This window comes from Limnohabitans sp. MORI2 (assembly GCF_027925025.1).
Classification (GTDB): domain Bacteria; phylum Pseudomonadota; class Gammaproteobacteria; order Burkholderiales; family Burkholderiaceae_C; genus Limnohabitans.
This window is the reverse complement of the sequence record NZ_AP027058.1, coordinates 565,358-1,015,922: the sequence shown is the minus strand read 5'-3', so window position 1 is coordinate 1,015,922 and position 450,565 is coordinate 565,358. Positions and strand designations below refer to the sequence as shown.

Here is a 450,565-nt window from a genome sequence, read left to right as displayed (position 1 = left end):
CACAAAGGTGATGACAAACAGCAAAAAGCCCAACGCAAACAAGGTGGAGAAATGCAAGGCCTCGGCCTCGCCAAATTCGTTGGCCAACACCGATGCGATCGACGTACCGGGCGAGAACAAGGAGGTGGGCATGCGGTTGGCGTTACCAATCACAAATGTCACCGCCATGGTTTCACCCAAGGCACGACCTAGCCCCAGCATGATGCCGCCGATCACGCCTTTTTGTGTGTACGGCAACACCACCTTGCGCACCACTTCCCAAGTGGTGCAACCCAAACCATAAGCCGACTCGCGCAGGATGGGCGGCGTGATTTCAAACACATCGCGCATCACAGCGGCTACAAACGGCAGCACCATAAAAGCCAACACAATGCCAGCCGCCAAGATGCCCATGCCGTTGGTCGCGCCACCAAACAAGAAGCCCACCACAGGCATACCGCCCAACACATTTTGCAAAGGCACTTGCAAATGGTCGGCAAACAATGGGGCAAACACAAACAAACCAAACATGCCGTAGATGATGGACGGCACAGCGGCCAGCAATTCAATGGCGGTTCCCAGCGGGCGGCGCAGCCACACGGGGCAAGTCTCGGTCAAGAACACGGCCACACCAAAGGCCAAAGGTACGGCAATCAACAACGCAATGCTGGCACTGGCCACCGTGCCCACGATGGCAATGGCTGCACCAAAGTCTTCGTTGATGATGTCCCACTCGACATGCCACAAGAAGTGAAATCCGAAACGCTCAAACGTGGGCCACGCGTTGATGAACAAAGAGATGATGATGCCCAACAAAGCCACCAGCACCAGCAATGAAAACGCTTGCGTGACGCGGTGAAAGAAAAAGTCTTGCACGCGTTGCTTCTTGGCAATGGCAATCATCTCGTCACTGACGATTTGATTGCTGTCTTGCTGCGTTAGATTCTGTGTGCTCATGTCAAACCTTTGACCCATTGAAACATGCTGTATCTCTTAAAACTGAAATCCGTCGGTGCTGATTTGGCAACCGACGGAGATCTTGCTTTCAATTCAAATCACTTTTGAATTTGCGTCCACACCTTCGCGCGAATCTGAGTTGTCAAGCTGTCGGGCAGCGCCACGTAGTCGAGGTCTTGCGCCATCTTCTTACCGTTCATGAAAGCCCAGTCGAAAAACTTCAAGGCTTCAGCGGCTGCCGCTTTGTCAGTGGGTTGCTTGTGCATCAAGATGAAAGATGCCGTGCTGATGGGCCAGCTGTTGGCACCCTTGGCGTTGACCATCGATACGCCCATGCCTGGCACTTTGAGCCAGTCTGCGCCTGCAGCAGCTGAGGCAAATGTCAAATCATCAGGAGCCACATATTTGCCATCGGCGTTTTGCAACTGCATGAAGGTCATGTTGTTTTTCTTCACGTAGGCGTATTCCACATAGCCCACAGAACCTTTAACGCGGTTGACGTTAGCGGCCACGCCTTCGTTGCCCTTGCCACCCACAGAGGTAGAGGCTGGCCACTTCACAGCAGCACCTTTACCCACGCTATCTGCCCAGTCTTTGCTGATACTTGTCAAGTAGTCGGTGAAGTTGAAGGTGGTGCCTGAACCGTCAGCGCGGTGCACCACGGTGATGGCTTGGTCAGGCAACTTCTTGCCTGGATTCAACGCGGCGATTTTGGGGTCGTTCCAGTTGGCAATCTTGCCCAAGAACATGTCAGCCAACACGGGGCCCGTCACGCGCAATTCGCCTGGCTTGAAGCCTTCGAGGTTCACCACAGGCACAGTGCCACCGATGATGGCTGGAAATTGCACCAAGCCTTCTTTTTCGAGGTCTTCACCAGACATGGGGGCGTCAGATGCGCCAAACGTCACAGTTTTGGCTTTGATTTGACGGATACCGCCTGAAGAACCAATGGATTGGTAGTTCAAGCCGTTGCCAGTGGCGGCTTTGTAGCCTTCAGCCCACTTGGCATAAATAGGAAAAGGGAAAGTCGCGCCTGCGCCAGTGATGTCGGCTGCGAAGGCTGAGCCCATGGCCAACGTGGCAAAAGCCGCGGCAGCCACAGACTTGATAAATGTGCGCTTCGTGTTCATGAGATTCCTTCAATTGGTTAGAACAACTGTGACTTTAGCTAGCCATTGTGACGAAACTGTGACAAATATGACGCTTAAACACTTCAATATTTCAAGTATTATTGAAATATGAAAAAACACAAGATTCCAGAAACGCAAGTGGTTGAAGCTCTGGCAGCCTTGGCGCAAGGCCAGCGTTTGCGGGCTTTTCGGGCTCTGGTGGTAGCCGGCACAGAGGGACTCACCCCCAGCGCCTTGGCCGCCATGCTTGACTTGGCCCCCAGCGCTTTGTCGTTTCACCTCAAAGCCCTGAGCCATGCAGGCTTGGTGAGTGTCGAAGCTAGCGGCCGCAACCTGATTTACCGCGCCGAGTTTGCACGCATGAACGACCTGCTCACCTACCTCACCCAAGATTGCTGCCAAGGCCAATCGTGTGCTGTGGTGCCTGAAACCGCCAAAGTTTGCTGCTGATCTACCCAAGGAAAAACATGAACGTCGAACAATTTTTAGGCTTGCTAGAAGCCCATCCCAACCAAGCTTTGTGCATCGTGCTGCCAAACGGTGAGGCAATTGCGCCGCACTTTCACATCACCGAAGTAGGTCACGTGACTAAGAACTTCATGGATTGCGGTGGTACACGCCGAAAAACTGAGAGCTGCCTGTTGCAAACCTGGGTGTACAGCGATGTGGACCACCGCTTAGAGACCAGCAAACTGGCCAGCATATTGCGTATTGCGGGCGATGTACTTCCTTCGCTCGATTTGCCTGTGGAGATTGAGCACGAATCGGGCGTAGTGTCGCAATACCCCGTCAGCGCTGGCAGCAGCGATGGACACACCTTGACTCTGACCACTGGCCTCAAACACACCGCCTGCTTGGCCATGGACTTGTGTTGCACCCCTGCAGCCACTGCTGCCGCGGAGCCTGTTACCTCTGTCGCAACGTCTGACAAACCACGCGTCAAAGCAGGCGCTTGTTGCACGCCCGGCGGTGGCTGCTGCTAAGCGCTGGCTGATCTTCAAACTCACATCTGTACCACCCTTCACCGATACACACCATGACCCCCTTGAACGTCCTCTTCTTGTGCACGCACAACTCCGCCCGCAGCATCTTGTCGGAAGCCTTGCTCAACCACATGGCCACGGGTGCCAGCGGCACACGCTTCAAAGCCTATTCAGCGGGCAGCAGCCCACGTGAAAACCAGCAGCCCAACCCACTGGGGCTGCAAGTGTTAAAGGCAGCGGGCATTGACACCTCTTACCTCAGCAGCAAAAGCTGGGACGAGTTTGCCAAGCCTGAGGCACCGCATATGGACTTGGTCATCACCGTGTGCGACAACGCCGCAGGCGAAGTGTGCCCCTATTGGCCAGGCCAACCCGCCACCGCACACTGGGGTTACGCCGACCCTTCAGCTGTAGAAGGTACGGAGGAAGACCAACTGCAAGCCTTTCGCAACACCCTGTATCTGATTCAAAAGCGCTTACAACTGCTGGTCGACTTACCCGCTGACAAGCTGCAAAAAGCCATGTTGCAACACACAGCCCGTGAACTCAGCAAGGATGCCGCATGAACTTCTTTGAACGCTACCTCACCGCCTGGGTGGCCATTTGCATTGTGGTGGGCATCGCACTGGGCCAGTGGCAGCCTGAGTTGTTTCAAGCCATTGGTAGCTTGGAGTACGCGCAAGTCAACTTGCCTGTGGGCTTGCTGATTTGGGTGATGATCATTCCCATGCTCATCAAGGTGGACTTTGGTGCTTTGCATGAGGTACGCCAACACATCAAAGGCATTGGCGTGACGCTGTTTGTGAACTGGTTGGTCAAGCCGTTTTCGATGGCGTTGCTGGGCTGGTTTTTCATTCGGTACTTGTTTGCACCGCTCTTGCCTGCCGAGCAGATTGACAGCTACATCGCGGGCCTCATCTTGCTGGCCGCTGCGCCTTGCACAGCCATGGTATTTGTGTGGAGCCGACTCACCAACGGCCACCCTTTGTTCACCTTGTCGCAAGTGGCGTTGAATGACGCCATCATGGTGGTGGCGTTTGCACCGCTGGTAGCTTTTCTTTTGGGGCTGTCCGCCATCATCGTGCCGTGGGACACGCTCATCACCTCGGTGGTGTTGTACATCGTCATTCCCGTGGTGTTAGCGCAGCTCATTCGCAAAGCGCTGTTGGCCAAAGGGCCAGAAAAGTTTGACGCAGTCATGGCGCAGATTGGCCCGTGGTCAATTGCTGCGCTGTTGGCCACCTTGGTGTTGTTGTTTGCGTTTCAAGGCAAGGCGATTTTGAAGCAGCCTTTGGTCATCGCGCTGTTGGCCGTGCCGATCTTGATTCAGGTGCTGTTCAACTCGGCACTGGCCTATGTCATGAACCGCGCATTTGGTGAATCGCACAGCGTGGCTTGTCCTTCCGCACTGATTGGGGCCTCTAACTTCTTCGAACTCGCAGTGGCCGCTGCGATCAGCCTGTTTGGCTTTGAGTCAGGCGCAGCATTGGCCACGGTTGTGGGGGTGCTGATTGAAGTACCTGTGATGCTATTGGTGGTGCATGTAGTCAACCGCAGTAAACGCTGGTACGAACTCAGCAAGGAACCAAGCCACTGATCTGCTTGCAAGGATGGGAAGAATACCCTCACAGCACATATGCTTGCCTAAATTTTTAAAATGAGGCATGCACCCCATCATCAATGCTCTTGGATTTCAAACTGCGTGGTGGTTTTGCATCGCAGGCGTAGGCCGTGCGCTAGAGATTCCTGCCCTCATCTATGGTCTGACACTTGCAGGCCTGCATTTAGCCTACGCCCCCAAAGCCTCGCAAGAACTCAAAATGGCAGCCATTGCGTTGGCGATGGGTATTGGGGTTGACAGCATGCTGCAAGTGTCGTCAGTCATCCAGTTTTATGGTTGGTCGTTGGCTTTTTTAAGTCCATTTTGGCTGTGGCTACTTTGGGTTTTATTTGGCATGACATTGAATTCTTCGTTGTCTTTTCTTCAGTCTTTGCCTTTGTGGGTCAGTGGGTTGACTGGACTGGTATTTGGCCCACTCACTTACTATGCTGGAGCTCAACTAGGTGCTGCATCTTTTGATGGCTCTCGCATTCACATCATGGCACTTGCTATAGCTTGGATGATGGCACTACCCGCCTTGGTCTACATGGCCAAACAACTTTTCACATCACCTCAAGGTCAAACTCAATGAACCGTCGAATGCTCTTAATCAGTGGTATGGCCAGTACGGCCGCCGTGACGCATCTGAGTGGTTGTGCAAGCGCCACTGTTGATGATTACGCAGACCAAAAGCCTGAGCTCGACTTGCGAAGCTACTTCAACGGCATCGTCGACGCATGGGGCATCTTCACCGACCGCAACGGCAAAGTGGTGAAGCGGTTCACAGTCAAAATGCAATGTGATTGGCAAAACGACCAAGGCATATTGGATGAGGATTTTGTGTACTCTGACGGCACACAAGAAAAGCGCGTGTGGAAGCTCACTCAGAAAAATGATGGCAGGTATACAGGCACCGCAGACGATGTGGTGGGCACGGCAGAGGGACAGATCAAAGGTAATAGTTTCAATTGGCGCTACACACTCGCCTTGCCAGTGGGCGGGCGCATCCTGAATGTGCAAATGGATGATTGGATGTATTTGATGAATGACCGCGTGATGCTGAACAAAGCCCGCATGACCAAGTTAGGCATTCATCTGGGTGATGTCACGCTTTCATTTATGAAACGCGCTTAAGCCATCCCACGAGCGTGACAAAAGGTATCCGCAGCGCTTGATGGTGCGAATCGGCAGCACCTCTGCGCTCACTTTTTTGCGAATCCGGTGGATGTAGACCTCAATGGCTGCGCTGTTGAGCTCCATATTGTCGGGATCCATCTCTTGCACAAACTCTTCTTTAGAAATGATTTGCCCAACGCGTCTGAGCAACACATCCATCACCTGCGCCTCTCGGGTAGTCAGGTCAACAATCACGCCACGAACTTGTAGTTGCTTAAGCGCATGGTCAAAACGCAAATGACCATACTGTGTGACTGAGGACACATGCCCTTGACGCCTACGCAACAAGGCGCGCACCAACGCACCGAAATGCTGTTCATCAAAAGGCTCCACCAAACATCGATCAACACCCGCATTGAGTAAGTGCACAGTTTCACTGGATTGCTGATCGGTCACGATCGCGATGCTAGGCGTGGTTTCGCTCAATTGCGCAATACGCTCAAAGTCACTGCGCCAATGCCGGTCTAGCTGGGTAGGATGCAATACGATCAAATCGTGAGGCTTGTTCAAGGCACCTCGCATGGTAGGTTGCCAAGGTAAGCGTTCAACCTTGGCCCTAGCGAACGACAAGGCACGTCTAACCTTGTCAGCAATTTGATCATCCCCGGTGAATAAGACCACATCAAGCATGGCGTGCACCTCCAAGTACACGTTGACGAGCAACGGCACACACGCCCTGCTGGTTCAGCATCCACTGCACAGGTTCAGCGCTAGTTTGTACAGTCCAACGTGTGACGTGCTGTTGCACAACACACGAGGGGGGCTGCCCCATCAGCTTGAGTACCCATGCCGGCATCACATCAAATGCGCATTTCAAAACTAGCGCCATCCATGGTTTATCAATTACGTCCACGGGATAAGCTTGGATGATCTGCAAAATTTCTTGTGCGCGGGCATCAAAGCTGAGTTTGTCGGCATAACCCAGCAACTCGGTTTGCGTGGCCGCGTACGTCAAAGGCAAATCTACCGCGCCCAACAAGTGCCCCACACGAGCCATTTCGCTGATGTACTGGTCACAGGCTTGAGGTGATAAAGGCTGTCTGGCCAAATGTTGGTAGGCCGCTAAAAATGAGGTCACCTCCACCAAGTGCACCCAACGAATCAGCTCTGACTCATTGGCCACATAAGGCTGACCTTGCAGGTCAATGCCTTTGATGTTGGCGTGAATGGCGTTCACACGGCGGATGGCGCTGAGTGCCATAGCCTCACCGCCGTAAGTGGTGGCAGCCACAAAGTAAGCGGTGCGCCCCAAGCGCTCTTTGAGCTTGTAGCGAAAGTCAGAGTGGTCCCACACAGCGGCCAGCGCACGCGGGTGCAAGGACTGCACGATGAGTGAAGATAAACCACCCACCATCATTGCGGTGAAGTTGGCATGCACTTGCCACGCCACAGAGTCTGGCCCAAACAAACCCACATCGCCTTTGGGCTTGGCGAAATCGTCTAAAGATGCCGTCGAACCTGTGATGTCACGCACACGCGCTCCAATGGCGTTAAGAGCCAGAGTTTTGAGCGTATGGGTAATGGACATGGGAGGATTGCTCGCTGACGATCTGCCGTTAACAGTTGGCACGTCGGTGGTCAGCAACCGCGCGGTCATCGAACTTCATGTCGGGGCTGCGAATCGCTCGGTGTTTGGTGTTGCGCCCGCGCATCCGCATGCGCCACAGGCGAAATGAACTGGGGTTGAGCTCGGTACGCATGAGACGAATCACCTCAGGCTCCGTGAGGCCGACGCGCTCATAAATGGTTTCAAACGAGGTGCGGTCTTCCCATGCCATTTGGATCACGGCAGACACATCCCCTGCGCTCAGGGTAGAGAGGCGTTGGCTGAAGCTGCGTGGCATGGTCAACTCCTAAGGGCTGCGCCTTTGAAACGCTTCAGGCCATCATCATGGACAACTGAAACACCGAGTTAGGCGCCTTTGGCATGAGCGGGGCCGCCATGGGTTTGAATTTAAAGCGACCCATGGTTTGCACGAATGAACGGGCCTCCTCGTCACGCGACTCATCCACAAAATCAGCCAAAGTGAAATTACTCAACGTGGCTTTGACGATTTGCTCTAAGCCCAATTCAAAGCTGGCAGGTGGTGTTTTGTCATCCAACAGCTCAGGGGGCAGCGACGACTCTGCCGATCTAGCTGCATCGAACGTACGCTCAAACACCGAAGCGATGTCCCAAATGGAAATGAGTGAGGTGTCACCCTGAATCATGTAGCCACCGCCTGGGCCTTTCATGGCGCTCACGATGTTGTGAGCTTTGAGTGGCTTGAGAAGGTTTTCAAGGTAGGAAATTGACAAATCGAGTCTGGGTGACAGCTCGGTGGTGGTGACGTGACCCGCGTGACGCTGGCCCGCTAAAAACACGCAGACCTCGATGGCATTGATGGTTTTCTTTGAGATCATGGTTCAAACTCCTATTGCGTAGGATTTTGAAGCATTAATCTACGCAATATTGAATTTATTTGAATAAAATCTATATTTCGATAGACAATCTACACAACTTCTACTCAAAACCACATTTTGAATACCAGCACAAATTCCACAAACGCGCTGTACCGTATCGGCGCAGTGTCTAAAACCACGGGCATCCCCGTGTCCACATTGCGCATTTGGGAGACCCGCTACGGCGCGTTCTCTCCGGTCAAAACCGAGGGCAAACAACGCTTATTTGCCGAGCATGATGTGTCCAAAGCCTTGTTACTCAAACAGCTCTCGCAAAACGGCCATGGCATCGGCACGATTGCCAACCTAGATCTAGAGCAGTTGCGCCGCATGAGTAACCTACCCCATCACGCGACTCACAGCTTGGCTGCCAGCGGCCAACCCGTGTTGTTGGCAGTGGTGGGCCTGAGCATGGCCAACCGCATTGAGTCAAAAAAATTTGCAGCCGGTTTGAAACAAAACCAAATCAAGGTCACCGATGTGTTGATCGACTTGGCCGCTGCAGCCAAGGCCGATTTGGCGCACAAGCCGCAAGTGCTTTTGGTCAAGGTCAACACGCTGCAATCCTCTGTGCACGCTGACATCCGAGCACTCATGGCCAAACACCAGTTTGCGCAAACCATCGTGGTGTACAACTTCGCACCCGAGGCCGTGGTGCAAGCCATGAAGTTCTCGGGACTGATCGTGCGCCGCGAGCCCATCTCAGACATTGAGTTGGCCGAGTTGCTGCAATCGGTCCTGTTTGTCGACCCAGCGCGTGCGCAAGAATTTGGGACCACGGGCTCAGTCATTGCTGCACGTAAATATTCAGATGCCACCTTGAGCCGCGTGGCAGGCATCTCGACCAATGTGCTGTGCGAATGCCCTCGCCATGTGGCCGAGCTGATTGCGCAACTCGCAAGCTTTGAGCAATACAGCCAAGAGTGCTTGAACCGCAACGAAGAAGACGCTCACTTGCATGCCTACCTGCGATCGATCTCGGGCTCTGCACGTTCATTGTTTGAAAACGCCTTAGAAAAAATTGCAGCCCACGAAGGCATTGACTTGCACGAGGCGTCCACATGAACACGCAAGCCCGCAATGTGTTGGGCACCGCACTGGTGCCTTGCTCTTATGACCCGCTCACAGGCTACTACCGCGACGGCTGCTGCAACACAGACGCACACGATCAAGGCAGCCATGTGGTGTGCGCCAAAGTCACGCAAGCGTTCTTGGACTTTTCATTGCAAAAAGGCAATGACCTCATCACGCCGCGTCCAGAATACCGATTTGCAGGGTTGAAAGCAGGCGACCGTTGGTGCCTATGTGCTCGTCGTTGGCAAGAAGCCTTCGATGCAGGTGTAGCCCCGCCCGTGGTGCTGGAATGCACACATGCCAAAGCGCTTGAATTTGTCACGTTGGAGCAATTGCAGTCATGCGCCTAGACACAGACCCGGCAGACCTTGAGCTCGCCATGACCACCCTCACAGGCTGGACGATAGACACCCATGCACAGCACCACACGCCTTGCTTATCCAAAAGCTGGACACTGCCCAGCTTTGAAGCAGCGGTGGCCCTTTTCAACCAAATCGCGCAGCTAGCGCAAGTACAAGACCACCACCCCGAAGTGCTGTCTAGCTACACACAACTCCATGTGCACATTTGGACCCATGACGTCGCAGGTTTGACGCACAAAGACTATGAACTCGCGCGAGCCATCGACCAACTCAGCACTACGCCATGAACTACTTCAATAAGCTAAAGGGCTTTCAGCGTTCACCCGCTGGCTTGGAGTGGCAGATTTGGAAACGGCTGCACATCATCTTGGCAGCAGGTACAGTGCTGCCGCTTCTGGCGAGTGCTGCTGCTTACGTGTTGGATGGGTTTGAGCCGGTCACAAGCAACGCTACAGAGATGACCCGTGCAGCGGAACAGTTCTTCTATGTCATGGTCGGTCTCGTGGTGCTGCACTGGACGCTGGTGCTGACCCTTGCGATTGGCTGCGTGATTGTGATGCTGATGAAAGGCCCCGCCTACGTGGCCGATGCGTATGCGATGGAGGAGCCCACGCGTGACAAAGAAGCAAACATTCAAAGGTAACAAGCAAAGCCTGCCTAGCAAGCCCTGCAAAACTTGCGGGCGTGACATGACGTGGCGCAAAGCCTGGGCCAAAAACTGGGAGCAGGTGCTGTACTGCTCTGACGCGTGTCGCAAACACAAATCAAGCACACCACTATGAGCTACGAGCTGGTTTGGTTCAAGCGAGACCTGCGCTGGCAAGACCATGCAGCCTTGGCCCAAGCTGCGCAGCACGGGCCTGTGCGCTGCATCTATGTGGTCGAACCCGAGCTGTGGTTGCAGCCCGATGCAGCTTTGCAGCATTTTGAGTTTGTGCGCGAATCGTTGCAGGCGCTAGACAATGCGTTGCGCATACAAGGTGGCTGCCTTGAAGTACACACAGGCGAGCTGCCTGATGTACTCAACCGCATTTGGCAAGAAGCCCCGTTTCGCCGTCTGCATGCCCACCAAGAAACCGGCAATGGCTTTACCTACGCACGCGACCTGAAAGTGGGTGCATGGTGCAAGGCACACCAGGTTGGGTGGCATGAGTACCCGCAGTTTGGTGTGGTGCGCGTGCTGAAAAACCGCAACCTCTGGCAAGCCGCTTGGGAGCAGCACATGACAGCACCTTTGCAAGATGTGGGGGCTTTGCAGTTTTGGCAGCCATCACCGAATGCATACAAGCATCAGCCGCACCCCCATGTCGGCGAGCATTCGCGCACAGCATGGTGTTCGCCCTCGCTCATACAAGCGCCTTCGCACTTGCAGCACAACCCACCGCTTCGCCAGCGTGGCGGACGTCCTCTGGCACTAGACACCCTGCACAGTTTTTTGCACGCACGCAGCTTGGGCTATCGCGGCGGCATTTCTTCGCCGTTGTCTGCGCCAGATGCTTGCTCGCGGTTGTCGGCTTATTTGGCATGGGGTTGCATCAGCATGCGTGAGGTCGTGCAGCAAACGCGGGCACACATTGCTCAGCTGCCGCCGCAGGCCAGTCGCCACCGTGCAGGCCTGACGGCGTTCATCAGCCGTTTGTATTGGCACTGCCATTTCATCCAAAAACTCGAGAGCGAGCCTGACATCGAGTGGCGCAATATGCACCGCGGGTACGACGGTTTGCGTGAACACGATTTCAACGAAGTGCATTTTGAAGCGCTCAAAGCCGCACGCACCGGCTGGCCCATGGTGGATGCCTGCGTGACCATGTTGCGCGAAACGGGTTGGTTGAACTTTCGCATGCGTGCCATGTTGGTGTCGGTGGCGGCGTATCCGCTGTGGCTGCATTGGCGGCCCGTGGGCGAATGGTTGGCCACGCAGTTTTTGGACTACGAGCCCGGCATCCACTGGAGCCAGTTGCAAATGCAATCGGGCACAACGGGCATCAACACCACACGCGTGTACAACCCCATCAAACAAGCGCAAGACCACGACCCATATGGCCGCTTTGTACGGCAATGGCTACCTGCCATGCGGCAAGTGCCAGACACATGGCTGTTTGAGCCTTGGCTCATGCCCGACACGATGCAAGCGCACCTTGGCGTGTTTGTGGGCAGCGACATGGACAGCTCGTTGCCCGAGCCCGTAGTTGACTTGGCCCAAGCCACACGCGAAGCCAAACAACGGCTGCACAGCCGCCGTCAAACCGACGAAGTGAAAGCGGCCAAAAAAGCTGTAGTTGACAAACACGCCTCACGCAAAAACTGGGGGACGAATAAACGTTCGCGCCGCACAGCGACAAATCGCGGCCAAGATACCCAGACACAACTCGGTTTTGATTTTTAAAAAGCCACCCCGAAGAAACGCTATGACCACACCACGCCAACGCCTCATCCTCATCTTGGGTGATCAGCTCGATGAAGACGCATCCGCGTTGAGCGACTTCGATCCCGTGCACGACACGCTGTGGATGGCCGAGGTACTGGAAGAGTCCACGCACATCCCCTCCTCTAAACAACGCACCACGGTTTTTTTGAGTGCGATGCGCCACTTCGCAACTCTGATGCAAGAGCGCGGCTGGCCCCTGATTTACAGCCGACTAGACGATGCACACAACACAGGCACCTTGGCGGGTGAGCTGAGCAAAGCCATTGCGCAGGTGCAACCTCACCACTTGGTGATGACTGCCCCCGGCGACTGGCGCGTGTTGCAAAGCATCCGTGCGGTTGCGCAGCAACACCAACTGCATTTGGAAATCAAAGACGACACTCATTTTTTCAGTACCGTGCGTGACTTTGCCGCGCACGCCAAAGACCGCAAGCAGCTGCGGTTGGAATATTTCTACCGCGAGTTGCGTCAAAAAAACGGGGTTCTAATGGAAGGCAAAAAACCGATCGGCGGCCAGTGGAACTTTGATGCCGACAACCGTGGCAGCTTTGGCAAAAACGGGCCGGGCTTGTTGCCCGCTCCCACACGATTCGCACCCGACGCCATCACCCAAGACGTGATGCGTTTAGTCAACGACAAGCTGGCCCATCACCCGGGGTCCATCGCACAGTTTGGTTGGCCCGTCACGCGCGCACAAGCCTTGGTGGCACTGGATGAATTCATCACGCACCGACTGCCAAGCTTTGGCCTATACCAAGACGCGATGTGGGAAGGCGAAGTGTGGCTCTACCACTCGCACCTCTCGTGCGCCCTGAACTTGAAGCTGCTCAACCCGCGCGAGGTCGTGGCTGCCGCAGAGGCTGCTTTTCACAAAAGCCATGCACCGCTCGAAGCGGTCGAAGGCTTTGTACGGCAAATCTTGGGCTGGCGTGAATACGTGCGCGGGATTTACTGGACACACATGCCCGCGTACGCCGAGGGCAACGCCCAACAAGCGCACGAAGCGCTGCCCGAGTTTTATTGGACGGGCCACACCGACATGGCTTGCTTGCGCGATGCCATCACGCAAACTCTGCAACATGGGTATGCACACCACATCCAACGCTTGATGGTGACAGGTCTGTACGCTTTGCTACTCGGCGTGGAGCCGAAGCAAGTACACCAGTGGTACTTGGGCGTGTATGTGGATGCGGTGGAATGGGTGGAACTGCCCAACACATTGGGCATGAGCCAATTCGCCGATGGTGGACTGATGGCCAGCAAGCCCTATGTGGCCAGCGGCAAGTACATCGATCGCATGAGCAACCATTGCAAAGGCTGCCGCTTCAACCCCGCCGAAGCGACGGGTGACAGCGCCTGCCCTTTCACCACTTTGTATTGGGATTACTTAGACCGTCACGCCGACACGCTGGCAATAAACCCGCGCATGGTGATGCAACTGAAAAACCTCAACCGCCTCTCACCCGAGCAACGCGAAGCCATTGCATTGCAAGCAAAGCAACATCGTGCGCAAACGCGATGAATTCGGTGAGCTGAAACATTTAAATTTTTTCTCTGAACTCTTTGGGCGATACCCCTGCATCACGCTTGAACACACGCGTGAAATAGGCTGGATCGGCATAGCCCAAGCTGTAAGCAATGGTGGAGATACTCAAATGGGTATAGGCCAAATTGCGTCGAGCTTCGCGCATGATGCGCGCTTCAATCATGCGTAACGCCGATTGCCCAGAGGCAGCTCGCGCCAAACGACTCAAGTGCGTGGGTGATATGGACAAGGCTTTGGCGTAGTCGCTGACTTGCCAATGCTCTAAAAAATGGGCATCCATCAACGCCACAAAGCGCTGCACCAAGTTGGAATCAGTCGGTGAAGTCGCATTCAATGCACCTTGCCCCACTTGGCGTGCGACCCAACCTAACAAACTGGCACTCAAGCCTCGCAACACCAATGCACGCGCTTTGTTTTGCGCCGAGAACTCAGCCCAAATGTGTGCCACCACCCATGCCATACGAGGGTCGGCCTCAATCACACATGCCTGCGCCAAGTCTCGCCGGACATCGCCAACACGGTTGAACAAATCATCCAACAGCTCATCGGCAAATGTACTCACCCAGCCCTGGGTGCCCCGCTCAAATCGAAACGCATGCACATGCCCCGGTGGGATATTGACCAACGCCCCCGCCGAGAGGTTGAACGTGGCATCGTCCAACTGCACCTCACCTCCGCCCGCCTGCACCAACAACACCTGATGCAAACGTGCATGCCGATGCGGTGCCAGTTCCCAATCGTGCAAAACGGAACGGTCTGCGATGGTTTCGCAGTGAAGCACATCTGGCAAATGTTTGGACTCACCAAACAAACTGTAAGACTGGATGTTGGAACGTCGTTTAACCATGTTCGAAATGTACAAGTATTTGCGTGCTTCTGCTCTTTTTCATGAGCGCAAAAGCGCGTATCTTTCGAGTTTCGGTATGACGCCGTGTTCAAACAAAAACCCTGGAGACTTTCATGAAAACTCAAGTTTGCATTATTGGCGGCGGCCCCTCTGGGCTCATGCTTTCTCAGCTGCTACACCTCAAAGGCATTGAGACCGTCGTGCTGGAACGCCAGAGTCGCGAGTATGTGCTGAGTCGAATTCGTGCAGGTGTGCTCGAACACGGTTTCGCTGCCTTGATGCGCGAAGCGCAATGCGGCGAACGCATGGACAAAGAAGGTGAAATCCATGATGGCTTTTTCATCGCTCACGACGGCAAGATGGATCGCGTCGATTTGCACAAGCACAGCGGCGGCAACTCGGTCATGGTTTACGGCCAAACCGAACTGACACGCGATTTGTATGAAGCACGCGATCGCATGAAAGGCATCGTGATTCACAACGCCGAGGATGTGAAGCCCCACGATCTCAAGACTGACAAACCTTATGTGACTTACCGCAACGGTGACGATGTGGTGCGCATCGACTGCGACTTTGTGATTGGTGCTGACGGCTTTCACGGCGTGAGCCGCAAGTCGATTCCTGCAGATGTGTTGAAGGAATACGAGAAGGTGTATCCCTTCGGTTGGTTGGGCGTGCTTTCACGTACCAAGCCTGTGTCACCTGAGCTGATTTACGCCAAGCACGAACGTGGCTTTGCCCTGTGTTCGTTGCGCTCACAGGTGTTGAGCCGCTACTACATTCAAGTCCCACTGACCGATAAAGTGGAAGACTGGTCTGACGACGCGTTTTGGGCAGAGCTCAAGCGTCGCTTGCCAAAAGAAGTGGGCGACAAACTCATCACCGGTGACTCGATTGAAAAGTCCATCGCTCCACTGCGTTCGTTCGTTGCTGAACCGATGCGCTACGGCAATTTATTCTTGGCCGGTGATGCTGCACACATCGTGCCACCGACGGGTGCGCGTGGCCTGAACAGCGCGGCCTCCGACATTTACTACCTGTACCACGCCATGCTGGACCACTACAAAAATGGCGACAGCACAGGCTTGGATAAGTACTCTGAAAAAGCCTTGGCCCGTGTGTGGAAAGCACAGCGCTTCTCGTGGTGGATGACATCGATGTTGCACACCTTCCCTGATTCGATCGAGTACGACCAAAAACTGCAAGAAATCGAAATGGCCTATCTGTTCTCGTCTGAAGCTGCCCAGCGCTCGTTGGCTGAAAACTACGTGGGCCTTCCCTTCTAAAACACAAACAGTTCGCACCAAACAAAAACCCCAAGCCTTGCGGCTTGGGGTTTTTTATGAGATCTAAGATCTGAAATTTAAACGCTGGCCAAAGCTGCGTTCAATGTGGCGCTGGGGCGCATCACAGTTTCGAGTTTCTTAGGATCAGGCATGTAGTAGCCGCCGATGTCAACAGGCTTGCCTTGCACGCTGTTGAGCTCGTCCACGATCTTCTTCTCGTTGTCGGTGAGCGTTTTGGCCAAAGGCGCGAACTTGGCAGCCAAGTCTTTGTCTTCGGTTTGCGCGGCCAACTCTTGGGCCCAGTACATGGCCAAGTAGAACTGGCTGCCACGGTTGTCGAGCTGACCTGTTTTGGGCGATGGGTTTTTGTTGGTGTCCAACAATTTGCCAGTCGCTGCGTCCAAGGTTTGCGCCAACACTTTGGCTTTGCCGTTGTTGGTCTTGATGCCCAGATCTTCGAACGACACAGCCAAGGCCAAGAACTCGCCCAGAGAATCCCAACGCAAGTGGTTTTCTTCCACCAGCTGTTGCACGTGCTTAGGTGCAGAGCCGCCCGCGCCGGTTTCGTACATGCCGCCGCCAGCCATCAAAGGCACGATGGAGAGCATCTTGGCCGAGGTGCCCAGCTCCATGATGGGGAACAAGTCGGTGAGGTAGTCACGCAAGATGTTGCCGGTGGCGCTGATGGTGTCCAAGCCGCGAATGACGCGCTCGAGGGTGTAACGCATGGCGCGCACTTGGCTCATGATTTGGATGTCCAAACCATTGGTGTCGTGCTCGTGCAGGTACATCTTGACCTTGCGGATCAATTCGGCTTCGTGAGGACGGTAAGCGTCCAACCAGAACACCACGGGCATGCCAGAGTTGCGTGCGCGGTTGACGGCCAACTTCACCCAGTCGCGGATGGCGGCGTCTTTGACTTGGCACATGCGCCAGATGTCGCCTTCTTCCACATTTTGGCTCAGCAACACTTCGCCTGTTTCGAGGTCGGTGATGTTGGCAACGCCGTCTTCAGGAATTTCAAAGGTCTTGTCGTGTGAGCCGTATTCTTCGGCTTGCTGCGCCATCAAGCCCACGTTGGGCACGGTGCCCATGGTCTTGGGATCGAACGCGCCGTGCCATTTACAGAAGTTGATCATCTCCTGATAGATACGAGCGAAAGTCGATTCGGGCATCACGGCCTTGACGTCTTTCAAGCGACCATCTGCACCCCACATCTTGCCGCCATTGCGGATCATGGCGGGCATGGAAGCGTCCACGATCACGTCGTTGGGTGAGTGGAAGTTGGTGATGCCTTTGGCGGAGTCGACCATGGCCAACTCGGGGCGGTGCTCGTGGCAAGCGTGCAAGTCACGTTTGATTTCGTCTTGCTGGCTTTGTGGCAATGCGGTGATCTTGCTGTACAGATCGGCCATGCCGTTGTTGACGTTCACACCCAATTCTTTGAAAGTCTTGGCGTGTTTTTCAAACGCTTCTTTGTAGAAGATCTTGACGCAGTGACCGAACACGATGGGGTGAGACACCTTCATCATGGTGGCCTTGACGTGCAAAGAGAACATCACGCCAGTTTTGTGTGCGTCTTCGATTTCTTTTTCATAGAACTCGACCAAGGCTTTTTTGCTCATGAACATGCTGTCGATCACTTCGCGATCGAGCAAGGAGACCTTGGGCTTCAAGACAATGGTTTTGCCAGACTTGGTGATGAGCTCCATCTTCACGTCACGGGCTTTGTCGAGCGTGAGAGATTTTTCGCCGTGGTAGAAGTCGCCAGCGTGCATGTGTGACACGTGCGAGCGAGAAGCTTGGCTCCACTCAGCCATGCTGTGTGGGTTTTTGCGAGCGAACTCTTTCACAGCGCGGGGAGCGCGGCGATCCGAGTTACCTTCGCGCAGCACAGGGTTTACAGCAGAGCCGGTGCACTTGGAATAACGGGCCTTGATGGCTTTTTCTTCGTCTGTTGTTGGGTTTTCTGGGTAGTCAGGCAGTGCATAGCCTTTGGCTTGCAACTCTTTGATGGCGGCTGTCAACTGGCCCACGGAGGCGCTGATGTTGGGCAGCTTGATGATGTTGGCTTCGGGCTTCAAAGTGAGCTTGCCCAATTCAGACAAGTTGTGCGTCACGCGCTGCGCTTCGGGCAGCATGTCAGAGAACTCACCCAAGATACGTGCTGCCACAGAGATATCGCTTGCCACCACATCAATGCCTGCAGGCGCTGCAAACGTGCGGATGATCGGCAAAAACGAAGCCGTCGCCAACAAGGGGGCTTCATCAGTCAGGGTGTAAACGATTTTGGAATTTTCAGCAGCCATTGCTCGGTCTCATTCTTTGTTGGGATAAGGTTAAAGAAATACGGTTTTCTTACGTTTTGCGGCGGTTAACCGCTCACGCACAGCCGACATTATCCACGGCACTTTAGCCCACCTCCCCCTGCGCTTTGCTTACGGCCCTGACCTGCAGAAAACCCTTATTCCAAATAAGCATATATGTACAACTAAGAAATCGTTGGTTTTGGTATAAAGAACACCTACAGTCCACGCCATGCAAGATTTTGGTTTCGTATTCGCGGGTTTCTTTGTCGGCTTGGTTGTCGGCTTAACAGGCGTCGGCGGCGGCTCGTTGATGACGCCCATTTTGATTTTCTTCTTCGGTGTCAAGCCCTACATGGCCGTGGGCACCGATTTGCTGTTTGCAGCGTTCACCAAGGCAGGTGGCACCTTCAGCTTTGCGCGTCAACGCATCGTGCCTTGGCGTGTGGTCGTGTCTTTGTGCGCGGGGAGCATTCCAGCAGCGGGCATCACGCTTTGGGTGCTGCACAACGTGGGGCCATCTGACCCCGCCGTGCAAAAGGTGATGACCGTTACCCTCGGCTTGGCTTTGCTGCTGACCGCGAGCGCCATGTTGTTCAAAGTGATTCGTGGCAAACAAGCACCTGTGGTGCTGGCCGAAGAGAACCTGCACCAAGCCACGCAGCCCCGCCACTGGGCGCTGCCCGTGTTGTTTGGCGCGGCCATCGGCACCTTGGTCACCCTCACCTCGGTAGGCGCAGGCGCCATTGGTGTGACGGTGCTTATGATCCTGTACCCGCAGCTGCCACTGTCACGCATCGTGGCAGCCGACATTGCGTATGCCGTGCCGCTGACCTTGGTCGCAGGCTTGGGCCACGCTTCATTGGGTTCTGTCGACTGGCCTTTGTTAGGTTTGTTGCTCGCAGGCTCGTTGCCTGGCATTTGGGTGGGTTCACGCCTGATGCACAAAACGCCTGAACGCGTGATTCGCTCCATTCTTTCTGTATTGCTGGCATGGGCTGGCAGCAAATTGGTTTTCGCTTAATTTTTCATTTGAGTTCTTAGATGTATCAATACACCGCCTTCGATTCAGAGTTCGTCAAAGCACGCGCTGCACAGTACCGCGATCAACTCACCCGCAACTTAGCTGGCAAGTTGGGTGACGACGAGTTCCGCCCCCTGCGTTTGCAAAACGGCTGGTACGTGCAACGCTACGCACCCATGTTGCGCGTGGCTGTGCCCTACGGTGAACTCAACAGTGCCCAGCTGCGTGTGCTCTCCAAAATTGCCCGCGATTACGACACCCCCTCTGCCGAACTGCTCAAGCAAGCACAGACCGCACAAGACAAGATTGGCGGCATTGACGCCCCAAGTTTGGTCACCAACTGTGGCCACTTCACCACCCGCCAGAACGTGCAGTTCAATTGGATCCCCTTGGACAAAAGCGCCGATGTGATGGACCTATTGGCCAGCGTCAACTTGCACGGCATTCAAACCAGCGGCAACTGCATTCGCAACATCACCAGCGACGAGCGCGCTGGCATTGCGGTGGACGAAGAAGTCGACCCACGCCCCTACGCCGAAGTCCTGCGCCAGTGGAGCACCTTGCACCCTGAGTTCGCTTACCTGCCCCGCAAATTCAAAATCGCCATCACGGGCGCCACCGAAGACCGCGCTGCGATTGAGTGGCACGACATTGGCCTGCGCTTGCTGCGTGACGACGAAGGCAATGTGGGCTTCAAAATTTACGTGGGCGGCGGCATGGGCCGCACGCCCATCACCGGCACCGTGATTCGCGAGTTCTTGCCATGGAACCAAATCATCAACTACCTCGAAGCCGTGGTGCGTGTGTACAACGGCTGGGGCCGCCGCGACAACATCTACAAAGCCCGCATCAAAATTTTGGTCAAAGCCGAAGGCCAGCGCTACTTTGACGAAGTCAACGAAGAGTTTGAACGCATCTTGGAAAGCGGCGCACACCACACCATCCCACAAGTTGAACTCGACCGCGTGAGCGCCTGTTTTGTGTCGCCACCTGTTGATGTGGTGTCAGACGAAGCCCAAGAAAAAGCCGAGCAAGCCTTGGTGGCCCAAGCCAAGGCGGACAAAGAATTCACCCGTTGGTTGCAACAAAACGTGACCAGCCACCAAAACCCAGGCCTGCGCGTGGTCACCCTGTCGTTCAAGCGCTTGGGCCAAGCACCAGGGGACGCCACCGCCGACCAACTCGCCACTGCGGCTGACTTGGCTGACAAGTTCAGCTCTGGCGAGGTGCGCGTGAACCACGACCAAAACTTGGTGCTGCCTTGGGTGCGCATTGACCAATTGGCTGAGCTGTACCAAGCTGCCAAAGCCGCTGGCTTTGCCCGCGCCAACGTGCACTTACTGACCGACATGATTGCTTGCCCAGGTGGCGACTACTGCGCCTTGGCCAACGCGCGTTCGTTACCCATCGCCGCTGCAATTACCGAGCGTTACCAAGACATCGACGAGTTGTTTGACTTGGGCGACATCGACCTGCACATCAGCGGTTGCATCAACTCTTGCGGCCATCACCACAGCGGCCACATTGGCATCTTGGGCGTGGATAAAGACGGCCAAGAGTGGTACCAAGTCACCTTGGGTGGCTCAGACGGTTCGTTCTTGAGCGGCCCAGCCAAAGCCGGCAAAGTGGTTGGCCCATCGTTTGCAGCCGCCGAAGTGGTGGATGTGATCGAAGCCATCTTGGACGTATACCGCGACAAGCGCGAAACCCACGAGACCTTTGCACGCACCTTGAACCGCGTGGGCTTTGACGTGTTCAAAGCCGCGGCTAACTCAGCCCGTAACACCACGGCACGCGCTGCCTAAGCCTCAACAGATACGAGATAACTATGAGCCTGCAAATCATCACCCAACACACCACCGACGGCATCAATGCACGTGCCTTGGCCAACGATGTGGACGTGCAAACCCTCGACCTCGAAGGCTTGGAGCGCATCGACTTGAACTTTCCCAAATTCACCGATGGCCGCGCTTTCAGCCAAGCCTTTGTGCTGCGCCGCCGTGGTTTCACCGGCGACATTCGCGCACACGGCGATGTGCTGATTGACCAACTCTTGCAAATGCAACGCAGTGGTTTTTCAAGCGCTGTGCTGCGCGACGACCAAGATGCCGCCCACGGCGAAAAACTGTTGACGCACTACAAAGCCTTCTACCAAGGCGATGCTGTTACAGCAGAACCCAAATTTGCACGCGTGGGTTGAACAACATGAGCAGTTCTCTTTTCTCTGCACAAGGTCAGTCCAAGGCCACCGCCTTGCACGCCAAGGCGAGCACCGACTATGCAACCAAACTGGCCGAGACCCAAGCCTTGCTGCAACGCGCAGCGGCTGAGTTCTCCCCTCTCACCCAAGCCTCTAGCCTGGGTGCAGAAGACGTGGTGATCACCCATCTCATCAACAGCTTGCAGCTTCACATTCCTGTGTTCGTGCTCGAAACCGGCGCGCTGCACACCGAGACTTTGGCTTTGCTAGAGCGCACCGAAGCTACCTCACAAGCGCTTGTGAAGGTTTACCACCCTGTGCGCGAATCGGTCATTCAGTTTGTGAAACACAAGGGCCAAGATGCGATTTACCAAAGCATTGAGCTGCGCAAAGAGTGCTGCGGCATTCGCAAGATGGAACCCCTCGCCCGCGCTCTCAAAAGCCAGCGCGCTTGGATCACTGGCTTGCGCCAAGAGCAATCCGCCGCACGCGCCGAAGTGCCGTTGCAAGACGACAGCGAAGTAGCCACCAAAAACTTGAGTAAATTCAACCCCCTGGCCAAATGGACCTGGGGTGACGTGTGGCACTACATCGCCACGAACAACGTGGACTACAACCCCCTGCACGACCAGTTTTTCCCCAGCATCGGTTGTGCACCTTGCACCCGTGCCATCAGTCTCGGCGAAGAGTTTCGCGCGGGTCGCTGGTGGTGGGAGGATGAGGCCGCCAAAGAGTGCGGCTTGCATGTGAAGAAATAAAAGAAAGAAATCCGTATGAATGCGACGACACACCAAGAATTACATAGCCTGAGCAACACCCACTTGGATGCGCTGGAAGAAGAAACCATCTTCATCTTGCGCGAAGTGGCGGCTGCTTTTGAGCGCCCCACCCTTTTGTTCTCTGGCGGCAAAGATTCGCTCGTCATGCTCAAGTGCGCTGAAAAAGCCTTTGGCGCTGGCCGCTTGCCCTACCCTCTGTTGATGATCGACACCGGTCACAACTTCAAAGAAGTCACCGACTTCCGTGACTTCCGTGCCAAAGAACTCGGCGCTGAGTTGATCGTGCGCAGCGTGGAAGACTCGTTGAAGCGTGGCACCGTGCGTTTGGCCCACCCTGGCGAAAGCCGCAACGTGCACCAATCGGTCACCTTGCTCGAGGCCATCGAAGAATTCCGCTTTGACGCTCTCATTGGCGGCGCACGCCGCGACGAAGAAAAAGCCCGCGCCAAAGAACGTATCTTCAGCCACCGCGACAGCTTTGGCCAATGGCAGCCCAAGGCGCAGCGCCCTGAGCTGTGGACGCTCTTTAACCACAAGTTGCAACCCGGCGAACACTTCCGCGTGTTCCCCATCTCCAACTGGACCGAGTTAGACGTGTGGCAATACATCGCTCGCGAAAACATTGCTTTGCCATCCATCTACTACACACACAAACGCGAAGTGGTGGATCGCCGTGGCCTGCTGGTGCCTGTGACCGAACTCACGCCCCCCAAAGACGGTGAGAAGGTCGAGATTCGCGACGTGCGTTTCCGCACCGTGGGCGACATCACTTGCACCTGCCCCGTCGAGAGCGATGCGGCCACGCCCGAACAAATCGTCATCGAGACCTTGGCTGCCGACGTGAGCGAGCGCGGTGCCACACGCATGGATGACAAAACCTCTGAGGCTTCGATGGAGAAGCGCAAAAAAGACGGGTACTTTTAATATGCAAACTTCTGAACACTCCTCTGCCCTGAAATTCATCACCTGCGGTTCGGTGGACGATGGCAAAAGCACTTTGATTGGCCGCCTGTTGGTCGACACCAAAGCCGTGCTGCAAGACCACCTGGCGGGCGTGCAACGCTCGGGCGAAACCGACCTCGCATTGCTGACCGACGGCCTGTCTGCCGAGCGCGAACAAGGCATCACGATTGACGTGGCGTACCGCTACTTCAACACCGAAGCCCGCAAGTTCATCATTGGTGATGCGCCCGGTCACGAGCAATACACCCGCAATATGGTGACAGCCGCCTCTAGCGCCGATGCTGCTGTGGTGTTGGTTGATGCCATCAAACTCGATTGGAAAAACCCCGCGCTTGAATTGCTGCCACAAACCCGACGTCACTCCTTGTTGGTCAACCTGCTGCGCGTGCCCTCCATCGTGTTTGCCATCAACAAACTCGACGCGGTAGACGATGCGGCACTGGCCTACAAAAACATCGAAGCGGCTTTACGCAAGTTCGCACAAGAGGCTGGCATCACCATCACGGCGCTGGTGCCTGTGTCGGCCCTCAAAGGCTGGAACGTCGTCGAAAGCCACCCCGACTGGTGCGGCTACAGCGGCCCAAGCCTCTTGAGCATCTTGGAAGAGTTGCCCAACACGCCCGCTGAAACCGATGTGGCGTTCAGCTTCCCCGTGCAGTGGGTCGAAAAATTCCATGACTCTGGCGTGACCACCCAAGGTCGTCGTGTGTTCTGGGGCCGTGTGGCCACTGGCACCATTGAGCCAGGACACACCGTCAAAGTGTTCCCCAGCGGCCAAACCGCTGTGGTGTCGCAAGTGCTGTCGGCCACGCGCCAGCCGCAAAGCAAGGCCGCAGGCCACAGCGCAGGCATCGTGCTGGACCGCGAAGTGGATGTGTCGCGTGGTGACTGGTTATTGGCCGAGCAAGGGTCACCCGAAGGCCAACGCCAGCTCAACACCACCATTGCGTGGATGGACGACGAGCCCTTGGTGGCTGGCCGTGTGTACTGGGCCTTGCATGGACACCGCTGGGTGAAAGCCAAAGTGCAACGCGTGGTACACCGCCTGAACGTCAACACCTTGGCCGAAGAGGAAGCCACCGAGCTCGCCCCCAACGCGATTGGCCACGTCACCTTGGCGCTGCAAGAGCCTTTGGTGGCACTGCCTTTCACGCAGTCGCGCATCTTGGGTGCGCTGGTGTTGGTGGACACCGCCACACACAAAACCTCAGGCGCTGTGTTGGTGAACTGATCCAGCGCAAAGCCTGCCTTTGAATCCCGTTTAAAATCAACGGCTTGGCGCGGCACATTGTGTGCTGCGCCCTCTTTTTTACCCATCGATTGAATTGCCATGACGCACGTAGTCACCGAAGCCTGTATCCAATGTAAGTACACCGACTGTGTGGACGTTTGTCCCGTCGATTGCTTCCGCGAAGGCCCCAACTTCCTCACCATCGACCCAGACGAATGCATCGACTGCGCGGTGTGTATCCCCGAGTGCCCTGTGAGCGCCATTTACGCCGAAGAAGACGTGCCCGAAGGCCAAGAGCACATGACCAAACTCAACGCCGAGTTGTCTACCATTGGCTGGCCCAGCATCACCAAGCGCAAGGCGGCTTTGCCTGACGCTGAGGTGTGGAAAGACAAAACCGGCAAGCTCGCCGAACTCAAGCGCTAAGCACACCGCCTCATGACGGCCACCGCGATTCACACCGATGCCGTCATCGTGGGCGCAGGCCCTGTGGGCCTGTTTCAGGCCTTTCAGCTCGGCCTGCAAGACATTCGTTGTCACGTCATCGATGCACTACCCCATATCGGCGGCCAGTGCATGGAGCTGTACCCCGACAAACCGATTTACGACATTCCCGGCATTCCTGTGTGCACGGGTCGTGAATTGGTGGCGCAGCTACAAACCCAAATTCAACCCTTTGCCCCCACGTTTCACCTCAACCAAGAGGTAGCCCAGGTTGCGCGCTTAGATAATGATTTGATTTCGGTGCGCACCTCTGCGGGCTTGCATTTCGCGTGCAAGGTGTTGGTGATTGCCGCAGGTGTGGGCGCGTTTCAAGCACGCAAGCTAGCCGTCGAAGGCGCAGCAGAGCTCGAAGGCACACATGTGCATTACCGCTTGGGCGATGCCGCGCGATTTGCGGACCAAGATGTGGTGGTCATGGGCGGCGAAGAGTCCGCCGTGGTGGCAGCGTTGAAGCTCACGCTACAAACACCCGCCCCACACAGCGTGACGCTGATGCACCGCCGCGATGTGTTCACCGCCGAGCCTGCCCTGTTGCAAGCCATGCGTGATGCGGTGGCCAACGGCAAGCTGCAATTGCAAATTGGCCAGCCCACGGCTTTGCTGCACAACGCACAACAACTGCATGCCGTACAAGTGGCCACGCCCGAAGGCCAAACCATCGAGCGCCCAGCGCAACACGTCTTAGCGTTTTTAGGCCTCTCTCCCAAGCTTGGCCCAGTGGCCAACTGGGGCTTGGCCATGGAGCGCAAACAACTGGTGGTCAACACCGAAAACTTTGCCACCGATGTGCCTGGCATCTTTGCCGTGGGCGACATCAACACCTATCCAGGCAAGAAAAAACTCATCTTGTGCGGCTTTCACGAAGCCACCCTCGCCGCCTTTGGCGCTGCGGCTTTGGTGCACCCCACACGAAAAACCCTGCTGCAGTACACGACAACCTCGACTGAACTGCATCGCCTGCTCGGGCTCGTTTAAAATCCACACCGCGTCAGCAATGACGCATTCGCTAGGGGTGTTGAAGCCGTCACCGGCTTCGACTGAGAAAGTCCCTTTGAACCTGTTGAGACCCTCATTCCGTGGGTCTCAAAGTCCGCAAGGACTTGAGGTAATCCTCGCGCAGGGAAGCTTGGTCTTACAACGAGGCTCTTCACTCAACTGAGCACACACTCGTTTCGACATCAGCCGACCTGTCATACGTTTAAGGAAAACGTCATGGCAAACCATTCGCCATTTTTCAAGGCCACGCGCATTTCTGCGGCAGTGGCGATTTGCATCGCATCCAGCGCTTGGGCGCAACAAAACCCCACAGAAATCACCATCACCGATAAGCTGCCTGCGCGCGTGTCGGGCTTTGGTGATGTGCCGGCGCAAGAGCTGCCCTTCTCCACCACCACCATCACGAATGCAACACTGCAAGACATCGGCGCACGCCGCGTGTCTGATGCTTTGCACTTAGATGCATCGGTGAGCGACAGCTACAACTCGCCCGCGTACTGGGACATCTTGAGCGTGCGAGGCTTCACGCTCGACAACCGCTACAACTACCGCCGCGAAGGCATGCCCATCAATGCGGAAACCATGATTCCCATGGACAACAAGGAGCGCATTGAACTGCTCAAAGGCACCAGCGGCATTCAAGCAGGCACCAGCTCGCCTGGCGGCTTGGTGAACTACGTGGTCAAGCGCGCCCCCTCACAGGCCGAGCAAACCATTCGCAACATCACCCTGAGCTACGGCCAAGGCGACAACCGTTCTGTCGCAGCTGACTTAGGCGGCCGCTTTGGCAATGTCGCTGAATTTGGCTATCGCTTCAACGTGGCGCATGAAGATCTCAACCCGTACATTCGCAACACACAAGGCCATCGCGACTTGGTAGCACTGGCCATGGACTGGCGCTTGAAGCCAGGCACTGTAATTGATGTTGAATTTGAGCAATCTCACCGCGAGCAAATTGGCATCAATGGCTATAGCTTGCTGGGTGGTGTGCTGCCTGCCCCCGTCGACCCACGGATCAACTTGACACGACAACCTTGGTCACAGCCGGGGGTGTTTGATGCGATGACGGGCTCTGTGCGTGTGCGTCAAGAGCTGGATGCTGGGTGGCGTTGGACTACGCAATATGGTGCGCAGCGTTTGAAAACGGATGACCGACTCACCTTTGGCTTTGGCCCCAACACTGCCAACATACCCAATGGTCTGAGCTACAACAACAATGGTGACTACGACTTGTACGACTATCGCAGTGAAAACGAACGACGACTGGTTGACGCGCTCCAAACAGAATTAGTGGGTCAAATCAATACTGGCGACCTCGTGCATGACCTTATATTGAGCGTTCAGCGACAAAGACAACTTGATCGCTTATCTCCCATGCAGGCCTATAACTGGGTTGCGACGGCAAATGTTTCTGGCGGTGTCTATGGCATGGAAGATTCTCACTTAGCGTACTCAAATACCAATCGCAGTGAATACAGTACTGAGTTTTCAATAAAAGACAAAATACAGTTCACAAAAGACACCAATCTATGGCTTGGCCTGCGCCGTGTTGAATACAACCGAAGCAGCGTCCAGAACGAACCTGCCGACACAAACCCCGTTCACTACAGCGGACACATGAACCTTCCGTGGATCGGTCTTTCGACTAAGTTGGCTGGTTTAAATATTTACGGCTCTCACGGACACGGCATTGAACAACTCATCGTTCCTAACTCGGCCACTTTTAATGGCCCCGGGCAACAGTTGGGCATAGGAAGAAGTCGCCAAACTGAGTTAGGCGTAAAAAGTGCTTCAAGTTCTGCCTCACAATGGCACGCCACACTCTTCCAAGTCGAACGCCCCTTAACTTACGACGTTTACGATCCATCCAATTTCGTTAGTACGCGCTACTTGGACGGCAAACAAACGCATAAGGGCATCGAACTCGGCGCGAACTGGACAGATCGTCAATGGAAATTCGGCTCAACTGCACAGTGGCTGCATGCTGAAATTTCAGACGTGACTCAAAATCCAGCCCTCGTCGGTACAACACCGCTGAACGTCCCCAAGTTTGTTGTGCGAGGCCTGGCCGAATACCGCTATGCCAGCGTACCGGGTTTGCGCACTGGTTTGCGCCTGTCGCACGAGGGCGAGCGCCGTGTCACCGAAGACGGCGCTATCCAACTGCCGGCTTGGACGACTCTGGATGCAACCGCCCATTACGACACCAAGTTCAACAACGTGGCTTCTTCATGGACACTGGGCATCGATAACTTGGCGGACAAACGCTACTGGCGCGAGTCTCCCAAGCAGTTTGGCCACTACTACCTCTACCCTGGCGCACCACGCACACTCCGAGCCACAGTGCAATTCCGGATGTGATAAAGCCAATAAAATTGAGCCATGCGCTCGAAATTTAGCAAATTGCAAGTCTCTCCGATACAAAGCGCTGTTGTGCTTTGTATCGCCCTGACCTCATCTGCTTTTGCGCAACAAACACCCAATGAAATCACCATCATTGCTGAACCGCCTTTGCGAATTTCTGGCTTTGAAGGCGTCCCTCAGCTTGATCTACCCATCAGCGTTCGCACGATCAACGCCAGTACGCTGCAAGACATTGGCGCACAGCGCATCACCGATGCTCTGCGGCTTGATGCATCCGTCAGCGACAGCTACAACCTTCCCGCTTATTGGGACAAACTCAGCGTTCGCGGCTACGCGCTCGACAACCGCTACAACTACCGCCGAGAAGGATTACCTATCTCTGCTGAAACCATCATCCCGATGGACAACAAAGAGCGCATCGAACTGCTCAAGGGCACCAGTGGCATTCAATCAGGCACCAGCGCTCCAGGGGGTCTCGTCAATTACGTTGTGAAACGAGCGCCTGTTCAAGCTGAAAAAACGATTCGTGATGTCACGATCAGCTACGGGCCGGGCGATAACCGTCTCGTGGCTGCCGACTTAGGTGGCCGCTTCGGACCCAACGCTGACTTTGGCTACCGATTCAACGTCGCTTATGAAGACCTCAACCCCTACATCAGAGACACACCAGGTCACCGCAATTTAACGGCCTTGGCAATGGACTGGCGCATCAATGCAAGCAGCCGACTTGAGTGGGAGTTTGAACAAAGCCATTACGAACAAATAGGCGTCAACTTTTACAGCTTGCTTGGCCCAGGCACCAATGCTCTACCACCCACGGTCGACGGCACTCGTAACATCACGCGGCAACCCAGCTCGCTGCCTGGAGTTTTTGATGGGCTTACCGGCACCGTGCGCTTGCGCCATCAACTGGACAATGGCTGGATTTGGAGCACGCAATACGGCACACAACACCTTCGTGCAGATGACCGATTGACTTATGCATCTGGTTGCGAAACTGCGCCCAAGGACAGGTTTTGTGCCAACGGTGATTTTCAAATTCACGACTACCGAAGCGACAACGAACACCGCAACAGCGAAGCCCTACAAACCGAACTGCGTGGTCAAATGCACCTAGGTGCCTATGAACACCAGCTTAGAGTCAGTCTGATGCGACACCGTCAAGTCAGCCGCATGCCCGCCATTCACCCAGACAATTTACTGGGAACAACCAACAGCATCTATGGTGGCTTAACGCCCCCCGCCATCCCCAACGACAAACTGTATCCAAATACGAATAACAGCGACTACAACACTGAACTCGCGCTCACTGATCAGGTGCGACTGACCCCACAAACCACAGCATGGCTTGGTCTTCGTCACTCACAGCTCAATCGCAGCAGCATCCAAACAGATCAAACAGCCGCCGTGCAAGACACGCGCGGCATCAGCACACCATGGGTGGCACTGAGCCACCAACTCAGTCACCGCTTGACGGTGTACGCCAGCTATGGTCAAGGCATAGAAACAGAAGCAGCACCTAACCTTAACAACTACGCCAACGCGGGACAACCGCTACCTGCGCTTCGCAGCACGCAGCGTGAAGTCGGCCTCAAAAGCCAATACGAGCGCACCGTGTGGCAGGCCACATGGTTTGACATCGCACGCCCCGCAATTGCAGATGCAGGCGTAGCCTGTGGCTATAACTCCCCTGCCAATACTTGCACGCGCCAAATCGACGGCCAAAATCATCACCAAGGCCTCGAACTTAGCACTCACACCAAACTTCATCAGTGGGACTTTGGCGCAAGCGCCATGTGGTTGGATGCGCAACGCGAGAACGCCACAGTTCAAGCCGACCTGAATGGTCAACGCCCCGTCAACATTCCTAAGTACATCTTGCGAGGCATGACGGAATACAGATATGCCAGCACGCCCGGCCTGCGCACGGGGTTGCGCATCTCTCACGAAGGTGAGCGTCGTGTCACCGAAAACGGCGACATCGTTTTGCCTGCTTGGACCACCTTAGACGCATCAGCTCACTACGACACGAAAATTAATCAAGTGGCATCTAGCTGGACACTGGCCATCCAAAACCTTGCGAACAAGCACTACTGGCGTGAGTCCCCTCACCAATACGGCCAATACTTTCTATATCCAGGGGCTCCGAGAACATTCCGCGCAACTGTCGTATTTCACCTCTGAAAAAGGCGCAAAAAATGCGCTATAATTTCTGTATTCCTCAATAGCTCAGTCGGTAGAGCGCCGGACTGTTAATCCGTAGGTCCCTGGTTCGAGCCCAGGTTGAGGAGCCAAAAACTCGAATGAAATCAAGGGCTTAGAGAAATCTAAGCCCTTTTTCTTTTACCAACCCAACACAGACAAAAGCTAAATAGTTTTCAGGGTGACTGCTAGCTTAGCCCCGTTGAATTTAACTTGTGATTTTTAAGTTGCCTCACTTCACGGATACGAGTGAAACAAGCTACCTCTTCAACAGAAGGCAACGACGAAGTGCCCCACAGACGAATGGGGGCAATTCACACATATGACATAACCCAAGAAACTGCAACCAGATCAATTTTTGGCACGAAACTCAACTATACGCATCAAAAACAACCTGCTCTAAGACAAGCCCCATATTTTTAAAGTGTTTGTTGGCAACTATAGTTGGGACTACATATTTTGTACGTCGGTCACCATTTTTGAAAACTTGATCAACTAAGCCTGCACGTCGCAATATTTCCAGCCGTCGGTGAATTGTTCCTGGGCTCCCCAGATTTTGCAATCGCATGATTTCTGACACGGTATAGGGCTTACCCGCCTCGGTCTCGATCGCAATGAGACCAAGCAATTTCTCACAAATCGGCTGACCTGCGAAAAAAGACTGATGCAACTTGGTTTTCTGACTTTGCTTCAAATAGTGAAGGTAGGGATTAATCTGATGCACAAGAATCTCCTAATGGTTTCAATAGTCATGATTTTTTACAAAATGTGTAAAAAATAAGGTGCGCTAACGCACCATATCTGCTAATCCATCATTCGCAACCATTTACGCGGCACCAAATCAATCAATGGGGTCGGCTCTTTACGCAAGGCAGAAATACTCAACGTATTCTCCTGCTTCGGCACCAAAGAGGCTACATCGACCCCACTGAGTTGACGCATCCAGCTAGGATCCAGCGCGCCATCAGGCGTAGTTCTAGAATAAATCAACGACAGCATGCGGCGTGCTGAAGGACTACCTGCCGAGTCCGCCTGACGATACAAGCGAATCGCTTCCACATAGTTGACAGAGATGCCATCGCCGCGATGGTATTTGCGTGCTAATCTAAAAAGTGCTTCAGCCTTTGCTAACGAAACTTGAGCTTTAGAACTGCTTCTTGGTATTTGGTTCTCCATTCGCATGTGTTGACGCACCCAAATTGCATTCTGGTTGGCAACGTCTGACTGTGCAGCGGCATCTTCAAACAATGCCAAAGCGTGACGCCAATCGTGAACCTGAGCGTACAAAATACCCAGATCAATCATGGCGTGCACATTGCCTCCAGACACCGCTCGGTCCAATAAGTCACGCTCAGCGGCGGTAAGGCTTCGTACACCCTCGTTAGCATTGGGATTGAGAGGTCGTAATTGACGCTCTAGTAACCACTGCATGTAATACGCCCGAGCGGGATCGGCCAACATCAATTGCTGTGTCCAATGTTGCGCCTGAGCCCAATTGGCTGATGACTGACAACCCTCATAGGCACACCACGCCAAGCCTGCACGTGCCATTGGCTCACCGTAATGCACTCCCAAGGTAAACCATTGTTTAGCTTTGGCTGAGTTAGCGGGTACGCCTGCACCATGCAGATACAACAAACCTAACATCCAAGCAGACTGGCCTGCTGCCGCGCGTTGCGCGTCGTCCATCGGTGGCGCGAGGGCTGTTGTCCTGAAATGCGCCAATTCGCGCACAGCCTGCTCGCTAAGCTTATGCTGTTTAAGCACGACAGTTTCAGGCTCATTGGTATCACGTAGAGAGTCTAAAAGTGGCACCATGTCGGGTGTGGTTTGGCTCAGTTTGAGGTCGTCCTCATAACGCGCTTCCGCCCAGTTCAGCCCGTACAAACTACCAGCCACCCCCATGACGCAGATCAGAAAAAACCGCTTCATCGCGACTTAACCTGTGCATCTTGGGATGGTCGGCGTGAGGACACCTTCCACTCCAGCGTGGTTTGTGAAAACGATTGCCCCCCCACCGCCTTCTCATACCCTTTGACTACATCCTTCAAACCCACGATTCCAGGCAACGGTGTAAATGGCGGCATACTCAAAACGGGTTCCAGCTGCGCACTCACATCATCATCCGTCGCCACGCACATCACCGCCTCGGTACCTGGACCTGCTGTTTCAATCACATAGCCCGGATTGGGCGTCATCCAATCCGGCAAACGAATTGCTTGGTTTGCTGACACATACGCACGTGCCATCGTATTGGGTAATAAGCGAATCACGGACCCTGAAGCGTTGGACAAATAGCAAGCAACATAGGCATTTCGCGAAACGGTAGCCGAAATAAATACTTGCTCGCCAACTTCAAATTGGGTGCGTCCATTCATCACGTTTTCAATTTGAAGATTTAAGGTACGAGATGCAGATGGCATGCCAAAAGCTTTGCGAGAGCTTGGCAATGGGATCGAATCATTCCAAGCCATGGATATCGGATCTGGCTGGGTAGAACGCCAACCGTACCGTACCAAGTTTCCCTTTTCATCCAAGGATACAAAATCCCGCAAAGCACGCTCATATGTTGAAAAATCAACAACGCCCGTCACCACCATACCTTGATCAGCTTGAAATCTTGCAATCGCGGCACGAAGCACGACGGTTGGATTTTCATCTGCCGGTAAAGTTTTGCTCAGATAGCCTTTTGACATCAAAGACTGCTTCACCAATCCTTGGTGCACACCTTCAGCGCCTTCATCGTACCAATCACGTAACTGGCGCTGAAAATTCGGATGCGTTTGCTCCATCGTCAAACATTGCCAATACGGCACACGAGCCCACTTACCTGCCAACTCAATCACCGCAAGTTCTACGAGTGTACGGACAGCGGCGCCAGAGCCCTGTGCGTAGTCTTTACCAACGTTGAACTGCCAACCGTATTCACCAATACGTCCTGCCAAATCCAATCCTTCGCCTCCGTTGCCGATGATGACTTCATTCGCTGAGTCCATGCCGGGTATCAGTGTGCGGGTGCGAAAGTCACCCAAATGCAACTCTAAGGCAACAACCGTGGCATTTCTATTTTTGCTATAGCCTGTTTCGAAGCGGCTAGCCGACGTGCCAAAGTTACCTCGGTTGTTGAGCACATTTTGATCTACGTAAGAAATTGCCCCTGAAAAATACAGAGAAGGTCGTTGTAGTTGAACCTGGTTGTTATTTAGCAAAATATTGGTCAAGTTCTGCACCGTGTCTTGCCTTACCAAATCCACCTCATAGTCCACATAGCGAAACACATTACTTACTCTAGACATCTGCAAGAGAGCCGTGACAATCATTTCTTTCGTCGCAACTGGCGCACGAGTAGAAAAATCTGGAATTTGTTTACTTGTGATCAAGGTTGTTGACACCTGTGCCTCGCGCATCAGTTGATCCATGCACTGAAGTGAATCCGAGAAGCTAGACATAGCGCGCACTGGCCTCACACTCGGTCTATCAGATAAGGGGGCATAACTCTGGAATAGAGCGTCCTTGCGTGCATCCATGGGTGTGCTACATGCAGACAACAATAAGACCCCAACACAACAGAGTAAGCGCGCATGAAAAATCTTGGCTACCCGGTATTGAGTAGCGTGAGAAATGAACGACATGATGAAACCTTTGAGCAAGGGCCGACTCAGCGGCAGATATTGACCAAATCGCCGCGCAAAACCACGATCTGTGCTTCGGGCTTGGGGCCATAACGATTGAATGCACCGCTAGCAGTGGTAGTACTGTTACTGCCAATGTCTTGCGTACATACTTTTCGGACCCCCTCTTGCGCGGTGGTCGTGATAACGTTTTGATCTGTTAGAACGCCGGCAGTGTCCGCCGCAAATGCTTTGGCTTGAAAACGCGCCAACTTTGCGTCTATCCACGCGGGGATTTCCGAGTTGCTCGGCTGCACCGATTGAACTGCTGTATTCAATGGGAACATATTGCTCGGAATCCTTTGATTGAGCAACACGGGATCCTCGCCTGGAACCGGCTGTGCAGCAGACAACCCGACTTGCAAGCATGCCAAGCAAAATATAAACGTCAATTTGCGATCACGCACAAGCTTCTCCTAGCAAAAGGAGGGGGCATTGACACGGTAAAACCTTGTCGCCCCCTTGGGAGTCGCAAAAACTTATTGGCAAGTTAAGCAGTTGCTGTTTGAGGACAAGTTTTGCAATGCCTTGCCGCCCCACGATGCTTTATTGATCACAGCAGAGTTCTTGATCAATGCTACCTGGTAGGTGGAAGTGTGTAGACCATCCTCACCCACATTCGACGCAATGTTTTGGTTAGCTTGACCACCCATGCCAGCATTCATAACCACTGAGTCTTTGATCGCTGCCAACTGCATAGTCGTTGCATTGGAGCTAAAGCTACCTACATTGGAAGCCAGATTTTGCTGAGCTGTGCCATTTGAACCAAATGCCGAGTTAACTACGGCCGTATTCACTAGCACAGTCGCTTGCAGCGTAGGATCTGTTTGTACTTGTGGGGTACCACCGTTGCCGTTGCCGTTGCCGTTGCCGTTGCCGTTGCCGTTAGCAAAAGCAAAAGAAGTCAAGCATAGTGTTACCACGCCGATCAATGTTGATGCAGATTTTTTCATGATGATTTCCTTAAAGTAAAAGTCTTGGCGCCAACTCCGGATGAGCCGGCACCCACACAGATAACAAATCAACATCAAACCACTCATGCGAATTGCTCAATGTTTTTTGTTGATCCGCAATCAGTGTCATTAAATTAAAGCGCTCTCACAATCCCATGAATCAAGTACCGCCAAGGGGATATAGCAAGCCTCATTAAAAACAAATAAATGGGCGTGGGCTACCGAACAGACTGTGCTCTGACTCTTCTTCAAAATGGAACTTCTCAACCAAGGAGTCATTTATGTCAGAAAATTTCGAAGCTCAGAAAATTCAATTGATTCATGATTTAAAGACTGTGATTCATGATGCGCAATTGCTCATACAAAGTAAATCACACGACTGCAAAGTCAACTCTGAAGAATTGAAAAAATCCATGGCGCAAAAACTCAGTGATGCCATAGAGCAGCTACACCATATCGAGTTCCATACAAATGAAAAAATCAATCATGCAGCACAAAAAACCAAAGCCTATGTGCAGTACCACCCCATCAAAGCGCTAGGCATTTCGGCCGGAGTGGGGCTGTTGATTGGCATTCTGATGAAACGTCGGTGATCAGCGACAAGCCAGATGGACTCATCAAGATGATGTCAACCCAAAATAGCTGGAAAACTCTTCTGATCACACTGTTTGATTTACAGCTTCAGCTCTTATCGAAAGCGCTCATAAATCTTCAGCGGAGAATTTTCTTCGCGTTATTTTTATGGGTATTAGGTGTTTTTCTCATCGCAATCAGCTTGGTGAGCTTTGCAGTATTGATTTTTCACATTGGATGGCCAATGTATCCAATTCAATCACTCGCTGGGATCAGCTTTGTATATGGCATTGCAGGCATCATGACGATTCGACAATGCACCGCCCGCATTTCATAAAAGCTTTAAATTTTCGATGCCTGTTATGTGCGATGGCGGACTGACTGAAGTTATAAAGGTGTCTAAATTCCGTCGAAACTATCTCACGGAATTTAGGCATGCAACGCGTTGAATCGTTTTTAATCAAGCAAGGTAATCGACTGATATCTGGGCTCGCAGATAACGATTGGGAAAGATGGAAGCCACACATTGAAGTCATCCAACTCAAAGCTGGCAACATTCTTTTTGACTCTGGGCAAACTATTCATCATGTGTATTTCCCTTTGAGCGGCATCATCTCGCAACAATATGACTTTGAAGATGGCAAGTCGGCCGAGTTTGCGCAAATGGGCAATGAAGGAATGGCTGGTGTATTCATCTTCATGGGCAGCGTTTCGACATCAAGCAAGGCTGTGGTCATAACCAATGGTCTTGCCTACCGGTTGGCTACCCCATGGATGTTGAGTGAATTCAATGCATCTGGCGCATTCCGACAAATGATCTTGCATTACATGCAAATATTGATGACAAACGCATCTCAACTCGCTGTTTGCAATCGACGCCATACCATTGATCAGCAACTATGTCGTACGCTTTTGCTTCAATTAGATCGAGTAGCAGGCGATGATTTATCACTCACTCATGACTTAATCTCACGCTCCATGGGAGTTCGGCGAGAAGGGGTCAGCGAAGCAGCGAAACGATTGGAGAGAATGGGAGCTATTGCCTACTCACGTGGACATATTCACGTAATGGATCGATACGCGCTTCTGAAAAACACGTGTGAGTGTTATGGCATCATTAAGAAAGAACACTGTAGACTTCTTCCTCTATAACGCCAAACTGAACCAAACTATTGCGACGCAGGGTAGCCATTGACAAATCCCAAACTGCAGTCGAAAAATTAGTTTGGTTAATTATTTGATCAAGCCAAACGGTGAGCAAAATATCTTGCAGCCCAAAAGGATTTTTTACATCATACAAATCCGAAATTTCTTCCTGCAAAATGGTCATCGAAATGTAGCCATGACTACGCATCAATTCGATCCAAGTGAGAAATGGTGACTCGATTTCATACATTTTTCTTGCCTCATTATTGATGAGCTCAATATTTTTCGCCCGTCGATGAAGATCAATCATGGTTGAGTCTCCTGCTGCAAGACGGCAAAACGAGTTAATTCCGCAACTTTATGCACACCAATTTTTTGCATGATGTTGCGCCGATGGGTATCAACTGTATGTGGCGAGACACCCAACTTTCTGCCTATTTGCTTCGATGTATACCCCGCAGATATCCAGCTAACAACCGTTGATTCACGCGGCGTCAAATCTGGCAGGCGTGTGCGATTTCTACTGTCACACAAAAGTTCCGTCAAAGTAGGACATATATATCGTTGACCAATGCGCGCAGACTCAATGGCCATAAGCAAATGCTTGAAACTACCCCAAACAGAAATGCAAGCGTGTGCACCTTGACGCAAAGCACTTATAACATCCGAGCGCTCATAAAAATCAGCGCACAAAACGGTTGGAATTTGGCTGCTTGAAAATTTCACAACGTCATTGGCATCATCTGTTACGCAGACATCAATCAGCATGTCGGGTCGATGCAGTCTGCGTGACACACACCGCATATCTTGACTCATTAAATAATCTTCTACGCCCTGCTGTATCAAACCGTGGCGCATCCCTATGTAAACACTTTTTGACATGGGAAGATTCCGATCAAAAGTCACGACGCATTCGCGACAACAAATCTACACGGTCTTGGCATTGGAGTTTTTTGTAGATGTGCTTGAGGTGAATTTTTACTGTTCCCTCTGCGATTGAGAATGTACTAGCTATTTCACGATTTGAACGCCCACGTACCAACAACTGAACAATAGATAGCTCTCTGAGTGTCAGCAATCGCTCAATGATTGAACGCGTTAGCGGTATATCACCTTGAGCTAGATCACAGACCGAATACTCTTCATCTAGCCACCTTTGTCCGTGATGAACTTCTCTAATGCACTCCATCAATGTCTCCTTGGGTTTAGATTTCGAAACCAATCCATTTACTCCGACGGCTATCAACCCCAAGACATCCAAGATACTGGCATGTGTAAACACCACTGGCAATGTTTTTAGCTTTTCTTCTCTGAGGTCACGTATCAAACTTAAGCTATCTTTTTCACTCAACGTCAATTCCATGACAACAATATCCGGCTGCAAAATCAAAATTTCTCGCCAAGCTGCAGCACCGTCATGCACACAAGTCTTGACAAGAAAATCAGGATGGTTAGCGAACGTCTGCATCAAACCATCCAAAACCACAGGATGTGGATCAGCAAACATAATTTCAATAGGCATTGCTGGTGACGCATTAGCAGCGTCATCACTCATTAAAGCTTCCAACTCATCATCAGTAATCAATGGCGCTGATGGAACAAGGGCTTGGACCATGGGTATATCTCTCAAAAAAGAGACCTCATCTTGTCAGTCCTACGTGAATTCCTCCGTACGTCTGCCAACACAAGCTATGTCAACCACACGATAGATTTGGCATGACGATCACTTCATCCTTCACATGTGTCACATCTGCAATAGCACGAACAGCCAGCAACAGCTCTTCCTTCTTCTTTGCGCTTTGTACATAGCCTCTCAGCTCCACTTCTCCCTTAATGATCTTCACATTGACCTGCCCCCACAACATATGTAGAACTTCTCGAAGCGCATGATTGATAGCCAACTCCATGCGATAACGCCGCCGATCTTCAAATACCACTTTAGAACTACCCGTCATTCTTCCACTCCTTTTTCCATACAGGCAGCTTAATTTCTTGCGAACTTTTCAAAAGTTCGCTCGCTTACATACACAAATCAAATTTATTTTTGTTATGTGCGAAACAGCACACATTGATACGCACTGATGTTTCAAAATTTTGAAAAAGGAGACAGCTATGCAACTCACACAAAGCATTGAACTCAAAGATATTGCTGCGCTGTGTCAATTAGGTGCCAGCGAATTGGACGAGTTGCTGGAATACGGAGCTATTCCACTTGTAGAGACGCCATCCAATGGCCTGCGTGTTCCGAACAACTATGTCAACACGCTACTCAAAGCTGCACAAATAAGACGTGACTTCGCTTTGGATCTATTCACGATGGCGATCTTGGCTAATTACATCCAAAAAATTAGTGACTTAGAACTCAGTAATTCGCAGTTGCGTCATGAGGTAGCTCAATGCAAGTGTTAAGTTATCTATCTCAAGAGGGAATGAGCGGCTCCTACCCCACAAACTCTGCATGGCGTTTTATGCCGAGCGAGCGTGATGTGTTAAAGAAACCTAACACACCCACTGTGCAACGCAATGAAATGGTAGGCCCTGGTGACCACTGTGTGATTCATCGCCGCAAGTTGATTGACTACAGAAATGTGTCTCACACCACAGAGTTGGCGTTGTATGGGCTAATCCCATCATGGGCATGTGATGCGCACTCTGCCACACAAAACTGTGTAACGCATATCGCCACCGTTGCAAACAAACCCGCTTATCGCAGTGCATTAAACAAAGCGCAATTTTGTTGGATTTCCGTGGATTATTTTCTTGGTAGCGTTTGGAAAGACGGGCGTGAACAACCCGTTCGGATTGAACAGCTAGATCAAACACCTTTGTATTTAGCTGGCATCTGGAGCGAATGGACATTAGATAGTGGAGCCCCCATATTGAGTTTTTGCCTACTCACTCGTGACACAGAAACACAACTCAAAGCACAAGGTGTCCGCTTGGGACAAGGCATTTCGCAAAGCTATGTCATTCTGAGCCACTCCGCGCATCGAAAAGACTGGCTTTGCAATTCATTTGAGCAAAACAGCGTCATCCTAGAAACCATCCACATCCCTGAGCTTCTCATCAGCCCCTACACTTCCATCGAACGACCGCGTCATGCCACATGAATCTCTCTCAATTCTCAAACAAAGTAACGCTATTCTGGCGGGTTTGCCACTCGGTGATTGGGAGCGTTGGAAACGCTTTTTAACTCCTGTTGAGTTGGCAGTGAATCATGTGATTCACAAAGCAGGACGCACAGAAAAGCACATTTATTTACCAGCATCTTGCATCATCTCTGTCCAATACGATTTTGAAGATGGTAATTGCGCAGAGTTTGCAGAGATCGGCAACGAGGGCATGACAGGCACCTTCATCTTCACCGGTAATTCAGCCACGGTTTCGCAGTCCACAGTCATCTCTAAAGGACTGGCCTACAGAGCAGACTCAGACTTTGTCGAGCATGAGTTCAACAATTCCTCACCATTTCGTTGCCAAATTCTTCGTTACATGCAACTTCTAATGCTCTACACCGCACAAACTGCAGTTTGCAATCGTCGCCACTCCATCACCCAACAACTTGCACGCGTTTTGTTGGTTAACCTAGATCGAATCATGGGAAATGACCTCGCTTTCACCCACGAGTTAATGGCCAAAAGCTTAGGCGTGCGACGCGAAGGTGTAACACAGGCAGCACAACATTTGCAAAGCCGAGGTGATATTCAATACACACGCGGAAATATTCGTATTAAAAACAGACAAGGCCTCATGACTTCTGCCTGCGAGTGCTATCGCATCGTTAGGGATGAGACTGATCGGCTATTATTCGCAGCCCTTCCCATCGATAGCGCCCCATGAACACAGACATGCCCAACATCAAGCTTGCCCTGAGCGCACTTCAAGAAGAGGTTCGAATTCTCAAAGAAAATTTTCACTCACTAAACTCGAAGTACACCGAAAATTTAATTTCCCTTAAACAACTCACACTAACGTCATCAGAGGCTGCGACACGTGCGGCCAATGCAGCTGAAAGAGCCGCTAAATCTGCATCATTTTGCGCAGAAACAGCCAAACTTGCGGCGAACTCGGATATCGTGCTCGCTGCCGAAAATGCTGCACAAGCAGCGAACGAGTCGGCCGAGGCAGCTATGGAAGCTGCCGCCGCCGCCGCTGCCGCCGCCGCTGCCGCCGCCATCTCTTTGGCGCAACATGCTGAGGATGCCTGCACACAAGCATCGGCTACAGCGGCCTATGCCACACAAATGGCGACGGAATCTGCAGCACATGCAATCAAGATGTCGCAGGCTGCCACCGAATTTGCGAGACGAGCACGCGAGCGCAATGACTCAAAAAAGTAAAAACTTATCCTTTAACGAGGTAGCGTCCTAAAGCGCTAAATGCCCCCAAGCCTACAGCCACGGACATTGCCTCAAGGCTGATCGGTGCAAACTTAAAAGCATTCGCAGCTACAGGCCAATAAACAGCAAGCCCTGTTACACAAACAGCTCCTAAACTCAACCAGAGCATGCGTGGATTGATAAAAAAATATTCGCCTCGTGTAGGAGAGTGCTGCCGGTAACTGGTCATTAGCATCATGTTACCCACCACAAGTGTGACAAATACAATGGTTCTTTGCAGCATCAAATCGCTGGTATGGTGAATCGCATACACATAACTGAGCGCCACCATCGCAAGTGCAAATAGCCCGCGGCCAAGTGCTGTGTGTATTTGTGATTGACCTAGCACAGCGCCACGTACATCACGCGGTGGCACTTGCATCACCGTCGCATGAGCCGGCTCATTTTCAAATACGACCGAACAAGCAGGATCTATAAAAAGCTCTAGACAAGCCATGTGCAGCGGCAACAACACCGAGGGCGTATTGAACAACATCGGCCATACCGCTAAGCCGGCTATAGGCAAATGAACCGCCAACAAATATGACATCGACTTCTGCATGTTGACGAAAATGCTACGCCCCAAACGAATTCCTCTCACCAAGGCTCCGAAGTTGTCGTTCAGCAAAATTAAAGCTGCTGTGCGCCGCGCGACATCTGTACCGCGCATACCCATGGCCACAGCAACATCGGCTGCTTGCAAGGCGATCACGTCATTCACACCGTCGCCGACCATGGCTACGACCTCCCCTTGAGCCTGAAGAGCTTGAACAATTTTCAGCTTCGCCCACGGACTCACCCGTGCATACACAGACTGGGTGCGAACACACTCGGCCAACTCCAGCAGTGTCAACGCTTCAAGCTTGTCACCTAGCACGCAATCCTTTGCATTCAACCCAGCCTGTTGCGCAATGGCCAATGCTGTTTTAGGGTAGTCGCCTGTGATCACCACAACACGTATGCCAGCCTGCTCACAGGCACGCAATGCAGCTGGAATCTCTTCGCGAATCGGGTCTCTAAACGCAATTAGCCCTACCCACTCTAATTTATGGTCCGCCAAACGTTGAGGGGTCAGAAACTGATATTGCTCACACTGAGCAACAGCAATCACGCGCAAGCCGTTTTCAGCCATCTGGTCGACTTGCGTCATCCACTGAAGCTTACTCTTTGCTGTGAGTTGACACAGTTCCATCACATCTTCTGGCGCACCCTTGGCTGCCAAAAAAATTGACTGACTTTTGTCAATTTGATTTGGGCACCATGCTTGCGCCGTAACACGAAGCTCTGCGCGAATCGGAAACGACTGAATGATCTTTCCCCACGCCGCCGTGTCCATATTAACTCGCTCACGAAGAGAAAGTTCCATAGCGTCAAAAGGTTGAGCAGAACTAGCCAGAATAGCCACACGCAGCACTTCATTTGCCGTATCAGAAGACACTAAGGCATCTTGAAATTGAATCTGCTCAATATGCTGTTGCCTTTCTACCACCACAATTTCTGGTGACATTTGGTTTTGCGTCAACGTGCCCGTTTTGTCGGTGCAAATCACGGTACACGCGCCCAAGGTTTCTATAGCATGAATGTTGGTCGTCAACACACCTTCGGTAGACAACCTTTTTGCCCCCAAAGCTGGAAACATCGATAGCACCACAGCGTACTCTTCTGGCAGCAAACTCATTGCCAACACAATGGCCGCTAAAAAACCACTCAACCAGTGTCCGTGTACCCATCCCTGCACAAGCCACATAACAGTACAAATCAACAAAACCACTTTGGCCAAGTTTTGAATCAAACGCTCTGTTTGTTTTTGCAATGGAGATGTGATGTACGAAATGCGAAGCAATGACGCACCGATTTTCCCCATCGCGCTACGCTGCCCAGTTCCGATGACGCGAGCCAAACCTTCGCCTCTAATCACGCATGTACCTGCCAGCACTTTTTCGGCCGAGAGCTTACACACCGTCGCGGACTCACCCGTGAGCAAGGACTCATCCACCTCCATGTAGGCGACTTGCACGAGGCGAGCATCCGCTGCAATTTGCTGCCCCTCCATCAAGCACAGCACGTCACCCAAAACCACATCTTTTGCTGCAACTTTGAGTACGTCCCCATCTCTTAAGACGATGGCAAAAGGTTGTGCCATATCGCGCAATGCCTGAAGTGCATTTTGTGATTTTTGACCTTGCACATAAGTCAACACCACTACAGCCAGGACTACAAACAGAAGTGCCACACCATCTTCCAACTCACCCAAAACCAAATAAATTGCTGCCGCCGTCAGCAACAAAGCAAACATAGGTTGCCCAATGATGGCTTTGACCTTTTCCCACACAGTGACCACTGGCTCTGCCACCAAGACATTGGGGCCGTAAAGCACAAGACGACGATGTGCCTCTTGCGTACTCAAACCGCGAATCATGAATTTCCTTTGAATCAACGTCACATGCGACACAGACTAGTCGACTGGCAAATAAATGGCCGTGTGCCGGCGCACATTGACTCGTCAGTGTATGGCTTGACTCTGTGGCAAATCGCACAGACGTTCATACCCATTCCAAAGAAGATGTACCCCTTACTTCAAAGGACTTGTATGAAACCTCTCACTACTCTGACAGCATTGAGCTTGGCTGGCGTATGCCTTTCCTCCGCGCAGGCACAAACCTTTTACCCGTTGGCCACCGACTATTACGCCGAAGCAGGCTTAGTTGCCATGGAGCTCAAAGACAACGGGCAAAGCTACAACCCTAATTCCATGCGGTTGATTGCAGGCAAAACCCTTAACCGTAACTTGTCACTTGAGGGCATGTATGCATTCACTATCAATTCAGACAATCAACCTAATTTCGATGCCAAATCCACGCATTACGGAATTGCACTCAAGCCCTACATCAGCATCAATGAAAACACCGAGGTGTTTGCGCGTGCGGGATATGGACGCTCCCACGTGACAGCTTCTGCAAGTGGTGAAAAATCACTTTCAGATTGGTATTACGCCATTGGGGTTCAAACCAAATTCACCCCCGACATCTACGGCCAGCTCGACTACACCAACTTTGTCAATAAAGATGGCGCATGGGCACAAGGCATTGGCTTTTCTGTAGGCATGCGGTTTTATTGACCCCGCTTCATTCAAAAATATACACAACACTTGAAAGTTTATATGACCAATCTACCCACACCCTCTCAAAAACCCATCGCCCATGCAGCCGAAGCACACGAATCAATGGCCGAAATGCGTGACCATTGCAACCAATATCTTGCGCACATGGTTGATCTATTGTTTGAAGGACAAAAAGAAAATCTGAAGCTGTTGAGCCAAATTCAAAAGAGCATGCTAAAAAATGGCAAAAGTTTCAGCGAAACCCTCAACCATAACGGCAATGGCTATGCAGCATCACACCAAGCTTCTTCCGATGATTTGTTTAAATCGATGATGGATATCGGTGCTTTGATATTGGATTCGGCGCATATGACAGCGGAAAAATCTGCCAACATTGCCAAAGGATCGATGATCAATCACAAAGTTAAGTCTCAACCTGCACAACAGCACGGCAAACATTGAGCTCCCGCGACGTCACAGGCTGTCGGCCGTCATAAAAAACCTTTTCCTGTTGCCGTCGTGGAGGGAGAGGAATATTGGTGGTGTGCTTGTGGCCTGAGTCAATGCCAACCCTTGTGCGACCAATCGCACAAGGAAACTCAGCACACCCCTGTTTTGTTTCACGCCCAAGAAACAGGAGTGGTCAATTTTTGCAGATGCAAACTCACCAGCAATCCGCCTTATTGTGATTGCAGCCAAATGTTATTTGGTCAACAAGGCTAAGCCTTCATAGCAGATTTTTTGCCTGACACTGTGAACACAGGCACCACAAAAGGATCGACCACCAAGTGATCTTCCACATACGTCACACCAGGAATAGCCCAAGCTATTTCGACTACCTCCTGCTTGTGGTGTCTATGGGTCACATAGCCGCTGATGACGATGCGTCCATCAATGACACTCACATTGATGGCGCCACACTCTTTATGAAGTAATCGCTTGATCGACTCTTCTATTCTGGCCTTCACATCTGCAGGTTGCATGGTTGGCTTGATGTTCAAACCACAATGAATTTTTCGTATCCCACGGATTTCTTTGAGCATGGCCAACAAATGCTGGATTTGATAATTCCAATCCACCGAACCCGTCAAAGTTAATTCTCCGTCTTCCACCATTACATCGATGCAATAGGGATGCATAGGATGCATCATGTCGATCAAATTCACCACACGCTGCGCCAGCTCTGTGTCCGTGATTTGATCTTTATGATGCAAGTTGACCTGCACATTTACTGCAATGGCGCGAACTCCAGCGATGCGCCATACAGTTTCTTCTGCAGCCCACTTCTCCTTCAAGCTCCCCACTTGGCCTGCCAAGGTCACCACGCCGTCTTTGACACCAATTGATAGATTGTCGGCATTGAGAAACGGGCAACTCTCCAACTCTTTGAATACTTCATTTTCCAGCTGCTGGTCCGTTTTCATGGCGGCAATTCCTCTGAATGGCGGTTACAAAAAATGGTGCGAGTGAAGAATTCTTTGCTTTTTGAAGCTCAGTGCTCAATGCCTGCTGTGAGTCGGCTGTGATTGATTGATGTCAGCAAGGCACACCCTTCTGGTAGGCATCAAATCGCCAAGCGCCACAGCTCGACCATTCAACACATCATCAATTCACTTTGCGACCCCGGCATCGATATGCCCAGATTCAAAGAAGCGAACAATTTCCTCACCCGCAACCTGATCATGTTCCTTTCAAATGAGAAAGTCTGTTCGATAACCCACATAAATTCAATCGACTTGTCATGCCCATCAAAGACACGGTTCATCAATTGCCAAGCACCGACTGAGTACCGAGGCTAATTCTGGTGAAGATGCCACTTCATAGAGGTGATGACGCGTAAATGGGTAGTCAGACAAGGCATCATTGCGAATGGCAAGCATCTGATAAAGCGCAGTCCAACCTCGCTCAAATCCCACGGCACATCCCGCTAAGTAGAGTCGATACGCCAACAGAATTTTTTCTGCTTTGGTAGGGTGGTACTTCATCAGTACACTGCGCGCCTCGTCCAGTCTGCTCTCAAGTCGGTCAGACCAAGCCCAGAGTGTTTGCGCATAGTGGGGTCGCAAATTTTCTACATCGACTAACTCAAACTTAGCTCTAGCCATGTGGTGCATAACCTCGCTCACGGGTAGCAACTCGCCACCAGGGAAAATATATTTTTCAATAAAGTCCCCCATGCTCAAACCGAGTTGTTTTTCTTCCATCCAACCGGCCGTAATGCCGTGATTCAAAAACATACCACCTGGCTTAAGGACTCGCCAAATTTTTGAAAAATAGGCTTCCATGTTGACGCGCCCAACATGTTCAAACATCCCAACGGATGCGACCTTGTCAAAAGGCTGTGATTCGTCTATGTCTCGATAATCCAGCAGATGAATCTTGACGCGCCCTGTTAAATTTTTCTCTTTGATCTTTTGATCAACATGCATGTATTGATTTTTTGACAGCGTGATGCCAGTAGCTTCAACACCGTAATGTTCAGCCGCCCACAAGAGCAAGCCCCCCCAACCCATACCAATATCCAGAAATCGATCGCTCCGCTTAAGCATGAGCTTTCGGCAAATCAAATCTAACTTTGCTTCTTGCGCCTGCCTTAGGCATATCTCTGGATTTTCAAAATATGCGCACGAATACACGCGAAGTGGGTCAAGCCACAAGGCGTAAAACTCATCTGAGACATCGTAATGTGACTGAACATGTGCTGCATCTTTGTCGCGACTATGAAGAAATCGGCTCCGCCACTTATGTAACCCAAACTCGATAAAACGCTCCACAGAGCTTTTATCAGTTTGGTGTGGTTCTGTTTGAAGCAGCCGTTGTGCAATGTCCATGAGCTGTCGCATAGATCCTTCGAATTGCAAACGGCCTTCGACCAAATCAGCGCCAATGACGCCTAGCTCACCCTCAATCAAATCCGTCAACGCACTCCAACTATTGAGTTTCAATTTTGGCGACTTATGCCAACCCAAAACACCATTGATTTGGCGCCCATCGGGCAACTCCAAACACAAGGGCACCTCCAACTTCAACAAATGATTTTTAGTGTTTTCTGCCAATAGGTTTTGCATCATGATCTGCTCCAAGTTGAAAATCAGAGCAGGCTAAAAGCAGTGCATGCAGTTCATGGTGCGCCAACGCACAAAACGTTTATTCATCGTTCAATGTGCTCAAACGCACAGTGCTGGAAACCTCTTCAAACAAAAATTTCAATCACTTTTTGTTGTGAGATATTTTTTCATGCGCCTTATTAAACCTGTGCGAACCGAAAGAGCTTATCGCTTTGACTTGATCTTTTATGCGGTTTCACCATTGAGTCTTGGCTTATTGCTATACATCTACAGCCCACTTGAATCGAGGGCTGAAATACTACTTCTAGGCCTTGTAGGTTTGGTGCTGTGGAGCTTAATAGAGTATCTGCTCCATCGATTTGTTTTGCATGGATTACCACCATTCAAGCGTTGGCATACACAGCATCACAACCAACCAATGGCACGCATCTGCTTGCCCACCGCATTGAGTATGTTGCTTATTTTGTTATTAGTCTTTTTACCTAGCTTGTGTGTATTCAACATCTGGCAAGCCTCAAGCTTCACATGCGGTGTGTTAAGCGGTTACGCGATCTATACCCACATCCACCATGCCACACATCATGCTCGACAAACGAACGGATGGCTTGCAAGGCGTCAGCGCGAACATGCGATTCACCATGCTTCGCACCACTTTAGCTTGCAGCCAAAGGAACGAAATTTTGGCGTCACAAATCAATTCTGGGATCGTCTGTTTCACACTGCAGCGCATTGACTTGCAGATCGATTGACCACGAAAGCCGTCCCCGCCGTCAAATGCAATTTCCCACGGCTGAAACCACTTTATGCCAAAGTGCCGCCATCGGGCTGACCACGGATCAGGCACGCGCTCGCCTTCACCAATATGGCGCCAATCGTTTGCGTGACACCAGCCAAGCAGCATGGGTTTGGCAGTATTTGTCGCACTTTAAAAATCCATTGGTTTTAATTTTGTTGATCGCCAGTGGCGTGTCGGCTGCCGCTGGTGAGCTTTCCAACTTCTTCATCATCTCCTGCATTGTTATTTTTAGCGTCACACTGGACTTTGCTCAAGAATATCGCGCCACGGCCGTTGCCGATAAATTACGTCAATCAGTGTCTATTCAGGCCGCGGCATGGAGAGATGGTCAACTGACAAACATCCCAGTTTTTGAACTGGTACCGGGTGATGTGGTCTTGCTGACCGCTGGAGATCTCACCCCTGCTGACGGTTGGTTGTTTGAAGCGCATGACTTCTTTGTCAACCAATCACTGTTGACTGGTGAGTCATACCCTGTTGAAAAGCTTGCAAGACCTCTTTCGCTTCCAGTTACGGATTTACCCGATGCAAGTCACCTTGTTTTCACGGGGACATCCATCATCAGTGGTAGTGCACGCATGTACGTGACACGTACTGGCGCAAATACCCAAATTGGTGGAATCGCCGACAGTGTCATCAACACAACCGAAGCAACCTCTTTTGAGTTGAGCACACGTCTCTTTGGTTTGATGATTCTTAGGCTGACCTTATTGATGGTGATGTTTGTAGTTTTGGCGAACATTGTGTGGCATCAGCACGAATGGTTAAGTGCTTTTCTTTTCGCCGCCGCACTGGCCGTCGGTCTCACTCCTGAACTCCTGCCCATGGTGGTTTCTGTGACGTTGGCACGCGGTTCCATGCGTATGGCAGCCAAGCAAATGATCGTTAAACGCCAGTCCTCCATTCAAGATTTGGGATCGATGGATGTTTTGTGCACCGACAAGACCGGTACGCTGACCGACTCACACATCCGCCTCGAAGCCCATGTCGACCTTCGAGGTCAATCCAGTGACAACGTGTTGATGATCGCGGCACTCAACAGCCATTTCGAAAGTGGTCTCAAAAGCCCTTTAGACGAAGCCATTCTTGCGTACAAGGTAATGGATGTTGGCATTTGGACCAAGGTTGATGAAGTCCCTTTTGACTTCGAACGCCGTCGTGTTTCGGTCCTCCTTGAGCAAGCAGGTCAACGTTGGCTGATGGTGAAAGGCGCGCCTGATGACATCATGTTGCTTTGCACAGAAGCAGCGACCGATGGGTTAAACCACACCATCCCATTTGACGAAGCCACGCGACAGGCGGCTCAAACATGTTGCAAAGATTTTGAAAAAGAGGGGATGCGCGTTTTAGGCGTTGCTTGTCGTCACGTTCCTGTCAACCATGCTCACGCAGTGGTGAATGATGAGTCTGCCCTGGTGTTCGCTGGTTTTGTTGCGTTTCTTGATCCTCCCAAACAAAGTGCCGCTGAGACTTTGCAAACACTTGAAAAGATCGGTATTGCCATTAAGGTTGTCACAGGCGACAGCGAGTTGGTCACGCAACATGTTTGCGCCCAATTAGGACTGCACGTACAGGGCGTACTCACTGGAAGCGAAATTTCGACCATGGACGATGCAGCGTTGGGCGCTATGGTCGAGCATGTGAACCTGTTTTGTCGCATGAATCCAGTGCAAAAAAACCGCGTGATTCATGCTCTAAAGTTTCGGGGGCATGTGGTCGGTTATTTAGGCGACGGCATCAACGATCTGCCAGCACTCCATGCGGCAGATGTGAGCCTGTCCGTCGATTCGGCCGCTGATGTAGCAAAAGCTGAGGCAGACATGATCATGCTGCAACACAACTTGTCTGTATTGCACGACGCAGTCATGGAAGGGAGGCGAACATTTGGCAATATCATGAAGTACATCTTGATGAGCACCAGCTCCAACTTTGGCAACATGTTCAGCATGGCTGGCTCGGTAATATTTCTCCCTTTCTTACCGATGCTTCCCACGCAAATTCTTCTTAACAATGTACTCTACGACCTCTCAGAAATCACCATCCCTTTTGATTCTGTCGACACAGACGACACCAAACATCCGAGAGTCATGGACATGACTTTGATCCGTAACTTCATGCTGACCATCGGACCTGTGAGCTCATTGTTTGACTTTTTGACGTTTTACGTAATGCTTACGGTGTTCAATGCCGATGAGCGTTTGTTTCAAACCGGCTGGTTTATTGAATCGCTTTGCACACAAGTTCTGGTGATCTTTGTGATTCGTACGCGCGGGAAATTCTGGCGCAGTAAACCTCACCCATGGCTCGTCACCACATCGATCCTGACAGTTTTCATCGCAGCGGCTTTGCCCTTCACAACGATTGGAGAATATTTCGGGTTTACCCCGCCTCCGACAGCATTTTACGGGGCACTATTGGCGATGACGATACTTTACTTAGGCTGGGTTGAGCTGATAAAGCACTGGTTCTATATGGGCCATCATTAAACAAGAAACGTCACAACAATGCAACATGCGCCCTGCTCAAAAAATATCGATTTCGCAGTCTTAAATAGCGCTTGAACTTGACTTGTTACAGTGGATGCGCGATGTCGTTTCACAAACGACGGTGTCCAGATTCTGGACACCCCAGCACCGTCCAGAGCTGGACGCCTTGCAGATCAGATGGGGAAACATCAATTACACACAATATTGCACATCGATAGTTTTCATGCTGTAAGTCGCATAAATCATAGGATTTTAAACATCATGGCTTTCTGTTAATCCGTAGGTCCCTGGTTCGAGCCCAGGTTGAGGAGCCAAAAAAGTAAAGCCCCTGCATTCGCATGCAGGGGCTTTTTCTTTGAAAGTTCGCCGGCCAAAGTCATCCCAAAAAGTTCAAGACACAATGCAGTCTATGAATTTCTTAGATGAGCTGAATTTGGCTGGTGTCTTGGCTGCATGCTTGGTGGCCATGTTGTTGGGAGCTTGGCTGGCCAGAAAACAGGCTCGCGCATTCAAAGGGCAAACCCACAATGGGCATCCGGCCGTGACGTTTTCAGATTACGGTGACATGCGTTTTTTGCACTTAGACACCCCTGCTGTGCAAGGCTCGATGAAACTCAGCCAGCCTTTTGATATTCATCTGGAGTATGTACAACGGATGATGGCTTGGTTGTTGTTCGTAGAGCTTCATCAGGTTCCACGCTTGCAAGCCATGCAATTGGGGTTAGGTGCCGCCTCACTGACAAAATTTTGTCATCATCACCTGAAGATGCGCACCGCGGCTGTGGAGCTCAATCCACAGGTGATTGAGACCTGTCGGCGTTGGTTTCATCTCCCAGAAAACTCTGCACAACTGAATGTATTGCTTGGGGATGCGGCTGATATTGCTCGACACCCTGAATGGCAACAGCAAATAGACGTGCTTCAGGTCGACTTATATGCCCCCGAGGCTCGCCGTCCCGTGCTCGACAGTGCAGACTTCTATCGTGATTGCCATCGCTTGCTCACACCCAGTGGTTGCATGGTGGTGAATGTGTTTGGGGCAGCCTCCAATGTGAACGAGAGCATTGCCAATATCAAAGCATCGTTTGGAGACAACTCTGTCTGGGCGTTCGCGCCAACGACGGCAGGCAACAGCATCGTCCTTGCATTTCGCACGCCGTATGATGTTTCTGACAGTGACATGCTTGAACAAGCCCACACGATTGAAGCAAGGTGGCCACTACCGGCTACCAAATGGCTCAACGCCTTAGCGCGCGTTGCCTAGTACTTCGGCCATAAGTTCTTTGAGACTTTAAGTAGGTCACGTATATTCTGTAGCTAACGCACTTACACCACTGCCATGACCGACAGCCCGCCCGACCCCATCAAAGCACTGAGCTGTGAAACTTGCTACTACGTCATGCCTTCCTATTCGTCCAGCACAGGCCTTCGCTGTGGACTGAAATACTTTCAAGCCTCGGCCTTCATGCGCAAACTACAGCGCATGGAAAACTACCCTGAGGTCAAGAAAATCAATGCATGCGAGTCTTGGCTCAACAAGTCAACGTAATGTCACACGTTGAACAGGTTGCTTGCCAGCATGCGGCAAACCAGCGCGATCAATTTGAATTTCATGGGCTTGCCAGCTACGCACACCTTGGCGGTCGAGTTCCAAGCGCACCGCCCACGCCACATTGTGGATGGGGTCGCTAAATCCTTCAAACACAAAATTGCCTAAGCTGTAAAAAATAGGCTTGCCTTTGTAGGCTTCGGTATCTTGCAACTGATGGGGATGACCACCCACCACAGCATCTGCACCTGCATCAATCATCAATTTCGCCAAGGCACGTTGGCGCGCGTTGGCCGTGGACTCCTCCCAGCCCCAGTGCATGACAGCGATCACGACATCGGCCTTCCACACGCGGCGGGCATCCACAATGTCACGTACCACTTGCTCATCCTCGCTCCAAGCCACACCAGGGCGATCATGATCGGCTTCAAAGCTGCGCGGCTGAAATTCGTCGTAGCCCAACACAGCAATGCGCACCCCACGACGCTCCAAGATGAGTGGCGTGTGAGCCTCTTTGAGGTTGTGGCCACCGCCGTAATAGCCGAGACCCGAGCGTTTGAGCAAACCCAACATCTGAGCCAATGCTTGCGGCCCGTAGTCGCCCGAATGGTTATTGGCAAGCCCCACCGCATCAAAGTGGCGGCGTAGATAGTTCAAACTCTTGGGCGGCACTCGGAACACATTCGGTTTTTCGGGCTCCGGCGAGCCAACCGTCGCCACCACACACTCTAAATTGCCCAATCTCAAATCAGCTCCACGAAACAGATGCGCCACGCCCGCAAATGGATCTTGGCCTTTGCGCATGGCACGTAGAGGTGCGCCATCCAACATGATGTCGCCGGCAAACACCACAGATACGACCTGCTCACGCTCAGCTGATGCCGTTTGTGCACAGACCCAGGTTGTCCCTGCAACCCAACAGGCCAGCACACCCCATCGGACCGTACGCATCATGGCTGCACCTCATGCAGAGCACAGCTATAGAGCAGCTCTTTGCCCAGAAATGGCGAATACAAGGCGACTCGTCCGGTGAGTGACTCTGGCGTGGGATGCGTTTGAGCCACAGGCGCCACAAACTTCACATGCTGCAGCAACATGGGTTGCCGCTGGGTTTGGTAAGACACATACAAATTGATCAAATCAACTCGTGTTTGATCGCCTAGCACGACGGCTTTGAATCGAAACCGATTGGCCAAATTCACACTGGGCACTTCGTAAGGTTCAGAGACAGGTAAAAAGCTGTGTTCAACCCATTCGGCATTCACTTCAAAGTGACAACGCAGCACGGGCGAAGCATCCACTGCTGCGCAACATCCCAGCAAGCAGACCCAAAACCCAAAGCAACTTTTGAAAGTGTGAAACATCATGCACCACAGCCTACTAGACAGGCAACACCACGCCTCTATGGGTTTGCCCTTGCGTGGCTGGCAAAATAACAGCCCATCTAAGAAAGCAATGCCATGAGCACCCCATCCTCCGCCACACCTCCCCGCTTAACCAGCCTCTCGCACGGTGGAGGGTGTGGATGCAAAATTGCGCCAGGCGTACTCAGTGAGATTTTGAAAAGCACGAGCGCCATGCCGATTCCACCGCAGTTGCTGGTGGGCATTGAAACCGCTGACGATGCGGCGGTTTACCAGCTCAATGATGAGCAAGCGCTGATTGCCACCACCGACTTTTTCATGCCCATCGTCGACGATCCATTTGACTTTGGTCGCATTGCCGCGACCAACGCCATCAGCGATGTGTACGCGATGGGCGGCACACCCATCATGGCATTGGCTTTGGTGGGTATGCCTGTGAATGTGCTGCCCCCAGAGACGATTGGCAAAATTTTGGATGGCGGTCAAAGCGTGTGCCGCGAAGCCGGTATTCCGATTGCCGGTGGCCACACCATTGATTCCGTCGAACCGATTTACGGTTTGGTGGCCTTAGGCTTGGTGCATCCCAAACGCATCAAACGCAACGCAGATGCTCGCGTCGGTGATCGCCTAATTTTGGGCAAGCCACTGGGCGTGGGCGTGCTATCTGCCGCGCTCAAAAAAAATGCACTCAGCCCTGAAGGCTATGCCCAGATGATTGCCAACACCACCCAACTCAACACGCCTGGGGCAGCATTGCCAGCACTGAACGGCGTGCATGCCATGACCGATGTGACTGGCTTTGGGTTGGCGGGTCACGCACTCGAAATGGCGCGTGGTTGCCAACACACCGTACAGCTGAACATGAGCCAAGTCCCTCTACTTCATGGCGTTCGCGCACTCGCCGAGCAGGGCATGCTCACAGGCGCATCAGGTCGCAACTGGTCAGCCTATGGTCACGAGGTTCAATTGGGCACTGATTGCAATGCGATTGACCAAGCCCTGCTGACTGACCCTCAAACCAGCGGCGGTTTATTGGTGGCTTGCGCATCCGAATCAGTCGCCGAGGTACTGGCGGTATTTGCGCAACATGGTTTTGCACAGGCTTGTGAAGTCGGCGAAATCACACATTCAGTTGAAAGTGGTGCACGGTTAGTCGTGCGTTGATCCTGAACACTTAAACCACACGGCCTCGGTTCGATTTGATCGCCGAGGCTTTTTTCTTGCTCTCTAAGCGACGCTGTTGCGAGGCATACGTTGGCTTGGTCGGTTTGCGTTTTTTAGGCGGCTTGGCCACACTCTGCACCAAGTCATACAAACGCGCAAAGGCTTCCATGCGATTCATGTCTTGGCTGCGATGCTCTTGTGCTTTGATGACCACCACACCCTCTTGTGTGATGCGGTGATCGGACAACGACAACAAACGGGCTTTCACATCGTCTGGCAACGACGAGGCCTTCACATCAAAGCGCAAATGAATTGCGCTAGAGACCTTGTTGACGTTTTGCCCTCCCGCGCCCTGCGCACGAATGGCCGTGATTTCAACTTCAGACTCTTGGATGTGCATGGCGGCTATTTAGACATGCCATCCTGGCAACTCACCCATGCCCCACAACACCAAACTGATGGTGAAAAACGACACGATGGTGGTGACCAACAAAGCCGCAGCACAAAACCCCTCTTGACCATGGCGTTGCGCCAACAAGGGATAAATGCCCAGCATGGGCATGCCAGCCAACAACACGGCAGAAATTTTCAAGCTCGGTTCAATCGGACCCACCACCATGAGCATGAGGGCCACCGCCAAGGGGTGTACCACCAACTTGCCCATTGCAATCCACCGCACCTCTTGAAGCAATCCGATCACACGCATACCCACCAACGAGCCGCCATTGACAAACAAAGCGATGGCTGCGGTAGAGGCGGCAAACAGATTGACCGTTTTCGACAAAACCTCTGGCAAATGCCAGCCAAATATGGAAAACACCAAGCCCACCACAATGGCCTGCATCATGGGAATCTTTGCCATGCGCTTCAAACTCTCAAAGATGGTGCGTTGCCAAGACAAATGCTCGGCCTCGCCACTCTCTGCAATCGCCAAAGCCAAGGGAATCGTGAGTAAATTCTCAATCAACACCGTCAACGCCAAGCCCAAGCCTGCTGCGGGCCCCAAGAACTGCAACAGGATGGGATAGCCCACATAGCCGCTGTTCGAACAGCTCACGCCCATGGCCACCATCCCACTCTCGGCCAACGATTTTTTTCGCCACAGTCGCCACACCGCAAACCCGATGGCGAACGACAACATAGAACCTGCGCCATACGCCAGCAAATAGTTAGGGTTCATGACCTCTGAAAAATTACGCTGTGCCAATGCGTTAAACAGCATGGCAGGCAGCCCAAAGTTCAGCACAAAGCGCCCGAGGACTTGGCCATCGACCTTGCTAAACATGCCGCGACGGGTCGCGGCAAAGCCTAAGCCGATCGACAAATAAATGGGACCGGTGATGGTAAGGATATTGAGCATCAGAGGGACTTGGCTTGTGGATTATTGTTTTTGAATGCCAGCGCGTTGAATCACATCACCCCAGCGCTTGATTTCGGTTTGCAACCACTCTTGGGCTTGCGGCACGGTACTGGGATGCGGCTCCACATTCAACTCCAACAATTTTTGGCGTACGGCAGGTGTTTGCAAGGCAGCGTTGACCTCCTTGTTCAAACGTTCCACCACGGCTTGTGGTGTTTTGGCTGGCACACCCAAGCCGTTCCACGAAGTCGAGACCAAGTTGGGTACCCCACCCTCTTTGGCTGTTGGCACTTGAGGCAAAGCGGCGTTGCGTTTTTGCCCCGTCACGGCCAAGGCGCGCAAGGCGCCACCTTTAATTTGAGGCAACACAGGGCTGAGCACCTCAACCGCCACATCAATCTGGCCACCACGTAACGCCGTCATCACGGCAGGTGTGCCATTGAATGGCACGACCTGCGCATCCAGACCGGCCACTGATTTAAACAACTCCGCCGTCAAATGCTGTGTGCTGCCGATGTTGATGCTGCCAATGTTGAGCTTGCCCGGATTGGCTTTGGCCCACGACAGCAACTCGGGCAAGGTTTGAAAACGTGACTCAGCGCTGGTGACAATGGCCAAGTCGAACGTGCCCATCAAAGACACGGGCGTAAAGTCTTTCACGGGGTCAAAAGGCAAGGCTTTGAAAAGGCCAGCACTCACGGCGTTGGCGTTGGACATCAGCAAGAGCGTATAGCCATCTGGCTCGGCCTTGGCCACCATCTCGGCCGCCACAATGCCGCCCGCCCCTGGGCGGTTATCAATCACCACCGATTGGCCCAAGCCTTCCGACATTTTTTGTGCCACGGTGCGCGCCGTCAGATCAGCCACACCACCTGCCCCAAAGGGCACCACGATGCGCAAAGGCTTCGTTGGGTAAGTTTGCGCCAGTGCAGACAACATGCAGCCCATCAACAGGCTGAGGGCAAACAACTTGGTAAAACATCGACGAGCTTGCATGGGGGCACTCCACAGAATGAGTCAAAAACGTCATTCTCTTCCATCATGAAAGGCCTGCGTCAGCGATCAAGAACCGCGCTCATGGAAAGACACCTCACTGGGTACACTCTGGGGTTACGCATTTATTAGACCCATCCAAGGATTTGCCATGAACACGACCCCTTCCGGCCTGCAATACATCGACAACGTGGTGGGCGACGGCGCTGAAGCCGCCGCTGGCCAGCACGTGAGCGTGCACTACACCGGCTGGCTTTACAAAGACGGAGAGCAAGGTGCCAAATTCGACTCCAGCCGCGACCGCAATGACCCGTTTGACTTCCCATTGGGCGCAGGCATGGTCATCAAGGGCTGGGACGAAGGCGTGCAAGGCATGAAGATTGGCGGCCAACGCACCCTCATCATCCCGCCAGAGCTGGGCTACGGCGCACGCGGCGCGGGCGGTGTGATTCCACCCAACGCCACTTTGAAGTTCGACGTCGAGCTGCTCGGCCTCGAATAAAAGGGTTTCACGGCAGTTTTTGACTGCCGACAGCAAGCGGGGCGCGGCCCCGCTTTGTTTTGCCCTTGCAAATTTTTTACAAAACCCCTCTTGAAATAGGGTTGGATGCCCTCAGCTCCGCTGAATCTCCCTCCAACAAGCCCTACAAAGCATGTCAGAACCTACAGAAAACAAAGATTCCGCAGCCGCAGCCGCAGCGCCGTCTGCCGCTGACCATTTGGCCTCTCACATGGCTGGCATGGCCCCAGCCGATCAAGCGCCTGCGGCATCTGAGCCAGCTGCCGCGCTAGACCCACTGGCCGCAGCCCAAGCTGAAGTGGCCACCTTGCAAGCCAAAGTGACCGAGCTGCAAGACCAATACATCCGTGGCCAAGCCGAGGTGCAAAACGCCCGCCGCCGTGCGGACGAAGAAGTGTCTAAGGCCCGCAAATTCGCACTCGAGAGCTTTGCTGACAGCTTGCTGCCCGTGCTCGACAGCCTCGAAGCAGGTTTGGCTGTGCAAACTGCAACGCCTGAACAAATTCGCGAAGGCGCGGAAGCCACGTTGCGTCAGCTCAAGAGCGCGATGGAGCGCAACAAGATTGTGGCCATCGACCCCGCCGTAGGCGCCAAGTTTGACCCCGCACAACACCAAGCCATCAGCATGGTGCCTGCCGAGCAAGAGGCCAACACCGTGGTCACCGTGCTGCAAAAAGGCTACTTGATCGCAGAGCGCGTGTTGCGCCCTGCCTTGGTCACTGTGGCCGCACCGAAATAAACACTTGAAATTGGCGAAGTTATCCACACCTACGCCTCATCTGAATTTTTAAAAGTTACTGGAGTAAGAACATGGGAAAAATCATCGGTATTGACTTGGGCACCACCAACTCGTGCGTGGCCATCATGGAAGGCAACACGACCAAAGTGATTGAGAACGCCGAAGGCGCTCGCACCACACCTTCGATCATTGCGTATCAAGAAGACGGCGAGATTCTGGTCGGTGCATCGGCCAAGCGCCAAGCTGTGACTAACCCACGCAACACCTTGTACGCGGTCAAGCGTTTGATCGGTCGCAAGTTCAGCGAAAAAGAAGTTCAAAAAGACATCGACTTGATGCCCTACACCATCGCCAAAGCCGACAACGGCGACGCATGGGTGGAAGTGCGCGGCAACAAGTTGGCCCCTCCTCAAATCAGCGCTGAAATTCTGCGCAAGATGAAGAAAACCGCCGAAGACTACCTCGGCGAAGAAGTGACCGAAGCCGTCATCACCGTACCCGCTTACTTCAACGACGCACAACGTCAAGCCACCAAAGACGCTGGCCGCATTGCAGGCTTGGATGTCAAGCGCATCATCAACGAACCCACCGCTGCCGCGTTGGCCTTCGGTTTGGACAAAACAGAAAAAGGCGACCGCAAGATTGCGGTATATGACTTGGGTGGCGGCACGTTCGACGTGTCCATCATCGAAATCGCGGACGTCGATGGCGAGAAGCAATTTGAAGTGTTGTCCACCAACGGCGACACCTTCTTGGGCGGTGAAGACTTTGACCAACGCATCATCGACTTCATCATCTCAGAGTTCAAGAAAGAATCTGGCGTTGATTTGTCCAAAGACGTGTTGGCCTTGCAGCGCCTCAAAGAAGCCGCTGAAAAAGCCAAAATCGAGTTGTCATCGTCTGCGTCGACCGACATCAACTTGCCTTACATCACGGCTGATGCCACAGGTCCCAAGCACTTGAACATCAAACTCAACCGCGCCAAGTTGGAGCAACTGGTGGACGAGTTGATCGAGCGCACCATCGCCCCTTGCCGCACCGCCATCAAAGATGCCGGCGTATCTGTGGGTGACATCGATGACGTGATCTTGGTCGGCGGTATGAGCCGCATGCCCAAGGTGCAAGACAAGGTTAAAGAATTTTTCGGCAAAGAGCCACGCCGTGACGTGAACCCCGACGAAGCCGTGGCCGTGGGCGCTGCGATTCAAGGTCAGGTGTTGTCGGGCGACCGTACCGACGTGTTGTTGCTCGACGTGACGCCCCTGTCTTTGGGCATCGAAACCCTGGGCGGCGTGATGACCAAGATGATCGCTAAGAACACAACCATCCCTACCAAGTTTGCACAAACCTTCTCGACCGCCGAAGACAACCAACCTGCCGTGACCATCAAGGTCTACCAAGGCGAGCGCGAAATGGCTTCTGGTAATAAGTGCTTGGGTGAGTTCAACCTTGAAGGCATCGCACCTGCTGCACGTGGCACACCTCAAATTGAAGTGTCGTTTGACATTGACGCCAACGGCATCTTGCACGTGGGCGCCAAAGACAAAGCCACCGGCAAAGAAAACAAGATCACGATCAAAGCCAACTCTGGTTTGAGCGAAGACGAAATTCAACAAATGGTGAAAGACGCCGAGTTGAACGCCGCTGAAGACAAGAAGAAACTCGAAATCGTGCAATCGCGCAACCAAGCCGACGCCGCTGTGCACAGCGTGAAGAAGAGCTTGGGTGAGCACGGCGACAAGCTCGACGCTGGCGAGAAAGACGCCATCGAAGCCGCGATCAAGGAAGTGGAAGAAGCATTGAAGGGCGACGACAAAGCCGCCATCGATGCCAAGACCGAAGCCCTGATGACCGCCTCGCAAAAGCTCGGCGAAAAAGTCTATGCAGACATGCAAGCTCAACAAGCTGCTGGTGGCGCTGCCCCCGGTGCAGAGCAAGCCAAACCAGCCGACGACAACGTGGTCGACGCTGAAGTGAAAGAAGTGAAAAAAGGCTAAGCCCTTTCTCATCTTCTGAGCTGACCTCGCCGCGTTTCGCCTGACCAGGTGAACACGCGGCGAAGTCTTGATCAAGCCCCACAAAAAACGGCACTGCCCACACCATGTCCAAACGCGATTTTTATGAAGTACTCGGCCTAGCCAAAGGCGCGAGCGACGACGAGATCAAAAAGGCTTATCGCAAACTCGCGATGAAGTACCACCCTGACCGCAACCAAGGCGACAAAGCCAAGGATGCCGAGGCGCAGTTCAAAGAGGTCAAAGAGGCCTACGAGATGCTGTCGGACCCCGAAAAACGTGCAGCCTACGACCAGTACGGCCATGCGGGCGTGGACCCCAATATGCGCGGTGGTGCAGGCGGATTTGGCGGTGGCTTTGGCGGCGCAGGCTTTGGTGAAGCATTTGGCGACATCTTTGGTGACATCTTTGGTCAACAACGCCGTGGCCCCGGAGGCCGTCAGGTCTACCGCGGCAACGACTTGAGCTATGCCATGGAAATCACGCTCGAAGAAGCAGCCAATGGCAAAAACGCTGAAATCAAAATCCCAAGCTGGGACGAGTGTGAAACCTGTAGCGGCACAGGTGCCAAACCCGGCACCTCAGTCAAAACCTGTACCACCTGCCACGGCAGCGGCCAAGTGCAAATGCGTCAAGGCTTTTTCAGTGTGCAGCAAACCTGTCCGCATTGCCGAGGCTCAGGCAAGATCATTCCTGATCCATGCAATATGTGTCACGGCCAAGGCAAGATCAAGAAGCAAAAAACACTCGAAGTCAAAATCCCAGCCGGCATCGACGACGGCATGCGCATTCGCAGCACTGGCAATGGCGAGCCAGGCACAAACGGCGGGCCACCCGGTGATTTGTTCATCGAGATTCGCGTCAAGAAGCACGACATCTTCGAGCGCGATGGCGACGACTTGCACTGCTCAGTGCCCATCAGCATCACCACCGCGGCTTTGGGTGGCGAAATTCGCGTCCCGACACTGGCAGGCGAAGCAGCCATCGACATTCCTGAAGGTACCCAAAACGACAAGCAGTTCCGCTTGCGTGGCAAGGGCATCAAGGGCGTTCGCTCTAGCTTCCCTGGCGACTTGTATTGCCACATCTCGGTGGAGACACCGGTCAAGCTCACCGAGCACCAACGCAAGCTGCTCAAAGAACTGGATGAGTCATTGAAAAAAGGCGGCAATAAGCATTCACCTGCTGAGGGTGGATGGGCTGACAAGCTCAAACGCTTCTTCAATTAACGCGCAGAGCGAAGTGTCTTCACCGAAAACGTGGATACTTCGCCTATGAGCGTCAACATCACCTTCTTAGGCGGAACCGGTACTGTCACCGGCTCTAAGTATTTGGTCCAGCACGATGGCAAAAAGCTGCTGGTCGATTGCGGGTTGTTTCAGGGCTACAAACAATTGCGCTTACGCAACTGGAGCCCGCTGCCTGTCACGCCTACTGATGTCGATGCGGTCATCTTGACGCATGCGCACCTGGATCACAGCGGCTACGTTCCCCTGCTCTACCGTCAGGGCTATCGCGGCAACATCCACGCCACACCAGCCACATGCGATTTGTGCGCGATCTTGTTGCCCGACAGCGGCCATATTCAAGAAGAAGATGCAGCCTTTTTAAACCGGCACGGCTACACCAAACATGAACCAGCCATGCCCTTGTACAGCAAGCATGATGCGTTCTTGTCGTTGCAGTTGCTCAAGCCAGAGCGTGAAACACACACCTTCTCGCCCATCCCAGGTTGGAAAGCCACCTTCAGCACAGCAGGCCACATCTTGGGTGCAGCCAGTGTCTTGGTCGAAGTGGCAGGACGACGGATTCTGTTCAGCGGTGATGTGGGTCGCCCTGACGACATGATCATGAACCCGCCTGCACCGCCTCCAGATGCAGACACGGTGCTGATCGAGTCGACCTACGGCAACCGTGAACACCCGCACGAAAACATCATGGCTGAACTGGCCCCCGCACTCAAGCGCGTGGCTGCACGCGGTGGCGTGGCCGTCGTGCCTGTGTTTGCGGTGGGACGCGCGCAAGCGCTGTTGCACGCCATTGACATCATGAAAGAGCGCGGAGACATTCCGCATGCATTGCCGATCTTCTTGGACAGCCCCATGGCCGTGCACACCACTGATTTGTTTCAGCGCCACCCAGAGGCGCATCGTTTGGATGCGCATGCACTCAAAGGTTTGAAGCATGTGGCGACCATGATTGAAACCACTGAGCAGTCCAAGGCACTGGCCAAACGCCACGGCCCGATGGTCATCTTGGCAGCCAGCGGCATGGCCACAGGCGGGCGTGTGTTGCACCATTTGGCGCGCTATTTACCCGACCACCGCAACATGGTCATCCTCACGGGCTACCAAGCACCGGGCACACGCGGGGCCACCATCGCAGGCGGAGGCTCGATGCTACGCATGCATGGCCAAGACGTAGCCATCCACGCTGAAGTGGTGCAGTTGCAATCTTCATCGGCGCATGCGGATGCCTCGCAACTAATTGCTTGGTTGAACCAAATGCGAAGCAAACCCGATCAGGTATATGTGGTGCATGGCGAACCCGAGGCCTCGGATGCGCTGCGTCAGCGCATTGAGCGTGATTTGCAATGGCGAGCCATCGTGCCCGAACACGGCAGTGTTTGGCCTACATAGCCACTAATTTATAAAAAGCGGTCGAGCAGTTTGCGCGTGTGACGGTCAAGCGATGGCAAATCGCGAATCAAGAACTGAACACCATGCGCGTCGGCCACGATGAGGCGTGTCGCACTTAAGCGGCGAATGTCTTCTTCGCCTTTGAGCACGAGCTGGGTCGGCCCACGGTTGGTTTGCACGCGCCACACACTGGGCGTAGAAAAACTATTCACCCCATCCAAACGCAAAATTTCAGGCATGAATTCGCGTCCTTGCAGGGCTTGCACCACGATGTCTTGTTCGTTCGCAGGCAAGTTGTGCAAGCTCTCAACCCAGGCCAATTCCTTACCCTCGGCGCTCAAGATGGAAATGTTTTGGTCGGGCGATGCAATCGGAAACGCACGCGCCACCACGGCACCTACGTGCTGCGTGCCATCGGCCAAGGTGATGACCAATTTACCAAAAGGGTCAAACGCTAGCGTGAAAGCAGCTGTTAACACGGCACTCATACAGACTCCTTCGTCGAAGCACGCGCCACGGCGTCTTCTGCATTCTTGGCTTGAGCTTCGTACAAGCGGTAGTAAGCGCCTTGACGCGCCATGAGCGTGTCGTGGTCACCCTCTTCCACCACCACACCTTGTTCCATCACGACCAAACGATCGGCTTGGTTCAAGGTCGACAAACGGTGGGCAATGGCAATCGTGGTTCGGCCTTTGACCAAGTTGTCCAAGGCCTTTTGAATTTCTTGCTCTGTTTCGGTGTCCACGGATGCGGTGGCCTCATCCAAGATCAAGATGCGTGGGTTGATCAACAAAGCACGTGCGATGGAGATACGCTGACGTTCGCCACCCGACAAACCTTGACCGCGCTCGCCCACCAAAGAGTCATAGCCTTGCGGCAAACGCAAGATGAATTCATGCGCATGGGCAGCACGGGCGGCCGCTACGATTTCTTCGCGTGTCGCATCGGGCTTGCCGTAGGCGATGTTGTCGGCAATCGTGCCGAAGAACAAGAACGGCTCTTGCAACACCATGCCAATATGGCTGCGGAAGTCCGACAAAGCAATGTTGCGAATGTCGATGCCATCGAGCTTGATCGAGCCTTCGCTCAAGTCGTAGAAGCGGCAAATCAAGTTGACCAAGGTGCTCTTGCCAGAGCCGCTTTGGCCCACCAAACCGATCATTTCACCAGGGCGAATGGTGAGGTTCATGCCGCGAATCACGGCGCGGTTGCCATAGCGGAACCCTGCATCTTGAATTTCAATGCGCCCCTGCAATGGCGTCGGCAATTTTTGAGGGTTGGTGGTTTCAGGCACGCTGGAGACGTGGTCCAAAATTTCAAAAATGCGCTTTGCACCTGCGGCTGCTTTTTGTGTGTGCGAGACGATGCGGCTCATCGAATCCAAGCGGGTGTAAAAGCGACCGATGTAGGCCAAAAACGCAGCCAACACACCCACTGAAATTTGGTTGTGCGACACCAAGTAAATACCAAAGCCCCACACCACCAACAAACCCACCTCAGTCATCAGCGTGACCGTGGGAGAGAACAACGACCACACGAAGTTGATGCGGTCGTTCACGGCTAGGTTGTGTTTGTTGGCATCACGGAAGCGGTTAGCTTCGCGTGTTTCTTGCGCAAAGGCTTTGACCACACGAATACCAGGAATGGTGTCGGCCAACACGTTGGTGAGTTCTGACCAGACGCGGTCAATCTTCTCAAAGCCTGTGCGCAGCTTGTCACGCACGGTGTGAATCAGCCACACGATGAACGGCAGTGGCAACAAGGTGGCAGCAGCCAGCTTGGCGTCAATACTGATCAAGATGGAAGCTGTCATCAAAATCATCAACACATCGGTCGCAAAGTCCAACAAGTGCAGCGACAAGAACACGCAAATGCGGTCGGTCTCTGCGCCAATGCGGTTCATCAAATCGCCCGTGCGGCGGCCACCAAAGTACTCCAACGACAAACGCATCAAATGCTCGTAAGCGGTGGTGCGCAAATCAGCGCCAATGCGCTCAGACACCAAGGCCAAGATATAGGTTTTGAGCCAGCCCAAGCCCCAAGCCAGCAAAGCGGCACCGAACAATCCGCCCAAATACAAATAAACCAAATCATGGTCAATGTCTTTGCCGTTTTGGAACGGAATCAACACATCGTCCATCAACGGCATGGTCAGGTACGGCGGCACCAAGGTCGCTGCAGTAGAGGCCAAAGTCAGCAGAAAACCTGCCAACAAACGCCATTGGTACGGCTTCGCAAATCGCCACAAACGCAAGAGCCCCCAGGTCGAGAGCGGTGCGTGCTGCTCGCGGCTGCACACGGGGCATTCGTCACCCGCATTTTCAAGTTGCAGTTTGCATTGGGGACAGCGAGCTTGAGCCGAAGCAGCCAGTGATTTGCCGTGGGTCAACACCTCAAGGCGTTCGGCAAATTTCTCTTGCAAACGCATGGCCATGACGTTGTGCGTCAGGGTGAAACGCCAGCTGGCTACGCGGTGAGTGGCGTCGATCAAACTGAGAGTGCCTACACCCGCATGGTCGGTGTGGGTCATCTTCATGCCCGCCACCAAGGTCCAACTGTCCCAGACAGGTGACGAACCCGGCTTTTCGGAGGCAAAAAGCACCCTTTGGTCTGTCACAATTAGTAGCCCTAGCGAAAAATGCAATTGGGCGTTCAGGTCAACCTCTAGCCAAGCTAGAACGTTTTCATGAGCAGACAGTTGTGCAATCGCTGAAGTTCGCCAGCCTTCGGGCAGAACAACTTTGGTGGAAGCCGATAAAGAAGAATTCATTATTGGAATTTTGCTGCTTCAATCGATGTCAATCGATGGACGGCAATAAAAATAAAAAAGCAGGAGCTAGGACTTTGTTAAACCCCAGCACGTTAGCAAATGATTGTATCGCCGCAGCCTCGGAGGTCGCTGTGGTGACCTTGGCTCTCCTCCCTGCTTCAGCCACCTCCAACCTCCGCTAAACCTGAAGCTCATTTATGGCATTCAAAGACATCCAAATCCTGCGCATGAACTACTTGCGCGGGCCCAACATCTGGACTTATCGCCCCATCATCGAAGCCCTCATTGATTTAGGCGAGATGGAAGATCACCCTTCCAACAAAATTGATGGTTTCAACGATCGCATCAACGGCTGGTTGCCCGGCTTGGTCGAACACCACTGCGGTGTGGGCCATCGTGGCGGCTTCCTCACCCGATTAGTTGGCGGCACATGGATGGGCCACATCATGGAGCACGTCTCCATCGAGTTACAGCTCTTGGCCGGTGCCCGTGCTGAGTTTGGCAAAGCCCGTGAAATCAGCAAACGAGGCATCTACAAAGTGGTGTTCCGCACCGAGCACGAAGAGTTGGGCCGCGAGAGCTTCCTCGCTGCACGCGAGCTGGTGATGGCTGCGGCCAACAACAAACCATTCGACATCGATGGCACGGTAGAACGCTTGAAAAAGATTGCCGACTTGCGCTGCCTAGGCCCCAGCACGGCCTGCATCGTTGATGCCGCAGTCGAGCGCAAAACTCCCTTCATTCGCCTGACCGAAGGCAACTTGGTGCAGCTGGGCTACGGCGCTAAACAACGCCGCATCTGGACCGCTGAAACCGATCGCACCAGCGCGATTGCCGAAACCATCTCCAGCGACAAGGACTTGACCAAGCGCTTGCTCACGCAATGCGGCATTCCCGTGCCAGAAGGCCAAATCGCCAAAACCGCGGATGAAGCTTGGGAAGCCGCGCAAGACATTGGTCTGCCTGTGGTGGTCAAGCCCCTCGACGGCAACCGTGGCTGGGGCGTTTCACTGGACGTGAATACCCAAGAAGCAGTACGCAAAGCTTGGGTCGCAGCTGAAAAAGAAGGCAGCGAAGTGCTGATTGAACGCTATGTGCGCGGCGACGAACACCGTGTGTTGGTGGTGGGCGACCGCGTGGTTGCCGCTGTACGTGGTGAAACCGCGACCATCACGGGTGATGGCGTGTCCACCGTTGAACAACTGATCGACTCGCAAATCAACACCGACCCACGTCGTGGCGTGGCCGAGGGCTTCCCTCTCGACTTGATCCGCTTAGACACTCCGCGCGGAGAAATGTCTTTGTTGCAAATCCAACGTCAAGGTTTGGAGCCCTCTAGCGTTCCAGAAAAAGGCCGTATTGTGGTGGTGCAACGCAACGGCAATCTCAGCAACGATGTGACTGATTTGGTTCACCCTGAAGTCGCAGCTGTGGCCACCCTCGCAGCACGCGTGATTGGTTTGGACATTGCTGGCATCGACATCGTCACGCAAGACATCTCACGCCCTTTGGAAGAAACACAAGGCGCCATCATTGAAGTCAACGCAGGCCCAGGCTTGCTGATGCACGTCAAACCTGCCGTTGGCCAACCCCGCCCTGTGGGCAAAGCCATCGTCGAACATTTGTTTGGCCCTAATGAGTCGGGCCGCATTCCTGTGGTGGGCATTGTGGGTAGCCAGCAAACGACAGAGCTGTCGCAACTCGTGGCGTGGTTGCTTCACCTGTCTGGCAAGCGTACTGGTCTAGCCTGTAAAGATGGGCTCTACATGGATCAACAGCACTTGGGTAAAACTGACGCACGTGGCTTTGAAACTTCAGAGCGTTTGCTCATCAATCGCGCGCTGGATGCGGCGGTCTTTGAAACCACACCCGCACACATCTTGGACGAAGGCTTGGCCTACGACCGCTGCTTGGTCGGCGTGGTCACCAACATGCCTGAAACAACAGCTGCGCTGATTGAAAAACACGACATTCAAACCGCCGAGCAAATGCGCACCGTCATTCGCACGCAAGTCGACCTGGTGCTGCCAGAAGGTGCAGCGGTGCTCAACGCAGACGAAGAAGCAGTGACCACTTTGGCTGAGCTGAGCGATGGCGAAGTGGTTTACTACGCCAAAGCACAAGACAACGCGACTTTAAAGGCTCACTTGCAAGCGGGTGGCCGCGCTGTGTTCTGCAAAGACGGCCACGTCACCTTGGCGCGTGGCGACCAAGAAACACAACTGTTCCACCTCGACCTAGAGTTGATTGCACGTTTACTCAAAGACGGCTTGCAGATCTCGACCCTACTGGCCGCTGTGGCCACAGCCTGGTCGCTGGACATTGCACCGCTGCTGATTCGCGCAGGCTTGAAAAATTTCGGACAACAAAACCAACAGGTTGCCAAAGACATTGCAAGGATGAATGGCTAATGGAAGTCTCTCGTATTCGCGCCCTGCGCGGCCCTAACCTCTGGACCCGTCACACCGCGGTGGAAGCCATGGTCAAGTGCGAAGATGCACAAGTTGACCTGAGCGAACACCCTGAGTTTGAAAGCCGTTTACGCAACCTGTTTCCGGGCTTGGGCACTTTGCGGCCCACCAATCACAAGGTCAAGCTCAGCATGGCGCATGCCCTCGAAGCCACTACCTTGCATTTGCAAATCGAAGCAGGTTGCCCCGTCACCTTCAGCCGAACCACCCCCACCACGGACCACGGTTTATACCAAGTCGCTGTGGAGTACACCGAAGAGCAAGTCGGCATCATGGCCATCAAACTGGCGCACGAGTTGTGCTTGGCCGCGCTCAACAACGCCAGCTTTGATGTCGACGCAGCCATTCACCAACTACGTGAACTTGACGAAGACATTCGCCTAGGCCCTTCGACCGGCTCCATCGTGAACGCGGCCATCGCACGCGGTATTCCCTACCGTCGCTTGACCGAAGGCAGCTTGGTTCAGTTGGGCTGGGGCAGCAAACAACGCCGCATCCAAGCCGCGGAGATTGATTCCACCAGCGCGATTGCCGAGTCGATTGCGCAAGACAAGGAACTCACCAAGAAGCTGCTGCATGCGGCTGGTGTGCCTGTGCCGTTGGGACGTCCTGTTACCAGCGCTGATGATGCTTGGGCTGCCGCTCAAGAAATTGGCCTGCCTGTGGTGGTCAAACCACGCGATGGCAACCAAGGCAAAGGCATCTCCGTCAACGTCACCACAGAGGCCGGCGTGAAAGAGGCTTACCTCGCTGCCGTGGCCCACCGTGATGATGTTTTGGTCGAGCGTTTCTTACCCGGCAGCGATTACCGATTGCTGGTGGTGGGCAACAAACTCGTCGCCGCTGCGCGCCGCGAGCCACCACTGGTCATTGGCAACGGCAAAAACACCGTGAGAGAGTTGGTAGACATCGTCAATGCCGACCCACGTCGTGGCGAAGGCCATGCCACATCGTTGACCAAAATCCGTTTTGACGACATTGCCATTGCGCGTCTCAAAGAGCAAGGCTTTGAAGCCAACTCCGTACCCGCCAAAGGCGAGCGCGTGATTTTGCGCAACAACGCCAATCTCTCAACCGGCGGCACTGCCACCGACGTGACCGACGACGTTCACCCCGAAGTGGCGCTGCGCGCAATTGCGGCCGCGCAAATGGTGGGCCTAGACATCTGCGGCGTCGACGTGGTGTGTGATTCCGTGCTGCGCCCACTCGAAGAGCAAGGTGGTGGCGTGGTTGAGGTCAACGCTGCCCCAGGCCTGCGCATGCACCTCAGCCCCTCATTCGGCAAAGGTCGCGATGTGGGCGAAGCCGTCATGGCCACCATGTTCCCAGATGGCGGCGATGGCCGTATTCCTGTGATTGCCGTGACTGGCACCAATGGCAAAACCACCACCGTGCGTTTGACCGCTCATCTCTTGCGCGCCAATGGTTTGCGCGTGGGCATGACCAACACCGATGGCGTCTATGTCAACGGCCGTCAAACCGACAGCGGTGACTGCAGCGGCCCACGCAGCGGTCGCAACGTGCTGGCACACCCTGATGTGGATGCAGCCGTACTCGAAACCGCACGCGGCGGTATGTTGCGCGAAGGCCTGGCCTTTGACCGCTGCCAAGTGGCTGTGGTGACCAACATCGGCATGGGCGATCATTTAGGCTTGAACTACATCACCACCGTCGAAGACTTGGCGGTGTTGAAACGTGTGATTGTGCAAAACGTAGCTGAATCAGGCACAGCCGTGCTGAACGCTACTGACCCCATCGTGGCAGCCATGGCCAATAAGTGTCCGGGCCAAGTGACCTTCTTTGGTTTGGACTCACACCACCCTGTCATTGCCACGCACCGTGCCCAAGGCAAACGCGTGTTGTTTGTGGAGGACGATCAAATCGTGGCCATGCAAGGCAACCATTCGGTGCGCATTCCTTTGTCAGAAATCCCCGTCACACGCGGTGGTGCGATCAGCTTCCAAATTGAAAATGCCATGGCCTCCATCGGTGCTGCATGGGCGGTGGGCGTGCCTTGGCAAACCATCTGCAAAGGCTTGGCCACTTTCGTGAGCGACAGCAATGCCGTGCCCGGACGCTTCAACGTGTTCGACTACAAAGGCGCCACCGTGATTGCCGACTACGGCCACAACCCAGACGCCATCAAGGCACTGGTGCAAGCGGTGACCAACCTGCCCGCGCAACGCCGCAGTGTGGTCATCAGCGGCGCAGGTGACCGCCGTGACGAAGACATCCGTGAGCAAACACGCATCATTGGTGAAGCGTTTGACGATGTGGTGTTGTACCAAGACGCGTGTCAGCGTGGCCGTGTGGATGGCGAGGTGTTGAAGCTGTTGCGTCAAGGTTTGGACGGCGCGAAACGCACCTCACACATCGACGAAATTCACGGTGAGTTTTTGGCGATTGACCGCGCGATGGATCGTTTGCAAAAAGGCGACTTGTGCTTGATCTTGATTGATCAAGTGGATGAGGCTTTGGCGCACATCACGCAGCGGGTGAACTCGGCGGCTTTGGCTGGCTAAGTTTTTCTGCTTCCATTAAAAAGCCACTCTTTTTAGGAGTGGCTTTTTTGTTTGTTCGTCTGTTCTTCTATCGCTGATGCTGACGGGGCTGTGCGGCGGCTGCCTCATGCTGGAGTACCAGAAATCGTCAGCAGCCGCACAGCCCCATCAGCATCCGAGTTGTGTGTCATCAACCGGTTGAATGCCACTTCTCGGAGCCAAGGTAACTTAAAACAAGCCTTTGTACTGGTCGCGCAGCAAGTTCTTTTGCACCTTACCCATGGTGTTGCGTGGCAGCTCAGCCACCACAAAACACTTCTTTGGAATTTTGAAGTTCGCCAGCTGTGATTTGAGGGCTGCGATGACGGCATCGGGCTCAATGTGTGCGCCTGGTTTGGCAATCACCACCGCCACGCCCACTTCGCCAAAGTCGGGGTGCGGTACACCGATCAACGCGCTTTCGGCAACACCTGGCATTTCATTGATGTAGCCCTCAATTTCTGCGGGATACACGTTGTAGCCACCGCTGATGATGAGGTCTTTGCTGCGGCCCACGATGACCACGTAGCCACGCTCATCGATCTTGCCCACGTCACCGGTTTTGAAAAAACCGTCTGCGGTAAATTCTTCTTTGGTTTTTTCGGGCATGCGCCAGTAGCCGCCAAACACATTGGGGCCTTTGACTTGGATGCCGCCAATTTCACCCACGGGCAATGCCTTGCCTTCGTCGTCTTGCACACGCAGAGAAACGCCAGGCAACGGGAAACCTACCGTACCGCCACGACGCTCCGTTTGACCGGGGTAGCGCGCATCGGCTGCATAGGGGTTGGAGGTGAGCATGACGGTTTCGCTCATGCCGTAGCGTTCGAGGATGGTTTGACCTGTGCGCTCTTGCCACTCGTTGAATGTTTCCAACAACAACGGGGCTGAACCTGCCACAAACAAACGCATGTTCGACGCTTGCGCTTTGGTCAGGCTTGGCTCAGCCAGCATGCGCACATACAACGTGGGCACGCCCATGAACACGGTGGCTTCGGGCATTTTGGCGATGACGAGTTTGGGGTCGAACTTGGACATCCAAATCATCTTGCTGCCGTTGAGTAATGCACCGTGGATGGCCACAAACAAACCGTGCACATGGAAGATGGGTAGCGCATGAATGAGCACATCGCCGGGTTTCCAGCCCCAGTAGTCTTTGAGCGTTTGTGCATTGCTGAGCATATTGCCGTGCGAGAGCATCGCGCCTTTGCTACGGCCTGTGGTGCCGCTGGTGTACAAAATGGCGGCCAAGTCATCGGCTTTGTTTTGTACCACTTGGTGTTGGTCAGAGCAGTGCGCGGCACGCTCTAACAAACTGCCAGTGCGGTTATCGTCCAAGGTGAACACGTTTTGCGTGCCCGATTTGAAAGCGATCTTGCTGACCCAACCAAAGTTTTTGCTGCTGCACACCACCACGGCGGGCTCGGCGTTGCCAATGAAATACTCAATCTCAGCGCTTTGGTAAGCCGTATTCAAAGGCAAGAACACATAACCCGCACGTAAGGTGGCGAGGTAGAGCATGACGGCCTCGACCGACTTCTCCACTTGCACGGCCACGCGTGAGCCTTTGGAGATGTGCAGAGAGTCCAGTAAGTTGGCCATCATCGCGCTGGCACGCTCAAGATCTGACCAGCTGTAGAACAAGCCATCGTCAGTTTCGATGGCAGTTGCGTTCAAGTCTTTGGGAAACGCGGCACGCAAAGCCGCATACAGGTTGTGATTCATGATCAGTATTCAGTTAGTCAAGTTTCGCGCCTGAAGCTTTCACCACAGAAGCCCAGCGTTTGATTTCGTTGTGCACAAAGGTGCCAAATTGTGCGCTCGTCATGTTCGGAAAGTCCGCGCCGTTGTTTGCCCACGCCACTTTGAGGTCTTCACCGGCGGAGGCTTTTTTCACTTCCTCCAAGATGCGCGCTTGCACATCAGCAGGTGTGCCTTTGGGTGCCCACAAGCCATACCACGTACTCACTGTGTAGTCGGGCAACCCCAACTCTGCCGCACACGGCACATCAGGGAATGCGGGGTTGCGTTTGTTGCCAGACACCATCAAAGCTTTCAGACGACCGCCTTTGATGTGCTGCGCTGAAGAACCTAAACCATCAAACATCATGTCCACATTGCCGCCAATCAAGTCTTGCAAAGCTGGGCCTGCGCCTCGGTAGGGAATGTGGGTGATGAAAGTGTTGGTTTGCAGCTTGAACAATTCGCCCGCCATGTGGTGCGAAGTGCCACCACCTGCCGAGCCGTAGTTGAATTTGCCTGGGTTTTTGCGCAAATCAGCCAAGAAGGATTTGAAATCGCCTGTGATCTTCTTGGGGTTGACCACCAGCACCTGTGGCACTTGCGCAATGAGCGTCAGCGGCACAAAGTCACGTTCCAAGTCGTAGTCGAGCTTGGGATACATCGAGGGTGCAATGGAGTGATGCACCGCGCCCATGAACAAGGTGTAACCATCGGGCGCTGCCTTGGCTGCGATGCCTGCACCTAAATTACCCCCTACACCGCCTCGGTTGTCAATCACCAAGGTCTTACCACTTTGCTTGGCAAACTGTGCTGAAAATGGACGCGCAAACGCATCGGTGCCACCACCTGCTGGGAACGGAACAATCAAGGTGACAGGTTTGGTGGGCCAAGCGGTTTGGGCTTGCACGCCCAAGCACATGGCCGCACATGCGGCAGCGGTCAAGCACATCCACTGTCGACGGGTGTTGGTTTTGAAAAATGTCATGGCTGTCTCCTGATGTTTGAATGAAATTAACTCACTTGAAATACATGTCTTCCACATCGCCAGAGGCTGGCGCAATGCCCTTTTCCAGCATTTGACGATGCTTGTCTAAACGTTTGAGGTCATAGAGGTAATTGACCATCAAGCCATGCGATTGCTTGATGCCTTTGGCAGACGGGTCGGCAAACCAATTGATACGCTCAATGCGTGCACCATTGCCCAAGTGAAAACGCGCCACAGGGTCAAGCACTTGCTCCCCTTGTTTGGCTTGCCCTAAATAGTGCGCACCTGCTCGGGTGAGGAATTGACGCAGCGGTGATTTAGCCGACAAAGCACCCAAGACCTGCGGTTGTTCAATGGCCGCCAACACATGCGTGGGCGTCGGAGGCTCAAAGCTGATTTCTCGCCCCAAGGCCGACAACTCTTTTTCGTTCAAATGCCCAAGCAGTTCTTCCACGTTCTTGGCTAGCCATGGACGCAAACCTGGAATGGGCGACAAGGTGGCGAAGGTTTTCAACTTGGGGAACTCGGCGCGTAATGTTTCCACCACACGTTTGATGAGCGAGTCACCAAAGCTCACGCCTTTCAAACCACCTTGCGTGTTGCTGATGGAGTAAAAAATAGCGACGGTTGCTTTTTGCAAATCTTCGGGAGCCGCAGACTCATCGAGCAGCGGCATGATGTTGTCAGCCATCTCATGCAGCAACGCCACCTCCACAAAAATCAGAGGTTCATTGGGCAAACTGGGGTGAAAGAAACCATAGCAACGACGGTCGCTGTCTAAACGATTTTTCAAGTCAGCCCAGCTGCGAATGTCGTGCACGGCTTCGTACTTGATGAGTTTTTCAATCAACGAGGCAGGCGAATCCCAGCTGATGCTGCGCAGCTCTAAGAAAGCCACGTCAAACCATGTAGAGAACAGATTTTCTAGCTCTGCATCTAAGGCTTGCAAACGCTTGTTACCTTTGAGATGCGGCAGTAGCTCTGCACGCAAATCGACCAAGAAACGCATCCCCCCAGCAGACGCTGCAAAGCGCTGAAGCAAACGCGTGCGGGGTGACACCAAAGCGCGACGCAAACGAATCTCTGCGGGGCCTTCATCGACGGTGCCCAGGGCTGCGTCGTAGTCGTCACGTGCAGCGCGCACTTTGACGGCATCGGGACCAAACTGTTCGCTGATGAGTAGCCACACATCTTGGCGTTCTGCGGGCTCTGCTTTGACATACCAATCTGCCAGTGCTTTGGCGCGGCGACCGCCCTCCACTTCGCTCACGCGTGGGTCCACCACGGCTTGCAAGAGCGTGAGCGTTCGGCGCAAGGTGCGCGGCGACAGCGCTTCTTTCTTTTGGCGCAACGTCGCGTCTAAGCGTTCGCGTGTAGAGCGGTCTTCTTGCTTGGGGGCCTCTGCCGCAGCGGGGGCCGAGTTGCGAAGCAAATTGAGTTTGCTGCTGAGCCAAGTGGTCGCGTTCATCCCATTCCTCTTTCTAGGTTTAAGCCGTCAAGACACTGCGTTTGCTTGAAGCGAGCTCGCGCAAGGCCTCACGTTGCTTCAACAAATGGTCACGCATGGCTGCATCAGCACCTGCAGCATCACCTGCTTTGAGTGCGGCAAACACCGCCATGTGTTCTTTCAAACTTTGCTTCAAACGCCCGGGTGCGTGCAGCTGCTGCAAGCGGGCGAGCTTCAAAATTTTGCGCAAATCAGCAATGGTTTGAGCCAACCATTTGTTGTTAGCCAACTGAATGATGGCTTCATGAATGGCGAAGTTGGCTTCGTAGTAATCGTTGATGCGCCCGGCATCGGCATGCTGTTTGAGGCGCTGGTGCCAAACCTCTAGCGCTTGCACATCCGCAGGTGTAGCACGTTGGGTGGCATCGAATGCGCAGCGGCCTTCGAGCATGGCGATGACAGGAAAAATTTCATCCAAGTCTTGCTCGGTGACTTCATTCACAAAGCAACCACGACGAGGCTCGTGTCGAACCAAGCCTTCGGCAGTGAGTACCTTGAGTGCCTCACGCAGCGGTGTACGTGAGATGGCCCACAACTCGCACAAAGTGACTTCGTCAATGAAACTGCCCGGCCTGAGCTGACCATCAAAGATGTAGTTGCGCAGCTGTGAAGCTACGTCATCGTGCAAAGAGCTGGGGAGCGTGCGCATGAGGTTGAAGGGCTCTGTTAACTTCTCTGTAATTACGCATAATTATGAGATCTAAAAAGCGAATACCCCGCCCCAATTCGCTGGGACTTTCCCGCAGGGACTAACCCTTAACTCAAGAAATTAAGCCGGTTGAGGTTGGCGTGCAGCATGCAGCCACAAGGCCACACCCACCAGGACCATCGGCACGCACAGCCATTGGCCCATGCTCATACCCAAAGCCAGCAAGCCCAGATGCGCATCAGGCTCACGGAAATATTCGGCCATGAAGCGCAAGCTGCCATAACCAATCATGAACACACCCGACACCGCGCCAATGGCGCGAGGCTTACGCGCATAAAGCCACAAGACGATGAACAACAAAATACCTTCGCCCAAGAACTGATAGATCTGCGAAGGATGGCGCGCAATCAAAGTTCCGCTTTGCGGAAACACCATGGCCCAAGCCAAGTCTGGGTCAGCCGCCCTGCCCCACAACTCGCCGTTGATGAAGTTACCCACACGGCCTGCAGCCAGCCCGGTAGGAACACAAGGCGCGATGAAATCAGTCACCCACAACCATGGGCGATGACGCTGCCATGCAAACACCGCCGTGGCCACAAACACCCCCAACATGCCACCATGAAAACTCATGCCACCTTGCCACACGGCAAACACTTCGAGCGGGTGAGCCAAGTAGTAACTCGGGTTGTAAAACACGCAGTAGCCAATGCGCCCGCCTAAGACCACGCCCATCACACCGTAAAACAAAATGTCTTCAATGTCTTGTTTGGACCAAGAACCCAACACCACTTGCGCGGCATAGGGTTCATGCTTCAAACGCAAATGGCCCAAACCCACAAACAAGGCGAATGCAGCCAGATAGGTCAGACCGTACCAGTGAACGGCAATGGGCCCCACTGCAATCGCAACGGGGTCAAACTGAGGGTGAATCAGCATGTGGGATCAGTCTCGGGTCAGTCGAGCAAGGACAAATCGCGCACCGCGCCTTTGTCTGCCGAAGTGGCTAACTTGGCGTAGGCCTTCAAGGCAGAAGACACTTTACGTGGGCGTGGCAGCGCAGGCTTCCAACCCAGCTTGTCTTGTTCGACACGGCGCTTAGCCAACTCTTCGTCGCTCACCAACACATTGATGCTGCGGTTCGGGATGTCGATGCGAATACGGTCGCCGTTCTTGACCAAGCCAATCGTGCCGCCTGCTGCCGCTTCGGGCGAGCAGTGACCAATCGACAAACCTGAAGTGCCGCCAGAGAAACGACCATCGGTGAGCAAGGCGCAAGCCTTGCCCAAACCCTTGGACTTGATGTAGCTGGTGGGGTACAGCATTTCTTGCATGCCGGGGCCACCTTTGGGGCCTTCGTAGCGCACCACCACGATGTCGCCAGCTTTGACTTGGTCGTTCAAGATGTGCTCTACCGCTTCGTCTTGGCTTTCCACCACATGGGCGGGGCCTTCAAAGACCAGCAAGCTGTCGTCCACGCCCGCGGTCTTCACCACGCAACCGTCGAGCGCGATGTTGCCGCGCAACACGGCCAAGCCGCCTTCTTTGCTGAACGCGTGCTCGAAGGATCGGATGCAACCCTCGGCACGATCGGTGTCAAGGCTGGGCCAACGTGTGTTTTGGCTGAACGCCACTTGCGTTGGAATGCCTGCGGGACCTGCCATGTAAAAGTGCTTCACTTCGTCGGAAGGGTTGCGCGCAATGTCCCACTTGTCCAACGCCTCTTTCATGGTTTTGGCGTGCACGGTGGGCACATCGGTATGCAGCTTGCCCGCACGGTCGAGCTCGCCCAAGATACCCATGATGCCGCCTGCGCGGTGCACGTCTTCGATGTGGTACTTGTTGGTGTTGGGTGCGACCTTGCACAGCTGAGGCACGATCTTGGACATGCGGTCGATGTCAGCCATGGTGAATTCAATTTCAGCTTCTTGCGCAATGGCCAGCAAATGCAAGATGGTGTTGGTCGAACCACCCATGGCGATGTCCAACGCAATCGCGTTCTCAAACGCTTTGAAGCCCATCGAGCGTGGCAACAAGCTCTCGTCGCCTTGCTCGTAGTAGCGCTTGGCCATGTCCACAATCGTGCGGCCTGCTTGCTTGAACAACTGCTCACGATCAGCATGTGTTGCCACCACTGTGCCGTTGCCAGGCAAAGCCAAGCCCAAAGCTTCGGCCAAACAGTTCATTGAGTTGGCAGTGAACATGCCCGAGCACGAACCGCATGTAGGACACGCTGAACGTTCGACCTCTGCCAAATCGGCATCGCTGACTTTGCTGTCAGCGGCCATGACCATGGCGTCGATCAAATCGAGTTTTTTGATTTCAATGGTTTTTGTTTCAGGATTAGCCAAGCGAGCTTTGCCCGCTTCCATCGGACCACCCGACACAAAGATGACGGGGATGTTCAAACGCATCGCAGCCATCAACATGCCGGGGGTGATCTTGTCGCAGTTGGAGATGCACACGATGGCATCCGCGCAATGCGCATTGACCATGTACTCGACCGAGTCAGCAATGATGTCGCGACTAGGCAGTGAATACAGCATGCCGTCATGGCCCATGGCAATGCCGTCGTCGACCGCGATGGTGTTGAACTCTTTGGCCACACCGCCTGCCGCTTCAATCTCACGGGCCACAAGTTGCCCCAAGTCTTTCAAGTGCACATGGCCAGGCACAAACTGCGTGAACGAGTTGGCAATGGCAATGATGGGCTTTTGAAAATCGTCGTCTTTCATGCCTGTGGCACGCCACAAGGAGCGGGCACCCGCCATATTGCGGCCAGCGGTAGAAGTCTTGGAACGATATGCAGGCATGTGAGAAGCTCCGATGAAAAAGTATGTCGATTAAGTCTTTTGATTATCGCCCACGCCCCAATACCCAGATGTCTGGGCATGTCATGTTCGCCACACCACGAACACGAAAGTGCACATGAATTCAGCACGCTAAACTGTCTTTATCTCAGTCCCCTTCGGAGACATCCTTATGAAAAAGCATCTTATTTTTTTCACTGTTGCAGCAGTCAGCTTCATGACCTCTCCTGCGTGGGCTGATCTTGCGTTGGCTACTTCTAAAAATTGCCTTGCTTGTCATGCGGTAGACAAAAAGCTAGTGGGCCCTGCCTACAAAGATGTCGCGGCCAAATATGCAGGCGACAAAAGTGCAGCCGACAAACTGGCCACCAAGATTCAAAAAGGCGGCGCAGGCGTTTGGGGGCCAGTGCCCATGCCCGCCAATACGCAAGTGAATGATGCAGAAGCCAAGAAATTGGCAGCTTGGGTGCTCAGCACCAAATAACGACGCGCCCTTGCGGTGCAAGCATCAAGACAGCGGCTTTGAGTAAACTCAGCCGCTGTTTTTACTTCTGGCCTTTTTTCAGGACTTCTCCATGACCACGATCCGCCAAAACGACCTGATTGAATCGGTCGCCGCCGCCCTGCAATACATCAGCTACTACCACCCTGCTGATTTCATTTCGCACTTGGCCAGCGCCTACGAACGCGAACAAAGCCCTGCGGCCAAAGACGCGATTGCGCAAATCTTGACCAACAGCAAGATGAGCGCGTTTGGTCATCGCCCCATTTGCCAAGACACCGGTATCGTCAACGTGTTCTTGAAAATCGGTATGGATGTGCGCTGGGAAGGCTTTACTGGCAGCTTGGAAGACGCCATCAACGAAGGCGTGCGCCGTGGCTACAACCACCCCGACAACATGCTGCGCGCCTCGGTGGTAGACGACCCTCAGTTCGCTCGCAAAAACACCAAAGACAACACACCTGCGGTGATCTTCACGCAAATCGTGCCTGGCAACAAAGTGGACATCACCGTCGCAGCCAAAGGCGGCGGCAGCGAAAACAAATCGAAGATGTACATGCTCAACCCCAGCGACAACATCGTCGATTGGGTCTTGAAAACTGTGCCCACGATGGGTGCGGGCTGGTGCCCTCCCGGCATGTTGGGCATTGGCATTGGCGGCACCGCTGAAAAAGCCGTGCTCATGGCCAAAGAAAGCTTGATGGACGACTTGGACATGTACCAGTTGCTCGAGAAATCCAGCAAAGGTGAAAAACTCAGCCAAGTCGAAGAACTGCGCTTGGAGCTGTACCACAAGGTCAACGCCTTGGGCATTGGCGCACAAGGCTTGGGCGGCTTGACCACGGTGCTCGATGTGAAGATCAAGATGTACCCCACGCATGCGGCCAGCAAGCCCATCGCGATGATTCCCAACTGCGCCGCCACCCGCCACGCCCACTTTGTGATGGACGGCTCAGGCCCCGTGTTCTTGGAAGCCCCCTCGTTGGACCTGTGGCCCAACGTCGACTGGACACCCAACACACAGCAAAGCAAACGTGTGGACCTCAACACCCTCACCAAAGAAGAGGTGGCGAGCTGGAAACCCGGCCAAACCATTTTGCTCAACGGCAAGATGTTGACCGGCCGCGATGCCGCACACAAGCGCATCCAAGACATGCTGGCCAAAGGCGAGAAGTTGCCTGTGGACTTCACCAACCGCGTGATTTACTACGTCGGCCCCGTGGACCCCGTGCGCGACGAAGTCGTGGGCCCCGCAGGCCCCACCACAGCCACCCGCATGGACAAGTTCACCGAGATGATGTTGTCGCAAACTGGCTTGATCTCGATGGTGGGCAAAGCCGAACGCGGCCCGACTGCCATTGAAGCCATCAAAAAGCACAAGTCGGCCTACCTCATGGCCGTGGGCGGTGCGGCTTACCTCGTGTCCAAGGCGATTAAAAACGCCAAGGTGGTGGGTTTTGCCGACCTCGGCATGGAAGCCATTTACGAGTTCGACGTGGTCGACATGCCCGTGACTGTAGCGGTCGACTCAGGTGGCACCAGCGCTCACATCACTGGCCCAGCCGAGTGGGAAAAGCGCATTGCCTCCGGCGAATTCAAAGGCATTGGTATTAAGGCGAACTGATCGAAGCCACTGAATGAAAAAGCCGCTCTAGCATGAGCGGCTTTTTTATATCTGAACACGAGGGAGCAGCGAGGCGCTTCTGTGTTTTGACAGCCTCAGTGCAAGTGCCGAGGCTTGCGGCCACCATGACCGCCACCACCGTGACCTCCATTGGGGCCGCGTGGTGTGCGGCCCAAATCCAAAGAGTTCACGAGGTTGTCAAAACGGTCTGAGAAAAGTTTGTCAATTTCATTGACCACGCCGCCCAACTCTGCGCCATCGAAATGACGCTCCATCAAATGAATCACATCATTGACGAGCATGTCACGTTGGGCTTGCATGATGTCTGCAGGCGTGGGGCCGACAAAAAGCATCATGAAATCATCACGTGAGTTTTGGCCTCGCGACTCATCCTCTTCATCAAAGTCGTTGTCATAAAACGTGACTTCAATCGCAGCGCCTGCAGCTGTGAGTTCGTTCAAATTCATGCACATGTCATCGAGGCTTTGGCGGAAGTCATCATCACCAGAAACCGTCCAGCACATTTGCAAGGTATGTTCTTCTGGGTTGAAACGAATGCCTGGCTCTTCGGGGTATGAGCTGCTTGCACCATCTTCCAGCGATGCAGCACCTGCATACTGCCAAAGCGGTCGCAGTGCGTCATGCAACTGGTCTACGCCGACTTCGGGCTGCAAGGGGACTAGTCCATGCACATGGATTTCATACGCGGCGTTGTAGCGTGCCATGACGAAACTCCTTCCTTGTGCTGATTCAGTGGTGCCCGAGGCCGGAATCGAACCGGCACGCCCCTTACGGAAGCGAGAGATTTTAAGTCTCTTGTGTCTACCAATTTCACCACTCGGGCAGTGTCTTTGTGATTGCAGATTTTACGTCAGACCACCTTTGAGACTCGGGCAATTCATGACCGATTGAGGATATTTTTTCGTCTATATTGGCGGTGAATTTTTTTAAGCCATGCTTAAAACGTCAAATCTTAAAGTCCACTAAGGAATACTTCCATGACACCACGCATTGCCTCTCACTTTTTGCTCGCAGCTCTTCTTGGCTTGAGCCTCAACTTGACACACGCTGCGGACAAAAAAGAAACCGCTGACCCCGTGGTCAAGAAATCAGATGCAGGAATTTGCCATGACAAAACCAGCACGTCCTACGGAAATACCAAGAAGTTCACAGGTTTTGCGTCCATGGATGAATGCATCAAGAGTGGCGGTCGCGCTGCTGCTGGACAACCCGCCGCGGCGGCTGATCCGATCGTGAAAAAGTCTGACTCTGGCATTTGTCACGACAAAAACAGCCCAAGCTACGAGCGCACCAAGAAATTCACAGAATTCAAGACTGTGGATGAATGCGTCAAAAGTGGCGGCTCATTACCTAAAAAATAAATACCAATAGAAAAAGCCCTCAGACTTTCATCTGAGGGCTTTTAAATTTGGAGCGGGAAACGAGGCTCGAACTCGCGACCTCAACCTTGGCAAGGTTGCGCTCTACCAACTGAGCTATTCCCGCGTGGAGTGTTTAATTCCGAAGCCGCTATTCTAATCACAAATTCGCTGGTTTTTAGCTCAGGGGCAAAGAAAAAATCAATACCCCAGTGCTTTTGCAATTTTGTGACGGGCCACCGTGGGCTTGGGGCATTGCCCTTTGGGCAATTCAAACCACACACGCACATCAGTCTCTAACCCCACGCCGTGCATGTAGTTGTAAATGGCTTTTTTCAACCCTCGCCCCAAGGTGTCGTGATCAGTCCCTGTGGGGTCGATGAAAGCAATATCGTTCTTAGCAAAGCTCACGGACGGCAATGGAACCACCTGTACGCCATAGTCAGTCGGGTTTTGGCCCACAGGTGAATGCACCGTGCAGGCAAAGCGATGAAAGAAGCCACTTTGAATGCAACCGTTTTCAAAGAGTTGACGCACATATTCCAATGCATCCACGGTGTCTTGCAGCGTTTGCGTGGGAAACCCGTACATGAGATAGGCATGCACCAAAATGCCGGCATCTGAAAACCCTTTGGTCACCTGCGCCACTTGCTCAACTGAGACGCCTTTTTTCATGAGCGTCAGCAAGCGATCGGAGGCCACCTCCAAGCCTCCCGACATGGCAATACAACCACTTTGAGCCAACAGCTCTGCCAACTCCGGGGTGAAGGTTTTTTCAAAACGAATATTGCCCCACCAAGAGATATGCACCTGACGGCGCAATAGTTCTTCAGCCAAGGCTTTCAGAGCTTTGGGCGGAGCAGCTTCGTCTACGAAGTGAAACCCAGTCTGCCCTGTTTCTGCCACGATTTTTTCGATCCGATCCACCAAGGTTGAAGCAGAGGCGGTTTCGTAGCGAGAGATGTAGTCGAGACTCACATCGCAAAAGCTGCATTTTTTCCAATAACACCCATGCGCCACCGTCAACTTGTTCCAGCGGCCATCGCTCCACAAACGATGCATGGGGTTGAGCATGTCGAGCAAAGACAAATAACGATCTAAAGGCAAGCCATCCCAAGTGGGTGTTCCCACCTCTTCAAAGGGCACATCCGGTTCGGCCCAGTTCATGAGTTGTACATGCCCCGATTCGTTACGCACAAAGGTACGCACCAAACGTTGAACACTGCGCTTGCCGTGTAAATGCTCAATCAACGCGAGCAAAGGTCGTTCTCCCGCATCTAAGCTGATGAAGTCCACGTAGTCAAAAACACGTGGCTCGGTCAGCTCGCGCAGTTCTGTATTCACAAAGCCGCCCCCTAAGCCAATGCGAATGTGCGGATGATGCGCCTTGATGGTCTGAGCCATGCGAAACGCCGCATACACAGCACCTGGAAATGGCACCGACAACAACACCAGTTGAGGTTGGTGCTTCGCAATGGTTGCCAAGGTCAGCGCGTGGAGCGTGCGATCCACCAAGGTAGGGGGCGCGGCCAAGGCCTGAGCTAATGGTTCAAAGCTAGCTTGACTGCCGGCCAATTGCTCGGCATAACGAACGAACTCAAACCGACTATCTACAGCATCTCGCAGCACATCGGCCAAGTCATTCAAATACAGGGTGGCCAAATGGCGCGCACGGTCATGTTGCCCCAATGCGCCAAAGGCCCAAGCCAACGGGTCGCCACTGCCCTCATCGTCATATGCATCCAAAGCGGCAAAACGAGGTCCCTCTGGCAAGAAGCCACGCCCTGCGATGCGATGACTCAACGTAGAGTCACGACCTTGCAAAAAGGCGATGACAAGCGCAACAGTAGATTGATAGCGCCCAAAGTAATCCAAGAAGTAATTGACACAAGCCGTGCGCTCCGCTTCTGGCCGTGCCAGCGCGCAATCTCTGACGTGCGCCAAGCCCTCTGGCGTGAACAAGGCCAACACCAATCCCAACGCCAAGTCTTCTTGCACTGCGTCCACCCCCTGAGTGCGCAAAAAACCCGTCAAATAAGCGGTGGACGGGTAAGGCGTGTTGAGTTGCGTCATCGGGGGGATGAGGCTCAAAACGCGAAAAGTAGAAGACGCAGACGGAGTGCTAGACATGGTTGACATCATTATCGACGGCACGCATGGGCATTAGCCCCAAGCCCGAGGATGATTAAATTCTGGAAAAATCATCAAAATTACTAAAGCCTATCGGTTTGATGCCGACAACCCATGGCTAACTCTCTTTTTAACCACAACAAGGACATTATTGTGAGCAACATGACCCCTACTTGCGCCTGCTGCGGCCCGCTTCAATTGGCCGGCAACCACTCACGCCGCGGCTTCTTAGCCGCAGGTGCCGCCACTGTGGCTGGCGGTTTGATGGGCCTCTCGCCTTTTCAAGCGCAAGCTGCCAGCGGCAACTACGAAGCCATGTTGGTCAACTGCATTGACCCACGCTTTACCACCCTGAGCTGGCAATACATGGGCTTGCTGCAAGGCATCAGCCGCGACAAGTTGACCGACAACTACAGCCAATTCGTGATTGCTGGCGGCCCCATCGGCGCTGTGCACCCCAAATTCTCAGCTTGGCACAAAGCCTATTGGGACAACTTGGACATCACCGTGTCTTTGCACCACATCAAACGCGTGGTGGGCATCACCCACCGCGATTGCGGCGCAGCCAAGTTGGCCTTCGGTGATGACAAAGTGGCTGACAAGCACGACGAAACTGAAGCACATGCAGAAGCCTTGAACGAGTTCCGCCGTCAAGTGCTCAAGCGTCATCCCAAGCTCAGCGTCATCACTGGCGTGATGAGTTTGGACGGTCGTGTGGATTTGATCGGTTAAACCGCTAAAGCCTTGGCACTTTGGACCGATATATAGGGTTCAAGGTTGCTTAGGTTTATGACCGCTCTCGCCACCAGCCCGAAGTTTTAGGGCGCGTGTGGACTCCAATTCACCGCCGGGAGCGGTCCCCTTTTTATCGACAAGCGGCCTCGTGCATCCGGTAGTGTCGGATGTCATCAAAATGCAAAGGCGTCTTGATGAATTGCTTCGCAAACTCTGAATTACTCTGCTGAATAAACGTATCTTTGGCCTGATGCGTGATGAATGGCACTTTACCCACCATATCGCGGTAGAAAATTCGCTCCATCAATTGAATCGTTTGCTCTTGGCAATTGATTTCGTACGTCGACTGCTCTGATGAGTAGTTATACAAAGTCACTTTCACGACGGCCTTCGGTGTATGAAAAGGCACCTTGGCATCCACCGGCATTTGGGTGAACGTGCGCAATACCTTGATCTTGCCCTTGTCCTCGACGGGTGCGTAGTAGTAATCGTTAGCCCCGTGGCTGTTGTTGGTGAGAAACACCCACCCTGCCCACAGGTTTGAATGCCAAACAACAACGCAGAATAAAAATAAATATTTGGACATAAGGTGTTCGGATTTTATTTGCAAACCTATCGTCATCTCTTGACGTGCATCGCATCGCATAAATCATGGAAAATCACAGGCATGACTGATGCAAACACACAACGCCCCACGCTCCCCGATCATTTGTCGATTGACCCGCGCAGCCCACATTACGTGGCTGCGGTGTTCGAGCACGACATTGGCATTCGCTTCAATAACAAAGATCGCTTCGATGTAGAAGAGTATTGTTTGTCTGAAGGTTGGATCAAAGTCCCCTCCAACAAAACACTGGATCGCAAGGGAAAACCTTTGCTGATCAAACTCAAAGGTAAGGTTGAAGCGTTTTATCGTTAAAACATCCCACACGAAAGCCTCAGATGACCAAAGCCTACTTAGTCGGTCAAATCACCATCACCAACCCTGTTGCTTATGCAACCTATGCTGGCCAAGTCCCCCAAACCATTGAAGCGTTTGGAGGCAAATACTTGGTTCGAGGTGGGCACTCCACCCAACTGGAAGGGCAGCCCCAAGGTGAGCGCCAAGTCGTTGTGGAATTTCCAAACCGAGAGACGGCTGAAGCTTGGTACCACAGTCATGCCTATCAAGCCATCCTCTCCCATCGAACCAACAACTCAATCGGAACGATTGCCATCGTCGACGGCTACGACACATGAAACTCACACGTCCGCAGCAGATCTGGCTTTTAATTTTCATTGTCAGTCTTGGCGTCGCCTATGTCATCGCCAACTGGCGCTATGAATCTGAACTCAACAGCTTGACCGAAATGTTCGAGAAAGAGCAAGCTTTGCATTCGAGCGCTGACAAACTCATGAAAAACTGTGAGAAAAACGCGATGAACCAACCTGAGGCCTACGATGCCACCCATCAAATTTGCAATCAGGGCAATGACATACATACGCGCACAGAACAAGCGATCGCTGATCTAGAAAAAGCCAAGGCCGCGAATAAACTGAAGCGGTATGGCAGTTTTGCGATGGTCGTTATGCTTTTTAACCTTTTCGTATTCGCGCTCTACAAAACCAGCCTTTATTTAAAGCGTGAGGTCGAGTGAGACAGCCGAATTGAGATAAAAAAATCCCCATGTACTGCTACACGGGGATTTCTAGTCTAAGGATGACTTGTGTTCTGTTCAAACACAAGCAGATGCTAGCAATGACTAGAAAAAAATCATATAGAACATTTGAACTAGAACCTTGAATGCGAATAGACAGAAATTTCTGTCAAATAAAAAAAGGGCACTCACCTCACGATAAGTGCCCTTTGTCTGGAGGCGCGACCCAGAGTCGAACTGGGCTAAACGGATTTGCAATCCGGTGCATAACCGCTTTGCTATCGCGCCATTAACTTTGACGAAAAAGGGAAGCATGGTGTGCTTCCCTTATCGAATTTGGAGCGGGAAACGAGGCTCGAACTCGCGACCTCAACCTTGGCAAGGTTGCGCTCTACCAACTGAGCTATTCCCGCGTAAGACGCATATTCTAGCGCATTTTTCACGCTGTTTTGGTGTGCGCTAGAAAAATCTTAATGCTTGATGGCTTGCGCTTTTGTCTCGGCGCCTGCAGCAGTCGCGGCAGCCACAGCTGGCACTTCGTCGGGCAGTGGCGTAGGCATCTTCTCGAGTGCAATTTCAAGCACTTTATCGATCCAACGCACCGGCACGATTTCCAAACCGTTCTTCACGTTTTCTGGAATCTCTTGCAGGTCTTTGACGTTTTCTTCTGGGATCAATACCGTCTTGATGCCACCGCGCAATGCGGCTAAGAGCTTCTCTTTCAAGCCACCGATCGCCGTGACTTCACCACGCAAGGTGATCTCACCCGTCATGGCCACATCTGCACGCACAGGAATGCCTGTGAGAGCAGAGACCAACGCGGTGGTCATAGCAGCGCCAGCACTGGGGCCGTCTTTGGGCGTTGCACCATCAGGCACGTGAATGTGAATGTCACGCTTCTCAAGGATGTCTTCAGAAATGCCTAAATGACGTGCGCGGCTACGCACCACTGTGCGCGCTGCCTCAACTGACTCTTTCATGACATCACCGAGCGAACCGGTACGTGTGATCGTGCCTTTGCCGGTCATGATGGCGGCTTCAATCGTCAGCAAATCACCGCCCACTTCGGTCCAAGCCAAGCCAACCACTTGGCCCACTTGGTTTTCAGCTTCTGCACGACCGTAGGTGTACTTACGTACGCCAAGGAAGTCGGGCAAGTTGTCTGCCGTGACTTTGACTTGTGGCGTCATTTGCTTGAGCAACAAGGCCTTGACCACCTTGCGGCAAATCTTGGACATTTCGCGTTCTAGCGAGCGCACACCAGCTTCACGGGTGTAGTAGCGCACGATGTCGCGCACAGCCGCTTCGTCCACCGACAGCTCTTCGGGTTTCACGCCGTTGTTCTTCATTTGCTTAGGCAGCAAATACTTGGTGGCAATGTGTGTTTTTTCGTCTTCGGTGTAACCCGACAAACGGATGACTTCCATACGGTCCAGCAACGCTGGTGGAATGTTCATCGAGTTGGATGTCGCCACAAACATCACGTCGCTCAAGTCGTAATCGACTTCCACGTAGTGGTCAGCAAACTTGTTGTTTTGTTCGGGGTCCAACACTTCGAGCAAGGCGCTGGAAGGATCACCGCGCGAGTCCATGCCGAGCTTGTCGATTTCGTCGAGCAAGAACAAGGGGTTGCGTGTGCCGACCTTGGTCAAGCTTTGCAGCACCTTGCCGGGCATCGCACCAATGTAGGTGCGACGGTGACCACGAATCTCGGCCTCGTCACGCATACCGCCCAAGGCCATGCGCACGTACTTGCGACCTGTGGCTTTGGCGATAGATTGGCCCAGAGAGGTTTTACCCACACCAGGAGGACCGACCAAGCAAAGAATCGGAGCCTTCACCTTGTCGACGCGTTGTTGCACAGCAAGGTATTCCAAGATGCGGTCTTTGACTTTTTCCAAGCCAAAGTGGTCTGCATTCAGAACATCCTCGGCATTGGCCAAGTCGTGTTTGATTTTGGTTTTCTTGTGCCAAGGCAAGCCCACCAGCACGTCGAGGAAGTTACGCACCACGGTGGCCTCGGCTGACATGGGGGACATGAGTTTGAGCTTCTTGAGTTCAGCCTCTGCCTTTTTACGTGCCTCTTGGGGCATGCGAGCAGCCTTGATCTTTTTCTCAATCTCTTCAATGTCCGCGCCCTCTTCGCCTTCGCCAAGCTCTTTTTGGATGGCTTTGACCTGTTCGTTCAGGTAGAAGTCGCGTTGGTTCTTTTCCATTTGGCGCTTGACGCGGCCACGGATTTTTTTATCGACGTTGAGGATTTCAACTTCGCGTTCAATTTGCTCAAACAAGTTGGACAAACGTTCGCGCACAGGCGACAAATCGAGCACCACTTGCTTGCTTTCGAGCTTTAATGGCAAGTGAGCGGCAATGGTGTCGGCCAAGCGGCCTGCATCGTCAATGCTAGAAATCGAGGTCAAAATTTCTGGCGGAATCTTTTTGTTCAATTTGACGTATTGGTCAAACTGTTGCATCACAGCTCGGCGCAAAGCCTCCACCTCGCTGCCCGACTCAGCAGCCACCACTTCGATCGGTGTGACATGCGCTGTGAAATGCGATTCACCATCTTCAATGCCATCTACCTTGGCGCGTTGCTGGCCTTCGACCAACACCTTGACCGTGCCATCAGGCAGCTTGAGCATTTGCAAAATGGTCGAGACACAGCCGACTTCGAACATGTCCGTGACTGAGGGCTCATCTTTGGCGGCTGCTTTTTGTGCCACCAACATGATGCGGCGCTCAGCCGCCATGGCAGCTTCGAGTGCTTTGATGCTCTTAGGACGTCCCACAAACAAGGGGATGACCATGTGCGGGAACACCACCACATCGCGCAAGGGCAACAGTGGCAGTTCTAAAGGGGTAGCGGGCAGCGGGGGTTGTCCAGACATGGTCAGCCTTCCAGTAAAAAAGGGACAGGCTTTGTTGCACTGTCCCCGAGTTCAATCATCAAGCCTTTTTGGCGGCCTCTCGGTACACCAACAAAGGCGGTTTGTTTTCTTCGATGGTGGCTTCTTCTACCACCACTTTTTCAACATTGGTCGAATTGGGTAATTCGTACATGGTGTCGATCAAGGATTGTTCAAGGATGGAGCGTAAACCGCGCGCACCTGTTTTACGCGCCAATGCTTTCTTGGCAATCGCACGCAAGGCCGCAGGGCGAATTTCGAGCTCAGTACCTTCCATGGCCAACAGCTTGCTGTATTGCTTGACCAACGCATTCTTTGGCTCAGTCAAGATTTGCACCAAGGCATCCTCGGTCAGCTCAGCCAAGGTGGCGACCACGGGCATACGGCCTACGAGTTCGGGAATCAGACCAAATTTAATGATGTCAGCAGGTTCGACCTCGCCAAACACCTCAGACAAGCTGCGTGTTTCTTTGCTCTTGACTGTGGCACCAAAGCCAATGCCTGAGGCCGCTGTGCGGTTTTCAATGACTTTTTCAAGCCCAGCAAACGCGCCGCCGCAAATGAACAAGATGTTGGTCGTGTCGATTTGCAAGAAGTCTTGATTTGGATGCTTGCGACCACCTTGAGGCGGGATGCTCGCCATCGTTCCTTCAATCAGCTTGAGCAAGGCTTGTTGCACGCCCTCGCCTGACACATCACGGGTGATAGACGGGTTGTCAGATTTGCGTGAGATCTTGTCGATTTCGTCGATGTAGACGATGCCGCGCTGTGCACGCTCCACATCGTAGTCACAGCTTTGCAACAGCTTTTGAATGATGTTCTCAACGTCCTCGCCCACATAACCAGCTTCAGTCAAGGTGGTGGCGTCGGCCATGACGAAAGGCACATTCAACATGCGCGCCATGGTTTGCGCCAGCAAAGTTTTGCCAGAGCCTGTGGGGCCAATCAGCAAGATGTTGCTTTTGGTCAGCTCGACATCATCTTTTTTGGACGACTCTTTGTGCTTCAAGCGCTTGTAGTGGTTGTACACCGCCACAGCCAAAGTTCGCTTGGCAGGCTCTTGGCCAATCACATAGTTGTCGAGGTTGGCTTTGATTTCTGCGGGCGTTGGCAAGTCGCTGCCGTTTTCTTTAGCAGCTTCTAGACTTGGCAGTTCATCACGGATGATTTCGTTGCACAAGTCAATACACTCATCGCAAATGAACACTGAAGGACCAGCGATGAGTTTTTTGACTTCGTGCTGGCTCTTACCGCAAAAAGTGCAGTAGAGCGTTTTTTCGGCAGAAGTGCTTTTTTTATCAACCATGAGAACTTGTCTGAGTTGTGTCGTTTAGCTGCGCTTGCTGATCACTTGATCGACCAAACCGTATTCTTTGGCTTCGTCAGCACTCAGATAGTAATCGCGTTCGGTATCGCGTTGGATTTTTTCCAACGGCTGGCCTGTGCGCTCAGCCAAGATCTTGTTCAATTGCTCGCGTGTTTTCAAGATTTCGCGGGCATGGATTTCGATCTCTGTGGCTTGGCCACGTGTGCCGCCCAAAGGCTGGTGAATCATGACCTTGGAGTTGGGCAAAGAAAAGCGCTTACCCTTCTCACCTGCGGCCAACAAGAACGCGCCCATGCTCGCAGCCATGCCAATGCACAGTGTCGAGACGTGGGGCTTGATGAAGTTCATGGTGTCGTAAATCGACATGCCAGCACTCACCGAACCACCAGGAGAGTTGATGTAGAGCGAAATGTCCTTGTCTGGGTTTTCGCTCTCCAAGAACAACAACTGAGCCACCACCAAGTTGGCGGTTTGGTCATTGACCTCACCCACCAAAAAGATCACGCGCTCTTTGAGCAAACGTGAATAGATGTCATAAGACCGCTCGCCGCGGCCCGACTGCTCAATGACCATGGGAACCATACCCAAGGCTTGTGTATCCAGTGCGCTCATGTTGTTATTCCTTGTGGGGGTTGATTAGGCTTGGCCCATCAACTCATCGAATGAAATGGCCTTGGCGTTCACCTTGGCTTTAGACAAGATGAAGTCAGTCACATTGTTTTCAATGACGATGGCTTCAACTTCGCCCAAACGGCTCATGTCGCTGTAGTACCAACGCACCACGTCGGCTGGCTTCTCGTAGCTAGAGGCCAATTCTTCGATGTGTGCTTTGATTTGTTCTGGTGTCGCTTGCAAGTTGTTGGCGCGAACCAAGTCGGCCACCACCAAGCCCATGCGCACACGCTTTTCAGCTTGTGGGCGGAAGATGTCTTCGGGGATCGGTGCTTTGTCGGCGTCTTTGATGCCGCGTTGCTTGAGGTCAGCGCGAGCACCTTCGACCATACGTGCCAACTCAGCTTGCACGCTGGCGTTTGGCAAGTCGAGTTCAGCTTTAGAAGCCACTGCGTCCAAAGCAGCTTGCTTGTTGCGACCCAGCAAGCGGAATTTCACTTCGCGCTCCAAGTTTTTCTTGATGTCAGCGCGCAAGCCAGCCACTGTCGCGTCAGCCACGCCCAAAGACTTGGCCAATTCGTCGGTCACTTCTGGCAAGTTGGCAGCTTCGACTTTCTTCAAGGTCACCAAGAAATCAGACTGTTTGCCAGCCACTTCTTTACCGTGGTAATCGGCTGGGAAGTTCAATGGGAAAGTTTTGCTTTCGCCAGACTTCATACCGCGCACAGCGTCTTCAAATTCTTTGAGCATTTGACCTTCGCCGAGCAAGAACTGGAAGTCTTCGGCTTTACCGCCTTGGAATGGCTCGCCGTCGATCTTGCCTTCGAAGTCGATGGTCACGCGGTCGCCATCAGCAGCAGCGCCATCTGCAGGGCGTTGTGCGAAGGTGCGGCGTTGCTTGCGCAAGATATCAATCGTTTTGTCGATGGCGGCGTCTGTCACTTCGGCAGACACAGTTTCCACTTCAACGCTGCCCATGTCGGCAAATTTCACTTCTGGGTACACCTCGAAGATGGCTTCGAATTGCATTTGGCCCTCTGGCGCGCCTTCTTTTTCAGTGATGCGGGGTTGACCAGCAACGCGCAACTTGGCTTCGTTGGTGGCCACAGCAAAGGCTTCGCCCACTTTGTCGTTCATCACTTCGAACTGTGTGGAATAGCCATAACGCTGAGCCACGATGTTCATCGGCACTTTGCCTGGACGGAAACCGTCAATCTTGACTTGGCGTGCCACGCGCTTCAAACGCACGTCCACTTCTTTGGTAATCACGTCTACGGGCAAGCTCAAGGTGATCTTGCGTTCCAGTTTTTCCAAAGTTTCAACGGTCACAGCCATGTATTTCTCCTAATTTGGCATGGTTTGCAGCGGCCACAGGGCCGCTTGCTATCAATCAAATGGTGCGCGGGGCGGGACTCGAACCCGCACATCCTTGCGGACGTCAGGACCTAAACCTGGTGCGTCTACCAATTTCGCCACCCGCGCGGGTTTCTAAATAACAACGGGTGGTCAGGTAGACCACCCGCTTGAAATCGGTCAGCTTGCCATTTTAGACGGCTTTTCGACCTTAAACCACGCCGCGTACATCGCAGGTAGCGCAAGAAGCGTCAAGACCGTGGCCACGATGAGGCCGCCCATGATGGCAACCGCCATAGGGCCCCAAAAAACGCTGCGTGTGAGCGGAATCATGGCGAGTACAGCAGCCGCAGCCGTCAACACGATGGGACGCAAACGACGCACAGCTGACTCCACAATCGCCTCCCAAGCTGGTACGCCATTGGCTCGGTCTTGCTCGATTTGGTCAATCAAGATGACCGAGTTGCGCTGAATCATGCCCATCAAGGCAATCACGCCAAGCAAAGCGACAAAACCGAATGGACGATTAAGTGCCAACAGAGCGCCAGCCACGCCGGCCAAGCCCAAAGGACCGGTCAGGAACACCAACATGGCGCGGCTGAAGCTTTGCAGTTGCAACATCAACAAGGTGAAAGTGATGAACAGCATCACAGGCATACCTGCAGAAATTGAGCTGGAGCCTTTTGAGCTTTCTTCCACAGCGCCAGCCACTTCAATGCGGTAATTGGGCGCCTCGGATTGACCCCACTTCGCTTCGAGCTGTTTGAGTTCTGGCAACAGCTGCTTGGTCACGGTTGCACCTTGTAAGCCTTCGATGATGTCGCACTGCACCGTGATGGCGTATTCACGGCCCTCACGCCACATGACACCAGGCTCCCAGGTGAAATTGAGTTTGGCAACTTGCGCCAGTGGAATCATGCGGCCAGAGCTGGTGGGCACATAGGCATTGCCCAAATCAGTGATCGCATCACGCTCTTCCAAAGGTTGACGCAGCACGATGTCAATCAGCTTGTTGTCTTCGCGGAATTGCTCGACGGTAGAACCCACCAACAAAGTGCGTACAGCCTGGGCGATAGATTGGTTACTCACCCCCAAGTTGCGCGCCTTGGCTTGATCGACATCCAGACTGATGGCTTTGACGTTTTCGTTCCAGTTGTCGTTCGTCCCACGCGTGGCGGGGTTGGCGCGCATGGTGGCCTTGACCTCATCCGCGCGAACGCGCAACAGCTTAGGGTCAGAACCGACCACGCGGAATTGGACGGGATAAGGCACGGGCGGGCCATTGGGCAACAACTTGACACGGGCACGCACCTCTGGAAATTCCTGCGCCAGCATGGCGGGCCAAGCCAAACGCAAAGCTTCGCGACGCTTCAAATCGTCTGGCACCACAATGATTTGCGACACGTTGGATTGAGGAAACACTTGATCCAATGGCAAGTAAAAACGTGGCGCGCCTGAACCAATCCAAGTGCTGACCGTTTGCACGCCCTGCTCTTTGAGCAATCGCTGTTCCACAGTTTTGGTGACGGCCTCGTTTTCTTTGAACGAGGTTCCCTCAGGGAACCAGAGGTCCACCAAAATTTCAGGACGTGCCGAGTCTGGGAAGAACTGCTGTTGCACACGCCCCATGCCCACCAAACCCAATGCAAACAGCAGCAAGGTGATGCCGATGGCTTTCCAACGGTACTCAACGCACCAAGTCACGGCGGCACGAAAGTGTTTGTAAAACGGACTGTCAAACAACTCGTGCTCGCCACCGTGTTCACCATGCGGTTTGACTTGCAGCAGCAAGGTACCCAAGTACGGCACAAAGTACACCGACACCCACCAGCTCAACACCAACGCAATCACGGTCACGGCAAAAATTGCAAAGGTGTATTCACCCACGGTGGACTTGGCCATACCGATGGGCAAGAAGCCCGCCGCCGTGATGAGCGTGCCTGTCAACATGGGCATGGCCGTCACCTCATACGCAAAGGTGGCTGCACGGATGCGGTCATAGCCCTCTTCCATCTTTCGCACCATCATTTCCACGGCAATGATGGCGTCATCCACCAACAGTCCCAAAGCGATGATGAGCGAGCCCAGCGAAATTTTGTGTAGCCCAATGCCCCAGTAGTTCATGGCTAAAAACGTCATGGCCAGCACCAGCGGAATCGTGATAGCCACCACCAATCCGGGTCGTACATCGACATACCATCCGTAGCGTCCGCCTTTGTGCAAACCCAGAGACACGAAGCTGACCACCAACACAATCAAGACAGCCTCAATCAAGACACGCACAAACTCGCCGACTGACTTTGCGACGGCCTTGGGTTGGTCTTGCACTTGCGCCAAGGTCACACCTGCAGGCAGAGTTTTCTCAATACGTGCCGTAGCAACTTCCAGCGCCTTGCCCAAGGCAATGATGTCACCACCTTTGGCCATCGACACACCTAGCGCGATCACGTCTTTTCCTTGGTGATGAACTTTCACCACGGCGGGCTCTACATAGCCACGTTTAACTTTGGCGATGTCACCCAACTTCACCTGCTGGCCTGAGCTGCCACGAATGGGCATGGCACGCAACTGTTCTTCTGTCTCAAACTGACCATCAACCCGAACTTGCAACACATCAACAGGCGTCTGAATCGTGCCTGCGTTTTCAATGGCGTTTTCTTGCCCCAATTGCGAGAGCACCGCACTGAGATCGAGCCCCAATTGCACTAATCGCTTTTGTGGAATTTCCACAAAGATTTTTTCGTCTTGCACGCCAAATTGCTCGACCTTGGCGACGTCTTTGACGCGCAAAAGTTGCTGACGCACATCATCAGCAAATTTCTTCACCTCCGCAGGGTTGAAGCCGGGTGCATCTAGGGCGTAAATCACGCCAAATACATCGCCAAATTCATCGTTGAAGAATGGCCCTTGCACACCTTGCGGCAAGGTGTAACGAATATCCCCAATTTTCTTGCGCACGGAGTACCACACATTGGGCACATCTGCAGGCTTGGAATAGTCCTTGATCTGGAAAATGATTTGCGATTCGCCCGGCTTGGAGTAGCTGCGAATCTTGTCGGCGTAGGGCACCTCTTGCAGAGTGCGCTCTAGCTTGTCGGTTACCTGCTCGGCCACTTGCTGCGCAGTAGCACCCGGCCAATACGTACGCACCACCATGGCGCGGAAGGTGAATGGCGGGTCTTCGTCTTGCCCCAGCTGGAAATATGACGCCATGCCCAACACCATGAGCACGACCATCAAATAACGGGTGAGTGCGGGGTGCTCTATGGCCCACTGTGAGAGGTTGAACTTTTCCATGCTCATCTCACTTGGCTGCGCCGAAGATCGACACCTTCTGTCCAGCCGTCAACACATGCACACCCGAGACCACGACTTGGTCGCCGTTTTGCAACCCTGAGTCAACGACCACCTCATTGCCATCGACCGCTGTTACTTGAATAGTTTGAGCTTTGACAGTCATGCTGGCAGCATCCAACAACCAAACCGATGTGGCGCCAGCTTCGGTACGCAAGGCTTGGGTGGGCAACTTGATGCGTGGCATCTCGCCCTTCAGATGAGAGGCGCGCAAACTCACCGTCACGGTCGAACCCAACACAGGATCGACCTCTTTAGGCAAGGCCGCTTTGACCACAAACGTGCGCGTGATGACATCGGCGCTTGCAGAAACATCGCGCACTTTGGCTTCATACGTTTTACCGTCCGACCATTGGCGTACATCCACCAGGACGCCAGCTTTCAAAGAAGCTAACTTATCTTCTGACACTGAGAACACAACATCACGCGGGCCATCCAAAGCCAAGCGAAGCACCGGTTGACCAGCCGCCACCACCTGCCCCGCAGAAGCATCCACAGAAGTGATCACACCCGCACCGTCTGCCAGCAAGTGTGTGTAATTGGATTGGTTGCCCTGCACGGTACTTTGAGCTTGTGCTTGACGCCATTGGGCTTGCGCAGCCTTGTCGTTGGCTTGACGACGCTCTAGTTCAGCAGCACTGATAAAACCTTGTTCAAACAGCCCTTGATAACGCTTCAAGTCAGCAGCCGCCACATCTCGGTTGCTTTGAGCGGCGATCAGCTGTGCAGCCGCTGCCTCGGCGGTCACACGGTAGTCCTGCGGGTCAATTTGCGCGAGCAGTTGCCCTGACTTCACACGCTGACCAAGCTCAGCTTGGCGTGCAATGAGCTTGCCCCCCACCCGAAACCCGAGATTTGACTCCACGCGTGCACGTACCTCACCCGAAAACTCCAAATCAAACGACGTGGCCGAAGCCCCCACCGTGAGAACCTTCACCGCGCGCACAGGCTCTTGTTCGGGAGGCGCTTTGCTACAACCAAGCAACAAAGCAGCACTGAGACAGGCCAAAAGCCAACGAGAATGGGTATAAATTGTAGGAATCATAAAGTCTTCAAAATACTAATGACCGATTGGTTAGTAATGTACTCGATATCGGTAAACCTTGAATTTACAAGGCCAAGCGACAATAGGGGCAATTTATGTCTCGCATCGACCACTACGAAAACTTTCCCGTCGCCTCATGGCTCTGCCCTGCCCATTTGCGCCCAGCGGTTGCAGCGCTGTACCACTTTGCCCGTACCGCAGACGATTTGGCAGATGAGGGCTTTGACCCTGCACACCACCGTTTAGACGCCTTAGGCGAATACCGAGCCGATTTGCAGCAGTGCCTCAGCCATGCACGCACAAGCTATGTGCCCAGCGTGCGCTGGCCACATGTCTTTACGCCGCTGCGCCAAGTGGCTGCGCAACACCAACTACCCCAGATGCCATTGTTTGACCTGCTCGACGCCTTTGAGCAAGATGTGATTTACACCAGCGTTGGCCAAAGCTACAGAAACCGTGCCGAACTGCTGGACTATTGCCGACGCTCTGCGAACCCTGTGGGCCGTTTGATGCTGCATTTGTATGGTGTGAGCGATGCGTCCGCACTGGCGCAAAGCGACGCCATTTGCACCGCGTTGCAACTGATCAACTTTTGGCAAGACCGCGCCGAAGACTTGCGTCGTGGCCGCAACTACTTGCCCCAAGACCACACACTTGAGGAAGAGCTGCGTTTTGCACGCTCTTTGATGGCGCAAGGTGCGCCCTTGGTTCACCAAATCAAAGGCCGTGCAGGATGGGAGCTGCGTGCTGTGGTGCAAGGCGGTTTGCGCATCCTGGACCAATTGGATGCACGGCCCGAAACTACCGACCACACACAACTTGCTCGCCCAACGCTGAAGAAGCTAGACATGTTTCGCATCCTCTGGCGCAGCTTGCGCATGTAATTCAAGCGCCTTAAGCGCACAAGCTGTGTGCCCGATAATCGGGCACACATGACACCTCAAGACTACGTTCAGCAAAAAGCCTCCGCCTCAGGCAGCAGCTTTTACTATGCCTTTTTGTTTTTGCCACCACAGCGCCGTGCCGCCATCACGGCGTTCTATGCTTTCTGCCGCGAGGTGGACGATGTGGTCGATGAAGTGAGCGACCCGGGCGTCGCAGCCAGCAAATTGGCGTGGTGGCACAACGAAGTACGCCAAGCGTTCGCGGGCAAGCCCAATCACCCAGTCACGCAAGCGTTGATGCCGTGGGTGACGGAGTTCAACCTCGAAGAGGCTGCGTTGCAATCGGTGATCGATGGCTGCGAGATGGACCTGACCCAAACGCGCTACCTCGACTACCCTAACCTCACGCGCTACTGCCACTTGGTGGCGGGCGTGGTGGGCGAAGTGTCGGCCAAGATTTTTGGTCAAACCGACGCCACAACCACCGCCTACGCGCATAAATTGGGCCAAGCCTTTCAGCTCACCAACATCATTCGCGATGTGGGTGAAGACGCACTGCGTGGGCGCATTTACCTGCCCGTCACTGAGCTTCAGCAGTTTGATGTGAAAGCGCATGAAATTTTGAATCGTTTGGATTCCGAGCGTTTTCAAGCGTTGATGCAATTTCAAGCCGCACGCGCACATGCGCTGTATGACGAAGCCTTGGCCTTGCTGCCCACGCATGACTGGAAACATCAAAAACCCGGACTCATGATGGCCAGCATTTACCGTACGTTGTTGCGTGAAATTGAAGCCCAAAAATTTCCTGTGCTCAAGCAACGCGTCGCCCTCACACCACTGCGCAAGCTCTGGCTAGCTTGGAAGATGCAGGCCTTGGGCCGTTTCTAAACGCTCCATCGCGGCATGAAGCAACTCACCATCGTGGGCGCAGGCTGGGCGGGTTTGGCCGCTGCCGTGGCCGCCACCCAAGCCGGTTGGCATGTGCGCATATTTGAAGCCACCCACACCGCCGGTGGCCGAGCGCGCAGCTTGACACAAAGTTTTGCAGGCAAGCCTTTGGACAATGGCCAACATGTGCTGATTGGTGCGTACCGTGACACCTTGGCGCTCATGCGAACCGTGGGCCTCGACCCCAAAACACTCTTACAACGCATACCGCTGGATTTACGGTTTGCCGATGGCCAAGGCCTCAGACTGCCCGATTGGCCAAGCCCCCTTAACCTTCTGGCAGGCATTGCCAAAGCACAGGGTTGGCGTCTGCAAGACAAAGCCCAACTCCTGCAAGCCGCATGGGGTTGGCAACGCACCCACTTTGAATGCATTCCAACTTGGACTGTGGCGCAACTATGTAGCGCTGCGCGCATCAGCCCTCGCGTGATGGCTCAATTGATTGAGCCTCTATGCCTGTCTGCACTCAACACACCAGTACACCAAGCCAGTGCCACTGTGTTTTTACGCGTGCTGCAAGATGCGCTCATGGAAACAGGTCACGCAGACCTCCTCGTGCCACGTGTTGACCTCGGCGCATTGCTGCCCAACGCCTGCTTGCAATGGCTCAGCGACCAAGGTGCTGAAATTCACCTGGGAACACGCGTCAGTGCAACGCAGATGGAGGCACTGCAGCACACGGTAACACCCGACACCCCCATTTTGCTGGCGTGCCCATCTTGGGATGCAGCACGCTTAACGGCAGACATCGCCCCACAGTGGGCTTACCAATGCGCAGAACTTCCACACGCAGCCATTGCCACGGTGTACTTGCACTGCAAAGATTCTGGGTTTCAAGGTTTGCCCCGTCCAATGGTGGCTTTGCACAGCGATGCGACCGCCCCTGCACAGTTCGTATTTGACAAAGGTGCGCTCTGCGAACAACACGGACTATTGGCTGCTGTGGTGAGTGCGTGCGAAGGTGAGCGCGATGAGCTGACCGAGCAAGTGCACGACCAAGTGTGTGAACAGCTAGAACTCTCTAACTTAGAGGTGGTTCAAACTGTGTTTGAGAAACGCGCCACACTGGCATGTACGCCTTTACTAGAAAGGCCAGAGCCACAGGTCGCTGAAAACATATGGGCTTGCGGTGACTACATCTGCGGCCCATACCCCTCTACGCTGGAGGGGGCAGTACGCTCAGGTCAACAAGTAGTCACACACCTCAGCCAAATGATGGACCGTCAAAGGTTGCGCTGAGTCGTGCGGCCAATCATGGCCTTGGGTGTTGATCCACACAGCTTGCATGCCGGCATTCAAGGCGCCCCAAACATCGGTGGTCGCGTCATCTCCCAGATGCAACACAGCGTCCATTGGCAAATCGAGCTGATCAGCTGCGGTTTGAAAAATTCTCATATCGGGTTTGGCCACACCACACACCCGCGCACTCACGGCAGCTTTGAAATAAGGTCCCGCCGCCGTACGGAAGACATCGGCATTGCCGTTGGACAACCCCACCAATGGATAACGCGTAGCCAACCGAGACAAGGCCAGCTCTACCCCTTCGTACAGCACAACGTTTTGGCGTTCTGTAAAAAACACCTCAAATGCAGCATCGGCAAAGTCAGGTGAATCACCCGCACGAAGCAAGCTTTCACGAATCGCCTCACGGCGTAAAAACGTCAAGTCGTGCGCCTGACTCGCATGGCGATGGTTAATCTCTGCACGAATTTGTTTTTTCATCTCGCCCTGCGCACATAAACGAGCCGTTGCCGGTGCGTGCTCAGTCAACCAAGCTTGCAACGCTTCTTCTGCGCGAGCGATGGTGGGCCACACGGGCCATAGCGTGTCATCGAGATCAAGCGTAATGGCTTGGATTTTTGAAAGGTTTAGCATGCTAGGCGAGAATACCGCATCATGTTCAAACCTACATTCAAACCCGAACCCGCGTTCACACACGGACAAGCACCGCGTACTGCCGTACTCCTGTGTAACCTCGGCACACCCGATGAGCCCACAGCGGCGGCCGTGCGTCGCTACCTCGCAGAGTTCTTAGGCGATCCGCGTGTGGTCGAGATTCCACGTTTGGTGTGGATGGTCATTTTGCACGGCATCATATTGCGCGTGCGCCCAGCCAAATCCGCCGCCAAATACGCAACTATTTGGGGTCCCGAAGGTTCACCACTGAAAGTGTGGACGAACAAGCAGTCAACGGCATTGCAGGCAGCTTTTAACGCACAAGGCGAATCCGTCACCGTGCGCTACGCCATGAGATACGGCAACCCATCCATCGATAGCCAACTCGATGCACTCAAAGCCGAAGGTTTCACACGCATCTTGATCTTGCCCGCGTACCCTCAATACTCAGGCACCACAACCGCTAGTGTGATGGATGCGGTCTACCACTGGGGCTTGCGTACCCGACTATTGCCAGAGTTTCGTTTCATCAACCATTACCACGACCATCCGGCGTACATCCACGCGCTGGCTGAGGGTGTTCGTAGCCACTGGGCGCAGCATGGTCAAGGCGAGCGTTTGGTCATGAGTTTTCATGGCGTACCTGAGCGCACGCTGCACCTCGGTGACCCATACCACTGTGAGTGCTACAAAACTGCGCGCTTGCTCGCTGAGGCATTGAAACTTAGCAAAGAGCAATACATGGTGACCTTTCAATCGCGTTTTGGCAAAGCCAAGTGGCTTGAACCTTACACTGAGCCCTCCCTCATTGCGCTGGCGCAACAAGAGATCAAGCGCGTCGATTTGATTTGCCCGGGCTTTACGAGCGACTGTCTTGAAACCCTTGAAGAGATTTCACAAGAAGCACGAGAGGCTTATCTGAATGCGGGTGGTGAGGTTTTTCACTACATCCACTGTTTGAATGACAGTGCCACATGGATTCAAGGCCTACATCAGTTGTGCCATTCACACCTCACTGGATGGCCGTTAGACACGCCAAATGCGCAGCAACTTCAAATCAGTCAAGCGCATGCACTTGAGTTGGGAGCGAAAAAATAAAAGCCGCGCAACGGCGGCTTTTTAGTTCCAAACAGGATGTCACCGTCGCTTAGGGCGCTTTGCTCGCAGCTGATGAGGGTGATGGCGCTGCTGTTGAGCTGGCCACGACAGGCTGAGATGAAACCAGACGAGTTGCACTCGCGACAGGGGCAACCACAGATGCACTTGAAACAGACTTCACGGCTGCCACAGACACAGAAGCCGCCGCTTGAGCATCCGCCACTGAAGCACTGGCATCGGAAGCGCTCGCAGCACTGGCAGGATCGGTCACATCTGCAGGCAACACCTGAACAGGAGGCGCAGATTCCCCCACCAACTCCTCTTTGGGTTGCAGATACGCAGCTGCACCAAGCGCCGCCGCAAACAATGCAGCAATCGTTAAGAGGGAAGTTTTGGATTTAGCAGTAGCTTCGGCATTCGACGCGGAATCGATTGTTTCGCTTTGAACACCCTCAGATGGCGCCAATGTTTGAAATTGCGTGACAGCACTAGGTTCAACTAATGGTGCTTGCTCACTGTCATTGACATCAACTTGCGAGCCTAAAATTTTTGCTGCTACAACTTCTGAGCCATCCAAAGAAGTATCCAACATGGGCTTTGCAGTTTGAGCGAACACTGCATCGACTGACAAACCAAGCAACGCAGCAACCTTCTTAGCTGCAGTTGCTTTCACTGCAGCACTATAAAAAGCGCTTGTGCCGCCTTCTTCAAGTTGACGAATTTGCTTGACCGACATGCATGCGCGCGTTGCCATGTCATTCAAAACCCATCCACGCGCTTCGCGACTCAACCTAAGCAAGTCACCATTGACAAACAATTCTTCTTGACTCATAGCGGATGCAGACTAGCGCGCAAAGAGCTTGGTTTATTTCACCAACAAAAGTTCGCCCTTGATAGAAGCGCCCTTTTGAACAGAGAGAGTTTGGTAAACAACATGCCCATCTACAGATGCAGATGATGTGACAATGAGCTCATTACATGTTGCAGTTCCTGAAAATTTGCCTTTGATATGCAAGCTAGAACATGTCACAACACCTTCAACTTGCCCGCGTGCACCAATGGTGAGCTCGTCAACTTGAATTTGACCATTCAAAGCACCTTCCACATGAATTGCGCCTTTGGCAGCAATTTCACCTCGGAAAGAGAAACCTTCACTGAGGATTGAAGGTTTAGTCGCTGTTGTTGAGATCATGTCCATCATGCTGCTTCTTGCTGGTGTAGGTGATGTATTGGTCTGAGCAGGCGTTGCTACCGGCTCAGAAACTTCTGGTTCCACGGTTTCGGCCAACTCTTGCTCGGCTTCGAGCTCTGAGTTAGCAACTTGAGATTGATTGTTAACGTTGTTGGTTTTGGATTTGTTGAACATATTGCGCCGTCCGTATAACTTTCTGTGGGTTGACTGGATAACCACCAATCAAAATTTCCAAATGTAGGTGCTTACCTGTTGACGAAGATCCTGTGCTGCCAATGTTGCCCAGCACAGACTCTGTGGTGACTTTGTCACCCAATTTAACTTCAATATTGGCCAAGTGTGCATACAAGGATTCCACGCCATTGGTATGGCGAACGACAACTGTATTGCCATACTGGGTATGAAATTGAGCTAGAACCACGACACCTGGCTTAACTGGGTGCACCTTCTCATCTCCAGTTTGGCTCAACATATCTACGCCCGTGTGGAAATGTGTTTGACCAGACAAAGGATGACGCCGAACACCAAAGTCAGATGTCACGCTGTAGTTGGGCACAGGCATTCTGCTAGGCAAGGCATACAACACCTCGCGCAATCCGCGATTGGTTGACAATTCGTCAGCCACCTTACCGCGCAACAAAGGATTGCTTTTAACATCATCTTCCAAATTGAAGCCACCATTAGCCGCATTTTGTTGAATGATTTTCACAATCTTCTCAGTCAAACCCGATGACTCCAGCTGAGACTTCATGGTCACGTTTTCTTGCGAAACTGCCACCATAGAAGTATCGACAAACCGCCGAATGCTCATATCGCGATCACGGATTGTCTGAGCCAATGCAACCATTTGCTCATCACTCATCGTGAGTTGCTCACCGGTTTCCGAGTCAGAAGCACTGCTGAGCAATGCCCTGTAAACCTCTTCATGCGAACGCTCTAACTTAGAACGACTGATCATCAAACTGATGCTGGTCACCAGTAGTACACCAATCGCCACCAGCATCGCCCCAGTTGCCAAAATGCCCCCACGCACCAGAATGCGTTGAATGCGAGCACTGACATTAAGGTAATGGAGATCGCCGTTTTGCTCCAGAATGATGCGCGCATCGTCATACTGCCGTGTCCAACCGCTGGACACAAGTCCAGGCAGCATACGAGCAGTTGTAAAGATGCGCCGCAACATAAACTAGTAGATTAAGCCGCCGCAGACGAGCCTACATTCATCGCTGGGCCGTTAGCATCTTGACTCAAAGTACCCTCGATTTCGCCACCTTTTTCTATTTCAATCTCAGAGTATTGAACTTTGCCTGCGATCTTGCCCGTGGAGCGAACAATCAGGCTCTTCTCAGAAATAATGGTGTTGTGCAATTGACCACGCACATCGATGACTTTGGCCGAAACTCGCCCTGTAATCTTGCCAGTAGGGCCAATCAAGACCTCTTCTGCCGTTAAATCCCCCTCAATCACGCCATTGATGATGGCTTTTGATGGGACTGTAAATGTACCTTTGACGACAACGCCGTCACCGATAACAACACTTTCGAGTGAATCAGATTGATTAGACATATGGACTCCTTGCATTAATCTTAGCAAACAAACCCACAAAAACTACATTTTTTGCAATTTTTTGTTGTTTATTTGTAAAAAAAATTCTTTCAATGCAACTACTTAGCGAATTTTTTGAATGTTCTTCCTAACACCTTCTCATCTGGATACGCGTATAAGGCTCATATCGACACAACCTGATACTTGAGCAAGGGGCGCTTGAAAGTTTCACGCCCAAGACAAAGCTTTCGCTAACATCATGCGACATTAATAAACCTTCATCATGCATAACACTTTCATCATGACTGGTGTGGCAGGCGAATCCATTGCGCCTTCGCGATCCCGAAGCGTTTGCAGCAATTGGATTTGTTGGCATGATTTTTACGAAACACTTGAAAACTGCGATCGCAACTTTCTAAATTGACCTGCAACTATGTACATCGGACTCTTAGAAGACGAACCTCAACTGGCTCAATACGTCTGCGAAATACTGGAAAAAGCCGGCCACACAACCAACACATTTAGCAATGGCGCCGACATGATTAAAGCCATCGGACGTGACACGATTGACTTGTATGTGTTGGACTGGAGGGTCCCGCGCGTATCCGGCATTGAGGTGCTCAAACATATTCGCGAAATACGAGGACTCAAAGAGCCCGTGCTTTTTCTGACCAGTAAGACAGATGAACAAGATATAACCGAAGCCCTCAACGCAGGAGCTGATGACTATTGCACCAAGCCCGTACGACCGCAGGAGTTTTTGGCTCGAATCAACGCCCTCATTCGACGCACATACCCCGAGAGAAACAACCAAGACATCATCCGGAATCTACTCGGTTATAAATTTAATCAATTGTCTAACACCGTCGAATTTGAAGACTTAAGCGTCAATCTTTCAGAAAAAGAATTCAAGTTAGCCATGTTTCTTTTCGAAAATCATGAACGCGCGATTTCCAGAGACCGACTCATGCAAGAGGTTTGGGGCGGCGGCGGCGATGCGCTCTCTCGGTCCTTGGATGTCCACATTTCATGGCTGAGAAAGAAACTAGATCTAGCTGCAACATCTCCTAAATTGAGACTCAAACCGATTTATGGATTCGGATACAGGTTGATGGCTGTTGAGGAACATAGAGATGCATAAGTTTTGTAGCTTGCTACTGCTTTGTTTTTTATGCATCCCAACATTGAGCCAAGCATCTGATGCTGAGAAAGGATTACCGCTAATTTTTTACAAAATTAAGCGCGGCGATACGCTCATTAAACTTTCAAGAAAATACCTGAAGCAATCTACTGATCTTGAATTCATTCGCAGCTTAAACCACTTACGAAACATCAACTTACTTCCCGAAGGGGAAGTACTAAAAATTCCTAGAAGTGCGGTCAAACAAAGCCCATCGCAAGCCACCGTGATTGCACTCAATTGCGCTCAGTCGATTCGTGCCGGAGTACCCCCAAAACAGATTCAAATTGGCAGCATCCTTAGGGAAGGTGCAATCATTGACATTCCCGCTGAATGTCATTCAGCGATGCAACTCGAAGATGGTTCAACACTTCGACTACCCTCCAGTGCTGCCATCAAAATTGCCATTCTCAGAAAAAATGCGATCGAAACAACCCCTGAAGTTCAATTAGATCTCATCAAAGGCAGGGTAGAACTCGATGTTTTCAAAGGACGAGCACAAACAACCCCTTTCGAAGTTCGAACCCCGCTATCGATGACTGGCGTGAGAGGAACCGAATTTCGCGTTGGATATGAAACAACCGAACAAACTGGACAAGTCGAAGTACTGGCAGGCGTTGTGAGCGCTAAAGGGCAGAACGACGATGAGGCGAAACCTGTCAGCAAAGGACAGGGGATAACCTTTGACAACTCAGGCAAAGCGTTACCAGTTGAAAACCTTTTAGATGCACCTGAATTTAAAAAGGCAGAACGCATTAACGCAAACGAGGAGATTTACGACCTTCAATTCACCCCTGTGCAACTGGCAAATCATTACACAATCACAAGCGGACAGCATGTCAACCTGCTTGGTGAGCGCTTACAGAAAGCAGCGCAGATCACACAGATTAAAACCCCACCTCTGAACAAAGATGCTTTTTTTTATCAACTAGCATCCGTTTCAAAAGCTGGGCTCATGGGGCCTTTGCAACAGTACGGATTTTGCTTCACGGTGAATGAAGTGAAATCAGCACGCTGTAGAGCAACATTTAACACGCCCAAAACCGAAGGCACAACGATCACGTTTTCCTTGATTCGTCACGCTCAAAGCGGTACACAAGAACTCGTATCAACCAAGAAGCTTCAGTCGCACAATGGTCAATTCACCATCGAAGGACTACCCTCGGGTCGCTACACCTGGACCATGTCATACACAACAATGCGTGAAGGACTCAATCCCGCCCTGACTAAGCAATCAGGGGCCTTTGACCTCTTCACACTGACAGCTTCCACACCTTGAAAGATCATAAACAACGCAAGAGACGCTTGCACATCGAGTGGCGAGCCACTGCACTCATTGCGGTAGTGCTGCTCGCCTCGTTGATTTTTTTTGGGGTTACACAGCCATTAAGTAACGTGCTGTATGACCACCTGATGCGGCTTCAAGGATTCCGTCCAACTCACAACATCGTGATCATTGCAGTCGACGATCAATCACTTGAAGAACTCGGAGGTTGGCCTCTTGCGCGCAACAAATACACCCAACTATTAGATCAACTTGACGACGCTTGCTGCCGTCCTAAATCGATTGGATTCGACCTGTTATTTCTTGACGCAACAAGAGATGATGAGGAACTGGCGGTAGCACTTAAAAAGCATCGAAGCGTCTTACCAATTGCATTTCAACCTTCAGAGCACGCGCCCATGGAATGGCGTCCGACGCCACCAGTATCTCCACTGGCTGAGGCCGCCACACTCTCTCATAACCCTGACAAAAAACCATCAGACTTATTCAAGGAATTACCAAAATTTTTACGCCAAGTTGCACCGCATGAAAAGTGCGCAGAGTGCTTACCCAAAGGACTGGCGGCCAATGCCGGCATAGCACGGCCGTGAAGCGCATCCTAGTTTTCTCTGTTGCTTTGGGGTACATGTCTTGTTGGGCGCAACCGGTCTGGCATTGCTCACGAAACGGCCAAGAGACAGCACAAAACAACGCTGTTGTGACCAAAGAAAATGATTTTTCAATTGCCACAATCAACGCATCCACGAATGTGATTGGTGTATCGATCAATGATTTGATTGATATTTACTCAGGGGTCCCAGTTCGTGTTAGCGGCATTCCCTTATCGGCCTGTTTTTCGCTCAGTGACAGAGCGATGACAGCGGCAGCACTAACCTCTCTCGGATTGCAAACCACAACCATTCAAGCATTAGCTCGTAAAAGCTCCATCATTCAAAGCAATCTTTACCCTGTCGAGAATGAACTTCAAATGGCCAAATGCATCACGCAACATTTTCCGGCCGTAGGTTATTTGCAGACCCCAACCAATACTGATGACATCCAACCTTGTTTCTAAATGAGCTATCGGGTTGTTGTGGCTAGACCGTGTAAATCAAGTGCGGTCGACTGCGCAAAAGAGCCATTTGAAGTTTGAAACGAGCGAGTTTTTAGAAATGCATCGAAGTCTTTAGCCGAAAGCGGCGGATTAAAAAATGGCCCTTGCCCTAAGTTGCATCCCATTCTCTGGAGCGCATCTTTTTGATCTTTTTGTTCAATTCCACTCGCAGTGACCTGCAAATCACTCGCGACTGCGCTAGAGATGAGTGATTGAACAAAAAAGGCGATGGTTTCATCACATGCGATTCGCCTGATCAATTTTCTATCCAATTTCACCTTGTTAACAACTGATAGATTCAACAGCTCTTGTGCGATATTCAATAGTCCAAAATCTTTGATCGTTATGCTCAAGCCTTGCGCTGAAAACGCATCCAAACTTTGATCAACTGGCCTTGTCTTGCTATTGATGACAGATTCACGAACCTCCAACTCCAAGAGTTGATGGGGATATTGTGTTTGCGCACAAATCATCCGAACTCTCTGCGCAAACTCCAAGTCACTGAATTGAGCGGCGCTGAGATGAATCGCTAACACCAATGGCCCATATTGCTGTTGCCATTCTGCTGCTTGCTTACAAGCCGTCGTGAGCAACCACTCATCAAAAGAAAAGCAGACATCATGCAACTTGGCCATTGCAACAAAATCAGCAGGGGAAATATGGAATGTTTGACCTGATGGATGCCTCCAAGCGACCACTGCCTCCATGCCAAAGAGGCCTCCATCACTCATTCTCTGTATTGGCTGAAATTCAACACTGATATCCGCATCGCTCATTGCCGTACTTATTGCGGTGTTCAGATTGAAGACCTCTCCATTGCCTCCTGATCCATCGCCCTTTTTGATGACTTCAAAGCGAAGCTTGAGTCGCAGTTGTTTGACCATGACAAAAACGACACTGGGTAGGATCAATAAAAGACCAACCCAAGTCATGATGCGCAGATAGGTGGGCCACAAATTAACGGCGATGTGCAAGTTTGCAATGATCAAACTGTCAAACGTAAGTGGCGCCATCACATGAAGTTGCCCATCATCAACGCCTGCCAGCTCAAACGATGCGCCCGAAAGATCGGTTGATTCGCCAGAACGAGCGTAGCTAGCGATTGACGCACCTTGTGCACTAATTAACTCTGCAGATTGAACCCCGGGATGGGTCTCCAAGGCCTTCAATAAGGCACCGACTTGCTCCGTATCATTAGCGAGCAACGCGGGCAGTAAGCTTTGAGCAACTGAATGGACCAATGCCTCATTGTCTTCAATGATGGCGTGACGAATCGCACCGAATAAAAGCACAAAGGCGATAACCAACGCACCAGCAATACCAGATACAGCAACTATTGACTTAACAATCGTTTTGTTCATAAATCCTCCAAACCAATCGATTTCGATGAATTCTAGAAATCAATTTGTAAGAACAATGATAAATCTTGTTAAGTCAAACCGACCTAAAAGAATACCTTATGCTACATTAAAGTTCGCATTTATTCAAACAAGTTCTTGGAGAATTGTTGGTTTTTAGAAACTAACGTGCAGAAACAGAAAGCGTCGTCATTGTTATGCCCTTGGGCGAGCATTCTGGACACTTGTCAGTAGGATTGACTGGACGGGTGTACTTTGGCAATTCGCTCAGAAACTGTACAGGTGACATATCTGGGCGTTGAGACAGAATCAAAGATAAGAACCCAGACACCAAAGGTGCAGCATAGCTTGTGCCTATCGCGCGTGCAGCCGCCAAGGGTGTCTCATCTCCTTTAAAGTCAACATCGTAGGACGCCACTTTCAATTTATTAATGTGCCAAGGTGCGTTACCTCTTAAGTCCTTACCGCCGCCAGGAGCGTAAATCACTGTACGCGCATCTAAGGCTGAGTAGTTTTCGATATTGTTTTCGGCGTCCACAGCACCAACTGAGATGACTCCTTCACAGTTGGAAGGCTCTGCCAATTTTTTCCCGAATGTATTACCCACTGCAGCAACGACAAAAATGTTCTTTTGAGCTAATCGGCTGATCAAACCTTGCAAATCAGCGCCGCAAACAGTCTTACCACCAGAAAAACTCAAATTGATAATGCGTGCAGGATAAGGGTTAGCAGGAACCCCAGCGACCGGCAAGCCACCAGCCCACGCCATAGCATCTAATAAGTCAGCTCGTGTCATTGCACATGAGCCAAACAAGCGAATTGGCAGAATCTTGGCTGCGGGATTCACACCAATCACACCATCACGACCATTACCTGCGATTAAGCTGGCCACCTCAGTACCGTGTGTACGATAAGTACCAGATACCACACGCTCGCCGCATTTAGCATCACGGGCGTCAGGGCCGAAATCTGTAGAACGCCCACCTTTTAAATTATTTGGCGACGACATCATGTCATAACCAGGCAGTAGTCGGCCAGACAAACTAGGATGATTTGGCAACACGCCACCATCGATCACAGCCACAACCACTTCATATGGGCCAGGTTTGGTACCAGCTGTATTAATGGCAGCAGGAGCCGCTGCGCTGTTGAGTGAACCCAAATGCCAAGGCATGTCTTGCGCTTGAGCAGTCGCTGCAGCCAACAACAAGCCGAGGCATGAAACACATTGACGGGTGATGCGTGCAGCTGAGAACACAGGTAATTGACCTTATCTAACAACATCCAGCAAAATTGCTTTTGTTGCACGAATGTTAGATTTATCAATTTAAACCTGCAATTCCATCAATATGACTACTTTACAAAAATCAACTGTCCATTTGTTAACTGAGTAGCAGCCAAATGAATCACTAAGATTTCGAATTTATCAAATTATCAAATTTAAACTTACAAAGAAAGTGATTACTTTTTAAGTCTTACACATAATTAGATCAACCTTAACTAACTTTTCATCATCAAACCGATCAAGCATTACCATCACCGAATGAAGAAACTACCGCATATTGGGCTGAGCAAACTCGTTCCCTATGGTCTGACATTGACAGCACTGGGCTTTTTTCTCATGCAAACAGATGTTTTCATGCACATTGGCGCAATTTTTTTTCCGCTTGGACTACTGCCCTTTGCCATCACTCATGCAAAAAACAAAGACTGAAAAAAAACCCTGTGACACGATGCATCACAGGGTTTTAGGGTTTGGCGGAACGGAGGGATTCACATCATCCGTCACAGCTCAACAACTAAGACAACCTTGGCAAATTTCCTTCAACTCGTTACCCGAATTGATACCCGCAAACACTTATGAAGCACTTTCGGGACTTTGAGTTTATATCAGCTACATCAATCAAGAATCATAAGGTCTAGCAAAACCGTAAGCGCACAAAGACAAACGGCCCCTAAGGGCCGAATGTAAAGGTTAACTTCGTTACTCCCCCACTGCAGCAACAAGAAACCGAGAAGCACTGAAGTTTGGGTTGCATGCAGCTAGTCCAGTAACCAATGACTCAGCCAGAATTTGGCGCAACTCTCGGTCTGGGATGTTGTTGCGAATTGCTTGTGCGATCAAGATGAAGTGTTTACGGCTCATAGTCAACTCCTGTTAGTGATACATACAGCCGGCACGGTGTGAATGCTGGCTCACTACAGGTATTGACGCGACATCATTGGGGTATGGGGGTACGGGGTGGACCAAATGAAAAAGCCCCCCTTGGGGTACTTAGCTATCGCTCGTATCGCAAGGTTACTTTTTTTAGCTACGTGTGTATGTTTGCCACACAAAGCACTTACAAAAGATATTTAACGATTCTTAACACACTTGGAGTGCAATAGATGATTTCATTTGTCTCTTCGCTACACGGAGAATTTAGATGAACACAAAGAAATGCATCAACTGCGGAAAAACCTTTAAGCCAGTTCCGCAAGCGCCCAAACAAACCTACTGCGCAGCTACGACATGCCAAAAAGAACGTCGCAAGAAGTGGCAAAAAAACAAACTTCAGACTGATCCGGACTATAAAAAAAACCAAGCGTCAGCACAAAAAGCCTGGGCGAATCGGAATCGAGATTACTGGCGAAAGTACAGAGAATCGGAAAAAAATCAAGGAAAACAAACTCTCAAAGATAATAGTACGCATAACGATCATTTCATAAAGATGGACTTGTCATCTAGCTGGCTTCCATTTGCAAATGGTCTATTCAAGCTTAAACTCATTGCCAATAACAATAGCGCAAAGATAGACTCGTGGATTATCGAAATAACCAGATATGAAGAGGCTTTCAACACAAATGTCTAAGTCGTAAAGAGATGACTTAATAGCCAATCATCGTTTGAAGGGCTACCGTATGCGTTAACAGCTTTTTACCGCAACCCACCACGACACCAAATTTATTGGCTTATATCGTATGAAGTTGATGTGAATTCAAAAGCAAAAAAATATTTACCAAGCTGAAACGATGAACACAATGCAGTATGACATCTCTTCAAACAACGAAGCAACTCGAAAATCAACTTTTCAAGCCGTTAGATATGTGCGTATGTCGACGGAGCATCAGCAATATTCGACCGAAAACCAAGCAGAGAAAATTAATGAATACGCAAATAAACGCGGAATAGAAATCATAAGAACCTATGCCGATGAGGGTAAGAGCGGGCTTAGGATAGAAGGCAGACAAAGCCTGCAAGAGCTAATTAAATTAGTGGAATCTGGTAACGCAGATTTTCAAATAATTTTAGTTTACGATATCAGTCGCTGGGGTCGCTTTCAGGATGCAGATGAAAGCGCATATTACGAATATATTTGCCGTCGAAAAGGCATTCAAGTAGCTTACTGTGCAGAACAATTTGAAAACGATGGATCCCCTGTATCCACCATAGTTAAAGGTGTTAAACGTGCAATGGCTGGTGAATACAGCCGTGAATTATCAACTAAAGTGTTCGCAGGTCAATGCAGACTCATTGAAATGGGCTATCGACAAGGAGGGCAAGCTGGGTATGGTTTGCGGCGAGTATTAATTGATCAAAATGGATCAATAAAAGGCGAGCTGAATCGCGGTGAGCATAAGCATCTGCAAACTGATCGGGTAATATTAATGCCTGGACCAGATGAAGAAATAAAAATCGTTAATCAAATCTACGAATGGTTCATCAACGATGGAATCCTTGAAACAGAAATTGCTAATCGACTCAATACCTTAGGAATAAGAACAGATTTAAATAGACGTTGGACCAGGTCTACAGTTCATCAAGTTCTAACAAACGAAAAATACATCGGAAATAATGTATACAACCGAATATCTTACAAGTTAAAAAAACTTCGGATTATCAACACACCGCAAATGTGGATTAAAAAGGATTCTGCATTTGAAGCAATTGTTTCCACTGAATCTTTTTACACAGTACAAGGAATTATCCGAGCACGTGCGCACAGGTTTAGCAATGATGAATTGATTGAAAAACTTCGAATGCTTTATCAGAAGCGTGGATACTTATCCGGCATCGTAATCGATGAGACTGAAGATATGCCCTCTTCATCTGCTTATATACAAAGATTCGGCAGTCTTATTCGTGCATATAAGGCTGTAGGCTTCACGCCTGATAGGGATTATCGATACTTAGAAGTAAACCGCTACCTTAGGCAAATGCACCCTCAAATAGTTAATGAAACTGAAAATAGAATCAACGAAATTGGCGGCTATACACAAAGAGATAATTGCACAGAAATAATTACTGTAAATAAAGAATTTACAGTTTCAATTGTTCTTGCACGTTGTCAGTCTATTGCAACAGGAAAGCTTCGGTGGAAGATTAGATTTGACACAGGGCTACAACCAGATATTACTATAGCCATAAGATTGAACGAAAGTAACGAAAGTCCTTTGGACTACTACCTTTTACCGAGGCTTGACTTTAGTTTGCAAGGCATCAGTCTTGCCGAGCGCAATAGTGTTGAGTTTGAAAGCTACCGTTATGAGAGCCTTGAATATCTTTATGGTATGGCAGAGAGAACCCTCATTAGGAGAGCAGCATGAACAAGACGCCACACAAAAGCGAGCTCAAGTTAATTCCTATAGATTTAATTGAGGTCCTAAATCCAAGGGAAAGAAATAATAAAATTTTCGATGAAATCGTGGAGAACATAAAAGCTATTGGCTTAAAAAAACCAATTACGGTAACTTCACGACCAAGTGAGAACGGCGAAGAACGCTACTTACTTGTTTGTGGTGAAGGAAGAATGAAAGCATTTAAGGCGCTGGGTGAAAAGAATATTCCAGCCATACTTGTAAACGTCAATGATGATGATGCTTTCATCATGAGCCTAGCAGAAAACATCGCAAGAAGAAACTGTCGAGCAGTTGAAATGCTCGCAGGTATACAGCGTTTACGAGATCAAGGATATAACAAATCTACTATCGCGGAGAAAACTGGACTTAGTACTGATTATATCCAAGGGATCCTTCAACTGCTTGGAAATAAGGAGGATCGTCTTTTGACAGCGGTAGAAGCCGGAAAAATACCTTTATACGTAGCTCTAGCAATAAATCGTGCGGGGAATGACGATAAAGAAATTCAGACTGCACTTCAAGAAGCTTACGAAACAGGAAAATTAAAAGGTAAACAGCTAATCAATGCAAAGAGATTAGTAGAGAAACGGCAAACATTGGGGAAAACTCTTGGTTATAGAGTTAAAACGAAACGCGACACAGGAGTTACGTCCTCCAGCTTGGTTCGAAGTTACCAGCGTGAAGTAGATAGACAAAAATTACTTGTAAAAAAATCAAACTTTACGCAACAAAAACTCATGTTCGTCATTGGAGCATTGCGCTCACTATTAGCTGAAGAGGAGTTTTCTACCCTTATGCGCGCAGAGGGACTAGATACACTTCCTACCTATTTAGCAGAACGCGTGTGGCCCTCAGGAGATCAGATATGAGTAATGTTTCTCTTGGTTTTATACCTGAGCCAGTATTGGTTAAATTTGAAAAAATACTCCCCTCCAGAAAGCTACCCGAGAACATTAACGTTTCGAGAAAATACAAGCAGGTACTCGAATCGATTCGAGCAATTGGCTTAATTGAGCCTTTGACAATTTGCTCAGCAACAACTGACTCGGGAATGCACATATTACTTGATGGACATACCCGCCTTCACGCTATGCGAACACTTGGCCTCTCCGAATCACAATGTTTAATTGCAACAGACGACGAAACCTACACTTATAACAACAGAGTAAATCGACTTTCAACTGTTCAAGAGCATTTAATGATTAAGCGAGCCATTAATCGCGGAGTTTCTCCTGAAAAGCTGGCAAAGAGTCTTAATATTGACCTCGGAAACATTATGCGAAAAGTTAGGTTGCTTGATGGCGTATGCACAGAGGCAGCCGATTTACTGAGAGATCAAATATTTTCAATAAAGATAGGTGGAATTCTTAAAAAAATGAAACCTACTAGACAGATTGAATGTGTAGAATTAATGCTTTCCGCCAACAATATTACAGTGACTTATGCTGAAGCGCTTCTAGCAGCATCACCCGCTTCATTGCTTACCAATGAGTTTGCACCGAAGAAAGTCCGAGGAGTAAGTGCGGAACAAATGAACAAGATGGAGCGGGAAATGGGTAATCTTCAAGAGCAGTACAAACTGGTAGAAGACTCATACGGACAAGATGTATTGAATCTTGTTCTTGCGAAAGGTTTTTTAATAAAGATGCTCGATAATCCAACAATTTCCAGATACATTAAACAATTTCAACCAGATGTTTATACTGAATTTTCAAACATTGTAAACAACACCTCCTTAGAAAAATGACAGATATTAATCAGCAAATTAATGCCTACCAAGCCACAAAGAAACTTGCGTTAGAGTTGATTAATTCAGATTCACTGAAAAAACAGACATCCATCCTTCTTGATGAACTTCTACCTCCACTTGCTGCAGACATAGAAAACGATTTGCACGAAAAAGGCGCCAGGTTACTTTATACACTCAAGGTACAGCGCCACAAACCAATAGTTCATATACTTTTAAAAACAAGAAACCATCTTCATGAACGTCTAATTTTTTTTGATTCAAAAAATCAGATGTTTATTCTTAATGATGAACTAGAAAGATTTTCATCTAATAATGCAATGAATATCACATTGATATTAAAAAACATTCTGATTAATATTAAGGATCACTAAAAATGAATAATGAATTTCCGTTGAAAATTAATCCATACTCAACGCTTCGCCACCAAACTGAAATGTCAAATTTTTAATTAACAACAGGCTTAAGCTTCTTTTGATATCTGTAGTAATGACAAGTAACGACTTCCATTCCCTCGGGATGAATTTCCCCGACCGAAGAGTTTCTTTCTTCTTGTAACACGTAAATCGTAACTGCAGCAGGGATGTTCTCCTCACTGAAATCGTAATCAAGGGCTTTCTCGCACTCTTTGAACTCACCCAACTCACGATATATTTCTGCACGAATCAAGCGACTTGGCTCATCCGTTTCGATGACAAGTTGAAGTAGGCTTCTAAGATTAGTTTGCTCATCCGCGCTGAGTGCGATTGAAGTCTGACTTCGTCGTCGAGGATCATTCATCAGCCTCCAGTACATGGTGCGCAGATATGCCTCTTGATCTTTTGAGAACTCACCTTTTCTTACCGCCATCAAGTAATCATCTGCTTCCAGCTTCTCAATGAATGGAAGAGCATCAAAGGAGTTGTCGTATTCCGGCCGCGGAACACTAAAACCCCTAGGCCCGGGAATCTCACCGACCTCCTCCAAACTTGAAAGCCAAAGCAAGGAGTGGCAATAAGGACAACGCACAGCACTAGGCGGCAAGGGAAGCATGGACGCATCAACTCTTCCATCTGTCCAGTATCGAGCACCAAAGTTGCTACCCGAAGCAATCGTCCGCTCCTTCATAAACCCCGCACAGTGACTGCATTTTTTGATTAAGGTTGGTCCGGGTGTTGTCAATTCATTCTCCGCCTGATGAAGTAGAGCGCTACCATGATTCAAATTCAGCAACTAGTTCACCTGGTGGGGTGATTGTTAGATAGACGGAAGTTTTTCACATGGATCAACTCCTGTAACAGTGGCCATACCGCCATATGACTCTCGCAGTCGAGCTGCGTGATTTTTTAACTGATCGGCACTAGGGGGGCCACCGTATTGAGGCGATGAATCGTGATACCAGCCACAAGCAATTTCAAGTTCTATAGCCACATCATTTACAACCGCCATGTAATTTGCCAATTGATCCAGTTGATGTTGGATTCCCACTTTTTGTTTGGTGCGAGTTTTCACAATGTTTCCTTTACCCAGTAACGTTTGTTGCGCCCTGCTGCTGTCCAGTCGCGTTTTTGTTTGAAGCCACAGCGTCTGAGGGCTTCGCCTGTGTACCTGACTGATGCGTGGTCACGATATCGGCCTTTTAGGCCTGCAAGCGTCATTACCTCGTCCATGGAAAAACAGCGCCCAAGCTGCGCCGGTGTCAAACGTTGGACCCAGTTCGTGATCTGCGTGACATAACCATCCGCGATGGGACCAGTGGCTACGTGTGTATGTGGTGTCATGGTGGTTGTGGCTGTTGCTTCACGAACGAGACGGTTAACAGACTCGCGTAGGGTCGCCCCGATCACTGGTGGCTGCAGTGGACTCATGCAAGCTTGCACAGGGTAACCAGGGTATCCAAGTTGACCACTTCTTATAAAGGGCTCGAATTCACTAGCGCTCATCTGGGGCCGCGTTCCAACAGCCTTGGTATTGCTTACGCCACTTTCTGAAAAGTGGTTACCCTGGGTTACCCTCATAGAACTCGGCAATGGGATTTCCCTCTGAAAGAGGCCGTTTTCAGGCAGGGTGACCTTCAGGGTATCCACCTCAAATTGTTTATAGCAGGTCACCCCATGGTCACCCTGATTTTGTATTTTCTCGGTCATAGCGCCTCCTGTGCCAAGGTTTTGGCTGGAACACCAAGCAAGGTAAGACCATTTGATTTACGAAGGACAGACTTGAAGTTAATAGCACCAGCTGAGCTGACGTTATCCGATTGAAGTTGACGCACGATCGTCCCAGCACGAGTGCAATCTGCACGACTAGGCTGATCCCTCCCTACCAAGATGCACACATCCGTAGCCGTTACCCACTTCACCTCGGGAAATGCTTGCCAATTCGAAGGATTCACTACAGCCCAGCTAACGCTTCCCCAATCAAAACGCGTAGCTATCTGCTCGCGGAGAGGGTCTATGCGAGTGTGATCAACGTTGGATGCATTCAACTCCGCCAAGGTGGCTTGATCAAGATGCCATCGTTCACCCTGCTCGTACATATGCAAGTACTCTGCCCAGACCTGTTGCATATCATCCGGCGAAAGGACATTACAGCGATCTACTTCCAGAACCCAGAAGCGCCTGTTCCCAGTGTCATCGACAAGAAAGCCCGTGCCATTTACCGTGCCAACAAACACAGTTCGTCGTGGGTATTCGGTATCCTTCGCCGCGTAGGGAAGACGGATAACGTCTTTACCGTTGGTCAAAAAAGCCTTGAGCATGCCGGTATGACTTCGGCTGGTGGTGCTATCGATTTCGCCGAGTTCGGAAATCAGATACCGCAAAGATGCCAAGACACTGTCTTTTTGAGCGGGGTCAAGGTGTAACCCGGTTCCGATGGCTCCGGGGACTGGGCACAAATTCCTAACCCAATAGCTCTTGCCGCAGTTTTGTGGCCCTGACAGAACCAAAGCCCCAGCTGCCGCAATGCCATTGAGTTCCATCATTGCGCCTATCACCTGCAATGACCAACAGTTCATTAGCTTTGCTCGGAGCAAAGCCTTAGTAGGCTGTACCAAGTGCAGGGTTTGATGAAACAGGTGCAAACGAGAAACCCCATCCCAAGGTTTGAGCTTGATCCAATCCAAGACTGGGTGGTAACTATTTTTCACAGCAACCGCATCTACCAGCTTGTTGAGGCCTTCACGCGCGAGCCCTGCTACGACCACATCGTCACCCAGCAGAGTCAAGGCAATGTTTTCGATGTCGTCACCTGGAATCACAACAGCATTCCGCGTTAACTCTGTACGCTTGGTCATGATGTTGAAGCGTACGACCCAACCGTACAGTCTGATCACGGCCTCAATATTTGCCGTGGTGTTATGTGGCTTGAGTTTTTTGTAATTCGTGGAGCCATCCGATTCCATGACTATGCGCACGGACCAATCTGGAAGTGCTCTCTCAAGTTCTGCACGCGTGAAGGCACGCTGATTTTGTGAACCAAAAGTTGTGTATTGCTGGGTGGCTGCAGTTCTGCTCAGGCCCAGGACGATAGGTGACTTGAAGGACGGCAACTTCATGCTGCCACCGCTTCAATGTGTTTGCATGCGCGGCACAAGTCAGGCTTGTAGCTTGCGAAATAGGCGCAGGTCGTGGGACCTGTTGTCCAGCCTTCGAGCTTTTGCAGAGTCTCGTCAGAGTCATATTTGCTGTGATGTGCACTGACTTGATGTGCGAGCTGGCTTGCCTCGTCACAAAATTTCACAATACCAAGTAGCCCTCGCCACAAAGGTTCTTCAACATTATTCTGATTACTAGGGTCTGATGCCCAAGCCACCACGTTGCAGCCTGCTTTGACAAGCTCAAAGTCAACTGAAGCCTCAACCAGCGTTGCCAAGTGCGCGGTCAAGTCATCGTTAAGCGCTACATGCTCGGCGTACTTGTTATTATGCGGCAGCTCGACGGATTGGGTAATTTCGCTGAGCGTCTTGAACAGCTGTTCGGGCACCACGAACGTTGGGACGGACTTTGTCTTAACCTCCCGCACCTCACGCCCAGGCTTGCGATTGTGGGAACCCACAGGACGCAACACCGATGACATATCAGCAGTACGCGTCGGATCGACCAGCAGTCCGGCTTCCTTGAACGCAGCTTTTAGCATCGTGGCCATCAAGTTCCACTTCCTCGGTCCTACCGTTTTAGTCAGTGGCCAGTAGCAATGGATACCGCCACCTGAGTCTACGATCATGGGGTCGGGCAGGCCCTTTTCAGCACAGAACCTACCGATAGCCTTGACAGCATCGCCTTTGGTGGCGTAACCCTTGCCCTCTGCAGCTTTCTTTTCACCGCAGTCGATATCGCACCATAGCGACTTCGCCTTGAGCAAGTTGGGCTGGCCACGGTATTTCCTTTTAGTTTCGCCATTGACTACGGCTTCGTAGCTGGCTTCTTTGTACGCAGCGCATGCGTGGTAGACAGTTAAGTTAGTTTGCTTGTCGTAGAAAGCGATGGCATCAGCCATCAGCTCCAGTGACTCATACGCCTTGTGGGCGATGCCGGACGAACCGGCACGACTCAGACCAACGAACTTGTATCCATCTTCCGGCAAGATTAATTTGAGGAAGGTGAGCGTGTCCATCATGCCCCCTTTGAGACGTTTTTTTTCTGCGATTCGATCCATTGAGTTGGATTGGCAAACCACTTGTCACACTCTGCAGCTGACCACCTAGTGAACCGGGGACCTAAGACAAGCGTTGGCTTAGGAAAGCAGTTGCGTGCCATTAGGTTGTAAACATACGACTTAGAAAAACTTCCCTTAGCCAGTAAGTCTGGTAACGCATACAGCGAAGCGCTACGGTTTGAATCATGTGATATTTTTTCGTTCATATGGGGCTCCATGAGTTGATGAAGCTCCAAAGATATTTTGGAACTTTTAAACGTCAGACTGGCGTGCCGCTTTTAAGGACCGTAATTCTTTTCTAATGGTGTCCGTCTCCACGAGTGCCAGATGCTTATAGCTTTCACTCAACTCTTTATTAACCACCTTTGCAGTGGCCCTCTTGGACTTAGCCGTGAATTCGGCCACGATTTCACCTATGGCCTTCAAACGTTTACGTTTTTCAGACGCCTGCTGAAGTTGTCGGTTGGGTACACGCCCAGCACAGGTTGTTCTCCATGAAGCAGATCGTGCGTCTTTTGACTCGTTCTTAGATGGCGCAATCAGGTCTTCATTTGTAGCGACAACCTGGGCCATCCAAGCTTTACGATCGGCCTTGGAGAACGTCTCCAATGCGTCTGCAACAATGCGTGTTTGTCGCAAGAAGTGATCATATTTTTCATCGCCGCTTTTGCAACCGCATTTGCGAGCCCCATGGGAAATGTCGCGCTCGACACGCGGCCAAATTGTTTTGTACATATCAGCGTGATTCATGCAGCACCTCGCGTAAGTTGCATAACGTTACTTCTAGCTTGCTGCTCAATAAAATCACCCCAGTCTTGCATCATGCGTGTCCTTTGGATTAGATATGTTGCGTGGTTGTACGCAGCAGAAACGGAGTTTCGTTCTTGGTGTGCCAGTTGCAGCTCAATGTGCTGATGGTCGTAGCCTTGCTCGTGCAACAGCGTCGAGGCAAGCCCACGAAAACCATGTCCAGTCATCTGCCCTGCGTACCCCATACGTTTGAGCGCGCCCAAAATGGTGTTGTTGCTCATTGGTTTGGAGTAGTCACGTTCGCTTGTGAACAAGTACTCACGATGACCTGAAATCTCTTTCAGCACCAACAGGACCTGAACAGCTTGACTGGAAAGGGGCACGACATGCGCCGTCCGCATCTTCATTCGTGACGCTGGAATATCCCAACGACCTCCTTCTAGGTCGAACTCAGACCACTTTGCATTGATCAGCTCCCCTGTACGCACAAAGGTCAGTGACATCAGCTTCATGGCCAGTCTAGTGATGGGTGACCCGTTGTAGGCTTCAATTTTTCTCAGCAAGACTGGAAACTCTTTTGGATCAAGACGAGCGTAGTTTTGCTTGCGACGTGGAGTTAGAACGTCTAATGGTTTGATATCAGTCGCTGGATTTCGGATTGCACCGCCAAGTCCATGAGCGATGGCATATCTAAACACCTGCCCAGTCGTTTGGAGCGACCGCTTAGCAATGTCAAGGGCTCCGCGAGCCTCAATCTTTTTGACCATGGCAACAAGTTCGGGGGCCTGAATCTGCGAAATGGGCCTATGACCAATGGCTGGAAAGACATCCGCTTCGAGCCGAGCCAAAACATACTCAGCGTGCCGAGCATGCTTATTGGCACTCCAATGTGGGTACCACTGTCGTGCAACGACTTCAAAGGTACTTAGGCTTGCCACCCTCTGCGCTTCTTTATCGGCCTGCTTAGCCAATATAGGGTCGACCCCCTTGGCTATGAGCTTTCTTAGTGCTTCGCGCTTTTCTCGCGCTTCAGCAAGGCTGACGTCCGGGTACTGTCCCAAAGACGCAGTTTTTTCCTTACCTAGGTGCCTGTAGCGCAGTTGCCAAAGTTTTGAACCGTTGGTCTTTACCAGCAGGTGAAGGCCCCGCTCGTCTGGCAGTTTGTAGTGGTTTGTGAATGCCTTAGCCTTTTTGGCCTGGACGTCTGTCAGCATAGTTACTCCGATTTGCGGGTAACAGCTGAGAGCACTGCGGGTATCGACCGCTTTTACCCCTTCTGTTACCCACATAAACCACCGGCTTCATGGACACGCATGCGCACCCAAGAAGACAGCAAAACAACCCCTCAGCGGTTAAGCAAAGGGAATGATTCAAACGCAGTAAGTAAGTGAAGGACTGCAGCAGGCCAGCTTTTGAGCGGGCCAAGCAGGAAAAACTCAGTAAATTCAAGCGCCCCAGAGGGGTGTGCTTTCTTTAAGAAAAAACCCCGAAGCACAGTGTGAGTCGGGGTTTCCAATGTTGCTGGCGGAAACGGAGGGATTCGAACCCTCGATGAGGCTCTACACCCCATACTCCCTTAGCAGGGGAGCACCTTCGGCCACTCGGTCACGTTTCCAGCTGGTGCGTATTATGCCCTAACTTATGCGGACGGCTGGTCCAAATCGAAAGCTTTATGCAACGCGCGCACAGCGAGTTCCATGTATTTCTCGTCGATCACAACCGATGTTTTGATTTCAGATGTCGAGATCATTTGGATGTTGATGCCCTCTTCGCTCAATGAGCGGAACATCTTACTGGCCACACCCACGTGGCTGCGCATGCCGATACCGACGATGGACACTTTACAAATCTTGGTGTCGCCTTGCACATCGGTTGCACCCAAAGCTGGCAACACTTTGTCTTTCAACAAATCTGTTGTGCGGGCGTAATCGTTGCGGTGCACAGTGAAGCTGAAGTCGGTTTTGCCATCCTTGCTGATGTTTTGGATGATCATGTCCACTTCAATGTTGGCTTCAGCCACAGCACCCAAGATTTGGTACGCGATACCTGGCTTATCAGGCACGCCGACCACAGAAATTTTGGCTTCGTCACGGTTGAATGCGATGCCCGATACGATTGCTTGTTCCATTTTTTCGTCTTCCTCAAAGGTGATCAACGTGCCTGATTTGGCTTCTTCGTTGATGTCAATGTCCCACGCGGTGAAGCTGGACAACACGCGCAGCGGCACCTTGTATTTACCTGCAAACTCAACCGAGCGAATTTGCAAAACTTTGCTACCCAACGATGCCATTTCCAGCATCTCTTCGAAACACAGTGTTTCTAAGCGACGGGCTTCAGGCACCACGCGTGGGTCGGTGGTGTACACGCCATCGACGTCGGTGTAGATCAAGCACTCGTCTGCTTTCATGGCCGCAGCCACAGCCACAGCAGAGGTGTCTGAACCGCCACGGCCTAACGTGGTGATGTTGTCGTCTTCGTCTTTACCTTGGAAGCCCGTGATGATGACCACTTTGCCAGCATCCAAATCGGCGCGAACGCGTGCATCGTCAATCGACTCAATGCGGGCCTTGGTGTAGGCGTTGTTGGTGCGGATCGGCACTTGCCAGCCAGCGTAGCTGACTGAGGGCTGGCCTTCGGCTTGCAAAGCAATGGCCAACAACGCAGAAGACGCTTGCTCGCCTGTAGAGGCCAGCATATCGAGTTCGCGGTTGTAGGCCGAGTCGGCTTTGGAAGGGCCCAATTCTTTGGCGAGGCCGAGCAAACGGTTGGTTTCGCCACTCATCGCGGAGGGAACCACCACCATTTGGTGACCCGCACGGGCCCACTTGGCCACGCGCTTGGCGACGTTGCGAATGCGCTCTGTTGAGCCCATCGACGTGCCGCCGTATTTATGAACAATCAATGCCATATTTCTTTAAAACTGTTGTGTTATGGGCAAAAAACTCACAGATTGTAGCAACGCAACACGGCACCATCGCGCCGCACAAACCCACGCCCTACCTTGATGTCGATGTGGTGGCCTCGTGTGGTGCACGCTTTCACTTGAACCAGTAGCGCTTGCAGTTGAGCCGCACTGGCTTGAGAGTGCTCTAACGCCAACCAATGACGCAATACATTCGATTGCCGCGCCTCACTGAGCTGCTGCAAAGCTTTGATGGCTGGTGGATTGCCCACAAGTTGCAAATCTTGTTCTGCCATCTCTTGTAACAAGGCTTGCGCCTGCGCAGCATGTGAGGCGCTACGAGCAAAGGTTTGCCTAAACGAAGGAAAAGCTTGCTCAATCACGGGCAATAGCTCTGCACGGATGCGGTTGCGTGTGTAGCGAGTGTCGCCGTTGGTAGGATCCTCCACCCACGACTCCTCTGCAGCCCTAAGGGCATCACGCAGGTGCGAGCCCGGCACCTCCAGCCAGGGGCGGTGGTAGGTCACACCATAACGCTCTGCGACAGCAGGCATGCACGCAAGCCCCGGCAAACCCGCACCACGAGAGAGCGCCAGCATCAAAGTTTCCACTTGGTCATCTGCGTGCTGCGCCAACACCATGTGATTGATCTGCCCTCCCCAGTTGTTTTGCAATGCATCTGCAAACGCTCGGTAACGAGCTTGGCGGGCTGCGTCTTCGGGGCTTTCACCCGAGGCGTTTGCTGCGTTGACGCGCCGCACCACCAGCGGCACGTGCAGTCGTTCACACAACGCCATGCAATGCGCTTCAAAACCATCGGCAGCCGCTTGCAAACCATGGTGCACATGTACGGCATGTACTTTGCCTGGCCAACGGGCAGCACAGGCAACAAGTAAGGCGGTGGAGTCTGCCCCGCCGCTGAGTGCAACGGCGAATGGACCTAAATTCTGGAGCGCGTCCAGCGAGGGGAAGTTAGCGTTCAGCTTTGGTGTCGGTGAAACGGCCATAGCTTTGCAGACGCTCGTAACGCTTGTCGAGCAGCTCTTTGACCTTCATGTCCGTCACTTGGCGCCATGCGTCGTTCAAGCCGCGCTTGAGTTGCGCCGCCATTTGCTTGGGGTCACGGTGTGCGCCACCCACGGGCTCGTTCACGATTTTGTCGACCAAGCCCAACGCTTTCAGACGATGAGCGGTGATTCCCAGTTGTTCGGCTGCGTCTTCAGCACGGTCAGACGTTTTCCACAAAATCGAGGCACAGCCTTCAGGGCTGATCACTGAGTACACCGAGTACTGCAACATCAACACTTGGTCAGCCACGCTGATAGCCAGTGCGCCACCCGAGCCACCTTCACCAATGATGGTGGTGATGATCGGCACTTCGAGTTGGGCCATCTCAAAAATATTGCGGCCAATCGCCTCAGACTGGCTGCGCTCTTCTGCGTCAATGCCGGGATAAGCGCCGGGCGTGTCCACAAACGTGAACACGGGCAGCTTGAACTTCTCGGCCGTCTTCATCAAACGCAAAGCTTTGCGGTAGCCCTCAGGTCGGCTCATGCCAAAGTTACGCGCAGCGCGCTCTTTGGTGTCGCGGCCTTTTTGCTGGCCTAAGACCATACAAGCATTGCCATTGAAACGAGCCAAACCACCCACGATGCTCAAGTCATCGGCAAAGTGGCGATCGCCATGCATTTCCACGAAATCGGTGAAGATTTCGTTGATGTAGTCCAGCGTGTAGGGACGCTCGGCGTGACGGGCAATCTTGGTGATTTGCCAAGGTGTGAGGTCGCTGTAAATCTCTTTTGTTAGCTGCAAGCTTTTCTTGCTGAGCTGTTCAATCTCGTCTGAAATATCTACCGCAGACTCGCTTTGCACATAGCGCAGCTCGTCGATCTTGCCTTCTAGCTCAGCAATCGGTTGTTCAAAGTCGAGGAAAGTTCGTTTAGCCAAAATTCATACTCCTTCGCTGCTCAGTAAGACACTGGCAGCGGATCTAGCGATCGCCAAATATACCAAGTCGCCACACTGCAATATGGCGCCCACGCCGCAGCCACCTCGCGGGCTTCGCTGCGACTAACCGCCTCGCCCGAAAAATAGTTATGGCTAATTCCGTTGATCAAGCCCACATCATCCAACGGCAACACATTGGGCCGCATGAGGTGGAACATCAAAAACATCTCCGCCGTCCATCGGCCAATGCCGCGAATAGCGACCAACTCTTCGATGATGGCGTCATCCGTCATCTCCGACCATTTCTTCACATGCAAAGCGCCGTTGTCAAAGTGCAGCGCCAAGTCGACGATGTACTCCACTTTGCGCGCTGACAATCCAGCGGCACGCATGTCGTCCACCTTGAGCTTGAGCACATTGGCAGGCGTGATCTTGCGGGGCAACTTAGCAAAGCGGTCCCACACGGTTTGAGCGGCCTTGACCGACACCTGTTGGCCCACAATGCTGCGCGCTAGCGTGACAAACGCATCGCCACGCGACTGCAACGAAGCCTCACCAAACTGAGGAATGAGGCGCTTCATCACCCGATCTTTTTTCATCAGGTGTTTGCAAGCCTCACCCCAGTATTCGGGCGTGGCCGTGATGACTTTTTCCGTGGTGGCCATGTTTAGCCACGCTCCCATGTGGTGCCCGTGGGCGAATCTTTAAGGACGATGCCCTGTGCCAACAAGTCATTGCGAATGCGGTCAGCCTCGGCAAAGTTCTTGGCCGCTTTGGCGGCTGCGCGTGCTGCAATTTGCGTTTGAATGGCATCTTCGTCTTCCGATGCACCGCCTTGTAAAAAGCTTTGTGGGTCGTCCTGCAGCAATCCCAACACACCACCCAAAGCTTTGAGCAAGCCAGCGGTTTGGGCTGATTGCGTGCGGTTGACTTCACTGGCGAGTTCAAACAAAACGGCCACAGCTTCGGGCGTGCCGAAGTCTTCGTCCATCGCAGCTTTGAAGCGCGCGGCGTGGGGCTCGGCCCAATCGACCGTCACCTCATCAGGCGTCACAGTGCCCAGTGCGGTGTAGAGACGCTTCAAAGCGCCACGGGCATCGTTCAGATGCACATCGCTGTAATTGAGTTGGCTGCGGTAGTGGCTGCGCACCACAAAGAAGCGAACTGTCTCAGCATCAAATTCTTTCAGCACATCACGAATGGTGAAGAAGTTGCCCAAGCTCTTGGACATTTTTTCGTTGTCCACATTGATGAAGCCGTTGTGCATCCAAACGCTGGCCATCTTTTGGCCGTTGGCACCTTCGCTTTGGGCAATTTCGTTTTCGTGATGTGGGAACTGCAAGTCAGCGCCACCGCCGTGGATGTCAAAGCTCTGGCCCAACATCTCGCAACTCATGGCCGAGCACTCGATGTGCCAGCCGGGTCGGCCTGCGCCAAATGGGCTGGCCCATTTCACTTCGTCAGGTTCGCTCTCTTTGGCTGATTTCCACAACACGAAGTCCAGTGGATCTTGCTTGCCATCGTCAACAGCCACGCGCTCACCGGCTTGCAACTCGTCCAGCGACTTGCCAGACAGCTTGCCGTAGCCATCGAATTTACGAACGGCGTAATTCACATCGCCGTTGCTGGCTTGGTAAGCCAAGCCCTTGTCTTGCAAAGTGCCAATCATCGACAGCATTTGCGGCACATAGTCCATCGCACGAGGTTCGTGTGTAGGGCGTTCGATACCCAAAGCATCGGCGTCTTGGTGCAAGGCGTCGATCATGCGATCAGTCAAGCCGCGCACGGTTTCGCCGTTTTCTAGGGAGCGCTTGATGATTTTGTCGTCGATGTCAGTGATGTTGCGCACATAGGTCACGCGGTAACCGCTGGCCTTGAGCCAACGCTGCACCACATCAAACGCCACCATCGAACGGGCATGGCCCAAATGGCACAGGTCGTACACGGTCATACCGCACACGTACATGCGCACATGGCCAGGTTCTAGCGGCGAAAAGTTCTCCAGCGCACGCGTGAGCGTGTTGTGAATGCGAAGGGTCATGAGTAAATCGTCAGAAGACCGCGGACGTGGGTCAGTAAGCTGCAAAAGTCAGGGAGTCGTGAAGGCCCTCTGTTTTACAATGCCCCAAGTATACAAAGCACATGACAAACCCTCATTTCCCCACCCCTGCCAAGTTATCGCAACCCAATCGAAAGGTTGCCGCATGGACTCTAGGTCTGATGTTTGGTTTATTTGCATGCACTGCGAAGGCACAGGGTGTGGACGCACTGGAATGGCAGCCTGGCCAAACGCTTAACACACCTATCGTCATCAGCACCCCGCACAATGATGTGCGTAAACTTTTGCGACAAGCCAAATACGCACAGGCATTGCTGCTGGTCAATAAAAATTTAGCGACCAATCCACGTGACCCTCAAATGCGTTTTTGGCAAGGCTATATTTTTGAACAGTTAGGGCAACCCGAGATGGCGTTGCAAATCTACCTTGAGCTCACACGCGAATACCCTGAACTACCCGAACCGTTCAATAACCTAGGCGTTCTGTATGCTGCCAAGGGGGACTACGCCAGCGCCAAATCGGCGCTTGACAATGCCTTGCGTGCGAATCCCAACTATGCAGCGGCTCATGAAAACATGGGTGACTTACTGGTCAACATGGCCAAGCAATCGTATGAGCGATCTTTAGCCCTTGAGCCTAAGCAGCGTGGCATTGCTCCAAAAGTTGAACAACTCAAACCCATCCTCGACATCACACAAGGCAAACCATGAACCTTTCACGCCTCATTCGTCGCACGCATTACAGTTTTGGCTTGTTTCTGCTCGCGCTCGCCTGTTTGACTCATCATGCGACGGCGCAAGAAGCACCGCGCGTGAAATTTGTCACCAATGCGGGCGAGTTTGTGGTCGAGGTCTACCCCGACAAAGCCCCCAAAACGGTCGACAACTTTTTGCAATATGTACGCGACAAACACTACGATGGCACCATCTTCCATCGCGTGATTGGCAACTTCATGGTGCAAGGCGGAGGTTACGATCAACGCTACATTGAGCGCCGCACGCGCCCGCCTGTCGAACACGAAGGCCGTGAAGCCCTAGCCAAAGGCGGCCCACGTAACACTGTGGGCGCCATCGCGATGGCGCGCACTAATGCCCCGCACTCGGCCACCTCTCAGTTTTTCATCAACGTGGTAGATAACGCATTCCTTGACCCATCCCCCCAACAACCTGGCTACACCGTCTTCGGCAAAGTCATCTCAGGCATGGACACCGTACAAAAAATTCGCAGTGTGCCCACCGGTTTTGGTGGCCCCTTCCCTTCGGACGTGCCACGCACCCCGATCGTCATTCAATCGGCCAGCGTGCTTTAAGCAAGTCTTGGCTTTCTCTTTCATCTAAGGAAAACACACCATGAGCAACCCACAAGTCGAACTGCACATCTTGGACCTCGGCGTCATCACCCTCGAACTCGATGCTGAAAAAGCACCCAAGTGCACTGAAAACTTTTTGCACTACGTGAACAAAGGCCACTACGACAAAACCATTTTTCACCGCGTCATCCCAGGCTTCATGGTGCAAGGCGGCGGCTTCGAACCGGGCATGTCACAAAAAGAATGTGACGAACCCATTGAAAACGAAGCCAACAACGGCTTGAAGAACGACCACTACACCGTGGCCATGGCACGCACGTCTGATCCCCATTCAGCCACAGCCCAGTTCTTCATCAACGTCGCCAACAACGACTTCTTGAACCACAAAGCACCAAGCATGCAAGGCTGGGGCTATGCCGTGTTTGGCAAAGTGGTCAGTGGCAATGATGTGGTCGACAAAATCGCCGCTGTCAAAACAGGTCGCAAGGGCTTTCACGACGATGTCCCCAAAGAAGACGTGGTCATCGAAAAAGCTGTCGCCCTCTAAGCGCGCATCTCCACGTTGCTGAAGTCACGCGCCTTCAAGCGGACTTCGGACCATGCACATGTCCACACCACCTTTGCCCCAATCGCCTGTGCCTTGCGTACAAGCGCAAGCGCATTGGCAGCGTGTGGACTTCATTTCGGACTTGCACTTGGATGCCAGCGAGCCGGACACGTTTGAAGCATGGGTGCGACACATGGCACGCACGCCTGCCGATGCAATTTTCATCTTGGGTGACTTGTTTGAAGTATGGGTGGGCGACGATAACCAAGACTCCTTCGCCTTACAGTGCCTAGACGTGCTCAAAGCCACAACACAGCGTCTGCCCGTGTACTTCATGTGCGGCAACCGTGATTTTTTGGTGGGCACTACACTGCTTCGGAAAACAGGGATGCACGGCTTGAGCGATCCCACGGTGCTCGACCTTGGCAGCATTGGCAACGCCTCACCGACACGCCTGTTACTCAGCCACGGCGATGCCCTGTGCTTAGACGACCACGACTACTTGGCATTTCGCAACCAAGTGCGGCAACCTGAATGGCAAGCCGCCTTTTTAGCCAAACCTTTGGTTCAACGCCAGACCTACGCTCGAGACGTACGAAACCAAAGCGAAGCCCTCAAACGCAGTCACGCCACTCAATCGGACTTCAACGGCTATGCCGATGTAGACAGCCAAGCCGCTATCGCGTGGCTCAAGGCGGCTGATGCCCAAGTGCTGTTGCACGGCCACACCCACAAGCCTGCAGTGCACGACCTCGGTGATGGTTTAAGCCGTTGGGTATTGAGCGACTGGCATGCAAACAGCCAACCGCCACGCCTTGAAGTGGTCAGTTGGATACGCCAAAAAGCACAAAGCCCCACAAGGGGGCTTTGTCGATTGCCACTCAATATGGCTTAGGGTTGTCTAGGCGCTTGAGTTAGCGTTTGAGTAACACCTTGAGCGCAGCTTGCAAACGACGCGCAGCGCCTTCGTCGTACGCACCACCCAACACTTGAGCCGCATCGGCAGCCCACGTCATTTGAGGCGATGGGTCATTGCGTCGCGTCAGCATTTGCAACTGCAAGGCACGGCGTGCATCCAAATGTGCGGCAGGCGTTGGCAAATCAGCCGCCACCTCTAAACGCAACAAAGGCGTGACCACATCGCCTTTAGGTTCTGCAGACACCGCTTGCGTCCACTGTGTGCGCTGGGCTGGGCTGAGCTTGCTACCAATCGCTTGCGCGGCTGGCACTTGAGCTGCATCGCGCTTTGCCCAAGCCTGCATCAACTGAGTCAGCACTTCGCCGTGCGCTTGTGAAGCCAAACGACGCAAAGCATCCTGGGCGGATTCCAAAGCATGGCGTTGCGCACGGAAAGCGGCATCGCCCAAACGTGGACCACGCGGCGCAAAGCCTTCGCGGCCTGCGTCACGACCTGGTTTGCCCTCGCGTCCAAAACCTGGCTTGTCACCGAACTTTCCGCTGGGCTTGCCATCGCGACCGCGACCTGCAGGTGCGGCTTCGCTGCGTTTTTGGCCGGGTCGGTCATCACCGCGCACAGCCACGACGGGGCGTGGTGCAGCTTTGGGTTTAACAGGCGCAGCTTCTACCACTGGCTGTGCTGCCACTTCGGCATCTGAAGCCTCAGCATCTGTGGGCGCAGCCTCTGCCAAAGCCTCTGGCACTGTGTCAGCCGCTTGTGAAGTTACAGAGGCTTCTTGTGCAGATGTAGCCACCGGCTCTGCAGCAGCGGGTACAACAACCACCACTTCACCACGTGCAATTTGTTCCAACGCTTGCATCGCCGCCCGAATGGCAGCGGCATCGCCTTTGGCGGTGGCCGAATCCAAGGCTTTCGCGGCTTCCAGCACGGCCTTGTCGTGCGGCGTCAATGCAGCTTGCGATTGTTCGCGCACAGACGACTTGCGTGCAAAGGCTTCATCAATCGGCTGGCGGAACGCGTCCCACAGTTTTTGCTCAAGCTTGCGATCAAGCACCACGGTGTGCGCTTCTTCTTGCCAACGTTGCTGCAAGGCTTTCACCGCATCCACGCGCAAAGTGGGCGCAGCACCCAAAGCCTGCGCCTCAGCAATCAAGGCATGACGGCGTGCCAAGCTGGCTTTTTGCGCAGCTTCTAGCGGTTCATGTGCCGCATGAATGGCAGCTTTCCAAACAGGCTGCAATTCGGCAAACATTTTTTCGCTCAAGTGCCCGCTCTCACGCCAACGCTGAGCGAACTGGTGCAACTGACGTGCCACACCTTTCCAATCGGGGCCATTGCCATGCGTTGCCGTCCAGGCTTTCACTTCCTCAATCAAAGCCAAGCGCTGCGCTTTATGTGCCGCAGTTTGTGCGCGAGCTTCTTTGAGCCAGGCATCCACCACGTCGTGGGCGCGATTGCACGCAGTGTCAAAGCGCTTCCACAAAGCGGGATTGGGCGCAGCTTCTTTGTCAATTTTTTTCCATTGCTCTCGCAAGGCACGCAAGGTTTCTTGCATCTTGCGACCGCCCATCGCAGGAACGCGTGCCACATCCTCAGTTTTAGCGACTGGTTTTTCAGCGTCAGTCGCTTGATCTGCAGTTTCAGGTGTTGGCGATGTTGAAGCCGCTTCTGCAACAGGCTTAGCCACAGGCGCTGGCTTAAACATGGCTTCGGCTTGCATGGCCAACTCCAAACGCTTTTGGTCAACCACCGCTTTGTCAGCCGTAGGCTTCACAGTGCGTGTGGCATCCACTGCCACAGGCTTGACAGCTTTCACGAGAGCTTCAGCTTGAGGCAATACTTCGCCACGGGCCACACGAATTTGGTCAGACCATGCGGGCACCGCGGGCAGAGGCGCTGCTGGATCGGCCGCTGCGACTTCAGTCAACTTCAAAGCTTCACCGAATGCGGTCCACACGGCTTGCACCTGTTGCGTGCTGGTTTGCAAGGCCGACGCGAACTTCGCATCCACGCTCGACCACTGGGTATCTGTCGACAAAGTTTGGGCTTGGGCCACCCAACGGTCAAGGTCAGCTTGCAAGGCTTCACGTTGGGCCAAGGCGTCTTGCCAAGGCTTGGTAGAGAGCACTTCAATGCGCTGCGCCAACAACACGGCAGCTTCACGTTGCACCTGAGTTTGATGCTGCAAATCTTCAATGGCTTTCACGCGCTCAGCCAAGGCCGTTTTTAAACCCGCCAAAGGCTCGCGAGACAAGGGCGCACCAGCTTTAGCCGCATCACGCTGCCAACCCAAAGCGTCAGCCAAATTGATGTGGGGTGCGTCACGCAGAGCTTCGCCCTTGGCGGCCCACGCCACGATGAGGGCGTCTTGATCTTTGCTGCGACGCAGTTCGTCCAGCTTTTCGCGCAACACTTTGGCAGCGCCTTTGTCGCGGTGACTCATTTCGTCAAAAACGGCTTGCAATTGTTCCAAGCTAGGTTGCCCAGCCAGCCAATCGCGCAAGCGCGCCGTGCGGTCTGCTGCACTGGAAACACTGAAAGCACCACCCGTTAATTGGTCTAGGGCGGCGAGGTCGAGGGAGGGGGTCAAAGAATCAGTCACAAGTAAGGCTCACATTAAATTGGGGGTGATTGTCGCCGAGGCTTTAAAATTTGGGCTACTTCTTATTTAATTAATTTATGTCTATTCCTTTCATCGCCCGTTTACAGCTAGGTCTACGTACCTTTGCAGGTGACGTGGCGCAGGGGTTTTTTGCTATTTCTCACAACGGCTTGGCCGTGGTGGGCCTCTCGATCTTCTTTTTTGTTGTGGCGCTCACCGTGCGCCCCGATCTGCGTGTGGTGACCGAAGCCAAGGTCATCAGCTGGCTTCAAGAGCGCCAATACGACGAGCTGGGCATCGCCACCGATGCCGACGCCGTGGACCGAGCCACCGCCACCGACCCACGCGACCTGCCCAAACAACAAGCGAACTTGGCCTACTGGCTGAGCAAAAAATACCGCGTGGCGCCCGAACCGTTGAGCGCGCTGGTGTCTGAGGCTTATGACGTGGGCCCTGACAACCAAATTGAACCCACCCTCATCTTGGCCGTCATGGCCGTGGAGTCGGGCTTCAACCCCTTCGCTCAAAGCAATGTTGGCGCCCAAGGCTTGATGCAAGTCATGACTAAGGTTCACGAGCAGAAATACCAAGGCTTTGGCGGTGCACTGGCAGCCTTTGACCCCGTGGCCAACGTGCGCGTGGGCGTGAATGTGCTCAAAGAGTGCATCACCCGCGCAGGCAGCCTAGAAGGCGGCCTCAAGCTCTATGTGGGCGCGGGCAATCTGAAAGACGACCAAGGCTACGCCGGCAAAGTCATGGCTGAACATGCCCGCTTGCAGCAAGTAGCCAAGGGTGTAAAAGTGCCCATCACAGCTCCACCCTCAACGGCAGCCGAAGCCGCCACGGCCCGTTTGGAGAGCCTGTGGGAAAAAGCCCAACGCTTGACGCCTTTTGGCAAAGACGACGACGAGTAACCAAAGGCTAAAAGAGGGCCTGTGGGCACCTCCGGCAAGCGCGGTAAACTCTACCCCGTGCGCGACTGGCGATAGGCGTATCAGGCTTGCCTGATACCGCTGACGTGGATGTATGACCACTGGGAAGCGCACCGCCCCTGACTTTGGGGGTGATTAGCCGTTCGCCTGGGCAGCCCTGTTTCTTGTCAAACCCCTTTGCCAGCAGGGACCATCTTCCTTTCTAGGACTGCCACCATGTACGACCGCAACATCTTGATCGAACAAACCGACCCCGAATTGTTTGCTGCCATTCAAGCCGAAAACGCTCGCCAAGAGCACCACATCGAGCTGATTGCCAGCGAAAACTACGCATCCCCCGCTGTGATGGCCGCCCAAGGCTCACAGCTGACCAACAAATACGCCGAAGGCTACCCCGGCAAACGCTACTACGGCGGTTGCGAACACGTGGACGTGGCCGAGCAGTTGGCCATTGACCGCGTCAAACAACTCTTTGGCGCAGAAGCCGCCAACGTGCAACCCCATTGCGGCGCATCGGCCAACGAAGCCGTGTTCCTCGCGTTCTTGAAGCCCGGCGACACCATCATGGGCATGAGCTTGGCCGAAGGCGGTCACTTGACCCACGGCATGGCGCTGAACATGTCTGGCAAGTGGTTCAACGTCGTGTCCTACGGCTTGGACAGCAAAGAAGCCATCGACTACGACGCCATGGAGGCCAAAGCCCGCGAACACAAGCCCAAGCTGATCGTGGCCGGCGCATCGGCCTACAGCTTGCACATCGACTGGGCACGCTTTGCGAAGATTGCCAAGGAAGTTGGCGCGATCTTCATGGTCGACATGGCCCACTACGCTGGCTTGATCGCCGCTGGTCAATACCCCAACCCCGTGCCTCATGCTGACGTGGTGACATCCACCACCCACAAGAGCTTGCGCGGCCCACGCGGCGGCATCATCTTGATGAAGGCCGAGCACGAAAAAGCCATCAACAGCGCCATCTTCCCCGGCTTGCAAGGCGGCCCCTTGATGCACGTGATTGCTGCCAAGGCTGTGGCGTTCAAAGAAGCGTTGACCCCTGAGTTCAAAGCCTACCAACAACAAGTGGTGACCAACGCCCGCATCGTGGCTGAGACTTTGACAGCACGCGGTCTGCGCATCGTCAGCGGCGGCACACAAAGCCACGTGATGTTGGTGGACCTGCGCTCCAAAAAAATCACCGGCAAAGAAGCCGAAGCCGCTTTGGGCGCTGCGCACATGACGATCAACAAGAACGCCATCCCCAACGACCCTGAAAAACCCTTCGTGACCAGCGGCATCCGCGTGGGCACGCCTGCGATGACTACACGTGGTTTCAAGGACGAAGAGGCACGCATCACGGCCAACTTGATTGCCGACGTGTTGGACAACCCGCACGACGAAGCCAACTTGGCGGCAGTGCGTGCCAAGGTGCATGCGCTGACTTCTAAGTTCCCTGTTTACAAGTAACTTCAGTTTGACCCCGTCCTTTGTGGCGGGGTTTTTGTTTGTCTTCGGTATTTTGTTCTGTTGTTTGTTGCGTTCGTGAAGGGTTCTCTCCGGAGAGGGCACGGGTGACGGGTACGGCGGGTTCTTCATGCTGTACCAGAAATCATCACCCGCCGTACCCATCACCCGCGCCGTTTGAGCTTCGAAATGGTTCACTCGTTGCGCGGCAACTTTGCCGGAACAACTGGTACGAGTGAAACATGCGAGCGAAGCAAAGCAGTTCGCAGACTGAGGGTGTTTGGTATTGGCCGCCACGATTTCTGGTACTCCAGCATGAGGCAGCGGCCAATACCAAATACCCTCAGCGAGCCCAGCAAAAAACAAAGCCCGCAAAAGCACCGTAAACCAACAAGCAAAAGAGAGCAGTAAAAATGAAATGTCCCTTCTGCGGCCACCTAGAAACCCAAGTCGTCGAAACCCGCATGTCTGAAGACGGTGACTCCGTACGTCGCCGTCGCCAATGCGGCGCCTGCGAAAAACGCTACACCACCTACGAACGCCCCGACGTCAGCTTCCCCAACATCGTCAAAAAAGACGGTCGCCGCATCGAATACAAACGCGAAAAGCTTCTCGAATCCATGGGCCTTGCGCTGCGCAAACGCCCCGTCAGCACCGAGCAGGTCGACAACGCCATCGAGCGCATCGAAGAAAAACTCATGTCCCTCGGCCAACGTGAAGTGCCCTCGACCCGGATTGGCGAGCTCGTCATGCGTGAACTCAAAAAACTCGACAAAGTCGCCTACATCCGCTTTGCCAGTGTGTACCGCAGCTTTGAAGACATCGATGATTTCAAGAGCTTGGTGGACGAAGTTCGCAAGTAGTTTTCGAGTCTCAGCCATGCGCTGATGCCCATTCAAAACCTAGCATTTGCGCCATGCAATCGCTAGGTTTTTTTACGTCTTCGCCATCACCCATAAGGGGTTTCACACTCGTTGAAATGCTGGTGTGTTTGGGCGCACTCGGCGTTATGGCATCGTTTGCCATTCCTGGCTGGCAACGCCTGCAAGAGCGCAGCCACGTTGAAGCCACGCGTGATCAACTGATGAACGATTTACAAACCGCTCGCGTACGCGCATTGCAGCGAGGTGAGGCTTTGCAATTGACACGCCTTCGAGATTGCACATGGACAACATCCGCAGGTGCCGATTGGAGCTGTGGTTGGCAGCTGGTGGTGAAAGCTGATCAAGCGGTGCTGCAAAGCACGCAACAACTCACACCCTTGCAAATCACCTTCGCTAAAAACGATCCGCTCGACATCAGCGCACGCGGCGATTTAGGCACAGTGGGTGACCGATGGGTGATCAAGTCTCGACAAGCTGCGTTCAATGTGTCGAATGTGTTGTGCCTCAGCAGTGCTGGCCGCTTGCGTTGGCAAACGGGAGACACATGCAGCAACTGAAAACACAAGCTGGCATTGCCCTGTTCGAAGCCTTGATCGCACTGATGATCTTGACCTTCGGTGTACTGGGTCTGTTATGGATGCACCAGCAAGCGTTGATACAACAACGCCATCAGCTGATGCGCACCATCGCCATGGGCCTCGCAGACGACTTGGCCGAACGTATGACCCTCAACGCGCAGCAGCGCAACCTGTATGCCAAAACATGGGGTAACGCCACCACCACCGCACCCGACTGCGCAGCCTTGGCCTGTACGCGCCAAGACCTCGCCGCATGGGACCTGCAGCAACTCCAGCAGTCGCTCAGCAGCCAACTGCCCGAAGGCGATGCAAGCGTATTTGCGTTGCACACCCCACCCGATTGGTGGGGCGTTGTGATGGCATGGCGCGATGCCAACGAAACTTACCGCACCGATGCTGCATTGGGCTCACCCCCTTGCCCTGCGCAAATGAGTTGCTGGCGTTTGTTCTTCATGCCGACACGATGAACACGCACCAAGCACATCTGCACATGCAGCACGGCTACACCTTGCCCGAGCTGCTCATAGGCATGACACTGGGTTTATGGGTCATCGCGGCTGCGACAGCAGCTTACGGCACAAGCAAACAAACTTGGAGCGCCATGGCAGCGGCAGATGCCGTACACGCCAATGCACGCGTGGCATTGCGCAACATCCGCGAACACGCACACATGAGTGGCGCGGCTTACCTGATCGCGAACAACAGCAACGCGCAATTGACCGCTGAACTCTCTGCCAGCGAAGACGTGGGCCAAGCAGCGCTGTCAGGCATCAATGGGACTAAATACGTTGAAAGCCTCACATTGGGTCATTGGCATGCGCTTGATGCCATCGACTGCCAAGGCAACACCGCAAGCACCCACACCAGTGTGCGCAATGACTACAAACTCAACACCAACAAAGAACTGAGCTGCAAAGACCTCAACCTCATTGGCAGCACCTACCAAGCCTTGGCCGAGGGCGTGGAAGATTTTCAGCTGCGCTATGCCGAGGCCAACCCCAGCACGCAAACGATTCAGTGGAAAACCGCCAACCAAGTGAACGATATGGCTAAGGTAATGGCCATCGAGGTGTGCTTGCGCGTGGCAAGCATCCAAACCGTCCACAGCACAAAGCCCAACCCGAGTTACACCGGTTGTCAAGGCGAAGCCTTGCCATCGGATGGGCGCGTGCGCCGCACATTCAAGCGCGTCATCGCTTTGCGCAACCGCGATGGAGTCATGCCGTGAAAAGATCACGCGGCTTTGCCTTGCCCACTCTGATGGTGATGCTGGCACTGGCCAGCCTCGCAGCGTTACTGGCCCTGCGGCACTTGTGGGTCAATGAACAACTGCTCAACGCCGAAACAGACCAACTGCGCACCCTGCACAAGGCACATGCTGCGCTGCCTTTGGCTGTGGCGGACATTATTGGCGCATCCAACAACAACATGCGTCACATCGCAGGTGACCTCACGCAAACCCATGCGTTCTTCCCTTCATCCATGACCGAGTACAACACCTTGCGTCAGCGTCTTTTGCCAAATACATGCAACGCCGGCATCTGTGCACCCAACGCACTCCAGCCTAGTGCTGCCAAAGCCAGTTATTGGAAAACACAGACTGCCACTGCGCTAGCCATCCCTGCCACTCAAACACCGTATGGCGACAACACAGCTTGGTATTGGGTCGAAATTTTTCCGCAAGCCAACAGCAGCCAAGACAACTTCATTTACCGAATCACCGTGCTGGCCAACGGCGTCATGCCCAGCAGCACCACGGTGTTACAGGCCGTTTGGGCACGAACCAGCGTCACATCACCCACCGGCCAGTGGCACAGCTGGCATGTGTTGCACGACTGAAGCACATGACACGCACTCCCAAAGGCTTCACCCTCATTGAACTGCTCATTGCGCTGGCTTGTGTCGCCTTACTCGCCAGCCTTGCATGGCCAAGTTACCAAAGCTTGATTTTGCGTAGCCAGCGTTCGCAAGCACGTGCATCTTTGCTACAAGCCGCGCATTGGCTAGAGCGTGCGGCCAGCGCCAACGGCAGCTACCCACTGGCCGCCGATGTACCAGCCACTGTTCTACAAGTAGAGGGGCAGCGATACAAAATGACCATCACCAGCACCGTCCAAAGTTACACCCTCAGCGCGACGCCGTTGGGCCCACAAGCAGCCGACACCTGCGGGACTTTGACGATCAATCATCTCGGGGTGCGCAGCGTGCAAGGCGCCAGCCAAACTGCAGCGCAGTGTTGGGGCCGTTAAGTCAGTCACGCGCCCGTCCATAATTGCGGCATGAGTTTCTCCGCGCAAGACACCGCTTTCATGCAACAAGCCTTGGGCTTGGCACATGACGCGCTTTACCTCACCTCGCCCAACCCGCGTGTGGGCTGTGTGATCGTGGGCACACACGGTGAAGTGCTGGGCAGCGGCCACACGCAGCGCGCGGGCGAGGCCCACGCCGAGGTCATGGCCTTACGCGATGCACAGGCCAAGGGCCATGACGTGAAAGGCACTACCGCCTACGTCACGCTAGAGCCCTGCAGCCACCAAGGCCGCACCGGCCCATGCTGCGATGCACTCGCCGCCGCAGGCATGGCCCGCGTGGTCGTGGCCTTGCAAGACCCCAACCCTCTAGTCGCGGGCCAAGGTACCGCCCGCTTGCGCACCGCAGGCGTACAAGTAGACGTAGGCTTGTTGTCCGACGAAGCGCACGAGATGAACATTGGCTTTTTCAAACGCATGACGCACGGCACGCCGTGGGTGCGCATGAAACTAGCCGCCTCGTTGGATGGCCAAACCGCTTTGGAAAACGGCGTGAGTCAGTGGATCACTTCCGAACCCGCACGCACCGACGGCCACGCCTGGCGCGCCCGTGCGTGTGCGGTGCTCACGGGCATTGGCACTGTGCTCGAAGACGATCCGCAGCTCGATGTCCGTGCCGTACCCACGCCGCGCCAGCCCGCACTGGTGGTGATGGACAGCCAGCTCGAAACGCCACTCACGGCTATGCTCTTCACACCGCAACGTCCTGTTTTGATTTACTGCGCAGTCGACAACGCCGAGCGCCGCCAAGCACTAGAAGCCAAAGGCGCACAGGTCATTTGCCTACCCAACCCGTCCGGCAAGGTCGATCTAGCCGCCATGCTCAAAGACCTTGGCCAAAAGCAAATCAACGAAGTGCATGTAGAAGCGGGCCACAAACTCAACGGTTCGCTCTTGCGCGAAGGCTTGGTGGACGAACTGCTCACCTACCTTGCCCCCAAACTGATGGGCCAAGGCCGTGGCATGACAAATTTAGGGCCTTTCACGACTTTGGACGATGCAAAAGCGCTCTCGTTTCATGAAGTGACACAAATCGGCCCAGATTTAAGGATATTGGCTCGCCTAAGCCGGTAAGCGAGGCGTAAACCTGCGAAAATAGCGGGATGTTCACCGGAATCATCACCGGCGTGGGGCGCATCACCGCTGTCCACGACCTGGGTAGCTCTTTAAACCACGGCAAGCGCCTCACCCTCGAAGCGCCTGCTGGGTACCTCGACGACGTCGCGCTCGGCGACAGCATCGCCCTCAACGGCGCTTGCATGACGGTCACGAGCTTCGACCTCGACACACACACCTTCACCATCGACATCTCAGCTGAATCACTGGCTCGCACCAGTGGCTTGGCGGAGCTTGGCCGCGTCAACCTTGAAAAAGCACTGCGCGCCCATGACCGTTTGGGTGGCCACATCGTCTCGGGCCATGTGGATGGCATTGGCCACGTGAGCCACTTCGAGCGCGTGGGCGAGAGCTGGGAGCTGCGCATCATGGCCCCCACCGACTTGGCCAAATACCTCGCCTACAAAGGCTCCATCACCATCAACGGGGTGAGCCTGACGGTCAACCGCGTGCAAGACTTTTTCAACGCCGACGGCCCTTTGGGCTTGCGCGGCGCCGAGGTGAGCATCAACCTCATTCCCCACACCGTCGACAACACGGCGCTGGGCTCGCTCCAAAGCGGCAGCACCGTGAACCTTGAAATCGACACCGTGGCCCGCTACGTCGAGCGCATGCTTAGCGTGGACGCGAGCCTCGCCCCCACTTTGAAAGCACACCCATGAGCGCCACCCAAGGCTTGACGCCTGTCGCTATTTCCCCCGTCGAAGACATCGTGGCCGACATGAAAGCCGGTCGCATCGTCATCTTGGTGGACGAAGAAGACCGCGAAAACGAAGGCGACTTGGTGCTCGCGTCTGACCACGTGTCAGCCGAAGCTATCAACTTCATGGCCAAGTACGGCCGTGGCCTGATTTGCCTCACCCTCACCCGCGAGCGCTGCGAATTCCTGGGCCTGCCGCCCATGGCCGCACGCAATGGCACGGTGTACAGCACGGCGTTTACCGTGTCCATCGAAGCCGCCGAGGGCGTGACCACCGGCATCTCGGCCGCCGACCGCGCACGCACCATTGCTGTGGCCGTGGCCAAAGCCAGCCAACCCACCGACTTGGTGCAACCCGGCCACGTCTTCCCGCTGCAAGCGGTGGACGGCGGCGTGCTCATGCGCGCGGGTCACACCGAAGCAGGCTGCGACTTGGCCGCCATGGCGGGCTGCTCGCCCTCGTCTGTGATTTGCGAAATCATGAAAGACGACGGCACGATGGCCCGCTTGCCCGATTTGCAACTCTTCGCCGCCGAGCATGGCTTGAAGATCGGCACCATTGCCGACCTCATTGCCTACCGCAGCCGCAACGAATCATTGGTGCACAAAGTCAGCTCACGCCCCATGCACACCGCGCATGGCGAGTTCACCGCCAATGCCTACAAGGACATGACCAGCGGCGCCGTGCACATGGCTTTGGTCAAAGGCACTTGGGGCACCGACGCCGAAGTGCTGGCCCGCGTGCACGAACCCCTCTCCGTGCTCGACGCACTAGAGCCCAACCGCGTCATGCACTCATGGGGCTTGGATGCTGCCTTGTCGCGCATCAGCGCTGAAGGCACAGGCGTGGTGGTGTTGCTCAACTGCGGTGAAAGTGGCGAGCAGCTGTTGAACCAATTTGACGGCACCGCCCGCTCAGCCCACGGCCCTGAACGTGGCCGCATGGACTTGCGCAGCTACGGCGTGGGCGCGCAAATTTTGCGCGACTGCGGCGTGCACAAAATGCGCCTCATGGGCAACCCTCGCCGCATGCCCAGCATGACGGGCTATGGTCTCGAAATCACCGGCTACCTTTCCAAAGAATAAGAAAACTATGTTCATCCCCAACCCCAACGCCACCACCTCGCTCGATGGCAGCGCTCTGAAAATTGGCATCGTCCAAGCGCGTTTCAACGAAGACATCACCAACGCCTTGCGCGACGCGTGCGTGGCCGAGCTCAAAGCCATGGGCGTGGCCGACGACCGCATCACCTTGGTCGAAGTGCCCGGCGCACTCGAAGTGCCTTTGGCCCTGGCGGCCCTCGCGCAAATTGAAGACCCCGAGCCCTACAGCGCCCTCATTGCGCTGGGCTGCATCATCCGTGGCGAGACCTACCACTTTGAGTTGGTGGCCAACGAATCCGGCGCAGGCGTGACCCGCGTGGGCATGGACTACCACGTGCCGATTGCCAACGCCATCCTCACCACCGAAAACTTAGAACAAGCCGTAGCCCGCCAAACCGAAAAAGGCCGCGACGCCGCACGCGTGGCGGTGGAAATGGCCGTGTTGTTGGAGCGCTTGGCATGAGCGATACACCCAGCACAGGCAATAAAGCGCCACGCAAAACGGCCAGCAATGGCGCGACCAAGAGCGCAGCCAAGTCAGGCCGCAGCCGCGCTCGCGAGTTTGCGCTGCAAGGCCTCTACCAATTCTTGGTGGGGCAAAACGAAGCCGCCGATATTGATGTGTTCACCCGCGACTTGAGCGGTTTTCACAAATCCGACTCGGTGCACTACGACGCTCTGCTGTACGGCTGCATCGAGCAACGCGAAATTTTGGATTCACTCATTGAACCTTTGCTCGACCGCAAGTTCGACGAAATTTCCCCGATCGAACACGCCGTGATGTGGATGGGTGCCTATGAGTTTCAACACTGCATCGACGTGCCTTGGCGCGTGGTGCTCAACGAATACATTGAGCTTGCCAAATCTTTTGGCGGCACAGATGGCCACAAGTACGTGAACGGCGTGCTCAATGGCTTGGCGCCGAAGCTGCGCGCCCTCGAAGTCGAAGCCGACCGCGCCAAAGGCAAACTCTGACACGGATGATGAAGATTGCTGAGCGTGCGCAACGCATAGAACCTTTCTATGTGATGGAGGTGGCCAAAGCCGCCGCCGAGCGTGCCGCTTTGGTGGCGCACACTGATGCGCCCATGATTTTTTTGAACATCGGTGAGCCCGATTTCACCGCACCGCCTTTGGTGAAAGAAGCTGCTGCGCGGGCGGTGCACGATGGCGTGACGCAATACACACCAGCTTTAGGCATTCCTGAATTGCGCGAGCGCATCAGCGCTTGGTACAGCACCCGTTTTGGGGTGAATGTGCCCGCACGCCGCATCGTGATCACCGCAGGTGCATCAGCTGCATTGCAGTTGGCTTGCTTGGCTTTGATTGAAGCCGGTGACGAAGTGCTTATGCCCGACCCGAGCTACCCCTGCAACCGCCACTTTGTGAGCGCTGCAGAAGGTCGCGCTGTGTTGGTGCCCACAACAGCGGCGGAACGCTTTCAACTCAGCGCCGAACAAGTGCGCGCCAACTGGACATCGCACACACGTGGCGTGTTGCTAGCCTCGCCCTCTAACCCCACAGGCACATCCATTCACCCTGACGAATTGAAAGCCATTCACCACGAGGTGTCGCATCGTGGCGGCACCACGCTGATTGACGAGATTTATTTGGGCTTGAGTTACGACGCACAGTTTGGGCAATCGGCGCTGGGGATTGACGACCAAATCATCAGCATCAACAGCTTCAGCAAATACTTCAACATGACAGGCTGGCGTTTGGGCTGGCTCGTAGTGCCTGACGCACTCGTGCCCGTGGTGGAACGTTTGGCGCAAAACCTCTTCATCTGCGCCAGCACCGTGGCGCAACACGCCGCCCTTGCTTGCTTTGAAGACGCGAGCATTGCCGAATACGAACGCCGCCGCGCAGAGTTCAAAGCCCGCCGCGACTACTTTGTGCCCGCGCTCAATGCGCTAGGCCTGAACGTGCCCGTCATGCCGGATGGCGCGTTTTACGCGTGGGCCGATTGCACAGCAGCCGCCGACAAACTAGGCGTCAAAGGCAGCTGGGACTTCGCGTTTGAAGTGATGAAAAAAGCCAACTTGGCCATCACCCCAGGCCGTGACTTTGGCCATGCCGACACCTCGCGCTTTGTGCGCTTTTCTACCGCCCGTTCGCTGCCTGAGCTGCAAGCTGCGATTGGGCGTTTACAAAAAATTCTGAGCTAAACCATGAGCACCGTTTTTGAACACCCGATTCGGGTCTATTGGGAAGACACCGATGCCGGCGGCATTGTCTTTTATGCCAACTACCTGAAATTTTTTGAGCGCGCCCGCACCGAGTGGTTGCGTGCACTAGGCATTGGCCAACACGCGCTGCGCGAGGAAACTGGTGGCATGTTTGTGGTGAGTGAAACCACCGTCAAATATCACCGCCCCGCCAAGCTGGATGACCAGCTGCGCGTCACTGCCACACTGGCCGAAGGCGGCCGCGCCAGCCTCGTCATCGCGCAACAAGCGTGGCTGGGTGAAACTTTACTTTGCGAAGGCACGATTCGTATCGGTTGGGTCGATGCTGACGCCATGAAGCCTGCGAGAATCCCCTCTTCTGTATTGGAACGCCTGACATGACACAAGACTTTTCCATCGTTCATTTGTTGCTCAACGCCAGTTGGGTCGTGCAAGTTGTGGTGCTGATGCTGATGGGCGTCTCCATCACCAGCTGGGCCGCGATTTTTCGCAAGATCGGCGCCATCAAACGCGTGAACGAACTCAACGACGAATTCGAGCGCGACTTTTGGTCGGGCACCAGCCTGAACGAGTTGTTTGCCGCCGCCGCCCAAAATGCCAAGCACTCTGGCCCGATGGAACGCATCTTCGCCAGCGGCATGCGCGAGTACCAAAAACTGCGCGAGCGCCGCATCAACGACAGCAGCGCTTTGATGGACGGCGCACGCCGCGCCATGCGTGCGAGCTACCAACGCGAGATGGACGCGATTGAATCCAATTTGTCGCTGCTGGCGTCTGTCGGCTCTGTGTCGCCTTATGTCGGCTTGTTTGGCACGGTGTGGGGCATCATGCACGCGTTCACTGGCTTGGCTGGCATGCAACAAGTGACCTTGGCCAAAGTGGCCCCCGGCATTGCTGAAGCGCTGGTGGCCACCGCCATTGGTTTGTTTGCTGCGATTCCTGCGGTGTTGGCCTACAACCGCTTCTCGCGTGACATTGACCGCGTGTCCATCAAGCTCGAAACCTTCATCGAAGAGTTCAGCAACATCTTGCAGCGCAACGTCAGCGCCAGCGGTACAGCTCACTAAGCAGGAAGACGCACATGGCTTCGATTGCCCCTCGCTCAGGACGCGGCCGCCGCGCCATGAACGACATCAACATGGTGCCGTTCATTGACGTGATGTTGGTGTTGCTCATCATCTTCATGGTGACCGCCCCCCTCATCTCGCCCACCGTGATTGATTTGCCCAGCGTGGGCAAAGCAGCCAGCGTGCCCGACCAAGTGATTCACGTCGAAATCAGCAAAGAAGAACGCATCACCGTCAAGAGCACAGGCACGGTCAACAAGTCGGTCAGCTCCACCCTCAAAGGCTTGGCGCGTGATGTGCAAGAGCTGCAAGGCGAAAGCTCGCAAGGGCCGGTGGTCATCACGGCTGACCGCACCATCAAGTACGAAACCGTGGTGAAGGCCATGGACACATTGCAACGCGCTGGGGTTCAACGCGTGGGCTTGGCTGTTCAATTGGTGGACTGATTTTTCAAGCATGAGCGCACGCCCCAAGCACATTGAGTTTGCACCGCCCGCCCCCGAGGGCACAGGCCGCTCTGTGGGCGCGTCGTTGGTGGTACATGCCTTGCTCGTCGTGGCGCTCACCGCTGGCATTCAATGGAAGCAAGACAACAGTCTGTCGGTTGAGGCTGAGTTGTGGTCTGCGGTACCCATGGCGGCAGCGCCTAAGTTGGTCGAGGTCGAAGCCCCCCCGCCGCCTCCTGCGCCCAAACCAGAACCTGCACCGAAGCCCGTGGTCAAAGCCCCCGAGCCACCAGCACCCAACCGTGATGCAGACATTGCACTAGCGAAGAAACGCAAACTCGAAGAAGAGAAAAAGATTCAAGAAGCGTTGAAGGCTGAAGAACGCCGCAAAGAAGAGCTGAAGAAAGAAGCTGAGAAAAAAGCCAAGGCCAAGCTCGACGAAGACAAGCGCAAACTAGAAGCCAAGAAGGAAGAAGAGCGCAAGGACAAAGAGCGTAAAGAGAAAGAAAAAGAGAAAGAGCGCGCCGAGAAGGAACGCAAAGACAAAGAAGCCAAGAAGCAGGCCGAGCAAAAAGACAGTAAAGCTGCCGCTGAAGAAGCCAAAAAACTCGAAGCCATTCGCAAAGAAAACATGAAGCGCATTGCCGGCTTGGCAGGTGCCAGCGGTAGCGAGAACGCCACTGGCACTGCCATGAAGTCCTCCGGCCCGTCTGACAGCTACGGCGGCCGCATTCGCGCCCGCGTCAAACCCAACATCACTTTTGATCCCAGCTCGGTGTCTGGCAACCCTGCGGCCGAAGTGGAAGTGCGTTGCGCACCCGACGGCACCATCGTAAGCCGCAAGTTGGTCAAGTCCAGTGGCAACTCGGCATGGGACAACGCGGTGCTCAAAGCCATCGACAAGACCGAAATCTTGCCGCGCGACACCGATGGCCGCGTGCACTCGCCACTGCTGTTGGTATTCAAGCCCAACGATTAAGACGACAAGAAAGCAACTCAGGTGTTAGAGCGCTCCCTCACCGTGGACGTCTTGAAGGTGGTGGCTGCACAACTCATTGTGTGGCACCATTTCTCCGCCTATGGCCCAATGGCAGACACCATGACCTTGATGTGGCCGGAACTCATGGAGTGGCTCTACCGCTATGCACGCTTGGCGGTTCAAGTGTTCCTGGTCGTGGGTGGTTACTTGGCGGCGCAATCAGTCATGAACAAACCCATCACGCACCCCCTCGTGCAAGTTGCGAAGCGCTATTTCCGTCTGGTACCGTTTTACGCGTTGGCGTTGGCCCTCATCAGCGTAGCTGTGGCAGCATCTCGTCACACCATTCATGCTGACTGGTTACCCAGCGAACCCACGCTGTGGCAATTTGCTGCGCATGGTTTATTGCTTCACGATGTGCTGGGGTTTGAAGCGCTCTCAAGTGGCGCTTGGTATGTAGCCATTGATTTCCAACTGTACGCATTGCTGATCCTTCTGTGCCACAGCTTACAAAGCAGTACTCAGCGTCGGTTGTCAGTAGTCGTGGCCTGCCTGTGTTTGGCATCGATGTGGCAATTCAATCGCATGGATGAACTGGACGTTTGGGCGATCTACTTTTTTGCGGCCTATGGCTTAGGCGTCTTGGCGGCCTGGGCCAAGCGATCTGCCTTTGATGCCCGTGTGTTTTGGATCACGGCAGTTTTGGGTGTGGGGGCTTTGTGGTTTGAATACCGCACGCGTTTGTCTCTCGCTTGGGTCACGGCCGTTTGGTTGGTCATCAAGCCAAAAGGCTCTGTGCATTGGACGCCCATGAAACGCGTGCTACACCGTTTATCCAACAGTGCCTACGTGTTGTTCTTGACGCACTTTGGCGTCATTGTGCTGTTCAGCGACATGTGGAACAAAAGCCATTTTTATCACCCCGTCACCGCGTTTGCATTGACAGGTTTCGCATGGCTGCTCTGCGTCGGCCTTGGTTTATTTCTGCATGAAAAAGCAGAAGTTCCCATCCATCACTGGGTGGCACAAAGAGCGAAGCCTCTTTTTTCTCGCCTCAGCCGCTAAGCCAATCAGACGGCATCACTTCAGTGTTGCACTTGGTGCTTGAGGTGCTGGTGCATGCATTGCCACGCACACACACAGGCCAGTACCGATGTGCCAATTGAGACGGCATACACCGACGACAAGCCCCACATCTCACTCAACGCGCCACCACCTAAAGCACCCAAGACGCCAGGCACGCCATAACCAATCGAGGCATACAAAGCTTGCCCCCTACCGCGCAAGCGACCAGGGAAATGGTGCGACAGCAAAGCAATACAGGCCGTGTGTTGTGTAGCAAACGTCAGCGCATGCAACACCTGTGCAAACAGCAAAGCCCACAACCATTCAACCGCCCATGTGGTCAGCACCATGCGCAGCACCATGGCTGCGGCACAAATGAACATCCACATCGACAAGCTGAACTTGGGTAACCAACGGCTTTGCGTGAAGAACCACAAGATTTCCGCGGCCACAGACACCGCCCACAACACCCCAATCATGGTTTTGCTGTAACCCGCTTCGTCGAGGTAGAGCGAGAAGAACACATAGATGCCGATGTGCGAGAGCACATGAAAAAACACCGTGGCAAAAAACCACTGCACGCTACGCTGTCGCAACACGGGCAACACCGACGGACGCACCTCGTCGTGGTGCACCGCTTCTTTGCGATTGGGCAACCACCACACGCTGAGGTTGAGCAACACCAACGACCCCACCGACCACGCAGGAAAGCTCTGCATACCCAGCACTTCAAACCACGCACCCGCCACAAACACGGTGACCAAAAACCCCAACGAACCCCACAAACGCACACGGCCATAGCGGCGGGAATCAAAGCCTTGGTCGGTGCTCACCAAATGTGCCAAAGCAGCTTCACTCATGGGCATCATGGCACTGGTGTGGATGAACATCAGCAGCAACACCACGGCAATCCACACCACGCTGCCCTCAACCAATAAGCCGGCCGAACAGATCAACGCAGCGCCTGCACAAAAACGCAGCAGCTTCACGCGCTCGCCCGTGTGGTCGCTCAACCAACCCCAGCCATAAGGCGCTAGCACGCGCGTAGCAGCTTGTACCGCTGTGAGCAAACCGATGATGGTGATGGAAAAGCCCAAGTCTTTGAGCCACAGCGGCAAGTACGGGTTGAAAAAACCAATGTGCGCAAAGTAGCTCGCAGACAGCGCCGCAAAAGGAAAGAGCTGGAAACGAGAAAGCGCGTTACTCGAACGCGCTTGGGAGGTAGGCGATGTCAAAGCAGACCTGTGTGCCTAGACCATTAAGTGCCGCTTTGGCCAGAGATATGACCAGGAATAGCAGGCATAGCCACGTCTACATCGCCACATTGAGCGCGGTGTAACAAGGCATGGTCCATTACTACCAAAGCCAGCAAGGCCTCGGCAATCGGCGTGGCACGAATGCCCACGCACGGGTCGTGACGGCCCTTGGTCACCACCTCGGTGGGTTGGCTGTTTTGGTCAATCGAGTCACGTGGGCTCAAGATGGAACTGGTGGGCTTGATGGCAATGCTCACCTCCAAATCTTGACCGGTACTGATGCCACCCAAAATACCGCCCGCATTGTTGGTCGCAAAACCTTGCGGTGTGAGTGAGTCACCATGCGTGGTGCCGCGTTGCGCCACACTGGCAAAGCCAGCACCAATTTCCACACCTTTGACGGCGTTGAGGCCCATCATCGCGTAAGCGATGTTGGCATCCAAGCGGTCATAAATCGGTTGGCCCAAGCCCACAGGCATACCGCTGGCCACCACGCGAATGCGGGCGCCGCACGAGTCGCCCGCTTTGCGCAAGCTGTCCATGTAGTCTTCAAAGACTTGCACGTCTGCGCAAGGCGCATAAAACGGGTTGTGGCCCACATGGTCCCAACTCTCGAAGGGAATGGGCAGCTCGCCAATTTGCGTCATGCAACCGTAAAACGTGGTGCCGTATTTTTCTTTGAGCCACTTCTTGGCCACTGCGCCAGCGGCCACGGTGGGTGCCGTCAAACGTGCAGAAGAACGGCCGCCACCGCGTGGGTCGCGAATGCCGAACTTTTGAAAATAGGTGTAGTCCGCGTGCCCTGGGCGGAAGGTTTGCAAAATGTTGCCGTAGTCTTTGCTGCGCTGGTCGGTGTTTTGAATCAGCAGCGCAATAGGGGTGCCAGTGGTTTTACCCTCGTACACGCCAGACAAGATTTGCACTTGGTCGGGCTCGTTGCGTTGGGTCACATGGCGGCTGGTGCCAGGGCGACGACGGTCTAAGTCGTGCTGGATGTCTGCCTCGCTCAGGGACATGCCCGGAGGGCAGCCATCAATCACGCAGCCAATGGCTGGGCCGTGGGATTCACCAAAGTTGGTGACGGTGAAAAGAGTTCCGAAGGTATTGCCGCTCATGGGTGAGATTATCCCACCACCGCGAGGCTTGCCTTGCTTACTTGTCGTCTGGGTCTGGCGTGCCACTGGGCCAGTCTTTGATGTAGGCCTTGAGCATCTTGTTTTCAAAGTTTTGGCTGTCCACCACCGACTTGGCCACGTCGTAAAAGCTGATCACGCCTTGGAGTTGACGGTTACCAATCACAGGCATGTAGCGCGCATGGCTCTCAAGCATCATGCGGCGCACATCGTCAATGTCGGTTTCAGGGGTACATGTGAGGGGATGGTCGTCCATGGCGCTGCGCACGGTGAAGTCACCCAAGGTACCACCATTGCGGTTGAGCGCTTGAATCACTTCACGGAAAGTCAGCAAGCCGACCAGATCACCATGCTCCATGACCAACAAAGAACCCATATCTTTTTCGGCCATGATGCTGACGGCAGATACCAAGGGCTCCATCGGATCGATGGTGAACAAGGTGCCACCGCTTTGGCCTTTGACGCGCAGGATATCGCTGACTTTCATGGTTATCTCCTCCAAATATGGTCGAAATATAGCCCACAATGACTAACGAAATTCTGACAAAACACCCGAGGAAACCATGCCCGGCTACAACGACCCCAGCTTTGACACGCTCGCCCTGCACGCAGGCGCAGCGCCCGACCCCGCCACCGGCGCTCGCGCCGTGCCCATTCATCTCAGCACCTCGTTTGTGTTTGAGTCCAGCGAACATGCGGCCTCGCTGTTTAACCTTGAGCGTGCCGGTCATGTGTATAGCCGCATCAGCAACCCCACGAATGCGGTGCTGGAGCAACGCGTGGCCGCGCTTGAAGGCGGCATTGGGGCCATCACCACGGCCAGCGGGCAAGCAGCTTTGCATTTGTGTGTGGCCACCCTCATGGGCGCGGGCTCGCACATCGTGGCCAGCACAGCCTTGTATGGCGGCTCGCACAACTTGCTGCACTACACCCTGAGCCGCTTTGGCATTGAGACCACGTTCGTCAAACCCAACGACCTCGACGCCTGGCGCGCCGCTGTGCGACCCAACACCAAATTGTTTTTTGGCGAGACGGTTGGCAATCCCGGCTTGGATGTGTTGGACATCCCAGCGGTTTCGACCATTGCGCACGAAGCCGGTGTGCCACTGTTGGTGGACAGCACACTCACCACGCCCTATTTGGTCAAACCCTTTGAGCTGGGCGCTGATTTGGTTTACCACTCAGCCACCAAGTTTTTGAGCGGCCATGGCACCGTGATAGGTGGCGTGGTGGTGGACAGCGGCAGCTTTGATTGGGAGAAAAGTGGCAAGTTCCCAGAACTGACGCAAAGCTACGAAGGCTTTCACAACATGGTGTTCAGCGAAGAAAGCACGGTGGGTGCGTTTTTGCTGCGAGCCCGCCGCGAAGGCTTGCGCGACTTTGGCGCATGCATGAGCCCGCACAGCGCGTGGCTGATTTTGCAAGGCATCGAAACCCTTTCACTGCGTATGGACCGTCACATGGCCAACACCGAAAAAGTGGTGCAGTTCTTGGCCAGCCATCCACTGGTGAGTCGCGTCGGCCACCCCCTGATGGAGAGCCACCACAGCCACGCGTTGGCCGGGAGACTGTTGCGCTTTGGCGCACGCGGCGCGGGCTCGGTGTTCAGTTTTGACATTGCTGGCAGCCGCGAACAAGGCAAGGCCTTCATTGAAGCCTTGAAAATTTTCAGCCACCTCGCCAATGTGGGTGACTGCCGTAGCTTGGTGATTCACCCCGCCAGCACCACGCACTTCCGCATGAGCGACGACGCATTAAGCAATGCAGGCATTGGCCCTGGCACGATTCGTTTGTCCATCGGACTAGAAGACGCTACCGATTTGATTGACGATTTGAAACGCGCCTTGAAAGCCGCAGAGAAAGCAGGTGCCTAAATGAAGCTCACCCTGCACCCTCACCATGCGCCCGCCTACGAGGCGTATGCCTACACCGGCGGCAAAGACTTCGAGGCCGCCAAGCCCACGGTGGTCTTCATTCACGGCGTGCTGAATGACCACAGCGTGTGGATTTTGCAGAGCCGCTACTTGGCGCACCACGGCTTCAATGTATTGGCGGTGGACCTGCCCGGCCACGGCCGCAGCGGCGGCGAAGCGCCCAGCAGCGTGGAAGAAGCGGCCCACTTCGTGACCGACCTTCTCGATGCTGCGGGTGTGAAACAAGCCGCCTTGGTGGGCCACAGCTGGGGTTCTCTCATAGCGTTGCAAGCAGCGGCGAATTTGAAAGACCGCATCACCCATGCTGTTTTGGTGGGCACAGCGTTTCCGATGAAGGTGACGCCTGCGTTGATTGAGGCGTCACTCAACGAGCCCATGAAAGCGCTGCAGATGGTGAATGTGTTTTCACGCGCCACGTTGGCCGCGCCGCCCTCGGCACTTGGCCCCGGCACCTGGGTGTATGGCGCGTCGATGGCGCTAGGCCGCCGCGTGCTGGCCAGCAACCCCAAGGTGAACATTTTTCATCGCGGCTTTGTGGCTTGCGACAGCTATGCAGGCGGGCTAGAAGCGATGAGCGAGCTCACCTGCCCTGTGCTCTTTGTGTTGGGCGCGAGCGACCAAATGACGCCGCCCAAAGCCGCCAAGAGCTTGATCGATCAAGCCAAGGCCAGTGGCAAAACCTACCGCGTGGTCAATGTGCCCATGGGACATCACCAAATGACCGAATCACCCGAGGAAACTTTGAAAGCGTTGAAAGACTTTTTATTGGCGCGCTGACTCACAGCACATCGCGCAAGCGAAGGTCCTGCCACTTCATCCACAAGCCTTCGCTCTCGACGCTGCGCACCAAGAGCAAACGGTCCATCAAGGGCGTGAGCAAGGTTTGGTGGGGGTCCGCCAACAACACATAGCGTGAGGCTTGTGCGTCTTGATGCACGTTGGTGGATTCGCTCAAGCGGCCCACCCAATCGAGGTCGACCAAAGTGGTCAACACTTCTTCAAGCTGCAGCGGGTCCAGGTGCAAGGCCTCGCACAGCTGCATAAGGCTCAAGCCTCGCTCATCGGCGTGGCGCGCCACATTGAGGCGTTGCAACACCTCTAGCGCCAGCTGAAAACGCCAACCCACACTGCGCCCATCACGCTTGATGCCGCCCACCAAGCTGGGCAAGTTGGCCACCAACACCGCGCCTATCAGCACAATGGCCCAAGCCAAGTAAATCCAAATGAACAGGATAGGCAAGGTGGCAAATGCGCCATAGATGGATGAGTAGCCGCTCATCTTGCCAAAGTAATAGACCAGTACTTTGCGTGCAACTTCTGTGGCAATACCCACCCATAACCCACCAATCAGGGCATGACTCCAACGCACTTGGGTGTAAGGCACGAACTTGAACAAAGCACTCACAGCCCAGACCATCAAACCGAACTCCAATAGATTCAACAGCCAACGTAAGCTGTTGGGTGTGTCAGACACCAAGCCCTGGGAAACAGCCACCACTTGTGACATCAGAACAAAGCTGGCACTCATCAGCAATGGCCCCAAAGTCACGGCAGACCAATACAACAACATGGTCTGCGGTAAGGGGCGACGGTGGCGCACGCGCCAAATGGCGTTGAGCGTGCGGTCAATCGTGAATACCAAGGCTAAAGCCGACAACAACAAGGCCATGACACCAGCCACGCCCAAGCGACTAGCCTTGCTGGCAAATTGGGTGATATAGCCCAGCACTTGGCGCGAAATGTTGTCGGGCACAAAGCTCTCAATCAAACGCTTTTGCAAAACGGTTTGAAAGTCGCCAAACACTGGGAAAGCTGTCAAAACAGCCAAGGCCACCGTGACCATCGGTACCAAAGCAATGATGGTGGTGTAGGTCAAACTACCTGCGGTTTGGCCCAAACGGTCTTCGCGAAAACGTGCGCGTAAAGTTTGGGTAGCGTGCGCCCAAGGAAAGTCTGGAAGACGGGCAAAGAAGAGTTTGAGATGCGAGACAATCATGGAGTTGAATCATCCCACTTTCTATGCACGACTTGCCCCTCGCTCCACAAGAAATTTCATTGCGTCATGTCACGCTCACACGCTTGTTGGCTGTGACTAGCTTGATCGCGCTCATCGTGCTGGGATTGGCATGGGAGCTGTGGCTCGCACCGCTGCGACCAGGCGGGACATTGCTCGCACTCAAGGTACTGCCCCTGTGTTTTCCTCTGACTGGCTTACTCAAAAACCGCATGTACACCTACCGTTGGTTGAGCCTGTTGATTTGGCTGTACTTCACAGAGGGCGTAGTCCGCGCTTGGAGTGATGCATCTCCTAGCAACTACTTGGCGCTTGTTGAAACAGCGCTGTGCGTGGTGTTGTTCACCGCATGTGCTTTGCACGTACGCTTGCGTTTGAAGCATGCCAAAGCAAACGCATCGACCACCGATCAGAGCTGACGTTGCGGGCTTGGTAAATCAATGCCAACCAACATATCAATCAATTCTGGCAAAGTGTCAGCACCCATCTTGTCCATCACACGTGCACGATGCAACTTGATGGTGGCTGAAGCACCACCATCGAGGCTGGCAATTTGCTGATTGGAATATCCCCTGACCATCCAGTGACAGACCTCCACCTCACGCGGGGTCAGCTTTTGCAAACGCTCTGAGACCTGCATGTTTTTGTGAGCATTCACCACCGCTTGCTGAGATAAACGCATGGCGCGCTGAATGACCTCCATCATCGTCTGTGCGGTGAAGGGTTTGAGCAAAAAGTCGATGGCACCCTGTTTCATCGCGGCAATGATTTCTTCAGGGCGGCTGTCCCCACTCACAAAGATCACTGGCACATGCTGCGCGATTGTTTTCAACTGAGTTTGCAGCCCCACACCCGTTGTACCCGGCATCCGCATGTCAAGAAGAATGACCGATGGCGAAGGCACCGCCGGATGATTTAAAAAAGCATCGGCACTTTCATACAAACTCACTGCATAGCCCGCACGTTCGAGCATGGTGCACAAACTGCGGCGAACGGATGCGTCATCATCAATCACGATAACGTGCCCCAACGTCTGCAGACGATCAAGATTGCTTGTCATCGTGGCTACTCATCATGCCGTAGAGTTTGGCACCGTGCTCAATGGCCATCGTGGCATATGAAATGTTACCTTTCACATCTGCACCGGAGTGCAGCTCGACACGACCTGCTGATTCAATATTGCCCGTCACAACACCATCCACCACAGCTTGCTGTGCATTGATGTCACCTTCTACATGGGCTTGCGATAACACAGACAGCTGCGCATTAGGACTGCCATTGACATCAATATTGCCCACAACATGCCCTTTCAGTTGCACAACGTCCTGCGAGACGATGTTGCCCACCACGACAGCCGATTGACCAATGATGGTTTTTTCTGTTGAGAAAGCAGGATCGGGTTGCCCGAACTTGATCTTTTTAAACATGGGCATCAACGCTGAACGGGGGCTTCTATCAATTTCACTCGCGTTGCACGCTCAGGGATGGTCACTCGGCCCCCCTGAAAATACAACTGAACTTTGGGCAATTGAAGCGCTGAGACTTGCCATGGCGCCACACCATAAATGCTGCGATTCTCACCCGCTTTGAGCAGAACAGCAGTGGCCTGTTTATGACCGTCAACCACACAAATCTCTGTGTTGACTGAACTCACAAGATACACATACTTACCTTCTTTTTGCGCCACAAAGGGTGTCAACTCTGGCATTGCATCGCTCGAATAAGCACACGCTGTTTGGCTTGAAGCTGCAGCCAGCGTCTGCACCGCTGGTGCTGGTGCTGGTGTCGGTGTCGGTGTCGGCGCCATCGTGACGGACGCAACAGGCTCAACCACGGGCACAGGCAGTTGAACCACGGCAGCCGAGGCCGGTGCTGATGACACTAACATGGACTCTGAAATTGGCGAAACCGTCTTGGCGGAGGAACGATCCTCCGAAGCAGCCGTCTGTACAGGCGCCGCGTCCATCCATGGCTGTGGCCCGTACGCGAGAAACAAGCCTACAGCGCCAAGCAAAAGTAAAGAAGCACTCCATGCTTGTCTGTGCTCTTTCAACTTACTGAGCCCCGAAGCCAGCACATCCGAAGTCGATCGATTCATCGCAGGCTGATGACTCATGGCCACAATCTGATCTAAGGTATTGAGATGCGCATCTGCCACTTTGCTGGCATCTCGCAAATCCTCCGGCACTTCGACCGTGGGAGGCTCCGCACCCAAAATCATCAACAGCCGTTTGTATGCTTGACGCTTAATGGCATCAGAATAAAACAAGCCCTCACTGTTTTCTGACTCGAGCTGACGAACCTGCGCAACAGACAAACATGCGGTGCGCGCCAAAACCACCAAATCCATCCCTGCTTTTTCACGCAGTTGGCGTAGGTAATGCGGATCGCAGGTGTCGTACACACTACGCTTGGATTGGATGGGCTCAGTAGATGTCATATTCGACAGATTTTGGAGAAATTGTCAAAAAATAAAAGAGTTAATGTCGCTGAGCGAACAATAATCGTCAATACGCCTGATGGCGTAGGAAACTTAATTATTAACTAAGCTTTAATCCTCAGCGCTTAAACTTGAGGCAACTTTTTACTTGATTACCCTGATGCGCCCCATTCGCCAGCAATATGAAGACTTCATGCGCCATGTGTACACCCACGGCGTGACCAAAACCGACCGCACCGGCACCGGCACACGCAGTGTGTTTGGCTACCAAATGCGCTTCGATTTGAACGAAGGCTTTCCGCTGGTGACCACCAAAAAAGTGCACTTGCGCTCCATCATTCAAGAGCTGCTCTGGTTCTTGACGGGTTCAAGCAACAACAACTGGCTCAAAGAACGCAACGTGACGATTTGGGACGAGTGGGCACGCGAAGATGGCGACCTCGGCCCCGTGTACGGCGTGCAATGGCGCAGCTGGCCCACGCCTGATGGTGGCCACATTGACCAAATCCAACAAGTCATCGACACGCTCAAAAACAACCCCGACAGCCGCCGCATCATCGTGAGTGCATGGAACGTGGCCGAGCTCGACAAGATGGCGCTCATGCCCTGCCATGCCTTCTTTCAGTTCTACGTGGCGCCCGCACAAAATCCAGGCGAAAAAGCCAAGCTCAGCTGTCAGCTGTACCAGCGCAGTGCCGATATCTTTTTGGGCGTGCCTTTCAACATCGCCAGCTATGCGCTGCTGACCCACATGGTGGCGCAGCAATGCGACCTCGATGTGGGCGACTTCATTTGGACCGGCGGTGACTGCCACATCTACAGCAACCACCACGAGCAAGTGGAGCTGCAACTCAGCCGCACACCGTTTGCCTACCCCACGCTGAACATCAAGCGCCACCCTGCCTCGATCTTTGACTACACGTACGAAGACTTTGAGGTGTTGGACTACCAATGCCACGAGGCCATCAAAGCCCCTGTGGCGGTTTGAGCGCGGCGGTACAAGCATGGCTTTGAATTTGATTTTTGCGCGTGCGCGCAATGGCGTGATTGGCAAAGACAACACCCTGCCATGGCATTTGCCTGAGGACTTGGCCCACTTCAAACACACCACGCTCGGCCAGCCCGTGGTGATGGGTCGCAAAACTTGGGAATCGCTCCCACCCAAATTTCGCCCACTGCCGGGCCGTACCAACATCGTGGTCACGCGCCAACGTGATTGGTCCTCCGAAGGTGCTGTGGTGGCCCACTCCATCGAAGATGCGCTCACCCACTGCCCCGTCGATGCGCAAGTGTGGGTGATCGGCGGCGCCGAGGTATACGCGCAAGCCATGCCCTTGGCTCAACGTGCCGTCGTGACCGAAATCGACGCCGACTTTGAAGGCGACGCCTTTGCCCCCACCTTCGATGCCAGCTGGACCGAGACCGAACGCAGCACGCATGTGGCGGCAAGCGGCTTGACCTACAGCTTTGTCACACTCACCCGTTAAGCAGGAGCTTTTCAATGTCTGAACACGGTTTTCACGTGCATGGCCCGCATGACCATGAACTCGAACACGCCGCACAAGGCCACGGCGGTGGTGGTTTCACCAGCAAGATTGCCATGTTCACCGCCATCATTGCCACGGTGGGCGCGATCTTTGGCTACATGGGCGGCGCGACCCAAGCGGCAGCGGGCTTGTACAAAAACGATGCAGCCATCAAAAAAACCGAAGCAGCAAACCAATGGAATTACTACCAAGCCAAAAGCAGCAAGCAAAACTTGATGGAGTTGGCTTTGGAGTTGGCCCCTCCCAGTAAGGCTGAACATTACCAAGCGCAAATTGAGCGCTACAAAACCGAGAAGGCCGACATCAAAGCCGGCGCGGAAAAACTCGAAGCGCAGTCCAAAGAATTTGACGAAATGTCCGAAGCCCAAATGCACCAGCATCACCGCTGGGCACAAGCCACCACGGTGCTGCAAGTCGCCATTGCCTTGGCTGCCATTGCGTTGCTCACACGCAAGGTGTGGCTTGAATACGCCATGTTTGGCACAGGCGCTTTTGGCATTGCCATCGGCATCATGGCCGCACTTCACATCTGATGGTCATGCAACTTGCCACTTGGAATGTCAACTCGCTCACCGTGCGCTTGCCACAGGTATTGGACTGGCTAGCAGCCAACCCCGTGGACGCTTTGGTGCTGCAAGAAACCAAAACCACCGACGACAAATTTCCGCGCGAAGCCATTGAAGCCGCCGGCTATCAAGTGGCCTTCTTCGGCCAAAAAACCTACAACGGTGTGGCCCTGCTCTCGCGCACACCGATTACTGAGGTGGTGAAAAACATCCCAGGCTTTGAAGACGACATGGCCCGCGTCATTGCAGGTACGGTGGGCGATGTGCGCGTCATTGGTGCGTACTTTCCCAACGGGCAAGCGCCAGACAGCGACAAGTTTGTTTACAAAATGCGCTGGCTCGAAGCGCTGCAACATTGGTTGCGCGAAGAACTCAAACAGCACCCCAAGCTGGTGTTGATGGGCGACTTCAACATCACTGTGGACGACCGCGATGTGTGGGACCCCGTGGGTTTGAAAAACACCATCCACTGCACGGTGGAAGAGCGTGCCCACTTTCAAGCACTGATTGACCTCGGCACACACGACGCGTTTCGATTGTTTGAACAGCCCGAAAAAAGCTACAGCTGGTGGGACTATCGCGAGTTTGCGTTCCGTCGCAACCGTGGCCTGCGCATTGATCACATCTTGGTAAGCGATGCACTCAAAGCCAGCGTGCAAGCGTGTGTGATTGACAAAGCACCTCGCAAAAACGAGCGCCCCAGCGACCACACACCGGTGGTGGTGACGCTGGCTTAATCGTCTAAACCCAACTCTTGAATTTTGCGGGTGATGGTGTTGCGGCCAATGCCCAACTTTTGCGCGGCCTCTATGCGACGGCCTCGCGTGTTGGCCAACGCCGTTTGAATCAACTTGGCTTCCACGCGATTCACCAACACATCCCACACATCGGTGCGGCCTGCCACCAACAAACTCATAGCCTCAGCTTCGAGGCCTTGCTCCCAATCAGCGCCCGGCATGTTCAGCACCACAGGAGTCGCACCAATGTTTTGTGCCATTGGCATCGCATCTTGGTGCGTCTGTGCCACAGCTCCGACTGAGTCTGATCCATGGGCTAACAACACGCCCAATGTGTCTTGCCCAACATGCCCGATCGCGGCCAAAGCGTCAGCTGGGAGCGTGACCTCGGGTGGCAAGTCTTTGGGTTCAATCACCTGAGCCGGCGCCATCACTGTCAACCAATGACAAATATTTTCGAGTTGACGCACGTTGCCCGGAAACGCAAACTGATTGAGCACTGTTTGTGCAGAATCTGCAATGCGCTTAGGCTCCACGCCCAATTGTTGTGCACTCTGCTGCAAAAAGTGGCGCGTTAAGGTGGGAATGTCTTCACGGCGTTCACGCAAAGCAGGCAAACGCAAACGAATCACGTTCAAGCGGTGGAACAAATCTTCACGGAACACGCCGTCTTTGACGCGTTTTTCCAAGTCTTGGTGCGTGGCAGCAATCACGCGCACATTGGCTTTGATGGCGTTGTGCCCACCGACGCGGTAGTAAGTGCCATCGCTCAAGACACGGAGCAAACGTGTTTGCAAATCAAACGGCATATCGCCGATTTCATCCAAGAACAAGGTACCGCCCTCAGCCTGCTCAAAGCGACCTCGGCGTGTGGTTTGCGCCCCAGTGAAAGCGCCTCGTTCGTGACCGAAAAGCTCACTCTCCAACAAGTCCTTTGGAATCGCTGCCGTATTGATGGCCACAAACGGGCCTTTGCTGCCCGCATCACCGCGTGGTGAATGCTTGTGCAGCGCACGCGCAACCAACTCCTTACCCGATCCGCTCTCACCGGTGATCATCACCGTCACATTGCTTTGGCTGAGTCGCCCAATGGCGCGAAACACGTCTTGCATGGCGGGTGCTTGACCGAGCATTTCGGGCGTGGCATCTTGCGCTTGTGTTTGTGCTTGTTCGCGTTGGCTCTCATCCAAAGCGCGGCGAATCAACTCCACGGCCTTGGGCAGATCGAAGGGCTTGGGGAGATATTCAAACGCACCACCTTGAAAGGCGGACACCGCGCTGTCTAAATCCGAAAAAGCCGTCATGATGATGACGGGCAATGCAGGCAAACGCTCTTTGACTTTGGTCAGTAGATCCAAGCCCGAACCGCCAGGCATGCGAATGTCACTCACCAGAATTTGCGGAAACTCCTCCTGCGTCACCGAGTCGAGCGCCTGCAGCACTTCGCGCGGGCTGGTGAAGCTACGCGTCGGCAGGTTCTCGCGCAGCAAGGCTTTCTCCAGCACAAAGCGAATTGACTGGTCGTCATCCACAATCCAAATCGATTTCATCTCGGCACTTTCATTTCTAAGTTAGGAGCCACTGGAGGCTTCAAGGCAGCGGGATAAGGATTTTGAAATCCGTGCATCCCGGCACGCTGTCGCACTCGATCAGGCCATGGTGCTGCTGCACAAAGGTTTGTGCCAAATTCAGTCCCAAGCCCGAACCGCCATCCCGCCCTGACACCAAAGGAAAGAACAACCGATCCTTGATGTCTTCTGGAATGCCAGGCCCGTTATCAATCACATGCAATTCCAATGCCAAGCGATAGCGTTGTTTGCCAAATGTCACCTGTCGGCTGATGCGTGTGCGCAGAACAATTTCAGCATCCCCCTCAGCGACGCGATCAACTAGCGCTTGCGCCGCGTTGTGCGTGATATTGAGCACGGCTTGAATCAACTGCTCACGGTCTCCTCGGAACTCTGGGATCGAGGTATCGTAGTCGCGCACCACACGCAAACCCTTTGGAAACTCGGCCAGAATGAGGCTACGAACCCGCTCACAGACCTCATGGATATTCACATCGCCCACCACATGCGGGCGACGATGCGGGGCTAACAAACGGTCCACCAGTAACTGCAAACGGTCTGCTTCATGAATGATGACTTGGGTGTATTCGATGAGGTCTTTGCTTTCGACCTCCATCTGCAACAACTGTGCAGCACCTCGAATGCCCCCCAGCGGATTTTTGATTTCGTGCGCTAGGTTGCGAATCAGCTCTTTGTTAGCCTGCGCTTGGTCAATCAAGCGCTCTTCGCGGTCTTGGCGAGTTTGTTGCTCCAAAGGCAGCAACTCCACCAACACCTCGCCGATCACCTCAGTCGGTGCCACGATCACGTGCACAGGCAATGGGTCTTGCAAAGGGCGGCGCAGCAACGCGTCATAGCGCAAGGTGGCAAAGGCCTGACTCTGTGCACCTTGCAAGGCATTTTCCAACGACTGAGGCTCGTTGAAGTAGCTCGCCAATCTCGCGCCCTCAATGGTGCGGCGCGATACGCCCATGACGTCTTCGAGGGCTGCGTTGGCAAACACCACCACACCATCGGTGCGTACCACGGCCACCAAGGTGGCCAACAAATCAAAGGCTTGTGTGTAATGTGCAGACGATGCGCCTGTTGAGCCTGTCATGGTTTAACTCCCGTTTGAGCAGCCGGTGTCATGCGAGACAGCTCACGCTGTAAGCCTGCCACATCAGCCTCTGCACGCTGCAAAGCCCCACGTATTTGTGTCACACGGTCTTGGTATTTTTGAGGCTGACGGAATTCATCTGCAAGACGCTCGGGTTCACCGTTGTTCCACACACGCAGCAAATCTGCATGCTGCTTGAGTGCTTTTTGCAATTCGGCTTGCAACACCGTCTGCGCTTGTGCATCGCGCTGACGTTGCTCCGTGCTGTCCACCTTGGTCACACCACCGCTTGCGTTGGGGCTTGCCCCCCCCGCCGCTGCGCCTTGCACTTTCGTGCCTTCAATCACCGTCACACTGCCACCGGCCAATGGCTTGCAGTTGGACGCTGGGTCAGGTTGATTGGTGTAGACGTTACCGCAGCGATAAATCCGCTGCGGCTCCGAGGTGGCGTTAGCGATGCACGCCACACCGACCAACCCCATGAACACCCACACATGAAGAAGACGAAGCAATTTCAAACGCATAAAACAGTGAGATGAAACAAAAAAGGACGGCTCGCGCCGTCCTTTGATTGCACGCGTCGTTGCAACGAATTACAGCGAGTAGTACATGTCGTATTCGACAGGAGACACTTCCACACGGCTGCGTGTGACTTCTTGCATCTTCAAGTCGATGTAAGAGTCGATCCATGCGTCGGTGAACACGCCGCCTTTGGTCAAGAAGGCGCGGTCTTTGTCGAGGGCTTCCAAAGCTTGATCCAAGCTGGAGCACACGGTTGGGACCAACTTGTCTTCCTCGGGTGGGAGGTGGTACAAGTCTTTGGTCGCTGCTTCGCCTGGGTGGATCTTGTTCTCGATACCGTCCAAACCAGCCATCAACAAGGCTGCGAAGCCGAGGTAAGGGTTGCACAATGGATCGGGGAAACGAGCTTCCACGCGGCGGGCTTTGTCAGAAGCCACGTTAGGAATACGAATCGAAGCAGAACGGTTTTTGGCAGAGTAAGCCAATTTCACTGGCGCTTCGAAGTGAGGCACCAAACGCTTATAGCTGTTGGTACCTGGGTTGGTGATCGCGTTCAAAGCACGTGCGTGCTTGATGATGCCGCCGATGTAGTACAGGGCGAGATCAGACAAGCCAGCGTAGCCGTTGCCTGCGAACAAGTTCTTGCCGTCTTTCCAGATGGACTGGTGAACGTGCATGCCAGAACCGTTGTCGCCAGCGTAGGGCTTGGGCATAAAAGTGGCAGTTTTGCCGTAAGCGTTGGCCACGTTGTGGATCACGTACTTTTGCAGCAATGTCCAGTCAGCGCGCTCAACCAAAGTCGAGAACTTGGTACCGATTTCGCACTGGCCTGCGCCTGCCACTTCGTGGTGGTGCACTTCAACTGGAATACCCACTGACTCGAGAATCAGGGACATTTCGCTACGCATGTCGTGTGTGCTGTCAACGGGAGGCACTGGGAAGTAGCCACCTTTGACGCGAGGACGGTGACCGCGGTTACCGCCTTCGATTTTCTCGCCGCTGTTCCATGGGCCTTCGTATTCGTTGATGGCGTAGAACGTGTTGTTTGGCTCAGTGCTCCAACGCACTTCGTCAAACAAGAAGAATTCTGGTTCTGGACCGAAATAAGCAGTGTCGCCCAAGCCAGATTGCTTGAGGTAAGTTTCAGCGCGCTTAGCGATGGAACGTGGGTCACGCTCGTAGGCCTTGCCGTCTGTGGGTTCGATCACGTCACAGATCAACACCAAAGTGACTTCTTCGAAGAAGGGGTCGATCAATGCGCTGTTTGGATCAGGCATCAACAACATGTCAGAGGCTTCAATGCCCTTCCAGCCAGCAATCGAAGAACCGTCAAACGCTTGACCGTCTTCAAACTTGCTCTCGTCAAACTGCGACACGGGCGCAGTGATGTGCTGCCACTTACCACGGGTATCGGTGAAACGGAAGTCAACGAATTTAACTTCGTTCTCTTTCACCATTTTCATTACGTCTGCGACGGTCTTGGCCATCAAGTTCTCCTGCTAGGGTAGGTTGGGTTAAAAAGTGTTCAGGGTTTGAGGATGCAGTTTTTGTGCCAGCAAGGACCTTGATTGACTGTCATCGGCATCATCACCAAGTTGGCTATTTTGCACCGAGATTGCCGCGAATTAGCAGCAAAAGCCGATGGGGCACCGTAAATTCGAAAAAACCAACCGAACCATTTTGGTGCAATTTTGCACCAAAATGGTTCTCATCTATTTACGCACCAATTCAGGGCCGAATTTAAAGCCGAATGGTTGAAGGCCAGCCAACATCGCCGCATAAGCAGGCGCAACTTTTTCAGGCGCACCTTTCACACCCAACTCAATGTGGCGGCCATGTTCTGGGTGATCGACACTGGGCAGGCTGAACACCTTGATGCCTTCAAAGTCCCTCTCTAGCGTTTCCATCAACGGAGTGATGGTGGCTTCCATCGAACCATAGATGATGATGGACTGCTCAACCCAAGCGCCTTGCTGAAACAGATGTGCGTAATGCGTGTCGAGCACCCATTCCATCATCGGCCAAGCCATGACAGGAAAGCCCGGCACAAAGTGCACTGCGCCGACGGGTCCTTGGCAACTGAAACCCGCAATCTTGTTGTATGGGTTGGGAATGATGTGAGCCCCCACAGGAAACACACCCATGTTCAGGCGATGCACGTTGTCATCACGCTCAGGGTCATATGGCACGCCTTGTTCTTTAGCCACGTCTTGCATACGCTCACGAATCAAGGCAGCCGCCTCAGGATGCAGGCTTAAATCGACACCCAAAGCCTTGGCGGCACATTGACGGGTGTGATCGTCAGGCGTTGCGCCAATGCCGCCACACGAAAACACAACGCTGTTGCTCTCAAATGCGCGGGCTAACGTTCGCGTGATGCGTTCGGGCGAATCGCCAACGTAATCCGCCCAATCGAGCGACAGGCCGCGTGCGCTTAAGAGCTCAATGAGTTTAGGCATGTGCTTGTCGGCACGTTTGCCCGAGAGGATTTCATCGCCAACGATGATGAGGCCAATCTCTGGCCGAGCATTAGTGGCTGGTGGGTGTGCTTGGGTCATCTGCCGATGCTACCGTGGGCAACGGCACTGAGGCGCCCATCACCACCGTACCCGACTCCGCGCGCAGGGCTTCTAGCGCCCCCAAGCTGTAATGCGCAAACCATAGGGAAGTGAAAGCAAAAACCAAGGCATAAATCCAAATGGCCAACGGAATGAGTACCAAAAATGCGGCGGCAAACACAGCACCCGAGGCCCAGACCAAACTGGGTAAAGCGCCCAGATAACCAGTCAGTACACCAATCAGGAGCAACCAAATGCGGTGCTGTCGCCCAATCGCCAATCGTTCCTCGCGACTGGCGTGCAACACCAGCGTATCAAACACCATCACGCGGTAGCTTAGCCAGCCCCAAATCAGCGGTGGAATGATGAACATCAACGGCGGCACAGCCCACAATGGCAAGGTGATGAGCATGGCCATCACAGCGATGAGCGTGGAACCCACTGTCCAAGCCAAACTGGTCAAGGCCGTGCCACCATGTTTGAGCGCCAAATGGGCAAAGCGGCGTTGCACCACCAAATCGACCAAGGCGGGCGTCATCATCAACGACACAGCCAACAAAGAGATGATCACCAAGATGGGCGTGATGGCAAAAATCACGACCAAAGGCACCATGACCGCCTGCAGCTCACCCGCACCATGGTCTTGCAACCAATCCAGCATGCCTTGCAGCACTTGCCATGAGGCCAGCATCTCACGCACCCAATCTTGCGTGGGCGCCCAATAGAAATACCCCCAACTCACAGACAGCACCAGCAGCATGGCCAGCGGCAACAGTGAGAGGACCATGACGCGCGGCATCAAGCAATATGCGAACGCACGCCAAAAGGAATCTAAAAACAAGCGCATGCCAAAAGCATACCGCAGGTACTTAACGGAGGGAAGTCAAGCCTAGAGCCTGCATGAGGCGTTTCATACCTAATCGCTGCTGCGACCAGAAACCTTCGCCGTAATCAACCCCTTCTTCCACTTGGTCACGGATACCCGTGGCTTCAAAGCGTGGGTCAAAGTTGGCGGTTCCAAAGAGCACATCCCACCATGGCAAGAGCACACCAAAGTTATGGCCACCGAGAACTGTGTTGGCTCCCTGCGTTGTTTCGTGCCCTAACCCAATCGCATGGTGCAAGCGATGAAACCGTGGGCTCACCCACACACGCTCACCAATGACCCCAAAGCTGATGCGCAAATTGGCATGCTGAAAGTTTTCAAACAATTGCGTGATCGCCACCACAGCCACAAACTGAGTTGGCGCAATGCCAATGAGTTGCGCGATGCACACCCAAATCACAGCGCCAATCAAGTCATCCAACAAATGGTTGCGGTTGTCCGTCCACTGCGTCATTTGGCGCTGTGAGTGGTGCACCGCATGTAAAGCCCACCACCAGTTCCACTGGTGCTGAGCGCGATGCAACCAGTAATTAACGAAGTCAAACACCACCAGGTAGATCACAAAGCTCGCCAGCGGTCCATCGGTGACGCCTGGCCACACATCTTCCAAGTGAAACGTACCAAAGCCTTGCACACGCAACTCACCCATCAGCGTATCGAGCACGGGGTCAACCGCCAAAAACAAGACCACGCGAAACAAACCCAATCGATGAATGAGCGTGTAAATCACATCGGTACGAACAGCACGTGCGTCGGTCAACACCTCTACGGGGCGCCAGCGCTGCAAAGGGCCAATGACGGTCACCATGACCAAAATTTGCAACACCCCAACCAACAACCAGCCCGTGCCATTGAAGACCTCTTCCAAGCGGTTGCCCAATCCCAAGGCAAACGCCACGGGCTGCATCACGCTTTCGTACAACGCCGCTTGGGTGTTGGCGAATAAATCAATCAACGTGTCCATGCCGCGAATTTTGGATGCTCTTTGAGCGTGGCAAAACAAAACCCTTTGGCTTTGAGGCCTTCAAGCAAAGGCTCTAACACCGCAGGCGCCCACGGGTCTTGGCGTGACCAAATGCCGAGGTGCGCCATCAAAATATCTCCAGAACGAATATTGTTCAAGGCACGCTGCAACAGCAACGCATTGGGGTATTTGTCGCTGGGCAACTCATCACCCAAGAAACCCGCATCGGCCCAGCCCACATGGGCAAAGCCGCACTGCTTGGCAGCACTTAACAAGGAGGGCGATGTCTTGCCACCAGGCGCACGAAACAAGGGCAAAGGCTTCACACCTGTGAGTTGTTCTAAGCGTGTGTTGGCCAGCTGCAATTGGTCGCAGTAGCGCTGGCTGGTCCACACCTCGGTTTGACCTTTGCTGGCCCCTGCCGTGGGACGCATTTGCCAGCTGCCACGTGGCAAATCGGAGCGCCAATACACATGGTCAAACGTGTGCGAAGCAAAGGCATGGCCTTCTGCACCGCGCGCCTTCCACCAAGATGCCCAATGGTTACCCAGGGAGCCATCCCCCTCTTTGGTGACTTCGTTGGCCGCGAAAAAAGTAACCTTCACGTTCTGACGGTTCAACACATCGGCGATCAAAGGAGCCACTCCCATGTGGCCTGTGTCAAACGTGAGGTAAAGCGGCTTGTTACACGGTGCTGCGGCATGACAGGCCAGGCTGACAGTCGCCAGCGCAGCCATGCCCCATTCACGAAACACACCGCGCTTACGCATCATCAATAACGCTTGGCGTGGTCTAGGGTCCAAATGCCGTGAGGCGATTTGCCCACTTTGACTTGGCGCACCAGCTGGCCCGTTGTGGTGTCAATCACGCTCATTTTTTTTATCCAGCGTGACGACACGAACAACAACTTGCCATCGGCCGTGACCTCCATGCAATCAGGCCCACCGGGCGCTGGAAACTGCATGACCGACTCCAGCGCGGTGTAGTCGATTTTGTTGATCGTGTTGGCTACTCGGTTGCCGACAAACACATGGCGTCCATCACCCGCAGCACGAAACGCGTGGGCGCCCGCGCCTGTGGGAATAGTTTTGAACACCTTGGGTTGCGCACCCGACACATCAAACACTTGCACATGGTCATCGCCTGTGAGGCCGACCAAAAGGTATTTATCGTTCGGTGTGCCAAACACGTCTGCGGGCATCTTGCCTGTTTTGACGCGCCACTTCAGCGTTTGCGTGGCCAAGTCGACCGCCACCAACTCATCGCTGTCTTGCATGGTGGCGTAGGCCGTGGTGCTTTTGGTGTCAATCCATATATGGCTGGGCGTTTTGCTCGATGGAATGCGCTTGGCCAGCGTCAGCTCTTTGCCATCCCAGCGGTAAATGTCGATGTGGTTCAACCGATTGGCCACGGTGACAAACCATTTCATGTCGGGCGAAAAACGCAGCTGATACGGGTCGATGGTGCCGCGCACCACGCGTTGCACTTCGGCCGTGCGAGGATCAATGAACGTGAGCGAGTCCCCCCCCGCATTGGCCACGATGACTGATTTTTCATCAGGCGTGAGATAGATGTGGTGAGGCTCTTTGCCTGTGGCGATGCGACGCGTTTCCTGCCATGTGACAGGATCAATGACGCTGACGTTTGCGTCCAAAGAATTAAGTACAAAAATCGGGTGAGCAGCCTGCGCAGTCGACGCTGCAAACAGCAGAGCGCCAGCCAAAACCAGCGTCAAACGTTGAATCAAAAACACAAAAATACCTTGAAAAATCTGCACCCAGTGTAACGAGCAAGGCCTGAATACGGCCGAGACGCAGCTTCAATTCCGTGAAATTTCGTTGATGCAGCGCAAACAAGCCACACCTACACCACGAAGTTAAGCGTTTGTAGCTAATAACTTCAATTCATCCGGGGTCAGCCAGCGCCATTGGCCGGGCGCCAAATCGGCAGGCAGCGGCATGGCGCCAATTTGCGAGCGGTGCAGCCCCACCACTTTGTTACCCACCGCCGCCAACATGCGTTTGACTTGGTGGTATTTGCCTTCGGTCAGAGTCAGGCGCAGGTGGTGTTCGGCCACGGCCTCGCAAGCTGCGGCCTTGACGGGCTTGGGCGAATCGTCCAGCACCACGCCGTCGAGCAAACGCTGCACTTGTTTGGCGTCCAGCGGATCGGCCGTGGTCACCTCATACACCTTGGGCACATGGTGGCGCGGCGAGCTCATGCGGTGAATCAGCTGCCCATCGTCGGTGAGCACCAACATGCCCGTGGTGTCTTGGTCCAAACGCCCCACCGCTTGCACACCTTGCACCGCGCCCTTTTGCGGACGGAAACGCAGCGGCGCAGGCAGCAAGGTGTACATGCTCGGCCACGCCGAGGGCTTGTGCGAACACTCGTAGCCCGCCGGTTTGTGCAACAGCACATAGGCCTTGTCGTGGTAGGGCCAGTTGACGCCCTGCACTTGGTAGGGCAAGCCCTCGCGCACATCCACCCATTGCGTGGCGTCGTCGCAAGGCACCAAGCCCTCACCCAAATCAACCTGCACATGGCCTTGCTGAATCAGCCCTGCACAAATGCGGCGCGTGCCAAAGCCTTGAGAAAACAAAATATCTTGCAATTGCATAGGGAGCAATCGTAAACGCTCAGGTAAACGCTGAGCCTCTCGCGCCACCTGCATGGGCACAATCATGGCCATTCACAAGGCCCGCCATGACACCTGTTTCGCACTACCTCACCTGCCATTCGTTCAATTTGCATGTCACCACCTGGGGCGATGCATCAAAGCCCGCCGTCATTGCGTGGCATGGCCTCGCCCGTACAGGCCGCGACTTTGATTGGCTGGCCCAACAGCTGTGCCACGACTACTACGTGGTCTGCCCCGACACCATTGGCCGAGGCTTGAGCCAATGGGCCCGCGACCCCAAAGAGGACTACAGCTTTGTCACCTACACCCACATCGCGTGGGACATGGTGCAAGCACTGAACATTCAGCAAGCTCACTGGATTGGCACTTCGATGGGCGGAGCCCTCGGCTTGGTATGTGCGGCAGGCTTGGTGCAGCCCGGCTTTAAAGGCCGCATTCGCAGCCTGGTGTTCAACGACATTGCGCCCGAAATTTCGGTGGCGGCGGTGGACCGCATCAAAGCCTACGCAGGCCAGCCGCCCGCGTTTGACACCGTGCCCGAGATCGAAACGTTTTTCCGCGCCGCCTACGCGCCCTTTGGCGCACTCAGCGATGCCCAGTGGCGTCACTTGTGCGAGACCTCTACGCGCCGTTTGCCCGATGGCCGCGTCACCCCGCATTACGACCCGGCCATCACGCAACAGTTTTTCCGTGAAGTGCCCGAGTACCCCATGTGGACCGAGTACGACGCACTCGACATTCCGGTGATGACGCTGCGTGGTGCGCAGTCGGATTTGATTTCGCCCGACACCATCAACACCATGCGCACACGCGGGCCTGGGGCCAAAGGCTTGTTGCGAACCGAAGAAGTACCGGGCTGCGGTCACGCGCCCGCACTCAATGTGCCCACGCAGTGGGACTTGGTGATCAGCTTTTTGAAGTCAGCGACTTGAGGCGGCTTCACCCCACCGCCGTGCGTTGACAGCCCACGAACAGCACTCATGCCTGTGACGACACCCACAGCGGGTGCTTGTGCATCACGGCAGCCAAAGCCTCTGAGTTTTCAAAACGCACCAGCCATTGCATGAGTTGCAGCCAAGCTTGCGCATCAAACCAAGCACGGTCGGTGCGTGCGAACTGGCGAACAAAGGGCGCAATGCTTGCATCGAGCAGCCCCCATTGCTCACCCGCCAAAAACGCATGCGCTTGCAAGCGGGCATTGAGGGTATGCAACCATGCGGCCGCCTGATCGCGATCGGCCTCACCGCTGGCCAAGCCAAAACGTTGCGGGTATTTGTAACGATCGAGATGTGCTTTGAAAGCCCCGTCATTCACAGCAATCAGCGCTTGCGTTTCCTCTGCCATGGGTGATGAGCGAGGCAACCAACCCTCAGGGTCGTTGTGTCGCAGCGCCCACCACATGATGTCCAAACTCTGATCCAACACCTCACCACTAGACAAGCACAACACCGGCACCGTGCCCTTGGGCGAGGCCTGCAACATCTCTGCCGGTTTTGCCTTCAAGGCCACCTCTCGATGCTCGTAAACCACACCACTCGACAACAAGGCCAAGCGAGCACGCATGGCATAAGGACAGCGGCGAAAAGAATACAAAACGTGCATCAAAAAACAAACTCCAACTGAGTAACCAAGGCGTCAATCGCGTCTAGTGCCACGCTTGCCATTCAGCAAGAATGCGCCATCACACAACCCTAGCGCCACACACTGGCCACAAAGGAGACACTGCATGAAACGCCGTCAATTCTTTCAGAATTCTGCCCTCGTCACTTCTGGCGCCCTCGTGGGTTGTGCCACACCTGGCATTGCAGCACACTCACCCAAAACGCCTTTCACGGTGCCAGCCACCTACATTCCGATCGTCGGATCGGATGAGATGTTTCCCATTCGACGCATCTATTGCATTGGCCGCAACTACGCCGCACACGCACGCGAGATGGGCTCAGACCCCACACGCGAACCGCCGTTCTTCTTCCAAAAGCCAACCGACGCGATTCAGTATGTGGCCGCGGGCACAGTGGCCGACCATCCCTACCCCACCCTGACCAAAAATTACCATTACGAAGCCGAGCTGGTTGCGCTATTGGGCAAAGGCGGTCGCAATATTTCTGTTGAGAAGGCACTTGACTTGGTTTATGGCTACACGCTGGGTTTAGACATGACCCGCCGCGATTTACAACGCGGCATGGGTGACCAAAAGAAACCTTGGGAAATTGGCAAAAGTTTTGATAAGTCAGCGCCTATTGGCGCCGTGCACAAAGTGGCGCAAACAGGACACTTCACCAAGGGCGACATCTGGCTCAAGGTGAACGGACAAGTGAAACAAAAAGCCGATTTAAATCAAATGATTTGGTCCGTCGCCGAACAAATCAGCAAGCTCTCCGAAGCATTTGAGCTCTTCCCAGGCGACATCATTTACTCGGGCACCCCCGAAAACGTCGGCCCCGTGGTGCGCGGCGATGTGATTGAAATGCACATCGACGGCTTGCCTAATCTGAGTGTGAAGATCGTCTAATTCAGCTCACCAACACAGCTGCGGCTTGCAAAATCCGTGGCCTTTGTTTTAGCAAGGCTGCCCTTGACGCTTGTACAACCAAGCAGGCATGTCTTGTAAACACACGGGGCGCAAAAAGCGGTCGACTGCAGCATCGCCCACCGAAGTGGTCATGGGCTCGGTGGATGAAGGCCATGGGCCACCGTGTTGTTGAGCCGCAGTCACAGCCACACCCGTGGGCACGCCTGCAAACAACACACGGCCTGCAATGGCCGTAGCGCCGCGCACCAAGCGATGCGTGTCTGCGCTTTCTTGCTCCGCTCCCCACAGCGTGACGGTGAGCGTGCCGCCCACGGTGTGCAACACATCAAGCGTTTCGTCCACGGAGTCGGTCCACACAATCAGCGTGGCGGGGCCAAACACTTCTTCTTGCAAGGCGTGTTGCGCCATGAAGGTCTTGGCATCGACTTCGGCTAAGTAAGGATTGGGGTTGATGTCGTTCACAGGGTTGTGCAACAAAGCTTTGGCACCTGCGGCCAACTGTGCAGCAGTGCCATGGTCGAGCGACTGGCGCATGGCTTTGGTCAACATGGCGTGCGGCTTTTGTGTCTTCAACGCTTCAACCAAGTGGTTCACAAACTCCGTGCTTTCAGCACTGCGTTGCAACACCAACAAACCGGGGTTGGTACAGAACTGGCCGCAACCCAAAGTGATGGAGCCAGCCAAGGTTTGCACCAATGCATCGCCGCCCACTTTCAACGCGGCAGGAGTGGCCACCACGGGGTTGATGGAGCCGAGCTCGCCATAAAACGGAATGGGACGCACGCGTGCACGCGCGGCATCGCGCAAGGCTGCACCACCGCGTGTAGAGCCGGTGAAGGCACCTGCGGCAATGCGTGGATGCTTGATCAAATTCACACCCACGTCGTTGCCAGCGCCCTGCACCATTTGCAGCAAGCCTTTGGGCATACCGAGTTTTTCAATCGCGTGTTGCGCTTGTTCAAACACGCGCTGCGAGGTGTGCAGGTGGCCCGAGTGGGCTTTGACCACCACCGAACAACCGGCAGCCAAGGCCGAGGCAGTGTCGCCACCGAGCACCGAAAACGCGAACGGAAAGTTGCTGGCCGAGAACATGGCCACAGGGCCCAAAGGCACACGCACGCGCATCATGTGGGGGTGGCCCACAGGAGGACCACCCGCCACAGCGGGGTCATCTGTGAAAGCAAATGCACCGCCGTTTTGCGCAAGCGTGGCAAAGCGGCGCAACTGAAACGCGGTGCGGTCGAGTTCGCCGTTCAAGCGCACAGGGCCCAAGCCGGTTTCGGCATCGGCCAGCTCCACGAGTTTTTCGCGGTCGTATTCGATGGCTTCGGCCAGCGCGTTGAGCAGCTTGGCGCGTGTGTTGCCATCGCTGGCTTGCCAAGTGTCAAAAGCGTGGTCCGCCGCTTGGATGGCGGCTTCGAGTTCGGCAGCCGTGGTGGGCGCGAGTGCAGCACCAAACGGCTCTTGTGTGCGAGCGTTGAAAGATTGAAGCATTGTGTGTTCCCTGATTAACGGACCATGCATGGTCGCTTGTTGTCGAATTTCCAGTTGGGGATGAGGAATTGCATGGCAATCGCATCATCACGCGCCCCCAAGCCGTGTTGCATGTACAGCGCGTGGGCCTTGTCCACTTCCACCATGTCAATCTCAATGCCCAAGCCTGGCTTTTTGGGCACCTCGACATAGCCACCCACAATTTCCAAAGGCGCTTGGGTCAGGCGTTGGCCGTCTTGCCAAATCCAGTGTGTGTCAATCGCAGTGACTTTGCCTGGCGCTGCGGCACCGACGTGCGTGAACATGGCGAGCGAAATGTCAAAGTGGTTGTTGGAGTGCGAGCCCCAAGTGAGCCCCCAATCGCGACAAGTTTGCGCCACGCGCACCGAGCCCGCCATCGTCCAAAAATGTGGGTCGGCCAAGGGAATGTCCACGCTTTGCAGCGAGAGCGAATGCACCATTTGGCGCCAGTCAGTGGCGACCATATTGGTGGCTGTGGGCAAGCCTGTGGCACGGCGGAATTCGGCCATCACTTCACGGCCCGAGAAACCTTCTTCGGCACCGCAAGGGTCTTCGGCATAGGCCACCACGCCGTGCATGTCGCGCATCAGACGAATCGCGTCTTTGAGCAACCAACCGCCATTGGGGTCGAGCGTGATGCGTGCTTCAGGAAAACGTTTGTGTAAAGCGCGAATGGTTTCCACCTCTTCCTCGCCGCGCAACACGCCGCCTTTGAGTTTGAAGTCTTGAAAACCATAACGCTTTTGCGCGGCTTCGGCCAAACGCACCACCGCCTCAGGCGTCATGGCCACTTCGTGGCGCAAGCGTTTCCAATCATCCGCTTCGTCGGGGGTGGACACATAGGGCAAATCGGTTTTGTGTTTGTCGCCCACGTAAAACAGGTAGCCCAACATTTGCACTTTGTCGCGTTGCATGCCCTCGCCCAAGAGCGCCGCCACGGGCACGTTCATGTGCTGGCCTTGCAAGTCAAGCAAGGCTGATTCCACGGCAGTGACTGCGTGAATCGTGGTGCGCAAATCAAAGGTTTGCAAGCCGCGGCCACCCGCATCGCGATCAGCAAACTTGGTGCGCATTTGATTCAGGATGGCTTGCAAATTCCCGATCGACTGCCCCTCCACCAAGCTGCGTGCGTCTTCGAGCGTTTGACGAATTTTTTCGCCGCCCGGCACTTCACCCAAACCGGTGTTGCCCGAGCTGTCGGTGACGATGACGATGTTGCGTGTGAAGAACGGCGCATGTGCGCCAGATAGGTTCATGAGCATGTCATCCCGTCCTGCAACGGGAATCACACGCATGGTTTTGACGATGGGGCAAGTCATAGGGAAATCAGTCTGCTTTGATATTGCGAGATTCAATCAATTTTTTCCAGCGGGCAAATTCAGCAGCTTGGTAAGCTGTAAATTGCTCTGGGGTACTGGCCACAATCTCGAACCCCAAATCCAACAACTTGGTTTTGAGTTGCGGCTCATTCAAGCCTTCGGAAATGGCTTGGTAGAGCTTGTTCTTCAGTTCTTTGTTCATGCCTTTGGGGCCAGCCACCGCTTGCCACGAATACACGTTGCAATCTTTGATGCCGCTTTCTTCCAATGTAGGTACATTGGGCAAAACGGGCGAACGCTTGGCGCTGGTGATGGCCAAGGCACGCAGTTTGCCTGCCTGAATTTGTGGCAACGCGGTGTTGATGTTCATGAACGAAGAGTCCACTTGAGCGCCGAGCAAATCGCTCATCACGGGGCCACCACCTTTGTAGGGCACATGAATGCCTGAGGTGCCGGTTTGCAACCAAAACAATTCAGCCGTCAAGTGGTCACTGCTGCCATTGCCAGAGGATGCAAAAGTCATCTTGTCTGGATTGGCTTTCAAATGCGCAATCACTTGACTCATGCTTTTCAAAGGTGAATTGGCAGGCACCACCAGCACATTGGGGGCTTGAACGGCTACAGTGATGTAGTCAAAGTCTTTTTGCGCGTCGTAGGGCACTTTGGCCAACAAATGCGGGGCAATCACATAAGGACCCAATGACGACACCAACAAAGTGTGCCCATCAGGCGCTGCACGAGCCACCAGACCTGCACCAATCGTGCCTGTTGCGCCCGCTTTGTTGTCAATAATGAATGTGCCACCAAATTTATCTTGCAGCTTAGTTGCCACTGCACGACCAATCCAATCGGACGCACCACCTGGTGGAAACGGCACCACCACGGTGACCGTTTTATCGGGCCAAGCAAAGCTTGATGCACTGAGTGCAGCCATGCAAACGGAAAGAATGATTTTTCTCATACATGTCTCCTTTTTTAAGTAATTGGTGCGGGGTTGAATAGCACCAGCGCGTTGTGTAGTCTCCATTGCTCGGCCCAGGTTTTTTTGCCACTGGCCACTTCGAGCATTTGCTTGAACAGAGCCCAGCCCGCGTCCTCAATCGTCATCGCACCGTCGGCAATTTGCCCAGCGTTGAAATCCATCAGGTCGTGCCAGCGGCGGGCCAGATCGCTGCGGGTGGCCACCTTGACCACGGGGCAGGCCTGCAAGCCATAAGGCGTGCCGCGACCGGTGGTGAACACATGCACGTTCATGCCAGCGGCCAGTTGCAGCGTGCCGCAAATGAAGTCGCTCGCAGGCGTGGCGGCAAAGACCAAACCTTTTTGATCGGGCTTGAGCTTCTCGCCGGGCGCAAGCACGCTGGCAATCGCGCCACTGCCGCTCTTGATGATGGAGCCCATCGCCTTCTCAGCAATATTGGACAAGCCACCGGCCTTGTTACCGGGCGTGGTGTTGGCGGTGCGGTCCACACGGCCACGGTCGAGGTAGTGGTCGTACCAACCGAGTTCGCGCACGATATCTTCTGCAACTTGGGGCGTGGCGGCGCGGCTGGTGAGCTGCTCCACCGCGTCGCGCACTTCGGTGTTCTCGGAGAACATCACGGTGCCACCAGCGCGGGCGATCAGGTCGGCCATGTAGCCTACGGCGGGGTTAGCGGTCACACCCGAAAACGCGTCGCTGCCGCCGCACTGCACGCCCACCACCAGCGCACTTGCAGGCACGGTTAGTCGCTTGCGAGCGTTAAGACGTTCGAGGTGTGGTTTGGCATGCGCCAGCACATCGTCGATCATGGACATGAAGCCCACGTGCGCGTCGTCTTGTAGGCGCACGAGGTCGGGCCCCTGCTCTGTTTCGCGTGCATCGTGAATCGGAAAGCTGCCGGGCGGCAGCAGACGCGCAGGTTGCAGCTTTTCGCAACCCAAGCTCACCACCATCACCTCGCCACCAAAGTTGGGGTTCAGGCTGATGTTGCGCAGCGTGCGAATCGGTATCTCTGCGCCCGGCGCGTCGATCGCTACACCGCAACCGTAGGTGTGCTCCAGGCCTACCACGCCGTCCACATTCGGATAGAACGGCAACAGCTCGCGCTCGATGCGCTCAACCGCCACCTTGAGCACACCCGCCACGCACTGCACCGTGGTGGTGATGGCCAGCAGGTTGCGCGTGCCCACCGAACCATCGGCATTCACATAGCCTTCAAAGGTGTAGCCCTCAAGCGGCTCCCACGCGGGTGCGGGTTTCGTGGCCATTGGCAAGCCATGCAACTCTCGGGCGGGCGGAATGTCCAAGAGACGCTCGTGCACCCAGCTGCCTGCAGCAATCGCTTCGCGGGCAAAGCCCACGGGCACGTTGTAACGCAGCACCACCGCGCCTGCAGCGATGTCTGTCAATGCAACCTTATGGCCTTGCGGCACTTTGTCACGCAGCGTAATACCCGCAGCAGGACCATCGGGCATGACGGTGCCTGCAGGCAGACCACCGTCGTTGGCGATGATGGCCACGTTGTCATGCGGGTGCATGCGGATGGCTAAAGCAGGAGACGCAAGATGCATGGTCAAACTCACTTAAGCAAGTTGGGTAGCCACAACGAGAACGCAGGCACGTAAGTCACGAGCAGCAAGCACGCGCCCAAGGCCCCATAAAACGGCGCAATCGTGCGCATGACTTGCCCGACCGAGATACCCCCAATCGCGCAACCCACAAACTGCACCGAACCGACAGGTGGTGTGTTCAAACCCAAAGCGCAGTTGATGAGCATGAGGATGCCGAACTGCAAGGGGTCCATGCCGAACTGCATGGCAATGGGCATGAAGATGGGCGTACAAATTAGGATCGTGGCCGCCATATCAAGGAAGGTGCCGAGGATGAACAACAAGATGTTGATCATCAAGAAAATCACCCAAGGGCTAGAGCTGACCATTTGCATCAACTCACCCGTTTTTTGTGGCACTTCGTACAAAGCCATGAAGTAGCCAAAAGAGTTGGAAATACCAATCAACAGCAACACCACGCCTGTGGTTTTGCAGGCCTTGGCACAGGCCTTCAAAAAATTTTGCAGTGTCATGGTGCGATACACCACAGCGGTAACGAACAAGGCCCACGCCACCGCGATGGAGGCAGACTCGGTCGCAGTGAACGCGCCCGACAAAATGCCACCCAAAATGATGACCACCACCAGCAAACCAGGCAATGCAGCAGCAAACGCGCCGCCGACCGCACCCCAACCCGGGAACGCGCCATGCACGGGGTAGCCACGTTTCACCGCCACCCAATACGCAGCTGCCAAGTTGCACAGCGTAAGAATGACCGCGGGCACCAAGCCCGCCAAGATCAAGCCCAACACACTCACCGACGCAATGCCCGACGTGGCCAAGGTGAAGATGATCATGTTGTGTGAGGTCGGCATGATGGCGCCCACTAAGGCGGCGTGCGTGGTCACGTTCACCGCGTAGTCGGCGTCGTAGCCTTCCTTTTTCATCAAAGGAATCATCACTGAGCCCATGGCCGACACATCGGCCAAAGGCGAACCCGCCACACCGCCAAATATGGTGCAACCCAACACGTTGCTCATACCCAAGCCGCCACGCACATGGCCGATCAGGCTATTGGCAAACTTGACGATGCGATCGGCAATGCCGCCATAGAGCATGAGCTCACCCGCGAACACAAAGAACGGGATGGCCAAAAACGAAAACACTTGCATGCCGCCCACCATCTTTTGAAAGACGACAGGAATCGGCAAACCTGCGGCCACGATGGTGGCCACCGACGACAAGCCAATGGCAAACGCCACGGGCACGCCCAAAATCAAAAGCAGCGTGAAGCTGAGGGTGAGTACGGTCAATTCCATGATTTCAATTCCAAGAGGCTTCGACTTCTTCACCACGCAGCAGCGCCACGATGTGCTCGACAGAGAACAACACAATCAAAGCACCAGCGATGATGACGGGCACATAGTCAATGCCATCGGGCACAGGCAGCATGGGTTTTTTCTCGCTCCATTTGGCGTTGGCCCACAGCCAACCGCCCTGCACCATCAATACGCCAAACAAACCCACCAAAGCGTGGATCAGCAACTCAATGCGGTGCTGCCACACCTCAGGCAACAACACCACCAACGATTCCAAACCAATATGACCCGCATCGCGCACGCCCACGGCGAGCCCAAATGCGGTCACAAACAACACCAACAACAAGGCTAAGTTCTCAGCCCAGGTCGGTGTGTCGTTCAACACATAGCGTCCAATGACTTGCCATTGCACGCACAAGATGACGGCAATCAGCCCCACCACTGCCAGAAACAAGCTGAGCTTGGACACCGCGGCACAAAATTTAGTGAACATGAATGTTTCTTCCAGAAGTGATGAGGTGAACGCGTTTACTTAGTGTCTTGAATCGCCTTGACCAAGCGCTTCATGTCAGGCGTGGTCATGAACTTTTCATACACAGGGGCCATGACAGATTGGAAAGACTTCTTGTCGACTTCCACAATTTGCACGCCTGCGGCTTTGACGTTGGCCAACGACTTGGCTTCTTGTTCGTCCCATGCTTTGCGCTCCACAGCTACCGACTCTTTGGCGGCTTGACGCACCATGGCTTGCTCGTTGGCGGTCAACTTGTCCCACACGGTTTTGGACATCAACAAGATTTCAGGCGCCATCGAGTGTTCGGTTTTGGAATACACCTTCACCGCTTCTGCATGCTTAGCCGTGTCGAACGATGGGATGTTGTTTTCTGCCGCATCGATCAAGCCTGTTTTCAAACCGGTGTACACCTCGCCAAAAGGCATGGGCGTGGCGTTAGCGCCCATGGCACTAACCAAAGCCACCCACAGGTCAGACTGCTGCACGCGAATCTTCATGCCCTTGGTGTCGGCCACGGTTTTGATGGCTTTCTTACTGTAGATCGAGCGGGCACCGCTGTCGTAAAAGGCCAAGCCCACATAGCCTGCGGATTCGCAACTTTTTAAGATTTCGTCACCGATGGCACCATCCAATGAGTGGCGCATGTGGTCCACCGAGCGGAACAAGAAAGGCATGGTGGGCACCATGGTCATGGGGCACACGCCGTTCATGGGGGCGACGTTCACACGCACCATGTCCAACGCACCAATCTTCACTTGGTCGATGGTTTCTTTTTCGGTGCCCAAAGCGCCTTTGTTGAACACCTTGATTTTGTGTTTACCACCGCTGAGTTTTTCCAGCGTTTGGCTCATGTGTTTGACGGCCAACACAGTGGGGTAATCGTCGGAGTTGTGAATGTCGGCCGAACGAAATTCGGTGGCTTGTGCACTCACGGCAAACACAGTGCTCAAGGCCAAGAGGGTTGCTTTCAATTTCATGGTTGTCTCCTAGGGGTTAACGAATCACAGGCGAAAAATTACTGTGGGCCCAAGCGCTTGATCAAAGCGTTGAGTTCTTCCATTTCGGCAGGCTTCAAGTCGGTCAAAGGTGCACGCACGGGGCCTGCATCGTGGCCGACCAACTTGGCACCGGCTTTGACAATGCTCACGGCGTAGCCTTGTGTGCGATTGCGAATCGCCAAATACGGCATGAAGAAGTCTTTGAGCAAACGGTGCTGTGTGGTCATGTCGTCGTTGGCCACCGCGTGGTAGAAGTCCATCGCAGTTTTGGGAATGAAGTTGAACACCGCCGATGAATACACGGGCGTGCCCAGCGCTTTGTAAGCGGCGGCATACACCTCTGCCGTAGGCAAGCCACCGAGATAGGCAAAACGGTCACCCATCTTCATGTAAATAGAACTCATCATTTCGATGTCACCCAAACCGTCTTTGAAGCCGATCAAGTTGGGGCAACGATCGGCCAAGATGGCGAGCGACTCAGGCGTGAGCTTGCACACATTGCGGTTGTAAACAATCACGCCAAACTTCACGCTCTTGCACACGGCTTCGACGTGGGAAATCAAACCTTCCTGGCCTGCTTCGGTCAGGTAGTGTGGCAACAACAAAATGCCGTGTGCGCCAGCGCGTTCAGCTTCTTGCGCGCATTGAATGGCGAAACGTGTGGGGCCGCCTGCGCCCGCAATGATCGGCACTTTGCCTTTACAAGTATCCACAGCAGTCTTGATGATTCCTGGATATTCCTCAGCCGTGAGAGAGAAAAACTCACCCGTGCCACCGGCTGCAAACAAGGCCGATGCGCCGTAAGGTGCGAGCCACTCCAAGCGGTCGATATAACCCTTCTTGTTGAAGTCGCCATTGGCGTCAAAGTCTGTCAAAGGAAATGACAGCAAGCCATGCGACATGATGGATTTGAGTTCTTGTGGTGTCATGAGGGTGTCCTTGTGTTGGAATGGGTGGAATCAGTTGAAGCGTGTTTTCACAAAACCGCCGCCTTGGTAAATCACTGCAGGGTCTGTCAGATCGGGTTCGGGGGTGCGGGTATGTATGGCATCTCGGAAAACATCAGAGCTGTCTTGCGGGCGATAGCCCACATGCTTGGCCAGACGGTTGTCATACCAGCAGGTGCTGTTGTCGGATGTGCCGTAAATGATGGAGTGGCCGAGCACGGGCGTGGTCAAACAGGCGGTAACGAGGCGATGCAAATCGTCATAGCTCATCCAAGTGGCCAGCATGCGGCGGTCTTTGGGCTCGGGGAACGAGGAGCCAATGCGCACACAAGCAGTCTCGATGCCATCGCGATCAAAGTACAAGCGTGCGAGATCTTCGCCAAAGGCTTTACTCAGGCCATACAAGCCATCTGGGCGCGGCGGCGTGAGCGCGTCCACTACTTCGTTTTGTTTGTAATAACCCATGACGTGGTTGGAGCTGGCAAACACCACACGCTTGACGCCGTGCACACGCGCAGCTTCGTACAAGTTGTACAAACCCACGATGTTGGCTTGCAAGATGGGCTCCCACGGCGCCTCAACCGACACGCCCCCCAAGTGCACGATGGCTTGGCAACCCGCCACCATTTGTGAAACCGCTTGCGCGTCGGCCAAATCGGCCTGCACAACTTCTTCACCGGCTTGCGCTGGGTCCATGGCTTCGCGGTCGCTCAAGCGCAGCACTTGGCAATTGGCCTTCAAGCGCGAACGTAGCGCCTTGCCTAGGCCACCGGCAGCGCCCGTCAACAAAATTCTTTGATGCGAAATGTGTGTCATGAGGTTTGAATATTAATCTTGTATGTTGTCATACAACTAGAATTGTGCACGAATTTGGAAATGCGTCAACTCAAAAAATCAAAATTTAGGGAAAGCCCTGATCGGTTTAAACAGCCCCGCCAGCGTGCAGGTGAATGGCGTACAGCGAATGGGTGCTGGCCATGTACAAAGTGTTATGACGATCGCCGCCAAAACAAAGGTTGGCGCAGCGCTCGGGCAAATGGATGTGCCCGATGGCAACGCCCTGTGGGTTGAACACACGAACGCCGTCCAAGCCCTCTGAAGCCACACCCGCGCGGCCATCACTGCCCCACCCGCACCACAGGTTGCCATCCTTGTCTACGGCGATGCCATCTAAAGAGCCCGCGCCTTGTGCATCCACCAACAAACGGCGGCCCGACAACTCGCCGTTTGCGCCCACGTCGTAAGCCCAAATCAAACGGCTTGGTGTGGCGCGACTCTCTACCACATACAACACTTTTTCATCCGGAGAAAACGCCAAACCATTGGGCCCGCGCAAATCGGTCAGCACCTGTTGCAAGGTGCCATCCACCCCCAAGCGATACACCGCATCGGGCTGCTCAGCCTTGGCAGGCGCGCCTTCCCAGTTACCAGAGATACCAAAGGGCGGATCGGTGAACCACACCGTGCCACGGTCAGGTCCCTGCATTTGGCAAACAATGTCGTTGGGTGAATTGAGGGGTTTGCCTTGGTACTGATCGGCCAACACGGTGATGCTGCCGTCGTACTCGGTACGTGTGATCCGACGTGTCAAGTGTTCGCACACGAGCAAGCGCCCTTGTGCATCGCGGGCCATGCCATTGGCGTGGTTACTGTTGTGCCGAAACACGCCCCATTGGGACGAGGCCTCATCCCAACGCATGATGCGGTTACTTGGAATATCAGACACCAGCAGATAGCGCCCATCGCCAAACCACACCGGCCCTTCTGCCCACCACATGCCACTGGCGAGCTGCTCCACGCAGCCGCTGTACAGACGGTATTTTTGGAAACTAGGATCCAAAATTTCGAAGCGAGTGTCGGGTGACCGAGGGCTGGCTTGATACGGGATTATTGGGCCTTGACGCATGACTGCCTCCGCATTTTAGGTTGTCATACATGTTAGCATTGCATCATCTACCCTATTCAGTAACGACTTCTCCGACGAGTTTTGCCGTGAGCGACAAGGTTCAACCTCTCACCAAACATAAAAGCCTCGCCCAAGAGCTGGTCGACGCCTTGGGCGATCGCATCCGCGATGGCCGACTCAAGGTCGGCGACAAACTCCCCTCCGAGGCCGCCATCGAAGCGCAATATGGCGTCAGCCGCACCGTGGTGCGCGAAGCTATCTCGCGCCTGCAAGCTGCGGGCTTGGTGGTGACACGACATGGCATTGGCACCTTCATCGTGGGCCTGAACGACAACCCGACGTTCAAGCTGAGCCAAGAAGATTTCACCACTTTGAAAGACGTGATTGCGGTACTGGAGTTGCGCATTGGCATTGAGGTGGAAGCTGCCTCACTAGCCGCCATGCGCCGCACCGACAAAAATTTGAAAGACATTGAGACTTCGCTCAAAGCTATCCAAGCGGCCATTGAAGCGGGCCAAGATGCCGTGGCTGCCGATTTTCAGTTTCATCTGAACATCGTCAGGGCGTCGCAAAATCCGTATTACGCCGACTTGATGGTGTCACTGGGCACCTCCATCATTCCTCGCGCACGACTTGAAAAAGGCAAATCCAAGCCAGTGGCCGAAGAGCGTGAAGCCTATTTGCGCAAAGTGAATATGGAGCACGAGAGCATCTTGAACGCCATTCGCAACCAAGACCCAGAAGCGGCTCGCGCCGCGATGCGCACGCATTTGACCAACAGCAAAGAGCGACGCCGTCAAATGATGAGCTGAGTAGACTCAGTCCTCAATCTTCCAAGCAGGCAGCCGCCACTCAAAGTACAGCGCCGCCAAGCGCAGCGCTGTGACGGTCGCCGCGCCAATCATCAACACAGCGTTGGGATCGAGCGCCAACCAGTTCAAACCCACCACCACCCAGCCGCCAAAAAACGCACACACCGCATAGGGGTGATGGTCGTGAAACGCAGTGGGGATTTCGTTGCACACAATGTCGCGCAACACGCCGCCAAAGGTGGCGGTGATGACCCCCATCAGCACCGCGATGAGCGCAGGCATTTGCATGTCCAGCGCAATCTGGGTGCCGCTGGCGGCAAACAGCCCCAAGCCCAAGGCGTCGGGCCACTGCATGGTTTTTTCGGTGGGGCGAAAGTGTTTGGCGCGCATCAGCTGCATGGCAATCACGCACAGCGCCAGCACGCACCACAAGTACCACGACTGTTCAATCCAAAACAAAGGCCGACGGTCCAGCAGCACATCGCGCAACGTGCCGCCGCCAAACGCGGCCACACAGGCCACGGCGCACACGCCTACAGCATCGAGCTTTTTGCGCGCGGCCTCGACCACGCCCGAAAGCGCAAAGGCAATCGTGCCCGCGAGTTCAAGGCTGGTTTGCACCCCACTGAGGGTGTCGGTCACGGTAACGTTCATGGACGTATTGTCAGCGCTGCACGATGCGGCCCCAGCTTAGCCGCCTATAGGCGCGAGCGTCGCGCCTTCAATGCGGTGGCGCGTCATGGCATCAGCCACCACGCCTGCGGCCTTCATGTCTTCCACAAACTGCGTGAGGTAGGCCTGCGCTTCGGGGCCACGGTTTTTGGGCACGCCCATGGCTTGCGAGATGACCATGAAGTGCCCCGGCAACATGCGCAAGTTGGGGTGTTTGGGCAGCTCAGCTTCGAGTTGCGGCTTCACACCCGCTGCCACATCGTGGCCGTGTTCTAAAAAGAAGCTCACCACCTCGGGTGAGGTGGGGCTACGCACCAGCTCGGCGGCTTTGAGCTCGCGGCTCAAGTACAGGTCGTACGCGCTGCCCTTGCCCACCACCACGGTGTGGCCCGCACGGTCGACCTCGTCGTTGCTGTGCAGCGGCGAATCTTGCTTGACCATGTACGCGCCATGAATCAACACATAGGGCGTGGTGAAGGCAATGGTTTCGCCACGTGTGGGGTCGATGGCAAAAAAGCCCATATCGGCCACGTCTTGGGCCAAGGCCTCGACCGATTTGCTGGCAGCTTCAAACACCACCAGCTTCAAAGGCACGCCCAAGCGCTGGGCCAATTGCGTGGCAAGGTCGATGGACACGCCCTCGGGCTCGCCGCTGTCGGGGTGTCGTCGCGCCAAGATGGGGTTGCCCACGTTGATGGCCACGCGCAACGCGCCCGTGGGTGCAAAGAGTTTGGAAAAGTCAGTCATAAGGGCGAATTGGCCCACACCAAGTTGACGCCTGACTTGCTGCGAAAATAGCGAGCATGACGTACAGCGTGAAAGAAATGTTCTACACCTTGCAAGGCGAAGGCCGGCATGCAGGCCGCCCCGCCGTGTTTTGCCGTTTTGCCGGCTGCAATTTGTGGAGCGGCCGCGAAGAGGACCGCAGCTCGGCCATTTGCCAGTTCTGCGACACCGACTTTGTGGGCACCGACGGCACGCATGGTGGCAAGTTCGACTCTGCCCAGGCCTTGGCTGCTGCCATTGCCAGCTTTTGGCCCAGCACAGACACAGCGCACCGCTTTGTGGTGCTCACCGGTGGCGAACCATTGCTGCAAGTGGACGAGGCCTTGGTGCAAGCCCTGCACGCGCAGGGGTTTGAAGTTGCGGTGGAAAGCAACGGCACCGTGCAACCTCCCGCCGGCATTGACTGGTTATGCATCAGCCCCAAAGCGGGTAGCCAAATCGTGGTGCAACAAGGCCAAGAGTTGAAGCTGGTCTACCCCCAAGCGGGTCAAGAACCCTCGCAGTTTGAGGCCTTAGCGTTTGACCACTTTTACTTGCAGCCCCTGGACAACGCCCAAGCCGCCGCCAACACCGCCGCCGCCGTGGCCTACTGCCAAACACACCCCCGCTGGAAGCTCAGCGTGCAAACCCATAAATGGATTGGTATCCGATGAAATTTGAACTCAGCCAGCGCTTTTACTTTGAAGCGGCTCACACCCTGCACCGCACCATCGACGCCGAAGGCAGCCTGCGCATCCACGGCCACACCTACCATGCCGAAGTCACCATCGCCGGCCAGCCCGACCCTGCCAGCGGCATGATGATGGACTTGGCCTACCTGCGCAAAGAAGTTGAAAAAGTGCGCGAGAAGCTCGACCACCATTTCTTGGACGAAGTCAAAGGCCTCGGACCTGCCACGCTTGAAAACCTGTGCGTGTTCATCTACAACGAACTCAAAACCTCGTTGCCCCACATTGACCGCATCAGCATCGAGCGCCCCGCCAGCGGCGACACCTGTTGCCTGCGCCCTAACGCTTAAAACCACCAGGAGCCGCCCATGGCCATTCAAGCTGTTGTGTTCGATGCCTATGGCACCTTGTTTGATGTGTACAGCATTGGTGCACTGGCCGAACAGCTCTACCCCGGCCAAGGTGCGGCGATCTCGGTGATGTGGCGCGACAAGCAAATTGACTACACCCGCCTCATCAGCCTGTCTGACCCGCACACGCTCGAGGGCAGCCAGTATTACCTGAGCTTTTGGGACATCACCCGCCGTGCGCTCGAGTACACGCTTGAACGCTTAAAGCTCGACGCCCAGCCCGCGCACATCGACGCACTCATGGGCCAGTACGCCAAGCTCACTGCCTTTCCTGAAAACTTGGGCGTGCTGCAAGCCTTGAAGCGCCAAGGCATCACCACCGCCATCTTGTCTAACGGCAACCGCGAAATGCTGCAAACCGCCGTGCAAAGCGCGGGCATGACCGAGTGCTTAGACCACGTGATTTCGGTCGACACCATTCGCCGCTTCAAAACCAGCCCCGAGAGCTATGGCCTGGTGCAGCACACCATCCCCGTGAGCGACCGCACCAACGTGCTGTTTGTGTCGAGCAATGGCTGGGACGCGCTGGGCGCCACTTGGTATGGCTTTACCACCCTGTGGGTGAACCGCCAGCACCTGCCCTTTGAAACCATCGGCCCCCGCCCCACCCACATGGGCCACGACCTTTCTAAAGTGCTGGACATCGTCAAAGGCTAAAGCATGGACGGTGTGCGCATCGACAAATGGCTGTGGGCCGCGCGGTTTTACAAAACACGCAGTTTGGCCTGCGATGAGGTCACCAAACACCGCGTGCAAATCAACGGCCAAGATGTCAAGCCTGCGCGTGAGGTGCGTGTGGGCGACACCCTCACGGTGCGCCAAGGCCCGGTGACCAAAACCATTGTGGTCAAAGGCCTGAGCAGCATGCGAGGCCCTGCGCCCGTGGCCCAACAACTCTACGAAGAAACACCCGAGAGCGTGGCCTTACGGGCCAAACAGGCCGAACTCAACCGGCTCGCATTTGAGCCAGCACACAGCATTGAACATGGCCGTCCCACCAAGCGTGATCGACGAAAAATAGAGCACGCATGGAACGACCGTTGGAGTGCCAGCGCTGACGATTGAATACATAAAAAAGGGCCGCATCTGCGGCCCTTTTGATTTCAGCGCAAGTGAATCACTTGCCGTCTTGATGCTTGGCGATGAGCGACTTAGCGCCATCGAGCATTTGTTTGCCGTTATGGCCTTTGCTGTTCATGTCAGAGACCCATGAGTCAAACAAAGGTTGAGACAACTTTTTCCAGTTTTCCAATTCCGCTTTAGGAATCACATTCACTGCAGCTTTGTTGATGAGTTTTTTACCTTCACCGTCAGCTTGCAAGAACGCCTTGCCAGCCATGCCAGAGAGCGCTTGGCCGCTGTTGCGGTCAATCACTTTTTTCAACTCAGGAGAGAGCGAGTCGTACTTGGCTTGGTTCATCGCGAAGATGAACACAGACGTGTAGAACGCTGGTTCAGCTGGGTCGGTCTCCGAGTGGTACTTGACCAACTCTTGAATCTTCACCGCAGGCACCACCTCGTAAGGCACCACAGCGCCGTCGATCACACCCTTAGACAAAGCGTCACCCACTTGCGGCACTGGCATGCTCACAGGGGTGGCGCCCAACATGGCGATGAACTTGTTGGTGGCACGTGTCGGTGCGCGCAACTTCACGCCCTTCAAATCGGCCGCTGTGCGGATGGGTTTGTTGACCATGTGGAACACACCGTCGCCGTGCACGTGGAAAGCCAAAGCTTTCACGTCTTTGAATTCAGGCTTGGCGTATTGCTCGACGTAGTCCCACACCGCCTTGCTGGTGGCTTCTGGGCTTTGCATCATGAAAGGCATTTCAAAGACTTCCACCGATGGGAAACGACCCGCTGTGTAACCGGGCAATGTCCAGACCACATCAGCCACGCCGTCACGTGCTTGTTCAAACAACTGGGGGGGCGAACCACCCAATTGCATGGATGGATAAATCTGGCACTTCATCTTGTTGTTCGACTCTTTGGCGATGCGATCACACCAAGGTTGAATGAACAAGGTTTGTGCAAAAGAAGATGCGGGCAAGAAGTGGTGCACTTTGAGCGTCACTTCTTGGGCCATGGCCGCTGGGCTCATCGCTGCAACCAAGGCTGCAGCAGTGGCGACTTTGAGAAAACGAGTTTTCATGTGTATCTCCAGTTATAAAAATTGTTATGTCAATGCGTGGACAAGCCACAACGAAATGACGGGGAAAGCAATCAACAACGACAAGCGAATGCCGTCTGTGATGAGGAACGGTACCACGCCCTTGTAGGTCTCCACCATGGGCACATCTTTGGCCAAGCCATTCATGATGTACACGTTCAAACCCACAGGCGGGAAGATCATGCCAATCTCACACACCGTGAGGATCAGGATACCAAACCACAGGGATTTGTCAGAAGGGTTTAACCCGAAGAAGTCCATGCCCAAGATCACAGGAAACAAGGTGGGAACAGTCAGCAAAATCATGGACATCTCATCCATCACACAGCCGAGGATGATGTAAAAAATCATGATGCCAGCCATCACCACCAGGGGTGAAATCTGCAAATGACCCACCATGTCAGCCAACTGCGCGGGCAACTGGGACAAAGCCAAAGAGGCGTTGATCATGTCCGCGCCAATGAAGATCAAAAAGATCATGCCGCTAGTCTGTGCGGTGGTGCGGATAGACGCGACCAACTTGTCAAACGTCATTTCACGACGCAGCAAGGTGATGGCAAAGGTCAACACGTTACCAATGGCTGCACCTTCGGTGGCCGTGAATACACCACCATAAATACCGCCAAACACCACCAAGAAGATGGCAGCAATGGGCCACACGTTCATGGCGCTGCTCATGACTTCGCTGGCAGAAGCCGCTTGGGCTTGAGGCGCTTGGTCGGGGTGAATGCGCACGATCACCGCAATGGCGATCAGATAGCCGATGGCCGCCAACAGCGCAGGCACATAAGCCGCCAAGAACATCTTGGTGATGTTTTGCTCAGTCAAGATGGCATAGACCATCAACGTGACAGATGGGGGTAACAGCACACCCATCGTGCCGCCCGTGGCCAAAGCCGCAGTGGCCAATCGACCGGAGTAGTTGATGCGACGCATTTCGGGGTAAGCCACCTGCGCAATCGTGGCCGTGGTGGCCACGGTCGAACCAGAGATGGAACCAAACGCGGCACAGGCCAACACGCCCGCCATCGCCATGCCGCCCTTGAAGCGACCGAGCAAGGCATTGGCAAAGTCAAACAGCGCTTTGGACAAACCGCCGTGCACGGCAAACGCGCCCATCAACATGAACAGGGGAATGACAGACAAGTCGTAAATCGACACGCGGCTGTACACCGCGCCCTTGAGGTGCGACAACAAAGGCAACCAACCAGCCAAAGCCATGTACCCCACGGCGCCTGGCACAAACATAGAAATCGCGATGGGCACGCGAACAGCCATCAGCACCAACATGGCGCCGAACATGGACAAGCCAATACTCATCGTGCTCATACGTTTTCCTTCTTCATCAAACCGAAGTGTTCTAGGGTTTGAACCAATCCAATGGCCGTGCACAACACCAAGCCAGGCACCATCAACATGTAGGGAATCCACAGTGGCAAAGCCATCAGCATGGAGGTTTCCTGGTTGGCCTTGATGTCAATGCCCCCCACTGCCACACGCCATGCCACCAAACCCATCACCAAGGTGTAGAGCAAGGTGCCAAATCCGTCTAATTTGGTTTGAGTCTCTTGCGATGCATTGGTGGTGAAAAAATCCACAATGATGTTGGCGTTGCGAAATTGTGTGTAAGGCAAAAATGACGCCACCACCACCGCACAACCCAACTGCACCAACTCCACATCGCCCAAGATGGGATGTGAGAAAAATGCTCGCCCAATCACGCTCACCACCGTGACCGAGGCAATAGCCACCAACACCAAACCACCGATGGTGGCACTGGCATCGCACAAAAGCTCGAGCACACGGTCAACGCCAGAGCTTGGCGCTTTGCTTTCACTCATAAGTTCTCCTCAACTGTCTTTTATATTTCAGCCCCTATTTTGGCTAGGGTCTGCCATTTCTTGCATGAATTTACGTTCTATCAGGTATTTAAATTTTGCATATCTTATTGGTGGCTATGCAAAATAAAAGCAATTAGATCAACCACGGTAACTCGGATCGATGCGATCCACGATGCGTTGCAAAGCGTCAAAAGCATCCTGCCCGCCACCAAATTTTGGGTCGAAGTTCAACGAGTCGCGCACACATTTTTCAAGCACAGGCACGGGAATAGCTAAGGTCTCGCCCATCGATTGCGAGGCCAGCTGCACTTCGCACGCACGGTTGACCAACCACATCAATGAAAACGCATTGGCCAAGTTAAAACCAATGGTCACGGGGCCATGGCTGCGCAGCAAAAGCACGGGCATGCCTTTCGAGCTATCGAGGATGCGCATCCCCTCGTCCAGATGCACGGTGATGCCCTCAAAGTCGTGATACGCGATCTTGCCGTACAGCTGCGCCGCATAAAAGTTGGTGAACGACAAGCCATCCTTCAAACAACACACCGCCTGCGTGGCCGTGGTGTGAACATGCATCACGCAATGTGCGTCGGGCATGCGCTCATGAATGGCGCCATGAAAAGTAAAACCTGCGGGATTGATGGGCCAATCGGAATGGCCAATGATGTTGCCGCGCACATCGACCTTCACCAAGTTAGACGCGCACACCTCGGAATAGTGCAACCCAAACGGATTGATGAGAAAGTGACCTTCCTCACCCGGCACGCGCAAAGAGATGTGGTTGTAAATCAACTCGGTCCAGCCCAAGTGATCGGCAATGCGGTAGGCCGCAGCCAGCTGCACACGTGCGGCCCACTCGGCTTCGCTGAAGCGCTCGGGGCGTGGGTAGGTTTGTTCAAACTTGCTCATGTTTTGTCTCAATGTGTGCCGATACCACCCAAGCAGATGTACTTGGTGTCCATGTAGTCCTCAATGCCTTGGTGCGAGCCTTCGCGTCCCATGCCCGACTGTTTGACGCCACCAAAAGGAGCCACAGCCGTGGAGATGATGCCGGTGTTCACCCCCACCATACCGGCCTGAATCGCCTCGGCCACGCGCCACACGCGGGCCATGTCTTTGGCATAGAAGTAAGCGGCCAAACCAAATTCGGTGTTGTTGGCCAAAGCAATCGCCTCGGCTTCGGTGTTGAACTTAAACAGCGGCGCCACAGGGCCAAACACTTCTTCGCGGGCAATGCGCATCTGCGTCGTCACATCACCCAAGATGGTGGGCTCGTAAAACGTGCCGCCCAAAGCGTGGCGCTTGCCACCACTCAGCACGCGTGCGCCGTGCTTGACGGCGTCACCTACCAAGTCTTCCACTTTGGCCAAGGCGTCCTCATCAATCAACGGGCCTTGTGCGGCGCCCTCTTCTAAACCATGGCTCACTTTCAAGGCTTGCACAGCGGCGGCTAGCTTGGTGGCAAAAGCGTCGTACACACCGGCTTGCACCAACAGTCGATTGGCGCACACACAGGTTTGTCCCGTGTTTCGGTATTTCGAAGCGAGTGCGCCTTGCACTGCTTCGTCCAAATCGGCATCGTCAAACACGATGAACGGCGCGTTGCCGCCCAGCTCCAACGACATCTTTTTGAGCGTGGGCGCACATTGCGTGGCCAGCAGGCGCCCCACTTCGGTCGAGCCTGTGAAGGTGAGTTTGCGCACCACAGGGCTGGCGGTGAGCACACCACCAATGGCACGCGCGTCACCCGTGATGACGCTGAATACGCCAGCAGGAATGCCCGCACGTTGCCCCAACTCGGCCATGGCCAAAGCCGAGAGCGGCGTTTGCTCTGCCGGTTTGACAATGATGGTGCAACCTGCCGCCAACGCAGGGGCGACCTTGCGCGTGATCATGGCCGAGGGAAAGTTCCACGGCGTGATGGCCGCACACACACCCACAGGCTCGCGTGTGACCAAAATGCGTTTGTCTTGCCAAGGCGACGGCACCATCTCGCCATAGACGCGACGTGCTTCTTCGGCAAACCACTCGATGTACGACGCGGCATAGGCAATCTCTCCCTTGGCTTCAGCCAACGGCTTGCCTTGCTCGTGGGTCATGATGAGCGCCAAGTCGTCTTGGTGCACGAGCATCAACTCATACCAACGGTGCAAGATGCGCGCACGGTCTTCGGCAGTGCGGGCTTTCCATTCCACTTGCGCTTGGGCCGCGCCATCAATCGCTTGTTGTGTCAGTTCTTTGCCTGCATTCGGCACGGACGCGATGTGCGCGCCATTGGCGGGATTGAGCACAGCAAGCGTGCTGGCATCGCCTGCATCGACCCACGCGCCGTTGATGTAGCACTGAGACTTGAGCAGTTGAGCGTCTTTGAGTTGGAGCGTTTGCATGAAAGGTGGCTTCAATAAACTTTGGGCGACGCATCGGCCACGGCAGTGCGTGGGCCTTTAAAGGCTGCTGCCAGCTCGGTGGCAGTACGCACCAGCAGCGTGGTGTCCACACCCACCGCCACAAACTGCGCACCGGCTTCGAGGTACATCTGCGCCATCTTTTGATCGGCCATCAAAATGCCAGCAGCCTTGCCTGCGGCTCGCACGGTGGCAATCCCTTCCAAAATAGTTTTCACCACCTCAGGGTGCGCGGGTTGACCGCGATAGCCCATCGAGGCAGACAAGTCGGCAGGACCAAAAAACACACCATCCACGCCTTCGACCGAGGCAATGGCCTTGAGGTTTTGCACGGCCAACGTGGTTTCGGCTTGCACCAGCAAACACATTTGGTCATCGGCTTGTTTCAAATAATCCGTCACTTGGTTCCACCGCGAGGCACGCGCCAACGCCGCGCCCACACCGCGAATACCGTGGGGTGGATAACGCATGGCTTTGACCATCAATGCCGCTTGCTCGGGCGTGTCAATCATGGGCACGAGCAAGGTTTGTGCACCCACATCCAAATACTGCTTGACGAGGGCCACATCGCCTTGCACAGGGCGCACGATGGGATGCACAGGGTACGGCGCCACGGCACGCAGTTGATCGAGCACGGTACGCACATCGTTCGGTGCGTGTTCGCCGTCGAGCAGCAACCAGTCAAAGCCGCAGCCGGCCAGAGCTTCGGCCACATTGGCATCAGCCAAGCCAACCCACAAACCGATTTGACTCTGCCCTGCTTTGAGTGCATCGCGGAATTTATTTTGAGTGATTTGCATGGTGCGTCGCCTTACACAAAACGGAATTGCAGTTGGCCCAAATCGCCGTAATCGGCATCAAACACATCGCCGGCTTTGGCTGGCACAGGCTTGGTGAAAGATCCAGCCAACACGATTTCGCCGGCTTTCAAATACTCGTCCCACGGGGCGAGCTTATTGGCCAACCACGCAATGCCCACCGCTGGATGGCCTTGCACGCCAGCGGCCAAGCCGGTTTCTTCGACCACGCTGTTCAAACGCAAAATCGCGCCGCACCACGGCAAATTGGTGGTGTGTGGGTCCACGCGCTTGGCACCGAGCACGATGCCTGCGTTGGCGGCGTTGTCGCTGATGGTGTCAAACACTTTGCGCATCACTTTGGTGTGACGGTCAAACTGCTCAATGCGTGAGTCGATGATTTCAATCGCAGGTGTCACGTACTCGGTGGCGTCCAACACTTGTTCGACAGTGACGTTGGGGCCGCGCAAATCTTTCTTCAAGATGAACGCCAACTCAACTTCCACGCGTGGCGCGATGAAGTTATGCACGGGAATGTCCAACACCTGACCTGGGGTGCACTCGTAACGCATGTAGTCAAGCAAGGTGCCGTAGTCGGGTTCGTCAATCTGGCTGGCTTGCTGCATGGCTCGGCTGGTCAACCCAATTTTGTGACCAATCACTTGATGACCTTCTGCGTATTGCAGCTGCATCCACGCACGGTTGATGCGATAGCCGTCCTCGATGGTCATACCTGGAAAGCGCTTGGAGAAGTGCTCAATTTGCACGCGTGATTTTTCGGACTGGTGCAGCTCTTGCGCCAACGCTTGGATTTGCTCTTCGGTGAATACAGACATGACTCAGTTTTTCTGAAACAAGGGATGGATATTGCTGTGCTTGGCATCAAACACTTCGGGGCCGACATCAATTTGCAAAGTGATGCCAATGTGGCGCTTGGCCATGACGGGCGCAAAAAATGTTTTCGCAACTTCAAGCAAGGTTTGCCCTGCACGCTGTTGCGTGGCTTCGGTGCGACCTTTGCCCATGCGTAGGTTGAGGTACACAAAGGCATAGTCACCCGAGCCGCCGTGTGGATTGGCGTCAAACTGCGCAGCGGCTTGACCTGCTGCGCCGCCATCGGCCACCGCGTAGTGCGGCGCTGGATAAGCCAACACACGCGTGCCGCCGGTGGGGAACACTTGTTTGTCCGCTTCGTCTTTGACGGTCAACATAGCGTCGGCCATTTGGCGACACAAGGCGGTCATGTTTACTTCAGCATCGAGCTGGCCGGTGTAAAGAATCACAAGATGGGGCATGTCGTTCTCTCAAACCTCACAAACGTGAACTGATGGCGGTGTAGCCATCCGCGCTACTGGCCACGGCTTTGGGCACGTGGCTGCCGTCTTGGGGCGTGACATCAAAAATTGCGTTGAGCTGGCCTGTGCCACTTGCGCCGAAGTAAGGCGTGACCACATCCACACCGCCGTCATACCCTGTCCAACCGAGTGCGCCCATCAACATGGCGGTGTCGTGCATGAAGCCTTCGCCATGTCCTTTGCTGGCGTACTCGGGCAGCATCTCGCAAAAGGCTTTCCACTCGCGGTTGTCCCACATCTGCAGCACTTGCTTGTCGAGCTGTTCAAGGAACGGGCTCCAAATTTTGTGCGCGAACTCTGGCGCCAAACCATTTTGCGCAAAGCGATGGCTGAGTGAACCACTGGCTAAAAACGCCACCTTGCCGTTGTAGTGTTTCTCCACCGCTTCACGGAAGGCCCAGCCCAAACGCGCACTGTCGTTCAGGTAATGCACCATGCATAACGCCGACACCGACACCACTTTGAAGTGTTGGTCGTCGTTCATATAACGCAGCGGCACCAAGGTGCCGTACTCGGGGTCGAGCGTGGTGTTGTCGTGCGCCAGCGTTTCTACGCCATGTTCGTTAGCGACCTTGGCCAGCAAGTGGCCGAGCTCTGGGTTGCCTGGCGACTCGAAACTCATGTGGTTGATGAAGTGCGGCAGCTCGTTGCTGGTGTAGTTGCCTTTGAAGTGCGGCGCGCAGTTGATGTGGTAATTCGCATTGACCAACCAGTGCGTGTCAAACACCACCAAGGTGTCCACGCCCATGGCGCGACAGCGACGGCTGATTTCTTTGTGGCCATCGATGGCACTTTGGCGTGTGCCAAAGCGCGGACCTGGAATTTCGCTCAGGTACATGCTGGGCACGTGGGTAATTTTGGCGGCTAATGCGAGTTGGCCCATGGTCAGACTCCCCAATGTGGAATGTGGTGGCTGCCCATCGACACCGCCACGTTTTTGGGTTCGCAAAACACTTCGTAGCTCCAGGTGCCGCCTTCGCGTCCTGTGCCACTGGCTTTGGTGCCACCAAAGGGCTGACGCAAGTCGCGCACGTTTTGGCTGTTCACAAAACACATGCCTGCTTCAATGGCAGCGGCCACACGATGAGCTTTGCCAATGTTCTCGGTCCACACATAGCTGGACAAACCGTATTCAATGTCATTGGCTTGACGGATGGCATCGGCCTCGTCGGTGAACGGAATCAAACACGCCACAGGACCGAAGATTTCTTCTTGCGCGATGCGCATGCGGTTGTCCACATCGGCAAACACGGTGGGACGAACGAAGTTGCCTTTTTGCAGATGGGCGGGCAATTCGGGCGCATCCAAACCGCCGCACAAAATAGACGCGCCCTCTTTCGCACCCAATTCGATGTAGCTGCGCACCTTGGCCAAATGACCTTGGCTGATCATGGGGCCGATGATGGTTTTGTCGTCCAAGGGGTCGCCCACCACGATGCGTTTGGCACGCTCGGCAAACTTGGCGGCGAAGTCGGCATAAATGCTCTTTTGCACCAAGATGCGGCTGCCAGCGGTGCAGCGCTCGCCGTTGTTGCTGAAGATCATGAAGATGGCAGCGTCCAATGCGCGGTCCAAATCTGCGTCTTCAAAAATCACAAACGGTGATTTGCCACCCAATTCCATGCTGAACTTTTTCAAGCCCGCCGCTTGCACGATGCGGTTGCCCGTGACCGTGGAGCCTGTGAACGAGATGGCGCGCACATCGCGGTGTGAGCACAGTGGTTCGCCTGCATCTTTGCCGTAGCCGTGCACCAGGTTCAACACACCGGCTGGCACACCTGCTTCCAATGCCAACTCGCCCAAACGTGAGGCCGTCAAGGGCGACAACTCACTCATCTTCAACACAGCCGTGTTGCCAAACGCCAAGCACGGCGCAACTTTCCAAGTTGCCGTCATGAACGGCACGTTCCATGGCGAAATCAAAGCGCACACACCCACAGGGTGGAACAAGGTGTAGTTCAGGTGTGTGGGTGTGGGATAGGTGTGCCCATCCACACGCGTACACATTTCGGCGAAGTAGTAAAAGTTATCGGCCGCACGCGGCACCAACTGCTTGCCCGTTTGGCTGATGGACTGGCCCGTGTCTTTGGTTTCGGTTTGCGCCAACTCTGGCACATGCTTGGCAATCAGGTCGCCTAAGTTGCGCATGATCTTGGCGCGCTCCACCGCAGGGCGGCCTGCCCATGCAGGGAATGCATCTTTCGCAGCTTGCACGGCGGCGTTAACTTCATTCGCGGTGCCACTGGCCACTTCGGCCAACACCTCTTGAGTAGCGGGGTTGACAGTTTCAAAGTACTGATTGCCGCTGACGGCTTTGCCGTTGATCAAGTGTTCGATACGCATCTCAAGCTCTCCTGCATCCAAAAAATTTAGCGGCTAAACGTGGCATCGGCCACGATGGTGTTGACCAAGCGACCAATGCCGTCAATCTCGGTGACAACTTCATCACCTACATTCACATTGACCACGCCATCTGGTGTGCCCGTCAAGATCACATCGCCAGGGTTGAGCGTCATGAAGCCGCTCAAGTATTCAATCAAGGTCGGAATATCCGAAATCAAATCTGCGGTGTTGCCTTGCTGCGTGACCACCCCGTTGACCAAGGTGCGCAGCGACAAGGCGTGCGGGTCAGCCACATCGGCGGCATCGACCAGCCAAGGTCCGATCACGGTGCCACCATCGCGGTTTTTCACACGCAAGTTGGGGCGGTAGTAGTTTTCCAAGTAGTCGCGAATGGCGTAGTCATTGGCCACGGTGTAGCCCGCCACGTATTGCATCGCATCTGCCTGTTTGACGTTCTTGGCCGTTTTGCCAATGACGACGGCCAGCTCGCACTCGTAGTGCATGAAAGCCACGCCCTCGGGGCGACGCGTTTGCGCGCGGTGGCCAATCAAAGAGCTGCGGCCTTTGAGAAACGCCAAGGGTTCATCTTTGGCGGTCATGGTCAACTCTTTGGAAAGTTCTTTCACATGGTCGGCATAGTTGAGCCCCAAGGCAATGATGGTGCCCACCTCAAATGGCGGCAACCACACCACCGCTTCTTCAGCCACCACGCGGCCATCAGCCAGCTTCACGCCTGCGGGGTGCTCGTAGGCGTCGTGAACGGCGCCACCGTATGCGACTTTTGCGCGCTTCATACCAATGCCTCCGCCACCAAGGTGTTTTCAATCTGCCCCACGCCAGCAATGCTGACGGTCACGCGTTGCCCTGCATGGGCCAATGGTGCGTTGGCCGACACACCAATGCTCAAAATGTCGCCCGGATGCAAGGTCATGAACTCGGTGACATCGGCCAACAATTGCGCCACAGAGCGCACACGACCACCAGTGTCTGTTTGCTGCACTACCTTGCCGTCAATGGACACGGTCATGGCCAATGCGTCAGGATTGGCCACAGCCTCGCGCGGGACAAAAGCACCCATGGGGCAAGAGCCATCGCGGCACTTGAAGCGCATGGAGGGGCGATAAAACGAGTCGTGCGGCACGCTGATGTCGTTCATCACCACATAGCCCGCCACATGACTCAGAGCCTCGACCTCGCTCACCTTGCAGGCCACGCTGCCAATGACCAAACCCAAGGTAGCCCCCATTTGCAACGCAGTCGCATCTGATGGCACCACCACCGTGTCGCCACTGTGCGCCCATGTGTTGCGTGGTTTGATATACAAAATGGGCGCCTGAGGCGCAGCCTTGTAGGGCGCGGCGTTGACTTGGCCACCCAAAGCCGCCAACGCTTCGCGGTGGTTCAACAAGGCGCCGTACACCGTGCCGCCGCTGGGCATTTGAAAATGATTCGACATGGTTGAAAATTTCGCTAACATATTCGTAATTAGAACACTCACTTGTTAGTAAGTCAATCCACCTGAATCAAACTTTCATGGGTGTTATCCCTAGCCTGAAATTCAGTACAGTTGATCGCTCTATCCGGAATTAAACCGATGAAAAGCCCGCTTAGGCATAAGAACTTGCCCCACCTCCTGTTGCAGTCAAGGGAAGCCTTGATGAGTCGTTTTCGCCCAGTGCTCAACCAGCATGGCGTGACCGAGCAACAGTGGCGCATCTTGCGCGTGTTGCTGGATGAAGATGGTTTGGAGCCTCGCCAACTCTGTGAACGTTGCCTCATTTCCAGCCCAAGCATTGCGGGCGTGCTCATGCGCATGGAAGAAGCGGGTTGGATTCAGCGCGAACGCATGGAGCATGACCAGCGTCGCGTCAAAGTGACCGTCACAGCGGCCACCAAAAAGCTAGGCAAAAGCATGGCTCCCATCATTGAACGTGAATACCTCGAGCTCGAAAAACAAGTGGGCGTCAAACAATTGCAGCAGGTGTACGACACCTTGGACACCCTGCTACATAACCTCGACCGCCCGAGCGACGCGTGATCACCCGCTGCCGCTAGCCCATCGCAGCAGCAATGCGATTCGCGGCTGAGGTGAGCACCTTGGCCACCTGAGCCACCTTCACATCGTGCGGCAAATAAAGCACCGCAATGGCGGCAGGCTGACCACTGCGCAGATGCAACGGCACTGCAATCGATGCAATGCCTTGAATCACCTCGTTTTCACTCACTTCAAACGCTTGAGGCGGAAACTTTTTGGGCTTCAACATCGACTGAATCACCTTACCCGGCGCCCCCTGCCCGATGGCGTGTCGACTGCCCGGCTTTTTACCCAAAGTGGTCTCCAAGTTTTTGGGTTCAGCACTGCTCAAGGTCACAGCAAATTCACCGTCGTAGGTGACGATGAACGCGGTCATCTCCAACTGCTCTGCGATGGCTGCCAATTCAGGCTCTGCGATTGACAACAGATCTTTGGCAACCCCTCGCGCAAGAACAGCCAGCTTTGTACCCATGATGAGACCGCCCTGTGCATCGCGGGCGACAAAACCACTTTGCTCCAGCGTTTTCACCAAGCGATACCCCATCGAACGGTGAATGTCCAACTGCTGCGACAACGCAGCCACGCTGATAGGAGGTTCAGTAACGCCAATGATTTCAAGCGCCCTCAAGCCACGAGCCAAGGTTTGCGAGCCCCCCTCCACTTTGAGCGTGGGCGTGGGTTTAACTGTGCGCTTGCTTTTCATCGTAGACCTCGTTAGACTATCTCTATATTTGACATTATGTCTCATTTATAGAGACAGACAAAATCAGACTCAAGGAGACAACTCATGCAATTTCATCATCGCGGCTACGTTTCAGAAAACCCTCGCATTCAGCCCGCAGCTGGCCACGGCCTTAATCGCCCCACTGAAATTCCCGATGAGATGGATGTGCTCATCGTCGGTACAGGACCTGCCGCAGTCACTGTGGCAGCACAGCTCGCGCACTTTCCGAGCATCAGCGTGCGCGCCATTGAAAAGCGCGAAGGCCGTCTCACACAAGGCCAAGCCGATGGCATTCAGGCCCGCTCGGTAGAAACCTTTCAAGCCTTTGGGTTTGCCAACGCCATCGTGGACGAGGCTTACCGCAACGTCGAAATGTGTTTTTGGAAACCAGACGAAAAACACCCCGAGAACATTGTGCGCGTCTCGCGCGTGCCCGATGATGCCAATGGCATGAGCGAATTCCCACACATCTACGTGAACCAATCGCGCGTGTTGGATTACTTTTTAGAGCATGCATATCAGGCTCCCGCCAGATTCGCCCCCGATTACGGCATTGAGTTTCTTGACTTGGAAATTGACGAGAGCCATGCCTACCCCGTCGCAGCCCGCATTCACTACGTGGCAGGCCCACGCAAGGGCGAAACACGCACTGTGCGTGCGAAATATTTGGTGGGTGGCGATGGCGCACGCAGCAACGTACGTGCTGCGCTCGGCCACAAGCTAGAAGGCGATGCATCTTTGCACGCCTGGGGTGTGATGGATGTGTTGTGCAACACCGACTTCCCAGACTTTCAAGTCAAGTGCTCCATTCAATCGCACAGCGCTGGCAACATCTTGCTCATCCCACGCGAGGGGGGCTACCTCTCGCGCTTGTATGTCGACCTTGGCAACATCGACGAAAACGATGCAGGTGAAATCCGCAAAACCAGCCTAGAAGAAATCATTCGCCGTGCCAACGCCATCTTGCATCCTTACAGCCTCGATGTGAAAAGCATCGCGTGGTGGTCAGTCTACGAAGTGGCGCACCGCGTGACCACAGGTTTTGACAACGTACCTGCACATCGCGTGGGCCAACAGCACCCCCGTGCGTTCATCATGGGCGACGCCTGCCACACCCACTCCGCCAAAGCAGGCCAAGGCATGAACGTGTCGATTCAAGACGGCTGGAACCTCTCTTGGAAACTCGCAGCCGTGCTCGAGGGACGCGCACCCGCCAGCCTGCTTGACACCTATTCGTCCGAGCGTCGCGTGATTGCGCAAGACCTCATCAACTTCGACAAAGAGTGGTCCACCCTCATGGCACGCCCCGTGGACGAATGGGATGACCCACAAGACTTGGCACGTTGGTACGAAAAAACCATCGAGTTCCCCATGGGCTTTATGACGCAGTACCCCAAAAACCAAATCGTGGCAGGCGCTGAGCACCAACAGTTGGCGGCAGGCTTTCCGATTGGCAAGCGCATTAAGTCGACCGAAGTGATTCGCCGTGCGGATAACCGCTGGCGTCAACTGGGCCACTTGCATGAGGCCGATGGTCGTTGGCGTGTGTATGTGTTTGCTGACCAAGCTGCACCGGCCACGTCTGGCACACCAACCGCAGACTTTGCGCACTGGTGGCTGCACGATGCCCAGTCACCCCGCGTGATGTACACCCCGAAGAACAGCGACACCGACGCCATCTTCGACACAAAAGTGATTTACCAACAAGACTACACCGAGGTCGAACCCGGCCATGTGCCCGATGCTTTCAAGCCCACGAAGACCCCATTTGGACTCGTGGATGTGAACCAAATTTTTGCATCAGGCCATGGCCGCGACATCTTCCGTGATCGTGCGATCGACAAAAGCGGTGCCATCGTGGTCGTGCGACCCGACCAGTATGTGGCGGGTGTCTTCCCCTTAACGGCACGCGATGAGCTCAAGGCGTTTTTTGCGCAGCACATGTTGAAGGCCCAGTGATGTAAAAATAAAAAGGCCGCTAGGTTTAAAACCTGGCGGCCTTTTTTGCGTATGGTGGAGCTGGCGGGATTTGAACCCGCGTCCACAAGCCTTTTTCGTACAGTTCTACATGTGTAGTCGTCTGATTTGAGTCTCGCCTGATACATCGCGCAGCGACACGCTATGTACCAAACCAGCATCCTTAGATCTCACGCCACATCAAGGTGCCCGATGTGGTGCCAGCCAATATGAGTTCCCTTGCAGCTAGGACACCTTGCGGCACCCTAACCCAGCCTATCGGCCAACTGTTGCAAGGCTCACCGGATTAAGCGGCGAGTGCGAAACGTTCGTCGTTTGCAGTTAGTTTGTTTTCTGCTGTTTTACGAGGATCAGAACCTCGACATGCCCTGCCACGCGTCCGAACCCATGTCGAAACCAGTACAGCCCCAAGTCTTATATTTTAGGCCTCTGCCAGCAATTGCAAGAGTTTATTTGGAGAATCTATGTGTAAATCTGCGCCCCAGCTGCTGACATCGGTTTTTTCACCCAAGTAGCCATAGGTGGCGGCCACCGTAGGCATACCGGCGGCGCGGCCTGCGGCAATGTCGCGCTCATCGTCACCCACATACAAGCACACTTGTGGCGGCAGCTCTAGACGACGGGCTGCCTCAAGCAAGGGCTCAGGGTGAGGCTTGGCATGGGGCGTGGTGTCACCGCTCACAATGGCGCTCGCACTGGCAAACAAGGGCATGGCGGCGGTGAGTGGATCGGTGAACCGGGCCATTTTGTTGGTCACCACACCCCAGGGCATTTGGCGCAGTTGGATGTGCTCAATCAGGTCTGGCACGCCATCAAACACATACGTACGCACGGTCATGGCTGCTTCGTAGTTGGCAAAGAATTCTTCGCGCATGGCCATGAAGTCTTGGTGTTCAGGCGTCATATCAAATGCCACACGCAGCATGCCGCGAGCACCCGCTCCGGCCAAGGGGCGATACAGCTCATAAGGCAGCGAGGGCATGCCACGATCGGTACGCATCTTGTCAGCCGCCGCGCCAAGGTCTGGCGCACTGTCAATCAAGGTGCCGTCCAAGTCAAACAGCACAGCTCTGATATTTTTCAGCATCACAGGGGCCTTTGCGTGGCCACCATGTAGTTGACGCTGGTGTCAGCGCTCAGCCAATAGCGGCGAGTCAGTGGGTTGTATTCCATGCCTCGGGTGTGTTGCCACTCTAAGCCAGCTTCACGGCAGTCGCGTGCCAGCTCGCTGGGGCGAATGAATTTGGCGTATTCGTGTGTGCCGCGCGGCAACATGTTCAACACATACTCGGCACCAACGATGGCAAACAAAAACGACTTGGCATTGCGGTTGAGGGTAGAAAAAAACACGTGACCACCGGGCTTAACCAACTGCGCACAGGCACGCACGATGGAGGATGGGTCTGGCACATGCTCCAACATTTCCATGCAGGTGACCACATCAAAACTAGCAGGTTGTTCGGCAGCCAAAGCTTCCACCGACACTTCGCGGTATTGCACGTTAGGGGTCTGCGCCTCTAGCGCATGTAACTGCGCCACTTTGAGCGATTTGGTAGCCAAATCAATACCCAAGGCCTGTGCACCGGCACGGGCCATGGCATCGGTCAAGATGCCGCCACCGCATCCAACATCCAACACCTTTTTGCCGCTCAAAGGTGCAATGCCATTGATCCAATCTAAGCGCAAGGGGTTGATTTGGTGCAACGGACGAAATTCGCTCTCGGGGTCCCACCAGCGATGGGCGAGGTCTGAGAATTTGGCCAACTCGGCCTGATCAACGTTCGTGTGTGTGGCGGTATTTTGCATAGGCTCTATTGTCGTTCAAGCAAAAAGAAACCCCGCCGAAGCGGGGTTTGCTTTTAGATCAAGTCAGATCAGTTCTTGCGGGTACCCACAACTTCGATCTCAACGCGGCGGTTCTTAGCACGGCCTTCTTTGGTCTTGTTGTCAGCAACAGGTTGCTTCTCGCCCTTGCCTTCTGTGTAGATGCGGTTTTTCTCGATGCCTTTGGACACCAAGTAAGCCTTCACAGCTTCAGCGCGACGCACTGACAATTTTTGGTTGTAAGCATCAGAGCCGATAGAGTCAGTGTGACCCACAGCGATGATCACTTCGAGGTTGATGCCTTTGACTTTAGCAACCAAGTCGTCCAACTTAGCCTTGCCAGCTGGCTTGACCACAGACTTGTCGAAGTCAAAGAAAGCGTCAGCAGCGTATGTCACTTTAGAAGCAGCAGCCACTGGAGCAGCGGGAGCAGCAGCAGGCGCAGCGACAGCAGGACCGCAACCAGGGGCTGCAGTAGCGGGTGTCCAGTTGGCATCGCGCCAGCAGTCGCCAGAAGCGTTCTTCCAGACATCGCCAGAAGCGTTGCGCCAGTTGTCGATGTTTTGAGCCATAGCAGCAGTTGCCAAAGCAGCGGTAGCAACAAAAGCTGCCAAGTTCTTCAAGTTTTTCATGATTCACCTCTGAGGGATATATAAGCCGCAGACCACTCTGCGAATTCAGGCAGTCACAAACGGGCACATCCATGACGCTTCGAAATATTGTGCCATAACCAAAAGGAGCGACTTCCACTCATAACAAGGCTTAATAAATTAAGTCACCACCTGTTGCATAGCTGCCACATCAGATGACAGACACATTCCGGCCTAAAATGTTCGATTTCCCGCATTACGGCCTCTTTCATGACCCAGTTCGCCAAAGAAACCCTGCCCATCAGCCTAGAAGAGGAGATGCGTCGCAGCTACCTAGATTACGCCATGAGCGTGATTGTGGGCCGCGCCCTCCCCGATGCGCGTGACGGCTTAAAGCCAGTGCACCGCCGCGTGTTGTACGCGATGCACGAGCTCAACAACGACTGGAACCGTCCTTACAAGAAGTCAGCCCGTATCGTGGGTGACGTCATCGGTAAATACCACCCCCACGGCGACAGCGCGGTGTACGACACCATCGTGCGTATGGCCCAAGACTTCTCGCTGCGCCATATGTTGGTGGATGGCCAAGGCAACTTCGGCTCGGTCGACGGCGACAACGCTGCGGCGATGCGTTACACGGAAATCCGTTTATCCAAGATCGCTCACGAAATGTTGAGCGACATCGACAAAGAAACCGTTGATTTCGGCCCTAACTACGACGGCTCCGAAAAAGAGCCTCTGGTGCTGCCAAGCCGCATTCCTAATTTGTTGGTCAACGGCTCCTCAGGCATTGCCGTGGGTATGGCCACCAATATTCCACCCCACAACTTGAACGAAGTGGTGGACGCGTGCTTGCACATGCTGCGCAACCCAGAGGCGAGCGTGGACGATTTGATGGAAATCATCCCCGCGCCCGACTTCCCCACCGCCGGCATCATTTATGGCATCACCGGCGTCAAAGACGCTTACCGCACTGGCCGTGGCCGTGTGGTGATGCGCGCCAAGTGCCACTTTGAAGACATCGACAAAGGCCAGCGCCAAGCCATCATCGTGGACGAGCTGCCCTACCAAGTGAACAAAAAGACCTTGCAAGAACGCATGGCCGAGTTGGTTCACGAAAAGAAGATCGAAGACATCAGCCACATCCAAGACGAGTCCGACAAGTCGGGCATGCGCTTGGTGATTGAGCTCAAGCGCGGTGCCGTGCCTGAGGTGGTGTTGAACAACCTCTACAAACAAACTCAGCTGCAAGACACCTTTGGCGTCAACATGGTGGCCTTGATTGATGGCCAACCCAAGTTGTGTAACTTGAAGGACTTGATTGAAGTCTTCTTGGGTCACCGCCGCGAAGTGGTGACACGCCGCACCATCTTTACCCTGCGCAAAGCCCGCGAACGCGGCCATGTGCTCGAAGGTTTGGCCGTGGCTTTGGCCAATATCGACGAGTTCATTCGCATCATCCGCAACGCGCCCACGCCACCTGTGGCCAAGGCCGAGCTGATGAGCAAATCATGGGACAGCCAGCTGGTGCGCGAAATGCTCACCCGCAGCCGCGCTGACGGTGGCGTGATCAACGCGGACGATTACCGCCCCGATGGTCTGGAAAAAGAATTTGGCATGGGCGACAACGGTCTGTACCGCTTGAGCGACACCCAAGCCCAAGAAATTTTGCAAATGCGTCTGCAACGCTTGACGGGTCTGGAACAAGACAAGATCGTCAACGAATACAAGGACGTGATGGCCGAAATCGACGACTTGCTCGACATCTTGGCAAAGCCCGAGCGCGTGTCCACCATCATTGGTGATGAGCTGACTGTGGTGAAAAACGAATTCGGCCAAAGCAAGCTCGGCGCACGCCGCAGCGAGATTGAGCACAGCGCGCAAGACCTGAGCACCGAAGACTTGATCACCCCCACCGACATGGTGGTCACGCTCAGCCACAGCGGCTACATCAAGAGCCAACCTTTGTCTGAGTACCGCTCGCAAAAGCGTGGCGGTCGTGGCAAGCAAGCCGCCGTTACCAAAGAAGACGATTGGATTGACCAACTCTTCATCGCCAACACGCACGACTATTTGCTGTGCTTCTCCAACCGTGGCCGTTTGTACTGGCTCAAGGTTTGGGAAGTGCCTGCGGGTTCACGCGGTTCACGCGGTCGCCCGATCGTCAACATGTTCCCGCTGCAAGAAGGCGAAAAAATCAACGTCGTCTTGGCCCTCACCGGCGAAGCACGCACCTTCCCTGAAGACCAATTTGTGTTCATGGCCACCTCCATGGGCACGGTCAAGAAGACATCGCTTGACGAATTCAATAACCCGCGCAAAGGCGGCATCATTGCCGTCAACTTGGACGAAGGCGACTTTTTGATTGGCGCGGCCTTGACCGACGGCAAACACGATGTGATGCTCTTTAGCGACGGCGGCAAAGCCGTGCGCTTTGACGAAAACGATGTGCGCCCCTTGGGCCGCAGCGCCCGCGGTGTACGCGGCATGATGATTGAAGAAGGCCAAAGCGTCATCGCCATGCTGGTGTCTGAACAAGAAGATCCAACGGCTGTTGCCGACGAAGGCGTGGCTCGCGCCAGCGTGCTCACTGCCACCGAAAACGGCTACGGCAAACGCACCAACATCAGCGAATACACCCGCCACGGCCGTGGCACCAAAGGCATGATTGCCATCCAGCAATCCGAACGCAACGGCAAAGTTGTGGCGGCCACCTTGGTGCAAGCCGAAGACGAAATCATGCTCATCACCGACACCGGCGTGTTGGTGCGCACCCGCGTGGCTGAAATCCGCGAAATGGGCCGCGCCACACAAGGCGTGACCCTGATTGGTTTGGATGAAGGCGCTAAGTTGTCCGGCTTGCAACGCATCGTCGAAAACGACGCCAACGCGACCGACAGCGACAGCGCAGAAGACAACGCCACAGGCGACGAGGCTTGATTCGCAGATGACGCGTCCGTATAACTTTTCTGCAGGCCCAGCGGCCATGCCGCTGGAGGTGTTGCAGCAAGCCGCCGCCGAGATGACCGATTGGCATGGCAGCGGCATGGGCGTGATGGAAATGAGCCATCGCGGCAAAGAGTTCATCAGCATCTACGAACAAGCCGAAGCCGATGTGCGTGAGCTGTTGGCTGTGCCCGCCAATTTCAAAATCTTGTTCATGCAAGGCGGTGGTTTGGCTGAAAACGCCATCGTGCCTTTGAACCTCTCACGCGGCGAAACCGTGGATGTGGTGGTCACCGGCAGCTGGAGTGAGAAGTCGTACAAAGAAGCTGGCAAATACTGCACCTCGCATTTGGCGGCCTCAGGCGCTGAAAGCCACTTCACCGCCATTCCAGCAGCTGCGCAATGGCAGCTGAGTGCAAACGCACAGTACGTACACCTCTGCACCAACGAAACCATTCACGGGGTGGAGTTTCACACCCTGCCCGACCTCAAAGCACTTGGCTCTGATGCACCCCTGGTGATTGACTTTTCGTCACACGTGCTCTCGCGCAGCGTCGACTGGTCACGAGTCGGCGTGGCCTTTGGCGGCGCACAAAAAAACATCGGCCCTGCAGGCGTGACCTTGGTCATCGTGCGCGAAGACTTGTTGGGCCACGCACTCAAGGCTTGCCCCAGCGCGTTCAACTACAAAACTGTGGCCGACAACGGCTCGATGTACAACACGCCGCCCACCTACAGCATCTACATGGCGGGCTTGACCTTCCAGTGGCTCAAACGCCAAGGTGGCGTGGCTGCGATGGAGCAACAAAACATCGCCAAAGCCAAGCTGCTGTACGACTTTTTGGACAGCTCTAGCTTTTACAGCAACAAGGTTGCGCACGACTGCCGCTCACGCATGAACGTGCCCTTCTTCTTGGCGGACGAATCACGTAACGATGCTTTCTTGACAGGTGCCAAAGCTGCAGGTTTGCTGCAACTCAAGGGCCACAAATCGGTCGGCGGCATGCGCGCCAGCATCTACAACGCCATGCCCATCGAAGGCGTGCAAGCGCTGGTGAACTACATGCAAGCGTTTGAAAAAACACAAGCCTAAACACATGAGCCAACAACCCGTTCAATCCGAAGCCCTTGCCGCGCTGCGCGTGCAGATCGATGCGCTCGACAAACAGTTGCTGCAGTTGCTCAACGACCGCGCCAAAGTGGCCGAACAAGTTGGCGAGATCAAACGCGCTGAAGGCTCGCCCTTTTTCCGCCCCGACCGCGTGGCGCAAGTGATCGACAAGATCACCCAAGCCAACCCAGGCCCGCTCAAGAACGAACACGTGGCCTCCATCTGGCGCGAAATCATGTCGGCTTGCTTGGCGCTTGAAGCGCCACAACGCGTGGCGGTGCTCGGGCCCCAAGGCACGTTTTGCGAACAAGCTGCGATTGAGTTTTTTGGCAGCGCGGCCAACCTGATTTACTGCGCCAACTTTGATGAGGTCTTCCACGCCACCGCTGCAGGCACGGCCCAATATGGCGTGGTCGGGATGGAAAACTCCACCGAAGGTGTGGTGGCTCGCTCACTCGATTTGTTCTTACGCTCGCCCGTGCATGTGGTGGGTGAAGTGAGCCTCTTGGTGCGTCACAACTTGATGCGTCAAATCAACTCAGACAGTGACATCGAAGTGGTGATGGCTCACCCACAAGCACTGGCGCAATGCCAAGGCTGGCTGAGCCAACACCTGCCGCTGGCAGAGCGACGTGCTGTGTCCAGCAATGCCGAAGGTGCACGCCTCGCTGCCACCAACCCCAAGTGGGCAGCCCTGGCCAGCGAGCGCGCAGCCAGCCAGTTTGGACTGCACATCGTGCACCACGCCATTCAAGACGAGGCCTACAACCGCACGCGCTTTGCCGTCATCAGCTTGCCGCAAACCTTGGCCACACCGCCTGCGTCTGGCAACGACTGCACCAGCCTCGTGGTGTCGGTGCCCAACCGTCCAGGTGCCGTGCATGACTTGTTGGTGCCACTCAAAAACAATGGCGTGTCCATGACCCGCTTCGAATCGCGCCCTGCCAAATCGGGCCAGTGGGAGTACTACTTCTACATCGACATCGCAGGCCACATCAGCCAGCCCCATGTGGCGGCCGCGCTGCAAGAGCTGCAAGGCTTGTGCGCCTTTTACAAAGTGTTGGGTTCTTACCCCGTTTCAGAATGAAATTCCAAAGGCTAGCCCTCATCGGCTGTGGCCTGATGGGCGGCTCGTTCGCGCTCGCCTTGCGCGAGGCTGGGCTGGTGCAAACCATCGTTGGTTTCAGCGCTTCCAACACAACGCGCCAACGCGCGGTTGAACTCAAAGTCATCGACCAAGCCTGTGCCAGCGTTGCCGAAGCTGTGCAAGGCGCTGACCTCGTCTTGCTCGCCGTACCTGTAGGCGCCATGCACAGCAGCTTTGCTGCGATGCGCGATGTGTTGCAACCCAACGCGTTGCTGATGGACGTGGGCTCCACCAAATGCGATGTGATTGCCGCTGCTCAAGCCACTTTGGGTGAACGCCTGAGCTGCTTTGTGCCTGCACACCCCATTGCCGGCAAAGAAGTGGCGGGCATCGAACATGCCGAAAGCCAGCTCTACCAAGAGCGTCGCACCATCCTCACGCCGCTGCCCAAAACTGGCATTCATCGCTTGCAAGCGGCCCATGATGTGTGGGCCGCCATTGGCAGCCACGTGAGCACCATGACACCCGAAGCGCACGACGCCACGTTTGCAGCCGTGAGCCATTTGCCACACATGCTGGCGTTTGCTGCCGTGAACGCCATCACCTCGCAAGCGCAAGGCGCAGCGTTTTTGGACATGGCAGGCCCGGGCTTTCGCGATTTTTCGCGCATTGCCGCCAGCGACCCTGCCGTGTGGCGCGACATTTTGAGCGCCAACCATGCTGAAGTGCTCGCACAAGTCGCGCACTTTCGCGCAGCACTTGACCAATTCGAAAACGCCTTGAAGCAAGGCGATGCCGCCGCGCTGCAAGCCCTCATCCAACAAGCCAGCGCCACACGCGCGGGCTGGACGCTGCAAGCAGGGAACGCCTGCCGTGCTAACGATGACACCTGACGCGCACAGTGCTTGGCACTAGCTGAGCACTCACCGATCACGCCCCCAATTCACGCTGCCCACACCGCAAGAGACGAGCCCCATGTTCTCCACCGCCTTCATCGATCTCCCCCCACTCGCTGGCGCACAAGGCGCTGTCACGCTGCCTGGCTCCAAAAGCATTTCCAACCGCGTGCTGTTGCTCTCCGCCTTGTGCGAAGGCACGACCGTGGTGCACGACCTGCTCGACTCGGACGACACCCGTGTGATGCTCGCCGCCTTGCGTCAACTCGGCTGCGGTGTGAACGTGCAAGGCAGCACCGTCACCATCACCGGTTTGGGCGGCCGCGCCTGGCCTGCAGAGGCGATTGAGTTTTTCATGGGCAACGCGGGCACGGCCATGCGCCCGCTTACCGCCGCCTTGGCGGTGCACGGCGGCGACTTCACGCTCAAAGGCGTGCCACGCATGCACGAGCGCCCCATTGGCGACTTGGTGGACGCGCTGCGCGAGCTGGGCTGCGCCATCGACTATTTAGGCAACGACGGCTTCCCGCCCCTGCGCGTGCGCCAGCCTGCGCTCAAGCTGGACAAGCCCATTCCCGTGCGCGGCGATGTGTCCAGCCAATTCCTCACCGCTTTATTGATGGCCCTGCCACTCGCCGCACAAGACCGCGCCATCACCATCGAGGTGGTGGGCGAGTTGATCAGCAAGCCCTACATCGAGATCACACTTAATCTGCTGGCCCGCTACGGCATTGCGGTGGAGCGCCAAGGGTGGGAGCGTTTTGTCATTCCCGCAGGCAGCCGCTACCAGTCACCCGGTAGCATTCACGTCGAAGCCGATGCGTCTTCGGCTAGCTACTTCATTGCTTTAGGAGCCATCGCCGAAGGCAGCGGTATCCGCGTCAACGGCGTTGGTGCGGACTCGATTCAAGGTGACATCCGCTTTGTCGAAGCTGCGCAACTGATGGGCGCCAAGGTCACCAGCGGCCCCAACTGGCTGCACATCGAGCGCGGGGCTTGGCCTTTGAAGGGCATCACGCTCGACTGCAACCACATCCCCGATGCCGCCATGACGCTGGCCGTGATGGCGCTGTACGCCGATGGCCCCACGACCCTCACCAACATCGCCAGCTGGCGTGTCAAAGAAACCGACCGCATCGTGGCCATGGCCACCGAATGCCGCAAGCTCGGTGCCACCGTGGAAGAAGGCCCAGACTGGATCAAGGTCTATCCCTTGCCCAATGGTGCGCACACCACCGCGTCACAAGGCCAGTGGCAAGCGGCCAGCATTCACACCTACGACGACCACCGCGTGGCCATGTGCTTCTCGTTGGCTGCCTTCAACGCCGCCCACTTGCCCGTGCGCATTGAAGACCCCAAGTGCGTGGCGAAAACTTTCCCCGACTATTTCGAAGCTTTGTTCTCGGTGGCGCACGCGCGCACGGCCGACATTCCCGTCATTTGCATCGATGGCCCCACGGCCTCAGGCAAAGGCACGCTGGCCAGCCGCGTCGCACAAGCTTTGGGCTACCACTACCTCGACTCGGGCGCGTTGTACCGCATCACCGCGTATGCCGCTTTGAAAGCGGGCTTGTCGCTCGACAGCCACGACGAAGCCCGCATTGCCGAGATGGCCCGCACCCTGCCCGTGCGCTTTGAAGGCGAAACCGTGTGGCTCGGCGACGAAAACGTGAGCGACATCATCCGCACCGAAGAAGCTGGCATGAATGCTTCTAAAGTGTCGGTTTTACCTGCCGTGCGTACCGCTTTGGTGGACTTACAGCACAGCTTTCAGCGCCTGCCAGGCCTGTTGGCCGATGGTCGCGACATGGGCACCGTCATCTTTCCCCATGCGCCATTGAAGGTGTTTTTGACTGCCAGCGCCGCGCAGCGTGCCGAACGCCGTCATAAGCAATTGATTTCAAAGGGAATTTCGACTACACTTGACAGTCTTCGCGCCGATTTAGAGGCCCGTGACGCTCGCGATTCATCGCGCAGCGTGGCACCTTTGAAACCGGCACAAGATGCTGTGTCACTGGACAACTCATCACTCTCGATTGAAGCCTCAGTCGATCAAGTGTTGAACTGGTGGCAAGCAAAGCAGCCCTTCTAAACAAGGGCTGCAAAACCTGGCCCGTTTGGCTCCCCTCGCGCTGCATGCGCACTGGCCTAACGGATCTACAACTTAACCGTGGCTCACGCCACACAACCACCGCTTATCGCAGGCCCATGTGGTGCAGTAATTGTGCTGCCCTCTTTCCCGTGATGAGACAAAGGAAATACATGTCTGAATCTTTTGCCGCCCTGTTTGAAGAGTCCCTGAAACGCGCCGAAATGCGCACAGGTGAAGTGATCACTGCTGAAGTGGTTCGCATTGAACACAACCACGTCGTCGTGAACGCTGGCCTCAAGTCTGAAGCTTATGTGCCAATCGAAGAATTCAAAAACGACCAGGGCGAGCTCGAAGTCCAAGCTGGTGACTTCGTTTCTGTTGCGATCAGTAGCGTTGAAAACGGCTACGGCGACACCATTTTGAGCCGCGACACTGCCAAGCGTTTGGCATCGTGGATGAGCTTGGAAAAAGCTCTGGAATCTGGCGAGTTTGTCACTGGCACGACCAGCGGCAAAGTCAAGGGTGGCTTGACCGTGTTGGTCAACGGCATCCGCGCCTTCTTGCCTGGTTCATTGATCGACACACGTCCGATCAAAGACTTGTCTCCCTACGAGAACAAGACCATGGAATTCAAGGTCATCAAACTCGACCGCAAGCGCAACAACGTCGTGTTGTCACGCCGCGCTGTGGTGGAAGCTTCGATGGGCGAAGAGCGCGCCAAGTTGATGGAGACTTTGAAAGAAGGCTCTATCGTCAACGGCGTGGTCAAGAACATCACCGAATACGGTGCATTCGTGGACTTGGGCGGCATCGACGGCTTGCTGCACATCACCGACATGGCATGGCGTCGTGTGCGTCACCCATCTGAGGTGGTTACTGCTGGTCAAGAAATCACGGCCAAGATCCTCAAGTTCGACACAGAGAAAAACCGCGTGTCCTTGGGCCTCAAGCAAATGGGCGACGATCCTTGGATGGGCGTCAACCGCCGCTACCCACAAAGCACTCGCTTGTTCGGCAAGATCACCAACATCGCCGACTACGGCGCGTTTGTGGAACTCGAGCCAGGCATCGAAGGCTTGGTGCACGTGTCTGAAATGGACTGGACCAACAAGAACGTGGCACCCTCCAAGATCGTGTCATTGGGCGACGAAGTCGAAGTCATGGTCCTCGAGATCGACGAAGACAAGCGCCGTATCAGCTTGGGCATGAAGCAATGCAAAGCCAACCCATGGCAAGACTTCGCTCAAAACACCAAGCGCGGTGACCGCGTGAAGGGCCCCATCAAATCGATCACCGACTTCGGCGTGTTCGTGGGCTTGGCCGCTGGCATCGACGGTTTGGTGCACTTGTCTGACCTGTCTTGGAACGAAACCGGCGAAAACGCTGTGCGCGAATTCAAGAAGGGCCAAGAAGTGGAAGCCATCGTGTTGGCCGTGGACGTTGAGCGCGAGCGCATCAGCTTGGGCATCAAACAACTCGACTCTGACCCCTTCACTACCTTCGTGTCGGTGAACGACAAGGGCCAAATCGTGACTGGTAAGGTCAAGTCTGTGGACGCCAAAGGCGCTGAAATCGACTTGGGCGAAGACATCGTGGGCTACTTGCGCGTGAGCGAAATTTCTCGTGACCGCGTGGAAGACGCCAGCCAAGTGTTGAAAGTCGGCGACGAAGTGACTGCTGTCGTGGTGAACGTGGATCGCAAGACCCGCAACATCCAGTTGTCCATCAAAGCCAAAGACGCTGCTGACCAACAAGAAGCCATGGCTTCCTTGTCTCAACAGTCCAAAGCCGAAAACGCTGGAACAACCAGCTTGGGTGCTTTGTTGCGCGCTAAGCTCGACAACAACTGATGACCCGCTCAGACTTGGTCGAAGAACTGGCTGCCCGTTTTGGGCAGCTCACGCACCGCGACGCCGAGTTCGCTGTCAAGACGCTTCTTGACGCGATGAGCGACGCGCTGGTGCGTGGCCACCGCATTGAGTTGCGGGGGTTTGGCAGTTTTTCGATCAACCGTCGCCCGCCTCGGATGGGGCGCAACCCGCGTTCCGGCGAAAGCGTTGCCATTCCTGAAAAACGTGTGCCTCATTTCAAGCCAGGCAAGGCCTTGCGCGAAGCGGTGGATGCACGCACCCAAGAATTGTTGGCGGGGTCTGAATCCAAAGGTTGAGTCTAAAATGGCCCTCGTCACAGAGGAGCCATCTTGAAAAACCTCATGTGGCTGCTTCAGTGGGTACTGAAGGCAGCCATTTTTTTTACCCTCTTCGCTTTTGCGCTGAATAACCAACACGATGCCGTGGTCCATTTCTTTTTTGGCACCACTTGGAGTGCACCGTTGGTTTTGGTGTTGCTGACTGTCTTCGTCATGGGCGTGGCAGTGGGCGTGGTTGGCATGGTGCCGCGCTGGTGGAAACACCGTCGATTGGCCCAACTAGCCAATACATCAGCCAAGCCTGAAGCAACAACCGCCTCCACAACTGCGGACTCGACACATGGAATTTGACCTCAGCTGGATTTTGCTGGGCTTGCCTGTGGCCTTCATCATGGGCTGGGTCGCCTCGCGCATGGACTTGCGCCAGCTGCGACTGGAGAACCGTCAAACCCCCAAGGCGTATTTCAAAGGTCTGAACCATTTGCTCAATGAGCAACAAGACCAAGCCATTGACGCCTTCATTGAGGCTGTACAGCACGACCCCGACACGTCTGAGCTTCATTTCGCGCTTGGCAATTTGTTTCGCCGCCGTGGCGAGTACGAGCGAGCCGTGCGTGTCCATCAACACTTGCTCTCACGCGGCGACTTGAGCCAAACCGACCGAGACCGCGCACAACACGCTCTTGCTTTGGACTATCTCAAAGCAGGCTTGCTTGACCGAGCCGAAGACGCGCTGAACAAGCTAGAAGGCACCGCCCACCAAGCACAAGCGCACTTGGCCTTGTTGAGCATTTACGAACGCTCACGCGATTGGGCCAAAGCCTCGGTCATCGCCAAAAAATTGGGCGACAGTGGTCAAGGCAGCTTTCAGGGGCGCTTGGCGCATTACCTGTGCGAAGAAGCTGAAAGCCTTGACGTGGCACAACAAGCCGACCAAATCGTGGCTTTGCTCAAGCAAGCAACTGAGGCTGCCCCCCACAACGCACGTTCGCGCATCGCACTGGCTAAGACGTATGAGCAAACTGGCCGTGCTGGTGAGGCCTATGCCACGCTAGAAAACTTGGCGACGCAAGTACCCGCTTCGCTACCCTTGCTCGCTCCTAAGCTTGCGGCCTTGGCGCAAACTTTGAACTGTGTGCCGAAAACCATGGCTTTGCTCGAAACCAGCTATGCAAAAACTGCATCGCTTGATGTCCTCAACGCCATCGTCACTTTGCGCAAATCACAGGGTGAGACAAACACCAGCGGCTTGTTTGCCAAGCACTTAGAGCGCGAGCCTTCGTTGGTCGCTGCCACACAGTGGATTGCCAACGAGAAGTTTGAGCACGAAGAATTTCACCCGCAAGTGCAGCGCGCCCTCGAACGCGCCGCCAAACCCTTGCAACGCTACCGATGTGCCGCGTGTGGTTTTGAAGCCAGCCAGCACTTTTGGCAATGCCCAGGCTGCCAAGCTTGGGACAGCTACCCCGCCCGTCGCGTGGAAGAACTATGACACTCAGTACCCCAGTCACTAAAGAACAACTCAAACAAGCCCATGTCTTGGTCGTCGGCGATGTGATGCTCGACCGCTATTGGTATGGCGCAGTAGACCGCATCAGCCCCGAAGCACCCGTGCCTGTGGTGCGTATCACGCGCGAAGAAAACCGTTTGGGTGGATGCGCCAACGTGGCCTATAACGTGGTGAGCTTAGGCGCACATTCATCGCTGCTGTCAGTCGTCGGCGACGACGAAGCCAGCCACTTGCTAGAAGACTTAGTGGCCAAAACGGGCATTGCCCCCCACTTGGGCCGTGACAGCCAACTCAAAACCACGGTCAAGCTGCGCGTGATTGGCCGCCAGCAACAGTTGTTGCGTGTGGACTTTGAGAACACGCCGCAAAACGAGGTACTGGCCTCGCAAACCGACCAATTCATGCAACTGTTACCAGCCCACAAAGTGGTGCTGTTCTCTGACTACGGCAAAGGCGGTTTGGCCCATGTATCGCAAATGATTGCGGCAGCGCGTGCAGCAGGCAAAGCCGTGTTGATTGATCCCAAGGGCAGTGATTACTCGCGCTACGCGGGCGCGACTTGCATCACACCTAACCGTGCTGAACTCGAACAAGTCATCGGCAAATGGCACACCGAAGCTGAGCTGGTACAAAAAGCCCATGCGCTGCGCCAAGAGCTCAAGCTCGACGCCCTGCTGCTCACCCGTAGCGAAGAAGGCATGACCCTGTTTGATGCGCAAGGTGAATTGAGCGTATCCGCGCAAGCTCGCGAAGTGTTTGACGTCACAGGTGCGGGTGACACCGTGATTGCAACCTTGGCCACGTTGGTCGCTGCGGGCTTGAGCCTGCGCGATGCCATGCCTTTGGCCAACAAAGCAGGTGGCGTGGTGGTGGGTAAGTTTGGTACGGCCACCGTCAGCTACGAAGAGTTGATGGCTTAAGCTGTCTCTGGAGAAATTATGAAAATCGTCGTCACAGGCGCCGCAGGATTTATCGGCAGCAACATCATCAAGGGCTTGAACGCTCGCGGCATCACCAACATCATCGCGGTAGATGACCTGACGGAGGGCGACAAGTTTCGCAACATCGCCGATTTGAAGATCGCCGACTACCTCGACAAGGACGTGTTCTATGAACTCTTTGCCGAAAACGCGTTTGGCAAAGTCGAAGCCGTGTTCCACGAAGGCGCTTGCAGCGACACCATGGAGAGCGATGGCAAGTACATGATGGACAACAACTACACGCTCTCGTGTGGTTTGTTCAACGCCTGCCAGCAAAGCGGCACGCGTTTGCTCTACGCTTCATCTGCGGCTACTTACGGCGGCAGCGACACCTTTGTAGAAACACCCGAGTACGAGCTGCCACTCAATGTGTACGGCTACTCCAAATTGTTGTTTGACCAACGCATGCGCTTGGAGTGCAACAACAACTTCAAGAAGTTCAAGCGCCAAGTGGTGGGCTTTCGCTACTTCAACGTGTACGGCCCACGCGAGCAACACAAAGGTCGCATGGCCAGCGTAGCGTTTCACCAATTCAACCAATTCAACGCCGAAGGCAAAGTGAAGTTGTTTGGTGAATACGGCGGCTACGCCCAAGGCGCGCAAATGCGTGACTTCGTCTTCATCGACGACGTGGTGGCCGTGAACCTGTGGTTCTTGGACAACCCAGACAAGTCGGGCATCTTCAACCTCGGCTCAGGCCGCGCACAACCCTTCAACGATGTGGCCTTGTCGGTGGTCAACGCGATGCGCGCAAAAAAAGGCGAAGCCGCTCTTGATTTGGCAGGTGCTGCCAAAGCAGGTTTGATCGAATACGTGCCCTTCCCCGATGCGTTGCGTGGCAAATACCAGTGCTACACGCAAGCCGACTTGACCAATCTACGCGCCAGCGGTTGCGATCATCAGTTTGCCGATGTGCAAAGTGGTGTCACGCAATACATGGCCACTTTGAGCAAATAAGTCGCGCCCATGAACCGTGGCGCACGGTCCTTATTCACGCGCGGTGTCTTAGGCGGCGCGATGGCGCTGATGCTCTGTCACACAGCCTTGGCGCTAGACATCAACCAAGCCAACGAAGCGGAGTTAGACAGCGTCAAGGGCATGGGGCCATCGCTGACCGCCAAGGTGCTCAAAGCTCGGGCACACGGACCTTTCAAAGACTGGTCTGATTTGATGCAACGCGTCTCAGGCATTCGCCGCAACAAAGCTCAGCAGTTTTCAGCGCAAGGCCTAACGGTCAACGGTCAGCCGCTTGAGTCAACGCCATAAACGCGTCTTCGCGCCAAAACATAGCTGCGGCAAAAAAACCCTCCCAGACACAACCATTGCAGCCGCGTCCGCAACAACTCGTTGGCTCTGGGGGTGGGGTGCGCAGACTCACACCGCATTCAGCGGCATACGCCTGCACACTGGCAAAAAAAGCCTGCGCACTCGGGCCATCGCTAAGCGGCATCTGGGCTAAGGATTCGAGACTCATGCCTGAATCCTAGCTGCAAGACTTAGGTTTATTTGTTGGCGTTGGCAAAGAACAGCTGTTCGCCGCCAATCTTGTAGCCATTGATCGAGGCTTGGCCTGCAGGCGAAACGACCCAATCCACAAACTTCTGCGCCAAATCAGCTTTGACGTGGCTGTGCTTGGCAGGGTTGACCACCATCACACCGTATTGGTTGAACAAGCGGTTGTCCCCCTCCACCAACACCTGCAGATCTTGGCGATTTTTGAAGTTCAACCAAGTACCACGATCGGTCAATGCGTAAGCACCTGTGGAGGATGCAATGTTCAATGCGGGGCCCATGCCACAACCGCATTCTTTGTAACCTGCACCTTTATTCTCTAAACCCGCTTGTTTCCAGTAGCGCAGCTCCGCCGCGTGGGTGCCGCTCTTGTCACCGCGAGAAACAAAACCGGCTTGTGTGTTAGCCACTTTTTGCAAAGCAGACACGATGTCTTTGCCACGAACTTTGGCGGGATCGTTGGCAGGGCCAACCAACACAAAGTCGTTGTACATCACGGGGTATCGCTTCACGCCGAAACCCTCGGCCACAAATTTTTCTTCAGCCGCTTGGTCATGCACAAACAGCACATCGGCATCTCCTCGGCGCCCCGTGTCCAACGCTTGGCCTGTGCCCAACGCCACCACCTTGATGTCGATGCCTGAGGCTTGTTTGAACGCGGGCAACAAATGCGCAAACAAACCCGATTGCTCGGTAGAAGTCGTCGATGCCATCACGATGCTCGGGGATTGCGCTTGAGCAGCACTGCTGCCCAAAACCAAGGCCATGGCTAAGCAACCAGCCAACGAAAACAAATGTGTGCGACGTGTTGTCATCCCAACTCTCCTTTTAAAAACAAATGGGCCTCAGGGTGGCTCTCACTCAGAGGTCGATTGAAAAACTCATCCACGGGCAAATCAGCCAGAATTCGCCCCGCTTCCAAATACACCACACGCGTGGCCAAACGTTTGACTTGGCCTAAGTTGTGGCTGCTGAAAATCAAGCTCACATCAGAAGCGTCGACCCACTCACGCAACAAGCGCTCGACCTCGCGCTTGGCATGCGGGTCAAGACTGGATGTTGGTTCATCGAGCAACACAAAATTAGGCTGCAAGGCCCAAGCACGGGCCAACGCGAGGCGCTGTTGTTGACCACCAGACAAAGTACGCGCCGAACGCTGGGCCATGTCTTGTAGACCCACACGTTCGAGAGCCTGCAGAGCAAGACCGTGCGCCTCTTGCCAAGATGTGCCTTGCAACCACAAGCCCCACACGACAAATCGCAGCACACTGGTGCGCAGCATATGGGGACGCTGAAACACCATGGCTTGCCTCATGTGTGGCGCTGGCATCACTTGCCCCCCCGACACCTTGAGTAAGCCATGCGCGACGCGCAATAGTGTGCTTTTGCCGCTGCCATTGGCACCGACCAAGGCCACACGTTCACCTGCATGCATTTGCAAATTCACCTGTTGCAACGCCAAGTGCGTGTTGAACTGCACCGACACATCGCGCAACTGCAACACCGGACTCACGCCAACACCCCTTGCACAGGATCCGCCCCGACACCATCGATTCGCTGACGCCAGCGTCGCAGCAACGATATACCCACATTGAGCAGCAGCACCACACTCATGAGCACCATGCCCAACGCCAAAGCAAGGGGCAAATCACCCTTGCTGGTCTCTAGTGCAATGGCCGTTGTCATGACGCGTGTGAACCCTTCGATGTTCCCGCCCACCACCATCACAGCGCCGACCTCTGAGATGGCGCGGCCAAACGCTGCAATCAACACGGTGAGCAAGGCATAACGCTCATCCCAAGCAAGCAACACACTGCGCAACCAAGGCTGGGCGCCTAACGATTGCAGCTGCTCGCCATGGCTGCGTTCTGCGTCCTCCACGCATTGACGTGTCAGCGCTGTGACCACTGGCAAGACCAACACGGTTTGCGCAAGCACCATCGCTTTGAGGCTGAACAACCAACCCAAATGCCCCAAAGGCCCCGTACGCGACAGCAACAAATACACCAACAAGCCCACCACGACTGAGGGCAAGGCTAGCAAGGTGTTGAGCACCGTCAGCAGCGCATCGCGTCCGCGAAACCTTGCCACACCCAACCATGCGCCTAGCACCACACCCAGACTGCACGCCATCACAGTGGCCAACAAGCTCACCCATAAAGAGCGTCCCACAATGGACCACAGCAAGGGGTCAAGGTCGGTCAGAAGCTGGAGCGCGATCAGCGCGGTGTCGGTCAAGGTGGTCATAAAAAACAATCAAAACTTCAGTTATCGTACTGGCCTACGCAATACCCCAACATATGTAACGCCGTGCATAGCGTCCGTCTTCACTACACCCTCAGCCACCGAACTGATGCCGAACCCAACGGCGACACAGCCTTGCTTCGCCATCCTTTGATGGATCTGCTGCAAGCCGTGGCACAAAAAGGCTCTATTTCAGCCGCCGCACGTCAGCTCAATTTGTCGTACCGACATGTGTGGGGCGAGCTCAAACGCTGGGAAGACGTGCTGGGCCACGACCTGATCATTTGGGAAAAAGGTCAGTCCGCCAAACTCACCGAATTCGGCGACAAGCTCATGTGGGCTGAACGCCAAACCCAAGCGCGCCTGGCCCCTCAGCTAGAAGCCCTGCGCGCAGATTTGGAGCGCACGTTTGCTGTGGCCTTTGACCCAGAGGCCCATGTGCTCACTTTGTATGCCAGCCACGATGACGCTTTGCCACGTTTAAGGGAACATGCTGCCACGGAAGGTTTGCATCTGGACATTCGTTTTTGCGGTAGCGTCGACGCCATTCGCGCCCTTAACGAAGGACGTTGTACGTTGGCTGGGTTTCACACACAGAGTGCCCCATCCGTCAACTCTCACACAGCCCTTGCCTACCAACACTTATTGCAACCCGGCTTGCACAAAATCATTGGCTTTGCCACACGCAAGCAAGGCCTGATCACCGCTGCAGGCAACCCATTGAAGCTGCACAGCCTCGCCGATGTAGCACGCACCCAAGCTCGTTTCGTTCAACGCTCCCAGGGCACAGGGACACGGGTTTTGTTAGAGGATTTGCTTAAACAAGACAACCTTGGCCCGCAAAACCTCAACAACTGGCCCGATGAAGAACCCTCACACACCGCACTGGCAGAATCTATTGCCTCTGGGCGCTGCGATGTCGGCTTGGGCATAGAAAGTACCGCCCAAGCACGCGGTCTTGGTTTTGTGCCTTTGGTTGAAGAACAGTTTCATTTGGTTTGCCTCAAATCCGAACTCGACAGTCCGGCCACCCAAGCATTGCGAGATCTGCTTCAAACAGCTGCATGGCAAGACACCGTCAAAACCCTCGCAGGCTATGCCCCGAAAAACTGCGGGAAAGTTCAGTCGCTTCGTGAGGAACTGCCTTGGTGGACGTTCGCACGCGGCAAAAGAACTGGTTAATACCCTGTGACAGCTTGAAATTAGTTCAAATCGACATTGAAATCTTCATCTGAATTCGCTCAGACCATGGGTTTGTCTTGGTACGATCCATGGTTGGCAAAAAATGGAGGCACGCAGTGTCAAAACTTCTTAAATTTGCATTAGGCGTTGATCGCATCAGTGAGCAATTTGGCCACGTTGCAGCATTCGGCGTATTGGCCGCTGCCGTGATCTCGGCAGGCAATGCATTCATCCGATACGGCTTTGACGTCAGCTCCAACGGCTGGCTCGAAATTCAGTGGTACCTGTTCGCAGCAACCGTGATGCTGGGCGCCCCCTTGGTGCTCAAACTCAACGAGCACGTGCGCGTAGATTTGTTCTACGGCAAGCTCAAAGACAAAGGCCCTGTCTATGTCGACTTGTTTGGCTTGGTCCTGTTCTTGTTGCCCGTGATGGCCATGTTGACTTGGTTGAGCTTTCCGCTCTTCGTCAAGATGTATGTGACCAACGAAATGTCAAGCAATGCAGGCGGTTTGATTCGCTGGCCTGCCATGCTTCTCCTCCCCTTGGGCTTTGGCTGGATGTTCCTGCAAGGTTTGAGCGAAATCATCAAGCGCGTGGCTTACTTGCAAGGCAAGTATGAAATGGACACGCACTACGAAAAGCCAGTGCAATAAGGACTCACGATCATGCAAATGGAAAACTTCGCACCCATCATGTTCGGCGGCCTTGTGCTGACGATGCTGATTGGTTTCCCCGTCGCGTTCTCGCTGGCGTTTTTGGGCTTGGCTTGTGGCCTCTTCGCCATCAGCATGGACTGGTTCCCCGTGAGCTTCATGTCCAACTTGCCCCTGAACATTTTTGGCATTCTCAGCAACGATTTGTTGCTGGCCATTCCCTTCTTCACCTTCATGGGTGCCATTCTTGAAAAGTGTGGCCTCGCTGAAGACATGCTCGACTCCATGGGACAACTCTTTGGCACCGTGCGTGGCGGTTTGGGGTATTCAGTCATCATCGTGGGCTTCATCTTGGGCGCCATCACCGGTACGGTGGCTGGCCAAGTGATTGCCATGGCTTTGATTTCATTGCCCGTGATGATTCGCTACGGCTACAACATGCGCTACGCCACTGGCGTGTTGGCAGCGTCAGGCACCATCACCCAGCTCGTACCACCATCCCTCGTGTTGGTGGTGATGGCTGACCAGCTCGGCCGTTCTGTGGGTGACATGTACAAAGGCGCATGGGGCCCCTCCATGTTGCAAGTGGCCATCTTCGCGCTCTACACCTTTGCGCTGGGTTTGATCAAACCTGACCACGTGCCAGGCATTCCCAAAGAAGCACGCACCGCGGACGGTTTCCACCTGTGGATGAAGTGCTTGCGCGGCATCATCCCTTCAGCCTTCTTGATCTTCGCGGTCTTGGGCTCGATGGGCGGCTTGCCCGGCATCAACACCGCCATTGCCACCCCCACCGAGGCGGGTGCGATGGGTTGCGTGGGCGCTTTGATCTTGGCTGCCATGCACAATCGCTTGGACAAAGCCCTGATTTGGGAAGCCATGCACAGCACCATGCGCCTCACCGCCATGGTGGTGTTCATCTTGATCGGCTCACGCGTGTTCTCGATGGTGTTCCAAGGCGTGGACGGCGCGAAGTGGGTGGAGCACTTGCTCACCGGCTTGCCTGGCGGCCAAGTGGGCTTCCTCGTGGTGGTGAACATCTTCATCTTCTTCTTGGCGTTCTTCTTAGACTTCTTTGAAATCGCCTTCATCATCTTGCCCATGCTCGGCCCCGTTGCTGACAAGATGGGCATCGACATGGTGTGGTTCGGTGTGCTGCTGTGCGTGAACATGCAAACGAGCTTCATGCATCCGCCCTTCGGCTTTGCGCTGTTCTACTTGCGCGGTATTGCCGACACCTTGTTCAAAGAAGGCCGTATCGAGAAACCCGTCAAGTCCAACGACATCTACATGGGAGCCATTCCATGGGTCATCATGCAATTGGTGTTGGTCGTGATCGTGATCTTCGTGCCCGAGACCGTCACCATGTTCTTGGACAAAGAAGAAAAAGTGGACATAGACAGTGTGGTCATCGAGATGCCTACCGAACAAGAAACCCCTGAGGCAGAGCTCAAACTCGAAGGCTCCAAACCTGCTGGCGAAAGTGCCGCAGAAGAACAAAAACGCATGGAAGACTTGTTCAAAAAATAAGCACCTTCTAACGACCAGCCCCTCCGGTACGCCCGAGGGGCTTTTTCTTGCCAGTCAATTGCCATGTCCTCTCTTGAACCAACTCCCCCCTCAGCTCTAGGCCCCACGCCTTTTGTCTTTCATCCCTCTGCCGATGGTGGCATTGAGGGCCCTGCTTTCTCGCGCTGGTTTCAAGCCATCACTTGGACGACCTTGGTCGGTTCTGGTTATTGGTTGTTCACTTTGTGGCAACAGGGCAAGTTTGGAGGTGACACCGGCCTCAACGGTTTGCGCAATGCAGGCTGGTTCGTCTTGGGATGGGCCCTGCTGGCGTGGACCACATGGCATGTGATGCACAGCCGCGCACGCTTAGATGCCAAAGGCATTCACCAAACTTGGATATGGGACAAGCACATGGCCTACGACGAGTTGGCCTATGCCAAACTCATTCGCGTTCGTGGCCTGGAATGGTTCATGGCACCTCGCTTTTACGTACGTACACTGATGGGTAAGTTTGCTGTGTTTTACGTGAGCAGCCCCCACGTGCAAGCGGAATGCATGCGGTTAAGTACCGAGCTAGCCGCATTTCGCGAGTTGTAAAACTCAAGTTTGAAAGCCATAAAAAAACCGCGCCGAGGCGCGGTTTTTTTGTTCTTGCAAAAAGCCAGCTTACAGCTTTTGTTTTTGCATGAATTGGTCGAACTTCGCTTCGGTGAACTGGAACCACAGGTTCGAGTCTGCACGGAACTTAGAGTAGTCAGCATAGACTTTCTTGAAGTTGGGGTTCTTTTCAGAAACTTCGTTGTAGAAAGCCATGGCTTCTTTGAACGCCAATGCCATCACGTCTTTGGGGAACTCGCGCAGCTTGGTACCAGAGCCCACCAACTGCTTCAAAGCGGCGGGGTTGCGTGCATCGTACTTAGCTTGCATGTCAGAGTGCGCTTGTGCAGCTGCAGCTTCGACAATCGCTTTGTTCTCAGGAGACAGCGCAGCAAATGCTTTGTCGTTGATGAAGAAGTCGAGCTGAGGACCACCTTCCCAGAAACCTGGGTAGTAGTAGAAGGGCGCCACTTTGCTGAAGCCCAATTTCAAATCGTCATATGGACCCACCCACTCAGCTGAATCGATCGTGCCTTTTTCCAAAGCTGGGTAAATGTCACCGCCAGGAATGTTTTGAGGGATGACGCCCATGCGCTCGAGCACTTTGCCAGCAAAGCCACCCACGCGGAACTTCAAACCTTTCAAGTCATTCACAGACTTGATTTCTTTACGGAACCAGCCACCCATTTGAGCGCCTGTGTTACCGCCTGGGAAGCTGATCATGTTGTACTTGGCGTAGAACTCGCGCATCAGCTTCAAGCCATTGCCTTCGTACATCCATGCTGTCATTTGACGGCTGTTCAAACCGAAAGGAATGGCGCAACCCAAAGCAAAGGTTTCGTCCTTACCGAAGAAGTAGTAAGGGGCTGTGTGGCACATTTCCACAGAGCCTTGTTGCACACCGTCGACCACGCCGAACGCAGGCATGATTTCGCCAGCTGCGTGCACCGAGATTTCAAATTTACCACCCGACATGGCTTTGACAGCCTTGGCGAAAACATCGGCTGCACCGTGGATGGTGTCGAGCGACTTAGGAAAGCTCGAGGCCAAGCGCCAACGAATCGCTGCTTGTGCATGCACTGCGGGGGCTGCACCGGCAGCCAAGATACCTGCAATACCTGCGTTTTTAATGACGGAACGACGGTCCATATGAGACTCCCATAAGTTGTTGATACAAATCGCATTGAATGTCACATTTGTGGCGCAACACCCACCAGCGATGGGGCATTGTATGCAGTTGGAAATGCGATTAGATGCGCGGGTTTACCCCCGAAGCATTCGGGTTTCAAAAATCTTCAGAGGGGTTGAAATTACTTCAATGAGAAGTTAATTCAAAAGCGTTGCAAAACGCTTTTGAATGGACGCTTGAATGCCTGCAGCATCGAGTCCCAATTCGGCCAAAAGTTTGGCTGGGTCGCCATGCTCGGTGAACACATCGCTAATACCCAATACCAACACAGGTTTGGGTTGTTGCAGGTCTTGCAAAGCCTCCAACACAGCAGAGCCAGCACCGCCCATGACGGCGCCCTCTTCCACCGTGACCAAGGCGTCATGCGTGGCAGCGATTTGCGCCAGCAACACCGTATCCAACGGCTTGGCCCAGCGCATATTCACCACAGTGGCATTGAGCGCCTCACCTGCTTGCAGCGCGGGATACAACAGCGTGCCAAACGCGAGGATGGCAATGCGTTGGCCCTCGCGGCGTACCTCGCCTTTGCCAAATGGCAAAGCATTCAAGCCAGGCTGCACAGGCACACCCGCACCAGCGCCGCGTGGGTAGCGCACTGCCACGCAGTGGTCTTGTTGGTAAGCGGTAGTCAGCAACTGGCGGCATTCGTTTTCGTCGGCAGGGCAAGCCACGCTGACATTAGGGATGCAGCGCATGAACGGAATGTCATACAAACCCGCGTGCGTCGCGCCATCCGCGCCCACAATGCCTGCGCGATCCAGCGCCAACACCATGGGTAACTTTTGCAGCGCTACATCGTGAATGACTTGGTCGTAGGCACGTTGCAAAAAGGTGGAGTAAATCGCCACCACGGGCTTGACGCCTTCACAGGCCAAGCCAGCGGCAAACGTCACGGCGTGTTGCTCGGCAATACCCACATCGTGATAGCGCTCAGGAAAGCGACGATGGAACTCCACCATCCCCGAGCCCTCGCGCATGGCGGGCGTAATCCCCACGAGCAATGGGTCGTGCTCGGCCATGTCACACAGCCAATCACCGAACACTTGGGTGAAGGTGGTTTTGCCTGCAGCAGCAGGCTGCAAACCCACCGCAGGGTCAAACTTGCCTGGGCCGTGGTAGGCCACAGGGTCGGCTTCGGCGAGCTTGTAGCCTTGGCCTTTTTTAGTGACCACATGCAAGAACTGCGGGCCTTCCAAGTGCTTGATGTTTTCCAGCGTGGGAATGAGCGACTCAAGGTCGTGCCCATCAATCGGGCCGATGTAGTTGAAGCCAAATTTTTCAAACAAAGTCGCAGGCACCACCATGCCTTTGGCGTGTTCTTCAAAACGCTTGGCCAGTTCAAACAAAGGCGGCGCTCCTTTGAGCACTTGCTTGCCCACCTCTTTGGCAGCTGAGTAAAACTTGCCGCTCATGAGCTGCGCCAAGTAGCGATTCAGCGCACCGACGGGTGGGCTGATCGACATGTCGTTGTCATTCAAAATGACCAACAGCTTGGAGGTGGACACACCACCGTTGTTGAGTGCTTCGAAGGCCATGCCCGCGGTCATCGCGCCGTCGCCAATCACGGCAATCGCATGGCGTTGTTCACCCTTTTGCTGAGCGGCAATCGCCATACCCAAGGCGGCAGAAATACTGGTGGACGAGTGAGCCGTACCGAAGGCGTCGTACTCGCTTTCGTCCCGGCGCGGAAAACCGCTCAGGCCATGGCGTTGGCGCAGCGTGCCCATTTGGTCACGGCGGCCCGTCAAAATTTTGTGTGGGTAGGTTTGGTGACCCACGTCCCACACGATGCGGTCGTGCGGCGTGTTGAACACGTAGTGCAGTGCCACAGTCAACTCGACTGTGCCGAGGTTGGAGCTCAAGTGCCCGCCTGTTTTGGCCACGCTGTGCAGCAAATAAGAACGCAACTCATCGGCCAACGCAGGCAATTGGTGGCGCGGCACAGCACGCAGATCGGCGGGCGAATTGATGGTTTGCAACAAATTAGGCATGTGTGTTCACGTGTTTCTGTTCACCACACGCTCAGCTAATGCGGCCAGCGCGTGGGTGTGCGTCAAGCCCGTGCTGTGCAAGGCATCCAGCGCCTCGCGCAACAATGACTGCGCATATGACTTCGCCTCTTCCAAACCCAGCAACGACACGTAAGTGGGTTTGTCATTCGCGGCGTCTTTACCCGCGGTTTTACCAAGCGTGGCTGAATCGGCGATGACATCCAAAATATCGTCCACCACCTGAAAAGCCAAGCCCAAGGCCTGACCATAACGCTTCAAACCATTCATAGCTTGTGGTGTGGTCTCTCCACAGGCTGCGCCCATCATCACACTGCCTTCTAACAGCGCCCCTGTTTTGAGGCGATGCATCTGGCGCAATTGGTCTTCGGTCAACGCCACACCCACGCTGGCTAAGTCAATCGCTTGGCCACCAGCCATACCGGCGTGACCAGCTGAGGTGGCAAGCAAACGGCACAAACGGGCTTGCACGTCAGTGGGAATGGCCGAATCATCGGGCGTGAGGAATTCAAAGGCCAAGGCCTGCAATGCATCGCCCGCCAACAAAGCTTGGGCTTCGCCAAACTGCACATGCACGGTGGGCTTGCCACGACGCAACACATCGTTGTCCATGCACGGCATGTCATCGTGCACGAGTGAATAAGCATGTATCAGCTCAACGGCACATGCGGCACGCAAAGCGGCTTCATCCAGTGTCGCGTCTTTTTTGCCGTGGGCCACCGCCTCACGCGCAGCCAACACCAACAACGGGCGCAAACGCTTGCCACCATCCAGCACGGCATAACGCATGGCCTCGCCCAAGCCTGCAGGGGCTTGCGGGTTGATCCAGCTCGACAAAGCGTCTTCGACGACAGCCAGCCAATGGTTGCTCCACTGGTCGAGTTCGGCAGGGGTCATGGCTTTGCTCACGTGGGTGTCCAAGCTTTCAAAGCGCCGTTGTCCAGAACTTTGATTTGCTGCTCTACGGCATCCAACTGCGCACGGCAGTAACCCAAAAGTTCAGCACCCCGTTGATAACCCGACAACAAATCGGACAAAGGCAACTGGCCCGATTCCATTTGTTGCACCAAGCCTTCTAGCTCTTTCAAAGCAGCCTCATAGCTGACGGGCGCAGTGTCTGCGCCGCTTGGGGTGGTTTTGGCCTTGGGCATGGTGAGCGAATATCCGTTTTGAGATGGGTCAAATAGCCCACCATTTTAGGCCGCATGCGGGGCAAAGTTAGCCCCCTTGGGTACAATGGGCATCCTTCAATCGACCTTCGGGCCGATTTATTTTTGTCCACTTACCTCCCTGTGGGGAGTCTTTAGGTCAGGTCACCCATGTCTGATTTAAGTCTTCAACTGCAGCAGGCGCACAGCCAACTACCAGTTACCAGTTACTTTGACGAGGCGCTTTTTCAGCGCGAACTGGAGACCATCTTTCAGCAAGGGCCCCGTTATGTGGGCCACCAACTTGCCGTGCCCAACGTGGGCGACTACTACGCTTTGCCCCAGGAAAGCGAAGGGCGTGCGCTCGTACGCACGGCCAAAGGTGTTGAGCTGGTCTCGAATGTGTGCCGCCACCGCCAAGCGGTGATGCTCAAAGGCCGTGGCAATTTACAAACCCAAGCCCCTGGCTCTGCGGGCGGCAACATCGTCTGCCCACTGCACCGCTGGACTTATTCACCCTCGGGCGAATTGTTGGGCGCTCCCCACTTTGCAAACGACCCCTGCCTGAATCTCAACAACTACAAGTTGCGTGAGTGGAATGGCATGCTGTTTGAAGACAACGGCCGCGACATCTTGGCCGACCTCGCGGGCATGGGCCCCGCCAAAGAGTTGAACTTTGACGGCTATGCCCTCGACCACGTCGAGCTGCACACCTGCAACTACAACTGGAAGACCTTCATCGAGGTCTACCTCGAGGACTACCACGTCGGCCCCTTCCACCCAGGCCTTGGCAACTTCGTGACCTGTGACGACTTGCAATGGGAATTCAAGCCCGAATACTCGGTACAAACCGTGGGCGTGGCCAACACCTTTGGCAAGCCTGGCTCAGATGTTTATAAAAAGTGGCATGACGTGCTGCTGAACTACCGCAACGGCGCATTGCCCGAACGCGGTGCGATTTGGCTCACCTACTACCCACACATCATGGTGGAGTGGTACCCGCATGTGTTGACGGTGTCCACTTTGCACCCTATCAGCGTGGATAAAACGTTGAACAAGGTGGAGTTCTATTACCCCGAAGAAATCGTCGCCTTCGAGCGTGAATTCGTTGAAGCCCAACGTGCGGCCTATATGGAAACCTGCATCGAAGACGACGAAATCGCTGAGCGCATGGACGCAGGCCGCAAGGCTTTGATGGATCGTGGTGACAACGAAGTCGGCCCCTACCAAAGCCCCATGGAAGACGGCATGCAGCACTTCCACGAGTGGTATCGCGGCAAGCTCAACTTCACGCAAAGCTAACCCCCTCAATGCAAGCCTTGTGGATGCTGCTCGGCGCAGCCTTCTTTGCCACCATGGGGGTTTGCGTCAAATATGGCTCCGCCCACTTCAACTCGGCAGAACTCGTGTTCTACCGAGGCGTGGTGGGTTTTATTTTTTTAGCGGTCATTGCACGACAGCAAAACATTTCACTGCGCACCCAATACGTGGGCATGCATGTGTGGCGCTCCATCATTGGCGTGTCGTCGTTGAGCGCGTGGTTTTACGCCATCTCAAAACTACCCTTGGCCACAGCCATGACGCTCAATTACATGAGCAGCGTTTGGATTGCCGCCTTCATCGTGGGTGGCTCACTCATCAACTGGAAACCTAACGAAGGACAAAGCCCTTGGTCTCAAGGGCCTCTTGCACTCACCGTGATGGCTGGTTTTGCAGGTGTGATCATGGTGCTGCGCCCCACCATGGCACAAGACCAAATCTATGCGGGCCTCATTGGCCTCATGTCTGGTTTTTGCGCCGCCTTTGCCTACATGCAAGTCACAGCCTTAGGCCGAATGGGCGAGCCTGAAACACGCACTGTGTTTTACTTTGCCATTGGCACCATCGTGGCGGGCTTGGCAGGCATGGTTTTCATGGGCGTCTCCACTTGGGAATGGGAACACGCGGTGTGGCTTATTCCTGTGGGCATTTTTGCGTCACTTGGTCAGCTGTGCATGACCCGCGCCTACAGCCACGGCGCGACACTGGTGGTGGCTAACTTGCAATACTCGGGCATTGTGTTTGCCGCGTTGTACAGCTTGCTGCTGTTCGGTGATGACATCCCTCTGATCGGATGGGCGGGCATGGCCCTCATCACCGTGAGCGGCATGGCCGCCACATTGCTGCGTGCACGTGCCGCACCACAAGCACCTGCTGAAGAACACTGACAACATCGCCACTGTGAAGCTTTGACAGCTCAAAGGAAACCACCATGTACACCACGCTCATCTCGGCAGCACAACTCCAAACCCTTCAAACCAACGGCACGCCTTTAGCCGTGTTTGACTGCACCTTTGATTTGATGAATCCAGCCGCTGGCCATGCAGCTTTTGTGGAGCAACACATCGCAGGTGCGCAACACGCTGACTTGGACGAGCACCTCGCCACCCACGATCCCGCCTTGCGCGTCAACGGTGGCCGCCACCCTCTGCCTCAGCGCGATGTGTTTGCCGCGTGGTTGCAAAGTGTGGGCGTGAACACCGACACCCAAGTGGTGGTGTACGACCGCAACGGCATGAACTACTGCGGCCGCTTGTGGTGGATGCTCAAGTGGTGCGGCCACGACGCCGTGGCCGTGCTCGATGGCGGCTTGCAAGCGTGGGTGGCTGCGGACGGCGCGGTGGCGTCGGGTGAGGCCACTGAAAACACACATGGCAACTTTGCACTGCGCGAACCATTGGTCAAATTGGTGGATACCGCTACCGTGGCCGCGCATTTGAATGACAGCCAACAAACCATCATCGACGCACGCGGTGCACCCCGCTATCGTGGTGAGGTCGAGCCACTCGACCCCGTGGCCGGCCACATCCCAGGTGCCTTGAACCGCCCATTCAATACCAACTTGAACGAGCAAGGCTTCTTCAAAAGCGCGGACGAACTGCGCGCTGAATTTGCAGCGCTGCTGGGCAATGCAAAGGCTGACACGGTGGTGCACCACTGCGGCAGCGGTGTGAGCGCCGTACCCAATGTGTTGGCCATGGAAGTCGCGGGCCTAGGTCGCACCGCGCTGTATGCAGGCAGTTGGAGCGAGTGGTGCAACACCCCCGGCCTGCCCTGCGAAAAATCTTGAAAACCTTAGCGGCTCAGTGCTGAGCCAACTCGCCTAACAACGCCACCAGCACAATGCCCGCCAACAGCCACGACACTTGCGCCGTGGTCTCGCGTGGGCTCAGGCGTCTTTGCAGTTGGGGAATCAAGTCGGCCAAGGCCACATAAATAAAACTGCTGGCCGCCACCACCAAAAATAGTGGCAAGTAGCCGTGAAACGCGCCCACCAGCCCATAGCCCACCACACCGCCTACGGCCGTCACAGCACCGGCCATCGACAAGCGCAGCAAAGCGCCCTTGGGTTGACTCAGGGTTTGGCGCAGCACCACCAAGTCGCCAATGTGGTGCGGCACTTCGTGCGTCATCACCGCCAAGGCGGTGGCCACACCCAAGCGCCAATCGGCCACAAAAGCGGCCGCGATCAAAATGCCATCGCCAAATGCGTGCACGCTGTCGCCCAACAACACAGCCCAACCGCCACCGCCGTGCGCACCGTGAGCGCCATGCGCGCCGTGGTGATGGCAGTGCGAAACATGTACGTGTGCGTGGTCATGTGAATGCGTGTGTGCATGCCCATGCGAGGCATCGCTCAACTCGTCGTGCAAGTGCCCATGCTCATGCCCGTGGTGCCACAGCTCGGCTTTATCGAGCAAAAAGAAAAACACCAAGCCCACCAGCAACACCGCAAACAACAGCTGGGCCGATAGGCCCGCCTCGGCGGCATGTTCAAACGCCTCTGGCAATAAACGTGTGAAGGCAGTCGCCAGCAAAGCGCCAGCGGCCAAGCTCAAAAGATGTTGGGTAAAACGTGAGAGCAGCGCATACGCCAGCAAGGCCGCCAGCCACACACTGCCCATGCCGGCCACCAGCGTGCCGACCACAATCAAAAGCAAAGTCATGCGGGCATTATCCCGCCTTGGCGTCACACACGCTCAATGATGAGCGCAATGCCCTGCCCCACACCAATACACATGGTGCACAGCGCGTAGCGGCCACCGGTGCTGTGCAAGCGATTGAGCGCCGTGGTGACCAAGCGCGCGCCAGACGCACCCAGCGGATGCCCCAACGCAATCGCACCGCCCCACGCGTTCACGCGGGCGTCATCGTCTTTGAGGCCCAACATGCGCAACACCGCCAAGCCTTGGGCGGCAAAGGCTTCGTTGAGTTCAATCACATCGATTTGATCGAGTGTCAGCCCTGTTTGGGCCAGCACTTTTTCGGTCGCAGGCGCTGGGCCAATGCCCATCACGCGTGGAGCCACACCTGCCGTGGCCATGCCCACCACGCGGGCTTTGGGAGTGAGGCCGTATTGCTTGACGCTCGCCTCGTTGGCCAGCAACAAAGCACACGCGCCATCGTTCACACCGCTGGCGTTACCCGCCGTCACGCTGCCGTCAGGGCGCACCACGCCTTTGAGTTTGGCCAGTGCTTCCAAGCTAGTGTCGCGTGGGTGTTCGTCTTGGCTCACCACCACGGCATCGCCTTTTTTCTGGGGGATGGTGACGGGGCAAATTTCTCGGGCAAAGTGACCGGCTTGAATCGCGGCCAAGGCATTGCGCTGACTGCGCACAGCCATCTGGTCTTGTGCTTCGCGTTCAATCTTGTAGTCGACCGCCACGTTCTCTGCGGTCTCGGGCATGCTGTCCACGCCGTATTGGGCTTTCATGAGCTTGTTCACAAAGCGCCAGCCAATGGTGGTGTCGTACACCGCGTTGTTGCGGCTGAAAGCGCTCTCAGCTTTGGGCATGACAAACGGGGCGCGGCTCATGCTCTCCACGCCACCAGCAATCATCAACGAAGCCTCCCCCGCTTTGATGGCGCGTGCTGCCGTGCCCACCGCGTCCAAACCCGAGCCACACAAGCGGTTGATGGTGCCGCCCGGGACTTCCATGGGCAGGCCTGCCAGCAACGCAGCCATGCGAGCCACGTTGCGGTTGTCTTCACCCGCTTGGTTGGCGCAGCCATACAACACATCGGTCACTTGCGACCAGTCCACCGTGGGGTTGCGTTCCATCAAGGCTTTGATGGGCAAGGCCGCCAAATCGTCCGCGCGCACGCTGCTGAGTGCGCCGCCGTAGCGACCAAAAGGAGTTCGGATGGCATCGCAAATGTAGGCTTGGGTCATGGCGGTGAGCGTCTCGAGCGACGGTGTGAATAGGTTTAGAAAAGTTTGAACAAGCTGGTGGCTTCGAGGTCGAGCACCTCGATGTCGTGGGCGTTGTGCAGTTGCCAGCGCCAACGCAAGATGCCAAGGCTAGGGTTGCTTTGCGAAATGCGTGAGTCCAACACCGTCAAGCGCAAACGCAGCACATCGCCAGGGCGCACGGGGTGCAGCCACTTGATGTACGACAAGCCCGGTGAGGCATACGATTCAGAGCCCGCCAAAAACGCATCGGTGGCCAAGCGCATGGCAATGCCACAGGTGTGCCAACCGCTGGCAATCAAGCCCTCAAACGGGCCGCGCGCGGCAGCTTCAGGGTCGGTGTGAAACCACTGTGGGTCCCACTGCTTGGCAAAGTCCAAGACCTCAGCCTCAGTCACAGCATAAGGGCCAGCGTGCAGCACTTGACCCACTTGGTACTCTGCAAATTTCACAGGCAACTCCTACGCAAGCGCACCGCGTTGCAACCAAGGACTCACGCGGTAGCGCTCGCCTTTGTAGCAAGCATCCAAAGCTCGCAACACAGACACCACGCGAGCGTGGCCCATACGGTCCAACCAATCAAACGGGCCAGCGGGGTAGTTCACGCCCAGCTTCATCGCCGCATTGGCGCCCTCGGTGGTGCACACGCCTTGTTGCACAGCGTCGGCCGCTTCGTTGACCAACATGGCCAAGGTCCGTGCCACCACCAAGCCCGGCGCATCGGCCACGGGCACGGGGGCAAAGCCTAAGGCTTGCAACACGGCAGCGGCCAGCTCGGGCACATCGGCACGGCCCACGCAAGCAAAGGCCAAAACCCCACCTGCCACGGTGGGCAACTCGTCAAACACCACCACGTCTTTCAGTGCCGCGTCTTGCGCCACTTGCCAAGCGGGTCGGCCATCGGTTTGGCGCAACTGCAAACCTGCCACTTCCACGCCCACCCAGTCGCTGCTGGGTGCACGTGAGGCGGGCTTGCCACCCAAGTGTTGGCTCACGGCTGCGGCCAAGGCATCGGCGGTGGTGCCACTGCCATGCACCACCCATTGGGTTTGTGCGGGCAAGGCCCCCACATTCGCCGCAGGCAAGGCAGGTGCACCTTCGGGGTAGCTGTAAAAGCCTCGGCCACTCTTGCGGCCGAGCAAACCACCGTCTACCAACTCGCGCTGTACCAAGCTCGGTGTGAAACGGCGGTCAAAAAAATTGGCTTCAAACACGGACTGCGTGACCGAGAAATTGGTGTCGTGCCCAATCAAGTCCATCAACTCGCACGGCCCCATGCGAAAGCCTGCTGCACGCAACAGCGCATCGAGTTGGGCGGGTTGCGCCGCTTGCTCCTGCAGCAACGCCAGCGTTTCTGCGTAATAAGGACGCGCAATGCGGTTGACGATGAAGCCTGGCGTGGAACGCGCATACACCGCTGTTTTGCCCCAAGCGCCAGCCAAATCAAAAATAGCTTGTGCCACATGGGCATCGGTTTGCAAACCCGACACCACCTCGACCAATTTCATCAAAGGCACGGGGTTGAAAAAGTGCATGCCCACCAAACGCTGGGGATGCTTCAAACCGTTGGCGATGGCGGTGACCGAAATCGACGAGGTATTGGTGGCCAACACGCATTGCTCGCTCACCAAGCCTTCGAGTTCTTGAAACAAACCGCGCTTGACCGCGAGGTTTTCCACAATCGCTTCGACCACCAAGCTCACATGGGCAGCGTCACTCAGCTGCGCCACGGGCGTGATGCGTGCGAGCAAGGCTTGCACGCTGTCAGCGGTCATCTTGCCTTTGGTCACGAGTGCGGCCAAGCTGTCGGCGAGTTTTTGTTTGGCTTGTGGCACAGCCTCGGCACGGGTGTCGTACACCAACACCGCATGGCCTGCTTGTGCAGCCACCTGGGCAATGCCCATGCCCATGATGCCTGCGCCCACCACCAACACGGGGGCTTGGTTCAATTTGAGTGTGCTCATTGCGAAATGCTTATTGGGGAATCCAACGTGCTGGGCGTTTGCCCAAGAACGCGGCAAAGCCTTCACGCGCCTCGTCGGTGCCACGCACACGGGCGATGGTGCTGGCGGTGAGTTCGCGCACCTGCTCGGTCACTGGGGCCACGCTGAGCTGGTCCATGAGTTGTTTGATTTCAATTTGCGCTTGTGGCCCACCGGCCACCAGCTCGGCCACCACGCGGTCTACCTCGGCATCCAAGGTGTCGAGCGTCGTCACGCGTTGCACCATGCCCATGCTCAACGCCGTGGCGGCATCGATGCGTGTGGTGGTGAGGGCCAAATAACGCGCATTGCGTTTGCCCACCGCGTTCACCACATAAGGGCCGATGACGGCGGGCAAGATGCCAAACTTGGCTTCGCTCACAGCAAAGCCAGCGTTGTCAGCCACCACCGCCATATCGCAGGCGCAAGTCAGTCCCACACCACCGCCCAAAGCTGCACCTTGCACACGGGCCACTGTGGGCTTAGAGCAAGTGGCAATGCGGTGCAACATGCCCGCAAAGCGGCGCGCATCGGCGGTATTCCATTCAACGCTCGCCTCGCTGGCGCGTTGCATCCATTGCAAATCGGCGCCTGCGCTGAAGTGTTTGCCCTCACCGGCCAACACAATCACGCGCACGCTGTCGTCTTGGCTGAGTTGCGTGAAAGCGGCGTCGAGCTCGCCAATCATGACCTCGTCAAAGGCGTTGAACACTTGAGGGCGCGACATGGTGATTTGCGCCACGCCCGCCGCACGCTGGCTGAGGACCAAGGTTTGAAACACTTGGCTCATCAATAGGTCTCCAAGTGCAAGCGACCTTCTTGTTTGAGCGACTGGCCCACGGTGTCCCAGTTCAGACCCGCTTGGGTAGCCACGTCACGCAAGGCCAACACCACGCCTTCTTCCATGCTCTTCAAGCCACACACATAAAAATAGGTGTTCGGGTCTTTGAGCAGTGCGGCGATGTCGGCACTGCGATCACGCAAGGCGTCTTGCACATAACGCTTGGGCTTACCAGCCTCACGCGAGAACGTGAATTCGATGTCAATGAAATCTTTGGGCAATTTGTTGAGTGGCCCGAAATAAGGCAACTCAGCCGGTGTGCGCGCACCGAAGAACAGCATGAGTTTGCCGCCTTCAAACTTGCCGCTTTGACGCAAGCGACGACGCCACTCGGTCATGGCGCGCATGGGCGCGCTACCGGTGCCAGTGCAAATCATCACGATGTTGGACTTGGGATGGTTGGGCATCAAGAAGCTGCTGCCAAACGGACCAATCACTTGCACGGTGTCGCCGGTTTTCAAATCGCAGAGGTAGTTCGATGCCACGCCTTTGACGGGCTTGCCATCGTGGTCCTCCACCACACGCTTGACGGTGATGGACAGGTTGTTATAGCCTGGGCGCTCGCCGTTGCGAGGGCTGGCGATGGAGTACTGACGTGCGTGGTGCGCCTTGCCTTTGTCATCGGTGCCCGGGGGCACGATGCCAATGGACTGGCCTTCCAACACAGGAAACGGCATGTTGCCAAAGTCCAGCACGATGTGGTGGGTTTCGTTGGCAGTGCCGGCTTCGTTGACTTGCACATTGCCCACCACCGTCGCCGTGGTCGGCGCTTTGGGGCCATGCAAGTTGGTATAGGGGTGTGCTGCCGACCAAGGGGGCACCGTGGCGCCATAGGCAGCCGAGTTGAATGCCGCGCCCTCGCCTGCGGACGACTCCGCCGACGCGCTAGACGCAGACGTGGCCGCCACCGCAGGGGCAGAACCTGCCTCTGCGCCCAAGGCCGACAACTCGCTGTCAGACATGGCCACAGGCAACTCATCCCAGCCCAACTGCTCGTCCACCGAGTAAGCGGCTGACTTGGGGCGCATGCGCCAGTTGTCAATCGAACCCGTGGGGCACGGTGGCACGCAAGCCATGCAGAAATTGCACTTATCGGCAATCACCACATAGTTGCGGCTGTCGTGCGTGATTGCACCCACCGGACAGGTGGCCTCGCATGTGTTGCACCGGATACAAATTTCCGGATCGATCAAATGCTGGTTAAACAGTTCGGCAGGTGCATTCATGGCAATTTTCGCTTAAAGGCGATCAGTTGAAACGGACGTAATCAAAGTCAACAGGTTGACGGTTGATACCCATGACAGGAGGTGCGATCCAGTTGGCAAACTTGCCTGGCTCGACGCAACGCCCCATCAGGCTGGCCACATAGGCGCGGTCTTCGTTCGAGGGCAACCACTCGCCCACTTTGGCGTTCCACTCTGCATCGCTTACCACGCGGCCTTCCGGTGTGATTTTGGCACCAGACAATGTGCCGATGTTTCGGTGGAAAGCCTTATGCGGTGCAGTCAGTTTGAACTGGATGCCAGCTTTCTCGATCACACGGTTCCAACGCTCAATGCCGCCTTTGGAGTCGGTGATGTAGTCGTCGCGCAGCACTTCGTTCAAAGCGTTGAGCATCGGCACTTCTTTCTCGACCAGCTTGCCATCTTCCACGGCCAAGATCTTGTAGCTGTTGCCCTTGAGCACGTGGTCGTCGGTGCGCTTACCTTCTTCGTAACGGCCCTTCAAGCCAGAGCTGTAGAAGGTAGCGGCGTTGGAAGACTGATCAGCACCGAACAAGTCGATAGTCACCGAGAAGTGGAAGTTGATGTAACGCTGGATGGTGGGCAAATCAATCACGCCAGCAGCGCGCAATTTAGCCACGTCATCGGTCTTGAGTTCGTTCATCACATCCACGGTGCGTTGGATGGTGCGGCTCACGCCAGACTCGCCCACAAACATGTGGTGCGCTTCTTCGGTCAACATGAACTTGGTGGTGCGCGCCAAGGGGTCAAACGCAGACTCGGCCAAGGCGCACAACTGGAACTTGCCATCACGGTCGGTGAAGTACGTGAACATGAAGAAGCTCAACCAGTCAGGTGTCTTCTCATTGAACGCTTGCAAGATACGTGGGTTGTCGGCGTTGCCGCTGTTGCGCTCCAACAAGCCTTCGGCTTCTTCACGGCCATCTTTGCCGAAGTATTTGTGCAGCAAGTACACCATCGCCCACAGGTGACGGCCTTCTTCCACGTTCACTTGGAACAGGTTGCGCAAGTCGTATTGGCTAGGGGCTGTGAGGCCCAAGTGGCGTTGCTGCTCGACCGATGCTGGCTCGGTGTCGCCTTGCGTCACGATGATGCGGCGCAGGTTGGCGCGGTGTTCGCCAGGCACGTCTTGCCAAGCGGCTTCGCCCATGTGATCACCAAAGTGAATCTTGCGGTCTTGTTCGGCTGGGTTTAAGAAGATGCCCCAACGGTAGTCAGGCATCTTCACGTGGCCGAACTGGGCCCAGCCTTGTGGGTCCACGCTCACGGCAGTGCGCAGGTACACATCGAAGTTTTGCGAGCCATCTGGACCCATGTCTTGCCACCATTGCAAGTAGTTGGGTTGCCAGTGTTCGAGCGCGCGCTGCAAAGTGCGGTCTTCGCTCAGGTTGACGTTGTTAGGAATTTTTTCGCTGTAGTTGATACCGGACATGGAAGTCTCCAAATAGAAGGAACGGTGGGGTCACATTTCGGTTGCAGCCAGCACCACCGGGAAGCCAGCTGCACAACGCAAGAACATCAAACGCGGTTCAGATCAAAGGCTGCTTTTTCGCCTTTGCCGTACACCTTGAGGGCACCCTTTTCTCCAACAGCGTTGGGGCGGTTAAAGATCCAGTTTTGCCAAGCTGACAGGCGGCCAAAGATGCGTGTTTCCATGCTTTCTTTTTGTGCAAAACGCAAGTTGGCTTCCAAGCCTGTGAGGCTGTCAGGCGACATCGCAGCACGCTCTTCCACGGCCAAACGAATTTCATCGGCCCAGTCGATGTCGTCAGGGGCTGCGGTGACCAAGCCCAAAGCCAACGCTTGCTTGGCATCCAAAGCTTTGCCCACGGCGGCGCGTGCAGCTTCCATGGGGCCCACTTCTTCGTAGAAGCGGCGTTGCAAACGTGATTGGTGGTTCACCATGGGGAAGTAACCAAAGTTCATCTCGCTCAGGGTGAGGTGTGGGCTCTTCTCAGGTGTGTCTGGCAAGTCGAGCATGTAAGCGCGGTCCGCTGCAAAAGCCAACTCAGCCAAGGTGCCAGCGAAGCAAGAACCTTCTTCGATCAAAGCAAACAGGGAACGTGAAGACACATCCACGCGAGCCAAGGTGCGACGCAACAAACCGATGGTTTCATTCACAAACCAGTGGTCTTGGTGCTGAGCCAACACGGCATCACTTTGCAAAGCCAACTTGGCATCGCCCGCCGTTTTGAGCAACCAAGTGCCAATGTCGAGTTCGTTGGTGCGCAAGTTGAGGATGGCGTCATCCAACTCGCGAGCCATTTGCAAGGGGTACCAGCTGGCACCAGCGGCCACAATCGCGTCCACGCTGTCTTGCACAGGGGCTTTGGGCGCATGCACGGTCAACGTGGCGGTGCGCTTGGCGCGGTCGATGCTGACTTGCACGTATTCATAAGACATGCTGTCGGCAGTTTCAGTGCGTTGCACAGGTGTCAAGGTCACGCCTTTGCCTGCGGCAGCGGCGCCGGGACGCTTGCAGTTGGCAGCGGTGTGGCTGGCACGTGCTTGAACAGCCGCCGCAAATTGTGCGGGCTTGGCAATCTCGTCTACCAAGCGCCAATCCACTGCCTTTTGGCCACGCACACCTTCCACGCTGGTACAGAAAATATCGGCATGGTCGTGGCGCACTTTGCGCTTGTCGGTCACGCGGGTCAAACCACCCGTACCTGGCAACACGCCGAGCAATGGCACTTCGGGCAACGACACAGCCGAAGAACGGTCATCCACCAACACGATTTCGTCGCAAGCCAAAGCCAATTCGTAGCCGCCGCCTGCGCATGCGCCGTTGACCGCAGCCACAAACTTCATGCCGCTATGACGGCTGGTGTCTTCCAAGCCATTGCGGGTTTCATTGGTGAACTTACAGAAGTTCACTTTCCAAGCATGGGTCGACACGCCCAACATAAAGATGTTGGCGCCTGAGCAGAAGATGCGGTCTTTCAAGCTGGTGACCACCACACTCTTGACTTCGGGATGCTCAAAGCGAATGCGGTTGACCGCGTCGTGCAATTCGATGTCCACACCGAGGTCATAGCTGTTGAGCTTGAGCTTGTAGCCAGGGCGAATGCCACCGTCTTCGTTGATGTTGAGTTGCAAGGTGGCGACTTCGCCGTCGTACTTGACGGACCAGTGCTTGTACTGGCTGGGCTCGATGCGGTAATCGACGCGGTTAGATTGGCTCATGTGTCTGTCTCCAAGTGAAAGAGGGCAAAGTTGCCGGTGAATTCGGAGAGGTATCTCAACCCCATGACTGCAGTATATTGCACATCACATGCAGAAAAGTGCATTTTCTTTCAAATTCAGGGAAAACACTTAGCTAGGCAGCTTGAGCACCTCACGCATTCGCGCCCTCAGCGCCAGAAACGTCTCTTCCTCTGGCTGTGCGCTGGTGTCAAACGTCATATCGGCTTTGGCGTAAAACGGAGCACGGCCCTCCAGAATCATTTTCAAATCGTCAATGGCCTCGGCGCTGCCCGCCATCGGGCGCATATCGCCTTGCGCGGCCACACGTGCCAAGTGATCTTCAGGTTTGGCTTGTAGCCACACGGTGTAGCAGTGCGACAGCATCTCGTTCAAGGTGGCCGAATCTGACACCAAGCCACCGGGCGTGGCAATCACCACCTCGGGGTAAATTTGAATGGCCTCTTCCAGGGCGCGGCGCTCGTAGCGGCGGTAGGCGTTGGTGCCGTACAGGTTGTGAATTTCGCTGATGCTGCAACCGGCAAACTTTTCAATCTCGCGGCTGAGTTCAATGAAGGCATAGCCCAAGTCTTTGGCCAAGCGCTGACCCAAGGTGGTTTTACCCGCACCGCGCAGGCCAATGAGGGCAATGCGGTTGGTGCGCTCTGCCTCGTGGGTGGAGCCAAAGAGATCGGCAATTTGCTCTCGCACGCGACGCAGGTCAGCCTCGCTGCGGGTACTGAGCATTTCGCGCAGCAGCAGCCACTCGGGCGAGGCAGTAGTCACGTCGCCCAAGAGCTCGGCCAAGGTGCATTGCAGCGCACCTGCCACTTGCAGCAACACCAAGATGGAGGCATTGCCCTCGCCGTATTCCAAGTTAGCCAAGTGGCGCTCGGACACATCGGCGGCCATCGCCACCGCCTTGCGCGTGAGACCTCGGCGCGCGCGCAGGGCTCGCACGCGCTCGCCCAGTGCGGTCAGGAATGGATTCTTCGCTTCTGCCACTTCAGCCATTGCTTGCCTTTGTTTTATCTTGCCTAGGATTAACCCTAAACATGCAATATATTGCTAGACGTGCGCTTTAACGCATGTTAGTCTTCGTGCAAGCATAATAATTCATGTTGACACCCATGACAACCCAGAACACCCCTCGCACACCCCCTGCTGAGATTGATCAAGCTCAAACTCGCTTCAAAAATCGCTTGGCAGCCGTGACGTCACAGATTCACAACCGCCCTTTGAACAGCGCCTTGGATGAGTGGCTCAACACCCACATCGGTGCCGACACCCCCGCTTACCGCGAACTCAAACAATCATGCGAAGAGGGTGTGGCCCAAGGCTGGCTGTGCGAACGCGAGCACGGCGGCATTCGCTATGGTCGCATTTTCAAAGCCTCAGAGGAACTGCACGGTTTCTCGGTCGATGTGGTGGACATGAACAACATCGCCGGCCCACACCATGTGCACCCGCAAGGCGAGGTGGACCTCATCATGCCCATCGAAGGCGATGCCTTGTTTGATGGCCGCCCCGCCGGTTGGTACGTGTGCCCACCCGGCAGCGCGCATCGCCCCACCGTCAGCCAAGGCCGCGCCTTGGTGCTGTACCTTTTGCCCAACGGCGAAATTGAATTCACCAAATAAAAACACTCGATTTCTAGAAAGCTCCGAATGACCGAACTTCTCTCTAACTACGTCAGCGGCCAATGGGTCAGCGGCAAAGGTGCAGGCACCGCCTTGCACGACCCCGTGCTGGGTACCGAGCTGGTGCGTGTGGACGCCTCTGGCCTTGACTTGGCTGCCGCGTTTGCCTTTGCCCGCCACCAAGGCGGCAACGCCTTGCGCGCCCTCACCTACGCACAACGCGCCGCCATGCTGGGCGCAGCCGCCAAAGTGCTGCAAGCCAACCGCGATGCGTACTACGACATCTCCACCGCCAACAGCGGCACCGTGAAAAACGACACCGCGGTCGATGTGGACGGTGGCATTTACACCTTGGGCACTTACGCCAAGATGGGCGAGAGCTTGGGCGATGTGCACTTCATGCACGACGGCGAGCCCGCACGTTTGGCCAAAGACCCGCTGTTTCAATCACAACACGTGCTCACGCCCACACGCGGCGTAGCCTTGTTCATCAACGCATTCAACTTCCCCTCGTGGGGTTTGTGGGAAAAGGCAGCACCTGCGCTGTTGTCGGGTGTGCCCGTCATCGTCAAGCCCGCCACCACCACCGCATGGCTGACCCAACGCATGGTCAAAGACGTGGTCGATGCGGGCATCTTCCCCGCAGGCGCGATCTCGGTGATTTGCGGCAGCTCTGCAGGTTTGATGGACCAACTCGAACCGTTTGACGTGGTGTCGTTCACCGGCTCGGCCGATACAGCAGCCATCATCCGTTCACACCCCGCTGTGACGAAAAAATCAGTGCGCGTGAACATCGAAGCCGACAGCGTCAACTCTGCACTGTTGATGCCCGGTGAGGCCGTGGGCAGCGAAGCCATTGATTTGTTGGTGAAAGAAGTCGCCCGCGAAATGACCGTCAAGTCCGGCCAAAAGTGCACCGCCATTCGTCGCGTGCTCGTGCCCGAAGCTTTGTATGACACCGTGGCCCAAGCCATCAGTGCACGCTTGGCCAAAACCACCGTGGGCAACCCACGTGTTGATACCGTGCGCATGGGCGCGGTGGTCAACCGCGAACAGTTCAATGCCGTGCGCGATGGCTTGGCCTATTTGAAAGCCCAAGCCACCGTGCTGCACGACGGCAGCACCCACGCCTTGGTGGATGCAGATGCAGCCGTCGCTTGCTGCGTTGGCCCCACCCTTTTGGGCACCGGCAACGCCGCAGGCAGCGATGCCGCAGACCGCATTCACGACACCGAGGTGTTTGGCCCCGTGGCCACCTTGGTGCCCTACCGTGGGCACAACTTGGACCATGCGCTGCAACTCATCCGTCGCGGTCAAGGCTCGCTCGTCGCATCGGTGTACGGCAGCGACCACGCCGCCTTGGCCCAAGCCATGCCCGAGCTGACCGACAGCCATGGCCGTGTCCACGTCATCTCGCCCGATGTGGGCGCCATGCACACCGGCCACGGCAACGTGATGCCGCAATCCCTCCACGGCGGCCCTGGCCGCGCCGGAGGCGGCGAAGAGCTAGGCGGCTTGAGGGCTCTGAACTTCTACCACCGCCGAGCGGCCATCCAAGCCAGCACCGCCGTCTTGAACTCACTGAAATAAAACACCACAAGACGGTACGAGGAGACAAAAAATGCCCCCACGCTCATCATTTCATGTATTCGCTGCCCCCCGAGGGGGCTTGACCTCCTTTGAGGCGGCTCTGCAGGAGGTCAGCAAATGACAAACACAACAACCACCGTAGCAGCACCAGCCGACCAATTCAACTTCGCGCAATGGTTGCTCGAACGCAATGCAGGCCACCCTGAACGCCCTGCGTTCATCGACGACCACGGCACGCTCACCTACGGCGAACTGTCTCAGCGCGTACGCAGCTTGGCCGCGGGTTTGCGTAGCTTGGGCATTCGCCGCGAAGAGCGCGTGCTCTTGCTCATGCAAGACTGCAACGATTGGCCTGTGAGCTTTTTGGGCGCCATGTACGCGGGTCTTGTGCCCGTGGCCGTGAACACCTTGCTCACGCCCGACGACTACGCCTACATGCTCGAACACTCGCGCGCGCAAGCGGTATTGGTGTCGGGGGCGTTACTGCCAACACTCACCGCGGCCATGATCAAGTCGGACCACGAAGTGAGCAAAGTCATCGTCTCCAAACCGGCAGCACCCCTGCACCCTGCTGAGGTGGAGCTGGAGTCCTTCCTGCAGTCACAACCTGCATTGACCAAAGCAGCTGCCACCAACGCCGACGACCCCGGTTTCTGGCTGTATTCGTCCGGCTCCACCGGTCGTCCCAAGGGCACCGTGCACTCGCACGCCAACCCTTACTGGACCTCCATGCTTTACGGCAAAGATGTGCTCAAACTCACCGAACATGATGTGTGTTTTTCAGCCGCCAAACTGTTCTTTGCTTATGGCTTGGGCAACGGCTTGACCTTCCCAATGACGGTGGGCGCATGCGCCATCCTCATGGCCGAACGCCCCACGCCTGACGCCACGTTCAAGCGCATGACCGGTGGCGTGGGCGGTGCCAAGCCCACAGTGTTCTTTGGCGCGCCCACGGGCTTTGCCGGCATGTTGGCCCACCCCAATCTGCCCAAGAAATCCGACGTGGCCATGCGCTTGGTGTCCTCCGCAGGCGAGGCATTGCCCGCCGAATTGGGCGAGCGTTTCACCGAGCACTTTGGCGTGCACATCGTCGACGGCATTGGCTCCACCGAAATGCTGCACATCTTTTTGTCCAACAAGCCCGACGATGTCCGCTACGGCACCACCGGCTGGCCCGTGCCCGGCTACGAGATTGAGCTGCGCGGCGACGATGGCAATGCCGTGCCCGACGGCGAGCCCGGCGACCTCTACATCAAAGGCCCTTCTGCGGCCCTCATGTACTGGGGCAACCGCGAGAAAAGCCGCGAAACTTTCCAAGGCGGATGGACCAAGAGCGGCGACAAATACGTGCGCAACGCCGATGGCACCTACACCTACGGCGGGCGCAGCGACGACATGCTCAAAGTCAGCGGCATTTATGTCAGCCCCTTTGAAGTCGAAGCCACGCTCATTCAACACACGGGCGTTTTGGAAGCTGCCGTCATTGGCGTGGTCGATGCTGAAGGGCTGACCAAAACCAAAGCCTTTGTGGTGCGCAAAGAAGGCTCCAAGGTTGGCGAAGACGAGTTGAAAGCCTTTGTGAAAGACAAGCTCGCTCCGTACAAATACCCACGCGCCATCGAGTTTGTGAGCGAGTTACCCAAAACCGCCACCGGCAAGATTCAGCGCTTCAAGCTGCGCGCCCAAGAAGCCCAAGGCTAAAAGCACACGCATGGGCCACAGCGAATTCATCGACATCGACTGGCAAGGTCGTGCCGTGCGCATTGAGCACCAGTGGCTCAACGCGCATTTGAGCGATGCGCCCTTGTTTGTGTTTTTGCACGAAGGCTTGGGCTCACTCGCCATGTGGCGCGACTACCCGCAACAGCTGTGCGATGCCCTAGGCGTGCGCGGCTTGGTGTATTCACGCCCAGGCTACGGCCAGTCCACACCACGCGATGCCGATGAGCATTGGGCGCCCAACTTCATGCATCGCCAAGCACGTGAGGTGCTGCCTGCTTTGCTGCAAGCTTTGCAAGTCAACGAAGCGCCTTGGCTGTTTGGCCACAGCGATGGCGGTTCGATGGCACTGCTGTTTGCCGCACGCCACGCCTGTGCGGGGGTGATGGTGTTGGCGCCTCACATCATGGTCGAAGACGTGTCGGTGAAAAGCATTGCATTGGCCAAAGACGCCTATGAAAACACCGATCTGCGCCAGCGTTTGGCCCGCTACCATAGCGACGTAGATTCTGCGTTTTGGGGTTGGAACCGCATTTGGCTCGCCCCCGAATTTCGCAGCTGGTCTATCGAGAACGAACTAGCAAGCATCACCTGCCCTGTACTCGCCATTCAGGGCATCAACGACGAGTACGGCACCTTGGCACAAATTCGAGACATCCAGCGCCATGTGCCTCACACCCAGTTGCTTGAATTGGCCAACTGCGGTCACTCGCCTCATCGCGATCAACCGCAAGCGCTCACCAAAGGGTGTGTGCAGTTTTTTCAATCTCAAGTTTCAACCCCCGCGCAACCCTAAATAAAACAGGAGACAACCATGCAAAAAAGAACCGTTCTACTCTCAGCCGCTGCGCTTGCAGTGATCGCTGCGACCACCAACACATGGGCGCAAGCACAACCCAAACTCAAGGTAGGCTTCATGCTGCCCGCCACCGGCACCTTTGCCTCTTTGGGTACTGCCATCGACAACGGTTTCCGTTTGTACGTGTCTGAACAAGGCGGCAAGATCGCAGGCCGCGAAGTCGAATACGTGCGCGTGGACGACGAGAGCGATCCATCCAAAGCCACCGATAACGTGAACAAACTCATCAAACGCGACAACGTCGACGTGATCGTGGGCACCGTGCACAGCGGCGTGGCCATGGCCATGGCCAAAGCCGCCAAAGAATCGGGCACTTTGTTGCTCGTGCCCAATGCCGGTGCAGCCGCCGTGACAGGCCCCATGTGTGCGCCCAACATCTTCCGCTCAAGCTTTAGCAACTGGCAACCTGGCTACGCCATGGGCGAAGTGGCCGCGAAAAAAGGCCACAAGAAAATCGTCACCATCACTTGGAAATACGCAGCGGGTGACGAGGCCGTCAAAGGTTTCAAAGACGGCTTTGAAAAGAGCGGCGGCACGGTGGTGAAAGAGCTCAGCCTGCCCTTCCCTAACGTCGAGTTCCAAGCGCTGCTGACCGAGATTGCAGCCACCAAACCTGATGCCGTGTTCACCTTCTTCGCAGGTGGCGGTGCTGTGAAGTTCGTCAAAGACTACTCAGCCGCTGGTTTGAAGAAAACCATTCCGCTGTATGGCTCTGGCTTCTTGACCGATGGCACTTTGGAAGCCCAAGGCGCTGACGCAGACGGCTTGCTCACTACCTTGCACTACGCCGACAACTTGAACAACAAGCGCGACCAAGCCTTCCGCTTGGCCTACGCCAAAGCCTACAAACTGCAACCCGACGTGTATGCCGTGCAAGGCTATGACGCAGGCCAAATGTTGGGCATCGGTTTGAACGCCACCAAGGGTGATGCGAAAAACATCCAAGGTTTTGCACAAGCGGTGCGCGCTGCCAAGATCGACAGCCCACGCGGCACCTTCACCATGTCCAAGAGCCACAACCCTGTGCAAGACATTTACTTGCGCAAAGTGGTGGGCAAAGAAAACGTGTTGGAAGGCGTGGCGTCTAAAGCACTGGCCGACCCCGGCCTTGGCTGCAAGATGTAACCACCCCTTAGGCCGCCCCTTTCGGGGGGCGGCTTATTTTTTGACTGCATGACACGCACACCTGCCATGGACTTTGCAACTTTTCTCATTCAATGCCTCAACGCCATGCAATATGGCTTGCTGCTGTTCTTGGTCGCCTCGGGGCTGACCTTGATCTTCGGCATCATGGGCGTCATCAATTTGGCGCACGGCAGCTTCTACATGATTGGCGCCTACATGGCCTACGCCTTGGCACCCATCGTGGGCGCTGCGTTTGGTGGTGAGTTTTTCAGCACCATGGTGGCGGGCTTGGTGCTCTCGGTCATTCTCGGCTATGTGCTCGAGTGGGCGTTTTTCAGCTACCTCTACGAGCGCGAGCATTTGCAACAAGTGCTCATGACTTATGGCTTGATTTTGGTGTTTGAAGAATTGCGAAGCTTGCTGGTGGGCGACGATGTGCATGGTGTCACCGTGCCCGAATTTTTAAACGGCACCCTGCCCTTGAACGATGTGATGACCTACCCCGTCTATCGCTTGTTCATCAGCGGTGTGTGTTTGTTGTTGGCGGTGGCCATGTGGTTTGTGTTCACCCGCACACGCTTAGGCATGATGATTCGCGCAGGCACCAACAACCGAGAAATGGTGCAAAGCTTAGGCATTGACATCACCTTCTTGTACCGCGTGGTGTTTGCCATCGGTGTGGCGTTGGCCGTGTTTGCCGGCATGATCGCCGCCCCAGTATCAAGCGTCTATCCCAATATGGGCAATGCCGTGCTCATCATCTGTTTTGTGGTGGTGGTGATTGGTGGCATTGGTTCCATCAAAGGCGCTTTGGTCGCCGCTTTGCTGATTGGCATTGTCGACACCTTTGGCAAAGTGCTTGTGCCGCAAGCGGCGGGCGTGTTGGTGTATGTGTTGATGGCGCTGATTCTTTTATGGCGTCCCAACGGTTTGTTCAAGGACTAAAGACATGCGTCATCCTTCTTCTTTTGTGGTGGCCGTGTTCGGTCTGCTGGCACTGTGGCCGGTTGTCGCCAGCTCGTATGGCGTGGACTTGGTGGCCAAGATCATGATTTACGCCTTGCTGGCCTTGAGCTTGGAGCTGCTCGTGGGCAGCACGGGCTTGGTGTGCTTTGGTCAAGCGGCGTTTTTTGGCATTGGCGCGTATGCGGCCTTGTTGCTCGCGCCTGCGGATGGCAGCGCACCTTCGTTGTTGTTGTCCTTGTTGTCTGCCGTGGTCTTGGCTGGTGTGTATGCGCTGGCCGTAGGTGCGCTATCACTTCGCACCCAAGGCGTGTACTTCATCATGGTGACCTTGGCGTTTTCGCAAATGGCCTACTACGTGGTGCACGACACACCTTTGGGTGGTGGCACCGATGGCATCTACATGTACGTCAAGCCAGCCTTGGGTTGGATTGACCTGGACCAGCCCATGCACTTGTATGGCTTTATTTGGCTGAGTTTGTTGGTGGGCTATGTGTTCCTCACACAACTGTTGCGCTCGCCATTTGGCCGTGCACTGGCCGGCATTCGTGTGAACGAACAACGCATGAAGGCCACAGGCTTTTCCACCTACCCCTACAAGCTGGCGGCGTTCACCTTGTCGGGCGCGTTGGCAGGCTGGGCGGGTTATCTGTTTGCCATCAAAGACGGTTTTGTGAACCCTGAGTTGCTCAGCTGGCACTTGAGCGGTGCTGTGCTGGTGATGATCATCTTGGGTGGTTTGGGCCACATGCGTGGCGCACTCATTGGCGCATTTGCGTTTGCCTTGCTGCAAGAGTTGTTTCAATCCGAAGCTGTGTTTGGCAGTTACGCCAAGCACTGGCACTTGGGGCTGGGCGTGGCCATCATCGCGTGTGTGGCGTTCATGCCGCATGGCTTGGTGGCCTTGCCCCAACAATTCCGTGAACGACTGATCGGTCGTTCAGCCCGCCCCAAAGACACCCACACCGAGGAGGATGTCGCATGAGCACCCAGATCCTCTTGCGAGGTAAAAACCTCACCCGCCGCTGGGGCGGTTTGGTCGCCGTCAACAACGTGTCGCTCGACCTCGCGCGCGGCAGCGTGCACGCCGTCATTGGCACCAACGGCGCAGGCAAGTCCACTCTCATCAACTTGCTCTCGGGCGAATTCCCCCCCTCCTCGGGCGAAGTCGAGTTGCTGGGTCAAGACATTTCACAATGGCCGCAACCTCGCCGCGCACGCGCTGGCTTGGGCCGCAGCTACCAGCGCAACACCATTTACCCCAGCTTCACCGCGCTCGAAAACTGCCGCCTCTCGGCCCAAGCGCAGCACCAACAAGCATGGGCGTTTTGGCGCAACGCTGAGACCGACCCCGTGACCCAACACATCGGCCACGACGCAGCGGTGCGCGTTGGCTTGGGCGAGGTGCTGCACCGTCAAGCGGGCTACCTGAGCCACGGCCAAAAACGCCAACTGGAAATTGCCATGTGTTTGGCCATGGCACCGCAAGTGCTGTTGCTCGACGAGCCCTTGGCTGGCATGGGCGCGGAAGAAACCGAACGCATGCTCACCCTGCTGCAAGAGCTCAAGCAAGACCACGCCATTTTGTTGGTCGAGCATGACATGGATGCGGTGTTTCGCATTGCCGATTGCATCACCGTCATGGTCAACGGCAACGTGATTGCCTCGGGCACGCCCGATGAAGTGCGCAACAACCCCGATGTGCGCAGCGCCTATTTGGGAGATCACTGATGACCGTCAGTTCCGAAATCATTCTGCAAGCCCAAGACGTGCATGCGTGGTACGACAGCAGCCATGTGCTGCATGGCGTGAGCCTTGATATTCGCAAAGGCGAAACCGTGGGCCTGTTGGGCCGCAACGGCATGGGCAAGAGCACACTCATTCGCAGCTTGCTCGGCCATGTGCATCAACGCGATGGGCACATTCATTTGTTTGGTCACGACATTTCCAAAGCACGCCCGCATGAAGTGGCGCGCATGGGCGTGGCCTATGTGCCAGAAGGTCGTGGCGTGTTTGGCAACCTGAGCGTGCGCGAGAACTTGGTCATGGCCGCGCGCCGTGGTCGTGACGACCGCAGTGACTGGACGCTGGAGCGCGTGTTGCACACCTTCCCTCGCTTGGCCGAACGCTTGACCAACTTGGGCAGCCAGCTCTCAGGCGGCGAGCAGCAAATGCTCTCCATTGGTCGCGCGCTGATGACGCACCCCGACCTCATCATCTTGGACGAAGCCACCGAAGGTTTGGCCCCACTCATCGTGGCCGACATTTGGCGCGTGATTGACGAGATCAAAGCCAGCGGCCTGGCCGTGCTCATCGTGGACCGCGATTGGCACAAGGTGCTGTCGCGCAGCAACCGTGCGTTGGTGCTGCAAAAAGGCTTGGTGGTCATGCAAGGTGATGCGCAAGACATGTTGCACGACCCAGCGCTGCCGAGTTATTTGGGCGTTTAATCAGGGGCCTACCGACAAAACGGCTCCTGCCTCATGCACAGTGGTGGTGGACTCTAACTTTTGGAGGACACCCGCATTGACACGGCGGGAATCTTGTTTCATCGCGCCTAAATTCGACACGCAAACCGTCAGCGCAACGGCCAACAAACACTCTTTGAGTGAAACCCTGTATCGGCTTTGTGGGAAGTCTAGAACACGACCTTCGTAGACAAAGCCATTCCCTCGTAAAGGCTGTGAGGTCACATGACCATGACCAGCGTCTGAATTAACGCCATGCAACGTATCGATGACCTCTGCATTGGACAGAAGTCCTGATGAGACATGATCTTGGTCGTGTGACGGCGCGTCTGCAGGGTCGAACCCAACGGGCCCTGGCATTTCCTTCAACGCTGAATCTGACCCAATTTTCTGTCGATTGATTTGCGTTGAATGGTTTTGAATTTTTTGGAAATTTTCAATCTCAAATTCTTGCGCTAGCTTTTGGCGATTGCGCTCTTCTTCTTGCTGAAAAATCTTGCCCATGTTGAGCCAGCTGCGATTCTTTGACTCAAATTCTGTCAACTGCCCGTGCAGCTCTTCAATGTCTTCATGCAGATGGTCGATGCGTAACTCGACTGGCAGTGTTTGCTGATTCGCCTCACCATCAGACTGTGCCAATTTTTGATGGTTAGCACCCTGGTTGTCTTCAGGTAGCCGAACTCGAGCCGCATCCATGACATCTTGAGGCAACTGCTCTCGGTGTTGCTCGCGATTGGAATCGTCTAGTTTTTGTCGGTTGGCGTCCATCTGCTCGTCAGCCAAACGCTCACGGTGACTCGCATCATTGGCCGCATCTATTTTTTGTAGATTGCGTTCATCAATGGCATTCGTTTGGATCTGAATCACATTGGCAGACGCGCCTAGATCTTGCTTGACGTTTGAGACATTGTCTTGAATCGTCCGCGACACCATCTCACCCAGTAAAGCATGCGCCGAGTCACTGTCTTTGGCATGCAACATCATTTGCTCACGTTCAACCATCTCAAACAGATGATCAACATTGACTTTTCTCAGATCAAAGGGTTTGAAATTTTTATCCTCCAAGACCTGAACGTGCGCTGTGAACTCGAGGTCATCTACCCCAAACGCTTTTTGCAAGGCTGAAAAAATTTTGTCTTCAACGACTGCAATCACACCATCTGAAGTCATGGTGTCATACACATTCAAAAGAATGAAAGCCTTCTGTTCCTCGGTCAAGGCATAAGCAGCCTCTTGGATAAATCTCTCACGCTTTGTTTTGCGCACATAGGCCACAGCGAGTTTTTGCAAGCCCTCATACTCGGCGACCAAGGTCTCAAGTCGACCGATTTCGTGCTTGTCAATGCTGCCATCTGCACTCATCATGTACAGCACCGAGGCTGCAAGTGCTAGGTGAGGCGTCATCGACGCATGGGAAGCAGTCAGTCGAAAATCACCGAGCACCGTCCTGTCGTTTTTCAGCTTTAACGTGTCTAGATGGCGCGAAAAATCTTTCGCTGAGATACCAAATGCAGCCTGTAGCAGATGCAAGGTCTTTTGCTCAATCTCATGCACCATGCCATCGGCAAACATGGCGTCACACACATTGCTGAGAACGCAAAACTTATCGCGCAAACTGAGCCCATGAGGGGCGCGCAACAAAAATTCTTTCAGCGAGACAGCACGCACATAAGTCGATGCAAAACGAACCAGCTCTTCGTTTTGACCAATGACCGATTGAATTTGACTGCTTTCAGCATCATCCACATGACCATCGCTGGCAATGATGAACATCAGCGAAATGGTGAGCACCAAAGGCGGTGTCAACTTAATCGAGGCGAAACCATCCCTTGGATCAACGGTATCGTTGACCGCAACATCTGAATTGGTGGTGACAGCTTGACTCAGGCCCATGCCTAACGGTAATGAACCGCAGACTTTTCTTGGGTGACAGTTCTGTTATTTCAGCTGCAAGCTGGTATACATGACGTATTTGTCATCGATTTTATAAATTAGTAGGCAACGACACTACTAATGACACGACGTAAGGAGATGGGGTTTCCAATGTAATGAGCCCGCCATGCGCATGCACGATTTCTCTGCAGATGCTCAAGCCCAAACCCAATCCATCGACAGAACGACGCGTACGCGAAGCATCCCCTCTGTAAAAACGCTCAAATGCTTTTTCAGAAAGATTGGCTGAGATGTCAGAGCTCGAATTCATCACAACCAACTTCACCTCTTGGGCTGTCGCGCTTAACCTGAACTCAATCCATCCGCTGTGACTGAAGTTGTATTTGATGGCGTTGGAATAAAGGTTGTTGATGAGTTGCTCGATCAACGAGCGGTCACAGGGCCATACAACACCTTCTTGAATATCCTTGATGAACTTGATGTGTGTGTAAAAAGATTCTGCATCTTCAATCAAATCATTCAACAAGCCACTTAGGTCAACTTGCTCAATATCCAGCGTCAAACTGTTGCTATCAGCTCGGGACAACATCAATAGCTTTTCCGTGATCAAGATCAGACGATCCACCTCATCGCCCAAATTTTGGAGATACATCTGATGAGAAGACCCATTGGGCATTTCTGGAATCAAGCGTTCTACATTGCCACGCAAAATGCTCAATGGGGTTCGCAACTCATGTGCAGCATCTGATGCAAATCGTTTGGCGTTCTCATAACTCGCATCCAAGCGCTTGAGCAAATCGCGGTAAACCTTGGCGAGTTTTTGAAACTCAACATACGGTGTTTGAATCTCTGTCTTTTCATGGATATTTTTGAAATCCAGCGTCGATAAAGTTTCTTCCATGAGGCGAATGGGGCGCATCACCACATAGACCATGTACGCCGTCAACACGAACAACAGCAACACGATCGTAGGCAATACATAAATCAAGTTACGATCACGCAACTCCCACAACCTCTGCAGATAAAGCCCCAGATCAGCATCTGCGAGCATCACCACGGGTGACGCAGGATTCGCTGCATCTTTCATGACAAACCAAGTGGTGCGATTGATCACCACAGAGCCTCTCACCATCGAATCATCGATCGACTTGAAGGGTTGCCATGTGATTGGCAACCCTTTCACCACATTGCAAGCAACCGCATCGGTATTGAGGCGCGGCGAACAGAGCTCAAAAAAATCAACCAAGGGCGATAAAACTTGCCCTATGTCGGGACCTCTCGCACAGTCTCGCCATTGGTGTTCGTTTTGCAAACTGGTGCTGCAATTCTTGGCCACACGGGCCATTTCTTGATGTGCGCGAGCTTCCATTTGATCGCCCAAAAAATATTGGGCGACATAACGATTGGCCACGATGATGAGCGCAGTGGCAACAATGATTTGAATGAACAGATATAGGCGAAACGATTTTTTCATTGCAGGGCCTCAGTTCTAAGACGGTACCCCACACCACGCACCGACTCAATCGGCGATTCTTTTTTGCCATGGCTTCGAACCAGCTTGCGTTTGATGCGCCCCACACACACATCCACCACATTGGTCTCCGGGTCAAAGTCCAAGCCCCACACGTATTTAAGAATTTGTTGACGCGAATAGATATGACCAGGTGAGCGCATCAGATATCCCAACAAGCTAAATTCGCGCTGGCTCAACACAGCACTGACATCACCCCAGTGCGCTGTTCGGTCGGCCAGATTCAGCACCAAATCTTTGCAAACAATTTGACTCACAGACTCTGGGTGTTTGCGGTGCAACAGGGCCTTGATCCGAGCCACCAATTCTTCGACATAAAAAGGTTTGGGCAAGTAATCGTCTGCGCCCAATTCAAACCCATTTAAACGATCGACCAATTCTGACTTGGCACTGAGCATGAGCACGCCCACATCGGTATTGGCTTGACGTATTTTTTGCAACACCTCCAAACCGTTGAGTTTGGGCAGCATCACATCGAGCACCACGATGTCGTAGCTTGCGGCTTCAAAAGCGCGAAGTCCAGACTCCCCGTCATCGCAATGTTTCACCTCAAAGTTCGCTTTGCTCAGCCCTGCAATCACGAACTCTGCAATCTTGAGCTCATCCTCGATGAGCAGTACACGCACTCGATCAGCCAATGGTTCCATGCCACGATTCTCATACGTTCATTCACGGATCGCCAAACTCATCACATGACAAAAACGTCATCATTGAAACGAATTCTTTAGAACTAGATATAAAGTGCAACATCAGCTGACATCGCCCATGTTCGATGCAGCCAAAATGACATCCGTACAAGAAAGATACCCCATGAAAGCCATTTATCTCAACGGTCACGGCGGCAACGAGGTCGTGCAAATTGGCGCACGCCCCGCACCCGAGCGTCGCCCGGGCGAAGTGCTGATTCGCATGCGCGCCAGCACCTTGAACCAAGTTGACCTCTACATGCGCAACAGCGGCGCAGGCATTACCCACGCGCTGCCCCAAACCATGGGCATTGAAGGCTTTGGCCATGTGGCGGCCTGCGACGACCATGCCCATGTACAGGTGGGCGATGCCGTGGTGATTCATCCCGGCATCAGCTGCGGGCACTGCGAGTTTTGTCAGCGCGGCGACGACGTGCTGTGCACCCGCATCGCGCTGGTGGGCGAACACCGAGATGGCGCGTGGTCCGAATACGTGGTGGTGCCCGCGGACAACGTGCTGCCTGCGCCCAGCTACCTCACGCCGTTTGAGGCAGCGGCCCTCGCTGTGACCCACCTCACCGCATGGCGCATGGTGGTCACACAAGGTCAAGTCAAAGCGGGGCAAACCGTGTTGGTGTTTGGCATCGGCGGCGGTGTGTCGGTGGCGGCCTTGCAAATCGCCAAGGCCTTGGGTGCCAAAGTCATCGTCACCTCACGCCATGCGCACAAGCTCGAACGCGCCCAAGCCCTGGGTGCTGACCTTGGCATTCATACACCCGCTGACGATGTGGTGAAAAGCGTCATGGCCTTCACCGGCAAACGCGGTGTGGATGTGGTGATTGAAAACGTGGGCGAAGCCGTGTGGGGCGATGCCATGAAGTCATTGGTGCGCGGGGGTCGCTTGGTCACTTGCGGTGCCACCAGTGGCGACCAACCGCCTGCTGACTTGCGCCGCATCTTCATTCGCCAGCTGCAAATCTTGGGATCGACCTTGGGCAACTTGCAAGAGTTCAAAGACCTCTTGGCCTTTTGCGAGCAACACCACATTCGCCCCGTGATTGACCACATCTACCCCATGGACCAAGTGCACACCGCTTTGGATGTGATGTCGCGCGCCGAGCAGTTTGGCAAACTGGCTTTGGATTTGACCGCTGAAGAGATGAACCCGATCATCTACAACTAAAGTTTAGTTGTGAGAGGTGTACCAACTCAGTAGCATGCAAGAGAAATACGGATAAGCAAGCCCAATGAAATCACTTCTCATCATCGATGACCATCCTGTGTATCGAGATGCACTGAGCGAAAAATTGGCGTCTGAATTTATCCCTGCTGGCGTCCATGTCGCGAGCGCGAGCAGCGTGCAAGAAGGCTTGGATTTGATCAATTCATCCAACAAACAATGGATCATCTTGCTTGACATCCTCATGCCAGGCCTGAGCGGCTTAGCTGGCATCAAGGTATTCAAAGAGCTAGACAATGTAGAACAAGTGGTGGCTATTTCAGGCCTCGATGAACATAGCTGGGAGCCTAAAACCGTGTCAGCGGGTGCCTCTATGTTTCTATCTAAAAACGGCACTGCCGATTTCATGATTCGCAAACTCCGACCTCTCATGAACTTGGCAACACCTGAGCCCAGGGCAGCAGAAGCAAGCGAACCCAAAGAGTTTCGATTGACCCAGCGTCAACTCGAAGTTTTAAATTTGATCGCGCAAGGACACCCTAACAAAATCATTGCGGATCAACTCGACATCAGCGAACAAACCGTGAAGATTCACATCAATCAAATCTTCAGAGAGCTTCGCGTATTCAATCGAACGCAAGCTGTACTGAGGGGGCAAAAGCACAAACTCTTGCCCTGATGGACAAGCCCACAGCACAGGCCATTTCACAGGATCAAGGCAGTGAATCAACCATCTGAGACCAAGTCTCGTGATCTTTTCCTAGAAGACGAAGTCAACAACTTCTACTTACTCAGAGAAAAATCAGCGCACATCACCAAGGCAGCACGCTCTGCCACAACAGCCAATATCTTGGCACCCATGCTTTGCATTCCAATGTTCAAAGATGAGGTTCAGCCCTCGCACTTAGAACTCTGGTTAGGCTATATGTTCATCATGGTCATGATTCGAACATGGATGATTTTCAGGATTGAGCATGAAGCCGAAAAAATTCAAGACCCGAAACGTAATTTAAACATCGTCACGTGGGCTGTAGGTATCGTCGGCGTGGGCTGGGGACTGGGTTGGATCTTGATGGCTCCCGATTTGCTAATGGTCAATCGCATGATCTATGTGTACATGACCACGGCAGCCATGATCTCAAGCATGTTTGCCTACAGCGTGAACGCCACTACGTTTTATGCCTTCACACTGCCCATCATGATTCCCTCACTCAGTACGGTCTTGTGGTCAGTCCATATTTTTCCTTGGCCATTTTCTGTCGGCCTCGCATCGCTCTACATTGTGGTGCTGAGCATTGCGAGAAATTTTTCAAAGATTTTTGAAAACTCAGTCAGACTGCGTTTTCGTAACGAGCGGCTCTATCAAGAACTGGCCACCGAGCGAGACCAATCGATAGCAGCCAACGTCGCCAAATCAAAATTCATTGCTGTTGCCAGCCACGATTTGCGACAGCCCATGCATGCTGTGAACGTTTATCTGGAACTTTTCAATCCAGAGAATTTACCTCCGCTTGAAAAAAAGTCGCTCACAAAAATCAAAAACAGCATCACCACACTCAATGCCATGTTTGACTCTTTGCTCAACATCAGCAAACTTGATGCGGATGTGATGCAAGTCAGCCAACGTCCCTTTCGACTGGAGGACCTTGCTTACACCATTCGAGATCTCGTCGAAACCAAGGCACATAGCAAAGGACTGGTTTTTCAAACCAATGCACCCGATTGGGTGGTGCATGGTGACAAATTGCTATTGCAGCAAATCCTCAGCAACTTGGTCTCCAACGCCATTCAATACACAGAGGCTGGTGAAATCAACATCCACTTTGACACGCATCTCGACTGTTTAAGTATCGAAGTGCGAGACACAGGATGTGGCATCGCCGCCGCCGATCAGCAACAAATTTTTAGCCAATTCTTTCGCGCCGATCGAACCCGCGCCTTGCACGATGGACTAGGACTAGGCTTATCGATCGTCAAACGTTTGTGCGATTTGATAGGAGCAGAAATTCACGTGTTTTCTGAAATTGGTCAAGGTGCTCGATTTGTGGTCAACACGCCTTTTTTGATCACGCAAGATGCGCAAGAGACGCCACGCACAAAGACAACGTTCACTGCCCTTCACCCACATCACAGTCTCTCTGGCAAATCGATTGCAGTCATCGAGGACAACCCTGTCATCGTAGAGGCTTACCGACACACCCTCGCCAGCAAAGGGGCTCATGTGCAGGTGCTCTCCGAGCACACCGAAGAGCTTGAAAGTCAGCTTGAAACCATCGATCAGATTGACTGCATCTTGTGTGATTTCCGTTTAACCAACACAACAGGTGATGTGCTGATTGAAAAAATCAGAGAGAGCTACAACGAAGAAATTCCGGCCATCATCGTCACAGCGGACACATCGCCCACACACATCAATTTATTTGCCAAATTGAATGTGCAGGTTTTGCATAAGCCCATCAGTTTTCACGAAATTGCGCAGGCCATCGAAAAGACCATCACGCAACAGCCTTCGCCTTAGCTCACGCCAGTCCTAACAACCGTACCGCGTTGTCTTTCAAAATGCCTGGCATCACCTCAGGCTTAAAGCCTGCGACCTCAAAGTCTTTCATCCAACGCTCGGGCGTGATCAACGGATAGTCGCTGCCAAACAGCACACGGTCTTTCAACAGCGTGTTGGCGTATTGAACGAGTTGTTTGGGAAAGTACTTGGGGCTCCAGCCTGAGAGGTCAATCCACACATTGGGTTTGTGCGTGGCCACGCTCAGTGCCTCGTCTTGCCAAGGAAAGCTGGGGTGGGCCATGACGATTTGCATGTCAGGCCAATCAATCGCCACATCGTCCAAGTGCATGGGGTTGCTGTAGGCCAAACGCAAGCCCCCACCGCAACGCATGCCACTGCCAATGCCGCTGTGGCCCGTGTGAAAAATGGCGGGCAGTTTGTAGTGGTTGATGACTTCGTAAATCGGCCATGCCATCTTGTCGTAAGGGTGGTAGCCCTGCACCGTGGGGTGGAACTTGAAACCTTTGATGCCTTCTTCGGTGATGAGCCGCTCGGCTTCGCGTGCGCCCATCTTGCCCTTGTGTGGGTCGATGCTGGCAAAGGCCACCATCATGTCGCTGTTGTCGCGCGCGGCCTTGGCAATTTCTTCGTTAGGAATACGGCGACGGCCCAGCTGCGATTCGCTATCCACGGTGAACATCACCAATCCAATTTTTCGCTCGCGGTAATAGGCCACGGTCTCGTCAATGGTGGGGCGGCGGTTGCTGCCAAAAAACTTGTCGGCGGCGCGGTCATATTCCTCGCCGTAGTTGTCAAACGGGTTCCAGCAGCTCACTTCGGCGTGGGTGTGGATGTCAATCGCAATCAGGTCTTGGTGTTTCATAGCTGTGATTATGAGCAGTTCAGATTTAGGGAAAGTCCCATGTTCCTTCGCCAACGTCGACCGCCAAAATAAACGTTATAAAAAATAACCTTACTGCCACCCGGAAAGATCGACATGACCACCACCTTTCACCCCTCAATTGAACGTGCCCGTAGCAATGGCGTCTCACTGGAGATGCACGGCGCAGTGGCCGTGGTGCGCTTGTGCCGCCCCACCAAACGCAATGCTTTGAGCGACACACTCATCGAAGCGCTACGCGATATTTTTCAAAACCTGCCCGCCGAAGCCCGCGCTGCGGTGGTGCATGGCGAAGGCGATCACTTCTGTGCAGGTCTTGATTTGTCCGAACTCAAAGAACGTGACGCCGGTGAAGGCGTGCACCACTCACGCAGCTGGCACGCCGCGCTCGAAGCCGTGCAGTTTGGTCGTGTGCCTGTGATTGCAGCCTTGCATGGCGCGGTGGTAGGCGGCGGTTTGGAATTGGCCTCTGCCTCGCACATTCGCGTGGCCGACGACAGCACCTTCTACGCCTTGCCCGAAGGCACGCGTGGCATCTTTGTGGGTGGCGGTGGTTCGGTGCGTATTCCCAAGCTCATTGGCGTGGCCCGCATGACCGACATGATGATGACCGGCCGCGTCTACAACGCCCAAGACGGCGAACGCTTGGGCTTTGCGCAATACCTCGTACCTGCTGGCGAATCGTTGGCCAAAGCCATTGAGTTGGCCACCCGCATTGCCACCAACGCCCCACTCACCAACTACGCGCTCATGCACGCACTGCCTCGCATTGCCGAGCAGCCTGCCGACCATGGCTTCATGACCGAAGCGCTCATGTCGTCAATTGCCCAAGCCGCACCCGAAGCCAAAGCCCGTGTGCGTGCTTTCTTGGAAGGCAAAGCACCCAAAGTCAGCAAAGACTGACCCGCTTTGGAGGAGACAACCATGACAACCGCTAAATTTCGCCCACTTCAATTCGGGGTCACACGCGTCAATGTGCGCGACGGTGCCGACAGCGGCACGCACTACCTCAAAGCTGATCAAGCCCTGCAAAACTACCCCGAGCGCATGACCGACCGTCTGCGCCATTGGGCTCACGAAGCACCTGAGCGCACCTTGTTTGCACGTCGCGTCAAACAAGCCGATGGCAGCTTTGGTGACTGGCGCCATGTGAGCTACCAAGAGGCTTGGACCACGGCACGCAACATTGCCCAAGGCTTGATTGACCGTGGCTTGAACGCCGAGCGCCCTGTGGCCATCTTGAGCGAAAACAGCTTAGAGCACGCCTTGATGGCTTTGGGCTGCATGTTGGCTGGTGTGCCGTTTGTGCCCACGTCGCCCCCCTACTCGCTGGTCAGCGTGGACTACGACAAACTCAAGCACGTACTCAAAACCGTCACACCCGGTTTGGTGTTTGCACAAGACGAGCGCTACGCCAAAGCCATTGCGGCCACCGTGGGCGATGACATTGAAGTGGTCATGAACAGCGGCAACGTGGCAGGCCGATCCACCACCCCCTTTGCACAGCTGTGCGCCATTCCTGCGACCGAAGCCGTGGACCAAGCCATGGCCGCGACGGGCCCCGACACGATTGTGAAATTCTTGTTCACCAGTGGCTCCACCAAACTACCCAAAGCCGTCATCAACACCAACCGCATGTGCTGCGCCAACCAGCAGCAAATGACCCAATCGATGCCTGTGCTCGCCGAGAAGCCTTTGGTGCTGGTGGACTGGCTGCCATGGAACCACACTTTTGGTGGTAACCACAACTTCGGCATGGTGATCTACCACGGCGGCACGCTCTACATTGACGACGGCAAGCCCACACCTGCTTTGATTGGCGAGACTTTGCGCAACCTGCGCGAGATCGCACCCACGGTGTACTTCAATGTACCCACGGGTTACGAAGCCATTGCCAGTGCCATGAAGACCGATGACGCGCTGCGCAAAAACTTTTTGTCGCGCGTCAAGATGTTCTTTTACGCCGGTGCCGCGCTGGCCCAACCCATTTGGGACAGCTTGTACGAGAGCGAAGAACGCGAAATTGGCGAACGCATTGTCATGACCTCGGGCCTAGGGATGACCGAGTCCGGTCCCTTTGGTTTGTTTGTCACCAACCCCCACGTGCGCGCTGGCGATTTGGGGCTGCCCACGCCTGGCCTGGAGCTCAAGCTGATCGACATGGAAGGCAAAACTGAGGTGCGCTACCGTGGCCCCAACATCACGCCCGGCTACTGGCGTGCGCCTGTGGAAACCTTTGAGGCATTTGACGAAGAAGGCTTCTTCAAAACGGGTGACGCGGTGAAGTGGATTGACGAAACCGATGTGCACTTGGGCCTGAAGTTTGATGGCCGAATTGCTGAAGACTTCAAACTCGCCACCGGCACCTTTGTGAGCGTGGGCCCTTTGCGCGGCAAGATCATTGCCGCAGGCGCACCCTACATCCAAGACGTGGTGCTGACCGGCTTGAACATGAAAGAAATTGGCGCCATGGTGTTCCCCACCCCTCGCGTGCGCGAACTCGCGGGCTTACCCGACACCGCGCCCTTGGCCGATGTGTTGGCCGCGCCTGCGGTGTTGGCCCACATGCAAAAGGTGGTCAACGAGTTGGCCGCCACCAGCACTGGCAGCGCCAACCGCATTGCCCGCATGTGCTTGCTGAGCGAGCCACCCACCATCGACAAAGGTGAGATCACCGACAAAGGCTCGATCAACCAACGCTCTGTGCTGCACCACCGCGCAGACACCGTGGCCGCGCTGCACGAAGACCGTTTGCACTACATCCTCAAACCACAGGCTTAAAAAGATATGTCCAAAGGATTTTTCAATTCATTCCAAGATGTGTGGATGCACGAAGGCGTGCGCACCCCCATGGTGGATTACTGCGGTGCACTCGGCCACATTTCGCCCACCGACCTCGGCATCAAAGCCGCGCGCGAAGCCTTGAAGCGCGCAGGCATTGCTCCCACAGAAATTGGCTCAGTCATCACCGGCAACATGGCCCCTGGCGACTTCGACCAATTCTTCTTGCCCCGCCACATCGGCCTGTACGCAGGCGTACCCCAAGAAGTGCCAGCCATCATGGCGCAGCGCATTTGCGGCACAGGCTTTGAGCTGTTCCGTCAAGCGGGTGAACAAATCGAAGCCGGCGTCTGCGATGCCGCTTTGGTGGTGGGCACCGAGAGCATGACGCGCAACCCCATTGCCGCGTTTGACCACCGCACCGGCTTCAAGCTCGGCGCACCCGTAGGCTTCAAAGACTACATGTGGGAAGCGCTCAAAGATCCAGCCGCTGGTATCAACATGATCCAAACCGCTGAGAACTTGGCCAAGAAATACAACATCACCCGCGAAGAGGTAGACCAATTCGCGTCCGACTCATTTGCCAAGGCTGTGGCCGCGCAAGAAGCAGGTTTCCATGCGGGCGAAATCGTGCCGGTGGTCACCGAGAAGTTCGAGCTAGAAGGCTACAAAGCACGCGGCATCAAGCTGCAAGGCAAAGTCACCGAAGTCAACGCGGACACGCACGCACGCATCTCCCCCGTGGAAGTGCTGGCCAAACTCAAGCCCGTGTACGAAGGTGGCGTGCAAACCGGTGGCAACAGCGCCGCCTTGGTCGATGCAGCTGCCGCTTGTGTGGTGACCTCTGGCGCGTATGCCAAAGCCCACAACAAAAAACCCATGGCTCGCGTAGTCGCTGCTGCCTCGGTGGGCGTGCCGCCCGAGATCATGGGCATTGGCCCCGCACCGGCCATTCGTTTGTTGCTGGAGCGCACCGGCCTCACGCTCGACCAAATCGACCGCTTTGAGATCAACGAAGCCCAAGGCGCACAAACTTTGGCTGTGGGTAAAGAACTCGGCTTGGACATGTCCAAGCTCAACGTCAACGGCGGCGCGATTGCCTTGGGCCATCCCCTCGCCTGTACCGGCGTGCGTTTGACCATCACCTTGGCACGCGAACTTCAACGCTCGGGCAAACGCTATGGCATCTCCAGCGCCTGCGTAGGCGGTGGCCAGGGCATTGCCTTGCTCATCGAAAACCCCGAGGCGGCGTAAGTCTGCAGGCCAACACAATCATTCAAAGAGACCCTTATGAACATTCAAGGACAAGCAGCATTGGTCACCGGCGGCGGCTCCGGCCTCGGTGAAGCCACCGCACGTGAACTAGGCCGTTTGGGCGCCAAAGTCGCGGTGCTCGACCTCAACTTAGACAACGCACAACGCGTGGCCAAAGACATCGGTGGCGTGGCTGTGTCGTGCAACGTGTCAGACCCCGAGAGCATGGCCCAAGCCATCGAAACCGCAGCGGCCGCACACGGCCCTGCGCGCATCTTGATGCAAATTGCGGGCATTGGTACCGCCAAGCGCGTGGTCGGCAAAGACGGCAACGCCGCCCCTCTGGAAGACTTCATGAAAGTGGTGAATGTCAACTTGGTGGGCACCTACAACGCAGCCCGTTTGTTTGCCGCCGCAGCCGCCAAGCTCGACCCACTCGAAGACGGTGAACGCGGCGTGATGGTGTGGACTGCATCTGTCGCCGCCTTTGATGGCCAAGTGGGCCAACAAGCCTACAGTGCCTCCAAAGCAGGCGTGGCTGGCATGACCCTGCCCATGGCCCGCGACTTGGCCCAACACGGCATTCGCGTGTGCACCATCGCACCCGGCTTGTTTGCTACGCCACTCATGAAAACATTGCCAGAACCTGTGCAGCAGTCACTCGCGGCGAGCATCCCCTTCCCTTCTCGTTTGGGCAAGCCCGAAGAGTTTGCGCAACTGGCCTCACACATCGTGAGCAACACACATCTGAATGGCGAGGTCATCCGTTTGGATGGCGCCTTGCGCATGGCCCCACGCTGAAAGACACACGATGAGCAAAACCGTTGTTTACGAAGTTGAAATCATGTTCGGTGACTGCGACCCCGCAGGCATCGTGTTCTTCCCCAACTACTCCAAGTGGATGGATGCCTCGTCCTTGAACTTCTTCGTCAAGTGTGGCGTGCCCACTTGGCGCGAGTTGGTCAAGACCACCGGCATCATTGGCACGCCGCTCTTGGAGATCAACACCAAATTCATGCGTCCTGCCACCTACGGCGAGCGCATTCAGGTGCACACCAGCATCCATGAGTGGCGCGAAAAAGTCGTCATTCAAAAACACGTCGTCATGCGTGGCGACACGGTGTTGTGCGAAGGCTTTGAAACCCGCGCGTTTTGCATCAAGCACCCAGAAGATCCAGACCGCATCAAAGCGATTCCCGTTCCCGCAGACATCAAAGCCTTGTGCTCTTGATGTGTTCATTTCACTTTTTCAACCACGATAACCAGGAGACAACCATGAACTTCAAGAAGACCCTTGTGACTTTGGCCGCCACTGTCGCATGCTCTGCCGCTTTGGCCGACATCAACATCGGCGTGAGCTTGGCGCTCACAGGCCCCGGCTCTGGCTTGGGCATTCCCATGCAAAACCAGCTCAAGCTGTTCCCCAAAACCATTGGCGGTGAAAAAGTCAACCTCATCGTGTTGGACGACGCCACCGATCCAGGCAAAGGCTCTGCCAACGCCCGCCGCTTTGTGACCGAAGACAAAGTGGATGTGATCTTTGGCTCGTGTATCACCGCCGTGGCTGCTGCCATGACCGACATCGCCTCTGAAGCTGGCACCGTGCAAGTGGCTGGCTCACCTGTGGGCGTGCCCGCTGGCAAAGACAAGTGGTTGTTCCGCTTGCCCCAATCCAACACTGTGATGGGCCACGCTGTGGTCGAGCACATGAAAAAGCAAGGTGTGAGAACCATTGGTTTCTTGGGCTACACCGACGCCTATGGCGAGCAATGGCTCAAAGAAATCACACCTCAATTGGACAAAGCGGGCATCAAAATCGTCGCCACTGAGCGCTTTGCACGCACCGACACCAGCGTGACCCCCCAAGCCTTGAAGATCAACGCCGCCAACCCTGACGCCGTGTTGATCGTGGCTTCTGGCTCTGGCGCTGCCATGCCTCAACTCGGCATGGTCGAGCGCGGCTACAAAGGCAAGATTTACCAAACGCACGCTGCTGCCACACAAGACTTGATGCGCGTCGGCGGCAAGGCTGTGGAAGGCACCTTCGTGGTCTCTGGCCCCGCTGTGATTGCCGAGCAATTGCCTGACAGCCACCCCTCCAAAAAAGTGTCGATGGACTTCGTCAACAAGTTCGAAGCAGCCAACGGTCCTAAGTCGCGCAACCAGTTTGCTGGCCACGCTTACGACTTCCAAGTGACCATGGAAAAAGTGTTGCCTGTGGCCCTGAAAAAAGCCAAGCCCGGCACACCTGAGTTCCGCGCTGCCATTCGTGATGCCATTGAAGGCATGGGCCGCACCGTGTTTGCACACGGCGTGATGAACTGGACCAAAGACGACCACTGGGGCTACACCATGGAAACCGGTGTGATGCTCAAAGTGGTGGATGGCCAATTCGCGGTTGAACGTTAATTCGCTGAAGTAACCCCCACACCCGGCAGGCTGGTCCTGCTGGGTGTTTTTAAGAGAAACAACATGGACTTTTCTATCGCCAGCATTCTGATGCTGGACGGTGCCACCAACGGCGCGGTGTATGCCCTCTTAGGGCTTGCCACGGTTTTGGTCTTCACCGTCACACGCGTCATCTTTATTCCCCAAGGCGAGTTTGTGGCTTATGGTGCGTTGACCATGGCCATGCTGCAAGCAGGCAAAGTGCCGGGCACCGTGTGGTTGCTCATGATGCTGGCTGTGCTCGCTGCACTGATGGAATGCTGGAGCCGATGGCACCATGACCGCAATTTGATGCATGGCATCAAGTCTGGCGTGGTCATGGCCATTCCCCCTTTGTTGATTGCGTGCTTCACCCTGTGGGCCGCGCCTCAAAATTTCCCCATGCCCGTGCAAGCGCTTTTGAGCATTGCCGTGGTCGCGACCTTTGGCCCACTGGTGTATCGCATTGCCTACCAGTCGCTTGAATCAGCCACGCCTTTGGTCTTGCTCATCGTTTCGGTGGGTGTGCATTTCGCCATGACAGGCTTAGGCTTGTTGTTCTTCGGTGCTGAGGGTTTTCGCAACCCCAGCTTCTTGACCGAAAGCTGGAGCGTCGGCCCCCTGAACATCACCGGCCAAGTGGTCATCATCTTCACCACGGCTTTGTTGCTCATTGCGGCACTGTGGGTGTTTTTTGAACGCACTTTGTTTGGCAAGGCTTTGCGTGCCACAGCGGTCAACCGCACAGGTGCTCGCTTGATGGGCATTTCCACCCACGCCGCAGGTCAGTTCACCTTCTTGCTGGCTGCGGGCATTGGTGCCGTGTCGGGCTTGTTGATTGGCCCGACCACCACTGTGTTTTATGACTCTGGTTTCTTGATCGGTCTCAAAGGCTTTGTGGCCGCCGTAGTGGCCGGTTTGTCGAGCTACCCCGGCGCCATGGTGGGCGCATTGTTTGTGGGGGTGGTCGAATCGTTTGGCTCGTTCTGGGCAAGCGCTTTCAAAGAGGTGATTGTGTTCACCATGATCTTGCCCATCTTGCTGTGGCGTTCGCTCAGCAGTGGTCATTCTGACGAGGAGCATTGAGATGCGCCGCTGGCTACTTTTATTCGCGGCAGTGCCTTTGGTGGCTGCTTTGCCTGTTCCTGATTTTTGGATTTTCCAACTCAACTACATTGGCCTGTATGCCATGACTTGCATGGGTTTGGTGTTGCTCACTGGGGTGTCGGGCTTGACGTCGTTTGGTCAAGCCGCGTTTGTCGGCATTGGTGCCTACACCACCGCTTGGATGACGCTCAACCTCGGTTGGTCGCCTTGGCTCACTTTGTGGGTGGGCTTGGGCCTCACGTTTGTGAGTGCACTCGTGGTGGGCGTCATCACGCTGCGCATGTCGGGTCACTACCTGCCATTGGCCACCATTGCGTGGGGGCTGTCGCTGTACTACCTCATGGGCAATATGGATGCCTTGGGCAAGTACGACGGTTTGCTCGGCTTACAAAGCCTCAATGTGTTTGGCTTTGACATTGGCCAAGGCCGCCCCTTCTTTGTGTTGACGTGGCTCATTCTTTTTGCCTCGGCGATGTGCATGACGCAACTGCTCGACTCGCGTGCAGGCCGCGCCATTCGCTCACTCAAGAACGGCACACAAATGGCCGAAGCCATGGGCATCAACACCTTCCGCTACAAAGTCACCGCCTTCGTCATGGCGGCATTATTGGCTTCGGTGGCGGGCTGGTTGTTGGCGCACTTTCAGCGCACGGTCAACCCATCGGCCTTTGGCCTCAAGATGGGCATTGAATATTTGTTCATGGCCGTGGTCGGGGGTGTGGGCTACATCTGGGGCGCCATCGTCGGCGCGGGCCTCATCAAGCTGATGGACGACTACTTGCAAGTGCTGTTGCCCAAACTCATTGGCACCAGCGGCAGCTACGAAGTGATTGTGTTTGGTGTGTTGTTGGTGCTCGTACTCAAGTACTTGCCCGATGGCATTTGGTCTTTGGTGGCGCGCTATATGCCTCGCCGTGACCGTGAGGTGAACTGGGCCAATGCCGGCCACTTGCCTGAAACACACAAGCCCCAACGCGGTGAGCTGTTGCTCGACGTGCAAGACATTCGCAAACAGTTTGGTGGCTTGGTGGCGGTCAACGACATTCGCTTCCAAATCAATGCAGGTCAAATCGTCGGCCTCATTGGTCCGAACGGTGCGGGCAAGTCAACCACATTCAACCTCATCACCGGCGTGTTACCTCTCACATCCGGCGCAGTGAAGTTCCGTGGCGAAACCATCAGCGGTTTGCCTTCGCGTGAAATTTTGCGCAGCGGCATGGCACGCACCTTCCAGCACGTGAAGATGATCCCCGACATGACCGTGCTGGAGAACGTGGCGATTGGTGGCTACAGCCGTGGTCACACCGGCGTGCTCTCGGGCATGTTGGGCACCAACCACGAAGAAGAAAAACGCCTCTTCAAATTGGCACAACAACAACTCGAGCGCGTGGGCATTGGTCACACGATGCACGAGACCGCAGGCAACTTGGCCATGGGCCAACAACGCCTGATGGAAATTGCGCGTGCCTTGTGTGCCGACCCTGCCCTGCTGCTGCTTGACGAGCCTGCAGCCGGTTTGCGCCACAAAGAAAAACAAGCCTTGGCCGATGTGCTCCGTCAGCTGCAAAGCGAAGGCGTGAGCATCTTGCTGGTGGAACACGACATGGACTTGGTGATGCAAGTCTGTGACAAATTGGTGGTGATGGAATTCGGCACGTTGTTGCTCGAAGGCACGCCCAAAGAAATTCAAGAAAGCCCCGTGGTGCGCGCCGCCTACTTGGGCACCGAACACTAAGGACCGGCCATGACAACGCCTCTTCTCGACATCCGAGACCTCCATGCAGGCTACGGCAAAGCCGAAGTGCTGCACGGCATCGACCTGCACGCCGACAAAGGCCAAGTGATCACCGTCATTGGCCCCAACGGCGCAGGCAAAACCACCCTACTCAACACCCTCATGGGCTTGCTGCCCACGCGTGGCCAAATGTTTTACCGTGGCGAAGACATCAGCGACTTCACCCTCGAAGAACGCGTGATGATGGGCATTGCCTTGGTGCCTGAAAAGCGCGAGTTGTTCAGCACGATGACGGTGGAAGACAACTTGGAGCTGGGCGGCTTTCGCCAAATGCGCATGGGCAACCTGCAATGGCGTCAGCGCATGGACGATGTGTATGACATCTTCCCCCGCCTCAAAGAACGCCGCTTGCAACAAGCGGGCACACTCTCGGGTGGCGAGCGTCAAATGTTGGCCGTGGGTCGCGCCATGATGTCGCGCCCTGATGTGCTCATGCTGGACGAGCCCAGCCTCGGCTTGGCGCCACTCATCGTCAAAGAAATTTTCACCATCATCGAAACCCTGCGCAAAACTGGCGTGACCATTGTGTTGGTCGAACAAAACGCACGCGCCGCATTGGCCGTGGCCGACTACGGCTACGTACTGGAAATGGGCGAAGTCAGCTTGCACGGCGTAGCCTCTGAGCTGGCCCAAGACAGCCGCGTGATTGACACCTACCTTGGCGCAGCACGCAAGGATTAAAAAATGGCCGACTACCAACCCCGTTTAGACGATGTTCAGTTTGTGCTGCACAACGTGCTGCACGCGCCAGAACGCATTGCAGCCCTCGCCCCCTACGGCGAAGTGGACGCCGACTTGATGAACCAAATTTTGGAAGAAAGCGGCAAGTTCATTGCTGAACAAATTGCACCGCTCAACCCTGTGGGCGACCATGTGGGCGCGCAATGGAAAGACGGCAACGTGACCATGCCCCCCGGCTTCAAGGACGCGTACCAAGCGTTTTGGCAAGCGGGCTGGGCGTCGCTGTGTACCGCCACCGATGACGGTGGCCAAGGCTTGCCTGCGGTGTTGGAGAGCGTGCTGTACGAATGGCTGTCTGCCGCCAACCACGGCTGGACCATGGCCCCCGGTTTGTTGCACGGCGCGTATGAGTGCATCAAGCACCACGCCAGTGACGAACTCAAAGCGCAGTACCTCAGCAAAGTGGGCACCGGCGAATGGCTGGCCACCATGTGCTTGACCGAGCCACATGCAGGCAGCGACTTAGGCTTGGCATCGACCAAAGCCGTGCCGCAACCCGATGGCGCGTATTTGATTTCGGGCACCAAAATTTTCATCAGCGGTGGCGAACACGACCTGACCGACAACATCGTTCACTTGGTGCTGGCCCGCTTGCCCGATGCACCGGCTGGCCCCAAAGGTTTGTCGCTGTTCCTCGTGCCCAAGTTTTATGCCGATGGCACACGCAGTGCCGTGCACTGCGAACGCATTGAAGAAAAAATGGGCATCCACGGCAGCCCCACTTGCGTCATGCGCTTTGACGAAGCACGCGCTTGGTTGGTGGGCGACATTGGCCGTGGCTTGAACGCTATGTTTGTGATGATGAACGCCGCCCGCTTGCACGTCGCCTTGCAAGGCGTGGGTTTGCTCGATGCCGCTTTGCAAAAGGCCGATGCGTATGCGCATGAGCGCCGCCAAATGCGCGCCCCACGCGTTGCGGGCGAAAAAGGCTCGGCCCCCGCCGACCTCATCATCGAACACCCCGCCATGCGCCGCATCTTGGACACGCAACGTGCGTGGGTCGATGGCTCACGCGTGTTGGCCTACGAAACCGGCTTGGCTCTGGACGAAGCCAAACACCACCCCGACGCTGCACAGCGCGAAGCCGCGCAGCGTTGGTGCGCGCTCATCACCCCCATCCTCAAAGCGTCGTGCACCGACCAAGGCTTTCATGGCGCGAGCGAGTGCCTGCAAGTCTTTGGCGGCCACGGCTATGTGAGCGAATGGGGCATCGAGCAAAACGTGCGCGACGCACGCATCGCCATGATTTACGAAGGCACCAATGAAATTCAAGCCATCGACTTGCTCATGCGCAAAGTGGTGAGCGACGGTGGTGCTGCCATGACCGCCATGCTCGACGCACTGAGCAGCGGCTTGTCTGCGAGCAAGGCTCACGAAGCCCAAGTGTTGCAACTCTTTGACCAACTCAAGGCCACCACGCACACCTGCTTGCAAGCGGCACAACAGCCAGACGGCCAAGTACGCTTGAGCTGGATTGCGGGCGACTACTTGCGCATGGCCACACTGGCCCTGTTGGCTTGGAGCTGGACACGCATTGAAGCTGCAGAAGGTAGCCAAGCACCGCGTTGGCAAACCCCTGCGGCCGCGCTGCGTGCGTGGGTGCTGCCTGAGTTTGGCATGCGCTCTGGCATCATTGAGGCCCAGCTCAAAGCCTGACCATGACCCCATCGCCCCGCGCCAGCACCACCCCACGCAAAACCGTTAAGAAAGCCGCAGCCGCTGAGGCTGTGGTGTCTGACAACGGCACAGCGTATTTGGAAACACTGATGGGCTACAACGCCAGCCGTGCCTCGCAAACCATGGTGTCGCACTTCATGCGTGGGGTGAACCAGTTTGATTTGCGCACGGTTGATTTTTCTGTGCTCTCCATCATGGCGCATCAGCCAGGCGTCACGTCGCGCCAACTGTGCCAACTGCTCAATGTGTTGCCACCCAATATGGTGGTGCTGCTGCGCGACTTGGACAAGCGTGGTTTGATTGAACGCACCCCTCACCCCACCGATGGCCGTGCCATGGGCTTGTCGCTCAGTACCAGCGGCAAAGCCTTGATGAAGAAAGCCGAAAAAGCTGCGAGCGATGCCGACGCACAAGGCACCGCCCACCTCACAGCGGCTGAGCGCAAAACGCTCACGCGTTTGCTGCAAAAAATTTACATCCGTTAAGACACGTCCCAATCACTTGAACGTGTTCAACACCTCTTGGCGCAGCTCTGGTGTCACCTCGGGCTTGATGTCAAACCAAGACTCAAAAGCGGGCACGGCTTGATGCAACAACATCTCTAAACCATTCACGGTCAAGTTGCCACGCAGACGTACAGCTTCGAGCAATGGAGTTTCCAGAGGGATGTAAATCAAATCAGACACGATCGCTGTTTTGGGCAAGGCATCCAGATGAATGTCCAAAGGCGGCTGACCGTACATGCCTTGGTTGGTGGAGTTGATCAACATCGCACAACCATCCAAAGCGCTGTGGCGCTCATCCCAGTCATAGGCTTTGACAATGTGCGGCGCAATGCTGGCCAGTTCTTGCGCAGTGGCCAGTGTGCGGTTGAGCAGTCGAATTTCTTTGGCCCCTTCGTGAATCAAACCAAACAGCACCGCACGCGCTGCGCCACCTGCACCCAACACGACGATGGGACCTTCGTCTGCACGCCAGCCGGGCTTGGCGACTTTCAAACTGGTGATGTAGCCAATCCAATCGCTGTTAAAGCCATGCAAGCTGCCATCGGCTCTGCGCACGATGCAGTTGATGGCCCCAATTTTTTCGGCCATCGGATCGATTGAATCCATCAACGGCATGGCCAGCAATTTATGCGGCTGCGTGATGTTGCCACCTGCAATACCCAAAGCCCGCATGCCACGAATGGCGGCTTCGATGTTTTCAATCTGCACAGGGAAATGCCCGTAAGCACCCAAAATACCGTGCTTTTTGATCCAGTGGTTGTAAATGATGGGTGAACGAGATTGAAAAACCGGCATCCCGATGATGCCGGCCAATTTGAATTGCTTGGGTTCTGACATGGTGGTGACTTCTTGCTAACAGGCTCGCGCTATTGTCGCCGCATCACAAATCCAAGTTAATCAAGCGCAAACCGAGGCCACAAAAAATCAGGCCTGCCAATCGGTCAAACCACAACGCCACTTTTGGCCAACGCGCAAACCACTGCCCCACCGTGCCTGCAAAGTAACCCAGCGTGCCAAACAGCAACGCAGCCTGCAACGTAAACGCCACGCCCAGCGCCGCCAACTGCCAAGGCACATCGCCACGCTCGGCCCGCACAAACTGCGGCAAGAAAGCCAAGAAAAACAACATCACCTTGGGGTTGATGGCATTGGCCAACACACCGCGCCAAAAAAGCTGCATGGCTGTTTGGTCAGGCGCGTCACTCGGCACGCTTGCGCCACCGCGGCTGCGCAAGGCCTGCACGCCGAGCCAAAACAAATACAAACCGCCCGCCACACGCAAGGCCGCAAACGCCATGGGCGAAGCCAACAACAGCGAGCTCACCCCAATCGCCGCCAAGGTGGTGTGGCTCAAGCAGCCCATCGCACATCCCAACCCAAACGCCATACCCTGCTTGCGCCCACGCGACATGCCCAAGCTCAACACCATGAGGTTGTCGGGGCCGGGGGAGATGGTGAGCAGGCTGGCGGCCAGCAAGAAGGCAAGGAGTTGGTCGAGGGTGAGCATGGTGAGGTTCATTCTAAAAGAGACCACTCCCAGATCATGCTAATAAATAGCATGATCGTGCTAATATCCAGCAATGTCTATCGCATCGTGTCTGTTCAGTAATAGCCAAGTTAGGCTGTTGCCCTGGCTATTTGGCCAGCCCGAGCGCAGCTATCACCTGAGTGAGCTGCGCCGCCTCACATCCTTGGGCAGCGCCACACTGCAACGCGAGCTCAACCGCTTGGTCGACTCGCAGCTCGTGCTCTCGACACGCGTGGGAAACTTGCGGTGTTTTCAAGCCAATGCACAAAGCCCTGTGTTTGCAGAGCTGGTTGCAATCATCCGCAAAACCATGGGCGCAGCCCCACTGCTGCTACAAGCCTTGCAGCCCATGGCGCAGCGCATTGACACTGCCTTTATTTTTGGTTCCGTGGCGAAAGGTAACGACACCGCCAACAGCGATGTGGACGTGTTGCTGGTGGGTAAAGGCTTGGTGCTGAGTGACATTCTTCAACTGCTACTTCCAATCGAAACCTCGTTGGGTCGCAAAATCAATCCGACCTGCTACACGCCTGGCGAATATGCCAAGCGTTTGGCAGAGCCGGACTCTTTTGTGAACCGCATCTTGGCGCAGCCCACGCTGCCCTTGATTGGAGATGTGCATGCCACCCAACGCTCTGGAGAACTTGGCTCGAATAGGTCAACTGAAAGTTGAACCACGCAACGATGCCGAGGTGCGACGCATGCTCGACATGGCACGCATCCGATTGGCAGATGCGCAAATTGGCAGCCTATCAGCCGAAGGGCGATTTACCAGCGCGTACAACGCGGCACACGCCGCCGCCCTGGCCGCACTGCGCTGGCATGGCTACCGAAGCGAAAACCGCTACACCGTGTTTCAGTGCCTCACCCACACACTGAACTGGCCCGCACACCAATGGCGTGCGTTGGACATGGCCCACCAAAAACGCAACCTGGCTGAGTACGAAGGCTATTTGGAAATTGAGGAGTCGCAGATTACGCAGCTTTGTATCTTGGTAACCGACCTAATCGAAAATACAACGAAGATGACAGAAGCATTGTGAATAAACACACTTATTGATAGATTTTGATGCGCTTAATCATCGCCGTACATCTTGAAATACTCTTGAGCGTGGGTCATGTACAGATCGGTATAGAGGTTGTAAATCTCAAACCAGTGCAAACCGCGAATAGGCCCAGTCTCCGCCTTAGTTGAAAGAAAGAAATCAATTGCCTGCGGATGGGATGGCTTGTTCAGATAAGACCAAATCACCGTAAGCGTGAAGTTCTCAAAGTCCACTTGTTTCACGTTTGATGGGTGTTCTTCGTCCTTTGGAAACGAAGTTCCGCGCCGACTGCAAACAGCCATGAACCTCAGCTGCCCTTGGTTTGGTTCATAAACTCCCAATGACTCTAGCCGGTCAACGCACTTGACAGGCAATTGGTATCTGTCGCGAGATAGATCACCACAAATACGAAACAGGACAGGGACGAACAAATTGTCTAGCTTAATGCCGGTCGTGTATTGGCATATGTCCTCGGTCCTATCAGGGAACGTTTGGGTCCGTTTGATGACATTGACCGCTGGGCTTTTCTTGCTTGCGTGAACAGAAATGTGCTTTTCGCAAGCTTCAAATTTAGACTCATCACAAACCGCCACCAGTTCGCCAAACGTAGCGGAAGAATAGGCTCTGCCTCCGCTGGTGATGTGAATATTCAAATCACCGCCCCGTGTTTCATGCACGGCGAACACAGTTCGAGGTGAACCTTCCACATCAATGACAAAACGAGTTTTCATCTTGGATTCGAACTCAATAATTACTTTATTGCATGCACTTGTGTGCATTTCTTGAATGTGGCAACGGCAAGTTAGCCCTCAATGCGCCTCATCCCAGTTCAACCCCACTCCCACCTCAGCTAACAACGGCACTTTCAGCTGCGCCACTTCAGCCATCAGGCGTGGCACTTCGGTGCGGACCCATTCCACTTCTGACTCGGGCACTTCAAACACCAGTTCATCGTGCACTTGCATGATGACTTTGGTTTGGCGTTGTTGATCGTCAATGGCTTTTTGCACGGCGACCATGCTCATCTTGATGAGGTCGGCTGCCGTGCCTTGCATGGGCGCGTTGATGGCAGCGCGCTCTGCGCCTGCGCGGCGTGGGCCGTTGGGGCTGTTGATTTCGGGCAAGTACAAGCGGCGGCCAAACACGGTTTGCACAAAGCCTTGGGCTTTGGCTTGTTCGCGTGTGTCGTCCATGTAGCGCTTGACGCCCGCGAAGCGTTCAAAGTAGCGGGTGATGTAGTTTTTGGCAGCACCGTTATCGATGCCCAGCGCCTTGGCCAAACCAAACGCGCTCATGCCGTAGATGAGGCCAAAGTTGATGACCTTGGCGTAGCGGCGTTGCTCGGTGCTCACGGCGTCCACGCTCACGCCAAACACTTCAGCAGCGGTGGCGCGGTGCACGTCAAGCCCTTCGTGAAAGGCCTTCACCAACGCCTCGTCGCCACTGATGTGCGCCATGATGCGCAGCTCGATCTGGCTGTAGTCGGCACTGGCTATCACGCAGCCTGCGGGGGCTACAAAGGCTTCGCGCACTTTGCGACCTTCGGCAGTGCGAATGGGAATGTTCTGCAAGTTAGGGTCGTTGCTGGACAAGCGGCCTGTCACCGCCACGGCTTGCGCGTAGTGCGTGTGCACGCGGCCAGTGCGGGGGTGGGCCATAAGAGCTAGTTTGTCGGTGTAGGTGCCTTTGAGTTTGCTAAGACTGCGGTGCTCCAAAATTTTGGCGGGCAGTGGGTAGTCTTCGGCCAACTTCTCCAACACCTCTTCGTCGGTGCTGCGTGCGCCGGTGGCGGTTTTTTTGATGACGGGCAAGCCGAGTTTGTCAAAGAAGATTTCGCCCAACTGTTTGGGCGACGCCAAATTAAACGGCTGGCCTGCAATCTCGTACGCCTCGTTTTCGAGCTGCAAAATGCGCTGGCCCAGCGCATGGCTTTGTGCGGCGAGTGTGGGCGCGTCAATCAACACGCCGTTGCGCTCGATGCGGTACAGCGCTTCGCTGCTGTCCATCTCTAGCTGATAGATGAATTGCAATTTCTCGTCGGCTTGCAAGCGCGGCCAAAGGGCTTGGTGCACTTCCAGCGTCATGTCGGAGTCTTCGCACGAGTACTCGGTGGCACGCGCCACGTCGACTTGCGAGAACGGAATTTGGTGTGCGCCTTTGCCACATAGGTCTTCGTAGCTCAAGCCCTTGCGGCCCACATGGCGCTCGGCCAAGCTGGCCAGGCCGTGTGGCTTGTGCACTTCGAGCACATAGCTTTGCAGCATGGTGTCGTGCGCATAGCCCTGCACCTCAATGCCGTGGTTGGCCATGACGTGGCGGTCGTACTTGATGTGTTGGCCCAGTTTTTTGGCGTTGGGGTTTTCAAACCACGGCTTGAGTTTTGCCAGCACTTCGTCGCGCGGCAGTTGCTCGGGCGCATCGCCATAGCTGTGCGCGAGCGGGATGTAGCAAGCCTCGCCCGGCTTGACCGAAAAGCTCAGGCCCACCACCTCGGCCAACATTTCGCTGAGCGACGAGGTTTCGGTGTCAAACGCCACCAGCTCAGCGGCTTGCAGCTTGGCGTGCCAAGCGTCAAAGGCTTCCCACGTGAGCACGCAGTCGTAAGCCTTATCGGTCACAGCAGACACGATGGGCTCGAGCTCGTCAAACAAACCGGGCGTGGGTTCAAACTTGGCTTTCGCAGCAGCGGGGGCTGCACCACCGACACCTGCATCTGTGCCCTCGCTGATAGCGCGTGCCAAGCCTTTGAAGCCATAGGTCTCGTAAAAGTTTTTCAGCTCATGCTTGTTGGGCTCGGCTAAATGCAGCGCGTCGAGCGCGGGCAAGCCCGCCACGTAGGCCGACAAGTCGCAATCGGTTTTCATGGTCACCAGCTGACGACCCATAGGTAGCCAACTCAGTGCTTGGCGCAGGTTCTCGCCCGCCACGCCTTTGATTTGGTCAGCGTGTTGAATGAGGTTGTCGAGCGAGCCATATTCGGCCAGCCACTTGGCCGCGGTCTTGGGGCCTACCTTGGCCACGCCGGGCACGTTGTCCACGGTGTCGCCCACCAAGGTTTGGTAGTCGATCATCAAATGCGGAGGCACGCCAAACTCGGCGGTCACGCCAGCCACGTCGCGCTTCTTGCCATTCATGGTGTCCATGATGGTGATGTGCTCGTTCACCAGTTGGCTCAAGTCTTTGTCGCCACTCGACACCACCACGTTCACGCCTTGCTTGGCTGCGGTGACGGCCAAGGTGGCAATCACGTCGTCGGCCTCTACACCAGGCACATCGAGCACGGTCCAGCCGAGCAAGCGCACCATTTGGTGAATGGGTTCGATTTGCGAGCGCAAATCATCGGGCATAGGTGAGCGGTTGGCTTTGTACTCGGGGTACATCTCGTCGCGAAAGGTCGGGCCTTTGGCGTCAAACACGCAAGCGGCGTAATCGGTGGGCACCTCTTTGCGCAAGGCTTGCATCATGTTGATCATGCCGCGAATAGCACCTGTGGCTGCGCTCGTTGGGTCGCCAGGAACGGCTCGCAAATCGGGCATGGCATGAAAGGCGCGATAGAGGTAGCTGGAGCCGTCGACCAGCAGCAAGGTTTTGGATTCACTCATAGGTTGTGATTGTGCCTTGTGTGTTTTTGTTGCTGGGCTCGCTGAGCGCGACTGGTAGGCGTCGCTGCTTCATGCTGGAGTACCAGAAATCATGGCGACGCCCACCAGTCACGCCCAGTCTGCGGCATAGGTTTTGGCACGCCTACGGTGAAGTCGCCCAAATGCGGGCCGTAGTCTTGTGGGTTGAGGGATGAGCGGGTGACGATTTCTGGTACCCCAGCATGAGGAACCCGCTCATCCCTCAACCCACAAGCGAGCCCAGCAAAACAAGCCAACTACAATGCTGACAACTTTTAATACCTTGGCAGTCATGGCAGTTTTCACCGAAGTTTCAGAGTCCTCCGCACAAGAACTGCTGACCCAACTCAAGCTTGGCGAGTTGGTCGAACTCAAAGGCATCCAAGGTGGCATTGAGAACACCAATTACTTCCTCACCAGCAGCGAAGGCCAATACGTGCTCACGCTGTTTGAGCGCCTCACCCACGAGCAACTGCCGTTTTATCTGTACCTGATGAAACACTTGGCACAAGGCGGTATTCCTGTGCCCGACCCGATGTCTAACCAAGATGGCGACATCTTGCTCACGGTCGAAGGCAAGCCTGCGGCGGTGGTCAACCGCTTGCGTGGCAAAAGCGAACTCGCCCCCACACATGCGCATTGCGCTGCGGTGGGTGACATGCTGGCCCGTATGCACTTGGCTGGCCGCGACTACAACCGTCAACAACCCAACTTGCGCGGCCTGCCTTGGTGGAACGAGACCGTGCCTGTGGTGTTGCCACATCTGAACGAATCACAAGCAGCGCTCATTCAAACCGAGCTGGCCTACCAAAACCACATTGCTGCGTCATCGGCGTACACCGCCCTGCCCCGTGGCCCTGTGCATGCCGATTTGTTCCGCGACAACGTGATGTTTGATGGCACAGCCGAATTACCCGAACTCACAGGCTTCTTCGACTTTTACTTTGCAGGCGTCGACACTTGGTTGTTTGATGTGGCTGTGTGTTTGAACGACTGGTGCATTACCCATGCTGATGGCACGCACGATGCAGTCAAGGCAAAGGCCTTTATCGATGCGTACCAAGCGGTACGCCCGTTCACCGCGGCTGAGCGCCAGCTGCTCAACCCTATGTTGCGTGCAGGCGCCTTGCGTTTTTGGACGTCTCGCCTGTGGGACTTCTACCTGCCACGCGAAGCCAGCATGTTGCAACCCCACGACCCTACACACTTTGAGCGTGTGTTGCAGCAACGCATTGCCAATCCTGTGACACTCTGAGCCATGAAACTCAACGTCGTCCCCGCAAAAACTGGCTCGCTCTGGGTGCGCCAAGGCATTCGTGCTTTTTGGAAGCAACCGCTCGCCCTCACCGGCTTGTTCTTCATGTTCATGGCGAGCATGTCCATCCTCTCACTCGTGCCAATGCTGGGCGAGTTTTTGGCGCTCATGTTGTTGCCAGCGATCACATTGGGCCTGATGGCCGCTACTCGCGAGGTGGAGTTGGGCAAGTTCCCCATGCCTTTCATCTTGGCCGCAGGTTTTAGAACGGGCGCAGATGGCAAGCGCAACATGCTGGTGTTGGGTCTTATTTACGCACTGTGTTTTGTGGGCGTGATGGGTCTGTCCACCTTGGTGGATGGGGGTGACTTTGCCAATTTGTATCTGGGCGGTGGGTCCTTAGAGATGGACACCTTGATGAAGCCCGAGTTTCAAAACGCGATGTGGTTGTCGATGATGCTGTACTTGCCCTTGTCGCTGGTATTTTGGCATGCGCCCGCACTCACCCACTGGCATGGCGTGCCTGTGGCCAAAAGCTTGTTTTTCAGCACCGTGGCGTGCCTGAGCAATTGGCGTGCGTTTTTGGTGTTTGGCCTGATGTGGGCATTGATCTTCGTGGCCACCATGTTTGCAATCACGCTCATTGGCAGCGCTTTGGGCGATGGTGAATTTGCCGCGATGGCCATGCTGCCCGCCATGCTGATGTTGGCGTCGATGTTTTTTTGCTCGACGTATTACAGCTTCAAAGACTGCTTCACGTCAGACACGCTGTACGCTTGATCACACCTGTGTGAGCTTAGCCACACTCAGCGCCAACCACTTGGTGCCGTGACGTGGGAAATTCACTTGCGCACGGGCATCGTCGCCCACACCTTCAATGCTGATCACCGCTCCCTCGCCAAACTTGGCGTGGAACACTTGCACACCGCTGCGCACCCACGCATTCGGGCCACTGGTCACAGGGGCTGCGCGCTGAGGCACAGGCTTAGGCGCCACGGCTGTGGCTGCACCGCCACCCCATGCGTTGTTTTGCCAGCCGTTGTTGTTCTGCCAGGCATCGCGTCGGGTGGGCATCGCATCTGCAAACGCTGAACGCGCAGGCGTGATCCACTTGAGCGTGTGCTCGGGCAACTCTTCAAAGAAACGGCTCTTCAAGTTGTAGCGCGTTTGGCCATGCAACATGCGGGTTTGCGAATGGCTGAGGTACAAACGCTTGCGCGCACGCGTAATGGCCACGTACATCAGGCGGCGTTCTTCTTCAAGACCGTCAAAGTCGTTCATCGAGTTCTCGTGAGGGAACAAGCCCTCTTCCATGCCCGTGATGAACACGCAATCAAACTCCAAGCCCTTTGAGGCATGCACCGTCATCAGCTGAATCGCGTCTTGACCTGCTTGGGCTTGGTTGTCGCCAGCTTCCAAAGCAGCGTGCGTCAAAAAGGCCGCCAAAGGCGACAAGGTTTCACCCGTGTCGGCGTTGATCATGGTTTGCGCTGTCGCTTGGTTTACGGCATTGTTGGAGGCAGCGTTGTCACTCAAGGCAGAGGCCCCATGCTCATCAATGGGCAAGGCCACGGCATCGCGGCCAAAACCTTCTTGCGTGACAAAGCTTTCAGCGGCGTTGACCAATTCCTGCAAGTTCTCAATGCGGTCTTGGCCTTCGCGTTCGCCTTGGTAATGCGTGATGAGGCCTGAGTGGTCGAGCAACAGCTCAATGATTTGGCGCAGGTTTTGGCCTTGCGTTTGCTCGCGCAACACATCAATCTTGGCGACAAAGGCACTGAGGTTGGCACCTGCTTTGCCCGCCACCGCAGTGACGGCATCGCTCATGGCACAACCCATGGCGCGGGCGGCGTCTTGCAGCTGCTCAATGCTGCGAGCGCCAATGCCGCGCGGCGGGAAGTTGACCACACGCAAAAAGCTGGTGTCGTCGCGTGGGTTTTCTAGCAAGCGCAAATAGGCCAAGGCGTGTTTGATTTCAGCGCGTTCAAAGAAGCGCAAACCACCATACACGCGGTAAGGCATGGCGGCATTAAAGAGCGCAGTTTCAATCACGCGGCTTTGCGCGTTGCTGCGGTAGAGCACCGCGATTTCGGCGCGGTGTTGCACGCCGTTGCTGCCATCGCCGTTTTGACCATCGCGCAAGAGTTGCTTCATCTCTTCCACCATCCATTGCGCTTCGGCAAAGTCGCTGGGCGATTCATACACACGCACGGGCTCACCTGCGCCCTGCGTGGTGTGCAGGTTTTTACCCAAGCGGCCTTTGTTGTGACTGATGAGGTGGTTGGCACTGTCCAAAATATTGCTGTAGCTGCGGTAGTTTTGCTCCAGTTTGATTTGGTGCGTCACTTGGTACTCGCGCACAAAGTCAGCCATATTGCCCACGCGTGCGCCACGGAAGGCGTAAATGCTTTGGTCATCGTCACCCACGGCCAAGATGGCTCCGCCGCCTTGGCCCACTGGCCCAGCGAGTTGCTTGAGCCAAGCGTATTGCAGCTTGTTGGTGTCTTGAAACTCGTCCACCAAGATGTGCTGAAAGCGGCGACGGTAGTGCTCGCGCACGGCTTCGTTGTCGCGCAGCAGCTCGTAGGAGCGAAGCATGAGCTCACCAAAGTCCACCACGCCTTCGCGTTGGCATTGGGCTTCGTACAGCTCGTACAGTTCCACACGTTTGCGATCATCGGGGTCGCGGGCCACCACATCTTTGGGGCGCAAGCCGTCTTCTTTGCAACCGGCTATGAAGCGCATGGTTTCTTTGGGGGGAAAACGCTCGTCATCCACGTTGAACTGTTTGCTCAAACGCTTGATGGCGCTGAGCTGGTCTTGCGTGTCCAAAATTTGAAAGGTCTGTGGCAAATTGGCCAGCTTCCAGTGGGCGCGCAAAAAACGGTTGCACAGCCCGTGAAACGTGCCCACCCACATGCCACGCACATTCACCGGCAACATGGCCGACAAACGCGTGAGCATTTCTTTGGCAGCCTTGTTGGTAAACGTAACCGCCAAGATGCCCCCCGGCGACACCTGCCCCGTTTGCATGAGCCACGCAATGCGCGTGGTCAGCACCCGCGTCTTGCCCGAACCCGCGCCCGCCAAGATGAGCGCATGTGCCTGCGGCAGCGTGACTGCGGCAGCTTGCTCGTTGTTGAGGCCTTGGAGCAAGGGCGAGGTATCGGGTGAAAAATGCATCGAAAGATTTTAGGTTTAGAATCAGCCACCGGGCCCAAGATTCTTGTGCTCGGTTTTTTTTGGCCTGCCTTTTGCGCCTGAAAAAACCGGCCAAGCCAAGCGCTCAATCTTCGAACGTTATTTTCTGGAGCTTGGGAAATGGAAATTTTTGATTACGACAACATCTTGTTGCTGCCACGCAAGTGCCGCGTGGAAAGCCGCTCTGAATGCGATGCAGGTGTTGAACTCGGTGGCCGCAAGTTTCGCTTGCCAGTTGTGCCCGCCAACATGAAAACCGTGGTGGATGAAAACATCTGCTTGTGGATGGCGCAAAACAACTACTTCTATGTGATGCATCGTTTCGATTTGGACAACGTCCAATTCGTGAAAGACATGCATGCCAAGGGCGTGTTTGCCTCCATCTCTTTGGGCGTCAAAGCCCCAGATCGCGAAACAGTGGACACACTGGCCGCTGCTGGTTTGACACCTGAATACATCACCATCGACATTGCCCATGGCCACGCCGACAGCGTGCGCGACATGATTGGCTACATCAAGGCCAAGTTGCCAAAGAGCTTCATCATTGCGGGCAACGTGGCCACACCTGAAGCTGTGATCGACCTCGAAAACTGGGGCGCTGACGCGACCAAAGTGGGTGTGGGTCCAGGCAAGGTGTGTATCACCAAACTCAAAACTGGTTTTGGCACAGGCGGCTGGCAGTTGTCAGCGCTCAAGTGGTGCGCCCGCGTGGCGACCAAGCCCATCATTGCGGACGGCGGCATTCGCAGTCACGGCGACATTGCCAAGAGCATTCGCTTTGGCGCCAGCATGGTGATGATTGGCTCGCTGTTTGCAGGCCACGAAGAGTCGCCAGGCAAGACGGTGGAAGTCAACGGCGAGTTGTTCAAAGAGTATTACGGCTCAGCCTCTGACTTCAACAAAGGCGAATACAAGCACGTGGAAGGCAAACGCATCCTCGAGCCCGTCAAAGGCAAGTTGGCCAACACACTCATCGAAATGGAGCAAGACGTGCAAAGCTCGATCAGCTATGCCGGCGGCACCAAGTTGATGGATGTGCGCAAGGTGAACTACGTCATCTTGGGCGGCGATAACGCGGGCGAACATCTGTTGATGTAAACCTCGCGCTTGGCCCTTAACAAAAAGCCTGTCTGCTTTACGCATGACAGGCTTTTTTATTGCGCTGGTTCAGCTTGGTGTATTTACTTGTTCAGCAGCTCAATGGCCAAGGTGTTCAAACGATGGCCTGGTTGAGTCAACGCCTCAACGATGCTGAAGTGTTGCAAGCCTTCCAAGGTCTCAGCCACAGGCACGCAGCCTTTGCCCCAAGACTGCTGAATGAGCAGGTTGTGACGAATGAACTCTTCGCTCTCGATGCCACCGGCCACGCTGTAAAGCATGCCTTTCTTAGGTGCGGGCATCCATGCTGGGCTGTTGCGCAACACCACGTCATCGGTGAGGCGCAAACTGTCTTTGAGGTAAGGCGCAGCTTGCACAGACTGCAGCTCGTACAAACCTGAAATCGACAACGCTTTGGTAACCAAATGCGCTGGCAAATCAGCGGCGAAGGCAGGCCAATCGCACGCCAGCAACATGGCTGCCAAATGACCACCCGCTGAGTGCCCCACGAGGGTGATGCGACTCGGGTCACCGCCAAAACGGTGGATGTTGCGCCACACCCATGCCACAGCTTTGACCATTTGCAATGTGATGTCAGACACCGTCACTGCGGGGCACAAGGCATAGTTGGGCACCACCACATGCGCGCCTTGTGCGGTGAAGGTGGGTGCAATGAATGAGTGATCCGCTTTGTCGAGCGAGCGCCAATAACCGCCATGAATGAACACCACCACAGGGGCTTTGTCAGCTGTTGTGTCACTCGGGAAAATATCCAAGGTTTCATTCAAACCACGGCCATAGGCCACGTCTTGAAAGCAACGATGCGTGGCTCGCACTTGCGCCGAAGTGTTGCGCCAGTATGCAAAGTGCTCAGCGAACTCGGGGACAAGCGCGCGGTTGTTGTACATGCGGTCGTACCAAGCGCCGTCACGTTGCGTCATAGTTTTTTCTCCAAGAGGATTTGCACATTGGTCCAGCTGCGGTTGGTGGTGTGGCTGTTTTCAACCACGCCGTTGCCGCTGTAGATGCTACCCGTGTTGTAGTTGAGCGGATTGAGGTTGCTGAGGGTGACACGCCAAGCGGTCGTGCCATCGACACGCCACAAACCGTACACATCCATGACACGTTTTTGCGAAATGAGACTCAACTGCTCTGCACTCAAGCGCGTGCTGTAGCCGGGGTTGTAGCTGATGTTGCCGCCGACCGTGAGCGGCGCCGACTTGAGTTTGTAATCCGCACCGAAGTTGGCCGTCATACTCGGTTGTTGGTCGAGACGGTTGTCTGGCCCCATGATGCTGAGCACGCGGGAGCGGTAAAAGCTCAGGTTGTTACGCAGGTCAATGTGCGGTGCATCGGCGATCCATTGGTCCATGCGGAACTTCGCTTCCAGCTCAACACCCTCGGTGACGGCTTCACTGATGTTTTGCGGGCTAGACAGCCAGCGCCCACTCGACTCTTGCGTGGTCACATTGCGAATCAGGTTTTGCACCTTGCGATGAAAAGCACTGGCACTCAACACGCCACCTTGAGGCAAATAACGCTCGACGGCCACATCTAGGCCTGTCGCAATCTCAGGTTTGAGATTGGGGTTGCCAGAGACATCGGGGTTGGTCGCGGTGTTGTCATCACGCGTGTAGGCGCGACGCGCCAACAGCGTGGGCATGGTGGGCGTTTTGAAGCTGCGCGTGAGGCTCATGCGCACTTGATCACGGCTGTCAGGATCAGGTCGCCACATGGCATGCAACAAAGGGGTGAACACGCTGTTACGGTTGGTCACATCACCTGCTGAGGTGTTGCCTTCGGTGGTCAAGCCCTCGTAGCGCGCGCCTAGGTGCGTGGCCCAGTGAGGTGTGAGTTGCCACTCGTCTTGCGAATACACGGCGTAGCGCATGGAGCTGGCTTGGTAGTCCGCACTGCCCGCCACGCTTTGGTAAGCACCCACCACGGTCTGTGTGCGTCGCACCGATTCGGCCTCGGCTCCACTCACCCACTGATGTCCTCCACCCCTCACGTTGGTGTACTTGCCGCTGAGACTTGCTGAGCGATCTTGAACATGTGAGTTTTCAGACAGGGCGGGCAATAAGCGAGGTGCTGTCGATGTTTGTTGGTATTCGTTGTGGCTGTTCCACCCACCGACATTGAACTTCCATTCCATGCTGCTGTCGGCCGAGAGCTTGCGTCGCCATTGGCCATTCAAGCGCATCACCGCAAAATGATTTTGGTTTTCGTTGGTGGCCGTGGCTGAGCCAACCGCGGTGGTCGGGTTGGTCGATGTTTGCGTCGCCAAAATCGTTCCGGGCGTTGTGCCTTGTGACAGGGCGATGAATGGCATCAGTGTGAAGGTTTCACCTGGATCGCCCTTGAGCTGCAAACGGGCCGTCGCATGCAGACCTTCGCGAGCGTAATGGCTATCGCTCACGCGTTGACGGTCTGTTTTGTACGAATTCGCACCCACGGTTTCTGTGCGCGTTAAATCGTTCTCACTGTGGTCCGGCGCTGCGTATCGGTTCACAGACAGTGTGTAGTTGGCGGTCCATTGATCCGCATCGTGGTACTTGACCACTGAAGCGGTCGGCGACGCATAGCCCCCTTGAAACGACGAGCCCACTTTCAGCTCGGTGGGCATGCCTTTGCGGCCTTCGCGGGTGATGATGTTGACGGTGCCTGCAATGGCCTGTGCACCGGTCTCCGCCGTGGGCGCGCGGTAAATTTCAACGCGCTCAATCATCTCGGGCGTGAGTGACTCGACGTTAAAGCCGGGCGGCACACGCTGACCATCAAGCAAGATTTGTGTGTAGCCTTGGCTCAAGCCACGCATGCGAATACCGCCGCCTCGCCCAGGCGCACCGCCCAAGGTGATGCCAGGCATGCGCTTCAAAATTTCGCCCAAGTTGGAATCACCTTGGCGCTCAATCTCTTCACGACCAATCACAATTTTGCTGGCGGTGGATTCACGGCGCTGCTGTGTGTCGTTGTCACGGCCGCTGGTAATTTCGATGCGCCCCATGTCCGAAGGGGCAGCAGCAGGCGCTGTGGCTTGCTGCGCCAAGACCGCGGTAGCACTGAGTGCAAAAGGCACAAAAATGGAACGGGCAAGGTAATGGGTGTGCATTTGAAAAAGTTTACCTAGGTATCAATACCCTTGCCGTGTAAAGTTCAGGTTTTCCAATTTTTGCAAGTCTTATGAGCCAAGCCTCCGCGCCACACGCCTACGAAATCAAAAGTGCCTCGTTGCCCTTGGTGTCTTTCCTCCTCAAAACCCCAGACATATCAGCCCTGCAAGCCGACATGGCACGCCGTTTGGGGGCTACCCCTGGCTTCTTTGACAACGACCCCGTGGTGATCGATCTGAGCGTCCTAGAAGACCCTGACAACCTGCTGGATCTCCCTTCGGTGTGCTTGATGTTGCGCACCCACCAAATGCTGCCTGTGGCCGTACGCGGCGCGAATGAACACCAATTAGCTAACGCTCACCAAGCCGGTTTGTTTGAAGCGCGCGACTTGAGCATTCAAGCGCCTGCTGCGCCTCGCGTGGAAACCGTGGTGCAAGAGGTGATTCGCGAAGTGGAAGTGGTGCGCGAAGTACAAACCGGCAACAGCGCAGCCATGGTCATCGACAAGCCATTGCGCTCAGGCCAGCACGTGTACGCCAAAGGCCGCGACTTGATCGTGCTGGCCATGGTGAACCCCGGCGCTGAAATCATGGCCGATGGCCACATCCATGTGTACGCTCCGCTGCGTGGCAAAGCGATTGCCGGTGCGCGTGGTGACGAACAAGCACGCATCTTCACCTCCAGCCTTGAGGCTGAGCTCATTTCGATCGCTGGCACCTACCGCACCAGCGGTGATGCACCGCTGCCTTCAGACGTGGCGGGTAAGCCTGCGCAAATCAGCCTGCAAGGCGATAAGTTGGTGATGCAAGCACTGTAAAATTCATCAATTAATTATCAGAAACAACTAGGGCTTTATTCATGACAAAAATCGTGGTGGTGACCTCTGGCAAAGGCGGTGTGGGCAAGACCACAACCAGCGCCAGTTTTTCCTCTGGCCTCGCCTTGCGCGGCTTCAAAACGGTCGTCATCGACTTTGACGTGGGCTTGCGTAACCTCGACCTGATCATGGGCTGCGAGCGTCGCGTGGTGTATGACTTCATCAACGTCATCAATGGTGAAGCCACGCTGAACCAAGCCTTGATCAAAGACAAGCAATGCGACAACTTGTACGTGTTGGCGGCTTCGCAAACGCGTGACAAAGATGCGCTGTCACAAGACGGCGTAGAGCGCGTGTTGAACGAACTCAAAGAAATGAAGTTCGACTACATCGTGTGCGACTCCCCCGCCGGTATCGAAGTAGGCGCCATGATGGCCATGCACTTTGCCGATGAAGCCTTGGTGGTGACCAACCCCGAAGTGTCTTCGGTGCGTGACTCTGACCGCATCTTGGGCATGCTCAGCAGCAAAACCAAGCGTGCCATCGAAGGCGACACACCCATCAAAGAACACTTGCTCATCACGCGCTACAACCCTAGCCGCGTAGAAGATGGTCACATGCTGTCGCTCGAGGACATCCAAGACATCTTGCGCATTCCTTTGATCGGTGTGATTCCCGAATCTGAAACCGTGCTCACCGCTTCTAACCAAGGCTTGCCCGCTGTGCATTTGGAAAAAACAGATGTATCAGAAGCCTACAAAGACGTGATCAGCCGCTTCTTGGGCGAAGACTTGCCCATGCGCTTCACCGAGAACGTCAAGCCTAGTTTGCTCAAACGTATTTTTGGCGGGAAGTAAACCATGTCGTTGCTCTCTCTCTTACTCGGTGAGAAGAAAAAAACAGCGAACGTTGCCAAAGAGCGTTTGCAGTTCATCCTTACCCACGAGCGCACAGGCCGCAACCCACAGCCCGACTACCTGCCTGATTTGCAGCGCGATTTGGTGGCCGTGCTCTCCAAATACGTGAAGATCAATCCAGATGACATCAAGGTGAATCTGGAGCGTCACGACAACCTCGAAGTGCTCGAAGTCAAAATCGAACTACCCGAGTGATGGGCTTCATGCCCAGCCAACAAAAAAGCGACCCAAGGGTCGCTTTTTGTTTGGCTGTCACAAGGACAAAAGCGGATTAACCGCCTTTGTTGGTGCGCTTGCCAGGGTTCTTTTTGCTACGTGTCGCAACACCGCGCTCAAGGCTCACGCGTTGGCCACGACCGCCTGTGCGCAGCACAGTGCCTGGCAGTGGAATTGGTTTTGGTGCGCGTTTGCGGTCGGCTTCAGTGACGATTTTGTTTCCCATGAAATTTCCAAGTAAAAAAAGTTACAGCCCCTAATTAGGCCACAAGTACAGCGCATTTTCGCACGTAACCACCCATAATCTAGCGAAACAAGGTGATTTATGAATCCAAAAATCAGTGAATTGCTGGCTCGTATCCAGCACATGGAAGCAGAAATCGAGCTCGAAATGAAGCGCAAACGCGCTGAATTGCAGGCCGACTTTGAAGAAACCCGTGTGCGCTTTGAACATGAGGTGCTAGAACAACAACGCCGCTTCAAAACGGGGCTACTGGCCTACATCCTCTCAGGCAGTTTGCTCACTGCACTGACCGCCCCCGTCATTTATGCCGTGTTCTTCCCCATGGTGTTGCTGGATGTGGCTGTGACCTTGTACCAAGCCATTTGCTTTCCGGTGTATGGCATCGCACGTGTCAAACGCTCAGATTATTTTGTGTTTGACCGCTCACACTTGGCGTATTTGAACTTGCTGGAAAAATTCAACTGTGCGTATTGCTCATACGGCAATGGCTTGATGGCCTACGCACGCGAAGTGGTGGCACGCACCGAACAGTATTGGTGCCCCATCAAACACGCACGCAAAATCATGGCAGCCCACCCCTACTACACAGGCTTTGTTGATTTTGGCGACGCCGAAAGCTACAAGCGAGAGCTCGAAGCATTGCGCACAGAACTGAACAAGCTCGATAAAACACACGAATAAACAACCCATGCCCAACACCGAGATTGACAAACGTTTGATGGACCTTGAAATCAAGGCCAGCTTCACCGAAGACTTGGTGGAGCAACTCAACCAAACCATCTTTCAGCAACAACAGCAAATTGATGCGCTCATTCGCGAAGTGAGCCAGCTGCGCCAGCAAGCACCCGATGGAGGCACAGGCGGCTTTCGTAGCCTACGCGATGAATTGCCCCCGCACTATTAAACACACAGGAGACAGACATGAGCAAAACCGTGGATTACTACTTAGCCCCTCAAAGCCCTTGGACATATCTGGGCCACCAACGCTTTGTGAACATCGCCAAGGCAGCAGGCGCTACCGTGCGTGTGATGCCCATGGATTTGGGAAAAGTGTTCCCTATTTCAGGAGGCCTACCCTTGGGTAAACGTGCACCACAGCGTCAAGCCTATCGACTGGTGGAATTGGCACGCTTTGGCAAAGCGCTGAACTTGCCAATCAACTTGCACCCGAAGTTTTTCCCTGTCGCAGGGGACCCAGCAGCCAAACTCATCATTGCGGTGGACATGCACCACGGCACGGATGCCGCGTTGACCATCACCGGTGCAGTGTTGTCAGCGGTGTGGCAGGAAGAACGCGACATTGCCGATGCGGCCACCTTAGCGGCCTTGCTGAGCGCGCATCAATTGGATGCGGCCTGTATGGCGCTGTCTGACACGCCCGAGGTGCAAGCTCGCTACGACGCCTACACCCAAAGCGCCATCGACACGCAGGTGTTTGGCGCACCTACCTACATGGTGAATGGCGAGATGTTTTGGGGACAAGACCGCTTGGACTTTGTGGCCCAAGCGGTGAAAGCCTAATTAACGCGCCACGCGTGGCTTAGGCGTGCGTTTCTTCGCATCAAAGCCACCACCGAACGATTTACCGGCAGGGCGTGCAGGCTTGTCAAATGGCGTGCGGCCGGCTTCAAACGGGGCACGAGGGCCGCGTGATGGTGCACGATCTTCGAAGCTACGAGGTGCACCGAAGTTACCGCGAGGTGCGCCACGGCCTTCGCCAAAGTGACCACGTGATTCATGGCTGCGTGGCTCAAAGTTGCCACCGCGGCGATCTTCAAAACGCGGAGCGTCTTGGCGGCCTTCGAAGCGGTTGTCTGAGCGACCTTCAAAACGGTTACCGGACGAACGACGGTCATCAAAGCGCGGCTCGAAACGGCCATAACCTTGACCTTCTGAACGGCCACCGAATTTTTTACCACCAAAGCCACGGCCACCGCCACCAAACTTGCCGCCACCTTTGCGATCGTAGTCACGACCACCGCCACGTTGTTCGAGGCGTTGTGTGGGTTCCAAACCTGGAATCACTTCAGCTGTGAACTGTTGGCGTGTGTAGGCTTCGATGTCGAAAATTTTGCGCTTGTCGCGGAATTCAGCCAACGTCACAGCCAAGCCATCACGACCCGCGCGGCCTGTACGGCCAATGCGGTGGGTGTAGTCCTCTGACTTCATGGGCAAGCCAAAGTTGAACACGTGGGTGATGGTGGGCACGTCAATGCCGCGTGCGGCCACATCGGTGGCCACCAAAAACTGCACTTGACCATTGCGCAAAGCCATCAAGCGGCGGTTACGCAAACCTTGGCTCAAAGCGCCGTGCAAAGCGACAGCCGAGAAGCCTTCTTGCTGCAAGTCATTGGCTAGGCCATCGCACTCAATTTGGGTACTGGCAAACACCACCGCTTGGTTGATGGTGGTATCGCGCAAGAGGTGATCCAACAAGCGGCGCTTGTGTTGTGCGTTGTCTGCCCAGTGCAGCACTTGACGAATGTTGTTGTGCTTCTCTTGAGGTGAGTCGATTTGCACGCGTTGAGGTTCACGCATCACACGTGCGGCCAATTGCTGAATGCGCGGCGCAAACGTGGCGCTGAACATCATGGTTTGTTTGCGGCCGATGGTGAGTTGGTTGATTTCAGCCAAGTCATCGGCAAAACCCAAGTCGAGCATGCGGTCGGCTTCGTCCACCACCAAGAACTGCACTTTTTCCAGCTTGATTTGCATGGAGCGTTGCAAGTCGAGCAAGCGACCAGGCGTAGCCACCACAAGGTTGGCGTTTTGCAGCTTGGCAATTTGCAACTGATAAGGCATACCGCCCACCACGTTGGCCACGCGCAAGCCACGGCAGTGCTTAACCAAGTCGATCGCGTCATGCGCCACTTGCTGGGCCAATTCACGTGTAGGGCACACGATCAAAGCGCCGGGTGTGGGGGCTTTGAAGTTGCGCACATTGGTGGGGTCTTTGCGCTTGGGGCGCTTAGGTGGCTCTTCGCCTTTGGCAGCAGCATCGGCCACGAGCTTGTCCCAAGCAGCTTTGTCTGCGGCTTCAGCTTGGGCTTGTTGCTGGATCAAGGTGTGCAACACAGGCAACAAGAAGGCTGCGGTTTTGCCGCTGCCTGTTTGGCTAGACACCATCAAGTCGATGAAGCCTTGGCTGCTTTCATTAGGCAATGCCAATGGAATGGTTTTTTGTTGGACCGTGGTGGGTTGGGTGTAGCCGAGGTCGGCCACAGCTTGCACCAATTCGCGGGCCAGACCCAATTCAACAAAGCCGTTGGTCTGTTGTGCTTCTTGCTCAGGCATAGAAATAGTTTCGGCAGGCGCAAATTCGCCTGTCACGTTCAAAGTGTCAGTCATGATTTTTTCTCTCGCACGTGAGCGCCGCAAGTTGTGCGGCTGCTCCGTTCATGGTTAAAAAACATCAACCATCAAACGGAACTTGCTCTGACCCGCAACGGGGCTATCAGTGCATGGGGCTCATTTCGCGAGCCCGGTGAATGAAGGGAGATGTACAAATTCGCTACGTCTTGGTAGCGAAGAAGGTGATTATGACACGGATTCGGGTTTTTACCTAATCACAGTTTCAAAAAGTGTTCACGGTAGTGAATCATCTCGTCGATGGACTCATGCACATCGGCCAGCGCTGTGTGTTTCTGTGCCTTTTTGAAGGCGTTCAACACCTCGGGCTTCCAGCGGCGTGACAGCTCTTTCAAAGTGCTCACATCCACGTTGCGGTAGTGGAACCACGCTTCGAGCTTGGGCATGTACTTGTTCAAAAAGCGGCGGTCCTGACCAATGGTATTGCCGCACATGGGTGACACACCTTTGGTCACGTATTGCTTCATGAAGGCAATCAGCTGCGCTTCAGCCTCAGCCTCGGTCACAGTCGAGGCTTTGACTTTGTCGATCAAGCCGCTCTTACCGTGCGTGCCCTTGTTCCATGCGTCCATTTTGTTGAGCAGTTCATCGCTTTGATGAATCACAAACACGGGCCCTTCGATGCGCACCGACAAATCAGGGCTGGTGACAATGACCGCAATTTCCAGCAAGCGCTCACGCTCGGGGTCCAGCCCCGTCATTTCGCAATCGAGCCAAACCAAGTTCAAGTCCGACTTGGCGAGTTTTTGGGGGGCAACAGGAGAGGTAGCAACTTCAGACATAAGCCAGATTGTCGCCCATCATCTAAACTCCTCCCCCATGATGAATCCCTCTCTCGCGATGACCTTGACGCTGGCAGTTTTGCTGGTCGCCAACTTGCTCACCAAACTCTGGCTCATGAGCCGTCAAGTGCGTCACGTGGCACAACACCGCGACCAAGTGCCAGCAGCTTTTGCGCACACCATCAGCTTAGAGGCTCACCAAAAAGCAGCCGACTACACCATGGCCAAAGCGCGCGTGGGTGTGGCCGATATGGGGCTAGATGCCCTCACCTTGGTGGCGTGGACATTGCTCGGTGGTTTGGACTTACTTAACCAAATCACACTCGACTTGTTGGGTGCGGGCATGGGCCAGCAAATTGCATTGGTGGTGAGCTTCAGTTTGATTGGTGGTTTGATTGGCTTGCCTTTGTCCCTGTTTCAAACCTTTGGCATCGAGCAGCGCTTTGGCTTTAACAACACCACGCCCAAGCTGTGGGTGAGCGACCTACTCAAAGGCTTGTTGGTGGGCATGGTGTTGGGCTTGCCTATTCTCTGGTTGGTACTGTGGCTCATGCAAGCGGGCGGCACCTTGTGGTGGCTCTACACCTGGGCAGCCTTGGTGGCCTACCAACTGTTTGTGATGTGGATTGCGCCCAACGTCATCATGCCCTTGTTCAACAAGTTCACCCCCCTGGAAGACGCCACGCTCAAAGATCGCGTTACAGCGCTGATGACCCGTTCAGGCTTTACCGCCAAAGGTTTTTTCGTGATGGACGGTAGCCGCCGCTCTGCCCACTCCAACGCCTTCTTCACTGGCTTTGGAGCCGCCAAGCGCGTGGTCTTTTTCGACACGCTGCTCGCCAAATTGAATGGCGATGAAATGGAAGCCGTGTTGGCCCACGAACTCGGCCACTTCAAACACCGCCACATTTTGAAAATGATGGCCACCAGCTTTGCCACAAGTTTGGCTGGTCTAGCTTTGTTGGGTTGGTTATCGCAGCAAGTATGGTTTTACACAGGCTTGGGCGTGATGCCTAACCTCAATGGCAACAACAGTGCCTTGGCCTTGCTGCTGTTCATGTTGGTGCTGCCTTTGTTCACGTTTTTTGTGTCCCCCTTGTCGGCGCGTCGCTCACGCAAATTTGAGTTTGAAGCCGATGCCTATGCCGTGGCCAACAGCGATGGCAAAGCCCTCGCCAACGCACTGCTCAAGCTCTATCAAGACAACGCCTCCACTCTCACGCCAGACCCTTGGTATGTGGCGTTTTACTACTCGCACCCGCCCGCCTCACAGCGCTTGGCGCGCATGGCCGCATGAAGCAAGCCGGCTTGGTGGTGGCCAGCCACGGACGACACTGCGTGGTGGAAACACCTGATGGTGAGCGCCGCATTTGCCACCCGCGTGGCAAAAAAAGCCAAGTGGTGGTGGGCGACCACGTGCAGTGGTTAGCCAGCAGCGACGAAGGCACGATTGAAAAAGTAGAGCCACGTCACAACTTGTTTTACCGACAAGACGAGATTCGCACCAAATCGTTTGCGGCCAACTTAGACCAAGTCTTGATCCTGCTTGCCGCCGAGCCTGAGTTTTCTGAAATGCAGCTCACGCGTGCCCTCATTGCAGCCGAGGCAGAGCACATCACGCCCATCATCGCGCTCAACAAAAGTGATTTGAAAGAGCCTTTTACGCGCGCCCTCAACCGACTTGAGCCCTACGTCAAAATGGGCTACACCGTGCTGCAGGGGGCGTTTAAAACCGGCGATTTGGCCGACTTGCCTGAGCGCTTGAAGCACAAAACCACGCTGGTACTCGGCCCTTCAGGCACAGGAAAAAGCACACTCATCAATGCGTTGGTACCCAACGCCAATGTCGCGACCGCAGAGATTTCGCAGGCGCTCAACTCAGGCAAACACACCACCACATCGACCACCTGGCATTGGGTGGATGCCGAGCGCACAACGGGTTTGATTGACTCGCCAGGCTTTCAAGAATTTGGCGTGCATCACATCGATGCCATGCAGTTGGCAGCCTACATGCCCGACTTCAAACCGCATGTGGCGAACTGCAAGTTTTACAACTGCACGCATTTGCACGAGCCTTCGTGCGGGGTGCAAGACGCGGTAGAAGCTGGGGCTATCAGCCCATCGCGTTACAAGCTGTACGGCATGTTGTTTGCCGAACTCACGCAGCCTGCGAACTACTGATTAGCCCAGCAAACGCGCCAAGGTCAATAGGGCCAGCAACACCATCCACATGACCACGCTGCGCCAAATCAGGCCCACCACACTGGGCAAATGGGCCATCTCAGGCGCACGACCCGGTGTGCTTTCGCTGTCTTGGCTGAGGTCATCTTCAGTCGCATGCAGTGCCTCACCGCCCAAGCGGACATTCAGTGCACCAGCCGTAGCGGCCAACACCACACCATCGTTGTCATCTGGGAATCGTTGGGCATGGGTGCGCCAGCAATCAATGGCTTCTTCGAAATTTCCCATCACGGCAAACGCTATGGCAGTCAGCCGTGCAGGTAGCCAGTCGACGCGCCGCCAAGCTTGGCGTGCGGCATTTTGCAAGGTGTCGCTCACCCAACCTTTGGTGGCCTTGGGCGTGGCTTGCCAAGTGCGTGACACCGTTTGGCTCATGCGGTAAATCACAGCGCCTGCTGGCCCCAATCCCAAAGCAGCCAACACAGAGAACCATGTGAGCACACCAAACACATGGTGATGCGCAGACAGCACCGAATGCTCAATCACATGCCGCAAAAACTCGCTACGAGGCAAGGTGCTCACCTCCACATGCTGCCACTGCGCAAACAACTCACGCGCCAAGCGTTCGTCGCCCACATCCAAGGCATCGCGAATGTCTGTGAAGTGGTGGCTGAACTGCCGAAAACCGAGCGTGACATACAAAACCGCCACGCTCCAAACCATCGCCACAGGCCATCCAAAAATGCCGATCAACACCCAGTGAACCACCGTAGCGATGAGCGCAGGCAAACCAACAGCCAAGGACCATGTGGTCCACGCCAACCGAGGGTGGCCTGCATCCAAGGTTTGGCTAATCCACATGACCCATGTGCGAATGGTGCCGTGCACCCAATTGCCTCGCGCCAAGGGGCGGGCTTGTTCAATCAACAACGCAAGGAGCAGGGAAAGAAAACTCATGTCTGAATGATAGCTGTCAGATCTTTCAATTTTGCTGACTTCAGTCAGCTTAAGCAGACAGGAATCGGTAAAAGTTACGCAACATCCCCGCGGTCGCGCCCCACACAAAGCGCATCTGATCGCCGTCTTGGTAAGGCATAGACAACCATTCGCGCGTCACACCCTCAAAGTCGTAGCGGTGCCAGCGGTGATGCGCGGGATTCATCAAAAAAGCCAATGGCACTTCAAAGGCATCCGACACCTCGTGGGTGTTGAGTTGTAGCGTCATAGCCGGTGAAATCAGAGCCACCACGGGCGTCACATAAAAAGCCGAACCGGTGACGTATTCGGGCAAGGTGCCCAGCACCTGCACATGATGAGCGTCTAGTCCGACCTCCTCTTGCGCTTCACGTAAGGCAGTGGCAGCGACATCCACATCCGCCTCGTCGCACTTGCCACCTGCAAAAGCAATCTGCCCTGCATGCGTGGACATGTGTGAGGGACGTTGGGTCAAGAGCACGGTGGGCTCGTCACGCATCACTATGCCCAACAACACGGCAGCTTGGGCAGGCTGACGATCCATGAACTTTCGCTCGCGTACCAGTTCGGGCTGCCACTGCGGTGGATTGGCAAAACGCGCTTGCAAAGCCTGCGGCGTGAGGTGGTGGGCAGGCACGGCATCCAGATGCGTGTCCACTTGGAACACGGGTACTTGTTGGGGATCGAAAGCAGGAAGTTTGGACATAGAAAAAGCCACCGCAAGTTTCACTTGGGGTGGCTTCTAAGCAAGGGCTAACCTGCTTATTGAGCGGCTGCTGCGGCTTTAGAAGCTGCGGCCGACTTGGTGACCAATTTTTCTTTGATACGAGCCGATTTACCGCTGCGGTCACGCAAGTAGTACAACTTGGCACGACGCACATCACCACGACGCTTGACTTCGATGCTAGCAATCAATGGGCTGTAAGTTTGGAACGTACGCTCCACGCCTTCGCCGCTAGAGATCTTGCGAACGGTGAAGCCGCTGTTGAGGCCACGGTTACGCTTAGCGATCACCACACCTTCGTAGGCCTGCACACGCTTGCGTGTACCTTCAACCACGTTGACGTTCACAATGACTGTGTCGCCAGGTGCGAATTCAGGGATAGATTTGCCGAGGCGGGCAATTTCTTCTGCCTCGAGAGTTTGGATCAGGTTCATGTTTTCCTCTAAAGATCTTGATCGCGCTACACAAAAGGCTTCTTGCAACAAAGGCGCGAAGCGGCCGACCAGAGGATCGAAAAGCCCACCATTATAGCGAGTTTTAGGCCTTTAAAACAGCCTCGTCTTGCGGGGTCAACTTGGATGCGGCGCGGGCCGCCTCAATCAGCTCAGGCCTCAGACGGGCGGTCAGCAGCAAGCGCTGGTCACGGCGCCAGCGCTCGATGTTGATGTGGTGGCCTGACACCAGCGCGGGCGGCACACCCTGCCCTTCCCACTGCTCGGGACGGGTGTAGTGCGGGCAGTCCAGCAAGCCATCCAAGGCGGGGTTGAAGCTATCGAGCTGGTGGCTGCCTTCGTCATTGAGCACACCTGGCTGCAAACGGGCCACAGCATCCAGCAGCGTCATGGCTGCGATTTCGCCACCTGACAACACAAAGTCACCAAGGCTGATTTGAGCGTCGACATAGGTATCGATGAAGCGTTGATCAATGCCTTCATAACGACCGCACAACAACACAGCCCCCTGGCTGTCCGACCAACGTTGCACCGCGGCATGGTGCAGGGTCTCACCAATGGGTGAAAACAACACCAACGGAGCCACATCGCGGTCTTGCCCACGCTGGGCGCGAATGGCATGTAAACATGCAGCCAAAGGCTCAGCCAGCATCACCATGCCAGGACCGCCGCCAAAGGGACGGTCATCGACACGGCGGTAGTTGCCCTCGGCGTAGTCGCGCGGATTCCACAAACGCACCTCGACTTGCCCCGACTCATAGGCACGACGCGTCACGCCTGTTTTGAGAAACGGCTCAAACAATTCTGGAAATAAAGTGATGATGTCAAAGCGCATGGCCATGGCCTTGGACGAGTGGATTCAGTAATCGGGTTGCCAATCGGCAATGATGCGGCGACCGGGCAAGTCGACCGTATCGATATAGGCCGATACAAACGGAATCATGCGCTCTTTGGCCTTGCCGTCTTCCTCGTAAGCAAGCACTAACACGGTTTGCGGACCTGTATGCAACAGCTCGCGCACAGCACCGAGCGCCACGCCTTCGCGGTTGACCACATCCAAGCCAATCAGGTCAACCCAGTAGTACTCGTCGGTTTCGGGGGTAGGAAAGCTGGCACGCGAGACAAAAATGCGTGCGCCTTTGAGTAGTTCTGCGGCGTTGCGGTCAGGCACTTCGGCCGATGTGGCCACCACAGAATCAGAGTGTTCTTTGGCTTCTTTGACTTTCAGAAGCACGGTGCCAGAGAAGGTTTTGGCACCTCGTTCAGCGGGTTGTAAAAACCAACGCTTGGAAGAAAAAAGCGCTTCCGGAGAAGCGCTATAGGGCAAGACCTTGAACCAGCCTTTGATGCCCCAAGCATCTGCGATGCGCCCGACTTCGATAGCGTCCGCAGGAAGTTCTGCGGACTCTAAGCCCAGCGTCATCGCGGTGCCTTTGTTCAATTAAGCAGCAGCTTTAGCAGCTTGCTTGACCAAACGGATCACAGTGGGAGAGCATTGAGCACCCACGCTGGTCCAGTGGTTCAAGCGGTCTTGTGCAACGCGCAAGCTTTCAGCTTGGCCTTTGGCGATTGGGTTGTAAAAACCAATGCGCTCGATGAAGCGACCATCGCGACGATCGCGCTTGTCAGCCACAACAATGTTAAAAAACGGACGGGCTTTAGAACCGCCGCGTGAGAGTCGGATAACGACCATGATGAATCCTTCGGGTGGAAAATTCTTTCAACGTTTGAGACACGCGCTAAGCCACCCGGCCTGCGACACGCTGAAAAGCCTGCCATTATAGCGCCCAAAACAAAACGCACCGCTGGTGTCCCAAACGGTGCGTCATGACAAGGCCTAAAAAGTAGCTCAGAACAGCTGCAAGCTCACCCAGTAAGCCACGCCTGCCACAAAAGCACTGGCGGGAATGGTCAAAATCCAAGCCCAGACAATGCCACCGGCCACACCCCAACGCACCGCACTGGCGCGTTGCGTCGAACCCACGCCCACGATGGCGCCGGTGATGGTGTGTGTGGTGGAGACTGGAATGCCCAAGGCCGTTGCCAAGAACAAGGTCATGGCACCGCCCGTTTCGGCACAAAAGCCACCCACCGGCTTGAGCTTGGTGATTTTTTGGCCCATGGTTTTCACAATGCGCCAGCCACCAAACATGGTGCCCAAGCCAATGGCCATATAACAGCTAACGATGGCCCAGCTCGGAGGCGACTTGTCTTCAGCCGAGGCGTAGCCTGTCGCCAAAAGCAGCATCCAAATGATGCCAATGGTTTTTTGGGCATCGTTACCGCCGTGACCCAAGCTGTAGGCGCCAGCAGACACCAACTGCAAACGGCGGAACCACTTATCCACCCGAGAGGGGCGAAAGCTGCGGAAGATCCAAGCCACGGCCACCATCATCAATGAGCCCAACAAAAAGCCCAACAAAGGTGAAACAAAAATAAAGGCCACGGTTTTCAAAATGCCAGCCGCCAACAAAGCACTGGTGCCCGCCTTGGCAATCACAGCCCCAGAAATACCACCGATCAACGCATGCGACGAGCTGCTGGGGATGCCGTAATACCAAGTGATCACGTTCCAAGTGATCGCTCCAGTCAAAGCACCAAACACCACATGGGTGTCCACAACGCCAGGCATCACAATGCCCTTGCCCACTGTGGCGGCCACGCTCAGATGAAAGATGAAGATCGCCACGAAGTTGAAAAACGCAGCAAACAACACCGCTTGCGCTGGCTTCAAAACACCCGTCGACACCACGGTGGCAATGGAATTGGCCGCATCATGAAAGCCGTTCATGAAGTCGAACAGCAAAGCCAATGCCACCAACAAAGCGACCACCCAAAAGGCGGTTTGTACGGTTTCCATGGTCAGCCCGTGATCAAGAGTTCTCGAGGACGATGCCCTCGATCAAGTTGGCCACGTCTTCGCATTTGTCAGTGATAGTTTCCAACAGCTGATAAATGGCTTTGAGCTTGAGCACTTCACGCACATCGGGTTCTTCGCGGAACAACTTGCTCATGGCGCTGCGCATCACACGGTCGGCATCAGATTCAAGTTTGTCGATTTCTTCGCACGTCTTCAAAGCGGCTTCAGCAGTGGCGTGGTCGGAGATTTTTTCGAGCATGTACACGGCATCACGCAAGCGCTCGCAGCACTTCACGCTCAAGTCGGTCAAACGTGTGATTTCTTCGTTCATCACGCGCACGTCGTACAAGGCCATGGTCTCGGCTGTGTCTTGAATCAGGTCAGCCACATCGTCCATGGTGTTGATGAGCGAGTGAATTTGCTCACGGTCAATGGGCGTGATGAAAGTTTTGTGAATAGCGACGTTGCACTCGTGTGTCACACGGTCGGCGCCGCGCTCGGCGTTGTCGACATCGGTGTTGTACTTCTCGCGCAGCATGGTGTCGCCATAGTTGGCCACCAAGTTTGAGAACGCGTGCGCAGCTTCGACAATGCGGTCAGCGTGCTGGTTGAACATGACGAAAAAATTGCCCTCGGTGGGCAGCAACTTCCCAAACAGCATGGGGTAACTCCTATGAAACTGTGTGAAAGTGTAAACGGGCTCAAGTTCGGAAGATGAAATACACCGCACCCACCATGCACAAACCTGCCCACAAGTAGTCAAGCTTGAGGGGTTCGTTCAAGAAAAACACCGAAAACGGCACGAACACCGCCAAAGTGATCACTTCTTGCATGATTTTGAGCTGCCCCACTTGCAAACCCGCCTCATGAAAACCAATGCGATTGGCCGGCACTTGCAGCAAATACTCCATCAATGCAATACCCCAACTCACCAACGCAGCGGTATACCAAGGCGAATTAGCCAAGCTCTTGAGGTGGCCGTACCAAGCGAAGGTCATGAACACATTGGCCGCAACCAACAGCAACACGGCTTGAACAGCAAGTGGAATGGTAGAAAAGTTCATAGCCAATTCTAAAAACCATAAGCTCTCTTTATTCACATCATCAAGCTTTCTGGTCAATTCAAACCAGACCTGAGTAGGAATTAAATTGATACTTTATAAGTACAATTAAATGACACCTTAATTCATAAATGCGAGGTGCAATTCAACTTACCAATTTGTAGAGGCCCTGATGAAAAACAAAATAAATGTGTTCCTGACTACCGTGTCTGTTATTTCGTTGTTAGCTGGATGCGCAACCGCTGGAAAAGATATCACTGCGTCTTACGTTTCCCCAACACAGTTCTCGAACTTAGATTGCGACCAATTAAGAAGTGAAATGGCTCGCCTGAGCGGCCGAGTCAATCAATTGACAGGACGTTTAGATGAAGCTGCAAGCAATGACAAGGCCATCGCGGCAGGAGGCATATTATTTTTTCCAGCATGGTTCGCACTGGGCGGAACTAAGCAACAAGAAGCTGAACTCTCTCGCTTGAAGGGAGAATACGAAGCGATTCAAACCGCAAATACGCAGAAAAAATGTTCATAAGAATTCTATGAACATCCCGCGCTGCGTCATACCTATCTGAAGGCTCGGGCAATCAGATCACCTGAATAGCTTGAGTCTGCACTGCAGACAATTGCTCTGCACTCACCCGCTCCGGCCATACCTCAGCCAAGGGCAGCAACACAAAGGCTCGCTCGTGCCAACGTGGATGCGGCAAAGTCAGCTCTGGTGTGAGCAGCTCAGTGTCACCATAAAAAATGATGTCAAGGTCGAGCGTGCGCGGCGCATTTTTAAATGGTCGTTCACGCCCACTTTGCAGCTCGAGCGCTTGCAACGCATGCAGCAAAGCCAGTGGACTAAGCTGAGTCTGGACGAGGACCACTGCATTGATGAAGTCTGGGCCTTGCGCCTCGTAGGGTGCACTGCAGTACAGCGACGACGCTTTGAACAACTGCGTCTCAGGCAAAGCCGCCACATCGCGCAAGGCTTGCTGCACAGTGGCCACAGGATCGCCCAAATTGGCGCCCAGAGCCACACATGCCATGACGGGAGCTGCTGACACGGCGAGGTCTTTTACTCGGCGGCGGGTGCGCCGCCTGCTTCACCTGTGGGCTTACGACGGCGACGGCGGCGTTTTCTGGCAGGTGCGACTGCGCCCTCTTCACCTTCGGGTGCCAGCTCACGAAAGCGGGGATCTTCAGCTTCGGGCTTAGGGGCACGACGCACCGAATGCACGCGGGGTGCGCGTTGGGCTTTTTGTTGTTCTTGGCGCACTTGCTGCAACAGGTCTTCGCGCACGCTGTCGCTGGCTGTGCTGAACTCTTGCCACCAATCCGACAAGGATTCATCGACCTCGCCCACATCGGCACGCAGACGCATGAAGTCAAAGCCAGCACGGAAGCGCGATTGGTCCACCAAAGTCCAAGGGCCGCTGCCGGTGCGCTTTTCAAAGCGCGGCTGCATCATCCAAATTTCGCGCATATCGGCACCGAGCTTGCCGCGTCCCGACACATCACCAATGCGCGAATCAAACACTTCGTCAATCGCATCTTGCAAGGCAGGGAAAGACGGCTGCTTGGCGCGGCGTTGCGCCCACACTTCGCGCACATCCGACCACAGCACACAAGCCAGCAAGAAGCTGGGCGCCACGGGCTTGCCTTCGCTCACGCGACGGTCGGTATCGTTCAAAGCGGTTTGCACAAATTGTTCGTCTGAGCGGTCCACCACGATGTCGAGCAGCGGGTAGATGCCTTTGGCTAAACCGTGCTGCTTGAGCTGCGCAATACTGGCCAGCGCGTGCCCCGTTTGCAAGAGCTTGAGCATTTCGTCAAACAAGCGGCTCTGCGGCACATCGGCCAAGAGCTTGGCGGCTTTCTTCAACGGCGCGGCTGTTTTGGCTTCCATCTTGAAACCTAAACCCGAGAGCTTGGCCGCAAAACGCACAGCACGAATCACGCGCACGGGGTCTTCGCGGTAGCGGGCGGCGGGGTCGCCAATCATGCGGATGACTTTTTTCTTCGCGTCGGCAATGCCGCCGTGGTAGTCAATCACGTTGCCCGTTTCGGGGTCGTAATACATGGCGTTGATGGTGAAGTCGCGGCGTGCCGCGTCTTGGTCTTGCGGCCCCCACACGTTGTCACGCAGCACTCGGCCGCTGGCGTCTACCGCGTGTTGAATGCCTTCAAGTTGGCGCTTGCTGGTGCGCTCGTTGCCTTTGACTTTTTCGGCGTCTGCGTTATCGAGGTGTGCACGGAAGGTAGACACCTCAATCACTTCATGCTCACGGCCTCGGCCATACACCACATGCACGATACGGAAACGGCGGCCAATGATGAAAGCACGGCGGAATGCCGCTTTGACTTGCTCGGGCGTGGCGTTGGTGGCCACGTCAAAGTCTTTGGGCTTCAAGCCAAGCAACAAATCGCGCACGGCTCCGCCCACGATGTAGGCCTCAAAGCCTCGGTCTTGCAGGGTGCGCACCACGTTCAGGGCGCGCTCGTCGACCCAGTCGACATTGATGCCATGCACTTTGGCTGGCACCACATGGCGCTTGCCCAAGTCTGGCTTGTGGCTGCTGGACGTTTTGCCCATCAGCTTGTTGATGAAGTGTTTGATCATTGTTTGGGAAAGAGTTCCAAAATCGGCCAGCCTTTTTCGAGGGCCACGGCGCGCAGTGTGTTGTCGGGGTTGGTCGCCACGGGGTGGTTGACGCGTTCCAACAGGGGCAAATCGTTGCGGGAATCGCTGTAGAAGGTGGTCTCTACATCGGCCCAGTCCAAACCTTCGCGTGTGAGCCATTGTTGCAGACGTTGCACTTTTCCTTCGCGCAGGGTGGGCACACCGCTGATTTCGTTGGTGAACCAGCCATTCGCATCACGTACCAGCTCGACCGCAATGAGGTCGTCCACGCCAAAGGCTTTGGCAATTGGGCGGGTCACAAACTCGTTGGTAGCGGTGATGATGATGACGCGCTCGCCCGCTTCACGGTGCTTTTGCACCAAGGCCAAGGCCTCGGGACGGATGGCAGGTTCAATCACCTCACGCATGAATTGCGCATGGGCCTCGGCTGCCACCTCTGGCCCGCGCTGGCAAAACGCCTCAGAGGCAAAGCGCACGTATTCGTGAATATCCAAAGTACCGGCTTGGTAGTCGGCATAAAACTGGTCATTGCGCTTGATGAATGCATCCCGCTCATGCCAGCCCAAACGCACAGTGAACTCGCCCCACGACTGGTCAGAGTCGATCGGTAGCAAGGTGTGGTCAAGGTCGAATAAGGCGAGTTTCATCACATGGTTTCCAGCATGGCTTTGATCAACGGGATGGTGATGGCGCGTTGCGTTTGCAGAGCGTAACCATCGAGTTGATCAAGAAGTTGAATGAGGCTGCTGAGGTCACGGCTGAAGCGGTTGAGCATGAAGTCCATCACCTCGTCGCTCAAGAACACGCCTCGGTCATCGGCCTGTTGGCGCAGCACGGCACGGCGCTCGGTTTCGCTGAGCACCTGCAATTGAAAAATATGCCCCCAGCCTAGGCGCGTGCGCAAATCTTCGCGCAAGGCCAAGTCGCTGGGCGGCACATTGCCTGCAGCCAACACCCAGCGCTGCTGGCCATCGCTGGGCGTGGTGGCGTTGACAAACCAATTGAAAGCAGCATGTTGCTGCACGGCGGTGTAGAGGTGCACATCGTCCAAGATGACCACTCGCCACGACTCATCAAATGCCGTGGGCTCAGCCACCGACGCATCGAGCCAGCCCACAGGGCATCCTTGCTCGCGCAAAGCGGCTTGCACAGCACGCAGCAAATGGGTTTTTCCGCTGCCGCCCTCACCCCACACATAGGTAGGCACGGGTGAACGCTTGTCGTTGCCAGCCCAGAGCTGCAAGTGCTGCAGCGCGGCAAGGTTGGGGCCTGCAAAAAAGTTCTTGAGCGTAGGGCCTGGGGCCAAACCAATATCGAGTGCGATCTGCTTCATCTGCACTCAAACACCACGGTACAAAGCGCTGGCTTGGTACTGTGCACGCAAACGGCGAATCGCCACCAACAACACCGCACTGGCAGGCAGTGCTACCAGCACACCCACAAAACCAAACAATTGGCCAAAAGCCATCAAAGCAAAAATCACATGTAGCGGGTGCAAGCCAATGCGCTCGCCCACCAAGCGGGGCGTCAGCACAAAGCTCTCAATGAGCTGGCCCAAGCCATAGACCACCCCCACCATCAACAACGCTTCGCTGGGCGAAAACTGCAACACGCCCGCCAACACAGCCAACGCCAGCCCCAAGCCATAACCCACATAAGGCACGAACACAGCAAGACCTGTGAACACCCCAATTGGGAAAGCCAGCTCCAAACCAAAAGCCCACAAAGCCGCGCTGTAGTACACCGCCAACAAGGCCATCACTGACAGCTGACCGCGCAGGTATTGACCCAACACTTCGTCGCATTCGTTGACAAAACTGTCGTAGGTGCTGCGAGCTGGCATAGGAACCAAAGCCTCGATGTGGCGCACAAACCGATGCCAATCGACCAACAAATAAAACAGCACCACGGGAATGAGCACCAAGTTACCCACCACCGCCAAGGCCACGCTGCCGCCAATGCGCAGTGAGGTTAGGGCTTGTTTGAAACCATCGTCAAATGAGGTACTGAAGGTTTGCAGCACAAAGGCTTTGATGCTGGCACTGTCCAACATGACCGGAATGCCTTTGGCTTGCAGCCATGGCGCGATGTCGTTTTGTAAACGCTCAATCAACACCGGCACTTGGTCTCGCATGCGGGGCAGCTCGTGCGCCAAAATGGGAACGAGCAAGGTCAACAAAGCCACCAGCAGCAGCAAAAACAAAACCTCCACCAGCACCACCACCACCAAGCGAGGCACGCGACGGCCGCACAGACGTTGCAAGCCACGCACCAATGGGCTCAGCACATAAGCCAGCACAGCAGCCACCACAAACGGCATCAGCACAGGCCCCAAGAGCCACAACACAAGCGCAGACACGCCTGCAAGGCCTGTCCAAGCCAAGGCGTGTTGTTGTGCGGGGGTGAATTGCATACAGCGTGAAACGGGGGAGGCTTTAAAATTACCGCTTGATTCTATCGGCGCACACCTTCTGCTGCGCCTCAGCACCTCTTCACCATGAACAAACCCCTTTCCTACAAAGACGCTGGCGTTGACATTGACGCAGGCGATGCCTTGGTCGAACGCATCAAACCCCTAGCCAAGAAAACCATGCGCGAAGGCGTGTTGGCCGGTATCGGCGGCTTTGGCGCTTTGTTTGAAGTGCCCAAGCGCTACAAAGAACCTGTCTTGGTCAGCGGCACCGACGGCGTGGGCACCAAGCTCAAGCTGGCGTTTGAGTGGAATATGCACGACACCGTGGGCATCGACTTGGTGGCCATGAGCGTCAACGACGTGCTGGTGCAAGGCGCTGAGCCCCTGTTCTTCCTCGACTACTTTGCCTGCGGCAAGCTGCATGTGGACACCGCCGCTGCGGTGGTTGGCGGCATTGCCAAAGGCTGCGAGCTTTCAGGCTGTGCCCTGATTGGCGGCGAAACCGCCGAAATGCCCGGCATGTACCCCGATGGCGAGTACGACCTCGCGGGCTTTGCCGTGGGTGCGGTAGAAAAATCCAAAATCTTGACTGGCCAAAACGTGAAGCCCGGTGACGTGGTGCTGGGCTTGGCCTCCAACGGCGTGCACTCCAACGGCTTCTCGCTGGTGCGCAAAGTGATTGACCGCGCAGGTGCAAACGCCCCTGCCACCTTGGACGGCAAGCCGTTCAAAGAAGCCATCATGGCCCCCACCCGCTTGTATGTGAAGAGCGTGTTGACCGCTTTGGCCGAGACACCCATCAAGGCCCTCGCCCACATCACCGGCGGTGGTTTGCTAGAAAACATCCCACGCGTGTTGCCCGAAGGCACTGCCGCTCATCTGAAAAAAGGCAGTTGGCCTCAAACCGAGCTGTTTGCCTGGTTGCAGAACACAGCGGGCATTGACGACATCGAAATGAACCGCACCTTCAACAACGGCATTGGCATGGTCGTCGTCATCGACGCCGCCCATGCCGAAGCTTGCGCCGCCACGCTGCGTGCACAAGGCGAACAGGTGTACACCATCGGTGTGATTGCCGAGCGTGGTGAAGGCGCGGCGGTCGTGGTGGCTTAACTCTGACCCTCAATCAAAAAAAGCACCTTCAGGTGCTTTTTTTATGCATCTGCTTGCACTTGCGGCAGCAACACCGCCAAGCGTTGCCGCACCATCGCCAAGCGCTCTGCGTCTTGGTGTGAGGTGTACACCTCTTCCAAGTTGCGCAACATGCGCGCCACAATTTCACGAGGCGTGGCGGCACGCAAATAGTGTTTGAGCAACTCGTCTGACACTTGCCCGCTGCTGAGCAAACCAGACTCGGCATGCAGTGGGACCAAACGCTCCGACAAGTCTTCTTTGCCGAGCGATTCGCCCGTGAACGGATCAATCACCACCTGCCCTTCGTGCGGATAAGGCAAACGCACCTTCACCAAGAAGTGCCCCGGAAAACCCACGCCTTGGGCACGCAGCCCAATGTTTTGGGCAATTTCTAGCCACAAGACTGCCAGGCTGATGGGGATGCCACGGCGCGTGCGCAACACCACTGACAAATAACTGTTGTCGGGGTCGTAATAGTTGTTGAGGTTGCCACTGAAGCCTTGCTCATCAAAGAAAAACTTATTGAGCATGCGCAGTTTTTGCAAAGCGCCTGCATCGGCAGGCAAGCGGCGCTTGAGACGGCTGCTGAGTTGGTCAACCAAGTCCAACACCTCTTGAATATCGAGGTCTGGGTATTCGTCTTGACCTAAGCTGGCTGCTGCTTCCAACAAAGGAAAGTGTTCGTCACTTTGCACCAGCGACGCAAAGTATTCCAAGGCCGTGGGTACTTCGAGTTTGAAATCCATAGCAGCCTTTCTTTATTGAAGTGAACCACACCAGTTATCGGCGCAACAGCGCACGCAACTTCAAACCAACCGCGGCGAGTGTCGCAAAGTACAGCACGGCACTCACGGCCAACACGCTTGTCATCAAGCCTACACGCAACAGCGGTGTCGCGTGCAAGGCGGTCCAATCCCAGTATTGCGCAGCCCACCACAGCCAAGTGCCAAGCACCGCACACGCCAGCAAGACTTGCAGCACAAACCGCAGCCAACCACCGTTCATCACATAGGTGCCGTTGTGACGTAGGCCCCACAGCAACCAAGCGGCGTTGACCAAGGCCCCCAAGCCAATCGACAAAGCCAAACCCACGTGGGCCAAATAAGGCACCAAGACCACGTTAAACACCTGCGTGATGATGAGGACCACCACGGCAATGCGCACCGGCGTGCGAATGTCTTGGCTGGCGTAATAACCAGGCGCCAGCACCTTGATGGCGACCAGGCCAAGCAAGCCCACGCCATACCCCATCAGCGCCAGTGTGGTTTGTTGCACATCGTGGGCGCTGAATGCGCCGTAGTTGTAAAGCACGGCCACCAAGGCTTTGGAGAACACCAATAACGCCAATGCACAGGGCAGCGCGAGCAACAACACCAAGCGTAGCCCCCAGTCGAGCATTTCTGAATATTTGGCAGTGTCGTTGGCCGCTTTGGCAGCCGAGAGCTGCGGCATCAGCACCACGCCCAAAGCCACGCCCAACAAGGCCGTGGGGAACTCCATCAAGCGGTCGGCATAGCTCAGCCAACTCACGCTGCCCGGTGTGAGCTGCGAAGCAATTTGGGTGTTGATGAGCAAAGAAATCTGCGCCACGCTCACCCCCAACAAGGCAGGCGCCATGAGCTGCAAGATGCGCTTAGGGCCTTCGCCACCCCACGCCTCGCGCACTGCACGCCAGCTCAGGCCCACGTGGGGCAGTAGCCCCAAACGTCGCAAGGCCAACAGCTGCACACTGAGTTGGGCCACACCACCCAGCATCACACCCACAGCCAAGGCATAAATGGGTGGCACGCCCAAGCTGCCAAACCAAGGCCCGCCCCACCAAGCAGCGGCAATCATCGACACATTCAACAACACGGGCGTGGCCGCGGGCACGGCAAAGCGCTTCCAAGTGTTGAGCACGCCAGCCGCCAAAGCCACCAGCGACATGAAGGCAATGTACGGAAACATGAAGCGCGTCATCACCACCGCCACATCAAAACCTTCGGGCGACTGCTGCAAACCACTCGCCATGACCCACACCAGCCAAGGCGCAGCCAAAACCCCGAGCACTGAAGTGATGAACAAGGCCCAAATCAGCAAGGTGGCCACTTGGTTGATCAGCACATGGGTGGCTTCATCGCCGTGCTGTTGGCGGCTGGCGGCCAGTACCGGAACAAAGGCTTGGCTGAACGCGCCTTCGGCAAACAGGCGGCGGAACAAATTGGGGATACGAAACGCCACATTGAAGGCGTCGGTCAGGGCACTGGCCCCGAACGTCGAGGCAATCAGCAGTTCGCGCATCAGGCCAGTGATGCGCGAAACCAGGGTCAAGCCCGAAACAATGGAAGCAGATTTGAACAATGACACGTTTGGAGTGTAGCGAGGCCTTGACAGACCTTCTGGCTGGGCTTTGGCCCTGGTTTTGGGATTTGCTACAATCGTCGGCTTTGCTGACATCATCCTCAGACACTTAAGGAATTTAATCATGGCTTCAGCCAAACCCAAGAAAAAGAACCCACGCCTGGCATCAGGCCGTAAACGCGTCCGTCAGGACATCAAAATCAACGCTGCCAACACCTCGTTGCGCTCGAAGTACCGCACTGTGGTGAAGAACGTCGAGAAAGCTGTTTTGGCTGGCGACAAGACCAAAGCTACCGAACTGTTTGCCAAGATGCAAGCTGTGGTGGACTCGATTGCTGACAAAGGCATCTTCCACAAAAACAAAGCTGCTCGCGACAAGAGCCGCTTGTCTGCTAAGGTGAAAGCCTTGGCCCTCGCCGCTTAATAAATTAAGCAACCAGCCCGGGCTGAATGTTCAGCCCGCCGTTTGTAACGGGTGCGCTGTCAAGCAAAGAAAAAGCAAAAACCCGCCTCGGCGGGTTTTTTGTTGTCTATTCGTTTTTGAAGGCCGCAGGTGGGTGCTCAGGCAACAAGCAAGCTTCCACGACTTGCAAGTTGTTGTCTTTGGCGAAGTTCATCACGAAGTTCCAGGCCATGGGTTCTTCGTCGCGCAGGTCGGTGTGAACGATCACGCATTTTTTGCCATCCAACACATTGGGCACACACCAAGGCGAATAGCTCAAATGGCTGCCAGGGGTGGCGCCGCCGGGGCGGAACTGGCTCATCACGCCCGCCAAACGCTCTGCCCAATCGCTGGGGCGAAACGTGCGTCCATCTTGGGTGACGCCCATGATGAAAACTTCTTTGGCGGAGTGAGAGACCATCGGGTAGAGGCGGAAATCGGGAAGAAACGACTAAGGGATCACCCTAGCTCGCTGTGAAGCTTGTATTCTATCTTATATAAGACTTGTGGCATTTTCATGAACATGAATTCGCCATCGTTTTGTCACACCATAGCCTCTAAAATCACGCTTCAACGGCTCAACCTTCGTTGGGTCGTTTTCTTTTGGAGAACCTCAGAAATGTCAGCTGCTACACGCACCGTACCAACCGAACCTCATGTCATGCCGACTTTTGGGCGCTTGCCCATCGCCATCGCACGCGGTCAGGGTTGCCGCGTGTGGGACACCGAGGGTCGCCAATACTTAGATGCGTTGGCAGGCATTGCAGTCAACACCTTGGGCCACAACCACGCTGAGTTTGTGGCCGCACTGCAGCAGCAAATGACTGAAGTGATTCACTGTTGCAACTACTACTACACACCCAATGCCGAAAAGCTGGCCGCCAAACTGGTCGAGTTCTCAGGCATGACCAATGTGTTTTATTGCAACAGCGGCTTAGAGGCCAACGAAGCAGCCATCAAACTCGCCCGCAAATACGGCCACGACAAAGGCATCAGCAACCCACAAATCGTGGTGTACGAAAAGGCCTTCCATGGCCGCAGCATTGCCACGCTCAGCGCCACGGGCAACCCCAAAATTCAAAAAGGCTTTGAGCCTTTGGTCGAAGGCTTCATCCGCGTGCCCCTGAACGACATCGACGCATTGAAACAAGCCACCGAAGGCAACCCCAATGTGGTGGCCGTGTTCTTCGAAACCATCCAAGGCGAAGGCGGCATCAACGCCATGCACATGGACTACCTGCGCCAAGTGCGCGAGCTGTGCAACCAACGCGATTGGTTGATGATGGTCGATGAAGTGCAAAGCGGCATGGGCCGTACCGGCAAATGGTTTGCCCACCAATGGGCTGGCGTGGTGCCTGATGTGATGCCCTTGGCCAAAGGCTTGGCCTCTGGTGTGCCGATTGGCGCGGTGGTGGCAGGCCCCAAAGCCGCAGGCGTGTTGACCGCTGGCACCCATGGCTCCACGTTTGGTGGCAACCCACTGGCCGTGCGTGCAGGTTTAGAAACCATCCGCATCATGGAACAAGACGACCTCATGGGCAACGCCGCACGCATGGGGCAGTACCTCACCGATGCGTTCAAGCGCGAATTCGCGAATGAGCCAGGTGTCAAAGACATTCGCGGCCAAGGCTTGATGATTGGCATTGAGCTCGACCGCGCTTGCGGCGCCATCATGAACCGCGCGTTGGATGCGGGCTTGTTGCTCAGCGTCACCGCCGACACCGTGGTGCGCTTGCTGCCGCCGCTCATCATCACCCAAGCTGAGTGCGATGAGCTGATTGGCATCTTGGTGCCCCTGATCAAAACCTTCTTGGCTGAAAAAGCATGACGATCAAACATTACCTGCAGTTCACCGACTTGTCGGTGGATGAGTACGCCTATGTGTTTCAGCGTGCGGCGCTGATCAAAAAGAAATTCAAAGCCTACGAAAAGCACCACACCTTGGCTGACCGCACGTTGGCCATGATTTTCGAAAAAGCCTCCACCCGCACCCGCGTGAGCTTTGAAGCCGGTATGTATCAGTTGGGCGGCTCGGTGGTCCACTTGACCACGGGCGACAGCCAACTGGGTCGCTCTGAGCCGATTGAAGACAGCGCCAAGGTCATCAGCCGCATGACCGACTTGGTGATGATTCGCACCTACGGCCAAGACAAGATCGAGCGCTTCGCTGCCAACTCGCGCGTGCCCGTGATCAACGGCCTGACCAACGAATTCCACCCCTGCCAAATCATGGCGGACTTGTTCACCCTCATCGAGCACCGTGGTTTGACCGTGCATCCGCTCGAATGCCTCAAAGGCAAAGTGGTGGCCTGGGTGGGCGACGGCAACAACATGGCCAACACTTGGCTTCAAGCCGCTGACATGCTGGGCTTTACAGTGCACGTGAGCACACCCAGCGGCTACGAAGTCAACCCCGAAGTGGCGGGCCTCAAAAACACGGCTTGCTACAAAGTGTTTGCCGATCCGCTCGAAGCCTGCAAAGGTGCCGACTTGGTGACCACCGACGTCTGGACCAGCATGGGCTTTGAAGCCGAAAACGAAGCCCGCAAAGCGGCGTTTGCCAAGTGGTGCGTCAACACCGAGATGATGGCTGCTGCCAAGCCCGACGCCTTGTTCATGCACTGCTTGCCTGCGCACCGTGGCGAAGAAGTCACCGCCGAGGTGATTGACGGGCCGCAAAGCGTGGTGTGGGATGAAGCCGAAAACCGCATGCACGTGCAAAAAGCGCTCATGGAGTACCTGCTGCTCGGACGCCAGTGATGTCGGCTTGCACCAGCTGCGGCGCATGCTGCGCCAGTTTTCGGGTGGACTTCAGCGTGGAAGAAATGGACACGCATGGTGGCTCTGTGCCCACAGGCTTGGGCCAAGAACTCACGGCCACGATGTGCCGCATGCGCGGCACCGACTACTCGCCCCCCCGCTGCGCAGCGCTGAGTGGCAAAGTGGGCGAGAAAGCCACATGCGGCATTTACGAATGGCGCCCCTCCCCTTGCCGCGAGTTTGAAGAAGGCAGCGATGCGTGCCAACGTGCGCGCATGCGCCACGGCTTGCCTGCGCTCGACTAACCTACCTCAGCTACGTTGATAGCCGTACAGCCACGGCACATCCATCAGCTTTGACCCCATCAGGCGCAAGCCCATGTCCCGGCCCACACGCATCGGCCCTGTGGCATGAAAAATTTGGCCATTGCGCACCGCCCTCGCCTGCACACGCGCATTGCGTTGCCAGCGGGCTTGCGCAAACTGTTGCAAGCGCTGCGGCACATCAGCGGCAGTGGCTTGGTTCAACTGCAGCGCCAACTCAGCGGCATCTTCTATCGCCATGCCTGCACCTTGCGCCAAGTACGGCAGCATGGGGTGTGCAGCATCACCCACCAACGCGATACGCCCTTGCACATGTTGGTGTGCCCCTTGCATCGCGGGCCTGCCGCACAAAGGCCACAAGCGCCAATCGCTGCAAGCTGACATCAAGTCGGTCAACGACGCGCAGGCACCACGCAAAGCATGGTGCAGCTCGGCCAACGTTTGTGCCTCTGACTTATGTGCATTCCATGTTTGCAATGCCTGCAAGTTGTGCGCTTCGTCGTCCAACAAACGACCTTCAGCCAAACACACCACATTGAGGTACTCGCCGCCACGCACAGGGTAGCTAACCACATGGGCTTGTTCGCCCATCCAGACCGACACATCTTGGCTACGCAAATGCGCTGGCAAATCAGCTTGCGCCACCAGTGCACGATAAGCGATATGCCCTGTGAACTTGGGTAACCCATCACCTAGCAATTGCTGACGCAAAGGGCTCCACACGCCATCGGCGGCAACCGTCATGGCCGCACGGTGTTGTTGAGTCGATCCATGTTGCATGACTTCAAGCGTCACAGCATCGGGCGTTTGACTGGTGCGTTGCACCACCGCATCGCTCTGCACTTGCACACCTTCACGCACCGCGGCTTGCAACAACAAGCCATGCAAATCTGCACGATGAATCGTCACATACGGTGCGCCATAGACCGAGCTCGCAGCATTCAAAGGCAAGGTTGCTAAAACCTCACCCGTGTTCATGCTGCGCGCATGCAAGCCTGAAGGGAATGCGGCCACTTGCGCCAGCGCATCGTGTAGACCCCACGCTTGCAAAATGCGCATCACATTGGGGCCGAGCTGCACACCTGCACCTACTTCAGAGAACTCGGCCGCCCGTTCAAACACCGTGGCTTGCCAGCCTGCACGCGCCAGCGCAAAGCCTGCTGCCATGCCTGCAATGCCACCACCCGCAATCAACACATTTCGATTCATATACGTGATTGTGCTATGTCTGCCTCACTGAAAAAACACAACAGCACGCCTATGATTTGCCTGATACAAAAACGGAGACGCCCACCATGAAACGACGCGCCCTGATTCAAGCCGCTGCCAGCACCAGCTTGCTGCCATTGTTTGCACAAGCCCAAGACAAATACCCCAACCCTGCAAAAACCATCATGTGGATTTGCCCCTACGCTGCAGGTGGCAATGCTGACAGCCGCTCACGCCAAGTGGCCAAAGCCATGGGTACCCTCCTGGGCCAGCCCATCATCATTGACAACAAAGCGGGCGCTGGCGGCAACATCGGCACTGAAGCCATCGCGCGCGGCAAACCCGACGGCTACACCTTGGGTATGGGCAACTTTGCCCCCTTGGCCGTCAACCAAGCTCTCTTCAAGAAGCTCAATTTCGATCCGCTCAACGACCTCGTTCCCATTTGCTTGATTGAGCGTGGCCCACTCATCTTGATGGTGCGCAACGACTCGCCTTACAAAACAGTCAAAGACCTCGTGGCCGCTGCCAAAGCTTCCCCCGGCAAACTCAGCTATGGCTCGGGCGGCATTGGTGGCTCACACCATTTGAGCGGTGCCTTGTTTGAGCACTCAGCTGGCATTGACATGATTCATGCCCCTTACAAAAGCGGCTCAGCAGCAGCCACCGACTTGATGGGGGGGCAAGTGCACATGATGTTTGAACAGATGTACGCCGCCATGCCTGCCATCCAAGGCGGCCGCATGCGCGCGCTGGCCATCACCACAAAAAAGCGCTCGCCCTTGTTGCCCAACATCCCAACAATGGCAGAACAGGGCTTTCCTGAGGTCGAAGTCCTCAACTGGCAAGGCTTGATTGGCCCCAAAGGCATGGCAACAGAATTGGTCAAGCAGCTCAATGCGGTGTGCAACCAAGCCCTGCAAACCGCCGAGGTGAAAGAAAAAATCTTGAGCCAAGGCAATGAAGTGGGTGGCGGCACGCCTGAGCAATTTGCAGCCCTCATCAAGGCAGAAGCCCCACGTTGGGCAAAAGTTGTGCGAGATGCGAAAATCGACCCTGAATGATTTTCTAGCTGCCCTGTAAGCAGCACACTCTTATGACCACACTCAAAGCTCCCGAGCTCCTGCTACCCGCAGGTTCGCTCGACAAAATGCGCGCCGCTTATGACTTCGGCGCGGACGCCATCTACGCAGGCCAACCCCGCTACAGCCTGCGTGCGCGCAACAACGAATTCCGCCTTGAACAAATTGGCATCGGCATTGCCGAAGCCCATGCGCGTGGCAAAAAGTTCTTTGTCACCAGCAACCTGATTCCGCACAACGACAAAGTGCGCACCTACCTGCGCGACATCGAACCCATCATCGCCATGAAGCCCGATGCGCTCATCATGGCAGACCCTGGGCTCATCACCATGGTTCGCGAGAAGTGGCCTGAAGTTGACATTCACCTCTCCGTTCAGGCGAACACGACCAACTGGGCGACGGTGAAGTTCTGGCAAAAGGTGGGCGTGCGCCGCATCATCTTGAGTCGCGAACTCAGCTTTGACGAGATTGAAAAAATTCGCCAAGAGTGCCCCGATATGGAGCTCGAAGTGTTTGTGCACGGCGCGCTGTGCATTGCCTACTCAGGCCGTTGTTTGCTGTCGGGCTACTTCAACCGCCGCGACCCCAACCAAGGCACCTGCACCAACGCTTGCCGCTGGAGCTACGGCACCCAACCCAGCGCTACTGACCCCAACACGGGCGAAGCCATGGCCATCCCCATGGACGGCGATTTTGACTTTGCCAAGTCGCAACAGGAAGCCGAGGCCAGCTTCTCGTCCTGCGGCAACGGCGAGCGTCACCCCGCTGCCGACAACATTTACTTGCTCGAAGAAAAAGGCCGCCCCGGCCAGCTCATGCCTATCATGGAAGACGAGCACGGCACCTACATCATGAACAGCAAGGACTTGCGCGCGGTGGAGTATGTAGAGCGCCTCACGCAAATTGGCGTGGACTCACTCAAGATCGAAGGCCGCACCAAGAGCTTGTACTACGTGGCACGTACCGCACAGGTCTACCGCCGCGCGATTGACGATGCCGTGGCAGGCCGCCCGTTCAACCCCGAGCTCATCACCGAACTCGAAGGCTTGGCCAACCGTGGCTACACCGCTGGCCTGATGGATCGCCGTCCCGCCAACGACTACCAAAACTATGAAACCGGCCACTCCATCGCGCACCGCAGCCAGTTTGTGGGCGAAGTGCGTGGCGTGAACGATGGCTGGGCTGAGATTGAAACGAAAAACAAATTCTCAGTTGGCGACCGCATTGAAATCATTCACCCCAGCGGCAACCGCATCGTCAAGCTGGAGCAAATGAAAGACAAAGATGGCAAAGCCATTGATGTGGCCGCAGGCAGCCCCACGCATGTGTGGATTCCTGTGGACGGCCCCGCCGAGGGCGGTTTGTTGGCTCGGATGTTCTAAGCGACATCAGCACACAAAATAAAAAACCCGCAAGGCTCACGCTTTGCGGGTTTTTTATCGCCTCAGCACCGAGGTGCTGAGGGATTGGCTGAGAAGGTTTAGGCCTTCACAGTTTTCGCAGTCTCTGCGTACTCTTCGATTTGGTCGAAGTTCATGTACTTGTAGATCTTGTCAGCGTCTTTGGTGACCACGCCGATTTCGCCCATGTACTCTTCCACGGTGGGGATGCGGCCCAACTTGGAGCATACAGCCACGAGTTCGGCAGAGCCCAAGAACACGTTGGTGTTCTTGCCCAAGCGGTTGGGGAAGTTACGTGTGGAAGTCGAGATGGCAGTAGCGCCTTCTTTGATCTGCGCTTGGTTACCCATGCACAACGAGCAGCCAGGCATTTCCATGCGGGCGCCAGCGCCGCCCAAAGTGGCGTAGTAGCCTTCTTTGGTCAACTCGGCAGCATCCATCTTGGTAGGAGGTGCGATCCACATGCGAACAGGGATGTCCTTCTTGCCTTCGAGCAACTTGCCTGCAGCACGGAAGTGGCCGATGTTGGTCATGCAAGAACCGATGAAAGTTTCATCGATCTTGGTGCCAGACACTTCAGACATGAACTTGGCGTCATCGGGGTCGTTGGGGCAGCACACGATCGGCTCTTTGATGTCGGCCAAATCGATTTCGATGACGGCAGCGTACTCGGCGTCTTTGTCGGCCTTGAGCAATTGGGGGTTAGCCAACCAAGCTTCGACAGACTTGATGCGGCGCTCCAAAGTGCGTGCATCTTGGTAGCCGTTGGCAATCATGTTTTTCATCAACACGATGTTCGAACGCAGGTACTCGGCGATAGGTTCAGGGTTCAACTGAATCGCGCAAGCTGCAGCAGAACGTTCGGCAGCGGCGTCAGACAATTCAAACGCTTGTTCCACTTTGAGATCTGGCAAGCCTTCGATCTCGAGCACGCGGCCAGAGAACACGTTTTTCTTGCCCTTTTTCTCAACGGTCAACAAACCGGCTTTGATGGCGTACAAAGGAATCGCGTGCACCAAGTCGCGCAAGGTGATGCCCGCTTGCATCTTGCCTTTGAAACGCACCAACACAGACTCAGGCATGTCCAAAGGCATCACGCCAGTAGCTGCACCGAAGGCCACCAAACCAGAACCCGCGGGGAAGCTGATACCGATGGGGAACCGTGTGTGGCTGTCGCCGCCTGTACCGACGGTGTCAGGCAACAGCAAACGGTTCAACCAAGAGTGAATCACGCCGTCACCAGGACGCAGGGCCACGCCGCCACGGTTGCTGATGAAGCTAGGCAGTTCGCGGTGCATCTTCACGTCCACGGGCTTGGGATAAGCCGCGGTGTGGCAGAACGATTGCATCACCAAGTCAGCGCTGAAGCCCAAGCAAGCCAAGTCTTTCAACTCGTCGCGGGTCATGGGGCCAGTGGTGTCTTGTGAACCCACGGTGGTCATCTTGGGTTCGCAGTAAGTGCCGGGGCGAACGCCCTTGCCTTCTGGCAAACCGCATGCGCGACCGACCATTTTTTGAGCCAAGGTGAAACCTTTGCCGCTGTCCACAGGCGCTTGGGGCAAGCGGAACAAGGTGGAAGCAGGCAAGCCCAAGAATTCACGGGCCTTACCAGTCAATGAACGACCGATGATGAGGTTGATACGGCCGCCAGCGCGGACTTCGTCCAACAACACATCACTCTTGAGCGAGAACTCGGCCACAGTGGCGCCACCTTTGGTGACTTTGCCGTCGTAGGGCAAAACTTCGATCACGTCACCCATTTCGAGTTTGGACACGTCCACTTCGATGGGCAAAGAGCCAGAGTCCTCTTGGGTGTTGAAGAAGATGGGGGCAATCTTGCCGCCCAAAGTCACGCCACCAAAACGCTTGTTGGGCACGAAGGGGATGTCTTGGCCAGTAGCCCAGATCACGCTGTTGGTGGCCGATTTACGGCTGGAACCTGTACCCACCACGTCGCCGACGTAGGCCACCAAATGGCCTTTTTTCTTCAGGTCGTCGATGAACTGCATGGGGCCGCGCACGCCGTCTTTTTCGGGCTTGAACGCTGCGTCTGGGCGGGTGTTTTTCAACATCGCCAAGTAGTGCATGGGGATGTCAGGACGTGTGGTCGCGTCGGGTGCTGGCGACAAGTCGTCGGTGTTGGTTTCGCCTGGCACTTTGAACACGGTCACGGTGATGCTCTTGGGCACTTCGGGACGGCTGGTGAACCACTCGGCGTCGGCCCAGCTTTGAATCACTTCTTTGGCTTTGGCGTTGCCCGCTTTGGCTTTGTCGGTCACGTCATGGAAGGCGTCGAACATCAACAAAGTTTTCTTCAGACCTTCGGCGGCCACAGCAGCCACTTCGGCGTCGTCGAGCAAGTCGATCAAAGGCTTGACGTTGTAGCCACCGACCATGGTGCCCAACAACTCAGTCGCTTTGGCTTTGGAGATCAAGGCCACTTTGACATCGCCGTGAGCCACAGCGGCCAAGAAAGAGGCTTTGACTTTGGCCGCATCGTCCACGCCGGGTGGCACGCGGTGGGTCAACAAGTCCATCAAGAACTCTTCTTCCCCTTTGGGTGGGTTCTTGATCAACTCGATCAAGTCAGCCACTTGCTTGGCATCCAAGGCCAGTGGGGGGATGCCCAGCGCTGCGCGCTCGGCTACGTGTTCACGGTAGGCTTTCAACATGGTTTTCTCCTGTCTATCAAATCAAAAAATCGCGGGTTTATTTCTTAGCCAACGCAGGTGCGTCGAGCAAGCTCGGCGGTGGATCTAGTTTCATGCGGTGAGCGACAGCCGTTTGGTGTTCGCTTTGGCATTCATCGGCCATGCGCTGACCGAGTTTGCTGTTCATCAGCATGGATTTGTGCGGCAGCTGCAGCCACATCGCGCCGGCTTGGGCATCCTCTAAACGCACAGCGCCCGTGGTGGTTGCCACAGGGCTCATGCGGTATGTGTTCTTTTTCATCTGCACGATGAAAGTTTGAGCTTGCTGCGGATCTGGCGTGACAGTGACTGAGTTGCCTAGCTCGCACACAATGCGTCCGGTATGCACCTCGCCCACCGCTGGCTCCGCAGTCTGCACTGGGTTTGCCGCGTTGACCACTGCCGCTGCGGCAACAGGCGCAGCCACCATGGGTGTGGCTCTGACGTAATAGTATTTGGGAGCCGCAGGCTTGTGCTTGGCGACAGCTGGCTTGGCAGCCACAGGCTTGCCCGATTGAGCTTTGACAGGCTCAGCGGCCCAAGCTGCAGTCGACAAGGTCAACATCCACATCACTATCATTTTGCGCATGCTCATCTCCGGTCAATCCTTGAAGAATAACTGGACTTCCGCTGGCAAGCTACAGCCCGTGCTGTGCGCACGTTCCAACACTTGCCAAAAGAAGCGGTAGCTGGCTCGGTCATGCAACTGACCTTTGTGACTGATGGGCGCCCACTGGGCGGCACGCGCCGCCAGCACAATCTCGCTGGCTACTTCAATGGCCGCCGCATCAGGAGCCATCGCCTCGAGGATGGGGCGAATTTGCGCAGGGTGGATGCTCCACATGCGTGTGTAGCCAAACTCGTGGGCGGCACGCTGGGCTGCGGCACGCATGGCCACGGTGTCATTGAACTCGGTCACCACGCAATGCGACGGTACTTTGCCATGGGCATGGCAGGCGCTCGCAATGTCAAGCTTGGCACGCACCACCAAGGGATGGGTGAACTGACCTTGACCACTCATGCCGTGCGCAGGAATTGCACCGCCATGGGCTGACACAAAGTCCATCAAACCAAAACTGAGCGACTGCACGCGAGGGTGAGCCGCAATGTCAAACGCGCGGTGCACTGCAGCGGGCGACTCAATCAATACGTGCAATGCCAAATCTTTGGCACCGGCTTGAATCAAGGCTTGCTCGGCCAGTTGCACATCGGCCACTGACTCGACCTTGGGCACCATGATGTGCGTCAAGCGGTTCGCAGCTTGGCCCGCAATGGTGGCCATGTCTGCTTGAAAACTGGGGTGATCCACGGGGTGCACACGCACAGCCACGCGGGCTTCGGGTGCGGCACTCAATGCCAACTCGGTGACCAGCGCGGCATGTTCTGCCTCGCCGCCCACGGGGGCACCGTCTTCACAATCAAGGGTCACATCAAAGACGCAGGTACCAAACTCTTGCGTCATCTCTGCTTGCAGCTGCAAGCTTTTGCGCATCCGCGCTTCGACACCGCTGTAGTGGTCACAGACGGGGATGGATACCCCCGAAGCCTGTGCCCCCAGCAGAACGTCGCGCGGATGGCTCACTCTAGTTCTCTGTTGAGAATTAGATCAAGTGGGCAACGCCAGCTTGCTCGTCGGTCAACTCTTTCAGAGTCTTGTCGATGCAGCCTTGGCTGAATGCGTCGATTTCCAAACCTTCGACCACTTTGTATTGGCCGTTTTCGCAGGTCACGGGGAAACCGAACATGACGTCTTTAGGAATGCCGTACCAGCCTTGTGATGGGATACCCATGGTCACCCACTTGCCGTTGGTGCCCAAAGCCCAATCGCGCATGTGGTCGATGGCAGCGTTGGCAGCAGAAGCGGCAGAAGACAAACCACGTGCGTCAATGATGGCAGCGCCGCGCTTGCCCACGGTTGGCAAGAACACGTTGGCGTTCCACTCTTGGTCGTTGATCATGGCCTTGACAGACTCGCCCTTGATGGTGGCGAAGCGGTAGTCAGCGTACATGGTGGGCGAGTGGTTGCCCCACACGCACAATTTCTCGATGTCGGCCACGGCTTTGCCAGTCTTGGCAGCGATTTGCGACAAAGCGCGGTTGTGGTCCAAACGCAGCATGGCGGTGAAGTTGCCTGGCTTGAGGTCAGGTGCAGCTTTCATGGCGATGTAGGCGTTGGTGTTGGCTGGGTTGCCGACCACCAAAACTTTCACGTCGCGTGAAGCCACAGCGTTCAAAGCCTTGCCTTGAGCCGTGAAGATGGCGCCGTTGATGGCGAGCAATTCAGCGCGCTCCATGCCAGGGCCGCGTGGACGTGAACCGACCAACAAAGCGTAGTCAGTATCTTTGAATGCAGTCATGGGGTCAGCGTGAGCTTCCATACCCACCAACAATGGGAACGCGCAGTCTTCGAGTTCCATCATCACGCCCTTGAGCGCTTTTTGTGCTTTCTCGTCAGGGATTTCCAACAATTGCAAGATCACAGGTTGATCTTTGCCCAACATTTCGCCAGAGGCGATACGGAACAACAGGGCGTAACCAATTTGACCAGCGGCACCAGTGACGGCCACGCGAACAGGCTTCTTGCTCATGGGAGAACTCCAAATAAGTGATGAAAAAAAGAGAATCGACAGAGTTTACCCGCGAATTCGAGCAAATGAGCTGTCTTATGTCTTATAGAAGATATGATATGAGCTTGACAAAGAACTGACGCCCACGCGTTTTCAATCTAAACATGGCCACCTCCTCCGCGCCCGCTTTTACCTTCAGCGCCCCCCCGCCAACCGCGGGTGGCAGCGCCTTGGGCGCGCCCGGCCCTGCATTCAGCCCGCTGTACCAGCAGATCAAAGGCCTCATCCTGCAAAGCTTGCAATCGGGGGAATGGAAACCGGGCGAAGCCATCCCCAGCGAAATGGATTTGGCGGCGCGTTTTCGCGTCAGCCAAGGCACGGTTCGCAAAGCCATTGACGAGTTGGCCGCAGAAAACTTGGTGGTGCGCCGTCAAGGCAAAGGCACATTTGTCGCCACACACGCCGAACAGCATGTGCAATACCGCTTTTTGAAGCTACAACCCGACAACGGTGACACCCAAAGCGAAGGCCCGGCCGAGCGCACCATCATCGACTGCAAACGTCTTCGTGCCAGTGCCGATGTGGCCCGCGCCCTCAGCCTACGCAGCGGCGACCCTGTGCTGCAAGTGCGCCGCGTGTTGGCTTATGCAGGGGTGCCCACCATTTTGGAAGAGCTGTGGCTCCCTGGCACACCGTTCAAAGGCCTCACGGCCGAACGCTTAAGTAATTACAACGGCCCGATGTACGCTTTGTTCGAAACCGAGTTCGGCGTGCGCATGGTGCGCGCCGACGAAAACATTCGAGCCGTCAACCCCGATGCAGAGCAAGCTGAGTTGCTCAAAGTGACCACCACAGCGCCTTTGCTGAGCGTAGAACGGGTGGCCTACACCTACAACGACACCCCCATGGAGCTGCGCCGCGGACTCTACCGAACCGACACGCACCATTACCGTAATGCTTTGAGCTGACAGGCTTGAAACCCTCACGTCAGTTTGATGAAGTGAAATAGAATGAAAAGTTGTTTTGACTTGCAGATAACCCTGAAGAAAGACCCCACATGACCCAGCTTGCCAAAAAGCGGCCTGAGTTCCGCAACATCAACGCCCTCACCGATCTGCCTTCTTATCGCCTTCCAGCGGCCGGCATCGTGTCGATCTTGCACCGCATCAGCGGTTTGATCATGTTCTTGTTGTTGCCCTTGCTCGTTTGGATGTTTGACACCTCTGTGTCATCTGAAATCTCCTTCGCCAAATTCAGCGCCGCGTTCAACGTCGGTCTGGGCTTTGTGCCTGCTGTGTTGGTGAAAGTGGTGGTGTTGGGCCTGATCTGGGCTTACTTGCACCACTTGATCGCTGGCGTGCGTCACGTCTACATGGACGTTTGCCATGCTGTGAGCAAAGAGTTCGGCAAATCATCTGCCGTGTTCACCCTGGTGGTGAGCCTTGGTTTGACCGCCGCATTGGGCGCCAAGCTGTTTGGCCTTTACTAATTCTCGAGGAGTTACAACATGTCCGTGAATTACGGTTCCAAGCGCGTCGTTGTCGGCGCTCACTACGGTCTGCGTGACTGGCTCGCCCAGCGCGTCACTGGTGTTTTGATGGTGTTGTTCACCTTGGCCGTGTTGGGCCAAGTGCTCTTGACCAGCGGCGAAATCAGCTACGACAAATGGGCTGGCATTTTCAGCACCCAATTCATGAAGGCTTTGACCTTCTCAGTCTTTATCGCTTTGGCCATCCACGTGTGGGTGGGTGTTCGCGACATTTGGATGGACTACGTCAAGGCCGTTGGCCTGCGTTTGGTTCTGCAAGTATTCACTTTGGTCTGGCTGGTGTCTTGTCTCGGCTGGGCCATTCAGGTTCTCTGGAGGCTCTAAGTCATGACCGTTAAAAGCTCTATCCCACGTCGCAAGTTTGATGTGGTCATCGTCGGTGCCGGTGGCTCTGGCATGCGTGCATCGTTGCAACTTGCTCGCGCAGGTTTGAACGTTGCTGTTTTGTCTAAAGTGTTCCCCACTCGCTCGCACACCGTGGCAGCGCAAGGCGGCGTGTCTGCCTCTTTGGGCAACATGTCTGAAGACAACTGGGAATATCACTTCTACGACACCGTCAAAGGCTCCGACTGGCTCGGCGACCAAGACGCGATCGAATACATGTGTCGTGAAGCGCCCAAAGTCGTGTACGAACTCGAACACATGGGCATGCCTTTCGACCGCAACGCCGACGGCACCATTTACCAACGTCCTTTCGGCGGCCACACCGCCAACTTTGGTGAAAAGCCTGTGCAACGTGCTTGTGCTGCGGCTGACCGTACAGGCCACGCCATGCTGCACACCTTGTACCAAGCCAACGTGGCAGCCCGCACCACTTTCTTTGTGGAGTGGATGGCGCTTGATTTGATCCGCAACGCCGACGGCGATGTGGTGGGCGTGACCGCGCTTGAAATGGAAACTGGCGACGTGTACGAGTTGCAAGCGCAAACCGTGTTGTTCGCCACAGGCGGCGCTGGCCGTATCTTCCAATCGTCCACCAACGCGTTCATCAACACCGGTGACGGCTTGGGCATGGCTGCTCGCGCAGGCATTGCTTTGCAAGACATGGAATTCTGGCAATTCCACCCCACTGGCGTGGCCGGTGCTGGCGTGTTGTTGACCGAAGGCTGCCGCGGCGAAGGCGCGATTTTGCTCAACAGCGAAGGCGAGCGCTTCATGGAGCGCTATGCGCCCACACTGAAAGACTTGGCACCCCGCGACTTCGTGTCACGCTGCATGGGCCAAGAAATTTTGGAAGGTCGCGGCTGCGGTCCTAACAAAGACTACATCCACATGAAGTTGGACCACTTGGGCGCCGACACCATCCGCAAGCGTTTGCCTTCGGTGGAAGAAATTGGCCACAACTTTGCCAACGTCGACATCACCAAAGAGCCTATTCCTGTGGTGCCTACCATCCACTATCAAATGGGTGGCATTCCAACCAACATCCACGGTCAAGTGGTGGAACAAGTCAACGGCGAAGACAAACCCGTCAAGGGCCTCTACGCTGTGGGCGAGTGTTCATGTGTGTCGGTGCACGGCGCCAACCGCTTGGGTACTAACTCCTTGCTCGATTTGTTGGTATTCGGCAAAGCTGCTGGCGACCACATCATTGCCAACACAGTGGCCGGCGCTACACAAGCCGACTTGCCAGCGAACGCATCTGACTTCACCTTGGCACGTTTGGCCCGCTTGGAAAACAACAAGAACGGCGAATACGCCCAAGACATCGCCAACGACATGCGCGCCATCATGCAAACGCATGCTGGCGTGTTCCGTAGCCAAGAGTCCATGGACGAAGGCGTGCGCAAGATCGCTGAGTTGCGTGCTCGCGTGGCCAACATTGGCCTCAAAGACAACTCCAAAGTCTTCAACACCGCACGCATCGAAGCCTTGGAAGTGGACAACCTCATGGAAGCCGCCCAGGCCACCATGGAGTCTGCCGCTGCTCGTAAAGAGTGCCGTGGCGCCCACTTGGTCCGCGACTACGAACACGATGTGACTCACCCCACCTGCCCTCTGGGCCGCAACGATGCTGAGTGGATGAAGCACACCTTGTGGCACAGCGCCAACAACAGCTTGACTTACAAGCCCGTGCGCATGAAGCCTTTGACGGCTGAAACCGTGCCACCCAAGCCCCGTACGTTCTAAGCGTCGCATCGCACGATTAAAGGAATTTGAAAAATGGCAAAACGTACTTTCAAGATCTACCGCTACGACCCTGACACCGACGCGAAACCGTACATGCAATCCATCGAGATCGAACTCGACGGTTCAGAGCGCATGTTGCTTGACGCCTTGGTCAAACTCAAAGCGGTTGACCCCACTTTGTCTTTCCGTCGCTCTTGCCGCGAAGGTGTGTGTGGCTCTGACGCCATGAACATCAACGGCAAAAACGGTTTGGCTTGCTTGACCAACTTGAAATCTCTCAGCGGCGACATCGTGTTGAAGCCCCTGCCAGGTCTGCCCGTCATCCGCGACTTGATCGTGGACATGACCCAGTTCTTCAAGCAATACCACTCCATCAAGCCCTACCTCATCAACAACACGCCTGCGCCTGAGCGCGAGCGTTTGCAGTCGCCTGAAGAGCGCGAAGAGTTGAACGGCTTGTACGAATGTATTTTGTGCGCCAGCTGCTCCACCAGCTGCCCCTCGTTCTGGTGGAACCCCGACAAGTTCGTGGGCCCTGCTGGTTTGTTGCAAGCCTATCGCTTCATTGCTGATAGCCGCGACCAAGCCACTGGCGAGCGTTTGGACAACTTGGAAGACCCTTACCGCCTCTTCCGTTGCCACACCATCATGAACTGCGTTGACGTGTGCCCCAAGGGTTTGAACCCCACCAAGGCCATCGGCAAAATCAAAGAATTGATGGTACGTCGCGCCATCTAAGGCACGACAAAGCATCACACGGAGCACCAACATGGACGTGGCCGCACCATTTCGCGACACCTCGGTTGGTGATCCGTTGCTCGACGGCTTGGACGGAAAGCTTGCGCTGGACGAAAGAGCCCTGAGCAAACTGCACTGGCGCAGCCGGCGCGGCCTGCTCGAAAACGATTTGTTCATTCAAAAATTTTTCGAGCGGCATGAATCTCGCTTAACCGTGGGTCATGCACGAGGCATGTATGAATTGATGGACTTATCTGACAACGATTTGCTGGACCTCCTCTTGGAACGCAAACAGTTGCCCGAAAAGCCGCTGACCGAAGAAGCAGTCGAAGTGCTGCGTATGTTGAGACACTGAACCGAGTACCGCTTTTAAAAAGACATTTAGGAACCACCATGAAACTTGCAGACAACAAAGCCACCCTGTCGTTCAGCAACGGCAGCCCCAGCATCGAAATGCCCGTTTACAGCGGCAGCGTCGGTCCTGACGTCATCGACATCCGTAAGTTGTACGGCCAAACTGGCATGTTCACTTACGACCCTGGTTTCCTGTCCACCGCATCTTGCCAATCTGGCATCACCTACATCGACGGTGACAAGGGCGAATTGCTGTACCGTGGCTACCCCATCGAGCAATTGGCCACCAACTGCGACTACCTCGAGACTTGCTACTTGTTGTTGAAAGGCGAATTGCCTAACGCAGCACAAAAAGCTGAATTCGAAAAGACCGTGACCAACCACACCATGGTCAACGAGCAAATGCAATTCTTCTTGCGCGGCTTCCGCCGTGACGCTCACCCCATGGCCGTGTTGACTGGCTTGGTCGGCGCTTTGTCTGCGTTCTACCACGACAGCACAGACATCAACAACCCAGAGCATCGCGAAATCGCCGCGATCCGCTTGATCGCCAAGATGCCAACCTTGGTCGCAATGGCCTACAAATACGGCGTGGGCCAGCCTTACATGTACCCACGCAACGACTTGTCGTACGCAGGCAACTTCTTGCGCATGATGTTCGGTACACCTTGCGAAGAGTACGTGGTCAACCCCGTGCTCGAGCGCGCCATGGACCGCATCTTCACCTTGCACGCAGACCACGAGCAAAACGCTTCGACATCGACTGTACGTTTGTGCGGTTCATCAGGCACCAACCCCTTCGCAGCCATCGCTGCAGGCGTGGCTTGCTTGTGGGGCCCAGCACACGGCGGCGCGAACGAAGCTTGCTTGAACATGCTGGAAGAAATCCAAGCCATGGGCGGCGTCTCTAAAGTGGGCGAGTTCATGGAGAAGGTCAAAGACAAGAACTCCGGCGTCAAGCTCATGGGCTTCGGTCACCGCGTTTACAAAAACTACGACCCACGCGCCAAGTTGATGCAAGAGACTTGCGACGAAGTGTTGAAAGAACTCGGCCTCGAGAACGACCCCTTGTTCAAACTGGCCAAGGCATTGGAAAAGATCGCTTTGGAAGACGAATACTTCGTCAGCCGCAAGCTCTACCCCAACGTCGACTTCTACTCTGGCATCGTGCAACGCGCCATCGGCATTCCAGTGAACCTGTTCACCGGCATCTTCGCCTTGGCACGTACTGTGGGCTGGATTGCTCAATTGAACGAAATGATTGGCGACCCCGAGTACAAAATCGGCCGTCCACGTCAGTTGTTCACTGGACATGCACACCGCAACGTTGAGCCATTGGCCAAACGCAAGTAACTGCCACAGTTGCGACTCGTGCGCGACAGCAAAAAGCCCTGCACTGCAGGGCTTTTTTGTTTTTGGGGCGTTTGCAAGACAGCGCAGTGGTAGGCTCTGCCCCTATGAGTTCTGCACCATTCATCAGCACACCCGAAGCCCTGCGTCAACTGACCGATCACCCACACACGCCTTGCCAATGCAGCCTACAACACTGCACAGGCTGGGAGAGCATCAACGACACCGCATGGCCTGCGCAGCAAATGAGCTTGGTGGCCACGCTGCGTGACCCTGAGGCTTACGAACCCACGTTTGAGGAACAGCATCCCAACGGCACTCGGTATGAATCAACTGATGCGCCCGTGGCTTTGAAATTTTTCCCGTACAACCGTTGCGATGTACACGCGTGCAGCCAATGTCAACAGCATGTGCTGCGTTACACCGAGTTTGGTGGCTACTATGTGGACCACCGCGCACGTCGTTTGAACGCTGAACTCATCAGCGACTAAACGCTGGGCGCTGCGGGCGTTTAGCCAAGCGCCATTTCACCGCCTAAGGCCTCTAGCAAGTCTGGCAGCAATTTGCGTAGTTCGCCCGTTGCAATGGCCACATCGGCATCAAAACCACCGTCTTGCTCAGACGCACCTTCAAACACCACATCCAAGAACGTCACCTTCTTGAGCTGCATCCCCTCGGTGAGCGAGAACGACACGCGCGCGTCCCACGTCATGGCCAAGCGTGTGGGCAACTTACCGTCTTGCACATGTTGCTTGACCTCGTCCGTGTCGAGCGGGTGACGTACATAGCGCACCACCGATTTGGATTCATCGGCAGCTTTGAGTTCACATTCACGGTCTACGCTAAAGCCAGCAGGTGGCTCTTGGCTGATCAGCCATTGAGCCATTGCTGATTGAGGGGACATCTCGGTGTTGATGAGCGTCAGGCTAAGTCCTGCCAACGACTTGACCAACATCGTCACCACTTCATCCGCTTTCGCTTGGCTGCCTGCATCGAGCACCAACAAATTCGTCGCTGGGTCGAACCACACCCACACGGACGACTCTTTGCTGAACGCCATCGGCATCAAAGACAACTTCACGTCTTCTTTGATTTCTTGCGTTTCTTTCTTGCCGGGCTTGCGGCCTTCAGTGGCTTCAATGTGGGCGCAGCGCTCTTTGGTTTTACGCGTCACCACCGAGCCAGGCACGCCACGGGTTTCAATTTTGAGCTTCAAAATGCGTTGACCACTCACCGCTTCCACCAGCGGGCCAAACGCTTCACCGCGCGGCTCTACCCAACCCACTGACTTTTCTTGACTGGCCCCACAGGGCACAAAACGCTCAGCATCTAGCGCCTGCTCCAGTTGCTCAAGACTAGGGCTCCATCCCTCAGCCACGCGATACACCATCACATTTTTAAACACGAGTTACCTTTACTCACCGGCATGTGCCGCAATAAAAAAGCCAACCGCAAGAGTTGGCTTTGTACGTTGTTTCGATTTTAGCGTGCGACCTGCGCACTCACCCAGCCGCTTCACTTCAACAAGGCGGCCAATTCTTCATCACTGATCAGCGCAGCAGCTGCAGCAACCTCACGCACAGCCACCCCCTTGATGTGTTGCTGAATGTGTGTCATCGCTTGGCCTTGCTGCGCAAATGCCACGGTTAGCACTTGCGCCAACTCAGCATTGGGCAGGTCAACGACTTTGCCCTCACGCGCCCATGCCACAGCTTGGCCCTGCACCTGATCGACCAAGTCTTTGAGCTGCTGACTGGTCTGTTGAATGTGGTCAATCTTCTCGCGCAATAGCGCGTTGTCCGCACGGCGTCGCTCTGTCATAACCATGTGCCAACCTCTCTGTCTGTTTGCATGCTCATTATCAAGACACTGATACAACAAAAATTCTTCAAAATTAAAACGATAGAACTCAACGCCAATTCGCATCGCGTGTTTTTATGCAATTCAAGACAGCTTGAACCGAAATGCACCACATTGAATAGGAAAATCACCGCATGGAACCCGATGTTTTGACAAGTCGCCTCCCCCACATCAAGCAGGCGCTTTTGTCCGCGATCGAACAACAACACATTGACCTGGTCTACCAAGGTCAAAACGCTTTGCCCTCGCACAAGCTCGTGGGCGTGGAAGCGCTGTGCCGCATTGCGCCTGGGCCTTGGGGCGAAGTGACGCCCGATCAATTCATTCCTGTGGCCGAACACATTGGGTTGATTGCACCGCTGGAGCGTTTGGTTTTTCAGCAAGTGGCGCGTGACTTGCCACAACTTCTCGCCGCCCACCCCGATATTCGTGTGAGTGTGAATTTGTCGATCCGACACATCACTGCGCTGGATTTTTCATCCTTCATCAACGGCTGGCTCGACGCGCTGCCACCCGCCACCATCACACGTTTGGATTTTGAAATCACCGAAACCTACTTTCAGCGCATCTCACAAACCGTGATTGATGGTTTGCACGCCCTACGCAAGCGCGGCGTGCGCATCGTCATGGACGACTTTGGTTCGGGGCAATCGAGCTTGAGCCGTTTGCACATGCTGCCCTTTGATGTCATCAAACTCGACAAACAGTTTGCGCAACAAATGGATCACCCCATGGTGCACGCCATCGTCAAAGCCGCGATTGCCTTTGCTGACGAATTTGGCATTGAGCTGATTGCCGAAGGCGTTGAAACCGCCGAGCAGTGCCAAGCCTTGCAGGGCTTGAACTGCCGCTTGGTGCAAGGTTTTTATTTCTCTCAACCTCAGCCCTTGGCGCATTGGCTCATCGCCAGCCACGCGCCCGCCCCTTGAATGCCCTACATCACGATTCGTTGGAAATTCATCATCACCGTTGCCGTGTCCACCGCGTGGATGCTGCTGTCTATTTGGCTTTCCATTCCTTGGTATGAGCAACTCAGCCATCACACCGCACCGGCTATTGCTGCGTTTTTGATTGGCTTCATCGCCATCATTCCCGGCTTCATGAATGCTTTCATCATGGTGGCTTTGGCGCTCGACAAACGTCCACGCGTGCCGCTGCACGACCATTACCCCAGTGTCACCGTGCTGGTGGCGGCGTACAACGAAGCAGAGTCCATCGAAGACACCGTGCGCAGCCTCATGCGCCAAACTTACCCTGGCGCGCTGCACGTCACGGTCATCAACGATGGTTCGGCAGACAACACCGCAGGCATCGTGCGCGATCTGTTGTTTGAATACCCCAACCTCAACCTCATAGACCTCAAACAAAACGCAGGCAAAGCCAACGCACTCAACCAAGGCTTGGCGCAGTGCAACACCCCCTACGTCATCACGGTCGATGCCGATTGCTGGATTTGGAAAGACGGCATTCAAAACTTGGTGGGCCGACGCTTGGCTGACCCGCCCAACACACGCGCGGTGGCCGGTGCAATTTTGATTCGCAACTCGCGCCAAAACTGGCTGACCAAAGCGCAAGAGTGGGACTACTTCTTGGGCATTGCCGCCATCAAGCGCATTCAGTCGTTGTTTCAAGGCACGCTGGTGGCGCAAGGCGCGTTCTCGCTGTACGACCGAGAAACCTTGGTCGAAGTGGGCGGCTGGCCGCACACCGTGGGCGAAGACATTGTGCTGACCTGGAAAATTTTGCGTGCGGGCTACCGCGTGGGCCACGCCGAAAACGCGATTGCACTCACCCGCTGCCCCGACAACTTGACGCAGTTCATTCGTCAGCGCCAGCGTTGGTCGCGAGGCTTGATTGAAGCGTTCAAGATGACGCCCGACATCTTGCTGCAACGCCGCATGCCCGTGTTTTACATCTGGTGGAACACGCTGTTTCCATTCATGGACTTGGCCTACAGCTTGGGTTTTATTCCAGGCTTGGTGCTGGCCATGTTTGGCCACTTCTGGATCGTGGGCCCCATGACCTTGGCCTTGTTGCCCATCAGCTTTTTGATGAACTCGCTCATGTATGCACGCAGCAAAGCGACGTTTGACGAAGTGGGCCTGAAAGTGCGCCGCAATCGCTTGGGCCTGCTGTCGTACACCTTGGTCTACAGCATCATCTTGCAACCCGCGTGCGTGTGGGGCTACATCAGCGAAGTGTTGAACTTGCGCAAAACATGGGGAACGAAATGACATTGAAGATCAAGGCCGTGGCAGCCCTGTGTACCACCGCCGCCATGGGCATGACCACCTCTACCTTTGCTGCCGAACCTGCATGGGCTGTGTCGCCTGCTTGGAGCCAATCAAGCGACAGCGATGGTTTGACCATTCACAAAGCCTTTGCTTCTGCGCTGCCCAGCTACAGCAACGGGCTCAAATGGCAAGGCGTGGAGTGGCAAGAACAACGCTATCGACAAAACGGCAACAGCCTCAGCGGCCACGGCGTGAACTACACCGCCCAAGACTTGGACGCCCTCACCGGCATGGGCTACAGCTTGAAAGTGGGCGTCAACCAAGGCCCTGACAAAACGACTGCGATTGGCGAGTGGAACTACAACCGCGCCTACAACGCGCAACTGCATTGGGGAGTGTTTGCGAGTCGCGACTGGGTGGAATCCATGAACGCCTTGCAGCAAGGCATTCACTACGATCTGGTGGGTGGCAATGTGGACTACCAAGTGCACCCACGCGTGACCGTGGTGGGCTCGCTCGCGCAAACCCATTTTTCAGATGGTCAAGATCGCCAGCAACAACGCGCTCGCGCCGTGTGGGACGCTTGGCCTGATCAAGGCATCACCCTGCAATGGGCCTACAAACATCAGCTGGGCGACGCTAATGGTGCAGCCAGCGGCAACTACTTCAACCCCGACCGTTTGAATGAATCCATGGGCCTGATTGGCTGGCGTCGCCGCTACGACGGCTGGCAGTGGTACGCCCGCTTAGGCGAAGGTCGCCAAACCGTCAACAACGATGGCAGCACGCCCGCACGCTTGGCCGAATTGCAACTCACCAGCCCAGTGCGGGGTAGCTCGTATTTCAAACTGCGTGTAGGCCGCAGCGAAACATCGGGGCTATACAGCGGCAACACTGGCTACGTGTACCGCTATCTCGATGCGCAGTGGATTTGGCCACTCGGTCGGTAAGCTAACCGATCCACTAACGCAACTTAGGTAGCAGGCAAAGCCAAACTGTCACCATCTGAGTCAAACGTCGACACACGGTTGCGTCCGCCGCGCTTGGCTTCGTACATGGCTTGATCGGCGTGCTGTTGAATTGCCTGCATGGTTTCTTGATCAAAACGCTTTGCAGCCACGCCAATGCTGGCGGTGATTTTCAAGCGCACGCCATCCACCTCGATGTGAATCGACTCAATCGCGACACGCAAGGTTTCAGCCAACTGTTGAGCGCCTTGCAATTGCGTGTTGGGCAAAAACACTGAAAACTCTTCGCCCCCAATGCGCCCCACGATGTCACTGCGGCGCACCGTTGCACGCAGAGTCTGCGCCACAGTACGCAACACATCGTCGCCTACGGCATGGCCATAGGTGTCGTTGATAGATTTGAAATGGTCTAGGTCAATGAACAGCACCGCGAATGGCTGGGTGCTCCGTTGACTGGTATGAATTTGCTGATCGCATGCGCGGTAGTAGGCACCTGCGTTGAACACGCGCGTGAGCGGATCATGGCTGGCCAAGTCGTGCAGCTGCGCGTTGTAGTCGCGCATGCGTTTGAAGTACGAAATCGAGCGGTCCACATAAGCATGGAACGACACGCCCAAATACACCATGGCCAACACACCCGTGGCAATGGCGCTGGTTGAGTACGGTTTCTCAAGATAGCTGTTGCCCACCACAAAACCCACCATCGTGAACACCGTCACTGCCCAACCTGGACGCTGCCCCAGCAAAATGAACACGCAGGGAATATTGGTGTAGAACCACAACACACGCAGCTCATCCACAGGCACATACATCAAAGCGGAAGCGCTTTCCAACAGGCTCAACACCTCATAGGTCCAGCCGATGGTTTTGAAGCGTTTGGGTGAACCGCGCAGCAACAACCACAGCACCACCGTACCCGTGACAAAAGTGATCATCATGCGGCCATGCGCCCAACCAATGAGGTTGATTTGGCTAACCAAACCCAAAATGAACAAGCCCGTCAAAGCCGCTGCGGTGAGCATCAGCACGATCAGAAACTTGTAACGGAACTCTAAATATTCTTCTTGTTCTGAAAATTGAACCGAGCCAAATGCGATCCATTTCAGAGCGTGCATGGGATAAGAAACAACTCTGGCAATCATAAAATTCTCATCGAAGGCATCAGTCTTTATGATAAGAATTGAAACACAAACTAACAAGCCCAAATGTCAAATCACGAGCAAGCCCCTAAAAAAGCAAAATTCGCCGATATGAACTTGCAAGTGGGTCAGCGGGTTCAGCTGATTCAAGACACGGCCACTGCCCACAAGCACTACACCAGTGTCATTGGTTGGGTGGAAAACGAGTTTTTAATGCTTCGTATTCCGCAAGAGGACGGCTGGATCGTCCACCTGCGCGAAGGCATGAATGTGGAAGTGCGATTGTTCTCGGGCTTGTCCATCTTTACGTTCAAGAGCCGCATCAACACCATGCTGCTCAACCCACGCAACTTCATGTTGATGAGCTTCCCAGAAGACATCCTAGAAAGCCCCATGCGCGCCCACCTGCGTGTGCGCACCTCCCTGCCTGTCGAAATTTTGGAATCGACATCTGGCCACAACCTAGGTGACTTTCATCTGCACGACATCAGCGGTGGCGGCACATCGGTGGTAGGGCCGCACAAGCTGGGCGATGTAGAAAGCCGCATCAAACTCGGTCTGCGCTTTGACCTGCAATCCACCGGCAAATCTGAACACGCCGAAATGATGGGCACCATTCAAAACGTCGAACTCGTTCACAAAGCGAACCAAGCTAGTGCCCAACCCGAATACCAACACGGCATTCGCTTTGACCAGCCCGATGCGCGTGTGGTGCTGTTGGTGCATGAGTTGCAGCAACGTGCGCATTGACGTGAAATTTCTTGGCCTATTCTTGGCTTGGGTGCTGGTCAACTTGCCAGCACTTGCCCAACAAGCCGACTGCGGTTTTATTCAAAACCCCGACCGCCAAGCCTATTGCCGCGCCATCGGCGGCGGTGGGTCTAGCCACTGTGGGTTTATTCGCGAGCCAGATCTACAAGCACGTTGCCGTGCTGAAACAGGGGGTGGCAGCAGCCAGTGCGGCTTCATCCGTGACCACGACATGCAAGCTGCTTGCCGCGCCAACACGCATGGCAGCTCAAGCCAATGCGGCTTCATTCAAAACCCAGACAAGCAAGCCTATTGCCGTGCCACATCGGGCGGCGGAACGAGCCAGTGCGGCTTCATCCGCGACAGCGACCTACAAGCCATGTGTCGGGCTGAAACCGGCGGGGGCAGCAGCCAATGCGGCTTTATTCGTGACCGCGATATGCAAGCGGCCTGCAGGGCCAAGACGCGCTGAAATACAAACCCTCAAGCCCGCGTATCCACAAAATGCATGCCATCCGGTTGATGATGCCGCGATGCAGGATGCGGCACAGGCACCGCATGAGTCGACAACGGTAGGGCATTGATGAACTTGGTCTTCATCTCGCGCACAACTTGCTGCGCCACATACACACTGCCCGCGTCTAGCGCTTTGGACAGACGCACAAACTGCGCATCGGTGCTGAGCGCGTGGTCGAAATTCATCAACACCTTGAGGGCGAGCTTGGAAGCGTCTAAGTGGCCGTGCTCGACCGCATCAAACAGCGCCAGTATTTTTTGACGTCGTTGGTGTTGCCGGTCTTGCGGCGTACTGCCGTGCCCACCATAGCTGCCGGGGTGGGCGTTGACACGCATCATGCTTGTGGATTCCATAGCAAGCTCCTTCAAAAGGTTCAGGTCATTTCTGTGTGTTCCTTGTTGCGGTAATTGGGTTGTCCAATTTCTGGCACATATGCATAAGGCGTGCCAAAGCTAAAGCGGCAATGTGTTGCCGATGTTCAAGCTTTAGGAGAAGTGTGGGAGGGAAAAAGAAAAAACGCACCTCGTAGGGTGCGTTTTTTGTCTGGCGGAAGCGGTGAGATTCGAACTCACGGAAGGCTCACACCTTCGCCGGTTTTCAAGACCGGTGCATTCAACCACTCTGCCACGCTTCCAGTTGAATTCAGCCGACATTGTAATGTGTCTTTGGCCTGCTTTTGCTTCAGACCTCAGACAAAAACAAAGATTGCAAATCGCTCAAGAAGTCAAAGCCTCTCTCTGTGGGCACCACGCGCTGAAAGTCGCGGTTGATAAAGCCTTTGGCTTCGGCCTCGGCCAGTGCCGACTGAATGGCGGTCACGGGCAGACCAGTGCGTTCGGTGAAGTCGGCCAACGAAAAACCGTGGCGCAAGCGCAAGGCGTTGAGCATGAATTCAAAGGGCAAATCAGCGCGGGGCACTTCGGTGCTTTGGGCCACGGCACGGTCTGCGCGGCTGGTGTCGAGCGCGTGGTCCATGAATAGGCGCGGGTCGCGGTTGCGCACTTGGCGCAGCACGCGGTGAGCAAAGCTGAGTTTGCTATGTGCGCCAGCACCAATGCCTAGGTAGTCGCCAAACTGCCAGTAGTTGAGGTTGTGCCAGCAGCGGTGGTTGTCTTTGGAGTAGGCCGACACTTCGTAGCGGTGCAGGCCCGCAGCGGCAGTGCGCTCGGTGATGCGGTCGAGCATGGCGTAGGCGTCGTCGTCTTCCGGCACTTGCGGCGGGAATTTGGCAAACACGGTGTTGGGCTCAATGGTCAGGTGATACACCGACAAATGCGGGGGCTGCAAAGACAAAGCCATATCAAGGTCTTCGTCCAACTGCGCCAGCGTTTGACCGGGCAAGGCGTACATCAGGTCGAGGTTGAAGGTGTCAAACGCGTCACGCGCTTCTTCGACCGCGGCAATGGCTTGGGCGCGGTTGTGTACGCGGCCTAACGCCTGCAAGTGTTGGTCGTTGAAGCTTTGTACCCCCACCGACAGGCGAGTAACGCCCGCTTTGCGAAAGGCGCGAAAGCGGTCTTTTTCAAAGGTGCCGGGGTTGGCCTCCAGCGTGATTTCGCAATCGGCTTCTAGGCGCAAACGTGCACGCATGTCGCTGATGAGGCGGTCAATCGCCGCAGGCGAAAACAAGCTGGGCGTGCCACCGCCAATGAAGATGCTGTGCACGCTTCGGCCCCAAATGAGTGGCAGGCTGTGTTCAAGGTCGGCACACAAGGCGTCGAGGTAGCGCTGCTCGGGCAACTCGCCACCCACGCTGCTTTGGGCTTCGTGCGAGTTGAAGTCACAGTACGGGCACTTCTTCAAACACCACGGCAAATGCACGTACAGCGAGAGCGGCGGCAAGCTGCCCAAGCTGAGCGTGCCGGGGCGCATGAGGTGTTGGATGTCTTGGGTCATGAAAACCAATGCTCACGCATGAGCGCCAACATTTGCTGCGCGGCTTGACCGCGATGGCTGTTGGCGTTTTTCACCTCGATGGGCAGCTCGGCAAAAGTTTTGCCAAAGCGCGGGATGAACATGATGGGGTCAAAGCCAAAGCCGTTGCTGCCCACAGGCGCACGGGTGATTTCGCCCACCGCACGGCCCACGGCAATGAGTGGCTCGGGGTCATCAGGGTGGCGCACGGCTACGAGGGTGCTCACAAGCGCAGCGCGGCGGTTGTCAATGTTGGCCATTTGCTCAAGCAAGGCACGCACATTGTTGTCGTCGCTTTTTTCGTAACCAAAGTGCGTGGCGTAGTAGGCGGTTTGCACGCCGGGCAGGCCGCCAAAGGCGTCCACACACAGGCCCGCATCATCGGCCACGGCGGGCAAGCCGCTTTCACGCGCGGCGTGGCGGGCTTTGGCCAAGGCGTTTTCAACAAAGGTGTGAAACGGCTCTTCGGCTTCGCCAATGTGCAAATCACCTTGGCGCACCAGCTCGACACCCAGCGGCGCAAACATGGCTTGCAGCTCGGCGAGCTTGCCTTGGTTGTTAGAGGCCAGAACGATTCGCTTCATGGTGTTTAAACCAACGCTACGCATCAAGCCTGCAAGGCTTCTTGCTGCATAGCAATGAGTTCACGCACACCTTTTTCGGCCAAGGCCAGCAAGGCATTCATTTGGTCGCGGGTGAACGGCAGGCCTTCGGCTGTGCCCTGCACTTCTACATAGTGGCCAGCGCTGGTCATGACCACGTTCATGTCGGTATCGCAGGCGGAGTCTTCGGTGTATTCCAAATCGAGCAAGGGCAAATCGCCCAACATGCCCACCGAAATAGCGGCCACGCCTTGGGTGATGGGGCTCTCAGAAATTTTGCCTGCGGCAATGAGTTTGTTCACCGCGTCTTGCGCCGCCACAAACGCACCGGTGATGCTGGCCGTGCGTGTGCCGCCGTCGGCTTGCAACACGTCGCAGTCCAAATGGATGGTGCGTTCGCCTAGTTTTTTCAAATCAAACACAGCGCGCATCGAGCGGCCAATGAGGCGCTGAATTTCTTGGGTGCGGCCCGATTGCTTGCCGCGTGCGGCTTCGCGGTCGCTGCGGGTGTGGGTGGCGCGGGGCAGCATGCCGTATTCGGCGGTGACCCAGCCTTCGCCCGAGCCTTTTTTGTGGCCAGGCACTTTTTCTTCCACCGATGCGGTGCACAGCACTTTGGTGTGGCCAAACTCAATCAGCACCGAGCCTTCGGCATGCATGGTGTAGTTGCGGGTGATGCGCACGGGGCGCAGTTGGTCGGCAGCACGGGTGTGGCGAGAGGCGGGCAAGGTGGTAGTCATGTTGGGCTTGTGTGGGTCTTGGTTCGAAAACTGCGATTGTCGACCAAGACGCAGCCCTCACCCACGCTGCAGCTAAACACCCTGCCAAGCCTGAGATAATCACCGCTTTGATACCCAACGCCACACCATGCCCATTTACAGCATGACCGGTTATGCCAGCGCGCAAACCGAGCTGACTTCAGACACCGCCAACAGCCCAGCCCTGCGCTTGGGGCTGGAAATTCGCTCGGTCAACAGCCGCTTCCTTGACCTGACGTTCAAGATGCCCGAAGAGCTGCGCCAGCACGAGGCGGCCATGCGCGAGCTGGTGAGCAAGCACCTCAAACGCGGCAAGGTTGAGGTACGCGCCAACATTGAGAGCACGGCCGATACTAGCTTTGCCGAGCCAACCCCTACCCTGCTGCAACGCCTGCTGGGGCTACAAGAGATAGTACACGCTCACTTACCCAAGGCCAATGGCCTGTCGGTGGCTGATGTGTTGCGCTTGGCTACGGCCCAATCTGCCGCACCTGCCGACATTGGCCCTGCGGTGTTGAAGCTGGCTCAAACCACCCTCACCCAACTCAGCGATGCACGCGAACGCGAGGGCGCACGTCTAGCCCAAACCCTGTTGGAGCGCGTGGGTCAACTCCGCGCTTTGGCCGACCAAGCTGCGCCGCTGGTCCCCCAACTCGTCGAGCAACAGCGCTTGCGCTTTTTAGAGCGCTGGCGCGATGCCATGGCCTTGGCCGAAGGCGCTACGCTGCCCGAAGCCGCCCAAGATCGCGCCTTGACCGAAGCCACTGCCTTCGCCATTCGCATTGACGTGGCCGAAGAGCTGACGCGCTTGGCTTCGCACCTCGACGAAATTGCCAACTTGCTGAACAACCCCAAGGCCGAAGGCGTGGGCAAGCGTTTGGACTTTCTGATTCAAGAACTGCACCGCGAGGCCAACACCCTCGGCTCCAAGTCCTCCACGCTTGAGATGACGCGCATCTCCGTGGACATGAAGGTGTTGATCGAACAACTCCGCGAACAAGTACAGAACCTCGAATGATGGACAACTTCCCCGGCAACCTCTTTGTGGTCGCGGCCCCCAGCGGGGCTGGCAAATCGAGCCTCGTCAAAGCCTTGATGGAGCTTGACGCCAAAGTGCGCCCCTCGGTGTCGCACACCACGCGCCCACCCCGCGGCCAAGAAAAGCATGGTCGCGAATACTTCTTTGTGTCGCCCGGCGAGTTTGACCAAATGGTCGAGGGCAACGCATTTTTGGAATGGGCTCATGTGCACGGCCAACGCTACGGCACCTCCCGCAAAGCCATTGAAGACCGCATTGCCCAAGGCGCAGACGTGATTTTGGAAATCGACTTCCAAGGCGCGATTCAAGTAAAAAAGCTGTTTGCCAACGCGGTGCTCATCTTCATCTTGCCGCCGAGCTGGGAAGAACTGAAATCTCGCTTGCACAACCGTGGCGAAGACGCTGCCGACATCATTGAGCTGCGCCTGAAGAATGCCGCCGAAGAGATGGCACAGGCCAAAGAATTTGACTACGTTATAATCAACGAGTTGTTTGAGACGGCCTTGTTCGACCTGAAAGCGATCGTGCATGCACAGCGCCTCAAATACCTGGCACAGCGCCGGGCTCGGGCTGAGATCTTTCAAGCCCTGAACATCACCTAATTTCCGGAGTACCCACATGGCCCGCATCACTGTTGAAGATTGCCTCGAGAAAATCCCAAACCGTTTTCAATTGGTTTTGTGCGCCACATACCGCGCTCGCATGTTGAGCCAAGGTCACACACCCAAAGTTGAAAGCAAGAACAAGCCAGGCGTCACCGCCTTGCGCGAAATTGCAGCAGGCCAAATCGGCATCGAGATGCTGAAAAAAGTACCCGGCTAAATCGGGGTTACCCCAAGTGAAAAGCACCGCGACGTCGGTGCTTTTTTCATTGCGGGTAAAGTAGCCGTATGAGTGTCACCCAATCCACGTTAAAGCCTCCTGCTTCCTTATCCGGAAGCGCTGCCGCAGCCAATGCTGCCGCGGCAAGCTTTGCTGCGTTGACTGAAAAACTAGGCTACCTCAACACCGAGGGCTTAGACATGGTGCGCCGTGCCTACCGCTATGCCGACGAAGCCCATTTGGGCCAGCTGCGCAACAGCGGTGAGCCCTACATCACCCACCCCATCGCCGTGGCCGCGCAGTGCGCGGAATGGAAGCTCGATGCACAGGCCCTGTCGGCCGCGCTGCTGCACGACGCGATGGAAGACTGTGGCATCACCAAGACCGATTTGATCGAGCGCTTTGGCATTCAAGTGGCCGAGTTAGTGGATGGACTGACCAAGCTCGACAAGCTCGAATTCAACACCCGCGAAGAAAGCCAAGCTGAGTCATTCCGCAAGATGCTGCTGGCCATGGCGCGCGATGTGCGCGTCATTCTCATCAAGCTGGCCGACCGCAGCCACAACATGCGCACCATGGGCGATATGCCCCGTGCCAAGTGGGGTCGTATCTCCAACGAAACGCTCGAGATTTACGCACCCATTGCGCACCGCTTGGGCCTGAACCAAACCTACCGCGAACTGCAAGAGTTGTGCTTTCAATACCTGTGGCCGTGGCGTCACAAGGTGCTGAGCAAAGCCATTCAAAAAGCCCGCCACCGCCGCCGCGATTTGATGCAAAAAGTGCAGCAAGAGGTGGAAGCCGCTTTTGCCAAACAAGGCCTGAATGTGCGCATTTCGGGGCGCGAGAAAACGCTGTATTCGATTTACAAAAAAATGGACGGCAAGCATCTGAGCTTTGCGCAGGTGACCGACATTTACGGATTCCGTTTGGTGCTACCCGATGTGATTGACTGCTACACCGCGCTAGGCGTGCTGCACCAGATGTACAAGCCCGTGCCAGGCAAGTTCAAAGACCACATTGCGATTGCCAAGCTCAACGGCTACCAATCGCTGCACACCACCATCGTCGGGCCATCGGGCTTGAACGTGGAATTTCAGATGCGCACCGAGGCCATGCACTTGGTGGCTGAAACGGGTGTGGCCGCGCACTGGCTGTACAAAGACAAAGGCTCTAGCAACGAGGCCAACGAAAACTTGGGCAACAAGTGGCTGCAATCGTTGCTCGACATTCAAGACGAAACACGCGACGCCACCGAGTTTTGGGACCACGTCAAAGTCGATCTCTTCCCAGATGCGGTGTATGTGTTCACACCCAAGAGCAAGATCATGGCGATGCCACGCGGCGCCACCATCGTCGACTTTGCGTATGCCGTGCACAGCGATGTGGGTGACCGCACCATGGCCGGCAAGATCAATGGCGAACAAGTGCCACTGCGTACCGAGCTGCGCAATGGCGACATTGTTGAGGTGGTGACATCTGCTGTTGCGTCTCCCAACCCCGCATGGTTGGGCTTTGTGCGCACAGGTCGCGCCCGCTCAAAAATTCGCCATTACCTCAAGACCATGGCGCACTCTGAGTCGCAAGACTTGGGCAAAAAACTATTGGCCCAAGCGCTGCGTGCCGAAGGCATTGAATCGCTCCCCGCACAAGACGAACAACACGCCCAAATTTGGGAAAAACTACTGCATTTCACGGGCAGCAAAACCAAAGCCGAATTGCTCACCGACATTGGCCTTGGCAAACGCGTGGCCAGCATCGTGGCCAAACGCTTGGCAACCTTGTTGTCTGACTTGGGCCACAAGCCCGACGCCCTGCTGCTGAGCCGCGAGCGCTTCACCGCGCACGAAACTGTGTCGCAAGGTAGCGTGACGGTGGATGGCAGCGAAAACGCATCGGTGCAATACGCCACTTGCTGCCGCCCTGTGCCGGGTGACACCATCGTGGGCTACCTGGGCCGTGGCGAAGGCTTGGTCGTTCACACCGACAACTGCGGTGTGGCGCAGCGCCTGAAATACAAAGACAGTGAGCGCTTCATTGCCGTGGAATGGGCCGAAGAACCCACCCGCACATTTGAAGTGGCCTTGGTAGTCACCGCCAGCAACGGCAAAGGTGTGCTCGCCCGCGTGGCCTCAGCCATCACCAGCGCTGAAGCAGATATCACCTTGGTCAACATGGCCGATGAGGTGAGCGGCCAAGAAGCGTTTGACTTGCGCTTTGTCATTGCTGTGCGCGACCGTGCGCACTTAGACGCTGTATTGGGTTCGTTACGCCGCGTACCTTCGGTGCTGCAAGCACAGCGTGTGGTGTCGGGTGTGGGGCGAGAAGCTTAAGCCTTCTCAGCAGCAGGTGTGGGGTAACGCACCTCCACCACTTCCACCTCTTGCACGCCCACGGGCGTGACCAACTTCACCACATCGCCTTCACGCGATTTGAGCAGCGCGCGCGCAATAGGCGACACCCAAGTCACTTGGCCTTTGAGGCTGTCAGCCTCGTCAATGCCCATGATGGTGACGGTGCGCTCAACATCTGCCTCATCCACATACGTCACTGTGGCACCAAAGAACACTTGGTCACGGCCATGATGGACGCTGGGGTCGGTAACCTCAGCGATTTCTAAGCGCTTGGTAAGGAAACGGATGCGGCGGTCAATCTCGCGCAAACGTTTTTTGCCATACAAATAGTCACCGTTTTCTGAACGGTCACCGTTGCTGGCAGCCCAGTGCACGATGTCTACGATGCGTGGGCGCTCGTTGTCGATCAGCTCCAGCAGTTCATCGCGCAACACGGCGTAGCCTTGTGGCGTGATGTAGTTTTTGCTGCCCTTAGGTAGCGGCGGTAGGCCGATGTCATCATCGTCGTCCGCCCCGTCGTGTTCGCGGGTGAAGGCCTTGCTCATGGCCGTTCAAGCCTCAATGCCAGCCAATGACTTGGTAGCCGCGCTCGGCTAAGCATTGCTGCACGAATTGGCGGTGCATATTGCTTCCACCCACCGACTGCCCTGCTGCAGTGGCAGCAGCGCCAGCTGCGCCAATGGCAGCAGCACCTGCAGCAATGTCACGCATATCGGGCTTATGGCCGCTTAGCAAAGACCCCACCACGCCTGCAGCACCAACGCCAGCAGCACCCGTGGCTGCAGCACGCCCTGCATCAATTTTGTTGACAGCGCCAACGCCAGATTGATCAGCCAAGCTTGCACACGCTTGGGCATCAGCCTGCGCTTGCGCGGGGCCAACTTGCTGGTAATGCATGTTTGGGTAAAAAGCAGGCTTGGCGACTGGCGTCGCGCAACCGCTCAACGCCAAAGCTGCAACAGAAGTCAATGAAACGAGAAGACGATTTTTCATAGAAACATTTTATGTAGCGAAGAGAATTCAACGCAGCCAAAGAAAAAGGGTTTACATCCGAAGATGTAAACCCTTGTTCAATTTGGTGCGGCTGGCAGGAATCGAACCCACGACCCCTTGGTTCGTAGCCAAGTACTCTATCCAGCTGAGCTACAGCCGCTCTGGAAAACCGAAAGTATATCACAGATATTTGTAGGTCGACAAGAAGTTGGGATTTGAACCAAGGGGGATAGGCAGTTTTTAACCTTAGATAAATAAGACCATTGAAAAGCGCTCTCAATAGGGAATGTTGGGTAACTCTAAGATCATGATCTGAAAAGGAATCTACAAATGAACTGGCAGCAGATACATGCTCTCGTGACGGGAGGGACAAGAGGAATTGGTTTACAACTGGTGACGCAACTTGTAGCCAATGGCGCAAAAGTCACAGCGACTGGGACCTCAGAAAGTGCGTTGACCGAAGCTCGGACCCTGTTGCCACAGGTGAATTGGCTTGTGCTGGACCAAGCAAACACAGCGAGCCGTGAGGCCTTCGTTCAGTCCTTACCTACAGGGGGAATACAACTGGTCATTCATAACGCTGGCATCCAGCAATTGCGAGACTGGACAGACCAAAATGCCAGCGTCATTTTCGACACCGAGCAAGAAATGAAAGTGAACTTCGTAGGCCCCGTAGAGCTCACAAGGCTGTTGTTACCTAGACTGGCCTGCGAACAAAAAGCACAGATAGTCTTTGTGACTTCTGGTCTAGCCCTAGCGCCAAAGAGGAGCAGCCCGATCTATTGCGCGAGCAAGGCCGCCCTAAGATCTTTCACAAAATCCCTGCGGGCTCAAATTCGACAAGCTGGTTGGCCCATCCTGATACAGGAGGCACTGCCGCCACTGGTCGATACCGACATGACCCGAGGACGTGGTCGAGGCAAAATTAGTGCAGTTGATGCCGCAACCCAAATTCTCAAAGGGGTGCACAAGGGTCAGCCAGAAATTGATGTGGGCGCAACGGCATTACTTCGGTTCATACTGCGATTGAGCCCTTCGCTAGGGGAGCGAATCATGATCAGGCATTGAGATCCGCCTCGCGTGAGTCTGAACCCATAAAAAGCCACTGACCGAAATCAGTGGCTTTTTCATTTTGGTAGGGCGACACGGACTTGAACCGTGGACCAAAGGATTATGAGTCCTCTGCTCTAACCAACTGAGCTATCGCCCCAACCTAAGCTCCCATTGTAGTTTGTACGAAAAGGTTCACCTCAAGTATTCAGCCGTGAGGTCGAAACATCTGTGACGGCGCTAATTCCAGCGTCGAACTGTTTTTGACACACGCCCCATGACCTACGAGATCTTTAGCTCTATCAAGAGCCACATCATTCGCTGGCCACGCCATTTGCTGATGGCTGGCGGCCTTTGCTTGCTCGTGGCATGTGGCGGGGGTGGTGGCGGGGGTGCCACGTCGTCTGCGACATTCACAGCACCTTCCGCACCGAGCCCAACACTGACCAGAACAGATGGTGGCGCCAACATCAACCCCGGTTTTCAAGCCACATTTGTGCCCCTCTTTAGTTACGGCACAGGCCGATTGACGGCCAGTGACGGCTCCATTTCTAGCCGAGTCGTGAATTCTGGTGAAGCGATCACCGTCAACCCCAGCACAACCACCACGTATACCCTGGTGGTGAATTACCAAGATCCAACCACGGTACGTACCTCTATCTTGCAAACTGCACCTGTGTCGTTGACCGTCACAGTGAACACATTGCCCAACATCGTTCCAGATGTCACACTGGGCATTGACACGCAAGCCATCCTCACCGGTGGCAGTGTGGTGCTGACGCCCCAATTCACTGTACCGACTGGTTTGACACTTGACTTGAGCACCACGGGCATTTTGACCAACAACCTTGAATCCTCGTTCATCCAAGTGAGTGCATCAGGTATTGATATCCCTCGCACAAACCTGCAAGCAGACACCACTTACACCTTGCGCGTGACCTACATTGACACACGCGATGCATCTAATCCCCGCTACACAAAGACCAATAGCAAAGTTGTCACTGTGACGACGGGCGCTGGCAAAGTGGGTATTGCCGCCGACATGAACATTGCACGCAGCGATTTCTCTGCTACGGCCCTGCACAACGGTCAAGTTCTGGTGTGTGGAGGGGTGAGCAGCACAGGCACTGTCTTGAATTCATGCGAGTTGTATGACCCATTCTTTGGCACATGGACCAACGCAAGACCAATGGCCACAGCTCGACGCGGCCATGCCGCATCACTGCTTCGCAGCGGCAAGGTGCTGGTCACCGGCGGTTACGACGGCACAGCAGCCACCACGGCTTTGAAAACAACCGAGATTTATGACCCAGGCAGCAAATCTTGGTCTGCCGGAGCGCCGCTGATCGAAGCTCGTACAGGCCACACCAGCACACTCCTCAACAACGACAAAGTCTTGATCGTGGGCGGGGCCGTCAGCTCAGGCCGAGGAACTGTGGTCGAGTTGTTTGACCCAAGCACGCTGACTGGCGTCATCACAGCAACTGGCAGCATGAACGTATCTCGCCAAGAACACACAGCGACTTTGCTGCCCAACGGTCATGTATTGATTGCCGGACGCAACGACAGTGAAGGCTCTGCCTACAACAGTAACGGCAACTTGGTCGATGCGAAAAGCACTGAAATTTACGATCCTGTCGCTGCAACGTGGAGTCTTGGTCCGACCATGGCCATTGGTCGACGCGCTCATGCGGCATCGCTGATCAACGCGACCATCAATACATCAGCAGCTGCAGTGAACGATGTGGTGTCTAAATTCCAAATCTTGATCACAGGTGGCGCAGGCAGCGTAGCGGGTGATAAAGCTGAAGTCATCACACGCGAAACCAAAATCACAACGGCCGCTGTCGGTAGCACGGCGGCTGTGACCACCACGACTTGGTCGGTGGGCACAGCGATCACAATGCCTGCGGCACGCTCCTACCACACCAGCTCATTACTCGACTCTGGCGATGTACTGCTAGTTGGCGGAAAAAACATTGCACTGGCCGATTTAGACACGATCGATTTATTCGATGTGGACAACACTGCCGCAACGGGAGGTGCATTCTCTCCCTCCGCCCAGAAAAAGCTGAACTACGCCCGTTCCATGCACAGAAGCGTGAAACTCACCAGTAGTGCGGTATTGATCATTGGTAACTATTTCACCAACGCTGGCACTGCTGATAAAAAAGCTGAGCTATGGTCTCCGCCCTGATCAAGTTTGTGAAATACAAACCGATACATGGCTTAACAACACTCTTTAACGAACGGTGCCCTATGAAAAAACTCCTCACATTGGCTGCTTTGCTGACAACTGTGCATGCAAGCTTTGCTCAACCCGCCAAACCAAGCTATGCGTACTTTGAGGGCATGAACCTCAGCATGGGTGTTGCGCAAAACTCAACCGAAGCCACGTCGGCCTCTACAACCACCAAAGGCAATACCAGCTTGGGCGTTGCCAAGGTCAACTACACATTTGCACTGGCCTACCCTGCCAAGTTGGGCGTGAGCGCGACGTTTGACATGAAGAACTCAAAACTGAGCGCACAAGAATACTTGGCCGTCAGCGGCCCAACCGAAGTGAGCATTGAGCCAGGCATCTTGCTCATCAGCAACTCTTTGCTCTACGGCAAAGTTGGCACATACGCCAGCCGATACGAAGCGGGCGGCAACCCCACTCGTAATTTGAGCGGCATGAGCTATGGCGTAGGTTTGAAGCATTATGTTTACGGCCAAAACTTCATCCAAGCCGAATGGACACAGCGCAAAGCCGATGGCAACTCTGGCTTGGAAGGCGTCAAGTTCAAACAAGGCGCAGCGGCGCTTTACGTCGGCTTCAATTTCTAAACGTCTACAACTTTGATTCTGCGAGGGATTTATCATCCCTCGTATGAAACTCTCTCCCAGAGCCCTCGGGCTCACCTGCGCTGTGCTCACGGTGTTGATTTGGTCATCCTTCATCGTGGTGGCCAGAGCATCGGCAGCGCACACACTCCTTCCCCTCGACATTGGTTTTTTGCGCATCATCGGCGCGGGCTGCGTGTTGCTGCCGTGGAGTTGGTGGTTGATGTGCGCGCAGCGTCAATCGGGCGAACGTGCAGGCTCTTTCATGGGTTTGTCGCCACTGCCTTGGCGCATCACAGCTTTGGGTGGTTTGTTTGGCAGCATGCTCTACGCCATGCTGGCGTACTCTGGCTTTTTCTTTGCACCTGCAGCGCACGCCTCTGTGCTGATGCCTGGCAGCTTACCGTTGTGGACATCGCTCTTGGCCATGGTCGTTCTGCACGATCACATCACACGCGCTCGTGCTATCGGCTTGGCCTGTATTGTCTTGGGCGACTTGTGCGTGGGCGGTGCCAGTTTGCTCAGGGCTTTTGATGGCGGTGACATCTGGAAAGGCGACTTGCTCTTCATGAGTGCCGCGTTTTGCTGGGCTTGCTACACCGTGCTGGTGCGTCGCCATGCGCTAGACCCTGTGCGTGCCACCATCGCGATCACGGCCTTTTCTTGCACCACCTTCATTCCGGCCTATGCATTGGCAGCCTACATGGGTTGGGTGCCTAGTCATTTGTCGATTGCACCCGTCGGCGAAATGGTGTTTCAAGCCATCTATCAAGGCGTCGGTTCGGTGGTGATTTCAGGCATCACGTTCAATGTGATGATTCGCCACTTCGGCCCTGTGCGATCAACCATGATCACGGCCCTCGTGCCTGGTCTTTCTGCGCTGGGTGCAGTGGTGTTTTTGAATGAGCCCATGGGCTTGAATTTGCTGGCGGGCCTGGCCTTGGTGACCTGCGGCATTTTGTTTGGCGTGCGCTTGCCAAAACCTTGATGCACTTACTTGTGGCTCAGGGCGTTGCTCACAAGCTTGGACGTGATGTCCACGATTTGAATCATGCGGTCGTAAGCCATGCGCGTGGGACCAATCACACCGAGCGTGCCCACGACATGCCCGTCTACTTCATACGGCGCACTCACCACTGACAGCTCTTCCATAGGCACAATTTTGCTTTCGCCACCGATGTAGATACGCACGCCTTCGGCCTGCGCTGAACTATCTAGCAAACGCACCAACTGCGCTTTTTGTTCAAACAAATCAAAGGCACGGCGCAAGTTACCCATATCGCTGGAGAAATCGCTCACCGACAACAAGTTGCGTTCACCACTGATGATCACATCGTCTTGCGCTTGGGTGAGAGCCTCGGTGCTCACCTGTACCGCCGCTTGCATGAGGGTGGCAATTTCACCGCGCAATGACTCGACTTCTGCCAAAAGCTTTTCGCGCACTTGCTCAATCGCCATGCCTGCGAAATGTTGGTTAAGGTAGTTGGAAGCTTCCACCAACTGTGATGCGGTGTAGTCGGTCTCGGTGAACAGCACGCGGTTTTGCACGTCGCCTTCAGGCGAGACGATGATCACCAACAAGCGGCGGTCCGACAAGCGCAAAAACTCGATATGGCGAAACACCGAGCTGCGACGAGGCGCAATAACCACACCCACAAACTGGGATAAATCCGACAAGAGGTGTGCCGCATTGGCAATCACCTTGTGCGGTTGATCTGGGGCCAAAGTGGGGGTCTGGAGTTGGCTGCGCTCTGCCGTCAACATGGTGTCGACAAACAAGCGATAGCCCAAGGCAGTGGGAATGCGGCCCGCCGAGGTGTGCGGGCTGGCAATCAGGCCCAACTCCTCCAAATCAGACATCACATTGCGGATGGTGGCGGGCGAGAGTTCAATGCCATTGGCACGCGACAACGTGCGCGAGCCGACGGGTTGCCCGTCGGCAATGTAGCGCTCTACCAGCGCTTTGAGCAATAACTTGGCGCGATCGTCTAGCATGTTGAATCTTTGGCGAATTTTAATGATGTAATTTACCCATGAAATCGAAATTTCGGCACATTGCATTGCTCGGGAAATACCACCAATCGGTCGGGATTTCCAACGCCTCTTCCCGTCAAACGCTTGAGGGCATTGCGCAGTTCTTGCACACCCTAGGCTGTGATGTCGTGGTTGAACACGCCACAGCCTCAGGCGCAGGCTTGAGTGGCTACACCGTGATGAGCATTGAAGAAATTGGCCAATCGTGTGACTTGGCCATTGTGCTCGGCGGCGACGGCACCATGCTCGGTTATGCAAGGCAGCTGGCGCCACACAACGTCCCACTGATTGGCATCAACCAAGGTAGATTGGGTTTCATCACCGACATCCCCCTCAATGAAGTTCAAAACACGCTCTCGGCCATGCTGCGAGGCGGTTATGAAGAAGACCGTCGCGCCCTGATGCGCGCCAAGGTCTGGCGCGATGGGCATTGCGTGTTCAACGCACTGGCCTTGAACGACGTGGTGGTCAACCGTGGTGCGACCAGCGGCATGCTGGAAGTGCGCGTGGCGGTGGACGGCCGCTTTGTGGCGAACCAGCGCGCCGACGGTTTGATCATCGCCACCCCCACGGGCTCCACCGCTTATTCACTGTCTGTGGGCGGGCCATTGCTGCACACTTCTTTGCCTGCGTGGGTGCTGGCCCCGATTGCGCCGCACACCCTGTCAAACCGCCCCATCGTGCTGGCCGACACGGGCGAAGTAACCATTGATCTGGTGGCGGGCCGCGATGCCAGCGCCAACTTTGACATGCAGTCGCTCGCGTCGCTCTTGATTGGTGACCGCATCACTGTGAAGCGATCCAACTACCACGCCACTTTCTTGCACCCCCGTGGCTGGAGCTATTACGACACCTTGCGTCAAAAACTGCACTGGAACGAGGGCGTGGCATGAGTTTGCAGCACATCGTTTTGCGCGATTTTGTGATCGTGCGTGAACTGGACCTCGACTTGTCGAGCGGCTTTTCTGCGCTCACCGGCGAGACCGGTGCTGGCAAATCGATATTGATAGACGCCCTGCAATTGGTGCTGGGTGCACGCGCTGAAACCAGCGTGGTGCGCGAAGGCGCAGCCCGCGCCGAAATTTGTGCCGAGTTCGACACCACGCCAGAGATCGTGAAGTGGCTGGATGACGAAGGCTTTGCCGACATTGCCAGCGACGGCCAGCTGCTGCTCAAGCGCACGATTGACGCACAAGGCAAAAGCCGCGCATGGATCAATGGCAGCCCTGCGACCGCCACCCAGCTACGCGCCTTGGGCGATATGGTTTTGGATATTCATGGTCAGCACGCATGGCAAAGCCTGACCCGACCCGAAGCGGTCCGTGGTTTGCTCGACGCCTATGCGGGCGTGAACCTGCAAGGCCTCACGCAAACCTGGACACACTGGCGTCAAGCCACCCAAGCCTTACACGAGGCACGCACCGCCCAAGCCACATTACAAGAAGAGCGTGAGCGTTTGTTATGGCAGATCACGGAGGTTGACAAACTCAATCCCGCCGAAGACGAGTGGGATGAGCTCAACAGCCAACACACGCGCCTGTCAAACGCGCAAGCCCTGATGGATGCCGCACATGCCGCCATTCAAGCGCTGGAAGACGACGACAGCGGTGCGCTGCGCATGCTGGCCAAAGCCCAAGACACGTTGCAAGACCAAACCGATGTGGAGCCTGAGTTCACATCGTTGGTCGACGTGCTGGCCTCTAGCCTCGCGCAAGCAGGTGATGTGGCGCATTCGCTCAACGCTTATTTGGGCCGCACCGAACTCGACCCCGCACGCTTACAAACACTCGACGACCGCATGTCTCTGTGGATGTCGTTGGCGCGTCGCTTCAAGCGCACACCCCAAGAGTTGCCCGCTTTGTACCAAGAGTGGAAAACTCGTTTGACGCAGCTCGATGCCGCCACAGACCTTGAAGCGCTTGAGGCCACAGAAGCCAAAGCTGCTGCCACGTACCAAACAGAAGCCCGCAAAATTTCGCAAGCCCGCACACAAGCTGCGCCCAAGCTGGCCACCGCCATCACCCAAGCCATGCAGGGCTTGGGCATGCAAGGCGGCCGCTTTGAGGTGCAACTCGACAAGACCGAACAACCCACAGCCAGCGGGCTGGAGAGCATCACCTTCTTGGTGGCAGGCCACCCCGGCAGCACGCCGCGACCTGTGGGCAAGGTGGCCTCGGGCGGCGAACTGTCACGCATTGCCTTGGCCATCGCCGTGACCACCAGCGAGCTGGGCACGGCGCAAACCCTCATCTTTGACGAGGTCGATTCGGGCGTGGGCGGTGCTGTGGCCGAGACGGTGGGCCGCTTGATGAAACAACTCGGCAAAGACCGTCAAGTGCTGGCTGTGACCCACTTGCCGCAAGTCGCTGCGTGCGCGGACCATCACTTGGTGGTATCCAAACACAGCGATGCGCAGGGCACATCCAGTCAAGTCACCGCGCTTGGAGCCGATGCCAGAGTGAACGAAATTGCACGCATGTTGGGCGGCGAAAAAGTGTCAGACACCACCCTCGCCCATGCGCGTGAGATGCTACAAACCTCTGCAAAAACGGGTAAAAAATGAAACAAGAACTGGTGCTCATCACAGGCATGTCGGGCTCAGGCAAGTCCGTGGCCTTGAACGCCCTAGAAGATGCAGGCTACTACTGTGTGGACAACCTGCCACCTGAGTTGTTGCTGCCGTTTGTACAGCTGGAAGAGCAACAAAGCATCAGCAAAGTGGCCATTGCGATGGACGTGCGCAGCGCTAACTCCTTGCCATTGGTCCCTGCACAGCTGGCACATTTGCGCTTAATGGACGTGGATGTGCGTTTGTTGTTTTTGGATGCCACCACTGAAATTTTGGTGCACCGTTTTTCAGAAACACGCCGCCGCCATCCACTATCGCGCCAAGATGGCCAAGATGTGGTTCGCGATCAACAACGTGACTTGGTCGAGGCCATTGAACACGAGCGTGAGCTCTTGTCTGAGCTGCGCGAAGAGTCACACATCATCGACACCAGCTTGTTGCGCAGCAGCAAGTTGCAGGGCTATATCAAGTCACTCATTTCGGCTCCGGCCACGCAACTGACGTTGATGTTTGAATCCTTCGCGTTCAAGCGCGGCATTCCCGTGCATGCTGACTACGTGTTTGACGTGCGCATGCTGCCCAACCCGCATTACGAACCCGCTCTGCGGCCACTCACTGGGCGTGATGCGCCCGTGGCTGATTGGCTAGCCGAACACGGCGCAGTAGAAAAAATGGCCAGCCAAATTTCAGACTTCATGAACACGTGGCTGCCTGACCTCAACCTTGACCACCGCAGCTATGTGACCGTGGCCATTGGCTGCACCGGTGGGCAACACCGCTCGGTGTATTTGGTGGAGTTGCTGTCTAAGCGTTTTGCCAAAGAGTGGGTCACGCTCAAGCGTCACCGCGAACTCGACATCGCGCCTTAATTCGTCAGCAATTTGCGCACAGGTGCTGGCAGGCCCAGCGCGGGCCAATCGGCATGAGCTACCCACTGCCCCTCACCCATCGCCGCGTCCAACTTCACAGCACTTGGCACATTCAGCTGAACCGGATGTAAGTGCAAATCTTTGTGCGTCAGCACATGCTTGAACACCGTGCCTTCGTGCAGCTGTGTGCGGTACTTGGCAGGCAAAGCTGCCAGCAAAGCTTCAAAACTCTCAAACACTGGCAAGCAATACAAGCCCGCCCAAACCCCAGTTTGCGGACGTTGCATGAGCCACACATCGCCATCGGCTGTGACAGCGTGTAACAACCACAACTGCTCAGACGTTCGTTTAAGTTTGCGTGTTTTGACAGGATAGGCCTCGGGCTGGCTTTCGGCCTTGGCCACGCACGCATCGGACACAGGGCATTGTGCGCATTGCGGTTTTTTAGGCGTACACACGGTCGCCCCCAAATCCATCACGCCTTGGGTGTAGCGAGGCATGGCGTTTGTCACATCGCGCTGAGGCAACATGGTTTGAGCGATGGCCCAGAGCTCTTTCTCGACCTTCGATGATGCCAAGTCGTCTTTGAAACCCAAATAACGTGTGAGCACGCGTTTGACGTTGCCATCCAAAATGGCAATGGGCTCACCAAAGCACAGCGAGGCCACGGCCGCTGCGGTAGATCGGCCAATGCCAGGCAAGGTTTGCAAGGCTTCAGCACTGCGTGGAAACACACCACCATGCAACGCCACCACATCTTGCGCTGCACGATGCATATTGCGGGCGCGGCTGTAGTAACCCAAACCACTCCATAGCCCCAACACTTCGTCTTGATGTGCCGCAGCCAAATCAGCCACGGTAGGAAAACGCGCCATGAAACGTGCAAAGTATTCGCGCACCGTGACCACTTGCGTTTGTTGCAGCATGATTTCCGAGAGCCACACGGCATAGGGGTCTTGCGTGTTTTGCCACGGTAGGTCGTGGCGACCATGCTTTTTCTGCCACGCCACCACGGTGTCGCCAAAACTGTTTTTCTTCGTCATGGTTTTTGGCACACGGGGCAGTAATAAGTTGAGCGCTGCCCTTGCTGAATGCGGCGGATCGTTGTGCCGCACACGCGGCAGGGCTCGCCCGCACGGTCGTACACATGGGCTTCGAGTTGAAAGTAGCCGTTTTTGCCATCGGCGGCTGAGAAGTCGCGCAAGGTGCTGCCGCCTTTTTTCACCGCACGTGCCAACACGTCCATCACAGCTAAGCGCAGCTTTTCTGCACGCGGACGGCTGATGCACTCAGCGCGTGTGGTGGGGCGAATACTTGCCAAGAACAACGCTTCAGACGCATAAATATTGCCCACACCGACCACCAGCTCACCAGCCAACAGCACTTGTTTGATGGGCGCTTTGCGTTTGCGCAAACCTGCATGAAACGCATCCAGCGCAAAACCACCGTTCAAAGGCTCCACGCCCAAGTGGCCCAGCAGCTTGACGGCCTCGGCACTTTGCTCGCTCGGCGCAAACACCACCGCACCGAATCGGCGTGGGTCGTTCAGACGCAAGAGACCTTGCGTGGTGTCTAAATCAAAGTGGTCATGGGCTTGTGGTGCGCTACGGTCATTGCCAAACAACAAACTACCTGACATGCCTAAATGCCACAGCAACAGGCCATCGTCGAGATCAACCAGCAAGTATTTGCCACGGCGGCGCACACCCAGTACACGACGACCAATCAGCGACTTGGGCTCGCACCCCAAAGGCCAGCGCAGTGGCTTGCCCACACGCACCCCAATCACGCGCGCACCCGCAATGCGGTCGGCAAAGCTCAGACGGGTCACTTCGACTTCGGGCAATTCAGGCATGGGTGGGCAGAAAAAATTAGTCAGCGATTATGATGCGGGCATGAAATTCCCCTTGTCTGCTGCACGTCTTTGGGCCTTACGCCTGGCGCTTTTAACGGCTGCGTCTTGCGCTACGCCTGTCCTCAGTTACGCCAAAACCGATGCAACCGAGAAGGTCGAGAACTCCGCCATGACCGGCGAGTTGCTTTATGAAATTCTGCTCGGCGAAATGAATTTACGTCACGGCGAAGCTGTGGCTGGGTTCTCGCTGCTGCTGGATGCAGCACGCAAATCCAACGATGTGCAACTGTATGACCGTGCCGTAGAAATCGCGCTACAGGCCCGTTCAGGTGATGGCGCCTTAATGGCTGCTCGCGCGTGGTCGAACGCATGGCCCCAAGACCGTAAGGCCAACAACCAATTGCTGCAAATTTTGATTGCTCTGAACCAAGTGTCTGAGAGCTTAGAGCCACTCAAAAAAGAAATCAGCCTCGCACCTGATGCCGAACGAGACACCAGCATCAACCTTATTCCTCGGCACTATGCGCGTGTAACAGACAAGAAAAGTGCCACCCAAGTCGCACAGCAAGCACTTGATCCGTATCTGACAAAGAGCACCTCCACAGGCGCTATCGCATGGACAAGCATCGGTCGCATGCGCTTGGCGAGCAATGAGATACCTGCAGCCCTTGACGCTGTCAAAAAAGGCCTTGCGGCCGACAAGAAGGCTCAAGGTCCGCTGTTGCTCGCCATGGAGCTGATGAGCAAGAAAGTCACAGATGCTGAGGCCTTGGTACAACAAGGTTTGCGTCAACAAGACAGTACCGAAATGGCCATGAGCTATGTACGCGTCTTGATCGAACTCGAACGCTACCCAGAAGCGACTGAAAAACTGCAAGCCATCACGCGCAAGAATCCCAAGCTGGCAGATGCTTGGCTGGTGCTGGGATCGTTGCAGTTTGAACAGGGCCAAGACCAAGAAGCCGAAGCTTCGCTGGCTCGATACGTCAACCTTGCCACCACTACCCCAACCGACACCAGCACCCGAGGCTTAAACCAAGCCCAAACACGCCGTGCTGCGTTGTTGGCACGGCAAGGCAAGATGGGTGAAGCGCGTGAACTGATTCATCAAATTCCAGCCAATAGCGCCGACGAACAACGCAACCGTGTACTTGCCGAAGTTCAACTGTTGCGCGACCACCGTCAATGGCAAGCTGCCTTTGATTTGCTAGCAGCCAATCACGGTGATGACATCGACTTGATCTACGAGCAAGCCATGCTGGCCGAAAAGCTCAACAAGCTGGACGAAATGGAGAAACTTTTGCGTCATGTCATTGCGCAAAACCCCAGCTATTACAACGCATACAACGCCTTGGGTTTCTCACTGGCGGACCGCAACATTCGCTTGCCAGAAGCCAAGCAGCTCATTGTCAAAGCCCTGACGTTTGCACCTGACGATCCCTTCATCACCGACAGCTTGGGTTGGGTGGAGTTTCGCTTGGGCAACTTAGGTGCTGCACTGAGCCATTTGCAAAAAGCCTACAAAGACCGTGCAGACGCTGAGATTGCCGCTCACTTGGGCGAAGTGCTATGGAAGATGAAGCGCCAAGACGAAGCCCTCAAAGTTTGGCGCGAAGGCTTGAACACAGCCCCCAACAACGAGACTTTGCAAGAAACCTTGCAGCGCCTCAAACCCGCGCTGTAAACCATGCGCGTTTGGTGGATTGCTTTGCTGATGGGTACCTTGCTGACTGGCTGCACCACGCCTAACCGCACAACCAAGCCTTTCAGCGCAGAGCAAGTCAACGCACCTGAATGGCAAGGCCGCATCAGCGTGCAAGTATTGGGCGATGCCCCCTCCTCCATGAGCGCTAGTTTTTTACTGCGCGGCGATGCGAAAAATGGCGAGCTAGATTTGTATTCCCCCTTAGGCACCACACTTGGCGCACTGCAATGGACACCGCAGTTAGTGCAACTCAGCGATGGCGGCAAGCACCAGTACTTCAACTCACTGGCAGAACTCACAGAAAAAACCACAGGCGCAGCATTGCCCGTTGAAGCCATCTTTGGATGGCTTCAAGGCCAACAGATCAATGCCACGGGCTGGCAGGCCGATTTATCGAACATGTCACAAGGCTCACTGTCTGCACGCCGTACAGAACCAGCGCCCGAAGTGACGCTGCGTATCAAAATCGACCCGTAAACCATGCGCTCGCTCCACAACGTCTTAGCACCTGCCAAGCTCAACCTGTTTTTGCACATCACAGGGCGGCGTGACGACGGCTATCACTTGCTGCAATCGGTCTTCATGCTGATTGACTGGTGCGACACGCTGCACTTTGATGTGCGTGACGACGGCGTGATTGAGCGTGAAGACCTCAATGTGACACTGCCCCCAGACGACTTGGTTATGCGCGCCGCGCAATCGTTGCAACGCGCCAGCGGGACGTCTTTGGGCGCACACATAGCGATTGAAAAACACATCCCCGCCCAAGCCGGCATGGGCGGCGGCTCATCCGATGCTGCCACCACGCTGCTGACCCTCAATCGGCTGTGGGGATTGAACTGGCCTTTATCTAAGCTCATGCCTTTGGGGTTGGCTTTAGGCGCAGATGTACCGTTTTTCTTGGGCGGCCACAACGCTTGGGTGGAGGGTATTGGCGAAAAAATCACCCCCATTGAGCTACCTAAAACGCGCTTTGCCGTGGTCAAACCCAACTCTGGTTTGGAGACTGCAAAAATTTTTCGCCATCCAGAGTTGGAACGGGCCACAGAAACTGCTACAATGTCGGTCTTCGCTGTTGATCCTTATGGCTTCGGCCGTAATGACTTGCAGCCAGTGGCTCAGGCGCTGTGCCCAGAGATCACCGAAGCCCTTCAATGGCTCGGCTCTCACGGATTAAGCCCACGCATGACCGGTTCTGGCAGCGCAGTATTTGCTCAGCTAACTAGTGGCGCGTTGATTGATTCAGCCCCACACAACTGGCAAATGCGGATATGCAGCAATCTGGCAGTTCATCCGCAAGCGGGATGGGCAGCTAGCGAAAGTTAACGGTTGGTCGCTGCAAAGCGCTTGACCTGTGTAGGGGATTCGCCAAGTTGGTTAAGGCACCGGATTTTGATTCCGGCATTCCGAGGTTCGAGTCCTCGATCCCCTGCCAAACTCTTTCAAGAGCACTTATGTCGACCCACACCCCCGACTTCATGGTATTTACTGGCAACGCCAATCCCACTTTGGCTGCCGAAATTGCAAACCACCTCGGCATCGAAGTTGGCGCAGCTCATGTGGGTCGCTTCTCTGACGGTGAAGTCACCGTTGAAATCAACCAAAACGTGCGCGCCCGCGATGTGTTCGTGGTGCAAAGCACATGCGCTCCCACCAACGAAAGCTTGATGGAATTGCTGATCATGGTCGACGCTTTGAAGCGCGCCTCAGCAGAGCGCATCAGCGCGGTCATCCCCTACTACGGCTATGCCCGTCAAGACCGCCGCCCACGTTCAAGCCGTGTGCCAATTTCTGCCAAACTTGTGGCGGACTTGCTGCAAACAGCAGGCGTGGCCCGCGTGTTGACCATGGACTTGCACGCTGACCAAATCCAAGGCTTCTTCAACGTCCCTGTTGACAACATCTACGCCTCCCCTGTTTTGTTGGGCGATTTGCGCACCAAGAACTACGACGACTTGATCGTTGTGTCACCCGATGTGGGTGGCGTGGTGCGTGCTCGTGCATTGGCCAAGCAACTCGGTTGCGACTTGGCCATCATCGACAAGCGTCGCCCCAAAGCCAACGTGTCTGAAGTGATGAACGTCATTGGCGACATCGAAGGCCGCAACTGCGTGATCATGGACGACATGATCGACACCGCCGGCACTTTGGTCAAAGCCGCTGAAGTCTTGAAAACACGTGGCGCTAAGAAGGTGTACGCCTACTGCACACACCCCATCTTCTCTGGCCCTGCGATTGAACGCATTGCCAAAGGCGATGCCCTCGACGAAGTCGTGGTGACCAACACCATTCCTTTGAGCGAAGCTGGCCGCGCCTGCAAGAAAATTCGCCAACTCACTGTGGCTCCGTTGATCGCCGAAACGATCCAACGCATTGCCAGCGGTGAGTCGGTCATGAGTTTGTTCTCCGACCAAGACCAGCTGTTCTAACAGCAGCGTTCAAGTCGTCGAACATCGACCCCGGGCTGCATTCATGCAGCCTATTTTTAAAACTGGAGCCACACTGGTCGCGGTGGGTTCTTACTGGAGTTAATTATGAAATTTGTCGCTTTTGAGCGCGCTAAGCAGGGAACGGGTGCGAGCCGCCGTCTGCGTATCACTGGTCGTACACCTGGCATCGTCTACGGTGGCGCTACTGAACCTTCATTGATCGAAATCGATCACAACGCTTTGTGGCACGCTTTGAAGAAAGAAGCTTTCCACGCTTCTGTCTTGCAAATGGAATTGAACGGCAAAACAACCGAAGTGTTGTTGCGCGACGTGCAATACCACCCCTACAAGCAACTCGTTTTGCACATCGACTTCCAACGCATCGATGGCAACACCAAGATGAAGAAAAAAGTGCCTGTGCACTACTCTGGCGAAGAGAACTCTCCCGCTGTGAAAGCAGACCACTGCTTGATCAACCACATCGCCACTGAATTGGAAGTCTCTTGCATGCCCAAAGACTTGCCCGAATTCATCGCTGTGGACTTGAGCGGCTTGACCAAAGGTCACTCTTTGCACGTCAACGACATCACCTTGCCCGCAGGCGTGACTGTTGTGACACACGGCAAATCCAACCCCGTGTTGGTGGCTGTTGTTGCAACGAAAGAAGAAGCAGCACCTGCCGCTGCCGAAGCTGCTGACGATAAAAAGAAAAAATAATCTCTTTGTAGATTGTTGCAACGGCCCACCTCGGTGGGCCGTTTTCATTGGTGCACACTCATTGATAATTCACACATGATCAAGCTCATTGTTGGCCTGGGCAACCCTGGCACTGAATACGAAGCCACGCGGCACAACGCAGGTTTTTGGTGGGTGGATACCGCCGCGCGTGACCTCAAAGTCTCACTCCAGCCCGATCGTTCGTACCATGGCTTGGTGGCGCGTACATCTGTCAAAGGCGAAAACGTGTGGCTGCTCGAGCCTCAAACCTTCATGAACCTCTCAGGCAAGTCGGTGGGAGCTTTGGCACGTTTCTTCAAAATTCAGCCGCAAGAAATTTTGGTGGTGCACGACGAGTTGGACATCACGCCCGGCGAAGCCAAACTCAAACTCGGCGGCAGCCATGCGGGCCACAATGGCCTGCGCGATATTCATGCACAGCTCGGCACAGACCAATACTGGCGACTGCGCATTGGCATTGGCCACCCCGGTGTGAAATCAGAGGTTGCAAATTGGGTGCTGAAAAAACCAGCACCTGACCAACGCACCGCCATTGAGGACTGCATCACACGCACCAGCTTGGCCTTGCCGCATTTGCTTGCGGGCGACATGGTGAAAGCCACGCAAATGATTCACACCGCCAAGCCGCCCCGGCCCAAACCACCTCGGCCAGCGACGCTGCCTGGCACTGAGAAAGCGGGAGCTGCTGATGCTGAAAAAACACAAGCCAAAGGGGATGAGCGCACCTGAGCTTTGGGCTGCCATGTTTTTCATGGCAACGCTCATGAACTCAACAGCCTTAGCCGATACGGTCTACCGCTGCGGTGAGGCCTACAGCACATCCAGCCAATGCGCGAACACAGCAGCGACAGAAGTTAAACCCAGCTCGGTGCTGCACACCACTGGACAAGACAAAAACAACATCGCTACCCATGAGTTGCGCGAAGCGCAATCTCTCGAAAAACAACGCGTGCAATCCGAGCGTCAAGCGGCGCAATCCGCCCCGATCAGGCTGAACACGCTCCCTCTAGCGCCTGCAAACCCCGTGAGTCACGAGTCGCTCACAAACATCCCCAAACGCCACGGCAAGCACAGCCGTCAACCCAACAGCCCTTACTTCACCGCCGTGGACCCAACTGCACCCAAAAAGAAAAGCACCGCCAAAGCGGTGCCTGCTAACGCTAGCCCCTAGCATCAATCCCGAGGTTGAATCATTGTGCGGCCTGCTGCAACAACCGAAACTTCGCCAGCAACGCATCGCGCCCCTCGACCCGTTCAGGGTTGACGGGAATACACGCCACGGGACACACCTGCACACATTGAGGCTCATCGAAATGGCCCACGCACTCGGTGCATTTGTCGGGGTTGATTTCGTAAATCTCGGGCCCCAGAAAGATAGCTTCGTTCGGGCACTCGGGCTCACACACATCGCAGTTGATGCATTCGTCGGTGATCATCAAGGCCATAAAAAATCCGTCAGTGGGCTAAGTAAAAGCCAATTATCCCGCAGCGATTTAGGCCACACCGTTGGTATGTGTTTGTGGGGTTAGTTGCTCACGTGCCTCAAGCAAACGCTTTTGGCTGTACACAGGCTGATCAGGCAAATCGGCCAAGTGCGCTGCATCGGCCCAGAGCTTTATGTGCAGCCCACCATCTCGCCAAGCCACTTGGTTGAGCCCAGCATTAGGAATGTCACACACACGCGGGCCGCTGAGCGACAAGGCCTGCGCATGACGCCAGACCATGTCGAGCACGCCGCCATGCGTGACCACCACCACATGCTCACCGGCGTATTGCTGGGCAAGGTCTTGTAGCGTGGCAATCACACGGTCGTGAAAGACTCGTGTGCTCTCAGCACCCTGAACCGCATCGTCTGCATCAAAGGCCAACCAGCGCTGCCAAGCCTCAGGGTATTGGGCTTGAATGTCGGAGCTGCGCATGCCTTCAAACATGCCGTAGCACTGTTCACGCAAACCTGCATTCAAGATGCAGGTGTGGCCCAACACTTCGGCCACAGGTTGGGCCGTTTGCTGGGCACGAAGTAAGTCGCTGCTGATGAGTCGGGTGGGTACACGGCCCTGCGCTTGCCATTCGCCCAAAGCTTGCACCATGCGAGTTTTCAAACGTTGTGCTTGTTCAAAACCCATGTCATTCAATGGCACATCCAACTGACCTTGAAACCTCAGCTCGCGGTTCCACGCGGTCTCGCCGTGGCGAATGAGCAAAAAGTCAGTCATGGCGATCTGTGCAAGCGATACGAGCTATCGGTACTGAAGTAGTTTCAGCAACCAAGCTTACTGAGCGGCGCGCTTGGCCAACAGACGCTTGTAGACGCCCGCAGACACCAAGTTTTTGCCATCGTCGCCTGCACCCAGCAATGAAATTTCACGCACAAAGGTGCTGGAGATGAATTGGTATTTGGCGCTGGGCGTGAGGAATACGGTTTCAACCTCAGGCATCAGTTCGCGGTTCATGCCAGCGAGCTGAAACTCGTAGTCAAAGTCGGTCACAGTACGCACACCGCGCACCATCACGGTGGCGTTGTGGCTGCGCACAAAATCGCGAGCCAAACCCGTGAAAGGCACCACTTCCACTTGAGGGTGCGCAGCCATGGCTTCGCGCGCCATGTCCATGCGCTCATCCAAAGTGAACAAGGTCTTCTTGTGGTGCGCTGTGGCCACTGCCAAGATGACTTTGTCAAACATCGCTGCGGCGCGCAACAGGATGTCTTCATGGCCCAAGCTGATGGGGTCAAAGGTGCCGGGGTAAATGGCGACAACGTGCTTGGACATGCGATGCTCCTGTGTCTTTCTAAGAATCGATTCTGATTATGCAATTGGGCGCAGCAAGTGCGCATGCACCGCCCCCGCCTTCAGATGACGGTGCAGCGAAAGACCCATCGGCGCTAACTGCTCATCCGTCCACGCCACAGGTGCTTCGAGGTACACATACCCATCGACCTTGACGGCTTTGACAGCCGCTTGCAAGGCGGGTTCAAACAACGCGCCATCAAACGGCGGATCAATGAAGATCAAGTCCACGCTCGCAGCACTGAGCTGCCTCAAGCAAGCCACGCCATCGGTACGCAACACATGCACATTGTTGGCCTTGAGACGATTGACTTGGGTGCTGAGCTGCGCCACCAAAGCAGGGTCAAGCTCGCACACCTGCACATGGGCCGCGCCGCGCGAGGCAGCTTCAAAACCCAAGGCGCCTGTGCCCGCAAATGGATCTACACAGCGCCAGCCCACGAGCGACTGACCAAGCCAGTTGAACAAGGTCTCACGCACACGGTCGGGCGTGGGGCGCAGGCCAGGCTTAAGGGCCACGGGCAATTTGGTGCGGCGCCATTCGCCACCAATGATGCGCACCTCGCCAGCACCTTTGTGTCGCTTCTCGGCGACAGGTTTGGCGGGAGGGGTGTTGAAAGATTTGGGTGTGCGGGTTTTCATAGAATGGACCGATTCTAGAAACCCCCACACATGTTTAGCTTCTTCAAGAAAAAAAACGCTGATCAGCCTGCGGCAGACGCCAAGAGCAGCAACACAGCGGCATCCGCAAACGCTGCCTCATCCGAAGCCCCCCCACAACAAATGCCAGCGGAGCGCCCCCGCGCGAGCTGGATGGCTCGCTTGGGCCACGGCCTGCGTCGCACAGGCCAAAGCATCAGCACGGTGTTCACTGGCACCAAGATTGATGACGATCTTTATGAAGAACTAGAAACCGCCCTGCTCATGGCCGATGCTGGCGTGCAAGCCACCGAGTATTTGCTCAAAGACTTGAAGCAGCGCGTCAAAGACACCGCCACGACTGAGCCATCGGCCGTCAAAGCCTTGCTGGCCGCCTCCATCGCCCAACTGCTCAAGCCGCTCGAACAGCCACTCACCATTGGTGCGCACAAACCCACCGTCATCATGGTGGCTGGCGTGAACGGTGCAGGTAAAACCACGTCCATTGGCAAGCTCACCCGCCATTTGAGCGACAGCGGTGCTTCGGTGTTACTGGCCGCGGCCGACACCTTCCGCGCCGCCGCCCGCGAGCAACTGGCCGTATGGGCCACACGCAACACAGTAGAAATCGTCAGCCAAGAAGGCGGCGACCCCGCCTCTGTGAGCTTTGACGCCGTCACCGCAGGCCGCGCACGCGGCAAAGACGTGGTGCTGGTTGACACCGCAGGCCGCCTGCCCACCCAGCTGCACCTGATGGAAGAGCTGAAAAAGATCAAACGCGTGGTGCAAAAGGCCGATGAAACTGGCCCGCATGAAGTGCTGCTGGTGATTGATGGCAACACCGGCCAAAACGCGCTGGCTCAGGTCAAGGCCTTTGACGAAGCGTTGGGGTTGACCGGCCTCATCGTCACCAAGCTCGATGGCACTGCCAAAGGTGGCGTACTGGCAGCCATCGCACTGTGGGGTCAAGGCCGCGCAGCAGCAGGTGGCTCAACTGTGCCTGTGTATTTCATTGGTGTGGGCGAAGCCGTGGAAGACCTCGAAACCTTCAACGCCCAAGAGTTTGCCGATGCCCTCTTGGGCTGAGGTTTAGTCTCGCCTCAAAACACCTTGGAGGCTCTCGCGCCAGCGGCCGCAGCGCTCATGCGCCTCCACCACGGGGTAGCTGTCCATGCGGCCTTGCTTACGCGTGAGCGGCGGCTGGATGTAATAGCCCAAGCCACAGCGCAAATGGGTTTCAGAAGAGTCGGAATGAAGCACATGCGCGCAGCTCTTGCAGCACTGCACAGCAATTCGCTCCAAGGTCATGGGGGGCATAAAGGGCTCCTTAAATACTGTGATTAAATTCAGTATATGTTAAAAAACACAGTACCTCAACACCTTCTCGATTCACGGGTAAACCCCTAAAATACGCAAGGTTTAGCACTCACCACCCATGAGTGCTAATATACGTTTTAGTTATCCGAAAGGACTAATTCAATGACTGCAATCACACAACAGCAACTCGCCGTTTCCAATCCTTGGGCACTGGTTCCGTCGCTGGGCAACCTCGATGCCTACATCAGTGCTGCCAACCGCTTGCCCATGCTCACGCCAGAGCAAGAGCAGGAGTTTGCGCGTCAACTCAAAAACAACAACGACCTCGAAGCCGCTGGAAAGCTGGTGCTCTCGCACCTGCGTTTGGTGGTGTCGGTGTCACGCCAATACTTGGGCTACGGTCTGCCCCACGCTGACCTGATTCAAGAAGGCAACATTGGTTTGATGAAAGCCGTCAAACGCTTTGACCCAGATCAGGGCGTGCGTCTGGTCAGCTACGCGCTGCACTGGATCAAAGCTGAAATTCACGAATACATCTTGCGCAACTGGCGTTTGGTCAAAGTGGCCACCACCAAAGCCCAACGCAAACTGTTCTTCAACCTGCGTTCGATGAAGCAAGGCTTCAAGGCCGACGCCACCGAAGCCACGCATCGCAACAGCCTCAACACCCAAGAAGTCGAGGCCGTGGCCAGCAAGCTCAACGTCAAGCCCGAAGAAGTGTTGGAAATGGAAATGCGCATGGCCGGCGGCGATGTGTTGCTCGACCCAACGCCCAACGAAGAAAGCGATGAAGCCTTTGGCCCCATCGCCTACTTGACCGATGTGAACCACGAGCCCACTGCCATGATTGCCGCACACCAACGCGATGTGCTGGCGTCTGACGGCATCGCCGCTGCACTCAATGTGTTGGACGAACGCAGCCGCCGCATCGTGGAAGAGCGCTGGCTCAAAGTGCAAGACAACGGCTCGGGCGGCATGACACTGCACGAGTTGGCTGCCGAATACGGCGTGAGCGCCGAACGCATTCGCCAAATCGAAGTGGCAGCCATGAAGAAGATGAAAGCGGCTTTGGCTGAATACGCTTAAGGCTTAATTGCTGAATGCTGGAATGCCCGTGATGGCACGTCCCAAGATCAGCGCATGCACATCATGTGTGCCCTCGTAGGTGTTGACCACTTCTAGGTTTACCAAATGGCGGGCGACACCAAACTCATCGCTGATGCCATTGCCACCCATCATGTCGCGGGCCAAACGTGCAATGTCCAAGGCCTTGCCGCAGCTGTTGCGCTTCAAGATAGACGTCAAGTCCACTGAGGCTGTCCCCTCATCTTTCATGCGTCCTAAGCGCAAGCAGCCTTGCAAGCCCAAAGAAATTTCGGTCAGCATGTCAGCCAACTTCTTTTGAATCAGTTGGTTGGCCGCCAAAGGGCGGCCAAACTGTTGACGGTCCATCACGTATTGGCGTGCACGGTGGAAGCAGTCTTCAGCAGCGCCCAAAGCGCCCCAGGCGATGCCATAGCGCGCACTGTTCAAACAGGTGAACGGGCCTTTCAAACCACGCACATCGGGGAAGGCGTTTTCTTCTGGCACAAACACCTCGTCCATCACGATCTCGCCAGTGATGGATGCACGCAAACCCACCTTGCCGTGCACGGCGGGGGCGGTCAAACCCTTCCAGCCTTTTTCCAAAATGAAGCCGCGAATCGCGCCTGCATCGTCTTTGGCCCACACCACAAACACATCGGCAATCGGGCTGTTGGTGATCCACATCTTGGCCCCTGAGAGCGAATAACCCCCTGCCACTTTTTTAGCACGCGTGATCATGCTGCCGGGGTCTGAGCCGTGGTTGGGTTCGGTCAACCCAAAGCAACCAATCCACTCTCCCGTGGCCAGCTTGGGCAAGTACTTTTGTTTTTGGGCTTCAGAGCCAAACTCGTGGATGGGCACCATCACCAAAGACGATTGCACACTCATCATCGAACGATAGCCCGAGTCCACGCGCTCCACCTCACGCGCCACCAAGCCGTAGCAGACGTAGTTCAAACCAGCGCCGCCATAGGCCTCAGGGATCGTGGCACCTAAGAGGCCCAGCTCACCCATTTCACGAAAAATCGATGCGTCCATTTTTTCGTGACGGAAAGCCTCTAACACACGCGGGGCCAAACGCTCTTGGCAGTAAGAAGCTGCCGCCTCTTTGACTTGACGCTCTTCGTCCGTCAATTGGGCATCAAGTTGGAAGGGGTCTTCCCAAGAAAAACTAGAACTCGCCATTGGATGATTTCTTTATGCAAATATTTTGAAAATGAAAGAATCAGTCTAGCTTAGCGCCAGACAGTTTCACCACGCGCTCCCAAACTGGGAATTCGCTTTTGTACACAGCAGAGAACTGCTCAGGCGTATTGCCCACAGGCATGAAGCCCATCTTGTTGATGCGCTCTTGTGTTTCTGGCAACGCCACGATGGCCCGCACTTCTGCAGATACGCGTTGCACCACATCGTTTGGCGTCTTAGCGGGGGCGGCCATCGCAATCCAACCCGTCACACGGAAGATGTCGTCTTTGAACCCTTGCTCACGCATCGTAGGAACGGTGGGCAACACACTCATACGCTGCTCACCAGTCACAGCGATCGAACGCAGCTTGCCGCCATCAATGTAGGGTTTGGCTGTTTGCGCGCTGGCAAAGGCAAAGTCGATCTGACCACCCACCAAGTCTTGCAACATGGGCGCCTCGCCTTTGTAAGCGGCATGGGTCAAGTCCGCAGACAGGCTTTGGCTCAGATAGGCACCTGCAAGGTGTGCATAGGAGCCCATGCCCCAAGAACCATAAGACAACTTGTTGGGGTTCTTGAGAATGTGTGCCTTCAAATCATTGGCGTTGTTGATGCCAGAGTTCGGATTCACCAACAGCGTGACAGGTGCCAAAGCGAGTTGCGAGACCAGTGAGAAATCACGACCAGGGTTATAGGGCAGTTTTTCATACAAAAACTGATTGATCAGCACCGTGGTGCCCAAGGTCACCAAAAAGGTATAGCCGTCGGGTGCAGCCTTCGCGGCGGCATCAGTGCCTGTGACACCACCCGCACCTGCGCGGTTGTCGATCAGCACAGGTTGACCCAACCGATCGGACAGCTTTTCGGCCAAGGTACGCGCAATGATGTCTGTGGCACCACCTGGCGCATAGGGCACGATCAGCTTGATGGGTTTATTCGGATAGGCCTGTGCTTGTGCCTGCGTCCCCACACACATGGCCATCAGTGCAATTGCTGCGGTAGCCAAAACTTGGCGGCGAGATTTTTTATCCATCATGTTTGTCTCCTGTTTGTTTTTAATCGTTTGACACACTTCTATCGCGAATCACTCGCCCCCATTTGGCGTAGTCATTCTGAATACGTTGCCCCATTTGAACGGGCCCCTCAAAGTTGGCGATGCAACCTGCATCGCGCAATCGGTCTTGCACTTCCTTCTCCAACAAAATGGCTTGCACTTCGCTGGCCAATTTATCCACGACTGCTTTGGGCGTGCCTTTCACTACAAGCAGGCCACCCCACGACACAGCGTCATAGCCTTTGATGCCTTGCTCAGAAATCGTCTTCACCTCGGGCACCATGCCCACGCGCTGAGGAGACCCAATCGCAATGGCTCGCAACTTGCCAGATTTGATGTGCGGCAACGCTGCGACCAAGTCTGAATACATCACAGGCACCACACCACCGATCGTGTCAGTGATGGCAGGCACACCACCTTTGTAGGGCACATGCTGCATTTCAAAACCAGCCAACTGTTGCAACAACTCCATGCTGAGGTGCCCAAAGCTGCCCACGCCTGAGCTGGTGTAGTTCATGGGCTTGGGTTGCGCTTTGGCGTATGCAATGAGCTTGGACAAGTCGGTCACGTCTGGCAGCAAAACGGGATTGACCACAATGACGATCGGCAAGTCATAGACCGTGGCAACGGGCATGAAGTCCTTGGTGGTGTCATAGCCTGCTGCCTTGTTGAAATGAGGCGCGAGCATGGTGGGCGTCGCCAACATCATCAAGGTGCTGCCGTCCGGTGCGCTTTTGGCCACTTGGGCAGCTGCAATGGCGCCTGAAGCACCTGCTCGGTTTTCCACCACCACGGTTTGTTTCAGACGTTCAGCCAAACGTTGCCCCACGATACGAGAGGCCGTGTCAGTCGGCCCACCCGCTGGGAATGGCACCACCAGTTTGATGGTTTTATCGGTGGCACCACTCTGCTGTGCCTGCACACCGTTGGCAATGCCACCTAGGAAAGCGCTGATCAAGACCCATCGCAAAATCCAAGGCATCGTGTGTTTAGAAAACATAAGCATCTCCAAAATTTGATTCATCAGGTCTTTGGCAATGTCAGCACACCAGCTGCCTGCAAGGCCTCAAGTTGACTGTCACTCATCACCAACAGGTCTTGCAACACAGCGCGTGTGCCTTCGCCCAAGGTGGGAGGCGCTTTTCGAATCGGTAAGCGTTGCCCGTCTAAGCGATACGGCGGCGCAAACACAGGCGTGTTGCCCACCACCGGATGAGGCATGTCTTGCACCATGCGGCCTCGGCGTGTTCGCTCGCTCGTGAGTGCCTCATGCAAGCCCGCCACTTTGCCGCATGGAATGCCAGCCGCTGTCAGACGCTCGAGTAACACGTCGCGTGGGAATGTCTGAATCAAAGCCTTGAGCATGGGCCCGAGCTCTTTGCGGTTTTTGGCTCGCTCCACATTCGTGGCAAACAGCGGGTTCTCAACAATGTCTGGACGCAAGATCACATGGCGGCAAAACTTATCGAACTGGGCGTTGTTGCCTACCGCAATGATGAGCGGGCCATCAGCGGCTTCGTACATGCCGTAGGGCACGATGGAAGGATGCGCGTTGCCATAACGCTCGGGGTCATGTCCGAGATGCAAAGCATCTAAGCCGTAATAGCCAGACACAGACAAGCCGCAGTCGTACAAAGCCATCTCAATGAGTTGCCCCACACCGCGACGTTCACGGCGCAACAGCGCAGCCAAAATGGCTTGGGCTGAATACATGCCCGTCATCAAATCCACCACGGCCACACCAAACTTCAATGGCGGCATATCGGCAGCGCCATTGAGCGCCATCAACCCAGCCTCGGCTTGTATGACCAAGTCATACCCGGGTCGGCGCGCCTCGGGGCCACTGGTGTCATAGCCAGCCACGGCGCAATAAATCAAATCCGGTTTGATGGCCTTGAGCTGTTCGTAGCCAATACCGAGTTTTTCAGCGCCACCAGTTTTGAAGTTGTGAATCACCACATCGCATTGCGGTAGCAAGTCGTGGATGATTTTGATACCCTCAGGCGACTGAAGATCCACCGTGATGGACCGCTTGTTGCGGTTCATGCTGTTGTAGTACGTCGTTTCAGTCTTGCCAATGCGTATGCCCCAATCCCGCGTGTCGTCACCTCGGCCTGGGTGTTCTACCTTGATCACTTCAGCACCAAAGTCACCGAGGACCATGCCGCACATGGGGCCTGCAAACACACGCGAGAGGTCCAACACGCGAATGCCTGCCAGTGGCAAATCATGTTCTGGCTGTTCAGACGTCATACTCATTCTTTGACCTGATGTAGTTGAGAGAAGTTGGGGGATCGCTTGTTCAAAAAAGCATCAATTCCTTCTCGTGACTCTTCACTGCCCATGGCCTCGACCATAGACTGCGCTTCGAGTTCGAGTTGATCTTCCAGCGAATGTCGCATCGCGTGACGGCACAAGTGTTTGATGCGACTCATCGCATGCTGCGGACCTTGTGAAATATCCGTTGCCAACGCGATGGCCGTTGACAGCGCATCGCCCGACGCCACGAGCCGATTGACAGCGCCCAAGGCATACATCTGCTCGCCACTCAAAGGCGCACCAGTCAAACACAACTCGGTCAACACCTGTCGAGACACGAACTCGGCCAAGAAAGCCGTCGCACCGCCATCGGGCGTGAGGCCGACTTTCACATAGGCCACGGTGAACTTGGCATCTTTGGCGGCCACCAACATGTCGCAGGCCATCGCCAGCGAGAGACCGGCACCGGCTGCCGCGCCTTCCACGGCTGCGATCACAGGCTTGGGGCAATCGCGCACCGCGCGAATCAAATCATGCAAGCCTTCGAGCCGCACGCGGCGCTCAGCCACAGACAGCTCACGTCGCTTGGCCAACTGGCGCAAGTCACCCCCCGAGCAAAAGTGACCCCCTTCACCTGTGAGCACGATGGCCCCCACCGATGGATCAAGTGCCGCCTCATGCAAGGCGTCGGTCACAGCGGTGTAGAACTCAAAGCTCAACGCATTGCGCGCAGCCGTGTTGTTATTGGACAAAACCAATACAGCACCTTCGCGGCGGGTCAGCAATGCGTGTGTCATCTCTACCTCTTGACTCAATGTGTTTGGCTCAATGCGATGAATCGTGCCAAGTGATGGTCTTCGTCACCAAATTCATGGTCGATCATCACCAATCGCTTGGCATAGTGGGACAGGGGTAACTCCCAAGTCATGCCAATGCCACCGTGCAACTGAATACTTTCCTCGGCCACCAAAGTGCCAATGTGACCAATGCTGTACTTCGCCGCCGACAGCGCTTTCTCACGTGCCACGCGATCTTGTCCATCAATGGCAGCGGCTGCATTGATGACGGCAGAACGCGCTTGCTCCACCTCCAGCAACACATCCACCATGCGGTGTTGCAAAGCCTGAAAACTGCCAATGGGTGCACCGAACTGTTTGCGCGTGCGCAGGTATTCCAAGGTGTGGTCTTTGGCCACATCCATCGCACCCACTGCTTCTGCACACAGAGCCAACAAGGCATAGCCACGCACCCGCTCAAGCACCGCATAGCCCTCACCCTCTGCGCCCAACAAGGCATCGGCCGGCACTTGCACATGGTCCAACACCAACTCCGATGCACGCCCACCATCTATGCGGTTGAACGACCGGCCTGTGATGCCCGCTGCCTGGCCCGACACAAGGAACAAGCTGATACCCGCTTCACTGCCCGTCGCTCCTGAGGTACGCGCAGACACCAGCAACACATCGGCTTTCTCACCAAAGCTCACCAAGCCCTTCACGCCGTTGAGCACCCAATGCGTGCCCTCTCGTTGGGCCGTGGTCTTGACATGGTTTAACTCGTGGTGCGCACCAGGTTCATCATGCGCCAAAGCTGCCAAGGCGGAGCCCTCAATCAAGGCTGCCAACTTTTCTTTTTGGGCATCGCTGCCAGCGAGCATCAATGCACGTCCCACCAGCAAAGCGCCCAACAAGGGTTCAGGCACGATGCCCCGGCCCAAGCATTCAAACACCACGCTGATGTCAAAGCCTGCACCTGCAAAGCCACCCACCTCTTCTGGAAACAAAGCGCCGATGGTTCCTAACTCGGCCAACTGCGCATACAACTTGGGGCTGTGTCCTTCTGCGCCATAGGCGATTTGGGTGCGAACGTCTGCGCCATATTGCTCTGACACAAAACGGTTCAGGCTGTCCATCAGCATGCGGCGGTCTTCGGTATGTTCAAAATTCATGGGGTATTCCTTTCACACGCAGCCAGTCATCACAGGCCCAAGATCATTTTGGAAATGATGTTTTTCTGAATCTCGTTCGAGCCACCAAAGATCGACAACTTGCGGTTGTTGAAATAAGACGATGCAGCCCTTGCAGCCGCCTCATCACCCAAAGGCGCTTGATCATCAGATACATCATGCATATAAGGTGCGGCATAAGGCCCCATGGCACGACGCGTGAGTGACAGAATTTCTTGACGAATTTCAGTGCCACGAATTTTGAGCATCGAACTCTCAGCACCAGGCACACCGCCCCCTGCCACCGCAGCGATCACGCGCAAATTGGTGGTTTTCATGTTCTCTAGGTCAATCTCCACCTTGGCCATGCGTGCCGCAAACAAGGGGTCGTGTGACAAAGGCTTGCCATTGCATTGCACGCGGTCTGCCACAACCTTGAGCTTTTCTAAACCAGCCACAGAGAAGCCCACGCCTGCGATGTTGGTGCGCTCGTAGGTGAGCAAATACTTGGCATACGTCCAGCCTTTATTTTCCTCACCCACCAAGTTGGCCACGGGCACTTTGACGTCGGTGAAAAACACCTCGTTCACTTCATGCGCACCATCCAAGGTGATGATGGGTCGTATCTCGATGCCAGGCGACGTCATATCCGCCAACAAAAAGCTGATGCCCGATTGCGACTTGGCCTCGCGGTCTGTGCGCACTAGGCAAAAAATCATGTTGGCGTGTTGGCCCAGCGTGGTCCATGTTTTTTGGCCATTGACGATGTAGTGATCGCCATCACGCACCGCTGAGGTTTTGACCGATGCCAAATCAGAACCCGAGCCTGGCTCTGAGTAGCCCTGACACCACCAGTCCGAACCATCCAAGATGCGTGGCAGCCAATACGCTTTCTGTGCTTCGCTGCCGTACTTCATCAACACAGGCCCCAACATGCTCACGCCAAACGGCACGATGCGCGGCGCATGCGCCAAGGCGCATTCATTTTCAAAAATAAATTTCTCTACAGCGTTCCATCCAGGGCCACCCCACTCTTCGGGCCAATGGTTAGCCAGCCAGCCACGCGCGTTTAGCTTGGCGTGCCAGCCCTCCATCTCAGCCTTGGACAAATGCTCTCCGGCACGCACTTTGGCTGACAACTCAGCCGACAGGTTCTGCGCCAAAAAAGCACGCACCTCATCACGGAAGGCTTCTTCTTGAGGGGTAAAGTTCAAATCCATGTCAGTCCCTTGGTCAGAATATTTCGAACAAACCTGCAGCGCCCATGCCACCTGCGATACACATGGTGACCACGCCCCACTTGGCTTTGCGGCGTTGGCCCTCTAACAAAATGTGGCCAACCAAACGTGCGCCCGTCATGCCAAACGGATGGCCTAAAGAAATCGCACCGCCATTCACATTCAGTCGCTCATCCGGAATGCCCAACGTTTTTTGGCAATAAATCGATTGCGAGGCAAAGGCTTCGTTGAGTTCCCACAAATCAATGTCGTCCACTGTCAGGCCATGACGCGACAACAATTTGGGCACGGCAAACACAGGACCAATGCCCATCTCGTCAGGCTCGCAGCCCGCCAGTGCCATGCCACGAAATGCGCCCAAAGGTTGCAGGCCCAATTGCGAAGCCAGCTTGCCATCCATCATCACGCAGGCGGATGCACCGTCTGACAGCTGCGATGCATTGCCCGCCGTGATGAAGTGCGCTTCACCACGCACAGGCTGCAACTTAGCCAACGACTCGTAGCTCGTGCCAGGGCGGTTGCTGGTGTCGTGATCGACCGTCACTTCTTGGTACGTCACCGCTTTGGTGTCTTTGTCGGTCACGGCCATCGTGGTGGTGACGGAAATGATTTCGTCCTTGTAACGACCCGCTGTTTGTGCCTCTGCTGTTTTGCGTTGGCTCTCCACAGAAAAACGGTCTTGCTCTTCGCGGCTGATGTTGTAGCGCTTGGCCACAATGTCTGCCGTCTCAATCATGGGCAAATACAAATCAGGCTTGTGCTGTGCCATCCATGGGTCAATGCCATCGTCCACCGTGGTGCCGGGGCCGCGTCGCAAACCTGAAATGCTTTCTAAGCCACCAGCCACCATCACAGGCGCACCGTCCACCACAATGCGTCCCGCTGCTGTGGCAATGGCTTGCAAACCCGAAGCACAAAAACGACTCACTGTGGCTCCCGCAATGCTCAGTGGCAAACCCGCACGCAACACACTGGCGCGTGCCACGTTGCGGCCTGTGCGCCCTTCGGGATAACCGCAGCCCAGAATCACATCTTCAATCAACTGGGCATCCACACCCGAGCGTTGCACGGCGGCTTTCACCGCATGCGAAGCCAACTCTGCCCCCGAGATGGCGTTGAACTCACCTCGGTGCGACTTCGTCAGTGGCGTACGAGCCGTGGAAACAATGACCGCTTCACGCATACAAATCCTTCAATGAATGTCTGATCAGCGGTTCAAGCTGTCAAAGTTTTTACCGTCTTTCACCAACTGCACCAACAGTGGCGAAGGCTGCCAAAACAAAGGGTCTTGTTTGGCAAATTCTTGAATGTCGGCCAAGATGTTTTCTAAGCCCACCATGTCGGCGTACTTCATGGGGCCACCGCGATAACGCGGAAATCCATAGCCATGCACAAACGTGACGTCCACATCCAAGGGGCGCAGCGCAATGCCTTGATGCACCACATTCGCCCCTTCGTTGACCATGGCCGCCATGTATTTGCGAACAATCATCTCTGGCGTCAACGCACGCGGCTGGATGTTGGCGCGCACACGCTCGTCATCAATGATTTGCAAGACCTCGGGGTCAGGCACACCTGTGCGTGAGCCTTCGGGGTAGAGGTAATAACCGCGCCCTGTTTTTTGGCCAAACCAGCCGCGCTCGCAAATGCGATCGGCAATTTGCACATAGCGCGCTTTCGGGTCGCGCGTGGCTGCGCGTCGTTTGCGCGTGGCCCAACCAATGTCACCACCTGCCAAGTCTGACACTTGGAAGGGGCCCATGGGGTAGCCAAACGCACGCATGGCTGCATCAATCTCATAGGGCGAGCAGCCGTCTTCCATCATGTGATCAGCCGCAGCGCGGTACACCGCCAAGATGCGGTTGCCAATGAAGCCATCGCACACACCGGCACGCACAGGTACTTTCTTGAGTTGCGTGGCCAAGCTGAATGCGGTGGCCACCACGTCTGCACTCACCTTCTCGGGCACCACAATTTCAAGCAGCTTCATGATGTTGGCTGGCGAGAAAAAGTGCAGACCAATCACATCTTGCGGGCGCGAAATACTGCCCGCGATTTCATTGATGTCCAAATACGAGGTGTTGGTGGCAATCACTGCATTGGGTTTGCACACGCGGTCCAGCTCTGCAAACACAGCCTTCTTGACCGACATTTCTTCAAACACCGCCTCAATCACCAAATCGGTTTTCGCCAATGCGTCGTAGTTCGTGCTGGTGCTGAAACGCGCCATCACTTGAGCTTTGGCTTGTTCAGTCATGCGGCCTTTGGCGATCAAACCGTTGTAGACCTTCTCTACGTTGTGTCGGCCTCTGGCCACGGCTTCGTCGTCGCGCTCAATCATGGTCACAGGCAAACCTGCGTCGAGTACAGACACCGCAATGCCCGCGCCCATGGTGCCGCCACCAATCACGCCCACATGGGTCACGGGGCGAGGGGCAACGCTTTTGACCTCTGGCACCTTCGCCACTTCACGCTCTGCAAAGAAGGCATGAATCAAACCTGCACGTTGCGGGCTATCAATGCATTGCAAAAACAATTGGCGCTCGTGGGCCAGTGCTTCGTCAAACGGCATGTGCAAACCTGCACGTACCGCCTCAATCACCTTGAGTGGCGAGAACAAACCGCGCGATTTCTTTTCGACATCTTTTTGGATGTTGTCGAGCAGTTCCATTTGGTGGTCGTAACCCACTTTGAACGCATCCAAATCACGCGTGCGTCGAACCGGCGCAGCGTCGGCCAACAGGGCGCGCGCAAAGCGCAAGCCTGCTTGCAGCACGTCCGTGCCTTCACCCAGTTGATCGACCAATTTGCACGCAACGGCCTCTTGGGCTTTCATGTGTCGGCCGCTGAGCATCAAGTTCACCGCGGCCTCCACGCCCATCAAACGCGGCGCGCGTTGCGTGCCGCCTGAGCCTGGCAACAAACCCAGTTGCACTTCCGGCAACCCCAACTTGGCATCGGGCATGGCCAAGCGGTAATGCGCGGCCATGGCTACTTCTAAGCCACCGCCCAATGCGGGCCCATGAATGGCCGCCACCACCGGCTTGGTGCAAGCTTCGATGCGGTTGCACACCTCGGGCAAGATGGGATGCATGGGCGGGCGGCCAAACTCACGGATGTCTGCCCCCGCAATGAACGCACGGCCCGCGCCTAACAGCAGCACGCCTTTGACGCTGGCATCGGCCTCAGCCTCGTCAATCGCGGCCACCAAGCCACGGCGCACATCCACGCTGATGGCGTTGACGGGGGGATGGTCAATCGTGACGACCAGCAGGTCACCGTCTTTGGATGTTTTGACGACGGCGGTTTCAGAATGGGGGGTCAAACCGTTGCTCCTCTTTGTTTTGTCTTGGATACGATTGTTTGGCAGATAATATTTCTTGACAATCTCAAACTTTATTGACGCTATGTCAAAGAAAATTTACCAATGACGGTTGATTTCGCCTCCCTCACCCTTTTGGTCGACATCATCGAAGCGGGCAATCTGAGCAAAGCCGCCAGCAAACTCAAGATGACCCGTGCCAATGTGAGCTACCACTTGCGCCAGCTAGAAAAGGCGCTGGGCGCCGAACTGATTCGACGCACCAGCCGCCGCATGGAGCCCACCGAACTCGGCTGGCGGTTATGCGAACACGGACGCGCCATCCGCAACGAAATGGCCAGCGCCCACGAAACCGTCACCAACTTAGGCCAAGGCTTGCAAGGCCGTGTGGGTATCAGCGTGCCCAGTGGCTATGGCCACATCGTGATGACGCCTTGGCTGATTGAGTTCAAACAACGCTACCCCGGCGTGGTGCTGGATGTGGTGTTTGAAAACCGCATTGACAACTTGCGCGACGACGTGGACATTGCCATTCGCGTGTTGCCCCAACCGCCCGAAACCATGGTGGCCAAAGACATGGGCACCGTGCGCTACTTGGCGTGTGCATCCAAAGCCTTTGCCCAACAACATGGCATGCCCACCGAGCTGTCGCAGCTGCGCGCACAACCCATCATCACCGCCAACGTGGTGGGGCGTCAGCTGTCGCTGCGTGCGTACCGAGGGGAAGAGCGCCAAGAGGTGATGCTGACGCCAACCCTCATTTCCGACCATTACCCGTTTTTGAAAGAAGTCATCTTGGGCGGCTTGGGCATTGGCTTGGTGCCCGACTACATGGTGGCCGATGTGATTGCCAGTGGTGATGTGGTGACCACCTTGGATGACCATCGCTTGAGCATCTTTGGGACACACATGTACTTGTTGTACCTGCCCTCGCGCCATCGCACACGCGCGATCAAAACCTGCATTGACTTCTTGGTAGAGAAAGCCAACACACGCGAATCACAGACGCGTTGAATCAGGGTGTGGTTTTGAGCAAGGTTTGAATGTCTTGCGCCAGCACCTTCGCACCCGAGCCATAACGGCTGTACAAGCGCACACGGCCTTGGGTGTCGTACACGTAGCTCCCCGCTGAATGGTCCATCGTGTAGCTGGTAGGCGTTTTGCCGTCTTGCTTTTTGTAGTAAATCTTGAAGCGCTTGGCCACATCGGCCAGCTCATCTGGCGTGGGCACAAAGGCGACGAACGTGGGGTCAAAGTTGACCATGTAGGCCTTGAGCAATTCAGTGGTGTCGCGCGCGGGATCGACCGTGACAAACACGCCTTGCAGTTTGTCGCCATCGGCCCCTAACAAACGTTTGACTTCGGCCAACTCGCTCATCGATGTGGGGCACACATCAGGGCATTGCGTGTAGCCAAAGAACAGCACCACCACCTTGCCCTTGAAATCACTCAGGCTGCGACGTTGGTCGTTGTGATCGGTGAGCGTGAAGTCTTGGGCGTAGTCCGCACCTGTGATGTCAATGCTGCTGAATTTGGGCTTATCAGGACTGCAGGCAGTCAAAGCCAACACAGCCAACAACGAGCACACCCAACGACGCGTGAAAGTAAACATAGAAACACTCATTTTTTAGACAACAAGGTACGCATATCTTGCAAAGACACTGTGCTCTCGCTTTGCACTTTCAGACGGGGCAAAGGTTTGAGGGCGTGGCCGTAAATCACCTCCACCGTCAGCGCAAGGCGCCCATCTTGCTGAGGCTTTGCCAAAGCCAGCAATGCGTTTTTGAGCTGCGCCAGCCATTGCTTACCGCGCAACCCTGCAAAGCGATCGCGGTGCAAATTGCGGCCCAGCAATCGACACTCGGCCAGCAAGCTGTCGGCATCGGCATAGGTGAGTGTGATGCGCTCCATATCCATCACGGGCTCTGCAAAACCGGCTTGCACCAGCATGTCGCCCCAATCGTGCATGTCGGTGAACGCATGGCTGGCAGGCGGCCACCCTTGGGCTTGGTACACCTCGGCCAGTTCACGCAAAGTGTCGGGGCCAAGGCACGAGAACATCAAAAAACCATCCACCGCCAACAGCTGATGCCACTGCTGCAACAAAGCCTGTGGGTTGGCGCTGTTATGCAACGCCATATTGGCCCACAGCATGGCGGCGCTGCTTTCGGCTGGGGCCGCAAAACTAGGCCCTTGCTTCAGCAAGCGTTGCAGCCAGTTGCCGCGCAGCGCAGCACGCGCTTGGGCTTGGCGCTGGGGCGTAGGCTCCACCACGGCCACTTGCGCCTCGGGGTAGCGTTGGCGCAGCAGCATGTGGGCCTTGAGGCCGCCACTCACAGGTGCCCAGTCGACCCACGACTTGGGCTGCAAGCGAATCCACTGCAAGCGGTCTTCCATGCGACGCGCAATTTCTTCGTGCAACCAAGGCGAACTGTCGTGCGGCCACGCGGCCCAACGCGCACAGGCCACAGGGTCGATAGAGGGAGGGCGTGCAGCGCTAGACGGTTCTGAAGACATGACGCCTATTATCCGGGCACCTCACCCGCACAAAGATTGCGCCGCGCTTCAACCTACAGGGGCGCAATGTCTTTCCAATGCAAGGCATGTTTCGCCTGTCATTGAACGTCCCCAGCCTTTGCCACATCTGCCGCCGCTGGCCCAGCATGAGCTTGTGCGAGCCCTGCATCACCGCCTTTGCCCAGCCCGTGCCGCGCTGCCCCACCTGCGCCCTGCACGTGCAGCGCCTGCCCTGCGGCAACTGCCAACACACGCCCTCACCCCTGCACCAGTGCTTGGCTGCGGTGAGCTATGACTTTCCGTGGTCGCAGTGCATTGCGCGTTTTAAATTTCAGGCCGCCCCCGGCTTGGCCAAAGCCTTGGCCGAACTCATGCGCCACGCGCCGTGGGTCGAGCCTGCCTTAGAAGCTGCTCACTGCGTCATTCCCATCCCGCTCACCCCAATGCGCTTGCGCGAACGCGGGTTTAACCAAGCGCTGGAACTGGCTCGCCACTTGGCCCCCAGCAAAGCCTTGGTCAACGCGCTTCAACGCCAAGGGCTGGGCGCACATCAAGTCGGCGCATCACGCCAAGACCGTTTAGCGCAAGCCGCGCATGCCTTTTGGGTTCACCCTGAACACACAGCACGGCTGCGCGGGCAGCATGTGGTTTTGGTCGACGATGTGATGACCACAGGCGCAACGCTGTACGCGGCAGCGCGGGCCTTGAAAGCAGCCGGGGTGGCAAGAGTGACGGGGCTGGTGCTGGCTAGAACCGAAGCTCGCACGGAAGAATGAGCACGGCAACGATGAAGGACAATCCAGCCCCATGTTCCACATCGTCCTCGTCCACCCCGAAATCCCGCCCAACACGGGCAATGTCATTCGCTTGGCAGCCAACACAGGCTGCTCCTTGCATTTGGTCGAGCCCCTGGGCTTTTCGATGGAAGACAAGCACATGCGCCGCGCGGGCTTGGACTACCACGAATACGCGCCCGTGCTGCGCCATGCCGACTGGGCCACGTTTTTGAACGACGCCAAGCCCGACCCCGCACGCATGTTTGCCATGACCACCAAAGGCTCCAGCACCGCGCACGACATGGCGTTTCAGCCCGGCGACTGGTTTGTGTTTGGGTCTGAGACTAGCGGCTTGCCCGTGGACATTCGCGAAAGCTTCCCCCTTAGCCAGCGCCTGCGCCTGCCCATGCGTGCCGACCAGCGCAGCCTGAACTTGTCTAACTCAGTGGCCGTCATCACCTACGAGGCGTGGCGACAAAACGGGTTTGTGGGCAAGGCCTGATAGCTGCGTCAAACCCATTGATTCAGGTCAAGCCTTATAGCGTTCTACGCACGAACATATAGCCCTAGGTTTTAAGTCCTCGCCTACACTAGAGGGCTTGATTTATAGCGATTGATTACAGTCATGAGTGCATTCCTCGACGAAGAAGTTTTATCTGTCCACCACTGGACCGACCGCCTGTTCAGCTTCACCACCACACGCGATACCTCACTGCGTTTCTCCAATGGCCACTTCACCATGATTGGCTTGCGCGGTGAAAACGGTAAACCCTTGTTGCGCGCTTACAGCATCGTGAGCGCCAACTACGAAGAACACTTGGAGTTTTTGAGCATCAAGGTGCCCGATGGCCCCCTCACCTCCAAGCTGCAACACATCAAAGTGGGCGACAAAATCGTCATCGGCAAAAAGCCCACGGGCACTTTGTTGATCGACTATTTGTTGCCTGCCAAAAACTTGTATCTCATTGGCACAGGCACGGGCTTGGCCCCGTTCCTCAGCATCGTGCGTGACCCAGAGACGTATGAGCGTTTCGAAAAAGTCATCTTGGTGCACGGCGTGCGCGAAGTGAAAGAACTGGCCTATCACGACTACTTGACCGAAGAGCTGCCCAAGCACGAGTTCTTGGGCGAGATGGTGAGCAGCCAAATGTTGTACTACCCCACCGTCACCCGCGAGCCCTACAAAAACCAAGGCCGCGTGACCGACTTGCTCACGTCCAACAAGCTCACCCAAGATTTGGGCTTGCCCAACATCGACCCCGCCAATGACCGCATCATGATTTGCGGCAGCCCCGGCCTGAACAAAGACATGCGCACTTTGCTCGAAGAACGCGGCTTCAAAGAAGGCTCTACCACCACCCCCGGCGACTTTGTGGTGGAACGTGCTTTTGTGGAGCAATAAGCACTTCCCCGCTCAGCTCTAAGGCCTCTTCGGAGGCCTTTTTCTTTGGTCATCACCTGAGCCACAATCACACCCATGTTTGAACCCAGTCAAGCCGATGTACGGCGCTTCTTCTGTTCGGTCTATGCCAAGTGGCGCAACGCCCAGCCCATGGATGCTCTTGAAACACTCGCCAGCCAATGGGTGGCCGAGCACCCCGAATACCACGCCGATTTCTCCGACGTTGATGCAGCGCTAGAACGCATGTACGAAGTGAAAGACGGCAAGACCAACCCCTTCTTGCATTTGTCCATGCACCTGTCGGTGAGCGAGCAATGCTCGATTGACCAGCCACGCGGCATTCGCCAAGCGGTAGAGCTGCTCACCGCCAAACTCGACTCACTGCACGACGCCCACCACCAAACCATGGACGCGCTGGGCCAAATGATTTGGGAAAGCCAACGCAGTGGGCGTCCTCCCGACGGCCACGCGTATATTGATGCCGTACAACGGCGCGCCACCAAAGACTGATGCTCGGCGGCGTTGAAAGATTTCAAAAATAAAACAGGAGACAACCATGCGCCACTTTTTACTTAAATCCCCCCTTCGTCGCGCCTTGTGCGCAGGTTTTGCCACGGCTGCCATGTTTGGCTTGGCAAGTCCAACCGCCCACGCGCAAAGCTACCCCAACAAACCGATCAAGTTTGTGGTGCCATTCAGCGCAGGCAGCGCTACCGACAACTTGGGACGCATCTTGGCGCAAGCCATGAGCGAAGCGATGGGACAACCCATCACGGTAGAAAACAAAGCAGGTGCCAACGGCATCTTGGGCGCAGAGGTGGTCAAGGCATCCCCCGCCGACGGCTACACCTTCTTGGTCACCACTAGCACCACGCAAGCGGCCAATGTGCACCTGTACCGCAAGCTGCCCTACGACCCCGTGAAAGACTTCACCCCCATCGGCAAAGTGGGCGAGACCGGCTTTATCTTGATGGTCAACAACGACTTCCCCGCCAAAGACATGAAAGAGTTTGTCGCCTACGCCAAAGCCAACCCGGGCAAGCTCGCGTTTGGTCATGGCTCGTCAGGCTCACTCGTATCAGCGGCCATGCTCACTGAGTTGGCCGGTTTGCAAACCGTCAACGTGCCCTACAAAAGCATCCCCCCTGCGTTGACCGATTTGCTGGGTGGCCAAATTCAATTCGCTTTTGCCGACACCGGCAACGCTGTGTCGCAAATGAACGGCGGGCGCATGCGTGGCCTAGGCGTGACTACCAAGAAACGCGCTGGCAAAGCCCCTAACGTGCCGCCCATTGGCGACACGGTGAACGGCTACAACGTGAGCGCATGGTTTGGCCTCATGGCCCCAGGGGGCGTGCCCGCCGATGTGCAAAAGAAAGCGACCGCCACGTTGATGGCGGTGCTAGCCAAGCCCGAGGTGCGCGAGAAGATTCAAGGCGTGGGTATTGACCTTGACGTGGAAGACTCCGCGACTCTTGCCAAAACCATTGACGCCGAAATTAAGAAATGGGGCGGTTGGGTCAAGACCGCTGGCATCACACCTGAATAAGCCATGAGCCTGACTGACAACGCAAGCCTGCAAGGCGCACTCGCAGGCTTGCGCGTGCTTGATTTAACGGGCGTGGTGCTCGGCCCCTACGCCACGCAAATTTTGGGCGACTACGGCGCTGACGTCATCAAGATCGAGCCGCCCAGCGGCGACATCATGCGCCACGCAGGCCCGATGAAGCACCCAGGCATGGGCCACATCTTCATCAACGCCAACCGCAACAAACGCTCGGTCGTTCTGGATTTGAAAAAGCCGGAGCAACGCGAACAGTTGCTGGCCTTGTGCAAAACCGCCGATGTGTTGGTCTACAACATTCGCCCCGCAGCCATGGCGCGATTGGGTTTGTCGTTTGACACGCTGCATACCGTCAATCCACGCTTGATCGTGTGCGGCGCGTATGGCTACAGCGAAGGTGGCCCCTACTCCGACTGGCCAGCATACGACGACCTGATTCAAGGTGCAGTGGGCATGCCGTGGCTGATGACGCAAAGCGGCAGCGCTGAACCGCGCTACGCCCCCACCACATTTGCCGACCGCGTGACGGGGCTCAACATGGTGCACGCTGTGATGGCCGCCATCATTGCGCGCTACCGCACAGGCATGGGCCAGCATGTGGAAGTGCCCATGTTTGAATGCTTGCTGCAGTTTGTATTGGGCGATCATTTATGTGGCGAAACATGGAAGCCCTCTCTCGGCGGCATGGGCTATCCACGCTTGATGGCTGTGAATCGCAAACCCTACGCCACACAAGACGGGTACATCTGCGCCCTCATGTACAACGACGCGCATTGGCAAGCGTTTTTAAAACTCGTGGGCGCGCCTGATTTGTTTGAGACCGATGCGCGCTTTGCCACACATGCGGATCGCCTTAGAAACATCGATGCGCTGTATGGTGTGGTGGCCCAGCACATGCGTAAGCGCCCAACGGCCGAGTGGCTCAAAGACCTCACAGCGCATGACATCCCCGTCATGCCCATGATGAAGCTCAACGATTTGCTGACCGACCCACACCTTGCAGCCACCCAAGGCTGGCTCGATGTGCCACACCCGTTTGAAGGCATGCTGCGCCAACTGCGCCCCCCAGTGCGAATGAGCGGCACACCTACGGGTGTGTGGCGGCCTGCGCCTCGATTGGGCGAGCACACCGAAGAAGTGCTGCGCGAGCTAGGCTAAGCTCTGATACGCTACCTAAAAAATTTAACGCAAACGGAACAGACCGATGAAATTCAAAGGCACCGACAACTACGTCGCCACCCAAGATTTGATGCTGGCAGTCAATGCTGCCATCGCCCTCAAGCGCCCCTTACTCGTCAAAGGCGAGCCAGGCACAGGCAAAACCATGTTGGCCGAGGAAGTGTCTGAAGCACTGGGCATGCCCCTGTTGCAATGGCATATCAAGTCCACCACCAAAGCCCAACAAGGCCTGTACGAGTACGACGCCGTGAGCCGTTTGCGCGACAGCCAAATGCCGGACGCAGACAGCCAAGCGCGCGTGCAACATATTGAAAACTACATCCTCAAAGGTGTGCTGTGGCAAGCCTTCACATCAGAAACACCTGTGGCCCTGCTGATTGACGAGATCGACAAAGCCGACATCGAGTTCCCCAACGACTTGCTGCGCGAACTCGACCGCATGGAGTTTTATTGCTACGAAACGCGCCAACTCATCAAAGCCAAAAATCGTCCGTTGGTGTTCATCACCTCCAACAACGAAAAAGAGCTGCCCGATGCATTCTTGCGTCGCTGCTTCTTCCACTACATCAAGTTCCCAGACGCAGACACCATGCGCCACATCGTGCAGGTGCACTTCCCCACCATCAAACAAGACCTGCTGACCGTGACGATGAAAACCTTTTATGACATTCGCAACTTGCCAGGCCTCAAGAAGAAGCCTTCAACCAGCGAACTGATCGACTGGCTCAAGCTATTGGTGGCCGAAGACATTCCACTCGAAGCGCTTCAAACCGCAGACGACAAAGTATCCATCCCGCCGCTCGTGGGGGCTTTGCTGAAAAACGAACAAGATGTGACCTTGTTTGAAAAACTCGTCTTCATGCAGAGCCGCAACCGCTAAAGCAAAGGCATACATGCTTGCATCTTTGATCGAAGGTCTTTTAGACGCCGTCGGCTTTGTGGTGGGCGCCTTGTTGGGCTTTGGCCTAGGCCAGGCATTTGGCTTGGATCTATTTGCACCAGGCTACGGCACAGGCAGTATTGCTGCAATCATTTTGGTCGGCATTGGCGGCGGCATAGGTTTGCAGACTGCACGTCGTTTTCATGCGCCCAAGGTTGACACGGAGTAATCAGAACCATGCTGATCGATTTCTTCTACACCCTGCGCGCGGCCAAAGTGCCCGTGTCGGTGCGCGAGTACCTGACGCTGCTCGAAGCCCTACAAGCCAACGTGGTTGGGCCAGCATCTGACGCGTGCAGCATGGATGATTTCTATCACCTGTCACGCACCGTGCTCGTGAAAGACGAAAAGCATTACGACAAGTTTGACCGCGCCTTTGCCGCCTACTTCAAAGGCGTGGAGATCCTCACCGACTTCACCAAAGAAGTGCCGCTTGATTGGCTGGAAAAGATTCTTCAAAAAGAGCTCACACCCGAACAAAAAGCCGCCATCGAGAAAATGGGCTGGGACGAGTTGATGGAGACGTTGAAGAAACGCCTCGAAGAACAAAAAGAACGCCACGAGGGCGGCAGCAAATGGATTGGCACAGGCGGCACATCGCCTTTTGGCAACGGCGGCTACAACCCCCAAGGCATTCGCATTGGCGGCAAAGGCGGCAACCGCAGCGCTGTGAAAGTGTGGGACCAACGCGCCTACCGTGACTACGACGACACCCAAGAGCTGGGCACACGCAACATTAAAGTGGCGCTGCGTCGCTTGCGCCGCTTTGCCCGCGAAGGCTCGGCCGAAGAGCTTGATCTTGACGGAACCATCCACAAAACCGCGGCCAATGCCGGCTTCTTAGACATCTTGATGCGTCCCGAGCGCCACAACAATGTGAAGGTGCTCTTGCTCATGGATGTGGGCGGCACGATGGACGACCACATTGCCCGCGTGGAAGAACTGTTCAGCGCAGCCAAAGCCGAGTTCAAACACTTAGAGTTTTATTACTTCCACAACTGCGTGTACGACTTCATGTGGCGCAACAACAAACGCCGCTATGCCGAGAAGTTTGAGACGTGGGACATCATTCGAAAGTACAACAAAGACTACAAGCTCATCTTCATTGGCGACGCCACCATGAGCCCATACGAAATTGTGCAGCCCGGTGGCAGCGTGGAATACAACAATGAAGAAGCCGGTGCTGAATGGCTACAGCGCTTAATCCATGCGTTCCCAAAATTCGCATGGATCAACCCCGAGCCACAAGGCGTCTGGCAATACCGCCAAAGCATTGCCATCATTCAACAAATCGTCAGCAACCGCATGTACCCGCTCACGCTCAAAGGCTTGGAAGAAGCGATGCGGGTACTCAGCAAGTAGCGCCTTAAAATACCTGCGGTTGCCGCCGTAGTTCAATGGATAGAACGACTCCCTCCTAAGGTGTAGATACAGGTTCGATTCCTGTCGGAGGCACCAATGTCATTTCGATTGGGCTTGCGCCTCTTGCGCATCAATCAAGCCCTGCTGTACCAAGCCAGCCAAGCTCTGATCTAAGGTTTGCATCCCCACACTGCGCCCTGTTTGGATGGTTGAATACAGTTGCGCCACTTTACCCTCTCGCACCAAGTTGCGCACGGCAGGCGTCCCCAACATCACCTCAAATGCGGCTACACGCCCTGCACCGTCTTTGCGCTTGCACAAGGTCTGCGACACCACCGCATGGAGTGACTCAGACAACATGCTGCGCACCATGTCTTTTTCTTGCGCAGGAAACACATCCACGATGCGGTCCATGGTTTTGGCCGCACTCGAGGTGTGCAAGGTTGCGAACACCAAGTGCCCTGTTTCAGCCGCAGTGATGGCTAGGCGAATGGTTTCTAAGTCGCGCAGCTCGCCGACCAAAATCACATCGGGGTCTTCGCGCAAGGCTGCACGCAGCGCGTTGGCAAAGCTCAAGGTATGGGGGCCGAGTTCACGTTGTTGAATCAAGCAACGTGCTGGCACATGCACAAACTCGATCGGATCTTCAATGGTGATGATGTGTTTGTCTTGCGTTTGATTGAGCATGTGAATCATCGCTGCCAAGGTGGTGGACTTGCCAGAACCGGTGGCACCTGTGACCAACACCAAACCCTGTGTGCGATTCATCAACTGACTCAGCACAAGCGGGGCATCAAGATCTTGCAGACTAGGCACATGATGTGGAATCACCCGAAACACGGCAGAGATACCCCGTGCCTGCATGAACACATTCACCCGAAAGCGTGACAGCTCTGGCAGGTCCCATGAAAAATCACATTCATGGGTTTGCGCAAATTGTGTTTGCTGGCTGGATGACATCATCGTCATCAATGACGCATGCAACTCTTCGCTGACCAACGCGGGTTCATTCAAGGCCACCAAATCACCTTGCACACGCAGCAAAGGCGCAAGGCCAGAGGACAAATGCAGGTCGGATGCACCGCGTGTGATGCATTGCAACAACAAATTAGAAAGCGTCATTCAGCCGTTCTAACCGAGCGATGGCGTTGTTTTGTAACTAATCAGAATTCATTTTTGAAGCATCTGTCTCATCCTGGTGCATCATCAGGGAAGTTCCTAATCTGCGTTTATCAAAAGCAATGCGCTGGGCCGCAAAAACACTCAGCAAAACTGGCACAATGCACCCGTTTTAATAAGGAAATGACATGAACAAAACTGAATTGATCGAAGCAGTGGCAGCACAAACAGAACTGACAAAGGCCGACGCTGGCCGCGCAGTCAATGCCATCTTGGACACCATCACTCACGCTGTTGCTAAAAAAGACGACGTGCAATTGATCGGCTTCGGTACCTTCAAAGCTGCTACACGTGCTGCTCGCACTGGCAAGAACCCACGCACTGGCGAAGCTTTGAAAATCGCAGCTGCTGTGGTGCCTCGCTTCACTGCTGGCGCAGCGTTCAAAGCTGCTGTGAACACCAAGAAGAAGTAATTCTTCGCGTTCACACGCAAAAGCGGCACGGGTAACCGAGCCGCTTTTTTCTTTGTCTAGACACATCAGGAGACTCGCATGTTCACCCACGTTTTTTTAGGCGCCAAAGACATTGAAGCATCGCGCCAGTTTTACGATGCAGCGCTCGGCGCTCTCGGACACGCCCCTGGCACAGGTGGTGGCAGCCGCTATGTGTACCGCACACCCACAGGCACGTTTGGCATCACTCTGCCCATCAATGGTGAGCCCGCCACGTTTGGCAATGGCAGCACGTTTGGCTTTGCCGCCAAATCAGAAGCTGAAGTGTTGGCCTTTCACGCCGCTGGCGTAGCCCACGGCGGCGTGAGCTGCGAAGACCCCCCAGGCCTACGCACCAACCCAGCATTTAGCTACTACATCGCTTACTTGCGTGACCCAGCGGGCAACAAGATTTGTGCGATGTACCGTCCACCCGCTAAATAAACAGCATCAAGCCTGACGCATCTCTCGCAGCTCTGCGTTGGCGTGGCGCAAGCGGTCGGCAATCGCCAAGGCCACCGCTCGCATGACGCTGATGCTCATCACCGGATCGCCTGCTGCCACCGTGGCAAAGGCTTTGCGATCGATGGCAATCAGTTCGGTCTCACGTGTGGCGTACACATCGGCCGAGTGAGCGCGGCCATCTAAGAACGACATCTCGCCAAAGAACTGACCACGGCTGAATGTGGTGAGGTGAATGGTCTTGCCATTGGCCAAGGGCAAACTCACCTTCACTTCGCCTCGACTGATGAGCATCAGTTCATGGCCGCCTGAGTCAGCGCTGAACACCAAATCGCCCGCCTCATACACATGGCGTTGGGCGCAGCGTTCGAGCGCTGCAATCTCTTCGTCGTTCAAGCCGTGGAAGATTTCAAACTTACCCAAGGGAATGCCTTCGTGCGACACATGGGCGTGGCCTGCAAGCGCCAACGTTTCGTCTTCAATCCATTCGAGCGCTTCGTCGAACTCGTCAAAAATTTTGGCTGTGCTGTCAGACAACAAACCAATGTGGTCCACATAAGAGCGCAAATCACGCCCACTGGGCAAACGCTCGGGCACGCGTGTGAGCACCAAGCGTGCATGGCGCTCAGACAACATATTGCGAATGCGCTCAATCATGTGGCCTGCCGTCATATCCATCGACTGCACACGCATGAAATCAAGCACCACAAACTTGGCCTTGCTCAACTCAGGTTCAATGGCGGTGTAGAGCTGATCGGTGGTGCCGAAAAACAAGCTGCCTTGCAATTCAAAAATCACCGTGTGGCCACCCGTCTCTGCCAACACATCACGCTCACGCTGACCGCGCACGCGCTGCGAGAACACCTTGTCACCAAAGGTTTTGCGACGGATGGTGGAGGTGTGAATTTGCTCACGCAAGAACAACATGATGGCCATGGCCACGCCTACACCTGAAGCTGCAATCAAACTCACGGTGTTGGCCACAATCACCACCAGCACAATCACGGCAAAGTCGAGCATGGTGTCTTTGGCTTTGAGCAGCTGCAAGGAATGCCAGTCAATCATCTTGACACCAATCACGATCAGCAAAGCGGCCAAAGCAGACACAGGCACCCATGCAATCACTGAGGTGAGTAACAAAATCGCCAACAATGACCACACGCCTTGGAACACCCCCGACAAATAGGTCGTGCCACCGCTGGCTTTGTTGACCAAGGTCGCGCCCATGGTGCCTGCACCAGGTGCACCACCGATGAGCGAAGCAGCCAAGTTGCCCAAGCCTTGGCCAATGAGTTCTTTGTTGGAGTCGTGGCGCGAGCCAGTCATGGCGTCGAGCACCACACAGGTCTTGAGGGTGTCAATCGACAAGAGCACAGCCAGAGTCACCGCTGGAAATGCAATTTGAGTCCAGTTGGGCATGCCTGATTCGCTCAAGCTACGAAATGGGTCAAGCAGCGATTCAAAAAAACCTTCGCCGCCCACAGCCAATGGGCCAATGATGAATGGGTTGTCGTGCAAATTGCGCAGTTCAGGCCAAGCACTGAATGCCAACAACCAATACGAGGCCATGCCGCCCAACAAACCCACAATCACGGCAGGCACTTTGTTCGAGATGCGCGGGGCCAAAAGCATGAAGGCAGCGGTGGCCGCACCCACAATCAAACTGGGGGCTTGCCACAGCTCCATGGCGTGCAAGCCTTGCCACCAGTTCATGCCTTTGGGTAGTGCCATCCACTTGGGAAGTTGGCTCATGATGATGATCAAGCCCACACCACTGAGGTAGCCGCTCACCACGGGAAACGGCATGTACTTGATGAGTTCACCAATGCGCAACAAACCAAAAGAGATCTGCACCAAGCTGCTGACAAACGCCACCAAGAACAAGGTCAGCACCACAGCACCCACACCTGAACCTTGTTGCGTCATTTGAATCGTCAATGCCGACAACACCGCCGCCGCAGGCGCACATGGTGCGGAAATGAGCCGCTGCGTGCCTCCAAACGTCGCCGCAATCAAGCCCAGCGCCGTGACGCCCAACATGCCAGCCAAAGCGCCTTTGGCACCAAAGTCAGCCCCCAGCGGAGAAAAAATTGTGACGCCAAATGCAATCGCAGAAGGCAACGCCACCAACATGGCCGCAAAGCCACCCCAAATATCACCCGATAAATTGGCGCGAGAAAGTGTGTGTGATGTAGACATGGCAAATATGACAGTTTTTTGTCAGTATCGCAAATTTCGTCACGCTGATTTTTAGGCTTGATTTAACTCAAGCATTTCTGCTCGGTTGCGTGTCTAATAGTGTTTTCTTCAGGAGAAATTTATGACAGCAAACGTCGGCGGCATTGACCGCATCTTGCGCATCGTCGCAGGCTTGGCACTCATCGCATTGGCAGCTACTGGTGTTGTTGGCGCTTGGGGGTTTTTAGGCGCCATTCCTTTGGCAACGGGCGTGTTTCGTTTTTGCGGCGCTTACACCTTGTTGGGCATCAACACCTGCCCCATGAAAGCCGCTGAAGAAGAGCCCGCACAGTAAACAGCGCGTACCCACAAAACCTCAGCCCCTCAGGGCGCTGAGGCTTTTTTTCGCGCCAACCACAGCAAGCCCATGCCTGTGATCAGCACAGGCACCAGCGACCCCCAATTGAGCCACGCCCAACCTTGCGTAGTCACCAAAGCACCCGAGGCAAACGAGGTGAACGCCATGGTGGCAAACACACAAAAGTTAATAGCTGCCTGAGCGCGATTTTTCTCTTGCGGTGTGTAGGCCTGCATCGACAGCGTGGTGCTGCCTGTGAATAAGAAATTCCAGCCGACGCCCAACAAAAACAACGCAATCAAAAACTGGTGCAAATCCACCCCTGACAACGCCACCGCAATGCATGCGATGTTGAGCAGCACGCCAACACCCATGACAGACAAGACGCCAAAGCGTTTGATCAAGTGCCCTGTGAAAAAGCCAGGTGCAAACATGCCAATCACGTGCCACTGCAGCACCCAGCCGGTATCTTCAAACGACAAGCCACACACCTGCATGGCCAAGGGTGTGGCTGCCATGAGTAAGTTCATCACGCCATAGCCCAAAGCCGCTGCCATTGCAGCCACAAAAAAGATCGACTGACGCATGATCTGCCTCAAGGGGCGACCACCCGTGTCATCCGTTTTCGCCACAGGTGCTGGTGGGAAGGTGATCAAGCTCATCACCGCCATAGACAGTACAGCAACCCCCATCAGCGCCACATACGCGCCTGCGAAGGGCGTGCCCAATAAGCTCTTGGTTTGAATGGCCAAATTCGGCCCAATGACTGCACCAATGAGACCACCAGCCATCACCAAAGACACCGCCTTTTCGCGGAAGTCAGGCTTGCACAACTCGGCCGCTGCAAAACGGTACAACTGACCATTCGCGCTGTAGTACCCCGCCACCACGGTGGCTGTGACCAACAACCAGAAGGATTGTGAAAACACAGCAAACGCACCCAACGCAGCAGACAGCAAGGCCACCAAAAGCCCCAACTGAAATGAACCCTTGCGGCCAAAGCGTTGCTGCGATTTCGCCACCAACCCCGTGCTGAGCGCACCGCCCACCACATAGCCCATCACAGGCAACGTGGCCATCCAAGTATCAGGTGCCAAACTCAAACCCACCAAACCATTGATGGCGATGAAGGTGACGTTGTTGGTCAGGAACAAGCCCTGCGCGATAGACAGCAATACGAGATGACGATTCATGACAACCTAAAAGTTAAAGCACTCAACCCACACCAACAGAAGTCAATTAACGCGGCACCAAAAAGACCGACTTTTCATGAATCACATCGTGACCCAAGGCGTCTTTGATGTCGAACACGATCTTGTGTGAACCAGGCTCAGCAGAACCGTAAGGAATGGTCACGCGCAAAACCACCCAATGCGATTGCGCGGAAGCAACCTTCACATCTGTTTCGGTTTCGATGCGGATGTCCTTCATGCCATTGACGGAGAGCTGGAAAGTTTTGTCTTTCTCAGACGCATTCATCACTTGGAGGCGGTAAATGTTTTCGATGCCACCGTTTTCTGTGATGCGAGCCAGTGTGGCGCGATCCCTCACCACATCGACCTTGAACGGTGTGCGCATGGCCAGCGAAACACCCACAGCCATGATGATCGCCATCAAAATTGATGTGTAGATCAACACACGAGGGCGCAACACACGCATCACCGTTTGTTGGGTTGTCCATTTGTTGGCCATGGCGTTTTGCGTGGTGTAGCGCACCAAGCCTTTGGCATAGCCCACTTTTTCCATCACAGTGTCGCACACGTCGGCACAGGCGCCACAGCCAATGCATTCGTATTGCAAACCGTCGCGAATATCGATACCCGTTGGACACACCTGCACACACAAAGTGCAATCCACGCAAGCGCCCAAGTTGGCGGCAGCAAGGTCGGTCTTCTTAGAGCGTGGGCCACGAGGCTCACCGCGTTCGGCGTCATAGGTGACGATGAGCGTGTCATGGTCAAACATGGCGCTTTGGAAGCGTGCATAAGGACACATGTATTTACACACTTGCTCACGCATGAAACCTGCATTGCCATACGTGGCAAACGCATAGAAGAACACCCAGAAAAATTGCCAAGGGCCAAAGTTCCAATCTTTGGCGGCAACCAACAGTTCTTGAATCGGGGTGAAGTAGCCGACAAAGGTGAAGCCCGTCCAGAGCGACAACACAATCCATGCGGTGTGTTTGTAGGTTTTCTTGCTGAGCTTCTTCAAAGAAAAATCAGCGTCGTCCAAACGCATACGCGCAGAGCGATCACCCTCGATCTTGCGCTCGATCCACAAAAAGATTTCGCTGTACACCGTTTGCGGGCAGGCATAGCCACACCACAAACGCCCCGCCACAGCTGTGAACAAGAACAGCGCCAAGGCTGAGATGACCAACAAGCCTGTCAAATAAATGAAGTCTTGTGGGTAGAGAACCAAACCGAAGATGTAAAAACGACGGGCCTCTAAGTCAAACAACACGGCTTGACGCGTGCCCCACTCCACCCATGGCAAACCGTAGAACACAATTTGCGTGATGGCCACCATGACCCAACGCCAATAAGCAAAAATGCCTTCGACCGAACGTGGGTAGATTTTTTTAGCCGCCGCATACAACGACACCATTTCTTCGCTGTCGTCAGCAGGCGCAGCTTGAATAGGGATGACTTTTTTAGGTTCTTGTGGGTCAGTGCTCATAGCTGTCAATCGTGATTTAAAAATTAAGCCAATGTGTCCCAAGCTTTGAGGGCTTCGGCGGAATACATCAGTGCTGGGCCACCGCCCATGTAAACGCAAATGGTCAGCATTTCTTCCAGCTCTTCGCGGGTGCATCCCAGTTTGCGCAAGGCCTTCACATGAAAGCCCACACACCCTGAGCAATGCTGAGTGATACCAATGGCCAACGCAATCAGCTCTTTGTTCTTGGCGCTGATCGTGCCTTCTGCCATCGACGCACGAGCCAACTGACCAAAGCCTTGCATGGCTTCAGACTGTGATTTTCGAAATGGGGTGAGGCATTCATTAATGCCTTGTATCAAATTGGCGTGATCAAACGTGCTCATTTTTTGTCCTTCTTCAATTACTTCAGTTGCTGCCCCGCACTGTCAAACACTTCCACCGTGATGGGAATGCCTTGGCGGACACTTTGGGTCACTGTGCAAAACTCTTCAAACTGCGCCAGCACATGGCTGAGCTGTTCAAGCGATGCGGCCAGTACACCCATGCGAATCTGAGCTGTCATGTGCAGCACACGCAAACGGTTGTCGTCATTACGCCCTACCTCAGCCATTACCACGCATTGAATAGGTTTTGGCACTTGTTTGAACTTGCGAAATGCAAACAACAGAGAATCTGACAAACAGTTGCCTACTGCGGCACAAAGCATTTGCACGGGCGAAGGGCCTAGCCCTGTGCCTAACGGTGCAGGCTCATCGCTGGTCAGCAACGGCATGTCATCGCCAAATGCTATGTCGAAGCGGTAGTCATTGCGTTGCGATAGCTCAACGCGGATTATTTTTCCAGTCATGCCAACTCCGCTTACTCAAATGAAGGTTGAGCCGGCTTGTAGACCTCATGGCCTGCAGCCACCCATGCATCCACACCACCCGCAATGGATCGCACATGGGTGTAACCCATTTCAGCCAACGACTTTGCGCTCAACGCAGCACGGCCACTGGTTTTGCAATACAGAACGATGTTGAGATCGCGCGGCTGCATCTTCGGGTTGCTTGCGATCTTGAACTCCAACATGCCACGCGACATGTGGATAGCACCAGGCAGATGACCCGCTGCGTATTCATCTGCTTCGCGGACATCAATCAGCACATCACATGTTTGAATCGCAAGCACAGCTTGATCAACTGAAATTTCTTGCACATCTTGTTTGGCTTGCACGACGAGGTCATGAGCGGTTTTCATACTGATTTCCTTGTTCCAGAGACACGTTTTTTAGATGCAGCCACCATGGGCCAAGCCTGCTCAAGGTGTTGTTGGGTGATTCGATCGCACACCAAATCACACAGCGCATAGATGGTGGGATCGGCGATTTGGTAGTACACGCTGGTACCTCGGCCTTCGCGCTTAACAAAACCTTGTTGCATTAGCACAGCTAAGTGGCGTGACATATTGGCAGCGGTGTAGCCACAAGCTTCAGCCAGCTCGCCCACGTTGTGCTCAGCCTCACGCAGCAAGTTCAAGATCCGCAAACGCGTCGGCTCGGCCAGCGCCTGGAAATAATTGGCCACGCGATCGATGGCTTGTTCTGGTAGTTGGGTCATGTGCTGATTCTATCCATATTTAACTGAATGATTAAATAATTGTTTAATTAAATAATCAGTCAATTATTTATAGAATAGCGACATGACTGATTCCAAACTCCGCATCTCAGGCCGATTGGCCCGCTTGTTCCAAGCCTCGCAAATCACGCCACTGTTGGCGCTGGTGTGCTTTTTATTGGGCGTGTTTGCTGTGCTCGTCACACCTCGCGAAGAAGAGCCGCAAATCAATGTAACGATGGCCAATGTGCTCATTCCTTTCCCGGGTGCGTCGGTGAAAGATGTAGAGCAAATGGTGTCTGGTCCGGCCGAGCAAGTGCTTTCGCAAATCACCGGCGTAGAGCATGTCATGTCGGTGTCGCAGCCAGGCATGTCGGTCGTTACCGTGCAATACAAAGTAGGCGTCCCCCGCACCGAAGCTTTGGTGCGTTTGTATGACACCGTCAACTCACATGCCGATTGGCTGCCAAAAGGCCTAGGCGTGATGCAGCCGCTCATCAAGCCGAAGGGCATCGACGATGTGCCCATTCTGTCGCTCACCCTGCACGGCAAAGATGCTGACCTGAGTGCGTTTGAACTCGAAGGCATTGCCCAAAACATCGAGATGGATTTAAAGCGTGTCAAAGGCACACGCGAAGTCACCACAATGGGCGGCCCCTCACGCGCCATTCAGATTGACATCGACCCAGCGCGCATGCAGGCCGCAGGCATCACGGTGCCCGAGTTGCGCATGGCGCTGCAAGGCGCTCACTTGGGCGCACCTGTGGGCGATTTGTTGGTGGGCCAACAAGCCATCGCCATTGAGTCGGGCCCCTTCTTCAGCAGCGCCAAAGATGTGGCGAGCTTGGTGGTGGGTGTGCGTGCAGGCACCCCCATTCACGTGCATGACATTGCCCAAGTGCGGGATGGCGGTGCACAAGCCAACACCGCCGTGTGGCATGGTGTGGCAGGTGCCAAGCCGAACGAACGCACCGCTGTGACCATCGCCGTGACGAAAAAGCCCGGTGAAAACGCCATTGAGGTGGCTGATGCTGTGTTGGCACAAGTGGCCACACTCAAGCAAAGCAAGATTCCCGCAAACGTGGACGTCACCACCACACGCAACTACGGAGAAACTGCGAATGACAAAGCACAAAAACTGATTCAAAAGTTGCTTTTTGCCACCGCCTCTGTGGTGGCCTTGGTGTTCATCGCTTTGGGCCGTCGTGAAGCGGCCATTGTGGGCACTGCTGTGATCTTGACCTTGACGGTCACGCTGTTCGCCTCTTGGGCCTGGGGCTTCACACTCAACCGCGTATCCTTGTTTGCCCTGATTTTCTCAATTGGCATCTTGGTGGATGACGCCATCGTGGTGGTGGAGAACATCCATCGCCACCAAGCACTGTTCCCACACAAAACCCTCACACAAATCATTCCGGGTGCAGTCGATGAAGTGGGTGCACCTACCATCCTTGCCACCTTCACCGTCATCGCAGCCTTATTACCCATGGCGTTTGTGACGGGCTTGATGGGCCCTTATATGAGCCCCATCCCCATCAACGCCAGCATGGGCATGTTGTTGTCATTGGCGGTGGCATTTGTGGTCACACCTTGGTTGGCGCGCATTTGGATGAAGACCGCACACACACACGACCCTGCCGACAACAGTGCATTCAAAAAGTGGCTCAAGCGCTTTTTCCACGGTGTGTTCAGCCCATTCCTGAATGCGCAGTCGGGTCAACGCAACCGTTGGAGCTTGGGTGCGGCTGTGCTCGGCGCCATCGTGTTGTCGGTGGCCTTGCCCGTGGCTGGCTTGGTGGCCTTGAAGATGCTGCCGTTTGACAACAAGTCTGAATTCCAAGTTGTGGTCGACATGCCATCGGGCACACGCGTGGAAGAAACTGAAAAAGTGTTGCGGGCCTTGGGCGCGCACTTGGCCACCGTACCCGAGGTGATCAACTACCAAGCGTATGCAGGTCTGAGCGCCCCGATCAACTTCAACGGCTTGGTGCGTCAGTACTATTTGCGTAGCGGTGGCCATGTGGGCGACATCCAAGTCAACCTGCAAGACAAGCACTTGCGCAAAGCACAGAGCCACATCATCGCGACACGCGAGCGCCCTGCGCTGCAAGCTATTGGCAAGCAGTTCAACGCGAATGTCAAAGTGATTGAAGTGCCACCAGGCCCACCTGTACTGGCCCCCATCGTGGCCGAGGTGTATGGCCCCACCGACGAGGGCCGTCATCAGGTCGCTAAATCTGTGCGTGCCATGTTTAACGCACAGTCAGGTGTGGTGGATGTGGACGACAGCACCATCAGCGCCGCACCGCGCCAAGTGCTGCTCATCAATCGCCAAAAGGCCGCGCAAATGGGTGTGTCGCATCAAGCCATCGTCAGCACTTTGCGTGCAGGCTTGGCCGGTGAATCCACTGTTTACGCACACGACCAAAACAAATACGCAGGTGCCATCGTTATCCGCTTGCCTAAGAGCGAGCAAGATTCGCTGGAAAAACTGCTGAGCTTGGGTGTGCGTAACTCGCAGCGTGAAATCGTGCCGATTCGCCAGCTCGTCACTGTCAGTGACACCCAACGCGAGCAACCTATTTATCACAAAGACTTGCTGCCCGTCACTTATGTGGTGGGCGACATGGCGGGCAAGGTCGACAGCCCCTTGTACGGAATGTTTGGCATGCGCAGTGGCCTCGGCCAAATTCAAGCGCCCAATGGTCAAGCTGTGGATGAATACTTCATCCAACAGCCCAAAGACCCCTACCAACACTACGCAGTGAAATGGGATGGCGAGTGGCAAATGACCTATGAAACCTTCCGCGACATGGGCGCAGCCTATGCCTTGGGCTTGGTGTTGATTTACCTATTGGTAGTGGCGCAGTTTGGTTCATACCTTGTGCCGCTCATCATCATGGCGCCAATTCCGCTCACCATCATCGGCGTGATGCCTGGTCACGCACTCCTAGGTGCGCCCTATACCGCTACATCGATGATTGGCATGATTGCGTTGGCCGGCATCATCGTGCGCAACTCCATCTTGTTGGTGGACTTCATCCGATTGCAGGTCTCCCAAGGTGTGGCATTGAAAGACGCCGTGGTGGCCTCGGCCATCACACGCGCACAGCCGATTGTGTTGACTGGCTTGGCCGCCATGATGGGCGCGTTCTTTATCTTGGATGATCCGATCTTCAACGGCCTGGCCATCTCGCTCATCTTCGGAATTTTTGTCTCAACCGCACTCACCTTGTTGGTGATTCCGTTGCTCTATTTCATGGCTTTCAAAAACAAGCCTGCCTCTGTCATTTCAGGAGAACACGCATGAAACGCTTGCCTCTTTTCACCGCCTTGACCTTCGCTGGCTTGACCAGCACCGCACACGCCGCCGATTTGATGAGCGCATGGCAAGCCGCCCAAACACGCGACCCCGAAATTGCAGCGGCCCGCGCCTTGCACGAGCAAGCCACATTTCGACAAGAACAAGCCAAAGCTTTGTGGGCACCGATGGTGTCTGCCAACGGTGCTGTCGGTGTTGGCGGTGCGGACAGTCGAATCAAAGGCGCAGAAGTACCAGGCATGATGAGCGACATGACGTTCAAAACCAACGTCAACGTCGGTGCCCTCACTCGTGCCAGCATCGGCGCACAAAAGGCTTGGATCAGCCCCGAGCGCGAAGCGCAAAGCAAGCAGCTCGAACTGTCGGCACAAATCGCACAGACCCAATGGCAACAAGCGCAACAAACGCTCATCATGCGCACAGCGCAACGCTATTTGGATGTGGTCGCCGCCGAGCAAACATTGACCATCTTGCAGCGTCAACAAAAAGCGGTGCAACAAGCCGCAGCTGAAATCAGCAAACGCCAAGCGGTGGGTGACGCCAGTGTGATGGATGTGCAAGAAGCCAACGCACGGGTGTCAGAAATTCGCGCCCATGTACTCACCCAAGAAAACAACTTAGCCACAAAGCAAGTGGCCTATCGTCAACTCACCGGGCAAGAGCCCACGCAACTGGCTGGCATTGCCAAAGTCGACTCGGCGCTCGTCAATTTGGCCGATGCCCACACTTGGGTGCAACGCGCCAAACAACAATCGCCCACCCTGCAAATGATGGGTCTGCAACAAGCCATTCAAGCCCAAGAAGCCAAACGCATCAAAGCAGGCAACGCCATGACCCTCGACTGGGTAGCGCAAGCGCAAATGGACCGCTTGGCTGGCAACGGCGCATACAGCAGCAATGCCAGCAATCAAATGACGCAATACATGGTGGGCTTGCAACTCAATGCACCGCTGAGCACCGGCGGCATGGTGGAGTCGCGTGAACGCGAAGCCTTGAAGCAAGTCGAAAAACTGCGCTACGACCAAGAAGCAGCCGAGTTGCAGATGGAGCAGCAGGTGCGTGACGCATGGCAAAGCCTCAGCACGGCACCTGCACGTTTGCAAGCACTGAGCCAATCCGAGCAAGCCAGCAAAGCACGCTTGAGCGCGACCCGACAAGCGCATCGCACCGGCGCACGCACCACCAACGAATGGCTGGGCGCTGAACATGATGCGGCACAAGCCGAACTTGCCGTGCTGCAACTACGCACACAAACCTTGATGGACCAACTCCGCTTGTACGCGGCCAGCGGTGATTTGGGTGAAGCCCAGTTGCGCCAACTCAATGCACGACTGAAATAACACCATGCATCTTTCACGTCTGATCTTCGTTGGCTGGCTCGCAGCTTGTACGCCTGCATGGGCGAGCTCTTGCGCCGAAGACATTGCTGCCGTTGACAAAGCCCTGCGCAGCCAATACGGCGAAGACCGCAAATGGTGGCAAATCATTGCGTGCCCCGTGGTGATGGACGGCCAGTTGCGCAAAGATGCCATCGTCAATGTGGAGCAAATCAAGGAAATCAGCTACTTTCGCAACATCGCCTACATGCAGCACGCACGCGGCGACGACAAGATGTGCAAAGAGTCCATGGTCAAGCCCAAGCGCATGCTGCGCGTTTGGTAGGCCTGGTTGAGCAGGGAAATCCCTTGAAATTCATCCCTCACGCCAGGGATAGAATTAATTCATAAGCAATTAATGAATTATTTAATTTCATGGGAATTCAGATGAAACAACACATCGCTGTCGCACTCATCGCACTGGCCACAACAAGTGCTTGGGCCAACGCCGATTTGGCTAAAAAGAACAACTGCTTGGCTTGCCATGCAGCAGACAAAAAGATTGTCGGCCCTGCCTATCAAGACGTGGCCAAAAAGTATGCGGGCCAAGCTGATGCCGAAGCCACTGTGATCAAAAACATCAAAGCCGGTGGCAGCGGCAAATGGGGCCCCATCCCCATGCCACCACAACCCCAACTCAGCGACGCCGATGCCAAAGCCTTGGCTGTTTGGGTGTTAGGCGGCGCCAAGTAATACGACTGGTACTCGTACCTTGATGAGCTTCCCAACGAGATCACTCAGGGAAGCTCTTTTTTTTTAACTTCAATGAAAGAACCTCATGAAATTCAACCTTGCACACCTCTTTGCCGCCATCGGATTGGCTGCGCTTAGCTTCAACAGCATTGCCGCAGAACCCGAGTACCTGCGCATCATTGGTACTGACACCAAATTCGTGGTGAAAAACGCCAAAGGCGAAGAGCGTGAAATCAAGCGTGTCATGACACCTTGCGCCAAAAACAAAGGTTGGCTGCAGCCCTTGGTGCCTGTCGCAGGCGTCACTCCTGTGACCGAAATTGAAATGCTCAACGCCATGAATGATCGAGATGCCATGTTGGTCGACATGCGTGAACCCGAAGACCGCGAGCAAGGCACCATCCCAGGCTCACACCACATCGTCTACACCGAGGTGTCTGCTCGCTTGAACGAGTTGGGCTGCAAGAAAACCGCTAATGGCTGGGACTGCGCAGGCGCCAAAAAAGTATTTGCATTCTGTAACGGCCCCGTGTGCCCACAAAGCCCCACCGCCATTCAGGCCATGACACGTGACGGCTTCCCTGCTTCGAAAATTTATTACTATCGCGGCGGTATGTTGGACTGGGCAGCGTTGGGCTTCCCCGTTCTGAAAGGCGATTTCTAACAAGGGAACTTCATGCACACCAACTGGATTCAAGACACGCAAGCCCTGCTCAACAGCACTGACGATGCAGCGCCTACGCGCCGCTTGGCTTTGCAAACCGCATTGGGCTTGGGCTACGCCGCAGCGGCCATGCCGTTGATCGCACAAACCGCCATCCAAACATCAGGCGAAGGCCTGGTCGAAGGCGAAGTGATGATTGATGTCAACGGCTTCAAAATGCCGGCTTATCGCTCGGCACCCAAAGGCCAAACCAATTTGCCTGTGGTCTTGGTGATCTCTGAAATCTTCGGTGTGCATGAATACATTGCCGATGTCACACGTCGCTTCGCCAAAGCTGGCTATTTAGCCATTGCTCCCGAATTGTTTGTGCGCCAAGGTGACCCCAGCGCCTATGGCGAAATTGCCAAACTGCAAGCCGAAGTCATCGCCAAAGTGCCTGACGCCCAAGTGATGGCCGACTTGGATGCCACCCTGCAATGGGCAAGCAAAAACGGCGGCAACGCCAACCGCGCTGCCATCACCGGCTTTTGCTGGGGCGGGCGCATCACATGGCTGTATGCCGCACACAACCCCAAGCTCAAAGCAGGTGTCGCTTGGTACGGACGTGTGGAAGGCCAAACCAACGCAAACAACCCCAAGCACCCCGTTGATTTGGTGGCTCTGCTCAAAGCCCCAGTGTTGGGTTTGTACGGTGGTGCAGACACGGGCATTCCGGTCACCTCGGTCAACACCATGAAGGAGGCCTTAGCCCAAGCGGCCACCCAAGGCAACAAGGCGGCCAAGGCCTGCGAGTTTGTGCTCTACCCCGATGCCCCGCACGCCTTCCACGCCGACTACCGCACCAGCTATCGCGCAGGTCCTGCGACAGATGGCTTTGCGCGCGCATTGGCTTGGTTCAAGCAGCGCGTTTAAACAGGCTTAAGCGACAAACACCCGCGCTTTGCGCGGTGTGAGCACCAAGGTGTCACCCTCTGTAAATCCCTGCTCGTAATACTGCGATGCAGGGATTTGCGCTTCAATGATCTGTTGGTCTGATGGGCTGTCTCCCTCAGCGGCCAGCAGCTCTAAACGAGCAATCGGCCCCACTACGATGGCACGGGTCAGCTGCGCCACGATGCCTTCGTCACCTGAGGTGTAACGACGCACATCCAAATCGTGGGGACGCACATACGCAAAAGCTTTGGCGTCTTGTGTGTCATGGTGTTCTGGGCTGGGCACGCGCACAGTTTGATCTTCCACGCCAATGTGCATTTCGCCTTCGTGGGCACGGCCATGGAACAAGTTCACATCGCCCAAGAAGCCATACACAAACGGGCTGGCTGGGTGTCCCCACACTTCTTGAGGGCTACCCACTTGCTCGACATGACCTTTGTTCATCACCACCACGCGGTCGGCCACTTCGAGGGCCTCTTCTTGGTCATGGGTCACAAAGATGGTGGTCACATTCAAGTCATCGTGCAAGCGGCGCAACCAGCGGCGCAGTTCTTTGCGCACCTTGGCGTCCAAAGCACCAAAGGGTTCGTCCAGCAACAACACTTTGGGCTCCACCGCTAAGGCACGGGCCAAGGCAATGCGTTGGCGTTGACCACCCGAGAGTTGTGAGGGGTAGCGATCGGCCAACCAATCGAGTTGCACCAGGCTCAACAAGTCGTGCACTTTCTTTTTGATCTGTTCTTCGCTGGGGCGTTCGTTGCGTGGTTTCACGCGCAGGCCAAAGGCCACGTTTTCAAACACCGTCATGTGGCGGAACAAGGCGTAGTGTTGAAACACAAAACCCACTTGGCGCTCGCGCACATGCACATGGGTGGTGTCTTCACCGCTGAACAAAATCGTGCCCGCGTCAGCCGTTTCTAAACCCGCGATGATGCGCAGCAAGGTGGTTTTACCGCAGCCCGATGGGCCCAACAAGGCGATCAACTCGCCAGAATGAATGTCAAGGCTTACATCGCCCAGCGCTTGGAAGTCGCCAAACTGTTTGTGGATGTTTCTGATTTCGATGCTCATATTTCTTTACTCGTATTTATGCGTGTGGACGCTCTGGTGGTAAGTCAGCCGCGGCTTTGAGTTCATTGGCATGACGCCACTCAACCACCGACTTAATGGCCAACGTGACCAAGGCCAGCAAAGCCAGCAGCGAAGCCACCGCAAACGCCGCCACAGACTGATATTCGTTGTACAAAATTTCCACATGCAAAGGCATGGTGTTGGTCTGGCCACGGATGTGGCCAGACACCACCGACACCGCACCAAACTCACCCATGGCGCGGGCGTTACACAAGATGACGCCGTAAATCAAACCCCACTTGATGTTGGGCAGCGTGACATACCAAAAGGTTTGCCAGCCTGTAGCCCCCAACACAATGGCCGCTTGCTCTTCGTCATTGCCCTGCGCTTGCATGAGCGGAATCAACTCACGCGCGATGAACGGGAACGTGACAAACACCGTGGCCAACACAATGCCGGGCACCGCAAAAATGATCTTGATGTCGTGTTCTTGCAACCAAGGGCCGAACCAGCCTTGCGCGCCAAACATCAACACATAAATCAAGCCCGCAACGACTGGCGACACCGAGAACGGCAAATCCACCAGCGTGGTCAAAAACGCTTTGCCTGTGAATTCGTATTTGGCAATGGCCCATGCAGCCGCAATGCCAAACACCAAGTTCAAGGGCACGGCAACCAAGGCGGTGATGAAGGTCAAGCGAATGGCCGACCATGCATCGGGCTCTTGCAAAGCCTCCCAATACGCTTCAAAGCCTTTGCGCAGAGCTTCGGTGAACACCGCAGCCAATGGCAAAACCAAGAAGAAAAACATAAACGTGAGCGCCAAGCCAATCAGGCTGTAGCGCACCCATGCGGGCTCCGTCGTACCCGCTTGCGCACGGCGTGAAGAGGGATTCAATGTCGTTGTCATGCTGGGGCTCCTGTATGGCGGCGTTGCCATGCTTGCAGCGCATTGATAACCAACAACAAGATGAACGAAATGACCAGCATCACCACGGCCACGGCAGTGGCACCGGCATAGTCGTATTGCTCCAACTTACCGATGATGATGAGCGGTGTGATTTCAGACACCATGGGCATATTGCCCGCAATGAAAATGACTGAGCCATATTCACCAATCGCACGCGCAAAGGCCATGGCAAACCCCGTGAGCAATGCAGGCGCAATGCTTGGAAAAATCACACGGCTAAAAGTTTGCCAACGTGTGGCTCCCAAACAAGTAGCAGCTTCTTCGAGTTCTTTCTCTGCGTCTTCCAAGACCGGCTGCACGGTGCGCACCACAAACGGCAAGCCAATGAAGATGAGTGCAATCACCACACCGTTGGGGTTGAACGCCAACTGAATGCCCAAAGGCTCCAGGCACTGCCCCACCCAACCATTACCCGCTAACAAAGCGGTGAGCGAAATACCGGCCACCGCTGTGGGCAAAGCAAAGGGCAAATCCACCAAGGCATCGACCACCTTCTTACCGAAGAAGTTGTAACGCACCAGCACCCAGGCCACGAGCAAACCAAACACCACGTTGACCAATGCAGCAATCAGCGACGCACCAAACGTGAGGCGGTAAGACGCCATCACACGGGGGCCTGTAACGGCCTCAATGAATTGGTCCCATGTGAGGGTGAAGGTTTTGAAGATCAATGCCGAGAGCGGAATCAACACGATCAAGCTCAGATACGTGAGCGTGAAACCTAACGTGATGTTGAAGCCGGGAAGAACACGCGCAGCCTTATGGCTGCGCGCCAGAGAAAACAATGCCATGAAAAATTACTTCACCGTATAAATCTTGTCGAACTGGCCACCATCGTTGAAGTGGACTTTTTGCGCTTCACTGAGTGAACCGAAATACTCACTCACAGGCACCAACTGAATGGGCTTGAAGGTGGCTGCATACTTCTTCAGCAAGGCGGGTGAGCGTGGGCGTAAGGCGTGTTTGGCTGCAATCTCTTGCGCTTCATCGGAGTACAGGTAGTTCAAGTAAGCCTTGGCCAATTCGCCTGTGCCTTTCTTAGCCACTGTGCGTTCCACCACCGCCACTGGGTTCTCCGCAATGATGCTGACTGATGGGTGCACGGCATCCACCTTGCCTTCGCCAAACTCGCGGTCGACCGAGACGACTTCGGACTCAAACGTCACCAACACATCGCCAATGTTGCGTTGCAAAAAGATGGTGGTGGCATCGCGACCGCCTTTGGCGAGCACGGGTACGTTCTTGAAAATCTTGCCCACAAACTCAGCAGCTTGCGCATCGGTTTGGCCTTTTTTACGCGCATAGGCCCAAGCAGCCAAATACGCCATGCGGCCATTGCCGCCCGTTTTGGGGTTAACGACGATGACTTGCACGCCAGGCTTGGTCAGGTCGTCCCAGTCCTTGATGCCCTTGGGGTTGCCATTGCGCGTGAGGAACAACATGGTCGATGTGGTGGGCGATGCGTTGTTGGGGAACTTCTTCGCCCAGTCTTTGGCGACCACGCCGTTGTTGGCCAAAAACTCAATATCAGTGGTGGTGTTCATGCTGACCACGTCTGCATCCAATCCATCGTTGACGGCACGGGCTTGGGCGCTAGAGCCACCGTGGGCTTGGTCAATCTTGATGTCTTTGCCTGTGGTCTTTTTGTAGTGCGCGACAAAGGCTTGGTTGTAGTCCTTGTAGAACTCACGGGCCACGTCATACGACGCATTGAGCAGTGTTTGCGCAGAGGCCAAAGAGCTGGCGCTCAATAACGCGGCGACCAAGGTGGTGTGTAGAAATTTTTTCATACCGTTTGAAGCTCCAAAGAATGATGAGACTCTGCCGATGTGGTCGACTTAAATACCAAAGGTGTTTCCACCAAAGACTGCAACAGTGCCAGCCCCAAGGGCCATGCACCAAAACCAGAGTCGATGTTGATGTGCCCTGCGTTTTGCAAGCGCACAAACTCGCTGCCCCATGACCTGGCATAGGCCCCTGCGGTTCTCACAGGGCAATACGGGTCGTTGCTGCTGGCCACCACCACACTGCGATAAGGTAAGGGCTGGTACGGCACAGGTGCAAAGTCGACCAAGGGCGCGCGTCGCTCAGGGTCAGCCGGTGCGACCAACAAAGCGCCATGCACACGCGCCACTGCCTCGGGTGGCAAGTGGGTAGAAGCGATGCAGCCCAAGCTGTGCGCCACCAGAACCACTGGGCCGTCTTGCGCGAGGATGGTTTCAGCAATGCGTCCCACCCATGCGCTACGCGTGGGAGAAATCCAGTTGTCTTGCTGCACACGCACCGCGCCCACAATGGACTCCGCCCACAGACTTTGCCAGTGGCCGGGGCCAGAGTCGCGCCAACCGGGCACGATGAGGATGGTGGGTGTTTGAGTCATGGCCGCGATTGTGAAAGGCAGAGCCGAAATCTCAAACGACTCTTTTCTTGTTAGTTAATTACGAATGCGTATATAGAGTTGCGACATCATTTCTTCAGGTAAATCTGATCGAACTGCCCACCGTCTGCAAAGTGCTCTTTGCCCACTTTGTCCCAGCTGCCAAATGCACTCTCCAGCGTGAAGAGGTTGAGTTTGGGCAACTGCTTCACATACTTGGCTTGCGCTTTGGCAGAGATGGGGCGGTAGAAGTTTTTGCCTGCAATGTCTTGACCTTCGTCGGTGTAGAGGTAGTTGAGGTAAGCCTCTGCGACTTTGCGTGTGCCTTTGCGTTCGACGTTTTTATCGACCACGGTCACAGGGGGTTCCGCCAAGATGCTGATCGATGGGTAAACGATGTCTACCTTGTTGCCAAATTCTTTTTCAAGCAAGTGCGCTTCGTTTTCCCAAGAGATGAACACATCGCCTTGGTTGCGCTGTGCAAACGTGACCGATGAGCCGCGTGCGCCGGTATCGAGCACGGGCACGTTCTCGTAGAGTTTTTTCACAAACTCTTTGGCTTTCGCTTCACCGCCGTATTTGCGTTTGGCAAATTCCCAAGCAGCCAAATAGTTCCAGCGTGCACCGCCGGATGTTTTGGGGTTGGGCGTGATGACGCCGATGCCAGGCTTGACCAAGTCATCCCAGTCTTTGATGCCTTTGGGGTTACCTTGACGCACCACGAGCACAATGGTGGAGGTGTAAGGCGATGAGTTGTGTGGCAAACGCTTTTGCCAGTCTTGTGGAATGAGACCACCGTTTTTGTACAAGGCATCAATGTCGCCGGCCAGTGCCAAGGTGACGACGTCTGCATCGATGCCGTCAATGACCGAGCGAGCTTGTTTGCCAGAGCCACCATGCGACTGCTTGATGGTCACGTCTTGGCCCGTTTGTGCTTTCCAGTGTTTGGCAAAAGCCGCATTGAACTCAGAGTACAGCTCACGGGTTGGGTCATACGACACATTGAGCAAGGTGACAGGTGCTGTTTGTGCAGCAGCCAAACCGCTCACAGCCACCAAGGCTGTGGCCACCAGAGTTTTGAGAAAGTGTTTGCGTTGAATCATTTTGGTTCCCTTTGAATCCATCTAAATTTGCGATGGACGGATTCTTAGCGCAGCTGCGCTAAAAGGGAACGACAGAGTTTTTGGTAGTTAATTACCGAAACATCTAAGCCAGTATCAAAGCGCGTTCAAAGGAATTTTGAGGTACGACACGCCGTTGTCGTCCTTGGGTGGGAACTCACCCGCACGAATGTTGATTTGCACCGCAGGCAAGATCAGCACAGGCATGGCTAAGGTGGCATCGCGTTCGGTGCGCATGCGCACAAACTCGGCTTCGTCGATGCCGTCGTGCAAGTGAATGTTGAGCGCACGTTGCTCAGCCACTGTGGTTTCAAACTTCACGTCGCGCCCCTCGGGCGGGTAGTCATGGCACATGAACAAGCGCGTCTCAGCGGGCAAGCTCAAAATTTTGCGGGCTGAGGCATAGAGTGTTTTGGCATCTCCCCCAGGAAAGTCACAACGCGCTGAGCCCACATCGGGCATGAACAAGGTGTCTCCCACAAATACCGCATCGCCCACTTGGTAAGCCAAGCACGCAGGCGTATGGCCAGGCACATACAGAGCTTTGGCTGTGAGCTGACCAATGGCGAAGGTTTCGTCTTCGTGCAGCAGGTGGTCAAACTGTGTGCCATCCACTTGAAAGCTGCCTTCTAAATTGAACACGCCTTTGAAGACGCGTTGCACTGCAGTGATGTGGTCGCCAATCGCAGTTTGCCCACCTAAATGCGCTTTGAGATAAGGCGCAGCCGTGAGGTGGTCCGCATGTGCGTGCGTTTCCAAAATCCAGACCACGCTGAGCTGCTGCTCTTTCACAAACGCAATCACTTGGTCTGCCGAGGCCGTGCTGGTGCGACCCGATTTGGGGTCGTAGTCGAGCACCGAATCAATGATGGCGCAGGTGCCGCCCGCTTGGTCGTAAACCACATAGGTGACGGTCCAAGTGGCGGGGTCGAAGATGCCGTGGATGAGGGGTTTCATAAGGGCACAATAATATAGGCAACTTTAGATATACAGACCATGCAGATTGATTGGCTTCACTTCACACCTTGGACGTCTTTGTTAGGCGGCGTTTTACTCGGCGTTGCGGCGGCGGCTTTGTTTTTGAACAGCGGGCGCATCTTGGGTATCACCGGTATTTTGGAAGGGGTGCTCGCGCCCAAACATGCCGACTCGCCTTGGCGTTTTGCGTTTTTGCTGGGCCTGTTTGCCGCGCCTTTGGCGGCTAAGTTTTTCCTGCCCGCTGAGCTGGTGCACACCCCGCGCATAGACGCGAACTGGGCCATGGTGATCACCGCTGGTGTGTTGGTAGGCTACGGCACACGCTGGGGTGCAGGCTGCACCAGCGGCCACGGCATTTGCGGTTTGAGCCGTTTGTCTGTGCGCTCTCTCGTCGCTACTTTGTCGTTCATGGGCACGGGCTTTGTCACCGTGTTCGTGATTCGCCATGTTCTCTAAGGAGCCACACATGCAACGCGTGATTGAATTTGTGTTGGGCCTTTTGTTTGGTCTGGGTCTGTTGATTTCCGGCATGACTGACCCCGGCAAAGTACAAGGCTTTTTGGATGTGACGGGTGCGTGGGACCCATCACTCGCGCTCGTGATGGGCGGCGGTGTGATGGTGGGCTTGCTTGGGTTTACCTGGGCGAAAAAGAAACACAGCAGTTTTTCGGGTGCGCCCTTGCAATGGCCTGAGATGACGCAGATCGACCGCCCCTTGGTGCTAGGCAGCTTAATGTTTGGCACAGGCTGGGGCTTGGCTGGTTTTTGCCCCGGGCCTGCGCTGGTAGCCATGGCCGCCGGCAACGACAAAGCCTTGGTGTTTGTGCTGGCCATGATGGCGGGCATGGTGTTGTTTGACCGTTTCAAAAGCAGAGACAATTGAAGGCTTGACTGCCACCACTGACGATTGGGGAATTTTGTGAATCTCACCAGCTTGATTGAAACCTTCGGAGACCATGCCGTGTTGGCCACGGGTGGCGCACTCATTGGTTTGATTTTTGGTTTCTTTGCGCAACGCTCTAAGTTTTGTGCACGCGCTGCTGTGATTGAGTGCTGCGACGCAAGCGGTGGCTCACGCTTGGGCGTCTGGTTGATCGGTTTTTCTGTGACCATCTTGGCCGTGCAAGGTTTGGTGTGGGCTGAGTTCTTGAAGCCTGAAGCCTCTCGCCATTTGGGTGCCCCCGGCAGCATTTCAGGTGCGGTGGTGGGTGGCTTGATGTTTGGCATGGGCATGATCATGACGCGCGGATGCGCCAGCCGTTTGCTCATTCTCTCGGCCAACGGCAATTTGCGTGCCCTGCTCTCGGGCTTGGTGTTTGCGGTGACGGTGCAAGCGTCAATTTCTGGTTTGTTGGCTCCCGCACGTCAGTGGGTCACAGGCTTGTGGATGGTCGAAGGCGGTCCTGAGCGCAACTTGCTTCATTTCACGGGCGCATGGATGGGCCTGGTCGTGGGCTTAGCGCTTGGCTTGGTTGGCCTGTGGCGTTTGCGTGCGGACACACAAGACGCCCCCAACACCTGGAACTGGGCAGGCGTGATGGTGGGTGTGTCGATTGCTTTGGGTTGGGGCTTCACCCAGCTGATGGCCGGTGTGTCGTTTGAACCTGTGGCCGTTCAAAGCTTGAGCTTCAGCAGCCCATCGGCAGAGTGGTTGATGCGCACGCTCTCCACCGCCACTGCACCGAGTTTTGGTTTTGATGCAGGCTTGTTGCCTGGTGTGTTTGCAGGCTCATTGATCGCAGGCGTGTTGTTTGGCGAATTCAAGTTTGAAGGTTTTCAAACAGAAAACAAACTGGGCCACTATTTGACAGGTGCCATCTTCATGGGCTTTGGCGCTGTGATGGCTGGCGGTTGCACCGTGGGCTCAGGCATGACTGGCGGTGCGATTTTTTCAAACACAGCGTGGCTCACGCTGGTGTCAATCATTGCTGGGGCTGGATTGACTTACAAAGTGTTGAAGTCTATCAACAGCCCCACCTGAGTTTTCAATCACTCAGTTGCGCAGCAAGCGGCGCCATCTTTGACGCCGAATTTGCGCAAGATGATGCCCATGGGGCAAAAGTTGGTAAAGCCAAATTGAAACAAGTTGGCTCCCACAAAAGCAGTGAACGCCAAGGCCCAGCGACTCACAAACACTGGGCTTTCTTCAATGCCTAAAGCCAGTGACACCATGATGAACAAGCCCGCGATGATGCGGATGTAACGTTCGACTGTCATTTCATTTCCTTTGATTTAAAAACTTTTTACGCGGCGTAGCCAGGGTTGGGCAACACACCTTCGAGCTTGGGCGTGTTGAGCTTGCGTGACTTGACGCGGCCACCGCTTGCCTTGAGCCACTGCTCGGCCACTTCCCACACGGGCTTGAGGTTTTGGTTTTTCGCCTCTTCGGCCACAGGGGCCCAACCGGCCACTTTGTATTTTTTGTTCGCTTCAATGAGCTTGCCTTTGAGGCGCATGTCGCCAATGCGGTTGCCCATTTTTTCGTTGGGGCGACACACGTATTCGAGGCCACCCACGCGGACCATGTCGCCACCTTGTTGGTAGTAAGGGTCGGGGTTGAACAAGTTGTCGCACACGTCTTCGAGCACGGTCTTGATGGTCTCGCCCGTCATCTCAGTCACGGTGGCATACGAGTAGGTGGTGGCGGTCATGTCCATCAACCATTCACGCGTGATGGCTTGGCCTGGCAAGAGCGAAGTGCCCCAGCGGAAACCGGGCGAGAACGCGAGGTCGGCGCCTTGCACATCCATCAACGCGTCGAGCAACAACTGGTCGCCTGTGCCATTGAAGTTGCCACGGCGGTACAGCGTGCCTTCGGTGATGGCCAAGGTTTCATTGAGCTTGGCTTCGTAGGGCGCGCGAATCTTGGTGATGAGCGCATCCATCTCTTTGTCGGCGGGCAGCATGTTGGCAAACACGGGCAAGAGCTTGTAGCGGAAGTCGGTGATGCGCTTGTTCTTCACTTCGAAGTCGAGCACGCCCAAGAACTTGCCATTCGACCCTGCGTTGGTGACGATGGTTTTGCCGCCTTTGTTGTTCACCAAAGTGGCCACAGGCATGCCGTCGTGGGTGTGACCACCCATGATGGCGTCGATGCCGCTGACGCGGCTGGCCATTTTCAAGTCCACGTCCATACCGTTGTGGCTGATGACGACGACCACCTGCGCACCTTTGGCGCGGGCTTCGTCCACCATCTTTTGCATGTTTTCGTCTTGAATGCCAAACGCCCAATCGGCCACCATGTAGCGGGGGTTGGCAATGGGCGTGTACGGGAAGGCTTGACCAATGATGGCGCAAGGCACACCGTTGATTTCGCGAATCACATAGGGCTTGAACACCTGATCGCCAAAGTCTTGGGTCTTGATGTTTTGGGCCACAAAGTCGACCTTGCCTGCAAAGTCTTTGTTGACGATTTCTTGCACACGTTCCATGCCGTAGGTGAATTCCCAGTGGCCGGTCATCACATCGACGCCGAGCAATTTGCAAGCGTCGACCATGTCTTGGCCGTTGGTCCACAACGAGGTGGCCGAGCCTTGCCAAGTGTCGCCACCGTCGAGCAACAAGGCGCCGGGGCGGCTGGCTTTGAGGCGTTTGACCAGAGTGGCAAAGTGCGCGAAACCGCCCACTTTGCCAAAGCGTTTAGCGGCTACTTCAAAGTTCAAGTAGCTCATGCCATAGGCTTCGGCGCTGCCGGGGCGCACACCTGCGGTTTTGAGCAAATGCTCGCCCACCAAGTGTGGCAAGTTGCCTTTCATGCTGCCAATGCCAAGGTTGACACTGGGCTCGCGGAAGTAAATGGGCTTGAGCTGCGCGTGGCAGTCGGTCATGTGCAAGAACGAGACGTTGCCAAACTTGGGGATGTCGTACAAACCTTTGGCCGCCACGTTCGCATCTGCTTGCGCATAGGCCTGCATATTGAGGCCGGCCATCGAGCCCGCGCCAATGACTTGCATGAATTCGCGTTTGGTTAAGTTCATATCAGCACCTGCTTATTTAAAGAACGTAGAAAAGCCGCAGATGAAAAGCTCATGCTGCGGCTTGAGAGAGATTACTTGTTGACAGGCGACGCTGGGTCGAGCAACAAAGCCATGATGTGTTTGATTTGTGTTTCAGTCAACACACCTTTGTGCGCAAAACGTGGCATGTTGGAGCATGCGTTGTACGCACGGGCGTTTTGAATCTTGCCCCAGGTGTACTCGGTAATGGCCTTGGTGACGGGGCTGTTAGGCTCCAATGCACTGCGGATCTTGCCGTAGTTGTACAAGCTTGGGCCGAGTGTGCCGTAGGACAACTCTTCCTTGCTGATCTGGTGGCAGTTGTAGCAGTTGCCGCCGTTGGCAGAGCCTTCGGCATCGGTCCAGGTTTTGCCTGCGCCGCTTTGGGCAATCTTCTCGCCTTCTTTGAAGTCACCCAAATACTTGCCATCGGCGGGAGCCTTGATGGTTTTCATATTGCGTGCTTCGATGGCTTCGGCCACTTTGGCGTCCAACGGCACACCTGTGCGCTCGGCTTCGGCACACAACTGGTTGTCTTCATCAGGGCTCAAGCGGTCAAGCTTGGCTTGGCCTTGTGCACGGAATGAACGGCCAATGATGTCTTGGGTGAGTTTGTCGAGGTCAGCGCTCGATGGCATGGGTGCCGCACAAGCAGTCAACAAAGCTATAGCGGCTGCGCTCAACGCGATTTGATATATGCGATTCATGGTGCGTGGTCCTTATCGTTTGATCGCGGGCGCGGTGGCCTCGCCGCCTTTGCCATTCACGCCCATGTAGACGCCCAAGGCAATGGTGGCTTCGCTGCCAAACAAGGGATAGGGAAAGCGTTGCTGACGGTAGCAGTCGTTCAAGCGCAATTGAGCGCCCCACATCTGGCCGTTAGACACGCGGTACGCAGGCCAAGCGCCAAAGCCGTTGCCTGCACCAGGGTTTTTGGTGAGGTTGGGCAAGTCTTGCAAGCGAATGCGCTTGTCGTCTTGGCCGTGGCAAGTGGCACACGCAAAGTCGTGCGAACCGCCGCGCATGAAGAAGAGGCGCTTGCCTACTTCATACATCTTGCGCTCTTCCACATGGCTTTGCGGCAAGTTGAATTTCATGCCTTTGGATTCTGCAGAAATCCAAGTGGCCAAGGCGGTCACATTGCTTTGTTCGCCTTTGCCAAACGGTGTCTTGGCAATCTCGTCGCCATTGAAACCTTGCAACTCTTGCATGCAGGTGACCAAGCGCGATTCGAGGTCTTGCACTTTTCCAGTGTCTGCAAAGTAGCGCGGCAACTCGACCCAGGCGCCTTTGACCACGCCTGCGCCTTTGCCTAAATCGCATTTCTCAAGCGACGCATTTTTAGGGCCGCGTTTTTGTTTCCACAGGTCTTCACCTTTGGCTTCAAACAACTCGGCGGGGTTGCCGTCTTGCAGCATGGCGCGGTATTCGGCAATGCTGTCGGTCGACGACTTTTGGGCGAACGCAGCGGCAGACAAGCCGATGAGCCCTAATGCAAAAACTAATTTTTTCATCCTTGTCTCCACTGCGTTCACAGGCATCACGAAACAGTTGCTTCGTCAGAGCGTGTATCGCCCTTGTTGTCTTTCCATGTGATGCCCACTTTGTCACCGGCTTTGGCGCCTTTGATGGTGAATTGCAAGAAGGGGTTCTTGGACACAGCGGGGCCCCACTCGGCTGTCATCACGACTTTGCCATTGAGGGTGGCGGTCACGTCTTGGATGTGCCAAGCGGGAATGAGTTTGCCGGTGCCGTCTTTGCGTTGACCGGATTCCATTTCGTGGCTCATCAAGACACGGATGGTTGCTTTATCGCCAGCTGCTTGGGCGCGAATGCGCATTGGATCTGCCATTTTGTTTCTCCTGAAATTTCTAAATTAGCCGCCGCAGCCGCCGAGTGTCACTTTGACTTCTTTCTTTGCGAAGAAAGCTTTGCCGTCGTTGGTGATGGCCACTGCGTAGACATCTGACGATTGGCCCATCTTGGAGCGGGTCGAAAAGTTGGCTTCAACTTCAGGTGTCACGTTGAACATCGCAATCAAAGCAGATGGGTTTTTCTCAACCAACAACAGCATGCGTTTGACGTTGCCCAAACTGGTGCTCACACCCAATGGCACGACAGCGCCGTTTTCAGCGATGTCTGGACCGGTGATGGTCACGTCTTTGCTTTCCACGGGGGCTGAACCACCCATGGCTTTGACGGCTTCGTTCACACTCTTGGTGTCAAACGCTGCTTTGTCAAAAGCTTGAGCATATTGAGGGAACAGGCCAGTAGAGGCCAACAGGCCTGCCACAGCGGCGCTGTGCTTGAGGGTCTCGCGACGAGTTTGCATGTAGTGCTCCTAAAAATGCGTGAGAGTTATTTTGCCGCACCGGCAGCAAGCCAGTTGGCAATCGTTTTGATATCTGCTTCGGGTGCCGTTTGTGCAGGCATAGGGATGGCGCCCCACACACCTGAACCACCGGACTTGATCTTGCCCGCCAAGTACTCGGCTTTGCCGGGGTACTTTTTGGCAATGTCGTTAAAGCTCGGCCCCACCACCTTGGTGCTTTGCGCATGGCAAGCCGTGCAGGTGTGCTTATTCAACAAAGCCAAGGCAGGGTCTGCCACTTTGGCTGCAGGTTTGGCTGCAGCTGCAGCTGGGGCTGCTGCGCTACCGACAGGAGCTGATTTATTTTCAGGCACTGCGGTGTTGGCACCATGTTGTTGACCCACCAAACGGTTTTGGTCTGCCAAGTTGCCGTGGGCGTTGCGCGCATAGTCGGGCAACATGGACGCGACGTTGGCTTCGGGTACGCAGTTTTTCATGCAGGCCACATTGGCCGTGTCAGGCTTACCTGTGCCATTGAACTCTTTGCCAGGCCACATGCCGTGCTTCGTAGTCATGCCATTGCGGTTGGGCATGCGCTTTTGTACTTCGGCAATGTTTTTGTCTGTCAACACGAAGTTTTCAGGCACCACATTGGCCAAGCTCAAGAGGTAGGCCGTCACGGCATACACCTCATCGGGCTTGAGTGACTTGGGCGCAGTCCATGGCATGGCGCGGTTGATGTAGTCCCACAGCGTGGACACCGTGGCCACTTTCATGATGGTGGTGCGACCAGGGAAATCAGCGCGCTTCAAGTTGGCCACGTTGCCAGTTTTGATGTCGTCATTGGTGGTGCCACCAATGAGGGGACTGAACACTTCGTTGGATTCACCAAACACGCCGTGACAGTGCGCACACTTGGCTTCCCACAAGTCTTGGCCTTGTGCAACCGAGCCTGAACCTGCTGGCAAACCTTTGAAGTCGGGGCGTACGTCAATGTCCCACGCCGCAATTTCTTTGGCAGTGGCTGGGCGACCCACACCAGGGTAGGCGGTGCTTTGCGCAGTGGCCCAACCCGCAGCAGCCAGCAAGGCCGCAGTCAAGATGACTTTACGAAACTTGGACATTCTTGACCTCGCCGTTTTCTTGCACCAACCATGATTGGATGGCGTTGTTGTGATAGATCGAACGTGTGCCACGCGCCGCACGCAAGTGCTTGTAGGTGGGTTGCACGAAACCGGTTTCATCGGTGGCACGGCTTTGGATGATGGCAGGCTTGCCGTCCCACACCCAGTCGATGTTGAAACGTGTCAGTGCTTTGCTGAGCACCGGTGTTTCCAAGCGGGCTTGGCGCCAATTACGGCCACCGTCCACCGACACATCGACCTTGGCCACTTTGCCGCGACCCGACCATGCGAGACCAGTGATGTTGTAGAAACCTTTGTCCAACAACACTTGGCCACCAGAAGGTGTGGTCACCACGCTCTTGCATTCTTGGATGTTGGTGTACTGACGGTGTTGACCATCGGGCATCAAGTCCATGTAGTGCACGGCTTCGTCTTTCGCGGCGTAGGGCTTGTCACCCACTTCCACGCGACGCAAATACTTGACCCAGCTCACGCCTTGGATACCGGGCACGATCAAGCGCAATGGGTAGCCGTTTTCTGGACGCAGCATTTCGCCGTTTTGTCCGTAGGCCACCAACACTTCGCCCGACAAAATCAGGCTCATGGGAATGGTACGGGTCATGGAAGAACCATCGCCGCCTTCGGCCAACACAAACTTGCCGTTCTTCAAATCAGCGCCCGCAATTTCGAGCAAGGTGATGAGTGGCACACCTGTGAATTCGCTGCACGACACCATGCCGTGTGTGTATTGCACGGTGGGCACGGCCACATTGCCCCACTCCACGGCGGTGTTGGCACCGCACTCGATGAAGTGAAAACGCGACACGGATGGCAAACGCATGATTTCGTCCATGGTGAACACCTTGGGTGTTTTCACCATGCCGTTGATCATGAAGCGATGCTTGGAGGGATCGATGTCCCACCAACCTTGGTGATGACGCTCAAAGTGCAAACCGCTCGGCGTGACGATGCCAAACAACGATTGCAGCGGTGCAAACGACACAGAGGCTTGTGTGGTTTGCGTCAAGCCTGGGCTTTGACGACGCTGCACATTCGACTCGAACTTGGATGGCACACCGTAGCCGTTGTTGGCAGCTACACCCTGACCCAAACCCGTGGCGTGCTCAGGCAAGTTCAAGATGTTGGGGTCACCGCCCTCGGTGGGCACAGGGTTACCCTGCGCCAAGGCCATGGGAGCAGCAGCCCCTGCGGCGGCAGCGGCAAAGGCGCTGCGGATGAAATTGCGACGACCGGCTTTGCTTTCGGCAATGACGGTGCTGATGCCGTCGCGGTCTAAAAAGTTTTCAGGGGCTTTTTGAACGCGCCCCGATTGAATGCCATCTGGTGTTTTCACAGACAGTCCTTCCACATCAGTTAAATATATCAACAAGCGCTAATATAAATCATCTCTGATGGTCGAACCATCGGGTTTACGCCAAACCCTGCTGTAAGTTCAACGAAACTTGTAGTGCTGCTTGTTCAAGACAGCCGCCACCGCGTTGGTGTCTTCAGGGAAGAAGCCCAAGTTCAGCTCGGTGTTGCAGTACTCCACCATGCCGCGCAAGGCTCCAGCCGTGTTGATGCGACCTTTCGGGTTATAGATGCTGCTGCCGTCACCTCCGACGCGTCGCGTGTGGCATTCGTTGCATTGGTTTTCAGCAATGAGTTTCTCACCCGCTTTGAGATCGGCATCTTTGAACAAGGGGTGTTGCTGGGCAAACACGCCAGAGGTCCATGCCAACAAGGCTACACATAACAACTTTTTCATCGATGTCTCCTGTTTACTTCTCTTCCAACAATTCGGGCAGCATCACTTGGTAATGTCGCCCCAGTTTGTCCAACGGGTCCATGACACCAGCTCGCACCAACGCTGTGACTTCACGGCTGACCGTCTCAAGTTTGAGATCCATCATGGCCCCCATGTCGTCGCGTGCGAACAGCTGCACCGTGCCATCGTCTGACATCTGATGCATCTTTCGAATGAAATGCAGCACGCGTTGCTTGGCCGTGCCAAAGTTGAGCTCTGCCAGCCAGTCATCGGCAAGCTTCAAAGCGCTTTGCCATTTCTCCATCAGCTTGCGATGCAAGCGCGGGCTGTTGGCCCCCAACTGATGCATCACCTCTAGCGGAATACGGCATACCGACACCTCACTCAAGGCAACAGCTTGACTGTCGTAATGCCCAGTGGCCAAAGCTTCGAGCCCAACCACGTCACCCGGAAATAACACACGGACCACACGCTCGCGACCATCCGCCGTCACCCGCACCAACTTGACCATGCCTTTGCGCAACGTGAACACACCCAGCGCTTTGCCTGATTCGTCGTAAAGGGCTTGGCCGGATTGATACACCAAGTCATCGATTGGTGCATGGATGAGGTTGAAGTCTTGCTCGTTCAAATCAGCAAACAAGACCATGTCTCGAATGCCACAGTTGCGGCAATCGGATGTACCGCGCCACGCGGATTCGGTTTTGATCGGGATCATGCGCCTGCCACCGCTTTGCGCGCTTGCGTGAGCTGCTCATCCAAGTAAGCGCCATAAAAATCTGGCAAGTACGCACCTTTCAAACGCGAGGCGACTTCGCGCCCTTGTGCACCGTAGAACAACACCGTTGGTGCCAACTTGATGCCTTGCTTTTTGACCCATGCATCTTGCGTGAGCAAGGTGCCGTCAAAGTCAGTCAACGCGCGAGGGTCGCGCATGTCCACTTGCACCACTTGCAAGCCTGACGCGCGCAAAGGGTGCAAATAGTTTTCGCGCACCACTTTGCAAAATGGGCATCCGTGCAAGCTCACCATCACCACCAACGGCTGTTTGGCTTGCAACGCCTGCTCCAGGGAAACAGCCAACGAATCGGTACTGGGCAGCGTGATGGGCGTGGCGGCCCATGCACCTTGCGTGAGTGCAGCAAACGCACCGGCAGAGGCAAGGTGCAGCGCTTGGCGTCTAGAAACATAGGCCATGTGTGTCACTTGGCTTCTTGCTCCATCAGCAAATAGGTGTTGTAGGCGTTCATGCGATTGGCCGATTTGAAAAGTGGCATTTTCTCGAACCTTGACCAATCCGTGTTGGCGTAGGCGCTTTCAAACGGCTCCATGTCTTTGGCAGCACGCCCCATGGTTTCGCGCAAATACATCAGGTAGTCGCGCGTGAGGGTCATGTCGGTCTTGGGATCGTTTGAGATGGGGCCGTGTCCGGGCACCACCCAACGGGTGTCGAAGGTGAGCAAGTTCTGCATGCCCTCAATCCAATGGCGGCTGTCGGCTTGGCCCACAAATGGGATGCGGTTGCGAAATACCAGGTCACCCGCGAACAGCACTTTTTGCTGCGGCAAATACACCACCAAATCTTCGGCAGTGTGCGAGGGACCCACGGGCTGAATGTCAAAACGCACGCCGCCCACCGTCAATGTTTTCGGGCCAGTGAGCCATTCATCCGCTGGCACCAGACGGGTCTTTTCATCCACCCAAGGCCACAGCTCTTGGCGCGAAGCCTCTAGGCGCAAACGGGCGGTGTCAGACGTGAGGTATTCGCGTGCCGCACCATGCGCCACGATGCGTGCGCCCACCTCTTTGAACACTTGCAAGCCATAAATGTGGTCGGCGTGGTAGTGGGTCAGCACCACGGTGTGAATGGGTTTCTTTGTGACTTTGGCTATTTCGGCCAACAAACGACGGGCGAGCTCTGGTGAACCCAAAGCATCAATCACCACCACGCCTGCGGGGGTGACGACAAAGCCAGCGTTCGAAATGAAGTTTTGGTTGGCTGACGAGCCCATCTCGGACACGCCCTGGACGTAATAGACGTTAGGCACCACTGCCTTGGCTTGCATCAAGGGCTTGGCAGTCACCGCTTGCGCTGTGGCAGGCTGTGCTTGCACAAGGCTGTACACAGCCGTCCCTGCCAACAGCGCACCGAGGCAGAGTCGTCGAATCCACAAAACGTTCACCATGTTTTCTCCTGAATGGCCTGCACGCTGGGGCTTGATGTGCATCAAGTACCGCGTCAGTCTGAGCACTTAGCATAGTCCAAATATAAGCGTAGACTAAATCATATGAACCTCACCACACTCAATGAAGCCTATGGCGAACCCTATGTCTTAGCCGCGGGCGGATGGCTCATTGGCTTGTTGTTTGGTTTTTTTGCGCAGCGGTCTAAGTTTTGTTTACGCGCTGCGGTGGTGGAATTTTGGCATCGCCAGTTCGGCGAAAAGCTCTCGGTGTGGTTGCTCACCTTCTCAGCAGCGGTCATTGCCATTCAAGGATTGATTGTGTTGGGCGACTTGGATGTGAGCACAGCACGCCAACTGGCCACACGCGGCAGCTTGTCGGGTGCGTTGGTGGGTGGTTTGTTGTTTGGCGCGGGCATGATCATGACGCGTGGCTGCGCCAGCCGCTTGCTCATCTTGTCGGCCAACGGCAATTTGCGGGCTTTGCTGTCGGGGTTGATATTTGCAGTCACTGCGCAATCCGCGCTGTCGGGTGCACTCTCGCCTTTGCGCCAAGAGATCACCAACCTCTGGACCGTGGAAGGCGGCGCGAGCCGTGACTTGCTGGCCATCTTGGGTTGGAGCCACACCACAGGTTTATGGGTAGGTGGCATTTGGTTGCTGGCCGCCTTGTACTTCACCACCCGCACCAGCCAACGTGCATGGATGTGGGTGGGTGGCATCGGCACAGGTTTGAGTGTGGCTTTGGCTTGGTGGTATTCGTACAGCGTGGCTAAGGCCTCGTTTGAAGTGGTGCACATCCAAGGCATCACATTCAGCGGCCCCTCGGCGGAGTGGTTGATGCGTGTGTTGGCTCCCAACCCACCTGCGATTGGGTTTGACTTTGGTTTGCTCCCCGGCGTGTTTTTGGGTTCGTTCTTTGCCGCTTGGCTGGGCCAAGAGCTCAAGCTCGAAGGCTTCAAAGACGGCTACAGCATGCGACGCTACATCGTGGGCGCCATCTTCATGGGCTTTGGTGCCATGTTGGCGGGCGGTTGCGCTGTGGGTGCGGGTGTGACGGGCGGCGCTATCTTTGCACTCACCGCATGGGTGGCCCTCATTGGCATGTGGTTGGGCGCAGGCCTGATCGACCGCTGGATGGATGCACCGCCCGTGAGTGCGCCCACCTTGGTACAGCCTTGAGCACAGGCCGTTGATTCGAATTCTTACGTTATAGTTTTCAACATCTTGGCAACGCCATCACTGGGTTAACCCCGTGATGGCGTTTTGTCATTCTGGATATATTACCCATCACTGATTAATTCATGTCATTCAACGAGGACTCGATGAAAACCACATCTCTCCGCTTGCTGGCCGCCACCGCCTTGATGCTGGGTGTAAGCGCTGCCGCTCAGGCACAAGACAAAGCCACTGAATTGCACAACCGTGCCACCGCGGCCATGTGCGCCAACTGCCACGGCACCGATGGCCGCACCGTTGAAGGCTCAGCCATTCCCTCACTGGTCGGCATGCCCAAAGACTACATGGTGTTGCAACTCAAAGCGTTCAAAGACGGCACACGTCCTGCCACGGTGATGCACCAAATCACCAAAGGTCTGACTGACGCCCAAATCAACACCATCTCCAGCTACTACGCTGCCACCAAGCGTTAATCAAGGATTCATCATGAAACGTCGCAGTTTTGTTCAAGCCTCTATGGCGCTTGGTTCTTTGGGTGCACTCAGCAGCATGGTGGGTTGTGCCTCGGTTGGTCGCGTGCCCGAAAAAGCACGCGTGGTCGTGGTGGGTGGCGGCTACGGTGGCGCCACTGCCGCCAAGTACGTACGCATGTTGTCGAACTACCAAATTGATGTCACCTTGATTGAACCCAATGGTGAGTTTGTGTCATGCCCCATCTCCAACTTGGTGATCGGCGGCAGCAAAACCATGGCCGACATCACCACACCTTACGACAAGCTCTCAGGCAAGCACGGTGTCAACATCGTGCGTGATTACGTGGCCAACGTTGACCCCGCTAAGAAAACCGTCACCTTGGCCAGCGGCCCTACCATTCGCTACGACAAGCTCGTCATGTCGCCCGGCATTGACTTGATGTTCAACACGATTGAGGGTTTGAAAGAAGCCAACGCCTCCGGCCAAATTTTGCAAGCATGGAAAGCAGGCCCCGAAACCTTGGCACTGCGCCGTCAACTTGAATCGATGGACGATGGTGGCGTGTACGCCATCACCATTCCCGAAGCACCTTACCGCTGCCCGCCCGGCCCCTACGAGCGTGCCAGTCAAGTGGCTCATTACTTCAAGCAACACAAGCCCAAATCAAAGGTGCTGATCTTGGATACCAACCAAGACGTCACCTCCAAAGGTCCGTTGTTCAAGAAGTTCTGGGCTGACAACTACAAAGGCATCTTGGAATACATGCCTCAACACAAAGTCATGGCTGTGGATGTCAAGACCAACACCTTGAAGTTCGATGTGCAAAACGACGTCAAGGCCAATGTGCTCAATGTGTTGCCCGCCATGCGTGCAGGTGGCATTGCCGTGCAATCCAACTTGGCCAACGTCAACGCACGTTGGTGCGGTGTGCACTACCAAACGTTTGAGTCCACACAAGCCAAAGACATTCACGTGATTGGTGACTCCATCATGTTGGCACCACTCATGCCTAAGTCTGGCCACATGGCCAACTCGCATGGCAAGGTCACAGCTGCGGCCATCGTCGCTCAGTTGTCAGACATGCCAGTGAACCCCGCCCCCTTCCTCAGCAACACCTGCTACAGCTTTGTGAATGACAAGCTGGTGGTTCATGTGGCATCGGTTCACCAGTACGATGACAAAGACAAGACCTACAAAACCGTGCCCGGCTCCGGCGGTGTGTCTTCTGCACCCAACGAACTGGAAGGCATCTATGCATGGAACTGGGCTCAAAACATTTGGGCTGACAGCTTGATGTGAGAACGCTCAACATGAATGTCATGAAACAACTCTCACACGCCTTCGCTACCTTGTGTCTCGCACTGAGTTTTGGCTCGGTGCAAGCACAAGACATCAAGGTCGTCTACCACGTCAACACTGGCGTGGACACCGCTGCAGCGATTTTGGGTAATGTGCGCAATCACTTGAACGCAGATCCCACCGCCAAAATCACTGTGGTCACGCACGGACCTGGCATTGACTTTTTGCTGGACGGCGCCAAAGACAGCAAAGGCCGCGAGTTCAGCGGCATGGTGTCTGACTTGTCTGGCAAAGGCGTGCAGTTCCGCGTGTGCAACAACACACTCACCTCGCGCAACATCGACGCCAACAAAGTGTCGATGGATGCCAAGATCGTGCCCTCGGGCGTGGCCGAAGTGGCGCGTTTGCAAGCCAAAGAAGGTCATGTGTATCTGAAGCCATAAGCGATCGCTGCACGCAGCCCACAAAGGCCGCCTTGTGCGGCCTTTTTTTCGCCCCGCATCACTACGGTATTGCCCGTACGTGCGTTATCGAATTTTCAAGAACACTTGTTTTTCCTAAAGTGCTGGCATGACCAACCACCATCAAGGAGCACAGACATGACACCCATCGTCACACAAGTTTTGGTGAAAAAGAAAACTCAAAGCCCGATGCGCCGTGAATGGATCAAGACACCACCTGCCTCGAATGACGCCGAGTTGTATCGTAAGGATGTGGCAGGATTTCTGATTTTTTTATTGGCTGTTTTCACCGTGGTCATGATTTCGCTGCACGCTTGACGCAGCAGGCGGCAACCCTCTCGTTTTTATATACTGACCGCCTGCGTGGTGGCGAGAAATGCGACTACAAGGTTTTGTGCATTTTTCAAAAGAGCCTCCATGGAAATCAAAGTCAACTTCCTCGACAAACTCCGCCTCGAAGCCAAGTTTGACGATTTCACCGTGGTGGCCGACCAGCCCATTCGCTACAAAGGCGATGGCTCGGCCCCCGGTCCCTTTGATTATTTCTTAGCCTCCTCAGCCTTGTGTGCGGCGTATTTTGTGAAGCTGTATTGCGACACGCGCAACATCTCGACCGAACACATTCGGCTTTCACAAAACAACATCGTTGACCCGGAAAACCGTTATCAACAAATTTTCAAAATTCAAGTGGAGTTGCCTCCCGATCTTTCCGAGGTGGATCGACGTGGCATTTTGAATTCCATTGAGCGCTGCACGGTCAAAAAAGTGGTGCAAGCTGGCCCTGAGTTTGTGATTGAAGAAGTCGCTAACTTAGATGCAGATGCGCAAGCCTTGCTCACCCTTCAGCCCACAGCAGATACCAGCACCTACATCACAGGCAAAGACCTGCCGCTGGAGCAAACCATCGCCAATATGTCTGGGCTTTTGGCCAATTTGGGCATCAAGATTGAAATTGCGTCGTGGCGCAACATCATTCCCAATGTGTGGTCGCTGCACATCCGCGATGCCCATTCACCCATGTGCTTCACCAATGGCAAAGGTGCCACCAAAGAAAGCGCACTGGCCTCAGCCTTGGGCGAATACATCGAGCGCATCAGCAACAACCATTTTTACGCTAGTGCGTATTGGGGCGAAGACATCGCTCAAGCCGAGTTTGTGCACTACCCCAACGAGCGCTGGTTTCAGCCAGGCGCAGACGATGCACTGCCTACTGAAATTTTGGATGAGCACTGCCTAGCCATCTACAACCCTGACGGTGAGTTGCGCGCTTCGCATTTGATCGACACCAACTCGGGCAACACCGCGCGTGGCATTTGTTCACTGCCGTATGTGCGCCACTCCGATGGCGAAGTGGTGTACTTCCCCTCCAACCTGATTGAAAACTTGTTTGTCAGCAACGGCATGAGCGCAGGCAACACCTTGGCGGAAGCCCAAGTGCAATGTTTGTCTGAAATTTTTGAACGCGCCGTCAAACGCGAGATCATCGAAAGCGAAATCGCCCTGCCCGATGTGCCGCAGCATGTGTTGGCCAAATACCCCAGCATCCTGGCGGGCATTCAAGGCTTGGAAGAACAAGGCTTCCCAGTCTTGGTGAAAGACGCATCTTTAGGTGGGACCTACCCTGTGATGTGCGTCACCTTGATGAACCCACGCACCGGCGGTGTGTTTGCTTCTTTCGGTGCGCATCCCAGCTTCGAAGTTGCGTTGGAGCGCAGCCTCACCGAGTTGCTGCAAGGTCGCAGCTTTGAAGGCCTCAACGATTTGCCCCCACCCACGTTTGAGAGCAACGCCGTCACCGAGCCCAACAACTTTGTGGAGCATTTCATCGACTCCAGTGGCATCGTGTCGTGGCGCTTCTTCAGTGCCAAGTCAGATTTTGAATTTGTGGAATGGGATTTCTCAAGCCAAGGCGACGTTGCCAACGCTCAAGAAGCAGCCACTTTGTTGGGCATTTTGGACGGCATGGGCAAAGAGGTTTACACCGCGGTGTACGACCAATTGGGCGCAGTGGCCTGTCGTATCTTGGTGCCAGGCTATTCCGAGATCTACCCTGTAGAAGACTTGGTGTGGGACAACACCAACAAAGCCTTGTTGTTCCGCGCAGACATACTCAACCTGCATCGTTTGGACGATTCGGGCCTAGAAGCCTTGCTTGACCGCTTAGAAAACAACGAACTTGATGAGTACTCGGATATCGCCACCTTGATTGGCATTGAGTTTGACGAAAACACAGAATGGGGCCAACTGACCGTGATGGAGTTGAAACTGCTGATTCATCTGGCGTTGAAACAATTTGATGATGCACAAGACCTGGTGCAAGCCTTCTTGCAATACAACGACAACACGGTTGAACGCCGCTTGTTTTACCAAGCCTTGAATGTGGTGCTTGAAGTGGTACTGGACCCAGAGTTGGAACTCGACGACTACACCCCCAACTTTCGCCGCATGTTTGGCGACACACGCATGGATGCGGCCCTCGGGTCGGTCGATGGCACCGTGCGTTTTTACGGCTTGACGCCCACCAGCATGAAGCTAGAAGGTCTAGACCGACACCACCGCCTGATGGACAGCTACAAAAAGCTGCATGCCGCGCGCGCTAAGGCAATGGCATCAACGTATTGACGCGGTCTAGGTAAGTCCAAGCCTGGTCGGTAGGCTCCAACCATTTGATGCGGCGATCTGCCGCATCAGCCACGGTGCGAATCCAGCCCCTTTGGCGCAAGCCTTCGACTTTTCGGCTGATGGTGGATGCGCCTAGAAACAACACCTCGCGCGAGGTGAGGATTTGCATCATGGACAGCGGTTTATTAAGGAACCATTGCACCGCAATGAACTCCAACAATCGTTGATCCTCTGGTGGCAGCAAAATCAACTCGCCGTTCGTATCTTTGGCTTGATACATCGCCGCCAAGAATTCCAAATAGTTGCGACGAGCCACATCAGCTGTCGGTTGAGCGCTTGTATCAGTCATGCCTCCCAATGTAGGGAGAATTCTTAGTTTTGAAAATTCGATAACCCACGTACGGGCTAGGCCTTACACCAAAAAGCATTCAAAGATGAGTTTTCACTTGGTTGAGTCAATGCTCAAGCGCACCAACTCAGCCAAGGTTTTGACACCTAGCTTTTCCATCACACGGCCTTTGTGCACTTCCACCGTGCGTGGGCTGATGCCCAGCAACTCACCGGCTTCGCGGTGGGTCATGCCCTGTGCAATGGCCACCATCACTTCGCGCTCACGGGGCGTGAGCATCTCTAGCGACTGGGTATGAACGCGCTGAGCTGAGCTCGATTTCAAGCGCTCAAACGCACGCTCAATCGCATTGAGCAACTGAGGCATCACCACAGGTTTTTCTAAAAAATCAACGGCCTGTCCCAAAAATGCCCGACGCATCACATCCACATCGGCAAACGCGGTGAGAAAAACCACCTCCATGGGAACAGGTGCGGCACTGATTTTTTCTTGCAAATCCAAACCGTTCATGCCGGTCATGTTCAAGTCCAAGACCACACAGCAGGGACGATCGGGTAAGGCACCTAAAAACGATTCACTGTTTTCGTAAGTTCGACAGTCAAAGCCCTTGAGTCCAAGCATGATCGACAAAGAGTCGCGCACAGATGCATCATCATCCACCACGCAAATCAAACGACTCTCAAGCATCTAAGTGATCTCCAAGGGGCAACAGAATTTCAAAACATTTATCAGGCTGGGCGCGATAGCGCAAAACGCCGCCATTATTCTGTACCAACGATTGACTGACAGACAAGCCCAAGCCTAAGCCCTCTTTTTTGTCGGAATAAAACGGACGAAACACTTGGTCAATCACCTCGGCTTCTAATAAATTCGCTTGATCCATGACGCGAATGGTCAAGGTATGGTGATCATCCAGCACGCGGATGGTGACTTGCATGCCTGGCGCTGAAGCATCAATGGCATTTTTGATCAAGTTCCCCAAGGCCGTGCTCATTTGGATTCGGTCCACCATGACACCTGACACGCGTTGTTCGTACAAGGTGACGAGCGTCACTTGGGCTTGTGCGGCACGTTCAGTCAAACGGGTCACACACTCTTCTACCCAGGCATGAACTTGCACATCTTCCATCGTCGAAACACCAGAGATAAAGTAACTGCGCAAGCCACGGACAATATCCGTGGCCCGCATGGTTTCATGGACGATATTGCGCAAGACGCGCGCCAATTGTGTGTCGCTCGAATCAGATGACTGAGCTTGCCGCTCGGTGAGCATCAACGCTGACTCGGCATACGCACTGAGTGCACTCATGGGTTGGTGAAGCTCATGCGCCAAAGAACCCGCCAATTCACCGGCGGCGACCAATTGCAAACTGTCACGCAACCGCTCTTCGGTGCGCAAACGCTCATCCACCACAGTGCCGATGATCAGCCCCGTCAAAGACAAGGTGAGCATGACAATTTGCATGTCCATCAAATCAGCGGGCAGAACCCCCGCATGCATGGTTGAAAAGACCAAGGGCACTTGAATCAAAGCTGCCACCAATGTGGCCCCAGGCAGTGAGTAAGTGGCGGCCACTAAGCCAAGGACAAAGAACAAAGAGAAGAAATATTTCATCTGGTCTGCAAGAGGCAATGAAAAAATCAACCACATGCAAACCACCAAGCCGGCCAACAGGCTCCAAAACAAAACACTGCGCAGCATATGTGCATATTGCTCACGGCGGCGTTTGTCTCGGGCCACAAAAAACAGGGGTAACCAAACCATCAGACCCAACAAATCCCCAATGAAAAAGCGATGCACGGCTCCTAAAAAATCCTGTGCTGCCAACACACCTAACCCTATGTGCGTGCCCACGTATGCCATCGCCGTGAACAAAGCACCACACACAATGACAACGCCCAACCAAACCATTTCACGTCGATCGCGCAGTGCCGCCTCTGCCCCCAACACACAACGCAAGCACAGTGCAATGCTGGCATAGCAAATCACCAAAACTGCATTACCTAAAAGCACCGTAGGAGACAGCAACAAAGTGCCACGCACCAACCAATCGGAAAGCCCCAGGGTGAAATACACCCATGTCATCCAGATGTTGCCGACTAAAAATAAAAACAGAACTTCCAGAGCCGCCGGTGGATTCCACGGCGTGATGTTCAGCCCCGCAAACGGATGGATGTAGCTGAGTCGATCAACAATGATGAACAAACAAGAAAAAAACAGTGCAGCCGAGATTCGTCGAATCACGCGAGCACCTCACACTCAGTGAGCGATATCGCTGTCAATGGCAATTTGCGTGCACACCGCACGGCAGAGCGTGACCACACGTTCGTTGATGATGCGGTAATAAATTTGCACCCCTTCACGACGACGACCCAAAATTTTGGCGTTGAACAAGGTGTTCAAGTGCTGCGACATATTGGGTTGCGTGGTGTCGATTTCTTCTAACAACTGACCCACGTTTTTTTCTTCGTTGCACAAGCAATTGATGATCTTCAATCGCATGGGTGCCGACATGACGCGAAAGGTTTCTGCCGCCAAGTCGAACATTTCATCCAAATTGTCGTTTTTGGCTGAAGACTTTTTGGTCGCCTTGATGGCTGCTTTTTTGACCACGGGTTTTTTCACAGCCGTCGTTTTTTTAGCTGCAGGCTTGGCCTTGACGGTGGATGAGGTTTTTTGGGTTGCCATAGTTGAAAAGGATATCACTGACAGAGAGCTGCCACATCGGCCTGCAAATCTTGCGCCCATGTACGACGGTTTCGACCATTGGCATATTGTGTCTCACCGTAACGCACTTGCGCTAACAAAGGCGGTGCACACAGGGTGCGCCAGAGTGAGCTAATCAAGGTGTCATCATCTCGGTAACACGGCGCCAAGCTGCGTTGCTTGCTTTGTGCGTCAATGAACTGCAAGGCCACAGGCTGAATCGGCGCATCTGCCGAAATGGCAGCTTGCAACAAATTGGCATGAAACGGCAACAGGGTGATGCCGTCGCCCGTGCGCCCCTCAGGGAATGCTGCCAGTACCTGCCCCGCTTGTAGCGCAGAGGCCATTTGATGCACCACGCGCATGGCATCGTTGCGTGAACCACGTTCGATATAGAGCGAGCCGCCACCCGTGGTGAGCACGCCCACCAAGGGCCAGCTGCGAATTTCAGACTTGGCCACAAAGCGGCAGTGACACGCAGCGTGCATCACCAAAATGTCGAGCCACGAGATGTGATTGGCCGCCATCAACACAGGGCCTGGTGCTGGATGCCCTTTGACGCGAACCTCGATGCCGATGATGGACAACATGCCGCGCGCCCATACCTCAACATAGCGAGCCTGTTGCTCGTCATTGAGTTTGGGAAAGATGGTGCGAATCGTCCAATAGCCATGCAAGACCTGCGCAATGACACGCAGAAACTTGACGATGGCATTCACGCTGCGCATCAAGCGGCTTGGTAGGCCACGCGCCCTGCCACCAAAGTGGCTTTGACGCGGGCAGGTAAGGACATGCCTGTCATGTCAAACGCAAACGGCGTGTGCTTGCCTTGGCTGTGCAGTGCGTCGGGCGTGACGTGCCATTCGGCAGCGGGGTCAAACACCACGAGGTCGGCGACACCGCCCACATGCAACTGACCGATGCTCTCGCTTTGGCCTGCGACCTTACCCAACACCTTGGCGGGTTGTGCAGTGAGCACATCGAGTGCACGGAGCAAACCCACTTGGCTGTCGTTGGCCCATTTGAGCGAGAGGCTGAGCAACAGCTCTAAGCCTGTTGCGCCAGATTCGGCTTCAGCAAATGGCAAAGCCTTGCCATCGTTGTCGACGGGCATGTGGTCCGACACGAGCACATCAATCGTGCCGTCTGCCAACGCAGCACGCAGTGCATCGCGGTCGCGCTGTTGGCGCAGCACGGGCGTCACGCGGGCTCGGCTGTCGAAGTAGCCAATGTCGTGGTCGCTCAGGTGAAGCGAGTTGATGCTCACGTCTGCCGTCACAGCCAAGCCCTCTTGCTTGGCGGCACGCACAAGCTCTACACCTTCGGCGCTAGAGATACGGCACAAGTGCACGCGAGCCTTGGTACTGCGCATGAGCGCGAAGATGGTGTGCAAGGCAATCGTCTCGGCTGCCACAGGCACACCGCTCAAACCCAAGCGGGTGGCAAGCGGGCCGCTGGCAGCCACGCCTTTGCCCAAGTGCACTTCTTGCGGACGCAACCATACGGTGTAGCCAAACGTGGCAGCGTATTGCAAAGCACGTTGCAACACTTGGGTGTTTTCCAACGGTACTTCGGCTTGGCTAAAGCCCACACAACCTGCGTCGGTGAGGTCTGACATTTCGGTAAGCACAACGCCCTTCAAACCACGCGTGAGTGCACCCAGCGGGAACACGCGAGCGCGGTGCAGTTTTTCGGCGCGGAATTTGAGCATTTCAATCAAACCTGGCTCGTCCAACACAGGGTCGGTGTCGGGTGGGCACACGAGGCTGGTGACACCACCGGCCACCGCGGCGGTAAGCTCGGAATCGAGCATGCCTTCGTGCTCGTAGCCGGGTTCGCGCAAACGCGCTTGCAGGTCAACCAAGCCGGGGGCGACGATGCAGCCCTTGGCGTCGATGGTGTGTTCAGCTTTGAAGTTGACGGGTAACTTCTCGCCGGCTTTGACGATGGCCACGATGTGCCCATCAGCCACCGCCACATCAGCGGCGTGGTCAAAGCCAGAGGCTGGGTCGATGACGCGACCGTTTTGAATCAGGATGTTCATGCTTCATTCCCCGCGACGATGGACATGACGGCCATGCGCACTGCAATACCAAACGTCACCTGCGACAAGATGACACTTTGCGGCCCATCGACCACGGCAGAGTCAATCTCCACCCCTCGGTTAATGGGGCCTGGGTGCATCACGATGGCGTCGGGCTTGGCCAGTTGCAACTTCTCTTGCGTGAGACCAAACGATTTGAAATATTCTTGGCTCGATGGCAACAACGCACCGCTCATGCGCTCGTTTTGCAAGCGCAGCATGATGACCACGTCGCAACCCTTGATGCCTTCTTCGAGGTTGTTGAACACCTTCACGCCCATGGCCGACAAGTCGCTGGGTACCAAGGTCTTGGGGCCCACCACGCGCACTTCGGCGCAGCCGAGGGTGGTAAGCGCGTGAATGTCCGAGCGCGCCACACGTGAATGCAACACGTCACCCACGATGGCCACGGTGAGATTGGTGAAATCTTTTTTGTAGTGACGGATGGTGTACATGTCCAGCAAACCCTGCGTGGGGTGTGCGTGACGGCCGTCACCAGCGTTGACCACGTGCACATGCGGCGCCACGTGTTCGGCAATGAGGTAAGGCGCACCCGACTCGCTGTGGCGCACCACAAAAATGTCAGCCGCCATCGCGCTCAAATTGGCGATGGTGTCGAGCAACGATTCACCTTTGGCTGCGGATGAACGCGCAATGTCGAGGTTGAACACGTCGGCCGACAAACGTGTGGCCGCGATTTCAAATGTGGTGCGTGTGCGTGTGCTGTTTTCAAAGAACAGGTTGAACACGCTCTTGCCGCGCAAGAGGGGCACCTTCTTCACTTCACGGTCGTTGACCGAGACGAAGTTGGCTGCCGTGTCCAAGATGTGGGTGAGGATGTCGCGTGACAAGCCTTCGGTGGAGAGCAGGTGAATCAGCTCGCCGTTTTTGTTGAGTTGGGGGTTGCGTTTGTAGAGCATAGGAGTTCTCGTGGTCAGCCCTTCACTGAGAAATTAAATTGGCCGTTGTCGTCTTTGGTGAGCGCCAGCGATTGGGTGGCTGGCAGTGCCACACGCGCTGCGGCGTAGTCGGCCTGAATGGGCAACTCGCGGCCACCACGGTCGACCAACACCGCCAACTGCACATGCGCAGGACGGCCATAGTCAAACAACTCATTGAGCACGGCACGGATGGTGCGGCCGGTATAGAGCACATCGTCGAGCACGATGAGGTGCGCGCCGTTCACTTCAAACGGCAGTTTGGTTTGGCCGCCATCGGCCAGGCCGCGTTGCGCAAAGTCGTCTCGGTGCATGGCCGACGAAATGCTGCCAGCCTCGCCTTCGAGCTTCAAATCTTTTTGCAAACGTGCCGCCAGCCAAGCACCGCCCGAGGTGATACCCACCAAACGTGTGGTGGGCGTGAGCATGCTGCGCACGCCCTTGAGCAGCTCGGTGTACAAGCTCTCTGCGTCCAACATGAGGTTGCCGTGGGTACTCATAAGTTCTCTCGAAAAAATTGGTTGAGGATGATGCAGGCCGATGCCGCGTCGGCATCTTTGGCGCCATTGCTGTGCGCTTCGGTGGTGCTGTAGCGCTCGTCCACCTCAAACACCTGCAAGTTGAAGCGTCCGTTCAACTGGCGTGCAAATTTTTTGGCCTTGGCCGTGTTCTCATGCGCTGCACCATCTGGGTGGTAAGGCACACCTACCACCAGCGCGTCGGGCTGCCACTCGGCAATGCGTTTGGCAATCAGCGTCCAGCGGGCGTCGCCTTCGGCATTGACCGTGGCTTGCGGTTGTGCATCGCGCAGCATGCGGCTGCCGTAGGCCACGCCGGTGCGTTTGACGCCAAAGTCAAACGCGAGGAAGGACTGAAAGTTCGCGGGCACGGCGCTCATGAATGCCCCACATCGTTAGACAACATCCACGGCTCCAAGCCCAACAGTTTCATGGCACGCTCATAGCGCTGCTCCACAGGGGTGTCAAAAATCACCGAGGTGTCTGCCCCCACGGTGAGCCAACTGTTTTCGGCGAGTTCCGATTCCAACTGACCTTCCCCCCAAGCCGAATAACCCAAAGAGATCAGCACACGTTTTGGACCAGCCCCCATCGACAAGGCTTCGAGCACGTCTTTGGAGGTGGTCATTTCCAAACCACCGGGGATGGTCATGGTCGAAGCGTAAACAGACTCTTGTGCTTTATCTTTGCCACTCACCGCATTCAGCGCTTCGGTTTCTTGCTCGGGCGTATCCAACACCATCGCGTCGTGCAGCACAAAGCCTCGCTCGGTGTGGACAGGGCCGCCTTGCAGCACGGGGGCATTGATGAGGTCTTGCCGATGCAGGGATAAATCGACTTTTTCAAACAAACCCGTCATCGATAAATCGCTCGGTTTGTTGATGACCAAGCCCAGAGCACCGCGCTCGCTGTGCTCGCACACATAGACCACGCTTTTGGCAAAAGCCTCGTCCTCCAAACTGGGCATTGCAATCAAAAAATGATGCGTCAGGTTGATGGAGGCAGAATCAGCGGTCATACGCCAATTTTAAAGGGTGAACATGCCTAAGCTCTCGCCTCATTCACCGCACGTCGACAAAGGTTTGATGTGGTTTCGCCGCGACCTGCGCGCGTTTGACAACGCGGCCTTGTTTCATGCGCTCAAGAGCTGCAAGCAAGTGCATTGCGTGTTCGTATTTGACAAAGCGATTCTGGACAAGCTGCCCCGCGCGGACCGTCGTGTGGAGTTCATCCGCGAGTCATTGGTGACGCTCGACGCCGAGCTACACGCGGTAGCTGGTCAAGCGGGTGCGGGCCTGATCGTGCGCCATGCGGTGGCAGCTGAAGAAGTGCCACGCCTCGCCCACGAGTTGGGCGTGCAAGAGGTGTTTGCCAACCACGATGACGAGCCCGACGCCCAAGCACGTGATGCCCAAGTGCGCGGTGGTTTGGCCAACTTTGGTATTGGTTTTCAAACCTTCAAAGACCATGTGATTTTTGAGCGCAGCGAGGTGCTGACCCAAATGGGCAAGCCCTACGGCGTGTTCACGCCGTACAAAAACGCATGGCTGCAAAAGGTGAACGACTTTTATTTGAAGTCCTACCCCGTGGGCAAATACATCAAGGCCCTGGCTGCACGCCCTGCTGGCTACCAAAAGCCCGTGCCCACCTTGGCCGAGATTGGCTTTGAGCTCACCAACCTCAGCAGCCTGCACGTACCCACCGGCAGCCCCGGGGGGTTGGCCTTGTTTGAAGATTTCTTTGACCGCATGGACAAGTACGACGAAGCGCGTAACTTCCCTGCCATCAAAGGCCCTAGCTACTTGGGCGTGCATTTGCGTTTTGGCACCGTGTCGGTTCGACAACTTGCGGCCACCGCCTACCAACGCATGTTGACGGGCTCTAAAGGCGCAGAAACGTGGCTGTCTGAGCTGATTTGGCGCGATTTTTATCACCAAATACTGCACCACCACCCGCGCGTGGTGGCGGGTGCGTTCAAGCCCGAATATGACGACATCCAATGGGACCACGACAAACACGCCAAAGCCCTGTTTGCCGCATGGTGCGAAGGCCGCACGGGCTACCCGCTGGTGGACGCTGCGATGGCGCAAATCAACCAGACCGGCTACATGCACAACCGCCTGCGCATGGTGGTGGCGAGCTTCTTGACCAAAGACCTTGGCATTGATTGGCGCTGGGGCGAGCGCTACTTTGCAGAACACCTGAACGACTTTGACCTGGCCGCCAACAACGGCGGCTGGCAATGGGCCAGCTCCAGCGGCTGCGATGCGCAGCCCTACTTTCGCATCTTCAACCCGACCAGCCAAAGCGAAAAGTTTGACCCCGAAGGCAAGTTCATTCGCCGCTATGTGCCAGCCCTTGCCAAGCTCAACAACAAGGCCATTCATGCGCCGTGGTTGGCCAAACCTTTGGAATTAGAAGATGCGGGTTTGGTGCTGGGGCGCGACTACCCTCGGCCCATAGTGGACCACGCCGAAGCTCGCGCACGCACATTAGCGCGCTATGGGGTGGTCAAAAAGGTGAAATAAGGGAAAGGCTATTCGCCTTTAAGGGCCGCCAACACTTGCGGCTGCGCCTCACGCACACTGCCTACTGCAAAGTGCTGCAACAAACGGCTGACCTCTTGGGCACCGCTGAGGCTGATTTTGATGTCTTCGACCACACGCTTGGCACGCAAGCGCGCCAGCTGAACCGCCAATGAATCGGCCACTTGCTGAACGGCCGTGAGCTGCACATCTTGCGCCAGTTGTGCCATGCTTTGCACATCCAACTGAGCTTCTGTAGGCAACTCGTCGTCGGGCGACTCGGACCAATCGTTGAGAATGCCCACCAAACGCTGCGAAATCACATCGGCCTGCTCTAAAAACAGCAGGTGATTGATGACTTGCAAGGTGTCTTCCATGGGGTTGTGTTCGCCGCCGTACTGTGCGCGTAACTGCAACCCACTGAGCACTTGGGACGCCGCACTGGCCTCTCGCTCATCAAAGCTGCGGTTAGGGGCTAAGCGCAGCCCTTCGAAAAAATGGGTGCCTAAAGACCAAAACGTACGCCAGCTTGGGAGTGTTTCGGCATCGAGTTGCTGTTGACACAGCATCTCCAACGCGCGCGCGGCTTGCACATCCACCGCCGGGCGGTGGCGCAGCAGTGCCAACACGTGGCTTTCGAACTGCGCGCGCACTTGCATGGTGTTTAGATTTGCACCATTTCAAAATCTTCTTTACGTGCACCACACTCGGGGCAGGTCCAATTCATGGGCACATCCGCCCATGCGGTGCCGGGCGCAATGCCATGCTCGGGCGCCCCGGCCTCTTCGTCGTAAATCCAACCGCAAATCAGACACATCCAAGTATTAGCCACAGTAGTTCTTTCCTCAACGCATAGAATGAATCGCATTGTATCGACCCCCTTATGGCGCCAGAAAACACCCCCACTTCCCACGACCTTGCTCTGTCCAACGAGGCTGACAGCGCCCCACCCTGCGTCTTGGTATTCAACGCCAACGATCCCAGCGGTGCAGGAGGGCTTTCGGCCGATGTTTTAGCGGCCGCATCCGTCGGCGCGCATGCGCTCCCAGTGGTCACTGGCACCTACATGCGTGACACGGCGCAAATCTTTGACCACATCGCCTTCGATGAAGACGCCGTGGCTGAACAGGCCCGTAGCGTGTTGGAAGACATGAATGTGCAAATCATCAAGGTCGGCTTTTGCGGCACGCCCGACAACCTCAGCACCATTGCTGAAATCAGCACCGACTACGCCGACGTGCCTGTGATCGCCTACATGCCCAACCTGTCTTGGTGGGAAGACGAAAAGATTGATGCTTACTTGGATGCGTTTCGCGAACTGATCTTGCCGCAAACCACTGTGCTGGTAGGCAACCTCAACAGCTTGTGGCGCTGGCTCCTGCCCGATTGGAGCAGCGAGAAAAGCCCTAGCCCGCGTGACATTGCCCGCGCTGCGGCAGAAGTGGGTGTGCCTTATGTGTTGGTGACGGGCATCAACCACCCCGACCAACATGTCGAAAACGCCCTGGCCACGGCACACACCGTCATGGTGAGCGAACGCTTTGAACGCTTTGATGCCATGTTCTCGGGTGCTGGCGACACGCTCAGCATCACACTGGCGTGCGTGTTGGCTGCTGGCACCGACCTTGAGCTGGCCACCCGCGAAGCCCTGAACTATTTAGACCAAACCCTCAACAGCGGTTTTCGCCCAGGCATGGGCCACATCGTGCCTGACCGTTTGTTCTGGGCTGAGACCGACGAAGAAGGCGCAGAAGGTGAAGACACCGATGGCTTGCCCGCCACGGCCGAAGACTTCTCGCTGCCTCGCCACGAAACCAAACATTGATTCGTTAAAGACCATGACCGATTTGAACCAAACCCTGTTTGAGCGCGCCGCCAACGTCATCCCCGGTGGCGTGAACTCGCCCGTGCGTGCGTTTCGCGCCGTAGGCGGCACACCCCGCTTTGTGCAACGCGCCCAAGGTGCTTATTTTTGGGATGCCAACGGCCAAAAATACATCGACTACATCGGCTCTTGGGGCCCCATGATCTTGGGCCACGGCAACCCGGTGGTCCTCGAAGCGGTGCAAAAAGCAGCCCTCGATGGCTTTTCATTTGGCGCACCTACCGAACGCGAGATTGAACTGGCCGAAGAAATTTTGAAGCACGTGCCCTCGATGGAAATGGTGCGCTTGGTCAGCTCAGGCACCGAAGCGGGCATGAGCGCTTTGCGCTTGGCGCGTGGTGCGACGGGCCGCAGCAAGATCATCAAGTTTGAAGGCTGCTACCACGGCCATGCCGATGCACTGTTGGTCAAAGCGGGCTCCGGCCTTGCCACCTTTGGCAACCCCACCAGCGCGGGCGTGCCACCCGAAGTGGTGCAACACACCTTGGTGCTTGAGTACAACAACGTCGAGCAACTCGAAGAAGCGTTCAAGTTACACGGCAAAGAACTCGCCTGCGTGATGATTGAACCCATCGCCGGCAATATGAACTTTGTGCGCGCGTCCGTGCCTTTCATGAAACGCTGCCGTGAGCTGTGCACCGAGTACGGCGCACTGTTTGTGTTTGACGAAGTGATGACGGGTTTCCGTGTTGCACTGGGCAGTGCGCAGAGCGTGTATGCCCAACTCATCCCAGGCTTCCAACCCGACATCACCGTGTTGGGCAAAGTCATTGGCGGTGGTATGCCACTGGCCGCGTTTGGTGGCCCGCGTGCCATCATGCAGCAGCTCGCGCCCACTGGCCCTGTGTACCAAGCAGGCACCTTGAGCGGCAACCCTGTGGCCACTGCCTGCGGCTTGGCCACCTTGCGTGAAATTTCCAAGCCCGGTTTTTGGGAGTCACTCAGCGCCCGCACACAAAGCTTGGTGAATGGTTTGACCAATGCTGCGGCCAAAGCAGGCGTACCCTTCAGCGCCGATTGCCAAGGCGGTATGTTTGGTTTCTTCTTGTTGCCAGAGCTGCCCCAAAACTACGCCAAGGTCATGACCAGCGACAGCCCCAAATTCAACAAACTCTTTCACGGCTTGCTCGACCGTGGTGTGTACATTGCACCCGCCTTGTACGAAGCAGGCTTTGTGAGCGCAGCGCACACGGATGCCGACATTGCACAAACCGTGGCCGCTGCTGCTGAAGTGTTTGCACAGCTATGAAAAAAATATCACTCGCACTGTTCGTGGCCTTGAGCGCGACGACGACGTGGGCAGATGTCTGGGTAAATCCTGGCTTTTACTCGCACCACTTTGACAAATCTCAGCACCTCAATAACAACAACCACGGCTTCGGTGTCGAGGCATCCCTCACGGATACCTACTCACTCACAGCGGGCGTATTTGAGAACAGCAATCGTGCCACGTCGCATTACATCGGTGCGTATGTGATGCCTTTCAAAGTAGGCGCGCTCAAAGCAGGTGCTGCTGTAGGCGCATTTGATGGGTATCCCAAAATGCGCAACGGGGGCTGGTTCCCCGCTGCTGTGCCCACCATGACCATCGAAGGTCGACGCTTGGGCCTGAACATCAGCTACACCCCAAAAATTGGTGACCGCGTGAGCAGCGCATTGAGCTTTCAAGTCAAATACAACCTCGCACCCTAAAGTGCTTTCTCTTCTCGTCCTTCTCGGGCGCATTTCCCCACAAGGACATTCATGAAAAAAACATTCCAACTCCAAGTCGAAGGCAAACACCCTGAGCGTTTGCTCGAAGCCATCAAGCACGAGATTCGCAAATACCTCAAACGTGAACGCCGTCGCGATGTGCCCGCAGGCGCAGACTTTTGGGACTTCGATTGCAAATTCGGCTTGACCGAAGAAGCTGCCGAAGTGGTGCACTTGGCCAATGTCATCACCTGCATCGACAACGCCGTGGCCAACCAAGCCAAGCAGTTTTATGTGGAACTATTGGCCAAGCCAGGCGTGCGCACCAAGCGCCCTGCAGGCGAAGCGCTAGAGCACCAAGAGCGCCATGCCTTTGACGGCTTAGACGACGGCAACGATTAAGGTGCAGTCAGCAGCGCCTGCTCCATGGCACGCGTGTGCGCTTTCACATCCCACGCGGGGTTGGTCTGCAAGCGTTTGCGTAGGCCTTTCTTCAATGCCAACAGCGTCTTGCGGTTAGACGCCATCTTTTGCGCGATGGCCACATAGTCGTCATCGTCTTTGGCCACCCACTCGGGCAAACCTGCAGCGGTCATGAAGCTCGCGCCCATGCACGACACAAAGTGCGAACCCATCTGTGTGATCACGGGCACGCCCATCCACATGGCTTGCAAGCTGGTTGTGCCGCCGTTGTAAGGCACGGGGTCAAGCGCTATGTCGATGTCGGCGTACTCGGCCATCATGTCGGTCAGGCCGACAGGGCCGCGAAACTCCACACGGTTCAAATCCACATCCAAAGCCACCAAGCGTTCACTGAAGATGCGGTTGACGGCTTCGTCGCTGAAGCTTGGCGCTTTGAGCACCAAGCGCGAATCTGGCACCGCTTGCAACACGCGTGCCCACAGCTTGAGCGTGTGTGGCGTGAGCTTGGGCACATTGTTGAATGAACCAAACGTCAACGTGCGTTTGCCCACTTTGGCGTCATACGCGGGATAGGGATAGTCTTCTTCGGGCGCGTAGCAAAACACCGTGCCTGGCAAGCGCAGCACTTGCTCGGTGTACAAAGACTCGCAGCCTTTGGGCGTCACCACATCGTCACCCAAGATGAAATCTATGTTTGGTACGCCGGTGGAGCCGGGGTAGCCCAAATACGTCATCTGCACAGGGGCTGCACGTTTAGCAAAGAGTTGCATGCGGTGCTGGCTGGTGTGGCCCGCCATGTCGAGCAACACATCAATTTCATCTGCGTCAATGCGTTTGGCCAACTGCGTGGTGTTGAGTGCTGCCACCTCCACCCAATGCTCAACGCGTGTGCGTGCCAAAGCGGTTTGTTCATCGTGTGTATCGCCCACGAAGTACATGAACAACTCAAACTTCGATCGGTCTAACTCACGCAACACGGGTTGCATGAAGATGTTGACCGGATGCTGGTGATGAAAGTCTGCCGACACAATGCCGAGCTTGAGGCGACGGCCATCTCGGGGTGCGCGCACAAATGACTCACGCGTTCGAGCGCCCTCACCCCATGCCGCAAATAATTCACGGTGCAAATCTGCCACCTGCTGCGCCGAGCGCGTGTCGCTGTACAGCGAACTCATAGCCGCACTCGATGCATAGGTCGAGCCCACCCCCTCTGACTTGGCCAAATCGAGGTACAACGCCAAAGCCGTATCGACATCGCCCACCTTGCCTGCCACTGCGGCACGCAGCGATGGTGCACCGGGCATCGGTGCCAAGGCTTCAGCTTGCTTCAACACCGATTCGGCCTCTTCCATCAGCCAGCATTCGGCGAGCAAGTGGGCCAAGTTCCAATGCGCCCAAGCGCTTTGCGGAAACAAGGCCACGCAGCGGCGTGAAATTTCAATCGCCTCTTGCCAAAAATTATTTCTAAAACTCATCGCTGCCAAACGTGACAGCGTAGGCTCTAGCGTGCCTGCGGCATCTTGCACGCTGGCTGTGACGCTATAGGTATTGCCGTGGTTGAGCGCCAAGGTGTCGGCATTGGGCAGCGTCAAACTCCAGGTGTTCACCCCACCCGCTCCCGACACAACCGTGGCCGTGTGGCTGACATTGTTGAGGGTGACGGTGACAGTTTGCCCAGCTTCCGCATCGGTGGTACCGCTGACCACGGGTCGTGTGGTGACGGTATTGCTTGCAAGCGAACCGCGTTCTGCTGCGTCAAACGTACCGTTCAGTGAAGTGCTGTCATTGACCGCATCCGCAGCGATGCTGGTGATGTTCAGCACGGGGGCCATCCAAGATGACATGCAAATTGCGACCCACACGCTTGGTGCTCAGATTGGCAGGGCCACGATTTTTGTTGGCTGGATCTTCGAACTTGTATTGCGCATTTTTGACAGCCTTGACGCGCACGGGCGAGCCCTTGTCACCGCTGCCTTGCGTGATCTCTACGACTTTCTTGCTGTCTTGTTTGCTCGTTTCGATGAGCAGCTTGATCGTTTGCGCCATGTTTTTTTAATCGACTCTTATGGCTGCTCAATCGTGGCGCTGACGACGACCACGCTGTTGGTGTTGCCTACGGCTGATGCAGGCAACTTGTCAGTGCGCGCATCGCTGCTCAATGTTTTGGGTTTGACGCCTTGACTCAAGATGTAGTCTTCAACGGTTTTTGCGCGGTTTTGTGCCAGTTGCTTGCTGGGTGTTTTTTTGTCGCCGTCATTGGCATAGCCCACGACTTGCAAATTCATCAGCTCAGGCGTTTGCGTTTGTGTTTTGAGTTTTTGCACCAAACGATCGAGCTCTCGCAAGCCAGCTGAGTTCATCTCTGTCAAGCGTGAACGTCCTGCCTCAAATTCAATGTAGGCCACCAGCACCACACCGTTGAGGTTGTCGGCGTTTTTGTTGTCTTCGCAAGGAACGGCACTTTCCACACGCGACAAAGCATGCATTTGCTCGCGCGTTTTTGACAACTCTGCAGCTGCCACTTTGGCAGTGACAACATCCATCTGCGTTGTGCTGTCGGCCAACTCTGTCACGCGCATGTATTGCGTTTGTCCTTTGGGGACAGTAAGACTGAGGGCTTTGTCTTGCAACACATTCACGGGCTGGCCCACGGGACGCAAACGCGTACGCACATGAATGTTGGTGTCTGTCATGCAGATCTTTGTAAACCCAGCTTGCATGAGTGATGTGTGATAACTGTCATTGACATACACCGTCATCACACTTTGCTGCTTGGCGTTTGGATTGCGGTACACCACCAGACGCGACTGCGCACTGGTGACTGGCGCTAACGATGCGTAAGCATCGCCCATCGGACGCCCCACCCCGTATTTAGACGTCGGGGCTTGCGTGCCAGTAGTGGAAGCGGTCGTTTGCGCCCATGCAGGCACAGTCAGACACATCAGTGCCAACAAGGCATGCAACGCACACCAACAAGACCAAACTTTCAAACGATTCATGTCAAAATCTTGGGGAATACCTAAGTAAAACCTTGGTTTTAAATTACTAAAAACCAAATAAACGCCAAAAATTCATCAAATTTGGCAAAACCGATTGTGCGGGTTTTCCCTCTTTATGGATATACGCCAATTGGCGTATTCGCGCAGATTCCACGCCGCTGTCGCTCACTTTTTGACCCGCACTCACAACCCAGAATGGACCCAAAAAAAGCTGCTCACTGCCATGGCAGTGAACAGCTTTTGGAGGTAGCTAGTGGGTATTACAAATGCACGTTAAGAAGGGTCTGTGGTCGTTCCCGTTTGCCCAGCAGCTGCAGCAGCACGCAGCTTGTCCTTTTTGCTCGGGCGTTTGCCTTTGACGCCCCCTGTGCCGTCGTTCAGCGGTGACACCGCAGGCGGCTCATCGGTGGGCTCAAAGCCAGCCAACACCTCTGGCGGCAGCTCTAACTTGGCGCGTTTTTGAATCAGCTTCCAATGCGCTTGCGTGGCCGCCGTCACAAAGCTCACCGCCTCGCCACTCGCGCCCGCACGGCCTGTGCGGCCAATGCGATGGGTGTAGTCGGTAGCTGACCGCGGCAGGTCGTAGTTGACCACCACGGGCAGTTGCGCGATGTCGATGCCACGCGCCGCGAGGTCGGTGGTGACCACCACTTCCCAGCGTTCTTCTTTGAATTCGGCCAGCACGTCTTGCCGTGCGCCTTGGCTCATCTCGCCATGAAACGCGGTGGCGTACACGCCCGCTTTGTAGAGCTTGTTGGCCACATGCTCACAGGCGTAGCGCGTGGCGACAAACACCAACACACGTTTCCATTCGTGGGTTTTGATGAGGTGGCGCAGCAAAGCGGTGCGACTTTTCTCGTCCACTGAAATCGCGCGTTGCGCAATGTCGGGCGTGTGCGCTTCGGTGTGAGCAATGGTGATGCGTGCGGGGTTGGTTAGCAACGCCTCCGCCAAGGTTTGCACCGCAGGCTCAAAGGTGGCGCTGAACAACAGGTTTTGTCGCTTGGCAGGCAGCAACGCCAAGATGCGTTGCAACTCTTCGGCAAAGCCGAGGTCGAGCAAACGGTCGGCTTCGTCCAACACGAGGTGCTGTACTTGGCCGAGGTTCAAAGCGTTGTGGTCCACGATGTCGAGCAAGCGACCGGGCGTGGCCACCACAATGTCTGCGCCGCTGCGCAGGCTCATCATTTGCGGGTTGATCGACACACCACCAAACAACGTGCCCACTTTGATGGACCGCGTGAGGGGGCGCGCCAAATCACGCAGCACGTCACTCACCTGTGTGGCGAGCTCGCGTGTGGGGACGAGTACCAGCACTTGCGTGATGCGCTTCTTTGGCGCTTCATCACGCGAAGCCGCATGGGCCATGAGCAGCTGCAACACGGGCAGCACGTAGGCTGCCGTTTTGCCTGAGCCGGTTTGTGCGGTGGCCAAGACATCGCGGCCATTGAGCACAGGGCCAATGGCTTCGACTTGCACAGGTGTGGGCGTTGTAAAACCTGCTTGGGCGGCAGAGCTTTGCAGCTCGGTATTGAGGCCGAGCTCAGCAAAGCTAACAGTAGCCAGCTCTTGAGCTATTGGGCTGGTCAGCGCAGCAGCCGTGGTGTTGGCAGTTGCGAGTTGCGCCGCATCAAGCGGCGCGTTGTTGTGGTCAATGTTCAATGTGAGCGATCAATGACGGAAGTGACGCACACCGGTGAACACCATCGCCACGCCACGCTCGTTGGCAGCGTCGATGACTTCCTGGTCGCGCATGGAGCCACCGGGCTGGGCGACGCAGGTCGCGCCTGCGTCCACCACCACGTCGAGGCCGTCACGGAAGGGGAAGAAGGCATCACTGGCGACCACGGTGTTTTGCAAGCTGAGCTTGGCAGCCTCGGCCTTGATGCTGGCGATGCGGGCGGAGTCCAGGCGGCTCATCTGGCCAGCGCCCACGCCCATGGTCATGCCGTTTTTGCAGAAGACGATGGCGTTGGATTTGACGAACTTGGCCACTTTCCAGGCGAACAACAAGTCGTTCAACTCTTCAGGCGTGGGTTGTTTAACGGTGACGATTTTCAAATCGGCCAAAGCCAACTCGTGGTTGTCCGCACTTTGCAGCAAGAGGCCCGAGCCCACGCGCTTGGTTTCCAAAGCGTTGCGCACATGGCCGTAGTGAGCGGGCAAGGCGATCTTCATCAGGCGCACATTGACTTTGCTCTTGAACACTTCGAGCGCTTCGGCGCTGAAGTCCGGGGCCATCAGCACTTCGACAAACTGCTTGCTCACCGCTTCGGCAGCGGCTTTGTCCACGGGGCGGTTGAAGGCGATGATGCCGCCGAAAGCGCTAGTCGGGTCAGTCTGGAAGGCTTTGCTGTAGGCCTCGAAGGGGTTGGCACCCACAGCCACGCCGCAGGGGTTGGCGTGTTTCACGATCACGCAAGCTGAGGTGTCGAAGCTCTTCACACATTCCCAAGCCGCATCGGCGTCAGCGATGTTGTTGTAGCTCAGCTCTTTGCCTTGCAGCTGCACGCCGGTAGCCAGCGAGCCTGCAGCGGGGGCCAAGTCGCGATACCAAGCGGCTTGCTGATGGCTGTTTTCGCCGTAGCGCAGGTCTTGCACTTTGACGTATTGCTCGTTGAACTGGCCGCTGAACTGGGCGCGCTCGGGCACGTAGGTTTCGCTCAGCTTCTCGGCTTCAAAGTTGACACTCGACAGATAGTTGCTGATCGCGCCGTCGTATTGGCTGATGCGGTTGAACGCAGCCACCGACAAAGCGAAGCGCAGCTTGTCGCTGAGCTTGCCGTGGGCCTTCAACTCGGCAATCACGTCGGCGTATTGGCTGGCATCGGTGACGATGCCCACGTCTTTCCAGTTCTTGGCGGCAGAGCGCACCATGGCAGGGCCGCCGATGTCGATGTTTTCAATCGCGTCAGCCAGTGTGCAACCGGGCTTGGCCACGGTGGCTTCAAAGGGATACAAATTCACGATCAACAAATCAATCGTGTCGATGTTGTGCGCCTTCAAAGCCGCCATGTGCTCGGGCGTGTCGCGGCGTGCCAGCAGGCCGCCGTGCACCTTGGGGTGCAGGGTCTTCACACGGCCATCGAGCATTTCAGGAAAGCCGGTGACTTCGGCCACTTCGGTCACGGGCAGGCCTTTGTCGGCCAAGAGCTTGGCTGTACCGCCGGTGGAGATGAGGCCCACGCCCAAGGCGTGGAGTTGTTGGGCCAGCTCGACGATGCCGGTTTTGTCAGAGACGGAGATGAGTGCTTTCATGGGGTGCAGTCTTATTTGATGAGTTTGTGTTCGAGAAGTTTTTTGCGCAGGGTGTTGCGGTTCAGGCCCAGCCATTCGGCGGCGCGAGATTGGTTGTTGGCGGCGTGCTGCATCACCACTTCGAGCAGCGGTTTTTCAACCACACGCACCATCATGTCGTGCAGGTTGTCGGGCTCGATGCCACGCAGGTCGCGGAAATAGGTTTCGAGGCTGTCACGCACCACCTCTTCAATGTGTTTTTTACTCATGTAAAGCTAAAGGTTCTTCTAATAAAACAGGGTCGGGCAAGCGCTCGTGACGCTCGGCCAAGTCGGCAAAAAAGGCAGCCACGGCGCGGTGTTGCGAGGCGCTGTCTTCTAAGGTGTTCATGAACTGGCGAAACGCTTCGCCACCAGGCAAGCTGCGCACGTACCAGCCAATGTGTTTGCGCGCACTGCGCACGCCGGTGCGCTCGCCGTACAAGGCGTAGTGCTCGTCCAAATGCGCCAGCAACAAACGGCGCACCTCGGCCACCAAGGGCGGGGCCAAGTGCTCGCCCGTCGCCAAGTAGTGCGCGATCTCACGGAATATCCAAGGGCGGCCTTGCGCCGCACGGCCAATCATCAGCGCGTCTGCACCGGTGCGCTGTAAAACTTCTTGGGCTTTTTCGGGTGAGTCAATGTCGCCATTGGCCACCACGGGCACGCGCACCGCTTGTTTGACGGCGGCGATGGTGTCGTACTCGGCCAAGCCTTTGTAGCCTTGCTCGCGGGTGCGGCCGTGCACGGTGATCATTTGCACGCCAGCACTCTCAGCAGCACGGGCCAAGGCCACGGCGTTTTTGTGGGTGTCGCACCAGCCGGTACGCATCTTCAAGGTCACGGGCACGTTGTAGGGCCGCGCGGCGTCGACCACGGCTTGCACGATGGACAGGGCCAAGGGCTCGTCTTGCATGAGAGCCGAGCCAGCCCATTTGTTGCACACCTTTTTGGCGGGGCAACCCATGTTGATGTCGATGATTTGCGCACCGCGCTCAATGTTGTACACCGCCGCCTCGGCCATCATGGCTGCATCGGTGCCTGCAATTTGCACGGCGATGGGGCCGCTCTCACCCGTGTGGTCGGCACGGCGTGAGGTTTTGAGGCTGGTCCACAAGTCTTTGCGCGAGGTGACCATCTCGCTCACCGCATAACCCGCGCCCAACTGTTTGCACAACATACGAAACGGCCGGTCGGTCACGCCAGCCATCGGCGCGACAAACAGGTTGTTTGCCAGTGTGTATTGACCGATGTGCATGGGGAGGGAGAAGTGCCGAGTGCTTAAAAAGGAGGCGATATTGTACCTGCTCAAAATTTCAGCATGCGGTCTGAAAATGACGATTTTGTAAGGCTTAGCGAAGAATTGAGCTAATTTACTAGCTGCGCTTACTACACTGCGAACATGGAAATTTGGATGCAATCTGTGCTCGCCGCCTTGGCCCTGCCCGAATACGGCCTGAGTACCGTGTTTGTGGTGTCGCTGGTCTCGGCCACCTTGCTGCCCATGGGCTCCGAGCCCGTGGTGTTTGGCTTGGTCAAACTCAACCCCGAACTGTTTTGGCCCGCCGTACTGGTGGCCACCGTGGGCAACACCATGGGCGGTGCTATCAGTTGGTGGATGGGCTACGAAGCCCATGTGCTGAGCGACAAAGTACGCCACACAGAAACCACAGGCCACGAAGCCCGTGCCCTGCGCTGGCTGCACGCCTTGGGGCCAAAGGCTTGCTTGCTGAGCTGGCTACCCGGCGTGGGCGACCCCCTGTGCGCCGTGGCCGGCTGGCTGCGCCTGCCCTTTTGGCCATGTGTGGCCTACATGGCGGTGGGTAAGTTTGCGCGGTATGTGGTGATGACGGCGGGGTTGATTTGGGTGTTTCCAAACTGAAACAAAAAAGCCGCTCACTGAGCGGCTTTCTCTTTGCTGCAAAGCAGTGACTTAAGACGAGAACAAGAAGTTCATCACGTCGCCGTCTTTCACCACGTATTCCTTGCCTTCAGCACGCATCTTGCCTGCGTCTTTGGCGCCTTGCTCACCCTTGAAGGCGATGAAGTCGTCAAACGAAATGGTTTGGGCGCGAATGTAGCCTTTTTCAAAGTCAGTGTGAATCACACCTGCGGCTTGCGGGCCGGTGTCGCCTTTGCGGATGGTCCAGGCGCGCACTTCCTTCACACCTGCGGTGAAGTAGGTTTGCAGGCCCAGCAGGTCGTAAGCAGCGCGGATCAGGCGGTTCAGGCCGGGCTCGTCCTGGCCCAACTCTTTGAGGAATTCCAAGCGGTCAGCGTCGTCCATCTCGGACAACTCGGCTTCGATCTTGGCGCAGATGGCCACCACGGGTGCGTTTTGCGCTTGGGCAAAGGCTTTGAGGCGGTCGAGGAAGGGGTTGTTCTCGAAGCCGTCTTCCGACACG

Annotated in this window: 471 protein-coding genes, 12 tRNA genes, 1 other RNA gene, 1 pseudogene and 1 riboswitch (2 of these 486 cut by a window edge); of the genes and pseudogenes, 238 read left to right on the top strand and 247 right to left on the bottom strand. The window is 55.1% G+C overall.

From position 1 onward, the window contains the following. Together pstC and pstS are read right to left on the bottom strand one after the other, a co-directional pair. Positions 1-936, bottom strand: partial view of a phosphate ABC transporter permease subunit PstC gene (pstC, locus tag QMG27_RS05195; protein WP_281813945.1) — the 5' portion only. 57 nt of this gene lie to the left of the window's left edge; 936 of the gene's 993 nt are visible here — the first part of the coding sequence; it begins with the start codon at positions 934-936; the stop codon falls past the left edge of the window. A 98-nt stretch (positions 937-1,034) separates the two neighbouring features. Beyond that, the gene (gene pstS / locus QMG27_RS05190; RefSeq protein WP_281813943.1) at positions 1,035-2,066 is read right to left on the bottom strand and encodes a phosphate ABC transporter substrate-binding protein PstS; all 1,032 of its coding nucleotides are present in this window, start codon (positions 2,064-2,066) and stop codon (positions 1,035-1,037) included. 123 nt (positions 2,067-2,189) lie between these two features. Here pstS and QMG27_RS05185 point away from each other — a divergent pair, with 123 nt between their 5' ends. From QMG27_RS05185 to QMG27_RS05160, 6 genes are all read left to right on the top strand, one after another. Beyond that, the gene (locus QMG27_RS05185) at positions 2,190-2,516 is read left to right on the top strand and encodes a metalloregulator ArsR/SmtB family transcription factor (RefSeq protein ID WP_348773630.1); all 327 of its coding nucleotides are present in this window, start codon (positions 2,190-2,192) and stop codon (positions 2,514-2,516) included. Between the two features lie 17 nt (positions 2,517-2,533). After that, on the top strand, positions 2,534-3,049 hold the full coding sequence (locus QMG27_RS05180) for a DUF6428 family protein (protein WP_281813939.1): 516 nt from the start codon (positions 2,534-2,536) through the stop codon (positions 3,047-3,049). A 53-nt stretch (positions 3,050-3,102) separates the two neighbouring features. Then, complete coding sequence (locus QMG27_RS05175) at positions 3,103-3,615, top strand: arsenate reductase ArsC (RefSeq protein ID WP_281813937.1); 513 nt, start codon at positions 3,103-3,105, stop codon at positions 3,613-3,615. Beyond that, positions 3,612-4,646 carry an ACR3 family arsenite efflux transporter gene (arsB, locus tag QMG27_RS05170; RefSeq protein WP_281813935.1) on the top strand — a complete coding sequence of 345 codons (1,035 nt, stop codon included), beginning with the start codon at positions 3,612-3,614 and terminating at the stop codon, positions 4,644-4,646. Before QMG27_RS05175 ends, arsB begins: the two co-directional genes overlap by 4 nt. 67 nt (positions 4,647-4,713) lie before the next feature. After that, positions 4,714-5,241 (top strand): DUF2878 domain-containing protein, encoded by a 528-nt coding sequence (locus QMG27_RS05165; RefSeq protein WP_281813933.1) that lies wholly within the window; start codon positions 4,714-4,716, stop codon positions 5,239-5,241. After that, a complete protein-coding gene (locus tag QMG27_RS05160; protein WP_281813931.1) occupies positions 5,238-5,783 on the top strand; it encodes a DUF3833 domain-containing protein in 546 nt (181 codons plus the stop codon). The genes QMG27_RS05165 and QMG27_RS05160 overlap by 4 nt, the downstream gene beginning before the upstream one ends. Here QMG27_RS05160 and QMG27_RS05155 read toward each other — a convergent pair. Genes QMG27_RS05155 through QMG27_RS05140 form a run of 4 tightly spaced genes read right to left on the bottom strand, consistent with a single transcriptional unit; the run spans position 5,763 to position 8,228 of the window. After that, positions 5,763-6,494 (bottom strand): response regulator transcription factor, encoded by a 732-nt coding sequence (locus tag QMG27_RS05155; protein ID WP_281813929.1) that lies wholly within the window; start codon positions 6,492-6,494, stop codon positions 5,763-5,765. The genes QMG27_RS05160 and QMG27_RS05155 overlap by 21 nt on opposite strands. Beyond that, complete coding sequence (locus QMG27_RS05150) at positions 6,448-7,353, bottom strand: oxygenase MpaB family protein (RefSeq protein ID WP_281813927.1); 906 nt, start codon at positions 7,351-7,353, stop codon at positions 6,448-6,450. The genes QMG27_RS05155 and QMG27_RS05150 overlap by 47 nt, the downstream gene beginning before the upstream one ends. A gap of 28 nt (positions 7,354-7,381) precedes the next feature. Then, positions 7,382-7,669 carry a TIGR03643 family protein gene (locus QMG27_RS05145; RefSeq protein ID WP_281813926.1) on the bottom strand — a complete coding sequence of 96 codons (288 nt, stop codon included), beginning with the start codon at positions 7,667-7,669 and terminating at the stop codon, positions 7,382-7,384. A gap of 34 nt (positions 7,670-7,703) precedes the next feature. After that, positions 7,704-8,228 (bottom strand): Rrf2 family transcriptional regulator, encoded by a 525-nt coding sequence (locus tag QMG27_RS05140; protein WP_281813924.1) that lies wholly within the window; start codon positions 8,226-8,228, stop codon positions 7,704-7,706. Positions 8,229-8,345: 117 nt separating this feature from the next. On the opposite strand from QMG27_RS05140, the gene QMG27_RS05135 reads away from it, so the two are divergent. Genes QMG27_RS05135 through QMG27_RS05105 form a run of 7 tightly spaced genes read left to right on the top strand, consistent with a single transcriptional unit; the run spans position 8,346 to position 13,653 of the window. Next, positions 8,346-9,332: a MerR family transcriptional regulator gene (locus tag QMG27_RS05135; RefSeq protein WP_281813922.1), complete on the top strand. Its 987-nt coding sequence runs from the start codon at positions 8,346-8,348 to the stop codon at positions 9,330-9,332. After that, on the top strand, positions 9,329-9,691 hold the full coding sequence (locus QMG27_RS05130; RefSeq protein ID WP_281813920.1) for a DUF2237 domain-containing protein: 363 nt from the start codon (positions 9,329-9,331) through the stop codon (positions 9,689-9,691). The genes QMG27_RS05135 and QMG27_RS05130 overlap by 4 nt, the downstream gene beginning before the upstream one ends. Continuing rightward, positions 9,682-9,990, top strand: coding sequence for a 4a-hydroxytetrahydrobiopterin dehydratase (locus tag QMG27_RS05125; protein WP_281813918.1), 309 nt, complete (start codon positions 9,682-9,684; stop codon positions 9,988-9,990). The genes QMG27_RS05130 and QMG27_RS05125 overlap by 10 nt, the downstream gene beginning before the upstream one ends. Continuing rightward, on the top strand, positions 9,987-10,346 hold the full coding sequence (locus QMG27_RS05120; protein WP_281813916.1) for a hypothetical protein: 360 nt from the start codon (positions 9,987-9,989) through the stop codon (positions 10,344-10,346). Before QMG27_RS05125 ends, QMG27_RS05120 begins: the two co-directional genes overlap by 4 nt. Next, positions 10,297-10,485, top strand: a complete 189-nt coding sequence (locus tag QMG27_RS05115) for a DUF2256 domain-containing protein (protein ID WP_281813914.1) — start codon at positions 10,297-10,299, stop codon at positions 10,483-10,485. Before QMG27_RS05120 ends, QMG27_RS05115 begins: the two co-directional genes overlap by 50 nt. Then, a complete protein-coding gene (locus QMG27_RS05110; protein WP_281813912.1) occupies positions 10,482-12,089 on the top strand; it encodes an FAD-binding domain-containing protein in 1,608 nt (535 codons plus the stop codon). The genes QMG27_RS05115 and QMG27_RS05110 overlap by 4 nt, the downstream gene beginning before the upstream one ends. A 22-nt stretch (positions 12,090-12,111) precedes the next feature. Next, the gene (locus tag QMG27_RS05105) at positions 12,112-13,653 is read left to right on the top strand and encodes a cryptochrome/photolyase family protein (RefSeq protein WP_281813910.1); all 1,542 of its coding nucleotides are present in this window, start codon (positions 12,112-12,114) and stop codon (positions 13,651-13,653) included. Between the two features lie 19 nt (positions 13,654-13,672). Here QMG27_RS05105 and QMG27_RS05100 read toward each other — a convergent pair whose 3' ends face one another. Beyond that, entirely contained in the window at positions 13,673-14,524 is an 852-nt protein-coding gene (locus QMG27_RS05100) for a helix-turn-helix domain-containing protein (protein ID WP_281813907.1), read from the bottom strand. Positions 14,525-14,637: 113 nt separating this feature from the next. Here QMG27_RS05100 and pobA point away from each other — a divergent pair, with 113 nt between their 5' ends. Then, positions 14,638-15,810, top strand: a complete 1,173-nt coding sequence (pobA, locus tag QMG27_RS05095) for a 4-hydroxybenzoate 3-monooxygenase (RefSeq protein ID WP_281813905.1) — start codon at positions 14,638-14,640, stop codon at positions 15,808-15,810. A gap of 77 nt (positions 15,811-15,887) precedes the next feature. Here the strand turns inward: pobA and QMG27_RS05090 are convergent, their stop codons facing one another. Next, positions 15,888-18,119, bottom strand: coding sequence for an NADP-dependent isocitrate dehydrogenase (locus QMG27_RS05090; RefSeq protein WP_281813903.1), 2,232 nt, complete (start codon positions 18,117-18,119; stop codon positions 15,888-15,890). A 229-nt stretch (positions 18,120-18,348) separates the two neighbouring features. Between QMG27_RS05090 and QMG27_RS05085 the strand changes: the two genes are divergently transcribed. The 11 genes from QMG27_RS05085 (at position 18,349) to QMG27_RS05035 (ending at position 30,471) form a co-directional block, all read left to right on the top strand. Next, positions 18,349-19,140: a sulfite exporter TauE/SafE family protein gene (locus QMG27_RS05085; RefSeq protein ID WP_281813901.1), complete on the top strand. Its 792-nt coding sequence runs from the start codon at positions 18,349-18,351 to the stop codon at positions 19,138-19,140. Positions 19,141-19,160: 20 nt separating this feature from the next. Then, positions 19,161-20,945, top strand: a complete 1,785-nt coding sequence (locus tag QMG27_RS05080) for a nitrite/sulfite reductase (protein WP_281813898.1) — start codon at positions 19,161-19,163, stop codon at positions 20,943-20,945. A 23-nt stretch (positions 20,946-20,968) separates the two neighbouring features. Beyond that, the gene (locus QMG27_RS05075; RefSeq protein ID WP_281813896.1) at positions 20,969-21,340 is read left to right on the top strand and encodes a DUF934 domain-containing protein; all 372 of its coding nucleotides are present in this window, start codon (positions 20,969-20,971) and stop codon (positions 21,338-21,340) included. A gap of 5 nt (positions 21,341-21,345) precedes the next feature. After that, complete coding sequence (locus QMG27_RS05070; RefSeq protein ID WP_281813894.1) at positions 21,346-22,098, top strand: phosphoadenylyl-sulfate reductase; 753 nt, start codon at positions 21,346-21,348, stop codon at positions 22,096-22,098. 15 nt (positions 22,099-22,113) lie between these two features. Continuing rightward, positions 22,114-23,043, top strand: coding sequence for a sulfate adenylyltransferase subunit CysD (gene cysD / locus QMG27_RS05065; protein ID WP_281813892.1), 930 nt, complete (start codon positions 22,114-22,116; stop codon positions 23,041-23,043). A gap of 1 nt (position 23,044) precedes the next feature. Beyond that, positions 23,045-24,313 carry a GTP-binding protein gene (locus QMG27_RS05060; protein ID WP_281813889.1) on the top strand — a complete coding sequence of 423 codons (1,269 nt, stop codon included), beginning with the start codon at positions 23,045-23,047 and terminating at the stop codon, positions 24,311-24,313. Between the two features lie 99 nt (positions 24,314-24,412). Next, positions 24,413-24,739, top strand: coding sequence for a ferredoxin FdxA (fdxA, locus tag QMG27_RS05055; protein ID WP_281813887.1), 327 nt, complete (start codon positions 24,413-24,415; stop codon positions 24,737-24,739). Between the two features lie 12 nt (positions 24,740-24,751). Then, complete coding sequence (locus QMG27_RS05050) at positions 24,752-25,792, top strand: NAD(P)/FAD-dependent oxidoreductase (RefSeq protein ID WP_281813886.1); 1,041 nt, start codon at positions 24,752-24,754, stop codon at positions 25,790-25,792. A gap of 237 nt (positions 25,793-26,029) precedes the next feature. Further along, positions 26,030-28,174 carry a TonB-dependent siderophore receptor gene (locus QMG27_RS05045; protein WP_281813884.1) on the top strand — a complete coding sequence of 715 codons (2,145 nt, stop codon included), beginning with the start codon at positions 26,030-26,032 and terminating at the stop codon, positions 28,172-28,174. A 21-nt stretch (positions 28,175-28,195) separates the two neighbouring features. Next, positions 28,196-30,361, top strand: coding sequence for a TonB-dependent siderophore receptor (locus QMG27_RS05040; protein ID WP_281813882.1), 2,166 nt, complete (start codon positions 28,196-28,198; stop codon positions 30,359-30,361). Positions 30,362-30,395: 34 nt separating this feature from the next. Next, positions 30,396-30,471 (top strand) — tRNA-Asn (locus QMG27_RS05035). A gap of 278 nt (positions 30,472-30,749) precedes the next feature. Here the strand turns inward: QMG27_RS05035 and QMG27_RS05030 are convergent. The 5 genes from QMG27_RS05030 to QMG27_RS05010 form a co-directional block, all read right to left on the bottom strand. Then, the gene (locus tag QMG27_RS05030) at positions 30,750-31,103 is read right to left on the bottom strand and encodes a winged helix-turn-helix domain-containing protein (RefSeq protein WP_281813880.1); all 354 of its coding nucleotides are present in this window, start codon (positions 31,101-31,103) and stop codon (positions 30,750-30,752) included. 80 nt (positions 31,104-31,183) lie between these two features. After that, the gene (locus QMG27_RS05025; RefSeq protein WP_281813878.1) at positions 31,184-32,311 is read right to left on the bottom strand and encodes a tetratricopeptide repeat protein; all 1,128 of its coding nucleotides are present in this window, start codon (positions 32,309-32,311) and stop codon (positions 31,184-31,186) included. Then, a complete protein-coding gene (locus QMG27_RS05020) occupies positions 32,308-33,798 on the bottom strand; it encodes a DUF4384 domain-containing protein (protein WP_281813875.1) in 1,491 nt (496 codons plus the stop codon). The genes QMG27_RS05025 and QMG27_RS05020 overlap by 4 nt, the downstream gene beginning before the upstream one ends. Before the next feature lie 239 nt (positions 33,799-34,037). Next, positions 34,038-34,457, bottom strand: a complete 420-nt coding sequence (locus tag QMG27_RS05015) for a hypothetical protein (RefSeq protein ID WP_281813873.1) — start codon at positions 34,455-34,457, stop codon at positions 34,038-34,040. Between the two features lie 72 nt (positions 34,458-34,529). Further along, positions 34,530-35,003, bottom strand: a complete 474-nt coding sequence (locus QMG27_RS05010; protein WP_281813870.1) for a hypothetical protein — start codon at positions 35,001-35,003, stop codon at positions 34,530-34,532. Positions 35,004-35,284: 281 nt separating this feature from the next. On the opposite strand from QMG27_RS05010, the gene QMG27_RS05005 reads away from it, so the two are divergent. From QMG27_RS05005 to QMG27_RS04995, 3 genes are all read left to right on the top strand, one after another. Then, on the top strand, positions 35,285-35,596 hold the full coding sequence (locus QMG27_RS05005; protein ID WP_281813868.1) for a hypothetical protein: 312 nt from the start codon (positions 35,285-35,287) through the stop codon (positions 35,594-35,596). Then, on the top strand, positions 35,593-35,913 hold the full coding sequence (locus QMG27_RS05000; RefSeq protein ID WP_281813865.1) for a hypothetical protein: 321 nt from the start codon (positions 35,593-35,595) through the stop codon (positions 35,911-35,913). The genes QMG27_RS05005 and QMG27_RS05000 overlap by 4 nt, the downstream gene beginning before the upstream one ends. Before the next feature lie 98 nt (positions 35,914-36,011). After that, on the top strand, positions 36,012-36,728 hold the full coding sequence (locus QMG27_RS04995) for a Crp/Fnr family transcriptional regulator (RefSeq protein WP_281813862.1): 717 nt from the start codon (positions 36,012-36,014) through the stop codon (positions 36,726-36,728). On the opposite strand, the gene QMG27_RS04990 is transcribed toward QMG27_RS04995, so the two are convergent. From QMG27_RS04990 to QMG27_RS04975, 4 genes are all read right to left on the bottom strand, one after another. Then, a complete protein-coding gene (locus QMG27_RS04990; protein WP_281813860.1) occupies positions 36,694-37,032 on the bottom strand; it encodes a hypothetical protein in 339 nt (112 codons plus the stop codon). The two genes, QMG27_RS04995 and QMG27_RS04990, sit on opposite strands and share 35 nt — an antisense overlap. Then, a complete protein-coding gene (locus tag QMG27_RS04985; RefSeq protein ID WP_281813858.1) occupies positions 37,029-37,604 on the bottom strand; it encodes a response regulator transcription factor in 576 nt (191 codons plus the stop codon). Before QMG27_RS04985 ends, QMG27_RS04990 begins: the two co-directional genes overlap by 4 nt. 13 nt (positions 37,605-37,617) lie before the next feature. Next, positions 37,618-38,337: a response regulator transcription factor gene (locus QMG27_RS04980; RefSeq protein ID WP_281813855.1), complete on the bottom strand. Its 720-nt coding sequence runs from the start codon at positions 38,335-38,337 to the stop codon at positions 37,618-37,620. Positions 38,338-38,416: 79 nt separating this feature from the next. Next, on the bottom strand, positions 38,417-38,677 hold the full coding sequence (locus tag QMG27_RS04975; protein ID WP_281813853.1) for a BON domain-containing protein: 261 nt from the start codon (positions 38,675-38,677) through the stop codon (positions 38,417-38,419). A gap of 157 nt (positions 38,678-38,834) precedes the next feature. Between QMG27_RS04975 and QMG27_RS04970 the strand changes: the two genes are divergently transcribed. From QMG27_RS04970 to QMG27_RS04955, 4 genes are read left to right on the top strand one after another with little or no spacing between them, the layout of a single operon-like run. Then, positions 38,835-39,131 carry a chaperone modulator CbpM gene (locus QMG27_RS04970; protein WP_281813851.1) on the top strand — a complete coding sequence of 99 codons (297 nt, stop codon included), beginning with the start codon at positions 38,835-38,837 and terminating at the stop codon, positions 39,129-39,131. Then, complete coding sequence (locus QMG27_RS04965) at positions 39,119-39,832, top strand: SOS response-associated peptidase family protein (protein ID WP_281813849.1); 714 nt, start codon at positions 39,119-39,121, stop codon at positions 39,830-39,832. Before QMG27_RS04970 ends, QMG27_RS04965 begins: the two co-directional genes overlap by 13 nt. Continuing rightward, entirely contained in the window at positions 39,822-40,562 is a 741-nt protein-coding gene (locus tag QMG27_RS04960) for a Crp/Fnr family transcriptional regulator (protein WP_281813847.1), read from the top strand. Before QMG27_RS04965 ends, QMG27_RS04960 begins: the two co-directional genes overlap by 11 nt. Beyond that, on the top strand, positions 40,559-41,062 hold the full coding sequence (locus tag QMG27_RS04955; RefSeq protein WP_281813844.1) for a hypothetical protein: 504 nt from the start codon (positions 40,559-40,561) through the stop codon (positions 41,060-41,062). Before QMG27_RS04960 ends, QMG27_RS04955 begins: the two co-directional genes overlap by 4 nt. A gap of 4 nt (positions 41,063-41,066) precedes the next feature. Here QMG27_RS04955 and QMG27_RS04950 read toward each other — a convergent pair whose 3' ends face one another. Next, a complete protein-coding gene (locus QMG27_RS04950; protein ID WP_281813842.1) occupies positions 41,067-43,520 on the bottom strand; it encodes a cation-translocating P-type ATPase in 2,454 nt (817 codons plus the stop codon). 171 nt (positions 43,521-43,691) lie between these two features. Between QMG27_RS04950 and QMG27_RS04945 the strand changes: the two genes are divergently transcribed. Then, positions 43,692-44,219: a porin family protein gene (locus tag QMG27_RS04945; protein ID WP_281813840.1), complete on the top strand. Its 528-nt coding sequence runs from the start codon at positions 43,692-43,694 to the stop codon at positions 44,217-44,219. Between the two features lie 42 nt (positions 44,220-44,261). Continuing rightward, positions 44,262-44,663: a hypothetical protein gene (locus tag QMG27_RS04940; protein ID WP_281813838.1), complete on the top strand. Its 402-nt coding sequence runs from the start codon at positions 44,262-44,264 to the stop codon at positions 44,661-44,663. Between the two features lie 257 nt (positions 44,664-44,920). On the opposite strand, the gene QMG27_RS04930 is transcribed toward QMG27_RS04940, so the two are convergent. Then, entirely contained in the window at positions 44,921-45,625 is a 705-nt protein-coding gene (locus QMG27_RS04930) for a BON domain-containing protein (RefSeq protein ID WP_281813833.1), read from the bottom strand. A gap of 324 nt (positions 45,626-45,949) precedes the next feature. After that, positions 45,950-47,272: a class I SAM-dependent methyltransferase gene (locus tag QMG27_RS04925; RefSeq protein WP_348773626.1), complete on the bottom strand. Its 1,323-nt coding sequence runs from the start codon at positions 47,270-47,272 to the stop codon at positions 45,950-45,952. A 43-nt stretch (positions 47,273-47,315) separates the two neighbouring features. On the opposite strand from QMG27_RS04925, the gene QMG27_RS04920 reads away from it, so the two are divergent. From QMG27_RS04920 to QMG27_RS04905, 4 genes are all read left to right on the top strand, one after another. Next, positions 47,316-48,002, top strand: a complete 687-nt coding sequence (locus QMG27_RS04920) for a sterol desaturase family protein (protein ID WP_281813831.1) — start codon at positions 47,316-47,318, stop codon at positions 48,000-48,002. Between the two features lie 41 nt (positions 48,003-48,043). Then, positions 48,044-50,551: a magnesium-translocating P-type ATPase gene (gene mgtA / locus QMG27_RS04915; RefSeq protein WP_281813828.1), complete on the top strand. Its 2,508-nt coding sequence runs from the start codon at positions 48,044-48,046 to the stop codon at positions 50,549-50,551. Positions 50,552-50,960: 409 nt separating this feature from the next. After that, positions 50,961-51,815, top strand: a complete 855-nt coding sequence (locus QMG27_RS04910; protein ID WP_348773625.1) for a spermidine synthase — start codon at positions 50,961-50,963, stop codon at positions 51,813-51,815. 75 nt (positions 51,816-51,890) lie between these two features. Next, on the top strand, positions 51,891-52,100 hold the full coding sequence (locus QMG27_RS04905; RefSeq protein ID WP_281813826.1) for a hypothetical protein: 210 nt from the start codon (positions 51,891-51,893) through the stop codon (positions 52,098-52,100). Here QMG27_RS04905 and QMG27_RS04900 read toward each other — a convergent pair. Together QMG27_RS04900 and QMG27_RS04895 are read right to left on the bottom strand one after the other, a co-directional pair. After that, complete coding sequence (locus QMG27_RS04900; protein ID WP_281813824.1) at positions 52,092-53,054, bottom strand: CapA family protein; 963 nt, start codon at positions 53,052-53,054, stop codon at positions 52,092-52,094. The two genes, QMG27_RS04905 and QMG27_RS04900, sit on opposite strands and share 9 nt — an antisense overlap. Next, positions 53,051-53,386, bottom strand: a complete 336-nt coding sequence (locus QMG27_RS04895; RefSeq protein ID WP_281813822.1) for a hypothetical protein — start codon at positions 53,384-53,386, stop codon at positions 53,051-53,053. The genes QMG27_RS04900 and QMG27_RS04895 overlap by 4 nt, the downstream gene beginning before the upstream one ends. Positions 53,387-53,560: 174 nt before the next feature. Between QMG27_RS04895 and selD the strand changes: the two genes are divergently transcribed. Then, positions 53,561-54,628, top strand: coding sequence for a selenide, water dikinase SelD (selD, locus tag QMG27_RS04890; RefSeq protein ID WP_281813819.1), 1,068 nt, complete (start codon positions 53,561-53,563; stop codon positions 54,626-54,628). A gap of 10 nt (positions 54,629-54,638) precedes the next feature. On the opposite strand, the gene arfB is transcribed toward selD, so the two are convergent. From arfB to QMG27_RS04875, 3 genes are read right to left on the bottom strand one after another with little or no spacing between them, the layout of a single operon-like run. Continuing rightward, the gene (gene arfB, locus QMG27_RS04885; RefSeq protein ID WP_281813816.1) at positions 54,639-55,028 is read right to left on the bottom strand and encodes an alternative ribosome rescue aminoacyl-tRNA hydrolase ArfB; all 390 of its coding nucleotides are present in this window, start codon (positions 55,026-55,028) and stop codon (positions 54,639-54,641) included. Between the two features lie 9 nt (positions 55,029-55,037). Further along, entirely contained in the window at positions 55,038-55,988 is a 951-nt protein-coding gene (locus QMG27_RS04880) for an AEC family transporter (protein WP_281813814.1), read from the bottom strand. Between the two features lie 21 nt (positions 55,989-56,009). Next, a complete protein-coding gene (locus QMG27_RS04875; RefSeq protein ID WP_281814533.1) occupies positions 56,010-56,936 on the bottom strand; it encodes a tripartite tricarboxylate transporter substrate binding protein in 927 nt (308 codons plus the stop codon). 196 nt (positions 56,937-57,132) lie between these two features. On the opposite strand from QMG27_RS04875, the gene QMG27_RS04870 reads away from it, so the two are divergent. The 5 genes from QMG27_RS04870 to QMG27_RS04850 all read left to right on the top strand — a co-directional run bounded on the left by QMG27_RS04870 (position 57,133) and on the right by QMG27_RS04850 (position 62,894). Further along, a complete protein-coding gene (locus QMG27_RS04870) occupies positions 57,133-57,483 on the top strand; it encodes an FKBP-type peptidyl-prolyl cis-trans isomerase (RefSeq protein WP_108284026.1) in 351 nt (116 codons plus the stop codon). Positions 57,484-57,634: 151 nt separating this feature from the next. After that, positions 57,635-58,240: a nucleotide exchange factor GrpE gene (gene grpE / locus QMG27_RS04865; protein ID WP_281813808.1), complete on the top strand. Its 606-nt coding sequence runs from the start codon at positions 57,635-57,637 to the stop codon at positions 58,238-58,240. Between the two features lie 71 nt (positions 58,241-58,311). After that, the gene (gene dnaK / locus QMG27_RS04860; protein ID WP_281813803.1) at positions 58,312-60,237 is read left to right on the top strand and encodes a molecular chaperone DnaK; all 1,926 of its coding nucleotides are present in this window, start codon (positions 58,312-58,314) and stop codon (positions 60,235-60,237) included. Between the two features lie 104 nt (positions 60,238-60,341). Beyond that, positions 60,342-61,484 (top strand): molecular chaperone DnaJ, encoded by a 1,143-nt coding sequence (gene dnaJ, locus QMG27_RS04855; RefSeq protein WP_281813801.1) that lies wholly within the window; start codon positions 60,342-60,344, stop codon positions 61,482-61,484. Positions 61,485-61,529: 45 nt separating this feature from the next. Beyond that, positions 61,530-62,894, top strand: coding sequence for an MBL fold metallo-hydrolase (locus QMG27_RS04850; protein WP_281813799.1), 1,365 nt, complete (start codon positions 61,530-61,532; stop codon positions 62,892-62,894). Positions 62,895-62,902: 8 nt separating this feature from the next. Here the strand turns inward: QMG27_RS04850 and QMG27_RS04845 are convergent, their stop codons facing one another. Next, on the bottom strand, positions 62,903-63,382 hold the full coding sequence (locus tag QMG27_RS04845; protein ID WP_281813797.1) for a DUF1854 domain-containing protein: 480 nt from the start codon (positions 63,380-63,382) through the stop codon (positions 62,903-62,905). Further along, entirely contained in the window at positions 63,379-65,664 is a 2,286-nt protein-coding gene (locus tag QMG27_RS04840) for an ABC transporter ATP-binding protein (protein WP_281813794.1), read from the bottom strand. Before QMG27_RS04840 ends, QMG27_RS04845 begins: the two co-directional genes overlap by 4 nt. 197 nt (positions 65,665-65,861) lie before the next feature. Between QMG27_RS04840 and cphA (QMG27_RS04835) the strand changes: the two genes are divergently transcribed. After that, positions 65,862-68,075, top strand: coding sequence for a cyanophycin synthetase (cphA, locus tag QMG27_RS04835; protein ID WP_281813791.1), 2,214 nt, complete (start codon positions 65,862-65,864; stop codon positions 68,073-68,075). Further along, entirely contained in the window at positions 68,075-70,657 is a 2,583-nt protein-coding gene (gene cphA, locus QMG27_RS04830) for a cyanophycin synthetase (protein ID WP_281813788.1), read from the top strand. Before cphA (QMG27_RS04835) ends, cphA (QMG27_RS04830) begins: the two co-directional genes overlap by 1 nt. A gap of 207 nt (positions 70,658-70,864) precedes the next feature. Here the strand turns inward: cphA (QMG27_RS04830) and QMG27_RS04825 are convergent, their stop codons facing one another. From QMG27_RS04825 to ilvD, 6 genes are all read right to left on the bottom strand, one after another. Then, positions 70,865-72,403 (bottom strand): malonyl-CoA synthase, encoded by a 1,539-nt coding sequence (locus QMG27_RS04825; protein ID WP_281814531.1) that lies wholly within the window; start codon positions 72,401-72,403, stop codon positions 70,865-70,867. A 10-nt stretch (positions 72,404-72,413) separates the two neighbouring features. After that, positions 72,414-73,403 (bottom strand): tripartite tricarboxylate transporter substrate binding protein, encoded by a 990-nt coding sequence (locus QMG27_RS04820; protein ID WP_281813785.1) that lies wholly within the window; start codon positions 73,401-73,403, stop codon positions 72,414-72,416. Between the two features lie 31 nt (positions 73,404-73,434). Continuing rightward, positions 73,435-74,871: a malonyl-CoA decarboxylase gene (locus QMG27_RS04815; RefSeq protein WP_281813782.1), complete on the bottom strand. Its 1,437-nt coding sequence runs from the start codon at positions 74,869-74,871 to the stop codon at positions 73,435-73,437. 19 nt (positions 74,872-74,890) lie between these two features. Beyond that, a complete protein-coding gene (locus QMG27_RS04810) occupies positions 74,891-75,559 on the bottom strand; it encodes a GntR family transcriptional regulator (RefSeq protein ID WP_281813779.1) in 669 nt (222 codons plus the stop codon). A 120-nt stretch (positions 75,560-75,679) separates the two neighbouring features. After that, positions 75,680-76,495, bottom strand: a complete 816-nt coding sequence (lgt, locus tag QMG27_RS04805; protein ID WP_281813776.1) for a prolipoprotein diacylglyceryl transferase — start codon at positions 76,493-76,495, stop codon at positions 75,680-75,682. A 17-nt stretch (positions 76,496-76,512) separates the two neighbouring features. Beyond that, on the bottom strand, positions 76,513-78,369 hold the full coding sequence (gene ilvD, locus QMG27_RS04800) for a dihydroxy-acid dehydratase (protein ID WP_281813773.1): 1,857 nt from the start codon (positions 78,367-78,369) through the stop codon (positions 76,513-76,515). 169 nt (positions 78,370-78,538) lie between these two features. Between ilvD and QMG27_RS04795 the strand changes: the two genes are divergently transcribed. After that, the gene (locus tag QMG27_RS04795; protein ID WP_281813771.1) at positions 78,539-78,850 is read left to right on the top strand and encodes a c-type cytochrome; all 312 of its coding nucleotides are present in this window, start codon (positions 78,539-78,541) and stop codon (positions 78,848-78,850) included. A 91-nt stretch (positions 78,851-78,941) separates the two neighbouring features. Then, positions 78,942-80,492 carry a fumarate hydratase gene (locus tag QMG27_RS04790; protein ID WP_281813768.1) on the top strand — a complete coding sequence of 517 codons (1,551 nt, stop codon included), beginning with the start codon at positions 78,942-78,944 and terminating at the stop codon, positions 80,490-80,492. Positions 80,493-80,587: 95 nt separating this feature from the next. On the opposite strand, the gene QMG27_RS04785 is transcribed toward QMG27_RS04790, so the two are convergent. Next, positions 80,588-81,217, bottom strand: a complete 630-nt coding sequence (locus QMG27_RS04785; protein WP_281813766.1) for a DUF6806 family protein — start codon at positions 81,215-81,217, stop codon at positions 80,588-80,590. A gap of 29 nt (positions 81,218-81,246) precedes the next feature. After that, positions 81,247-81,336: transfer RNA gene (locus tag QMG27_RS04780), tRNA-Leu, on the bottom strand. A 154-nt stretch (positions 81,337-81,490) separates the two neighbouring features. On the opposite strand from QMG27_RS04780, the gene QMG27_RS04775 reads away from it, so the two are divergent. Further along, on the top strand, positions 81,491-81,874 hold the full coding sequence (locus tag QMG27_RS04775; RefSeq protein ID WP_281813763.1) for a hypothetical protein: 384 nt from the start codon (positions 81,491-81,493) through the stop codon (positions 81,872-81,874). A 48-nt stretch (positions 81,875-81,922) separates the two neighbouring features. Here QMG27_RS04775 and QMG27_RS04770 read toward each other — a convergent pair. Both QMG27_RS04770 and QMG27_RS04765 read right to left on the bottom strand, forming a co-directional pair. Beyond that, positions 81,923-81,998, bottom strand: a tRNA-Gly gene (locus QMG27_RS04770). Positions 81,999-82,072: 74 nt separating this feature from the next. Further along, positions 82,073-84,001 (bottom strand): radical SAM protein, encoded by a 1,929-nt coding sequence (locus QMG27_RS04765; protein WP_281813761.1) that lies wholly within the window; start codon positions 83,999-84,001, stop codon positions 82,073-82,075. A 162-nt stretch (positions 84,002-84,163) separates the two neighbouring features. Here QMG27_RS04765 and QMG27_RS04760 point away from each other — a divergent pair, with 162 nt between their 5' ends. Then, positions 84,164-84,733, top strand: a complete 570-nt coding sequence (locus QMG27_RS04760; protein ID WP_281813758.1) for a hypothetical protein — start codon at positions 84,164-84,166, stop codon at positions 84,731-84,733. A 133-nt stretch (positions 84,734-84,866) separates the two neighbouring features. Here the strand turns inward: QMG27_RS04760 and QMG27_RS04755 are convergent, their stop codons facing one another. Then, entirely contained in the window at positions 84,867-85,322 is a 456-nt protein-coding gene (locus QMG27_RS04755; protein ID WP_281813756.1) for a hypothetical protein, read from the bottom strand. 81 nt (positions 85,323-85,403) lie between these two features. On the opposite strand from QMG27_RS04755, the gene QMG27_RS04750 reads away from it, so the two are divergent. The 3 genes from QMG27_RS04750 to QMG27_RS04740 are packed head-to-tail and all read left to right on the top strand — an operon-like array spanning position 85,404 to position 86,373. Next, positions 85,404-85,655 (top strand): DUF3297 family protein, encoded by a 252-nt coding sequence (locus tag QMG27_RS04750; RefSeq protein WP_281813754.1) that lies wholly within the window; start codon positions 85,404-85,406, stop codon positions 85,653-85,655. Between the two features lie 23 nt (positions 85,656-85,678). Beyond that, positions 85,679-85,975: a DUF1330 domain-containing protein gene (locus QMG27_RS04745; RefSeq protein WP_281813752.1), complete on the top strand. Its 297-nt coding sequence runs from the start codon at positions 85,679-85,681 to the stop codon at positions 85,973-85,975. Next, positions 85,972-86,373: a hypothetical protein gene (locus QMG27_RS04740; protein WP_281813750.1), complete on the top strand. Its 402-nt coding sequence runs from the start codon at positions 85,972-85,974 to the stop codon at positions 86,371-86,373. Before QMG27_RS04745 ends, QMG27_RS04740 begins: the two co-directional genes overlap by 4 nt. Positions 86,374-86,587: 214 nt before the next feature. Here the strand turns inward: QMG27_RS04740 and QMG27_RS04735 are convergent. From QMG27_RS04735 to QMG27_RS04695, 9 genes are all read right to left on the bottom strand, one after another. Further along, positions 86,588-86,661: transfer RNA gene (locus QMG27_RS04735), tRNA-Cys, on the bottom strand. Positions 86,662-86,710: 49 nt separating this feature from the next. Further along, positions 86,711-86,786, bottom strand: a tRNA-Gly gene (locus QMG27_RS04730). A 57-nt stretch (positions 86,787-86,843) separates the two neighbouring features. After that, complete coding sequence (lon, locus tag QMG27_RS04725) at positions 86,844-89,261, bottom strand: endopeptidase La (RefSeq protein ID WP_281813748.1); 2,418 nt, start codon at positions 89,259-89,261, stop codon at positions 86,844-86,846. Between the two features lie 58 nt (positions 89,262-89,319). Then, positions 89,320-90,585: an ATP-dependent Clp protease ATP-binding subunit ClpX gene (gene clpX, locus QMG27_RS04720; protein WP_281813746.1), complete on the bottom strand. Its 1,266-nt coding sequence runs from the start codon at positions 90,583-90,585 to the stop codon at positions 89,320-89,322. A gap of 24 nt (positions 90,586-90,609) precedes the next feature. Beyond that, entirely contained in the window at positions 90,610-91,218 is a 609-nt protein-coding gene (clpP, locus tag QMG27_RS04715; RefSeq protein ID WP_281813744.1) for an ATP-dependent Clp endopeptidase proteolytic subunit ClpP, read from the bottom strand. 24 nt (positions 91,219-91,242) lie between these two features. After that, on the bottom strand, positions 91,243-92,553 hold the full coding sequence (gene tig / locus QMG27_RS04710; RefSeq protein WP_281813740.1) for a trigger factor: 1,311 nt from the start codon (positions 92,551-92,553) through the stop codon (positions 91,243-91,245). Between the two features lie 60 nt (positions 92,554-92,613). After that, a tRNA-Leu gene (locus QMG27_RS04705) sits at positions 92,614-92,700 on the bottom strand. Between the two features lie 51 nt (positions 92,701-92,751). Beyond that, complete coding sequence (locus tag QMG27_RS04700; RefSeq protein ID WP_281813738.1) at positions 92,752-95,868, bottom strand: efflux RND transporter permease subunit; 3,117 nt, start codon at positions 95,866-95,868, stop codon at positions 92,752-92,754. Between the two features lie 7 nt (positions 95,869-95,875). Then, entirely contained in the window at positions 95,876-96,970 is a 1,095-nt protein-coding gene (locus QMG27_RS04695; protein WP_281813736.1) for an efflux RND transporter periplasmic adaptor subunit, read from the bottom strand. A 95-nt stretch (positions 96,971-97,065) separates the two neighbouring features. Here QMG27_RS04695 and QMG27_RS04690 point away from each other — a divergent pair, with 95 nt between their 5' ends. From QMG27_RS04690 to hpnE, 3 genes are read left to right on the top strand one after another with little or no spacing between them, the layout of a single operon-like run. Then, on the top strand, positions 97,066-97,854 hold the full coding sequence (locus QMG27_RS04690; protein ID WP_281813733.1) for a squalene/phytoene synthase family protein: 789 nt from the start codon (positions 97,066-97,068) through the stop codon (positions 97,852-97,854). 48 nt (positions 97,855-97,902) lie between these two features. Continuing rightward, positions 97,903-98,742 (top strand): presqualene diphosphate synthase HpnD, encoded by an 840-nt coding sequence (gene hpnD, locus QMG27_RS04685; protein ID WP_281813730.1) that lies wholly within the window; start codon positions 97,903-97,905, stop codon positions 98,740-98,742. A 15-nt stretch (positions 98,743-98,757) separates the two neighbouring features. After that, positions 98,758-100,041, top strand: a complete 1,284-nt coding sequence (gene hpnE, locus QMG27_RS04680; protein WP_281813727.1) for a hydroxysqualene dehydroxylase HpnE — start codon at positions 98,758-98,760, stop codon at positions 100,039-100,041. Here the strand turns inward: hpnE and QMG27_RS04675 are convergent. Then, entirely contained in the window at positions 99,982-100,677 is a 696-nt protein-coding gene (locus tag QMG27_RS04675; RefSeq protein ID WP_281813724.1) for an HAD-IA family hydrolase, read from the bottom strand. The two genes, hpnE and QMG27_RS04675, sit on opposite strands and share 60 nt — an antisense overlap. Before the next feature lie 21 nt (positions 100,678-100,698). On the opposite strand from QMG27_RS04675, the gene hemH reads away from it, so the two are divergent. Beyond that, positions 100,699-101,796 carry a ferrochelatase gene (gene hemH, locus QMG27_RS04670; RefSeq protein WP_281813721.1) on the top strand — a complete coding sequence of 366 codons (1,098 nt, stop codon included), beginning with the start codon at positions 100,699-100,701 and terminating at the stop codon, positions 101,794-101,796. A gap of 49 nt (positions 101,797-101,845) precedes the next feature. Here the strand turns inward: hemH and QMG27_RS04665 are convergent, their stop codons facing one another. The 4 genes from QMG27_RS04665 to QMG27_RS04650 are packed head-to-tail and all read right to left on the bottom strand — an operon-like array spanning position 101,846 to position 104,554. Next, complete coding sequence (locus tag QMG27_RS04665; protein ID WP_281813718.1) at positions 101,846-102,628, bottom strand: helix-turn-helix transcriptional regulator; 783 nt, start codon at positions 102,626-102,628, stop codon at positions 101,846-101,848. Positions 102,629-102,661: 33 nt separating this feature from the next. Beyond that, positions 102,662-103,162: a polymer-forming cytoskeletal protein gene (locus QMG27_RS04660; RefSeq protein WP_281813716.1), complete on the bottom strand. Its 501-nt coding sequence runs from the start codon at positions 103,160-103,162 to the stop codon at positions 102,662-102,664. After that, the gene (locus QMG27_RS04655) at positions 103,131-104,141 is read right to left on the bottom strand and encodes a M23 family metallopeptidase (protein WP_281813713.1); all 1,011 of its coding nucleotides are present in this window, start codon (positions 104,139-104,141) and stop codon (positions 103,131-103,133) included. Before QMG27_RS04655 ends, QMG27_RS04660 begins: the two co-directional genes overlap by 32 nt. 41 nt (positions 104,142-104,182) lie before the next feature. Then, positions 104,183-104,554 carry a polymer-forming cytoskeletal protein gene (locus QMG27_RS04650; RefSeq protein WP_281813710.1) on the bottom strand — a complete coding sequence of 124 codons (372 nt, stop codon included), beginning with the start codon at positions 104,552-104,554 and terminating at the stop codon, positions 104,183-104,185. A 412-nt stretch (positions 104,555-104,966) separates the two neighbouring features. Between QMG27_RS04650 and QMG27_RS04645 the strand changes: the two genes are divergently transcribed. Genes QMG27_RS04645 through QMG27_RS04630 form a run of 4 tightly spaced genes read left to right on the top strand, consistent with a single transcriptional unit; the run spans position 104,967 to position 108,052 of the window. Beyond that, positions 104,967-105,674, top strand: a complete 708-nt coding sequence (locus QMG27_RS04645; RefSeq protein ID WP_281813708.1) for a response regulator transcription factor — start codon at positions 104,967-104,969, stop codon at positions 105,672-105,674. Between the two features lie 43 nt (positions 105,675-105,717). After that, positions 105,718-106,992, top strand: coding sequence for a FecR domain-containing protein (locus QMG27_RS04640; protein ID WP_281813706.1), 1,275 nt, complete (start codon positions 105,718-105,720; stop codon positions 106,990-106,992). Then, positions 106,989-107,588 carry a CHASE2 domain-containing protein gene (locus tag QMG27_RS04635; protein ID WP_281813704.1) on the top strand — a complete coding sequence of 200 codons (600 nt, stop codon included), beginning with the start codon at positions 106,989-106,991 and terminating at the stop codon, positions 107,586-107,588. The genes QMG27_RS04640 and QMG27_RS04635 overlap by 4 nt, the downstream gene beginning before the upstream one ends. Further along, positions 107,585-108,052: a hypothetical protein gene (locus QMG27_RS04630; protein WP_281813702.1), complete on the top strand. Its 468-nt coding sequence runs from the start codon at positions 107,585-107,587 to the stop codon at positions 108,050-108,052. Before QMG27_RS04635 ends, QMG27_RS04630 begins: the two co-directional genes overlap by 4 nt. 5 nt (positions 108,053-108,057) lie before the next feature. Here QMG27_RS04630 and QMG27_RS04625 read toward each other — a convergent pair whose 3' ends face one another. Next, entirely contained in the window at positions 108,058-109,452 is a 1,395-nt protein-coding gene (locus QMG27_RS04625) for an EAL domain-containing protein (protein WP_281813700.1), read from the bottom strand. A 160-nt stretch (positions 109,453-109,612) separates the two neighbouring features. Continuing rightward, a complete protein-coding gene (locus QMG27_RS04620) occupies positions 109,613-110,623 on the bottom strand; it encodes a S8 family serine peptidase (protein ID WP_281813697.1) in 1,011 nt (336 codons plus the stop codon). Between the two features lie 369 nt (positions 110,624-110,992). On the opposite strand from QMG27_RS04620, the gene QMG27_RS04615 reads away from it, so the two are divergent. Continuing rightward, on the top strand, positions 110,993-111,163 hold the full coding sequence (locus QMG27_RS04615) for a hypothetical protein (RefSeq protein WP_281813694.1): 171 nt from the start codon (positions 110,993-110,995) through the stop codon (positions 111,161-111,163). Positions 111,164-111,433: 270 nt separating this feature from the next. Here QMG27_RS04615 and QMG27_RS04610 read toward each other — a convergent pair whose 3' ends face one another. Next, positions 111,434-111,595 carry a hypothetical protein gene (locus QMG27_RS04610; RefSeq protein WP_281813692.1) on the bottom strand — a complete coding sequence of 54 codons (162 nt, stop codon included), beginning with the start codon at positions 111,593-111,595 and terminating at the stop codon, positions 111,434-111,436. Positions 111,596-111,875: 280 nt separating this feature from the next. Here QMG27_RS04610 and QMG27_RS04605 point away from each other — a divergent pair, with 280 nt between their 5' ends. The 5 genes from QMG27_RS04605 to QMG27_RS04585 all read left to right on the top strand — a co-directional run bounded on the left by QMG27_RS04605 (position 111,876) and on the right by QMG27_RS04585 (position 116,190). Next, the gene (locus QMG27_RS04605; protein WP_281813689.1) at positions 111,876-112,301 is read left to right on the top strand and encodes a hypothetical protein; all 426 of its coding nucleotides are present in this window, start codon (positions 111,876-111,878) and stop codon (positions 112,299-112,301) included. Between the two features lie 169 nt (positions 112,302-112,470). Continuing rightward, positions 112,471-114,036, top strand: a complete 1,566-nt coding sequence (locus QMG27_RS04600; protein WP_281814529.1) for a recombinase family protein — start codon at positions 112,471-112,473, stop codon at positions 114,034-114,036. Further along, the gene (locus QMG27_RS04595; RefSeq protein WP_281813686.1) at positions 114,033-114,938 is read left to right on the top strand and encodes a ParB/RepB/Spo0J family partition protein; all 906 of its coding nucleotides are present in this window, start codon (positions 114,033-114,035) and stop codon (positions 114,936-114,938) included. The genes QMG27_RS04600 and QMG27_RS04595 overlap by 4 nt, the downstream gene beginning before the upstream one ends. Continuing rightward, a complete protein-coding gene (locus QMG27_RS04590) occupies positions 114,935-115,816 on the top strand; it encodes a plasmid partitioning protein RepB C-terminal domain-containing protein (protein WP_281813684.1) in 882 nt (293 codons plus the stop codon). Before QMG27_RS04595 ends, QMG27_RS04590 begins: the two co-directional genes overlap by 4 nt. Continuing rightward, positions 115,813-116,190 (top strand): hypothetical protein, encoded by a 378-nt coding sequence (locus QMG27_RS04585; RefSeq protein ID WP_281813682.1) that lies wholly within the window; start codon positions 115,813-115,815, stop codon positions 116,188-116,190. Before QMG27_RS04590 ends, QMG27_RS04585 begins: the two co-directional genes overlap by 4 nt. A 73-nt stretch (positions 116,191-116,263) precedes the next feature. On the opposite strand, the gene QMG27_RS04580 is transcribed toward QMG27_RS04585, so the two are convergent. The 13 genes from QMG27_RS04580 to cysS form a co-directional block, all read right to left on the bottom strand. Continuing rightward, positions 116,264-116,977: a hypothetical protein gene (locus QMG27_RS04580; protein WP_281813679.1), complete on the bottom strand. Its 714-nt coding sequence runs from the start codon at positions 116,975-116,977 to the stop codon at positions 116,264-116,266. A gap of 75 nt (positions 116,978-117,052) precedes the next feature. Then, positions 117,053-117,307, bottom strand: coding sequence for a hypothetical protein (locus tag QMG27_RS04575; protein ID WP_281813676.1), 255 nt, complete (start codon positions 117,305-117,307; stop codon positions 117,053-117,055). Continuing rightward, positions 117,304-117,942: a hypothetical protein gene (locus tag QMG27_RS04570; protein ID WP_281813674.1), complete on the bottom strand. Its 639-nt coding sequence runs from the start codon at positions 117,940-117,942 to the stop codon at positions 117,304-117,306. The genes QMG27_RS04575 and QMG27_RS04570 overlap by 4 nt, the downstream gene beginning before the upstream one ends. Beyond that, positions 117,939-119,351: a VapE domain-containing protein gene (locus QMG27_RS04565; protein ID WP_281813671.1), complete on the bottom strand. Its 1,413-nt coding sequence runs from the start codon at positions 119,349-119,351 to the stop codon at positions 117,939-117,941. The genes QMG27_RS04570 and QMG27_RS04565 overlap by 4 nt, the downstream gene beginning before the upstream one ends. Next, positions 119,348-120,451: a hypothetical protein gene (locus QMG27_RS04560; protein ID WP_281813668.1), complete on the bottom strand. Its 1,104-nt coding sequence runs from the start codon at positions 120,449-120,451 to the stop codon at positions 119,348-119,350. Before QMG27_RS04560 ends, QMG27_RS04565 begins: the two co-directional genes overlap by 4 nt. 252 nt (positions 120,452-120,703) lie before the next feature. After that, the gene (locus QMG27_RS04555; protein WP_281813666.1) at positions 120,704-121,201 is read right to left on the bottom strand and encodes a hypothetical protein; all 498 of its coding nucleotides are present in this window, start codon (positions 121,199-121,201) and stop codon (positions 120,704-120,706) included. Continuing rightward, positions 121,198-122,415 (bottom strand): integrase arm-type DNA-binding domain-containing protein, encoded by a 1,218-nt coding sequence (locus tag QMG27_RS04550; protein WP_281813664.1) that lies wholly within the window; start codon positions 122,413-122,415, stop codon positions 121,198-121,200. The genes QMG27_RS04555 and QMG27_RS04550 overlap by 4 nt, the downstream gene beginning before the upstream one ends. Before the next feature lie 308 nt (positions 122,416-122,723). Next, a tRNA-Ser gene (locus tag QMG27_RS04545) sits at positions 122,724-122,816 on the bottom strand. A gap of 24 nt (positions 122,817-122,840) precedes the next feature. Further along, entirely contained in the window at positions 122,841-124,109 is a 1,269-nt protein-coding gene (locus QMG27_RS04540; RefSeq protein ID WP_281813661.1) for an aspartate kinase, read from the bottom strand. A gap of 35 nt (positions 124,110-124,144) precedes the next feature. Then, on the bottom strand, positions 124,145-125,110 hold the full coding sequence (tilS, locus tag QMG27_RS04535) for a tRNA lysidine(34) synthetase TilS (protein ID WP_281813657.1): 966 nt from the start codon (positions 125,108-125,110) through the stop codon (positions 124,145-124,147). Beyond that, positions 125,076-126,050, bottom strand: a complete 975-nt coding sequence (locus QMG27_RS04530; RefSeq protein ID WP_281813654.1) for an acetyl-CoA carboxylase carboxyltransferase subunit alpha — start codon at positions 126,048-126,050, stop codon at positions 125,076-125,078. Before QMG27_RS04530 ends, tilS begins: the two co-directional genes overlap by 35 nt. Before the next feature lie 20 nt (positions 126,051-126,070). Next, positions 126,071-126,715 carry a DNA-3-methyladenine glycosylase 2 family protein gene (locus tag QMG27_RS04525; protein ID WP_281813651.1) on the bottom strand — a complete coding sequence of 215 codons (645 nt, stop codon included), beginning with the start codon at positions 126,713-126,715 and terminating at the stop codon, positions 126,071-126,073. 2 nt (positions 126,716-126,717) lie between these two features. After that, positions 126,718-128,091, bottom strand: coding sequence for a cysteine--tRNA ligase (cysS, locus tag QMG27_RS04520; RefSeq protein WP_281813648.1), 1,374 nt, complete (start codon positions 128,089-128,091; stop codon positions 126,718-126,720). 101 nt (positions 128,092-128,192) lie between these two features. On the opposite strand from cysS, the gene QMG27_RS04515 reads away from it, so the two are divergent. Genes QMG27_RS04515 through QMG27_RS04500 form a run of 4 tightly spaced genes read left to right on the top strand, consistent with a single transcriptional unit; the run spans position 128,193 to position 130,860 of the window. Further along, positions 128,193-128,819, top strand: coding sequence for a tetratricopeptide repeat protein (locus QMG27_RS04515; RefSeq protein WP_281813646.1), 627 nt, complete (start codon positions 128,193-128,195; stop codon positions 128,817-128,819). Beyond that, the gene (locus QMG27_RS04510) at positions 128,816-129,418 is read left to right on the top strand and encodes a peptidylprolyl isomerase (RefSeq protein WP_281813643.1); all 603 of its coding nucleotides are present in this window, start codon (positions 128,816-128,818) and stop codon (positions 129,416-129,418) included. Before QMG27_RS04515 ends, QMG27_RS04510 begins: the two co-directional genes overlap by 4 nt. Positions 129,419-129,458: 40 nt before the next feature. Then, on the top strand, positions 129,459-129,965 hold the full coding sequence (locus QMG27_RS04505) for a peptidylprolyl isomerase (RefSeq protein ID WP_281813640.1): 507 nt from the start codon (positions 129,459-129,461) through the stop codon (positions 129,963-129,965). A gap of 58 nt (positions 129,966-130,023) precedes the next feature. Next, positions 130,024-130,860 carry a UDP-2,3-diacylglucosamine diphosphatase gene (locus QMG27_RS04500; RefSeq protein WP_281813638.1) on the top strand — a complete coding sequence of 279 codons (837 nt, stop codon included), beginning with the start codon at positions 130,024-130,026 and terminating at the stop codon, positions 130,858-130,860. A gap of 19 nt (positions 130,861-130,879) precedes the next feature. Here the strand turns inward: QMG27_RS04500 and QMG27_RS04495 are convergent, their stop codons facing one another. Beyond that, complete coding sequence (locus QMG27_RS04495) at positions 130,880-133,486, bottom strand: DUF349 domain-containing protein (protein ID WP_281813635.1); 2,607 nt, start codon at positions 133,484-133,486, stop codon at positions 130,880-130,882. Positions 133,487-133,563: 77 nt separating this feature from the next. Here QMG27_RS04495 and QMG27_RS04490 point away from each other — a divergent pair, with 77 nt between their 5' ends. The 19 genes from QMG27_RS04490 (at position 133,564) to QMG27_RS04400 (ending at position 148,313) form a co-directional block, all read left to right on the top strand. Next, positions 133,564-134,400, top strand: coding sequence for a lytic transglycosylase domain-containing protein (locus tag QMG27_RS04490; protein WP_281813632.1), 837 nt, complete (start codon positions 133,564-133,566; stop codon positions 134,398-134,400). Between the two features lie 51 nt (positions 134,401-134,451). Beyond that, a riboswitch (ZMP/ZTP riboswitch) is annotated at positions 134,452-134,578 on the top strand. Between the two features lie 56 nt (positions 134,579-134,634). Next, the gene (gene glyA, locus QMG27_RS04485; protein ID WP_281813628.1) at positions 134,635-135,879 is read left to right on the top strand and encodes a serine hydroxymethyltransferase; all 1,245 of its coding nucleotides are present in this window, start codon (positions 134,635-134,637) and stop codon (positions 135,877-135,879) included. 410 nt (positions 135,880-136,289) lie between these two features. Further along, positions 136,290-136,739: a transcriptional regulator NrdR gene (nrdR, locus tag QMG27_RS04480; RefSeq protein WP_281813626.1), complete on the top strand. Its 450-nt coding sequence runs from the start codon at positions 136,290-136,292 to the stop codon at positions 136,737-136,739. Positions 136,740-136,792: 53 nt separating this feature from the next. Continuing rightward, on the top strand, positions 136,793-137,317 hold the full coding sequence (locus tag QMG27_RS04475) for a GspH/FimT family pseudopilin (RefSeq protein WP_281813624.1): 525 nt from the start codon (positions 136,793-136,795) through the stop codon (positions 137,315-137,317). Beyond that, positions 137,305-137,805, top strand: a complete 501-nt coding sequence (gene pilV / locus QMG27_RS04470) for a type IV pilus modification protein PilV (protein ID WP_281813621.1) — start codon at positions 137,305-137,307, stop codon at positions 137,803-137,805. Before QMG27_RS04475 ends, pilV begins: the two co-directional genes overlap by 13 nt. Then, a complete protein-coding gene (locus QMG27_RS04465) occupies positions 137,802-138,566 on the top strand; it encodes a PilW family protein (protein ID WP_281813618.1) in 765 nt (254 codons plus the stop codon). The genes pilV and QMG27_RS04465 overlap by 4 nt, the downstream gene beginning before the upstream one ends. Continuing rightward, complete coding sequence (locus QMG27_RS04460; RefSeq protein ID WP_281813616.1) at positions 138,563-139,177, top strand: hypothetical protein; 615 nt, start codon at positions 138,563-138,565, stop codon at positions 139,175-139,177. Before QMG27_RS04465 ends, QMG27_RS04460 begins: the two co-directional genes overlap by 4 nt. Positions 139,178-139,182: 5 nt before the next feature. Continuing rightward, positions 139,183-139,587 carry a type IV pilin protein gene (locus QMG27_RS04455; protein ID WP_281813614.1) on the top strand — a complete coding sequence of 135 codons (405 nt, stop codon included), beginning with the start codon at positions 139,183-139,185 and terminating at the stop codon, positions 139,585-139,587. A gap of 30 nt (positions 139,588-139,617) precedes the next feature. Beyond that, a complete protein-coding gene (gene ribD / locus QMG27_RS04450) occupies positions 139,618-140,721 on the top strand; it encodes a bifunctional diaminohydroxyphosphoribosylaminopyrimidine deaminase/5-amino-6-(5-phosphoribosylamino)uracil reductase RibD (RefSeq protein ID WP_281813612.1) in 1,104 nt (367 codons plus the stop codon). Positions 140,722-140,750: 29 nt separating this feature from the next. Next, positions 140,751-141,425: a riboflavin synthase gene (locus tag QMG27_RS04445; protein ID WP_281813610.1), complete on the top strand. Its 675-nt coding sequence runs from the start codon at positions 140,751-140,753 to the stop codon at positions 141,423-141,425. After that, complete coding sequence (gene ribBA, locus QMG27_RS04440; RefSeq protein WP_281813608.1) at positions 141,422-142,549, top strand: bifunctional 3,4-dihydroxy-2-butanone-4-phosphate synthase/GTP cyclohydrolase II; 1,128 nt, start codon at positions 141,422-141,424, stop codon at positions 142,547-142,549. Before QMG27_RS04445 ends, ribBA begins: the two co-directional genes overlap by 4 nt. A gap of 7 nt (positions 142,550-142,556) precedes the next feature. Then, positions 142,557-143,030, top strand: a complete 474-nt coding sequence (gene ribH, locus QMG27_RS04435) for a 6,7-dimethyl-8-ribityllumazine synthase (RefSeq protein WP_281813606.1) — start codon at positions 142,557-142,559, stop codon at positions 143,028-143,030. Continuing rightward, positions 143,027-143,542: a transcription antitermination factor NusB gene (nusB, locus tag QMG27_RS04430; RefSeq protein ID WP_281813604.1), complete on the top strand. Its 516-nt coding sequence runs from the start codon at positions 143,027-143,029 to the stop codon at positions 143,540-143,542. Before ribH ends, nusB begins: the two co-directional genes overlap by 4 nt. Before the next feature lie 8 nt (positions 143,543-143,550). Further along, positions 143,551-144,735, top strand: a complete 1,185-nt coding sequence (locus QMG27_RS04425) for a pyridoxal phosphate-dependent aminotransferase (RefSeq protein ID WP_281814526.1) — start codon at positions 143,551-143,553, stop codon at positions 144,733-144,735. 3 nt (positions 144,736-144,738) lie between these two features. Continuing rightward, positions 144,739-145,137, top strand: coding sequence for a tol-pal system-associated acyl-CoA thioesterase (ybgC, locus tag QMG27_RS04420; protein ID WP_281813602.1), 399 nt, complete (start codon positions 144,739-144,741; stop codon positions 145,135-145,137). Further along, the gene (gene tolQ / locus QMG27_RS04415) at positions 145,134-145,823 is read left to right on the top strand and encodes a protein TolQ (protein ID WP_281813600.1); all 690 of its coding nucleotides are present in this window, start codon (positions 145,134-145,136) and stop codon (positions 145,821-145,823) included. The genes ybgC and tolQ overlap by 4 nt, the downstream gene beginning before the upstream one ends. A 14-nt stretch (positions 145,824-145,837) precedes the next feature. Next, complete coding sequence (locus QMG27_RS04410; RefSeq protein WP_281813597.1) at positions 145,838-146,269, top strand: biopolymer transporter ExbD; 432 nt, start codon at positions 145,838-145,840, stop codon at positions 146,267-146,269. Between the two features lie 10 nt (positions 146,270-146,279). Continuing rightward, positions 146,280-147,248: a cell envelope integrity protein TolA gene (tolA, locus tag QMG27_RS04405; protein WP_281813595.1), complete on the top strand. Its 969-nt coding sequence runs from the start codon at positions 146,280-146,282 to the stop codon at positions 147,246-147,248. A gap of 42 nt (positions 147,249-147,290) precedes the next feature. After that, positions 147,291-148,313 carry an acyltransferase gene (locus QMG27_RS04400; protein WP_281813593.1) on the top strand — a complete coding sequence of 341 codons (1,023 nt, stop codon included), beginning with the start codon at positions 147,291-147,293 and terminating at the stop codon, positions 148,311-148,313. Positions 148,314-148,333: 20 nt separating this feature from the next. Here QMG27_RS04400 and QMG27_RS04395 read toward each other — a convergent pair whose 3' ends face one another. The 3 genes from QMG27_RS04395 to QMG27_RS04385 are packed head-to-tail and all read right to left on the bottom strand — an operon-like array spanning position 148,334 to position 151,189. Beyond that, entirely contained in the window at positions 148,334-149,548 is a 1,215-nt protein-coding gene (locus QMG27_RS04395; protein ID WP_281813590.1) for an MFS transporter, read from the bottom strand. 23 nt (positions 149,549-149,571) lie between these two features. Beyond that, entirely contained in the window at positions 149,572-150,684 is a 1,113-nt protein-coding gene (aroC, locus tag QMG27_RS04390; protein ID WP_281813588.1) for a chorismate synthase, read from the bottom strand. A gap of 37 nt (positions 150,685-150,721) precedes the next feature. After that, the gene (locus tag QMG27_RS04385) at positions 150,722-151,189 is read right to left on the bottom strand and encodes a CBS domain-containing protein (protein ID WP_281813586.1); all 468 of its coding nucleotides are present in this window, start codon (positions 151,187-151,189) and stop codon (positions 150,722-150,724) included. A 76-nt stretch (positions 151,190-151,265) separates the two neighbouring features. On the opposite strand from QMG27_RS04385, the gene QMG27_RS04380 reads away from it, so the two are divergent. Both QMG27_RS04380 and QMG27_RS04375 read left to right on the top strand, forming a co-directional pair. After that, positions 151,266-152,576 carry an O-acetylhomoserine aminocarboxypropyltransferase gene (locus QMG27_RS04380; protein WP_281813583.1) on the top strand — a complete coding sequence of 437 codons (1,311 nt, stop codon included), beginning with the start codon at positions 151,266-151,268 and terminating at the stop codon, positions 152,574-152,576. After that, positions 152,577-153,413, top strand: a complete 837-nt coding sequence (locus tag QMG27_RS04375; RefSeq protein ID WP_281813580.1) for an alpha/beta hydrolase — start codon at positions 152,577-152,579, stop codon at positions 153,411-153,413. A gap of 1 nt (position 153,414) precedes the next feature. On the opposite strand, the gene QMG27_RS04370 is transcribed toward QMG27_RS04375, so the two are convergent. Then, on the bottom strand, positions 153,415-154,632 hold the full coding sequence (locus tag QMG27_RS04370; RefSeq protein ID WP_281813577.1) for a YihY family inner membrane protein: 1,218 nt from the start codon (positions 154,630-154,632) through the stop codon (positions 153,415-153,417). 23 nt (positions 154,633-154,655) lie between these two features. Between QMG27_RS04370 and QMG27_RS04365 the strand changes: the two genes are divergently transcribed. Beyond that, complete coding sequence (locus QMG27_RS04365; protein WP_281813575.1) at positions 154,656-155,069, top strand: DUF2069 domain-containing protein; 414 nt, start codon at positions 154,656-154,658, stop codon at positions 155,067-155,069. Here QMG27_RS04365 and QMG27_RS04360 read toward each other — a convergent pair. From QMG27_RS04360 to QMG27_RS04350, 3 genes are read right to left on the bottom strand one after another with little or no spacing between them, the layout of a single operon-like run. Further along, positions 155,060-155,710, bottom strand: coding sequence for a response regulator (locus QMG27_RS04360; protein WP_281813572.1), 651 nt, complete (start codon positions 155,708-155,710; stop codon positions 155,060-155,062). The genes QMG27_RS04365 and QMG27_RS04360 overlap by 10 nt on opposite strands. Then, positions 155,694-156,077: a polymer-forming cytoskeletal protein gene (locus tag QMG27_RS04355; protein ID WP_281813570.1), complete on the bottom strand. Its 384-nt coding sequence runs from the start codon at positions 156,075-156,077 to the stop codon at positions 155,694-155,696. Before QMG27_RS04355 ends, QMG27_RS04360 begins: the two co-directional genes overlap by 17 nt. A 5-nt stretch (positions 156,078-156,082) precedes the next feature. Continuing rightward, positions 156,083-157,090, bottom strand: a complete 1,008-nt coding sequence (locus QMG27_RS04350) for a helix-turn-helix transcriptional regulator (RefSeq protein WP_281813568.1) — start codon at positions 157,088-157,090, stop codon at positions 156,083-156,085. A gap of 160 nt (positions 157,091-157,250) precedes the next feature. Here QMG27_RS04350 and QMG27_RS04345 point away from each other — a divergent pair, with 160 nt between their 5' ends. Genes QMG27_RS04345 through xth form a run of 4 tightly spaced genes read left to right on the top strand, consistent with a single transcriptional unit; the run spans position 157,251 to position 159,940 of the window. After that, the gene (locus QMG27_RS04345) at positions 157,251-158,078 is read left to right on the top strand and encodes a thymidylate synthase (protein WP_281813565.1); all 828 of its coding nucleotides are present in this window, start codon (positions 157,251-157,253) and stop codon (positions 158,076-158,078) included. A 16-nt stretch (positions 158,079-158,094) separates the two neighbouring features. Continuing rightward, complete coding sequence (locus tag QMG27_RS04340) at positions 158,095-158,577, top strand: dihydrofolate reductase (RefSeq protein ID WP_281813563.1); 483 nt, start codon at positions 158,095-158,097, stop codon at positions 158,575-158,577. A 14-nt stretch (positions 158,578-158,591) separates the two neighbouring features. Continuing rightward, positions 158,592-159,170: a DUF4337 domain-containing protein gene (locus QMG27_RS04335; protein ID WP_281813561.1), complete on the top strand. Its 579-nt coding sequence runs from the start codon at positions 158,592-158,594 to the stop codon at positions 159,168-159,170. A 5-nt stretch (positions 159,171-159,175) separates the two neighbouring features. After that, complete coding sequence (gene xth, locus QMG27_RS04330; protein ID WP_281813559.1) at positions 159,176-159,940, top strand: exodeoxyribonuclease III; 765 nt, start codon at positions 159,176-159,178, stop codon at positions 159,938-159,940. Here xth and ntrC read toward each other — a convergent pair. The 10 genes from ntrC to QMG27_RS04280 all read right to left on the bottom strand — a co-directional run bounded on the left by ntrC (position 159,937) and on the right by QMG27_RS04280 (position 170,157). Beyond that, positions 159,937-161,490: a nitrogen regulation protein NR(I) gene (gene ntrC / locus QMG27_RS04325; protein WP_281813557.1), complete on the bottom strand. Its 1,554-nt coding sequence runs from the start codon at positions 161,488-161,490 to the stop codon at positions 159,937-159,939. The genes xth and ntrC overlap by 4 nt on opposite strands. 40 nt (positions 161,491-161,530) lie before the next feature. Further along, positions 161,531-162,607: a nitrogen regulation protein NR(II) gene (gene glnL / locus QMG27_RS04320; RefSeq protein WP_281813555.1), complete on the bottom strand. Its 1,077-nt coding sequence runs from the start codon at positions 162,605-162,607 to the stop codon at positions 161,531-161,533. After that, positions 162,604-163,119 carry a hypothetical protein gene (locus QMG27_RS04315; protein WP_281813553.1) on the bottom strand — a complete coding sequence of 172 codons (516 nt, stop codon included), beginning with the start codon at positions 163,117-163,119 and terminating at the stop codon, positions 162,604-162,606. Before QMG27_RS04315 ends, glnL begins: the two co-directional genes overlap by 4 nt. An 81-nt stretch (positions 163,120-163,200) precedes the next feature. Continuing rightward, entirely contained in the window at positions 163,201-164,616 is a 1,416-nt protein-coding gene (glnA, locus tag QMG27_RS04310; RefSeq protein ID WP_281813551.1) for a type I glutamate--ammonia ligase, read from the bottom strand. Positions 164,617-164,841: 225 nt separating this feature from the next. Further along, complete coding sequence (locus QMG27_RS04305; protein WP_281813549.1) at positions 164,842-165,687, bottom strand: molybdopterin-binding protein; 846 nt, start codon at positions 165,685-165,687, stop codon at positions 164,842-164,844. Next, positions 165,659-166,534 (bottom strand): EI24 domain-containing protein, encoded by an 876-nt coding sequence (locus QMG27_RS04300; RefSeq protein WP_281813547.1) that lies wholly within the window; start codon positions 166,532-166,534, stop codon positions 165,659-165,661. The genes QMG27_RS04305 and QMG27_RS04300 overlap by 29 nt, the downstream gene beginning before the upstream one ends. Positions 166,535-166,556: 22 nt before the next feature. Continuing rightward, positions 166,557-167,537, bottom strand: a complete 981-nt coding sequence (locus QMG27_RS04295; RefSeq protein WP_281813545.1) for a sterol desaturase family protein — start codon at positions 167,535-167,537, stop codon at positions 166,557-166,559. After that, positions 167,525-168,274 carry a polysaccharide deacetylase family protein gene (locus QMG27_RS04290; protein WP_281814523.1) on the bottom strand — a complete coding sequence of 250 codons (750 nt, stop codon included), beginning with the start codon at positions 168,272-168,274 and terminating at the stop codon, positions 167,525-167,527. Before QMG27_RS04290 ends, QMG27_RS04295 begins: the two co-directional genes overlap by 13 nt. 35 nt (positions 168,275-168,309) lie before the next feature. After that, complete coding sequence (locus QMG27_RS04285; RefSeq protein ID WP_281814521.1) at positions 168,310-169,272, bottom strand: YncE family protein; 963 nt, start codon at positions 169,270-169,272, stop codon at positions 168,310-168,312. 141 nt (positions 169,273-169,413) lie between these two features. Further along, the gene (locus QMG27_RS04280) at positions 169,414-170,157 is read right to left on the bottom strand and encodes a 16S rRNA pseudouridine(516) synthase (protein WP_281813543.1); all 744 of its coding nucleotides are present in this window, start codon (positions 170,155-170,157) and stop codon (positions 169,414-169,416) included. Between the two features lie 86 nt (positions 170,158-170,243). On the opposite strand from QMG27_RS04280, the gene QMG27_RS04275 reads away from it, so the two are divergent. Continuing rightward, positions 170,244-171,110, top strand: coding sequence for an alpha/beta hydrolase (locus tag QMG27_RS04275; RefSeq protein ID WP_281813540.1), 867 nt, complete (start codon positions 170,244-170,246; stop codon positions 171,108-171,110). Between the two features lie 46 nt (positions 171,111-171,156). Here QMG27_RS04275 and QMG27_RS04270 read toward each other — a convergent pair whose 3' ends face one another. Beyond that, entirely contained in the window at positions 171,157-171,780 is a 624-nt protein-coding gene (locus tag QMG27_RS04270) for a glutathione S-transferase (protein ID WP_281813538.1), read from the bottom strand. 124 nt (positions 171,781-171,904) lie between these two features. Here QMG27_RS04270 and QMG27_RS04265 point away from each other — a divergent pair, with 124 nt between their 5' ends. Continuing rightward, positions 171,905-172,690: a fumarylacetoacetate hydrolase family protein gene (locus QMG27_RS04265; protein WP_281813536.1), complete on the top strand. Its 786-nt coding sequence runs from the start codon at positions 171,905-171,907 to the stop codon at positions 172,688-172,690. A 48-nt stretch (positions 172,691-172,738) separates the two neighbouring features. Here the strand turns inward: QMG27_RS04265 and QMG27_RS04260 are convergent, their stop codons facing one another. The 10 genes from QMG27_RS04260 to QMG27_RS04215 all read right to left on the bottom strand — a co-directional run bounded on the left by QMG27_RS04260 (position 172,739) and on the right by QMG27_RS04215 (position 183,761). Then, complete coding sequence (locus QMG27_RS04260) at positions 172,739-174,205, bottom strand: aldehyde dehydrogenase (NADP(+)) (RefSeq protein ID WP_281813534.1); 1,467 nt, start codon at positions 174,203-174,205, stop codon at positions 172,739-172,741. Between the two features lie 14 nt (positions 174,206-174,219). Beyond that, positions 174,220-175,545, bottom strand: coding sequence for a glucarate dehydratase (gene gudD / locus QMG27_RS04255; RefSeq protein ID WP_281813532.1), 1,326 nt, complete (start codon positions 175,543-175,545; stop codon positions 174,220-174,222). Between the two features lie 7 nt (positions 175,546-175,552). Beyond that, positions 175,553-176,506, bottom strand: coding sequence for a tripartite tricarboxylate transporter substrate binding protein (locus QMG27_RS04250; RefSeq protein ID WP_281813530.1), 954 nt, complete (start codon positions 176,504-176,506; stop codon positions 175,553-175,555). 14 nt (positions 176,507-176,520) lie between these two features. Then, positions 176,521-178,098, bottom strand: coding sequence for a galactarate dehydratase (garD, locus tag QMG27_RS04245; protein ID WP_281813528.1), 1,578 nt, complete (start codon positions 178,096-178,098; stop codon positions 176,521-176,523). Between the two features lie 8 nt (positions 178,099-178,106). Next, positions 178,107-179,396 carry a TRAP transporter large permease gene (locus tag QMG27_RS04240; protein WP_281813526.1) on the bottom strand — a complete coding sequence of 430 codons (1,290 nt, stop codon included), beginning with the start codon at positions 179,394-179,396 and terminating at the stop codon, positions 178,107-178,109. A gap of 4 nt (positions 179,397-179,400) precedes the next feature. Beyond that, positions 179,401-179,889 (bottom strand): TRAP transporter small permease, encoded by a 489-nt coding sequence (locus QMG27_RS04235; protein ID WP_281813524.1) that lies wholly within the window; start codon positions 179,887-179,889, stop codon positions 179,401-179,403. 35 nt (positions 179,890-179,924) lie between these two features. Beyond that, positions 179,925-180,887, bottom strand: coding sequence for a TRAP transporter substrate-binding protein (locus QMG27_RS04230; RefSeq protein ID WP_281813522.1), 963 nt, complete (start codon positions 180,885-180,887; stop codon positions 179,925-179,927). Positions 180,888-180,925: 38 nt separating this feature from the next. After that, positions 180,926-181,837 carry a 5-dehydro-4-deoxyglucarate dehydratase gene (gene kdgD, locus QMG27_RS04225; RefSeq protein WP_281813520.1) on the bottom strand — a complete coding sequence of 304 codons (912 nt, stop codon included), beginning with the start codon at positions 181,835-181,837 and terminating at the stop codon, positions 180,926-180,928. A 30-nt stretch (positions 181,838-181,867) separates the two neighbouring features. After that, a complete protein-coding gene (locus QMG27_RS04220) occupies positions 181,868-182,671 on the bottom strand; it encodes an NAD(P)-dependent oxidoreductase (protein WP_281813517.1) in 804 nt (267 codons plus the stop codon). A gap of 106 nt (positions 182,672-182,777) precedes the next feature. After that, complete coding sequence (locus QMG27_RS04215) at positions 182,778-183,761, bottom strand: SMP-30/gluconolactonase/LRE family protein (protein WP_281813514.1); 984 nt, start codon at positions 183,759-183,761, stop codon at positions 182,778-182,780. 86 nt (positions 183,762-183,847) lie between these two features. On the opposite strand from QMG27_RS04215, the gene QMG27_RS04210 reads away from it, so the two are divergent. Continuing rightward, positions 183,848-184,573, top strand: coding sequence for a FadR/GntR family transcriptional regulator (locus QMG27_RS04210; RefSeq protein ID WP_281813512.1), 726 nt, complete (start codon positions 183,848-183,850; stop codon positions 184,571-184,573). Positions 184,574-184,579: 6 nt separating this feature from the next. Here QMG27_RS04210 and QMG27_RS04205 read toward each other — a convergent pair whose 3' ends face one another. After that, a complete protein-coding gene (locus QMG27_RS04205; RefSeq protein WP_281813509.1) occupies positions 184,580-185,227 on the bottom strand; it encodes a trimeric intracellular cation channel family protein in 648 nt (215 codons plus the stop codon). Between the two features lie 36 nt (positions 185,228-185,263). Beyond that, on the bottom strand, positions 185,264-185,992 hold the full coding sequence (locus tag QMG27_RS04200) for an ABC transporter substrate-binding protein (RefSeq protein ID WP_281813507.1): 729 nt from the start codon (positions 185,990-185,992) through the stop codon (positions 185,264-185,266). 56 nt (positions 185,993-186,048) lie between these two features. Between QMG27_RS04200 and queE the strand changes: the two genes are divergently transcribed. The 4 genes from queE to QMG27_RS04180 are packed head-to-tail and all read left to right on the top strand — an operon-like array spanning position 186,049 to position 188,174. Continuing rightward, positions 186,049-186,684 (top strand): 7-carboxy-7-deazaguanine synthase, encoded by a 636-nt coding sequence (gene queE / locus QMG27_RS04195; protein WP_281813505.1) that lies wholly within the window; start codon positions 186,049-186,051, stop codon positions 186,682-186,684. Further along, a complete protein-coding gene (locus QMG27_RS04190; protein ID WP_281813502.1) occupies positions 186,681-187,049 on the top strand; it encodes a 6-carboxytetrahydropterin synthase in 369 nt (122 codons plus the stop codon). The genes queE and QMG27_RS04190 overlap by 4 nt, the downstream gene beginning before the upstream one ends. 18 nt (positions 187,050-187,067) lie before the next feature. Further along, the gene (locus QMG27_RS04185) at positions 187,068-187,766 is read left to right on the top strand and encodes a haloacid dehalogenase type II (RefSeq protein WP_281813499.1); all 699 of its coding nucleotides are present in this window, start codon (positions 187,068-187,070) and stop codon (positions 187,764-187,766) included. Positions 187,767-187,769: 3 nt separating this feature from the next. After that, complete coding sequence (locus QMG27_RS04180) at positions 187,770-188,174, top strand: S4 domain-containing protein (RefSeq protein ID WP_281813496.1); 405 nt, start codon at positions 187,770-187,772, stop codon at positions 188,172-188,174. A 52-nt stretch (positions 188,175-188,226) separates the two neighbouring features. On the opposite strand, the gene QMG27_RS04175 is transcribed toward QMG27_RS04180, so the two are convergent. The 12 genes from QMG27_RS04175 to QMG27_RS04120 form a co-directional block, all read right to left on the bottom strand. Next, entirely contained in the window at positions 188,227-189,261 is a 1,035-nt protein-coding gene (locus QMG27_RS04175) for a TRAP transporter substrate-binding protein (RefSeq protein WP_281813493.1), read from the bottom strand. A gap of 24 nt (positions 189,262-189,285) precedes the next feature. After that, entirely contained in the window at positions 189,286-190,608 is a 1,323-nt protein-coding gene (locus tag QMG27_RS04170) for a TRAP transporter large permease (RefSeq protein ID WP_281813491.1), read from the bottom strand. Then, positions 190,605-191,120, bottom strand: a complete 516-nt coding sequence (locus tag QMG27_RS04165) for a TRAP transporter small permease (protein WP_281813489.1) — start codon at positions 191,118-191,120, stop codon at positions 190,605-190,607. The genes QMG27_RS04170 and QMG27_RS04165 overlap by 4 nt, the downstream gene beginning before the upstream one ends. A 138-nt stretch (positions 191,121-191,258) precedes the next feature. Then, a complete protein-coding gene (locus QMG27_RS04160; RefSeq protein WP_281813486.1) occupies positions 191,259-192,029 on the bottom strand; it encodes a class II aldolase/adducin family protein in 771 nt (256 codons plus the stop codon). An 8-nt stretch (positions 192,030-192,037) separates the two neighbouring features. Then, the gene (locus tag QMG27_RS04155) at positions 192,038-193,507 is read right to left on the bottom strand and encodes an NAD-dependent succinate-semialdehyde dehydrogenase (RefSeq protein ID WP_281813484.1); all 1,470 of its coding nucleotides are present in this window, start codon (positions 193,505-193,507) and stop codon (positions 192,038-192,040) included. Positions 193,508-193,518: 11 nt separating this feature from the next. Then, positions 193,519-194,325 (bottom strand): 4-hydroxy-2-oxoheptanedioate aldolase, encoded by an 807-nt coding sequence (hpaI, locus tag QMG27_RS04150; RefSeq protein ID WP_281813482.1) that lies wholly within the window; start codon positions 194,323-194,325, stop codon positions 193,519-193,521. Between the two features lie 11 nt (positions 194,326-194,336). Next, on the bottom strand, positions 194,337-195,158 hold the full coding sequence (hpaH, locus tag QMG27_RS04145; RefSeq protein WP_281813479.1) for a 2-oxo-hept-4-ene-1,7-dioate hydratase: 822 nt from the start codon (positions 195,156-195,158) through the stop codon (positions 194,337-194,339). 3 nt (positions 195,159-195,161) lie between these two features. Next, positions 195,162-195,617 (bottom strand): 5-carboxymethyl-2-hydroxymuconate isomerase, encoded by a 456-nt coding sequence (locus tag QMG27_RS04140; protein ID WP_281813477.1) that lies wholly within the window; start codon positions 195,615-195,617, stop codon positions 195,162-195,164. A 16-nt stretch (positions 195,618-195,633) separates the two neighbouring features. Further along, positions 195,634-196,560, bottom strand: coding sequence for a 3,4-dihydroxyphenylacetate 2,3-dioxygenase (gene hpaD / locus QMG27_RS04135; RefSeq protein WP_281813475.1), 927 nt, complete (start codon positions 196,558-196,560; stop codon positions 195,634-195,636). Between the two features lie 2 nt (positions 196,561-196,562). Next, positions 196,563-198,020, bottom strand: a complete 1,458-nt coding sequence (hpaE, locus tag QMG27_RS04130) for a 5-carboxymethyl-2-hydroxymuconate semialdehyde dehydrogenase (RefSeq protein WP_281813473.1) — start codon at positions 198,018-198,020, stop codon at positions 196,563-196,565. Positions 198,021-198,046: 26 nt separating this feature from the next. Next, on the bottom strand, positions 198,047-198,814 hold the full coding sequence (locus QMG27_RS04125) for a fumarylacetoacetate hydrolase family protein (RefSeq protein ID WP_281813471.1): 768 nt from the start codon (positions 198,812-198,814) through the stop codon (positions 198,047-198,049). Next, positions 198,811-199,476: a fumarylacetoacetate hydrolase family protein gene (locus QMG27_RS04120; protein ID WP_281813469.1), complete on the bottom strand. Its 666-nt coding sequence runs from the start codon at positions 199,474-199,476 to the stop codon at positions 198,811-198,813. Before QMG27_RS04120 ends, QMG27_RS04125 begins: the two co-directional genes overlap by 4 nt. A 138-nt stretch (positions 199,477-199,614) precedes the next feature. Between QMG27_RS04120 and hpaR the strand changes: the two genes are divergently transcribed. Continuing rightward, the gene (gene hpaR, locus QMG27_RS04115; protein WP_281813467.1) at positions 199,615-200,058 is read left to right on the top strand and encodes a homoprotocatechuate degradation operon regulator HpaR; all 444 of its coding nucleotides are present in this window, start codon (positions 199,615-199,617) and stop codon (positions 200,056-200,058) included. Positions 200,059-200,071: 13 nt separating this feature from the next. Here hpaR and QMG27_RS04110 read toward each other — a convergent pair whose 3' ends face one another. Further along, a complete protein-coding gene (locus tag QMG27_RS04110; RefSeq protein ID WP_281813464.1) occupies positions 200,072-200,758 on the bottom strand; it encodes a helix-turn-helix domain-containing protein in 687 nt (228 codons plus the stop codon). Between the two features lie 84 nt (positions 200,759-200,842). On the opposite strand from QMG27_RS04110, the gene QMG27_RS04105 reads away from it, so the two are divergent. Continuing rightward, positions 200,843-202,738 carry an FAD-dependent monooxygenase gene (locus QMG27_RS04105; protein ID WP_281813462.1) on the top strand — a complete coding sequence of 632 codons (1,896 nt, stop codon included), beginning with the start codon at positions 200,843-200,845 and terminating at the stop codon, positions 202,736-202,738. Positions 202,739-202,790: 52 nt separating this feature from the next. Here QMG27_RS04105 and ssrA read toward each other — a convergent pair. From ssrA to ompA, 4 genes are all read right to left on the bottom strand, one after another. Continuing rightward, positions 202,791-203,165: a transfer-messenger RNA gene (gene ssrA / locus QMG27_RS04100) on the bottom strand. Between the two features lie 12 nt (positions 203,166-203,177). Further along, entirely contained in the window at positions 203,178-203,843 is a 666-nt protein-coding gene (gene gph, locus QMG27_RS04095) for a phosphoglycolate phosphatase (protein WP_281813460.1), read from the bottom strand. Next, complete coding sequence (gene ubiG, locus QMG27_RS04090) at positions 203,843-204,562, bottom strand: bifunctional 2-polyprenyl-6-hydroxyphenol methylase/3-demethylubiquinol 3-O-methyltransferase UbiG (RefSeq protein WP_281813458.1); 720 nt, start codon at positions 204,560-204,562, stop codon at positions 203,843-203,845. Before ubiG ends, gph begins: the two co-directional genes overlap by 1 nt. 68 nt (positions 204,563-204,630) lie before the next feature. After that, on the bottom strand, positions 204,631-205,212 hold the full coding sequence (ompA, locus tag QMG27_RS04085) for an outer membrane protein OmpA (protein WP_281813456.1): 582 nt from the start codon (positions 205,210-205,212) through the stop codon (positions 204,631-204,633). A gap of 228 nt (positions 205,213-205,440) precedes the next feature. Here ompA and gyrA point away from each other — a divergent pair, with 228 nt between their 5' ends. The 12 genes from gyrA (at position 205,441) to QMG27_RS04025 (ending at position 219,207) form a co-directional block, all read left to right on the top strand. Next, complete coding sequence (gene gyrA, locus QMG27_RS04080) at positions 205,441-208,110, top strand: DNA gyrase subunit A (protein ID WP_281813454.1); 2,670 nt, start codon at positions 205,441-205,443, stop codon at positions 208,108-208,110. Between the two features lie 7 nt (positions 208,111-208,117). Then, a complete protein-coding gene (serC, locus tag QMG27_RS04075) occupies positions 208,118-209,209 on the top strand; it encodes a 3-phosphoserine/phosphohydroxythreonine transaminase (protein ID WP_281813452.1) in 1,092 nt (363 codons plus the stop codon). A 4-nt stretch (positions 209,210-209,213) separates the two neighbouring features. Further along, positions 209,214-210,314, top strand: coding sequence for a prephenate dehydratase (gene pheA / locus QMG27_RS04070; protein ID WP_281813451.1), 1,101 nt, complete (start codon positions 209,214-209,216; stop codon positions 210,312-210,314). Further along, positions 210,311-211,207, top strand: coding sequence for a prephenate dehydrogenase/arogenate dehydrogenase family protein (locus QMG27_RS04065; protein ID WP_281813450.1), 897 nt, complete (start codon positions 210,311-210,313; stop codon positions 211,205-211,207). The genes pheA and QMG27_RS04065 overlap by 4 nt, the downstream gene beginning before the upstream one ends. Before the next feature lie 82 nt (positions 211,208-211,289). Further along, the gene (locus QMG27_RS04060) at positions 211,290-213,302 is read left to right on the top strand and encodes a bifunctional 3-phosphoshikimate 1-carboxyvinyltransferase/cytidylate kinase (protein ID WP_281813448.1); all 2,013 of its coding nucleotides are present in this window, start codon (positions 211,290-211,292) and stop codon (positions 213,300-213,302) included. A 152-nt stretch (positions 213,303-213,454) separates the two neighbouring features. Continuing rightward, positions 213,455-215,152 carry a 30S ribosomal protein S1 gene (gene rpsA / locus QMG27_RS04055; protein WP_281813447.1) on the top strand — a complete coding sequence of 566 codons (1,698 nt, stop codon included), beginning with the start codon at positions 213,455-213,457 and terminating at the stop codon, positions 215,150-215,152. Beyond that, positions 215,152-215,469: an integration host factor subunit beta gene (locus tag QMG27_RS04050; RefSeq protein WP_281813446.1), complete on the top strand. Its 318-nt coding sequence runs from the start codon at positions 215,152-215,154 to the stop codon at positions 215,467-215,469. Before rpsA ends, QMG27_RS04050 begins: the two co-directional genes overlap by 1 nt. A gap of 45 nt (positions 215,470-215,514) precedes the next feature. Next, positions 215,515-215,802, top strand: coding sequence for a lipopolysaccharide assembly protein LapA domain-containing protein (locus QMG27_RS04045; protein ID WP_281814518.1), 288 nt, complete (start codon positions 215,515-215,517; stop codon positions 215,800-215,802). Next, positions 215,792-216,943, top strand: coding sequence for a lipopolysaccharide assembly protein LapB (gene lapB / locus QMG27_RS04040; protein ID WP_281813445.1), 1,152 nt, complete (start codon positions 215,792-215,794; stop codon positions 216,941-216,943). Before QMG27_RS04045 ends, lapB begins: the two co-directional genes overlap by 11 nt. Further along, positions 216,940-217,881 carry a D-glycero-beta-D-manno-heptose-7-phosphate kinase gene (rfaE1, locus tag QMG27_RS04035; RefSeq protein ID WP_281813444.1) on the top strand — a complete coding sequence of 314 codons (942 nt, stop codon included), beginning with the start codon at positions 216,940-216,942 and terminating at the stop codon, positions 217,879-217,881. The genes lapB and rfaE1 overlap by 4 nt, the downstream gene beginning before the upstream one ends. Before the next feature lie 18 nt (positions 217,882-217,899). Then, the gene (rfaD, locus tag QMG27_RS04030; RefSeq protein ID WP_281813443.1) at positions 217,900-218,898 is read left to right on the top strand and encodes an ADP-glyceromanno-heptose 6-epimerase; all 999 of its coding nucleotides are present in this window, start codon (positions 217,900-217,902) and stop codon (positions 218,896-218,898) included. A gap of 9 nt (positions 218,899-218,907) precedes the next feature. Then, positions 218,908-219,207, top strand: coding sequence for a helix-hairpin-helix domain-containing protein (locus QMG27_RS04025; RefSeq protein ID WP_281813442.1), 300 nt, complete (start codon positions 218,908-218,910; stop codon positions 219,205-219,207). Here the strand turns inward: QMG27_RS04025 and QMG27_RS04020 are convergent. Genes QMG27_RS04020 through QMG27_RS04005 form a run of 4 tightly spaced genes read right to left on the bottom strand, consistent with a single transcriptional unit; the run spans position 219,176 to position 221,700 of the window. Beyond that, positions 219,176-219,391 carry an oxidoreductase-like domain-containing protein gene (locus tag QMG27_RS04020; protein WP_348773629.1) on the bottom strand — a complete coding sequence of 72 codons (216 nt, stop codon included), beginning with the start codon at positions 219,389-219,391 and terminating at the stop codon, positions 219,176-219,178. The genes QMG27_RS04025 and QMG27_RS04020 overlap by 32 nt on opposite strands. A gap of 52 nt (positions 219,392-219,443) precedes the next feature. Then, positions 219,444-220,220, bottom strand: a complete 777-nt coding sequence (locus QMG27_RS04015; protein WP_281814515.1) for a substrate-binding domain-containing protein — start codon at positions 220,218-220,220, stop codon at positions 219,444-219,446. A gap of 44 nt (positions 220,221-220,264) precedes the next feature. After that, positions 220,265-220,966 (bottom strand): phosphate ABC transporter ATP-binding protein, encoded by a 702-nt coding sequence (locus QMG27_RS04010; RefSeq protein ID WP_281813440.1) that lies wholly within the window; start codon positions 220,964-220,966, stop codon positions 220,265-220,267. Next, positions 220,963-221,700, bottom strand: coding sequence for an ABC transporter permease (locus tag QMG27_RS04005; protein ID WP_281813439.1), 738 nt, complete (start codon positions 221,698-221,700; stop codon positions 220,963-220,965). The genes QMG27_RS04010 and QMG27_RS04005 overlap by 4 nt, the downstream gene beginning before the upstream one ends. A 63-nt stretch (positions 221,701-221,763) precedes the next feature. On the opposite strand from QMG27_RS04005, the gene QMG27_RS04000 reads away from it, so the two are divergent. The 4 genes from QMG27_RS04000 (at position 221,764) to QMG27_RS03985 (ending at position 225,644) form a co-directional block, all read left to right on the top strand. Then, complete coding sequence (locus tag QMG27_RS04000; protein WP_281813438.1) at positions 221,764-222,879, top strand: substrate-binding domain-containing protein; 1,116 nt, start codon at positions 221,764-221,766, stop codon at positions 222,877-222,879. Positions 222,880-222,995: 116 nt separating this feature from the next. Continuing rightward, the gene (locus tag QMG27_RS03995; RefSeq protein ID WP_281813437.1) at positions 222,996-223,535 is read left to right on the top strand and encodes a TRAP transporter small permease subunit; all 540 of its coding nucleotides are present in this window, start codon (positions 222,996-222,998) and stop codon (positions 223,533-223,535) included. Between the two features lie 12 nt (positions 223,536-223,547). Further along, complete coding sequence (locus QMG27_RS03990; protein WP_281813436.1) at positions 223,548-225,065, top strand: TRAP transporter large permease subunit; 1,518 nt, start codon at positions 223,548-223,550, stop codon at positions 225,063-225,065. Positions 225,066-225,128: 63 nt separating this feature from the next. Next, a complete protein-coding gene (locus tag QMG27_RS03985) occupies positions 225,129-225,644 on the top strand; it encodes a hypothetical protein (protein WP_281813435.1) in 516 nt (171 codons plus the stop codon). Positions 225,645-225,713: 69 nt separating this feature from the next. Here QMG27_RS03985 and QMG27_RS03980 read toward each other — a convergent pair whose 3' ends face one another. The 4 genes from QMG27_RS03980 to QMG27_RS03965 form a co-directional block, all read right to left on the bottom strand. Continuing rightward, the gene (locus QMG27_RS03980; protein WP_281813434.1) at positions 225,714-226,793 is read right to left on the bottom strand and encodes a TRAP transporter substrate-binding protein; all 1,080 of its coding nucleotides are present in this window, start codon (positions 226,791-226,793) and stop codon (positions 225,714-225,716) included. A gap of 177 nt (positions 226,794-226,970) precedes the next feature. Next, positions 226,971-228,824: a 1-deoxy-D-xylulose-5-phosphate synthase gene (dxs, locus tag QMG27_RS03975; protein ID WP_281813433.1), complete on the bottom strand. Its 1,854-nt coding sequence runs from the start codon at positions 228,822-228,824 to the stop codon at positions 226,971-226,973. Positions 228,825-228,830: 6 nt separating this feature from the next. Further along, complete coding sequence (locus QMG27_RS03970) at positions 228,831-229,739, bottom strand: polyprenyl synthetase family protein (RefSeq protein WP_281813432.1); 909 nt, start codon at positions 229,737-229,739, stop codon at positions 228,831-228,833. Positions 229,740-229,747: 8 nt separating this feature from the next. After that, positions 229,748-229,993 (bottom strand): exodeoxyribonuclease VII small subunit, encoded by a 246-nt coding sequence (locus tag QMG27_RS03965; RefSeq protein ID WP_281813431.1) that lies wholly within the window; start codon positions 229,991-229,993, stop codon positions 229,748-229,750. Between the two features lie 168 nt (positions 229,994-230,161). On the opposite strand from QMG27_RS03965, the gene QMG27_RS03960 reads away from it, so the two are divergent. The 3 genes from QMG27_RS03960 to QMG27_RS03950 are packed head-to-tail and all read left to right on the top strand — an operon-like array spanning position 230,162 to position 233,099. Next, positions 230,162-231,292: an aromatic ring-hydroxylating dioxygenase subunit alpha gene (locus tag QMG27_RS03960; RefSeq protein ID WP_281813430.1), complete on the top strand. Its 1,131-nt coding sequence runs from the start codon at positions 230,162-230,164 to the stop codon at positions 231,290-231,292. Between the two features lie 8 nt (positions 231,293-231,300). Further along, positions 231,301-232,197 carry a DMT family transporter gene (locus QMG27_RS03955; protein WP_281813429.1) on the top strand — a complete coding sequence of 299 codons (897 nt, stop codon included), beginning with the start codon at positions 231,301-231,303 and terminating at the stop codon, positions 232,195-232,197. Positions 232,198-232,241: 44 nt separating this feature from the next. Continuing rightward, positions 232,242-233,099 carry a sulfurtransferase gene (locus QMG27_RS03950; protein ID WP_281813428.1) on the top strand — a complete coding sequence of 286 codons (858 nt, stop codon included), beginning with the start codon at positions 232,242-232,244 and terminating at the stop codon, positions 233,097-233,099. A gap of 13 nt (positions 233,100-233,112) precedes the next feature. Here QMG27_RS03950 and QMG27_RS03945 read toward each other — a convergent pair whose 3' ends face one another. From QMG27_RS03945 to QMG27_RS03905, 9 genes are all read right to left on the bottom strand, one after another. Further along, a complete protein-coding gene (locus QMG27_RS03945; protein WP_281813427.1) occupies positions 233,113-233,976 on the bottom strand; it encodes a ZIP family metal transporter in 864 nt (287 codons plus the stop codon). A gap of 23 nt (positions 233,977-233,999) precedes the next feature. Continuing rightward, positions 234,000-235,202, bottom strand: a complete 1,203-nt coding sequence (pcaF, locus tag QMG27_RS03940) for a 3-oxoadipyl-CoA thiolase (RefSeq protein ID WP_281813426.1) — start codon at positions 235,200-235,202, stop codon at positions 234,000-234,002. 35 nt (positions 235,203-235,237) lie between these two features. Further along, entirely contained in the window at positions 235,238-235,672 is a 435-nt protein-coding gene (locus QMG27_RS03935) for a MaoC family dehydratase (protein ID WP_281813425.1), read from the bottom strand. 9 nt (positions 235,673-235,681) lie between these two features. After that, positions 235,682-237,184, bottom strand: a complete 1,503-nt coding sequence (locus QMG27_RS03930; protein ID WP_281813424.1) for a 3-hydroxyacyl-CoA dehydrogenase — start codon at positions 237,182-237,184, stop codon at positions 235,682-235,684. A gap of 10 nt (positions 237,185-237,194) precedes the next feature. After that, positions 237,195-237,992: an enoyl-CoA hydratase-related protein gene (locus QMG27_RS03925; protein ID WP_281813423.1), complete on the bottom strand. Its 798-nt coding sequence runs from the start codon at positions 237,990-237,992 to the stop codon at positions 237,195-237,197. Beyond that, complete coding sequence (gene boxA, locus QMG27_RS03920; protein ID WP_281813422.1) at positions 237,992-239,269, bottom strand: benzoyl-CoA 2,3-epoxidase subunit BoxA; 1,278 nt, start codon at positions 239,267-239,269, stop codon at positions 237,992-237,994. Before boxA ends, QMG27_RS03925 begins: the two co-directional genes overlap by 1 nt. Before the next feature lie 22 nt (positions 239,270-239,291). Next, entirely contained in the window at positions 239,292-240,719 is a 1,428-nt protein-coding gene (gene boxB / locus QMG27_RS03915; protein ID WP_281813421.1) for a benzoyl-CoA 2,3-epoxidase subunit BoxB, read from the bottom strand. A gap of 86 nt (positions 240,720-240,805) precedes the next feature. After that, positions 240,806-242,473 (bottom strand): 2,3-epoxybenzoyl-CoA dihydrolase, encoded by a 1,668-nt coding sequence (gene boxC, locus QMG27_RS03910; protein ID WP_281813420.1) that lies wholly within the window; start codon positions 242,471-242,473, stop codon positions 240,806-240,808. Between the two features lie 129 nt (positions 242,474-242,602). Continuing rightward, positions 242,603-243,502 (bottom strand): helix-turn-helix transcriptional regulator, encoded by a 900-nt coding sequence (locus QMG27_RS03905; RefSeq protein WP_281814513.1) that lies wholly within the window; start codon positions 243,500-243,502, stop codon positions 242,603-242,605. Between the two features lie 98 nt (positions 243,503-243,600). Here QMG27_RS03905 and QMG27_RS03900 point away from each other — a divergent pair, with 98 nt between their 5' ends. From QMG27_RS03900 to QMG27_RS03860, 9 genes are all read left to right on the top strand, one after another. Further along, positions 243,601-244,110, top strand: coding sequence for a DUF4863 family protein (locus QMG27_RS03900; RefSeq protein WP_281813419.1), 510 nt, complete (start codon positions 243,601-243,603; stop codon positions 244,108-244,110). 27 nt (positions 244,111-244,137) lie between these two features. Then, positions 244,138-245,700 carry a 3,4-dehydroadipyl-CoA semialdehyde dehydrogenase gene (locus tag QMG27_RS03895; RefSeq protein WP_281813418.1) on the top strand — a complete coding sequence of 521 codons (1,563 nt, stop codon included), beginning with the start codon at positions 244,138-244,140 and terminating at the stop codon, positions 245,698-245,700. A 117-nt stretch (positions 245,701-245,817) separates the two neighbouring features. Further along, positions 245,818-247,401, top strand: a complete 1,584-nt coding sequence (locus QMG27_RS03890; RefSeq protein WP_281813417.1) for a benzoate-CoA ligase family protein — start codon at positions 245,818-245,820, stop codon at positions 247,399-247,401. Positions 247,402-247,411: 10 nt separating this feature from the next. Further along, positions 247,412-248,215 (top strand): alpha/beta hydrolase, encoded by an 804-nt coding sequence (locus tag QMG27_RS03885; RefSeq protein WP_281813416.1) that lies wholly within the window; start codon positions 247,412-247,414, stop codon positions 248,213-248,215. 18 nt (positions 248,216-248,233) lie between these two features. After that, positions 248,234-249,403 carry an ABC transporter substrate-binding protein gene (locus tag QMG27_RS03880; RefSeq protein WP_281813415.1) on the top strand — a complete coding sequence of 390 codons (1,170 nt, stop codon included), beginning with the start codon at positions 248,234-248,236 and terminating at the stop codon, positions 249,401-249,403. Between the two features lie 66 nt (positions 249,404-249,469). Further along, a complete protein-coding gene (locus QMG27_RS03875) occupies positions 249,470-250,348 on the top strand; it encodes a branched-chain amino acid ABC transporter permease (protein ID WP_281814511.1) in 879 nt (292 codons plus the stop codon). A gap of 4 nt (positions 250,349-250,352) precedes the next feature. Then, on the top strand, positions 250,353-251,351 hold the full coding sequence (locus QMG27_RS03870) for a branched-chain amino acid ABC transporter permease (RefSeq protein ID WP_281813414.1): 999 nt from the start codon (positions 250,353-250,355) through the stop codon (positions 251,349-251,351). Next, positions 251,348-252,097, top strand: a complete 750-nt coding sequence (locus QMG27_RS03865) for an ABC transporter ATP-binding protein (RefSeq protein WP_281813412.1) — start codon at positions 251,348-251,350, stop codon at positions 252,095-252,097. The genes QMG27_RS03870 and QMG27_RS03865 overlap by 4 nt, the downstream gene beginning before the upstream one ends. After that, on the top strand, positions 252,097-252,816 hold the full coding sequence (locus QMG27_RS03860; RefSeq protein WP_281813410.1) for an ABC transporter ATP-binding protein: 720 nt from the start codon (positions 252,097-252,099) through the stop codon (positions 252,814-252,816). Before QMG27_RS03865 ends, QMG27_RS03860 begins: the two co-directional genes overlap by 1 nt. Here the strand turns inward: QMG27_RS03860 and QMG27_RS03855 are convergent, their stop codons facing one another. The 3 genes from QMG27_RS03855 to QMG27_RS03845 form a co-directional block, all read right to left on the bottom strand. Further along, complete coding sequence (locus tag QMG27_RS03855) at positions 252,817-254,406, bottom strand: TerB family tellurite resistance protein (RefSeq protein WP_281813408.1); 1,590 nt, start codon at positions 254,404-254,406, stop codon at positions 252,817-252,819. Between the two features lie 412 nt (positions 254,407-254,818). Beyond that, positions 254,819-256,072: a HAMP domain-containing sensor histidine kinase gene (locus tag QMG27_RS03850; RefSeq protein WP_281813406.1), complete on the bottom strand. Its 1,254-nt coding sequence runs from the start codon at positions 256,070-256,072 to the stop codon at positions 254,819-254,821. A 125-nt stretch (positions 256,073-256,197) separates the two neighbouring features. Continuing rightward, the gene (locus QMG27_RS03845; RefSeq protein ID WP_281813404.1) at positions 256,198-256,905 is read right to left on the bottom strand and encodes a response regulator transcription factor; all 708 of its coding nucleotides are present in this window, start codon (positions 256,903-256,905) and stop codon (positions 256,198-256,200) included. A 163-nt stretch (positions 256,906-257,068) separates the two neighbouring features. On the opposite strand from QMG27_RS03845, the gene QMG27_RS03840 reads away from it, so the two are divergent. From QMG27_RS03840 to QMG27_RS03830, 3 genes are all read left to right on the top strand, one after another. Continuing rightward, a complete protein-coding gene (locus tag QMG27_RS03840; protein ID WP_281813403.1) occupies positions 257,069-258,127 on the top strand; it encodes a zinc-binding dehydrogenase in 1,059 nt (352 codons plus the stop codon). 64 nt (positions 258,128-258,191) lie between these two features. After that, a complete protein-coding gene (locus tag QMG27_RS03835) occupies positions 258,192-258,803 on the top strand; it encodes a response regulator transcription factor (RefSeq protein WP_281813401.1) in 612 nt (203 codons plus the stop codon). Between the two features lie 42 nt (positions 258,804-258,845). Further along, positions 258,846-260,642, top strand: coding sequence for a hybrid sensor histidine kinase/response regulator (locus QMG27_RS03830; RefSeq protein WP_281813399.1), 1,797 nt, complete (start codon positions 258,846-258,848; stop codon positions 260,640-260,642). Between the two features lies 1 nt (position 260,643). Here QMG27_RS03830 and QMG27_RS03825 read toward each other — a convergent pair whose 3' ends face one another. Continuing rightward, the gene (locus tag QMG27_RS03825) at positions 260,644-261,507 is read right to left on the bottom strand and encodes an amidohydrolase family protein (RefSeq protein ID WP_281813397.1); all 864 of its coding nucleotides are present in this window, start codon (positions 261,505-261,507) and stop codon (positions 260,644-260,646) included. Positions 261,508-261,621: 114 nt separating this feature from the next. On the opposite strand from QMG27_RS03825, the gene QMG27_RS03820 reads away from it, so the two are divergent. The 11 genes from QMG27_RS03820 to QMG27_RS03770 all read left to right on the top strand — a co-directional run bounded on the left by QMG27_RS03820 (position 261,622) and on the right by QMG27_RS03770 (position 273,792). Further along, positions 261,622-262,428: a crotonase/enoyl-CoA hydratase family protein gene (locus tag QMG27_RS03820; protein WP_281813395.1), complete on the top strand. Its 807-nt coding sequence runs from the start codon at positions 261,622-261,624 to the stop codon at positions 262,426-262,428. Between the two features lie 21 nt (positions 262,429-262,449). Then, positions 262,450-264,306 carry a feruloyl-CoA synthase gene (locus QMG27_RS03815; RefSeq protein ID WP_281813392.1) on the top strand — a complete coding sequence of 619 codons (1,857 nt, stop codon included), beginning with the start codon at positions 262,450-262,452 and terminating at the stop codon, positions 264,304-264,306. Between the two features lie 6 nt (positions 264,307-264,312). Beyond that, a complete protein-coding gene (locus QMG27_RS03810; RefSeq protein ID WP_281813389.1) occupies positions 264,313-265,560 on the top strand; it encodes a thiolase family protein in 1,248 nt (415 codons plus the stop codon). Positions 265,561-265,596: 36 nt separating this feature from the next. Beyond that, on the top strand, positions 265,597-266,361 hold the full coding sequence (locus QMG27_RS03805) for an SDR family NAD(P)-dependent oxidoreductase (RefSeq protein WP_281813387.1): 765 nt from the start codon (positions 265,597-265,599) through the stop codon (positions 266,359-266,361). Positions 266,362-266,371: 10 nt separating this feature from the next. Next, positions 266,372-266,791: an acyl-CoA thioesterase gene (locus QMG27_RS03800; RefSeq protein WP_281813385.1), complete on the top strand. Its 420-nt coding sequence runs from the start codon at positions 266,372-266,374 to the stop codon at positions 266,789-266,791. A 44-nt stretch (positions 266,792-266,835) separates the two neighbouring features. Continuing rightward, a complete protein-coding gene (locus tag QMG27_RS03795; protein ID WP_281813383.1) occupies positions 266,836-267,969 on the top strand; it encodes an ABC transporter substrate-binding protein in 1,134 nt (377 codons plus the stop codon). 63 nt (positions 267,970-268,032) lie between these two features. Beyond that, positions 268,033-269,073 carry a branched-chain amino acid ABC transporter permease gene (locus QMG27_RS03790; RefSeq protein WP_281813381.1) on the top strand — a complete coding sequence of 347 codons (1,041 nt, stop codon included), beginning with the start codon at positions 268,033-268,035 and terminating at the stop codon, positions 269,071-269,073. A 1-nt stretch (position 269,074) separates the two neighbouring features. Continuing rightward, entirely contained in the window at positions 269,075-270,829 is a 1,755-nt protein-coding gene (locus tag QMG27_RS03785) for a branched-chain amino acid ABC transporter ATP-binding protein/permease (RefSeq protein ID WP_281813379.1), read from the top strand. Positions 270,830-270,838: 9 nt separating this feature from the next. Continuing rightward, positions 270,839-271,570, top strand: coding sequence for an ABC transporter ATP-binding protein (locus QMG27_RS03780; protein WP_281813377.1), 732 nt, complete (start codon positions 270,839-270,841; stop codon positions 271,568-271,570). A gap of 3 nt (positions 271,571-271,573) precedes the next feature. Further along, on the top strand, positions 271,574-273,286 hold the full coding sequence (locus tag QMG27_RS03775; RefSeq protein WP_281813375.1) for an acyl-CoA dehydrogenase family protein: 1,713 nt from the start codon (positions 271,574-271,576) through the stop codon (positions 273,284-273,286). Between the two features lie 2 nt (positions 273,287-273,288). After that, a complete protein-coding gene (locus tag QMG27_RS03770) occupies positions 273,289-273,792 on the top strand; it encodes a MarR family winged helix-turn-helix transcriptional regulator (protein WP_281813373.1) in 504 nt (167 codons plus the stop codon). 12 nt (positions 273,793-273,804) lie between these two features. On the opposite strand, the gene QMG27_RS03765 is transcribed toward QMG27_RS03770, so the two are convergent. Both QMG27_RS03765 and QMG27_RS03760 read right to left on the bottom strand, forming a co-directional pair. Then, positions 273,805-274,650, bottom strand: coding sequence for a shikimate dehydrogenase (locus QMG27_RS03765; protein WP_281813371.1), 846 nt, complete (start codon positions 274,648-274,650; stop codon positions 273,805-273,807). A 43-nt stretch (positions 274,651-274,693) separates the two neighbouring features. Next, positions 274,694-275,320: a LysE family translocator gene (locus QMG27_RS03760; protein ID WP_281814509.1), complete on the bottom strand. Its 627-nt coding sequence runs from the start codon at positions 275,318-275,320 to the stop codon at positions 274,694-274,696. Between the two features lie 118 nt (positions 275,321-275,438). Here QMG27_RS03760 and QMG27_RS03755 point away from each other — a divergent pair, with 118 nt between their 5' ends. Together QMG27_RS03755 and QMG27_RS03750 are read left to right on the top strand one after the other, a co-directional pair. Then, positions 275,439-276,014, top strand: a complete 576-nt coding sequence (locus tag QMG27_RS03755) for a nucleotidyltransferase domain-containing protein (RefSeq protein WP_281813369.1) — start codon at positions 275,439-275,441, stop codon at positions 276,012-276,014. Next, entirely contained in the window at positions 275,962-276,384 is a 423-nt protein-coding gene (locus QMG27_RS03750) for a hypothetical protein (protein WP_281813367.1), read from the top strand. Before QMG27_RS03755 ends, QMG27_RS03750 begins: the two co-directional genes overlap by 53 nt. Before the next feature lie 32 nt (positions 276,385-276,416). Here QMG27_RS03750 and QMG27_RS03745 read toward each other — a convergent pair whose 3' ends face one another. After that, complete coding sequence (locus QMG27_RS03745) at positions 276,417-277,118, bottom strand: hypothetical protein (protein ID WP_281813365.1); 702 nt, start codon at positions 277,116-277,118, stop codon at positions 276,417-276,419. 78 nt (positions 277,119-277,196) lie between these two features. Further along, positions 277,197-279,989 (bottom strand): DNA polymerase I, encoded by a 2,793-nt coding sequence (gene polA / locus QMG27_RS03740; protein WP_281813362.1) that lies wholly within the window; start codon positions 279,987-279,989, stop codon positions 277,197-277,199. 310 nt (positions 279,990-280,299) lie between these two features. Between polA and QMG27_RS03735 the strand changes: the two genes are divergently transcribed. After that, on the top strand, positions 280,300-281,262 hold the full coding sequence (locus QMG27_RS03735) for a homoserine kinase (RefSeq protein WP_281813358.1): 963 nt from the start codon (positions 280,300-280,302) through the stop codon (positions 281,260-281,262). 3 nt (positions 281,263-281,265) lie between these two features. Then, positions 281,266-282,042, top strand: coding sequence for a BPSS1780 family membrane protein (locus QMG27_RS03730; RefSeq protein ID WP_281813356.1), 777 nt, complete (start codon positions 281,266-281,268; stop codon positions 282,040-282,042). Here QMG27_RS03730 and QMG27_RS03725 read toward each other — a convergent pair whose 3' ends face one another. Continuing rightward, on the bottom strand, positions 282,043-284,445 hold the full coding sequence (locus QMG27_RS03725) for a UvrD-helicase domain-containing protein (RefSeq protein ID WP_281813354.1): 2,403 nt from the start codon (positions 284,443-284,445) through the stop codon (positions 282,043-282,045). It lies immediately after the preceding gene. Positions 284,446-284,583: 138 nt separating this feature from the next. On the opposite strand from QMG27_RS03725, the gene QMG27_RS03720 reads away from it, so the two are divergent. Next, on the top strand, positions 284,584-285,561 hold the full coding sequence (locus tag QMG27_RS03720) for a GMP reductase (protein ID WP_281813352.1): 978 nt from the start codon (positions 284,584-284,586) through the stop codon (positions 285,559-285,561). A gap of 83 nt (positions 285,562-285,644) precedes the next feature. Here the strand turns inward: QMG27_RS03720 and QMG27_RS03715 are convergent, their stop codons facing one another. After that, positions 285,645-286,502, bottom strand: coding sequence for an alpha/beta hydrolase (locus QMG27_RS03715; RefSeq protein ID WP_281813350.1), 858 nt, complete (start codon positions 286,500-286,502; stop codon positions 285,645-285,647). Next, the gene (locus QMG27_RS03710; protein ID WP_281813347.1) at positions 286,499-288,673 is read right to left on the bottom strand and encodes a TonB-dependent receptor; all 2,175 of its coding nucleotides are present in this window, start codon (positions 288,671-288,673) and stop codon (positions 286,499-286,501) included. Before QMG27_RS03710 ends, QMG27_RS03715 begins: the two co-directional genes overlap by 4 nt. A gap of 71 nt (positions 288,674-288,744) precedes the next feature. Here QMG27_RS03710 and minC point away from each other — a divergent pair, with 71 nt between their 5' ends. Genes minC through minE form a run of 3 tightly spaced genes read left to right on the top strand, consistent with a single transcriptional unit; the run spans position 288,745 to position 290,603 of the window. After that, the gene (minC, locus tag QMG27_RS03705) at positions 288,745-289,491 is read left to right on the top strand and encodes a septum site-determining protein MinC (protein ID WP_281813346.1); all 747 of its coding nucleotides are present in this window, start codon (positions 288,745-288,747) and stop codon (positions 289,489-289,491) included. A gap of 41 nt (positions 289,492-289,532) precedes the next feature. Continuing rightward, positions 289,533-290,348 carry a septum site-determining protein MinD gene (minD, locus tag QMG27_RS03700; protein ID WP_281813344.1) on the top strand — a complete coding sequence of 272 codons (816 nt, stop codon included), beginning with the start codon at positions 289,533-289,535 and terminating at the stop codon, positions 290,346-290,348. Between the two features lie 3 nt (positions 290,349-290,351). Then, complete coding sequence (minE, locus tag QMG27_RS03695; RefSeq protein ID WP_281813341.1) at positions 290,352-290,603, top strand: cell division topological specificity factor MinE; 252 nt, start codon at positions 290,352-290,354, stop codon at positions 290,601-290,603. A gap of 76 nt (positions 290,604-290,679) precedes the next feature. On the opposite strand, the gene QMG27_RS03690 is transcribed toward minE, so the two are convergent. Further along, on the bottom strand, positions 290,680-290,850 hold the full coding sequence (locus QMG27_RS03690; protein ID WP_281813338.1) for a hypothetical protein: 171 nt from the start codon (positions 290,848-290,850) through the stop codon (positions 290,680-290,682). Positions 290,851-290,949: 99 nt separating this feature from the next. Here QMG27_RS03690 and QMG27_RS03685 point away from each other — a divergent pair, with 99 nt between their 5' ends. Genes QMG27_RS03685 through QMG27_RS03675 form a run of 3 tightly spaced genes read left to right on the top strand, consistent with a single transcriptional unit; the run spans position 290,950 to position 292,389 of the window. Continuing rightward, positions 290,950-291,549 (top strand): hypothetical protein, encoded by a 600-nt coding sequence (locus QMG27_RS03685; RefSeq protein WP_281813336.1) that lies wholly within the window; start codon positions 290,950-290,952, stop codon positions 291,547-291,549. 7 nt (positions 291,550-291,556) lie between these two features. Then, a complete protein-coding gene (locus QMG27_RS03680; RefSeq protein ID WP_281813334.1) occupies positions 291,557-291,772 on the top strand; it encodes a SlyX family protein in 216 nt (71 codons plus the stop codon). Positions 291,773-291,789: 17 nt separating this feature from the next. After that, positions 291,790-292,389: a 2-hydroxychromene-2-carboxylate isomerase gene (locus QMG27_RS03675; protein WP_281813332.1), complete on the top strand. Its 600-nt coding sequence runs from the start codon at positions 291,790-291,792 to the stop codon at positions 292,387-292,389. Here the strand turns inward: QMG27_RS03675 and QMG27_RS03670 are convergent, their stop codons facing one another. After that, a complete protein-coding gene (locus QMG27_RS03670; protein WP_281813329.1) occupies positions 292,390-294,216 on the bottom strand; it encodes a DEAD/DEAH box helicase in 1,827 nt (608 codons plus the stop codon). A gap of 218 nt (positions 294,217-294,434) precedes the next feature. Then, the gene (gene orn, locus QMG27_RS03665; protein ID WP_281813327.1) at positions 294,435-295,019 is read right to left on the bottom strand and encodes an oligoribonuclease; all 585 of its coding nucleotides are present in this window, start codon (positions 295,017-295,019) and stop codon (positions 294,435-294,437) included. 40 nt (positions 295,020-295,059) lie between these two features. On the opposite strand from orn, the gene QMG27_RS03660 reads away from it, so the two are divergent. After that, positions 295,060-296,316, top strand: a complete 1,257-nt coding sequence (locus tag QMG27_RS03660; RefSeq protein WP_281814507.1) for a M48 family metallopeptidase — start codon at positions 295,060-295,062, stop codon at positions 296,314-296,316. After that, the gene (rsgA, locus tag QMG27_RS03655; RefSeq protein ID WP_281813325.1) at positions 296,313-297,200 is read left to right on the top strand and encodes a ribosome small subunit-dependent GTPase A; all 888 of its coding nucleotides are present in this window, start codon (positions 296,313-296,315) and stop codon (positions 297,198-297,200) included. Before QMG27_RS03660 ends, rsgA begins: the two co-directional genes overlap by 4 nt. Here rsgA and QMG27_RS03650 read toward each other — a convergent pair whose 3' ends face one another. The 9 genes from QMG27_RS03650 to QMG27_RS03610 all read right to left on the bottom strand — a co-directional run bounded on the left by QMG27_RS03650 (position 297,201) and on the right by QMG27_RS03610 (position 303,275). Next, complete coding sequence (locus tag QMG27_RS03650) at positions 297,201-298,157, bottom strand: CobD/CbiB family protein (RefSeq protein WP_281813323.1); 957 nt, start codon at positions 298,155-298,157, stop codon at positions 297,201-297,203. A gap of 49 nt (positions 298,158-298,206) precedes the next feature. Continuing rightward, positions 298,207-298,881: a CoA pyrophosphatase gene (locus tag QMG27_RS03645; RefSeq protein ID WP_281813321.1), complete on the bottom strand. Its 675-nt coding sequence runs from the start codon at positions 298,879-298,881 to the stop codon at positions 298,207-298,209. A gap of 56 nt (positions 298,882-298,937) precedes the next feature. Beyond that, entirely contained in the window at positions 298,938-299,333 is a 396-nt protein-coding gene (rplS, locus tag QMG27_RS03640; protein ID WP_281813319.1) for a 50S ribosomal protein L19, read from the bottom strand. 103 nt (positions 299,334-299,436) lie between these two features. Beyond that, positions 299,437-300,186 (bottom strand): tRNA (guanosine(37)-N1)-methyltransferase TrmD, encoded by a 750-nt coding sequence (gene trmD, locus QMG27_RS03635; RefSeq protein WP_281814504.1) that lies wholly within the window; start codon positions 300,184-300,186, stop codon positions 299,437-299,439. A 24-nt stretch (positions 300,187-300,210) separates the two neighbouring features. Next, on the bottom strand, positions 300,211-300,774 hold the full coding sequence (gene rimM / locus QMG27_RS03630; protein WP_281814501.1) for a ribosome maturation factor RimM: 564 nt from the start codon (positions 300,772-300,774) through the stop codon (positions 300,211-300,213). Between the two features lie 18 nt (positions 300,775-300,792). After that, positions 300,793-301,044 (bottom strand): 30S ribosomal protein S16, encoded by a 252-nt coding sequence (gene rpsP / locus QMG27_RS03625; RefSeq protein WP_281813317.1) that lies wholly within the window; start codon positions 301,042-301,044, stop codon positions 300,793-300,795. A gap of 156 nt (positions 301,045-301,200) precedes the next feature. Continuing rightward, entirely contained in the window at positions 301,201-302,211 is a 1,011-nt protein-coding gene (locus QMG27_RS03620; RefSeq protein ID WP_281813315.1) for an inorganic phosphate transporter, read from the bottom strand. Between the two features lie 13 nt (positions 302,212-302,224). Beyond that, positions 302,225-302,872, bottom strand: a complete 648-nt coding sequence (locus QMG27_RS03615) for a DUF47 domain-containing protein (protein WP_281813313.1) — start codon at positions 302,870-302,872, stop codon at positions 302,225-302,227. A 40-nt stretch (positions 302,873-302,912) separates the two neighbouring features. Further along, positions 302,913-303,275, bottom strand: coding sequence for a DMT family protein (locus QMG27_RS03610; protein WP_281813311.1), 363 nt, complete (start codon positions 303,273-303,275; stop codon positions 302,913-302,915). Positions 303,276-303,444: 169 nt separating this feature from the next. On the opposite strand from QMG27_RS03610, the gene QMG27_RS03605 reads away from it, so the two are divergent. Then, entirely contained in the window at positions 303,445-303,801 is a 357-nt protein-coding gene (locus QMG27_RS03605) for a hypothetical protein (protein WP_281813309.1), read from the top strand. A gap of 52 nt (positions 303,802-303,853) precedes the next feature. Here QMG27_RS03605 and folK read toward each other — a convergent pair whose 3' ends face one another. The 5 genes from folK to QMG27_RS03580 are packed head-to-tail and all read right to left on the bottom strand — an operon-like array spanning position 303,854 to position 308,311. Beyond that, entirely contained in the window at positions 303,854-304,321 is a 468-nt protein-coding gene (gene folK / locus QMG27_RS03600; RefSeq protein WP_281813307.1) for a 2-amino-4-hydroxy-6-hydroxymethyldihydropteridine diphosphokinase, read from the bottom strand. Positions 304,322-304,332: 11 nt separating this feature from the next. Continuing rightward, a complete protein-coding gene (pcnB, locus tag QMG27_RS03595; protein WP_281813305.1) occupies positions 304,333-305,877 on the bottom strand; it encodes a polynucleotide adenylyltransferase PcnB in 1,545 nt (514 codons plus the stop codon). Further along, complete coding sequence (locus QMG27_RS03590; RefSeq protein ID WP_281813302.1) at positions 305,874-306,545, bottom strand: HAD family hydrolase; 672 nt, start codon at positions 306,543-306,545, stop codon at positions 305,874-305,876. Before QMG27_RS03590 ends, pcnB begins: the two co-directional genes overlap by 4 nt. Continuing rightward, on the bottom strand, positions 306,545-307,231 hold the full coding sequence (gene hda / locus QMG27_RS03585; RefSeq protein ID WP_281813299.1) for a DnaA regulatory inactivator Hda: 687 nt from the start codon (positions 307,229-307,231) through the stop codon (positions 306,545-306,547). The genes QMG27_RS03590 and hda overlap by 1 nt, the downstream gene beginning before the upstream one ends. 6 nt (positions 307,232-307,237) lie before the next feature. Continuing rightward, entirely contained in the window at positions 307,238-308,311 is a 1,074-nt protein-coding gene (locus QMG27_RS03580) for an AI-2E family transporter (protein ID WP_281813296.1), read from the bottom strand. A gap of 84 nt (positions 308,312-308,395) precedes the next feature. Here QMG27_RS03580 and purM point away from each other — a divergent pair, with 84 nt between their 5' ends. After that, complete coding sequence (gene purM, locus QMG27_RS03575; RefSeq protein ID WP_281813294.1) at positions 308,396-309,424, top strand: phosphoribosylformylglycinamidine cyclo-ligase; 1,029 nt, start codon at positions 308,396-308,398, stop codon at positions 309,422-309,424. Positions 309,425-309,483: 59 nt separating this feature from the next. Here the strand turns inward: purM and QMG27_RS03570 are convergent. After that, a pseudogene (locus QMG27_RS03570) lies at positions 309,484-310,191 on the bottom strand (transglutaminase-like domain-containing protein); the annotation flags it as partial. Positions 310,192-310,225: 34 nt separating this feature from the next. Next, complete coding sequence (gene murJ, locus QMG27_RS03565) at positions 310,226-311,791, bottom strand: murein biosynthesis integral membrane protein MurJ (RefSeq protein ID WP_281813292.1); 1,566 nt, start codon at positions 311,789-311,791, stop codon at positions 310,226-310,228. Between the two features lie 118 nt (positions 311,792-311,909). Between murJ and rpsT the strand changes: the two genes are divergently transcribed. Beyond that, the gene (gene rpsT, locus QMG27_RS03560; RefSeq protein ID WP_281813289.1) at positions 311,910-312,209 is read left to right on the top strand and encodes a 30S ribosomal protein S20; all 300 of its coding nucleotides are present in this window, start codon (positions 311,910-311,912) and stop codon (positions 312,207-312,209) included. Between the two features lie 106 nt (positions 312,210-312,315). Here rpsT and QMG27_RS03555 read toward each other — a convergent pair whose 3' ends face one another. After that, positions 312,316-312,648 (bottom strand): DUF3579 domain-containing protein, encoded by a 333-nt coding sequence (locus QMG27_RS03555; RefSeq protein ID WP_281813287.1) that lies wholly within the window; start codon positions 312,646-312,648, stop codon positions 312,316-312,318. Between the two features lie 198 nt (positions 312,649-312,846). On the opposite strand from QMG27_RS03555, the gene QMG27_RS03550 reads away from it, so the two are divergent. From QMG27_RS03550 to QMG27_RS03540, 3 genes are read left to right on the top strand one after another with little or no spacing between them, the layout of a single operon-like run. After that, entirely contained in the window at positions 312,847-314,055 is a 1,209-nt protein-coding gene (locus tag QMG27_RS03550; protein ID WP_281813286.1) for an aspartate aminotransferase family protein, read from the top strand. Further along, complete coding sequence (gene argF, locus QMG27_RS03545) at positions 314,052-314,987, top strand: ornithine carbamoyltransferase (RefSeq protein WP_281813283.1); 936 nt, start codon at positions 314,052-314,054, stop codon at positions 314,985-314,987. Before QMG27_RS03550 ends, argF begins: the two co-directional genes overlap by 4 nt. Beyond that, entirely contained in the window at positions 314,987-315,292 is a 306-nt protein-coding gene (locus QMG27_RS03540) for a YkgJ family cysteine cluster protein (protein WP_281813280.1), read from the top strand. The genes argF and QMG27_RS03540 overlap by 1 nt, the downstream gene beginning before the upstream one ends. Before the next feature lie 6 nt (positions 315,293-315,298). On the opposite strand, the gene QMG27_RS03535 is transcribed toward QMG27_RS03540, so the two are convergent. Beyond that, on the bottom strand, positions 315,299-316,519 hold the full coding sequence (locus QMG27_RS03535) for an FAD-dependent monooxygenase (protein WP_281813277.1): 1,221 nt from the start codon (positions 316,517-316,519) through the stop codon (positions 315,299-315,301). Between the two features lie 86 nt (positions 316,520-316,605). Between QMG27_RS03535 and QMG27_RS03530 the strand changes: the two genes are divergently transcribed. Continuing rightward, positions 316,606-317,583 carry a tripartite tricarboxylate transporter substrate binding protein gene (locus tag QMG27_RS03530; RefSeq protein ID WP_281813275.1) on the top strand — a complete coding sequence of 326 codons (978 nt, stop codon included), beginning with the start codon at positions 316,606-316,608 and terminating at the stop codon, positions 317,581-317,583. 32 nt (positions 317,584-317,615) lie between these two features. Next, the gene (gene yegQ / locus QMG27_RS03525; protein WP_281813273.1) at positions 317,616-318,983 is read left to right on the top strand and encodes a tRNA 5-hydroxyuridine modification protein YegQ; all 1,368 of its coding nucleotides are present in this window, start codon (positions 317,616-317,618) and stop codon (positions 318,981-318,983) included. A 98-nt stretch (positions 318,984-319,081) separates the two neighbouring features. Here yegQ and acnB read toward each other — a convergent pair whose 3' ends face one another. The 4 genes from acnB to QMG27_RS03505 are packed head-to-tail and all read right to left on the bottom strand — an operon-like array spanning position 319,082 to position 324,279. After that, a complete protein-coding gene (acnB, locus tag QMG27_RS03520; protein ID WP_281813271.1) occupies positions 319,082-321,673 on the bottom strand; it encodes a bifunctional aconitate hydratase 2/2-methylisocitrate dehydratase in 2,592 nt (863 codons plus the stop codon). 37 nt (positions 321,674-321,710) lie between these two features. Further along, the gene (locus tag QMG27_RS03515; RefSeq protein WP_281813268.1) at positions 321,711-322,280 is read right to left on the bottom strand and encodes a hypothetical protein; all 570 of its coding nucleotides are present in this window, start codon (positions 322,278-322,280) and stop codon (positions 321,711-321,713) included. A 12-nt stretch (positions 322,281-322,292) separates the two neighbouring features. Further along, positions 322,293-323,273, bottom strand: a complete 981-nt coding sequence (locus tag QMG27_RS03510) for an aldolase/citrate lyase family protein (RefSeq protein WP_281813266.1) — start codon at positions 323,271-323,273, stop codon at positions 322,293-322,295. A gap of 19 nt (positions 323,274-323,292) precedes the next feature. Further along, positions 323,293-324,279, bottom strand: a complete 987-nt coding sequence (locus QMG27_RS03505; RefSeq protein WP_281813264.1) for a malate dehydrogenase — start codon at positions 324,277-324,279, stop codon at positions 323,293-323,295. A gap of 143 nt (positions 324,280-324,422) precedes the next feature. Here QMG27_RS03505 and QMG27_RS03500 point away from each other — a divergent pair, with 143 nt between their 5' ends. From QMG27_RS03500 to QMG27_RS03465, 8 genes are all read left to right on the top strand, one after another. Continuing rightward, a complete protein-coding gene (locus QMG27_RS03500; RefSeq protein WP_281813262.1) occupies positions 324,423-325,226 on the top strand; it encodes a GntR family transcriptional regulator in 804 nt (267 codons plus the stop codon). Between the two features lie 89 nt (positions 325,227-325,315). Then, positions 325,316-325,747: a succinate dehydrogenase, cytochrome b556 subunit gene (gene sdhC / locus QMG27_RS03495; RefSeq protein ID WP_281813259.1), complete on the top strand. Its 432-nt coding sequence runs from the start codon at positions 325,316-325,318 to the stop codon at positions 325,745-325,747. A gap of 18 nt (positions 325,748-325,765) precedes the next feature. Next, a complete protein-coding gene (gene sdhD / locus QMG27_RS03490) occupies positions 325,766-326,131 on the top strand; it encodes a succinate dehydrogenase, hydrophobic membrane anchor protein (RefSeq protein WP_281813257.1) in 366 nt (121 codons plus the stop codon). Positions 326,132-326,134: 3 nt separating this feature from the next. Beyond that, entirely contained in the window at positions 326,135-327,937 is a 1,803-nt protein-coding gene (sdhA, locus tag QMG27_RS03485) for a succinate dehydrogenase flavoprotein subunit (RefSeq protein WP_281813255.1), read from the top strand. A gap of 33 nt (positions 327,938-327,970) precedes the next feature. Beyond that, the gene (locus QMG27_RS03480; RefSeq protein WP_281813253.1) at positions 327,971-328,675 is read left to right on the top strand and encodes a succinate dehydrogenase iron-sulfur subunit; all 705 of its coding nucleotides are present in this window, start codon (positions 327,971-327,973) and stop codon (positions 328,673-328,675) included. A gap of 31 nt (positions 328,676-328,706) precedes the next feature. Further along, complete coding sequence (locus QMG27_RS03475) at positions 328,707-329,030, top strand: succinate dehydrogenase assembly factor 2 (RefSeq protein ID WP_281813251.1); 324 nt, start codon at positions 328,707-328,709, stop codon at positions 329,028-329,030. Positions 329,031-329,068: 38 nt separating this feature from the next. Then, positions 329,069-330,382 carry a citrate synthase gene (locus QMG27_RS03470; protein ID WP_281813249.1) on the top strand — a complete coding sequence of 438 codons (1,314 nt, stop codon included), beginning with the start codon at positions 329,069-329,071 and terminating at the stop codon, positions 330,380-330,382. A 104-nt stretch (positions 330,383-330,486) separates the two neighbouring features. Further along, positions 330,487-330,870, top strand: a complete 384-nt coding sequence (locus QMG27_RS03465) for a hypothetical protein (RefSeq protein ID WP_281813246.1) — start codon at positions 330,487-330,489, stop codon at positions 330,868-330,870. A gap of 20 nt (positions 330,871-330,890) precedes the next feature. Here QMG27_RS03465 and QMG27_RS03460 read toward each other — a convergent pair whose 3' ends face one another. Then, complete coding sequence (locus QMG27_RS03460) at positions 330,891-331,784, bottom strand: recombination-associated protein RdgC (protein WP_281813243.1); 894 nt, start codon at positions 331,782-331,784, stop codon at positions 330,891-330,893. Positions 331,785-331,894: 110 nt separating this feature from the next. Beyond that, positions 331,895-332,206 (bottom strand): hypothetical protein, encoded by a 312-nt coding sequence (locus QMG27_RS03455; protein WP_281813241.1) that lies wholly within the window; start codon positions 332,204-332,206, stop codon positions 331,895-331,897. Between the two features lie 218 nt (positions 332,207-332,424). Here QMG27_RS03455 and QMG27_RS03450 point away from each other — a divergent pair, with 218 nt between their 5' ends. From QMG27_RS03450 to QMG27_RS03440, 3 genes are read left to right on the top strand one after another with little or no spacing between them, the layout of a single operon-like run. Continuing rightward, positions 332,425-333,168: an EAL domain-containing protein gene (locus QMG27_RS03450; RefSeq protein ID WP_281813238.1), complete on the top strand. Its 744-nt coding sequence runs from the start codon at positions 332,425-332,427 to the stop codon at positions 333,166-333,168. Next, complete coding sequence (locus tag QMG27_RS03445; RefSeq protein ID WP_281813234.1) at positions 333,169-334,473, top strand: glycosyltransferase; 1,305 nt, start codon at positions 333,169-333,171, stop codon at positions 334,471-334,473. It abuts the gene before it with no gap. Beyond that, a complete protein-coding gene (locus QMG27_RS03440; protein WP_281813231.1) occupies positions 334,470-335,423 on the top strand; it encodes a hypothetical protein in 954 nt (317 codons plus the stop codon). The genes QMG27_RS03445 and QMG27_RS03440 overlap by 4 nt, the downstream gene beginning before the upstream one ends. Before the next feature lie 23 nt (positions 335,424-335,446). On the opposite strand, the gene QMG27_RS03435 is transcribed toward QMG27_RS03440, so the two are convergent. Further along, positions 335,447-336,556: a GGDEF domain-containing protein gene (locus QMG27_RS03435; protein WP_281813229.1), complete on the bottom strand. Its 1,110-nt coding sequence runs from the start codon at positions 336,554-336,556 to the stop codon at positions 335,447-335,449. Positions 336,557-336,646: 90 nt separating this feature from the next. Between QMG27_RS03435 and QMG27_RS03430 the strand changes: the two genes are divergently transcribed. Both QMG27_RS03430 and QMG27_RS03425 read left to right on the top strand, forming a co-directional pair. Continuing rightward, positions 336,647-337,330, top strand: coding sequence for a flagellar brake protein (locus QMG27_RS03430; RefSeq protein WP_281813227.1), 684 nt, complete (start codon positions 336,647-336,649; stop codon positions 337,328-337,330). 1 nt (position 337,331) lies between these two features. After that, positions 337,332-337,802 (top strand): hypothetical protein, encoded by a 471-nt coding sequence (locus QMG27_RS03425; RefSeq protein WP_281813225.1) that lies wholly within the window; start codon positions 337,332-337,334, stop codon positions 337,800-337,802. Positions 337,803-337,813: 11 nt separating this feature from the next. Here the strand turns inward: QMG27_RS03425 and QMG27_RS03420 are convergent, their stop codons facing one another. The 5 genes from QMG27_RS03420 to rph form a co-directional block, all read right to left on the bottom strand. Beyond that, entirely contained in the window at positions 337,814-338,200 is a 387-nt protein-coding gene (locus tag QMG27_RS03420) for a hypothetical protein (RefSeq protein WP_281813223.1), read from the bottom strand. 191 nt (positions 338,201-338,391) lie between these two features. After that, positions 338,392-338,481, bottom strand: a tRNA-Ser gene (locus QMG27_RS03415). A 47-nt stretch (positions 338,482-338,528) separates the two neighbouring features. Beyond that, a complete protein-coding gene (gene hemW / locus QMG27_RS03410; protein ID WP_281813221.1) occupies positions 338,529-339,743 on the bottom strand; it encodes a radical SAM family heme chaperone HemW in 1,215 nt (404 codons plus the stop codon). Continuing rightward, on the bottom strand, positions 339,740-340,345 hold the full coding sequence (gene rdgB / locus QMG27_RS03405) for an RdgB/HAM1 family non-canonical purine NTP pyrophosphatase (protein WP_281813219.1): 606 nt from the start codon (positions 340,343-340,345) through the stop codon (positions 339,740-339,742). The genes hemW and rdgB overlap by 4 nt, the downstream gene beginning before the upstream one ends. Before the next feature lie 23 nt (positions 340,346-340,368). Continuing rightward, complete coding sequence (gene rph, locus QMG27_RS03400) at positions 340,369-341,103, bottom strand: ribonuclease PH (protein ID WP_281813217.1); 735 nt, start codon at positions 341,101-341,103, stop codon at positions 340,369-340,371. Positions 341,104-341,230: 127 nt separating this feature from the next. Here rph and QMG27_RS03395 point away from each other — a divergent pair, with 127 nt between their 5' ends. From QMG27_RS03395 to QMG27_RS03380, 4 genes are all read left to right on the top strand, one after another. After that, the gene (locus QMG27_RS03395) at positions 341,231-342,139 is read left to right on the top strand and encodes a YicC/YloC family endoribonuclease (RefSeq protein ID WP_281813214.1); all 909 of its coding nucleotides are present in this window, start codon (positions 341,231-341,233) and stop codon (positions 342,137-342,139) included. Beyond that, positions 342,139-342,762 carry a guanylate kinase gene (gene gmk / locus QMG27_RS03390; RefSeq protein WP_281814498.1) on the top strand — a complete coding sequence of 208 codons (624 nt, stop codon included), beginning with the start codon at positions 342,139-342,141 and terminating at the stop codon, positions 342,760-342,762. Before QMG27_RS03395 ends, gmk begins: the two co-directional genes overlap by 1 nt. Before the next feature lie 16 nt (positions 342,763-342,778). Further along, the gene (rpoZ, locus tag QMG27_RS03385) at positions 342,779-342,982 is read left to right on the top strand and encodes a DNA-directed RNA polymerase subunit omega (RefSeq protein WP_281813211.1); all 204 of its coding nucleotides are present in this window, start codon (positions 342,779-342,781) and stop codon (positions 342,980-342,982) included. A gap of 68 nt (positions 342,983-343,050) precedes the next feature. Further along, complete coding sequence (locus tag QMG27_RS03380; protein WP_281813209.1) at positions 343,051-345,315, top strand: bifunctional (p)ppGpp synthetase/guanosine-3',5'-bis(diphosphate) 3'-pyrophosphohydrolase; 2,265 nt, start codon at positions 343,051-343,053, stop codon at positions 345,313-345,315. Here QMG27_RS03380 and greB read toward each other — a convergent pair. From greB to QMG27_RS03365, 3 genes are all read right to left on the bottom strand, one after another. Further along, positions 345,312-345,881, bottom strand: a complete 570-nt coding sequence (gene greB / locus QMG27_RS03375) for a transcription elongation factor GreB (protein ID WP_281813207.1) — start codon at positions 345,879-345,881, stop codon at positions 345,312-345,314. The two genes, QMG27_RS03380 and greB, sit on opposite strands and share 4 nt — an antisense overlap. Before the next feature lie 13 nt (positions 345,882-345,894). Further along, a complete protein-coding gene (locus tag QMG27_RS03370) occupies positions 345,895-346,329 on the bottom strand; it encodes a glycine zipper family protein (protein ID WP_281813204.1) in 435 nt (144 codons plus the stop codon). Between the two features lie 83 nt (positions 346,330-346,412). Then, positions 346,413-346,489: transfer RNA gene (locus tag QMG27_RS03365), tRNA-Arg, on the bottom strand. 170 nt (positions 346,490-346,659) lie between these two features. Here QMG27_RS03365 and QMG27_RS03360 point away from each other — a divergent pair. Next, the gene (locus QMG27_RS03360; RefSeq protein WP_281813202.1) at positions 346,660-347,397 is read left to right on the top strand and encodes an SDR family NAD(P)-dependent oxidoreductase; all 738 of its coding nucleotides are present in this window, start codon (positions 346,660-346,662) and stop codon (positions 347,395-347,397) included. 65 nt (positions 347,398-347,462) lie between these two features. Here QMG27_RS03360 and QMG27_RS03355 read toward each other — a convergent pair. Further along, positions 347,463-347,539 (bottom strand) — tRNA-Ile (locus tag QMG27_RS03355). A 117-nt stretch (positions 347,540-347,656) separates the two neighbouring features. Between QMG27_RS03355 and QMG27_RS03350 the strand changes: the two genes are divergently transcribed. The 3 genes from QMG27_RS03350 to QMG27_RS03340 all read left to right on the top strand — a co-directional run bounded on the left by QMG27_RS03350 (position 347,657) and on the right by QMG27_RS03340 (position 351,193). Beyond that, positions 347,657-349,576, top strand: a complete 1,920-nt coding sequence (locus QMG27_RS03350) for a kelch motif-containing protein (RefSeq protein ID WP_281813199.1) — start codon at positions 347,657-347,659, stop codon at positions 349,574-349,576. 62 nt (positions 349,577-349,638) lie between these two features. Further along, entirely contained in the window at positions 349,639-350,208 is a 570-nt protein-coding gene (locus QMG27_RS03345) for a hypothetical protein (protein ID WP_281813195.1), read from the top strand. A 43-nt stretch (positions 350,209-350,251) separates the two neighbouring features. Then, positions 350,252-351,193 carry a DMT family transporter gene (locus tag QMG27_RS03340; protein ID WP_281813192.1) on the top strand — a complete coding sequence of 314 codons (942 nt, stop codon included), beginning with the start codon at positions 350,252-350,254 and terminating at the stop codon, positions 351,191-351,193. 5 nt (positions 351,194-351,198) lie between these two features. Here the strand turns inward: QMG27_RS03340 and hrcA are convergent, their stop codons facing one another. Next, on the bottom strand, positions 351,199-352,200 hold the full coding sequence (hrcA, locus tag QMG27_RS03335; RefSeq protein WP_281813189.1) for a heat-inducible transcriptional repressor HrcA: 1,002 nt from the start codon (positions 352,198-352,200) through the stop codon (positions 351,199-351,201). A 38-nt stretch (positions 352,201-352,238) separates the two neighbouring features. Between hrcA and QMG27_RS03330 the strand changes: the two genes are divergently transcribed. The 3 genes from QMG27_RS03330 to rapZ are packed head-to-tail and all read left to right on the top strand — an operon-like array spanning position 352,239 to position 355,677. Continuing rightward, a complete protein-coding gene (locus QMG27_RS03330; RefSeq protein WP_281813187.1) occupies positions 352,239-353,132 on the top strand; it encodes an NAD kinase in 894 nt (297 codons plus the stop codon). Continuing rightward, on the top strand, positions 353,129-354,802 hold the full coding sequence (gene recN / locus QMG27_RS03325) for a DNA repair protein RecN (protein WP_281813185.1): 1,674 nt from the start codon (positions 353,129-353,131) through the stop codon (positions 354,800-354,802). Before QMG27_RS03330 ends, recN begins: the two co-directional genes overlap by 4 nt. Next, a complete protein-coding gene (gene rapZ / locus QMG27_RS03320; RefSeq protein ID WP_281813183.1) occupies positions 354,799-355,677 on the top strand; it encodes an RNase adapter RapZ in 879 nt (292 codons plus the stop codon). The genes recN and rapZ overlap by 4 nt, the downstream gene beginning before the upstream one ends. Here rapZ and mutY read toward each other — a convergent pair. Both mutY and mutM read right to left on the bottom strand, forming a co-directional pair. Further along, positions 355,674-356,720, bottom strand: a complete 1,047-nt coding sequence (mutY, locus tag QMG27_RS03315) for an A/G-specific adenine glycosylase (RefSeq protein WP_281813180.1) — start codon at positions 356,718-356,720, stop codon at positions 355,674-355,676. The two genes, rapZ and mutY, sit on opposite strands and share 4 nt — an antisense overlap. After that, complete coding sequence (mutM, locus tag QMG27_RS03310; protein WP_281813176.1) at positions 356,717-357,532, bottom strand: bifunctional DNA-formamidopyrimidine glycosylase/DNA-(apurinic or apyrimidinic site) lyase; 816 nt, start codon at positions 357,530-357,532, stop codon at positions 356,717-356,719. The genes mutY and mutM overlap by 4 nt, the downstream gene beginning before the upstream one ends. Positions 357,533-357,572: 40 nt before the next feature. On the opposite strand from mutM, the gene QMG27_RS03305 reads away from it, so the two are divergent. The 8 genes from QMG27_RS03305 (at position 357,573) to QMG27_RS03270 (ending at position 363,575) form a co-directional block, all read left to right on the top strand. Beyond that, positions 357,573-359,216, top strand: coding sequence for a tetratricopeptide repeat protein (locus QMG27_RS03305; RefSeq protein WP_281813173.1), 1,644 nt, complete (start codon positions 357,573-357,575; stop codon positions 359,214-359,216). Positions 359,217-359,219: 3 nt separating this feature from the next. Beyond that, on the top strand, positions 359,220-359,714 hold the full coding sequence (locus QMG27_RS03300; RefSeq protein ID WP_281813171.1) for a lipoprotein insertase outer membrane protein LolB: 495 nt from the start codon (positions 359,220-359,222) through the stop codon (positions 359,712-359,714). A 3-nt stretch (positions 359,715-359,717) separates the two neighbouring features. After that, positions 359,718-360,563: a 4-(cytidine 5'-diphospho)-2-C-methyl-D-erythritol kinase gene (gene ispE, locus QMG27_RS03295; RefSeq protein ID WP_281813169.1), complete on the top strand. Its 846-nt coding sequence runs from the start codon at positions 359,718-359,720 to the stop codon at positions 360,561-360,563. Positions 360,564-360,595: 32 nt separating this feature from the next. Next, a tRNA-Gln gene (locus QMG27_RS03290) sits at positions 360,596-360,672 on the top strand. Between the two features lie 19 nt (positions 360,673-360,691). Then, the gene (locus QMG27_RS03285) at positions 360,692-361,666 is read left to right on the top strand and encodes a ribose-phosphate pyrophosphokinase (protein ID WP_281813166.1); all 975 of its coding nucleotides are present in this window, start codon (positions 360,692-360,694) and stop codon (positions 361,664-361,666) included. A 105-nt stretch (positions 361,667-361,771) separates the two neighbouring features. Next, on the top strand, positions 361,772-362,383 hold the full coding sequence (locus tag QMG27_RS03280; protein ID WP_281813164.1) for a 50S ribosomal protein L25/general stress protein Ctc: 612 nt from the start codon (positions 361,772-361,774) through the stop codon (positions 362,381-362,383). A gap of 75 nt (positions 362,384-362,458) precedes the next feature. Then, a complete protein-coding gene (gene pth, locus QMG27_RS03275; protein WP_281813162.1) occupies positions 362,459-363,133 on the top strand; it encodes an aminoacyl-tRNA hydrolase in 675 nt (224 codons plus the stop codon). Beyond that, a complete protein-coding gene (locus QMG27_RS03270) occupies positions 363,120-363,575 on the top strand; it encodes a hypothetical protein (RefSeq protein ID WP_281813160.1) in 456 nt (151 codons plus the stop codon). The genes pth and QMG27_RS03270 overlap by 14 nt, the downstream gene beginning before the upstream one ends. Positions 363,576-363,594: 19 nt before the next feature. Here QMG27_RS03270 and QMG27_RS03265 read toward each other — a convergent pair whose 3' ends face one another. From QMG27_RS03265 to rsmD, 4 genes are read right to left on the bottom strand one after another with little or no spacing between them, the layout of a single operon-like run. Continuing rightward, complete coding sequence (locus tag QMG27_RS03265) at positions 363,595-363,849, bottom strand: YfhL family 4Fe-4S dicluster ferredoxin (protein WP_281813158.1); 255 nt, start codon at positions 363,847-363,849, stop codon at positions 363,595-363,597. Between the two features lie 48 nt (positions 363,850-363,897). Then, entirely contained in the window at positions 363,898-364,620 is a 723-nt protein-coding gene (locus QMG27_RS03260; RefSeq protein WP_281813156.1) for a histidine phosphatase family protein, read from the bottom strand. A gap of 57 nt (positions 364,621-364,677) precedes the next feature. Continuing rightward, a complete protein-coding gene (coaD, locus tag QMG27_RS03255; RefSeq protein WP_281813154.1) occupies positions 364,678-365,175 on the bottom strand; it encodes a pantetheine-phosphate adenylyltransferase in 498 nt (165 codons plus the stop codon). A gap of 36 nt (positions 365,176-365,211) precedes the next feature. After that, positions 365,212-365,835 (bottom strand): 16S rRNA (guanine(966)-N(2))-methyltransferase RsmD, encoded by a 624-nt coding sequence (gene rsmD / locus QMG27_RS03250; RefSeq protein WP_281813152.1) that lies wholly within the window; start codon positions 365,833-365,835, stop codon positions 365,212-365,214. 30 nt (positions 365,836-365,865) lie between these two features. Between rsmD and ftsY the strand changes: the two genes are divergently transcribed. After that, entirely contained in the window at positions 365,866-366,918 is a 1,053-nt protein-coding gene (gene ftsY, locus QMG27_RS03245; RefSeq protein ID WP_281813150.1) for a signal recognition particle-docking protein FtsY, read from the top strand. Positions 366,919-366,921: 3 nt separating this feature from the next. On the opposite strand, the gene QMG27_RS03240 is transcribed toward ftsY, so the two are convergent. Continuing rightward, positions 366,922-367,149: a hypothetical protein gene (locus QMG27_RS03240; protein ID WP_281813147.1), complete on the bottom strand. Its 228-nt coding sequence runs from the start codon at positions 367,147-367,149 to the stop codon at positions 366,922-366,924. 162 nt (positions 367,150-367,311) lie between these two features. Between QMG27_RS03240 and rpoH the strand changes: the two genes are divergently transcribed. Continuing rightward, on the top strand, positions 367,312-368,235 hold the full coding sequence (rpoH, locus tag QMG27_RS03235; protein ID WP_281813145.1) for an RNA polymerase sigma factor RpoH: 924 nt from the start codon (positions 367,312-367,314) through the stop codon (positions 368,233-368,235). Positions 368,236-368,238: 3 nt separating this feature from the next. On the opposite strand, the gene QMG27_RS03230 is transcribed toward rpoH, so the two are convergent. From QMG27_RS03230 to QMG27_RS03190, 9 genes are read right to left on the bottom strand one after another with little or no spacing between them, the layout of a single operon-like run. Next, on the bottom strand, positions 368,239-369,420 hold the full coding sequence (locus QMG27_RS03230; protein WP_281813142.1) for an acyl-CoA dehydrogenase: 1,182 nt from the start codon (positions 369,418-369,420) through the stop codon (positions 368,239-368,241). A 40-nt stretch (positions 369,421-369,460) separates the two neighbouring features. Then, a complete protein-coding gene (locus QMG27_RS03225) occupies positions 369,461-370,456 on the bottom strand; it encodes a tripartite tricarboxylate transporter substrate binding protein (RefSeq protein ID WP_281813140.1) in 996 nt (331 codons plus the stop codon). 19 nt (positions 370,457-370,475) lie between these two features. Then, positions 370,476-371,474 carry a tripartite tricarboxylate transporter substrate binding protein gene (locus QMG27_RS03220; RefSeq protein WP_281813138.1) on the bottom strand — a complete coding sequence of 333 codons (999 nt, stop codon included), beginning with the start codon at positions 371,472-371,474 and terminating at the stop codon, positions 370,476-370,478. Positions 371,475-371,497: 23 nt separating this feature from the next. Continuing rightward, complete coding sequence (locus QMG27_RS03215; RefSeq protein WP_281814496.1) at positions 371,498-372,727, bottom strand: CoA transferase; 1,230 nt, start codon at positions 372,725-372,727, stop codon at positions 371,498-371,500. Between the two features lie 2 nt (positions 372,728-372,729). Continuing rightward, positions 372,730-373,530 (bottom strand): enoyl-CoA hydratase, encoded by an 801-nt coding sequence (locus QMG27_RS03210; protein WP_281813136.1) that lies wholly within the window; start codon positions 373,528-373,530, stop codon positions 372,730-372,732. A gap of 14 nt (positions 373,531-373,544) precedes the next feature. Beyond that, entirely contained in the window at positions 373,545-374,681 is a 1,137-nt protein-coding gene (locus QMG27_RS03205; protein WP_281813134.1) for an acyl-CoA dehydrogenase family protein, read from the bottom strand. A 29-nt stretch (positions 374,682-374,710) separates the two neighbouring features. Further along, on the bottom strand, positions 374,711-375,898 hold the full coding sequence (locus tag QMG27_RS03200; RefSeq protein ID WP_281813132.1) for an acyl-CoA dehydrogenase family protein: 1,188 nt from the start codon (positions 375,896-375,898) through the stop codon (positions 374,711-374,713). Between the two features lie 13 nt (positions 375,899-375,911). Next, positions 375,912-377,099: an acetyl-CoA C-acyltransferase gene (locus tag QMG27_RS03195; protein WP_281813129.1), complete on the bottom strand. Its 1,188-nt coding sequence runs from the start codon at positions 377,097-377,099 to the stop codon at positions 375,912-375,914. A gap of 24 nt (positions 377,100-377,123) precedes the next feature. Then, positions 377,124-379,241, bottom strand: a complete 2,118-nt coding sequence (locus tag QMG27_RS03190; protein WP_281813127.1) for a 3-hydroxyacyl-CoA dehydrogenase NAD-binding domain-containing protein — start codon at positions 379,239-379,241, stop codon at positions 377,124-377,126. A gap of 102 nt (positions 379,242-379,343) precedes the next feature. On the opposite strand from QMG27_RS03190, the gene QMG27_RS03185 reads away from it, so the two are divergent. After that, on the top strand, positions 379,344-380,252 hold the full coding sequence (locus QMG27_RS03185; protein ID WP_281813125.1) for a LysR family transcriptional regulator: 909 nt from the start codon (positions 379,344-379,346) through the stop codon (positions 380,250-380,252). Between the two features lies 1 nt (position 380,253). Here the strand turns inward: QMG27_RS03185 and QMG27_RS03180 are convergent, their stop codons facing one another. Together QMG27_RS03180 and QMG27_RS03175 are read right to left on the bottom strand one after the other, a co-directional pair. Next, positions 380,254-380,850 carry an SCO family protein gene (locus QMG27_RS03180; RefSeq protein ID WP_281813122.1) on the bottom strand — a complete coding sequence of 199 codons (597 nt, stop codon included), beginning with the start codon at positions 380,848-380,850 and terminating at the stop codon, positions 380,254-380,256. Positions 380,851-380,858: 8 nt separating this feature from the next. Next, positions 380,859-381,755 (bottom strand): biotin synthase, encoded by an 897-nt coding sequence (locus tag QMG27_RS03175; RefSeq protein WP_281813120.1) that lies wholly within the window; start codon positions 381,753-381,755, stop codon positions 380,859-380,861. Between the two features lie 86 nt (positions 381,756-381,841). On the opposite strand from QMG27_RS03175, the gene QMG27_RS03170 reads away from it, so the two are divergent. From QMG27_RS03170 to QMG27_RS03125, 10 genes are all read left to right on the top strand, one after another. Further along, entirely contained in the window at positions 381,842-382,531 is a 690-nt protein-coding gene (locus QMG27_RS03170; protein ID WP_281813117.1) for a phosphoribosyltransferase family protein, read from the top strand. Positions 382,532-382,562: 31 nt separating this feature from the next. After that, positions 382,563-383,033 (top strand): tRNA (uridine(34)/cytosine(34)/5-carboxymethylaminomethyluridine(34)-2'-O)-methyltransferase TrmL, encoded by a 471-nt coding sequence (gene trmL / locus QMG27_RS03165; protein ID WP_281813115.1) that lies wholly within the window; start codon positions 382,563-382,565, stop codon positions 383,031-383,033. 123 nt (positions 383,034-383,156) lie between these two features. After that, positions 383,157-383,933: a ferredoxin--NADP reductase gene (locus tag QMG27_RS03160; RefSeq protein ID WP_281813112.1), complete on the top strand. Its 777-nt coding sequence runs from the start codon at positions 383,157-383,159 to the stop codon at positions 383,931-383,933. A 75-nt stretch (positions 383,934-384,008) separates the two neighbouring features. Continuing rightward, positions 384,009-384,443, top strand: coding sequence for a DUF1841 family protein (locus QMG27_RS03155; protein WP_281813110.1), 435 nt, complete (start codon positions 384,009-384,011; stop codon positions 384,441-384,443). Between the two features lie 46 nt (positions 384,444-384,489). Continuing rightward, a complete protein-coding gene (locus tag QMG27_RS03150) occupies positions 384,490-385,482 on the top strand; it encodes a tripartite tricarboxylate transporter substrate binding protein (protein WP_281813108.1) in 993 nt (330 codons plus the stop codon). A gap of 3 nt (positions 385,483-385,485) precedes the next feature. Continuing rightward, complete coding sequence (locus QMG27_RS03145; RefSeq protein ID WP_281813106.1) at positions 385,486-386,655, top strand: CoA transferase; 1,170 nt, start codon at positions 385,486-385,488, stop codon at positions 386,653-386,655. Positions 386,656-386,701: 46 nt separating this feature from the next. After that, complete coding sequence (locus tag QMG27_RS03140; RefSeq protein WP_281813104.1) at positions 386,702-387,556, top strand: MoxR family ATPase; 855 nt, start codon at positions 386,702-386,704, stop codon at positions 387,554-387,556. A 13-nt stretch (positions 387,557-387,569) separates the two neighbouring features. Continuing rightward, positions 387,570-387,785, top strand: coding sequence for a hypothetical protein (locus tag QMG27_RS03135; protein WP_281813101.1), 216 nt, complete (start codon positions 387,570-387,572; stop codon positions 387,783-387,785). Positions 387,786-387,793: 8 nt separating this feature from the next. Then, positions 387,794-388,978 (top strand): VWA domain-containing protein, encoded by a 1,185-nt coding sequence (locus QMG27_RS03130; protein ID WP_281813099.1) that lies wholly within the window; start codon positions 387,794-387,796, stop codon positions 388,976-388,978. Between the two features lie 21 nt (positions 388,979-388,999). Further along, positions 389,000-389,074 (top strand) — tRNA-Arg (locus QMG27_RS03125). 3 nt (positions 389,075-389,077) lie between these two features. Here the strand turns inward: QMG27_RS03125 and QMG27_RS03120 are convergent. Next, on the bottom strand, positions 389,078-390,100 hold the full coding sequence (locus tag QMG27_RS03120; RefSeq protein WP_281813097.1) for a type IV pilus twitching motility protein PilT: 1,023 nt from the start codon (positions 390,098-390,100) through the stop codon (positions 389,078-389,080). 185 nt (positions 390,101-390,285) lie between these two features. On the opposite strand from QMG27_RS03120, the gene QMG27_RS03115 reads away from it, so the two are divergent. Together QMG27_RS03115 and QMG27_RS03110 are read left to right on the top strand one after the other, a co-directional pair. Then, positions 390,286-390,570, top strand: coding sequence for an HU family DNA-binding protein (locus tag QMG27_RS03115; RefSeq protein WP_281813095.1), 285 nt, complete (start codon positions 390,286-390,288; stop codon positions 390,568-390,570). Positions 390,571-390,648: 78 nt separating this feature from the next. Continuing rightward, positions 390,649-391,032 (top strand): VOC family protein, encoded by a 384-nt coding sequence (locus QMG27_RS03110; RefSeq protein ID WP_281813093.1) that lies wholly within the window; start codon positions 390,649-390,651, stop codon positions 391,030-391,032. 6 nt (positions 391,033-391,038) lie between these two features. Here the strand turns inward: QMG27_RS03110 and QMG27_RS03105 are convergent, their stop codons facing one another. Beyond that, on the bottom strand, positions 391,039-393,249 hold the full coding sequence (locus tag QMG27_RS03105) for an SLC26A/SulP transporter family protein (protein WP_281813091.1): 2,211 nt from the start codon (positions 393,247-393,249) through the stop codon (positions 391,039-391,041). Between the two features lie 121 nt (positions 393,250-393,370). Between QMG27_RS03105 and QMG27_RS03100 the strand changes: the two genes are divergently transcribed. Then, on the top strand, positions 393,371-393,583 hold the full coding sequence (locus QMG27_RS03100) for a DUF2892 domain-containing protein (protein WP_281813088.1): 213 nt from the start codon (positions 393,371-393,373) through the stop codon (positions 393,581-393,583). Positions 393,584-393,612: 29 nt separating this feature from the next. Here QMG27_RS03100 and QMG27_RS03095 read toward each other — a convergent pair whose 3' ends face one another. Genes QMG27_RS03095 through QMG27_RS03070 form a run of 6 tightly spaced genes read right to left on the bottom strand, consistent with a single transcriptional unit; the run spans position 393,613 to position 397,848 of the window. Further along, positions 393,613-394,779 (bottom strand): MFS transporter, encoded by a 1,167-nt coding sequence (locus tag QMG27_RS03095; RefSeq protein ID WP_281813087.1) that lies wholly within the window; start codon positions 394,777-394,779, stop codon positions 393,613-393,615. A 46-nt stretch (positions 394,780-394,825) separates the two neighbouring features. After that, positions 394,826-396,268 (bottom strand): cytochrome c oxidase accessory protein CcoG, encoded by a 1,443-nt coding sequence (gene ccoG, locus QMG27_RS03090; RefSeq protein WP_281813085.1) that lies wholly within the window; start codon positions 396,266-396,268, stop codon positions 394,826-394,828. A gap of 23 nt (positions 396,269-396,291) precedes the next feature. Further along, entirely contained in the window at positions 396,292-396,633 is a 342-nt protein-coding gene (locus tag QMG27_RS03085) for a carboxymuconolactone decarboxylase family protein (protein ID WP_281813082.1), read from the bottom strand. A gap of 17 nt (positions 396,634-396,650) precedes the next feature. After that, positions 396,651-397,097 (bottom strand): OsmC family protein, encoded by a 447-nt coding sequence (locus QMG27_RS03080; protein WP_281813079.1) that lies wholly within the window; start codon positions 397,095-397,097, stop codon positions 396,651-396,653. Between the two features lie 11 nt (positions 397,098-397,108). Beyond that, entirely contained in the window at positions 397,109-397,489 is a 381-nt protein-coding gene (locus QMG27_RS03075; RefSeq protein ID WP_281813076.1) for a rhodanese-like domain-containing protein, read from the bottom strand. Then, a complete protein-coding gene (locus tag QMG27_RS03070; RefSeq protein ID WP_281813074.1) occupies positions 397,486-397,848 on the bottom strand; it encodes a metalloregulator ArsR/SmtB family transcription factor in 363 nt (120 codons plus the stop codon). Before QMG27_RS03070 ends, QMG27_RS03075 begins: the two co-directional genes overlap by 4 nt. Positions 397,849-397,930: 82 nt before the next feature. On the opposite strand from QMG27_RS03070, the gene QMG27_RS03065 reads away from it, so the two are divergent. The 6 genes from QMG27_RS03065 to QMG27_RS03040 all read left to right on the top strand — a co-directional run bounded on the left by QMG27_RS03065 (position 397,931) and on the right by QMG27_RS03040 (position 404,812). Beyond that, positions 397,931-401,155, top strand: coding sequence for an efflux RND transporter permease subunit (locus QMG27_RS03065; protein ID WP_281813071.1), 3,225 nt, complete (start codon positions 397,931-397,933; stop codon positions 401,153-401,155). After that, positions 401,152-402,507, top strand: a complete 1,356-nt coding sequence (locus QMG27_RS03060) for a TolC family protein (RefSeq protein WP_281813069.1) — start codon at positions 401,152-401,154, stop codon at positions 402,505-402,507. The genes QMG27_RS03065 and QMG27_RS03060 overlap by 4 nt, the downstream gene beginning before the upstream one ends. A gap of 4 nt (positions 402,508-402,511) precedes the next feature. Next, complete coding sequence (locus QMG27_RS03055; protein ID WP_281813067.1) at positions 402,512-402,829, top strand: hypothetical protein; 318 nt, start codon at positions 402,512-402,514, stop codon at positions 402,827-402,829. A gap of 101 nt (positions 402,830-402,930) precedes the next feature. Beyond that, positions 402,931-403,236: a c-type cytochrome gene (locus QMG27_RS03050; RefSeq protein ID WP_281813064.1), complete on the top strand. Its 306-nt coding sequence runs from the start codon at positions 402,931-402,933 to the stop codon at positions 403,234-403,236. An 85-nt stretch (positions 403,237-403,321) separates the two neighbouring features. Further along, positions 403,322-403,900: a rhodanese-like domain-containing protein gene (locus QMG27_RS03045; protein WP_281813062.1), complete on the top strand. Its 579-nt coding sequence runs from the start codon at positions 403,322-403,324 to the stop codon at positions 403,898-403,900. A gap of 12 nt (positions 403,901-403,912) precedes the next feature. Beyond that, positions 403,913-404,812, top strand: coding sequence for a dienelactone hydrolase family protein (locus QMG27_RS03040; RefSeq protein ID WP_281813060.1), 900 nt, complete (start codon positions 403,913-403,915; stop codon positions 404,810-404,812). Between the two features lie 6 nt (positions 404,813-404,818). Here the strand turns inward: QMG27_RS03040 and QMG27_RS03035 are convergent, their stop codons facing one another. The 7 genes from QMG27_RS03035 to QMG27_RS03005 all read right to left on the bottom strand — a co-directional run bounded on the left by QMG27_RS03035 (position 404,819) and on the right by QMG27_RS03005 (position 411,329). After that, on the bottom strand, positions 404,819-405,904 hold the full coding sequence (locus QMG27_RS03035) for a sulfate ABC transporter ATP-binding protein (protein ID WP_281813058.1): 1,086 nt from the start codon (positions 405,902-405,904) through the stop codon (positions 404,819-404,821). Positions 405,905-405,920: 16 nt separating this feature from the next. Continuing rightward, positions 405,921-406,814, bottom strand: coding sequence for a sulfate ABC transporter permease subunit CysW (cysW, locus tag QMG27_RS03030; protein WP_281813055.1), 894 nt, complete (start codon positions 406,812-406,814; stop codon positions 405,921-405,923). After that, on the bottom strand, positions 406,811-407,665 hold the full coding sequence (gene cysT, locus QMG27_RS03025) for a sulfate ABC transporter permease subunit CysT (protein WP_281813052.1): 855 nt from the start codon (positions 407,663-407,665) through the stop codon (positions 406,811-406,813). Before cysT ends, cysW begins: the two co-directional genes overlap by 4 nt. Before the next feature lie 6 nt (positions 407,666-407,671). Next, complete coding sequence (locus QMG27_RS03020; protein ID WP_281813049.1) at positions 407,672-408,664, bottom strand: sulfate ABC transporter substrate-binding protein; 993 nt, start codon at positions 408,662-408,664, stop codon at positions 407,672-407,674. Beyond that, a complete protein-coding gene (locus QMG27_RS03015) occupies positions 408,661-409,254 on the bottom strand; it encodes an alpha/beta hydrolase (RefSeq protein WP_281813046.1) in 594 nt (197 codons plus the stop codon). The genes QMG27_RS03020 and QMG27_RS03015 overlap by 4 nt, the downstream gene beginning before the upstream one ends. An 86-nt stretch (positions 409,255-409,340) precedes the next feature. Then, positions 409,341-410,354: a sulfate ABC transporter substrate-binding protein gene (locus QMG27_RS03010; protein ID WP_281813043.1), complete on the bottom strand. Its 1,014-nt coding sequence runs from the start codon at positions 410,352-410,354 to the stop codon at positions 409,341-409,343. Between the two features lie 114 nt (positions 410,355-410,468). Then, the gene (locus QMG27_RS03005) at positions 410,469-411,329 is read right to left on the bottom strand and encodes an MBL fold metallo-hydrolase (RefSeq protein WP_281813040.1); all 861 of its coding nucleotides are present in this window, start codon (positions 411,327-411,329) and stop codon (positions 410,469-410,471) included. Between the two features lie 39 nt (positions 411,330-411,368). Here QMG27_RS03005 and QMG27_RS03000 point away from each other — a divergent pair, with 39 nt between their 5' ends. The 3 genes from QMG27_RS03000 to QMG27_RS02990 are packed head-to-tail and all read left to right on the top strand — an operon-like array spanning position 411,369 to position 413,331. Next, entirely contained in the window at positions 411,369-411,806 is a 438-nt protein-coding gene (locus tag QMG27_RS03000; protein ID WP_281813037.1) for a YeeE/YedE family protein, read from the top strand. Positions 411,807-411,816: 10 nt separating this feature from the next. Beyond that, the gene (locus QMG27_RS02995; protein WP_281813034.1) at positions 411,817-412,233 is read left to right on the top strand and encodes a YeeE/YedE family protein; all 417 of its coding nucleotides are present in this window, start codon (positions 411,817-411,819) and stop codon (positions 412,231-412,233) included. A 36-nt stretch (positions 412,234-412,269) separates the two neighbouring features. Next, complete coding sequence (locus QMG27_RS02990; protein ID WP_281813033.1) at positions 412,270-413,331, top strand: YeeE/YedE family protein; 1,062 nt, start codon at positions 412,270-412,272, stop codon at positions 413,329-413,331. A gap of 8 nt (positions 413,332-413,339) precedes the next feature. Here QMG27_RS02990 and QMG27_RS02985 read toward each other — a convergent pair whose 3' ends face one another. The 12 genes from QMG27_RS02985 to QMG27_RS02930 form a co-directional block, all read right to left on the bottom strand. Next, positions 413,340-413,567: a DUF2892 domain-containing protein gene (locus QMG27_RS02985; RefSeq protein ID WP_281813030.1), complete on the bottom strand. Its 228-nt coding sequence runs from the start codon at positions 413,565-413,567 to the stop codon at positions 413,340-413,342. 26 nt (positions 413,568-413,593) lie between these two features. Continuing rightward, positions 413,594-415,327, bottom strand: coding sequence for a thiosulfohydrolase SoxB (gene soxB / locus QMG27_RS02980; RefSeq protein WP_281813027.1), 1,734 nt, complete (start codon positions 415,325-415,327; stop codon positions 413,594-413,596). Positions 415,328-415,398: 71 nt separating this feature from the next. Then, entirely contained in the window at positions 415,399-416,052 is a 654-nt protein-coding gene (gene soxX / locus QMG27_RS02975; protein ID WP_281813025.1) for a sulfur oxidation c-type cytochrome SoxX, read from the bottom strand. Positions 416,053-416,064: 12 nt separating this feature from the next. Then, on the bottom strand, positions 416,065-416,859 hold the full coding sequence (gene soxA, locus QMG27_RS02970; RefSeq protein WP_281813023.1) for a sulfur oxidation c-type cytochrome SoxA: 795 nt from the start codon (positions 416,857-416,859) through the stop codon (positions 416,065-416,067). Between the two features lie 26 nt (positions 416,860-416,885). Then, positions 416,886-417,197 (bottom strand): thiosulfate oxidation carrier complex protein SoxZ, encoded by a 312-nt coding sequence (soxZ, locus tag QMG27_RS02965; RefSeq protein ID WP_281813021.1) that lies wholly within the window; start codon positions 417,195-417,197, stop codon positions 416,886-416,888. Between the two features lie 24 nt (positions 417,198-417,221). Continuing rightward, positions 417,222-417,677, bottom strand: a complete 456-nt coding sequence (soxY, locus tag QMG27_RS02960) for a thiosulfate oxidation carrier protein SoxY (RefSeq protein ID WP_281813019.1) — start codon at positions 417,675-417,677, stop codon at positions 417,222-417,224. Positions 417,678-417,703: 26 nt separating this feature from the next. Then, on the bottom strand, positions 417,704-418,780 hold the full coding sequence (locus QMG27_RS02955) for a c-type cytochrome (protein WP_281813017.1): 1,077 nt from the start codon (positions 418,778-418,780) through the stop codon (positions 417,704-417,706). Then, positions 418,764-420,116 (bottom strand): sulfite dehydrogenase, encoded by a 1,353-nt coding sequence (soxC, locus tag QMG27_RS02950; protein WP_281814493.1) that lies wholly within the window; start codon positions 420,114-420,116, stop codon positions 418,764-418,766. The genes QMG27_RS02955 and soxC overlap by 17 nt, the downstream gene beginning before the upstream one ends. 117 nt (positions 420,117-420,233) lie before the next feature. Beyond that, a complete protein-coding gene (locus QMG27_RS02945; protein ID WP_281813015.1) occupies positions 420,234-420,548 on the bottom strand; it encodes a hypothetical protein in 315 nt (104 codons plus the stop codon). 13 nt (positions 420,549-420,561) lie between these two features. Continuing rightward, on the bottom strand, positions 420,562-421,266 hold the full coding sequence (locus QMG27_RS02940) for a Crp/Fnr family transcriptional regulator (protein WP_281813012.1): 705 nt from the start codon (positions 421,264-421,266) through the stop codon (positions 420,562-420,564). Continuing rightward, positions 421,263-421,745 (bottom strand): thioredoxin fold domain-containing protein, encoded by a 483-nt coding sequence (locus QMG27_RS02935; RefSeq protein ID WP_281813010.1) that lies wholly within the window; start codon positions 421,743-421,745, stop codon positions 421,263-421,265. Before QMG27_RS02935 ends, QMG27_RS02940 begins: the two co-directional genes overlap by 4 nt. A gap of 5 nt (positions 421,746-421,750) precedes the next feature. Further along, on the bottom strand, positions 421,751-422,614 hold the full coding sequence (locus QMG27_RS02930) for an MBL fold metallo-hydrolase (RefSeq protein WP_281814491.1): 864 nt from the start codon (positions 422,612-422,614) through the stop codon (positions 421,751-421,753). A gap of 222 nt (positions 422,615-422,836) precedes the next feature. Here QMG27_RS02930 and QMG27_RS02925 point away from each other — a divergent pair, with 222 nt between their 5' ends. From QMG27_RS02925 to QMG27_RS02900, 6 genes are all read left to right on the top strand, one after another. Beyond that, positions 422,837-423,913: a YeeE/YedE family protein gene (locus QMG27_RS02925; RefSeq protein WP_281813008.1), complete on the top strand. Its 1,077-nt coding sequence runs from the start codon at positions 422,837-422,839 to the stop codon at positions 423,911-423,913. A gap of 122 nt (positions 423,914-424,035) precedes the next feature. After that, positions 424,036-424,383, top strand: a complete 348-nt coding sequence (locus tag QMG27_RS02920; protein ID WP_281813006.1) for a c-type cytochrome — start codon at positions 424,036-424,038, stop codon at positions 424,381-424,383. A 13-nt stretch (positions 424,384-424,396) separates the two neighbouring features. After that, complete coding sequence (locus QMG27_RS02915) at positions 424,397-425,683, top strand: NAD(P)/FAD-dependent oxidoreductase (protein WP_281813004.1); 1,287 nt, start codon at positions 424,397-424,399, stop codon at positions 425,681-425,683. 20 nt (positions 425,684-425,703) lie between these two features. Next, complete coding sequence (locus QMG27_RS02910) at positions 425,704-426,126, top strand: DsrE family protein (protein WP_281813002.1); 423 nt, start codon at positions 425,704-425,706, stop codon at positions 426,124-426,126. A 156-nt stretch (positions 426,127-426,282) separates the two neighbouring features. After that, positions 426,283-426,462 (top strand): hypothetical protein, encoded by a 180-nt coding sequence (locus QMG27_RS02905; RefSeq protein WP_281813000.1) that lies wholly within the window; start codon positions 426,283-426,285, stop codon positions 426,460-426,462. A 99-nt stretch (positions 426,463-426,561) separates the two neighbouring features. Further along, complete coding sequence (locus QMG27_RS02900) at positions 426,562-428,766, top strand: OsmC domain/YcaO domain-containing protein (protein ID WP_281812998.1); 2,205 nt, start codon at positions 426,562-426,564, stop codon at positions 428,764-428,766. On the opposite strand, the gene QMG27_RS02895 is transcribed toward QMG27_RS02900, so the two are convergent. The 10 genes from QMG27_RS02895 to QMG27_RS02850 form a co-directional block, all read right to left on the bottom strand. After that, positions 428,741-429,115 (bottom strand): helix-turn-helix domain-containing protein, encoded by a 375-nt coding sequence (locus tag QMG27_RS02895; RefSeq protein ID WP_281812995.1) that lies wholly within the window; start codon positions 429,113-429,115, stop codon positions 428,741-428,743. The genes QMG27_RS02900 and QMG27_RS02895 overlap by 26 nt on opposite strands. A gap of 93 nt (positions 429,116-429,208) precedes the next feature. Further along, on the bottom strand, positions 429,209-429,802 hold the full coding sequence (locus QMG27_RS02890) for a response regulator (RefSeq protein ID WP_281812993.1): 594 nt from the start codon (positions 429,800-429,802) through the stop codon (positions 429,209-429,211). Further along, complete coding sequence (locus QMG27_RS02885) at positions 429,795-431,360, bottom strand: ATP-binding protein (RefSeq protein ID WP_281812991.1); 1,566 nt, start codon at positions 431,358-431,360, stop codon at positions 429,795-429,797. The genes QMG27_RS02890 and QMG27_RS02885 overlap by 8 nt, the downstream gene beginning before the upstream one ends. Before the next feature lie 15 nt (positions 431,361-431,375). Further along, a complete protein-coding gene (locus QMG27_RS02880) occupies positions 431,376-431,663 on the bottom strand; it encodes a metalloregulator ArsR/SmtB family transcription factor (protein ID WP_281814489.1) in 288 nt (95 codons plus the stop codon). Between the two features lie 155 nt (positions 431,664-431,818). Next, positions 431,819-432,550: a lysophospholipid acyltransferase family protein gene (locus QMG27_RS02875; RefSeq protein ID WP_281812989.1), complete on the bottom strand. Its 732-nt coding sequence runs from the start codon at positions 432,548-432,550 to the stop codon at positions 431,819-431,821. Beyond that, positions 432,550-433,866: a dihydroorotase gene (locus QMG27_RS02870; RefSeq protein WP_281812988.1), complete on the bottom strand. Its 1,317-nt coding sequence runs from the start codon at positions 433,864-433,866 to the stop codon at positions 432,550-432,552. Before QMG27_RS02870 ends, QMG27_RS02875 begins: the two co-directional genes overlap by 1 nt. After that, on the bottom strand, positions 433,863-434,825 hold the full coding sequence (locus tag QMG27_RS02865) for an aspartate carbamoyltransferase catalytic subunit (protein ID WP_281812985.1): 963 nt from the start codon (positions 434,823-434,825) through the stop codon (positions 433,863-433,865). The genes QMG27_RS02870 and QMG27_RS02865 overlap by 4 nt, the downstream gene beginning before the upstream one ends. 14 nt (positions 434,826-434,839) lie before the next feature. Next, positions 434,840-435,343, bottom strand: coding sequence for a bifunctional pyr operon transcriptional regulator/uracil phosphoribosyltransferase PyrR (gene pyrR, locus QMG27_RS02860; RefSeq protein WP_281812983.1), 504 nt, complete (start codon positions 435,341-435,343; stop codon positions 434,840-434,842). Next, entirely contained in the window at positions 435,340-435,741 is a 402-nt protein-coding gene (gene ruvX / locus QMG27_RS02855; RefSeq protein ID WP_281812980.1) for a Holliday junction resolvase RuvX, read from the bottom strand. The genes pyrR and ruvX overlap by 4 nt, the downstream gene beginning before the upstream one ends. Beyond that, on the bottom strand, positions 435,738-436,379 hold the full coding sequence (locus QMG27_RS02850) for a YqgE/AlgH family protein (protein ID WP_281812978.1): 642 nt from the start codon (positions 436,377-436,379) through the stop codon (positions 435,738-435,740). The genes ruvX and QMG27_RS02850 overlap by 4 nt, the downstream gene beginning before the upstream one ends. A gap of 22 nt (positions 436,380-436,401) precedes the next feature. Here QMG27_RS02850 and QMG27_RS02845 point away from each other — a divergent pair, with 22 nt between their 5' ends. After that, positions 436,402-437,889, top strand: a complete 1,488-nt coding sequence (locus QMG27_RS02845; protein ID WP_281812976.1) for a deoxyribodipyrimidine photo-lyase — start codon at positions 436,402-436,404, stop codon at positions 437,887-437,889. A gap of 8 nt (positions 437,890-437,897) precedes the next feature. Here QMG27_RS02845 and QMG27_RS02840 read toward each other — a convergent pair whose 3' ends face one another. Then, positions 437,898-438,545 (bottom strand): hypothetical protein, encoded by a 648-nt coding sequence (locus QMG27_RS02840; protein WP_281812975.1) that lies wholly within the window; start codon positions 438,543-438,545, stop codon positions 437,898-437,900. Between the two features lie 5 nt (positions 438,546-438,550). Beyond that, positions 438,551-438,754: a rubredoxin gene (locus QMG27_RS02835; RefSeq protein ID WP_281812973.1), complete on the bottom strand. Its 204-nt coding sequence runs from the start codon at positions 438,752-438,754 to the stop codon at positions 438,551-438,553. A 15-nt stretch (positions 438,755-438,769) separates the two neighbouring features. Between QMG27_RS02835 and QMG27_RS02830 the strand changes: the two genes are divergently transcribed. The 4 genes from QMG27_RS02830 to QMG27_RS02815 are packed head-to-tail and all read left to right on the top strand — an operon-like array spanning position 438,770 to position 441,865. Further along, positions 438,770-439,711 carry a bifunctional hydroxymethylpyrimidine kinase/phosphomethylpyrimidine kinase gene (locus tag QMG27_RS02830; protein ID WP_281812971.1) on the top strand — a complete coding sequence of 314 codons (942 nt, stop codon included), beginning with the start codon at positions 438,770-438,772 and terminating at the stop codon, positions 439,709-439,711. A 13-nt stretch (positions 439,712-439,724) separates the two neighbouring features. After that, complete coding sequence (gene hemL, locus QMG27_RS02825; protein ID WP_281812969.1) at positions 439,725-441,020, top strand: glutamate-1-semialdehyde 2,1-aminomutase; 1,296 nt, start codon at positions 439,725-439,727, stop codon at positions 441,018-441,020. Next, entirely contained in the window at positions 441,017-441,463 is a 447-nt protein-coding gene (locus QMG27_RS02820; RefSeq protein ID WP_281812967.1) for a hypothetical protein, read from the top strand. Before hemL ends, QMG27_RS02820 begins: the two co-directional genes overlap by 4 nt. A 51-nt stretch (positions 441,464-441,514) precedes the next feature. After that, positions 441,515-441,865 carry a DUF6172 family protein gene (locus tag QMG27_RS02815; protein WP_281812965.1) on the top strand — a complete coding sequence of 117 codons (351 nt, stop codon included), beginning with the start codon at positions 441,515-441,517 and terminating at the stop codon, positions 441,863-441,865. Here QMG27_RS02815 and QMG27_RS02810 read toward each other — a convergent pair. The 7 genes from QMG27_RS02810 to dusB all read right to left on the bottom strand — a co-directional run bounded on the left by QMG27_RS02810 (position 441,862) and on the right by dusB (position 449,418). Further along, positions 441,862-443,709 carry a hypothetical protein gene (locus QMG27_RS02810; RefSeq protein WP_281812962.1) on the bottom strand — a complete coding sequence of 616 codons (1,848 nt, stop codon included), beginning with the start codon at positions 443,707-443,709 and terminating at the stop codon, positions 441,862-441,864. The genes QMG27_RS02815 and QMG27_RS02810 overlap by 4 nt on opposite strands. Next, positions 443,669-443,932: a hypothetical protein gene (locus QMG27_RS02805; RefSeq protein ID WP_281812960.1), complete on the bottom strand. Its 264-nt coding sequence runs from the start codon at positions 443,930-443,932 to the stop codon at positions 443,669-443,671. The genes QMG27_RS02810 and QMG27_RS02805 overlap by 41 nt, the downstream gene beginning before the upstream one ends. A gap of 17 nt (positions 443,933-443,949) precedes the next feature. Next, positions 443,950-444,885: an OmpA family protein gene (locus QMG27_RS02800; protein ID WP_281812958.1), complete on the bottom strand. Its 936-nt coding sequence runs from the start codon at positions 444,883-444,885 to the stop codon at positions 443,950-443,952. A gap of 273 nt (positions 444,886-445,158) precedes the next feature. Further along, entirely contained in the window at positions 445,159-446,409 is a 1,251-nt protein-coding gene (locus tag QMG27_RS02795; RefSeq protein ID WP_281814487.1) for a DEAD/DEAH box helicase, read from the bottom strand. Positions 446,410-446,556: 147 nt separating this feature from the next. Further along, complete coding sequence (gene purH / locus QMG27_RS02790; RefSeq protein WP_281812956.1) at positions 446,557-448,143, bottom strand: bifunctional phosphoribosylaminoimidazolecarboxamide formyltransferase/IMP cyclohydrolase; 1,587 nt, start codon at positions 448,141-448,143, stop codon at positions 446,557-446,559. Between the two features lie 11 nt (positions 448,144-448,154). Continuing rightward, positions 448,155-448,391 carry a helix-turn-helix domain-containing protein gene (locus QMG27_RS02785; protein WP_281812954.1) on the bottom strand — a complete coding sequence of 79 codons (237 nt, stop codon included), beginning with the start codon at positions 448,389-448,391 and terminating at the stop codon, positions 448,155-448,157. Further along, the gene (gene dusB, locus QMG27_RS02780) at positions 448,384-449,418 is read right to left on the bottom strand and encodes a tRNA dihydrouridine synthase DusB (RefSeq protein ID WP_281812952.1); all 1,035 of its coding nucleotides are present in this window, start codon (positions 449,416-449,418) and stop codon (positions 448,384-448,386) included. The genes QMG27_RS02785 and dusB overlap by 8 nt, the downstream gene beginning before the upstream one ends. 144 nt (positions 449,419-449,562) lie before the next feature. Between dusB and QMG27_RS02775 the strand changes: the two genes are divergently transcribed. Next, positions 449,563-450,042 (top strand): YqaA family protein, encoded by a 480-nt coding sequence (locus tag QMG27_RS02775; RefSeq protein WP_281812950.1) that lies wholly within the window; start codon positions 449,563-449,565, stop codon positions 450,040-450,042. A gap of 51 nt (positions 450,043-450,093) precedes the next feature. Here the strand turns inward: QMG27_RS02775 and ychF are convergent, their stop codons facing one another. Continuing rightward, a protein-coding gene (gene ychF, locus QMG27_RS02770; protein WP_281812948.1) for a redox-regulated ATPase YchF crosses the window boundary here: on the bottom strand, positions 450,094-450,565 show its 3' portion. The gene runs 620 nt beyond the window's last position; only the last 472 of its 1,092 coding nucleotides appear in the window; its start codon lies off the right edge, out of view — the gene reads right to left on this strand; it ends in the stop codon at positions 450,094-450,096.

Excerpts from the sequence above, each read along its gene's own strand:
- QMG27_RS03685 (WP_281813336.1), top strand. The coding sequence starts at position 290,950 with ATGAATCCAAAAATCAGTGAATTGCTGGCTCGTATCCAGCACATGGAA.
- QMG27_RS02945 (WP_281813015.1), bottom strand. The coding sequence starts at position 420,548 with ATGAAAAAGTTGTTATGTGTAGCCTTGTTGGCATGGACCTCTGGCGTG.
- QMG27_RS03980 (WP_281813434.1), bottom strand. The coding sequence starts at position 226,793 with ATGGACCGTCGTTCCGTCATTAAAAACGCAGGTATTGCAGGTATCTTG.
- QMG27_RS03925 (WP_281813423.1), bottom strand. The coding sequence starts at position 237,992 with ATGAGCCAAGTGTTTCAAACCTTGGTCCTCAGCCAGCGTGCGGCGGGC.
- dusB (WP_281812952.1), bottom strand. The coding sequence starts at position 449,418 with ATGCACATCGGTCAATACACACTGGCAAACAACCTGTTTGTCGCGCCG.
- QMG27_RS03865 (WP_281813412.1), top strand. The coding sequence starts at position 251,348 with ATGAGCACCCAGATCCTCTTGCGAGGTAAAAACCTCACCCGCCGCTGG.
- hpaD (WP_281813475.1), bottom strand. The coding sequence starts at position 196,560 with ATGGGCCAACTCGCATTAGCCGCCAAAATTACCCACGTGCCCAGCATG.
- QMG27_RS03260 (WP_281813156.1), bottom strand. The coding sequence starts at position 364,620 with ATGACTGACTTTTTGCTCATTCGCCACGGCGAGACCGCGTGGAACCGC.
- QMG27_RS03985 (WP_281813435.1), top strand. The coding sequence starts at position 225,129 with ATGTCCTCTCTTGAACCAACTCCCCCCTCAGCTCTAGGCCCCACGCCT.
- QMG27_RS03555 (WP_281813287.1), bottom strand. The coding sequence starts at position 312,648 with ATGGTCTCTCACTCCGCCAAAGAAGTTTTCATCATGGGCGTCACCCAA.
- QMG27_RS05160 (WP_281813931.1), top strand. The coding sequence starts at position 5,238 with ATGAACCGTCGAATGCTCTTAATCAGTGGTATGGCCAGTACGGCCGCC.
- tilS (WP_281813657.1), bottom strand. The coding sequence starts at position 125,110 with ATGGCCGTTTCACCGACACCAAAGCTGAACGCTAACTTCCCCTCGCTG.
- hemW (WP_281813221.1), bottom strand. The coding sequence starts at position 339,743 with ATGACCCAAGACATCCAACACCTCATGCGCCCCGGCACGCTCAGCTTG.
- hemH (WP_281813721.1), top strand. The coding sequence starts at position 100,699 with ATGTTCAAACCTACATTCAAACCCGAACCCGCGTTCACACACGGACAA.
- QMG27_RS04970 (WP_281813851.1), top strand. The coding sequence starts at position 38,835 with ATGCAACTCACACAAAGCATTGAACTCAAAGATATTGCTGCGCTGTGT.
- QMG27_RS02930 (WP_281814491.1), bottom strand. The coding sequence starts at position 422,614 with ATGCAAGCCAAGGCAGTGGTGCCTAACGTCTATTACGTCCAGGGCGTG.
- QMG27_RS03815 (WP_281813392.1), top strand. The coding sequence starts at position 262,450 with ATGACAACCGCTAAATTTCGCCCACTTCAATTCGGGGTCACACGCGTC.
- trmL (WP_281813115.1), top strand. The coding sequence starts at position 382,563 with ATGTTCCACATCGTCCTCGTCCACCCCGAAATCCCGCCCAACACGGGC.
- QMG27_RS04645 (WP_281813708.1), top strand. The coding sequence starts at position 104,967 with ATGTACATCGGACTCTTAGAAGACGAACCTCAACTGGCTCAATACGTC.
- QMG27_RS02840 (WP_281812975.1), bottom strand. The coding sequence starts at position 438,545 with ATGCAAGTGCGCGCGCAGTTCGAAAGCCACGTGTTGGCACTGCTGCGC.
- QMG27_RS03800 (WP_281813385.1), top strand. The coding sequence starts at position 266,372 with ATGAGCAAAACCGTTGTTTACGAAGTTGAAATCATGTTCGGTGACTGC.
- QMG27_RS05040 (WP_281813882.1), top strand. The coding sequence starts at position 28,196 with ATGCGCTCGAAATTTAGCAAATTGCAAGTCTCTCCGATACAAAGCGCT.
- QMG27_RS04105 (WP_281813462.1), top strand. The coding sequence starts at position 200,843 with ATGCAATTTCATCATCGCGGCTACGTTTCAGAAAACCCTCGCATTCAG.
- QMG27_RS05100 (WP_281813907.1), bottom strand. The coding sequence starts at position 14,524 with ATGGTTAAACGACGTTCCAACATCCAGTCTTACAGTTTGTTTGGTGAG.
- QMG27_RS04280 (WP_281813543.1), bottom strand. The coding sequence starts at position 170,157 with ATGCAATTGCAAGATATTTTGTTTTCTCAAGGCTTTGGCACGCGCCGC.
- fdxA (WP_281813887.1), top strand. The coding sequence starts at position 24,413 with ATGACGCACGTAGTCACCGAAGCCTGTATCCAATGTAAGTACACCGAC.
- QMG27_RS03970 (WP_281813432.1), bottom strand. The coding sequence starts at position 229,739 with ATGACCCCTGCCGAACTCGACCAGTGGAGCAACCATTGGCTGGCTGTC.
- QMG27_RS04170 (WP_281813491.1), bottom strand. The coding sequence starts at position 190,608 with ATGAGCACGATGAGTATTGGCTTGTCCATGTTCGGCGCCATGTTGGTG.
- QMG27_RS03880 (WP_281813415.1), top strand. The coding sequence starts at position 248,234 with ATGCAAAAAAGAACCGTTCTACTCTCAGCCGCTGCGCTTGCAGTGATC.
- mutY (WP_281813180.1), bottom strand. The coding sequence starts at position 356,720 with ATGACGAAGAAAAACAGTTTTGGCGACACCGTGGTGGCGTGGCAGAAA.
- QMG27_RS03340 (WP_281813192.1), top strand. The coding sequence starts at position 350,252 with ATGAAACTCTCTCCCAGAGCCCTCGGGCTCACCTGCGCTGTGCTCACG.
- rsgA (WP_281813325.1), top strand. The coding sequence starts at position 296,313 with ATGAAGCAAGCCGGCTTGGTGGTGGCCAGCCACGGACGACACTGCGTG.
- hda (WP_281813299.1), bottom strand. The coding sequence starts at position 307,231 with ATGAAGCAGATCGCACTCGATATTGGTTTGGCCCCAGGCCCTACGCTC.
- QMG27_RS03500 (WP_281813262.1), top strand. The coding sequence starts at position 324,423 with ATGGCCACCTCCTCCGCGCCCGCTTTTACCTTCAGCGCCCCCCCGCCA.
- pilV (WP_281813621.1), top strand. The coding sequence starts at position 137,305 with ATGCAGCAACTGAAAACACAAGCTGGCATTGCCCTGTTCGAAGCCTTG.
- pobA (WP_281813905.1), top strand. The coding sequence starts at position 14,638 with ATGAAAACTCAAGTTTGCATTATTGGCGGCGGCCCCTCTGGGCTCATG.
- QMG27_RS05025 (WP_281813878.1), bottom strand. The coding sequence starts at position 32,311 with ATGAAGCGGTTTTTTCTGATCTGCGTCATGGGGGTGGCTGGTAGTTTG.
- yegQ (WP_281813273.1), top strand. The coding sequence starts at position 317,616 with ATGACCACACTCAAAGCTCCCGAGCTCCTGCTACCCGCAGGTTCGCTC.
- QMG27_RS04605 (WP_281813689.1), top strand. The coding sequence starts at position 111,876 with ATGAACACAAAGAAATGCATCAACTGCGGAAAAACCTTTAAGCCAGTT.
- rplS (WP_281813319.1), bottom strand. The coding sequence starts at position 299,333 with ATGAACCTGATCCAAACTCTCGAGGCAGAAGAAATTGCCCGCCTCGGC.
- QMG27_RS03590 (WP_281813302.1), bottom strand. The coding sequence starts at position 306,545 with ATGAAACTCGCCTTATTCGACCTTGACCACACCTTGCTACCGATCGAC.
- QMG27_RS03070 (WP_281813074.1), bottom strand. The coding sequence starts at position 397,848 with ATGACCCAACTACCAGAACAAGCCATCGATCGCGTGGCCAATTATTTC.
- QMG27_RS03195 (WP_281813129.1), bottom strand. The coding sequence starts at position 377,099 with ATGCGTGAAGCGGTCATTGTTTCCACGGCTCGTACGCCACTGACGAAG.
- QMG27_RS03675 (WP_281813332.1), top strand. The coding sequence starts at position 291,790 with ATGAGCAAAACCGTGGATTACTACTTAGCCCCTCAAAGCCCTTGGACA.
- QMG27_RS03005 (WP_281813040.1), bottom strand. The coding sequence starts at position 411,329 with ATGAAACCCCTCATCCACGGCATCTTCGACCCCGCCACTTGGACCGTC.
- QMG27_RS05050 (WP_281813886.1), top strand. The coding sequence starts at position 24,752 with ATGACGGCCACCGCGATTCACACCGATGCCGTCATCGTGGGCGCAGGC.
- QMG27_RS04270 (WP_281813538.1), bottom strand. The coding sequence starts at position 171,780 with ATGCACGTTTTGTATTCTTTTCGCCGCTGTCCTTATGCCATGCGTGCT.
- QMG27_RS04260 (WP_281813534.1), bottom strand. The coding sequence starts at position 174,205 with ATGCTTCAATCTTTCAACGCTCGCACACAAGAGCCGTTTGGTGCTGCA.
- QMG27_RS05020 (WP_281813875.1), bottom strand. The coding sequence starts at position 33,798 with ATGGATCAACTGATGCGCGAGGCACAGGTGTCAACAACCTTGATCACA.
- QMG27_RS03855 (WP_281813408.1), bottom strand. The coding sequence starts at position 254,406 with ATGTTTGCCGATGGCATGGTGCATGAGATTGAGCAAAAGACCTTGCAT.
- QMG27_RS04775 (WP_281813763.1), top strand. The coding sequence starts at position 81,491 with ATGACACCACGCATTGCCTCTCACTTTTTGCTCGCAGCTCTTCTTGGC.
- QMG27_RS05115 (WP_281813914.1), top strand. The coding sequence starts at position 10,297 with ATGCGATGGAGGAGCCCACGCGTGACAAAGAAGCAAACATTCAAAGGT.
- boxA (WP_281813422.1), bottom strand. The coding sequence starts at position 239,269 with ATGAATGCACCTGCCGAACTGTTTAACCAGCATTTGATCGATCCGGAA.
- QMG27_RS04360 (WP_281813572.1), bottom strand. The coding sequence starts at position 155,710 with ATGACAAGCAATCTTGATCGTCTGCAGACGTTGGGGCACGTTATCGTG.
- QMG27_RS04165 (WP_281813489.1), bottom strand. The coding sequence starts at position 191,120 with ATGAGTGAAAGCAAAGCGCCAAGCTCTGGCGTTGACCGTGTGCTCGAG.
- rpsT (WP_281813289.1), top strand. The coding sequence starts at position 311,910 with ATGGCTTCAGCCAAACCCAAGAAAAAGAACCCACGCCTGGCATCAGGC.
- QMG27_RS04660 (WP_281813716.1), bottom strand. The coding sequence starts at position 103,162 with ATGTTCAACAAATCCAAAACCAACAACGTTAACAATCAATCTCAAGTT.
- recN (WP_281813185.1), top strand. The coding sequence starts at position 353,129 with ATGAGTTTGCAGCACATCGTTTTGCGCGATTTTGTGATCGTGCGTGAA.
- rfaD (WP_281813443.1), top strand. The coding sequence starts at position 217,900 with ATGAAAATCGTCGTCACAGGCGCCGCAGGATTTATCGGCAGCAACATC.
- arsB (WP_281813935.1), top strand. The coding sequence starts at position 3,612 with ATGAACTTCTTTGAACGCTACCTCACCGCCTGGGTGGCCATTTGCATT.
- QMG27_RS04445 (WP_281813610.1), top strand. The coding sequence starts at position 140,751 with ATGTTCACCGGAATCATCACCGGCGTGGGGCGCATCACCGCTGTCCAC.
- QMG27_RS02985 (WP_281813030.1), bottom strand. The coding sequence starts at position 413,567 with ATGACAGTCGAACGTTACATCCGCATCATCGCGGGCTTGTTCATCATG.
- QMG27_RS03945 (WP_281813427.1), bottom strand. The coding sequence starts at position 233,976 with ATGACTTTGCTTTTGATTGTGGTCGGCACGCTGGTGGCCGGCATGGGC.
- QMG27_RS03115 (WP_281813095.1), top strand. The coding sequence starts at position 390,286 with ATGAACAAAACTGAATTGATCGAAGCAGTGGCAGCACAAACAGAACTG.
- QMG27_RS03145 (WP_281813106.1), top strand. The coding sequence starts at position 385,486 with ATGAGCCTGACTGACAACGCAAGCCTGCAAGGCGCACTCGCAGGCTTG.
- QMG27_RS04065 (WP_281813450.1), top strand. The coding sequence starts at position 210,311 with ATGAAATTCCAAAGGCTAGCCCTCATCGGCTGTGGCCTGATGGGCGGC.
- QMG27_RS04690 (WP_281813733.1), top strand. The coding sequence starts at position 97,066 with ATGTCTCGCATCGACCACTACGAAAACTTTCCCGTCGCCTCATGGCTC.
- QMG27_RS03155 (WP_281813110.1), top strand. The coding sequence starts at position 384,009 with ATGTTTGAACCCAGTCAAGCCGATGTACGGCGCTTCTTCTGTTCGGTC.
- rfaE1 (WP_281813444.1), top strand. The coding sequence starts at position 216,940 with ATGACACTCAGTACCCCAGTCACTAAAGAACAACTCAAACAAGCCCAT.
- pth (WP_281813162.1), top strand. The coding sequence starts at position 362,459 with ATGATCAAGCTCATTGTTGGCCTGGGCAACCCTGGCACTGAATACGAA.
- QMG27_RS04505 (WP_281813640.1), top strand. The coding sequence starts at position 129,459 with ATGAGCAACCCACAAGTCGAACTGCACATCTTGGACCTCGGCGTCATC.
- QMG27_RS02865 (WP_281812985.1), bottom strand. The coding sequence starts at position 434,825 with ATGCTCTACAAACGCAACCCCCAACTCAACAAAAACGGCGAGCTGATT.
- glnL (WP_281813555.1), bottom strand. The coding sequence starts at position 162,607 with ATGACAGGCTCAACAGGCGCATCGTCTGCACATTACACACAAGCCTTT.
- QMG27_RS03615 (WP_281813313.1), bottom strand. The coding sequence starts at position 302,872 with ATGCTGTTTGGGAAGTTGCTGCCCACCGAGGGCAATTTTTTCGTCATG.
- QMG27_RS02940 (WP_281813012.1), bottom strand. The coding sequence starts at position 421,266 with ATGATCCCGATCAAAACCGAATCCGCGTGGCGCGGTACATCCGATTGC.
- cysT (WP_281813052.1), bottom strand. The coding sequence starts at position 407,665 with ATGGCATTGTTTTCTCTGGCGCGCAGCCATAAGGCTGCGCGTGTTCTT.
- QMG27_RS03135 (WP_281813101.1), top strand. The coding sequence starts at position 387,570 with ATGCTTGCATCTTTGATCGAAGGTCTTTTAGACGCCGTCGGCTTTGTG.
- QMG27_RS04700 (WP_281813738.1), bottom strand. The coding sequence starts at position 95,868 with ATGGAAAAGTTCAACCTCTCACAGTGGGCCATAGAGCACCCCGCACTC.
- QMG27_RS04185 (WP_281813499.1), top strand. The coding sequence starts at position 187,068 with ATGGCCATTCAAGCTGTTGTGTTCGATGCCTATGGCACCTTGTTTGAT.
- QMG27_RS02890 (WP_281812993.1), bottom strand. The coding sequence starts at position 429,802 with ATGCTTGAGAGTCGTTTGATTTGCGTGGTGGATGATGATGCATCTGTG.
- QMG27_RS03670 (WP_281813329.1), bottom strand. The coding sequence starts at position 294,216 with ATGACTGACACTTTGAACGTGACAGGCGAATTTGCGCCTGCCGAAACT.
- QMG27_RS03240 (WP_281813147.1), bottom strand. The coding sequence starts at position 367,149 with ATGCCCCCCATGACCTTGGAGCGAATTGCTGTGCAGTGCTGCAAGAGC.
- lon (WP_281813748.1), bottom strand. The coding sequence starts at position 89,261 with ATGTCTGGACAACCCCCGCTGCCCGCTACCCCTTTAGAACTGCCACTG.
- QMG27_RS04190 (WP_281813502.1), top strand. The coding sequence starts at position 186,681 with ATGAAATTTGAACTCAGCCAGCGCTTTTACTTTGAAGCGGCTCACACC.
- rpsA (WP_281813447.1), top strand. The coding sequence starts at position 213,455 with ATGAGACAAAGGAAATACATGTCTGAATCTTTTGCCGCCCTGTTTGAA.
- QMG27_RS03140 (WP_281813104.1), top strand. The coding sequence starts at position 386,702 with ATGAAATTCAAAGGCACCGACAACTACGTCGCCACCCAAGATTTGATG.
- pcaF (WP_281813426.1), bottom strand. The coding sequence starts at position 235,202 with ATGACCCAAGCCTACATTTGCGATGCCATCCGAACTCCTTTTGGTCGC.
- QMG27_RS03265 (WP_281813158.1), bottom strand. The coding sequence starts at position 363,849 with ATGGCCTTGATGATCACCGACGAATGCATCAACTGCGATGTGTGTGAG.
- cysS (WP_281813648.1), bottom strand. The coding sequence starts at position 128,091 with ATGACCCTTCGCATTCACAACACGCTCACGCGTGCGCTGGAGAACTTT.
- QMG27_RS04230 (WP_281813522.1), bottom strand. The coding sequence starts at position 180,887 with ATGAAATTGAAAGCAACCCTCTTGGCCTTGAGCACTGTGTTTGCCGTG.
- QMG27_RS04875 (WP_281814533.1), bottom strand. The coding sequence starts at position 56,936 with ATGGGCTGCATGTTGTCTGCACTGGCGCAAACTTACCCAACGAAGCCT.
- QMG27_RS03795 (WP_281813383.1), top strand. The coding sequence starts at position 266,836 with ATGAACTTCAAGAAGACCCTTGTGACTTTGGCCGCCACTGTCGCATGC.
- QMG27_RS02895 (WP_281812995.1), bottom strand. The coding sequence starts at position 429,115 with ATGACTGATACAAGCGCTCAACCGACAGCTGATGTGGCTCGTCGCAAC.
- QMG27_RS03680 (WP_281813334.1), top strand. The coding sequence starts at position 291,557 with ATGCCCAACACCGAGATTGACAAACGTTTGATGGACCTTGAAATCAAG.
- rdgB (WP_281813219.1), bottom strand. The coding sequence starts at position 340,345 with ATGAAGCGAATCGTTCTGGCCTCTAACAACCAAGGCAAGCTCGCCGAG.
- QMG27_RS05070 (WP_281813894.1), top strand. The coding sequence starts at position 21,346 with ATGAGCAGTTCTCTTTTCTCTGCACAAGGTCAGTCCAAGGCCACCGCC.
- orn (WP_281813327.1), bottom strand. The coding sequence starts at position 295,019 with ATGTCTGAAGTTGCTACCTCTCCTGTTGCCCCCCAAAAACTCGCCAAG.
- QMG27_RS05180 (WP_281813939.1), top strand. The coding sequence starts at position 2,534 with ATGAACGTCGAACAATTTTTAGGCTTGCTAGAAGCCCATCCCAACCAA.
- QMG27_RS04695 (WP_281813736.1), bottom strand. The coding sequence starts at position 96,970 with ATGATTCCTACAATTTATACCCATTCTCGTTGGCTTTTGGCCTGTCTC.
- QMG27_RS03605 (WP_281813309.1), top strand. The coding sequence starts at position 303,445 with ATGAAAAACAAAATAAATGTGTTCCTGACTACCGTGTCTGTTATTTCG.
- QMG27_RS02850 (WP_281812978.1), bottom strand. The coding sequence starts at position 436,379 with ATGACCGCTGATTCTGCCTCCATCAACCTGACGCATCATTTTTTGATT.
- QMG27_RS03380 (WP_281813209.1), top strand. The coding sequence starts at position 343,051 with ATGAGTGTCACCCAATCCACGTTAAAGCCTCCTGCTTCCTTATCCGGA.
- QMG27_RS04990 (WP_281813860.1), bottom strand. The coding sequence starts at position 37,032 with ATGATTGATCTTCATCGACGGGCGAAAAATATTGAGCTCATCAATAAT.
- rsmD (WP_281813152.1), bottom strand. The coding sequence starts at position 365,835 with ATGAAAACCCGCACACCCAAATCTTTCAACACCCCTCCCGCCAAACCT.
- cysW (WP_281813055.1), bottom strand. The coding sequence starts at position 406,814 with ATGACAACGACATTGAATCCCTCTTCACGCCGTGCGCAAGCGGGTACG.
- clpP (WP_281813744.1), bottom strand. The coding sequence starts at position 91,218 with ATGAGCGCACTGGATACACAAGCCTTGGGTATGGTTCCCATGGTCATT.
- QMG27_RS03850 (WP_281813406.1), bottom strand. The coding sequence starts at position 256,072 with ATGGCCCGTGTGGCCAAGAATTGCAGCACCAGTTTGCAAAACGAACAC.
- QMG27_RS03300 (WP_281813171.1), top strand. The coding sequence starts at position 359,220 with ATGCGCGTTTGGTGGATTGCTTTGCTGATGGGTACCTTGCTGACTGGC.
- QMG27_RS04525 (WP_281813651.1), bottom strand. The coding sequence starts at position 126,715 with ATGGCCACCACGGAAAAAGTCATCACGGCCACGCCCGAATACTGGGGT.
- QMG27_RS04930 (WP_281813833.1), bottom strand. The coding sequence starts at position 45,625 with ATGAAAACGGACCAGCAGCTGGAAAATGAAGTATTCAAAGAGTTGGAG.
- QMG27_RS05010 (WP_281813870.1), bottom strand. The coding sequence starts at position 35,003 with ATGAAAAAATCTGCATCAACATTGATCGGCGTGGTAACACTATGCTTG.
- rpoH (WP_281813145.1), top strand. The coding sequence starts at position 367,312 with ATGACTGCAATCACACAACAGCAACTCGCCGTTTCCAATCCTTGGGCA.
- coaD (WP_281813154.1), bottom strand. The coding sequence starts at position 365,175 with ATGTCCAAGCACGTTGTCGCCATTTACCCCGGCACCTTTGACCCCATC.
- QMG27_RS04050 (WP_281813446.1), top strand. The coding sequence starts at position 215,152 with ATGACCCGCTCAGACTTGGTCGAAGAACTGGCTGCCCGTTTTGGGCAG.
- QMG27_RS03820 (WP_281813395.1), top strand. The coding sequence starts at position 261,622 with ATGACCACCACCTTTCACCCCTCAATTGAACGTGCCCGTAGCAATGGC.
- QMG27_RS02920 (WP_281813006.1), top strand. The coding sequence starts at position 424,036 with ATGTCATTCAACGAGGACTCGATGAAAACCACATCTCTCCGCTTGCTG.
- QMG27_RS04985 (WP_281813858.1), bottom strand. The coding sequence starts at position 37,604 with ATGTCAAAAAGTGTTTACATAGGGATGCGCCACGGTTTGATACAGCAG.
- QMG27_RS04020 (WP_348773629.1), bottom strand. The coding sequence starts at position 219,391 with ATGCCGCTTAGCGATGGCCCGAGTGCGCAGGCTTTTTTTGCCAGTGTG.
- queE (WP_281813505.1), top strand. The coding sequence starts at position 186,049 with ATGACGTACAGCGTGAAAGAAATGTTCTACACCTTGCAAGGCGAAGGC.
- ompA (WP_281813456.1), bottom strand. The coding sequence starts at position 205,212 with ATGAAAAACTTGAAGAACTTGGCAGCTTTTGTTGCTACCGCTGCTTTG.
- QMG27_RS03990 (WP_281813436.1), top strand. The coding sequence starts at position 223,548 with ATGCAAATGGAAAACTTCGCACCCATCATGTTCGGCGGCCTTGTGCTG.
- QMG27_RS03270 (WP_281813160.1), top strand. The coding sequence starts at position 363,120 with ATGAGCGCACCTGAGCTTTGGGCTGCCATGTTTTTCATGGCAACGCTC.
- QMG27_RS04745 (WP_281813752.1), top strand. The coding sequence starts at position 85,679 with ATGACCAAAGCCTACTTAGTCGGTCAAATCACCATCACCAACCCTGTT.
- QMG27_RS02905 (WP_281813000.1), top strand. The coding sequence starts at position 426,283 with ATGACACCCATCGTCACACAAGTTTTGGTGAAAAAGAAAACTCAAAGC.
- QMG27_RS04540 (WP_281813661.1), bottom strand. The coding sequence starts at position 124,109 with ATGGCATTGATTGTTCATAAATACGGCGGCACGTCGATGGGCTCAACA.
- QMG27_RS03455 (WP_281813241.1), bottom strand. The coding sequence starts at position 332,206 with ATGGTTATGACAGAGCGACGCCGTGCGGACAACGCGCTATTGCGCGAG.
- QMG27_RS03805 (WP_281813387.1), top strand. The coding sequence starts at position 265,597 with ATGAACATTCAAGGACAAGCAGCATTGGTCACCGGCGGCGGCTCCGGC.
- polA (WP_281813362.1), bottom strand. The coding sequence starts at position 279,989 with ATGAGTGAATCCAAAACCTTGCTGCTGGTCGACGGCTCCAGCTACCTC.
- QMG27_RS04045 (WP_281814518.1), top strand. The coding sequence starts at position 215,515 with ATGTGGCTGCTTCAGTGGGTACTGAAGGCAGCCATTTTTTTTACCCTC.
- QMG27_RS04620 (WP_281813697.1), bottom strand. The coding sequence starts at position 110,623 with ATGCCTTGGCATTTGGGTTCACTCAACAGCGCAGCGGCTCCTGCTGCC.
- acnB (WP_281813271.1), bottom strand. The coding sequence starts at position 321,673 with ATGTTGAAAGCCTACCGTGAACACGTAGCCGAGCGCGCAGCGCTGGGC.
- QMG27_RS04850 (WP_281813799.1), top strand. The coding sequence starts at position 61,530 with ATGAGCGTCAACATCACCTTCTTAGGCGGAACCGGTACTGTCACCGGC.
- QMG27_RS03210 (WP_281813136.1), bottom strand. The coding sequence starts at position 373,530 with ATGACACACGCATTGCTGACCCGCCGCGAAGGTGCTGTATTGGTTTTG.
- QMG27_RS02805 (WP_281812960.1), bottom strand. The coding sequence starts at position 443,932 with ATGGCGCAAACGATCAAGCTGCTCATCGAAACGAGCAAACAAGACAGC.
- QMG27_RS04615 (WP_281813694.1), top strand. The coding sequence starts at position 110,993 with ATGAAGAAACTACCGCATATTGGGCTGAGCAAACTCGTTCCCTATGGT.
- QMG27_RS03445 (WP_281813234.1), top strand. The coding sequence starts at position 333,169 with ATGCCCTACATCACGATTCGTTGGAAATTCATCATCACCGTTGCCGTG.
- QMG27_RS02830 (WP_281812971.1), top strand. The coding sequence starts at position 438,770 with ATGGCGCCAGAAAACACCCCCACTTCCCACGACCTTGCTCTGTCCAAC.
- QMG27_RS04015 (WP_281814515.1), bottom strand. The coding sequence starts at position 220,220 with ATGGCCTTGGTTTTGGGCAGCAGTGCTGCTCAAGCGCAATCCCCGAGC.
- QMG27_RS04910 (WP_348773625.1), top strand. The coding sequence starts at position 50,961 with ATGAATTTCTTAGATGAGCTGAATTTGGCTGGTGTCTTGGCTGCATGC.
- QMG27_RS03360 (WP_281813202.1), top strand. The coding sequence starts at position 346,660 with ATGAACTGGCAGCAGATACATGCTCTCGTGACGGGAGGGACAAGAGGA.
- QMG27_RS02775 (WP_281812950.1), top strand. The coding sequence starts at position 449,563 with ATGGAAATTTGGATGCAATCTGTGCTCGCCGCCTTGGCCCTGCCCGAA.
- QMG27_RS05005 (WP_281813868.1), top strand. The coding sequence starts at position 35,285 with ATGTCAGAAAATTTCGAAGCTCAGAAAATTCAATTGATTCATGATTTA.
- QMG27_RS04425 (WP_281814526.1), top strand. The coding sequence starts at position 143,551 with ATGAAGATTGCTGAGCGTGCGCAACGCATAGAACCTTTCTATGTGATG.
- ribBA (WP_281813608.1), top strand. The coding sequence starts at position 141,422 with ATGAGCGCCACCCAAGGCTTGACGCCTGTCGCTATTTCCCCCGTCGAA.
- QMG27_RS03435 (WP_281813229.1), bottom strand. The coding sequence starts at position 336,556 with ATGCACGCTCTGAAATGGATCGCATTTGGCTCGGTTCAATTTTCAGAA.
- QMG27_RS03430 (WP_281813227.1), top strand. The coding sequence starts at position 336,647 with ATGTCAAATCACGAGCAAGCCCCTAAAAAAGCAAAATTCGCCGATATG.
- rapZ (WP_281813183.1), top strand. The coding sequence starts at position 354,799 with ATGAAACAAGAACTGGTGCTCATCACAGGCATGTCGGGCTCAGGCAAG.
- hpnE (WP_281813727.1), top strand. The coding sequence starts at position 98,758 with ATGAAGCAACTCACCATCGTGGGCGCAGGCTGGGCGGGTTTGGCCGCT.
- ruvX (WP_281812980.1), bottom strand. The coding sequence starts at position 435,741 with ATGAGCGCCGTGCCCGCGAACTTTCAGTCCTTCCTCGCGTTTGACTTT.
- hpnD (WP_281813730.1), top strand. The coding sequence starts at position 97,903 with ATGACACCTCAAGACTACGTTCAGCAAAAAGCCTCCGCCTCAGGCAGC.
- ispE (WP_281813169.1), top strand. The coding sequence starts at position 359,718 with ATGCGCTCGCTCCACAACGTCTTAGCACCTGCCAAGCTCAACCTGTTT.
- QMG27_RS03870 (WP_281813414.1), top strand. The coding sequence starts at position 250,353 with ATGCGTCATCCTTCTTCTTTTGTGGTGGCCGTGTTCGGTCTGCTGGCA.
- QMG27_RS04975 (WP_281813853.1), bottom strand. The coding sequence starts at position 38,677 with ATGACGGGTAGTTCTAAAGTGGTATTTGAAGATCGGCGGCGTTATCGC.
- grpE (WP_281813808.1), top strand. The coding sequence starts at position 57,635 with ATGTCAGAACCTACAGAAAACAAAGATTCCGCAGCCGCAGCCGCAGCG.
- QMG27_RS03110 (WP_281813093.1), top strand. The coding sequence starts at position 390,649 with ATGTTCACCCACGTTTTTTTAGGCGCCAAAGACATTGAAGCATCGCGC.
- QMG27_RS05175 (WP_281813937.1), top strand. The coding sequence starts at position 3,103 with ATGACCCCCTTGAACGTCCTCTTCTTGTGCACGCACAACTCCGCCCGC.
- pcnB (WP_281813305.1), bottom strand. The coding sequence starts at position 305,877 with ATGATCAAACACTTCATCAACAAGCTGATGGGCAAAACGTCCAGCAGC.
- QMG27_RS03650 (WP_281813323.1), bottom strand. The coding sequence starts at position 298,157 with ATGAGTTTTCTTTCCCTGCTCCTTGCGTTGTTGATTGAACAAGCCCGC.
- QMG27_RS03060 (WP_281813069.1), top strand. The coding sequence starts at position 401,152 with ATGAAACGCTTGCCTCTTTTCACCGCCTTGACCTTCGCTGGCTTGACC.
- clpX (WP_281813746.1), bottom strand. The coding sequence starts at position 90,585 with ATGGTTGATAAAAAAAGCACTTCTGCCGAAAAAACGCTCTACTGCACT.
- QMG27_RS03610 (WP_281813311.1), bottom strand. The coding sequence starts at position 303,275 with ATGAACTTTTCTACCATTCCACTTGCTGTTCAAGCCGTGTTGCTGTTG.
- QMG27_RS03065 (WP_281813071.1), top strand. The coding sequence starts at position 397,931 with ATGACTGATTCCAAACTCCGCATCTCAGGCCGATTGGCCCGCTTGTTC.
- QMG27_RS04610 (WP_281813692.1), bottom strand. The coding sequence starts at position 111,595 with ATGAGCCGTAAACACTTCATCTTGATCGCACAAGCAATTCGCAACAAC.
- QMG27_RS04565 (WP_281813671.1), bottom strand. The coding sequence starts at position 119,351 with ATGAAGTTGCCGTCCTTCAAGTCACCTATCGTCCTGGGCCTGAGCAGA.
- QMG27_RS02870 (WP_281812988.1), bottom strand. The coding sequence starts at position 433,866 with ATGAACATCCTGATTCAAAACGGTCGCGTCATCGACCCAGCCTCTGGC.
- QMG27_RS05045 (WP_281813884.1), top strand. The coding sequence starts at position 26,030 with ATGGCAAACCATTCGCCATTTTTCAAGGCCACGCGCATTTCTGCGGCA.
- gmk (WP_281814498.1), top strand. The coding sequence starts at position 342,139 with ATGGACAACTTCCCCGGCAACCTCTTTGTGGTCGCGGCCCCCAGCGGG.
- arfB (WP_281813816.1), bottom strand. The coding sequence starts at position 55,028 with ATGCACATCCAAGAGTCTGAAGTTGAAATCACGGCCATTCGTGCGCAG.
- QMG27_RS03370 (WP_281813204.1), bottom strand. The coding sequence starts at position 346,329 with ATGAAAAATCGTCTTCTCGTTTCATTGACTTCTGTTGCAGCTTTGGCG.
- cphA (WP_281813791.1), top strand. The coding sequence starts at position 65,862 with ATGGCATTCAAAGACATCCAAATCCTGCGCATGAACTACTTGCGCGGG.
- hemL (WP_281812969.1), top strand. The coding sequence starts at position 439,725 with ATGACCGATTTGAACCAAACCCTGTTTGAGCGCGCCGCCAACGTCATC.
- QMG27_RS03000 (WP_281813037.1), top strand. The coding sequence starts at position 411,369 with ATGCAGATTGATTGGCTTCACTTCACACCTTGGACGTCTTTGTTAGGC.
- hpaH (WP_281813479.1), bottom strand. The coding sequence starts at position 195,158 with ATGTCTGTATTCACCGAAGAGCAAATCCAAGCGTTGGCGCAAGAGCTG.
- QMG27_RS04555 (WP_281813666.1), bottom strand. The coding sequence starts at position 121,201 with ATGAATCACGCTGATATGTACAAAACAATTTGGCCGCGTGTCGAGCGC.
- gyrA (WP_281813454.1), top strand. The coding sequence starts at position 205,441 with ATGACCCAGTTCGCCAAAGAAACCCTGCCCATCAGCCTAGAAGAGGAG.
- QMG27_RS03735 (WP_281813358.1), top strand. The coding sequence starts at position 280,300 with ATGGCAGTTTTCACCGAAGTTTCAGAGTCCTCCGCACAAGAACTGCTG.
- QMG27_RS04515 (WP_281813646.1), top strand. The coding sequence starts at position 128,193 with ATGACAAACCCTCATTTCCCCACCCCTGCCAAGTTATCGCAACCCAAT.
- QMG27_RS04675 (WP_281813724.1), bottom strand. The coding sequence starts at position 100,677 with ATGCTAAACCTTTCAAAAATCCAAGCCATTACGCTTGATCTCGATGAC.
- hpaR (WP_281813467.1), top strand. The coding sequence starts at position 199,615 with ATGAAAAGCCCGCTTAGGCATAAGAACTTGCCCCACCTCCTGTTGCAG.
- dnaK (WP_281813803.1), top strand. The coding sequence starts at position 58,312 with ATGGGAAAAATCATCGGTATTGACTTGGGCACCACCAACTCGTGCGTG.
- xth (WP_281813559.1), top strand. The coding sequence starts at position 159,176 with ATGCAACTTGCCACTTGGAATGTCAACTCGCTCACCGTGCGCTTGCCA.
- QMG27_RS04870 (WP_108284026.1), top strand. The coding sequence starts at position 57,133 with ATGAACACGACCCCTTCCGGCCTGCAATACATCGACAACGTGGTGGGC.
- mutM (WP_281813176.1), bottom strand. The coding sequence starts at position 357,532 with ATGCCTGAATTGCCCGAAGTCGAAGTGACCCGTCTGAGCTTTGCCGAC.
- QMG27_RS05075 (WP_281813896.1), top strand. The coding sequence starts at position 20,969 with ATGAGCCTGCAAATCATCACCCAACACACCACCGACGGCATCAATGCA.
- garD (WP_281813528.1), bottom strand. The coding sequence starts at position 178,098 with ATGCATCTTGCGTCTCCTGCTTTAGCCATCCGCATGCACCCGCATGAC.
- QMG27_RS04350 (WP_281813568.1), bottom strand. The coding sequence starts at position 157,090 with ATGACATCTACTGAGCCCATCCAATCCAAGCGTAGTGTGTACGACACC.
- QMG27_RS04810 (WP_281813779.1), bottom strand. The coding sequence starts at position 75,559 with ATGCGCACGCTCCCCAGCTCTTTGCACGATGACGTAGCTTCACAGCTG.
- QMG27_RS04820 (WP_281813785.1), bottom strand. The coding sequence starts at position 73,403 with ATGACATTTTTCAAAACCAACACCCGTCGACAGTGGATGTGCTTGACC.
- QMG27_RS05090 (WP_281813903.1), bottom strand. The coding sequence starts at position 18,119 with ATGGCTGCTGAAAATTCCAAAATCGTTTACACCCTGACTGATGAAGCC.
- QMG27_RS03780 (WP_281813377.1), top strand. The coding sequence starts at position 270,839 with ATGACAACGCCTCTTCTCGACATCCGAGACCTCCATGCAGGCTACGGC.
- rpsP (WP_281813317.1), bottom strand. The coding sequence starts at position 301,044 with ATGGTCGTTATCCGACTCTCACGCGGCGGTTCTAAAGCCCGTCCGTTT.
- QMG27_RS03180 (WP_281813122.1), bottom strand. The coding sequence starts at position 380,850 with ATGTTTACTTTCACGCGTCGTTGGGTGTGCTCGTTGTTGGCTGTGTTG.
- QMG27_RS04845 (WP_281813797.1), bottom strand. The coding sequence starts at position 63,382 with ATGAGTGCCGTGTTAACAGCTGCTTTCACGCTAGCGTTTGACCCTTTT.
- QMG27_RS03690 (WP_281813338.1), bottom strand. The coding sequence starts at position 290,850 with ATGGGAAACAAAATCGTCACTGAAGCCGACCGCAAACGCGCACCAAAA.
- soxA (WP_281813023.1), bottom strand. The coding sequence starts at position 416,859 with ATGAAAAAATTAGTTTTTGCATTAGGGCTCATCGGCTTGTCTGCCGCT.
- QMG27_RS03750 (WP_281813367.1), top strand. The coding sequence starts at position 275,962 with ATGCCACCCAACGCTCTGGAGAACTTGGCTCGAATAGGTCAACTGAAA.
- QMG27_RS03660 (WP_281814507.1), top strand. The coding sequence starts at position 295,060 with ATGAATCCCTCTCTCGCGATGACCTTGACGCTGGCAGTTTTGCTGGTC.
- QMG27_RS03075 (WP_281813076.1), bottom strand. The coding sequence starts at position 397,489 with ATGAAAACCGCTCATGACCTCGTCGTGCAAGCCAAACAAGATGTGCAA.
- QMG27_RS04790 (WP_281813768.1), top strand. The coding sequence starts at position 78,942 with ATGACCACGATCCGCCAAAACGACCTGATTGAATCGGTCGCCGCCGCC.
- QMG27_RS04380 (WP_281813583.1), top strand. The coding sequence starts at position 151,266 with ATGCCCGGCTACAACGACCCCAGCTTTGACACGCTCGCCCTGCACGCA.
- QMG27_RS04355 (WP_281813570.1), bottom strand. The coding sequence starts at position 156,077 with ATGTTTAAAAAGATCAAGTTCGGGCAACCCGATCCTGCTTTCTCAACA.
- QMG27_RS04945 (WP_281813840.1), top strand. The coding sequence starts at position 43,692 with ATGAAACCTCTCACTACTCTGACAGCATTGAGCTTGGCTGGCGTATGC.
- QMG27_RS04625 (WP_281813700.1), bottom strand. The coding sequence starts at position 109,452 with ATGAACAAAACGATTGTTAAGTCAATAGTTGCTGTATCTGGTATTGCT.
- sdhD (WP_281813257.1), top strand. The coding sequence starts at position 325,766 with ATGTCCGTGAATTACGGTTCCAAGCGCGTCGTTGTCGGCGCTCACTAC.
- rimM (WP_281814501.1), bottom strand. The coding sequence starts at position 300,774 with ATGACGCTGGGCTTAGAGTCCGCAGAACTTCCTGCGGACGCTATCGAA.
- QMG27_RS04475 (WP_281813624.1), top strand. The coding sequence starts at position 136,793 with ATGCAATCGCTAGGTTTTTTTACGTCTTCGCCATCACCCATAAGGGGT.
- QMG27_RS04500 (WP_281813638.1), top strand. The coding sequence starts at position 130,024 with ATGTCCACACCACCTTTGCCCCAATCGCCTGTGCCTTGCGTACAAGCG.
- serC (WP_281813452.1), top strand. The coding sequence starts at position 208,118 with ATGACGCGTCCGTATAACTTTTCTGCAGGCCCAGCGGCCATGCCGCTG.
- lapB (WP_281813445.1), top strand. The coding sequence starts at position 215,792 with ATGGAATTTGACCTCAGCTGGATTTTGCTGGGCTTGCCTGTGGCCTTC.
- QMG27_RS04925 (WP_348773626.1), bottom strand. The coding sequence starts at position 47,272 with ATGATGCAAAACCTATTGGCAGAAAACACTAAAAATCATTTGTTGAAG.
- QMG27_RS03710 (WP_281813347.1), bottom strand. The coding sequence starts at position 288,673 with ATGCACACCCATTACCTTGCCCGTTCCATTTTTGTGCCTTTTGCACTC.
- QMG27_RS03765 (WP_281813371.1), bottom strand. The coding sequence starts at position 274,650 with ATGTCAGAACCCAAGCAATTCAAATTGGCCGGCATCATCGGGATGCCG.
- QMG27_RS04595 (WP_281813686.1), top strand. The coding sequence starts at position 114,033 with ATGAACAAGACGCCACACAAAAGCGAGCTCAAGTTAATTCCTATAGAT.
- QMG27_RS04490 (WP_281813632.1), top strand. The coding sequence starts at position 133,564 with ATGTCTATTCCTTTCATCGCCCGTTTACAGCTAGGTCTACGTACCTTT.
- QMG27_RS04305 (WP_281813549.1), bottom strand. The coding sequence starts at position 165,687 with ATGACCCAAGCACACCCACCAGCCACTAATGCTCGGCCAGAGATTGGC.
- QMG27_RS03715 (WP_281813350.1), bottom strand. The coding sequence starts at position 286,502 with ATGACGCAACGTGACGGCGCTTGGTACGACCGCATGTACAACAACCGC.
- minC (WP_281813346.1), top strand. The coding sequence starts at position 288,745 with ATGAGCCAAGCCTCCGCGCCACACGCCTACGAAATCAAAAGTGCCTCG.
- QMG27_RS04180 (WP_281813496.1), top strand. The coding sequence starts at position 187,770 with ATGGACGGTGTGCGCATCGACAAATGGCTGTGGGCCGCGCGGTTTTAC.
- QMG27_RS04235 (WP_281813524.1), bottom strand. The coding sequence starts at position 179,889 with ATGTTCACTAAATTTTGTGCCGCGGTGTCCAAGCTCAGCTTGTTTCTG.
- QMG27_RS05130 (WP_281813920.1), top strand. The coding sequence starts at position 9,329 with ATGAACACGCAAGCCCGCAATGTGTTGGGCACCGCACTGGTGCCTTGC.
- purM (WP_281813294.1), top strand. The coding sequence starts at position 308,396 with ATGAACAAACCCCTTTCCTACAAAGACGCTGGCGTTGACATTGACGCA.
- nusB (WP_281813604.1), top strand. The coding sequence starts at position 143,027 with ATGAGCGATACACCCAGCACAGGCAATAAAGCGCCACGCAAAACGGCC.
- QMG27_RS02815 (WP_281812965.1), top strand. The coding sequence starts at position 441,515 with ATGAAAAAAACATTCCAACTCCAAGTCGAAGGCAAACACCCTGAGCGT.
- QMG27_RS04840 (WP_281813794.1), bottom strand. The coding sequence starts at position 65,664 with ATGAATTCTTCTTTATCGGCTTCCACCAAAGTTGTTCTGCCCGAAGGC.
- QMG27_RS04980 (WP_281813855.1), bottom strand. The coding sequence starts at position 38,337 with ATGGTCCAAGCCCTTGTTCCATCAGCGCCATTGATTACTGATGATGAG.
- QMG27_RS04370 (WP_281813577.1), bottom strand. The coding sequence starts at position 154,632 with ATGATTGTCTCGCATCTCAAACTCTTCTTTGCCCGTCTTCCAGACTTT.
- QMG27_RS05125 (WP_281813918.1), top strand. The coding sequence starts at position 9,682 with ATGCGCCTAGACACAGACCCGGCAGACCTTGAGCTCGCCATGACCACC.
- QMG27_RS04250 (WP_281813530.1), bottom strand. The coding sequence starts at position 176,506 with ATGAGAAAAATCATTCTTTCCGTTTGCATGGCTGCACTCAGTGCATCA.
- QMG27_RS04795 (WP_281813771.1), top strand. The coding sequence starts at position 78,539 with ATGAAAAAGCATCTTATTTTTTTCACTGTTGCAGCAGTCAGCTTCATG.
- kdgD (WP_281813520.1), bottom strand. The coding sequence starts at position 181,837 with ATGACACCACAAGAACTCAAATCCATCATGTCGCATGGCTTGCTGTCA.
- QMG27_RS03305 (WP_281813173.1), top strand. The coding sequence starts at position 357,573 with ATGAAATTCCCCTTGTCTGCTGCACGTCTTTGGGCCTTACGCCTGGCG.
- QMG27_RS05110 (WP_281813912.1), top strand. The coding sequence starts at position 10,482 with ATGAGCTACGAGCTGGTTTGGTTCAAGCGAGACCTGCGCTGGCAAGAC.
- QMG27_RS03535 (WP_281813277.1), bottom strand. The coding sequence starts at position 316,519 with ATGAATCGAAATGTGTTGATTGCGGGTGGTGGCATTGCAGGCATGGCA.
- QMG27_RS03645 (WP_281813321.1), bottom strand. The coding sequence starts at position 298,881 with ATGTCCAAACTTCCTGCTTTCGATCCCCAACAAGTACCCGTGTTCCAA.
- QMG27_RS03965 (WP_281813431.1), bottom strand. The coding sequence starts at position 229,993 with ATGCCCAAGGCCAAAACCACCCCAAGCGGCGCAGACACTGCGCCCGTC.
- QMG27_RS05060 (WP_281813889.1), top strand. The coding sequence starts at position 23,045 with ATGCAAACTTCTGAACACTCCTCTGCCCTGAAATTCATCACCTGCGGT.
- QMG27_RS03505 (WP_281813264.1), bottom strand. The coding sequence starts at position 324,279 with ATGAGCAAGAAGCCTGTTCGCGTGGCCGTCACTGGTGCCGCTGGTCAA.
- QMG27_RS02955 (WP_281813017.1), bottom strand. The coding sequence starts at position 418,780 with ATGTCCAAGTTTCGTAAAGTCATCTTGACTGCGGCCTTGCTGGCTGCT.
- QMG27_RS03170 (WP_281813117.1), top strand. The coding sequence starts at position 381,842 with ATGTTTCGCCTGTCATTGAACGTCCCCAGCCTTTGCCACATCTGCCGC.
- QMG27_RS03345 (WP_281813195.1), top strand. The coding sequence starts at position 349,639 with ATGAAAAAACTCCTCACATTGGCTGCTTTGCTGACAACTGTGCATGCA.
- QMG27_RS05105 (WP_281813910.1), top strand. The coding sequence starts at position 12,112 with ATGACCACACCACGCCAACGCCTCATCCTCATCTTGGGTGATCAGCTC.
- soxX (WP_281813025.1), bottom strand. The coding sequence starts at position 416,052 with ATGAATCGCATATATCAAATCGCGTTGAGCGCAGCCGCTATAGCTTTG.
- QMG27_RS03620 (WP_281813315.1), bottom strand. The coding sequence starts at position 302,211 with ATGGAAACCGTACAAACCGCCTTTTGGGTGGTCGCTTTGTTGGTGGCA.
- QMG27_RS03860 (WP_281813410.1), top strand. The coding sequence starts at position 252,097 with ATGACCGTCAGTTCCGAAATCATTCTGCAAGCCCAAGACGTGCATGCG.
- QMG27_RS04965 (WP_281813849.1), top strand. The coding sequence starts at position 39,119 with ATGCAAGTGTTAAGTTATCTATCTCAAGAGGGAATGAGCGGCTCCTAC.
- hpaI (WP_281813482.1), bottom strand. The coding sequence starts at position 194,325 with ATGCAAATCACTCAAAATAAATTCCGCGATGCACTCAAAGCAGGGCAG.
- QMG27_RS03515 (WP_281813268.1), bottom strand. The coding sequence starts at position 322,280 with ATGCGCAAAATGATAGTGATGTGGATGTTGACCTTGTCGACTGCAGCT.
- QMG27_RS03470 (WP_281813249.1), top strand. The coding sequence starts at position 329,069 with ATGAAACTTGCAGACAACAAAGCCACCCTGTCGTTCAGCAACGGCAGC.
- QMG27_RS03150 (WP_281813108.1), top strand. The coding sequence starts at position 384,490 with ATGCGCCACTTTTTACTTAAATCCCCCCTTCGTCGCGCCTTGTGCGCA.
- QMG27_RS02900 (WP_281812998.1), top strand. The coding sequence starts at position 426,562 with ATGGAAATCAAAGTCAACTTCCTCGACAAACTCCGCCTCGAAGCCAAG.
- QMG27_RS04650 (WP_281813710.1), bottom strand. The coding sequence starts at position 104,554 with ATGTCTAATCAATCTGATTCACTCGAAAGTGTTGTTATCGGTGACGGC.
- QMG27_RS04290 (WP_281814523.1), bottom strand. The coding sequence starts at position 168,274 with ATGGCTGCGCTGGCGACTGTCAGCCTGGCCTGTCATGCCGCAGCACCG.
- QMG27_RS03775 (WP_281813375.1), top strand. The coding sequence starts at position 271,574 with ATGGCCGACTACCAACCCCGTTTAGACGATGTTCAGTTTGTGCTGCAC.
- QMG27_RS03040 (WP_281813060.1), top strand. The coding sequence starts at position 403,913 with ATGCACACCAACTGGATTCAAGACACGCAAGCCCTGCTCAACAGCACT.
- QMG27_RS04815 (WP_281813782.1), bottom strand. The coding sequence starts at position 74,871 with ATGAACGCGACCACTTGGCTCAGCAGCAAACTCAATTTGCTTCGCAAC.
- QMG27_RS04200 (WP_281813507.1), bottom strand. The coding sequence starts at position 185,992 with ATGACTGACTTTTCCAAACTCTTTGCACCCACGGGCGCGTTGCGCGTG.
- QMG27_RS04585 (WP_281813682.1), top strand. The coding sequence starts at position 115,813 with ATGACAGATATTAATCAGCAAATTAATGCCTACCAAGCCACAAAGAAA.
- cphA (WP_281813788.1), top strand. The coding sequence starts at position 68,075 with ATGGAAGTCTCTCGTATTCGCGCCCTGCGCGGCCCTAACCTCTGGACC.
- QMG27_RS03885 (WP_281813416.1), top strand. The coding sequence starts at position 247,412 with ATGGGCCACAGCGAATTCATCGACATCGACTGGCAAGGTCGTGCCGTG.
- QMG27_RS02785 (WP_281812954.1), bottom strand. The coding sequence starts at position 448,391 with ATGAGTAAAAAACACATTGAAGAGGTGGTGCGTGACAGCCTCGAAACC.
- QMG27_RS03530 (WP_281813275.1), top strand. The coding sequence starts at position 316,606 with ATGAAACGACGCGCCCTGATTCAAGCCGCTGCCAGCACCAGCTTGCTG.
- QMG27_RS04155 (WP_281813484.1), bottom strand. The coding sequence starts at position 193,507 with ATGCAAACGCTCCAACTCAAAGACGCTCAACTGCTCAAGTCTCAGTGC.
- QMG27_RS04205 (WP_281813509.1), bottom strand. The coding sequence starts at position 185,227 with ATGAACGTTACCGTGACCGACACCCTCAGTGGGGTGCAAACCAGCCTT.
- QMG27_RS03035 (WP_281813058.1), bottom strand. The coding sequence starts at position 405,904 with ATGAGCATCGAAATCAGAAACATCCACAAACAGTTTGGCGACTTCCAA.
- QMG27_RS03745 (WP_281813365.1), bottom strand. The coding sequence starts at position 277,118 with ATGAAAACTCGTTTTGTCATTGATGTGGAAGGTTCACCTCGAACTGTG.
- QMG27_RS04950 (WP_281813842.1), bottom strand. The coding sequence starts at position 43,520 with ATGATTCGCGGTTTGAGTACGCAAGAGGCACATCGTCGTCTTGTGCTT.
- QMG27_RS03900 (WP_281813419.1), top strand. The coding sequence starts at position 243,601 with ATGACAACCCAGAACACCCCTCGCACACCCCCTGCTGAGATTGATCAA.
- sdhC (WP_281813259.1), top strand. The coding sequence starts at position 325,316 with ATGACCCAGCTTGCCAAAAAGCGGCCTGAGTTCCGCAACATCAACGCC.
- QMG27_RS04220 (WP_281813517.1), bottom strand. The coding sequence starts at position 182,671 with ATGACACACATTTCGCATCAAAGAATTTTGTTGACGGGCGCTGCCGGT.
- QMG27_RS04750 (WP_281813754.1), top strand. The coding sequence starts at position 85,404 with ATGACTGATGCAAACACACAACGCCCCACGCTCCCCGATCATTTGTCG.
- QMG27_RS03580 (WP_281813296.1), bottom strand. The coding sequence starts at position 308,311 with ATGCAATTCACCCCCGCACAACAACACGCCTTGGCTTGGACAGGCCTT.
- QMG27_RS03420 (WP_281813223.1), bottom strand. The coding sequence starts at position 338,200 with ATGGAATCCACAAGCATGATGCGTGTCAACGCCCACCCCGGCAGCTAT.
- QMG27_RS04760 (WP_281813758.1), top strand. The coding sequence starts at position 84,164 with ATGACCCCTACTTGCGCCTGCTGCGGCCCGCTTCAATTGGCCGGCAAC.
- QMG27_RS03840 (WP_281813403.1), top strand. The coding sequence starts at position 257,069 with ATGAAAGCCATTTATCTCAACGGTCACGGCGGCAACGAGGTCGTGCAA.
- QMG27_RS04455 (WP_281813614.1), top strand. The coding sequence starts at position 139,183 with ATGACACGCACTCCCAAAGGCTTCACCCTCATTGAACTGCTCATTGCG.
- dxs (WP_281813433.1), bottom strand. The coding sequence starts at position 228,824 with ATGCCTAATTTGTTGCAAACCATCAATTCGCCCGCCGATCTGCGTGCT.
- soxZ (WP_281813021.1), bottom strand. The coding sequence starts at position 417,197 with ATGGCAGATCCAATGCGCATTCGCGCCCAAGCAGCTGGCGATAAAGCA.
- gudD (WP_281813532.1), bottom strand. The coding sequence starts at position 175,545 with ATGACTTGCCCCATCGTCAAAACCATGCGTGTGATTCCCGTTGCAGGA.
- pyrR (WP_281812983.1), bottom strand. The coding sequence starts at position 435,343 with ATGAGTACCCACGGCAACCTCATGTTGGACGCAGAGAGCTTGTACACC.
- pheA (WP_281813451.1), top strand. The coding sequence starts at position 209,214 with ATGAGCCAACAACCCGTTCAATCCGAAGCCCTTGCCGCGCTGCGCGTG.
- QMG27_RS03045 (WP_281813062.1), top strand. The coding sequence starts at position 403,322 with ATGAAATTCAACCTTGCACACCTCTTTGCCGCCATCGGATTGGCTGCG.
- QMG27_RS02915 (WP_281813004.1), top strand. The coding sequence starts at position 424,397 with ATGAAACGTCGCAGTTTTGTTCAAGCCTCTATGGCGCTTGGTTCTTTG.
- QMG27_RS03475 (WP_281813251.1), top strand. The coding sequence starts at position 328,707 with ATGGACGTGGCCGCACCATTTCGCGACACCTCGGTTGGTGATCCGTTG.
- QMG27_RS04410 (WP_281813597.1), top strand. The coding sequence starts at position 145,838 with ATGGCTTCGATTGCCCCTCGCTCAGGACGCGGCCGCCGCGCCATGAAC.
- soxY (WP_281813019.1), bottom strand. The coding sequence starts at position 417,677 with ATGCAAACTCGTCGCGAGACCCTCAAGCACAGCGCCGCTGTGGCAGGC.
- QMG27_RS02835 (WP_281812973.1), bottom strand. The coding sequence starts at position 438,754 with ATGCGATTCATTCTATGCGTTGAGGAAAGAACTACTGTGGCTAATACT.
- sdhA (WP_281813255.1), top strand. The coding sequence starts at position 326,135 with ATGACCGTTAAAAGCTCTATCCCACGTCGCAAGTTTGATGTGGTCATC.
- QMG27_RS04560 (WP_281813668.1), bottom strand. The coding sequence starts at position 120,451 with ATGGATCGAATCGCAGAAAAAAAACGTCTCAAAGGGGGCATGATGGAC.
- QMG27_RS03080 (WP_281813079.1), bottom strand. The coding sequence starts at position 397,097 with ATGACTGGAAAAATAATCCGCGTTGAGCTATCGCAACGCAATGACTAC.
- gph (WP_281813460.1), bottom strand. The coding sequence starts at position 203,843 with ATGCTGAAAAATATCAGAGCTGTGCTGTTTGACTTGGACGGCACCTTG.
- QMG27_RS02995 (WP_281813034.1), top strand. The coding sequence starts at position 411,817 with ATGCAACGCGTGATTGAATTTGTGTTGGGCCTTTTGTTTGGTCTGGGT.
- purH (WP_281812956.1), bottom strand. The coding sequence starts at position 448,143 with ATGAAAGCACTCATCTCCGTCTCTGACAAAACCGGCATCGTCGAGCTG.
- QMG27_RS02910 (WP_281813002.1), top strand. The coding sequence starts at position 425,704 with ATGAAACAACTCTCACACGCCTTCGCTACCTTGTGTCTCGCACTGAGT.
- dnaJ (WP_281813801.1), top strand. The coding sequence starts at position 60,342 with ATGTCCAAACGCGATTTTTATGAAGTACTCGGCCTAGCCAAAGGCGCG.
- cysD (WP_281813892.1), top strand. The coding sequence starts at position 22,114 with ATGAATGCGACGACACACCAAGAATTACATAGCCTGAGCAACACCCAC.
- QMG27_RS04600 (WP_281814529.1), top strand. The coding sequence starts at position 112,471 with ATGCAGTATGACATCTCTTCAAACAACGAAGCAACTCGAAAATCAACT.
- hpaE (WP_281813473.1), bottom strand. The coding sequence starts at position 198,020 with ATGCGTATCGAACACTTGATCAACGGCAAAGCCGTCAGCGGCAATCAG.
- QMG27_RS04365 (WP_281813575.1), top strand. The coding sequence starts at position 154,656 with ATGCACGACTTGCCCCTCGCTCCACAAGAAATTTCATTGCGTCATGTC.
- QMG27_RS05140 (WP_281813924.1), bottom strand. The coding sequence starts at position 8,228 with ATGATCTCAAAGAAAACCATCAATGCCATCGAGGTCTGCGTGTTTTTA.
- QMG27_RS03050 (WP_281813064.1), top strand. The coding sequence starts at position 402,931 with ATGAAACAACACATCGCTGTCGCACTCATCGCACTGGCCACAACAAGT.
- QMG27_RS02875 (WP_281812989.1), bottom strand. The coding sequence starts at position 432,550 with ATGCGCAGCGTGAATGCCATCGTCAAGTTTCTGCGTGTCATTGCGCAG.
- hrcA (WP_281813189.1), bottom strand. The coding sequence starts at position 352,200 with ATGCTAGACGATCGCGCCAAGTTATTGCTCAAAGCGCTGGTAGAGCGC.
- QMG27_RS05085 (WP_281813901.1), top strand. The coding sequence starts at position 18,349 with ATGCAAGATTTTGGTTTCGTATTCGCGGGTTTCTTTGTCGGCTTGGTT.
- QMG27_RS03960 (WP_281813430.1), top strand. The coding sequence starts at position 230,162 with ATGTCTGATTTAAGTCTTCAACTGCAGCAGGCGCACAGCCAACTACCA.
- QMG27_RS03055 (WP_281813067.1), top strand. The coding sequence starts at position 402,512 with ATGCATCTTTCACGTCTGATCTTCGTTGGCTGGCTCGCAGCTTGTACG.
- QMG27_RS03895 (WP_281813418.1), top strand. The coding sequence starts at position 244,138 with ATGACCGAACTTCTCTCTAACTACGTCAGCGGCCAATGGGTCAGCGGC.
- ilvD (WP_281813773.1), bottom strand. The coding sequence starts at position 78,369 with ATGCCTGCATATCGTTCCAAGACTTCTACCGCTGGCCGCAATATGGCG.
- QMG27_RS03810 (WP_281813389.1), top strand. The coding sequence starts at position 264,313 with ATGTCCAAAGGATTTTTCAATTCATTCCAAGATGTGTGGATGCACGAA.
- QMG27_RS02880 (WP_281814489.1), bottom strand. The coding sequence starts at position 431,663 with ATGTTCGACTTGGCGGCAGAAACCTTTCGCGTCATGTCGGCACCCATG.
- tolA (WP_281813595.1), top strand. The coding sequence starts at position 146,280 with ATGAGCGCACGCCCCAAGCACATTGAGTTTGCACCGCCCGCCCCCGAG.
- QMG27_RS04140 (WP_281813477.1), bottom strand. The coding sequence starts at position 195,617 with ATGCCCCATCTTGTGATTCTTTACACCGGCCAGCTCGATGCTGAAGTA.
- QMG27_RS04125 (WP_281813471.1), bottom strand. The coding sequence starts at position 198,814 with ATGAAGCGCGCAAAAGTCGCATACGGTGGCGCCGTTCACGACGCCTAC.
- QMG27_RS05120 (WP_281813916.1), top strand. The coding sequence starts at position 9,987 with ATGAACTACTTCAATAAGCTAAAGGGCTTTCAGCGTTCACCCGCTGGC.
- QMG27_RS04900 (WP_281813824.1), bottom strand. The coding sequence starts at position 53,054 with ATGATGCGTACGGTCCGATGGGGTGTGCTGGCCTGTTGGGTTGCAGGG.
- QMG27_RS04655 (WP_281813713.1), bottom strand. The coding sequence starts at position 104,141 with ATGCTGCCTGGACTTGTGTCCAGCGGTTGGACACGGCAGTATGACGAT.
- QMG27_RS03785 (WP_281813379.1), top strand. The coding sequence starts at position 269,075 with ATGCGCCGCTGGCTACTTTTATTCGCGGCAGTGCCTTTGGTGGCTGCT.
- minD (WP_281813344.1), top strand. The coding sequence starts at position 289,533 with ATGACAAAAATCGTGGTGGTGACCTCTGGCAAAGGCGGTGTGGGCAAG.
- QMG27_RS04465 (WP_281813618.1), top strand. The coding sequence starts at position 137,802 with ATGAACACGCACCAAGCACATCTGCACATGCAGCACGGCTACACCTTG.
- QMG27_RS03330 (WP_281813187.1), top strand. The coding sequence starts at position 352,239 with ATGAAATCGAAATTTCGGCACATTGCATTGCTCGGGAAATACCACCAA.
- QMG27_RS04240 (WP_281813526.1), bottom strand. The coding sequence starts at position 179,396 with ATGGAATTGACCGTACTCACCCTCAGCTTCACGCTGCTTTTGATTTTG.
- QMG27_RS03950 (WP_281813428.1), top strand. The coding sequence starts at position 232,242 with ATGTACACCACGCTCATCTCGGCAGCACAACTCCAAACCCTTCAAACC.
- greB (WP_281813207.1), bottom strand. The coding sequence starts at position 345,881 with ATGAGCAAGGCCTTCACCCGCGAACACGACGGGGCGGACGACGATGAT.
- QMG27_RS03100 (WP_281813088.1), top strand. The coding sequence starts at position 393,371 with ATGACAGCAAACGTCGGCGGCATTGACCGCATCTTGCGCATCGTCGCA.
- QMG27_RS03085 (WP_281813082.1), bottom strand. The coding sequence starts at position 396,633 with ATGAGCACGTTTGATCACGCCAATTTGATACAAGGCATTAATGAATGC.
- QMG27_RS04060 (WP_281813448.1), top strand. The coding sequence starts at position 211,290 with ATGTTCTCCACCGCCTTCATCGATCTCCCCCCACTCGCTGGCGCACAA.
- QMG27_RS04300 (WP_281813547.1), bottom strand. The coding sequence starts at position 166,534 with ATGCGCTTGTTTTTAGATTCCTTTTGGCGTGCGTTCGCATATTGCTTG.
- QMG27_RS04025 (WP_281813442.1), top strand. The coding sequence starts at position 218,908 with ATGAACCGTGGCGCACGGTCCTTATTCACGCGCGGTGTCTTAGGCGGC.
- selD (WP_281813819.1), top strand. The coding sequence starts at position 53,561 with ATGAGCACCCCATCCTCCGCCACACCTCCCCGCTTAACCAGCCTCTCG.
- QMG27_RS05150 (WP_281813927.1), bottom strand. The coding sequence starts at position 7,353 with ATGTCCATTACCCATACGCTCAAAACTCTGGCTCTTAACGCCATTGGA.
- ubiG (WP_281813458.1), bottom strand. The coding sequence starts at position 204,562 with ATGCAAAATACCGCCACACACACGAACGTTGATCAGGCCGAGTTGGCC.
- QMG27_RS02925 (WP_281813008.1), top strand. The coding sequence starts at position 422,837 with ATGAACCTCACCACACTCAATGAAGCCTATGGCGAACCCTATGTCTTA.
- QMG27_RS03220 (WP_281813138.1), bottom strand. The coding sequence starts at position 371,474 with ATGTTTTCTAAACACACGATGCCTTGGATTTTGCGATGGGTCTTGATC.
- QMG27_RS02800 (WP_281812958.1), bottom strand. The coding sequence starts at position 444,885 with ATGAATCGTTTGAAAGTTTGGTCTTGTTGGTGTGCGTTGCATGCCTTG.
- pstS (WP_281813943.1), bottom strand. The coding sequence starts at position 2,066 with ATGAACACGAAGCGCACATTTATCAAGTCTGTGGCTGCCGCGGCTTTT.
- QMG27_RS03955 (WP_281813429.1), top strand. The coding sequence starts at position 231,301 with ATGCAAGCCTTGTGGATGCTGCTCGGCGCAGCCTTCTTTGCCACCATG.
- QMG27_RS03835 (WP_281813401.1), top strand. The coding sequence starts at position 258,192 with ATGAAATCACTTCTCATCATCGATGACCATCCTGTGTATCGAGATGCA.
- QMG27_RS04995 (WP_281813862.1), top strand. The coding sequence starts at position 36,012 with ATGCAACGCGTTGAATCGTTTTTAATCAAGCAAGGTAATCGACTGATA.
- QMG27_RS04960 (WP_281813847.1), top strand. The coding sequence starts at position 39,822 with ATGCCACATGAATCTCTCTCAATTCTCAAACAAAGTAACGCTATTCTG.
- QMG27_RS03395 (WP_281813214.1), top strand. The coding sequence starts at position 341,231 with ATGCCCATTTACAGCATGACCGGTTATGCCAGCGCGCAAACCGAGCTG.
- QMG27_RS03200 (WP_281813132.1), bottom strand. The coding sequence starts at position 375,898 with ATGGATTTGAACTTTACCCCTCAAGAAGAAGCCTTCCGTGATGAGGTG.
- QMG27_RS03730 (WP_281813356.1), top strand. The coding sequence starts at position 281,266 with ATGAAACTCAACGTCGTCCCCGCAAAAACTGGCTCGCTCTGGGTGCGC.
- ybgC (WP_281813602.1), top strand. The coding sequence starts at position 144,739 with ATGAGCACCGTTTTTGAACACCCGATTCGGGTCTATTGGGAAGACACC.
- QMG27_RS04785 (WP_281813766.1), bottom strand. The coding sequence starts at position 81,217 with ATGGCACGCTACAACGCCGCGTATGAAATCCATGTGCATGGACTAGTC.
- QMG27_RS04905 (WP_281813826.1), top strand. The coding sequence starts at position 51,891 with ATGACCGACAGCCCGCCCGACCCCATCAAAGCACTGAGCTGTGAAACT.
- QMG27_RS04160 (WP_281813486.1), bottom strand. The coding sequence starts at position 192,029 with ATGAGCAAGTTTGAACAAACCTACCCACGCCCCGAGCGCTTCAGCGAA.
- QMG27_RS04880 (WP_281813814.1), bottom strand. The coding sequence starts at position 55,988 with ATGCTCAATATCCTTACCATCACCGGTCCCATTTATTTGTCGATCGGC.
- QMG27_RS03480 (WP_281813253.1), top strand. The coding sequence starts at position 327,971 with ATGGCAAAACGTACTTTCAAGATCTACCGCTACGACCCTGACACCGAC.
- aroC (WP_281813588.1), bottom strand. The coding sequence starts at position 150,684 with ATGAGCGGCAATACCTTCGGAACTCTTTTCACCGTCACCAACTTTGGT.
- nrdR (WP_281813626.1), top strand. The coding sequence starts at position 136,290 with ATGAAATGTCCCTTCTGCGGCCACCTAGAAACCCAAGTCGTCGAAACC.
- QMG27_RS02820 (WP_281812967.1), top strand. The coding sequence starts at position 441,017 with ATGAAAAAAATATCACTCGCACTGTTCGTGGCCTTGAGCGCGACGACG.
- QMG27_RS04375 (WP_281813580.1), top strand. The coding sequence starts at position 152,577 with ATGAAGCTCACCCTGCACCCTCACCATGCGCCCGCCTACGAGGCGTAT.
- QMG27_RS05145 (WP_281813926.1), bottom strand. The coding sequence starts at position 7,669 with ATGCCACGCAGCTTCAGCCAACGCCTCTCTACCCTGAGCGCAGGGGAT.
- QMG27_RS04665 (WP_281813718.1), bottom strand. The coding sequence starts at position 102,628 with ATGAGTCAAGAAGAATTGTTTGTCAATGGTGACTTGCTTAGGTTGAGT.
- QMG27_RS03225 (WP_281813140.1), bottom strand. The coding sequence starts at position 370,456 with ATGATGGATAAAAAATCTCGCCGCCAAGTTTTGGCTACCGCAGCAATT.
- glnA (WP_281813551.1), bottom strand. The coding sequence starts at position 164,616 with ATGGCCAAGACCGTCGCAGACGTAATGAAAATGGTGAAAGAGAACGAA.
- rph (WP_281813217.1), bottom strand. The coding sequence starts at position 341,103 with ATGACTACCACCTTGCCCGCCTCTCGCCACACCCGTGCTGCCGACCAA.
- trmD (WP_281814504.1), bottom strand. The coding sequence starts at position 300,186 with ATGCGCTTTGACATCATCACTTTATTTCCAGAATTGTTTGAGCCGTTT.
- QMG27_RS04385 (WP_281813586.1), bottom strand. The coding sequence starts at position 151,189 with ATGAAAGTCAGCGATATCCTGCGCGTCAAAGGCCAAAGCGGTGGCACC.
- QMG27_RS03215 (WP_281814496.1), bottom strand. The coding sequence starts at position 372,727 with ATGACGTCTGAACAGCCAGAACATGATTTGCCACTGGCAGGCATTCGC.
- QMG27_RS04755 (WP_281813756.1), bottom strand. The coding sequence starts at position 85,322 with ATGTCCAAATATTTATTTTTATTCTGCGTTGTTGTTTGGCATTCAAAC.
- ftsY (WP_281813150.1), top strand. The coding sequence starts at position 365,866 with ATGTTTAGCTTCTTCAAGAAAAAAAACGCTGATCAGCCTGCGGCAGAC.
- QMG27_RS03825 (WP_281813397.1), bottom strand. The coding sequence starts at position 261,507 with ATGAAACACCAAGACCTGATTGCGATTGACATCCACACCCACGCCGAA.
- QMG27_RS02935 (WP_281813010.1), bottom strand. The coding sequence starts at position 421,745 with ATGGCCTATGTTTCTAGACGCCAAGCGCTGCACCTTGCCTCTGCCGGT.
- QMG27_RS04295 (WP_281813545.1), bottom strand. The coding sequence starts at position 167,537 with ATGGACACGTTGATTGATTTATTCGCCAACACCCAAGCGGCGTTGTAC.
- QMG27_RS04110 (WP_281813464.1), bottom strand. The coding sequence starts at position 200,758 with ATGAAAAGCAAGCGCACAGTTAAACCCACGCCCACGCTCAAAGTGGAG.
- QMG27_RS04920 (WP_281813831.1), top strand. The coding sequence starts at position 47,316 with ATGCAGTTCATGGTGCGCCAACGCACAAAACGTTTATTCATCGTTCAA.
- QMG27_RS03285 (WP_281813166.1), top strand. The coding sequence starts at position 360,692 with ATGTCGACCCACACCCCCGACTTCATGGTATTTACTGGCAACGCCAAT.
- ribD (WP_281813612.1), top strand. The coding sequence starts at position 139,618 with ATGAGTTTCTCCGCGCAAGACACCGCTTTCATGCAACAAGCCTTGGGC.
- QMG27_RS03130 (WP_281813099.1), top strand. The coding sequence starts at position 387,794 with ATGCTGATCGATTTCTTCTACACCCTGCGCGCGGCCAAAGTGCCCGTG.
- QMG27_RS02845 (WP_281812976.1), top strand. The coding sequence starts at position 436,402 with ATGCCTAAGCTCTCGCCTCATTCACCGCACGTCGACAAAGGTTTGATG.
- QMG27_RS03120 (WP_281813097.1), bottom strand. The coding sequence starts at position 390,100 with ATGACGCTTTCTAATTTGTTGTTGCAATGCATCACACGCGGTGCATCC.
- QMG27_RS03890 (WP_281813417.1), top strand. The coding sequence starts at position 245,818 with ATGACAAACACAACAACCACCGTAGCAGCACCAGCCGACCAATTCAAC.
- QMG27_RS03760 (WP_281814509.1), bottom strand. The coding sequence starts at position 275,320 with ATGCTCACCCTCGACCAACTCCTTGCCTTCTTGCTGGCCGCCAGCCTG.
- boxB (WP_281813421.1), bottom strand. The coding sequence starts at position 240,719 with ATGTCCGGTATCAACTACAGCGAAAAAATTCCTAACAACGTCAACCTG.
- QMG27_RS04740 (WP_281813750.1), top strand. The coding sequence starts at position 85,972 with ATGAAACTCACACGTCCGCAGCAGATCTGGCTTTTAATTTTCATTGTC.
- QMG27_RS04570 (WP_281813674.1), bottom strand. The coding sequence starts at position 117,942 with ATGACCGAGAAAATACAAAATCAGGGTGACCATGGGGTGACCTGCTAT.
- ccoG (WP_281813085.1), bottom strand. The coding sequence starts at position 396,268 with ATGAGCACTGACCCACAAGAACCTAAAAAAGTCATCCCTATTCAAGCT.
- glyA (WP_281813628.1), top strand. The coding sequence starts at position 134,635 with ATGTACGACCGCAACATCTTGATCGAACAAACCGACCCCGAATTGTTT.
- QMG27_RS03350 (WP_281813199.1), top strand. The coding sequence starts at position 347,657 with ATGACCTACGAGATCTTTAGCTCTATCAAGAGCCACATCATTCGCTGG.
- QMG27_RS04765 (WP_281813761.1), bottom strand. The coding sequence starts at position 84,001 with ATGTCTAGCACTCCGTCTGCGTCTTCTACTTTTCGCGTTTTGAGCCTC.
- QMG27_RS03720 (WP_281813352.1), top strand. The coding sequence starts at position 284,584 with ATGGAAATTTTTGATTACGACAACATCTTGTTGCTGCCACGCAAGTGC.
- QMG27_RS05080 (WP_281813898.1), top strand. The coding sequence starts at position 19,161 with ATGTATCAATACACCGCCTTCGATTCAGAGTTCGTCAAAGCACGCGCT.
- QMG27_RS04120 (WP_281813469.1), bottom strand. The coding sequence starts at position 199,476 with ATGTCGAATCATTTTCAAATGCCCAGCGGCGGCACGGTGTACGGCGCC.
- QMG27_RS03020 (WP_281813049.1), bottom strand. The coding sequence starts at position 408,664 with ATGAAAAAATTTCTACACACCACCTTGGTCGCCGCGTTATTGAGCGCC.
- QMG27_RS04215 (WP_281813514.1), bottom strand. The coding sequence starts at position 183,761 with ATGCGTCAAGGCCCAATAATCCCGTATCAAGCCAGCCCTCGGTCACCC.
- QMG27_RS04265 (WP_281813536.1), top strand. The coding sequence starts at position 171,905 with ATGAAACGCCGTCAATTCTTTCAGAATTCTGCCCTCGTCACTTCTGGC.
- QMG27_RS04275 (WP_281813540.1), top strand. The coding sequence starts at position 170,244 with ATGACACCTGTTTCGCACTACCTCACCTGCCATTCGTTCAATTTGCAT.
- QMG27_RS05165 (WP_281813933.1), top strand. The coding sequence starts at position 4,714 with ATGCACCCCATCATCAATGCTCTTGGATTTCAAACTGCGTGGTGGTTT.
- QMG27_RS03550 (WP_281813286.1), top strand. The coding sequence starts at position 312,847 with ATGTCAGCTGCTACACGCACCGTACCAACCGAACCTCATGTCATGCCG.
- ribH (WP_281813606.1), top strand. The coding sequence starts at position 142,557 with ATGTTCATCCCCAACCCCAACGCCACCACCTCGCTCGATGGCAGCGCT.
- QMG27_RS03010 (WP_281813043.1), bottom strand. The coding sequence starts at position 410,354 with ATGATTCAACGCAAACACTTTCTCAAAACTCTGGTGGCCACAGCCTTG.
- QMG27_RS03105 (WP_281813091.1), bottom strand. The coding sequence starts at position 393,249 with ATGTCTACATCACACACACTTTCTCGCGCCAATTTATCGGGTGATATT.
- tolQ (WP_281813600.1), top strand. The coding sequence starts at position 145,134 with ATGACACAAGACTTTTCCATCGTTCATTTGTTGCTCAACGCCAGTTGG.
- QMG27_RS03185 (WP_281813125.1), top strand. The coding sequence starts at position 379,344 with ATGACGGTTGATTTCGCCTCCCTCACCCTTTTGGTCGACATCATCGAA.
- QMG27_RS03770 (WP_281813373.1), top strand. The coding sequence starts at position 273,289 with ATGACCCCATCGCCCCGCGCCAGCACCACCCCACGCAAAACCGTTAAG.
- lgt (WP_281813776.1), bottom strand. The coding sequence starts at position 76,495 with ATGCTGATTCACCCTCAGTTTGACCCCGTTGCGATTGCAGTGGGGCCC.
- mgtA (WP_281813828.1), top strand. The coding sequence starts at position 48,044 with ATGCAATTTCCCACGGCTGAAACCACTTTATGCCAAAGTGCCGCCATC.
- QMG27_RS04340 (WP_281813563.1), top strand. The coding sequence starts at position 158,095 with ATGGCTTTGAATTTGATTTTTGCGCGTGCGCGCAATGGCGTGATTGGC.
- QMG27_RS03160 (WP_281813112.1), top strand. The coding sequence starts at position 383,157 with ATGAGTGCATTCCTCGACGAAGAAGTTTTATCTGTCCACCACTGGACC.
- boxC (WP_281813420.1), bottom strand. The coding sequence starts at position 242,473 with ATGAGCCAATCTAACCGCGTCGATTACCGCATCGAGCCCAGCCAGTAC.
- QMG27_RS04005 (WP_281813439.1), bottom strand. The coding sequence starts at position 221,700 with ATGACCACCTTGACCGACACCGCGCTGATCGCGCTCCAGCTTCTGACC.
- QMG27_RS03930 (WP_281813424.1), bottom strand. The coding sequence starts at position 237,184 with ATGAGCACACTCAAATTGAACCAAGCCCCCGTGTTGGTGGTGGGCGCA.
- QMG27_RS03015 (WP_281813046.1), bottom strand. The coding sequence starts at position 409,254 with ATGACTCAAACACCCACCATCCTCATCGTGCCCGGTTGGCGCGACTCT.
- QMG27_RS03465 (WP_281813246.1), top strand. The coding sequence starts at position 330,487 with ATGAGTTCTGCACCATTCATCAGCACACCCGAAGCCCTGCGTCAACTG.
- QMG27_RS04955 (WP_281813844.1), top strand. The coding sequence starts at position 40,559 with ATGAACACAGACATGCCCAACATCAAGCTTGCCCTGAGCGCACTTCAA.
- QMG27_RS04940 (WP_281813838.1), top strand. The coding sequence starts at position 44,262 with ATGACCAATCTACCCACACCCTCTCAAAAACCCATCGCCCATGCAGCC.
- QMG27_RS04335 (WP_281813561.1), top strand. The coding sequence starts at position 158,592 with ATGTCTGAACACGGTTTTCACGTGCATGGCCCGCATGACCATGAACTC.
- QMG27_RS03095 (WP_281813087.1), bottom strand. The coding sequence starts at position 394,779 with ATGAATCGTCATCTCGTATTGCTGTCTATCGCGCAGGGCTTGTTCCTG.
- tig (WP_281813740.1), bottom strand. The coding sequence starts at position 92,553 with ATGGCTGTGACCGTTGAAACTTTGGAAAAACTGGAACGCAAGATCACC.
- QMG27_RS03440 (WP_281813231.1), top strand. The coding sequence starts at position 334,470 with ATGACATTGAAGATCAAGGCCGTGGCAGCCCTGTGTACCACCGCCGCC.
- minE (WP_281813341.1), top strand. The coding sequence starts at position 290,352 with ATGTCGTTGCTCTCTCTCTTACTCGGTGAGAAGAAAAAAACAGCGAAC.
- QMG27_RS03175 (WP_281813120.1), bottom strand. The coding sequence starts at position 381,755 with ATGTCTTCAGAACCGTCTAGCGCTGCACGCCCTCCCTCTATCGACCCT.
- QMG27_RS03725 (WP_281813354.1), bottom strand. The coding sequence starts at position 284,445 with ATGCATTTTTCACCCGATACCTCGCCCTTGCTCCAAGGCCTCAACAAC.
- QMG27_RS03280 (WP_281813164.1), top strand. The coding sequence starts at position 361,772 with ATGAAATTTGTCGCTTTTGAGCGCGCTAAGCAGGGAACGGGTGCGAGC.
- QMG27_RS03540 (WP_281813280.1), top strand. The coding sequence starts at position 314,987 with ATGTCGGCTTGCACCAGCTGCGGCGCATGCTGCGCCAGTTTTCGGGTG.
- QMG27_RS04510 (WP_281813643.1), top strand. The coding sequence starts at position 128,816 with ATGAACCTTTCACGCCTCATTCGTCGCACGCATTACAGTTTTGGCTTG.
- QMG27_RS03845 (WP_281813404.1), bottom strand. The coding sequence starts at position 256,905 with ATGGAACCATTGGCTGATCGAGTGCGTGTACTGCTCATCGAGGATGAG.
- QMG27_RS03790 (WP_281813381.1), top strand. The coding sequence starts at position 268,033 with ATGGACTTTTCTATCGCCAGCATTCTGATGCTGGACGGTGCCACCAAC.
- QMG27_RS04175 (WP_281813493.1), bottom strand. The coding sequence starts at position 189,261 with ATGAAAACTCGTTTTCTCAAAGTCGCCACTGCTGCAGCCTTGGTTGCA.
- QMG27_RS03875 (WP_281814511.1), top strand. The coding sequence starts at position 249,470 with ATGGACTTTGCAACTTTTCTCATTCAATGCCTCAACGCCATGCAATAT.
- QMG27_RS04550 (WP_281813664.1), bottom strand. The coding sequence starts at position 122,415 with ATGCTGACAGACGTCCAGGCCAAAAAGGCTAAGGCATTCACAAACCAC.
- QMG27_RS03205 (WP_281813134.1), bottom strand. The coding sequence starts at position 374,681 with ATGAATTTTGAACATACCGAAGACCGCCGCATGCTGATGGACAGCCTG.
- ntrC (WP_281813557.1), bottom strand. The coding sequence starts at position 161,490 with ATGAAATCGATTTGGATTGTGGATGACGACCAGTCAATTCGCTTTGTG.
- soxB (WP_281813027.1), bottom strand. The coding sequence starts at position 415,327 with ATGAACTTAACCAAACGCGAATTCATGCAAGTCATTGGCGCGGGCTCG.
- rpoZ (WP_281813211.1), top strand. The coding sequence starts at position 342,779 with ATGGCCCGCATCACTGTTGAAGATTGCCTCGAGAAAATCCCAAACCGT.
- QMG27_RS04345 (WP_281813565.1), top strand. The coding sequence starts at position 157,251 with ATGCGCCCCATTCGCCAGCAATATGAAGACTTCATGCGCCATGTGTAC.
- QMG27_RS03230 (WP_281813142.1), bottom strand. The coding sequence starts at position 369,420 with ATGGCGAGTTCTAGTTTTTCTTGGGAAGACCCCTTCCAACTTGATGCC.
- argF (WP_281813283.1), top strand. The coding sequence starts at position 314,052 with ATGACGATCAAACATTACCTGCAGTTCACCGACTTGTCGGTGGATGAG.
- QMG27_RS04590 (WP_281813684.1), top strand. The coding sequence starts at position 114,935 with ATGAGTAATGTTTCTCTTGGTTTTATACCTGAGCCAGTATTGGTTAAA.